This window comes from Streptomyces sp. NBC_00704, assembly GCF_036226605.1.
In the GTDB taxonomy this organism is placed as follows: domain Bacteria; phylum Actinomycetota; class Actinomycetes; order Streptomycetales; family Streptomycetaceae; genus Streptomyces.
The window spans coordinates 5063246-5524618 of sequence record NZ_CP109000.1 but is presented as its reverse complement, the minus strand read 5'-3'; the positions used below and the strand labels follow the sequence as shown (position 1 = coordinate 5524618).

General features: G+C 72.7%; 385 protein-coding genes, 3 tRNA genes, 1 pseudogene and 1 riboswitch (2 of these 390 only partly in view). Of the genes and pseudogenes, 155 read left to right on the top strand and 234 right to left on the bottom strand.

Annotated elements, in window-relative coordinates; translation table 11 throughout:
• Positions 1–195, top strand: the final stretch of a protein-coding gene (locus tag OG802_RS24165; protein ID WP_329413576.1) for a hypothetical protein. Its footprint begins 351 nt before the window's first position; the window shows 195 of its 546 coding nt (coding positions 352–546); its start codon lies off the left edge, out of view; the stop codon is at positions 193–195.
• A 19-nt stretch (positions 196–214) separates the two neighbouring features.
• The gene (locus tag OG802_RS24160; protein ID WP_329413574.1) at positions 215–967 is read left to right on the top strand and encodes an ETEC_3214 domain-containing protein; all 753 of its coding nucleotides are present in this window, start codon (positions 215–217) and stop codon (positions 965–967) included.
• 93 nt (positions 968–1060) lie between these two features.
• On the opposite strand, the gene OG802_RS24155 is transcribed toward OG802_RS24160, so the two are convergent.
• Complete coding sequence (locus OG802_RS24155; protein ID WP_329407288.1) at positions 1061–1810, bottom strand: transposase family protein; 750 nt, start codon at positions 1808–1810, stop codon at positions 1061–1063.
• Positions 1811–2117: 307 nt separating this feature from the next.
• Here OG802_RS24155 and OG802_RS24150 point away from each other — a divergent pair.
• Together OG802_RS24150 and OG802_RS24145 are read left to right on the top strand one after the other, a co-directional pair.
• Positions 2118–2176, top strand: a tRNA-Ser gene (locus OG802_RS24150).
• Between the two features lie 206 nt (positions 2177–2382).
• A complete protein-coding gene (locus OG802_RS24145; protein WP_329413572.1) occupies positions 2383–3024 on the top strand; it encodes a hypothetical protein in 642 nt (213 codons plus the stop codon).
• Positions 3025–3118: 94 nt separating this feature from the next.
• Here the strand turns inward: OG802_RS24145 and OG802_RS24140 are convergent, their stop codons facing one another.
• Complete coding sequence (locus tag OG802_RS24140) at positions 3119–3643, bottom strand: hypothetical protein (protein WP_329413570.1); 525 nt, start codon at positions 3641–3643, stop codon at positions 3119–3121.
• A gap of 141 nt (positions 3644–3784) precedes the next feature.
• Here OG802_RS24140 and OG802_RS24135 point away from each other — a divergent pair, with 141 nt between their 5' ends.
• The gene (locus OG802_RS24135) at positions 3785–4363 is read left to right on the top strand and encodes a suppressor of fused domain protein (RefSeq protein ID WP_329413568.1); all 579 of its coding nucleotides are present in this window, start codon (positions 3785–3787) and stop codon (positions 4361–4363) included.
• Between the two features lie 81 nt (positions 4364–4444).
• On the opposite strand, the gene OG802_RS24130 is transcribed toward OG802_RS24135, so the two are convergent.
• Positions 4445–4966, bottom strand: a complete 522-nt coding sequence (locus OG802_RS24130; RefSeq protein WP_329413566.1) for a DUF3761 domain-containing protein — start codon at positions 4964–4966, stop codon at positions 4445–4447.
• Positions 4967–5300: 334 nt separating this feature from the next.
• Between OG802_RS24130 and OG802_RS24125 the strand changes: the two genes are divergently transcribed.
• Positions 5301–5555: a hypothetical protein gene (locus OG802_RS24125; protein WP_329413564.1), complete on the top strand. Its 255-nt coding sequence runs from the start codon at positions 5301–5303 to the stop codon at positions 5553–5555.
• A gap of 195 nt (positions 5556–5750) precedes the next feature.
• On the opposite strand, the gene OG802_RS24120 is transcribed toward OG802_RS24125, so the two are convergent.
• Both OG802_RS24120 and OG802_RS24115 read right to left on the bottom strand, forming a co-directional pair.
• Positions 5751–6293 (bottom strand): hypothetical protein, encoded by a 543-nt coding sequence (locus tag OG802_RS24120; protein WP_329413562.1) that lies wholly within the window; start codon positions 6291–6293, stop codon positions 5751–5753.
• Positions 6294–6413: 120 nt separating this feature from the next.
• A complete protein-coding gene (locus OG802_RS24115) occupies positions 6414–8678 on the bottom strand; it encodes a TerD family protein (protein WP_329413561.1) in 2265 nt (754 codons plus the stop codon).
• Positions 8679–8994: 316 nt separating this feature from the next.
• Here OG802_RS24115 and OG802_RS24110 point away from each other — a divergent pair, with 316 nt between their 5' ends.
• Positions 8995–9282: a DUF4190 domain-containing protein gene (locus OG802_RS24110; protein ID WP_329413559.1), complete on the top strand. Its 288-nt coding sequence runs from the start codon at positions 8995–8997 to the stop codon at positions 9280–9282.
• 161 nt (positions 9283–9443) lie between these two features.
• Here OG802_RS24110 and OG802_RS24105 read toward each other — a convergent pair whose 3' ends face one another.
• The 3 genes from OG802_RS24105 to OG802_RS24095 all read right to left on the bottom strand — a co-directional run bounded on the left by OG802_RS24105 (position 9444) and on the right by OG802_RS24095 (position 14203).
• Positions 9444–10547, bottom strand: coding sequence for a LacI family DNA-binding transcriptional regulator (locus OG802_RS24105; protein WP_329413558.1), 1104 nt, complete (start codon positions 10545–10547; stop codon positions 9444–9446).
• Between the two features lie 242 nt (positions 10548–10789).
• On the bottom strand, positions 10790–12571 hold the full coding sequence (locus OG802_RS24100; RefSeq protein ID WP_329413556.1) for a glycoside hydrolase family 35 protein: 1782 nt from the start codon (positions 12569–12571) through the stop codon (positions 10790–10792).
• Between the two features lie 294 nt (positions 12572–12865).
• Positions 12866–14203: an MFS transporter gene (locus tag OG802_RS24095; RefSeq protein ID WP_443055308.1), complete on the bottom strand. Its 1338-nt coding sequence runs from the start codon at positions 14201–14203 to the stop codon at positions 12866–12868.
• Between the two features lie 420 nt (positions 14204–14623).
• On the opposite strand from OG802_RS24095, the gene OG802_RS24090 reads away from it, so the two are divergent.
• A complete protein-coding gene (locus tag OG802_RS24090; protein ID WP_329413552.1) occupies positions 14624–16156 on the top strand; it encodes an acyltransferase family protein in 1533 nt (510 codons plus the stop codon).
• Positions 16157–16354: 198 nt separating this feature from the next.
• Here the strand turns inward: OG802_RS24090 and ku are convergent, their stop codons facing one another.
• Positions 16355–17494 carry a non-homologous end joining protein Ku gene (gene ku / locus OG802_RS24085; RefSeq protein WP_443055307.1) on the bottom strand — a complete coding sequence of 380 codons (1140 nt, stop codon included), beginning with the start codon at positions 17492–17494 and terminating at the stop codon, positions 16355–16357.
• 55 nt (positions 17495–17549) lie between these two features.
• Between ku and ligD the strand changes: the two genes are divergently transcribed.
• On the top strand, positions 17550–18452 hold the full coding sequence (gene ligD / locus OG802_RS24080; protein ID WP_329413549.1) for a non-homologous end-joining DNA ligase: 903 nt from the start codon (positions 17550–17552) through the stop codon (positions 18450–18452).
• 149 nt (positions 18453–18601) lie between these two features.
• Here ligD and OG802_RS24075 read toward each other — a convergent pair whose 3' ends face one another.
• Complete coding sequence (locus OG802_RS24075; RefSeq protein ID WP_329413548.1) at positions 18602–19405, bottom strand: nuclease-related domain-containing protein; 804 nt, start codon at positions 19403–19405, stop codon at positions 18602–18604.
• A gap of 112 nt (positions 19406–19517) precedes the next feature.
• On the opposite strand from OG802_RS24075, the gene OG802_RS24070 reads away from it, so the two are divergent.
• The 10 genes from OG802_RS24070 to OG802_RS24025 all read left to right on the top strand — a co-directional run bounded on the left by OG802_RS24070 (position 19518) and on the right by OG802_RS24025 (position 30335).
• Positions 19518–20027 carry a protein-tyrosine phosphatase family protein gene (locus OG802_RS24070; protein ID WP_329413547.1) on the top strand — a complete coding sequence of 170 codons (510 nt, stop codon included), beginning with the start codon at positions 19518–19520 and terminating at the stop codon, positions 20025–20027.
• 571 nt (positions 20028–20598) lie between these two features.
• Complete coding sequence (locus OG802_RS24065) at positions 20599–21375, top strand: hypothetical protein (RefSeq protein WP_329413545.1); 777 nt, start codon at positions 20599–20601, stop codon at positions 21373–21375.
• A complete protein-coding gene (locus tag OG802_RS24060; RefSeq protein WP_329413542.1) occupies positions 21372–22718 on the top strand; it encodes a HAMP domain-containing sensor histidine kinase in 1347 nt (448 codons plus the stop codon). The genes OG802_RS24065 and OG802_RS24060 overlap by 4 nt, the downstream gene beginning before the upstream one ends.
• Before the next feature lie 70 nt (positions 22719–22788).
• A complete protein-coding gene (locus OG802_RS24055; RefSeq protein ID WP_329413539.1) occupies positions 22789–23550 on the top strand; it encodes an SH3 domain-containing protein in 762 nt (253 codons plus the stop codon).
• 52 nt (positions 23551–23602) lie between these two features.
• Complete coding sequence (locus tag OG802_RS24050) at positions 23603–25168, top strand: FtsW/RodA/SpoVE family cell cycle protein (RefSeq protein WP_329413536.1); 1566 nt, start codon at positions 23603–23605, stop codon at positions 25166–25168.
• Complete coding sequence (locus OG802_RS24045) at positions 25165–26622, top strand: penicillin-binding transpeptidase domain-containing protein (protein ID WP_329413533.1); 1458 nt, start codon at positions 25165–25167, stop codon at positions 26620–26622. Before OG802_RS24050 ends, OG802_RS24045 begins: the two co-directional genes overlap by 4 nt.
• A gap of 161 nt (positions 26623–26783) precedes the next feature.
• Positions 26784–27722: an AurF N-oxygenase family protein gene (locus OG802_RS24040; protein ID WP_329413531.1), complete on the top strand. Its 939-nt coding sequence runs from the start codon at positions 26784–26786 to the stop codon at positions 27720–27722.
• Positions 27723–27863: 141 nt separating this feature from the next.
• A complete protein-coding gene (locus OG802_RS24035; protein ID WP_329413529.1) occupies positions 27864–28514 on the top strand; it encodes a TetR/AcrR family transcriptional regulator in 651 nt (216 codons plus the stop codon).
• Positions 28515–28528: 14 nt separating this feature from the next.
• Positions 28529–28810 (top strand): hypothetical protein, encoded by a 282-nt coding sequence (locus OG802_RS24030; protein WP_329413528.1) that lies wholly within the window; start codon positions 28529–28531, stop codon positions 28808–28810.
• A gap of 184 nt (positions 28811–28994) precedes the next feature.
• Positions 28995–30335 (top strand): C40 family peptidase, encoded by a 1341-nt coding sequence (locus tag OG802_RS24025; RefSeq protein ID WP_329413527.1) that lies wholly within the window; start codon positions 28995–28997, stop codon positions 30333–30335.
• Between the two features lie 79 nt (positions 30336–30414).
• Here the strand turns inward: OG802_RS24025 and OG802_RS24020 are convergent, their stop codons facing one another.
• Genes OG802_RS24020 through OG802_RS24000 form a run of 5 tightly spaced genes read right to left on the bottom strand, consistent with a single transcriptional unit; the run spans position 30415 to position 36112 of the window.
• Positions 30415–31668, bottom strand: coding sequence for a styrene monooxygenase/indole monooxygenase family protein (locus OG802_RS24020; protein ID WP_329413525.1), 1254 nt, complete (start codon positions 31666–31668; stop codon positions 30415–30417).
• A 44-nt stretch (positions 31669–31712) separates the two neighbouring features.
• Complete coding sequence (locus tag OG802_RS24015) at positions 31713–32369, bottom strand: GTP-binding protein (protein ID WP_329413522.1); 657 nt, start codon at positions 32367–32369, stop codon at positions 31713–31715.
• Positions 32350–32790: a DUF742 domain-containing protein gene (locus OG802_RS24010; RefSeq protein WP_329413519.1), complete on the bottom strand. Its 441-nt coding sequence runs from the start codon at positions 32788–32790 to the stop codon at positions 32350–32352. The genes OG802_RS24015 and OG802_RS24010 overlap by 20 nt, the downstream gene beginning before the upstream one ends.
• On the bottom strand, positions 32787–33290 hold the full coding sequence (locus OG802_RS24005) for a roadblock/LC7 domain-containing protein (protein ID WP_329413517.1): 504 nt from the start codon (positions 33288–33290) through the stop codon (positions 32787–32789). Before OG802_RS24005 ends, OG802_RS24010 begins: the two co-directional genes overlap by 4 nt.
• Positions 33287–36112, bottom strand: coding sequence for a sensor histidine kinase (locus OG802_RS24000; protein WP_329413515.1), 2826 nt, complete (start codon positions 36110–36112; stop codon positions 33287–33289). Before OG802_RS24000 ends, OG802_RS24005 begins: the two co-directional genes overlap by 4 nt.
• Positions 36113–36480: 368 nt before the next feature.
• Here OG802_RS24000 and OG802_RS23995 point away from each other — a divergent pair, with 368 nt between their 5' ends.
• Positions 36481–37272 (top strand): hypothetical protein, encoded by a 792-nt coding sequence (locus OG802_RS23995; RefSeq protein ID WP_329413512.1) that lies wholly within the window; start codon positions 36481–36483, stop codon positions 37270–37272.
• Positions 37273–37402: 130 nt separating this feature from the next.
• On the opposite strand, the gene OG802_RS23990 is transcribed toward OG802_RS23995, so the two are convergent.
• Both OG802_RS23990 and lon read right to left on the bottom strand, forming a co-directional pair.
• Positions 37403–37885, bottom strand: coding sequence for a MarR family winged helix-turn-helix transcriptional regulator (locus OG802_RS23990; RefSeq protein ID WP_329413511.1), 483 nt, complete (start codon positions 37883–37885; stop codon positions 37403–37405).
• 155 nt (positions 37886–38040) lie between these two features.
• Positions 38041–40470 carry an endopeptidase La gene (gene lon, locus OG802_RS23985; protein WP_329413509.1) on the bottom strand — a complete coding sequence of 810 codons (2430 nt, stop codon included), beginning with the start codon at positions 40468–40470 and terminating at the stop codon, positions 38041–38043.
• Positions 40471–40669: 199 nt separating this feature from the next.
• Between lon and OG802_RS23980 the strand changes: the two genes are divergently transcribed.
• The 3 genes from OG802_RS23980 to OG802_RS23970 all read left to right on the top strand — a co-directional run bounded on the left by OG802_RS23980 (position 40670) and on the right by OG802_RS23970 (position 43510).
• Positions 40670–41326, top strand: coding sequence for a GNAT family N-acetyltransferase (locus OG802_RS23980; RefSeq protein WP_329413507.1), 657 nt, complete (start codon positions 40670–40672; stop codon positions 41324–41326).
• Positions 41327–41455: 129 nt separating this feature from the next.
• Complete coding sequence (locus tag OG802_RS23975) at positions 41456–42484, top strand: DUF5954 family protein (RefSeq protein ID WP_329413505.1); 1029 nt, start codon at positions 41456–41458, stop codon at positions 42482–42484.
• 234 nt (positions 42485–42718) lie between these two features.
• Positions 42719–43510, top strand: coding sequence for a GNAT family N-acetyltransferase (locus tag OG802_RS23970; protein WP_329413504.1), 792 nt, complete (start codon positions 42719–42721; stop codon positions 43508–43510).
• Positions 43511–43555: 45 nt separating this feature from the next.
• Here OG802_RS23970 and OG802_RS23965 read toward each other — a convergent pair whose 3' ends face one another.
• A complete protein-coding gene (locus OG802_RS23965) occupies positions 43556–44350 on the bottom strand; it encodes a rhomboid-like protein (RefSeq protein WP_443055306.1) in 795 nt (264 codons plus the stop codon).
• 260 nt (positions 44351–44610) lie between these two features.
• Here OG802_RS23965 and OG802_RS23960 point away from each other — a divergent pair, with 260 nt between their 5' ends.
• The 7 genes from OG802_RS23960 to OG802_RS23930 all read left to right on the top strand — a co-directional run bounded on the left by OG802_RS23960 (position 44611) and on the right by OG802_RS23930 (position 54225).
• Entirely contained in the window at positions 44611–45297 is a 687-nt protein-coding gene (locus OG802_RS23960; RefSeq protein ID WP_329413503.1) for a spermidine synthase, read from the top strand.
• A 122-nt stretch (positions 45298–45419) separates the two neighbouring features.
• Positions 45420–46160, top strand: coding sequence for a response regulator transcription factor (locus OG802_RS23955; protein WP_109002674.1), 741 nt, complete (start codon positions 45420–45422; stop codon positions 46158–46160).
• Positions 46157–47272 carry a HAMP domain-containing sensor histidine kinase gene (locus OG802_RS23950; RefSeq protein WP_329413500.1) on the top strand — a complete coding sequence of 372 codons (1116 nt, stop codon included), beginning with the start codon at positions 46157–46159 and terminating at the stop codon, positions 47270–47272. The genes OG802_RS23955 and OG802_RS23950 overlap by 4 nt, the downstream gene beginning before the upstream one ends.
• A gap of 302 nt (positions 47273–47574) precedes the next feature.
• Entirely contained in the window at positions 47575–51378 is a 3804-nt protein-coding gene (locus OG802_RS23945) for a multifunctional oxoglutarate decarboxylase/oxoglutarate dehydrogenase thiamine pyrophosphate-binding subunit/dihydrolipoyllysine-residue succinyltransferase subunit (protein ID WP_329413498.1), read from the top strand.
• Positions 51379–51645: 267 nt separating this feature from the next.
• Positions 51646–51828, top strand: coding sequence for a DUF6104 family protein (locus OG802_RS23940; RefSeq protein ID WP_019058231.1), 183 nt, complete (start codon positions 51646–51648; stop codon positions 51826–51828).
• A gap of 224 nt (positions 51829–52052) precedes the next feature.
• Positions 52053–52997: a DUF4097 family beta strand repeat-containing protein gene (locus tag OG802_RS23935; RefSeq protein ID WP_329417349.1), complete on the top strand. Its 945-nt coding sequence runs from the start codon at positions 52053–52055 to the stop codon at positions 52995–52997.
• A 1-nt stretch (position 52998) separates the two neighbouring features.
• Positions 52999–54225, top strand: coding sequence for a helix-turn-helix transcriptional regulator (locus OG802_RS23930; RefSeq protein ID WP_329413496.1), 1227 nt, complete (start codon positions 52999–53001; stop codon positions 54223–54225).
• A gap of 62 nt (positions 54226–54287) precedes the next feature.
• Here the strand turns inward: OG802_RS23930 and OG802_RS23925 are convergent, their stop codons facing one another.
• From OG802_RS23925 to OG802_RS23910, 4 genes are all read right to left on the bottom strand, one after another.
• The gene (locus OG802_RS23925) at positions 54288–54893 is read right to left on the bottom strand and encodes a Clp protease N-terminal domain-containing protein (protein ID WP_329417346.1); all 606 of its coding nucleotides are present in this window, start codon (positions 54891–54893) and stop codon (positions 54288–54290) included.
• Positions 54893–55102: an HTH domain-containing protein gene (locus tag OG802_RS23920; RefSeq protein ID WP_329413495.1), complete on the bottom strand. Its 210-nt coding sequence runs from the start codon at positions 55100–55102 to the stop codon at positions 54893–54895. The genes OG802_RS23925 and OG802_RS23920 overlap by 1 nt, the downstream gene beginning before the upstream one ends.
• Positions 55103–55225: 123 nt before the next feature.
• A complete protein-coding gene (locus OG802_RS23915) occupies positions 55226–56191 on the bottom strand; it encodes a zinc-binding dehydrogenase (RefSeq protein WP_329413494.1) in 966 nt (321 codons plus the stop codon).
• Positions 56192–56375: 184 nt separating this feature from the next.
• Positions 56376–57605, bottom strand: coding sequence for an NAD(P)-dependent malic enzyme (locus OG802_RS23910; protein ID WP_329413493.1), 1230 nt, complete (start codon positions 57603–57605; stop codon positions 56376–56378).
• 660 nt (positions 57606–58265) lie between these two features.
• On the opposite strand from OG802_RS23910, the gene OG802_RS23905 reads away from it, so the two are divergent.
• From OG802_RS23905 to OG802_RS23890, 4 genes are all read left to right on the top strand, one after another.
• A complete protein-coding gene (locus OG802_RS23905; protein ID WP_329413491.1) occupies positions 58266–59231 on the top strand; it encodes an ABC transporter substrate-binding protein in 966 nt (321 codons plus the stop codon).
• 39 nt (positions 59232–59270) lie between these two features.
• Positions 59271–60239 carry an amino acid ABC transporter permease gene (locus OG802_RS23900; protein ID WP_329413489.1) on the top strand — a complete coding sequence of 323 codons (969 nt, stop codon included), beginning with the start codon at positions 59271–59273 and terminating at the stop codon, positions 60237–60239.
• Positions 60236–60997 (top strand): amino acid ABC transporter ATP-binding protein, encoded by a 762-nt coding sequence (locus tag OG802_RS23895; protein WP_329413488.1) that lies wholly within the window; start codon positions 60236–60238, stop codon positions 60995–60997. The genes OG802_RS23900 and OG802_RS23895 overlap by 4 nt, the downstream gene beginning before the upstream one ends.
• Before the next feature lie 343 nt (positions 60998–61340).
• The gene (locus OG802_RS23890; protein WP_329413486.1) at positions 61341–61976 is read left to right on the top strand and encodes a CGNR zinc finger domain-containing protein; all 636 of its coding nucleotides are present in this window, start codon (positions 61341–61343) and stop codon (positions 61974–61976) included.
• Here the strand turns inward: OG802_RS23890 and sodX are convergent.
• Positions 61874–62314 (bottom strand): nickel-type superoxide dismutase maturation protease, encoded by a 441-nt coding sequence (sodX, locus tag OG802_RS23885; protein ID WP_329413484.1) that lies wholly within the window; start codon positions 62312–62314, stop codon positions 61874–61876. The two genes, OG802_RS23890 and sodX, sit on opposite strands and share 103 nt — an antisense overlap.
• A gap of 145 nt (positions 62315–62459) precedes the next feature.
• Here sodX and sodN point away from each other — a divergent pair, with 145 nt between their 5' ends.
• On the top strand, positions 62460–62855 hold the full coding sequence (gene sodN / locus OG802_RS23880) for a superoxide dismutase, Ni (protein ID WP_329413483.1): 396 nt from the start codon (positions 62460–62462) through the stop codon (positions 62853–62855).
• A gap of 132 nt (positions 62856–62987) precedes the next feature.
• On the opposite strand, the gene ppk2 is transcribed toward sodN, so the two are convergent.
• Positions 62988–63890, bottom strand: a complete 903-nt coding sequence (gene ppk2, locus OG802_RS23875; protein ID WP_329417344.1) for a polyphosphate kinase 2 — start codon at positions 63888–63890, stop codon at positions 62988–62990.
• A gap of 341 nt (positions 63891–64231) precedes the next feature.
• Between ppk2 and OG802_RS23870 the strand changes: the two genes are divergently transcribed.
• The 3 genes from OG802_RS23870 to OG802_RS23860 are packed head-to-tail and all read left to right on the top strand — an operon-like array spanning position 64232 to position 65877.
• A complete protein-coding gene (locus OG802_RS23870) occupies positions 64232–64633 on the top strand; it encodes a helix-turn-helix transcriptional regulator (protein ID WP_329413482.1) in 402 nt (133 codons plus the stop codon).
• 9 nt (positions 64634–64642) lie between these two features.
• Positions 64643–65080: a VOC family protein gene (locus OG802_RS23865; protein WP_329413481.1), complete on the top strand. Its 438-nt coding sequence runs from the start codon at positions 64643–64645 to the stop codon at positions 65078–65080.
• The gene (locus OG802_RS23860; RefSeq protein ID WP_329413480.1) at positions 65077–65877 is read left to right on the top strand and encodes a VOC family protein; all 801 of its coding nucleotides are present in this window, start codon (positions 65077–65079) and stop codon (positions 65875–65877) included. Before OG802_RS23865 ends, OG802_RS23860 begins: the two co-directional genes overlap by 4 nt.
• 28 nt (positions 65878–65905) lie before the next feature.
• Here OG802_RS23860 and OG802_RS23855 read toward each other — a convergent pair whose 3' ends face one another.
• From OG802_RS23855 to OG802_RS23845, 3 genes are all read right to left on the bottom strand, one after another.
• Entirely contained in the window at positions 65906–66172 is a 267-nt protein-coding gene (locus OG802_RS23855) for a hypothetical protein (protein ID WP_329413479.1), read from the bottom strand.
• A 542-nt stretch (positions 66173–66714) separates the two neighbouring features.
• The gene (locus OG802_RS23850) at positions 66715–67827 is read right to left on the bottom strand and encodes a family 2 encapsulin nanocompartment cargo protein polyprenyl transferase (RefSeq protein ID WP_329413477.1); all 1113 of its coding nucleotides are present in this window, start codon (positions 67825–67827) and stop codon (positions 66715–66717) included.
• A complete protein-coding gene (locus OG802_RS23845; RefSeq protein ID WP_329413476.1) occupies positions 67824–69230 on the bottom strand; it encodes a family 2B encapsulin nanocompartment shell protein in 1407 nt (468 codons plus the stop codon). Before OG802_RS23845 ends, OG802_RS23850 begins: the two co-directional genes overlap by 4 nt.
• Positions 69231–69404: 174 nt before the next feature.
• Here OG802_RS23845 and OG802_RS23840 point away from each other — a divergent pair, with 174 nt between their 5' ends.
• Entirely contained in the window at positions 69405–70292 is an 888-nt protein-coding gene (locus tag OG802_RS23840; RefSeq protein ID WP_329413474.1) for a 1-aminocyclopropane-1-carboxylate deaminase/D-cysteine desulfhydrase, read from the top strand.
• Positions 70293–70296: 4 nt separating this feature from the next.
• Here the strand turns inward: OG802_RS23840 and OG802_RS23835 are convergent, their stop codons facing one another.
• Positions 70297–71895, bottom strand: a complete 1599-nt coding sequence (locus OG802_RS23835) for a Na+/H+ antiporter (protein ID WP_329413473.1) — start codon at positions 71893–71895, stop codon at positions 70297–70299.
• Positions 71896–71955: 60 nt separating this feature from the next.
• On the opposite strand from OG802_RS23835, the gene OG802_RS23830 reads away from it, so the two are divergent.
• The 3 genes from OG802_RS23830 to OG802_RS23820 all read left to right on the top strand — a co-directional run bounded on the left by OG802_RS23830 (position 71956) and on the right by OG802_RS23820 (position 74162).
• Entirely contained in the window at positions 71956–72216 is a 261-nt protein-coding gene (locus OG802_RS23830; protein ID WP_329413472.1) for a UBP-type zinc finger domain-containing protein, read from the top strand.
• Between the two features lie 366 nt (positions 72217–72582).
• Positions 72583–72996, top strand: coding sequence for an anti-sigma factor (locus OG802_RS23825; RefSeq protein ID WP_006136266.1), 414 nt, complete (start codon positions 72583–72585; stop codon positions 72994–72996).
• A 17-nt stretch (positions 72997–73013) separates the two neighbouring features.
• Positions 73014–74162 (top strand): RNA polymerase sigma factor SigF, encoded by a 1149-nt coding sequence (locus tag OG802_RS23820; protein ID WP_329413470.1) that lies wholly within the window; start codon positions 73014–73016, stop codon positions 74160–74162.
• Positions 74163–74214: 52 nt separating this feature from the next.
• Here the strand turns inward: OG802_RS23820 and OG802_RS23815 are convergent, their stop codons facing one another.
• On the bottom strand, positions 74215–74652 hold the full coding sequence (locus OG802_RS23815) for a hypothetical protein (RefSeq protein WP_329413469.1): 438 nt from the start codon (positions 74650–74652) through the stop codon (positions 74215–74217).
• 147 nt (positions 74653–74799) lie between these two features.
• Between OG802_RS23815 and OG802_RS23810 the strand changes: the two genes are divergently transcribed.
• Positions 74800–75765 (top strand): diacylglycerol/lipid kinase family protein, encoded by a 966-nt coding sequence (locus OG802_RS23810; RefSeq protein WP_329413467.1) that lies wholly within the window; start codon positions 74800–74802, stop codon positions 75763–75765.
• Positions 75766–76085: 320 nt separating this feature from the next.
• On the top strand, positions 76086–76343 hold the full coding sequence (locus OG802_RS23805) for a WhiB family transcriptional regulator (RefSeq protein ID WP_016639615.1): 258 nt from the start codon (positions 76086–76088) through the stop codon (positions 76341–76343).
• Positions 76344–76546: 203 nt separating this feature from the next.
• On the opposite strand, the gene OG802_RS23800 is transcribed toward OG802_RS23805, so the two are convergent.
• Positions 76547–78022: a sensor histidine kinase gene (locus tag OG802_RS23800; protein ID WP_329413465.1), complete on the bottom strand. Its 1476-nt coding sequence runs from the start codon at positions 78020–78022 to the stop codon at positions 76547–76549.
• A gap of 541 nt (positions 78023–78563) precedes the next feature.
• Between OG802_RS23800 and nagB the strand changes: the two genes are divergently transcribed.
• The gene (gene nagB / locus OG802_RS23795; RefSeq protein ID WP_329413462.1) at positions 78564–79349 is read left to right on the top strand and encodes a glucosamine-6-phosphate deaminase; all 786 of its coding nucleotides are present in this window, start codon (positions 78564–78566) and stop codon (positions 79347–79349) included.
• 73 nt (positions 79350–79422) lie between these two features.
• On the opposite strand, the gene OG802_RS23790 is transcribed toward nagB, so the two are convergent.
• The 4 genes from OG802_RS23790 to OG802_RS23775 all read right to left on the bottom strand — a co-directional run bounded on the left by OG802_RS23790 (position 79423) and on the right by OG802_RS23775 (position 84213).
• Positions 79423–80979 carry a glycoside hydrolase family 3 protein gene (locus OG802_RS23790; RefSeq protein WP_329413460.1) on the bottom strand — a complete coding sequence of 519 codons (1557 nt, stop codon included), beginning with the start codon at positions 80977–80979 and terminating at the stop codon, positions 79423–79425.
• Between the two features lie 8 nt (positions 80980–80987).
• The gene (locus OG802_RS23785; RefSeq protein ID WP_329413459.1) at positions 80988–81863 is read right to left on the bottom strand and encodes a carbohydrate ABC transporter permease; all 876 of its coding nucleotides are present in this window, start codon (positions 81861–81863) and stop codon (positions 80988–80990) included.
• Positions 81860–82858, bottom strand: coding sequence for a carbohydrate ABC transporter permease (locus OG802_RS23780; RefSeq protein ID WP_329413457.1), 999 nt, complete (start codon positions 82856–82858; stop codon positions 81860–81862). The genes OG802_RS23785 and OG802_RS23780 overlap by 4 nt, the downstream gene beginning before the upstream one ends.
• 74 nt (positions 82859–82932) lie before the next feature.
• Positions 82933–84213: an extracellular solute-binding protein gene (locus OG802_RS23775; protein WP_329413456.1), complete on the bottom strand. Its 1281-nt coding sequence runs from the start codon at positions 84211–84213 to the stop codon at positions 82933–82935.
• A 373-nt stretch (positions 84214–84586) separates the two neighbouring features.
• On the opposite strand from OG802_RS23775, the gene OG802_RS23770 reads away from it, so the two are divergent.
• The 7 genes from OG802_RS23770 (at position 84587) to OG802_RS23740 (ending at position 92971) form a co-directional block, all read left to right on the top strand.
• Complete coding sequence (locus OG802_RS23770) at positions 84587–85351, top strand: GntR family transcriptional regulator (RefSeq protein WP_329413453.1); 765 nt, start codon at positions 84587–84589, stop codon at positions 85349–85351.
• 100 nt (positions 85352–85451) lie between these two features.
• The gene (locus OG802_RS23765) at positions 85452–85766 is read left to right on the top strand and encodes a DUF3311 domain-containing protein (protein WP_329413452.1); all 315 of its coding nucleotides are present in this window, start codon (positions 85452–85454) and stop codon (positions 85764–85766) included.
• Entirely contained in the window at positions 85763–87388 is a 1626-nt protein-coding gene (gene mctP / locus OG802_RS23760; protein ID WP_329413451.1) for a monocarboxylate uptake permease MctP, read from the top strand. Before OG802_RS23765 ends, mctP begins: the two co-directional genes overlap by 4 nt.
• A gap of 106 nt (positions 87389–87494) precedes the next feature.
• Entirely contained in the window at positions 87495–88001 is a 507-nt protein-coding gene (locus OG802_RS23755) for a GNAT family N-acetyltransferase (protein ID WP_329413449.1), read from the top strand.
• Positions 88002–88053: 52 nt separating this feature from the next.
• Positions 88054–88189: riboswitch (cobalamin riboswitch) on the top strand.
• Positions 88190–88312: 123 nt separating this feature from the next.
• Entirely contained in the window at positions 88313–90697 is a 2385-nt protein-coding gene (locus OG802_RS23750; protein WP_329413448.1) for a ribonucleoside-diphosphate reductase subunit alpha, read from the top strand.
• Positions 90697–91731, top strand: coding sequence for a ribonucleotide-diphosphate reductase subunit beta (locus OG802_RS23745; RefSeq protein ID WP_329413446.1), 1035 nt, complete (start codon positions 90697–90699; stop codon positions 91729–91731). The genes OG802_RS23750 and OG802_RS23745 overlap by 1 nt, the downstream gene beginning before the upstream one ends.
• A 274-nt stretch (positions 91732–92005) precedes the next feature.
• A complete protein-coding gene (locus OG802_RS23740; protein ID WP_329413444.1) occupies positions 92006–92971 on the top strand; it encodes a GlxA family transcriptional regulator in 966 nt (321 codons plus the stop codon).
• A gap of 10 nt (positions 92972–92981) precedes the next feature.
• Here the strand turns inward: OG802_RS23740 and OG802_RS23735 are convergent, their stop codons facing one another.
• From OG802_RS23735 to OG802_RS23690, 10 genes are all read right to left on the bottom strand, one after another.
• Positions 92982–94352: a bifunctional albaflavenone monooxygenase/terpene synthase gene (locus tag OG802_RS23735; RefSeq protein WP_329413442.1), complete on the bottom strand. Its 1371-nt coding sequence runs from the start codon at positions 94350–94352 to the stop codon at positions 92982–92984.
• On the bottom strand, positions 94349–95446 hold the full coding sequence (cyc1, locus tag OG802_RS23730; protein ID WP_443055455.1) for an epi-isozizaene synthase: 1098 nt from the start codon (positions 95444–95446) through the stop codon (positions 94349–94351). The genes OG802_RS23735 and cyc1 overlap by 4 nt, the downstream gene beginning before the upstream one ends.
• A 285-nt stretch (positions 95447–95731) precedes the next feature.
• Positions 95732–96382, bottom strand: coding sequence for a peptide deformylase (def, locus tag OG802_RS23725; RefSeq protein WP_329413438.1), 651 nt, complete (start codon positions 96380–96382; stop codon positions 95732–95734).
• Positions 96383–96494: 112 nt separating this feature from the next.
• A complete protein-coding gene (locus OG802_RS23720) occupies positions 96495–97475 on the bottom strand; it encodes a tetratricopeptide repeat protein (protein ID WP_329413436.1) in 981 nt (326 codons plus the stop codon).
• Between the two features lie 105 nt (positions 97476–97580).
• A complete protein-coding gene (locus tag OG802_RS23715) occupies positions 97581–98852 on the bottom strand; it encodes an HD-GYP domain-containing protein (protein ID WP_329413434.1) in 1272 nt (423 codons plus the stop codon).
• Entirely contained in the window at positions 98849–100159 is a 1311-nt protein-coding gene (locus OG802_RS23710) for an HD-GYP domain-containing protein (protein WP_329413432.1), read from the bottom strand. The genes OG802_RS23715 and OG802_RS23710 overlap by 4 nt, the downstream gene beginning before the upstream one ends.
• A gap of 143 nt (positions 100160–100302) precedes the next feature.
• Complete coding sequence (gene rsrA / locus OG802_RS23705) at positions 100303–100605, bottom strand: mycothiol system anti-sigma-R factor (RefSeq protein ID WP_329413430.1); 303 nt, start codon at positions 100603–100605, stop codon at positions 100303–100305.
• The gene (gene sigR / locus OG802_RS23700) at positions 100602–101297 is read right to left on the bottom strand and encodes an RNA polymerase sigma factor SigR (protein WP_329417342.1); all 696 of its coding nucleotides are present in this window, start codon (positions 101295–101297) and stop codon (positions 100602–100604) included. The genes rsrA and sigR overlap by 4 nt, the downstream gene beginning before the upstream one ends.
• 315 nt (positions 101298–101612) lie before the next feature.
• Positions 101613–102248 carry an alpha/beta hydrolase family protein gene (locus OG802_RS23695; protein WP_329417340.1) on the bottom strand — a complete coding sequence of 212 codons (636 nt, stop codon included), beginning with the start codon at positions 102246–102248 and terminating at the stop codon, positions 101613–101615.
• 82 nt (positions 102249–102330) lie between these two features.
• Positions 102331–103146 carry an SOS response-associated peptidase gene (locus tag OG802_RS23690; RefSeq protein ID WP_329417338.1) on the bottom strand — a complete coding sequence of 272 codons (816 nt, stop codon included), beginning with the start codon at positions 103144–103146 and terminating at the stop codon, positions 102331–102333.
• A gap of 50 nt (positions 103147–103196) precedes the next feature.
• On the opposite strand from OG802_RS23690, the gene OG802_RS23685 reads away from it, so the two are divergent.
• The 4 genes from OG802_RS23685 to OG802_RS23670 all read left to right on the top strand — a co-directional run bounded on the left by OG802_RS23685 (position 103197) and on the right by OG802_RS23670 (position 106840).
• A complete protein-coding gene (locus tag OG802_RS23685; RefSeq protein ID WP_329413428.1) occupies positions 103197–103919 on the top strand; it encodes a M50 family metallopeptidase in 723 nt (240 codons plus the stop codon).
• 126 nt (positions 103920–104045) lie between these two features.
• Positions 104046–105386, top strand: a complete 1341-nt coding sequence (gene aroA, locus OG802_RS23680; protein ID WP_329413427.1) for a 3-phosphoshikimate 1-carboxyvinyltransferase — start codon at positions 104046–104048, stop codon at positions 105384–105386.
• Positions 105387–105397: 11 nt separating this feature from the next.
• Positions 105398–106408 (top strand): ribosome small subunit-dependent GTPase A, encoded by a 1011-nt coding sequence (gene rsgA, locus OG802_RS23675; RefSeq protein WP_329413426.1) that lies wholly within the window; start codon positions 105398–105400, stop codon positions 106406–106408.
• A gap of 108 nt (positions 106409–106516) precedes the next feature.
• On the top strand, positions 106517–106840 hold the full coding sequence (locus OG802_RS23670) for a DMT family transporter (RefSeq protein WP_329413425.1): 324 nt from the start codon (positions 106517–106519) through the stop codon (positions 106838–106840).
• Here OG802_RS23670 and OG802_RS23665 read toward each other — a convergent pair.
• Complete coding sequence (locus OG802_RS23665) at positions 106797–107480, bottom strand: TetR/AcrR family transcriptional regulator (protein ID WP_329413424.1); 684 nt, start codon at positions 107478–107480, stop codon at positions 106797–106799. The two genes, OG802_RS23670 and OG802_RS23665, sit on opposite strands and share 44 nt — an antisense overlap.
• Positions 107481–107650: 170 nt before the next feature.
• On the opposite strand from OG802_RS23665, the gene hisN reads away from it, so the two are divergent.
• The 3 genes from hisN (at position 107651) to OG802_RS23650 (ending at position 109515) form a co-directional block, all read left to right on the top strand.
• A complete protein-coding gene (hisN, locus tag OG802_RS23660) occupies positions 107651–108451 on the top strand; it encodes a histidinol-phosphatase (RefSeq protein WP_329413423.1) in 801 nt (266 codons plus the stop codon).
• A 162-nt stretch (positions 108452–108613) separates the two neighbouring features.
• Positions 108614–109051, top strand: a complete 438-nt coding sequence (locus OG802_RS23655) for a CBS domain-containing protein (RefSeq protein ID WP_329413422.1) — start codon at positions 108614–108616, stop codon at positions 109049–109051.
• Between the two features lie 47 nt (positions 109052–109098).
• Positions 109099–109515 (top strand): Fur family transcriptional regulator, encoded by a 417-nt coding sequence (locus OG802_RS23650; protein ID WP_329413420.1) that lies wholly within the window; start codon positions 109099–109101, stop codon positions 109513–109515.
• Positions 109516–109618: 103 nt separating this feature from the next.
• On the opposite strand, the gene OG802_RS23645 is transcribed toward OG802_RS23650, so the two are convergent.
• From OG802_RS23645 to OG802_RS23630, 4 genes are all read right to left on the bottom strand, one after another.
• Positions 109619–109692 (bottom strand) — tRNA-Met (locus OG802_RS23645).
• A gap of 455 nt (positions 109693–110147) precedes the next feature.
• Positions 110148–112031 (bottom strand): tetratricopeptide repeat protein, encoded by a 1884-nt coding sequence (locus OG802_RS23640; protein ID WP_329413419.1) that lies wholly within the window; start codon positions 112029–112031, stop codon positions 110148–110150.
• 205 nt (positions 112032–112236) lie between these two features.
• Positions 112237–112310 (bottom strand) — tRNA-Met (locus OG802_RS23635).
• A 40-nt stretch (positions 112311–112350) separates the two neighbouring features.
• Positions 112351–115314 carry a UPF0182 family membrane protein gene (locus tag OG802_RS23630; protein ID WP_329417336.1) on the bottom strand — a complete coding sequence of 988 codons (2964 nt, stop codon included), beginning with the start codon at positions 115312–115314 and terminating at the stop codon, positions 112351–112353.
• Between the two features lie 164 nt (positions 115315–115478).
• Here OG802_RS23630 and OG802_RS23625 point away from each other — a divergent pair, with 164 nt between their 5' ends.
• Positions 115479–116021: a PPA1309 family protein gene (locus OG802_RS23625; RefSeq protein WP_329413417.1), complete on the top strand. Its 543-nt coding sequence runs from the start codon at positions 115479–115481 to the stop codon at positions 116019–116021.
• A 33-nt stretch (positions 116022–116054) separates the two neighbouring features.
• Here the strand turns inward: OG802_RS23625 and OG802_RS23620 are convergent, their stop codons facing one another.
• From OG802_RS23620 to OG802_RS23605, 4 genes are all read right to left on the bottom strand, one after another.
• Entirely contained in the window at positions 116055–117146 is a 1092-nt protein-coding gene (locus tag OG802_RS23620; protein WP_329413416.1) for a YlbL family protein, read from the bottom strand.
• A gap of 54 nt (positions 117147–117200) precedes the next feature.
• Positions 117201–117392 carry a hypothetical protein gene (locus OG802_RS23615; protein ID WP_329417662.1) on the bottom strand — a complete coding sequence of 64 codons (192 nt, stop codon included), beginning with the start codon at positions 117390–117392 and terminating at the stop codon, positions 117201–117203.
• A 120-nt stretch (positions 117393–117512) separates the two neighbouring features.
• A complete protein-coding gene (locus tag OG802_RS23610; RefSeq protein WP_329413414.1) occupies positions 117513–117974 on the bottom strand; it encodes a molybdenum cofactor biosynthesis protein MoaE in 462 nt (153 codons plus the stop codon).
• 199 nt (positions 117975–118173) lie between these two features.
• On the bottom strand, positions 118174–119283 hold the full coding sequence (locus OG802_RS23605; RefSeq protein ID WP_329413412.1) for an SDR family oxidoreductase: 1110 nt from the start codon (positions 119281–119283) through the stop codon (positions 118174–118176).
• Positions 119284–119475: 192 nt separating this feature from the next.
• On the opposite strand from OG802_RS23605, the gene OG802_RS23600 reads away from it, so the two are divergent.
• Positions 119476–120951, top strand: coding sequence for a zinc-dependent metalloprotease (locus tag OG802_RS23600; protein WP_329413410.1), 1476 nt, complete (start codon positions 119476–119478; stop codon positions 120949–120951).
• The gene (locus OG802_RS23595; RefSeq protein ID WP_329413409.1) at positions 120948–121463 is read left to right on the top strand and encodes an NUDIX hydrolase; all 516 of its coding nucleotides are present in this window, start codon (positions 120948–120950) and stop codon (positions 121461–121463) included. The genes OG802_RS23600 and OG802_RS23595 overlap by 4 nt, the downstream gene beginning before the upstream one ends.
• Before the next feature lie 94 nt (positions 121464–121557).
• Here OG802_RS23595 and OG802_RS23590 read toward each other — a convergent pair whose 3' ends face one another.
• The 4 genes from OG802_RS23590 to OG802_RS23575 form a co-directional block, all read right to left on the bottom strand.
• Positions 121558–122313 (bottom strand): AIM24 family protein, encoded by a 756-nt coding sequence (locus tag OG802_RS23590; protein WP_329413408.1) that lies wholly within the window; start codon positions 122311–122313, stop codon positions 121558–121560.
• A gap of 18 nt (positions 122314–122331) precedes the next feature.
• Complete coding sequence (locus OG802_RS23585; protein ID WP_079659796.1) at positions 122332–123012, bottom strand: AIM24 family protein; 681 nt, start codon at positions 123010–123012, stop codon at positions 122332–122334.
• 11 nt (positions 123013–123023) lie between these two features.
• Positions 123024–124709, bottom strand: coding sequence for a TerD family protein (locus OG802_RS23580; RefSeq protein WP_329413407.1), 1686 nt, complete (start codon positions 124707–124709; stop codon positions 123024–123026).
• Positions 124710–124851: 142 nt separating this feature from the next.
• Positions 124852–125448, bottom strand: a complete 597-nt coding sequence (locus OG802_RS23575) for a M48 metallopeptidase family protein (protein ID WP_329413405.1) — start codon at positions 125446–125448, stop codon at positions 124852–124854.
• A gap of 239 nt (positions 125449–125687) precedes the next feature.
• On the opposite strand from OG802_RS23575, the gene OG802_RS23570 reads away from it, so the two are divergent.
• Together OG802_RS23570 and OG802_RS23565 are read left to right on the top strand one after the other, a co-directional pair.
• Positions 125688–126914 carry a TOMM precursor leader peptide-binding protein gene (locus OG802_RS23570; protein WP_329413404.1) on the top strand — a complete coding sequence of 409 codons (1227 nt, stop codon included), beginning with the start codon at positions 125688–125690 and terminating at the stop codon, positions 126912–126914.
• Entirely contained in the window at positions 126907–128412 is a 1506-nt protein-coding gene (locus OG802_RS23565; RefSeq protein WP_329413403.1) for an ABC1 kinase family protein, read from the top strand. Before OG802_RS23570 ends, OG802_RS23565 begins: the two co-directional genes overlap by 8 nt.
• Before the next feature lie 822 nt (positions 128413–129234).
• Here OG802_RS23565 and OG802_RS23560 read toward each other — a convergent pair.
• The 4 genes from OG802_RS23560 to OG802_RS23545 all read right to left on the bottom strand — a co-directional run bounded on the left by OG802_RS23560 (position 129235) and on the right by OG802_RS23545 (position 132814).
• A complete protein-coding gene (locus OG802_RS23560; RefSeq protein ID WP_329413402.1) occupies positions 129235–129558 on the bottom strand; it encodes a hypothetical protein in 324 nt (107 codons plus the stop codon).
• The gene (locus OG802_RS23555; RefSeq protein ID WP_329413400.1) at positions 129555–129923 is read right to left on the bottom strand and encodes a WhiB family transcriptional regulator; all 369 of its coding nucleotides are present in this window, start codon (positions 129921–129923) and stop codon (positions 129555–129557) included. Before OG802_RS23555 ends, OG802_RS23560 begins: the two co-directional genes overlap by 4 nt.
• Positions 129924–130101: 178 nt before the next feature.
• Positions 130102–130419 carry a hypothetical protein gene (locus tag OG802_RS23550; RefSeq protein ID WP_329413398.1) on the bottom strand — a complete coding sequence of 106 codons (318 nt, stop codon included), beginning with the start codon at positions 130417–130419 and terminating at the stop codon, positions 130102–130104.
• A 193-nt stretch (positions 130420–130612) separates the two neighbouring features.
• Positions 130613–132814, bottom strand: coding sequence for an ATP-dependent DNA helicase UvrD2 (locus OG802_RS23545; protein WP_329413396.1), 2202 nt, complete (start codon positions 132812–132814; stop codon positions 130613–130615).
• A 220-nt stretch (positions 132815–133034) separates the two neighbouring features.
• Here OG802_RS23545 and OG802_RS23540 point away from each other — a divergent pair, with 220 nt between their 5' ends.
• Positions 133035–133277, top strand: a complete 243-nt coding sequence (locus OG802_RS23540; protein ID WP_329413395.1) for a mycoredoxin — start codon at positions 133035–133037, stop codon at positions 133275–133277.
• A gap of 107 nt (positions 133278–133384) precedes the next feature.
• On the opposite strand, the gene nudC is transcribed toward OG802_RS23540, so the two are convergent.
• The 5 genes from nudC to OG802_RS23515 form a co-directional block, all read right to left on the bottom strand.
• A complete protein-coding gene (gene nudC / locus OG802_RS23535; RefSeq protein WP_329413394.1) occupies positions 133385–134326 on the bottom strand; it encodes an NAD(+) diphosphatase in 942 nt (313 codons plus the stop codon).
• Between the two features lie 155 nt (positions 134327–134481).
• Complete coding sequence (locus OG802_RS23530; RefSeq protein WP_329413393.1) at positions 134482–135894, bottom strand: dipeptidase; 1413 nt, start codon at positions 135892–135894, stop codon at positions 134482–134484.
• A gap of 10 nt (positions 135895–135904) precedes the next feature.
• A complete protein-coding gene (locus OG802_RS23525) occupies positions 135905–139573 on the bottom strand; it encodes an ATP-dependent DNA helicase (protein WP_329413391.1) in 3669 nt (1222 codons plus the stop codon).
• 247 nt (positions 139574–139820) lie between these two features.
• The gene (locus OG802_RS23520) at positions 139821–143396 is read right to left on the bottom strand and encodes an ATP-dependent helicase (protein WP_329413390.1); all 3576 of its coding nucleotides are present in this window, start codon (positions 143394–143396) and stop codon (positions 139821–139823) included.
• Between the two features lie 320 nt (positions 143397–143716).
• The gene (locus OG802_RS23515) at positions 143717–144103 is read right to left on the bottom strand and encodes an MGMT family protein (protein WP_329413388.1); all 387 of its coding nucleotides are present in this window, start codon (positions 144101–144103) and stop codon (positions 143717–143719) included.
• Positions 144104–144289: 186 nt separating this feature from the next.
• Between OG802_RS23515 and OG802_RS23510 the strand changes: the two genes are divergently transcribed.
• The 3 genes from OG802_RS23510 (at position 144290) to OG802_RS23500 (ending at position 150622) form a co-directional block, all read left to right on the top strand.
• Positions 144290–147037, top strand: a complete 2748-nt coding sequence (locus tag OG802_RS23510; protein ID WP_329413386.1) for a flippase-like domain-containing protein — start codon at positions 144290–144292, stop codon at positions 147035–147037.
• A gap of 89 nt (positions 147038–147126) precedes the next feature.
• Positions 147127–148686 carry an alpha/beta hydrolase gene (locus tag OG802_RS23505; RefSeq protein WP_329413384.1) on the top strand — a complete coding sequence of 520 codons (1560 nt, stop codon included), beginning with the start codon at positions 147127–147129 and terminating at the stop codon, positions 148684–148686.
• 373 nt (positions 148687–149059) lie between these two features.
• Positions 149060–150622, top strand: a complete 1563-nt coding sequence (locus tag OG802_RS23500) for an alpha/beta hydrolase (RefSeq protein WP_329413383.1) — start codon at positions 149060–149062, stop codon at positions 150620–150622.
• Positions 150623–150708: 86 nt separating this feature from the next.
• On the opposite strand, the gene moeZ is transcribed toward OG802_RS23500, so the two are convergent.
• The 7 genes from moeZ to OG802_RS23465 form a co-directional block, all read right to left on the bottom strand.
• Positions 150709–151887: an adenylyltransferase/sulfurtransferase MoeZ gene (gene moeZ / locus OG802_RS23495; protein WP_329413381.1), complete on the bottom strand. Its 1179-nt coding sequence runs from the start codon at positions 151885–151887 to the stop codon at positions 150709–150711.
• A 63-nt stretch (positions 151888–151950) separates the two neighbouring features.
• Positions 151951–152709, bottom strand: a complete 759-nt coding sequence (locus OG802_RS23490; protein WP_329413379.1) for a spherulation-specific family 4 protein — start codon at positions 152707–152709, stop codon at positions 151951–151953.
• On the bottom strand, positions 152697–153659 hold the full coding sequence (locus OG802_RS23485) for an NAD-dependent epimerase/dehydratase family protein (protein ID WP_256917992.1): 963 nt from the start codon (positions 153657–153659) through the stop codon (positions 152697–152699). The genes OG802_RS23490 and OG802_RS23485 overlap by 13 nt, the downstream gene beginning before the upstream one ends.
• A 273-nt stretch (positions 153660–153932) precedes the next feature.
• Positions 153933–155219: a hypothetical protein gene (locus OG802_RS23480; protein WP_329413377.1), complete on the bottom strand. Its 1287-nt coding sequence runs from the start codon at positions 155217–155219 to the stop codon at positions 153933–153935.
• Positions 155216–156985, bottom strand: coding sequence for a DUF3492 domain-containing protein (locus tag OG802_RS23475; RefSeq protein WP_329413375.1), 1770 nt, complete (start codon positions 156983–156985; stop codon positions 155216–155218). Before OG802_RS23475 ends, OG802_RS23480 begins: the two co-directional genes overlap by 4 nt.
• 259 nt (positions 156986–157244) lie before the next feature.
• Positions 157245–158672: a DUF3152 domain-containing protein gene (locus tag OG802_RS23470; protein WP_329413373.1), complete on the bottom strand. Its 1428-nt coding sequence runs from the start codon at positions 158670–158672 to the stop codon at positions 157245–157247.
• 7 nt (positions 158673–158679) lie between these two features.
• Positions 158680–159651, bottom strand: coding sequence for an alpha/beta fold hydrolase (locus OG802_RS23465; RefSeq protein WP_329413372.1), 972 nt, complete (start codon positions 159649–159651; stop codon positions 158680–158682).
• A 229-nt stretch (positions 159652–159880) separates the two neighbouring features.
• Between OG802_RS23465 and OG802_RS23460 the strand changes: the two genes are divergently transcribed.
• The 4 genes from OG802_RS23460 to OG802_RS23445 all read left to right on the top strand — a co-directional run bounded on the left by OG802_RS23460 (position 159881) and on the right by OG802_RS23445 (position 161930).
• Entirely contained in the window at positions 159881–160099 is a 219-nt protein-coding gene (locus OG802_RS23460; protein WP_329413370.1) for a hypothetical protein, read from the top strand.
• A gap of 180 nt (positions 160100–160279) precedes the next feature.
• Complete coding sequence (locus tag OG802_RS23455) at positions 160280–160921, top strand: TetR/AcrR family transcriptional regulator (RefSeq protein WP_256910718.1); 642 nt, start codon at positions 160280–160282, stop codon at positions 160919–160921.
• Between the two features lie 214 nt (positions 160922–161135).
• Complete coding sequence (locus OG802_RS23450) at positions 161136–161363, top strand: DUF3107 domain-containing protein (RefSeq protein WP_020130831.1); 228 nt, start codon at positions 161136–161138, stop codon at positions 161361–161363.
• Positions 161364–161660: 297 nt separating this feature from the next.
• A complete protein-coding gene (locus tag OG802_RS23445; protein WP_329413366.1) occupies positions 161661–161930 on the top strand; it encodes a hypothetical protein in 270 nt (89 codons plus the stop codon).
• A gap of 188 nt (positions 161931–162118) precedes the next feature.
• Here the strand turns inward: OG802_RS23445 and OG802_RS23440 are convergent, their stop codons facing one another.
• On the bottom strand, positions 162119–162862 hold the full coding sequence (locus tag OG802_RS23440) for a ferritin-like fold-containing protein (protein WP_329413365.1): 744 nt from the start codon (positions 162860–162862) through the stop codon (positions 162119–162121).
• A 511-nt stretch (positions 162863–163373) separates the two neighbouring features.
• Between OG802_RS23440 and OG802_RS23435 the strand changes: the two genes are divergently transcribed.
• Entirely contained in the window at positions 163374–166022 is a 2649-nt protein-coding gene (locus OG802_RS23435; protein WP_329413363.1) for a DEAD/DEAH box helicase, read from the top strand.
• 115 nt (positions 166023–166137) lie between these two features.
• Positions 166138–167013, top strand: a complete 876-nt coding sequence (locus OG802_RS23430; RefSeq protein WP_329413361.1) for an alpha/beta fold hydrolase — start codon at positions 166138–166140, stop codon at positions 167011–167013.
• A 60-nt stretch (positions 167014–167073) separates the two neighbouring features.
• Here OG802_RS23430 and OG802_RS23425 read toward each other — a convergent pair whose 3' ends face one another.
• Positions 167074–167967, bottom strand: coding sequence for an NYN domain-containing protein (locus tag OG802_RS23425; RefSeq protein ID WP_329413359.1), 894 nt, complete (start codon positions 167965–167967; stop codon positions 167074–167076).
• A 204-nt stretch (positions 167968–168171) separates the two neighbouring features.
• Between OG802_RS23425 and OG802_RS23420 the strand changes: the two genes are divergently transcribed.
• Entirely contained in the window at positions 168172–168324 is a 153-nt protein-coding gene (locus tag OG802_RS23420) for a hypothetical protein (RefSeq protein ID WP_094103735.1), read from the top strand.
• An 81-nt stretch (positions 168325–168405) separates the two neighbouring features.
• On the opposite strand, the gene OG802_RS23415 is transcribed toward OG802_RS23420, so the two are convergent.
• From OG802_RS23415 to OG802_RS23405, 3 genes are all read right to left on the bottom strand, one after another.
• Positions 168406–169011, bottom strand: coding sequence for a MarC family protein (locus OG802_RS23415; RefSeq protein WP_329413356.1), 606 nt, complete (start codon positions 169009–169011; stop codon positions 168406–168408).
• A 53-nt stretch (positions 169012–169064) separates the two neighbouring features.
• A complete protein-coding gene (locus OG802_RS23410) occupies positions 169065–169922 on the bottom strand; it encodes a PHP domain-containing protein (protein WP_329413355.1) in 858 nt (285 codons plus the stop codon).
• Positions 169923–170037: 115 nt separating this feature from the next.
• The gene (locus OG802_RS23405; protein ID WP_329413352.1) at positions 170038–170679 is read right to left on the bottom strand and encodes a DUF6758 family protein; all 642 of its coding nucleotides are present in this window, start codon (positions 170677–170679) and stop codon (positions 170038–170040) included.
• A gap of 278 nt (positions 170680–170957) precedes the next feature.
• On the opposite strand from OG802_RS23405, the gene OG802_RS23400 reads away from it, so the two are divergent.
• The gene (locus tag OG802_RS23400; protein WP_329413350.1) at positions 170958–172181 is read left to right on the top strand and encodes an MFS transporter; all 1224 of its coding nucleotides are present in this window, start codon (positions 170958–170960) and stop codon (positions 172179–172181) included.
• 66 nt (positions 172182–172247) lie between these two features.
• On the opposite strand, the gene OG802_RS23395 is transcribed toward OG802_RS23400, so the two are convergent.
• On the bottom strand, positions 172248–172832 hold the full coding sequence (locus tag OG802_RS23395) for a suppressor of fused domain protein (RefSeq protein ID WP_329413348.1): 585 nt from the start codon (positions 172830–172832) through the stop codon (positions 172248–172250).
• 553 nt (positions 172833–173385) lie between these two features.
• Between OG802_RS23395 and OG802_RS23390 the strand changes: the two genes are divergently transcribed.
• Both OG802_RS23390 and OG802_RS23385 read left to right on the top strand, forming a co-directional pair.
• Positions 173386–174516 (top strand): magnesium and cobalt transport protein CorA, encoded by a 1131-nt coding sequence (locus OG802_RS23390; protein WP_329413347.1) that lies wholly within the window; start codon positions 173386–173388, stop codon positions 174514–174516.
• Positions 174517–174565: 49 nt separating this feature from the next.
• Positions 174566–175102 carry a hypothetical protein gene (locus tag OG802_RS23385; RefSeq protein WP_329413344.1) on the top strand — a complete coding sequence of 179 codons (537 nt, stop codon included), beginning with the start codon at positions 174566–174568 and terminating at the stop codon, positions 175100–175102.
• 75 nt (positions 175103–175177) lie between these two features.
• On the opposite strand, the gene OG802_RS23380 is transcribed toward OG802_RS23385, so the two are convergent.
• The gene (locus OG802_RS23380; RefSeq protein ID WP_329413343.1) at positions 175178–175927 is read right to left on the bottom strand and encodes a hypothetical protein; all 750 of its coding nucleotides are present in this window, start codon (positions 175925–175927) and stop codon (positions 175178–175180) included.
• A 214-nt stretch (positions 175928–176141) separates the two neighbouring features.
• On the opposite strand from OG802_RS23380, the gene OG802_RS23375 reads away from it, so the two are divergent.
• The 3 genes from OG802_RS23375 to OG802_RS23365 are packed head-to-tail and all read left to right on the top strand — an operon-like array spanning position 176142 to position 179278.
• Positions 176142–177488: a magnesium transporter MgtE N-terminal domain-containing protein gene (locus OG802_RS23375; protein WP_329413342.1), complete on the top strand. Its 1347-nt coding sequence runs from the start codon at positions 176142–176144 to the stop codon at positions 177486–177488.
• Positions 177478–178101: a DUF1003 domain-containing protein gene (locus tag OG802_RS23370; protein WP_329413340.1), complete on the top strand. Its 624-nt coding sequence runs from the start codon at positions 177478–177480 to the stop codon at positions 178099–178101. The genes OG802_RS23375 and OG802_RS23370 overlap by 11 nt, the downstream gene beginning before the upstream one ends.
• A gap of 43 nt (positions 178102–178144) precedes the next feature.
• Positions 178145–179278 carry an Mrp/NBP35 family ATP-binding protein gene (locus OG802_RS23365; protein ID WP_329413338.1) on the top strand — a complete coding sequence of 378 codons (1134 nt, stop codon included), beginning with the start codon at positions 178145–178147 and terminating at the stop codon, positions 179276–179278.
• 137 nt (positions 179279–179415) lie between these two features.
• Here OG802_RS23365 and OG802_RS23360 read toward each other — a convergent pair whose 3' ends face one another.
• The 5 genes from OG802_RS23360 to sigE form a co-directional block, all read right to left on the bottom strand.
• Positions 179416–180075: a hypothetical protein gene (locus OG802_RS23360; protein WP_329413336.1), complete on the bottom strand. Its 660-nt coding sequence runs from the start codon at positions 180073–180075 to the stop codon at positions 179416–179418.
• 178 nt (positions 180076–180253) lie between these two features.
• Positions 180254–180700: a sec-independent translocase gene (locus OG802_RS23355; RefSeq protein WP_329413334.1), complete on the bottom strand. Its 447-nt coding sequence runs from the start codon at positions 180698–180700 to the stop codon at positions 180254–180256.
• A gap of 281 nt (positions 180701–180981) precedes the next feature.
• Positions 180982–182667: a S1C family serine protease gene (locus OG802_RS23350; protein ID WP_443055454.1), complete on the bottom strand. Its 1686-nt coding sequence runs from the start codon at positions 182665–182667 to the stop codon at positions 180982–180984.
• A 945-nt stretch (positions 182668–183612) separates the two neighbouring features.
• Complete coding sequence (locus OG802_RS23345) at positions 183613–184602, bottom strand: anti-sigma factor family protein (RefSeq protein WP_329413330.1); 990 nt, start codon at positions 184600–184602, stop codon at positions 183613–183615.
• Positions 184599–185384, bottom strand: coding sequence for an RNA polymerase sigma factor SigE (sigE, locus tag OG802_RS23340; protein ID WP_329413328.1), 786 nt, complete (start codon positions 185382–185384; stop codon positions 184599–184601). Before sigE ends, OG802_RS23345 begins: the two co-directional genes overlap by 4 nt.
• A gap of 163 nt (positions 185385–185547) precedes the next feature.
• Here sigE and OG802_RS23335 point away from each other — a divergent pair, with 163 nt between their 5' ends.
• On the top strand, positions 185548–186246 hold the full coding sequence (locus OG802_RS23335) for an O-methyltransferase (protein ID WP_329417334.1): 699 nt from the start codon (positions 185548–185550) through the stop codon (positions 186244–186246).
• Positions 186247–186384: 138 nt separating this feature from the next.
• On the opposite strand, the gene OG802_RS23330 is transcribed toward OG802_RS23335, so the two are convergent.
• The gene (locus OG802_RS23330; protein WP_003966491.1) at positions 186385–186552 is read right to left on the bottom strand and encodes a DUF3117 domain-containing protein; all 168 of its coding nucleotides are present in this window, start codon (positions 186550–186552) and stop codon (positions 186385–186387) included.
• 377 nt (positions 186553–186929) lie between these two features.
• Here OG802_RS23330 and OG802_RS23325 point away from each other — a divergent pair, with 377 nt between their 5' ends.
• The gene (locus tag OG802_RS23325) at positions 186930–187721 is read left to right on the top strand and encodes an enoyl-CoA hydratase/isomerase family protein (protein ID WP_329413326.1); all 792 of its coding nucleotides are present in this window, start codon (positions 186930–186932) and stop codon (positions 187719–187721) included.
• A 121-nt stretch (positions 187722–187842) separates the two neighbouring features.
• On the opposite strand, the gene OG802_RS23320 is transcribed toward OG802_RS23325, so the two are convergent.
• Together OG802_RS23320 and OG802_RS23315 are read right to left on the bottom strand one after the other, a co-directional pair.
• Positions 187843–188430, bottom strand: a complete 588-nt coding sequence (locus tag OG802_RS23320; protein ID WP_329413324.1) for a DNA-3-methyladenine glycosylase I — start codon at positions 188428–188430, stop codon at positions 187843–187845.
• Complete coding sequence (locus tag OG802_RS23315; RefSeq protein WP_329413323.1) at positions 188427–188789, bottom strand: DivIVA domain-containing protein; 363 nt, start codon at positions 188787–188789, stop codon at positions 188427–188429. Before OG802_RS23315 ends, OG802_RS23320 begins: the two co-directional genes overlap by 4 nt.
• A gap of 124 nt (positions 188790–188913) precedes the next feature.
• Between OG802_RS23315 and folP the strand changes: the two genes are divergently transcribed.
• A complete protein-coding gene (folP, locus tag OG802_RS23310) occupies positions 188914–189774 on the top strand; it encodes a dihydropteroate synthase (protein WP_329413321.1) in 861 nt (286 codons plus the stop codon).
• A gap of 62 nt (positions 189775–189836) precedes the next feature.
• Here the strand turns inward: folP and OG802_RS23305 are convergent, their stop codons facing one another.
• Together OG802_RS23305 and dapE are read right to left on the bottom strand one after the other, a co-directional pair.
• Positions 189837–190595, bottom strand: a complete 759-nt coding sequence (locus OG802_RS23305) for a TIGR00730 family Rossman fold protein (RefSeq protein WP_329413319.1) — start codon at positions 190593–190595, stop codon at positions 189837–189839.
• Between the two features lie 130 nt (positions 190596–190725).
• Positions 190726–191805, bottom strand: coding sequence for a succinyl-diaminopimelate desuccinylase (dapE, locus tag OG802_RS23300; RefSeq protein ID WP_329413317.1), 1080 nt, complete (start codon positions 191803–191805; stop codon positions 190726–190728).
• Positions 191806–191899: 94 nt separating this feature from the next.
• Here dapE and OG802_RS23295 point away from each other — a divergent pair, with 94 nt between their 5' ends.
• A complete protein-coding gene (locus OG802_RS23295) occupies positions 191900–192922 on the top strand; it encodes a heavy metal transporter (RefSeq protein ID WP_329413315.1) in 1023 nt (340 codons plus the stop codon).
• Positions 192923–193233: 311 nt separating this feature from the next.
• Positions 193234–193683 carry an ATP-binding protein gene (locus OG802_RS23290; RefSeq protein ID WP_329413313.1) on the top strand — a complete coding sequence of 150 codons (450 nt, stop codon included), beginning with the start codon at positions 193234–193236 and terminating at the stop codon, positions 193681–193683.
• Between the two features lie 293 nt (positions 193684–193976).
• Here OG802_RS23290 and OG802_RS23285 read toward each other — a convergent pair whose 3' ends face one another.
• The 3 genes from OG802_RS23285 to fdxA form a co-directional block, all read right to left on the bottom strand.
• Positions 193977–194270 carry a DUF1330 domain-containing protein gene (locus tag OG802_RS23285; RefSeq protein ID WP_329413311.1) on the bottom strand — a complete coding sequence of 98 codons (294 nt, stop codon included), beginning with the start codon at positions 194268–194270 and terminating at the stop codon, positions 193977–193979.
• A 62-nt stretch (positions 194271–194332) separates the two neighbouring features.
• Positions 194333–195427 carry a bifunctional succinyldiaminopimelate transaminase/glutamate-prephenate aminotransferase gene (locus tag OG802_RS23280; protein ID WP_329413309.1) on the bottom strand — a complete coding sequence of 365 codons (1095 nt, stop codon included), beginning with the start codon at positions 195425–195427 and terminating at the stop codon, positions 194333–194335.
• A 113-nt stretch (positions 195428–195540) separates the two neighbouring features.
• A complete protein-coding gene (fdxA, locus tag OG802_RS23275) occupies positions 195541–195864 on the bottom strand; it encodes a ferredoxin (protein ID WP_069768200.1) in 324 nt (107 codons plus the stop codon).
• 140 nt (positions 195865–196004) lie between these two features.
• Here fdxA and OG802_RS23270 point away from each other — a divergent pair, with 140 nt between their 5' ends.
• Positions 196005–197066, top strand: coding sequence for a GNAT family N-acetyltransferase (locus OG802_RS23270; RefSeq protein ID WP_329417330.1), 1062 nt, complete (start codon positions 196005–196007; stop codon positions 197064–197066).
• Entirely contained in the window at positions 197063–197917 is an 855-nt protein-coding gene (locus OG802_RS23265; protein WP_329413306.1) for a transglutaminase-like domain-containing protein, read from the top strand. Before OG802_RS23270 ends, OG802_RS23265 begins: the two co-directional genes overlap by 4 nt.
• A gap of 37 nt (positions 197918–197954) precedes the next feature.
• On the opposite strand, the gene OG802_RS23260 is transcribed toward OG802_RS23265, so the two are convergent.
• From OG802_RS23260 to OG802_RS23225, 8 genes are all read right to left on the bottom strand, one after another.
• The gene (locus OG802_RS23260; RefSeq protein WP_329413305.1) at positions 197955–198572 is read right to left on the bottom strand and encodes a response regulator transcription factor; all 618 of its coding nucleotides are present in this window, start codon (positions 198570–198572) and stop codon (positions 197955–197957) included.
• Complete coding sequence (locus OG802_RS23255; protein WP_443055301.1) at positions 198569–199774, bottom strand: sensor histidine kinase; 1206 nt, start codon at positions 199772–199774, stop codon at positions 198569–198571. The genes OG802_RS23260 and OG802_RS23255 overlap by 4 nt, the downstream gene beginning before the upstream one ends.
• Entirely contained in the window at positions 199771–200511 is a 741-nt protein-coding gene (locus tag OG802_RS23250; protein ID WP_329413304.1) for an ABC transporter permease, read from the bottom strand. Before OG802_RS23250 ends, OG802_RS23255 begins: the two co-directional genes overlap by 4 nt.
• The gene (locus OG802_RS23245; protein ID WP_329413302.1) at positions 200508–201422 is read right to left on the bottom strand and encodes an ABC transporter ATP-binding protein; all 915 of its coding nucleotides are present in this window, start codon (positions 201420–201422) and stop codon (positions 200508–200510) included. The genes OG802_RS23250 and OG802_RS23245 overlap by 4 nt, the downstream gene beginning before the upstream one ends.
• Before the next feature lie 89 nt (positions 201423–201511).
• Positions 201512–203941 carry a hypothetical protein gene (locus OG802_RS23240; protein WP_329413300.1) on the bottom strand — a complete coding sequence of 810 codons (2430 nt, stop codon included), beginning with the start codon at positions 203939–203941 and terminating at the stop codon, positions 201512–201514.
• 154 nt (positions 203942–204095) lie between these two features.
• The gene (locus OG802_RS23235; protein ID WP_329413298.1) at positions 204096–204506 is read right to left on the bottom strand and encodes a DUF6113 family protein; all 411 of its coding nucleotides are present in this window, start codon (positions 204504–204506) and stop codon (positions 204096–204098) included.
• Positions 204506–205381 (bottom strand): N-acetyl-1-D-myo-inositol-2-amino-2-deoxy-alpha-D-glucopyranoside deacetylase, encoded by an 876-nt coding sequence (gene mshB, locus OG802_RS23230; protein ID WP_329413296.1) that lies wholly within the window; start codon positions 205379–205381, stop codon positions 204506–204508. Before mshB ends, OG802_RS23235 begins: the two co-directional genes overlap by 1 nt.
• A 104-nt stretch (positions 205382–205485) precedes the next feature.
• Positions 205486–206025 carry an ATP-binding protein gene (locus OG802_RS23225; protein WP_329417326.1) on the bottom strand — a complete coding sequence of 180 codons (540 nt, stop codon included), beginning with the start codon at positions 206023–206025 and terminating at the stop codon, positions 205486–205488.
• A gap of 132 nt (positions 206026–206157) precedes the next feature.
• Here OG802_RS23225 and OG802_RS23220 point away from each other — a divergent pair, with 132 nt between their 5' ends.
• The gene (locus tag OG802_RS23220) at positions 206158–207027 is read left to right on the top strand and encodes a helix-turn-helix domain-containing protein (protein ID WP_329417324.1); all 870 of its coding nucleotides are present in this window, start codon (positions 206158–206160) and stop codon (positions 207025–207027) included.
• A complete protein-coding gene (locus OG802_RS23215) occupies positions 207024–207356 on the top strand; it encodes a DUF397 domain-containing protein (protein WP_329413294.1) in 333 nt (110 codons plus the stop codon). Before OG802_RS23220 ends, OG802_RS23215 begins: the two co-directional genes overlap by 4 nt.
• Before the next feature lie 5 nt (positions 207357–207361).
• Here OG802_RS23215 and OG802_RS23210 read toward each other — a convergent pair whose 3' ends face one another.
• Complete coding sequence (locus OG802_RS23210) at positions 207362–207556, bottom strand: hypothetical protein (RefSeq protein WP_020127941.1); 195 nt, start codon at positions 207554–207556, stop codon at positions 207362–207364.
• A 178-nt stretch (positions 207557–207734) separates the two neighbouring features.
• Between OG802_RS23210 and OG802_RS23205 the strand changes: the two genes are divergently transcribed.
• Positions 207735–209861, top strand: a complete 2127-nt coding sequence (locus tag OG802_RS23205) for a S9 family peptidase (RefSeq protein ID WP_329413291.1) — start codon at positions 207735–207737, stop codon at positions 209859–209861.
• Positions 209862–210024: 163 nt separating this feature from the next.
• Here OG802_RS23205 and OG802_RS23200 read toward each other — a convergent pair whose 3' ends face one another.
• The 6 genes from OG802_RS23200 to OG802_RS23175 form a co-directional block, all read right to left on the bottom strand.
• Positions 210025–211065, bottom strand: coding sequence for an ABC transporter ATP-binding protein (locus OG802_RS23200; RefSeq protein WP_329413290.1), 1041 nt, complete (start codon positions 211063–211065; stop codon positions 210025–210027).
• Positions 211058–212077 carry an ABC transporter ATP-binding protein gene (locus tag OG802_RS23195; RefSeq protein WP_329413288.1) on the bottom strand — a complete coding sequence of 340 codons (1020 nt, stop codon included), beginning with the start codon at positions 212075–212077 and terminating at the stop codon, positions 211058–211060. Before OG802_RS23195 ends, OG802_RS23200 begins: the two co-directional genes overlap by 8 nt.
• 7 nt (positions 212078–212084) lie before the next feature.
• Positions 212085–213119: an ABC transporter permease gene (locus tag OG802_RS23190; protein ID WP_329413286.1), complete on the bottom strand. Its 1035-nt coding sequence runs from the start codon at positions 213117–213119 to the stop codon at positions 212085–212087.
• A complete protein-coding gene (locus OG802_RS23185; protein ID WP_329413284.1) occupies positions 213112–214035 on the bottom strand; it encodes an ABC transporter permease in 924 nt (307 codons plus the stop codon). Before OG802_RS23185 ends, OG802_RS23190 begins: the two co-directional genes overlap by 8 nt.
• 6 nt (positions 214036–214041) lie before the next feature.
• A complete protein-coding gene (locus tag OG802_RS23180) occupies positions 214042–215673 on the bottom strand; it encodes a peptide ABC transporter substrate-binding protein (RefSeq protein ID WP_329413281.1) in 1632 nt (543 codons plus the stop codon).
• A 495-nt stretch (positions 215674–216168) separates the two neighbouring features.
• On the bottom strand, positions 216169–216459 hold the full coding sequence (locus OG802_RS23175; RefSeq protein WP_329413280.1) for a helix-turn-helix domain-containing protein: 291 nt from the start codon (positions 216457–216459) through the stop codon (positions 216169–216171).
• A gap of 537 nt (positions 216460–216996) precedes the next feature.
• Between OG802_RS23175 and OG802_RS23170 the strand changes: the two genes are divergently transcribed.
• On the top strand, positions 216997–217536 hold the full coding sequence (locus OG802_RS23170; RefSeq protein WP_329413278.1) for a hypothetical protein: 540 nt from the start codon (positions 216997–216999) through the stop codon (positions 217534–217536).
• Positions 217537–217606: 70 nt separating this feature from the next.
• Here the strand turns inward: OG802_RS23170 and OG802_RS23165 are convergent, their stop codons facing one another.
• From OG802_RS23165 to OG802_RS23145, 5 genes are all read right to left on the bottom strand, one after another.
• Positions 217607–218755, bottom strand: coding sequence for an ABC transporter ATP-binding protein (locus tag OG802_RS23165; protein ID WP_329413276.1), 1149 nt, complete (start codon positions 218753–218755; stop codon positions 217607–217609).
• Complete coding sequence (locus OG802_RS23160) at positions 218748–219803, bottom strand: ABC transporter ATP-binding protein (RefSeq protein WP_329413274.1); 1056 nt, start codon at positions 219801–219803, stop codon at positions 218748–218750. Before OG802_RS23160 ends, OG802_RS23165 begins: the two co-directional genes overlap by 8 nt.
• A gap of 11 nt (positions 219804–219814) precedes the next feature.
• A complete protein-coding gene (locus OG802_RS23155; protein ID WP_329413273.1) occupies positions 219815–220753 on the bottom strand; it encodes an ABC transporter permease in 939 nt (312 codons plus the stop codon).
• Complete coding sequence (locus OG802_RS23150; RefSeq protein WP_329413271.1) at positions 220746–221672, bottom strand: ABC transporter permease; 927 nt, start codon at positions 221670–221672, stop codon at positions 220746–220748. Before OG802_RS23150 ends, OG802_RS23155 begins: the two co-directional genes overlap by 8 nt.
• A gap of 152 nt (positions 221673–221824) precedes the next feature.
• The gene (locus OG802_RS23145) at positions 221825–223441 is read right to left on the bottom strand and encodes a peptide ABC transporter substrate-binding protein (RefSeq protein WP_329413269.1); all 1617 of its coding nucleotides are present in this window, start codon (positions 223439–223441) and stop codon (positions 221825–221827) included.
• A 626-nt stretch (positions 223442–224067) separates the two neighbouring features.
• Here OG802_RS23145 and OG802_RS23140 point away from each other — a divergent pair.
• Entirely contained in the window at positions 224068–224862 is a 795-nt protein-coding gene (locus tag OG802_RS23140; protein WP_329413267.1) for an AfsR/SARP family transcriptional regulator, read from the top strand.
• Positions 224863–224884: 22 nt separating this feature from the next.
• Here the strand turns inward: OG802_RS23140 and OG802_RS23135 are convergent, their stop codons facing one another.
• From OG802_RS23135 to OG802_RS23120, 4 genes are all read right to left on the bottom strand, one after another.
• The gene (locus tag OG802_RS23135; RefSeq protein ID WP_329413265.1) at positions 224885–228385 is read right to left on the bottom strand and encodes an AfsR/SARP family transcriptional regulator; all 3501 of its coding nucleotides are present in this window, start codon (positions 228383–228385) and stop codon (positions 224885–224887) included.
• A gap of 498 nt (positions 228386–228883) precedes the next feature.
• Complete coding sequence (locus OG802_RS23130) at positions 228884–229390, bottom strand: DinB family protein (protein WP_329413263.1); 507 nt, start codon at positions 229388–229390, stop codon at positions 228884–228886.
• Between the two features lie 139 nt (positions 229391–229529).
• On the bottom strand, positions 229530–231437 hold the full coding sequence (gene typA, locus OG802_RS23125; protein ID WP_329413262.1) for a translational GTPase TypA: 1908 nt from the start codon (positions 231435–231437) through the stop codon (positions 229530–229532).
• A gap of 265 nt (positions 231438–231702) precedes the next feature.
• The gene (locus OG802_RS23120; RefSeq protein WP_329413261.1) at positions 231703–234096 is read right to left on the bottom strand and encodes an ABC transporter family substrate-binding protein; all 2394 of its coding nucleotides are present in this window, start codon (positions 234094–234096) and stop codon (positions 231703–231705) included.
• A gap of 282 nt (positions 234097–234378) precedes the next feature.
• On the opposite strand from OG802_RS23120, the gene OG802_RS23115 reads away from it, so the two are divergent.
• Genes OG802_RS23115 through OG802_RS23100 form a run of 4 tightly spaced genes read left to right on the top strand, consistent with a single transcriptional unit; the run spans position 234379 to position 238283 of the window.
• Positions 234379–234669: a hypothetical protein gene (locus OG802_RS23115; protein ID WP_329413259.1), complete on the top strand. Its 291-nt coding sequence runs from the start codon at positions 234379–234381 to the stop codon at positions 234667–234669.
• A 31-nt stretch (positions 234670–234700) separates the two neighbouring features.
• Positions 234701–235534, top strand: coding sequence for a hypothetical protein (locus tag OG802_RS23110; RefSeq protein ID WP_329413257.1), 834 nt, complete (start codon positions 234701–234703; stop codon positions 235532–235534).
• Positions 235535–235566: 32 nt separating this feature from the next.
• Positions 235567–237507, top strand: a complete 1941-nt coding sequence (locus tag OG802_RS23105) for a fumarate reductase/succinate dehydrogenase flavoprotein subunit (protein ID WP_329413255.1) — start codon at positions 235567–235569, stop codon at positions 237505–237507.
• Entirely contained in the window at positions 237504–238283 is a 780-nt protein-coding gene (locus OG802_RS23100; RefSeq protein WP_329413254.1) for a succinate dehydrogenase/fumarate reductase iron-sulfur subunit, read from the top strand. Before OG802_RS23105 ends, OG802_RS23100 begins: the two co-directional genes overlap by 4 nt.
• A gap of 15 nt (positions 238284–238298) precedes the next feature.
• Here the strand turns inward: OG802_RS23100 and OG802_RS23095 are convergent, their stop codons facing one another.
• The gene (locus tag OG802_RS23095; protein WP_329413252.1) at positions 238299–239543 is read right to left on the bottom strand and encodes a hypothetical protein; all 1245 of its coding nucleotides are present in this window, start codon (positions 239541–239543) and stop codon (positions 238299–238301) included.
• Between the two features lie 92 nt (positions 239544–239635).
• Between OG802_RS23095 and OG802_RS23090 the strand changes: the two genes are divergently transcribed.
• On the top strand, positions 239636–241942 hold the full coding sequence (locus tag OG802_RS23090) for a hypothetical protein (protein ID WP_443055300.1): 2307 nt from the start codon (positions 239636–239638) through the stop codon (positions 241940–241942).
• 7 nt (positions 241943–241949) lie between these two features.
• Here OG802_RS23090 and OG802_RS23085 read toward each other — a convergent pair whose 3' ends face one another.
• The 26 genes from OG802_RS23085 to OG802_RS22960 all read right to left on the bottom strand — a co-directional run bounded on the left by OG802_RS23085 (position 241950) and on the right by OG802_RS22960 (position 271518).
• The gene (locus OG802_RS23085; RefSeq protein ID WP_329413251.1) at positions 241950–244598 is read right to left on the bottom strand and encodes a SpoIIE family protein phosphatase; all 2649 of its coding nucleotides are present in this window, start codon (positions 244596–244598) and stop codon (positions 241950–241952) included.
• 260 nt (positions 244599–244858) lie between these two features.
• Positions 244859–245287 (bottom strand): ATP-binding protein, encoded by a 429-nt coding sequence (locus tag OG802_RS23080; RefSeq protein ID WP_329413248.1) that lies wholly within the window; start codon positions 245285–245287, stop codon positions 244859–244861.
• Positions 245288–245472: 185 nt separating this feature from the next.
• Positions 245473–245883 (bottom strand): (deoxy)nucleoside triphosphate pyrophosphohydrolase, encoded by a 411-nt coding sequence (locus OG802_RS23075; protein ID WP_329413247.1) that lies wholly within the window; start codon positions 245881–245883, stop codon positions 245473–245475.
• A 130-nt stretch (positions 245884–246013) separates the two neighbouring features.
• Positions 246014–246319, bottom strand: a complete 306-nt coding sequence (locus OG802_RS23070) for a hypothetical protein (RefSeq protein WP_329417659.1) — start codon at positions 246317–246319, stop codon at positions 246014–246016.
• Between the two features lie 544 nt (positions 246320–246863).
• Positions 246864–247616 carry a GntR family transcriptional regulator gene (locus OG802_RS23065; protein ID WP_329413245.1) on the bottom strand — a complete coding sequence of 251 codons (753 nt, stop codon included), beginning with the start codon at positions 247614–247616 and terminating at the stop codon, positions 246864–246866.
• Positions 247617–247763: 147 nt separating this feature from the next.
• Positions 247764–249137 carry a DUF4190 domain-containing protein gene (locus tag OG802_RS23060; protein ID WP_329413243.1) on the bottom strand — a complete coding sequence of 458 codons (1374 nt, stop codon included), beginning with the start codon at positions 249135–249137 and terminating at the stop codon, positions 247764–247766.
• Positions 249138–249386: 249 nt separating this feature from the next.
• Positions 249387–250292: an ABC transporter permease gene (locus OG802_RS23055; RefSeq protein ID WP_329413241.1), complete on the bottom strand. Its 906-nt coding sequence runs from the start codon at positions 250290–250292 to the stop codon at positions 249387–249389.
• Positions 250279–251037: an ABC transporter ATP-binding protein gene (locus OG802_RS23050; protein WP_329413239.1), complete on the bottom strand. Its 759-nt coding sequence runs from the start codon at positions 251035–251037 to the stop codon at positions 250279–250281. The genes OG802_RS23055 and OG802_RS23050 overlap by 14 nt, the downstream gene beginning before the upstream one ends.
• A 1-nt stretch (position 251038) precedes the next feature.
• A complete protein-coding gene (locus OG802_RS23045; protein WP_329413237.1) occupies positions 251039–252436 on the bottom strand; it encodes a sulfate adenylyltransferase subunit 1 in 1398 nt (465 codons plus the stop codon).
• 2 nt (positions 252437–252438) lie between these two features.
• On the bottom strand, positions 252439–253386 hold the full coding sequence (gene cysD, locus OG802_RS23040; protein WP_329413236.1) for a sulfate adenylyltransferase subunit CysD: 948 nt from the start codon (positions 253384–253386) through the stop codon (positions 252439–252441).
• A complete protein-coding gene (gene cysC / locus OG802_RS23035; RefSeq protein WP_329413235.1) occupies positions 253383–253946 on the bottom strand; it encodes an adenylyl-sulfate kinase in 564 nt (187 codons plus the stop codon). The genes cysD and cysC overlap by 4 nt, the downstream gene beginning before the upstream one ends.
• Before the next feature lie 3 nt (positions 253947–253949).
• Positions 253950–254771, bottom strand: coding sequence for a glycosyltransferase (locus OG802_RS23030; protein ID WP_329413233.1), 822 nt, complete (start codon positions 254769–254771; stop codon positions 253950–253952).
• Positions 254772–254883: 112 nt separating this feature from the next.
• A complete protein-coding gene (locus OG802_RS23025) occupies positions 254884–256182 on the bottom strand; it encodes an ATP-grasp domain-containing protein (protein WP_329413231.1) in 1299 nt (432 codons plus the stop codon).
• Between the two features lie 68 nt (positions 256183–256250).
• Positions 256251–257057: a sulfotransferase family protein gene (locus OG802_RS23020; protein ID WP_329413230.1), complete on the bottom strand. Its 807-nt coding sequence runs from the start codon at positions 257055–257057 to the stop codon at positions 256251–256253.
• A complete protein-coding gene (locus OG802_RS23015; RefSeq protein ID WP_329413228.1) occupies positions 257054–257953 on the bottom strand; it encodes a sugar phosphate isomerase/epimerase family protein in 900 nt (299 codons plus the stop codon). The genes OG802_RS23020 and OG802_RS23015 overlap by 4 nt, the downstream gene beginning before the upstream one ends.
• A complete protein-coding gene (locus OG802_RS23010; RefSeq protein WP_329413226.1) occupies positions 257950–258702 on the bottom strand; it encodes a hypothetical protein in 753 nt (250 codons plus the stop codon). Before OG802_RS23010 ends, OG802_RS23015 begins: the two co-directional genes overlap by 4 nt.
• Positions 258699–259640 carry a Gfo/Idh/MocA family protein gene (locus OG802_RS23005; RefSeq protein WP_329413224.1) on the bottom strand — a complete coding sequence of 314 codons (942 nt, stop codon included), beginning with the start codon at positions 259638–259640 and terminating at the stop codon, positions 258699–258701. Before OG802_RS23005 ends, OG802_RS23010 begins: the two co-directional genes overlap by 4 nt.
• Positions 259637–261199, bottom strand: a complete 1563-nt coding sequence (locus OG802_RS23000) for an Ldh family oxidoreductase (protein WP_329413223.1) — start codon at positions 261197–261199, stop codon at positions 259637–259639. Before OG802_RS23000 ends, OG802_RS23005 begins: the two co-directional genes overlap by 4 nt.
• 61 nt (positions 261200–261260) lie before the next feature.
• On the bottom strand, positions 261261–261668 hold the full coding sequence (locus OG802_RS22995; RefSeq protein ID WP_329413221.1) for a glyoxalase: 408 nt from the start codon (positions 261666–261668) through the stop codon (positions 261261–261263).
• A 148-nt stretch (positions 261669–261816) separates the two neighbouring features.
• Complete coding sequence (locus tag OG802_RS22990; RefSeq protein ID WP_329413219.1) at positions 261817–263109, bottom strand: ATP-grasp domain-containing protein; 1293 nt, start codon at positions 263107–263109, stop codon at positions 261817–261819.
• Positions 263110–263292: 183 nt separating this feature from the next.
• Positions 263293–264588: an MFS transporter gene (locus OG802_RS22985; RefSeq protein ID WP_329413217.1), complete on the bottom strand. Its 1296-nt coding sequence runs from the start codon at positions 264586–264588 to the stop codon at positions 263293–263295.
• A gap of 22 nt (positions 264589–264610) precedes the next feature.
• Positions 264611–265387, bottom strand: coding sequence for a polysaccharide deacetylase family protein (locus tag OG802_RS22980; protein ID WP_329413214.1), 777 nt, complete (start codon positions 265385–265387; stop codon positions 264611–264613).
• Complete coding sequence (locus OG802_RS22975; protein ID WP_329413213.1) at positions 265384–268548, bottom strand: amino acid adenylation domain-containing protein; 3165 nt, start codon at positions 268546–268548, stop codon at positions 265384–265386. Before OG802_RS22975 ends, OG802_RS22980 begins: the two co-directional genes overlap by 4 nt.
• Complete coding sequence (locus OG802_RS22970; RefSeq protein ID WP_329413212.1) at positions 268545–269894, bottom strand: nucleotide sugar dehydrogenase; 1350 nt, start codon at positions 269892–269894, stop codon at positions 268545–268547. The genes OG802_RS22975 and OG802_RS22970 overlap by 4 nt, the downstream gene beginning before the upstream one ends.
• Before the next feature lie 53 nt (positions 269895–269947).
• A complete protein-coding gene (locus OG802_RS22965; protein ID WP_329413210.1) occupies positions 269948–270124 on the bottom strand; it encodes a hypothetical protein in 177 nt (58 codons plus the stop codon).
• A gap of 413 nt (positions 270125–270537) precedes the next feature.
• Complete coding sequence (locus OG802_RS22960; RefSeq protein ID WP_329413208.1) at positions 270538–271518, bottom strand: helix-turn-helix transcriptional regulator; 981 nt, start codon at positions 271516–271518, stop codon at positions 270538–270540.
• Positions 271519–271816: 298 nt separating this feature from the next.
• Here OG802_RS22960 and OG802_RS22955 point away from each other — a divergent pair, with 298 nt between their 5' ends.
• Positions 271817–272068 (top strand): hypothetical protein, encoded by a 252-nt coding sequence (locus OG802_RS22955; RefSeq protein ID WP_329413207.1) that lies wholly within the window; start codon positions 271817–271819, stop codon positions 272066–272068.
• Positions 272068–272460 (top strand): DNA-binding protein, encoded by a 393-nt coding sequence (locus tag OG802_RS22950; RefSeq protein WP_329413206.1) that lies wholly within the window; start codon positions 272068–272070, stop codon positions 272458–272460. The genes OG802_RS22955 and OG802_RS22950 overlap by 1 nt, the downstream gene beginning before the upstream one ends.
• Positions 272461–272753: 293 nt before the next feature.
• Here the strand turns inward: OG802_RS22950 and OG802_RS22945 are convergent, their stop codons facing one another.
• The 4 genes from OG802_RS22945 to ychF all read right to left on the bottom strand — a co-directional run bounded on the left by OG802_RS22945 (position 272754) and on the right by ychF (position 277043).
• Complete coding sequence (locus tag OG802_RS22945; RefSeq protein ID WP_329413204.1) at positions 272754–273458, bottom strand: SDR family oxidoreductase; 705 nt, start codon at positions 273456–273458, stop codon at positions 272754–272756.
• A 302-nt stretch (positions 273459–273760) separates the two neighbouring features.
• Positions 273761–274345 (bottom strand): TetR/AcrR family transcriptional regulator, encoded by a 585-nt coding sequence (locus OG802_RS22940; protein WP_329413202.1) that lies wholly within the window; start codon positions 274343–274345, stop codon positions 273761–273763.
• Between the two features lie 288 nt (positions 274346–274633).
• Positions 274634–275839 (bottom strand): DUF3533 domain-containing protein, encoded by a 1206-nt coding sequence (locus OG802_RS22935; RefSeq protein ID WP_329417319.1) that lies wholly within the window; start codon positions 275837–275839, stop codon positions 274634–274636.
• A 115-nt stretch (positions 275840–275954) separates the two neighbouring features.
• Positions 275955–277043, bottom strand: a complete 1089-nt coding sequence (gene ychF, locus OG802_RS22930; protein ID WP_329413201.1) for a redox-regulated ATPase YchF — start codon at positions 277041–277043, stop codon at positions 275955–275957.
• A 196-nt stretch (positions 277044–277239) separates the two neighbouring features.
• Here ychF and OG802_RS22925 point away from each other — a divergent pair, with 196 nt between their 5' ends.
• Positions 277240–277839: a DUF6542 domain-containing protein gene (locus tag OG802_RS22925; protein WP_329413199.1), complete on the top strand. Its 600-nt coding sequence runs from the start codon at positions 277240–277242 to the stop codon at positions 277837–277839.
• A 157-nt stretch (positions 277840–277996) separates the two neighbouring features.
• Here the strand turns inward: OG802_RS22925 and ppgK are convergent, their stop codons facing one another.
• Positions 277997–278746: a polyphosphate--glucose phosphotransferase gene (ppgK, locus tag OG802_RS22920; RefSeq protein ID WP_329413197.1), complete on the bottom strand. Its 750-nt coding sequence runs from the start codon at positions 278744–278746 to the stop codon at positions 277997–277999.
• Between the two features lie 29 nt (positions 278747–278775).
• Complete coding sequence (locus OG802_RS22915) at positions 278776–279804, bottom strand: 4-hydroxy-3-methylbut-2-enyl diphosphate reductase (RefSeq protein ID WP_329413196.1); 1029 nt, start codon at positions 279802–279804, stop codon at positions 278776–278778.
• A gap of 218 nt (positions 279805–280022) precedes the next feature.
• Between OG802_RS22915 and xseA the strand changes: the two genes are divergently transcribed.
• The 3 genes from xseA (at position 280023) to OG802_RS22900 (ending at position 282444) form a co-directional block, all read left to right on the top strand.
• On the top strand, positions 280023–281357 hold the full coding sequence (xseA, locus tag OG802_RS22910) for an exodeoxyribonuclease VII large subunit (RefSeq protein ID WP_329413194.1): 1335 nt from the start codon (positions 280023–280025) through the stop codon (positions 281355–281357).
• Positions 281354–281590 (top strand): exodeoxyribonuclease VII small subunit, encoded by a 237-nt coding sequence (locus OG802_RS22905; RefSeq protein WP_329413193.1) that lies wholly within the window; start codon positions 281354–281356, stop codon positions 281588–281590. Before xseA ends, OG802_RS22905 begins: the two co-directional genes overlap by 4 nt.
• Before the next feature lie 263 nt (positions 281591–281853).
• Positions 281854–282444, top strand: a complete 591-nt coding sequence (locus OG802_RS22900) for a malonic semialdehyde reductase (protein WP_329413192.1) — start codon at positions 281854–281856, stop codon at positions 282442–282444.
• Positions 282445–282531: 87 nt separating this feature from the next.
• Here OG802_RS22900 and OG802_RS22895 read toward each other — a convergent pair whose 3' ends face one another.
• Positions 282532–283056, bottom strand: coding sequence for a DUF4245 domain-containing protein (locus OG802_RS22895; RefSeq protein WP_329413190.1), 525 nt, complete (start codon positions 283054–283056; stop codon positions 282532–282534).
• A 131-nt stretch (positions 283057–283187) separates the two neighbouring features.
• On the opposite strand from OG802_RS22895, the gene glpX reads away from it, so the two are divergent.
• Positions 283188–284222 (top strand): class II fructose-bisphosphatase, encoded by a 1035-nt coding sequence (gene glpX, locus OG802_RS22890; RefSeq protein ID WP_329413188.1) that lies wholly within the window; start codon positions 283188–283190, stop codon positions 284220–284222.
• A gap of 130 nt (positions 284223–284352) precedes the next feature.
• Here the strand turns inward: glpX and OG802_RS22885 are convergent, their stop codons facing one another.
• Together OG802_RS22885 and OG802_RS22880 are read right to left on the bottom strand one after the other, a co-directional pair.
• Complete coding sequence (locus OG802_RS22885) at positions 284353–284727, bottom strand: WhiB family transcriptional regulator (protein ID WP_069768104.1); 375 nt, start codon at positions 284725–284727, stop codon at positions 284353–284355.
• Between the two features lie 131 nt (positions 284728–284858).
• Positions 284859–285566: a DUF1707 SHOCT-like domain-containing protein gene (locus tag OG802_RS22880; RefSeq protein WP_329413186.1), complete on the bottom strand. Its 708-nt coding sequence runs from the start codon at positions 285564–285566 to the stop codon at positions 284859–284861.
• Between the two features lie 267 nt (positions 285567–285833).
• Between OG802_RS22880 and OG802_RS22875 the strand changes: the two genes are divergently transcribed.
• From OG802_RS22875 to OG802_RS22860, 4 genes are all read left to right on the top strand, one after another.
• A complete protein-coding gene (locus tag OG802_RS22875; RefSeq protein ID WP_329413185.1) occupies positions 285834–287501 on the top strand; it encodes a fumarate hydratase in 1668 nt (555 codons plus the stop codon).
• Between the two features lie 183 nt (positions 287502–287684).
• Positions 287685–289070 (top strand): class II fumarate hydratase, encoded by a 1386-nt coding sequence (locus tag OG802_RS22870; protein ID WP_329417317.1) that lies wholly within the window; start codon positions 287685–287687, stop codon positions 289068–289070.
• 73 nt (positions 289071–289143) lie between these two features.
• Positions 289144–289836 carry a cytidylyl-2-hydroxypropylphosphonate hydrolase gene (gene fomD / locus OG802_RS22865; RefSeq protein WP_329413184.1) on the top strand — a complete coding sequence of 231 codons (693 nt, stop codon included), beginning with the start codon at positions 289144–289146 and terminating at the stop codon, positions 289834–289836.
• A gap of 317 nt (positions 289837–290153) precedes the next feature.
• Entirely contained in the window at positions 290154–292277 is a 2124-nt protein-coding gene (locus OG802_RS22860; RefSeq protein WP_329413183.1) for a SpoIIE family protein phosphatase, read from the top strand.
• A 124-nt stretch (positions 292278–292401) separates the two neighbouring features.
• Here OG802_RS22860 and OG802_RS22855 read toward each other — a convergent pair whose 3' ends face one another.
• A complete protein-coding gene (locus OG802_RS22855; protein ID WP_329413181.1) occupies positions 292402–294852 on the bottom strand; it encodes a transglycosylase domain-containing protein in 2451 nt (816 codons plus the stop codon).
• 279 nt (positions 294853–295131) lie between these two features.
• On the opposite strand from OG802_RS22855, the gene OG802_RS22850 reads away from it, so the two are divergent.
• The 5 genes from OG802_RS22850 to OG802_RS22830 all read left to right on the top strand — a co-directional run bounded on the left by OG802_RS22850 (position 295132) and on the right by OG802_RS22830 (position 300067).
• Positions 295132–296103 carry an SPFH domain-containing protein gene (locus tag OG802_RS22850; protein ID WP_329413180.1) on the top strand — a complete coding sequence of 324 codons (972 nt, stop codon included), beginning with the start codon at positions 295132–295134 and terminating at the stop codon, positions 296101–296103.
• Positions 296100–296354, top strand: coding sequence for a hypothetical protein (locus tag OG802_RS22845; protein WP_329413178.1), 255 nt, complete (start codon positions 296100–296102; stop codon positions 296352–296354). The genes OG802_RS22850 and OG802_RS22845 overlap by 4 nt, the downstream gene beginning before the upstream one ends.
• 130 nt (positions 296355–296484) lie before the next feature.
• Positions 296485–297009, top strand: coding sequence for a PadR family transcriptional regulator (locus OG802_RS22840; protein WP_329413176.1), 525 nt, complete (start codon positions 296485–296487; stop codon positions 297007–297009).
• Positions 297010–297068: 59 nt separating this feature from the next.
• On the top strand, positions 297069–297695 hold the full coding sequence (locus OG802_RS22835; RefSeq protein WP_443055453.1) for an ABC transporter ATP-binding protein: 627 nt from the start codon (positions 297069–297071) through the stop codon (positions 297693–297695).
• A complete protein-coding gene (locus OG802_RS22830; RefSeq protein ID WP_329413172.1) occupies positions 297692–300067 on the top strand; it encodes an ABC transporter permease in 2376 nt (791 codons plus the stop codon). The genes OG802_RS22835 and OG802_RS22830 overlap by 4 nt, the downstream gene beginning before the upstream one ends.
• 61 nt (positions 300068–300128) lie before the next feature.
• On the opposite strand, the gene OG802_RS22825 is transcribed toward OG802_RS22830, so the two are convergent.
• The 4 genes from OG802_RS22825 to OG802_RS22810 all read right to left on the bottom strand — a co-directional run bounded on the left by OG802_RS22825 (position 300129) and on the right by OG802_RS22810 (position 303219).
• Positions 300129–300557 carry a hypothetical protein gene (locus tag OG802_RS22825; RefSeq protein ID WP_329413170.1) on the bottom strand — a complete coding sequence of 143 codons (429 nt, stop codon included), beginning with the start codon at positions 300555–300557 and terminating at the stop codon, positions 300129–300131.
• Between the two features lie 4 nt (positions 300558–300561).
• A complete protein-coding gene (locus OG802_RS22820; protein WP_329413169.1) occupies positions 300562–300948 on the bottom strand; it encodes a roadblock/LC7 domain-containing protein in 387 nt (128 codons plus the stop codon).
• 160 nt (positions 300949–301108) lie between these two features.
• Positions 301109–302011 carry a MarR family transcriptional regulator gene (locus OG802_RS22815; RefSeq protein WP_329413167.1) on the bottom strand — a complete coding sequence of 301 codons (903 nt, stop codon included), beginning with the start codon at positions 302009–302011 and terminating at the stop codon, positions 301109–301111.
• A 227-nt stretch (positions 302012–302238) separates the two neighbouring features.
• Positions 302239–303219, bottom strand: coding sequence for a LysR substrate-binding domain-containing protein (locus OG802_RS22810; protein WP_329413166.1), 981 nt, complete (start codon positions 303217–303219; stop codon positions 302239–302241).
• Positions 303220–303352: 133 nt separating this feature from the next.
• Between OG802_RS22810 and OG802_RS22805 the strand changes: the two genes are divergently transcribed.
• The 3 genes from OG802_RS22805 to OG802_RS22795 all read left to right on the top strand — a co-directional run bounded on the left by OG802_RS22805 (position 303353) and on the right by OG802_RS22795 (position 305945).
• Complete coding sequence (locus OG802_RS22805; protein ID WP_329413165.1) at positions 303353–303907, top strand: peroxiredoxin; 555 nt, start codon at positions 303353–303355, stop codon at positions 303905–303907.
• Between the two features lie 6 nt (positions 303908–303913).
• Positions 303914–304447: an alkyl hydroperoxide reductase gene (locus tag OG802_RS22800; RefSeq protein ID WP_329413163.1), complete on the top strand. Its 534-nt coding sequence runs from the start codon at positions 303914–303916 to the stop codon at positions 304445–304447.
• Between the two features lie 304 nt (positions 304448–304751).
• Positions 304752–305945: an IS30 family transposase gene (locus tag OG802_RS22795; RefSeq protein WP_329416962.1), complete on the top strand. Its 1194-nt coding sequence runs from the start codon at positions 304752–304754 to the stop codon at positions 305943–305945.
• 64 nt (positions 305946–306009) lie between these two features.
• Here the strand turns inward: OG802_RS22795 and OG802_RS22790 are convergent, their stop codons facing one another.
• From OG802_RS22790 to OG802_RS22760, 7 genes are all read right to left on the bottom strand, one after another.
• On the bottom strand, positions 306010–307380 hold the full coding sequence (locus OG802_RS22790; protein WP_329413162.1) for an AI-2E family transporter: 1371 nt from the start codon (positions 307378–307380) through the stop codon (positions 306010–306012).
• Between the two features lie 161 nt (positions 307381–307541).
• Positions 307542–308264 carry a transglycosylase SLT domain-containing protein gene (locus tag OG802_RS22785; RefSeq protein WP_329413160.1) on the bottom strand — a complete coding sequence of 241 codons (723 nt, stop codon included), beginning with the start codon at positions 308262–308264 and terminating at the stop codon, positions 307542–307544.
• Between the two features lie 70 nt (positions 308265–308334).
• Positions 308335–309009, bottom strand: coding sequence for a transglycosylase SLT domain-containing protein (locus OG802_RS22780; protein WP_329413158.1), 675 nt, complete (start codon positions 309007–309009; stop codon positions 308335–308337).
• A gap of 418 nt (positions 309010–309427) precedes the next feature.
• Positions 309428–310753 (bottom strand): PhoH family protein, encoded by a 1326-nt coding sequence (locus tag OG802_RS22775; protein WP_329413156.1) that lies wholly within the window; start codon positions 310751–310753, stop codon positions 309428–309430.
• Positions 310754–311114: 361 nt separating this feature from the next.
• On the bottom strand, positions 311115–311888 hold the full coding sequence (locus tag OG802_RS22770) for an isoprenyl transferase (RefSeq protein WP_329413154.1): 774 nt from the start codon (positions 311886–311888) through the stop codon (positions 311115–311117).
• A gap of 603 nt (positions 311889–312491) precedes the next feature.
• The gene (locus OG802_RS22765) at positions 312492–313289 is read right to left on the bottom strand and encodes a class I SAM-dependent methyltransferase (protein ID WP_329413152.1); all 798 of its coding nucleotides are present in this window, start codon (positions 313287–313289) and stop codon (positions 312492–312494) included.
• Positions 313290–313348: 59 nt separating this feature from the next.
• Positions 313349–313726, bottom strand: coding sequence for a DUF192 domain-containing protein (locus tag OG802_RS22760; protein ID WP_329413150.1), 378 nt, complete (start codon positions 313724–313726; stop codon positions 313349–313351).
• Positions 313727–313803: 77 nt separating this feature from the next.
• Between OG802_RS22760 and OG802_RS22755 the strand changes: the two genes are divergently transcribed.
• The 4 genes from OG802_RS22755 (at position 313804) to OG802_RS22740 (ending at position 315746) form a co-directional block, all read left to right on the top strand.
• Positions 313804–314412: a dihydrofolate reductase family protein gene (locus OG802_RS22755; RefSeq protein ID WP_329413149.1), complete on the top strand. Its 609-nt coding sequence runs from the start codon at positions 313804–313806 to the stop codon at positions 314410–314412.
• Between the two features lie 175 nt (positions 314413–314587).
• A complete protein-coding gene (locus tag OG802_RS22750; protein WP_329413148.1) occupies positions 314588–315082 on the top strand; it encodes a hypothetical protein in 495 nt (164 codons plus the stop codon).
• Complete coding sequence (locus OG802_RS22745) at positions 315079–315288, top strand: hypothetical protein (RefSeq protein ID WP_329413147.1); 210 nt, start codon at positions 315079–315081, stop codon at positions 315286–315288. The genes OG802_RS22750 and OG802_RS22745 overlap by 4 nt, the downstream gene beginning before the upstream one ends.
• A gap of 14 nt (positions 315289–315302) precedes the next feature.
• Positions 315303–315746, top strand: a complete 444-nt coding sequence (locus OG802_RS22740) for a hypothetical protein (RefSeq protein ID WP_329413146.1) — start codon at positions 315303–315305, stop codon at positions 315744–315746.
• A gap of 195 nt (positions 315747–315941) precedes the next feature.
• Here the strand turns inward: OG802_RS22740 and OG802_RS22735 are convergent, their stop codons facing one another.
• From OG802_RS22735 to OG802_RS22670, 14 genes are all read right to left on the bottom strand, one after another.
• Positions 315942–316559 (bottom strand): OmpA family protein, encoded by a 618-nt coding sequence (locus OG802_RS22735; protein ID WP_329413145.1) that lies wholly within the window; start codon positions 316557–316559, stop codon positions 315942–315944.
• Between the two features lie 8 nt (positions 316560–316567).
• Positions 316568–317152: a hypothetical protein gene (locus tag OG802_RS22730; protein ID WP_329413144.1), complete on the bottom strand. Its 585-nt coding sequence runs from the start codon at positions 317150–317152 to the stop codon at positions 316568–316570.
• Between the two features lie 31 nt (positions 317153–317183).
• The gene (locus OG802_RS22725) at positions 317184–317786 is read right to left on the bottom strand and encodes a pilus assembly protein TadG-related protein (RefSeq protein WP_443055452.1); all 603 of its coding nucleotides are present in this window, start codon (positions 317784–317786) and stop codon (positions 317184–317186) included.
• Positions 317783–317986: a Flp family type IVb pilin gene (locus tag OG802_RS22720; protein ID WP_329413141.1), complete on the bottom strand. Its 204-nt coding sequence runs from the start codon at positions 317984–317986 to the stop codon at positions 317783–317785. Before OG802_RS22720 ends, OG802_RS22725 begins: the two co-directional genes overlap by 4 nt.
• Before the next feature lie 142 nt (positions 317987–318128).
• Positions 318129–318932: a response regulator transcription factor gene (locus OG802_RS22715; RefSeq protein WP_329413140.1), complete on the bottom strand. Its 804-nt coding sequence runs from the start codon at positions 318930–318932 to the stop codon at positions 318129–318131.
• Positions 318933–318967: 35 nt separating this feature from the next.
• Positions 318968–320401 (bottom strand): sensor histidine kinase, encoded by a 1434-nt coding sequence (locus tag OG802_RS22710; protein WP_329413138.1) that lies wholly within the window; start codon positions 320399–320401, stop codon positions 318968–318970.
• A gap of 18 nt (positions 320402–320419) precedes the next feature.
• Entirely contained in the window at positions 320420–321307 is an 888-nt protein-coding gene (locus OG802_RS22705; protein ID WP_329413137.1) for a DUF5936 domain-containing protein, read from the bottom strand.
• Between the two features lie 24 nt (positions 321308–321331).
• The gene (locus OG802_RS22700) at positions 321332–322276 is read right to left on the bottom strand and encodes a type II secretion system F family protein (protein WP_329417313.1); all 945 of its coding nucleotides are present in this window, start codon (positions 322274–322276) and stop codon (positions 321332–321334) included.
• A 5-nt stretch (positions 322277–322281) separates the two neighbouring features.
• Complete coding sequence (locus OG802_RS22695) at positions 322282–323616, bottom strand: CpaF family protein (RefSeq protein ID WP_329413136.1); 1335 nt, start codon at positions 323614–323616, stop codon at positions 322282–322284.
• 16 nt (positions 323617–323632) lie between these two features.
• Positions 323633–324046, bottom strand: coding sequence for a TadE/TadG family type IV pilus assembly protein (locus tag OG802_RS22690; protein WP_329413134.1), 414 nt, complete (start codon positions 324044–324046; stop codon positions 323633–323635).
• A gap of 1 nt (position 324047) precedes the next feature.
• Positions 324048–324446 carry a TadE/TadG family type IV pilus assembly protein gene (locus tag OG802_RS22685; protein WP_329413133.1) on the bottom strand — a complete coding sequence of 133 codons (399 nt, stop codon included), beginning with the start codon at positions 324444–324446 and terminating at the stop codon, positions 324048–324050.
• Between the two features lies 1 nt (position 324447).
• A complete protein-coding gene (locus OG802_RS22680; RefSeq protein ID WP_329413131.1) occupies positions 324448–325704 on the bottom strand; it encodes an AAA family ATPase in 1257 nt (418 codons plus the stop codon).
• A 13-nt stretch (positions 325705–325717) separates the two neighbouring features.
• Positions 325718–326425: a Flp pilus assembly protein CpaB gene (cpaB, locus tag OG802_RS22675; protein ID WP_329413130.1), complete on the bottom strand. Its 708-nt coding sequence runs from the start codon at positions 326423–326425 to the stop codon at positions 325718–325720.
• Between the two features lie 95 nt (positions 326426–326520).
• Complete coding sequence (locus OG802_RS22670) at positions 326521–327390, bottom strand: hypothetical protein (protein WP_329413129.1); 870 nt, start codon at positions 327388–327390, stop codon at positions 326521–326523.
• Between the two features lie 250 nt (positions 327391–327640).
• Between OG802_RS22670 and OG802_RS22665 the strand changes: the two genes are divergently transcribed.
• A complete protein-coding gene (locus tag OG802_RS22665; RefSeq protein ID WP_329413127.1) occupies positions 327641–329347 on the top strand; it encodes a chitinase in 1707 nt (568 codons plus the stop codon).
• Positions 329348–329440: 93 nt separating this feature from the next.
• Here the strand turns inward: OG802_RS22665 and OG802_RS22660 are convergent, their stop codons facing one another.
• A complete protein-coding gene (locus OG802_RS22660) occupies positions 329441–329917 on the bottom strand; it encodes a hypothetical protein (RefSeq protein ID WP_329413126.1) in 477 nt (158 codons plus the stop codon).
• A 121-nt stretch (positions 329918–330038) separates the two neighbouring features.
• On the opposite strand from OG802_RS22660, the gene OG802_RS22655 reads away from it, so the two are divergent.
• Positions 330039–330551 carry a SigE family RNA polymerase sigma factor gene (locus OG802_RS22655; protein ID WP_329413124.1) on the top strand — a complete coding sequence of 171 codons (513 nt, stop codon included), beginning with the start codon at positions 330039–330041 and terminating at the stop codon, positions 330549–330551.
• A 69-nt stretch (positions 330552–330620) separates the two neighbouring features.
• Complete coding sequence (locus OG802_RS22650) at positions 330621–331892, top strand: hypothetical protein (protein ID WP_329413122.1); 1272 nt, start codon at positions 330621–330623, stop codon at positions 331890–331892.
• A 132-nt stretch (positions 331893–332024) separates the two neighbouring features.
• Here OG802_RS22650 and OG802_RS22645 read toward each other — a convergent pair whose 3' ends face one another.
• Positions 332025–333440, bottom strand: a complete 1416-nt coding sequence (locus OG802_RS22645) for an Nramp family divalent metal transporter (protein ID WP_329413120.1) — start codon at positions 333438–333440, stop codon at positions 332025–332027.
• Between the two features lie 277 nt (positions 333441–333717).
• On the opposite strand from OG802_RS22645, the gene OG802_RS22640 reads away from it, so the two are divergent.
• A complete protein-coding gene (locus OG802_RS22640) occupies positions 333718–335073 on the top strand; it encodes a M14 family metallopeptidase (RefSeq protein WP_329413118.1) in 1356 nt (451 codons plus the stop codon).
• Between the two features lie 20 nt (positions 335074–335093).
• On the opposite strand, the gene OG802_RS22635 is transcribed toward OG802_RS22640, so the two are convergent.
• From OG802_RS22635 to OG802_RS22615, 5 genes are all read right to left on the bottom strand, one after another.
• Entirely contained in the window at positions 335094–335741 is a 648-nt protein-coding gene (locus tag OG802_RS22635) for a hypothetical protein (protein WP_329413116.1), read from the bottom strand.
• 87 nt (positions 335742–335828) lie between these two features.
• A complete protein-coding gene (locus OG802_RS22630; protein ID WP_329417311.1) occupies positions 335829–337316 on the bottom strand; it encodes a GntP family permease in 1488 nt (495 codons plus the stop codon).
• A 302-nt stretch (positions 337317–337618) separates the two neighbouring features.
• Positions 337619–338029 carry a RidA family protein gene (locus OG802_RS22625; protein ID WP_329413115.1) on the bottom strand — a complete coding sequence of 137 codons (411 nt, stop codon included), beginning with the start codon at positions 338027–338029 and terminating at the stop codon, positions 337619–337621.
• A gap of 7 nt (positions 338030–338036) precedes the next feature.
• Positions 338037–338804, bottom strand: coding sequence for an IclR family transcriptional regulator (locus tag OG802_RS22620; protein WP_329413113.1), 768 nt, complete (start codon positions 338802–338804; stop codon positions 338037–338039).
• Positions 338801–339841, bottom strand: a complete 1041-nt coding sequence (locus tag OG802_RS22615; protein ID WP_329413111.1) for a sugar kinase — start codon at positions 339839–339841, stop codon at positions 338801–338803. The genes OG802_RS22620 and OG802_RS22615 overlap by 4 nt, the downstream gene beginning before the upstream one ends.
• Positions 339842–339975: 134 nt before the next feature.
• On the opposite strand from OG802_RS22615, the gene OG802_RS22610 reads away from it, so the two are divergent.
• Positions 339976–341250 (top strand): amino acid deaminase, encoded by a 1275-nt coding sequence (locus OG802_RS22610; RefSeq protein ID WP_329413110.1) that lies wholly within the window; start codon positions 339976–339978, stop codon positions 341248–341250.
• A 21-nt stretch (positions 341251–341271) separates the two neighbouring features.
• Complete coding sequence (locus tag OG802_RS22605; protein ID WP_329413108.1) at positions 341272–342897, top strand: N-acyl-D-amino-acid deacylase family protein; 1626 nt, start codon at positions 341272–341274, stop codon at positions 342895–342897.
• Positions 342898–342927: 30 nt separating this feature from the next.
• Here OG802_RS22605 and OG802_RS22600 read toward each other — a convergent pair whose 3' ends face one another.
• On the bottom strand, positions 342928–343836 hold the full coding sequence (locus OG802_RS22600; protein ID WP_329413106.1) for a S1 family peptidase: 909 nt from the start codon (positions 343834–343836) through the stop codon (positions 342928–342930).
• Positions 343837–344291: 455 nt separating this feature from the next.
• On the opposite strand from OG802_RS22600, the gene OG802_RS22595 reads away from it, so the two are divergent.
• Together OG802_RS22595 and OG802_RS22590 are read left to right on the top strand one after the other, a co-directional pair.
• Positions 344292–345503 (top strand): pyridoxal phosphate-dependent aminotransferase, encoded by a 1212-nt coding sequence (locus OG802_RS22595; protein WP_329413105.1) that lies wholly within the window; start codon positions 344292–344294, stop codon positions 345501–345503.
• 90 nt (positions 345504–345593) lie between these two features.
• Positions 345594–346034 (top strand): SCO4983 family protein, encoded by a 441-nt coding sequence (locus OG802_RS22590; protein WP_329413103.1) that lies wholly within the window; start codon positions 345594–345596, stop codon positions 346032–346034.
• 328 nt (positions 346035–346362) lie between these two features.
• Here OG802_RS22590 and OG802_RS22585 read toward each other — a convergent pair whose 3' ends face one another.
• Positions 346363–348186 (bottom strand): phosphoenolpyruvate carboxykinase (GTP), encoded by a 1824-nt coding sequence (locus tag OG802_RS22585; RefSeq protein WP_329413101.1) that lies wholly within the window; start codon positions 348184–348186, stop codon positions 346363–346365.
• Positions 348187–348502: 316 nt separating this feature from the next.
• Here OG802_RS22585 and trhA point away from each other — a divergent pair, with 316 nt between their 5' ends.
• The 4 genes from trhA (at position 348503) to OG802_RS22565 (ending at position 352318) form a co-directional block, all read left to right on the top strand.
• A complete protein-coding gene (gene trhA / locus OG802_RS22580) occupies positions 348503–349216 on the top strand; it encodes a PAQR family membrane homeostasis protein TrhA (protein ID WP_329413100.1) in 714 nt (237 codons plus the stop codon).
• Between the two features lie 127 nt (positions 349217–349343).
• A complete protein-coding gene (locus tag OG802_RS22575) occupies positions 349344–350924 on the top strand; it encodes an MFS transporter (protein WP_329413098.1) in 1581 nt (526 codons plus the stop codon).
• Between the two features lie 5 nt (positions 350925–350929).
• Positions 350930–351559: a TetR/AcrR family transcriptional regulator gene (locus OG802_RS22570; protein ID WP_443055298.1), complete on the top strand. Its 630-nt coding sequence runs from the start codon at positions 350930–350932 to the stop codon at positions 351557–351559.
• A gap of 33 nt (positions 351560–351592) precedes the next feature.
• Positions 351593–352318, top strand: coding sequence for a Mut7-C RNAse domain-containing protein (locus OG802_RS22565; protein WP_329413096.1), 726 nt, complete (start codon positions 351593–351595; stop codon positions 352316–352318).
• 66 nt (positions 352319–352384) lie between these two features.
• On the opposite strand, the gene OG802_RS22560 is transcribed toward OG802_RS22565, so the two are convergent.
• Positions 352385–354415: a thioredoxin domain-containing protein gene (locus OG802_RS22560; protein WP_329413095.1), complete on the bottom strand. Its 2031-nt coding sequence runs from the start codon at positions 354413–354415 to the stop codon at positions 352385–352387.
• A gap of 163 nt (positions 354416–354578) precedes the next feature.
• Between OG802_RS22560 and OG802_RS22555 the strand changes: the two genes are divergently transcribed.
• Entirely contained in the window at positions 354579–356018 is a 1440-nt protein-coding gene (locus OG802_RS22555; protein WP_329413093.1) for a S41 family peptidase, read from the top strand.
• A gap of 51 nt (positions 356019–356069) precedes the next feature.
• Here the strand turns inward: OG802_RS22555 and OG802_RS22550 are convergent.
• The 25 genes and pseudogenes from OG802_RS22550 to OG802_RS22430 form a co-directional block, all read right to left on the bottom strand.
• Positions 356070–357359: pseudogene (locus OG802_RS22550) on the bottom strand (DUF1015 family protein); the annotation flags it as partial.
• Between the two features lie 6 nt (positions 357360–357365).
• Positions 357366–358829 carry an amidase family protein gene (locus OG802_RS22545; RefSeq protein ID WP_329413092.1) on the bottom strand — a complete coding sequence of 488 codons (1464 nt, stop codon included), beginning with the start codon at positions 358827–358829 and terminating at the stop codon, positions 357366–357368.
• Positions 358822–359541: a thioesterase II family protein gene (locus OG802_RS22540; protein ID WP_329413090.1), complete on the bottom strand. Its 720-nt coding sequence runs from the start codon at positions 359539–359541 to the stop codon at positions 358822–358824. The genes OG802_RS22545 and OG802_RS22540 overlap by 8 nt, the downstream gene beginning before the upstream one ends.
• 259 nt (positions 359542–359800) lie before the next feature.
• On the bottom strand, positions 359801–361762 hold the full coding sequence (locus OG802_RS22535) for an AfsR/SARP family transcriptional regulator (protein ID WP_329413089.1): 1962 nt from the start codon (positions 361760–361762) through the stop codon (positions 359801–359803).
• A gap of 803 nt (positions 361763–362565) precedes the next feature.
• Positions 362566–363342, bottom strand: a complete 777-nt coding sequence (locus OG802_RS22530; protein WP_329413088.1) for a class I SAM-dependent methyltransferase — start codon at positions 363340–363342, stop codon at positions 362566–362568.
• Between the two features lie 89 nt (positions 363343–363431).
• A complete protein-coding gene (locus OG802_RS22525; RefSeq protein WP_329413086.1) occupies positions 363432–364739 on the bottom strand; it encodes an acyltransferase family protein in 1308 nt (435 codons plus the stop codon).
• Positions 364732–365727, bottom strand: a complete 996-nt coding sequence (locus OG802_RS22520; protein ID WP_329413084.1) for an alpha/beta hydrolase — start codon at positions 365725–365727, stop codon at positions 364732–364734. Before OG802_RS22520 ends, OG802_RS22525 begins: the two co-directional genes overlap by 8 nt.
• Positions 365728–365874: 147 nt before the next feature.
• Complete coding sequence (locus tag OG802_RS22515; protein WP_329413083.1) at positions 365875–367026, bottom strand: sensor histidine kinase; 1152 nt, start codon at positions 367024–367026, stop codon at positions 365875–365877.
• Between the two features lie 62 nt (positions 367027–367088).
• Entirely contained in the window at positions 367089–368426 is a 1338-nt protein-coding gene (locus tag OG802_RS22510; protein ID WP_329413081.1) for an FtsX-like permease family protein, read from the bottom strand.
• Positions 368420–369166 (bottom strand): ABC transporter ATP-binding protein, encoded by a 747-nt coding sequence (locus tag OG802_RS22505; RefSeq protein WP_329413079.1) that lies wholly within the window; start codon positions 369164–369166, stop codon positions 368420–368422. Before OG802_RS22505 ends, OG802_RS22510 begins: the two co-directional genes overlap by 7 nt.
• A 157-nt stretch (positions 369167–369323) precedes the next feature.
• A complete protein-coding gene (gene tnpB, locus OG802_RS22500) occupies positions 369324–370781 on the bottom strand; it encodes an IS607 family element RNA-guided endonuclease TnpB (protein ID WP_329413077.1) in 1458 nt (485 codons plus the stop codon).
• The gene (locus OG802_RS22495; protein ID WP_329413076.1) at positions 370778–371362 is read right to left on the bottom strand and encodes an IS607 family transposase; all 585 of its coding nucleotides are present in this window, start codon (positions 371360–371362) and stop codon (positions 370778–370780) included. Before OG802_RS22495 ends, tnpB begins: the two co-directional genes overlap by 4 nt.
• Before the next feature lie 121 nt (positions 371363–371483).
• Positions 371484–372125: a response regulator transcription factor gene (locus tag OG802_RS22490; protein ID WP_329413075.1), complete on the bottom strand. Its 642-nt coding sequence runs from the start codon at positions 372123–372125 to the stop codon at positions 371484–371486.
• A 52-nt stretch (positions 372126–372177) separates the two neighbouring features.
• Positions 372178–373161, bottom strand: coding sequence for a TauD/TfdA family dioxygenase (locus tag OG802_RS22485; protein ID WP_329413074.1), 984 nt, complete (start codon positions 373159–373161; stop codon positions 372178–372180).
• Positions 373161–374171, bottom strand: coding sequence for a 2,3-diaminopropionate biosynthesis protein SbnA (gene sbnA, locus OG802_RS22480; protein WP_329413073.1), 1011 nt, complete (start codon positions 374169–374171; stop codon positions 373161–373163). The genes OG802_RS22485 and sbnA overlap by 1 nt, the downstream gene beginning before the upstream one ends.
• 28 nt (positions 374172–374199) lie before the next feature.
• Positions 374200–375231, bottom strand: a complete 1032-nt coding sequence (sbnB, locus tag OG802_RS22475; protein WP_329413072.1) for a 2,3-diaminopropionate biosynthesis protein SbnB — start codon at positions 375229–375231, stop codon at positions 374200–374202.
• A 15-nt stretch (positions 375232–375246) separates the two neighbouring features.
• On the bottom strand, positions 375247–376224 hold the full coding sequence (locus tag OG802_RS22470; RefSeq protein WP_329417309.1) for a TauD/TfdA family dioxygenase: 978 nt from the start codon (positions 376222–376224) through the stop codon (positions 375247–375249).
• Positions 376225–376226: 2 nt separating this feature from the next.
• Positions 376227–379283, bottom strand: a complete 3057-nt coding sequence (locus tag OG802_RS22465) for a non-ribosomal peptide synthetase (RefSeq protein WP_329413070.1) — start codon at positions 379281–379283, stop codon at positions 376227–376229.
• A 77-nt stretch (positions 379284–379360) separates the two neighbouring features.
• Complete coding sequence (locus OG802_RS22460; protein ID WP_329413069.1) at positions 379361–380188, bottom strand: ABC transporter permease; 828 nt, start codon at positions 380186–380188, stop codon at positions 379361–379363.
• A complete protein-coding gene (locus OG802_RS22455; RefSeq protein ID WP_329413067.1) occupies positions 380185–381117 on the bottom strand; it encodes an ATP-binding cassette domain-containing protein in 933 nt (310 codons plus the stop codon). The genes OG802_RS22460 and OG802_RS22455 overlap by 4 nt, the downstream gene beginning before the upstream one ends.
• A 4-nt stretch (positions 381118–381121) precedes the next feature.
• Positions 381122–381334: an MbtH family protein gene (locus OG802_RS22450; RefSeq protein ID WP_329413066.1), complete on the bottom strand. Its 213-nt coding sequence runs from the start codon at positions 381332–381334 to the stop codon at positions 381122–381124.
• Positions 381331–384966, bottom strand: coding sequence for an SDR family NAD(P)-dependent oxidoreductase (locus OG802_RS22445; RefSeq protein ID WP_329413064.1), 3636 nt, complete (start codon positions 384964–384966; stop codon positions 381331–381333). The genes OG802_RS22450 and OG802_RS22445 overlap by 4 nt, the downstream gene beginning before the upstream one ends.
• Complete coding sequence (locus OG802_RS22440; RefSeq protein ID WP_329413063.1) at positions 384963–385751, bottom strand: thioesterase II family protein; 789 nt, start codon at positions 385749–385751, stop codon at positions 384963–384965. Before OG802_RS22440 ends, OG802_RS22445 begins: the two co-directional genes overlap by 4 nt.
• A gap of 61 nt (positions 385752–385812) precedes the next feature.
• Positions 385813–395850: a non-ribosomal peptide synthetase gene (locus OG802_RS22435; protein ID WP_329413062.1), complete on the bottom strand. Its 10038-nt coding sequence runs from the start codon at positions 395848–395850 to the stop codon at positions 385813–385815.
• A complete protein-coding gene (locus tag OG802_RS22430; protein ID WP_329413060.1) occupies positions 395850–418181 on the bottom strand; it encodes a non-ribosomal peptide synthase/polyketide synthase in 22332 nt (7443 codons plus the stop codon). Before OG802_RS22430 ends, OG802_RS22435 begins: the two co-directional genes overlap by 1 nt.
• Positions 418182–418375: 194 nt before the next feature.
• Between OG802_RS22430 and OG802_RS22425 the strand changes: the two genes are divergently transcribed.
• Both OG802_RS22425 and OG802_RS22420 read left to right on the top strand, forming a co-directional pair.
• Positions 418376–419302: an ornithine carbamoyltransferase gene (locus OG802_RS22425; protein ID WP_329413058.1), complete on the top strand. Its 927-nt coding sequence runs from the start codon at positions 418376–418378 to the stop codon at positions 419300–419302.
• Between the two features lie 86 nt (positions 419303–419388).
• The gene (locus tag OG802_RS22420) at positions 419389–422640 is read left to right on the top strand and encodes a tetratricopeptide repeat protein (RefSeq protein WP_329413056.1); all 3252 of its coding nucleotides are present in this window, start codon (positions 419389–419391) and stop codon (positions 422638–422640) included.
• 450 nt (positions 422641–423090) lie between these two features.
• Here the strand turns inward: OG802_RS22420 and OG802_RS22415 are convergent, their stop codons facing one another.
• Entirely contained in the window at positions 423091–423399 is a 309-nt protein-coding gene (locus OG802_RS22415) for a hypothetical protein (RefSeq protein ID WP_329413055.1), read from the bottom strand.
• Complete coding sequence (gene mca, locus OG802_RS22410; RefSeq protein WP_329413053.1) at positions 423392–424273, bottom strand: mycothiol conjugate amidase Mca; 882 nt, start codon at positions 424271–424273, stop codon at positions 423392–423394. Before mca ends, OG802_RS22415 begins: the two co-directional genes overlap by 8 nt.
• A gap of 104 nt (positions 424274–424377) precedes the next feature.
• Here mca and OG802_RS22405 point away from each other — a divergent pair, with 104 nt between their 5' ends.
• Complete coding sequence (locus OG802_RS22405) at positions 424378–424779, top strand: DUF4307 domain-containing protein (protein ID WP_329413051.1); 402 nt, start codon at positions 424378–424380, stop codon at positions 424777–424779.
• A gap of 199 nt (positions 424780–424978) precedes the next feature.
• Positions 424979–425479, top strand: coding sequence for a transcription elongation factor GreA (greA, locus tag OG802_RS22400; protein WP_329413050.1), 501 nt, complete (start codon positions 424979–424981; stop codon positions 425477–425479).
• Between the two features lie 216 nt (positions 425480–425695).
• Here greA and OG802_RS22395 read toward each other — a convergent pair whose 3' ends face one another.
• The 3 genes from OG802_RS22395 to ilvA form a co-directional block, all read right to left on the bottom strand.
• On the bottom strand, positions 425696–426502 hold the full coding sequence (locus OG802_RS22395) for an ABC transporter permease (RefSeq protein ID WP_329413049.1): 807 nt from the start codon (positions 426500–426502) through the stop codon (positions 425696–425698).
• Positions 426499–427497 carry an ATP-binding cassette domain-containing protein gene (locus OG802_RS22390; protein WP_329413047.1) on the bottom strand — a complete coding sequence of 333 codons (999 nt, stop codon included), beginning with the start codon at positions 427495–427497 and terminating at the stop codon, positions 426499–426501. Before OG802_RS22390 ends, OG802_RS22395 begins: the two co-directional genes overlap by 4 nt.
• A 235-nt stretch (positions 427498–427732) precedes the next feature.
• Positions 427733–428962 carry a threonine ammonia-lyase gene (gene ilvA / locus OG802_RS22385; RefSeq protein WP_329413045.1) on the bottom strand — a complete coding sequence of 410 codons (1230 nt, stop codon included), beginning with the start codon at positions 428960–428962 and terminating at the stop codon, positions 427733–427735.
• Positions 428963–429125: 163 nt separating this feature from the next.
• Between ilvA and OG802_RS22380 the strand changes: the two genes are divergently transcribed.
• From OG802_RS22380 to OG802_RS22370, 3 genes are all read left to right on the top strand, one after another.
• Positions 429126–429635 carry a MarR family winged helix-turn-helix transcriptional regulator gene (locus OG802_RS22380; RefSeq protein WP_329417307.1) on the top strand — a complete coding sequence of 170 codons (510 nt, stop codon included), beginning with the start codon at positions 429126–429128 and terminating at the stop codon, positions 429633–429635.
• A gap of 132 nt (positions 429636–429767) precedes the next feature.
• Positions 429768–430352 (top strand): sigma factor-like helix-turn-helix DNA-binding protein, encoded by a 585-nt coding sequence (locus OG802_RS22375; RefSeq protein WP_329413044.1) that lies wholly within the window; start codon positions 429768–429770, stop codon positions 430350–430352.
• Complete coding sequence (locus OG802_RS22370; protein WP_329413043.1) at positions 430349–430600, top strand: hypothetical protein; 252 nt, start codon at positions 430349–430351, stop codon at positions 430598–430600. Before OG802_RS22375 ends, OG802_RS22370 begins: the two co-directional genes overlap by 4 nt.
• A gap of 143 nt (positions 430601–430743) precedes the next feature.
• On the opposite strand, the gene OG802_RS22365 is transcribed toward OG802_RS22370, so the two are convergent.
• Positions 430744–431898 carry a cystathionine gamma-synthase gene (locus OG802_RS22365; RefSeq protein WP_329413041.1) on the bottom strand — a complete coding sequence of 385 codons (1155 nt, stop codon included), beginning with the start codon at positions 431896–431898 and terminating at the stop codon, positions 430744–430746.
• Between the two features lie 141 nt (positions 431899–432039).
• Between OG802_RS22365 and OG802_RS22360 the strand changes: the two genes are divergently transcribed.
• On the top strand, positions 432040–433158 hold the full coding sequence (locus tag OG802_RS22360; RefSeq protein WP_329413040.1) for a hypothetical protein: 1119 nt from the start codon (positions 432040–432042) through the stop codon (positions 433156–433158).
• A gap of 191 nt (positions 433159–433349) precedes the next feature.
• Here the strand turns inward: OG802_RS22360 and OG802_RS22355 are convergent, their stop codons facing one another.
• The gene (locus OG802_RS22355) at positions 433350–433943 is read right to left on the bottom strand and encodes a DUF4291 domain-containing protein (RefSeq protein WP_329413038.1); all 594 of its coding nucleotides are present in this window, start codon (positions 433941–433943) and stop codon (positions 433350–433352) included.
• A 255-nt stretch (positions 433944–434198) separates the two neighbouring features.
• Between OG802_RS22355 and OG802_RS22350 the strand changes: the two genes are divergently transcribed.
• From OG802_RS22350 to OG802_RS22335, 4 genes are all read left to right on the top strand, one after another.
• Positions 434199–434798 (top strand): hypothetical protein, encoded by a 600-nt coding sequence (locus OG802_RS22350; RefSeq protein ID WP_329417305.1) that lies wholly within the window; start codon positions 434199–434201, stop codon positions 434796–434798.
• Positions 434799–435018: 220 nt separating this feature from the next.
• On the top strand, positions 435019–435939 hold the full coding sequence (locus tag OG802_RS22345) for a DUF5829 family protein (RefSeq protein ID WP_329413036.1): 921 nt from the start codon (positions 435019–435021) through the stop codon (positions 435937–435939).
• Positions 435940–436105: 166 nt separating this feature from the next.
• The gene (locus OG802_RS22340) at positions 436106–437275 is read left to right on the top strand and encodes a serine hydrolase domain-containing protein (protein ID WP_329413035.1); all 1170 of its coding nucleotides are present in this window, start codon (positions 436106–436108) and stop codon (positions 437273–437275) included.
• Positions 437272–438045 (top strand): hypothetical protein, encoded by a 774-nt coding sequence (locus tag OG802_RS22335; RefSeq protein ID WP_329413034.1) that lies wholly within the window; start codon positions 437272–437274, stop codon positions 438043–438045. Before OG802_RS22340 ends, OG802_RS22335 begins: the two co-directional genes overlap by 4 nt.
• 458 nt (positions 438046–438503) lie before the next feature.
• On the opposite strand, the gene OG802_RS22330 is transcribed toward OG802_RS22335, so the two are convergent.
• Positions 438504–439547, bottom strand: a complete 1044-nt coding sequence (locus tag OG802_RS22330; RefSeq protein WP_329413033.1) for an NAD(P)-dependent alcohol dehydrogenase — start codon at positions 439545–439547, stop codon at positions 438504–438506.
• 176 nt (positions 439548–439723) lie between these two features.
• Here OG802_RS22330 and OG802_RS22325 point away from each other — a divergent pair, with 176 nt between their 5' ends.
• Positions 439724–440626, top strand: coding sequence for a helix-turn-helix domain-containing protein (locus OG802_RS22325; RefSeq protein ID WP_329413031.1), 903 nt, complete (start codon positions 439724–439726; stop codon positions 440624–440626).
• Positions 440627–440771: 145 nt separating this feature from the next.
• Here OG802_RS22325 and OG802_RS22320 read toward each other — a convergent pair whose 3' ends face one another.
• The 4 genes from OG802_RS22320 to OG802_RS22305 form a co-directional block, all read right to left on the bottom strand.
• Positions 440772–441458 carry an ABC transporter ATP-binding protein gene (locus OG802_RS22320; protein WP_329413030.1) on the bottom strand — a complete coding sequence of 229 codons (687 nt, stop codon included), beginning with the start codon at positions 441456–441458 and terminating at the stop codon, positions 440772–440774.
• Between the two features lie 40 nt (positions 441459–441498).
• Entirely contained in the window at positions 441499–442953 is a 1455-nt protein-coding gene (locus tag OG802_RS22315) for an ABC transporter permease (protein WP_329413028.1), read from the bottom strand.
• A 174-nt stretch (positions 442954–443127) separates the two neighbouring features.
• Complete coding sequence (locus OG802_RS22310; RefSeq protein ID WP_329413027.1) at positions 443128–444375, bottom strand: L,D-transpeptidase; 1248 nt, start codon at positions 444373–444375, stop codon at positions 443128–443130.
• 220 nt (positions 444376–444595) lie between these two features.
• The gene (locus tag OG802_RS22305) at positions 444596–444964 is read right to left on the bottom strand and encodes a hypothetical protein (protein ID WP_329413025.1); all 369 of its coding nucleotides are present in this window, start codon (positions 444962–444964) and stop codon (positions 444596–444598) included.
• A 109-nt stretch (positions 444965–445073) separates the two neighbouring features.
• Between OG802_RS22305 and OG802_RS22300 the strand changes: the two genes are divergently transcribed.
• A complete protein-coding gene (locus OG802_RS22300; RefSeq protein ID WP_329413023.1) occupies positions 445074–445463 on the top strand; it encodes an LAETG motif-containing sortase-dependent surface protein in 390 nt (129 codons plus the stop codon).
• A gap of 42 nt (positions 445464–445505) precedes the next feature.
• A complete protein-coding gene (locus tag OG802_RS22295; protein ID WP_329413022.1) occupies positions 445506–446312 on the top strand; it encodes a hypothetical protein in 807 nt (268 codons plus the stop codon).
• A 70-nt stretch (positions 446313–446382) separates the two neighbouring features.
• Here the strand turns inward: OG802_RS22295 and hutH are convergent, their stop codons facing one another.
• From hutH to OG802_RS22280, 3 genes are all read right to left on the bottom strand, one after another.
• Positions 446383–447921, bottom strand: a complete 1539-nt coding sequence (gene hutH / locus OG802_RS22290; protein WP_329417302.1) for a histidine ammonia-lyase — start codon at positions 447919–447921, stop codon at positions 446383–446385.
• An 84-nt stretch (positions 447922–448005) separates the two neighbouring features.
• Positions 448006–449154 carry a GGDEF domain-containing protein gene (locus OG802_RS22285; RefSeq protein WP_329417300.1) on the bottom strand — a complete coding sequence of 383 codons (1149 nt, stop codon included), beginning with the start codon at positions 449152–449154 and terminating at the stop codon, positions 448006–448008.
• Between the two features lie 102 nt (positions 449155–449256).
• Positions 449257–450126 (bottom strand): enoyl-CoA hydratase/isomerase family protein, encoded by an 870-nt coding sequence (locus OG802_RS22280; RefSeq protein ID WP_443055296.1) that lies wholly within the window; start codon positions 450124–450126, stop codon positions 449257–449259.
• 166 nt (positions 450127–450292) lie between these two features.
• On the opposite strand from OG802_RS22280, the gene OG802_RS22275 reads away from it, so the two are divergent.
• Positions 450293–451072: a hypothetical protein gene (locus OG802_RS22275; protein WP_329413020.1), complete on the top strand. Its 780-nt coding sequence runs from the start codon at positions 450293–450295 to the stop codon at positions 451070–451072.
• A gap of 39 nt (positions 451073–451111) precedes the next feature.
• Here the strand turns inward: OG802_RS22275 and OG802_RS22270 are convergent, their stop codons facing one another.
• A complete protein-coding gene (locus tag OG802_RS22270; protein WP_329413019.1) occupies positions 451112–452263 on the bottom strand; it encodes an adenylate/guanylate cyclase domain-containing protein in 1152 nt (383 codons plus the stop codon).
• Positions 452264–452432: 169 nt separating this feature from the next.
• Positions 452433–453308, bottom strand: a complete 876-nt coding sequence (locus OG802_RS22265; RefSeq protein WP_329413018.1) for a biotin--[acetyl-CoA-carboxylase] ligase — start codon at positions 453306–453308, stop codon at positions 452433–452435.
• Between the two features lie 111 nt (positions 453309–453419).
• On the opposite strand from OG802_RS22265, the gene OG802_RS22260 reads away from it, so the two are divergent.
• The 4 genes from OG802_RS22260 to OG802_RS22245 all read left to right on the top strand — a co-directional run bounded on the left by OG802_RS22260 (position 453420) and on the right by OG802_RS22245 (position 456143).
• The gene (locus OG802_RS22260) at positions 453420–455042 is read left to right on the top strand and encodes an acyl-CoA carboxylase subunit beta (RefSeq protein ID WP_329413017.1); all 1623 of its coding nucleotides are present in this window, start codon (positions 453420–453422) and stop codon (positions 455040–455042) included.
• 9 nt (positions 455043–455051) lie between these two features.
• Positions 455052–455261 (top strand): acyl-CoA carboxylase epsilon subunit, encoded by a 210-nt coding sequence (locus OG802_RS22255; RefSeq protein WP_329413016.1) that lies wholly within the window; start codon positions 455052–455054, stop codon positions 455259–455261.
• A gap of 109 nt (positions 455262–455370) precedes the next feature.
• On the top strand, positions 455371–455499 hold the full coding sequence (mmpB, locus tag OG802_RS22250; RefSeq protein ID WP_329413014.1) for a morphogenic membrane protein MmpB: 129 nt from the start codon (positions 455371–455373) through the stop codon (positions 455497–455499).
• Between the two features lie 38 nt (positions 455500–455537).
• A complete protein-coding gene (locus tag OG802_RS22245; RefSeq protein WP_329413012.1) occupies positions 455538–456143 on the top strand; it encodes a Maf family protein in 606 nt (201 codons plus the stop codon).
• On the opposite strand, the gene OG802_RS22240 is transcribed toward OG802_RS22245, so the two are convergent.
• Positions 456112–456681, bottom strand: coding sequence for a hypothetical protein (locus OG802_RS22240; protein ID WP_329413011.1), 570 nt, complete (start codon positions 456679–456681; stop codon positions 456112–456114). The genes OG802_RS22245 and OG802_RS22240 overlap by 32 nt on opposite strands.
• Before the next feature lie 384 nt (positions 456682–457065).
• On the opposite strand from OG802_RS22240, the gene OG802_RS22235 reads away from it, so the two are divergent.
• A complete protein-coding gene (locus tag OG802_RS22235) occupies positions 457066–458838 on the top strand; it encodes an acetyl/propionyl/methylcrotonyl-CoA carboxylase subunit alpha (RefSeq protein ID WP_329413009.1) in 1773 nt (590 codons plus the stop codon).
• A 608-nt stretch (positions 458839–459446) separates the two neighbouring features.
• Here the strand turns inward: OG802_RS22235 and OG802_RS22230 are convergent.
• Positions 459447–460412: a DeoR/GlpR family DNA-binding transcription regulator gene (locus OG802_RS22230; protein ID WP_329413007.1), complete on the bottom strand. Its 966-nt coding sequence runs from the start codon at positions 460410–460412 to the stop codon at positions 459447–459449.
• A 200-nt stretch (positions 460413–460612) separates the two neighbouring features.
• Positions 460613–461373 carry the 3' portion of an NAD(P)H-quinone dehydrogenase gene (locus tag OG802_RS22225; RefSeq protein ID WP_329413005.1) on the bottom strand. Its footprint extends 688 nt past the window's final position, so the window shows 761 of its 1449 coding nt (coding positions 689–1449); its start codon lies beyond the right edge, outside the window; its stop codon occupies positions 460613–460615.

Below are 461373 nucleotides of genomic sequence, written 5' to 3'. Positions count from 1 at the left end.
GACTCGGTGCTCGAAAAGGCTGGTGCCGTAAACGGTAACCTCAGTCAGTTTTACGGGATTCTGAAGGCTATTGATGCTGGCACTGCAACTCCAAGTGACACGGTTGAAGCAGCTGAGTCTCGGCGCTTGAGGTCCTGGGATCTGCTGGGCGAAATGAGGGCCGCCATGCGACACGACCTAGACATCGCTTCATAGAACTGGGTGAGGAACAGCTTTGAACTGGCACAGCCTTGGCACCGCGGACGCCATCAAGATCGGCGCATCTGCCGCCGGCGTATGGGGCTTCCTTGTCACGTCTGGGAAGTTCTGCAAGAGCCGCTATACCGCAACGCTTGGGAAGAGACGCAGCGTCAGAAAGCAGCTGAACCGGCTGGCCGTTGGTAGCACACTAGCTCACGTCGAGAGCCTGTTTGGCGCACCAGTCTTTGAGCAACAGATAGGTACAAGCACCAACACCTACGTTTACACGACAGCGTACGCCTGGGTCCAGGTACGACACAGTGCCGCCAAAGGCATCGAGGCGTTCGCTATCACCGTGACGCATAAATGGTTCCGCTACAGCACAAAACACCTCACCTGGGATGGCCTTCCAGTGAAGCTGGGTAAAAGTACTTTCCGGGATCTGCCAACTGAGCCAGACGGTCGGATCGTCCGTGTTGGAGCGAACAACTTCCTGTATGCCGAGTCTCACTACCTTGGAAACCCTGGCAACTACCAACACTTCATCTTCGCGCACACCAACGCGGGTGTGGGAGATCTTGGGTACGCGCACATGGATGGCTACCCCATCGCCGAAGGCTTCCTATCTGAATATGAGCAGGATGCCGAACTGCGCGACCACGAAGGTTTGGCCGAAGCACGCGAGAAGACAGTCATCAACACCTTTTCCACGGGTGCAAGCTTTGTGCATCCCACACAGATCGGGTTCGGGGCCGACTGGGGAACGGTGCGCGCGCTGCGGGACTAGCTAGCATTTGAGCTTTTCCGGGCTTAGCTGCGCCATCGCCGAGCTGGCGGGTGGCGCGGGGGCAGCCTCCAGCCCGGGCATGAATGAACCTTTTCAGCGTTGCCTCTCCAGGGTGAGGACGGCTTTGGCGATGACGGTCATGCGGTTGGGGCTGATGCGGGATCTGCGGAAGATCTGCCAGGACTTGAGCCGGGCCATGCCGCGTTCGACGGGTGCCCTGGCGGCGGAGAGGGCCCGGTTCCTGGTCCGGTCGGTGAAGGTGAGTTCACCGTGGGGCGGGCGGCGCTTGGCGGTGGTGACCCAGTCACCGGCGCCGATGTAGGCCATGTCGGCGAGGACCGGGACGCCCTGCCGCTCGCAGATCCGGAGGATCTTGTGGGTGCGGGCGGCGGTCAGGTCGTGGGTCCGGCCCGGCAGCGCTGGGGACAGCCACAGGATCTCGCCGGCCGGATCGGTGACGACCTGCACGTTCACCCCGTGCCGTTTGTGTTTCGCCGAGTAGTCGGCCCGGCCGTCGCCGACGCGGTCGCACTCGGCGAGCGTGCCGTCCAGGAGGGCGAAGTCCGGGTCGTGCTCGCGCAGCGTCTTCAGCAGGCCCGGTGCCTGCTCGGCGAGCAAGCCGGTGACGGAGGTGATGTAGGCGTGGGCGGTGCCGACGGATATCCCGAAGGCCGCGGCGATGCGGGCGAGGGTGTCATGCCGGCGCAGGTACACGAGTGCGACGAGCGCACGGCGGTGCGGCGGGAGTTTGCACCGCCGGTCACCCTCGCGGGTGACGATGAGCATCGTGACCCACTCGACCAGGGCGTGAGGCAGGTCGAGTGCGGCAGGATACGGAACCAACAGGGCTCCTGTGCTGCTGAGTTGAGACGTTGAACACCTCTCTCAACGGCACGGGAGCCCTGTCCGTTGCGCACCCCGACCTTCACACCGCTCCGTCACCCGATCGGTGGCCACACTGAAAACGCTCAATGATTAGCATCGGAAGCCACGACCCTCGTCCGCTTGCCAGCTCGCAAGGCCCGCGCCCGCGCCCCCGCAGCCGCTCCAACAACGAGCGGGCCCGCAGAACAACGGTCAGGACGCCGTGGACTATCTGTGGACAAGCCGCAGCCAACAAAGCATCTAGAAGACTGTGACCAGCAACGTTGCCTGATACCCAAGCGGCCTCCGGAGCCGTGTGCGCAGGTTCGAATCCTGCCGGGGGCACCTTGAATTAGGTGCCCAAAGACCCCGTCACCAGCGGAAACGCTGAGGCCGGGGTCTTCGCGTATGTGCAGGCTGATGCAGCGCAGCCCGGAGAGGGCGTATGTCGGGGTTCGTGGGCGGGATCTTGGAGTATTGCCGCTGGCGATGCTCACGCCGCCGGGCAGGATGTTCCCTGGGCAGTCGGAATCGACGGGTTGGGGGATCACGTGGATGTCACCACTCTTGCTGTCGCGCTCATCAGCGTCGGGGGGACGCTGGGCGGGACTCTGGGTGGGGCGGTGCTCAGTCAGCGCGCGAGCCGGGCCCAGGCCGCGGAGCAGAATCAGCGCGCCGATCTTGAACGGGCTGAGCTGCGCGCCGATCAGGCATTGCAAGCCAAGCGCGATCTCTATGCCCTGCTGAACACCACGGCTCGCGCGTACCGGATCGCCGCCCGAGACGCCGTCCGGGCAGCCGAGCGGGGTGAGAGCAGCGAGCCGGCGGTCCTGGACGCCGCAAAGGACGCTTGGGCCGACCAGTACGCACAGGCGCAGATGGCGTTGCCGAAGGACGTTCTGGAAGTTGCCTCCGCCTTGAACAGGGGCCTGGGAGTCGGGTACTCAGTCGTCAAGCAGTTGCCGCACAGCCCTGACCCGAACGCGGCCTACGCGCGGGCGAGGACGTGGTTCAGTGGCTCCATGTCCGATGGCGTCTACCTCTTGAGGGTGGCGCTGCGACATGACCTCGGCGTGGAGGTCGACGCGAACTTCGGACAGGCTCGTACGCAGATGCTCGCCACGCTCGACAGCTCGCGGAAACACCTGGAGCGGCTTCTCGCCGCCGAGCGCGAGGCCCTTGAGGTGGATTGAGGGATATTTCACCAGTGGGGGGCTTGCGTCCAAGTCGGCACCAGCTCTTCCGAGTTCGTAGTCGCGTCGCTTCGGGAGGAAGCGCGTTCGTCGGTTATCCGCATGCGTCGCAGAGGCCCGTTGAGGGCAGTTGGACGAAGCAGTGCTCGCATATGCGGGGCGGCTTCTCCGTGCGTTCGCGGCGGCGCTCGACGGCGGCTTGCAGTCTTGGGGCGAGGGCCGGTGCGCCGCCGTCCGGGGGCATGGTCGCCCCGAAGTGGCGGTAGCAGGCGAGGCGGGCGTTGGCGGCGTGGTGCTCACGTTCCAGTTCGTCGTCCACCGGCGCTTGTCCGGCGACCGCCAGGACTTCCTTGTAGCCGCTTCCCACCTTGCCGTCGTCCGTGTGCACGACGAGGGCTGTCAGGGGCGGGTCGCCGCGACGGTGGGCTTCACGCACCACCGATCCCAGAACCGGGCCGATCCAGTTCTGCAGGAGGCTCTTGGTCCGGATGCCGGTCCGGGTCTGGACCTCCTCCCCCAGCTGCTTGTAGGTGATCACCGCGTGGTACGTCCGCGCTACGCCTACGAGGATCGAATACGCCTCCGCCCCCCAGGCTTCGCGTGCTTCCCCCTGCTTCATTTCCGCCCCATCGTGCTCTGGATCGTCGGCACTCGCTTGCATCCTCTCCTCCGCAGGGCGACCGCACCATGGTTCTGTGGATACCGCCTGTCAGCAAGGGCTTCGAACCGGGCGGGTGGGCGCCCTTGGGATGATGTGGCGGTGACTGAGTCGAGGCAGGTGGCCGCAGGGGTCTTCGAGTCGCATGTGCGGGCGTTTTTCGTGGGGCATGCCGTGGAGGCCGTCGGCTGCGACCTCGGGCCGGAGCGGCGGGCGGCGGTGCCCGGGCTGCGTGTGTTCGTCGTGGCGCCCGGTCCCCGGAGCGACTGCTGGGCCTATGTGACCGCCGGGTGCTGGGGCGCGATGCAACGGGACGGGGACGGCCTTGAGTTCGTCATGACCGCGCATGTCCGTGACGAGCGGTTCGTCGAGCTGCTGGCGATGATCGCGTACTACCACTGCACAGGGCATCCGCTGGACGTGGAGCACAGCATGCCGATCGGTGAACCGTGGGTTCCGGGCTCGGCCTGTGACCATCTGCTGATCAGCCTGCCCTATCTCCACGGTCCCGACCTCGAGCACTGCCCGCTGCCCGGCGGACGTGCTCGCATCCTGTGGGCGCTGCCCGTGACCGGCGCCGAGATCGCGTTCCGGCGGGAACACGGACACGAGGCCCTGGAACAGCTCTTCGACGAGGTGGCGATCGTCCCCACCGATCCCTTCAGGGCGTCCGTGGCCTGAGCTTCGCGGTGCCGGTGGTGCCCGTCCGGGTCTCGGTGCGGTGCGGGCCACGGGGGGCGGCCCGCACCTGGCGTGCTTTTCCTACCGGTAGAAGACGGACACGCCGCCGTGGTGGGAGCAGGCTCCCTGGTGGTGGGCGGCGTAGGAGTAAGTGCCGTCCCTGCAGAGGGCCGTGGCGCCGTTGCCGTCGGAGCTGGAGCCGCCCGACGAGCCGGAGCCGCCGCCGGACGACGAGCCGCCGGACGTCGAACCCCCGCCCGATCCCGTGCCCGCCCCTGCGGCGTGGGCGGTGACGGTCACCTTGACCTTGACCGTTTCCGTGACGGTCGGCGCCGGCTTCGGCTTCGCGGTCTCCGTCGCCGTGGCGGTCGCGGTGACCGTCGCCGTCGCCGTGGTCGTGACCGTCGGCTGCGCCCTGTCGTTGGCGGCCGTCTTCGTCACGTTCGGGTTCTGGTCGTCGCCGCCCGCGCCTGCCAGGCCGATGACGAACGCGAGGCCCAGGGCGGGGAGGACGAAGCGCTTGCGGGCCCATTTGGGGGCGGGGCGGACGGGCGGCGGTCCCGGCGGAGGCTGGAACGGCGGTTGAGGCTGGTAGTAGCTCACGGGGCCCCCTGTCGAAGTACGTGAGGGGTGAAACTACCTACGGGGGCACGTGACATGTGAGGGATTCGTGAAGAGAGTGACTCAGTTGTGACCTTGTCCCGGGCTCCAGCTTCGGGCTCCGGCTTCCGGCTCCGGCTTCCGGCCCCAGATTCGAAATCCGGCTTCGGGATCCGGCTTCGGGATCCGGCTTCGGGCTCCGAGTTCTGGGGGACTTGGGTGTTCCTTGTCGCCGTGATGCCTGTCCGCACGCCTCCCGCCCGCTCGGGCCAGGCCGGCGTGCGGGGCCGCCGGTGGTCCGGGAGGCTGAAGTGACGTCTCACGGATGGGAGTCGGCATGCCTCCGGAACAGTGCAAGGCGGCCAGGGCCAAGCTGGAGCGGGCCAAGCAGCGACGGCAGGGGCTTCTCAGGGAGTTGACGGAGGACGAGGCGAAGCTCGCCCACATGAGGGCACAGGCGCATCCGGACACCGCGGCGATCGAGGCTCAGGAGCGGGTGGTGGCACTCGACCGCAGAGTCCTCGAAACGGCCGAAGAGGAAGTCGGCAGCCTCGAGGAGCTGGTGCACGCCCTGTGTGACGACCTGCCCTGATCGGCGCGGGAGCGCCGCCGACGTTCCCTTGAGCGGCGATCCGTACACTCTCCTTCCCTGTTTGCGGGTTCGCGAAGGCCAGGCCCGACACCCCACGCGGTCATGCGGTCATGCGGTCATGCGGTCATGCGGTCATGCGGTCATGCGGTCATGCGGTCACGTTCCGGGGCTGGCCCAGCTGGTGGGCGCTCCCCGTCAGGTGGGCCCGCCCTCCTGCTGCCAGGCTCGGGGCCAGTTGCCGGACGGCGGGGGCGGGCCCGCGATGTCCAGGTCGCGTCGGGCCAGGGCGTAGAAGGCGTCCCGCGCCCGGCTCACCTGCTGCACGGCCCTGGTCCAGCCCGCATGGTCGTCCTTGAGGCCGCGCGCGTACAGCTCGACGTTCCACACCGCCTCGTGCCACTTGCGCGCCGCGCCTATCGTCTCCGCGTCCCCGATCAGCAGCACGGACTCCCAGTCGGCCGCCCGCCGCGCCTCGTTCTCCGCGAGCTGCGCCAGGCCCGCGTCGAGGTCCAGCGGGTCCGCCGCGTGCGGAAAGCCCCTCGCCGCGCCCATGCGCTGCGCGATGCTCAGCTGCTGCTTCAGGATGTTGGCGTAGGACGCGTAGGCCTCCAGCCGTTTCGCGTCCCAGCGCTCGGCCCGGCCGCGTCGCCAGCGGTTCCGTTCCACGATGTTCGTCGCCACGTACGAACTCGCCGCTCCGACCACCACGCCCAGCAACGCCGGGACCTGCTCCCACAACGGCCGCTTCCCCCCTCATGTCGCGCGCCTCGCGCCCGCCCCTTCATGCCGCACGCTATGCCGCACGCCTGATCGTCGTGCGCAGGACGAAGAACGCAGAACGCCGGATCTTGTCGCGGGTCATGCGGTTGTGACGCGGTCCTCCGCCGGTGTCTGGCGGGGCGTCAGGCGGTCCAGGGGGACGACGACGGTGCTGTGGAAGCGGTGCACCGCGTCGTCGACGCTGCGGATGAAGCCGGATTCGGCGTTGCCGCGGCTGCTTCCCATGCTCTTCAACAGGGACAGGCGGAAGCCGGTGATGCGGGTGTCGGGCTGCTTGGGGAGCATGTCCGCCGGTTCGGGGCGCAGTCGTTCCAGCGTTCCCCGCGGTCCGCCGGTCTCTCCTTCGACGAGGGTTTCGACGTGCAGGTCCGCGGGCGCCTCCGCCAGATGGCGGACGAGGCGTTTGGCCCAGGTCAACGGGTAGCCCTGCTCGGGGGCGGGGATCTCGACGGAGGTCCGCAGCCTGCCGGTGCGCAGGTCGGCGGTGACTCCCAGGATTCCGGGTGCGCCCTCGATCCGGAGTTCGGCCTGGAGTCGCCCGTCGAGGCAGAGCTGGTCGGCCAGGCGGGCCCGGCGGGTTCGCGGATCGGCTCCGCGTCTGGCCCGCTGGACGGGCAGTACCTTCTGTCCGAGTTCGCCGCCGAGGCTGAGGCAGATCTGCCGGATGAGCCGTTCCCAGCTTTCGACGACCTCCAGGGCGCGCGGGTCGCCCTGGCACAGGGTCTCGTCGTCGATCCCGTTGCGGACGGGCACCCAGGCCGCCCCCATGTTCTGGAAGCCGTGGCAGCCGGAGTTCTCGTGCCGCAGATAGTGCAGGAGTTCCTGGAGCAGCCACGCATGGGTCCGGTCCCCGACGCCCTCGTGGCGGATGAGCATCTGCGCCACGTGGGTGACCTCGGCCCAGGACAGGTGGCGCAGGGCGACCTTGTGCTTGCGCCGGCCGTCGGTCTTGACGTCGACGAGCGGGCTGCCCTCCAGCGCGACGTCGTTCGACAGCGTGATCACGGCCTCGTAGCCGCGGCGGGCGGCGATGTCCGCGTACGCCTGCACCTGTTCGGGCTTGAGGCCGTTGCCGTTGGTCTTGGTCTCGACCAGCGCGGTCCAGAGTTTCCCGGCGCGTTCGACGCGGATGATCCCGTCGGGGCGTCGCGGGGTGTCGCCGTGCGGGAGGGAGACCTCCGTGAACGTCTCCATACGGCCCGCCGGCGCTCCGAACGCGGCCGTGAGCCTGCGGCCGAACTCCGGCACCTGCGCCATCACCGACAGGAGTACCGAAGTGGCCCGCGTCTCGCGGTCCCGGTCGCTCTTGAGCGCCGACACCGGGAAGAGTCTGGCCTGCTTCCAGGAGTCGTTGTCGGCCAGGGACTTCCTCGCCGCCCTGGGCACGGTGACCTTCTTCTTCGCGGTGCGCGGCCGTGCCGCCCTCCCTGACCTACCGGGCCTCCCGGCTTGCCCAGGCTGTCCGAGCTGTTCGGGCCGTTCGGGCCGTTCGGGCCGTTCGGACTGTTCGGGAATCCCGGCGTTCCCGGGCCGTTCCGCTTCCGGCTCGCCCGCGGGTGAGCGCGGGGCCGGCACCAGGCCGCCCGGCGTGAACCTCGGGTCCTGCTCGACGGCCGGCGCCCCTACGGCCTGACCGGCCTGACCGGCCTGCGCACCGTTTCCGGCCGACAGCCCTCTCCCGGCCCACGCACCGCCCCCGCTCGGCCCGCCGCCCCCATCCGGCCCGCCGCTCTCGGCCGGTTCGGGGCTTTCGGTTGTGTCGGCGGGCCCGTCGGCCCGCGCCTGCTCGTCTCCCCCGTCGTCGTCGATGTTCACGCCGAAGTCCGTCGCCAGACCGACGAGGCCGGTGTCGTAGCCCTGTCCGACGGCGCGGAACTTCCAGTCGTCGCCGCGTCGGTACAGCTCGCCGAAGATGATCGCGCTGACCGTGCCGGGATCCTCGACGGCGAACACGACGAGGCTCTCGCCGCTCGCGTCGGACAGCGTGACCTTCAGGTCCTCCAGCTCGCCGAAGCCGGCCCCCTCGTAGCGGCTCGCCGCCACGACGATGCGGTCGACGGCGGCGGGGACCGCGGTCAGGTCGAAGCCGATGCGGTCCTCGTCACCGCTGTCCGTCGGCGTCTTGCCCAGCAGTTGCACGCTGCCGTCGGCGGCGACCGGGTTGTTGTAGAAGCAGAAGTCGGCGTCGCTGCGGACCTTGCCGTCGGCGTCCAGCAGGAGCACCGACACGTCGGCGTCGCCCTCGCCGGTCGGACTGACCCAGCTCAGGCCGGCGATCAGCGAACCCGCGTCGTCGCTCAGCGCGGCGAGCGCCACGTTCGAGCCTTTGACCATCTCGTGCATGAAGCCCCCCAGAGCTCACGGCGCCACCGGCACCGCCGTTCCGGGCGTCCGGGCCATCGGCCCGCCGCCCGCCGGGCGTCACCCCCATGTGACGCACGGCACAGCGAACGACTGTAGTGCCTGGCGGCGGGGGGCGGGGCGCATCCGTCCCGGAACAGGTCGACGGCCGGGGATCGGGCTCATCAGGACTCCGGTGTCGTGCATCTGACGATCCGTCGACATGACGGCGTCTCCACGGGGCATCCGGTCCGCACAAGCCGAAAGTAAGGAGCGCGTGACCCGTTCGGTCCGTGCAACCGACAACCGGGAGTGTGCAATGACGAGTTACGGCAGCTCTTCCGCCGCGTCCGCCGGATCACGCACCAACGGCCTCGCGATCGCCAGCCTTTGCTGCGGCATCGTCGGGCTGTTCCTTCTGAACATCGTCCTGGGCCCGCTGGCCATCGTCTTCGGCGCCGTCGCCCGGCGTCAGGCGTCCGTCAGGAACGGGGCCGGGATGGCGAAGGCCGGCATCGTCCTCGGCGTCGTCGACGTGGTGCTGTGGCTCGTGCTGCTCGCCGTCGCGGCCAGCAACGGCGGGTTCAGCTGGTACGTGGGCGGCTGACGGCGTCCCTCCGCGCCTCCGTGGGTTCCGGAGGCGTGCGGGAGCGCACGTGGGCAGGTGGGCACCTGGGCAGGCGTGCGTGTGAACGCGTGGGCGGGTGTGCGGCGGTGGGGTCGGCCGGGGGTCGGCTCCGCCGCCGTTCGCGTGTCCGGCGGACGGCTTCAGGTCCGGGCCGCGGTGCTTCGGCGGATCTTCAGTTCGACGGGGACCAGGGTCAGGGCTGGAGCGGGGACGGGGGCGGCCGGGGCGGGGGGCCGCGAGGGGTCGGCGGGGTGCCGTGCGGCGTCCATGCGGTCGAGGAGCGTGCGCAGCGCAATGGTGCCGATGTCCGTGAAGTCCGTGCGGACCGTGGTCAGCGGGGGCAGGAAGTGGGCGGCCTCCGGGATGTCGTCGTAGCCGACGACGCTGACGTCCTCGGGGACCCGGCGTCCGGCCTCGTGGAGGGCGCGCAGCAGGCCCAGGGCCATCTGGTCGTTCGACGCGAAGACGGCGGTGACGGCGGGGTCCCCGGCCAGTTCGCGGCCCAGGTCGTAGCCCGAGTCGGCGCTCCAGTCGCCGAAGAGGGGCGCGTGGATCTGCGCCCCGGCCGCCTTGAGGGTGTCGTGCCAGCTCTGCGCCCTGCGGTCCGCCGACGACCAGCCCGCCGGACCCGCGAGGTGCCGGACCGTCGGGTGGCCGAGGGAGAGCAGGTGTCGCGTCGCCTTGCGGGCGCCGGCGCGGGCGTCGGAGGTGACGGTCGGGGTGCCGTCCCCCAGGTCGTTGTCCATGACGACCAGCGGGGTGTCCAGACGGGCCTCGGCGAGCGCCCGGGCCACGCGTACCTGCGGGGCGATCGCGATGACGCCGTCCGCGCCCTCCGCCGACAGCCGGTCCGCGGCCTGCACCACCGTGTCCCGGTCCGCCGTGTCCAGGGCGATCGAGCTGACCAGGTAGCCCGCCTCCTGCGCCGCCGTGCTGATCGCGGTCAGGGTGGAGGCGGGCCCGTAGCGGGCCGCGTCGAAGGAGATCACGCCGAGCATGCGGGTGCGGCCGCTGGCCAGTGAGCGTGCGCTGCGGCTGGGGCGGTAGCCCAGCGTGCGCATGGCCGTGCGGACCGCCTCCCGGGTCTCGGCGCGGACGGCCGGGTGGTCGTTGAGCACCCGGGAAACCGTCTGCTTGGAGACGCCGGCCAGTTTGGCGACGTCGTCCATCACCGGGCGGGCGCCCGCGAAGTTGCGGCGGCTGCGTCCCTTGGTCGCCGGGCCGTCGGCGGCGTCTGGGGTCATGGTGGGTGCTTCCTTCGGCCGGGGTGGCCCGCGGGCGGGTCCGGGCTGCACCGCGGATCACGACGGGCCTGCCCTGCCCGCGGACCCACAGGATAGGCCGGGGTGGAGAGGGCGCGGGCGGGGCGGGGGCGGGCACGCGCGGTGTCGGCGAACGCCCCGCGGGGTGAGGGGCGGGGCGTCTCATCGGCCGGAGGCGGCGGGCAGGGTCAGGGGCGGGGTGGGGGGCGAGGCCAGGGGCGGGGTCAGGGGCTCGACGGGCCCAGGTCGGGGGTGTCCGTGAGGTGGGCTCGGTGGACGGTCGTGCCGTGGAGTTCGAGGAGCACCAGGTCGTTGCCGCCGGGGCGCAGGACGGGGGCCGGGACGTAGAGGGTGCGCTGAGGGCCGCGGTTCCAGTAGCGGCCCAGGTGGAAGCCGTTGATCCAGGCCTCGCCCTTGGTCCAGCCGGGCAGGGAGAGGAACGTGTCGGCGGGGGTCCGCACGTCGAACCGGCCGTGGTGCAGGGCCGGTTGGACGCAGGGCGGGGCGGTGGAGACCGGCTCGGCGGCGGGCCCGTCGGCCGTGGGGGCCGTGGGGGTCGTCGGGGCCGTGTCGAGCGGCAGGGGGTGGCAGTCCCAGTCGTGCAGCGGGACGCCGTTGAGGGCGACGGGGCCCAGGAGGCCCTTGGGGACGCCGATGCGGGGGCCGTAGTTGACCCGGCCCATGTTCTCCACGAGCACCTCGAGGATCGCGCCGGGGCGCGGGACATGCACGGGCAGCGTCTCGTCGTGGCGCTCGCGTTCCAGGACGCCAGTGGGGGCGCCGTCCAGGAAGACCTGGGCGCGGTCGCCCACGCCGCCGGTGAAGTGGAGGAGGCCGGGGCCGTCGGCGGGGACCGTCGTCCGGTACAGGGTGTATCCGGACCGCTGGCCGAGATCGTCGGCGGTGAGGGGGTCCTTGGCGCGGACGGGGCTGCCGGCGAGGGGGAAGAGCGGGGTGCGGCGGCTCAACTCGACGGTCGTGGGAGGGAGTTTGGGGGACGGTGCGGGCGCCGGCTCGTCCGGGACCGGGGCGTGGCGGGCTATGACCTCGCGGAAGGCGTGGTACTTCGGGCCGGGGTCCCCGCTCTCGGTGAGCGGTGCGTCGTAGTCGTAGGACGTGACGGTGGGGGCGTAGGCGTGGTGGTGGTTGGCGCCGTTGGTGTGACCGAAGTTGGTGCCCCCGTGGAACATGTAGATGTTGACGGAGGCGCCCGCCGACAGGAGCCGGTCCAGGTCGGCCGCGGCGTCCTGGGTGTCGCGCCCGTGGTGGGGGCCGCCCCAGTGGTCGAACCACCCGATCCAGAACTCCGCGCACATGAGCGGGCCTTCGGGCTGGGCCTCGCGCAGCCGCCGCAGCGACGACTCGACGCGGCTGCCGAAGGTGCCGGTGGCCAGCACACCGGGGAGCGAGCCGTTGGCGAGGTGGTCGCCGTCGGTCTGGTCGCAGGTGAACAGGAGTTCCTCGACGCCGCGTGAGCGGAAGGACTGCCGCAGGTGTGCGAGGTAGGCGGCGTCGTCGCCGTAGGCGCCGTACTCGTTCTCCACCTGCACGGCGATGACCGGGCCGCCGGCCGCCGCCATGTACGGCAGGAGCGGCGGGAGGAGGAGGTCGAAGTAGCGGTCGATGACGTCCGTGAAGCGGGGGTCGCTGCTGCGCAGGCGCAGGCCGGGGTCGGCGGTGAGCCAGTGGGGCAGTCCGCCGCCGTCCCACTCGGCGCAGATGAAGGGGCCGGGGCGGAGGAGGACGTGCAGGCCCTCGGCCGCGGCCAGGCGGAGGAAGCGGGGCAGGTCGAGGAGGCCGTCAAGGATGAGGGTGCCGGGTTCGGGCTGGTGGAGGTTCCAGGGGATGTACGTCTCCACCGTGTTCAGGCCCATGAGACGGGCCTTGCGGAGGCGGTCCGTCCACTGGTCGGGGTGGACCCGGAAGTAGTGCAGGGCGCCGGAGAGGATCCGGAACGGAGCGCCGTGGAGGAGGAAACCGTCGGAGGTGGTGGTGAGGGCGGGCATGGGGTCCCTTCGGGTCGGGTGCGGGGTGATCCGTACGGGGGTGGGGGGCGGGGTGTCCCTACGGGGTCCCTACGAGGTCCGTTCGGGTCCCTACGGGGTCCGTTCGGGTCCCTACGGGGTCCGTTCGGGTTCCTCGGGGTCCCTCGGGGTCCCTCGGGGTTCCTCGGGTTCCTCGGGCTCGGGTTCCTCGGGGTTCCTGTTCGGGGCGGCTGCGGGTGGGCGTGACCTCCGCTCCCTGTCCGGCTTCGGCCGTCCGGCTTCGCCCTGTCCGGCCGCGATCTGTCCGGCCCGCGCTCAGGCGGGCGGGCGGTGCGTCCGCGTCGCCCGGGTCAGCCAGAGGGTGGCCGCCAGGCAGGTCGCCGACACGGCCGCGAGGATCAGGGGCACGGCTCGCACGCCGGACCACTCGATGGCCCTGCCGAGCGCCGGGCCCGCCGCCACACCGCCCAGCATGGACGCGGCGATGACGACGGCTCCGGCGCGGCGGGCTCTCGGGGCGGCCCGGTTGAGCCACGGCAGGCCGGTGGGGAAGATCGGGGCGATGAAGAGACCCACGCCCGCGTAGGCGTAGGGGGCGAGGTCGGGGATCCTCGCCAGGAGCAGGCACACCGTCATGCCCGCGCACGCGACCGTGATGATGGCCGGGGCCGGGAAGCGCAGCGCGACGGGGGCGGCCAGGAAGCGGCCCAGGGTCATCATCAGCCAGTAGACGCTGGTCGCGGTGGCGGCCGCGCCAGCCCCGTAGCCGACGGTCTCCAGGTGGGTGGGCTCCCAGCCGCCCACGCCCGCCTCTACGCCCACGTGCAGGACGTAGAGGGCGACGAAGACGGCGAGGACGGAGCGCAGGGCCGCGTCGGCCGGCGCGCGACGCACGGCTTCGGCGCCGGCGCCGGTACCACTGACGGCGGGTGTGCCGGTACCGCTGACGGCGGGCGTGCCCGTGCGGGTGCCGGAGCGGGCGTCGGAGCGGGGGTCGGGGCCGGGCTCGTCGGTGGGGTGCGGGGCGTCGTTCCGCACACCCCGCAGGCAGAGCAGCAGGGGCAGGCTGGCGAGCGCGAAGGCCAGGAAGAGGGCCGGGTAGTGCTCGGACCCGACGAGTCCGATCAGGGCCGGTCCGAGGATCGCGCCGATGCCGAAGTGGGCGTTGAGGATGTTCAGCATCGCCGTGGAGCGGTGGCCGAAGCCGATGGAGAAGAGCTGGTTGAGGCCGTAGTCGATGCCTCCGAAGCCGAGCCCCGCGACGAACGCCGCGACGAGGGCGACGGGCCACTGGGGTGCGAGGGCGAAGCCCGCGGCTCCGGCGGCCATCAGGAGGTACGAGGCGGCGAGGATCGTGCGGTTGCCCGTTCGCCCGTAGCGGCGGTCGAAGAGGAGGACTCCGGCGACTCCGCCGGCGAAGTGGGCGCTCAGGCCGAGTCCGGCGGCGGAGGGCGAGAGGCCGAACTCGGCGCGGAGGGCCGGGATCGAGGGGCCGTACAGGGCTTGCAGGACGCCTATCAGGACGAAGCCCGCGCAGGAGGCGACCGTCGCGGCCGCGGTGAAGACCGGGGTGTGACCGGCGACGGTCCCGTGCGGGGCCGGGGGCCGGGGGCGGCCGGCCGCCGTGCGCTGTGCCGTGGGGTGGTCGGTCACGCGGACTCCAGTGGCGGACGGCCCACTGCGGTGTGGGATGCGGGTGGTGCTCCGACGACTTTTCGATGTTACCGGTAACATCCCGGCCGTCAAGATGGTCCGCGGCGGACGTTCCGGACGCTTCGGCCGACGCGGGCGGCGGGCACGGGCCGGGTGTGCGGCGGTGTCGGACCGGGCGGGCGGAGGCGTCGGAGCGGGCGGGCGGGGTGTCGGGCCGGGCACGGGTTGGTTGCGACAAGGGCGCTTCGCCGCAGGCGGGTTGAGGGGACGGGAGCATGCGGGCATGAGCCGGGACCGGGAAGGGAACGACCAGCGGTCGCCCGGCGGGATGGGGACGGGGGCGGGGGCGGGATGCGAAACGGGAACAGACGTCCGGACCGGGACCGGGACCGGGGCCGTCGGGACCGGGACCGGGATCAGGTGGGAGAGCGTGACCGGGGCCGGGGCCGGGATCCGCGTCGGCATCGGGAGGCGGGCGGTGGGCCGGGGCGGGACCTGTACGTCGATTTCCTGCGGGCCTGGGCCATTCTGCTGGTCGTGCTCGGGCACTGGCTGATCACCGGGCTGGTCCGGCGTCCGGACGGGGAGATCGTCGCGCCGGAGCTGCTCGCGACCGTGCCCTGGACGCAGTGGCTCACCCTGGGCTTCCAGATCATGCCGCTGTTCTTCCTCGCCGGCGGGCACGCCGCCGCCGGTTCCTGGGCGCGGGCCCGGTCGGCCGGCGGGACCGTCGCGGGGTGGGTGGGACAGCGGGCGGCGCGTCTGCTGTTGCCCGCCGCCGCGTACAGCGGTCTCGTGCTGTTCGCGGTCGGGGTGAGCGCCGGGCTCGGTGTGGACCCCGCGACGCTGGCGCTGGTGGGCTGGGCGATGGCCATGCAGTTGTGGTTCCTGCCGGTGTATCTGCTGCTCAGCGCCCTGACACCGGCGATGTACGCCCTCCATGAACGGTGGGGGGTGCGGGTCCCCCTGGCGACCGGCGCGGTCGCGCTCGGCATCGGCGCGTCGGTCGCGGCCGCCGGTTCGCCGCGCCCCGGACTCGTGGAGGCCGTCGGGGCGCTGAACTACGTCCTCGTGTGGGGGGTCGTCTACCAGCTCGGCTTCTGCTGGCGCGACGGTTTCCTGGGCGGCGACGGACGGTCGGCCGCGCCGGTCGCGCTCGCGGCGGGCGGCGGAGCGGCGTTCGTCGCGCTGGTCGGGCCCGGACCGTTTCCCGTCAGTCTGATCCTGGTGACCGGGCAGGAGCTGAGCAACGCCGATCCACCGTCGCCCGCCATGCTGGCGTGGGCCGTCGCGCAGGCAGGGGCGGCCCTGCTCGTGGCACCGGTGGTGCGACGGGTGCTGGAACGGCCACGGGCCCGAAGGGCGGTGCGGGTGCTGGGTGCGGGCAGCATGGCGCTCTACCTGTGGCACATGCTGCCGGTGCTGATCGTCGCCGCCGCGTTCTACCTCACCGGCCTGGCTCCCGAACCCGCCTACGGTTCCGCCGCGTGGTGGGCGCTGCGGGGGCCGTGGCTGCTGGTGCTGGGCGCCGTCCTGGCGGCGGTGGTGCGGGCGCTGCGGCCGCTGGAGCGAGGGCTGTCCGGGGTGGAGACTCGGGTGCGGCCGGTCGCGGGGCTGAGGGGAACGGCCTCCTGGGCGATGTGGGGCGGGCTCGGGACGAGCGTCTGCGCGCTGACGTACTTCGCGGGGCACGGGTTCGCGTACGAGGGCGCGTTCCCGGTGTGGCCCGCGGTGGGGCTGGGCGTGGGCACGGCCCTCGTGAGCCTGACGCGCGCGACCGCCCCCGCCCCCGCCGCCGCACCTCACCACCCGAAGGCTCCCACGGTGGATCACCCGGCGGATCACCGGGCTGGTCACCCGGCCGGTCACCCGGTGGGTGGCCCGGAGGCTCACCCGGAGGTCCTTGCGGCCGACGGCCCTGACGGGCGCGGCGGGGCGGCCGGACCGAGGTAGGCCCCACCCCGGGGCGGGTCCCACCCGGGGCGGGTCCCACCCCGGGCGGGTCACACCGAGGGCCGGGCGCCCGGGGCCGTTCCGGTGTCGGGTCCGGCTGAGCGGGGCGCGGTCCGCCCGCCGGTGCGGGCGGGGGGCGGTCAGGCCGAGCGTGCGGGCCGCGGCCGGTCAGGCCGAGCGTTTGCGGGCCGCGGCCGGTCAGGCCGAGCGTTTGCGGGCCGCGGTCTTCTTCGCCGGGCTCTTCTTCGCCGTCGCCGCCGTCTTCTTCGCGGCGGTCTTCCTCGTCGCGCCCTTGGCGCCCGCCGTGCTCTTCGCCGCCGCCGCGCTCTTCGAGGACGTCGACTTCTTCGCCGCCTGGGCCGACTTCCTCGGGGCCGCCGCCGTCTTCTTCGCCGCCGACGTCGACTTCTTGCCGCCGGTCTGCTTCGGGGTGCTGCGGGCGGACTCGCGCTGCGGCAGGCGGCTCACCTTGGCCCGCCCCGACCGGGAGCCGGAGTCCCGCCCGCCGTCGCCGTCCGCCTCCGTGTCCGAGTCCGCGTCCGCCGCGGACCCCGCCTCCTCGCCCCGCGACTCCTTGGCCGCCCGCACGCTCTTCTCCAGTGCCGCCATCAGGTCCAGCACCTTGCCGCTGGACGGCGCGCTCGGGGCCTCCCGGGGCGTCTCACCGGCCGCCTTCGCCGCCACGACCTCCTCGACGGCCTCGCGGTACTCGTCGTGCAGGTCGTCCAGGTCGACCTCGCCGAGGGTGTCCATGAGGGCGTCCGCGAGGTCGAGTTCCTTGTCGCGGACGGTGACGGATGCGTCCGGGGCGACGCCCTCCGGCGCGCGGACCTCGTCCGGCCAGAGCAGACCGTGCATGGCGATGGCGTCGCCGACCACGCGGAGCATGCCGAGACGTTCACGGCCGCGCAGGGCGTATTTGGCGATGGCCACCTTGTGGCTGCGCTTGAGGGCCTCCCTGAGCAGTGTGTAGGGCTTCGCCGCCGGGGCGCCGCCCGCCTGGAGGTAGTAGGCGGCGTCCATCTGGAGCGGGTCGATCCGGTCGGCCGGGACGAAGGCCACGATCTCGATCGTCTTCGCGGTCGGGAGCGGCAGGTGGGACAGGTCCTCGTCGGTGATCGGGATGATGGTGCCGTCCGCGTCCTCGTACCCCTTGCCGATCTCGGCCGAGCTGACCTCGCGCTCCTCCAGCTCGCACACCTTGCGGTAGCGGATGCGGCCGCCGTCCTCGGTGTGGATCTGGCGGAAGGAGATCGAGTGGCTCTCGGTGGCGTTGACCAGCTTGATCGGAATGCTGACGAGACCGAACGAGATGGCGCCGTTCCATATGGATCGCACGTGCAGCACCCTCCCGAGTGAGCGTTATGTACCGTTTTCATGTGATTCTCATCGTATGACGCCGATCACCGAGGTGGAGGGGCGGCGGCTCCCGCTCAGCAATCTGCAGAAGGTGCTGTATCCGGCCACCGGGTTCACCAAGGGCGAGGTGCTGCACTACTACGCGACCGTCGCCGACGCCCTGCTGCCCCATCTGCGCGACCGGCCGCTGTCCTTCCTGCGCTATCCCGACGGGCCGGACGGCCAGGTGTTCTTCGCCAAGAACGTGCCGCCGGGGACGCCCGAGTGGGTCACCAGGGCCGAGGTGCCGCGCTCGGAGGGGCCGGCGCGGATGGTCGTCGTGCAGGATCTGGCGAGCCTCGTCTGGGCGGCGAACCTCGTCACCGAGTTCCATACGCCCCAGTGGGTGATCCAGGAGCCGGAGACCGCCGACCGGCTCGTCCTCGACCTCGACCCCGGCGCGCCCGCGACCGTCGTCGAGTGCTGCGAGGTCGCGCTGTGGCTGCGGGAGCGGCTGGCGGCGGACGGCATCGAGGCGTACCCGAAGACGTCCGGGTCGAAGGGGCTGCATCTGCTGGCGGCGGTGCGGGGGGCGTCGTCCGAACGGGTCACGGAGTACGCCAAACAGCTCGCCGTGGAGGCGGAACGGGCCGCTCCGCGGCTGGTGCTGCACCGGATGACGCGGAGTCTGCGGCCGGGGAAGGTGTTCGTCGACTGGAGTCAGAACGCCGCGCGCAAGACGACGGCCGCGCCGTACACGTTGCGGGCCCGCGCCGAGCCGACCGTGTCGGCGCCGGTGACGTGGGAGGAGGTCGAGGCGTGCCGGTCGGCCGGCCCGCTCACGTTCCTGGCCTCCGACATCGCGCCGCGGTTGCAGGACTTCGGCGACCTGCTGGCGCCGCTGACCGACGCGCGGCGCGCGGGGACGGTGCCGGACCCCGGAACCGCCGGTTCCTGACGCCGGCGGCCCTCTACGGCGGCCTCGGGGAGCACGGGCCGCCTTCCCCGGACGGGCAGGGCGCCGGCCCCTGGAGTGCGGCGACAGGACGGGCGCCGACTCCGTACCTTCTCCGTGCGGTCTCCGTACGCTCTCCGCACGGTCTCCGCTCAGACCCTCGCCCAGGTGCCCCGGTCCCGGGCCATGGCGTGCAGGGCCTCCACGTCGGCCGGTTTGAGCACGCCGCCCAGGCGGGCCAGGTCGGGCAGCCCGGCGTCGGTGAGGATGCGGGTCGCCCGTGGGGGCGCGGTGACGGTGACCTCCGCCGGGCCCACGAGGGCCAGCACGGGGTGGACCTCGGCCGTCAGGGCGTAGGAGGCGCGGTCGGCGTCGGCGCGCACCCGGCGCAGCAGGGGCTCGGGGGCGCGGCGGCCCAGGGCGACCATCGGGTCGGCTATCCGGACCCGCTGCCTGCGGGCGTGGACGGCGTGCACGGCGAACAGTCCGGCCGGGCCGACGGCCAGGTGGTGGACGCGGTCGCCGCCGGGCAGCGGCACGGAGTGCAGCGTGTGCCAGCCCGCGCCGTCGAGCCGGTCGAGCGCCTCGCCGACCGTCCGCTCGGCCGCCAGGGCGCGGCGGCGCGGGTCGGTGCGCAGCCGGTGGGCGGGGGGCGGGTCGCGGTCGAGGTCGATCAGCAGGGCCTCGCCGGGACGGTTGGGGGCCAGGTCGTCGTCCGGGTGGAGGGAGAGACGGGCCAGCTCCGCCGGGGTCGGCACCGGGGGCGGCCCCACGGCGACCGGGCCGGTGACGAAGGACCGGAGAGCTTCCAGGACGTCTTCCCTGCGGTCGTCCCGGATGAGGTTGATCCTGGCCGCCTCACGGTCGTACCAGGCGATGTTGCTGCCGTCCGTGAGGCAGACGTAGAGCCGTTCCTGGCCATGCCGCGAGACCGGTACGACGCGCAGTCCGTTCATGCACCATCACCCCTGCGACCATGGGACCAGGCGGGGTGCTCCGGGGGCAAGAAGGCGGTTACCCCCGGCGCGGGTTGGGCAGGCACTGGGCAGCGCGTTTGGGGAGGCGCCGTTGCGGACCCGCAGGAAGCAGCCCGACGTACCTGTTCCGGACCGTCCGTGGAGCGAGATCGTGCCCGGCCTGTGGATGGGCGGTCACGAGTTCCGGGGGCCCGGCGGAGAGCGGCGGCCGGTCGTGGTGCGCGGCGAGTTCGGTCTCGTCCAGACGCTGACCCGGGAGCGGCCGGGCCACGGGCCCGACCCCGGCGTGCGCCACCAGGTGTGGCCGATCCCGGACGGGCCGCTGGACGGGACCCAGCTCGCGGGGGTGATCCGGCTGGCGCAGGCCGCGGGGGACGCGCTGGACGCGGGCCTCACGGTGCTGGTGCGCTGCTACAGCGGATACAACCGCTCGGGCCTGGTCGTGGCCCACGCGTTGACGGAACGGGGGCACTCGGCCGACGGGGCCGTTCGGCTGATACGGTCACGGCGCTCGCCCTGGGCCCTGCACAACGAGCTGTTCGTGGAGTACCTGCGGGCGGGGCTGCCCACGGCCAGGCTGCTGGAAGAACTGGCCGAGTAGGCGGGCGGCGGAGCGGAAGCGAACGGCGGGGTGGGCAGTACCCGGGCGGGCGCGCGGCGGATGAACCCGGACGATCGACGCCCGGACGGCCGGAGGGCCCGGACGGCCGGAGGGCTCGGACGGCCGGAGGGCTCGGACGGCCGGAGGGCTCGGACGGCCGGAGGGCTCGGATGATCGGGGGCCCGGAGGTCGGAGGCCCGAGCGGTCGGGGCTGGGGCCGGTTGGGCGGGCGAGCGGGTGCGCGGGCCGTAGGGGAATCGTTTCGCCCATGGTCAGCGCCACAGCGCTCAACCCGTGCCCGGCAGTACGCTGCCCCAGCGCCACCTGCCCACCGGTACGCAAAACGGACTTCCCTATGAATAAGGTGTACGGGGCCTGGCACCGTCGTCCCGAGAGGAGCCACAGGAGTCCCGTGTCCCGCAACCGTTCCGGTCTCCCCGGCCTCCTCGGTCTCCCCGGTCCCTTCGGTCGCCCCGGTCGTCGCGGTCTCTCTCACCGCCCCGGTCGCTCCAGTAACCGCGGTCCTTCCCGGCGCCCCGGCCGGGCCCTGCTCGGCGTCGCCGTCGCCGTCGTGCTGACCTCGGCCGCCGCGGGCTGCGGTGACGCCGGCGAGTTGCAGGGCGCGGGCCCGACGCCGACGGCGATCAGCCCGGACAAGCTCTGGCCCGACCTGACCCCCGCCTCCAGCCCCGCGTTCGACATCGGCGAGGTGGACACCGAGGTGGTCAAGGGCATCACCGTGCCCGGCGGCGACATCCGCGGGGTCGATCCGGTCGCGGTGGTGCGCAGGGAGATCGCCGGGCATCCGGGCGACTACGCGAAGGGGCCCTACGCCGAGACGGCCCGGCGGATGGCCGACTGCGGCGAGAGCGGTGCGCGCGGCGCCCGGTGCCCCGTGCTCCAGGCGTACTACCGCGACCTCACCGGCGACGGCCGCGCCGACCTGACCCTCGGCTTCCGGCAGCTGCCGGGCAATCTGACGGCCGTCCGCGTCTACACCGTGCGCAGGGACAGGCTCGTGCAGGTCATGGCCTACGAGGACGCCGTCAGCGCGGTCGAGCTGGCCGGGCGGTCCGTGATCATCCGTGCCCCCTCCGAGGTCGCCGGGTACGAGTACCGGCTCCAGTGGACCTGGGACCAGCAGCAGCAGGCGATGCTGCTCACCCACGACGAGATGCTCCGCACCGGCGGCCGCAAGCACTCCCCCCGGCCCTCCGCCTCCGGCTCGGCCTCCACCCCGGCCGGCCCCTCGGCGTCCGCGCCGGACTCCTCGCCGGACGCCGCGCCGGGCTCCTCGCCCGATTCCGTCGCGCCGCCGGCGTCCTTGTCCCCGAGCAGCGGCCGATGAGGCCGGCGCTGCCGTCCTGGGCCGGCACGCTCGCCGTGAAGGCCGCCGTCTTCATCACCGTGATGTGCTGCGCGCTGGCCGCCCTGCTCGGCGTCCTGGTGCACGTCTCGGTGACCAACCAGACGGTGGGCCAGGCCCGCGACCTCGCGCTCTCCCGGCTGAAGGACGCGACCGCGGCCTTCGAGGCGGGGGACTCGCTCGGCCGGGGGGCGAGCCTGGATCCGCCCGGACTGCCCCCGTCGCTGCACAGCCTGGCGGTGTCCGGGGAGCGCGGCACGATGGTCGCCGACCGGCTGGGCCGCCCCACGATGTGGGCGGCGGGCCCCGCCGACGGCGGGCGGGCCCTCGCGGTCGCCGTCGACTACTCGCAGAGCGCCCACACCATCGAGGCGCTGGACACCGCGATCCTGTGGTCGTCGGCGCTGGCAATCGGGGCGACGCTGCTGGTCGGCGCGGTCGCCGTGACCCGGGTGACCCGCCGGCTGCACACCACCGCGCAGGTGGCCCGCCGGATCACCGCCGGCGACCTCGACGCCCGGGTGGACGACCGCCGCGCCAAGGAGCCGGGCCGGCCGCAGGACGAGGTCGGCGCGGTCGCCGTGGCGCTGGACTCCATGGCCTCCTCGCTCCAGGGCAAACTGCTCAGCGAGCAGCGCTTCACCGCCGACGTGGCGCACGAGCTGCGCACCCCGCTGACCGGGCTGCACGCGGCGGCCGAGCTGCTGCCGCCCGGACGGCCGACGGAGCTGGTGCGTGACCGGGTGACGGCTCTGCGCACGCTCACCGAGGACCTGCTGGAGATCTCGCGGCTGGACACCGGGCGGGAGCGGCTGGAGCTGGACGCCGAGGACCTGGGCGCGCTGGCGGCGCGGGTGGTGCGGGCCGCGCAGGCCTCCGACTTCTCCGGCACGCCGTCGGCCTCCGGGCCCACGGCGGCCGACGGGACTCCCGCGTCCGGCGGCGAGGTCGCGGTCGTCGTCGTCCGCAACGCGCACGTGGAGACCGACCGGCGGCGGCTGGAACGGGTGCTCGGCAACCTGCTCGCCAACGCGCACCGGCACGGGCGGGCTCCGGTGACGCTGACGGTGGACGGGCCCGTGATGACCGTCCGGGACCACGGGGACGGGTATCCGGAGTACCTCGTCGCGCACGGGCCGCAGCGGTTCCGCACCGAGGGCGGGGCCAAGGGGCACGGGCTCGGGCTGACCATCGCGGTCGGCCAGGCGGAGGTGCTGGGCGCGCGGCTGGCGTTCACGAACGCGCCGGACGGCGGCGCAGTGGCCACGCTGACGCTGCCTCAGACGCCGCCCGCCCCGGCGCGCCTCCCCGATGGCGCAGCGTGACGGGCGACACGCACCAACCGCTCCTAATGTGGCGATAAGTCAGTTACACCCTCTTCGTGGAGGTATCGCCATGTCCATGCGCTCGGCTCTCACCCGTCTGGCCATAGTCACCGCAGCCGGCGCGCTCGCCGCCACCGCGGCCGTCACCCCGGCTCTCGCCGACGACTGGGACGGCGACGGCGGCGGCAACAGCACCCAGGGCAGCGACGACTCGTACGACTGGCTGGACCAGGGCGGCGGGGGCGGCGGAGGCGACCAGAACGCCCAGGGGAACCCGAACGGCCAGAACAACGAGAACAACCAGAACGCCCAGAGCAGTCAGAACAGCCAAGGCAATCAGAGCAACCAGAACAACCAGAACAACCCGAACGGGCAGAGCAATCCGAACGGGCAGACCTGGCAGAACGGCCAGGGCGGCCAGGACGGCCAAGGCGGCCAGGACGGCCAGGGCGGCCAGGGCGGCCAGGGCGGCAACTGGCAGTCCGGTGGCGGCGGCGGTGACGGCGGCGAGGGCGGAACCGGGGGGAACGGCGGGAACTGGCAGTCCGGCGGCGGTGACGGCGGCGGCGACTGGCAGTCGGCCGGCCACGACGACTCCCGCCGCTACCGCGGACGCGTCACCGCGAGCGAACTGCTGCTGCGCAGCGCGCCCGACCGGGGCAGCCAGGTCATCCGGGTCGCCCGCCGCGGCGAGATCGTCTCGATCTTCTGCCGGGCCCCCGGGCAGAACGTCCAGGGCAACTCCGTCTGGTACCTCCTCACGGACGGCACCTGGGCCTGGGGCGCCGCGCGGTACATCGACGTCATCGGCACGACGCCGCGCTTGTGCTGACACGAAAGACCGTACAGCCCCCCGAGGAGCCCCATTTGGGTAGGTTCCGGACATGACGAAAGCCGGAGTCCGCGCGGGAACCGACACCACCGTGGCGGCGGCCGACGCGCCCGCCGCCATGGTGGGACTCCCCCGCCGCCGTGGCGTCGAACTGTCCCTCATCGTCCTGGCCGTCCTGCTCTCCGTGTACGGGTACTGCGCGGTCGGCCTGGCCCGCGACGGCGCCGTCCCGCCCGGAGCCGCGGGCTACGGGGCAGGGCTCGGGGTGCTCGCGCTGCTCGCGCATCTGGCGGTGCGGCTGCGCGCCCCCTGCGCCGACCCGCTGCTGCTTCCCGTCGCCGTGCTGCTCAACGGGATGGGCCTGGTGCTGATCTACCGGCTCGACCTGGAGACGCCGGGCGACCGGGCGGCGCCCACGCAACTCGTGTGGTCCACGGTCGGCGTCGCGCTGTTCATCGCGGTCGTGACGGCGTTGCGCGACCACCGGGTGCTCCAGCGGTACTCGTACGTGTGCGTGGTCGCCGCGCTCGTCCTCCTGACCCTGCCCATCCTGTTCCCGGCCGTGAACGGGGCCCGCATCTGGATCCGGATCGCGGGCTTCTCCATCCAGCCGGGAGAGTTCGCGAAGGTACTGCTGGCGGTGTTCTTCGCCGCCTACCTGGCGGCCAACCGCACGGCGCTGACCTACGCGGGCCGCCGGATCCGGCGCTTCAGCCGGATGCAGCTGCCCACCGGGCGGGTGCTCGGCCCGATCGTCACGATCTGGCTGCTGAGCGTCGGCGTGCTGGTCCTGGAGCGGGACCTCGGCACGTCCCTGCTCTTCTTCGGCCTGTTCGTGGTGATGCTCTACGTCGCGACCGGCCGCACCGGCTGGATCGCGGTGGGGCTGCTGCTCGCCTCGCTGGGCGCGGTGGCCGTCGGACGCCTGGAACCGCACGTGCACAGCCGGGTCGAGGACTGGCTGCATCCGTTCGCCTCGATCGAGGCGGGCCAGGGCGCCAACCAGCTCGCGCAGTCGCTGTTCTCCTTCGCGGCGGGCGGGGCGTCGGGCACCGGGCTGGGCCTGGGCCACTCGGTCCTCATCGGCTTCGCCGTGAAGTCGGACTTCATCCTGGCGACGGCGGGCGAGGAGCTGGGCCTCGCGGGGCTGTCGGCGCTGTTCCTGCTCTACGGGCTGCTCGTCGAGCGCGGTTACCGGGCGGGGCTGTCGCTGCGCGACCCCTTCGGGCGGCTGCTGGCCGCGGGCCTCGCCTCGATCGTGGCCCTCCAGGTCTTCGTGATCGCGGGCGGTGTCACCGGCCTGATCCCGCTGACCGGCATGGCGATGCCGTTCCTGGCGCAGGGCGGCTCCTCGGTCGTCACCAACTGGGCGATCGTGGCGCTGCTGATCCGGGTGAGCGACTCGGCCCGCAGACCGTACGACGCCCGGTCCGCCGCCGCGGCCACCGAACCGTCCGCCCACCCGGCCACCGGACCGGCCGCACACACGCCCGCCGGACCGGCCGCGCACACGCCCGGCACGTCGGCCGCCCGAGCGTCGTCCCGGGCGGCCGGCCGGGGCACGCCCGACGAACCCGTCGACACGCTGGTCGACAAGAGCCCAGGGAGATCCCGGTGACCCGGCACATCCGGCACGCCGCCGTCTTCAGCGCCCTGCTGCTGGCGGCGCTCCTGGTCAACGCCGCGCGCGTCCAGCTCGTCCAGGCCGGCTCCTACGACGACAGCCCCGCCAACCGGCGCGGCTCCATCGCCCGTTACGCGCAGCCCCGCGGCGACATCCTCGTCGGCGGCACCCCGGTCACCGGCTCGCGGGACACCGGGGAGCAACTGCGCTACGAACGCACCTACCAGGACGGGCCGTTGTACGCGCCGGTGACCGGGTTCGCCTCACAGGTGTACGGGACGACGTTCCTGGAGCACGCGGGGGACGGCGTCCTGTCCGGGTCGGATCCGATGCTCGCGCCGTTCCCGCTGTGGAACGACGTCACGCACGGACGGCCGCCCGGCGGCGATGTCGTGACGACGCTGAACCGCCACGCCCAGTGGGCCGCCTACGAGGGACTGGACGGGCGCAAGGGCGCGGTGGCGGCGGTGGAGCCGTCGACGGGGCGGGTGCTGGCGCTGGTGTCGAGCCCGTCGTACGACCCGGGAGTGCTGTCCGGCAACGGCGCGCGGGCCGAACGGGCCTGGGCCCGGCTCAACGCCGACCCGGACAAGCCGATGCTGAACCGGGCGGTGCGCCAGACGTATCCGCCGGGGTCGACGTTCAAGGTGGTCACCGCGGCGGCGGCGCTGGACGCGGGCGTGGTCACGGACCTGGACGCGCCGACCGACTCCCCCGCCCCCTACCGGCTGCCCGGGACGACGACGAGCCTGACGAACGAGGGCGAGGGCTGCGAGGACGCCTCGCTGCGGGAGGCCTTCGAGTGGTCGTGCAACACGGTGTTCGCCAAGCTCGGCGTGGACACGGGGCTGGCCGGGATGACCCGCACGGCGCGGGGCTTCGGCTTCAACGACGACGCGGTGCGGATCCCGTTCGGGGTGGCGCCGAGCACCTTCGACACCTCGCTCGACCGGGCGCAGCTGGCGCTGTCCTCGATCGGCCAGTACAACACGCGGGCCACCCCGCTCCAGATGGCGATGGTGGCGGCGGCCGTGGCCGACGGGGGGCAGGTACGCACGCCGTACCTGGTGGAGCGGACCACGCGCAGGGGCGGGGCGACGGTGGCCACGGCCGGTCCGCGCCCGTCCCGCCGGGCGATGCTCCCCTCGACGGCGCGGCGGCTGCGGGAGCTGATGGCCGACGTGGTCCGTGAGGGCACGGGGACCAACGCGGCGATCCCCGGCGCGGTCGTCGGCGGCAAGACGGGCACCGCCCAGCACGGGCTGGGCAACGCCGGCATCCCCTACGCCTGGTTCGTCTCCTGGGCGCAGGGCGAACGGGACCTGGAGCCGAAGGTGGCGGTCGCGGTGGTGGTGGAGGACGGGTCGGCGCGCCGCGGGGACATCACCGGCGGCGGCATGGCGGCGCCGATCGCGCGGGCGGTCATGGAGGCCGTGCTCGACTCCTGAGTAGGGCCGCTCCGGGCGTGGGACGGGGCGGGGTCGGGGCGGGGTCGGGGCGGGTTCGGGGCGGGTTCGGGGCGGGGTCGGGGCGGGGTCGGGGCGGGGCCCGGCCAAGAAGTGGCGTCCGGGGGATTGACGGTCTTGCTGACAGGCAGTCTCATAAGGGCATGACGACCCTCACGGATGCCGACGCGCTGGAAGGGCTGCGGGACGCGCTGGGCCTGCTCAAGGACCGGGAGCAGGTGGCCGAGCGGCTGCTCGCGTCCTCCGCCAAGCACTCCTACGACCCGGACACGGAGCTGGACTGGGACGCGCCCTTCGAGGACGGCAAGTGGTTCTGGCCGCCGGAGCTCGTGTCGCTGTACGACACGCCGATGTGGCGGCGGATGAGCGAGGAGCAGCGGATCCTGCTGTCCCAGCACGAGGCCGCCGCGCTCGCCTCGCTCGGCATCTGGTTCGAGATCATCCTCATGCAGCTCCTCGTGCGGCACATCTACGACAAGGCCGCGACGAGCGCGCACGTGCGCTACGCGCTGACCGAGATCGAGGACGAGTGCCGGCACTCGAAGATGTTCGCCCGGCTCATCGAGCGCGGCGGCACGCCCCTGTACCCGGTGAGCCGCGCCCACCAGCACATGGGCCGCCTGTTCAAGACGATCTCCACCACGCCCGGCTCGTTCACGGCGACCCTCCTGGGCGAGGAGGTCCTGGACTGGATGCAGCGGCTGACGTTCCCCGACGAGCGGGTCCAGCCGCTGGTGCGGGGCGTCACCCGGATCCACGTCGTGGAGGAGGCCCGGCATGTGCGCTACGCCCGTGAGGAGCTGCGCCGCCAGATGGTGACGGCGCCGAGGTGGTCGCAGGAGTTCACCCGCGTCACGTCCGGCGAGTTCGCCCGCGTGTTCAGCGTGGCCTTCGTCAATCCCGAGGTGTACGAGAACGTGGGCCTGGACCGCCGCGAGGCCCTGGCGCAGGTCAAGGCGAGCGGGCACCGGCGGGAGGTCATGCAGACGGGAGCGAAGCGGCTGACGGACTTCCTGGACGACATAGGCGTGCTGCGCGGGGTGGGCCGCCGCCTGTGGAAGTCGTCGGGCCTGCTCGCCTGACCCCGCACCCCAGCCCCCGCACCCCGCCGGGACGCCGTAGGACACCGCCGGGTGAGGCCTGGCGGAAGCCCGGCCCGCGCGGGGCGGGGCCGGGGCGGGGAGCGCGGCCCGCGGACGGTGCGGGCGATTACGCTGCTCGTCATGACGCCAGCCGCTCCCGCCTACCGTCGTCTCAGCGTCGAGGAGCGCCGCAGCCAGCTCCTCGACGCGGCGCTGTCGCTCTTCGCGCACCGCGTCCCCGAGGACGTCTCGCTGGACGACGTGGCGGAGGCCGCCGGGGTGTCCCGGCCGCTCGTCTACCGGTACTTCCCCGGCGGCAAGCAACAGCTCTACGAGGCCGCCCTGCGCTCCGCCGCCGAGGAGCTCCAGCACTGCTTCGACGAACCGCGCGACGGCCCGCTCCTCCCCCGCCTGGCCCGCGTCCTCGACCGCTACCTGACCTTCGTCGGCCGCCACGACGCCGGCTTCAGCGCCCTGCTCCAGGGCGGCAGCGTCGTGGAGACCTCCCGGACGACCGCCATAGTGGACGGCGTCCGCCGGGCCGCCGCCGAGGCGATCTACCGTCACCTGGAGGTCCCCGACCCCGGTCCGCGACTGCGGATGACCGTGCGGATGTGGATCACGGCCGTCGAGGCGGCCTCCCTCATCTGGCTCGACGAGGACAAGCAGCCGCCCGCCGACGAACTGCGGGACTGGCTGGTCGACCAGTTCGTCGCCGTCCTCGCCGTGACCGCGGCGCGGGACGCGCAGACCGCCGAACTGGTCCGGGGTGCGCTGAGCGCGGAGATCTGATCGACACTGGACCGGTGAAGAGCCAAGACACCCCCTTCGAGGGCGGGCCCATGGACGGCCGGGTGCTGCCCGTGCTGCTGGGTCCGACCGGGCATCCGCCCAAGACGTACCGCATCCCCGTGCCCGACGCGGCCGGGGGCCCGCCCACCGTCCTCGTCTACCGGCGGGTGCCGCGCGGGCACAGCAGGAAACTCGGGCTGCCCCAGGGCTGGAAGTACGCGTTCGACCCCGAGGGGAAGCGGAGCGGACGGCCACGCTGGCCCTGGTCCCGGGCCGCCGCCCGACCGGACGCGTGAGCCGCCGCCGGGCGCAAGCACCGTCCGCGCGCGCCGGGCGCCACGCCACGCCGGTGGGACGGCGGGTCGACGCCGACGGGTGACGTCATTGCGCCGAACCGCCCACCCGGCGCGCGCACCCCGGGCACTCGCCCGATGCTCGCCCTGCGGGATGGAGGGGCCACCCCGCAGCGGAGGTGATGACGTGTCAGGAAGACTGCTGCGTCTGGCCTGTACGGTCTCCACGGCGGCGCTCGCCGCGCAGACCGTGCTGGCCCCCGGACTCGCCGCGGCCACGACGGAGCCACCGGGAGCCGGCGCACACGCGACGGCCGCACCGCGGCCCCCGGACGCGGACGCAGGTGCGGAGCCGGGTGAGGGGACGGGCTCGGGTGCGGGTGCCCCGGACGCCGGTTCCGACGCGGACCCCGGGGCCGACCTCGACGCCGCCCCTGACGCCGACCCGGAATCCGGACCCGGATCCGGTGGGCGGAGCGTCGCCGCGCTGCTGAAGGATCTTCAGCGGCTGTACCGGGAGGCCGAGGCGGCCACCGAGGCCTACAACGCCACCGAGGAGGAGCTGCGGCGGCGGCGCGCCGAGACCGGGCGGCTGGACGGCGATCTGGCGAAGGCGCGGCTCTCACTGCACGAGAGCCGCGGCGCGGCCGGACGGCTCGCCCGCGAGCAGTACCAGGGCAGCACCGCCCTCTCCCCCTACCTGCGGCTCCTGCTCGCCCGGGATCCGCAGCACGCCCTCGACCAGGGGCATGTGATCGGCCGGCTGGCGCGCGAGCGGGAGGAGACGCTCGGACGGCTGCGCGGCGGTGAGCGCAGGGCCGACGGGCTGGCCCGGCGGGCCCGCGCCGCCCTCGACGGCCAGCTCACCCTCGCCGCGCGCAGGAAGAAGGCCCGCGACGACGTGCGCCGGCGTCTGGACGACGTCCAGAGACTCCTGGCCTCGCTGACCGCCGAGCAGCTCACCGCGCTCGCCGCGCTGGAGCGCGACGGGGTGGCGCGGGCGCAGAACGGGCTCGTGGCGTCGGGTGCGCTCGGCGACGACGGCAAGCCGTCGGAGGAGGGCGTGAAGGCCGTGCGGTACGCGGTGCGCCAGCTCGGCAAACCGTACGAGTGGGGCGCGCAGGGGCCGGGGTCGTACGACTGCTCGGGGCTGACCTCGCGGGCCTGGGGGCAGGCCGGGACGCCGGTCCCGCGCACCAGCGAGGAGCAGTGGGCGCGGCTGAAGCGGATCCCGCTGAAGGAGCTGCGGCCGGGGGACCTGGTGATCTACTTCCCCGAGGCCACGCATGTGGCGCTGTACCTCGGGCGGGGCATGGTGGTGCAGGCCCCGCGGACCGGCGAGAAGGTGAAGGTCTCCCCGCTCGCGTCCAACCCGGTGCTCGGCGCGGTGCGTCCGGATCCGGGCGGCGAGCCGGTGCGGCGCTACCGGCCGCCGCAGCTCCCGCCGACGGCCCTGCCCGGACGGGAGCCGGGACGGGAGCGCGGGCGGGAGCGGGAGCCGGGACGGGGGCGGGACCGACGACCGTGACGGCGGCCTCGGCTTCGGCGTCTACGTCGGCTTCGGCGTCGGCGTCGACGACGTCTACGTCGGCTTGGGCTTCGGCTCGTCAGGCTCCGGTCAGCGAGCCCAGGTAGGCCGTCGTCTTGTCGGGCTCGTAGAAGAAGTCCTCGAAGTCGGCCGGGTCGTTGAACGCGTTGGCGAAACGATCAGCCGCGGGCTGAAGCTGCCCGGCCGCGCCCAGCAGGTTGACGATGTGCTCCGGCGGCGGGGCGAGCATCGCGTTGGTCCACTTGGTGACGTGCCGCGCGGTGTCCCAGTACCGGTCGAAGGCAGCGCGCATCCACTCCTCGTCGAACTCCTTCTCCCCGCGCTCCAGGATCGAGGCGAGGTAGGCGGCCGCGCACTTGGAGGCGGAGTTGGAGCCCTGTCCGGTGATGGGGTCGTTGGCGACGACGACGTCGGCGACGCCGAGCACCAGGCCCCCGCCGGGGAGGCGGCCGACCGGGTTGCGGACGGTGGGGGCGTAGCGGCCGGCCAGGGTGCCGCCGGCGTCGGTCAGTTCGACCCGGGTGGCCCGCGCGTACTCCCAGGGCGTGAACCTCTCCATCAGCTCCAGCGTCAGGGAGAGGTGCTCGGCGGGGTCCTTGACGCCCTTGAAGACGTCGAGCGGGCCGCCGGGTATGCCCTCCCAGAACAGGATGTCCGCGCGGCCGGAGGTGGTGAGCGTCGGCATGACGAAGAGTTCGCCGACGCCGGGGACGAGGTTGCAGCGGACCGCTTCGGTGTCCGGGTGCTCCGGGCGGGGGCCCAGGCCGTGGACGTAGGCGACGGCGAGAGCGCGCTGCGGCTCGCTGTAGGGGGAACGCTCCGGGTCGCGGGCGAACATCTGGACGAGTTCGCCCTTGCCGGCGGAGACGAGGACGAGGTCGTAGGCGCGGGAGAAGTAGTCGAGGTCGGAGACGGCCGCGCCGTGGATGACGAGCTGGCCGCCGCGCTGGGCGAACGTCTCCATCCAGCCGGCCATCTTCACCCGCTGGTCGACGGACTGGGCGTGCCCGTCGAGCCGCCCGAGCCAGTCGATGGCGCGCTGGGTGGGGCCGGGGTCGTGCGAGCCGGGGGCGGCGACCGAGACGCCGAGGCCCTCGATCTTCGGGGCCTGCTGCTCCCAGAAGTTCAGCTGGAGGTCGCGCTCGTGCTGGAGGGCGGTGTGGAACATGCACTGCGTCGACATGACGCGGCCGGAGCGGATCTCGTCCGCCGTCCGGTTCGACATCAGGGTGACCTCGTACCCGTGCGACTGGAGGCCGAGGGCGAGCTGGAGTCCGGACTGGCCGGCTCCGACGACGAGTATCTTCCGCATGCGGGGGACTCCTTGAAGGGCCTTGCTGGGGGGGCCTTGGGGCCTTACTCGGGGGTTTCGTCGAGCGCGTGGCCCACCAGGGCCAGGAGGGTCTCGATCACCGAGATCCGGCGCCGCGCATCCATGATCATGACAGGTATGTGCGCGGGGATCGTCAGCGCCTCCCGCACGTCCTCGGGCTCGAACAGCTCGCTGCCGTCGAAGTGGTTGACGGCGACGACGTAGGGCAGTCCGCAGCTCTCGAAGTAGTCCAGCGCGGGGAAGCAGTCCTTGAGACGGCGGGTGTCGGCCAGCACGACCGCGCCGATCGCGCCGCGCACCAGGTCGTCCCACATGAACCAGAACCGCTGCTGGCCCGGTGTGCCGAACAGGTAGAGCACCAGGTCGTCGTCGAGCGTGAGGCGGCCGTAGTCCATGGCGACCGTGGTGGTGGTCTTCTCCGGCGTGCCGGTGAGGTCGTCGGTCTCCTCACTGGCCTGCGTCATCAGCGCCTCGGTCTGGAGGGGCTCGATCTCCGAGACCGTGCCGACGAGGGTGGTCTTGCCGACGCCGAAGCCGCCCGCGATCACGATCTTGGTGGCTATGGGGGCGCGGGTGCGGTCGGTCTGCCACGGCCGCAGGGGTTCGTCGGGCTCGGTCACGGGCGCGACGAGGGGGGTGACGCCAACGGAGGAGGCGGCGTCAGAGACGACGGAGTCCACTCAGCACCCTTTCCAGCAGAGCGCGGTCGGGACGGCCCGTACCGTGAGCGGTACCGGTGCCGTACACACGGATCTTTCCCTGGTCCGCGAGGTCGCTGAGGAGGACCCGGACCACGCCGAGCGGCATCTTCAGCAGCGCGGCGATCTCGGCCACCGTGCGCATACGGCGGCACAGTTCGACGATGGCCCGCAGTTCCGGCATGACCGTGGACTTCAGGGACCCGTTCGTCAGCTCGCGGCGCTCCTCGGGGGCGTCGAGAGCGGCGGTGCTCGACACGAACGTCTCCACCAGCAGGACGTGCCCGAAGCGGGTGCGGCCGCCGGTGAGGGAGTAGGGGCGCACGCGGGCCGGCTTGCGGTCGCCGCCGCGCACGGGGAGCAGTTGCCTGCCGCCCTGGGGCTGCATCGGCACGGCGTTCATCGGACGCTCCCCGTCGGCTCGGACTCCAGGGACTTGCGCAGCTCGCTGCGGAGTTCCGGGGTCAGGACGTGTCCGGCGCGGCCCACAAAAAGCGCCATGTGGTAGGCGACGACGCTCATGTCGCAGGCGGCGGAGCCGTGCACGCCCAGGAGCGAGCCGTCGCTGATCGACATGACGAAGAGGCTGCCCTCGTCCATGGCGATCATGGTGTGCCTGACGCCGCCGAACTCCATGAGCTTGGCGGCGCCGATGGTGAGGCTGCCGATGCCCGACACGATGGTGGCGAGGTCGGCGGCGGAGCCGCGCGGGCCGGACGGTCTGGTCTCGCGGGCCTGGCGGGCCTCGTCGTTGTGGGCTGCGTCCGACGACAGCAGGAGCAGGCCGTCCGAGGACACGACGGCGACGGACTGGATGCCGGGGACCTCCTCCACGAGGTTGGTCAACAGCCAGTGCAGGTTTCGGGCTTCACTGCTCAGTCCGAAGGTACTGGGCGCGGTCAACTGCTTGCCTCCTCGACTGTGCCCCCCGTGTCTTCTTCGGCGTGTGCGTGTGCTTCTTGAGCCGCTGTGCGCGCCGTGTCGCGCGCGGTGTCGCGTACGGCCTCCTGGGACGGGACCCGGTTCTGGCCCGTCTTCTCGGCGATCTCCGCCTCGACCTCGCGGTAGCCGGCCTCCGCCCCCCGACGGAAGCCGCCCAGACGGCGGCGGAGGGCGTCCGCGTCGACGGAGCCGGTCCGCTGGCGCGGGGTGTGGGCGGGCGCGGTGATCCTGGGTGTGCGCTTGGGGAGGCCCTTGTCGGTGAGGGGTTCCTCCGGGACGTCGGGGATGCGTGCGTGTTCGGGGCCGGCTTCGTCCGCGGCGGCCCCGCCGGCGGGGGCGGTCGCCTCCGGGGGCGCGTCGTCCCCCGCGGCGGCCCCGCCGGCGGGGGCGGTCGCCTCCGGGGGCGCGTCGTCGCGGCCGGCGTCGGGGGACGGGTGGGTGTGCTCGTCCTGCGGGGCGCCGGGCTCCTCCGGGGGGCTCGGCAGCAGGAGTTCCATGGTCGTCTCGGCGGGCGACTCCGCGGGCGCCCCGGCCGGGCTCTTCGCCTGCCGTACGGCCTTCTCGGCCATCGCGACCAGCGGGTCGGCCGGCTTCGAACGGCCCGGCAGGACGTTGGAGTTGGCCTCGGCGTCGGCGCCGGGCAGGGAGAAGGCGGGGGCCGCCGCGGCGGACGGCGCCGAGGAGGGGACCGCTGCGGCCGGGGCGGCGGCGAGGAGCTGGGTCGGCAGGACCACGACGGCGGCGACCCCGCCCTGCTTCTGCTCGCGCAGCCGCACCCGCACCCCGTGCCGGTGGGCCAGCCGGGCCACCACGTACAGGCCGAGGCCGAGTCCTTCCTCGCCCTCCTGGTCGTACGGCGTCTCGGGGTCGAACTCGGCGAGGCGGCCGTTGAGCCGGTCGAGCCGGCCGGCCGGGATCCCGATGCCCTCGTCCTGGACGGAGAGCATGACCTCGCCGTTCTCCAGCAGCCAGCCGGAGACCTCGACGGGCAGGTCCGGCGGGGAGAACGCGGTGGCGTTCTCCAGGAGTTCGGCGAGCAGGTGGGAGAGGTCGTCGGCGGCGAAGCCCGCCACGTGCGCGTGCGGGGGCAGTGCCGAGATGCGCACGCGCTCGTAGCGCTCGATCTCGCTGACCGCGGCGCGGACCACGTCGACCAGCGGGATCGGGCCCGCGTGCTGCTGGACGTGTTCGGTGCCGGCCAGGACCAGCAGGTTCTCGCTGTGCCGGCGCATGACCGTGGCGAAGTGGTCGAGCTTGAAGAGCGTGGCCAGCCGGTCGGGGTCCTGCTCGCGCTCCTCCAGGCCCTCGATGACGGCGAGCTGGCGCTCGACCAGGCCCAGGGTGCGCAGGGCGAGGTTGACGAACGTCCCGCTGATGCTGTCCCGCAGCCCCTCCAGCTGGGCCGCCGAGGAGTCGAGTTCGGCGCGCAGTTCCTCGCGGGCGTCGGCCATCCGCTGGCGCTGTCCCACGAGGTGCTTGCGGTCCGACTCCAGGGTGGCGACGCGCTCGTGGAGGGCGACGGCGTGCTGGTGCAGGGCGTTGACGGAGCGGACGACCTGGGCGAACTCGTCGTTGCGGCCGGTGAACGCGACCGGTTCCTCGGCCGCGGGGTTCTCGGCCCCGGCCAGCCGTGCCGACCCCCTGCGCAGCACGGACAGCGGGCGGGTGAGGCTGCGGGCCATGCCGGTGGACAGGGCGACGGCGAGCAGCATCAGCGCGCCGAGGACGGCGACGCGGATCTCCAGGTCCGTCACGTCGTCGTCGCGCAGCCGGGCGAGGTCCTCGACGCGGTGGCTGTAGAGCGAGGACTCGGCGCCGCGCATGAGGTCGAGGCGGGCCGAGAGCGCGGCGTCCAGCTTCTTGACGCCGGTGTCGAGGTCGCGGCCGCTGAGTTCCGGCTGGTCGGTGAGCGTGGCGAGGTAGGCCTCGGCGGCGTCGACGTCGCCGCCGGTCACGGTGGAGTCGTAGGCGGCCACCGCGTCCTCGGGCGCGCCGTCGCGGAAGTCGGCGAGGGCCGCGTCGGAGCGCAGCCGGGCCTGCTGGGCGGCGGCGGCGAGGGCGTCGCGCTGCTTGGCGTCGGTGTCGGAGGAGACCTTCTCGGTGCTCGACCGGCCCGTGACGGGGTCGTAGGAGGTCTTCTCGCTCGTCGGCACGTTCAGCGCCGCGAGGAGCAGTCCGCGGGTCGCGGCGGCCTGCTCGACGGCGCTGTCGAGTTCGGCGAGGGCGTACGCGCCGGATCCGGCGCGCGGCGGCATCTGCTCGGCCAGCCGGTCGACGAGGACGTGGAGCGCGGCGATGACCTCGGAGTAGTCCTGGTGCGCCTGGAGTGCGCCGCTCCTGCCGGTGAGGGCGGACTGCCGCACGGACGGGACGGCGGCGAGGGCCTCGCGCAGCGCGGCGGAGACCTCCGTCTCGGTGATCAGCTCGCGCGCCTGGCGGTCGACGCGGGCGCTGCTCTGCGTGGAGGGCGCCTTCGCCTTGACGCGGCCGGCGGCGACGTAGGAGGTGACCTCGTCGCGTTCGTCCGCCAGGGACTGGGCGAGGGCGAGGGCGTCCTGGCTCTGTTCGGCCAGGGTGACCAGGTCCTGGGAGTCCTTCAGCTGCCCGGAGGCGGCCAGGATCGAGGGCGCGCCGGCTCCGGCGACGGCGGCGGCCACCACGGCCACCGCGACGATCAGCCGGTTGCGCACGTGGGTCGGGCGGCCCTTGCCGACAGGGGTGCGCTCCGCGCCCCCCTCGGAGGCCGTCTGACTGCCTGTACGCCGAGGCCGCGTCTTCTGCACCGGTGCTCGCATTCCTGACTCGTTACCCATGGGCCGGATATGACGCTCCGTCAAGTGGCGCGTGCGTCCGGTACGGTTTCCGACCCTCCCAGTGCCGGTGTGCGGGGTCCGCGCATCGCTTGCCCCGCCACCCGAAGGAGTGAACATCGGAGGGGAGTTGACGGGCAAGTTCCCGTGGCGTGCGCGACGGCCCCGCACGGCAGGCCGGTTGGACGTGGGCGGCGGGCTTTGGCAGTATTCGCCGCCACGCCTTCCCGGAGTGCTTCATTCCCACCCAAAGCAGGCGTCTGACCTGCGGTGGTGCGCCCGTTCGGGGAGCGGTGCCGGCCTTTCGCGAAGGCTGTGGAGGGGTCGTGCAGACTGGCCGGATGCGCACGGAACTCATGTCGGACGGCGGCGATCCGGCCCGCCCCAACGAGGACTTCGCCGCGGTCGGGCTTCCCGCCTCCGGACAGGGCGGTTCGCTCGTCCTGCTGGACGGCGTGACTCCGCCGCGGGACGGCGCGGGCTGTCTGCATTCGGTTCCCTGGTTCACGGCACGGCTCGGCGGCGCCCTGATCGAACTGACCGTTTCGCTCCCGGATGTTCCGCTGGCCGAGGCGCTCGCCCTCGCCATTGCGCGTACCGCCGAGGCCCACGCGGGAACCTGTGACCTTTCTCACCCGCGCACACCGCAGGCCACCGTGGCCCTCGCGCGGTGGTCGCCGCAGCGGGTCGAGTACCTGGTCCTGTGCGACGCGACGCTGCTGCTGGCGTCCGCCGACGGCCGGGTCCGCGCCGTGCGCGACGACCGGCTCGCACGGCTGCCGCGCGCCCTGCTGCGCAGCGCCGACGTCGTGGACTCGACCCTGCGCAACAAGGAGGGCGGGTTCTTCACGGCCGCGGCCGACCCCTCGGTGGCCGCCCGCGCGGTCACGGGCGCGGCGCCGCGCCCCGGCGTGGTCTCACTGGCCGCGCTCTCGGACGGGGCCGCCCGCTGGAGCGAGCTGTTCGGCGAGGGCGACTGGCCCGACCTGCTCGCCGTGGTCCGCGAGGAGGGCGCCCGGTCCCTGCTGGAACGGGTCCGGCGCCGCGAACGCGCGGACGCCGCCGCCGGCCGCCCCCGCCTGGCCCGGGCCAAGACCCACGACGACGCCACGGTGATCTACGCCGAGCTGTGACCGCCCGCCCTGCCTGAACCGCCCGCACCATCCCTGCTCGGCCCCCGCCGCGGCCGTGGGGCGACGGCCAGACATCCAGGCGAACCCGGCGCCCGGCCGGGGCTCGCGGACGGCGGCGCCGGCCGGGGGGTCACTTCTCCATGCCCCGGTTCAGTTCGTGCAGGAGCCGGGCCAGTTCGGCGACCTCGGCGCGGTCCCAGTGGGAGAAGCGGCTGACGTACCGCTCGCGGCGGGCCTCCCGGACCCGGCCGACCCGGCGGCGGCCCTCCTCGGTGAGGTCGACCAGCCAGGCGCGGCCGTCCGCCGGGTCCGGCGCCCGCGCGACCAGGCCGAGCTGTTCGAGGGCACACAACTGGCGGGACATGGTGGCCTTGCCGACGCCGATGTAGGCGGCGAGTTCCGTGGCGCGCTGGCGGCCGCACTCCTCCAGCCGGACGAGGAGCCCGTAGGCGGCGGACTCCAGGTCCGGATGGACCTCGCGGGCCATCTCCCCCTGGCTGGCGCGGGCGCGGCGCAGCAGCACCGTCAGCTCCCGCTCCAGGGAGAGGAACTCCCGGTCGCCCTGCTCCACACCGCGCGACGGCCGTCGGTCGTCGTTCGTGTCCTCGTGCACGTCAGCACCCCTGATCTCACCGGTCGCCGCGGTCGCGCAGCGCTCAAGTATTCCCCAGGCACAGACCGGCGGCGCTTCCCAGGGCCGTGTCCCGGGCACGGCGAAGACCCGGGCCTCCCTCACGGGACCCGGGCCGCGCCGTCCCGCGGCGTCCGTCACGCCGCCACGGGAACCTCCGGCACCGCGCCGTTCACCGCGGGCGCGAGCGCCAGCTCCAGGACCTGGCGGACGTCGGTGACGGCGTGGACGTCGAGCTTGTCCAGCACCTCCGCGGGGACGTCGTCCAGGTCGGGCTCGTTGCGCTTGGGGATGATCACGGTGGTGACGCCGGCCCGGTGCGCGGCCAGCAGCTTCTGCTTCACCCCGCCGATGGGCAGCACCCGGCCGGTGAGGGAGACCTCGCCGGTCATCGCCACGTCCGTGCGGACGAGCCGGCCGGACAGCAGGGACGCGAGGGCCGTCGTCATGGTGACGCCGGCGCTCGGGCCGTCCTTGGGGACCGCGCCCGCCGGGAAGTGGATGTGCACGCCCCGGTCCTTGAGGTCGCCCACCGGCAGTTCCAGCTCGGCCCCGTGGCTGCGCAGGAAGCTGAGCGCGATCTGCGCCGACTCCTTCATCACGTCGCCGAGCTGGCCGGTCAGGGTCAGGCCCGCCGCGCCCGTCTCCGGGTCGGCCAGCGACGCCTCGACGTACAGGACGTCGCCGCCGGCGCCGGTGACCGCGAGGCCGGTGGCGACGCCGGGGACGGCGGTCCGGCGCTCGGCCGGGTCCTGGGCGGACTCGGGCACGTGGTGCGGCCGTCCGATCAGGGCGCGCAGGTCCTCCTCGCCGACGGTGAGGGGCAGTTCCCGCTCGCCCAGCTCGTGCTGGGCCGCGACCTTGCGCAGCAGCCGGGCGAGGGACCGCTCCAGGGTGCGCACGCCGGCCTCGCGGGTGTACTCGCCGGCCAGCCTGCGCAGCGCGCCCTCCTCCAGCACGACCTCCTCCGGGTCCAGGCCGGCCCGCTCCAGCTGGCGCGGGAGCAGGTGGTCACGGGCGATGACGACCTTCTCGTCCTCGGTGTAGCCGTCGAGGCGGACCAGCTCCATGCGGTCGAGCAGGGCCTCGGGGATGGCTTCGAGCACGTTGGCGGTGGCGAGGAACACCACGTCCGACAGGTCGAGCTCGACCTCCAGGTAGTGGTCGCGGAAGGTGTGGTTCTGCGCCGGGTCGAGCACTTCGAGGAGGGCGGCCGCCGGGTCGCCCCGGAAGTCGGAGCCCACCTTGTCGATCTCGTCGAGCAGGACCACCGGGTTCATCGACCCGGCCTCCTTGATCGCCCGCACGATCCGGCCGGGCAGCGCGCCGACGTAGGTGCGGCGGTGGCCGCGGATCTCGGCCTCGTCGCGGACGCCGCCGAGGGCGACGCGGACGAACTTGCGGCCCATGGCGTGGGCGACGGACTCGCCGAGCGAGGTCTTGCCGACGCCGGGCGGGCCGACGAGGGCCAGCACCGCGCCGCCGCGCCGGCCGCCGACGACCCCGAGGCCGCGGGCGCTGCGGCGCTTGCGCACGGCCAGGTACTCGGTGATGCGCTCCTTCACGTCGTCCAGGCCCGCGTGCTCGGCGTCGAGGACGCTCCGGGCGCCCCGGATGTCGTGGGCGGCCGCGCCGTCGTCGGTCCGCTCGTTCCACGGCAGTTCGAGGACGGTGTCCAGCCAGGTGCGGATCCAGGAGCCCTCGGGCGACTGGTCGCTGGAGCGCTCCAGCTTGTCGACCTCCTTGAGGGCGGCCTCGCGGACCTTCTCGGGCAGGTCGGCGGCCTCCACGCGGGCGCGGTAGTCGTCGGACTCCTCGGCCGGGTCCTTGCCGTCGCCGTTGAGGTCGCGCAGTTCCTTGCGGACGGCTTCGAGCTGGCGGCGCAGCAGGAACTCGCGCTGCTGCTTGTCGACGCCTTCCTGGACGTCCTTGGCGATGGTCTCGGCGACGTCCTGTTCGGCGAGGTGGTCGCGCAGCTGCTGGGTGGCGAGCTTCAGGCGGGCCACCGGGTCGGCCGTCTCCAGCAGCTCCACCTTCTGGTCGGTGGTCAGGAACGGCGAGTAGCCGGAGTTGTCGGCGAGCGCGGAGACGTCGTCGATGGCCTGGACGCGGTCGACGATCTGCCAGGCGCCGCGCTTGCGCAGCCAGGCGGTGGCCAGCGCCTTGTACTCCTTGACGAGTTCGGCGACATGGCCGGGCAGCGGTTCGGGGACGCTCTGGTCGACCGTCGTCCCCTCCACCCACAGCGCGGCGCCGGGGCCGGTGGTGCCGGCGCCGATCTTCACGCGGCCGCGGCCGCGGATGAGCGCGCCCGGGTCGCCGTCGGCCAGCCGGCCGACCTGCTCGACGGTGCCGAGCACGCCGGTGCTCGCGTAGGTGCCGTCGACGCGTGGCACCAGCAGGACGCGCGGCTTGCCCGGTTCCGAACGGGTGGCGGCCTGTGCGGCCTCGACCGCGGCGCGCACATCGGTGTCGTTGAGGTCCAGCGGAACCACCATGCCGGGGAGCACGACCTCGTCATCGAGAGGCAGTACGGGCAGGGTGAGCGGAGCGGACGTCGATGCCATGATCTCCCCTTCGGCAGTCAAGTTGAGCTATGCCGACTCAATGCACGTGAGCCCGCGAATGTTCCCCGCGTTCCCGGGCGTTCGCTGTGGGCGATCAAGACTGTTGCGGCGCCCTGCTCGGGCCATACGGTCGGAGGTAATAGGCAAATGGCCATTCTGCCACTTACGCAGCCGTCTTCAGGGGAATCAGGGGGTCGTCGTGGATCGTTTCGTCCGGGCTTGGGTGGACGGGTGGGTCGTCTCGCGCGGGGCGGCGCCGCCCGCGGCCGCGCCCTGGGGCTGGACCGTCGACGTGGGGGCGGGCGCCGGGCACGTCACCCGGCACGTGTTCGGCGACACCGGCGAGGCGCTGACGGAGGCGACGGTCCGCGAGGTCGCGGGCGCGGTGACCGGGGCCGGCGTCTGGCTGAAGGCGTTCGCCGATCCGGCCGTGGTCGGGCCGTGGCTGGGCCCCGGCTGGTGGATCGACCCCGAGCCCGGCTACCTGATGACGGCCCCGCTCCCGGACGCCCCGCCCGGCGCCGCCCCCGAGGGCTACCGGACCCGCACCTGGTCGCGCGGCGGCGTCACGCGCACGATGGTCGCCGCGCCGGACGGCTCCCTGGCGGCGCGCGGGCAGATCGCCGCGACCGGCGCCACGGCGGTCGTCGACCAGGTGGAGACCGCCCCCGACCACCGCCGGCGCGGACTGGGCGCCCTCGTGATGCGGACACTGCACCGTGCGGCGGCCGAGCAGGGCGCCCGCACCGGCGTCCTGGGCGCGACCCCGCAGGGGCGGGCACTGTACGAGTCCCTGGGGTGGCGCGTCGAGTCCTCGCTGACCAGCGCGAAGTTCACGGGCGCCGCACAGGGGTGACGCCCGGCGGCCGTGGGGGCGCACCCCGATGGGCCGCACGACGGGACACGCCCCTCGCGCCCCTGCCCGTACCCCGCCCACTTCCGGCATTCGCCCCGTACCGCCTCGCGACCCGACCACAATGCGCGTATGACCGATGACTGGAAGCGACGCCTGGACGCCCTGCACGCGGAGCTGGTCCGCCGGGACGACCCGGTCGCCTGGGTGACGGAGGCGGACGCCGTGGAGGCGTCCCGGCGCTATCCGCACATCGCGCTGCGCGGTCCCGTCTTCGGCGTCGCCCGACTGGACCCGCCGACCCCGCGGACGCCGAAGCCGTGCTGGCGGCTGCTGAAGCCGGTGGCCGACGGGATGCCCCAGCAGGCCAGGGACGGGCTCAACTCGCACCTGTGGTTCCTGGCCAAGGACGGCACGGGCGATGCGGCCGCCCGGCGCGACCTGCTGGCGGCCGTCGCCGTGCTGGAGCGGGCCCCGGCCGACGAGGTGGAGGCGCTGGGGGTGCGCTACCGGGTGGTGCGCGGTGACGAGTTCGCCCGCACCGGCGACGACGGCCTGGAGCCGCCCCGGCCCACCGACCCGGAGGCCCTGGACCCGTCGTGGGCGGAGCCGTGCGCCGTCCCGTCCCCGGACGTGGGCTTCGCCCTCGACCCCGACCGGGACGAGGGGCCGATGGCGGGCGCCCTGTGCCTCGGGCTGCGCGCCTTCGTGTACAGGGGGGCGCGGTTCCCCGCCGACGTGCGCGCCGACTCCGCGCGCGCGGCCCGCACGCACCCGGACGTGGTCCGGCTGCCGGTCGGCTTCTCGGTGGCCGAACGGGACGGGTCGGGCTGGACCCCGTGCGGCTCCCTCGCGGCCACGCCCCACGAGGCACGCCGTTCGCTGTACGAGGGGATGGCCCGCGTGTGGGCCATGCTGTACCGCTTCGACGAGCGCAAGAAGGCCCTGTACGCACGGGCCGCGGAGGCGTTCCGCAGCGCCGGCCGGGCCGACGAGGCGAGCGTGGAGGGCCGGGTGTTCCGGATCTGCCGCGTGGAGCGGATGGTCCGCCTGGGCCCGGACGGCCCCGAACCGCCCCGCCCGTCGGACCTCGACGAGTACGGCCCCATGAAACTCCACCCGACCCTGCACGAGAACGGCACCGTCCAGTACGACGACTGACAGCGGTCCGGGGCGGGGCGGGGCGCGGCGCGGGGAGGGCGACACCGCCGGGCCGGCCCCCCGTCCACACGACGACGGCCCGCCGCCCGTACACCGCGGCACCCGGCGCCCGCCCGGAACGGCGACTGTCCGCCGCGCCTACGACGACCGTCCGCCGCCCCGTACGGCGACGGCCCCCGCCGGGTACGGCGACCGCCCGTCGTCGCCCCCGGGCGTGGCGTAGCGTCCCCGTGCATGACGGACGCGCCGATCACGCAGACCCTGCTCGCGGCCTACGACGCCGAGTTGCGGGGCGCGCCGCCCACCGCGGTCCTGCACGCCCCCGACGGACCGCTGACCCGCGTCGCCGGCCCGGTGCGGGCCCTGCTGACCGCGCCCCGCGAGCTGGGGCTGAGCGGCAGGGAGCTGGACGAGCTGATCGTCCGCCAGCGGGACTTCTTCGGCGCGCGCGGCGAGGCGGTGGAATGGCGGCTGCGCGGCCACGACCTCCCGGCCGACCTGCCCGACCGGCTCCGCGCGGCCGGCTTCGCGCCGGGTCGCCCGGAGACGGTCCTGGCCGCCGTCGTCGCGGACACCGACGCACCCGGAGCCGGGCCGTCGCTGCCGCCGGGCGTGACGCTGCGCCGGGTGACCGCCGAGGCCGGCCTGCGGGCCGTCGCGGCGCTGCAGTCCGCGGTCTGGGGGCTGGACCTGAGCCGCCTCGGCGACGACCTGATCGCGCGGCTCGCCTGCGCCCCGCACGACACCGTCGTCCTGGCGGCGGAGTCGGACGGCGCGATGATCTCGGCCGCCTGGCTGTCGGTGCGCCCGGGCACCCGCTTCGCGACGCTGCTGGGCGGCGCGACCCTCCCCGAGTGGCGGGGCCGGGGCCTGTACCGGGCGTCCGTCGCCGCGCGCCTCGCCCTCGCGGCCGAACGCGGCGTCCCGTACGTCCACGTGGACGCCTCGGCCGACAGCGCGCCCCTGCTGCGCGCGATGGGCTTCCGCGCCCTGACCACGATGACGCCGTACATATGGACGCCCTGAGCGGCGATCGCGCGGCGGCGGAAGGGGCGGCGAAGGGCGACGGGGTCAGGGGGCGGCCGGCACGACGGGTGCGGCGGGGGCCGGGCGGGCGAGGTCCCAGCGGCGCACCCGGGGCCGGAGGGCGACGCCCGTCGCCAGCGCGAGCAGGTGCCCCCAGCCGGTCATGGGGTCGGTGAAGGCGAGCAGGTCCTGGAGCAGCATCGCGCCGAAGGCGGCGAGCAGGGGCAGTCCCAGCCATGGCCGCAGCAGGCCCGCGAGCGCGCCCACGCAGGCGGCGACGCCGAAGCTGATGCCGTAGTCGAGGCGGTGCAGCGAACTGTCGGGCAGCCGCCCGGCCAGGACGGCCAGCCCGACCGGCACCTCCGTCGCGAGGGTGGCCAGGACGTGCCCCAGCAGGAAGACGACGGCCGTGCGGGCGCCGCCGACGCGCCGCTCCAGCGCGGTCAGGACGACCAGGAAGGCGAGCGTGAAGGGCGACGCGAAGCCGCCCGCCACCCACAGCGCGCTCGCGGCGAGCACGGTCGCCGGCGACTGCGCCAGATGCGCCACGTCGGTGCTGGAGCCCTGGAGCAGGGCGTGCACGAGAGCGGGGTCGAGATGCTCCGCGAGATACGAGGTGACGGCGAGGACGGCCGCGTAGCCCAGGGTGAAGGGCACCGGGACCGGGATCCGGCGGCGGGAGCGGGGACGGGGCCCGAGGCCGGGGCCGGCGCTCGTCCCGGGGGGCGGCGCGGCGCACGGCGGGGTGCGCTGAGCGGGGATGCCGTCCAGGAACCCGGAGCCGTCGGACGGCCCGGCGTCCGGCGGGGGCAGGCTCATGGGGGAGGCCGTGCGTTCCACTGAGTGGCGCTCCTTCCGTTTCCCCCACCCTTCGCGGCGCGGCCGCCCGCTGTCTGTGACCGACGCCACGTGCGCGCCGATTCACAGGAACCTCTGAGATTTCTCCCGGCCTTCTCTCGTCCTTCTGCCTTCCTTCTCCCGCCCCTCTCCTGCTTCTTCTCTCATCCCTCGTACGGTGGCCGGGGGTTCGTGCGGGGCACGTCGTCCACGGCGCACGGAATTCTCCCGACAACCGGTCGGGGAACTGCCAGGATGGGCCGATGACCATCCCGTACGACATCCCCGACGCGCCGGAGGTCCTGGACCGCCGCGAGGGCCCCTACGGCGAGGTGGTGCTGCGCCGGCACGGAGAGTTGCTCCAGATCATCGCCAACGGCTGCTTCCTGATGGACACTTCGGACGGCCGCTCGGAGCGGCTGCTCGTCGACGCGGCACGCGACGCGCTGGACGACCGCCCCGCCCCCGCCCTGCTGATCGGCGGACTGGGCGTCGGCTTCTCCCTCGCGCACGCCGCCGCCGACCCCCGCTGGGGCGCCGTCACGGTCGTGGAGCGCGAGCGCGCCGTCATCGACTGGCACCGGGGCGGCCCGCTGGCCGCCGTCTCCGGTCCGGCCCTGGCCGACCCGCGGACGAAGATCGTCGAAGCGGATCTGCTCGACTTCGTCAATGAGACATCCGACACGTTCGACGCCGTCTGCCTGGACATCGACAACGGGCCCGACTGGACCGTCACCGAGGGCAACGACAGCCTCTACTCGGCGTCCGGACTCGCGGGCTGCGCGCGGGTGTTGAGACCGGGCGGAGCACTGGCGGTGTGGTCGGCCCGGCCCTCTCCGGAATTCGAGGGAACCTTGGGGAATGCCGGGTTCCAGCGGGTGCGTACCGAAGAGATCCCGGTTGCCCGAGGCGTGCCGGACGTGGTGCATCTCGCCGTCCGACCTGGATAGCAAAGCCGCGGTGACTCCCCGTACGCTGCATCCCTGACGCCGATCATTTACGCGTCAACCGCAGTCATGCGCAATCAAGGGACCACCCCACTGGTTCCGGAAAGCACACTCAGGGGCGGGCGATGGAGCAGACACACACCGCACACAACACCGCGGCGACGGCGACTCCGGGCGCGCAGCGGCGCGTCCTGGTCGTCGAGGACGACCCGACGATCGTCGACGCCATCGCGGCCCGCCTGCGCGCCGAGGGATTCCTCGTGCAAACGGCGGGCGACGGTCCGGCGGCCGTCGACACGGCAGAGGCCTGGCAGCCCGACCTGCTGATCCTCGACATCATGCTGCCCGGCTTCGACGGCCTGGAGGTCTGCCGTCGCGTGCAGGCCGCCCGCCCGGTGCCGGTCATGATGCTCACCGCGCGCGACGACGAGACCGACATGCTGGTCGGCCTCGGCGTGGGCGCCGACGACTACATGACCAAGCCCTTCTCGATGCGGGAGCTGGCGGCACGCGTGCACGTGCTGCTGCGCCGGGTGGAGCGGGCCGCGATCGCGGCGACGACGCCGCGCAGCGGGATCCTGCGGCTCGGCGAGCTGGAGATCGACCACGCGCAGCGCCGGGTGCGGGTGCGCTCGGAGGACGTGCACCTCACGCCCACCGAGTTCGACCTGCTGGTGTGCCTTGCGAACACCCCGCGCGCGGTGCTCTCGCGCGAGCAGCTGCTGGCCGAGGTGTGGGACTGGGCGGACGCCTCCGGCACCCGCACGGTCGACAGCCACATCAAGGCGCTGCGGCGGAAGATCGGCGCCGAGCGGATCCGCACGGTGCACGGCGTCGGCTACGCCCTGGAGACCCCGACGCCATGAGCCGCGGTGCGGACGGACCGAGAAGCCCCGCCCCCGGAGCCGGTGCGCCCTGGGGCGGCCTGCGCCCGTTCTCGATCAAGACCAAGCTGGGTGCGCTGGTCGTCATCTCGGTGCTGATCACCACCGGTCTGTCGATGATCGCGGTGCACACCAAGACGGAGCTGCGCTTCATCACGGTCTTCTCGATGATCGCCACCCTGCTGATCACGCAGTTCGTGGCGCACTCGCTCACCGCGCCCCTGGGTGAGATGAACACGGTGGCCCGGTCCATCTCGCACGGCGACTACACCCGCCGGGTGAGCGAGAACCGCCGTGACGAGCTGGGCGACCTCGCGCAGACGATCAACGTCATGGCGGACGAGCTGGAGGCGCAGGACCGGCACCGCAAGGAGCTGGTGGCCAACGTCTCGCACGAGCTGCGCACGCCCATCGCGGGTCTGCGCGCCGTCCTGGAGAACGTCGTCGACGGCATCGCCGAGGCGGACACCGAGACGATGCGCACGGCCCTGAAGCAGACCGAGCGGCTCGGCCGGCTCGTGGAGACCCTCCTGGACCTGTCCCGTCTCGACAACGGCGTGGTGCCGCTGCGCAAGCGGCGCTTCGAGGTGTGGCCGTACCTGTCGGGCGTGCTGAAGGAGGCCAACATGGTCGCCTCGGCCCGCGCCACGATGGGATCGGGCGGCAGCCACACGCGTACGGACGTCCATCTGCACCTGGACGTCACCCCTCCGGAGCTGACCGCGCACGCGGACCCGGAGCGCATCCACCAGGTCGTCGCCAACCTGATCGACAACGCGGTCAAGCACAGTCCGCCGCACGGACGGGTGACGGTGAAGGCGCGGCGCGGGCCGCAGCCGGAGTCGCTGGAGCTGGAGGTCCTGGACGAAGGGCCCGGCATTCCGCGCTCGGAGTGGCACCGCGTGTTCGAGCGGTTCAACCGGGGGGCCGTCCGCCGGCCGCACGGGCCGGGCAGCGACGGCGGGACGGGGCTGGGACTGGCGATCGCCCGCTGGGCGGTCGATCTCCACGGAGGCCGGATCGGAGTGGCCGAATCCGAGCGGGGCTGCCGGATTCTTATCACTCTTCCGGGAGAGTCGTCCGTTCAAAGTTGACGTAAAGTTCGCACCGGAGCCTCAAGATCCACGTATGTCCGGGTACTCGGACACGTGGCATCCGGCGGGACACCGGCGCAGGTCGGCCGGGGTGCGCGCGTTCTGCGTGCGACGCCCTGCCCCATGCGTACCCGGTGACGCACAACCGCGCTTGTTTCCCGCCATTTCCGCCCCCGAAACACGCTCCGCGATGTGACTTACACGACGATGGACGGGCCCGGCCTGACCTTCCCCCTCCAGGGGGCGTAGCCTTTATTCCCGCTGTCCATCACCTTGTGAAGCGGAAGAGGGCGGTTGCCGCCGTGTCGCCACAGTCCCCCAGTAACTCCAGCATCTCGACCGACGCAGACCAAGCGGGCAAGAACCCCGCTGCCGCGTTCGGGCCGAACGAGTGGCTCGTCGACGAGATCTATCAGCAGTACCTCCAGGACCCGAATTCGGTAGACCGCGCCTGGTGGGACTTCTTCGCCGACTACAAGCCAGGAGCGGCCGCTCCCTCGGCTCCGGCGGGTACTGCGGCCGCGGGGGCCGCAGCGACCACCACCGCGCCCGCGGCCCCCGCCGCTCCCGCCCAGCCGGCGCCCGCCGCCGCGGCCCCCGCCGCCCCGGCTCCCGCTCCGGCCGCCGTCGCGAAGCCCGCGGCCGCCGCTCCGGCTCCGGCGAAGGCGGCTCCCGCCGCCCGCCCGGCCGCCGCCGCGAAGCCCGCGCCCGCCGCCACGGCGCCCGCCTCCCCCGAGGGCCCCGAGTTCGTGACGCTGCGCGGTCCGTCCGCCGCGGTCGCCAAGAACATGAACGCCTCGCTGGAGCTGCCCACGGCCACGTCCGTGCGCGCGGTCCCGGTGAAGCTGCTGTTCGACAACCGCATCGTCATCAACAACCACCTCAAGCGCGCCCGGGGCGGGAAGATCTCCTTCACGCACCTGATCGGCTTCGCGATGGTGCAGGCCATCAAGGCGATGCCGTCGATGAACTGGCACTACGCGGAGAAGGACGGGAAGCCCACCCTCGTCAAGCCGGCGCACGTCAACTTCGGCCTGGCCATCGACCTGGTGAAGCCCAACGGCGACCGCCAGCTCGTCGTCGCCGGCATCAAGAAGGCCGAGACCCTGAACTTCTTCGAGTTCTGGCAGGCCTATGAGGACATCGTCCGCCGCGCCCGCGACGGCAAGCTGACGATGGACGACTTCACCGGCGTCACGGTCTCCCTGACCAACCCCGGCGGCCTCGGCACCGTGCACTCCGTGCCGCGTCTGATGCCCGGCCAGTCGGTCATCATGGGCGTCGGCTCCATGGACTACCCGGCGGAGTTCCAGGGCACCAGCCAGGACACCCTGAACAAGCTCGGCATCTCGAAGGTCATGACGCTCACGTCGACCTACGACCACCGGGTCATCCAGGGCGCGGCCTCCGGCGAGTTCCTGCGGATCGTCGCGAACCTCCTCCTCGGCGAGAACGGCTTCTTCGACGAGATCTTCGAGGCGCTGCGCATCCCCTACGAGCCGGTCCGCTGGCTCAAGGACATCGACGCCAGCCACGACGACGACGTCACCAAGGCCGCCCGCGTCTTCGAGCTGATCCACTCCTACCGGGTCCGCGGCCACGTCATGGCCGACACCGACCCGCTGGAGTACCGCCAGCGCAAGCACCCCGACCTCGACATCACCGAGCACGGGCTCACCCTGTGGGACCTGGAGCGCGAGTTCGCCGTCGGCGGGTTCTCCGGCAAGTCCCTGATGAAGCTGCGCGACATCCTCGGCGTGCTGCGCGACTCGTACTGCCGCACCACCGGCGTCGAGTTCATGCACATCCAGGACCCCAAGCAGCGCCGCTGGATCCAGGACCGCATCGAGCGCCCGCACACCAAGCCGGAGCGCGAGGAGCAGCTGCGCATCCTGCGCCGGCTGAACGCGGCGGAGGCCTTCGAGACGTTCCTCCAGACGAAGTACGTCGGCCAGAAGCGCTTCTCGCTCGAGGGCGGCGAGTCCGTCATCCCGCTGCTCGACGCGGTGCTGGACTCGGCCGCCGAGTCCCGCCTGGACGAGGTCGTCATCGGCATGGCCCACCGCGGCCGCCTCAACGTCCTCGCGAACATCGTCGGCAAGTCGTACGCGCAGATCTTCCGCGAGTTCGAGGGCAACCTCGACCCGAAGTCGATGCACGGCTCCGGCGACGTCAAGTACCACCTGGGCGCCGAGGGGACCTTCACCGGCCTGGACGGCGAGCAGATCAAGGTGTCGCTGGCCGCGAACCCCTCCCACCTGGAGACGGTCGACCCGGTCATCGAGGGCATCGCCCGCGCCAAGCAGGACATCATCAACAAGGGCGGCTCGGACTTCACGGTCCTGCCGGTCGCCCTGCACGGCGACGCGGCCTTCGCGGGCCAGGGCGTGGTGGCCGAGACGCTGAACATGTCGCAGCTGCGCGGATACCGCACCGGCGGCACGGTCCACATCGTCATCAACAACCAGGTCGGCTTCACGGCCGCCCCGGAGTCCTCGCGCTCGTCGATGTACGCCACCGACGTGGCCCGCATGATCGAGGCCCCGATCTTCCACGTGAACGGCGACGACCCGGAGGCCGTGGTGCGCGTCGCGCGTCTGGCGTTCGAGTTCCGCCAGGCGTTCAACAAGGACGTGGTGATCGACCTCATCTGCTACCGCCGCCGCGGTCACAACGAGTCGGACAACCCGGCCTTCACCCAGCCGCTGATGTACGACCTGATCGACAAGAAGCGCTCGGTGCGCAAGCTGTACACCGAGTCCCTCATCGGTCGCGGCGACATCACCCTGGAAGAGGCCGAACAGGCGCTCCAGGACTACCAGGGCCAGCTGGAGAAGGTCTTCACGGAGGTCCGCGAGGCCGTCACCGCCCAGCCGAGCGCCGGCCCGGTGTCGGACCCGCAGGCCGAGTTCCCGGTCGCCGTGAACACCGCGATCTCCACGGAGGTCGTCAAGCGCATCGCCGAGTCCCAGGTCAACATCCCCGACTACTTCCACGTGCACCCTCGTCTGCTGCCCCAGTTGCAGCGTCGCGCCACGATGGTCGAGGACGGGACGATCGACTGGGGCATGGGCGAGACGCTCGCGGTGGGCTCCCTGCTCCTGGAGGGCACCCCGGTCCGGCTGTCCGGCCAGGACTCGCAGCGCGGCACCTTCGGCCAGCGGCACGCGGTCCTCATCGACCGCGAGACCGGCGAGGAGCACACCCCGCTCCAGTACCTCGCCGACGAGCAGGCGCGCTACAACGTCTACAACTCGCTGCTGTCCGAGTACGCGGTCATGGGCTTCGAGTACGGCTACTCGCTGGCCCGCCCGGACGCGCTCGTGATGTGGGAGGCGCAGTTCGGCGACTTCGTCAACGGCGCGCAGACGGTCGTCGACGAGTACATCTCGGCCGCCGAGCAGAAGTGGGGCCAGACGTCCGGCGTCACCCTGCTGCTGCCGCACGGCTACGAGGGCCAGGGCCCGGACCACTCCTCGGCCCGCGTCGAGCGCTTCCTCCAGCTGTGCGCGCAGAACAACATGACGGTCGCGATGCCCACGCTCCCGTCGAACTACTTCCACCTCCTGCGGTGGCAGGTGCACAACCCGCACCACAAGCCGCTGGTGGTCTTCACCCCGAAGTCGATGCTGCGCCTGAAGGCCGCCGCGTCGAAGGCGGAGGAGTTCACCTCGGGCCAGTTCCGCCCGGTCATCGGCGACGCCTCGGTGGACCCGAACGCGGTCAAGAAGGTCGTCTTCTGCGCCGGCAAGGTCTACTACGACCTGGACGCCGAGCGTCAGAAGCGCGGGGTCACGGACACGGCGATCATCCGGCTGGAGCGGCTGTACCCGCTGCCCGGCGCGGAGGTCCAGGCCGAGGTCAACAAGTACCCGAACGCCGAGAAGTACCTGTGGGCCCAGGAGGAGCCGGCCAACCAGGGCGCCTGGCCGTTCATCGCCCTGAACCTGATCGACCACCTGGACCTCGCGGTCGGCGCGGACGTGCCGCACGGCGAGCGCCTGCGCCGCATCTCGCGCCCGCACGGCTCGTCCCCGGCGGTCGGCTCGGCCAAGCGTCACCAGGCGGAGCAGGAGCAGCTGGTGCGTGAGGTGTTCGAGGCGTAGTCCCGGCCACGGCACGGCGAAGGGCCCGTGCCCCGGAGAGGCTTCCGGGGCACGGGCCCTTCCGCGTGCGGCGCCGCCGCCGGACGGCCCGGGGTTCGGCGTGCTCACCGCTCAGGGCACTCCCCCGCCTCCCCGTCCCCCCGCGCGCCTATCCTTTTCCTGTCCCCTCCGCACCGGAGAGCGGCCCTTTCCTCCCTCACGGGAACGAGGGGCCCTTCCCCCGAGGGGGGAACCCTGTCCCTGCGACCCACCCACGGAGCACGATCCATGTACTTCACCGATCGCGGAATCGAGGAACTCGAGAAGCGGCGCGGCGAGGAGGAGGTCACCTTCGAGTGGCTCGCCGAGCAGCTGCGGACGTTCGTCGACCTGAATCCGGACTTCGAGGTACCGGTGGAGCGCCTGGCGACGTGGCTCGCGCGGCTCGACGACGACGAGGACGACGAGTAGGCGACGCGCGGACCGACGGGCAGTCAGGCAGCCGGACAGCCGGGCAGCACCCGCGCACGGAGGGGCGTCGAAAGACGCCCCTCTTCGCGTTCTCGGAGTTGCCCAGTGGGGCGGGAGTCGCTCCCTGGATCGAGCGGCTTGACTTTCGGACTCCGCGATATATCGTGTTTTCCGGGAGACGCGATATGGCGTGTCGTGTCACCATCGTGGAGGAGGTCCGCACCATGTCCGAGTGGTCCGTCGCCGAGCCGAGGAAGCTCTCCTTCGACGAGCCCGTGCACGAACTGCACGTGCGCATCGTCGACGGCACCGTGAACGTGGTGGGCACCGACGAGAGAACGGCCCGCCTGGAGGTGTCCCGCATCGAGGGACCGCCCCTGGTGGTGAGCCATCGCGACGGGACCCTGACGGTGGCGTACGAGGACCTGCCCTGGAAGGGCTTCCTCAAGTGGCTCGACCGCAAGGGCTGGCGGCGCAGCGCCGTCGTCTCGCTCGCCGTGCCGGCCGGCACCCGCGTGGAGGTGGGCGTGGTGAGCGCCGGGGCGGTGGTCTCGGGCATCGACGGCCCGACCGACGTGAAGGGCGTCAACGGCGACACGACCCTGGTGGGGCTCGCGGGGCCGGTGCGCGCGGACACCGTCTCGGGACGTGTGGACGCCCAGGCCCTCACCGGCGACCTGCGCTTCAACTCCGTCTCCGGCGATCTGACCGTGGTCGAGGCGGGCTCCTCCGTGAAGGCCGACTCCGTCAGCGGTTCGATGATCGTCGACCTGGATCCGACGGGCCGGCCCGCCGGCATCAACCTGACGAGCGTCTCGGGCGAGATCGCCATCAGGCTGCCCCACCCGGCCGACGCCCGGGTGGAGGCGAACACCGCGAGCGGCTCGGTCTCCAACGCCTTCGAGGATCTGCGGGTCAGCGGGCAGTGGGGCGCCAAGCGCATCACCGGCCGGCTGGGCGCGGGCAACGGCAGCCTGAAGGCCACCACGGTCTCCGGCTCGATCGCCCTGCTGCGCAGGCCCGCGGCGGACGAGCCGCACACCGACGCGCGGGGCGAAGGGCGGTCCGGGCCGCGCCCCGGCCCTCGCGACGACGCCGATCGCGGCCCCGGCGGCGAGAACGCCTCCGGCGCCCCGGCCGACAGCACGACCGACAAGAAGGTGCTCTGAGATGCCTCCCGTCTTCGCCCATGGCCGCCTGCGCCTCTACCTGCTGAAACTCCTGGACGAAGCGCCGCGCCACGGCTACGAGGTGATCCGCCTGCTGGAGGAGCGCTTCCAGGGGCTGTACGCGCCGTCGGCCGGCACCGTGTACCCGCGGCTGGCCAAGCTGGAGACCGAGGGCCTGGTCACCCACACCACCGAGGGCGGCCGCAAGGTGTACGCCATCACCGACGCGGGCCGGGCCGAACTGGCCGACCGCAGCGGCGAGCTGGCGGATCTGGAGCTGGAGATCCGCGAGTCGGTCGCCGAGCTGGCCGCGGAGATCAGGGCCGACGTGCGCGGCGCGGCGGGCGATCTGCGGCGCGAGATGCGGGCGGCGGCCTCCCAGGCCCGCAGGGGCGGGGGCACGGGCGCCGCGGACCGCGGCGGGTCCGGGGGTCCCGGCGAGTCCGGCCAGTTCGGCGAGTTCGGGGAGTTCGGGGACCGGGAGGCGTGGCAGGCCGCCAAGGAGGAGATGCGCCGCGTCAAGCAGGAGTGGAAGGAGCAGGCGCGCCGGGCCAAGGACGAGAGCCGCCGGGCCCGCGAGGAGGCCCAGCGGGCCCGGCGCCAGGCCAAGGAAGCGCAGGACACGGCGCGTTCCCAGGCCCAGGAAGAGGTCCAGCGCATAGCGCGCCGGGTGCAGGAACAGGTCCAGGACCACTTCACCCGGGGCGACTGGCCGACGGGCGTCCGCGAGGGCCTGACGGAACTCGCCAAGGAGTTCGGCGAGTTCGGCAAGGACTTCGGGCGCGAGTACGGCAGGGACTTCGGCTTCGGCCGCCCCGGCGCCACGGGCCCGGCCCCGGCGTCGTCCGCACAGACCCCTACGCCCCCTTCGCCCGAGGCCCCGTCGCCCGAGGCCCCTTCACCCGAGTCCCCTTCGTCTCAGGCTTCGTCGCAGGGCCCGTCGTTCGTGAAGGCGGCCGGATCCACTCAGACCGCGGCGGACGCCGCTGCGGAGTACGCCCGCACCCCGGAGGACTTCCCCGCCGAGTACGAGCCGGCCTGGGCCCACGAGGACCTCGGCGGCGACCCCGCCCGTGACCTGGACCGCCTCCTCGACCGCTTCCGCGACGACATCCGCGACGCGGCCCGCGACCACGGCGTCACCGCCGGACAGCTGCGCGAGGCGCGCCGTCATCTGTCGACGGCGGCGGCCCACATCGGCGTGGTGCTCCGCAACCCGACCTCCTGACCGGGGGCCCGTCCCGACGGGCCCTCGGCCCCCGCCCCTGCCCTCCGCCCCCGGCCGGCCTCTCAGCCGGCCACGACGGTGACGTCTCCGTCGCCCTCGCCTCCGCGCCGGCCCCCGTCGCCGTACAGCACGCGGGTGAGGGCGGTGTAGGTGACGCCGTGGTCGGCGAGGACCTCCGAGGGGACGCCGCGGCGGGCGGTGAGGGCGAGCAGCAGATGCTCGTCGCCGATCTGCCGCTCGCGCCGGGCGAGGGCGATGCGCAGCGTGTCCGTGAGCAGTTCCCTGGCGCCGCGGTCGAAGGGCCGTCCGCCGAAGAGGCGCGCGCCCGGACCCTGCCGGCCCTCGGCCGCCAGCGCGCCCTCCCCGTGCGCCTCCTCCACCCGCGAGACGATCTCGCCGACGTCGATGCCCAGCCCCGACAGGGCGTCGGCGTCGGCCCGGGAGAGACCGCCCCGGCGGCGCACCTCGCCCAGGTCCCGTACGAGGTCCCCGCGTCCGCCCGGCGGCAGCCCGAGCGAGGTCAGCGCGAACGAGCCGCGGCCGGCCTTCCCGTCGAGGAGGGCCAGCAGCACATGCGTCTCCTCCACCCGCTGCGCGCCCGCCCGTTCGGCGTGCGCCGCCGCCGACCGCACCACGGCGCGCGCGTCCTTCGTGAATCGCTCGAACATCATTGCCTCCCGTACTTCTTGTGCACGGCCTGCCTGGTGACCCCGAGTTCCGCGGCGATCTCCTGCCACGACCAGCCCTGGTTGCGCGCGCTGCGCACCTGCACCGCCTCCAGCTGCTCCAGCAGCCGGCGCAATGCCGCGACGGCGCGCAGCCCGACCCGTGGATCGCGGTCACCGGCCCGCTCGGCGAGATCCGTTGCTTCGGTCATGACGTCAACCTACGTTGACAATGAGCTTCCGTCAACCATGGTTGACATGACGGGTGCGGAAAAGGCGGGCCCGGAACCCCGGACCCGCCCCGCGACCGCGCACGCCGGACCACCGGCCGGCCGTCAGCCGTTGGTGAGCACGATCTTGCCGAACTGCTCGCCGGACGCGAGCCGCTCGAAGCCCTCGCGGGCCCGGTCGAGCGGGAGCACCTCGTCGATGACGGGCCGGACGCCGGTGAGGGCGCAGAAGGAGAGCAGGTCCTCCAGCTCGTCCCTGGAGCCCATGGTGGAGCCGACGATCTTCAGCTCCAGGAAGAAGACCCGGGTCAGCTCCGCCCGCGAGGGGGCGTCGCCGCTGGTCGCGCCGGAGATGACGAGCGTGCCGCCGGGCCGCAGCGACTTCACCGAGTGCGACCAGGTGGCCGCGCCGACGGTCTCGATGACGGCGTCCATCCGCTGCGGCAGCCGGGCGCCGGGCTCCACGGCCTCGACCGCGCCCAGCTCCAGGGCCCGCCTGCGCTTGGCCTCGTCCCTGCTGGTGGCGAAGACCCGCAGCCCGGCGGCCTTGCCCAGCACGATGGCCGCCGTGGCGACCCCGCCGCCGGCGCCCTGGACGAGAACGGAGTCGCCGGGGCGCACGCCCGCGTTGGTGAAGAGCATGCGGTACGCCGTCAGCCAGGCCGTGGGCAGACAGGCGGCCTCCGCGAAGGACAGCTCCTTCGGCTTGGGCAGGACGTTCCAGGTCGGCACGGCGACCTGCTCGGCGAAGGTGCCCTGGTACCGCTCGGTGAGGATGGAGCGCGGCTCGTCGGGCCCGACGCCGTGCCCGGTCTGCCCGATCACGGAGTGCAGGACGACCTCGTTGCCGTCCGCGTCGACACCGGCGGCGTCGCAGCCGAGGATCATCGGCAGCCGGCCCTCCGGAAGACCGACGCCCTTCAGCGACCAGAGATCGTGGTGGTTGAGGGAAGCGGCCCGGACGTCGACGACGCTCCAGCCGGGACGGGCCTCGGGGGCCGGGCGCTCCCCCAACTCCAGGCCGGAAAGCGGCTGGTCGCGGTCGATTCGGGCGGCGTAGGCGGCGAACATGATCCCGACCCTAGGGTCCGGCGCCGTCGAACGAAACCGGACGGGACTGTGAGACACACCCTCTTGCGCTCCGTCCCTTCGGCGCTCGTCGCGACCGCGCGCCCGGCGCCGTCACCCGAACGGGCCGGTCGGCGGGCAAAGGAATGGTCCCGCCCTGCACGGACGGGACCATTCGGGGTGTGCGTCAGCGGCGGGCGACGCCCTCCGCACGGGCGGCCGCGGCGACCGCCGCCGTCACCGCGGGGGCGACCCGCTCGTCGAACGGCGACGGGATCACGTAGTCCGCCGCGAGATCGTCGCCGACGACGCCCGCGAGCGCCTCGGCGGCGGCGAGCTTCATGCCCTCGGTGATCCGGGACGCCCGCACCTGCAACGCGCCGGCGAAGATCCCCGGGAACGCCAGCACGTTGTTGATCTGGTTCGGGAAGTCCGACCGCCCGGTCGCGACGACCGCCGCGTACTTGTGGGCGACCTCCGGGTGCACCTCCGGGTTCGGGTTGGCCATGGCGAAGACGAACGCGCCCTTCGCCATCGAGGCCACCGCCTCCTCCGACACGGTGCCGCCCGAGACGCCGATGAAGACGTCGGCGCCCGCGAGCGCGCTCTCCAGCGAGCCGGTCAGCCCCGCCTTGTTGGTGAAGGAGGCCAGCTCGCGCTTGACGTCGGTCAGGTCCTGCCGCTCCGCCGAGACGACGCCCTTGCGGTCCGCGACCGCGACGTCCCCGATGCCGGCCTCGACCAGCATCCTGGCGATGGCGACACCGGCCGCGCCGGCGCCCGAGATGACCGCCCGCAGCTCGCCGATGCCGCGCCCGCTCAGCCGGGCCGCGTTGCGCAGCGCCGCCAGCGTGACGATGGCGGTGCCGTGCTGGTCGTCGTGGAAGACCGGGATGTCGAGGGCGTCCTGGAGGCGGCGCTCGATCTCGAAGCACCGCGGCGCCGAGATGTCCTCCAGGTTCACTCCGCCGAACGAGGGCGCGAGACGCACCACCGTCTCGATGATCTCCTCCACGTCCGTGCAGGCGAGCGCGATCGGAACCGCGTCCACGCCGCCGAACTGCTTGAAGAGGATGGCCTTGCCCTCCATCACGGGGAGGGACGCCTCGGGGCCGATGTCCCCGAGTCCGAGCACCGCCGTGCCGTCGGTCACGACGGCGACGACGGACGACTTCCAGGTGTAGTCGTTCACCAGGTCCGGCTGTTCCGCGATCGCGGTGCACACGCGCGCGACGCCGGGGGTGTAAGCGAGGGACAGGTCGTCCTTGTCGCGGACCGGGACGGTGGCCTGCACGGCCATCTTTCCGCCTCGGTGCAGTGCGAACACCGGGTCGAACGAGTCGAGGGGCTCCGCACCGCCCTCCCGGCCCGTCTGGTCGGCGTTCTCGCTGCGAGGATTGACGATCTCCGCTGCCACTGTGTCGTACCCCTTAGGTCTGCATGGTTTGAGGGTGGCCACTCCTGATTGAGAAGTGGGCGGGCATCGCACAGGGCCCTGAGGTGATGCGAACGGGCGCCTGGCGTCGGGCGCGCCGCACACGCGCCCTGAGCCCCGGATGAGGGGTGTAAAAAACCTTCTTACCGGACGGAGACCACAGCCGACGAGTCCATTCGGTGCAAGGTCACATCACCGGAGCTGTCGACCTCCGACAGAGATCACCGCGAGTGACGCGGCTCATGCGCGAGGACCCGCCAGGAACCCGGAAAACCCTTGACAAGCCCTTGACGCCCCTTGTCGGCCCTTGGCGACGCTTGACCCGGCCTTGACGTGGGACGGGGTGGCGACGGGACAGAGGTCGGGTGATCGCATCATGGGTGGAACCGAAGAACTTTCGGCCGGAACGGGAGATTCCCGCAGATGGTCCGGCTCCGTCCGGTCGTGATGTACCGGACTGATGCGGTTCGGGGGTCGCCCGTTATCCGATTTTGACATGGCTGCCCCCCTGAATGGCGTCGTCCGAATGGCAAGATGCCGTAATCACACGAGGTCGCGACACCCGAAGGTCTGTGTTCTCGTCGACCCATCGGCATTTGTCGAGCCATCGGCATCTCCATCCATCCGCCGGAGGAACCCACCATGACCGCACGCACCACCCGTCACACGACCGCCGCGCGCACCCGCCTGGCAGCGGTCGGATCTCTCGCGGTCGCGGGCGCCTTGCTGCTCTCCGCCTGCGGCGACCAGACCAACGGCGGCGGGAGCTCCTCCTCCGACACGTCGAGCAGCTCCGACAAGGCCCCCCTCTTCTCCAAGCTCCCGGCCGCGATCCAGAAGGCGGGCGTCATCAAGGTCGGCACCAACGCCGAGTACGCCCCGATGGAGTCCGTCGAGGGCGGCAAGATCGTGGGCGTCGACCCCGACATCGCCGCCGCGCTCGGCAAGCAGCTCGGCGTCGAGTTCCAGTTCACCTCGGGCGGCTTCGACACCCTGATCACCGCGGTGAACACCGGCCGCTACGACGTGGCCATGTCGTCGATCACGGACAACAAGCAGCGCCAGGAAGGCCTGGACGACAAGGGCAAGAAGCTCGGCGAGGGCGTCGACTTCGTGGACTACTTCACCGCCGGCACGGCCGTCTACGTGAAGAAGGGCAACCCCAAGGGCATCAAGACCCTGGACGACCTCTGCGGCCAGACCGTCGCCGTGCAGCGGGGCACCACCTACGAAGAGGCCCTCCAGACGCAGTCGAAGAAGTGCACCGCCGACGGCAAGAAGGCCCTCAAGATCGAGTCGTTCGAGAACGACACCGAGGCCCAGACCCGCGTGAAGTCCGGCGGCGCCGTGGCCGGCGTCAACGACTACCCGGTCGCCGTGGACATGGCCCGCAAGGCCGGCGGCGGCGCGACCTTCGAGGTGCTCGACAAGCAGTACGAGGCCGCTCCGTTCGGCATCGTCGTCGACAAGAAGGGCACCCAGCTGCGCGACGCCCTCAAGGAGGCCGTCGACGCGATCATCAAGGACGGCTCGTACCAGAAGGTGCTGGAGAAGTGGGGCGCCGAGAGCGGCGCGATCAAGTCCGCCACGGTCAACGGCGGCAAGTGATCCACCCGCACCTCCTGAAGTCTTCGAAGGGCAGTCCCCATGACTGACAAGTTCGACAAGTCCCCCGCGGGTGCACCACCCGAGGACAACCCGCCGGTGTCCAAGACGTCGGCGTTCTCCGGCCCGCCGGAGGCCATCAAGGCCATCCCGGTGCGCCACTACGGCCGCTGGGTCAGCGCCGTCATCGTCCTCGCGCTCCTGGCGCTGCTGGTCAACGCCTTCGCGAAGGGCGACATCCAGTGGAAGACCGTCGGCGACCAGCTGTTCGACTCGACGGTCATCGCGGGCGCCGGGCGCACGCTGCTGATCAGCGTGCTGTCCATGGTGCTGGGCGTCGTCCTGGGCGTCGTGCTGGCCGTGATGCGGCTGTCGAAGAACCCGGTGACCAGCACGGTCGCCTGGGTCTACATCTGGTTCTTCCGCGGCACGCCGGTCTACGTGCAGCTGCTGATGTGGTTCAACCTGGCGCTGATCTTCCCCGTCCTGAACCTCGGTCCGATCTACAAGGACGAGATGACGGACGTCATGACGCCGTTCATGTGCGCCCTGCTCGGCCTCGGCCTCAACGAGGCCGCCTACATGGCCGAGATCTGCCGGGCCGGCCTGCTGGCCGTGGACGAGGGACAGACCGAGGCCGCCCACGCGCTGGGCATGAGCCATGGCAGGACGCTGCGCCGGATCGTCATCCCGCAGGCCATGCGGGTGATCGTGCCGCCGACCGGCAACGAGTTCATCAACATGCTGAAGACCTCGTCGCTGGTGTACGTGGTGACGTACAACGAACTCCTCCGCTCGACCTCGGTGATCGGCTCCTCGTCGTTCGCCGTGATGGAGCTGCTGTTCGTCGCCTCCATCTGGTACCTGGTCATGACCAGCGTCTTCAGCGTCTTCCAGTACTACCTGGAGCGCTACTACGCCCGCGGTTCGAGCCGCAGCCTCCCGCCCACCGTCTTCCAGAAGATCCGGGCGAACCTGCTCTCGATCGGCCGCGAAAGGAGTGCGGCATGACCGCGATGGTGAAGGCCGAGGGCGTCCACAAGTCCTTCGGCGCGGTCGAGGTCCTCAAGGGCATCGACCTGGAGGTCAAGAACGGCGAGGTGTTCTGCCTCATCGGCCCGTCCGGCTCCGGCAAGTCGACGTTCCTCAGGTGCATCAACCACCTGGAGAAGATCAACGCCGGCCGCCTGTACGTCGACGGGGACCTGGTGGGCTACCGCCAGAAGGGCGACAAGCTGTACGAGCTCAAGGACAGCGAGGTCGCGCTCAAGCGCCGGGACATCGGCATGGTGTTCCAGCGGTTCAACCTGTTCCCGCACATGACGGCGCTCGACAACATCGTCGAGGCCCCGGTCCAGGTCAAGGGCGCCAGCAAGGCCCAGGCCCGGGAGCGGGCGCGTGAGCTCCTGGACCGCGTCGGCCTCGCCGACAAGGCGGGCAACTACCCCTCGCAGCTCTCCGGCGGCCAGCAGCAGCGCGTCGCCATCGCGCGGGCGCTCGCCATGGACCCGAAGCTGATGCTGTTCGACGAGCCGACCTCGGCCCTCGACCCGGAGCTGGTCGGCGACGTCCTCGACGTCATGCGCGACCTCGCCGAGTCCGGCATGACGATGGTCGTCGTCACCCACGAGATGGGCTTCGCCCGCGAGGTCGGCGACAGCCTGGTCTTCATGGACGGCGGCGTGGTCGTCGAGTCCGGCAACCCGCGCGAGGTGCTGACCAACCCGCAGCACGAGCGGACGCAGGCGTTCCTGTCGAAGGTGCTCTAGCGGCACGCGGCGCATACGCGAGGACGGGCGGTACGGAGAATTCCGTACCGCCCGTCCTCGTTTCCCCGCCGGACGACCGGTGCGGCCCGCGCGCACGGCGGTGTGCGGCGGTGTGCGGCGTCGTACGGCGGCGTGCGTGCTCCACCGTGCAGACTCCCCGCGTTGATCCGGGGCGCCGAGTCGTCGATCATGTGGTCCGCGTCGCCGGGGCGCCGTTCTCGCGGCCGTCCCGCGCGCGTGCGTCGTCTCCGCCCCGCCCCCGGTTGGCGTAATACCCTGGAGCCACGAACGGCCGTTACTCCTCCCGCACCCCGACCACAGAGCGCCCCCGTAAGGACTACACGTGGAACTGGCCTATTACTCGGACTACGCCGTGCGGCTCGTCAACAGCGAGGAGCCGACCCGGGGCAAGGACGCCCTGACGTCCGTCGAGGCCGTCCGGGACCTCTTCGGCGGCAACCAGTCGGCCGCCCGCCGGGCCACCGAGGCGGACGTCACCCGGTTCCGCTCGGTCCGCGGCCGGCTGCGGGCGGTCTTCGAGGCGGCCGACGGCGGCGACGAGACCCTCGCGGTGGACCTGCTGAACTCCCTGCTGCTGGAGTTCCCGGTCAGCCCGCAGATCTCCGGCCACGACTTCCGCGACGACGACGGCCGCCCCCTGTGGCACATGCACCTCGCCGACCACCCGTCCAACGCGACGGCGGGCTACGCGGCCATCGCCGCCATGGGCCTGGCCTTCCACCTCACCGAGTACGGCGTCGACCGGCTGGGCCTGTGCGAGGCGAGCCCCTGCCGCAACGCCTACCTCGACACCTCCACCAACCGCTCCCGGCGCTACTGCTCCGACCGGTGCGCCACCCGCGCCAACGTCGCCGCCTACCGCGCCCGCAAGCGCCTGGAGGCCGACCGCGACCGCGCCGCCGACAGCGGCCTGGCCGCCGACAGCGCCCAGCGCACCACCGCCAGCGGCGAGCGCTGACCCGGCGCGAGCGGACGCCAGCGCAGCCGCGCCCGGCCCAGGATCAGCTCGTCGGGCACCGTCCCGTAGTCCGTGCTGTCGCCGCCGGCGAAGGCGTTGTCCCCGAGGACCCACCACCCGCCCTCCCGGCGCTCGGCGGCCCGCTTGACGACCAGCAGGTCCTGCTGGAAGGGGTGCCGCAGCACGATCACGTCGCCGGGCCGCACCCGCGCGCCGTAGTGCACCAGCAGCCGGTCCCCGTGCCGGAGCGTGGGCACCATGGACGGACCGGTCACCTCGGCCAGCCCGAACGGCGCGGCGGCCCTGCCCCGCTCGCCCTCCTGCGACAGTTCCGGCATCCCCGGCACCTCCCCGGTCCGTTCCTCCACCAGTCCCAGTCTGACCCCGGACTTTTGTCCTAAGCCCCAGGGGGCACCCGCCAAAAGCCCTCCCCCAGGGAGTAATGTCCCACCTGAGAAGACGATCACGAGGAAGGAACGCTCCATGCTTTCCCGCCTGTTTGCCCCCACGGTCAAGGTCAGCGCACACTGCGACCTGCCCTGCGGCGTGTACGACCCGGCCCAGGCCCGCATCGAGGCGGAGTCGGTGAAGGCCGTGCAGGAGAAGATGGCCGCCAACGACGACCCGCACTTCCAGGCGCGCGCCACCGTCATCAAGGAGCAGCGTGCCGAGCTCGCGAAGCACCACGTCTCCGTGCTGTGGAGCGACTACTTCAAGCCCCCGCACTTCGAGAAGTACCCCCAGCTGCACCAGCTCGTCAACGACGCCCTGAAGGCCCTGTCGGCCGCCAAGGCCTCGACGGACCCGAAGACGGGCGAGAAGGCCCTGGAGCTGATCGGCCAGATCAGCGACATCTTCTGGGAGACCAAGAAGGCCTGAGCCGCCGATCCCCGTCCAGGACCTGCGGTCGGTGCACCATCGCGGGTCACGGGGAACGCGCGTCGCATCATGCGTGAAGGGGCCCGGTCGGACGCCGACCGGGCCCCTTCGCCATGCCGTGGGCGGTGCCGCTCAGACGGCGTCCTCGTCGCCCTCGCCCACCTCCAGCAGCCCGGCCGCCGCGCCGACTATGCGCGGGTCGGGGGTGCCGACGACCTCCTCGTCCTTGTCGTCGTAGTCGAACCGGGCGAGCACGCTGCGCATGGCCTCGACCCGCGCCCGTTTCTTGTCGTTGCTCTTGACCACCGTCCAGGGCGCGTACGTGGTGTCCGTCTCGCGGAACATGACGACCTTGGCGGCGGTGTAGTCGTCCCAGCGCTCCAGCGAGGCGAGGTCCATCGGGCTGAGCTTCCACTGCCGTACGGGGTCGATCCGGCGGATCGTGAAACGGGTGCGCTGCTCGCTCTGCGACACCGAGAACCAGAACTTCACCAGGTCGACGCCGTCGTCCACGAGCATCCGCTCGAACATCGGGGCCTGACGGGCGAAGCGCTGGTACTCGTCGTCCGTACAGAAGCCCATGACGCGTTCGACGCCGGCCCTGTTGTACCAGGACCGGTCGAAGAGCACGATCTCGCCCGCCGTCGGCAGCTGTTCGACGTACCGCTGGAAGTACCACTGCCCGCGCTCGCGCTCGGTGGGCTTCTCCAGGGCCACGACCCTCGCGCCGCGCGGGTTGAGGTGCTCGGTGAACCGCTTGATGGTGCCGCCCTTGCCGGCCGCGTCCCGGCCCTCGAAGAGGATGACGAGGCGGCGTCCCGTCTCCTTGATCCAGCTCTGGAGCTTCAGCAGCTCGATCTGCTGGAGCCGCTTGTGGCAGTCGTACTCCTTGCGCTCCATGCGCTCGGTGTACGGGTAGTTCTCCCGCCAGGTGTCGACCGGGCTTCCGTCCGCCCGGATCAGCACGGGGTCGTCCTGGTCGGTGTAGTCGACCCGCAGGTCGGCGTCGTCGGACAGCAGGGGCCGTGTGGTCATGGCGTCCGCCTCCCGGTCTCGGATGTCCGCTCGCGTGTCGGTCATGTCTCGGCGTCCGTCGTCTCAGGCGTCCGTCGTGTCTCGGACGTCGGGCATGTCTTGGGTGTCGGGGCACTTCTCGGGCGTGGGCGTCGGGGCCGTCCTGGACTTCAGGGCCGTCCTGGGCGTCGGGCGGGGGACCGCGGGAGGACCGAGGCCACCGCCGCGAGCAGGGTGCCCCGTCCTGCGATCACCATGCGCCCCGCGCCACCCCCGCGCACCTGTGCCCACCGGCTTCCCGGACCTGCGCCGAGGATGCCCGCCGCGGGCCCGGCGGTCGAGGACCGTGCGATCCTGGCGTGATGAATCGGGAGGACCTGGTGAGGCTGCGGCAGGCGCGGGACCGGATGGACCGCGAGTACGCCGAGCCGCTGGACGTCGCCGCGCTCGCCGCCACGGCGCTCATGTCCCCCGGCCACTTCCAGCGCAGCTTCCGCGAGGCCTACGGCGAGACGCCCTACGCCTATCTGATGACCCGCCGCGTCGAGCGCGCCAAGGTCCTGCTGCGGCGCGGCGACCTGAGCGTGACGGAGGTCTGCATGGCGGTCGGCTGCACCTCGCTCGGCTCGTTCAGCTCCCGGTTCACCGAGCTGGTCGGCGAGACCCCGAGCGCGTACCGGGCCCGTTCGCACGACGAGAGCGCGGTGATCACGCCCTGCGTGGCCAGGACGTTCACCCGTCCCCGGCGGAGCCGGCCCGCCTAGGCTGGAGGCATGGCTGAACGCATGGCTGCACCCACGGACCTCCGACTCCACCAGTGCTTCGTCGCCGTCGACGACCACGACAAGGCCCTGCACTTCTACGTCGAGGTGCTCGGTCTCCAAGTCCGCAACGACGTCTCCTACGAGGGCATGCGGTGGGTGACCGTGGGCTCGCCGCTCCAGCCCGACGTCGACATCGTGCTGGAGCCGCCGGGCGCCAACCCCGACTTCTCCCCGGCCGACCGCGAGGCGATGGCCCGGCTGCTCGCCAAGGGCGTTCTGCGCGGCGTCATCTTCACCACCGCCGACTGCGACGCGCTGCACGCGCGCGTGCGGGAGGCCGGCGTCGAGGTGCTCCAGGAGCCGACGGACCAGCCCTACGGCGTGCGCGACTGCGCGTTCCGGGACCCGGCCGGGAACATGCTGCGGTTCCTGGAGCGCAGGGCATGAGCCGACCGGTCCGCTGGACCCACGCCTTCGTGGACCGGCCCGCCACGCGGTTCGATCGGGCCGGCGCGTTCTGGGCGGCGGTCACGGACACCCGCCTGTCCGGGTTCCGGGGCGAGCGGGAGGAGTTCGTCACCCTGCTGCCGGACGGCGCGGACGCCTGCGTGAAACTCCAGGGCGCCGCGGACGGCGACGGCGGCGCGCATCTCGACTTCGCCGTCGAGGACGTGCCCGGTTTCGTCGAGGAGGCCCGGGCGCTCGGCGCGGAGCCGGTCGCCCGGCACGACGGCTGGGCCGTGCTGCGCTCCCCGGCCGGGCACGCGTTCTGCGCGGTGCCGTGGCTCGGGGAGGCCGTACGGCCTGCGGTGGTGGCCGGCAGCCGCGTCGACCAGGTGTGCCTGGACGTGCCGCCGTCGGCGTTCGAAGCCGAGATCGCCTTCTGGACCGCGCTGCTGCCCGACTGGCCGGCGCGGGCGGGATCCCGGCCCGAGTTCCATGTGGTCGAGCCGCCCGCCGGACTGCCGATCCGCATCCTGCTACAGCGGCTCGACGACGAGCCGGCCGGCCCCGGCGGTGACGGCGTCAGCGGTGACGGTGCGGGCGCGGGTCAGGTCTCCGCCCATCTCGACCTCGCCTGCGGCGCGGACGTGGACGCCGTGTGCGCACGCCACGAGCGGCTGGGCGCGCGGCTGGTGGCCCGTCACCCGCACTGGACGGTGCTGCGCGACCCGGCGGGCGGCCTGTACTGCCTGACCGGCCGCGACGCGGAGACGGGCGGACTGCCCCGGACGGATTCCTGACCTGCTCGTCGCGGCCCGCGGCGCGCGGTCACGAGGACCGGGCGGCGGGAGCGCCGGGCCCCTCCTCCGACGCGGCGGAGCGCTCGGGTCCGGCCGGGTGTCCCCGGCCTCCGCTGTCGTCGCCGGGCGCGGCGAGGTGGGGCTGGGGGCCCGCCTCCACGTACGCCTCGCAGTCGGGGTTGTGGCACGGCCCCGCCGCCCAGCGCGGCACCCACGCGCCCAGCGTCTTGTGCCGCCGGACGACGGACTGCACGGGCTCCCCGCAGGCGGAACAGACGCGTTGTTCCCTGTCCATGTCCTCAGAGTAGGGCGACCACAGCCGAACCGCTCCCGCTCGTACGCCGCCGAAGTCCCACCGCCCGGCCGCCCCTCCCCCGGCAGGGACCACCGCCCGCTGGGGGTCTGTCACCCGATGCCCCCGACGTCCCGCCGCACGGACACTCTCCCCACGGCAGGACTTTCGCCCGCTCGGTGGCGGGCCGGTACCCGATCCCCCCACCGTCCCGCCGCACGGGCACCCTCCCCACGGCAGGACCACCGCCCGCTCGGGGAGCCAGGTGCGCAGCGGCGGCCGTCGGCTGACTCCTGCCCAGGCCGCCTGCCCTGGCCGACCGGGGCAGGGGGCCCAGGCAGGCACGGGTTGGCAGGCATGGGCAGGCGGACGGACCCGCCGGTGCCCCGGTCGGCTGAACTCCGACCGGGGCGTGCCGCCACACGGGGCCGCGCCGGGGCCGCACGCACCGATGTCCCGGTCGGCCCCGCCACGGGCGGGACCGGCCGGGACACGAGCAGGCTGCCCGCCGCACCCCCCTTGCGGGCGTGCGCGGGTGGGCGGGCCTATGTGGTGCGGCGGGTGACGAACTCGGCCAGGCACAGCAGGCCGCCCGCCGCCTCGGGGTCCGGCACCGCCCGGGCCAGCTCCTGCATGGCGCGGGCCATCCGGTCGGCCGCCTGCTCCTGCGCCCACGCGCGGCCGCCCGCCCGCTCGACGGCCAGCGTCGTGCGGTCCAGGTCGGCCGGGTCGTAGGGCGCCGCGTACAGCGCGGCCAGTTCGCCGGCCGCCGGGGTGGCCGAGGTGAGGGCGGCGACCACCGGCAGGGACTTCTTGCGGGCGGCGAGATCCGCGCCGGCCGGTTTGCCGGTGTGCCGCGGGTCCCCCCATATCCCGATGACGTCGTCGATGAGCTGGAAGGCGAGCCCGGCCTCCCGGCCGAACGCGTCCAGCGCTTCGACGTCCCGCTCGGCCGCTCCCGCGTACAGCGCGCCGACCGCGCAGGCGCAGCCGAGCAGCGCGCCCGTCTTGGCCTCCGCCATGACGAGCACCTCGTCGAGGGTGACGCCGGCGGGGCCGCGTCTCTCCATGGCGGTGTCCGCCTGCTGGCCGGCGCACAGTTCGACCACGCACGCCGCGAGCCTGGCCGCAGCCGGCCGGGACGCGGGGTGCGGGTCCGCGGCGAGCAGGCCGAGGGCGAGGGCCTGGAGGGCGTCCCCGGCGAGGATCGCGTCGGCGTCGCCGAACACGGTCCACGCGGTGGGGCGGTGGCGGCGGGTGGCGTCCCGGTCCATCACGTCGTCGTGGAGCAGCGTGAAGTTGTGGACCAGTTCGACCGCGGCGGCGGCCCGCACCGCCGCCGCACGGGCCCGCGGGCCGCCGAGCGCCGCGGCCGCGGCGAGCACCAGCGCCGGCCGGATCGCCTTGCCGGCGTTGTCCGCGGCGGGGGTGCCGTCCGCGTGTTCCCAGCCGAAGTGGTAGAGCGCGACCCGGCGCATCGAGGCGGGCAGCGAGTCGAGCGCCGCCCGCAGCGCCGGGTCGACGGCCGCCCTGGACCGCTCCAGGAGCGCCGCCGCCTCGTGCCCGTCGGTCGTCCCCGCGTCGCCCTCGCCCCGGTCGCCGTCGGACGTCCGCCGTTCGCGCGTCCCGCCCCGCTGTCGCCTGACGGCGGAGGTCACCGCCAGCGGCCGATCTCGACGTTCTCCAGGACGCCCAGCGCGTCCGGCACCAGGACGGCGGCCGAGTAGTAGGCCGTGACCAGGTACTTGATGATGGCCTGTTCGTTGATGCCCATGAACCGCACCGACAGGCTCGGCTCGATCTCGTCGGGGATGCCCGACTGGCGCAGGCCGATGACGCCCTGGTCCTCCTGGCCCAGACGCAGCGCGATGATCGAGCTGGTCCGCGCCTCGGAGACGGGGATCTTGTTGCAGGGGTAGATCGGCACCCCGCGCCAGGTGGGGATGCGGTTGCCGCCGACGTCGATCGTCTCGGGCACGAGGCCGCGCTTGTTGAGCTCGCGGCCGATCGCGGAGATGGCGCGCGGGTGGGCGAGGAGCATCTTGGTGCCGCGCCGCCTGCTGAGCAGCTCGTCCAGGTCGTCCGGGCTGGGCACGCCGTCGTGCGGCTGGAGCCGCTGGTCGTACTCGCAGTTGTGCAGGAGACCGAACTCCCGGTTGTTGACCAGCTCGTGCTCCTGGCGCTCCTTGAGGGCCTCGACCGTCAGCCGCAACTGCTGCTCGGTCTGGTTCATCGGCTGGTTGTAGAGGTCGGCGACGCGCGAGTGGATGCGCAGGACGGTCTGGGCGATGCTCAGCTCGTACTCGCGGGGCCTGGCGTCGTAGTCGACGAACGTGTGCGGGATGTCCGGCTCGCCGGCGTGGCCGGCCGCGAGGTCGACCTCCTTCTCGCCGTACTTGTTGGTGCGCTGCTCGGGGATCGTGCGCAGTTGCTGGAGGTGTTCGCGCAGGGAGTCGGCGCGCTCCGCGACCTGCTCGACGTCCTGACGGGCCAGGATGAGCACCGTGCAGGCCGTGTCCGCGCGGGCGGTGTACTCCCAGATGGCGTCCGCGTCGAGCAGCGCCTGGTCGCCGAAGTAGGCGCCGTCGGCGAGGACTCCGAGCACCTGGTCGTCGCCGTAGGGGCCGGTTCCGACCTTCTCCACGCGGCCGTGCGCCAGCAGGTAGACCTCGTCGGTCTGGCTGCCGAAGGAGGCGATGACCTCGCCGGGGCCGAACTCCCGCTGCCGGCAGCGCTGGGACAGCTCGCCGAGCACCTCCTCGTCCTCGTAGGAGCGCAGCGCGGGCAGTTCGCCCAGTTCGGCCGGGATGACCTCGACCCGGTCGCCGGTCTTGACGAACGTGACGCGGCCGTCGCCGACCGCGTACGTCAGACGCCTGTTGACCCTGTACGTGCCGCCCTGCACATCGACCCAGGGCAGATTCCGCAGCAGCCAGCGGGAGCTGATCTCCTGCATCTGCGGTGCGGACTTGGTCGTGGTGGCCAGGTTCCGCGCGGCCGCGGTGCCGAGACTCTGCTGCGGCTTGCCCGACTCCGAGCGGACCTCTTCGCCTACCGACATGAGAAATTGCCCTCCCGATTCATGCACGGCCGCCGAACTGCGCCGGTGCACTGTTCACGTGGACCAGCCTTTCATCACGGTGTGTGCTCGTGGTATTACCCGAAAGAGCGGGAATGGATCATCGCGTGCCTGGGCAGCGGCGCATCCGCCCGAACGGTGTTCGACAATGGGCGGGTGACCGACCTGCGCCCGAGCCTGCCCTCCCCGCTCCAGGAGGTCGCCGACGACCGGTTCGCCCGGCACGGCGTACGGCTGCTGCTCAAGCGGGACGACCTGATCCATCCGGAGCTGGTCGGCAACAAGTGGCGCAAGCTCGTGCCGAATCTGGAGCGGGCGGCGGGGCGGACGCTGGTGACCTTCGGCGGCGCCTACTCCAACCATCTGCGGGCGACGGCCGCGGCGGGCCGTCTGCTGGGGCTGCCGACGGTGGGCGTGGTGCGCGGTGACGAGCTGGCCTGCCGGCCCCTGAACCCCTCGCTGGCCCGCTGCGCCGCCGACGGCATGCGGCTGCGCTTCGTGGACCGCTCGCTCTACCGGCGCAAGGGCGAGGCGCGGGCGCTGCGGGAGATCCTGGGCGCGGCGGGCGCCGAGGGCGCGTACGTCGTGCCCGAGGGGGGCAGCAACGCGGCGGCGGTGCGCGGCTGCCGGGCGCTCGGGGAGGAGCTGCGCGGGCGGGCCGACGTGGTCGCGCTGGCCTGCGGCACCGGCGGCACGCTCGCGGGGCTGGCCGCCGGTCTCGCGCCCGGCCAGCGGGCTCTGGGGATACCGGTGCTCAAGGGAGGATTCCTGGGGGCGGCGATACTCGCTCTCCAGGAGGAGGCCTTCGGCGGCCGGCGGGGCGAGTGGCGGCTCGACGAACGGTTCCACTTCGGCGGGTACGCGCGGGTCACCCCGGAGCTGGAGGACTTCGCGGCGGACTTCGAGCACCGGCACGGCGTGGCCGTCGAACGTTTCTATGTCGCCAAGTCGCTCTTCGCCCTTGCCGCCCTGGCCGAGGAGGGCGCCTTCCCGCGCGGGACCCGCCTGGCCGCGGTGGTGACGGGCGCGCCCTTCGCCGGGTGAGGCCTCAGGTCGCCTCCCGGTAGGCCGCCGCCTCCTCCAGGTCCAGCCTGCGCAGCAGCGTGCGCAGCATCTCGTCGTCGATGTGGCGGCCGTCGCGCAGGCGGACGAACATCTCGCGCTCGGCGCTGATCATCTCGCGCGACAGCCGCCGGTAGGTGTCGTCGACGGTCTCGCCGGTGACCGGGTTGACCTGGCCCAGTCGTTCCCAGACGGCGTTGCGGCGGCGCTCCAGGACGTCGCGGAGCCGGTCCGCGAGGGGCGGCGGGAGGGCGTTGCGCTCGTCGGAGAGCAGGTCGTCGAGACGCTGTTCGGCGACCCGGGAGGCCTGCGCCTGGGCGTTGGCCTCGGCGAGCGTCGCGGCCTGGGGGTCCGCGTCGGGGAACTTGAGCAGCCGGATCAGCGGGGGCAGGGTCAGGCCCTGGAGCACGAGGGTGCCGATGACGGTGGTGAAGGTGAGGAAGAGGATGAGGTTGCGGTGCGGGAAGGGCGCGTCGCCGTCGTCCACGGTGAGCGGGATGGAGAAGGCGATGGCGAGCGAGACCACGCCCCGCATGCCGGCCCAGGCGATGACGACGGGACCCCGCCAGGTGGGGTTCTCCTCCCGCGCGCGGATGCGGGAGGACACGAGCCGTGGCAGGAAGGTCGCCGGGTACACCCACAGGAAGCGGGCCGCGACGACCACGAGGAACAGCGCGACGGCGTACCAGGCGGCCTCCAGGCCCTCGTAGGCGCCCAGGCCCTTGAGGACGACGGGGAGCTGGAGGCCGATCAGCGCGAAGACCGCCGACTCCAGCACGAAGGCGACCATCTTCCACACGGCCTCCTCCTGGAGCCGGGTGGCGAAGTCGACCTCCCACGCGCGGTGACCGAGGTAGAGGGCGACGACGACCACGGCGATGACGCCGGAGGCGTGGAACTGCTCGGCGGCCGCGTACGCGACGAAGGGGATCAGCAGGGAGAGCGTGTTCTGGAGGAGGGGTTCCCTGAGGTGGGTGCGCAGCCAGTGCAGCGGGGCCATGAGGATCAGGCCGACGGCGGTCCCGCCGACCGCCGCCACCAGGAACTCCTCGATGCCGCCGGCCCAGGAGGCGCCTTCGCCGACGACGACCGCGAGGGCCACCTTGTAGGCGGTGATCGCGGTGGCGTCGTTGAGCAGCGACTCGCCCTGGAGGATGGTGGTGATCCGGGAGGGCAGGCCGACCCGGCGGGCCACGGCGGTGGCCGCGACCGCGTCCGGCGGCGCGACCACCGCGCCCAGCACCAGGGCGGCCGTCAGCGGCAGGCCGGGGACGAGGAGGTAGGCGGCCCATCCGACGGCGACGGTCGCGAAGAGCACGTAGCCGACGGACAGCAGCGCGACCGGCCGCAGCTGGGCGCGCAGGTCGAGGTAGGAGCTGTCGCTGGCCGAGGTGTACAGCAGCGGCGGCAGCAGCAGGGGCAGCACGACGTCGGGGTCCAGGGTGTAGTCCGGCACGCCGGGCACGTAGGAGACGGCCAGGCCGACCGCCACCAGCAGCAGCGGCGCGGGCGCCGGGGTGCGCCGGGCCGCCGCGGCGATCGCCGCACTGCCGGCCACCAGCAACAGCAGTGGCATCACGTCCATGTCCCGGCCCGCCCTCTTTTTCCGCGCGGTCGTCCGCGCGCCCGTCGTAATCTGGCAATCATGAAACAGTGCACCCACGCCGACGCGCTGCCCGACCCCGAGCCCGTCCCGCTGGGCGAGACATGCCCGGAGTGCCTGAGGGACGGCACCCACCCGGTGCAACTGCGACTGTGCCTGACGTGTGGCCATGTCGGCTGCTGCGACTCCTCGCCGAACCGGCACGCCACCGCGCACCACAAGGAGTCCGGCCACCCGGTGATGCGGACGTTCGAACCCGGTGAGAACTGGCGCTGGTGCTTCGTCGACCACGTCCTCGTGTGAGGCGTCCCGGCAGGTCGCGGGTCCCGTGCGCGGCCGGGTTCCGGTCTCCCGCCGCGGGCGGTACGGCCCGGTGTGAACTTTCGGGGCGGTGCGGGCGTTGAACTCATGAGACGCCCCGGCCGTCCGGCGGGTACGGTTCGACCATCTGACGCCTGGGTACGTCAACCCGGCGCGCCCTCTTCCCATTTGGGTCCGCAGACCTCTAGACACGGAGCGTGTTCACAGCTTTACTGTGAGTGACGCCAGGGGGTTGGGGTCCGGGGACAGGAGCCGTGAGAGCGCGATAGCGTCACCGCTGCACCACACACGCGTTACCCGGGGGGCGACCCCCGGCCCCGAAAAGCTTGTACCACCTTGGAGGTGAGGGTGTCCCAGATCGCAGGCGAGCCCGCGACCCAGGACTTCGTGGAAGTCCGGCTGCCGGCTGCGGGTGCCTACCTGTCGGTGCTGCGGACGGCCACGGCCGGCCTCGCGGCCCGTTTGGACTTCACCCTGGACGAGATCGAGGACCTGCGCATCGCGGTGGACGAGGCCTGCGCGATCCTGCTCCAGCAGGCCGTGCCGGGCTCGGTGCTCAGTTGCGTGTTCCGTCTCGTCGACGACTCGCTCGAGGTCACCGTCTCGGCCCCGACCACGGACGGTCACGCCCCCTCGCGTGACACCTTCGCCTGGACCGTCCTGTCCGCCCTGGCGGGCAAGGTGTCCTCCGCCGTCGACGAGGACAGGACCGTGTCGATCAGCCTCTACAAACAACGCGGCGCGGGACCCGGGCCGGCGTGAGGAACGGGGACGGGCCGGTGCGGGACGAAGAGCGCGGCACACGGGGGCTGCCGGCCGGCGACGCCGGGACGCCACTGCCTCCGGACGGTTCCCGACGCATGGCCGACGGCATCGACGGCATTCCCGAGCAGGCCCGGCCGCATCCGGAGGACGACCCGGCCTCCGCGCGGACGGGTCGGCCGGACGCGGCCGTGCAGGACTCGCCCCGGGAGAGGCGGCCGGGGGGCTCGCCCCCCGGCCGGGCAGAGGCGAGGGCTCGACAGAGGGCGACGGGCGGGACAATGAGCGAGCACGAGCGAGACGGCGAACACAGCGTGCCGGGCGCACAGCACGAACCACCGGTGCCGGCACCGGCGTCGGCACCGGCGCCCACGCCGCCCGCGGCCGCGCCGGCGCACCAGGCGCATGGGCCGGCCGACCGCAGCGGGGCGCGGGCGATGTTCGTGGAACTGCGCAAGCTCCAGGACGGCAGCCCCGAGTACGCGGAGATGCGCAACCAGCTGGTCCGCATGCATCTGCCGCTGGTCGAGCATCTCGCGCGCCGGTTCCGCAACCGCGGCGAGCCGCTGGACGACCTGACCCAGGTCGCCACGATCGGCCTCATCAAGTCCGTCGACCGCTTCGACCCGGAGCGCGGCGTGGAGTTCTCCACGTACGCGACCCCGACGGTCGTCGGCGAGATCAAGCGGCACTTCCGGGACAAGGGCTGGGCGGTGCGGGTGCCGCGCAGGCTCCAGGAGCTGCGGCTGTCGCTGACGACGGCGACGGCCGAGCTGTCGCAGCAGCACGGCCGCTCCCCCACGGTCCACGAACTCGCCGAGAAGCTGGCCATCTCGGAGGAGGAGGTCCTGGAGGGCCTGGAGTCCGCCAACGCGTACTCCACGCTGTCCCTGGACGTCCCCGACACCGACGACGAGTCGCCGGCGGTGGCCGACACGCTCGGCGCGGAGGACGAGGCGCTGGAGGGCGTCGAGTACCGGGAGTCCCTCAAGCCGTTGCTGGAGGACCTCCCGCCCCGCGAGAAGCGGATCCTGCTGCTGAGGTTCTTCGGCAACATGACCCAGTCGCAGATCGCGCAGGAGGTCGGCATCTCGCAGATGCACGTCTCCCGGCTGCTGGCGCGCACACTCGCGCAGCTGCGGGAGAAGCTCCTCGTCGAGGAGTAGAGGGGCACAGCGGTAGAGGGGCACAGGAGCGGAGCGGCAGTCGCGCGGGCGGCTACGGTGTGCGGCCGGGTCCCCGGATCCCGAGGGCCCTGGTCGTCTCCCGGTTGACCAGCAGCACCAGCGCGGCGACGGCCACGGCCATCAGGGCGATGCCCGCCGGGATGGCCATGCTGTCGGCCTGGAGCAGGTTGTAGGCGACCGGCACCGCCATGACCTGGGTGATGACGGCGGGCCCCCGGCTCCAGCCGCGCAGGCCCATCAGCCCGCGGGCGGCCAGCAGCGGCAGCAGCGCCAGCACCATCAGGGTGACTCCGCCGGTGACGGCCTGCTGACGGTCGTCCGGGTCGCCGGTGAGGCCGAGGACGAGCATCCACACCCCGCCCGCGACGAGCGCCAGCCCTTCCAGCGCGCACAGGGCGGCGGCATACGTCACCCGGCGCGGGCGGGACGCTGCGGTTTCGGGGGCGGCGGGGGTCTGCTCACTGCTCACCCCTGAAGGGTAGCCCGCACCCCCGGACCGGCCGCGGACCGCGGGCCCGGCGCAGGCCGCGCCCGTGTCGAGGCTCACCCCGTGATCTCTTACCCGATCCCCACCTCGGCCTGTGCCCGGTACCACCCAGTAGGTACGCTGCAACTCATGCGTGCACTTCTCGTGGTCAATCCGGCGGCAACCACCACCAGTGCCCGCACGCGCGACGTCCTCATCCACGCCCTCGCGAGCGAGATGAAGCTGGAGGCGGTCACCACCGAGTACCGCGGGCACGCGCGCGATCTGGGCCGCCAGGCCGCGGAGAGCGGCAATGTCGACCTGGTGGTGGCCCTGGGCGGCGACGGCACGGTGAACGAGGTCGTCAACGGCCTGCTGCACGCCGGCCCCGACCCGGCGCTGCCGGGTCTCGCGGTGGTGCCGGGCGGCTCCACCAACGTCTTCGCGCGGGCCCTGGATCTGCCCAACCATCCGGTGGAGGCCACGGGCGCCCTGCTGGACGCGCTGCGCGAGGGCCGCGAACGCACCGTCGGCCTCGGGCTCGCGGCGGGCACGCCCGGCACGGAGGACGAGGCGGTGCCGTCGCGCTGGTTCACCTTCAACGCCGGCCTCGGTTTCGACGCCGGAGTGGTGGGCCGGGTGGAGCAGCAGCGCGAGCGGGGCAGGAAATCCACGCACGCTCTCTATATCCGCCAGGCGGTGCGCCAGTTGTTGGGCGAATCACAGCGCCGGCACGGAACCATCACCCTGGAACGGCCGGGCGCCGACCCGGTGACCGATTTGGTGCTGTCCATAGTCTGCAACACGGCTCCGTGGACCTATCTGGGCAATCGCCCGGTGTACGCGTCGCCTAAGGCCTCGTTCGATACCGGGCTCGACGTACTCGGTCTCAGCCGTCTGTCGACCGCCTCGGTTGCCCGATATGGCACCCAGTTGCTCACTTCGTCCCCCGAGCGGGGACCGCACGGCAAGCATGCCGTCGCGCTGCACGACCTGGACCGGTTCACCTTGCATTCGAAGGCCCCGCTGCCCCTTCAGATGGACGGTGACCACCTGGGCCTGCGAACCAGCGTGACGTTCACAGGCGTACACCGTGCACTGCGTGTGATTGTGTGAGCAGAAAGGGCTGAAGTCCTTTCACTCGAACGTTTAGGCCAGGATCCACCCCATGGAAGTACGGCTGTGACCTAGTCGACACCGAGGAATCAAAAAAAACTTTCCGGAAGGGGTTGTATCCGCCGCTGAGGTTTGCGAGTCTCTACGTGGCGATCGGGACAGCCCGCAACACCGGCATCCACTGATCACCGGAACCCCTCAACGAACTCCAGGACCACGCCAGGGAAACCCGGCTGGTGGCCCTTCATCTGTTGGGGGATTCGTGAAAGCGTTCACATTCACAAGCACCCCGCATGTAATACCAAGGAGAGGTAGCAGCCATGGACTGGCGTCACAACGCCGTTTGCCGCGAGGAAGACCCCGAGCTCTTCTTCCCCATCGGCAACACCGGTCCTGCGCTGCTGCAGATCGAGGAAGCCAAGGCCGTCTGCCGTCGCTGCCCGGTTATGGAGCAGTGTCTGCAGTGGGCGCTCGAGTCCGGTCAGGACTCCGGCGTCTGGGGTGGCCTCAGCGAGGACGAGCGTCGCGCGATGAAGCGCCGCGCCGCCCGCAACCGGGCCCGTCAGGCCTCCGCCTGACGACACCCGCCCCGCAAGCCTGAGCTTGGCGGCGCGTGTGCCTGCCGACATCACCTCGTCGGCAGCGAGTACGCTTCTCCCGCCCCCGAGCCGCAGCGCGCAGTACCCCGATGCGCAGCACAAGCTGGCAACGAGCATTCGAGCCCCGGACCCCTGAACGGTCCGGGGCTTCTTGCTGTGCGCGTGCGGCGCCGCCCCGCGGGCTACTTCTGCGCGCGCACCGGGATGTCCAGGATCACCTGTGTTCCGCGCTCCGGAGCCGGGACCATGTCGAAGGTTCCGCTCAACTCGCCCTCCACCAGTGTCCGTACGATCTGCAGGCCCAGGTTGCCGGAGGTGTGCGGGTCGAAGCCGGCGGGCAGGCCGACGCCGTCGTCCTGTACGGTGACCAGCAGGCGGGCCTCCTTGCTGGTGCCGCCGCGGACCGCCGAGACCTCGACCGTCCCGGTCTCGCCCTCGCCGAAGCCGTGCTCCAGGGCGTTCTGGAGGATCTCGGTGAGGACCATCGACAGCGGGGTGGCGACCTCGGCGTCCAGGATGCCGAAGCGTCCGCTGCGCCGGCCGGCGACCTTGCCCGGCGAGATCTCGGCGACCATCGCCAGCACACGGTCGGCGATCTCGTCGAACTCCACGCGCTCGTCCAGGTTCTGGGAGAGCGTCTCGTGCACGATGGCGATCGAGCCGACCCGGCGGACCGCCTCCTCGAGGGCCTCGCGGCCGCGCTCGGAATCGATGCGCCGGGCCTGGAGCCGCAACAGGGCCGCCACCGTCTGGAGGTTGTTCTTCACCCGGTGGTGGATCTCCCGGATGGTCGCGTCCTTGGTGATCAACTCGCGTTCGCGGCGGCGCAGTTCGGTCACGTCGCGCAGCAGCACGAGCGCGCCGATGCGGGTGCCCTTCGGCTTGAGCGGGATCGTGCGGAACTGGATGACCCCGTCGCGGGCCTCGATCTCGAACTCGCGGGGCGCCCAGCCGCTGGCGACCTTGGCGAGCGCCTCGTCCACCGGGCCGCGGGTCGGGGCGAGTTCGGCGGTGGTCAGGCCGAGGTGCTGGCCGACCAGGTCGGAGGCCAGGCCCATGCGGTGGAAGGCGGACAGCGCGTTCGGGGAGGCGTACTGGACGACCCCGTCGACGTCGACGCGGATCAGGCCGTCGCCGACGCGCGGGGCCGCGTCCATGTCCGTCTGCTGGTCGGGGAACGGGAAGGAGCCGGCCGCGATCATCTGCGCGAGGTCGGACGCGCTCTGAAGATAGGTGAGCTCCAGCCGGCTCGGGGTGCGCACGGTGAGCAGGTTGGTGTTGCGGGCGATGACGCCCAGCACCCGGCCGTCGCGCCGGACGGGGATGGACTCGACCCGGACCGGGACCTCCTCGCGCCACTCCGGGTCGCCCTCGCGCACGATCCGGCCCTCGTCCAGGGCGGCGTCCAGCAGGGGGCGGCGGCCGCGGGGCACGAGGTGGCCGACCATGTCGTCCTGGTAGGAGGTGGGGCCGGTGTTGGGGCGCATCTGGGCCACGGAGACATAGCGGGCGCCGTCACGGGTGGGGACCCACAGGACCAGGTCGGCGAAGGAGAGGTCGGAGAGCAGCTGCCACTCCGAGACCAGCAGATGCAGCCACTCGAGGTCGGAGTCGTCGAGTGCGGTGTGCTGGCGTACGAGTTCGTTCATGGAGGGCACGCCTGCGAGCGTACCTGGGGGTTTGCGCGGGGCGGGAAACACCCGCGGGCCGCGGCGCCTGGGAGGGACCCTCAACCCTCCCGGCACCGCAGCCCGGAGCAATATCGGCCGCGGGGTGTGCGGTCCCGTCGGCCGAAGGTGAGGAGCCGGGGCAGTCAGGGCAGAGAGCCCGGATCCTCGGTCCGCCTTCCTGTGCGGGGAAGACGGAGGCTCAGTGTGTCGCCGGCCGCGTCGCCGGCTGTGTCGCTCGCCCCCGGCCATTGTGGACTAGACCACTGGGCGTGTCCATGCGACGGGGCTTGTTCATCGGTGTGGTATTCGGACGTCTCGTCGTCCACAACGCAGCCTAGCCTGTGCGGGTTCCCGCGCGGGGCCACATGGCGGGGGCAATTTCCGCGGAGCGGCCCGCTCAGGGGGCCCGCCGGCCGCCTGCCGTACGGATCCCGGACGCCCGTCCGCCTGGGCCGGGACCCCCGATTCTGTTAGATTGAGCTCCGAAGATTGGTCTAAACCACACACGGTATGAGAACGGCGGGCCAGCGTGGAAGTTGTCATCGTTCCGGACGCCCGGGCGGGCGGCGAACTCATCGCCGAGGCCATGGCGCAGCTCCTGCGGCGCAAGCCGGACGCCCTGCTCGGCGTGGCCACCGGCTCCACCCCGCTGCCCGTCTACCAGGCGCTGGCGGCCAAGGTGCGCGCCGGCGCCGTGGACACCGGCCGGGCCCGGATCGCCCAGCTCGACGAGTACGTGGGCCTGCCCGCCGACCACCCCGAGTCGTACCGCTCGGTGCTGCGGCGCGAGGTGCTGGAGCCGCTGGGCATCGGCATGGAGGCCTTCCTCGGTCCGGACGGCACGGCGCAGGACGTGCAGGCCGCCTGCGAGGCGTACGACCGCGCGCTCGCCGCGGCCGGCGGGGTCGACGTCCAGCTGCTCGGGATCGGCACCGACGGGCACATCGGGTTCAACGAGCCCTGCTCGTCCCTCGCCTCGCGCACCCGCATCAAGACGCTGACCGAGCAGACCCGGGTGGACAACGCGCGCTTCTTCGACGGCGACATCGAGCAGGTCCCGCACCACGTCATCACCCAGGGCATCGGGACGATCCTGGAGGCGCGGCACCTGGTGCTGCTGGCCACCGGGGAGGGCAAGGCGGACGCCGTCGCGGCCACCGTGGAGGGACCGGTCGCCGCGGTGTGCCCGGCCTCCGCGCTCCAGCTTCACCCGCACGCGACGGTCGTCGTCGACGAGGCCGCCGCGTCCGAGCTGAAGCTCGGGGACTACTTCCGGCACACGTTCGCCGCCAAGCCGCCGTGGCAGGGCATCTGAGGACGACCGCCCCGTACGGCGGCGAAGGCGCCCGGCTCCTGTCAGGAGCCGGGCGCCTTCGCCGTCGTGGCGCTCAGCCGTGCGGACCGGCCGCGATGACCTCCGCCGCCGCGCGCCCGCAGACCCGGGCCGCGCCGTGGGTGGCGATGTGCAGGGCGCCGCGGGGCGGGGCCTGGGGGACGCCCATCTCGACGACGACGGTGTCCGGGCGGGCCGCCAGCAGGACGTCGAGGGCCGCGCCCATCCAGGCGTGCCGGTGCTCGTCGCGGACCACGGCGACGATCCGCCGCTCCCCCGCGGCGGCCAGCGCCGCGGGTCCGGCGTCCTCGCCCGTGAAGCCGCCGGTGCGCGTCCCCGGCAGCAGCCGGACCAGTTCCGCGGCCACGCCCCACGGGGTCTCGTCGCCGACGGCGATGTTCGCGACCGGGGTGAGCGAGGCGACGAAGGGAGGGTCGGCGAGCGGCGTGAAGACCTCGTCGCCGGTGAGCCGCAGGGCGCGGCGGGCGGCGATCAGCCCGACGTCGGCGCGTACGCCCGTGCCGTCGGCGGAGGGCGTCCGGCCGGACCGGTCCCGCTCCGCGGGCGCGCCGGGCCGCCCGTCCCCGTTCGCCGTCCAGCGCGCCAGCGCCCGGACGCGCCGCGCCGCGTCCGCGAGACGTTCCTCGGGCAGTTCGCCCGAGCGGACGGCGCCGACCAGCGCGTCGCGCAGCCGGCACACGGTGTCGTCGTCCGCCAGGCCGCCGCCCACGCAGATGGCGTCCGCGCCGGCGGCGATCGCGAGGACGCTGCCGCGCTCGATGCCGTAGGTCGCGGCGACCGCCTGCATCTCCATGCCGTCGGTGACGATCAGGCCGTCGTAGCCCAGCTCGTCGCGCAGGAGCGCGGTGAGGATGTGCGGCGACAGGGTCGCCGGGCGGGCCGGGTCCAGGGCCGGGACCAGGATGTGGGCGCTCATCACGGCGCGGGTGCCGGCGGCGATGGCCGCGCGGAACGGGGTCAGCTCGCGCTCGGTCAGGACGGCCGGGGCGGCGTCGATGCGCGGGAGCGCGTGGTGAGAGTCGACGGCCGTGTCGCCGTGGCCGGGGAAGTGCTTGGTGCAGGCCGCCACGCCCGCCGACTGGAGGCCGGTGACGTAGGCGGCGGTGTGCCGGGCGACCAGGTCGGGGTCGGCGCCGAAGGAGCGGACGCCGATGACCGGGTTCGCGGGGTTGGAGTTGACGTCGGCGGAGGGCGCCCAGTTGAGGTTGACGCCGCATGCGGCGAGGCGGCGGCCCAGCTCGGCGGCGACCTCCAGGGTGAGCGAGACGTCGTCCACCGCGCCCAGGGCGTGGTTGCCGGGGAAGCTGGAGCCGGTGCGTACCTCCAGGCGCGTGACGTCTCCGCCCTCCTCGTCGATCGCGACGAGGACGTCGTCCCGTTCGGTGCGCAACTGGGCGGTCAGTGCGGCGAGTTGCTCGGGCGAGGCGATGTTCCTGCCGAACAGTCCCACCGAGGCGAGGCCCTCGCCGAGCCGGCGCAGCAGCCAGTCGGGGGCGGTGGTGCCGGGGAATCCGGGTTGCAGGACCGTCAGGGCGTCGCGGGTGAGCCCGTCCCGGCCGAACACAGTGGTGCCGCTGGCGATTGTCGTCATCGGGGGCGTCATCCCTTCACGGCGCCCGCGGTCAGCCCCGCGGCCATCTTGCGCTGGACGATGAGGAACAGGGCGACGATCGGGACGGCCATCATCGTGGCGCCGGCCATCATCGGGGCGTACTCGGTGCCGTGCTTGGTGGAGAAGTTGCTGAGCCAGACCGTCGCCGTCTGGTTCTTCTGGCTGAGCAGCATCAGGGCGTACAGGTACTCGTTCCAGGCCTGGATGAAGCCGTAGACCGAGGTGGCGACCATGCCGGGGGCCAGCAGCGGGAAGACGACGCGGACGAAGGCGCCGGTGCGCGAGCAGCCGTCGACCATCGCGGCCTCCTCCAGCTCCTTGGGGATGTTGACGATGAAGCCGCGCAGGGTCCACACCGTGAAGGGGAGGATGAAGGTCAGGTACGTGATGATCAGGCCGGAGAGCTTGTCGTACTGGTCCAGGTCGTTCAGGAGCAGGAAGACCGGGATGATCATGGCGACGAGCGGGATCATCTGGACGGCCAGGATGCCGACGATGACGATCTTGCGGCCGCGGAAGGCGAACCGGGAGATGGCGAGGGCGGCCAGCAGGCCGACGACGACGCCGATCGCGACGACCGCCAGGGAGACGACCAGGCTGCGGCCCACCGGTCCCCAGAAGTCGGCGATGTTCAGCGCGCGGCTGAAGTTGGACCAGGTCAGGGCCGTGGGCAGCAGGCTCGGGTCCGGGTCGATGGCGTCCTTCGCCGGTTTGAACGCCGTGTTGAGCATCCAGTAGACGGGGAAGCCGGCGACGGCGAAGACCAACAGGCCGAGCAGGTTCCAGCCGGCCTTGGACGTGCGGCGGCGGGTCCCGCGGGTGCGGCCCTTCGCCGGGCCCGTCCCGGAGGCGATGGCGCTCATTCGACCTCTCCGATCTTCAGCATCTGGCGCATGTAGACGGCGACCACCCCGAGCAGCAGCAGCACCGTGATCAGCGCGATGGCCGAGCCCTGGCCGTAGTCGTTGACGACGAAGGCGCGGTCGTAGGAGTACGTCGTCAGCAGCTGGAACTCGGCCTCGGGGTGGCCGTTGCGCATGACGAAGACCTGGGGGAAGACGCCCATGTCCCAGATGACCGACAGGGTCGTGAGCATCACGACGACCGGCTTGAGGATGGGCAGGGTGACGAAGCGGAAGACGCCCCAGGCGCCCGCGCCGTCGAGGCGTGCCGCCTCCTCCAGCTCGGCCGGGACCTGGGTGAGGCCGGCGCTGAGGGTGATCACCACGAAGGGCACCGCGCCCCAGATCACCAGCAGCATGATCACCGCGAGGCCCTGCGGGCCGCTGGCGAACCAGTTGTGGCCGATCAGGTCGACGCCGGGCAGCCGGCTCAGGACCGCGTTGAGGATGCCGTAGTCGGAGTCGAACAGCCACTTGAAGACGGTGGTCGCGACGATGACCGGCATGCCCCAGCTCGCCACGAGCGCGATGTTGACGAGGGTCTTCACCCAGCCGGAGACGCGCTGGAGGAGCAGCGCGATCAGCATGCCGAGGACCATGGTGACGATCACGCAGCCGGCCGCGAAGACGATCGTGCGCAGGACGACCTGCCAGAACTCGCCGTCGCCCAGGACGCCCGCGAAGTTGTCGAACCCGACGGACTCGGCCGGCTGGAAGCCCCACAGCTGGGACTGGCCGAACTTCTGGAAGGACAGGGTGACCAGCCGGACCAGCGGATAGCCCATCACGAGGGCGAGGACCAGCAGGCAGGGGGCCAGGAGCAGCCAGGGGGTGCCGGTCCCGCCGGGCCCGCGGCCGGCGCGCGGTCTCCTGGCGTCCGGCTCGCCGGCCGGCGGCGGCGGTGGTGACTGCCGCGTCGGCGGCACTTCGGCAGTGGTCGTGTCTGCGGCACTCATCCGCGCGCTCCTCAGCGGTCCCTCGGGTCGTACGGGGAGCAGGGCCCTGCTCGTGGCAGGGCCCTGCCCTCAGGTCACTTGTTGTTGATGACCTTGTCGATCGCGGCGTCGGCGTCCTTGGCGGCGGCCTCGACCGACTTCTTGCCGGTGCCGATGCTCTGCAGCATGGTCTGCAGGACCTGGGCCTTCTCGACCTGGCCCCAGCCGGGGGCCATGGGGACGAACCAGTTGGACTCGGCCGCGGTGGCGGGCACGACCGTCGCGGGGTCGTTCTTGAGGGTCGCGAGGTCGGTCTTGTTGTTGGGCAGGTTGCCCTTGCCCATCAGGCCCTTCTGGCCGGCGGGGCCGGTGAAGGCGTTGATCCACTCGGCGGCGAGGGCCTGCGCGTGGGACTTGACCGGGACGGCGAGGTCGGAACCGCCCAGGAAGACGGGGAGGTTCTTGCCGGACGGGCCGGGCATCACGAAGTTCTCGAGGTTGTCCTTGAGCTTGCCCGTCTTGTCGTTCTTCGGGTCGGCGGAGGTCGCGCCCTCCCAGGCCGCGCCGAAGATCATGCCGGACTTGCCCTGGCCGTAGACGATGTAGCGGTCGGACTCGTCTTTGGTCTTGTCGCCGTGCATGTACCTGTCGACGACCGTCTTGAACTCGCCCAGGCCCTTGAGCGACTCGGGCGAGGAGAGGTTGGCCTTCCACTGGCCGCCCTCCTCCTTGGCGATGGAGCCGCCGGCGTCGTAGACGAAGGACATGGCCGCGTACCAGTCGCGGGTGGGCTGGTACCAGGCGGAGAACTTGCCGCCCTCCTTCCGCTGGACCTTGTCCAGGGCGGCGGTCAGCTCCGCGTACGTCTTGGGCGCGGACTTCACGCCGGCCGCGGCGAAGACGTCCTTGCGCCAGTTGCCCACGCGGCCGCCGGCGTAGTACGGCACGCCGTAGGTCTTGCCGTCGTAGGTGACCGAGGCCTTGAGGCCGTCGAGCCAGGCGGCGGAGTTGTCGAACTTGGCGGTGTCCAGGGGGGCGAACGCGCCCTTGACCATGTAACCGAGCATCTCGGTGTTGCCCATCTCGACGACGTCGGGGGCCTTGTCGGTGGCGAGGACCGCGTCGAGCTTGGCGTTCTTGTCCGGCCAGCCGTAGTACTCGTGGTTGATCTTGACGCCGGGGTGCTTCTTCTGCACGGCGGCGTCGGCGGCCTTGACCAGCTCGGGCCAGTTGTTCTGCGCGTCGACGGTGAGCCAGACGGTCAGCTCCTTGGCGTCCGTGCCCTTCGAGTCCCCGCTGCCACTGTCGTCCCCGCACGCCGCGATGGAGACCATCATGCCCGCGATACCGATCGCGGCTATCAGCTTGCGCTTCACGCCATCCTCCTCAGGGATGCCACACCCCCCGCCCACGGGCCGGGACCTCGATCTGGACCAATGGTGTAGACCAGTGCGCAGAGCTTGGCTCAGGCCCATAAGCCTGTCAAGGGTGGCCGAACCGCCTCCGACCAGCCGTTATGGGACCTACATATGCAGGAACCTTTAAGTAAGAAGCCCTCGAAAACCTGGACTGCGGAGGGGGTCCGTCCGGTAGACCATTTGCCCTGGTGGACTAGACCAGCAAAGATTGCGACGGTATACAGAGGGATCACGGAACGATGGCGCGCGCGCCGCCGCGTCCGTGCCACGATGTGAGCCGCGGCCGACGGTGTGTCGGCCGTTTCCGCACCCGCAGCCGGGAAGGCAGGCCATGAGCACCGACGTCAGCAGTGCGGAGAACGAGGGTGGGGCGACCGTCCGTACCGCGCGTGTGCCCAAGTACTACCGTCTCAAGAAGCATCTGCTCGACATGACCGAGACACAGTCGCCCGGCACGCCCGTCCCGCCGGAGCGCACCCTGGCCGCCGAGTTCGACACCTCGCGCACCACCGTCCGCCAGGCCCTCCAGGAACTCGTCGTCGAGGGGCGGCTGGAGCGCATCCAGGGCAAGGGCACCTTCGTCGCCAAGCCGAAGGTCTCTCAGGCGCTGCAACTCACCTCGTACACCGAGGACATGCGCGCCCAGGGCCTCGAACCGACCTCGCAGCTGCTGGACGTCGGCTACATCACCGCCGACGACCGTCTCGCCGCGCTGCTCGACATCACGGCCGGCGGCCGGGTGCTGCGCATCGAGCGGCTGCGCATGGCCAACGGCGAGCCCATGGCGATCGAGACGACCCATCTGTCGGCGAAGCGCTTCCCGGCCCTGCGCCGGTCGCTGGCCAAGTACACCTCGCTCTACACCGCCCTGGCCGAGGTCTACGACATCCGTCTCGCCGAGGCCGAGGAGACCATCGAGACCTCGCTGGCCACGCCCCGTGAGGCCGGTCTGCTCGGCACCGACGTGGGCCTGCCCATGCTGATGCTGTCCCGGCATTCACTGGACCGCAAGGGCCTGCCGGTGGAGTGGGTGCGGTCGGTGTACCGGGGCGACCGGTACAAGTTCGTGGCCCGGCTGAAAAGACCCGCCGAGTAGAGGGTCTGTGGAGGGCCTTCCGCTGGGCTTATCCGTCACTTACATTGCCTGCGCATTACACCTGTGATCAAGGCGATCGGATGAGGGGACGGAGCCGCCGATGTCAGAGACCCCGGAAGTGACCAGGGGGCCGGTGGTGACGCCTGTGCGCGTCGTCATCGCCCTCTGTCTGCTCGCGCCCTTCGCGGCGATGCTGTGGGTGGGTTCGTACGCAAAGGTGGACCCGGCGTTCATCGGGATCCCGTTCTTCTACTGGTACCAGATGCTGTGGGTGCCCCTGTCCGCCGCGCTGACCGTGACGGCGTACAAGCTGTGGCAGCGTGACCAGCGGGGCCGCGCGGCCGCCGCCCCGGCCTCCGCCGGCGCCTCCGGGCAGGCCGGCTCCTCCTCTCCGAAGGGCGGTGCGTCGGAGTGAAGGACGGCGTGAACGGCGTCGCGCTCGCCGTCTTCATCTTCTTCTTCCTGGCCGTCACGGTCATGGGCTTCCTGGCCGCCCGCTGGCGCAAGGCCGAAAGCGACAGCCTCGACGAATGGGGCCTGGGCGGACGGTCGTTCGGCACCTGGGTGACCTGGTTCCTGCTCGGCGGGGACCTCTACACGGCGTACACCTTCGTCGCGGTGCCCGCGGCGATCTACGCGGCGGGCGCGGCGGGCTTCTTCGCGGTGCCCTACACGATCCTCGTCTACCCGCTGATCTTCACGTTCCTGCCCCGCCTGTGGTCGGTGTCCCACAAGCACGGCTATGTGACGACCTCGGACTTCGTGCGCGGCCGCTTCGGCTCGAAGGGCCTGTCGCTGGCGGTCGCCGTCACCGGCATCCTGGCGACGATGCCGTACATCGCGCTCCAGCTCGTCGGCATCCAGGCCGTGCTCGACGTGATGGGCGTCGGCGGCGGCGAGAACACCAACTGGTTCGTGAAGGACCTGCCGCTGCTCATCGCCTTCGGCGTGCTGGCGGCCTACACGTACTCCTCGGGTCTGCGGGCCCCCGCGCTGATCGCGTTCGTGAAGGACACCCTGATCTACATCGTCATCGCGGTGGCGATCATCTACATCCCGGTCAAGCTCGGCGGGTTCGACGACATCTTCGCCAAGGCCGGCGAGGCGTTCAGCCAGACCAACCCGGCGACGGGCAAGCCGCGCGGCGCGCTCGCCCCGGCGGACCCGGGCCAGTGGACCTACGCGACGCTCGCGCTGGGCTCGGCCCTGGCGCTGTTCATGTACCCGCACTCCATCACCGCGACGCTGTCCTCGCGCAGCCGTGAGGTGATCCGCCGCAACACCACGATCCTGCCGCTGTACTCGCTGATGCTGGGCCTGCTCGCCCTGCTGGGCTTCATGGCGATCGCGGCCGGCGTCAAGGTCACCAACGGGCAGCTGGCGATCCCGCAGCTGTTCGAGGACATGTTCCCGTCCTGGTTCGCCGGTGTGGCGTTCGCGGCCATCGGCATCGGCGCGCTGGTGCCGGCCGCCATCATGTCGATCGCGGCCGCGAACCTCTTCACCCGCAACATCTACAAGGACTTCATCAGGCCGGACGCGACGCCGGCCCAGGAGACCAAGGTCTCCAAGCTGGTCTCGCTGCTGGTGAAGGTGGGCGCGCTGGTCTTCGTCCTCACCATGGACAAGACGGTCGCCATCAACTTCCAGCTGCTGGGCGGGATCTGGATCCTGCAGACCTTCCCGGCCCTGGTCGGCGGCCTGTTCACCCGCTGGTTCCACCGCTGGGCGCTGCTCGCCGGCTGGGCCGTCGGCATGGTCTACGGCACCTTCGCCGCGTACGGGGTCGCCTCCCCCACGCAGAAGCACTTCGGCGGCTCCTCCAAGGAGATCCCGGGCATCGGGGAGATCGGCTACATCGGCCTGACGGCGTTCGTCCTCAACGTCGTCGTCGCGGTCGTCCTGACGTTCGTCCTGAAGGCGGCCAAGGCCCCCGACGGGATCGACGAGACGAAGCCGGAGGACTACGCGGCGGACGCGGGCGACCCGGGCGTGCAGGTCGAACTGCCGCCGGCCACCGCGGGCGCCTCGCACTAGCCACGCCGAGGGCCCTCACGGGCCGCGTGGCCGCGTGTTCGGCACGGGCGGGCCGCCGGAGAAATCCGGCGGCCCGCCCGCGTGCGTCTGCGGCACACTGCGCCGCATGGACATACGGATCAGGAAGGCGCTGCCCGCCGAGTACGCCCCCCTCGGCGACATCACCGCTCAGGCCTACCTCCGGGACGCTCTCCTCGACTACGGCGAGGAGGACCCGTACCTGCCCGTGCTGAAGGACGTCGCCGCGCGGGCGGCCGCCGCCGAGGTCCTGGTGGCCGTGGACGGCGACCGGCTCCTCGGGGGCGTCACCTTCGTGGCCGGTCCCGGTCCGGTCGCCGACATCGCGCGGCCCGGCGAGGCCGAGATCCGGGCGCTCGCGGTCGCGCACGCGGCGCGCGGCCGGGGAGCCGGGGAGGCGCTCGTGCGGGCCTGTCTCGACCGGGCGCGGGCCACGCCGGGCTGCACGGCCGTCGTCCTGTCGAGTCAGCGCGCCATGCGCACCGCGCACCGGATCTACGAACGTCTCGGCTTCGTCCGCACACCCGAGCGGGACTGGAATCCCGTGCCGGACCTGGACGACCTCACTCTGCTCACCTATCAGTTGACGCTCTGAAACCACCTCGACACAACATCTGGGGGTGGCGTGACGGACGAGCACAAGATGTATGCTCATGCTCGCTGTCGCCGCAGGGGAATCCGGTGCGAATCCGGAACTGTCCCGCAACGGTGTACTCGCGTGCATCCATACCCGTATGCGCACGCCTGTTCAGTCCGAGATCCTGCCGACAGCGTGCCCGGCCGTCCGGTCCGGGCCCCTGACGTCCGGGTCTCGCGGAGTGGACCGGTGGACGCGACGCCCCCGCGCGCTCGTGTGCTGCCCCCTGCCCTGCGCAAGGCCCCCTGCCGAGCGAGGGAGAGCCCCACGTGACCATCGCGCCCGCCGAACCGGCCTCAGTCACCGAGCTGAAGACCGACGGTCCCGGGACCGCGTTGCTGCGCACCCTGACCGAGCTGACCGCCGATCTGCCCGACGCCGACCCCGGCCGGGTCGCCGCCGCGGCCCTGCGCGGCCGGTCCGCCCGGGGCGCCGCCGAGATCACCGCGGAGCTGCGCGAGCTGGCCACGGAGGCGGCCGCCGGCCTGATCTCCGAGGACCCCGCGTACTCGAAGCTGGCCGCCCGGCTGCTGACGATCGGCATCGCCGCGGAGGCCGCCTCCCAGGGCGTCACGTCGTTCACCGAGTCGGTCGCCGTCGGCCACCGCGAGGGCCTGATCGCCGACCGCACCGCCGCGTTCGTGCGCGTCCACGCGGCCCGCCTCGACGCGCTGATCGACACCGCGGCCGACGACCGCTTCGGTTACTTCGGACTGCGCACCCTGCACAGCCGCTACCTGCTGCGGCACCCCCTCACCCGCAAGGTCGTCGAGACGCCCCAGCACTTCCTGCTGCGCGTCGCCGCCGGTCTGGCCGAGGACGACAGCGCCCGCGCCCTGGACGAAGTCGCCGCGCTCTACCGGCTGATGAGCCGGCTGGACTACCTGCCGTCCTCCCCCACGCTCTTCAACTCCGGCACCCGCCACCCCCAGATGTCGTCCTGCTACCTCCTCGACTCCCCGCTGGACGAGCTGGACTCCATCTACGACCGCTACCACCAGGTGGCCCGGCTGTCGAAGCACGCCGGGGGCATCGGGCTGTCGTACTCCCGCATCCGCAGCCGCGGTTCGCTGATCCGGGGCACCAACGGGCACTCCAACGGCATCGTGCCGTTCCTGAAGACGCTGGACGCCTCCGTCGCCGCGGTGAACCAGGGCGGCCGGCGCAAGGGCGCGGCCGCCGTCTACCTGGAGACCTGGCACTCCGACATCGAGGAGTTCCTGGAGCTGCGGGACAACACGGGTGAGGACGCCCGCCGCACGCACAACCTGAACCTCGCGCACTGGATCCCGGACGAGTTCATGCGCCGGGTCAACGCCGACCAGCCGTGGTCGCTGTTCTCCCCGGCCGACGTGCCCGAGCTGGTCGACCTGTGGGGCGAGGAGTTCGACGCGGCCTACCGCAAGGCCGAGGCGGACGGCCTGGCGAAGAAGACCATCCCGGCCCGTGACCTGTACGGCCGGATGATGCGCACCCTGGCGCAGACCGGCAACGGCTGGATGACCTTCAAGGACGCGGCCAACCGCACCGCCAACCAGACGGCCGAGCCGGGCCACGTCGTGCACTCCTCCAACCTCTGCACGGAGATCCTGGAGGTCACCGACGACGGCGAGACGGCCGTGTGCAACCTGGGCTCGGTGAACCTCGGCGCGTTCGTCGACACGGCGGCCGGCGACATCGACTGGGAGCGGCTGGACGAGACCGTCCGCACCGCCGTCACCTTCCTCGACCGCGTCGTCGACATCAACTTCTACCCGACCGAGCAGGCGGGCCGCTCCAACGCGCGCTGGCGGCCGGTCGGCCTGGGCGCGATGGGCCTCCAGGACGTCTTCTTCAAGCTGCGGCTGCCCTTCGACTCGCCCGAGGCCAGGGCCCTGTCCACCCGTATCGCCGAGCGCGTGATGCTCGCCGCCTACGAGGCCTCCGCCGAACTGGCCGAGCGCAACGGCCCCCTTCCCGCCTGGGAGAAGACCCGGACCGCCAGGGGCGTGCTGCACCCCGACCACTATGGCGTCGACTTCGCCTGGCCCGAGCGCTGGGCGGCGCTGCGCGAGCGGATCGCCGCCACCGGCATGCGCAACTCGCTGCTGCTCGCCATCGCGCCCACCGCCACCATCGCCTCCATCGCGGGCGTCTACGAGTGCATCGAGCCGCAGGTGTCCAACCTGTTCAAGCGCGAGACGCTGTCCGGCGAGTTCCTCCAGGTCAACTCGTACCTGGTGCGGGAGCTCAAGGAGCTGGGCGTGTGGGACGCGCGCACCCGGGAGGCGCTGCGCGAGGCGAACGGCTCGGTGCAGGGCTTCGCGTGGATCCCGGCCGAGGTGCGCGACCTGTACCGCACGGCGTGGGAGATCCCGCAGCGCGGCCTGATCGACATGGCCGCCGCCCGCACCCCGTTCCTGGACCAGGCCCAGTCCCTGAACCTGTTCCTGGAGACGCCGACCATCGGCAAGCTGTCCTCGATGTACGCGTACGCCTGGAAGTCGGGCCTGAAGACGACGTACTACCTGCGCTCGCGCCCGGCGACCCGCATCGCGCGCGCGGCCCGGGCCCAGGCGCAGCCGGAGGCGGCCGTCCCCGTGCAGCAGGCGGCCGACCCCGACGCCGTCGCCTGCTCCCTTGAGAACCCCGAGTCCTGCGAGGCCTGCCAGTGATGTCCACCGCACCCGAGACGACCGCGAAGACCGAGAAGAACCTGCTCGACCCGGGCTTCGAGCTGACGCTGCGCCCGATGCGCTACCCCGACTTCTACGAGCGCTACCGGGACGCCATCAAGAACACCTGGACCGTCGAGGAGGTCGACCTCCACTCGGACGTCGCGGACCTCGCGAAGCTGTCCGAGGGCGAGCAGCACATGATCGGCCGGCTGGTCGCGTTCTTCGCGACGGGCGACTCGATCGTGGCGAACAACCTCGTGCTGACGCTGTACAAGCACATCAACTCCCCCGAGGCGCGCCTGTACCTGTCCAGGCAGCTGTTCGAGGAGGCCGTGCACGTCCAGTTCTATCTGACGCTGCTGGACACCTACCTGCCCGATCCGCAGGACCGGGCGGCCGCCTTCGACGCGGTGGAGAACATCCCGTCCATCCGCGAGAAGGCCGGGTTCTGCTTCAAGTGGATCAACGAGGTCGAGAAGCTGGAGCGGCTGGAGTCCCAGGCCGACCGCCGCCGCTTCCTGCTCAACCTGATCTGCTTCGCCGCGTGCATCGAGGGCCTGTTCTTCTACGGGGCCTTCGCGTACGTCTACTGGTTCCGCAGCCGCGGTCTGCTGCACGGCCTGGCGACCGGCACCAACTGGGTCTTCCGCGACGAGACGATGCACATGAGCTTCGCCTTCGAGGTGGTCGACACCGTGCGCAAGGAGGAGCCGGAGCTGTTCGACGACCGGCTCCAGGAGCAGGTCGTCGACATGCTCCGGGAGGCCGTCGAGGCCGAGCTGCAGTTCGCGCGCGATCTGTGCGGCGAGGGCCTGCCCGGCATGAACACCGACTCCATGCGGCAGTACCTGGAGTGCGTCGCCGACCAGCGTCTGACCCGGCTCGGCTTCGCCCCGGTGTACGGCTCGGAGAACCCGTTCTCCTTCATGGAGTTGCAGGGCGTTCAGGAGCTGACCAACTTCTTCGAGCGCCGTCCGTCGGCGTACCAGGTCGCGGTCGAGGGCACCGTCGACCTGGACGAGGACTTCTGAGACCGGACCGCGGGAGGAGCGGCCCCCTCGGAGCCGGACCCCTCGGTCCGCGCGGTCCGCGCGGTCCGCGCCGCCTCGATCTGACGGTCGATCCGGCGCTCGTGGCGAAGTCCCACGAGCGCCGGACCCGCGAGGAGGAGGGCGACGGCCAGGACGGTGAGGTACTCACTGAGTGCGTTCATGAGGTAAGCGTCGTACGCGCCGGACACTCCTGACAGTGGCAGGACTGCCGTACACCTTCAAATTACTGCCACTTCGGGTGCACACTGGCGGCATGCTGAACAACGTCGCCGCGATCCTCCTGGACGGTGTGCACCCCTTCGAACTGGGCGTGGTCTGCGAGGTCTTCGGGATCGACCGCAGCGACGAGGGGCTGCCGGTCTACGACTTCGCCGTCGCCTCGGCGGAAGGGCCGACGCTGAGCACCCACGCCGGGTTCACCATGAACACACGGCACGGTCTGGAGCGGCTGGAGAGCGCCGACCTGATCGCCGTGCCCGCCGGGGACGCGTACGCCGGCCGGGAGTTCCCGCCGGAGCTGCTCGACGCGCTGCGCCGGGCCGTGGAGCGGGGCACGCGCGTGCTCAGCGTCTGCTCCGGCGCGTTCGTGCTGGCCGCGGCGGGCCTGCTGGACGGGCGGCGCTGCGCGGTGCACTGGCGGCACGCCGAGCAGCTGGCCCGGCAGTACCCGCGCACGCGCGTCGAGCCGGACGTGCTCTACGTCGACGAGGACCCGGTGATCACCTCGGCCGGGACGGCCGCGGGCATCGACGCGTGTCTGCACATCGTCCGCAAGGAGCAGGGCCCGGAGATCGCCAACCGGATCGCCCGGCGGATGGTGGTGCCGCCGCACCGGGACGGCGGCCAGGCCCAGTACATCGAGCGGCCGTTGCCCCGGTCGCGGTGCGACACCGTCGGCGAGGTGCTGGCCTGGATGGAGCAGCACCTCGACCAGGAGGTCACCGTCGAGCAGCTGGCCGAACGCGCCCACATGTCCCCGCGCACCTTCGCCCGGCGCTTCCAGCAGGAGACGGGCACCACCCCTTACCGGTGGCTGCTGCGCCAGCGGGTGCTGCTGGCCCAGCACCTGCTGGAGGCGACGGACGAGACGGTGGACGCGATCGCCTGGCGCGCCGGGTTCGGCACGGCGGGCGCGCTGCGCCACCAGTTCGTGCAGGCGCTGGGGACGAGCCCCAACGCCTACCGCCGCACGTTCCGCGGTCCGCGGGCCGTGGCCTGAGCCGCGGCCCTCACCCCGGTATCGCCCGCAGCAGCAGCCGGCGCGGCCGCAGCGTGATGCCGATGTGCGTCCGGTTGTCGGAGCCGGCCGCCGGCTCGAAGCGGAACGCGTTCGCCACCACCGCCGTGATCAGTGTCAGCTCGGCCATCGAGAAGTGGTCGCTCGGGCACTTGCGATTGCCCACGCCGAACGGCGTCATGGCGTATTTCGGCAGGTTCGGGGACCGGCCGGGCAGCCAGCGGTCGGGGTCGAACTCCGTGTGCCGCTCGTACGACCGCGGGTCGCGCTGAACCGCGTACGGGCTGTAGACGATGTCGGATCCGGCGGGAATGCGGTATCCGCCGAGCTCCGTGTCGGTCACCGCGCGCCGGGTCAATATCCATACGGCGGGATACAACCGCATGGTCTCGACGACGACATTGGCGGTGTGCTGGAGCTTTCGGACGTCGGCGAATGCGACCGGCCGGTCGCCGACAACGTTTTTCACCTCTTCACGGATCTTGTCCACCTGATCCGGGTGCTCGGTGAGCACATGGAGCAACGACATGACCACGGAACCGGCGGTTTCGCTGCCCGGGGTGAGTATCGCGACGACCTGGTCGTGGATCTCCTGTTCCCCGATGGGATCGCCATTCTCGTCCTTCGCCTCCAGCAAAGCCGTCAGCAAATCGTTCGGTTTTTGACCGGATGCCCTGCGGTCGGCGACGATCTCGTCGACCAGCCGATGCAGATCGGCCAGCGCCCGGTTGAATTCGCGGTTGGCCGGAACCGGCACCCGGTAAAGCGGTCCGAGCGGCACGACCATGCGCTGGTACATGCCGGCGAACAGCGTGGCCAGCGCGGAGGTGATGCGCTCGGACCGGGCGTCCATGTAGCTGCCGCGCATCAGGCAGCGGGCCGAGATGCGCACCGACACCCGGAAGGCCTCCGCGGTGACGTCGAGGACCTCGCCCCTTGACCAGCGTTCGACGAGCGCGTGGGCCTCCTCCTCCATGATCGGCCCGTAGCCGGGGATGGCGTCGAGCCGGAACGCGGGCTGGATCGTGCGCCGCTGGCGGCGGTGGAGCGGCCCGTTGGCCGTGGCCACGCCCTCCTTGCCGAGCAGGCTCTCCAGGGACTCCCACAGGGGCCCGGAGATGATGTAGTCCGGGCTGAGCGCCAGGGCCCCGGTGAGTTCCGGCGAGGTGACGGCGTACACCGTCTTGGGGCCGAGCCTGAGGCGCACGACATCGCCGTGGTCGCGCAGCCGGGTCAGGAAGGCCAGCGGGTCACGGGCGAGTTTCCAGCCGTGCCCGAGGAGCGGAACCCCGCCACCGGCCACCGGTGGCTCACTCGGTTCCCCGGTCCCGGGGGTCACGGGTTTCACGGACTCGACGGTCATTTCTCACCTGCCGCTTCGTTGTTGACGTACGGGGGCGTGGACCGGTCGTCCCAGCTGTCGACCATGTAGCGGCCCGACTCGTGGTGGAACCAGTAGACGGAACTGAACCAGTTGCGCATATTTCCGAGGCAGGCCCTGACGGCGGCGGCGAGTTTCCTTCCGCGCACTGTTCCGTCGTCGAGCCGGTCAGCGAGAAGCAGTACATCCTTCTCCACGACCATGAATTCCGCTATGCAGGCGTCGATGCGCCCGCGCAGATCGTCAACGGCCTGTTCCAGGGTCATTCCCTCATGGGTGATGAGGGAGATTCCGAGATTGTGCACCTCGTCGCCCGCGAGTTCCTTGGGCAATGAGCACAAGTCGTTGTACCAGGCGGCGAATTCCTGGCTCAGCAGGGCCGCCCGCCGATAGGCCGGGTGTTTGCGCACCGGGGCCGGGAGTTCGCACCCCGCACTCGGTTCCAGGAGATCGGTCCAGATCCAGTGCGCGAAGGTGAGCCGCCGCAGCGCGAGATATTCCTCGACTCCGGGCACCCGTCCTTCGACCCGGTTGTGGAATTCCCGGTCGTACGCCTCGATCACCGTGTGGAAGTGACGGGCGAACCGCGCGTTCCAGGTGTCGGGAAGGAAGGAGTACAGCCGGGCCACCCCGTCCGCGAGTCCGGCCACCAGCGGGTCCGGATGGCGCAGATGGGACCCCGGGGAGTCCAGAGCCGCGTGCAAGCGGAACCTGAGTCGCCGCCAGGACGAGGCCCGGCCGTGCACGACGTCACGGTCGTGCCGGTCGTCCCAGACGAAGAACCACGCGCTGTAGTCCGCGATGGCCTGCAACACCTCGTCGGGTGCCCCGAGGTAGTAGCCGGCCATCAAGTCCGTATAGCACAGACCGTCGGCATATTCGGCGACCTTGTCCGCCGGCATCAACTGCTTTTCGAGCAGCCAGGAGCGGGTTCTTCCCTGCAACCGGGGCCAATACGGATGCAGTTGCCGGGGAAACGCCGCCTCGATGACCGGAAGAGAGAGCGAAGGTGGCACCGCGGGCGCGGTCACCGTCGCAGTGGTGCTGTATGTGGTGCTGTATGGGAAAGCTGGCACGAACAACCCCTCTCAGCCGCCAGTGGGCGCACACCCCTCCCCCCGTGCCGGGCGTGCGCCGTTGCGTATCCCCGCACTTCCCATTCAGCACTACAACTGACCGTTCTGGGAACGGATTTGCTTCATTCACTACCCCAAGATGCTGAGAATCCGCCCCCAGGTGACTGGTTATGGATCAGCAGATGTGCGGTACATGCGCGTAAACGATCCAACGTCCTACGGACACACGAACGACGCCTGGCCGGGAGGCATCCCGGCCAGGCGTCGTGTGAAGGCGGGCCGAACTCAGTCGTTGGCCACCACGGGGTAGCGGGGCTCGTTCTCGGCCATCTGCCGCAGGGCGTCCTTGCGCTCCCGCTTGGACAGCCGGTCGATGTACAGGTACCCGTACAGGTGGTCCGTCTCGTGCTGCAAACACCGTGCGAAGTACCCGGTGCCGCGCACCTTGATCGGGTTGCCGTGCTCGTCCTGCCCGGTGACCTCGGCGTAGTCGGGGCGGGCGAGCGGCGCGTAGGCCGTCGGCACCGACAGACAGCCCTCGTTGCTGTCGTCCAGCCGCCGCCGGTCGGCGGGCAGTTCCACGAGCCTGGGGTTGCAGACGACGCCGGTGTGCCGCACGCCCTCGTCGTCGGGGCAGTCGTAGACGAAGACCTTCAGGCCGACGCCGATCTGGTTGGCGGCCAGGCCCACGCCCTCGGCGGTGTGCTGCGAGGCGAACATGTCCGCGACCAGCTTGCGCAGCTCCTCGTCGAACGCGGTGACGTCGGCGCACTCCTTGTGCAGCACCGGGTTGCCGACGACGGTGATCGGCCGGGAGGTGCCGGCCTCACGCCAGGCCAGCTCGCGCTCCTGCGCCTTCTCGGTGTCGATGACGAAGCCCTCGTCGTCCACGGGGAGCACGCCCACGTGCTGCTGATCGGTGTCCTGCTGGGCCATGACCGACGATGCCTTCCTCGAACAGACAGGGGGTGAATGCTCGATACAGGGTACGGGCAGCGCACCCCGTGAGGGCGCGGGCCGTGGTCGGCCGGGACCCCTTCGAGGAGGGTCAGCACACCTCTTCGAGGTCCCGCCAGTCCCTCGAATCGGGGCTGTCGGCGACCCACCCGTCCAGCAGGCCCCGCACCAGCGTGGCCGGCGCGGCCACCCCGCACTCCCGCTCGGGGACCCACAGCTGCCCGTCGGTGCGATGGCCGAGCGGGCCCGGATGCCCCGGCTCGCTGTGGTCGTGCGGATCCAGGTGCTCGCCGTCGCCCTCGTCGGAGGGCATCCGCGACTCCGAGCACATCCGGCACAGCAGCCGCACCGAAGACGACCAGTCCTCGGCCGCGAAACCGGCGTCGGCGGCCAGCTGTTCCAGCGCGTCCCGGTCGGACTCGGTCGCCGCCTCCAGCAGGACCACCCAGGTCGGCACCGGGGACGGGGCCCACAGCTCGATCTCGTCGAAGACCGGGTAGGAGTGGCCGGTCGAGGTGGTGCGCTCGCCGTGCGGCACCCCGTCGTGCAGCACGACCTCGCCCCAGCGCCGCCCGGAGGACGGCAGCGGGATCGACAGCACCTCGATGCGGGCCGGGTCCAGCCGCCGGCCCCACACGACCTCTGCCTCGCCCTCCGGCGACAGCCGCACGGCCGCGCTGCCCAGCTCCATCCCGAGGGGCTCGCCCGCGCCGGTGGCCTCGCCGGGCACGTGCAGCCCGTACGCCTGCCAGGCGCGGCGGGCCAGCGGCCAGTCCTGCAACGCGGTGGCGGCGATGCCGACGTTCCACCAGTCGGGGGCCCCGGCCCCGCGGTCGAGCAGCGCGACGGCCCGCAGCCCCGCCGTGCGGGCCTGCTCCCAGTCGTGCCGGAACTTGTGCAGCAGGGCGAGGTTGAACCAGGACTCCGACAGCCAGGGCTCCAGGTCGGCGGCACGTGTCAGCAGCGCGCCCGCGTCCTCGTACCGCCCGTCGCCGATCAGCGTGAACGCGCGGTCGGTGGCCTGCCGCCACGAGGCGGAGGGCCGGTGCCGTCCCTTGCCGAAGATCCTCACGATTCCCGCCTGCCAGTTCCGTTCTGTGGGCTGGCCAGTGCCCCCGGACACTCTCTTCCTCGCATCCAACCACGTGTGGCCGCAGGGCCGCTCATTACCCATGGGTTACCCACCCGCGGGCAAGGTCAGACGGCCTTTGGACAGCACCCTGGCCAGTGCTTCGACCACCTCGGGCGCGTACTCCCCGCCGGTGCCCAGCCGCAGCTCCTCCAGGGCGCTCAGGGCCCCGCCCGGACCGCTGCCCCGAACCTTCTCGTCGTATGCGTTCACCGCCCGGACTATCCGGGCCGCGACCGGTTGCTCCGGGTAGGGGTCGGCCTGCCGCTCGACCACCGCCGCCACCTGGGCGCTCGCCCCGGTCTGGCGGACCACGGCCCCGCCGAGCAGGGCGATCCGGCGCTGCTCGGCGGCCGGCAGCCCGGCGGTGGCCCCGGCCGGGACCGGGTCGACGAGGCTGAGCTGGCCGATGTCGTGCATCAGCGCCGCGTACTCCAGGACGGTCAGCTCGGGCTCGGGCAGCCGCAGCTCGCGGCCCACGGCCTGGCTGAGGGCCGCGACCCGGCGGGCGTGCCCGGCCGGGGTGTATCCGGCGATCTCCGTGGCGCGGGCCAGGGAGGCGATGGTCTGCCGGTAGGTGGCCCGCACGGCCGCGTAGCGGCGCAGGGAGAGCTGGGTGAGCAGCAGGGGCACCGAGAACACGGGCAGCGCCCACAGCCCGACCACGGCGACGGCGAGCGCCATCACCGCGCCCGTCGCGCACACCGCCGAGCCGATCCCGGGCACCGCCCGCAGTTCGTCCCGCAGCAGCGGGGCGAACGGCCAGCCGGTGCGCGAGCAGGCGAGGGCGGCGGCGACCACCGCGTCGCACAGCACGGTCAGGACCAGCAGCGCGAGCAGCAGCAGCGCGTAGGCGGGACCGCTCCAGTGGTCGAACACCCCGCGGTTGTAGAGGGGCTGGAAGCAGACGGCGGCGAACCCGACGGCCAGGACGCGCCGCACCAGGTGGTCGACGACGGGGCCCTCGCCGCGCGCCAGGTACGGCACGCCGCCCAGCAGGGAGGCGGCGGCGACGACCACGACGACCTGGGCCACCCCGTGGTGGGTGGGGTGGCCGGCGTGCTCCCCGACCAGCGCGTACGCCAGCCCTCCGGCCGCGCCGAGCGGCGCGCGCTCACGCGGTCCGGGACCGCCGGCGGGCGTCTCGGCCGGGAGGAGCCGGGGGTCCAGGAGGGGCAGCTCGCCGACCGCGACGAGGACGCCGAAGGCGAGCGCCATGGGCCGCTGGTCCACGCCGGTCCAGAACGTGACGAGGAGGCAGCCCGCGACGAGGAGGGCGGCGGCGGCGCGCAGCGCGAGGAGGGCGTGGCGGGCGGTCACCGGCGCGCCCCGGACCGGTCGCCGGAGGGCAGTGCGGGCGCGGGGAGGGCGGGTCGGGTCTCCTCGGCGGTCACGACCGGACGCCAGCCGTCCCGTTCCACGACCCGGGCCAGCGCGGTGACCATCCGGGGGTCGAAGTGGGCTCCGGCGCACCGGCGCAGTTCCTCGAGGGCCGCCTCGACCGGCCGGGCGCGGCTGTAGGAGCGGGTGGAGGTCATCGCGTCGAAGGCGTCCGCGACGGCGACCACGCGCGCGGGCTCGGGGATCTGCGCGCCCGCCAGGCCGTAGGGGTAGCCGGTGCCGTCGATGCGTTCGTGGTGGTGCAGGATCGCCGAGCGCGCCTCGCCGAGGAAGGAGATGCCCCGGGTGATCTCGTGCCCGTACTCGGGGTGCAGTTCGATCACCCGCCGTTCCTCGGGGGTCAGGGGCCCGTCCTTGCGCAGCAGCCGGGTGGGGACGCCGAGTTTGCCGACGTCGTGCAGGATGCCGGCGAAGCGGAGCATCTCGACGCGGGCCTCGTCCATGCCGAGTTCGCGGGCGATCAGCATGGAGGCGTGGCCGACGCGTTCGCTGTGGCCGCGGGTGTAGCCGTCCTTGATGTCGACGGCCTGCACCAGCGCGCGGATCGTCGCCTGGTGGGCGGCGCGCTCGCGGTGGTACTGCGCGAACACCCACCAGGACACGCCCATCGGGAACAGCACGAGGAGGGCGGCGACGGGGCCGTAGGGGCTGCGCCACAGGACGGCCGTCATCAGCCCGGCCAGTCCGTGCACGGCGAGGGGTGCGAGGGAGCGCAGGAAGAGGCCGCGGCAGGCCTGCCGCAGCGGCAGGCGCTCGGCGAGCGTGAGCATCCCGCCGTCGAGGAGGGCGAGCGCGGCGCAGAACACCAGCACGGCGGCGCCGGCCGGGGCGAGGGCGTGGGGCACGTCGGAGCCGGCCACGGCCTCCCGGCCGCCGAGCGCGCCGTGCACCCGGGACGCGGCCCACACGGCGAGCGCCGACTGGGCGGCGCGCCAGATCCTGCGCAGCGGGGCGGGGGGCTGCTCGACGTGCGAGAACAGTGCTCCGGGCAGCGGCACCAGGGCGGCCGCGGCCGGGGCGAGCAGGAAGGCCCCGGCGAGCAGCACGGGGTGGAAGGTGCCGGCGAACCTGCGCCGGGCGATCTGCTCGCCCGCGGCGTACAGGGCGGCGAGCAGGGCGACGGCCCACCAGGGGGTCCGCGGGCCGGGCAGCGGGAGCAGGCAGAGCAGGGCGCCCAGGGCGGCACAGGCGACGTAGGCGCGCGCCCGCGCCGGAATCCCTTCCATGACGCCTCCCCCAGCCGTGCCGGTCCGGGCTCAGGAGCCTAGGACGGCCGGGGGCGGCTTCGCGGGCGTATCACCCGCGGATTAGCACATTCGGGTGACGTGGACGGCGTCTGGGTCCTGCGCGGTCCCGGGGTGCGCCCGGGTCAGGACTCCTGCGGCGTGGCGGTCACGTCGTGCTCGGGGACGGTCTGGCCGGTGCGGATGAGATCCAGCCGCCCGAGGACCTTGGCGCGCAGGTCGCTCGGCACGTCGTCATGTCCGCAGCACCGCTTGACCAGCTTCTTCACGGCCTCCTCCAGCCCGTACTTCTCCAGGCAGGGGGAGCACTCCTCGAAGTGGTGCTGGAACTTGTCCCGGTCCAGTGGCGGCATCTCGCTGTCGAGGTACTCGTACAGATGGTCGAGGACCTCACTGCAGTCCGTCTCGTGCGGATCTCCGCAGCTCATGAGCCCGAACCTTTCGCTTCGTTCGACTCTCCGGCGCCGGCCGGGACCAGCCCGCGCTCACGGGCGTAGTCCTCCAGCATGCCGCGCAGTTGACGGCGGCCCCGGTGCAGCCGGGACATCACCGTGCCGATGGGTGTCCCCATGATGTCCGCGATCTCCTTGTACGCAAAGCCCTCCACGTCCGCGAGATACACGGCGATCCGGAACTCCTCCGGGATGGCCTGGAGCGCTTCCTTCACGTCCGAGTCGGGCAGGTGGTCCAGCGCCTGCGACTCGGCGGAGCGCAGACCGGTGGACATGTGCGACTCGGCGCGCGCCAGCTGCCAGTCCTCGATCTCCTCGGCCGCCGAGCGCTGGGGCTCGCGCTGCTTCTTGCGGTACGAGTTGATGAAGGTGTTCGTGAGGATCCGGTACAGCCAGGCCTTGAGGTTCGTGCCCTCCCGGAACTGGTGGAAGGACGCGTACGCCTTGGCGTAGGTCTCCTGCACCAGGTCCTCGGCGTCCGCGGGGTTGCGCGTCATGCGCAGCGCGGCCGAGTACATCTGGTCGAGGAACTCCAGCGCGTCGCGCTCGAAGCGCGCGGTGCGCTCGGCGGTGGACTCCGCCCCGGCCTCCCCGCTCACTCCCTGGCCCTCGGGCAGCTCCGCCTGGCCGTTGTCGGTCCCTGCGTCGGTACCGGTGACCGGACCCACCTCCTCAAGATCGCGCGCGGAACCGAAACCGATCCCACTCGAATCGGAGGATAGACGACTACCCGTGCCGGCCGCCGCTCGAATAGGCGTGGCCTTGGCCGCATGCAGAATCGTCCAGTCCAGGTCGGCGCGGTCGGCGCGGCCCTTGTCGGACTCTGACTCTGCCGGGCGCAGCCCGTCCACCGGGTGGTGGGTGGCGGGCGGGCAGATGGTCGAACCCATGCGGCGGACTTCCTCTCCCACTGACGTCGGTGCCTGTCTCTCAGCACTTCTGTCCGCCTCAACAGCACCCGTCCCCGGCACATTCCCACCCGTTCACATGAGTGACCCGGCCCACCGCACGACCCCGGCGGTGACGACGTCCAGCGCCTGCTCCTGGGTGAGGGGAGCACGCTTGGGCACGGCGAACCCGTGGTCCGCGCAGGGGACTTCCACGAGTTCGTGGGCGCCCCCGGGAAACTCGGCGGGTGTGCCGAACGGGTCCTTGGCGCCCTGGACGACGAGGGTCGGCCGTCCCGCCCCGAGCAGCTCGTCCGCGCGCGAGCGTTCCGGTCTGCCCGGCGGGTGCAGGGGAAAGCTGAGCGCCAGCACGGCGTGGGCGCCGAGTTCGGCGGCGGTGCGGCAGGCCACCCGCGCGCCCGCCGAGCGTCCCCCGGCGATCACGGGCAGCCCGGGCGCGGCGACGGCGGGCCAGATCCCGCGCCAGCCGGCGTCGAGGGTCTTCGGCGCGGGCGCGACCTTCTTGCCGGCCACCCGCCAGGGCTGCTCGACGAGCGCGACGGCGACCCCGTGCGCGGGCAGCACGGCCGCGAGGGCCTGGAGGTCCCGGGCCTCGACTCCGCCTCCGGCGCCGTGGCTCACCGCGAGGACGAGCCGGGGCGTCCCGGCGCGGTGCCAGGTGACGCGGGCGGTGCCCGTCGCGGTCTCGACCGTCTCCTGCGTCACCGTCATCCGCGTCACCCGCGTCACCTGCGTCGCGCGGGGCTCGCCGGCCCCGGCGGCCCGGTTGGTCGCGCCCGTCTCGTTCGTCACATCAGAAGAGTGTGCCCTCCTCGGGCCCCTCCAGCTCCTTGAGCAGCTCCGGCCCGTTGTTGCGGACGTTGCTGACGGCCGTGGACACCGGGTAGGCGCGCATCAGCCCGGCCGGCGGGGGTTCGAGGAGCGCGCGCAGGTCGCCGGCGTCGGTGCGCGCCGGGTCGAGCCAGGCGTCCCAGCGGTCCGGGGTCAGCATCAGCGGCATCCGGGGGTGGATGTCGGCCAGGGCGTGCGGGCCGTCGGCCGGGGCCACGGCGAGCGGGGAGGTCTCGGCCTCGGTGGTGATCACCGAGCAGGTCGCCCACCAGGCCCGCGGGTGGTCGTCGGGCAGGGTCCGGTCGCGCCAGAACTCGTACAGGCCCGCCATGGCGAAGACCGAGCCGTCGGCCGGGAGGACGAAGTAGGGCTGCTTGCGGGGCCGCTTCTTCCTCCCCTCCACCTCCAGGTCCCGTTCCTGGACGCCGGTGACCCACTCGTAGTAGCCGTCGGCGGGCAGGACGCAGCGCCGGGCGGCGAAGGCCCGGCGGTACGAGGGCTTCTCGTGGACGGTCTCGGCGCGGGCGTTGATCATCCGTGCCGCGCCCTCGGGCGTCTTCGACCAGGACGGGACCAGACCCCACCTCAGCCGGCGCAGCTGGCGAACCGGGCGCTGGTCGCCGGCGTCCTTCAGGGGGCGGTCGAGAACGGCGTAGACCTCTTTGGTCGGGGCCACGTTGTAGTCGGGCTCCAGGGACTCCTGGGGCTCCCACGTCTCGATCCCGAAGGTTCCCGCGAGATCCTCGGGGCTGCGACTCGCTGCATACCGTCCGCACATACGTGCCACACTGCCAGACTCCTCGGAGAGAACGGGAGCCACCCGACACTATGGAGAGCACCGCCGCCCTCGCGCTGCCCGGTCTGTGGGACCGGCTCGTCGGCACCCAGACCGACCCCGACCTGTGGGTGGTGATCGCCACCGCGGTGGCGGCCCTCGCGGCCGTCGTGCCGCACCGCCTGTGGCGGCTCTCCCGCAACGCCATCACCATCGCCCACGAGGGCGGCCACGGCCTCGTCGCGCTGTTGACCGGGCGTCAGCTGACCGGGATACGCCTGCACTCCGACACCAGCGGCCTGACCGTCAGCCGGGGCAAGCCGCACGGACTCGGCATGATCCTCACCGCGGCCGCCGGCTACACCGCTCCCCCGCTGCTCGGCCTGGGCGGCGCGGCCCTGCTGGGCGCCGGGCGCATCACGCTGCTGCTCTGGGCGGCGACGGCGCTGCTGCTGGTGATGCTGGTGATGATCCGCAACGCCTACGGCGCGCTGACCGTCGTCCTGACCGGCGGCGCCTTCCTGCTCGTGTCCTGGCTGGCCGGCCCCCAGGTGCAGGCGGCCTTCGCGTACGCGGTGGTGTGGTTCCTGCTGCTGGGCGGTGTGCGCCCGGCCTTCGAGCTCCAGGCGAAGCGCTCGCGCGGCGGCGCGGGCGACTCCGACGCCGACCAGCTGTCCCGGCTGACCCATGTGCCGGCCGGCCTGTGGCTGTTCCTGTTCCACGCGGTGAGCCTGTGCGCGCTGCTCGGCGGGGGCAGGTGGCTGCTCGGCCTGTGACGGGCCGGGGCGGTTCTCGCGAGGGCACGGGACCGGGCGGCGGGGCCGGCGTCCGGGGGCGGTCGCGGCAGGCGGCGGGCCGGACGGCGACGCACCCCGATCCCGGCCGCGGACTAAAGTGGGCGCATGCCCGTGAACCCCGCCCACACCGCCCTCTGGCCCGCCCCGCACGCGAGCGAGGCCGTCGACGCGACGGTCCACGTGCCGGGGTCGAAGTCCGTCACCAACCGCGCCCTCGTCCTCGCCGCGCTCGCCTCCGAGCCGGGCTGGCTGCGCCGCCCGCTGCGCTCGCGCGACACCCTGCTGATGGCGGCGGCCCTGCGCGAGATGGGCGTCGGCATCGAGGAGACGGTCTCGTCCAGCTCCTCCGTGGCGGCCGGCCCGGACCGCGCCGGCGAGGCCTGGCGCGTCCTGCCCGCGGGGCTGCGCGGGCCCGCCGCCGTCGACGTCGGCAACGCGGGCACGGTGATGCGCTTCCTGCCGCCGGTCGCCGCCCTCGCCGACGGCCCCGTCCGCTTCGACGGCGACCCGCGCGCGTACGAGCGTCCCCTGAACGGCGTCATCGACGCGCTGCGCGTCCTCGGCGCGCGCATCGAGGACGACGACCGCGGCGCCCTGCCGCTGACCGTGCACGGCTCGGGCGGGCTGGACGGCGGCACGGTGGAGATCGACGCCTCGTCGTCGTCGCAGTTCGTGTCGGCGCTGCTGCTCTCCGCGCCGCGCTTCAACCAGGGCGTCGAGGTCCGGCACATCGGCTCGTCGCTGCCGTCGGTGCCGCACATCCGGATGACGGTGGACATGCTGCGCGCGGTGGGCGCCCAGGTGGACAGCCCGGAGTCGGGCGGAGAGCCCAACGTCTGGCGGGTCACGCCGGGCGCGCTGCTGGGCCGGGACCTGACCATCGAGCCGGACCTGTCCAACGCCCAGCCGTTCCTGGCGGCGGCGCTGGTGACGGGCGGCCGGGTGCTCGTCCCGGACTGGCCGGCCCGCACCACCCAGCCGGGTGACCGGCTGCGCGAGATCTTCACCGAGATGGGCGGTTCCTGCGAACTGGCCGACTACGGACTGGTCTTCACCGGTTCGGGCTCGATCCACGGCATCGACGTCGACCTCGGCGACGTCGGCGAGCTGACCCCGGGCATCGCCGCGGTCGCCGCCCTCGCCGACTCCCCGTCCACCCTGCGGGGCGTGGCGCATCTGCGGCTGCACGAGACGGACCGGCTGGCCGCGCTGACCAAGGAGATCAACGAGCTGGGCGGCGACGTCACGGAGACCGCCGACGGTCTGCACATCCGGCCTCGCCGGCTGCACGGCGGGATCTTCCACACCTACGACGACCACCGCATGGCGACGGCCGGCGCGATCATCGGCCTGGCCGTGCCGGGCGTGCAGATCGAGAACGTGGCGACGACCGCGAAGACGCTGCCCGACTTCCCCGAACTGTGGACCGGGATGCTCGGGGTATAGGGACTTTCGCCATGCGCCGCTACGGCAAGCACACCGACGAGGACGACATCCGCAGCCGCCCCAACCGCAAGGGCACCCGGCCTCGCACGCACACCCGCCCCAAGCACGAGGACGCCGCCGACGGCATGGTCCTCACCGTCGACCGGGGCCGGCTGACCTGTCTGGTCGACGACCGGATCGTCCTCGCCATGAAGGCCCGCGAGCTGGGCCGCAAGGCGGCGGTGGTGGGCGACCGGGTCGCCCTGGTAGGCGACCTGTCCGGCAAGAAGGACACCCTGGCCCGCATCGTCCGCATCGCCGAGCGCACCTCGGTGCTGCGCCGCACCGCGGACGACGACGACCCCTACGAGCGGGTCGTCGTGGCCAACGCCGACCAGCTCGCCGTCGTCACCGCCCTCGCCGACCCGGAGCCCCGCCCCCGGCTGATCGACCGCTGCCTGGTCGCGGCGTACGACGGCGGCCTCACGCCGCTGCTGGTCCTGACGAAGTCGGACCTGGCGTCCCCGGACAAGCTGCTGGAGCTGTACGGCGACCTCGACATCCCCTACGTCGTGACCAGCCGCGAGGAACTGGAGAACGGCGACGCGGCGGAGCGGGTGCGCGAGCTGCTGGCCGGGCGGACCACGGCGTTCGTCGGCCACTCGGGCGTCGGCAAGACGACGCTGGTCAACGCGCTGGTCCCGCTGGAGCGGCGGCGGGTGACCGGCCACGTCAACGCGGTGACGGGCCGCGGCCGCCACACGACGACCTCGGCGCTGGCCCTGCCGCTGGCCGGCACGGACGACTGGGTGATCGACACCCCGGGCATCCGCTCCTTCGGCCTGCACCACGTCGACCCGTCGCGGGTGATCCTCGCCTTCCCCGACCTGGTGCCGGGCACCGAGGGCTGCCCGCGCGCGTGCAGCCACGACGAGCCGGACTGCGCGCTGGACGCCTGGGTCGCCGACGGTCACGCCGATCCGGCGCGGCTGTACTCCCTGCGCCGCCTGCTGTCCACGCGGGAACGCACCGAGGGCGACTGACCACCGACGAACGGTCCACTGACCACCGCGTTGTTTGCGCCGCCCCGAGTCCGGCAAGTGCATAATCGCACCGAGCCGGACCGGGCCGGTCAAACGGAGGGACAGCACATGGCGTGGCTGCTGGTCGTCGTGGCCGGAGTGCTCGAGACCGGCTTCGCCGTCTGTCTCAAGCTGTCGCACGGTTTCACCCGGCTCTGGCCGACCGTCGCCTTCTGCTCCTTCGCCCTGGGCAGCTTCGGCCTGCTGACCCTCTCCCTGAAGAAGCTGGACGTCGGTCCCGCCTACGCCGTGTGGACGGGCATCGGCGCGGCCGGCACCGCGATCTACGGCATGGTCTTCCTCGGCGACCTGGTGTCGACGCTGAAGATCGTCTCGATCAGCCTGGTGATCATCGGGGTGATCGGGTTGCAGCTGTCGGGCTCGGCTCACTAGGTCCGGCCCCGGCGGCAGGCGGCTGCCCCTGGTTCCTGTGGCGTCGGTGCAGGGCCCCGCGCACCAGGTCGGCGACGCCGTCCTCGCCCGGCGGCGGCGCGGCCACGCACGACAGCGCGAGGCGGACGGCGAGTTCGCAGCAGCGGGCCAGTTCGGCGGTGTCCGCCCGGAGCGCACCGGGCCCGGAGAACACCGCCACCGCCCGGTCGCGGACGGCGCCCACCAGCTCGCCGGGCGAGGGCAGCGGCCCGTCCGCCCGCCGCTGCGCCGGCACGGCGGAGGAGGACGGGACCGCCGAGAGCGTCGGGGCGGGCAGGCGCTCGCTCCAGAAGCCGGTGAGGACGGCCCGCACGAGCACGCTGTCGCGGGCGGCCGAGACCGTCCACTCGGCGACGGCCGTGAGCCGGTCCCGGGTGTCGCCGTGCACGGCCAGCGCCCGGTCGACCCCGGCGAGGTAGCCGTCGGCCTCGCGCCGGACCAGGGCCCTCGCGAGGCCCTCCTTGCTGCCGAACTCGTTGTAGAGCGTCTGCCGGGACACCCCGGCCGCCACGGCCACGTCCACCATCCGCACCGCGGCCCACGGCCGTAGCGCAAGCGCCGCGAAGGCGGCGTCCAGCAGGGATTCCCGCGCTGCAGGCATCTTCGCCTCCCGGGGCGAGCGGCTCTGCGCCCCAGGTTTGACGCGTGGGGGAGCACTGTCAAGGGTTCGCGGCCGGACCGGCGGTCGCCGCACCGTTCCCCCGCGCGCGGGGCGTCCGTCCCGCGGTCCCGTGTGGCCTCCGCTCGCCCGCGCCGGATACGGTTCGTCCCATGCCGGACTACCTCGACGACCTCCGACTCGCGCACGTCCTCGCGGACGCCGCCGACGCCGGGACGATGGACCGTTTCAAGGCCCTCGACCTCAAGGTCGAGACGAAACCGGACATGACCCCGGTGAGCGAGGCCGACAAGGCCGCCGAGGAGCTGATCCGCGGCCAGCTCCAGCGCGCCCGCCCCCGGGACGCGATCCTGGGCGAGGAGTACGGCGTCGAGGGCACCGGCCCGCGCCGCTGGGTGATCGACCCGATCGACGGCACGAAGAACTACGTGCGGGGCGTCCCCGTGTGGGCGACGCTGATCTCGCTGATGGAGGCGGGCGAGACCGGCTTCCAGCCCGTCGTCGGCGTCGTCTCGGCGCCCGCGCTGGGCCGGCGCTGGTGGGCGGCGAAGGGGCACGGCGCCTACAGCGGCCGCAGCCTGTCCGCCGCGAGCCGGCTGCGCGTCTCCCGCGTCTCCGAGCTCTCGGACGCCTCCTTCGCCTACTCCTCGCTCGGCGGCTGGGAGGAGCGCGGACGGCTCAACGGCTTCCTGGACCTCACCCGCGCGGTGTGGCGCACGCGCGCGTACGGCGACTTCTGGCCGTACATGATGGTCGCCGAGGGCTCGATCGACATGTGCGCCGAACCGGAACTCTCCCTGTGGGACATGGCGGCCACGGCGATCGTGGTGACGGAGGCGGGCGGCGCGTTCACCGGCCTCGACGGGCGTCCCGGCCCGCACAGCGGCAACGCCGCGGCCTCCAACGGCCTGCTCCACGACGACCTGCTGGACCACCTCAACCAGCGCTACTGACGAACGCCTCCACGCGCCACAGATGAGCGCGCGCGCCCTCAATTGGACGCGCGCGCCCTCTTGTTGACCCCGGCTTTACCTGTCACGCTGACTGCACCCCCACTTGTGAACTTGTGAATCCCCGCACGTGTGGCGCGGGATTCTTAGGAGGTGGCTCCAGCCATGCTCGTCCGTGACGCCATGAGCACGGTGATCCTCACCATCGGTCCCGCACACACCCTCCGTCAGGCCGCCGCCCTGATGGCCGCCCGCCGGGTCGGCGCGGCGGTCGTCCTGGACCCGGACGCCGGCGGCATCGGCATCCTCACCGAGCGCGACATCCTCGTCTCGGTGGCCCTCGGCCAGGACCCCGACACGGAACGCACCCACGCCCACACCACGGACGACGTGGTCTTCGCCGCACCGACCTGGACGCTGGAGGAGGCGGCCGGGGCGATGACCCACGGCGGCTTCCGCCATCTGATCGTCCTCGACCAGCACGGACCGGCCGGCATCGTCTCGGTGCGCGACATCATCCGCTGCTGGCTCCCGGCCCGCAGGCCCGACCAAACCCGTACCCCGTCCTACAGTGGACTCGGTCCAAGCCAGGCCAGAATCTAAAGTCACACCCGTTCGGGACCTGGTCACCCGACTGTTAGGCTGAAACCATGAGTGACCTTCTGGACCGACTGCGTGGCCGCGGATTTCGGATGACCGCGCAGCGGCGCGTCGTGGCCGAGGTGCTCGACGGCGAGCACGTCCATCTGACGGCCGACGAGGTGCACGCCAGGGCCGTCGTCCGGCTGCCGGAGATCTCCCGGGCGACCGTCTACAACACGCTCGGCGAACTGGTCTCCCTCGGCGAGGTGCTCGAGGTCGCCACCGACCGGCGTGCCAAGCGGTACGACCCGAACGCGCACCGCCCGCACCACCACCTCGTGTGCGCCCGCTGCGGCGCCATCAAGGACGTCCACCCGAGCGGCAACCCGCTGGCCGACCTCCCGGACTCGGAACGCTTCGGCTTCACGGTCTCCGACGTCGAGGTGACCTACCGCGGCCTCTGCCCCGACTGCGCCACGGCCTGACTCCACCTCGCGGCGACCGCCGCGAGCAAGGCCCGGCCGACGACACGACCGACGACACGACCGAGGGCCGGAACCCTTTCGGATTCCGGCCCTCGGCCTTCAGTAGCGGGGACAGGATTTGAACCTGCGACCTCTGGGTTATGAGCCCAGCGAGCTACCGAGCTGCTCCACCCCGCGTCGATGAATGCAACGTTACGTGAAGGCCAGGCCCGAACGCAAATCAATACCGCACACCAAGCCTTCAGCCCGCCCGACCCTCGACGACGAGGCCCGCCCCTTCAGCCCGTCCGGCGTTTGAGGACGAGACCCGCCCCTCCAGCCCGCCCGCCGCTTGAGGACGAGGCCCGCCCCCACAGCCGCCGGCACCCGACCTCAAGACCCGAACCCCCAGCCCGTCCGGCGTTTGAGGACGAGGCCCCTTAGGGGCCGACAGCGGGGGTCTGGGGGCGGCAGCCCCCAGGGACGGGACGGGAAGGGGCGGCGGGGGCGAGAACCGCTGTACGGCAGCACAGCCGACCCGCCCCCTCCTCCCGGCCGGGGAGGACAGGGCCGACACCCCTCACCCGAGGTGAGCGAAGAACGCCCTGCCCCGGCCGGGGGCACCGTAACACCACCCCAAGCCCAGGGCACCGTCACGCGGACAACTCCTCCCGCAAAGCGTCCCGCAGCCGCGCCGCCCGCTCGCCGACCTCCGCCGGCCCGAGCGACACCGCCCGGTCCGCCCACCGCTGCCCCTCCGCCAGCTCCCCGCGACGCGCGTAGACCAGGGCCAGCCGCAACGCCGCCCGCCCGTGACCCGCGTCGGCCGCCCGCGTCCACCACACGGCCGCCTCGGGCTCGCTGCCCTCCCGCGCGAGCAGCAGCCCGAGGTTGAAGGCGCCGTTGCGGGACCCGGCCTCGGCGGCCGTCCGGTACCACCGAGCCGCCTCCACCACGTCGCCCCGGGCGGCGGCCAGCATCCCGACCCGCACCTGCGCACGCCGGTGCCCCTGCGTCGCCGCCCGCTCGTACCACTCCTCGCACTCGGTCTTGTCGTGCACGATCTCCCCGAGCTCGTGCGCGGGCTGCGGCGGCCGGCGCGAGTCGAGCAGGGCGGCCAGCCGGTATGCCGCCTCCGCGCTGCCGCCGCCCGCGGCGCAGCGCAGGTGCCGCTCGGCCTCCCGTTCGTCGCCGTCGCGCAGGCGCGCGATGCCGACCTGGAGCGCCGCCTCGGTGTGCCCGGCGGCCGCCGCCCGCTCGTACCAGCGCAGCGCCACCGTCTCCTCGCCCCGCCCGGCGAACAGGATCCCGAGGTTGAACGCGGCGTCGACGCTGCCCGCCTCGGCCGCCTTGGAGAACCAGGGCTCGGCCCCGGCGGTGTCGCCGCCCTGGAGCAGCAGCACCGCCAGTGCGTTGGCCGCCTCCCGGTGCCCGGCGTAGGCGGCGCGGCGGTACCACTGCTCGGCCTGCGCGGTGCGGCCCTGCTCGGCGCAGAGCAGGGCGAGGTTGTAGGCGCCGTTGTCGTCGCCGGCGTCCATCGCGGCCCGGTACCAGCGTTCGGCGGTCTGGGTCTGGCCGCGTTCGGCGTGCAGCGCGCCGAGCGCGTTGGCCGCGTTGCCGTCGCCCTCCTGCGCGGCCCGCAGCCACCAGATCGCGGCGTTCTCGGTGTCTCCGGCGTCGCGCAGCAGGAAGCCGAGCGCGCAGGCGGCGCGCGCCTCCCCGTCCTTGGCGGACGTCAGGTACCAGCGACCGGCCTCCTTGAGGTCGCCCCGCTTCTCCAGGATCGTCCCGAGGTGGAGCGCGGCGCGGCGGTGTCCGCGCGCGGCGGCCTGGCGGTACCACTGTTCGGCGTCCGACCGCGCGGCGACGCCGTCGTCCGGTCCGCGTCCGTGCGTCGCGCCGCCGGCGGGCCCCCGCTCGCCCGGCTCGCCGCTCTGCTCGTGGTCCTTCAGGTCGAGGGCCCGGGCCAGTCGGTACGCCGCTTCCCGGTGGCCGCGCTCGGCGGCGGCCCGCATCCAGCGTTCGGCCCCGGCGTCGCCGCGGTGCTCCAGGAGGTCGGCGAGGGCGTAGGCGCCCAGGGCGTGCCCCTGTTCGGCGGACTGGCGCAGCCAGTACTCGGCGGCCGGTTCGTCCCCGCATTCCCGGCAGTGGCGGCCCAGCGCGTGCGCCGCGGCGGCGGAGCCGGCGACGGCGGCGACCCGCCACCAGCCGGCCGCCTCGTCGGGGTAGCCCCGCTGGTGGAGGAGGACGCCCAGGTTGTTGGCGGCCGCCCGGTCGCCCTCGGCGGTGGCGGCGCGGAGATGGGGTTCGGCTCCGTCGAGGTCGCCGCGGCGCAGCAGCATGGCCCCGAGGACGCTCACGGCCTCGACGTCGCCGGCTCGTGCCGCGAGTCGCAGGCGCATCTCCTCGACGGCCTCCCCCGTCTCGACGGCGTCCGCCGCCTCGTCCCGGCTCTCGTCCGGGGTCGCTTCCTCACCGGAAGGCTGCACAAACCGCCCTGTCCCGAACAGAGTTGCCTTGTCCCCCATAACGTCCATCGTCGCACCACCCGCAACCCGGGTACACCTGGTATACCGCGGCCCGTAAGGTCACTACAGCGTTTTGTCGACATGCCCACAGAGAGACAAGTGAAACACAGATCGCCCAACTCCCCACCGCGGCGCGGCCATCGGCCCCGCGGCACATGCGTTCGCACATCACGAAGGCCCGGATCCGTTTCTGGATCCGGGCCTTCGTCTTCAGTAGCGGGGACAGGATTTGAACCTGCGACCTCTGGGTTATGAGCCCAGCGAGCTACCGAGCTGCTCCACCCCGCGTCGTGTTCCACAACCGTATCACGACGCGGGACGGGCTTGATCAGCCGCTGCTCGGGCCAGGGCTGGGACTGCCGGTCGCCTTGCCACCGGCGGCAGGGCCGGCCGCGGGCGACGGGTCGGCGCTGCCGCCGGTCTTGGCGCCCTTGTCCGCCTGCGCCTGCGCGTCCTCGGCCCGCTTCAGCGCGGCCTCCAGATCCTTCTGCGCCTTGGCGTACGCGTCCCAGTCGGGCTTCTTCAGCGCCTCCTGGCCGGCCTCGAAGGCCTTCTGCGCGTCGGCCAGCGCCTGGCGGACCGTCGGGTTGGACGACGTCGGCGGCGGGGTCGTGCCCCCGCCCTCGTCCGTCGGCGGCGGGTTCGCCGCCTCCGCGCCGAACACCTTGTTCAGGGCTTCGTCCAGGGTGTCCTCGAAGGCGGTGTTGCCGCCGTAGGTCACCAACACCTTCTTCAGCAGCGGGTACTTGAGGCCGCCGCCGCGCACGTAGACGGGTTCCACGTAGAGCAGGCCGCCGTCGAGCGGGACCGTCAGCAGGTTGCCGTACTCGATGTCGGAGTCGCCGCCCTTGAGGAGCCTGATGGACTCGGCGATGTCCTGTTCGGAGTTGAACTGGCTCTGCACCTGTTTGGGCCCGTCGACGGTCGTGCTCGTCGGCAGCTTCAGGACTCTGATCTTGCCGTAGTCGGGCGTGCCCGCCTCGGAGTCGACCGCCATGAACGCGCTGAGGTTGTCACGGCCGTTGGGCGTGAACGTCGTCGTCAGCGAGAACGCCTGCGCCTTCTGGTCGGGCATCCTCATGCTCAGGTAGTACGGCGGCACCGCGTCGCCCGACTTGTTGGACGGGTCGTCCGGCACCTGCCACACCTCACTGCCGCTGAGGAACGTCGTCGCGTCCTTCACGTGGTAGCGGCTGAGCAGTTCGCGCTGGACCTTGAACAGGTCCTGCGGGTACCGGAGATGGGCCATCAGCGAGGGCGAGATGGACGACTTGGCCTTCACCGTTCCGGGGAACGCCTTCATCCAGGTCTTGAGGACCGGGTCCTGGGTGTCCCACTGGAAGAGCTTGACCTCGCCCGTGTACGCGTCGACGGTCGCCTTCACCGAGTTGCGGATGTAGTTGACCTGGTTCTGCTGGGCCACCACCGCGCGGTTGTCGTTGGTCGCGGTCAGCGAGTCGGCCGTCGTGTCGCCGAGCGTCGTACGGGAGGCGTACGGGTACCCGTTGGTCGTCGTGTAGGCGTCGACGATCCACTGGATCTTGTTGTCGACCACGGCCGGGTAGGCGTCGCCGTCGATGGTCAGCCACGGGGCGACCGCCTCGACGCGCTCCTTGGGCGTGCGGTTGTACAGGATCCGCGAACCGTCGCCGATGGCGCCGGAGTAGAGGATCTGCGGCTCGCCGAACGCCACCGCGTACGCGGCCCGGTTGACCGGGTTGGAGAGGTTGACGCCGCTGTTGCCGGTGTAGCTGGTGGTCTTCTCCCCCTTGTCGTCGGAGTAGTCGATCTCCTTCTGGGGGCCGCCGACGATCGAGTACGTGGTCGTCTTCTCGCCGTAGTAGACCCGCTGCTCGTAACTGCCGAGCTCGCCCTGCGAGGGCAGGTCGGACTCGGTGAAGACCGGGCGCCCCTCGGAGTCGGACGTCGTTCCCTTGGCGGCGACCACGCCGTAGCCGTGCGTGTAGCGGAAGTGGTTGTTGATCCAGTTCTGCTTGTCGACGCCCGCGAGGTTCAGCTCGCGCAGACCGATGACGGTGTCCTCGTCGGTCCCCTTCACGTTGTAGCGGTCCACGTCCAGGTTGGTCGGGAACGCGTAGTACTTCCGCATCTGCTGGAGCTGCTGGAAGGTCGGGGAGACGATGTTCGGGTCGAGGACGCGGATGCTCGCGGTGGCGTCGGCGTCGTCGCGCAGGGTCGTCTTGTCCTTGGTGGTGCTGGTGCCCGAGTACTCGGTGACCTGCGCGCCGTCGATGCCGTAGGCCTCGCGCGTCGCCTTGAGGTTCTTCTCGACGTACGGGGCTTCCTTGGCCTGCTCGTTGGGCTGGACCTGGAACTTCTGGACGATCGCCGGGTAGAGCCCGCCGATGAGGATCGCCGAGAGCACCATCAGGCCGAACCCGATGACCGGCAGCTGCCAGGTGCGCCGCCACAGGGTGGCGAAGAAGAGCAGGGCGCAGATGACGGCGATGCAGAACAGGATCGTCTTCGCCGGGAGGTAGGCGTTGGCGTCGACGTAGCGCAGGCCCGTCCAGTTGTCCGTGGCCTTGAAGTCGCTGGACTTCACCGCGAGGCCGTAGCGGTCGAGCCAGTAGGCGACCGCCTTGAGCGCGACGAAGATGCCCAGCAGGACCGACAGATGGCCGGTGGCCGCGGCCGTGGCGCGCGCGCCCGGGCTGGTGACCCGCAGCCCGCCGTACAGGTAGTGGGTGAGCGCGGCGGCGATCAGGGACAGGATCGTGGCGGCGAAGCCGAAGCCGAGCAGGAACCGGTACCAGGGCAGGTCGAACGCGAAGAAGGACACGTCCAGGTGGAACTGGGGGTCCTTCTGCCCGAAGGAGACCCCGTTGACCCACATCAGCCAGGTCCGCCACTGGCCCGCCGCGGACGCGCCGGCGATCAGGCCGACCAGGGCGGTGATGCCGAGCAGCAGCCACGTCTTGTACGGCGCGATGCCCATGCGGTAGCGGTCGAGGCTCTGCTGTTCCACCGACATCGCGCTCAGCGGCGGCCGCAGCCGGTGCGCCAGCCAGATGTTGACGCCGACCGCGACGGCCATCAGCAGGCCGAAGACGAAGAACAGCCCGATCTTGGTCCACAGCGTGGTGGTGAAGACCGACGAGTAATGCACCGAGCGGTACCAGAGCCAGTCCGTCCAGAACCCGGCGAACATGGTGAACGCCATGCCCAGGACGGCCAGGACGGCCAGTGTCATGAGCAGGGTCCGGACACGCCGGGACGGGCGGCCCACTCTGATCCGCGGCCCCGTGGGGCCTCCGCCGCGGTCCGGCATCTGGAAAGCCAAGGTGCGCACCTCGAAAGTCGCAGTAGATCCGTCAGGCCCGCGTGTTCGTGGGCCGTTGGCGGCCCCCCGTGATCGCGGGCCCCCACCTATGCAACTTACTCACGGTTTACTCGGTTCCCGATTCCGGCCAGGAACGAGAGAGGATTGTGACCATGTCCAACACTCCCATGGCGGCGAGCCCGCTCACCCGGGCCGTGCTCGAGATCGACGAGTACGCCTCCGGCCTCGGCTGGGACCAGCCCGCCCGCCTCTTCGCCCTCGTAGACACCGCCCGGCTGCGCGCCCAGGAACCGTCGCTCGCCGCTCAGCTCGGCCTCCAGGACGAGCCCGAGATCACCGGCCTCACCCCCGTCGAGCAGGACGAGGTGCCGACGGACAAGCCGCTCGACGAGTTCCTCGCCACGATCGCCTGGCCCGACGCGGTCGTCGGCTGCGCCCTCACCGTGGAGCGTCTGATGCTGCCGCCGTCGGCCGAGGCCCAGGTCCCCCAGGGCCTGAGCGAGGCGAAGCTCGCGAAGTGGGTGTCGGACCACCCGGACCGCCAAGAGGTCCGGATGACGGTCGGGGTCCTGCGCGACGGCACCCGCGACTCCGCCCTGCGGCTGCGGGAGAAGGACGCCTCCACGGAGGTCCTCACCGGCTCGGGCCTGGTGCCGGGTCTCGCGGAGGCGCTCTCGGCGACCTTCGCCGAGTAGCGGCCCGCGCGTCTCAGCGGGGCGGCCCCGCGGTCACTTCTCGCACGCGGGCAGGCCCGCGGTGTCGCCGCCGCGGATGTCCTCGAGGGCGGCGAGGGCGTCGTCGATGGTGTGCACCTTGACGAGCCTGAGCCCCGAGGGGGTGTCCTTGGCGGCGGCCGCGCAGTTCTCGGCGGGCGTCAGGAAGTACTGGGCGCCCTGGCTGCGCGCGCCGACCGTCTTCAGCTCGATGCCGCCGATCGGTCCGACCTTGCCGTCGTCGTCGATCGTCCCGGTGCCGGCGACGAACCTGCCGCCGGTGAGACTGCCGGGGGTGAGCTTGTCGTAGATGCCGAGGGCGAACATCAGACCGGCGCTGGGGCCGCCCACGTCGGCGAGCTTGATGTCGACGGTGAACGGGAACGTGTGGTCGGTGCCGGCCGAGATCCCGACGACGGCCCGCTTGCGGCCGCTGTCGTCGGAGGCCGCGGTGGTGACGGCGACGTCCTGGGTCGTGGTCGCCGCCTTGTGCGCCTTCTCGGCGGCCGCCTGCTCCTTCGCCGGGACGATGGTGAAGACGACCTTCCCGCCCGGCTTGTGCGCGGTCACCAGCTTGGCGACGTCGCCGGGCTGCTTCACGGCCTTTCCGTCGACGGCCTTGATCACGTCGCCCGCGTGCAGTCTGCCCTCGGCCGGGGAGCCCTTCACCACGGTCGAGACGATCACCCAGGACGTCACGGGGACCTTCAGCTCCTTCAGGGCCGCCACCTTGGCGCTCTCCTGGGACTGGCTGAACTCCTCGGCGTTCTCCTGGGTGGACTGCTCCTCGGTCTTGCCGTCCGGGTACAGCGTGTCGTGCGGGACCACCTTGGCGTCGTGCGCCAGCCAGCCGTAGACCGCCTCGACGAGGTTCATCCGGTAGTCGGCGCTGGTGACCCGCACCGTGGTCATGTTCAGGTGGCCGCTGGTCGCGTACGTCCTGCGCCCGGAGATCTGCAGCACCGGCTCGCCGTCGTGGTCGCCGAGCGTGTTCACCGTCGGCCCCGGGGACATCTCCGCGTACGGCACGGGGATGAGCACTCCCGCGCACAGGAGCGCGATCAGCATCAGGGTGGAGGCGAGCATCGTCGCGGTGCGGCGTGGCATGCCTCGACATTACGGGACGGGTCTGTCAGCGCACCGTCAGGGCTGCCACCCGGGTCACGTACGCGAGTGGGGCTTCTCCATGGCGGCGCGGAAGCGCGCGTAGCCGTCCAGCTCGGGACCGTCGCTCCGGGCCTTGCGGGTCCGGTTGGCCCAACTGCCCCACAGCCCCGCGCCGATCGCGGCGACCAGTGGAATCAGCAACCAGACGAGCGCCGCCATGACGACCTCCCAACCCCGACGAACCACCGCAACTGACTGATCAGCAGATTAACCGTCCGCAGGGACAACGCTCACGGCAGGGGTGCGGTTACGCAACCGGACGGGTGACCGGACGCCGGCCGCGGCCACGCCCGCCCGAGCCCCTGGTCAGCAGGCGCCGACCCACTCCTGCGTCCCGTCCGAGAACGTCTGGTGCTTCCAGATGGGGACCTCGTGCTTGAGGTCGTCGATCAGCTTGCGGCACGCCTCGAAGGCCTCGCCCCGGTGCGGACAGGACACGGCGACGACGACGGCGAGATCCCCCACCGCGAGATCCCCCACCCGGTGGACGGCGGCCAGCGCCCGCACCGGGTACTGCGCGACGACCTTCTCCGCGACCCGCCGCATCTCCGCCTCGGCACTGGGGTGGCAGGAGTACCCGAGGGCGTCGACGTCGGCGCCCCCGTCGTGGTTGCGCACGGTGCCCACGAACAGGGCCGTGCCCCCGGCCGCGTCGTCCCCGACGGCCCGGAAGACCTCGTCCAGCGAGAGCGCGCGGTCGCGGACGGCGATGAGCTTGATGGGGTCCGGCGCTGCGTTCTCGCCCGGATGGTCGTCGATGGCTGCCATACCCCCATCGTGCCGCACCCGGGAGACGGGCCGGAATAGCGTGATCACCCGGCACACGCGCGTGCCGCTTCGGAGCGTCCTACGAAAGACGCCCCGCCGCGGCGGCGACGCAGCAGGGCAGCGGGAGCGGCGGGGACGGCGGGGGATCCCCTCCCGCACGCCCCCGAGGTCACGCCCTCACGCCCTCACGTCCTCGAGATCACCTGCGGCGGGCCTTCCTGGCGCGCCGCACGACGGCCGCGGCGCCCAGCAGGGCGACCGTCGCGCCGGCCGCGCCCGCCGCGGTCGCGTCCTTGCGTCCCAGCCGCCGCCCGACGACGGTGTGCCGCCCGGAGACCTCCTCCAGCAGCTCGGCGAGGACCTCCTCGTTGGTCCAGCGCGGCCGCCATCCCGCGTCGTGCAGCCGGCTCCCGCTCACCACCCAGGGGTACATCGTGTAGGCCAGGTCGCCCGCCGGGGACGGCGTCAGCCCGATCCGGTGCAGCCGGGCCGCCGCGCCCAGCGCGACCGCCGACGGCAGCTCCATCCGGCGGATCCCGCTGAGCTCCTCGACCTCCTCCTGTTCCAGCCACCCGTCGCACCCGACGGCCAGCTCCCCGTCGACCTTCTCCAGGACGGCGTACTCCAGGGCGCTCACCAGGTCCTCGACGTGGCAGAACTGCCAGGCGGGCCGCGACCCCGTCACGACGAGCAGCCGCGGCGACTCGAAGTACCGGGTCAGCGCGGTGTCCGTGCCGCCGACCAGGATCGCGGGCCGCACCACGGTGACGTTGAGCCCCGGATGCGCCCGGGGCGCGCGCCGCGCGAGCCGTTCGATCTCCAGGAGGTCGCCCACGCCGGTCGCCTCGGCCGTCGCCCGCAGCTCGGCGTCCTCGGACAGCGGCAGCTCGTTGTCCTCCAGCGCTCCGTAGACCATGGCGGAGGTGCACAGCACGACCCGGTGCACGCCGGCCGCCGCCGCGGCCGTCAGCACGGTCTGCGTACCGCGCACGTTGTAGGCCGTCCGGGCGGCGGCGTCACTCCCCAGGTCGAGGTCGAGTGCGAGATGGACGACGACGTCCGCCCCGCGCAGTTTGTCGGCGATCGCCGGGTCGCGGACGTCGAGGATGTGCCACTGCGCCGCCCCGCACTCACCGCGCCGCTCGTCGATGGCGACGACCTGTTTGACCTCCTCCGACGCGGCGAGACGCTGGGTGAGCTGCGCGCCCACCCCGTTCGCCGCGCCGGTCACGGCGACGACGGGCCCGCGCGAACCGCCCGGGGTCGATCGGTTTCGCGCTGCGCGAACCTGCGGATCTGGGGAACTCACCAGGTGTCTCCAGCGGTTGTCTTGGCATACGGGCGCGAGTGACGCGTACGTACCAGGTGGCATCCATCCTGCCGCAGGCCGGCAGTCGGCGAAGCACCGAGGCCCGATCGAGCCGGGGTGTCTACGCTGGGTGGTGTTGCAGGGCAGTCGCCGCCGGCCGATGACCGGTGGCCTTACCAGCCGAGGAACCCCGTGAGTGACACCCCATTCGGATTCGGCCTTCCGCCGGAGGAGCCGGAAGACGGCGACGAGGGCAAGAAGAAGGACTCGCAGAGCGGCGGTGGTCAGGGACCGGCCAACCCGTTCGGCTTCGGCGGGCTGCCCGGCGCCGGAGGCTTCGGCGCTCCGGGCGGCCCCGGCGCCGACAACCCCCTGGCGGCGATGTTCGGCTCGCTGAACCCCAACGACCTGGGCGCCGCGTTCCAGCAGCTCGGCCAGATGCTCTCGTACGAGGGCGGCCCGGTGAACTGGGACATGGCCAAGCAGATCGCCCGCCAGACGGTCTCGCAGGGCACCTCCGACGGCGTGAAGGACGCGAGCGTCGGCTCCGCCGAGCGCACGGCCGTGCAGGAGGCCGTCCGCCTGGCCGACCTGTGGCTGGACGACGCCACCTCGCTGCCCTCCGGCGCCGGCTCCGCGGTGGCGTGGTCGCGCGCGGAGTGGGTCGAGGCCAGCCTGCCCGCCTGGAAGGAACTCGTCGACCCGGTCGCCGAACGCGTCGGCGCCGCCATGGGCGACGTCCTGCCGGAGGAGATGCAGGCCATGGCCGGCCCGCTGATCGGCATGATGCGCTCGATGGGCGGGGCGATGTTCGGCTCCCAGATCGGACAGGCCGTCGGCGTCCTGGCGGGCGAGGTCGTCGGCTCGACCGACATCGGACTTCCGCTCGGCCCGGCCGGCCGCGCGGCGCTGCTGCCCGTCAACATCGCGACGTTCGGCAAGGACCTGGGCGTGCCCCAGGACGAGGTGCGGCTGTACCTGGCCCTGCGCGAGGCCGCGCACCAGCGTCTGTTCGCGCACGTGCCCTGGCTGCGCTCGCACCTGTTCGGCGCGGTCGAGGGCTACGCGCGGGGGATCAAGGTCGACACCGCGAAGCTGGAGGACGTCGTCGGCCAGTTCGACCCGCAGAACCCCGAGCAGCTTCAGGACGCCCTGCAACAGGGCATGTTCCAGCCGGAGGACACCCCGGAGCAGAAGGCCGCGCTGGCCCGTCTGGAGACGGCCCTGGCGCTCGTCGAGGGCTGGGTGGACGCGGTGGTGCACGCGGCCGCGAAGCCGCGCCTGTCGTCCGCCGACGCGCTGCGCGAGACGCTGCGCCGTCGTCGCGCCACCGGCGGCCCCGCGGAGCAGACGTTCGCCACGCTGATCGGCCTGGAGCTGCGCCCGCGCCGGCTGCGCGACGCGTCCCGCCTGTGGGCCTCGCTGACGGACGCGCGCGGGGTCGACGGCCGGGACGCGCTGTGGGCGCACCCGGACATGCTGCCCACGGCCTCCGACCTGGACGACCCGGACGGCTTCGTGCACCGCGAGCACATGGACTTCTCCGAGCTGGACAAGATGCTCGGCGAGGCCGCGAGCGGCGGCGGGGGCGGGAAGCCGGACCTCACGAAGGACGACGCGCCGAAGACCGACGACGACCACGACTCCGGGGGCGACGGCGCCGAGTGAGCCTGTACGACGACGCGGTCCTCGTCCTGAAGGGGTACGAGGGCCAGGAAGAGCTGCGCCGTTCCTACCTGGACCATCTGGAGGCGCATCCGGACGGCATGTGGAAGGCCTGCCGGGAGGGGCACGTCACGGCGAGCGCGCTGGTGATCGACCCCGAGCGGGAGCGGGTCCTGCTGACGCTCCACAGGAAGCTGCGGATGTGGCTCCAGACGGGCGGGCACTGCGAGCCGGCCGACGGGACGCTGGCGGCCGCCGCCCTGCGTGAGGGCGCCGAGGAGTCGGGCGTGCCGGGGCTGACCCTGCTGCCCGGCGGCCCGGTCCGCCTCGACCGCCATCGGACGCCGTGCGCCTGGCACTACGACGTCCAGTACGCGGCACTGGCCCCCGCCGGGTCCGTGGAGGCCATCAGCGACGAGTCCCTGGACCTGCGCTGGTTCCCGTACGCGCAGGTGGCGGAGGTCGCCGACGATTCGGTCGTACGGCTCCTGGAGGCGACCCGCGCGCGGCTGTGAGCACACCGGGTCCCGCGCGCGGCTGTGAACCGGCGGACGGAGGGGGCGGCCTGTTGGGCGGCCGCCCCTCACGCCGGTTCACCGTGCCGGACGGTCAGCTCCAGACGTTGCCCTGGTTCTGACCACGCGCCCCCTGCTGACCCATGCCGTACTGGGCGGCCAGGCCGGAGCCGATGCCCGCGTTCTGCGGCGGCAGCAGCTCGCTGGGCTGCACCAGCGCGTAGCCGGAGCCCATGAAGCTCAGCTCCCAGCCCTCACCGGTGTTGCCGCGCCGGCGCCACACGCCGGAGGAGTGCGTCTGCGCCTGCATCTGCACCCGCAGCCCGGTGGACCAGGCGACGATGGCGTCGGCGTCGCAGTTGACGTACTTGTCCGGGGTGACCTGCATCAGCAGGGGCGCGCCCGAGGTCATCAGGGCGACCTTGCCGCGGCCGGTGATGTTGAGCTGGTACTTGCCGGAGCCGGAGATGCCGTAGAGGCTGTCGACGGCGATGACCTCGTGGTGCAGCGAGGAGTCCATGGCGAGCACATAGCTGCTGTCCACGGTCAGGCCGTCCTGCTCCACCTCCATCACATGGATGTGCTGGGCGAGGTTGGCGAGGTAGACCGTGCCCTGCCCGTGGCAGCGCATCAGGTCCAGCCCCTCGCCGGTGTACGCACGCGCGCGTCCCTGCTGGCGGTTCTGGAACTCGGCGTCGAACTCCATCAGGCCCTGGTAGGCGACCATCGTGCCCTTGCGGGCGAGGATGTCGTCGTGGCCCTCCAGGGTGACCCGGAGCATCTGCTTGTTCTGCAGACTCCAGCGTTCCTGGGTCTGCGAGTCGTTGTGCGCGAAAAGTGGGCTCTGCATGACGTTTCTGGCTCCCCCTCAGCCCCGGACCCGGAGGCGGTCGGTGCTGTCCTCGCTGGGCTGGACGACGACGATGCCCTGGCCGGAGAAGGCCATCTGGTAGGCCTCGCCGCTGCCCCGGCCGATGAGCGACTGCGCCTTGAAGCTGCGCTTGCCCTTCACCTTCAGGTTCGGGGACCAGGCGACGAGCGCGTCGGGGTCGACGTACGTCTCGTCCTCGCCGCCGCCGCAGTCGACCACGATCGGCTTGCCCCGGGACGTCAGCGCGACCCAGCCCTGCCCGGAGATCTTGGTGTTCCACAGCCCCTGGCCGGCGAACTTCGCGAGGCCCTTGACGCGCTCGACGCCCCAGGTGAGGTGCGCGTCGAAGGCGAGCAGGTTGGTGGCGTTGACGGAGATGCCGTCGCCGTTGAGGTTGATCACGACGACGTTCGCACCGTAGTCGGCGAGGTACAGCAGACCGTCGCCGGTGCACTTCATCAGGGGCGCGCCCTCGCCGGTCATCCAGTCGCGTGCGATCTGGCGCACGGCCGGCGGGTTGGGCTCGTACTGGACGAAGCCCTCGTAGGCGACCATGGAGCCCACGCGCGCGAAGAGGTCGTTGCCGGTCTGCATGGCGACCTTCAGCATGTGGTTGCCGTGGTTCTCCATGCGGGCGGTGACGGGTGCGGGGGCGTAGCCCGCGAGCGGCTGGTTCATGACGGGCTCCCTCAGACCTCGTACGGCTGGACGACGATGAAGTTGCCGGGAGCTCCCCGGAACTGGAGGTTGACGCTCTCTCCGGTGTCGCCGGGGTAGGCGTTGCGGCGCATCCGCACCTGACTGGAGACGACCACCTGGGCGGCGGCCGACCAGGCGACGACGGCGTTGCAGTCGGCGAACGTGGTGGGCGTGACCGGCAGGACGACGGGCGTGCCGTGCGTCTTGACGACGATCGTGCCGGTGCCCTGGAACTGCATGGTGAACAGCGCGCCGCCGGGGATGCCGTGCCCTTCGATGCGACGGACCTCGTACTGGAGGCTCTCGTCGAAGGCGAGGACGTTCTCGGCGGAGACGCAGATGGCGTCACCCTGGAGTTCGATGGGGTGTACATGGGTGGAGTTCTCGGCGAGGAAGACCTGCCCCTGGCCGGTGCAGCGCATCAGCTGCATCTCCTGGCCGGTGGCGTTGCCGACGATCCGGCCGGCGAACCCGGCGCCCTTGTAGCTGAAGTCGACCTTGCCCTGGTAGAGGACCATGCTGCCCTGGCGGGCGAGCACCGGCTGGCCGCCCATGCCGAGGTCGACGCGGATCAGCTTCTTGTTCTGCTGCGTCCAGCGCTGCCCGGTGGGCGTCTCCTTGAACTGCTGGAGTGCGGCGGCCACACCGGCGCCGCCCTGCGGGGCGCCCTGCGGCACACCGTAGGCCTGCTGGCCCGGGACCTGCCCGAACGGCGGCTGCTGGCCGTAGCCGGGCGGCGGAGCGGGCTGCCCGTAGCCGGGCGGGGCCTGCGGAGCCTGGGGCTGCTGACCGTAGCCGGGCGGCATGGGCGCGGTCGGCGCCGGGCCGTGCCCGTAGGGCTGCTGGGGCTGGCCGTAGGGCGCCGGGGCGGGGGCCGGGGGCGGGACATGGCCGCCGCCGGGCGGGGCCAGGGGCGCGACGATGGTCGGAGCGGCGTGCACCGAGGGCGCGGGCGCCGGGGCGGGCGGCGGCGTCGCGCCGGGCGGGGGCGCGAAGCCCTGGGCGGCGGGCTGCGGCTGGTACGGAGCGGGCTGCGGCTGGTGCGGGGCGGGGGCCGGGGGCGCGCCGAACGCGGGCGGAGCGAAGCCGGGAGCGGCGCCGCCGGCCTGGGGCTGCGCGGGCGCGGGGGGCGCAGCCGGGGCCTCCTCCTCCGCGACCTCGCCGCCGAAGTTCTTCAGCAGCGCGTCCAGACCGCCGTCGAAACCCTGCCCGACGGCCGCGAACCGCCAGACGTCCTTCAGGTAGACGTCGCCCAGCATCACGGCCCGCTCGGTGGTGAACTCCGCGCCGCTGAACGCGTAGCGGGCCACCTCCTCGCCGCCCGCGACGATGCGCAGATACCCGGGACCGATCTGCGACATCTGGCCGGCGCCGTCGACGGTCGCGGTGAAGGAGAGCTTGTGGATCTGCGACGGGATCCGGTCGAGGGTGACGCGGAAGGACTCCGTGTCTCCGGCCTGGGGGCCCAGGAGCTGGATGGACTCCTCCGGGGACTTCGGCTGGTTGAAGAAGACGAAGTACCGGTCGTCCGAGAGCCGCTCGTCGGCGTCGAGGCCGAAGCAGCTGATGTCGAAGGTCAGGCCGGGTGCGGTGATCTGCACGCCTACGTACAGATCGGTGCCCGCGGTGAGGTCACTGATCTTGGCCTTGTGGCCGCGCTGGAATTCCCTGGGCATGCGTAACGACCGTCCCCCATCCCGATTGCGAGTGCGTCGCGTCAGGCTAACGGCAAAGTCGGACAACGCACGATGTCGGTACAGACCCGGTACACAACCGGCGTCGCCCGGGGGCGGACGTGCTCACCGCGCGCGGAGCAGGTCACTCCCCGCGTGCGCCCGGAGGGTGGGGCAGCCGCTCGGCCGCGACGACGCCCTCCAGGTAGCCGCGCGCACGCTCGGTGCGCGGGTACGCCTCCAGCAGCCGCCAGAAGTCGGGCCCGTGACCGGGCACGAGCAGATGCGCGAGCTCGTGGGCGAGGACGTAGTCGATGACGTACTCGGGCATGCCCTTCAGGCGGTGCGACAGCCGGATGCTGCCCTCGGCCGGGGTGCACGACCCCCACCGGGTGTTCTGGTTGGTCACCCAGCGCACCGAGGCGGGCCGGGCCCGGCCCCCGAAACACTGGGCCGACAGCCGCTCCGCACGCTCGGCCAGCTCGGCGTCCCCCGGCACCCGCCGGCTCTCCTGGGCGGCGAGCTTGTCGAGCATGACGTTCACCCAGCGTTGCTCCTCGGCCTCGGACATCCGGGCGGGGATGAGCACGATGGTGCGGTCGCCCTCACGGTACGCGGAGACCGTCCGACGTCGACGGGCGCTCCTGCGGACCTCGATGGCGCTCGCCCGTGAGCCGCTCGGCGGCTGGCTCGTCGTACTGCGCTGTGGTGTTCCGGCGCGGTGCAGTGGGTCGGCGGACACGCCCCGACGTTACCCGCTGCACACGGGGGAAGTCCCGACCCCGGGGCGGTTCGGTTTCGATCTCTCCAGCCGCGTTTGCCTCGTCCGACGCATTCGTACGATGAACGCCGCTGCCTGTGGACAACTTTCGGCGGCCTCCGGCGGGCCCGGGCATGCTGGCACTCGCCGGCGGAGCGAGGACACCCCACGCCCCGCTCCGCCGACATGACGGGGAGTTTCCAGGCATACGGGGGCCTTCGATGCATCCGACGATGAAGCCCGCGCTACGGCGCGGCTGGCGTGACCTCAACACGGTGCAGTTCGGGATGACACCGGCGCACGCACTGACACTCGGCCCGGTGGACACGGCCACCGGGAGTTTCCTGGAGCTGCTGGACGGCACGCGCGGACTGGCACTGCTGCGCGAGGAGGGCCGGCGCATGGATCTGCCCGACGGTCACGTCGACCGGCTGGTGGAGCGGCTGGCCCGGGCCGGGCTGCTGGACGACGCGCGCGGCGGCGGCCCGGACGCCCACGCCCTGCGGGAGACGACGGAGGTCATGGACCGGCTGCGTCCCGACCTCGCCGCCCTCTCCCTCCTCACACCGGAACCGGGCGACGCGATCGGACGCCTGGCCGCCCGCCGCCGGCTGCGCGTCCAGGTGCGGGGTGCGGGCCGGGTCGGCGCGGTGCTGGCCGCCCTGCTGTCGGGGGCAGGCGTCGGCGAGGTGGACGTACGGGACGGCGGCCGGGTCGAGCCGGGGGACGTCGCTCCGGGCGGCCTGCCCGCCGAGGCGATCGGCGAACGCCGGGACGAGTCCGCCCGCCGCGCCGTACGCCGGGCCGCACCCGGCCGCCCGCCGCGCAAGGCCCCGGGACCACCGGACGCCTCGGACGCCCCGGCCTTCGGTCTGGTGATCCTCGCCCCGCGGGACGACGTGTCCGTGCACGCGCCCCCGCCCGAAGCGGCCGAGCCCCTGATCGCCTCGGGCACGCCCCACCTCTATACGGGCGTCGTGGAGGGCACCGGCGTCGTCGGCCCCCTGGTCCTGCCGGGCGAGACGGCGTGCGCGGGCTGTCTCCAGCAGGAGCGCATCGACCGCGATCCGGCCTGGCCGAGGCTGATCGCCCAGTGGCGTTCCGGAGGACGACGAGCGGCACGCGCCTGTGACCTGGCCCTGGCCACCGCCGTCGCCGGGCTGGCCGCCGCCCACGCCCTGGCCTTCCTCGACGGCTGCGCCCCCGCGAGCGAAGCCGCACGCTGGGAGGTCAGCGCCCCCGCCCTCCAGTGGCGCGCCCGGCCGGTGCGGCCCCACCGCGGATGCCCGTGCGGAGCCGCCCGGGAAGGTGAGCGGGAAGGTGAGCGAGAACACCCCTCCGAGGACCGGGGATCGCACGCGACAATGGACAGGCATCGGCATCCGACGGAGCATCGCCGTACGGCGGACGCGACGCGGCTGTCTGGGACTTGGAGGGCGCATGTCTGATCTTCCCCGGAAGGCGGTCACCCGGACCGCCAAGCTCGCCGCGCTCCCGCTCGGCTTCGCCGGGCGGGCGACCTGGGGCCTGGGCAAGCGGATCGTGGGCGAGTCCGCGGAGATCGTCGGCCGCGAGCTGCAGCAGCGCACCGCCGACCAGCTCTTCAAGGTGCTGGGCGAGCTGAAGGGCGGCGCGATGAAGTTCGGACAGGCCCTGTCCGTCTTCGAGTCCGCCCTGCCCGAGGAGGTGGCCGGCCCCTACCGCGCGGCACTCACCAAGCTCCAGGACGCGGCGCCGCCGATGCCGACCCGCACCATGCACGCCGTCCTCACGGCGCAGCTCGGTGGGGACTGGGCGCAGCTGTTCCTGGAGTTCGACGACAAGCCGGCCGCGGCCGCCTCGATCGGCCAGGTGCACCGAGCGGTGTGGCACGACGGCCGGGAGGTCGCGGTCAAGGTCCAGTACCCGGGGGCGGGCGAGGCACTGCTCTCCGACCTGAACCAACTCAGCAGGTTCGCCAGGCTGTTGGGCCCGCTCGTCCCCGGCATGGACGTCAAACCCCTGATCACGGAAATGAGGGACCGGGTCTCGGAGGAGCTCGACTACAGCCTGGAGGCGCAGGCCCAGCAGGCCCACGCGGACGAGTTCGCCGACGACCCGGACGTCGTGGTGCCGGCGGTGGTCCACCAGTGCGACCAGATCCTGGTCACCGAGTGGATCGACGGCGTGCCGCTCTCCGAGGTGATCGCCGACGGCACCGAGGAACAGCGCGATCGCGCCGGTCAGCTCCTGTCCCGGTTCCTCTTCTCCGGCCCGGCCCGCACCGGCCTGCTGCACGCCGACCCGCATCCCGGCAACTTCCGCCTGCTGCCGGGCGGCCCCGGAGGCGAGGACGACTGGCGGCTGGGCGTGCTGGACTTCGGCACCGTGGACCGGCTCCCGGGCGGACTGCCCGATCCGATCGGCGAGTCACTGCGCCTCACCCTGGACGGCGAGGCCGAGGCGGTCTACGAGCTGCTCCGCAGGGAGGGCTTCGTCAAGGAGTCCATAGAGCTGGATCCCGACGCGGTCCTCGACTACCTCCTTCCGATCATCGAGCCGGCCCGGGTCGACGAGTTCACGTTCACCCGCGGCTGGATGCGCAGCCAGGCGGCCCGGATCGCCGACATACGCTCCCCCGCCCACCAGTTGGGCAAGCAGCTCAACCTGCCGCCCGCCTACCTGCTGATACACCGGGTGACGTTGAGCACCATCGGCGTGCTGTGCCAGCTCGGCGCGACGGTGCGGCTGCGCGAGGAACTGGAGGAGTGGCTGCCCGGCTTCGTCCCGGAGGAGACCCCGGACGATCAGGAGGTGCTGGAGGAACTCGAGGAGCTGGACGAACCCGAGGAGCCGGGGGAAGGCGAAGAGCTGGAGAACGTCCAAGAGCTGAAGGAACTGAAGGAACGGGGTGAGCTGAAGGAGCGGGGTGAGCTGGAGGCCGGGGGCTCGGTCGCGGAGGCGTGAAGAAGGGGACGCGGAGGAGCGGACGGCACGGACGGGCAACGGGACAGGAAGCCGCGCGGCACCGTGTGACGCTTCTCACCACCAGTCCGAGTCCAGTCGTCCCTCGATCGCCCTGAGGTTGGCGCGGGCACAGGCCTCGCAGTAAAAGCGCCGGACCCCGTGCTCCACGGAGCACGTCCAGGTGAGGGGCGGCGGCTGCCCGGCCTGCACACCGCAGCGGGCGCACGCCACGGCACCGGGCTCGCACGAGGAGCCGCCGCGGCCCCCACCTCCGGCCCGCTCACGGGGCAGGTCCCGTTCGCCGTCTCCGGCCCGTTCGCCGTCTCCGGTCCGCTCTTCGTCTCCGGCTCGGTCGCTGTCTCCGGCTCGTTCGCCGTTTCCGGTCCGCTCGCCGTCTCCGGTCCGCTCACCCTGCGCGGCTCGGTCACCGTGCGTGGCCCGCTCACCGTGCGTGGCCCGCTCACCGTCGCCGGCCCGGTCGCTGTCTCCGGCTCGTTCGCCGTCTCCGGCTCGTTCGCCGTTTCCGGTCCGCTCACCTTGCGCGGCTCGGTCACCTTGCGCGGCTCGGTCACCGTGCGTGGCCCGCTCACCGTCGCCGGTCCGCTCACCGGCTCCGGTCCGGTCACCGGCTCCGGTCCGCTCTTCGTCTCCGGCTCGTTCGCTGTCTCCGGGAGGACGCGTCATTCTCGGGACGATAGCGCCGCTGCCCGGGTTCGCCACCACAACGCACCGCGGGGGCCGGTCCGTTCGGACGGACCGGCCCCCGCGCGAAGAGCTTCGCCTCCCCGTGGACCGGGAGGCCACCGCTTCAGGTGGGTGTGATCACTGCATCACGGCCATGGCGAGCGCCCGGCGGGCGCGCAGCGAGGCGCGCTCGGCCCGACGCTGCATCCGCCGAGCGGCCAGCAGGCGCGCCGCCTGGCGGCCGTTCTCGGCCTCGCGCAGGCGGTCGTGCATATGCGCACGTGCCAGGGCTTCTGGAATGAGTTGCATCTCGCGGGTCCTGTTCTGGCGCGAGTCGTACGCGCCGGTGGTGGTGACGTCTTCGGTCGCGGAGCCTGCGGGCTCGCTGGTGAACGGCTTCATCGGGGCCTGCTTCTTGGGGTCTTGCGTGAGGGGGCGATCGATCGTTCCTGCGATGTTCATGCTGTGACCGGGTTCTTGCGCGGGCGACCACGCGGCCGCTTGCGGGCGACGACGACACCCTGGACGAACAGCTCGCCACCCCAGACGCCCCAGGGCTCGCGACGCTCCTTGGCGCCGGCGAGGCAGGCCTCGACCAGCGGGCAGGTGCGGCACAGGGACTTGGCGTACTCGACGTCGGCGGGCGTCTCGGCGAAGAAGACCTCCGGGTCGTAGGAGCGGCAGGGGACGGGCACGCCGAGGTTCTCGATGGCGTCGTCGAGCGCGGTCAGCGCCGTGAGCGGGATCAAGGTGGGGTCCTTCGTGAGACCGGGCGGGGGGAGCGTTTCGGAAGGCGGTACGGACGGGGCGTGCGCTTCGAGTTGCACGGTGTGTTTTTCCTCGTCTGGTCGGTCCGGTCCGGTGGGACCGGTTGTCGGCGGGTACCGGGTTCTTTTCTTGTCCCGAGGCCCCTTCGCTCCGTCGTCCCCGTGATCGGGACAAACAAAAGGGCCGCGGATCCCGGGTGGGGTTCCGCGGCCCTGAAGGCGCCGGCCTGATCGACGATCAGGCTGGATCACTCCAGGGTTCCGGCCCACGGAAGGCCCACATCAGGTGGTGCTGCGTCGTCTGCTTCCGGAATCCGGCACCGGACGCTGCGAAGGCATAGGCATGCGCCTGTCCCTTTACGGCTTCCAGTGCCTCGGTCGGTCGCTCATTGCGCTCACGGACGGGAAGATCCGCGGAGGCGACGCGGGAGGACACGAGCCGGCCGGCACTGATGCCGGACAGACCGGTGCCCAGGGTCGAGGCGCCGAGCATGCACGAGGAGACGACGGAGAGACCGGTCAGTTTGGCGGCAGAGCTGCGGTTGATGATGATCACTGGAATCGCCTCCTCTCGGCGTCTCGGGGGACCGGGGGTGAGCCCGATCCGACGGATATGCAGGTAAGTACAGCACGGAATCAGGGCCTTGGAGAAGGCCGCCGTTCCCGTGTCTAAGAACCTATGGGGATTGCCGGGGCATGCGCAAACTATTTTTCCGACGAGTTCGGATCAATCTCGCACGCCCCGCCCCTCAGTCCTCCACCTCGCCGCCCGGCACGTCCTGGCCTGCGCAGATGGCCAGAACGTCGGCACCGTAACGGTTGAACTTGCGCACCCCGACCCCGGGGATCCGGGCCAGCTCGCCCTCCTCGTCGGGCACGGCCTCGGCGATCGCCATCAGCGTCTTGTCCGTGAACACGCAGTACGCCGGCTGTCCGCTCCGCCGCGCCTGGACCGCCCGCCAGTCCCGCAGCCGCTCGTAGAGCCCCTCGTCCATGTCGGAGGGGCAGTCCTCGCAGCGCATCAGCTTCATCTCGCCGGCGTCGGTCAGCGTCCGCCCGCAGACCCGGCACCGGGCAGGGCCGCGCCGGGTCCGGCGCGGCACGGCGGGCGCGAGCGGAGCCCCGCCCGTGACACCGCGCTCGATACCCCCGGCGCCGCCGCCCCGGCCCGCGACGGCGGTACCCGAACCGGGGCGCAGCCCGTCGAGGAAGCGGCTGGGGCGACGACTCGCGCGGCCGCCCGGCGAACGGGAGAGCGCCCAGGAGACGTGCAGGCGTTCACGGGCCCGGGTGACCCCGACGTACAGCAGGCGGCGCTCCTCCTCGATCTGCTCGTCCGTCTTGGCGTAGGTGATCGGCATCATGCCCTCGGCGACGCCGACGAGGAAGACGACGTCCCACTCCAGGCCCTTGGCCGAGTGCAGGGAGGCCAGGGTGACGCCCTGCACGGTCGGGGCGTGCTGGGCGTTCGCCCGCTCGTCCAGTTCGGCGACCAGATCGGCCAGCGTGGCGCCGGGCCCGGCGGCGGCGAAGTCCTGGGCGAGGTGGACCAGCGCGGCCAGCGACTCCCAGCGCTCCCTGACGGCTCCGGAGCCGGCCGGCGGCTGCGTGGTCCAGCCCTCGCCCGAGAGGACGGCCCGCACCTGGGAGGGCAGGTCGACGGCGTCCTCCAGCAGCGTGTCGTTGCCGCCGAAGCGGGCCGCGCCGCGCAGGGCGACCCGCGCCTTGCGCACCTCGGGCCGGTCGAAGAACCGCTCCGCGCCGCGCAGCTGGTACGGGACGCCGCGGTCGGCCAGCGCCTGTTCGTAGGTCTCCGACTGCGCGTTCGTGCGGAACAGGACGGCGATCTCCGCGGCCGGGACGCCCGCGTCGAGGAGTTCGCGGATACGGCGGGCCGCGCCGTCCGCCTCGGCCGGCTCGTCGGGGTATTCGGTGTAGGCGGGCTCCGGGCCGGGCGCGCGCTGGGAGACCAGCTCCAGACGGTGGTCCGCGGCACGGCCGCGGGCCTGGGCCAGCAGGCCGTTGGCGAGATGGACGACCTGGGGCGTGGAGCGGTAGTCGCGCACCAGTTTCACGACGGTGGCACCCGGGTGGCGGGTGCGGAAGTCGAGCAGGTGGTCGGGGGTGGCGCCGGTGAAGGAGTAGATCGTCTGGCTGGCGTCGCCGACCACGCACAGGTCGTCCCGCTCGCCGAGCCACAGTTCGAGCAGCCGCTGCTGAAGGGGGCTGACGTCCTGGTACTCGTCGACCACGAAGTGCTGGTACTGGGCGCGCACCTGCTCGGCGATGTCGTGGCGGTCCTGGAGGACGGCCACGGTCAGCAGCAGGACGTCCTCGAAGTCGATGACGCCGCGGGCCCGCTTGAGGTTTTCGTAGGCGGCGTAGAGCTGGGCGATCTCGGCGGGGTCGCGGGGGACCTCGCGGCCCGCCTTGGCGGCGGCCCGGGCGTAGTCGCCGGGGACGGTCTGGGTGACCTTGGACCACTCGATCTCCGCGGTGGCGTCCCGCAGCTCGCCCCGGTCGAGTCGCAGGCGGCACGCGGCGGCCGCTTCGGCGACGAGCTGTATCTTGCGGTCGACGAGCCGGGGCAGTGACCCACCGATCGCTTTCGGCCAGAAGTACTGGAGCTGACGCAGGGCCGCGGAGTGGAAGGTGCGGGCCTGCACCCCCTGGGCGCCGAGCTGGCGCAGCCGGCCCCGCATCTCCCCCGCCGCGCGGTTGGTGAAGGTGACGGCGAGCACGCTGGAGGGCTGAAGGATGCCGGCGCGGACGCCGTAGGCGATGCGGTGGGTGATCGCCCGGGTCTTGCCGGTGCCGGCCCCCGCCAGCACGCACACCGGACCGCGCAGGGCGGTGGCCACCTCGCGCTGCTCGGGGTCGAGCCCTTCGAGCACCGCGTCGGCCGAGTCCGGTGCCTGCGGGAAGAGGGAGGAGTGCGTTGCTGCTGTCACACAGCCATGCTGCCAGGTCCGCGGAGACGGGCGGGACGGTTGTCCACAGGCAGGCCCCCGCAGTCGTACTAATGCGGCGGGCTCAGGCTCGTGCTCATGCGGCGAGCGTCACTCCGGCTCCCGGACCCGACCCGCGGCCGGCGGGAATGGCGGCACCCTCGCGTACGTTCTGCCAGTACGACCGCCTGTCCCCCCGACCCGCCGAAGGAGCACGAGAGACATGCTGGGCACCGTGACGATGTACAGCACCACGTGGTGCGGCTACTGCCAGCGGCTGAAGAAGCAGATGGACCGCGAGGGCATCGCGTACACCGAGATCAACATCGAGCAGGACCCGGCGTCCGCCGCGTTCGTCGAGAAGGCCAACGGCGGAAACCAGACGGTGCCGACTGTACTTTTCCCCGACGGCTCGACGCTGACGAACCCGTCGCTGGCGCAGGTGAAGCAGAAGATCGGCGTGTGATCGCTTCCGGCGTGTGACCGGGCGCGGCCGTGCGGGCCGGGTCGGGTTGTGTTGCCGTGCGAGGAAGGGCGGTCCCGGGTTCGGGGCCGCCCTTCGTGTGTGCCGGGTCAGACGGCGCGAGTGGGCAGCGGCTTGCCGTACCAGAGCTCGATCAGGCGGGCCGCGATGGAGATGCCGTAGGGCGGCAGGACCTCGCCGGACTCGAAGGCCGCGCCGAGTTCGTCGCGGGAGAACCAGCGGGCCTCGTGGATCTCGTCGCCGTCGACGTCGATGTCGGTGGACGTGGCGCGGGCCATGAAGCCCAGCATGAGGCTGGACGGGAAGGGCCAGGGCTGGCTGGCGACGTACTCGACCGGGCCGACGGTGATGCCGGCCTCCTCGAAGACCTCGCGGCGCACGGACTGCTCGATGGACTCGCCCGGCTCGACGAAGCCGGCGAGGGTCGAGAAGCGGCCCTCGGGCCAGTGCACCTGGCGGCCGAGGAGGATGCGGTCCTCGTCGTCGGTCACGGCCATGATCACGGCGGGGTCGGTGCGCGGGTAGTGCTCGGCGCCGCAGGCGGGGCAGCGGCGGATGTGGCCGGCGGCGGCGATGACGGTGCGCTCGCCGCAGCGGGAGCAGAAACGGTGGGTGCGCTGCCAGCTCTCCAGGCCGACTGCGTGCACCATCAGGCCCACGTCGCGCGGTGACAGCAGCAGTCCGGCCTCGCGCAGTCCGGCCGGGCGGGCGGACTGGTCGATCCGGCCGGGCAGCGCGTCCTTCTGCAGGGCGAAGTAGCTGACGCCGTCGTCGTCGGTGCCCAGGAAGTAGCGGTGCGCCTCGGTGAGGGGCGCCTCGAACGACGGGGTCATGACGAGTTCGGTGCGGCCGTCGGGCGTCTCGTCGATGAGGACCTGGCCGCCGGAGACGACGAAGCATCGTGTCGTCGGGTGGCTCCACGCCGCGGCCAGCCAGGCCTCGTCGAGCCGGTGGTGGGCTGCCCGGTCCACGCCGCTCGGCGCGGTGAGCGAGATGGGTCGATCGGCGTTCGGGTCGGTCCAGGTGGTCACGGGTACTTCCAACTCCCCCGGTGGAACGGTTGTTTCGGCGGGCGGTTCAGCGGGACGTACAGCAGGGGACGACCGGTTCGGGCGCGGTGTCGCGGTGCGGGGCGGTGGGTCCAGTGTGCGCTCCGCGCGCGGGCGTTCCGGGGTGGTCGGGGACGTCAGGGCGCATGACGCCAGTTCTCGGCGAGGTCGCTCCAGAGGTGGGCGGCGGTCTCGACGCCCTTGAGGAGGAGGTCCAGCTCGACCTTCTCGTTCGGCGCGTGCCAGCCGTCCGAGGGGACGGAGATGCCCAGGAAGAGCACGGGGGCGCCGAGGACCTCCTGGAGGTCGGCGGCCGGGCCGGAGCCGCCCTCGCGGGTGAAGAGGACGGGCTTGTCGAAGGCGCGGCCCATGGCGCGGACCACGGACCGCAGCGCCGGGTGGTCCAGGGGGGTCAGGCACGGGCGGGTGGCGGGGCTGAACGTGATCTCGTGCCGGATCCCGGCGGGCAGTTGTCCGGCGGCCCACGCGCGGACGGCCTTCTCGATGTGCTCGGGGTCCTGGCCGGCGACGAGCCGGAAGGACAGTTTCACGAACGCCGAGGACGGGACGATCGTCTTGCTGCCGGGGCCCTGGTAGCCGCCGCCGATGCCGTTGACCTCGGCGGTGGGGCGGGCCCAGATCCGTTCCAGGGTGGTGTGGCCGGCTTCGCCGTGGGTGGCGTGCGACCGGGCGGTGCGCAGCCACTCCTGCTCGTCGAAGGGCAGTTCGGCGAAGAGTTCGCGCTCGCGGTCGGTGAGCTGGACGACGCCGTCGTAGAAGCCGGGGACGGCCACGCGCGCGTGCTCGTCGTGCAGGGCCGCGACCAGGCGGGCGGCCGCGGCGGCCGGGTTGGGCACGGCGCCGCCGAAGGAGCCCGAGTGGATGTCCTGGTCGGGGCCGAGAAGCCGGATCTCGCACTCGGCGAGACCGCGCATGCCGGTGCACACGGTGGGGGTGTCCTCGGACCACATGCCGGTGTCGGAGACGATCACGGCGTCCGCGGCGAGCCGCTGCGCCTGCCGCTCGACCAGGTCGCGGAAGTTCGGGGAGCTGGACTCCTCCTCGCCCTCGATCAGCAGCTTGAGGGTGACGGCCGGGGCGGGGCGGCCGGTGGCGGCGAGGTGCGCGCGTACCCCCAGGGTGTGGAAGAGGACCTGGCCCTTGTCGTCGGCCGCCCCACGCGCGTAGAGGCGGTTCCCGCGCACGACGGGTTCGAAGGGGTCGGTGTCCCAGCCGTCCTCGCGGGCGGCGGGCTGCACGTCGTGGTGGCCGTAGACCAGGACGGTGGGGGCGTGCGGGTCGTCGGACGGCCACTCGGCGTAGACGGCGGGCGCGCCCGGCGTGGGCCAGACCTCGACGGTCGGGAAGCCGGTCTCCGCGAGTTTCGCGGCGAGCCAGTCCGCGCTGCGCCGTACGTCGGGTGCGTGGTCGGGCTGGGCCGACACCGACGGGATGCGCAGCCACTCGGCGAGGTCGTCGAGGAAGGCGTCGCGGTGCTGCTCGATGTACGTGCGGACGGCGCTGACGGCACTGTCAACGGGATGGCTCATGGTCACGAGCCTATCGGCCCGCGCCGGTGTCCTCGCCGGGCCCGTGAGGGCGCTGTGCTCGCCCGGCGGGTGCGTCGCGGTCGCGTCCGGCGGCCTCTTCCCCGGTCAACAGGCGCTCCAGCGCGGCCCGGTCGGGCAGCCCCGGCGGACGGACGACGTCGCCGGTGCGCACGTACAGGAAGCCCGCTGTGACGGATTCCACGGGCACGCCCTGCTGCTCGGCCCATGCCAGCCGGTAGATCGCGAGCTGGAGGGGGTCGGCGGTGCGCGCGCGATGCGTCTTCCAGTCGAGGATGTCGTAGGTCGCGGAGTCTCCGTCGCCCTCCTTGTAGACGGCGTCGATGCGGCCCCTCACGACGCGGCCCGCGAGGGAGAGCTGGAAGGGCGCTTCGACGCGGTAGGGCGTGCGGTGGGCGTACTCGGTGCGCTCGAACGCGTCCTTGAGCGCCTGGAGGTCGCGCTCGTCGGCGATCTCGGCGTCGTCCCCGGGCAGTTCGTCCGGTCCGAGCAGGGGGAGCGTCAGTTCCTCGAAGCGGGCTTCCACCCAGGCGTGGAACCGGGTGCCCCGGCGCGCGGCGGGTTGCGGGGGGCGCGGCATGGGGCGTGCGAGTTCCTGCGCGAGGCCGTCCGGGTCGGCGGCCAGCCGTAGTACCTGGGAGGCGGTCAGGGTCGTCGGCAGGGGGACGTCCGTGACGGCGCGGCGGGCGCGCAGCAGTTCGCCGGCGAGGGCGTCGAGGTCGCGGTCCCAGGAGGCGACGGCGCGGGCCTCCTCGGGTGTGAGTCGGTTCCCGCGCGCGGGTCCGGCGTCGCGGTCGGGGCCCGTGGCCTGGTGGGGCACGGGGAGGGTGGGGCGGGTTCCGGCGGGGCGGCGGTCCGCGCCGGGCTCGGCCGCCTCGGCGGGGGCGCCGGGCGCGTTCTCGCGGGCCGTGCCGTCGAGGGGGGCGTCTTCGAAGGTGGTGTCCGTGCGGGGGTCGGTCTCGGAGGAGGCGTCCTCGAAGGGTCCGTCCTCGAAGGGATCGGGTTCGAACGAGTCGAGTTCGAAGGGGTCGGGTTCGAAGGGGTCGGGTTCGGCGTGGGGTGGTTCGTCCTCGGGCGGCGGAGAGGGCCACTCGGGGTCGTCGTGGGCGTCCGGGTCGTGGGTGGGCGCCGGGTGGCCGTCCGCGCGCGCGGCGAGGTTCTCCAGATGGGCGAGGACGGTCTCGGCGGCGGCGCGCCGGCGTGCGAGCGCGGCGTCGTCCAGCGGGAGCGGCCACACCTGGTCGGCGGCGGCCCGGTGCAGGGCGGGGTTCTCCGCGTCCTCCTCCGGTTCGTCCGCCCAGACCTCGATCTCGCCGTGTCCGGCCGCGCAGTGGTCGTGCAGAGCCTGGAGGAAGGCGGAGGGGCCGCGGGGCTTCTTCTGGGTGGGGCCCCACCAGTGGCCGGAACCCAGGAGGAGGGAGCGGGGGCGGGTGAAGGTGACGTAGCCGAGGCGGAGCTCCTCGGTGTGCTGGTGTTCCTTCATGGCCTCGTGGAAGGCCTTCATGCCCCGCGCGTCCCAGGACTCGACGTCGGGGAGGGTGTCGGCGTCGCCGCGCAGCTCGTGCGGGAGCACCTTGGCCTGCGCGGTCCACTTCTCGCGGCCCTGTGCGCTGGGGAAGGTGCCGACGACCAGGCCGGGGACCACGACGACGTCCCACTCCAGGCCCTTGGAGCGGTGCGCGGTGAGGACCTTGACGGTGTTCTCGCCGCCGGGGAGCGCGTTGTCCAGGCCCTTCTCGTACTGGGCGGCGGTGCGCAGGAAGCCGAGGAAGGCCAGCAGGCTCGCCTCGCTCTCGTGGGCGGCGAAGGAGGCGGCGATGTCGAGGAAGTTGGACAGGGTCTCGCGGCGGCGGGCGGCCAGGGCGTGCGGGGACGCCGACAGTTCGACCTCCAGCCCGGTGACGGCCAGGACGCGGTGCAGGACGTCCATCAGGGGGTCGGCCAGGGAGCGGCGCAGGTCGCGCAGCTCGGCGGCGAGGCGTGCGAAGCGCACGCGCGCGTCCGGCGAGAACGGCAGGCCGTCGTCGTCCCCCGTGCCGCCGTCGGCGTACAGGGGGGTCTCCAGGAAGGTGTCGAGGGCGTCGGCGAGCGATATCACCTCGGACGGGTCGACGCCTTCGACGGCCTCGGCGAGGCGGCGGTCCGGGTCGTCGGCGCCGTCTGCGCGCGCGTGGCTGACGAGGAGCCGGGCCCGGCGGCCCAGGAGGGCGAGGTCGCGCGGGCCGATGCGCCAGCGCGGGCCGGTGAGCAGCCGGACCAGGGAGGCGTTGGCTCCGGGATCCTGGAGCACCTCGCAGACGGCGACGAGGTCGGCGACCTCGGGCAGGTGCAGCAGCCCGGACAGGCCCACCACCTCGACGGGGATGTCGCGGGCGACCAGCGCGCCCTGGATCTCCGCGAAGTCGGTGGCGGTGCGGCACAGGACGGCGATCTCGCCGGGGGCCTTGCCGGTGCGCACGAGGTGGGCCACGGAGTCGGCGATCCAGTCCATCTCGTCGGCGTGGGTGGGCAGCAGGGCGCAGCGGACTACTCCGTCGCGTTCGGCGCCGGGGGCGGGGCTGAGCGCCTCCACGCCCGCGTGCATGGCGCGCAGGGGCTCGGCGAGGCCGTTCGCGAGCTCCAGGAGGCGGCCGCCGCTGCGGCGGTTCTCACTGAGCGACTGTCGGCGCGCGGTGCTGCCGTCGGCGTGCGCGAAGTGCTCGGGGAAGTCGTCGAGGTTGGCCACGGAGGCGCCGCGCCAGCCGTAGATGGCCTGGCAGGGGTCGCCGACGGCGGTCACGGGGTGGCCGGTGCCGCCGCCGAACAGGCCGGCCAGGAGGATGCGCTGGGCGACTGACGTGTCCTGGTACTCGTCGAGGAGGACGACGCGGAACTCGTCGCGCAGCAGGGGGCCCACTTCGGGAACCTGGGCGAGTTGTGCGGCCAGGGCGATCTGGTCGCCGAAGTCGAGCAGGTCGCGGTCGCGTTTGGCGGCGCGGTAACGCAGGACCAGGTCGGCCAGTTCGCGGCGGGCGGCGGCGGTCTCGGGCGCCTTGCGCAGGTCGGCGTTGGTGAGTTTCGCGCCGTCCAGGGAAAGCAGCAGTCCGGCGTCCCACCGGCGCAGGTCCTCGGGGCGCACGAGGTGCTCGGCAAGTTCGGCGTCGAGCGTGAGGAGGTCGCTGATCAGGTCGGCGAAGGAGCGGGTGAGGGACGGGTAGGGGCCGGGCGCTTCGCGCAGCACGCGCGCGGCGAGCTGGTAACGGGTGGCGTCGGCGAGCAGGCGGGCCGTCGGCTCCAGCCCGATGCGCAGGCCGTGGTCGGTCAGCAGGCGGCCGGCGAAGGCGTGGTAGGTGGAGATCGCCGGTTCGCCCGGCGGGTTGTCGGGGTCGATCACGTCGGGGTCGGTGACGCCCGCCCTGACCAGTGCCCTGCGGACGCGCTCGGCGAGTTCTCCGGCGGCCTTGTTGGTGAAGGTGAGGCCGAGGACCTGCTCGGGGGCGACCTGGCCGGTGCCGACCAGCCACACCACGCGCGCCGCCATCACGGTCGTCTTGCCCGACCCGGCGCCGGCCACGATCACCTGCGGGGCGGGCGGCGCGGTGATGCAGGCCGTCTGCTCCGGGGTGAAGGGGATCCCGAGGAGCTCCTTGAGCTGCTCGGGGTCGCTGATACGGGCGGGCATGGGGAGAGGCTAGCGGCGGGCACTGACACTCGATGACAAATCACCCGTCGCCCAGGCTGAGGCGCAGCTCAGCGTGGGTGGTGCGGTCCGTCACACCCCGCCGGGCGGGACTTGCCCGACCGGTCCTGCCCGGCTCGCACGGCGGTCTCGCCTCGCGCCGCCGCCCGGGCTCGCGCCGCCGCCCGGGCTCGCGCCGCCGCCCGGGCTCGCACCACCGGTCCCGCCGGCCTCGCGCGGCTCGTGCGGCTCAGTCGACGACGTGGCGTCCCTCGGGCCGGGCGCTGCACGAGGCGCGGAACGCGCAGTGGGCGCACTGCTGGCCCGCGGTCGGGGTGAACCGCTCGTCGAGGACCTTGCCAGCCGCTGTCGCCAGCAGGTCCCCGACCCACTCGCCCTCCAGCGGTTCCTGCGCCTGCACCTTGGGCAGGGCGTCCCCGCCGTCCCGCTTGGCGGCGCCCTGGCGCAGCTGGACGAGTTCGGCGCCGCCCGGTGCGGGCCGTACGCCGTCGAAGGCCTCGTCGACGGCGCCTTCGCGCACCGCGAGCTGGTAGACGGCGAGCTGCGGGTGGCGCTCGACCTCGCGGGACGTGGGCGCCTGTTTGCCCGTCTTGAAGTCGACGACGTAGGCGCGGCCTTCGCCGTCGGCCTCCACCCGGTCCATCTGGCCGCGGATGCGGACCTCGTACTCGCCGGCTTCGAGCGTGACGTCGAAGTCGTGTTCGCTGGCGACCGGGGTGCGGCCGGTGCGGTCCATCACATGCCACTGCAGGAAGCGTTCGAGCGCCACGCGCGCGTGCGCCTTCTCCTGTGCCGACTTCCAGGGGGCGTCGAAGGCGAGGGCGTTCCACACGGAGTCGAGGCGTTCCATGAGGACGTCGAGGTCGGCCGGGGTGTGCCCGGAGGCGACCTCGTCGGCGAGGACGTGCACCACGTTGCCGAAGCCCTGGGCGACGGTGGCGGGGGCGTCCGCCTTCACCTCGCGGCCCAGGAACCATTGCAGCGCGCAGGTGTTGGCGAGCTGGTCGAGGGCGCTGCCGGAGAGCACGACGGGCTGGTCGCGGTCGCGCAGCGGCACCTTGCTCTCGGTCGGCTCGAACATGCCCCACCAGCGGTAGGGGTGGGCGGCCGGCACCAGGGGCCTGCCGTCCTCGTCGGCGAGGGCCGCCAGCCGGGCCAGGCGGCGGGCGGCGGCCTCCCTGAGCGTGGCGGACGCGCGCGGGTCGACCGTCGTGGCGCGCAGTTCGGCGACCAGGGCGGCGACCGCGAGGGGGCGGCGGGGGCGGCTGGTGACGTCCTGGGGCTCGACGCCGAGTTCGGTCAGGAAGCGCGAGGGCTGGTCGCCGTCGTCGGCGGGCGCCTTCACCGCGGTGACGACGAGGCGCTCCCGCGCGCGGGTGGCGGCCACGTAGAAGAGGCGGCGCTCCTCGGCGAGCAGCGCGCCCGGTGTGAGGGGCTCGGCGAGTCCGTCGCGGCCGATGCGGTCGGCCTCCAGGAGGGAGCCGCGGCGGCGCAGGTCCGGCCACAGGCCCTCCTGGACGCCGGCGACGACGACCAGGCGCCATTCCAGGCCCTTGGCGCGGTGGGCGGTCATGAGGCGTACCGCGTCGGGGCGCACGGCCCGCCGGGCGAGGGTGTCGGCGGCGATGTCCTCGGCCTCGATCTCGGCCAGGAAGTTCAGCGCGCCGCGGCCGCCGGTGCGCTCCTCCGCGCGCGCGGCGGTGGCGAACAGCGCGCACACGGCGTCCAGGTCCCGGTCGGCGTTGCGGCCGGCCGCGCCGCCGCGCCGGGCGGCGCGCTCCAGGCGTGCGGGCCAGGGCGTGCCGTCCCACAGGTCCCACAGCGCTTCCTCGGCCGTGCCGCCCCGTGCGAGACGCTCGCGGGCCGTCGCCAGCAGCGCGCCCAGGCGCTGGGCGCCGCGCGCGTAGGCCGGGTCGTGGGCGACCAGGCGTTCCGGCTCGGCCAGGGCGCGGGCGAGCAGGACGTCGGAGGGCGGCGGCAGCGGGTCTCCGGCGGCGCGTTCCTCCTCGCGCAGCGCACGGCCGAGGCGGCGCAGATCGGCGGCGTCCATCCCCGCGAGGGGGGAGGCGAGCAGGGTGAGGGCGGTCTCGGTGTCCAGCCAGCAGGCGTCGTCGTCTGCGGCGGCGGCCCGGACACGCTCCGGCACCCCCGCCGGCCCCGACGCCTCCGACGCTCCCGCCGCCTCCGCGCCCTGTTCGTCGTCCGCGCCGCCGCTCGTCTCGTCGTCCGCGCCGTCGGCGGTCTCACTGCCCGCGCCGTCGGCGGGGTCTCCTGGACCGACCGCGTGCGGCCGGGGGCCGTCGGGAGCGCCCGCGTCTCCCGCGTTCTGCGGTGTCGCGACAGCGCCGTTCCCGCTCTCGGCGGCTGCCCTTGCGGTGGGCTGGGCCGGGGCGGTCGCCGTCGGCCGGGCGGTCTCTGCCGTGGCGATGGCCCGCAGGGCCGTCAGCAGGGGGGCGACCGCCGGTTCGTGGCGCAGGGGGAGGTCGTCGCCGTCGATGTCGAGGGGGACGCCCGCGGCCGTCAGGGCGCGGCGGACCGTCGGGATCGTGCGGGAGCCGGCGCGCACCAGGACGGCCATGTCGCTCCAGGGGACGCCGTCCTCCAGGTGCGCGCGGCGCAGGATGTCGGCGACGTTGTCGAGCTCGGCGCCCGCGGTCGGGTACGTGTGGACCTCGACGCATCCGCCGTCGCGTACGGCCGCGAGTTCGCGGTGGGCGCGGACCTTCGCGGCGGGCAGCCGGGTCAGCGGCATCCGCTGGGTGAGCAGCCGGGTGGCGGCCAGCAGGGCTGCTGCGGAGCGGCGGGAGGTGCGCAGGACCTCGACGGGGGCGGGGCGGCCGTCGAGGCGCGGGAAGGCCTGCGGGAAGTCGAGGATGCCGTTCACGTCGGCGCCGCGGAAGGTGTAGATCGACTGGTCGGGGTCGCCGAACGCGACCAGGGTGCGGCCGCCGCCGGCGAGGGCGTGCAGCAGCCGCACCTGGGCGGGGTCGGTGTCCTGGTACTCGTCGACGAAGACCGCGTCGTACTGGGCGGCGAGCCGGTGGGCGACCTCGGTGCGGTGGGCGAGGAGGACCGCGCGGTGGACGAGTTCCGCGTAGTCGATCACGCCGTGCAGGTCGAGCACGTCGAGGTACTCGGCGAGGAAGGCGGCCGCGGCGCGCCAGTCGGGTCGGCCGATGCGGTGGGCGAAGGCGTCCAGGGCGGCCGGGCCGAGGCCCAGCTCGCGGCTGCGGGCCAGCACCGCGCGGACCTCGTCGGCGAAGCCGCGGGTGGTGAGACAGGCGCGCAGTTCGTCCGGCCACCGTACGTGCGCGAGGCCGAGCCGTTGCAGGTCGAGCTGGCCGGCGAGCAGTTCGCGGACCGCGACGTCCTGCTCGGGTCCGGACAGCAGGCGCAGGGGTTCGACGAACAGTTCGGCGTCCTGGTGGGCGCGCACCAGGGCGTAGCAGTACGAGTGGAAGGTGGTCGCCTGGGGTGCGTGGGCGGCGCCCATGCGCAGCGCCATCCGGTCGCGCAGTTCGACGGCCGCCTTGCGGCTGAAGGTGAGCACCAGGATGCGCGCGGGGTCGCCGCCGGCGGCGATCCTGGCCGCCACGGACTCGACGAGCGTCGTCGTCTTCCCCGTGCCCGGACCGGCCAGGACGAGCAGCGGGCCGGCGCCGTGGTCAACCACCGCGCGCTGGGCGGCGTCCAGACGAGGGGGGGCCGGCCGGGCCGCCGGGGTGCGCACCAGCCGGTAAGCGCCACTGTTGCCCTGCCGACCCTGGGGGTGCGGCAGGCGCCTGGTGGAGGAAGAGGAGCTCACGTGGTTCGCCGGTCCTGGTGGGTGTGCTGGTTGTCGGAGCGACGCTCGGCAAGAGCGGTGGTCGCGGGGTGAGGGAGACGTGTGCGGCCGACGCTACGCCGACCGTCGGCCCGGGAAGACGGCTTCCGCCTCTTCCCCGGGGCCCCTGGCCGCGCACGCGAACCGGGTCGCCCGCGCGGCCCTCGCGGCCCTCCCGGCCCGCGGGCCACGCGTCTCTCTCGTCCCTCGAACGTACGCCATGTCACGGACGTGCCCGGTTCGCGGTGTTTCCCCCGTACGAGCCGCAAGATCCCCCCGGCGCTCCGCGATGGCGGAAGCTGTCAGGTGTGACCTTCCGCGTCCTGGCCGCCGTCCCATCTCGCCCGTCTCATGTCGAGGCGCGGCACATGGCCCTCGGCCGCCCTGCTCGCCTCCTTCAGCGGGGTGCCCTCGGCGCGGTAGTGGTTCAGGGCCCGCAGTTCGTGGCCCGGGAGCAGCACCCCGTCCGCGCGCACGACGCGCCACCACGGGGCGGCGCCGCCGTACAGCGCCATCACCCTGCCGACCTGTCTCGGCCCGCCCTCCTGGAGCCACTCCGCGACGTCGCCGTACGTCATGACCCGCCCGGGCGGGATCAGCTCCGCGACCTCGAGGACCCGCTCGGCGTACTCCGGCAGGGCGTCGGTGTACTCCGGGCGGGCGTCATCCGGAAGGCTCTGCTCGCTCATCCGCCCCATCCTGCCCCACGGCACCGACAATGCGACGGGCCCGCGACTTTGTGTGACCCTCGCCCCCCGGCAGCCCGTCGGGCAGACTGTGCGCCCCCGCATTTGCACCCTGATGCCCCCGTGTGTCGGTGCGGCATGCCACCATCGTGCGGGCGGTGACCGGTGATACGAGACCAAGAAGAGACGATGAAGCAGCAGGGCGTGCGACCTGAGGGCGCGGAGGGCACCTCTGACGCTGCGTCGCGCCCGGACGCCGCCGACGGGGTTTCCCGGGACGTACCGAAGGGCGGGGCGCCGCTGGACGGGACACGCGAGGCCGAGGAGCCGGAGGAGGTGCACATCGACGAGGTGGAGGGCGACGAACCCCTGCTTCCCGCGCGCGTGCACCGCCCCTCCGACCTGATGCGCCTGCTGATCGGCGTGCTCGCCGTCGTCGTCCTGCTGGCCGTCGCCGCCTTCGCACACGGAACGACCTCGGGCCTCGAACAGGACATCAACAAGGGCACCGGTCAGGCGCCCGACCTCCTGATCAAGATCGCGGGGCTGGCCTCCAGCATCGCGATCCTGCTCGTGCCCGTGGCCTTCGCGATCGAGCGGCTGATCAAGCGCGACGGACTGCGCATCGCCGACGGCGTGCTCGCGGCCGTCCTCGCGCACGGCGTGACCCTCGCCACCGACCTGTGGGTCGCCAAGGGCGCTCCGGGGTCGATCCAGGAGGCGCTCACCCAGCCCTCCCCCGGCGACATCCACGCCCTCACCGATCCGGTGCACGGCTATCTGGCGCCCGTCATCGCCTACATGACGGCCGTCGGCATGTCGCGGCGGCCGCGCTGGCGCTCGGTGCTGTGGATCGTGCTGATGCTGGATGCCTTCTCGATGCTCGTCACCGGGTACACGACACCCTTCTCGATCATCCTCACGGTGCTGATCGGCTGGACCGTGGCCTACGGGACGCTGTACGCGGTCGGCTCTCCGAACGTGCGCCCCACGGGGCGGACGCTGATGGCGGGGCTGCGGCACGTCGGGTTCCGCCCGGTCAGCGCGGCCCGCGAGGAGGTCTCCGACGCCACCGACGGCGACCGCGGCCGACGCTACTTCGTCACCCTGGAGGACGGGCCGCCGCTGGACGTCACGGTCGTCGACCGGGAGCAGCAGGCCCAGGGCTTCTTCTACCGCGCGTGGCGCAACCTGACGCTGCGCGGCTTTGCCACCCGCAGCAGCCTGCAGTCGCTGCGCCAGGCGCTGGAGCAGGAGGCCCTGCTCGCCTACGCGGCCATCGCGGCGGGCGCCAACGCGCCGAAGCTGATCGCGACCTCGGAACTGGGACCCGACGCGGTGATGCTCGTCTACGAGCACACCGGTGGCCGCACCCTCGACTCGCTGTCGGACGAGGAGATCACCGACGAGCTGCTGCGCAACGCCTGGCACCAGGTGCGCGCGCTGCAGTCGCGGCGGATCGCGCACCGCCGGCTCGCGGGCGACGCCATCCTGGTGGATCGTTCCGGCACGGTGATCCTCACCGATCTGCGCGGCGGCGAGATCGCGGCCGGCGACCTGCTGCTGCGCATGGACGTCGCCCAGCTCGTGACGACGCTCGGACTGCGCGTCGGCGCCCAACGCGCGGTGGCCTCCGCGGTGGGCGTGCTCGGGCCGGACGCGGTCGCGGACTGCCTGCCGATGCTCCAGCCCATCGCGCTGACGCGCTCCACGCGCGCGACGCTGCGCCGGCTGGCGCGTGAGCGGGCGCAGCGCGAGCGGGAGGCGGTCCTGGAGGCCTCCCAGCAGGCGAAGCAGGCCCGCCTGGAGGCGTCGGAGCACGGCGCCGCCGGGACCGTCGTCCTGGAGAAGCCCGGCAAGAAGGCCGAGCGCGCGGAGGCGCGGGCCGAGAAGCGCGCCATCGACGAGGCGGTGGAGGAGGCGCGCGAGGAGGACCTGCTGACGCAGATCCGGCACGAGGTGCTGCTCATCCGCCCCCAGGCGCCGGTCGAGCCGGCCCGGCTGGAGCGGGTGCGGCCGCGCACCCTGATGAGCGTCATCGCGGGCGCCATCGGCGCGTACTTCCTGCTGACCCAGCTCACGCACATCGAGTTCGGCCCGCTCATCGAGAACGCCGACTGGGGCTGGGTCGCCGCCGCCGTGCTGTTCTCCGCGCTGAGCTACGTGGCCGCGGCGATGAGCCTGCTGGGCTTCGTCCCGGAGCGGGTGCCCTTCCCGCGGACCGTCGCCGCCCAGGTCGCCGGCTCGTTCGTGAAGATCGTCGCCCCGGCCGCGGTCGGCGGGGTCGCGCTGAACACGCGCTTCCTACAGCGCTCGGGCGTGCGGCCGGGGCTCGCCGTCGCCAGCGTCGGCGCGTCGCAGCTGTTCGGGCTCGGCTGCCACATCCTGATGCTGCTGTCGTTCGGCTACCTGACCGGCACCGAGAAGACGCCGTCCCTGTCGCCGTCCCGCACGGTCATCGCGGGTCTGCTCACGGTGGCGGTGCTCGTGCTCGTGGTGACGTCGGTGCCGTTCCTGCGCAAGTTCGTCTCCACGCGCGTGCGCTCGCTGTTCGCCGGGGTCGTGCCGCGCATGCTGGACGTGCTACAGCGGCCGCAGAAGCTGGTCACCGGCATCGGCGGCATGCTTTTGCTCACCGCGTGCTTCGTGATGTGCCTGGACGCGTCGATCCGCGCGTTCGGCGACGGGACGACCTCCCTGAGCATCGCCAGCGTCGCCGTCGTCTTCCTCGCCGGCAACGCCCTCGGTTCCGCCGCCCCGACACCGGGCGGAGTCGGCGCCGTCGAGGCGACCCTGACGGTCGGTCTCATCGCGGTCGGGCTCCCCAAGGAGGTCGCGGCCCCTGCCGTGCTGCTCTTCCGTCTGCTGACGCTGTGGCTGCCGGTCCTCCCGGGCTGGCTCGCCTTCAACCAGCTGAGCCGCAAGGGCGCCCTGTAGGGACGTCCGCCCTTCCGGACCGCACGGCGGGTACCTCGTACGGCCCGCGCCCCGCGCGCGTGCCGTGACGCCGCCGCAGGATGGGTGCCATGCCGATCCCCCTCCGTCCGCGCCCCTTGCGTGCGCGCGTGGCCGCACTGACCGTCGTCTGCGTGCTGTCCTGCTCCCTGGCGGCCGGCTGCGACGAGGAGGCGCACAACGGGGATCCGACGGCCCAGAAGCTCACCTGGAAGGACTGCCCCGCCCCCTCCCAGGCGGAAGGAGGGGGCAGCGCGCCCTCTCCGCTGCCGCACGGCGGCACCTGGCAGTGCGCCACCATGAAGGCGCCCCTCGACTGGGCGGACCCCGCAGGCGACACCATCGGCATCGCCCTGATCAGGGCCCGGGCCGACGGCGACCGCGACCGGCGCATCGGCTCGCTGATCTTCAACTTCGGCGGCCCGGGCGGCTCGGGCGTCTCCACGCTGCCCGCCTTCGGCGACCAGTACGCGGCCCTGCGCACCCGCTACGACCTGGTGAGCTTCGACCCGCGCGGGGTCGGCCGCAGCGCCGGCGTGCGCTGCGAGAACGACCAGCAGCTCGACGCCTACTTCCAGCAGGACGCCACACCCGACGACGCCGCCGAGCGCACCGCCCTGCTGGACCACACCCGGACGTTCAACGCGGCCTGCGAGAAGCACTCCGGCCGGACGCTCCCCCATGTGCGGACCACCGACGCGGCCCGCGACATGGACCTGATGCGCCAGGTGCTCGGCGACGACCGGCTGTACTACTTCGGCATCTCCTACGGCACCGAACTCGGTGGCGTGTACGCCCATCTGTTCCCGAAGCACGTGGGGCGGGCGGTCTTCGACGGGGTCGTCGACCCTACGCAGACGTCCGAGCAGGGCGCGCTCGGGCAGGCCCGGGGCTTCCAGCTCGCGCTGCGCAACTTCGCCGAGGACTGCACGTCCAAGACGGAGGACTGTCCCGTCGGGGACAGCGCCCAGGACGTCGAGGACCGCATCACGCGCCTTCTGCGGGCCCTCGACCGCAAACCGATCCCAGGTGTCCTTCCGCGGATGCTGACCGAGAGCGCCGCGACCAACGGCATCGCACAGGCGCTGTACGCGAAGGAGTTCTGGGAGTACCTCACCGAGGGCCTGGAGCAGGCCTACGCGGGGAACGGCCAGACCCTACTGCTGCTGTCCGACCTCATGAACGGGCGCAGCGAGAACGGCGAGTACAGCAACATCACCGCCGCCAACGTGTCCGTCAACTGCGCCGACGACAAGACGCGTTACTCGGTCGCCGACGTCCAGGAGAAGCTGCCGAGGTTCCGGGCCGCCTCGCCCGTCTTCGGGGACTTCCTGGCCTGGTCCATGGTGACCTGCACCGACTGGGCCGTGCCGGGCGCCGCCGACCATCCGGACGTGAGCGCACGGGGGTCGGCGCCGATCCTGGTCGTGGGCAACACCGGGGACCCGGCGACCCCGTACGAGGGCGCGCGCAGGATGGTGGACGCGCTGGGCCCGGGGGTCGGGGTGGAGCTGACGTACAAGGGGCAGGGGCACGGCGCGTACGACAGCAAGAACAAGTGCGTGCAGGGGGCGGTGAACGCGTACCTGCTGAACGGCAAGGCGCCCGCCGCCGGAACCGTCTGTTCCTGAGACCTGAGACCTGGCGCCTGGCATCTGGCACCTAACTCGTGAACCCTGACACCTGAACCCGGCGCCTGACGCGGCGACCGCCTCCTCCCCGATCCTCCCGCCCTGGCTATCCGCTGCCGTGGGCCGGCCCCCGGCCGCCCGCCGTGGTCTCCCTCGAACCTCCGCACCGCCGAGCCCTCGAACCTCCGAGCCTCCGAGGCTCGGACCCCCGGGCCTTCGAGCCCCCGGCCAACGAACGCCCGGCTCGCGAACGAAGAAAATCCGCAGGTCAAAAGGTTATCCACAGGCTGAAACGGCCGGATCGCCCGCCGCCTAATATGGCCTGACAGCCGTCCGCCACCGAGCGTGGACGGCCTGCGAGGGGGGACGTGCGATGGCGCGATGGGGACGGTGGACGGCGCTGGGAGCCGCCGCCGCACTGCTGGCGACGGGGTGTGGCGGCGGGTCGGGCGGGAGCGGGGACGGTAAGGGGAGGACGGCCGACGTCCACGCCTCGGCCGGCTCCCCCGCGGCGACGGGAACGGCGGCCGCCCCGCCGGCCTCACTGACCGGGCAGAAGCTGGACTGGGGTCGCTGCAAGGGCGCCGGAGGTTCGGCCGCACCGGGCGCCGACTGGCGGTGCGCCACGATGAAGGCGCCGCTGGACTGGTCGAAGCCGGACGGCGACACGATCGGCATCGCTCTGGTGCGTGCCACGTCCAAGGCGAGCGGAGGCGACCGGGCCGGCTCGCTGCTGTTCAACTTCGGCGGGCCCGGCGGCTCCGGCGTCACGACGCTGCCCGCCTTCGGCTCCATGTTCTCCTCGCTGCGCGAGCACTACGACCTGGTGAGCTGGGACCCGCGCTCGGTCGGCGCCAGCGAGGGCGTCCGCTGCCGCAGCGACAAGGACGTCCAGGCCGCCGAGTCGCTGGACTACACGCCGGACACCCCGGCGGAGGAACGGGCGTTCTTCCAGGACGCCACCGACTTCGGCAAGGGCTGCGCGAAGGCGGCGGGCCCTCTGCTGGCGCACGCGTCGACGACCGACACCGCCCGCGACATGGACCTGATGCGTCAGGTCCTCGGCGATCGCAAGACGCACTACTTCGGCATCTCCTACGGCACCGAGCTGGGCGGGGTGTACGCCCACCTGTTCCCCGGGAACGTGGGACGGATCGTCCTGGACGCGGTCGTCGACCCGACCGCCGACGCGGTGGGCCATGCCCAGAACCAGGCGCGCGGCTTCCAGCGGGCCCTCGACGACTACCTCGCGTCGACCGGCGAGGACCCGAAGAAGGGCAGCCGGGAGATCGCGGACCTGCTGCACCGGCTCGACGCCGAGCCGCTGCCCGCCTCCGACGGACGCAAGCTGACGCAGACGCTGGCCCTGACCGGCATCGTGCTCCCGCTGTACAGCGAACAGAGCTGGCCGAGCCTGACCAGCGCCCTGGCGGCGGCGAAGAAGGGCGACGGCGCCGAACTGCTGGCGCTCGCCGACGGCTACAACGACCGCGACTCCTCGGGGCACTACGGCACCTCGGCCCACTCCCAACGGGTCATATCGTGCCTGGACGACAGGCAGCGGCCCACCGCGCAGGAGACGAAGCGGCGTCTGGCGCAGTTCGAGAAGATCTCCCCCGTCTTCGGGGACTTCCTGGGCTGGGACACGGCCGGCTGGTGCCACGACTGGCCGGTGGCCGGGCAGTACGACACCCCGGAGGTGAGCGCACCGGGCGCGGCGCCGATCCTGCTGGTCGGCAACACCGGGGACCCGGCGACGCCGTACGAGGGCGCGCGCAGGATGGCGGACGAACTGGGCAAGGGGGTCGGCGTGCTGCTCACCTGGAAGGGCGAGGGACACGGCGCCTACACGAGCGGGAACGACTGCGTCGCCTCGACCGTGAACGCCTACCTGCTGAAGGGGACGGTCCCGAAGGACGGCAAGGTCTGCTCATGACGACGGCGGGGGCCGCACGCACTCGTGGTACGCGCGGCCCCCGCCGGTCCCACCGGGCGACCCGGTGGGCAGAGCGAACGGCCCTGTCAGTAGACGGGCTTGCTCGGCTCGATCTGGTGGACCCAGCCGATCACGCCACCGCCGACGTGGACGGCGTCCGAGAAGCCCGCGGACTTCAGCACGGCGAGGACCTCCGCACTGCGGACACCCGTCTTGCAATGCAGGACGATCTTCTTGTCCTGCGGCAGGCCCTCCAGGGCGGTGCCCATGAGGAACTCGTTCTTCGGGATCAGCTTGGCGCCCGGAATGGAGACGATCTCGTACTCGTTCGGCTCGCGGACGTCGATGATCTCGATGTTCTCGCCGTCGTCGATCCACTCCTTGAGCTGCTTGGGAGTGATCGTGGCGCCGGCCGCCGCCTGCTGAGCCTCTTCGGAGACGACGCCGCAGAAGGCCTCGTAGTCGATGAGCTCGGTGACGGTCGGGTTGTCGCCGCAGACCGCGCAGTCGGGGTCCTTGCGGACCTTGACCTGCCGGTACTGCATCTCCAGGGCGTCGTAGATCATCAGACGGCCGACGAGCGGCTCGCCGATGCCCGCGAGGAGCTTGATGGCCTCGTTGACCTGGATGGAGCCGATGGACGCGCACAGCACGCCCAGGACGCCGCCCTCGGCGCAGGAGGGGACCATGCCGGGGGGCGGGGGCTCCGGGTAGAGGCAGCGGTAGCAGGGGCCGTGCTCGGACCAGAAGACGGACGCCTGGCCGTCGAAGCGGTAGATCGAGCCCCACACGTACGGCTTGTTGAGCAGCACGCACGCGTCGTTGACCAGGTAGCGGGTCGCGAAGTTGTCCGTGCCGTCGACGATCAGGTCGTACTGGGCGAAGATCTCCATCACGTTCTCGGCTTCGAGCCGCTCTTCGTGAAGGACCACGTTCACGTACGGGTTGATGCCGAGGACGGAGTCGCGGGCGGACTCGGCCTTGGAGCGGCCGATGTCGGCCTGGCTGTGGATGATCTGGCGTTGCAGGTTCGACTCGTCGACCTCGTCGAACTCCACGATGCCGAGCGTGCCCACGCCCGCCGCGGCCAGGTACATCAGCGCCGGCGAGCCCAGGCCGCCGGCGCCGACACAGAGCACCTTGGCGTTCTTCAGCCGCTTCTGCCCGTCCATCCCGACATCCGGGATGATCAGGTGGCGGGAGTACCGTCGAACCTCGTCTACGGTGAGCTCAGAGGCTGGCTCGACCAGGGGTGGCAGCGACACGGGGACTCCGTTGGTCGGTCGATCACTACGGTTGTTCTCCCCGTAACACTGCCACGGCCCTCTTCATTCCGAGACACCTGTTCCAATGCGCGAGACGATTTCGTCCCAGTAGCCGGGCATGGTCTCCCAGGGGTCGGCCAGGCCCGCCCGATCGGCGGCGTCGGTGAACCAGATCGTGCCGGCGCCCTGCCAGCGGGCGATGCGCAGCGCCTCGTCGAGATGGCGGCGCGGCACGCCGTGCACGAGGTGGCAGAAGCGCTCGGGCGGATGCTCGGCGGTCCACTCCGCCACCTGCGACCAGCGGTAGTCGTTCCACGAGCCGCGGAAGGTGACCAACTGCTCGGCGTGTTCGGCGTATCCGGGGTGCGGGTGGGTGCCGTGGCCGAGGACGAGGTGGGGCGCTTCGTGAAGGGTGCGCAGGGTGTCGGTCGTGCGGCGCACCGCGGGCAGCGCGGCGCGCTCGGCGGGACAGCGGTCCAGGAGGAAGCCGTCGACCTGGTACCAGTCCAGGTGACGGCGCGCGTCGAGGACCGTCTCGGCGAAGGCGCGGGCGCCGTGGCGCAGGTCGAGGCGGCCGAGGACGCGGACGCCCGCGTTGCGCAGCCGGCCCGTCCATTCCAGGCAGCGCGGGTCGGGGCGGACGCCGGGCCCGTCGGCGACGTCGAGGACGGCCCAGTGCAGGGGGCGGCCGGGGTGGGTCAGCTCGGCCCACTCGGCCGGGGCGAGGAGGGGGTGGGCGAGGCCCGGAACGCCGAGGCCGGTGCGGACGTCGGTGGTTCCGGCGCTCGCGGTGCCCGCCGGTGTGCCGGTCAGATACGACATGCCGCCTCCATCCAGATGTCGGCGAGGGACTCCTCGAGGTTGATGCGGGGCCGCCAGCCGAGCCGGTCGCGGGCCGTGCGCACATCGGCCTGCTGCCAGCTCCCGCAGCCGTCCGGGTACGGGTACGCGACCGGTCCGGCGTGGTCGGGCTCGAGGCGGGGGTGGCCGATGGCGCTCCGGAGGTGGCCGCCGGGCGGGCCGTCGAGTTCGTGCAGCGCGCCGCCGTACCCGGCCACGCGCGCGAGGACCGCTGCGGCGTCGCGCAGCCGGACGGCGCGGCCGGAGCCGATGTTGATGACGCCCTGGGCCGCGGAGAGGGAGGCCGCGTGCACGGCGCGGGCGACGTCCCGGACGTCGATGAAGTCGCGCTGGACGCCGAGGCCGCCGAGTTTGAGCTCCCCGTCGCCGGACTGCATGGCGCGGCGCATGGCCTCGGCGAGCCGGCCCAGCGGGGAGCCGGCGGGCGTGCCGGGGCCCGCGGGCGAGAACACCCGGAGCACGACGGCGTCCAGACCGGAGCCGAGGACGAGTTCGGTCGCGGCGAGTTTGCTGACGCCGTACGGGCCGCCGGGGCGCGGTACGGCGTCCTCCGCGGTGGAGGAGCCGGGCTGGCTCGGGCCGTACTCGGCGCCGCAGCCGATCTGCACCAGCCGGGCGCCGCAGCCGCTGCGGCGCAGCGCCTCGCAGACGGTGGCGACGGCGACGGTGTTGTGGCGGGTCAGCTCGCGGGCGCCGCCGCGGGTGGTGCCGGCGCAGTTGACGACGACCTGGGGGTGGACCGCGTCGAGGAACCGGGTGAGCGCCCCGGGGCTGCCGGACGCGAGGTCGAAGCGGACGTCGGCGTCGTCGCCGCGGCCGAGCGCGGTGAGCTGCACGGCCGGGTCGGCGAGCAGACGGTCGGCGACGAAGCGGCCGAGGTATCCGTTGGCTCCGATCAGCAGGACCCTCATCGTGCGGCTCCCGGGGCGTGCGTCACGGCGGTGGCGGGGGCCGCGGGGGCTCCGGTCGTCCCGGTCGCCCCGTGTGCTCCGGCGACCGCGGGTGCCCCGGTGGCACCGGTGGCACCGGTCGCTCCGGATCGGGAGGTGGTCATCTGGTCTCTCCTTCGAGGGTGTTGCGGTGGGTCGCGGCCGGGTGCGGGCACGCGCGCGTCGTGCCCTCGGGGCACGGTGGGGGCTGCGTCGCGCGCGGTGGCCGCGGGTGCGGGTGGCGGCGGGCTCGGGTCAGCACGGCTGGTCCGTCCGGGCGTGCGCGGAGGCCCTGGTCAGCGTGCGGGTCGCGTGGATGAGCAGGATCAGGGCGCCGCTCGCGCACACCGCGGAGGGGACGCCGGCCGGGCCCCAGGCGGCCAGGAGGCTCTCGACGGGGGTGGCCAGGAAGCCGCAGCCGGGCAGGCGGCCCGCGAAGACGGTGGCCGGGGCGAGGACCTCCGCCGCCCCTGCGGCCGCGACGACGACGGCGGGGGCGTGGGCGAATCCGTGGACGGTGAGGAGGCGGGCGAGGAAGAGGAGGGCGCCCAGGGTGAGGACCGGGGCGTAGTCGGCGGGCTCGCCCAGGGCGGTGGCGCCGAGGGCGGTCAGGGCGGTGAGCGCGCCGAGGAACAGGGCGAGGGCGGCGAGGAGCAGGGGCTGCACTCCGGCCGCGAACTCCTCCAGGCCGCGGCTGGAGTGCAGCCGGCGGCGGGCCTGGGCGGTGAGGAAGTGGGCGCTCCAGGCGGCGGGCGCGCAGGCCAGGGTGAGGGTGAGCAGTCGGGCGGCGGCGAAGGGCCAGGGGCCGCCCGTCGTGCCGTCGGGCAGCGCGTCGGGACCGCCGTGGACGGCGGCGCGCAGGAGGCCGTCGCCGAGGGCGGTGTAGCCGATGAGCCAGCAGGTCCAGGCCTCGGTCCGCTGGGACCGGGGGTGGGCGCGGCGGTACCCGCTCAGCGGGCCCCGCCGCAGCGTCGCGTGCACGGCGAGCGCCACGGCGAGCAGGCCCGCGGCGGTGACGAGCAGACAGGTCCGGCCGTCGGTGAGGCGCATGCCGGTCAGGGTGGCGGCGCACAGGACGCCGGGCAGGAGGGTGAGCAGCGCCCAGTCGGCACGGGGTCGCGCAGGGGCGGCGGGCGCGGGGGGCGGGGGCGTGTCGCCGTCACGGGGCACGCGGGCGTACATCTCCTCGGCGAGGGAGAAGACGTCGCGGTGCCGGAAGCGCGCGGCGGTGCGGTCGGTGACCCCGTGCGCCTCCAGGCCCGCCGCGATCTCCAAGGGGTCGACGGCGCGTTCGCAGAGTGCGCGGTGGCGGTGCATCAGGGCCTTCACCGGGTCGGCCGCGCCGCGGCGGGTGACGCCGGGCCCGCGGCCGTCGGAGGCTGAGCCCTCGGAGGCTGGACCGTGGGGAGGGGGGTCGTAGGGGGAGGTGCCATCGGGAAAGGGGCCATCGGGGGCGGGGCCGTAGCGGGCGGGGTTCGCGTCGGAGGGGGCTTCGGGGGCGTCCGCCGCGCCGGGCCGGTCCAGTTCGCCGAGCCCGCTCATCGTGCTCCCTCCGTGGCGGCGACCGGCGAGGTCTCCCGCGTCGTCGGTTCCGCCGTCCGAGGCGGGCCGTGCCGGGTGGCGTCCCGCGCGGCGAGGTCGAGCCACAGGCCCGGCAGCCGGGCCTCGGCCGGGACGGCGAACGGCCGGGGCTCGCCGTCGTCGTCGAAGACGTGCGGGCTCACCGGGGCCCGGGAGACGAGGTCCAGGTAGATGCCGTGGAACGCCGCCACGTTCTGCTCGACGGTGAACAGTTCGAGGGCTCGGGCGCGGGCGGCGGCGCCCAGGCGCGCACGGCGCTCGGGATCGCGCAGCAGCGCCCCGCAGGTCTCCGCGAGGGCCCGCGGATTGCGCGGCGGAACGACCAGCCCCGTGCCGCCGACGACCTCGACCACCGCGCCCACGTCGGTGGACACGGTCGCGCGGCCGCAGAACATCGCTTCGACCAGACCGACCGGGAACCCCTCGACGACGCTGGACAGCACGACCACCGCGCCGGCCGCGTACACGTCGGCGAGGGTGGGCGCCTCCGGGCCGCCGATCTCCTCGAAGGACACCGGGTTGTCGCCGACGCTGTGCGGTCCGTCGGCCTCGTCGGGGAAGAGCTGCGCGGCCAGCATCCGGCAGTGGCCGAGGTAGGCCCGGCCCTCCGCGCCGGTCGCGGCGCCGACGATCCTCAGGCGTGCTCTCGGCTCCGCCCTGCGGATCTCCGCGAAGGCGTGCAGCAGGGACACCAGGTCCTTGGCCGGCTCCACCCGGCCCACCCGGACGAGGGTGTACGGGTCGGCGGCGTCCGGGGCGTCGCCCACCCGGGCGAAGCGGGACGCGTCCATGCCGGGGTAGACGGTGCGCAGTTTGGCGCGGTCGGCGCCGCAGCGCTCCTGCCAGCGACGGGCGTGCGCGTTGCCCGGCGTGACACAGGCCGCCCGCCGGTACGCCTCCGCCGCGAGCCTGCCGTGGAAGGCGGCGAGCAGGGAGCGCACGGCGGGCGCGGCCTCGGCCGGGGGCGTGTCGCCGGAGCCGGCGGGCGAGGGTCCGCCCCCGCCCAGGTAGTGCGTGCGCAGCCGTACCCCGTACTCGGTCACCAGCAGCGGCACGTCGAAGAAGTGCCGGGCGAGCAGTCCGGGCAGGGCCGCCGCGCCGCCGGACGTGGCATGGCACAGGTCGACCGAGCCCAGGCCCGCACCGTCGTCGCCGCCGTGGTCGTCGTACCAGTCGAGCGAGAGGGGGCGCAGGGCGCGTTCCAGGTGGGCCGCGACGGTGAGGAGATCCGGTACCCGCGCCTCGCGCGCCGGGCGCAGCGCGCCGGGCGCGCGGCAGGCGCGTTCCAGGGCGCGCACCGCGCCCTCCGAGCGGAGCGCGCCCACGAGCCCGCCCTCGTCGCGGGCGAGTTCGGCGAGGCCGTACAGCGCGTTGGCGAAACGGTCCGCCTGAGCGGTGGACCGGGTCTCGGAGGGCGCCGTCGCGTCGGCGGGCCCGCCCTCGCACAGGACGGCCGCCAGTTCCTCGTAGCACTCCGCGAACCGCCGGCGCGCGCGCCGCCCGTGGGCGACCCCGTCCTCCTCGGCCCGCCACAGCGGCGCCGTGCGCACCTGTCCGACCTGCGGCGGGAGGGCGATCCAGCCCGCTTCCTCCTGCTGTTCGGTCCGGCTGAGCGCGTAGACGTCGAACCGGTGCTGCCCGAGCCCGCGCACGAGCCGGTCGCACCAGACCCCGGCGTCACCGCTCACATACGGATAGCCACCCTCCGTAAGCAGTCCGATGCGCACGCGCTCTCCCGATCTCCCGTTGGGGGAGCCGCCGTTGACCCGGCGGCTCACAGCGGGACGAACGTATGCGGACAAGGCGGTGGTGCGATGGACGGTTGTCCGTCGCACCACCAAAAGGGGTGAACGGACGTAACTTTCCCGTGCGGGTCGCGTTCGCTCGCGCTAAGAGATCAGCCGACCACGCGACGTCACGCCACGGCCCGCGCGCCGGGCCCCGCCGTGGCTCACGGCAGGGCCCGGCGCGAACGGGGACGCTCCGTCAACGCCCGGGGAAGGACCAGGGATTGGGCAGGCAGTGGATGCCGTCGTGGTCGAGGAACTTCGTCTGCTGCTGCATGACGGGCGCGAGTTCGCCGTCCTTGTCGCAGGTGACGTGGCCGAAGCCGAGCCGGTGACCGACCTCGTGGTTGATCAGCATCTGCCGGTAGGCGTACATCCGGTCGCCGAAGGTCTTGGAGCCCTGCGCCCACCGATAGGCGTTGATCATCACGCGCTCGGTGGACGCCGAGTCGCAGGAGACGTTGTCCTCGGTGGTGTCCAGCCCCGACTTGGCGCACCAGACGGCGGTGGTGCCGGGGCTGGCGAGCGTGATGACGAAGTCGGGCCTGCCCGAGTGGATCCGCTCGAAGGTGCGCGCACCGCCGTGGGCCCAGCTGCGGTCGTCGTTGAGCGTCTGCTGCACGGCTTCCGCGAAGAGCGCGCCGTCGAGTCCGAGGCCCTGCTCCACGTCGACGCGGTAGGTGTACTTGCGGCCCTTGCCGGGGGCCTTCGCGACACCCGGGACCGCGTCGAAGACACCCGGCCCCTTCAGCCGGGCGCCCAGGGGGTACCGGGCGGCCATCTTCTGCGCGTAGGTGAGCGCGATCGCTCCGGTGGACGCCGAGGGGGTGGGCCGGTCGTCCCCGCGCGTGGTGTCGTCGGCGGCGCCGGCGCGGTCGGCCGCCGCCTGCGGGCGGACGGCGTCGTCCCGTCCGTCGGTGACCTGCCCGGCCACCACGACGGCCAGCACCGTGGTGACGGCGGCGGCCGCGATGCCGGTGAACGTCCGCCCCTTGGCGCCCTTGGCGGGGGCGGGCACGCCGGTGGACGCCGTGCCGTCGGCCGCGTCGACGTCGGCCGGCGCGGCCGGGTGGGCGTCGCGGGGGCCGGTGCGCGGGCCGGCGGTCGCGGCGTGCGGAGTTCCCTCCCGCGTCTCCCGCGCGCGCGGCGACGCGTAGGGCGTTCCCGCGAAGGCGTCGTCCTCGTCCTCGTCGAAGGCCGCGAGGTAGTCCTCGCGGGGGCCTCGGCGGGGGTTCCGGCGCGGGCCGCCGTCGGGGTCGGGTCGTTGTCGCGGTATCACGGGCTGCCCGGTACCCGCTCGCTGCCTCAACTCACCCCAGCCGCCACCGGCTTCCCGCTGCTCGGGGTGGCCTCCGCGCACCTGCGGGATCCCGCCGCCGGGCGTGGCGTCGGGAAAGCCCGGGAACCCGGAGAACCCGGGAGGACCGGAGGAGGGGGGCGTTCCCTGCCCGGACGGCCCCTCGTGCCGGGAGTACGGGGCCCGCGCGCCGGCGCCCCTGGTGTCGTGCTGCGAAGGCCCCCGCGAGGGCCCCTGTGGCGGTACCTCGGAAGAACCTTTGGCGCCGCCCTTGGCGTCACCCTTGGCGCCGCCCTTGGGGGCGGGCCCGCGCCGGCTGTGGCGTCCCACGTCGGCCTCAGCCCCCGGACTTCTCGGTCGAGGTCTCGGCCAGGAGCTCCCGGAACGCCGACGCGACCGTCTCGGGGTACTCCATCATCGCGACGTGACCGGCGTCCGGCAGGGTGAGCAGCCGGGAGTCGCGGAAGGCGCGGGCGGACCGCTGCGCCATGCGGAAGCCGACGAGCTGGTCGCGGCCGCCGTAGACGAGGAGCGTCGGGGCGAGGACCCGCTCGGCCTGCCGCCACAGCCCGTGCTGGCCGCCCAGGGTGTAGGCGTTGAGCAGCCCGCGCGTGGAACGCGTCAAGGCGTCCCAGAAGTAGGGCAGTTGCAGCCGCCGTTCCAGCTCCTCCACCGCGTGCCGGAACGCCTCGGGGCTCACCAGCGCGGGATCGCCGTAGCAGAGCGCCATGACGCCGCGGACGCGCTGCTCGGCCGTCCACTCACGGGTGAACCGGCTGAAGAGGGCGGCGACGCCGGGCAGTCCCACCAGTCCGGTGGGCACCGCGGTGCGCTGCACCCGCAGTTCCGGCAGGGCGGGAGAGACCAGGGTCAGCGTGCGCACCAGGTCGGGCCGGACCGCCGCGACGCGCGTGCACACCGCGCCGCCGAGGGAGTTGCCGAAGAGGTGGACGGGACCACGTCCGGAGGCGTCGAGACAGCGGATCACCGCACGCGCGTGTGCCGTGACGGAGTAGTCGCCGTCGTCCGGTGGCGGGGAGTCGCCGAAGCCGGGCAGGTCGACGGCCTCGCCGGCCACGACCCCGTCGAGCAGGGCCATCAGGGCGGACCAGTTCTGCGAGGAGCCGCCCAGACCGTGCACGTAGAACGCGGGCGGGAGCCCTTCGCGCGCGGGCGGCCGGGAACGCACCGTCAGCGTGACGCCCGGCAGCCCGACCGACCGCAGCCGTTCACCCTGCGCGACCCGTACCGCGACCGCCTTCGGCAGCACACTGGTGGGCGGCACGGAGGGCAGCTCGGTCGAAGACATGCGGCAATGTTACGAGACGATCACGTGCGCCCTTGTGTGTTCGCCGTCACAGGCATGGACCGAACGCCCGTCGGTCTGCCGCCGCGGCCGCGCCATACCGGCGCGAATCAGGGGCACCCTGCACAGCGATCGCATAGCGTCCGAATCGGGTGTCTCCTAGGCTCGTACCGAGGGCACCCGCTAGTGGCCCCCCGCACCTCGCGGGGCTTTCGCAGGAAGGGAGCCCATCATGTCCGTTGACCCCACCGACCCGGGCACGTTCGAAGAGGACGACGACTTCGGAGAGATCGACGTCGAGGCGCCGGAGAACGACGCCGCCGAGCAGTCCACGGACGTCAAGCCCGAACGCGACGACCCCCTGGAGGACGTGGACCCCGCGCGGGCCGACGAGGCGGATCTCGTCGAACAGGCGCGCGTGGTGCCGCTCGAGGAGGAGGACTATCGCTGACGGCGCTGAGCTGGAGCGGGACGCCAGTATGCCCGGAACGTGATGTTTCGAAACCGTCTCTACCGCTTCTGCCGTCGTCCAGTCCGTGAAATTCTGCGCTCGCACCGCGCGCACGACGGTTACCGAAAAGTACGATGGCGGCGCGGCGCTCACCGCATGAGGACGACTTTGGGAGGCGGCGTGACAGCCATCGAGCAGACAGAGGCGGCGCGCCCGCGGGGCACTCGCCTGCCGCGCCGTGCCCGACGGAACCAGCTGCTGGGCGCCGCCCAGGAAGTCTTCGTCGCACAGGGCTATCACGCGGCCGCGATGGACGACATCGCCGAGCGGGCCGGCGTCAGCAAACCGGTGCTCTACCAGCACTTCCCCGGCAAGCTCGACCTGTACCTGGCCCTGCTGGACCAGCACTGCGAGTCGCTCATCCAGGCCGTGCGCGGCGCGCTCGCCTCGACCACGGACAACAAGCAGCGCGTCCGGGCCACCATGGACGCGTACTTCGCGTACGTGGAGGACGAGGGCGGCGCGTTCCGCCTGGTCTTCGAGTCGGACCTGACGAACGAGCCCGCGGTGCGCGAACGCGTCGACAAGGTGACGACCGAATGCGCCGAGGCGATCTGCGAGGTCATCGCGGAGGACACCGGCCTCTCGCGCGCGGAGTCGATGCTCCTCGCCTCCGGCCTGGGCGGCCTCGCGCAGGTCGTGGCCCGGTCCTGGCTGCACAGCGACCGCAGCGTCCCGCGCGACCAGGCGGTCCAGCTGCTGGCCTCGCTGGCCTGGCGGGGCATCGCCGGTTTCCCGCTGCACGGCACCGACCAGCACTGACCCCGGAGCCGATCGGCCGCTGACCCCGGAGCCGATCAGCGAGGACCGAGGGGCGGTCGACCGCTGCCCGCGAGGGGCGGTCGGCCGTTTGTTCCCGCTCGCTGTTCGCTCCTGGCGTGGACGGCCGGGCCGTGCACGTCCCCTCACCGGGCTAATGTGTGCAGCGTACGGCGCGGACGCCCGCGCACCTCGTGACCGTCGGAGGGACATAGCCGTGGAGGTCAAGATCGGCGTGCTGCACGCGCCTCGCGAGATCGTTCTGGAGAGCGGTCAGACTCCCGAGGAGGTCGAGCGCGTGGTGGCCGAGGCCCTGGCCGGGAAGTCACAGCTGCTCAGCCTCGTGGACCAGCACGGCCGCAAGGTCCTGGTTCCGGCCGACCGTCTGGCCTACGTCGAGCTGGGCGAGCCCGCCCCGCGCAAGGTGGGCTTCGGCGCTCTGTAGGCGAACGAACGCGGGAGGGCCCGTCGACCGAGAGGTGACGCTGTGGGAGACCAGCAGCATCACCGAGAGGTCGCCGGGCCCTCCCGCGTTCACCGTCCCGGAGGACGGGCGTGCTCGCCGTCGCCCTCCTGGACGGGCCCGCCCACCGTGGCATTCGCGAACGGGCGTACTTGCCGTCGGCGTTCGCACCTCGGACCGGATCCGGGCCGCCCGCGAAGTGAGGATTGCCTTTCGCAGGTCACGGGTATGACGGGCTACGACCACGGTGCACAGCCCCGGCGTCTGGGAGGGACCTGCATGATCTTGGAAGCGCTCGGCTCCACTGTGCTCGGCGTCGTGCTCGCGTGGGCGGCGGTCACCCGCCTCTCGCACCGCCTGCCGGTCCGCACCCTCGTCTACGCGACGGGCGTCGCGGGTGCCCTGTTCGGCGACTTCGTCACCCACAGCGCACTCGGAACGGGGTCGGCCCTGCCGAGCCTCCTGGGCGCGGCGACCGTCTCCGCCGCCTCGCTCTCGCTCCTCCTGCGCCCGGCCGGCCTGCGCCGGCGCCGATCAGCGCCGGCGTGACCGAACCCCCGGCCCATGAGCCCTGAGCCGACCTCGACCTCGACCTGAGAGCCCACCGACGGCCCGCGAGACCGCCGACGGCCCGTGAAGGACCGTCGCGTGCGGACCCGGTGCCGAAGCCGAGGTTCCGTGGCGCCGTCCCGCGCGGTCGGTGACGCCGTGCCGGGCGGTCGGCGCGTGACGTCGTCCTAGGCGGCCAGCCCCAGCGCCGCCATCCGCTTGGTGTGCGCCTCGGTGATCCGGGAGAACATGCGGCCCACCTCCGCGAGGTCGAAGCCGTCCGCCACCCCGCCCACCAGCATCGTCGACAGGGCGTCGCGGTCCGCGACCACCCGCTGGGACTGGGACAGGGCCTCGCCCATCAGCCGGCGCGCCCACAGCGCGAGCCGTCCGCCCACGCGCGGCTCGGCGTCGATCGCGCCCCGCACCCGGTCTACGGCGAAGCCGGCGTGACCGGTGTCGTCGAGCACCGCCAGCACCAGCCCGCGGGTGTCCCCGTCGAGCCGCGCCGCGACCTCCCGGTAGAAGTCACTGGCGATCGAGTCGCCGACGTAGGCCTTGACCAGGCCTTCCAGCCAGTCCGACGGAGCCGTCTGCTTGTGGAAGCCGTCCAGCGCGGCGACGAACGGCTCCATCGCCGCCGTCGGCGTCTCGCCGATCTCCGTGAGCCGGTCGCGCAGCCGCTCGAAGTGGTGGAACTCGGCCGACGCCATCTTCGCCAGCTCCGCCTTGTCCTCCAGCGTGGGCGCCAGCTTGGCGTCCTCCGCGAGCCGCTCGAACGCCGCCAGCTCGCCGTAGGCCAGCGCACCCAGCAGGTCCACGACGGCGGCCCGGTACTGCGGGTCGGCGGAGGCCGTCGCCCAGTCCTGGGCGGCGATCCCGGTTGCGGGGGCGGTGTTCTCAGGCTTGTCAGAGGTCGTCATGAAGCGCACAATAGCCCGCTCCCCGCACGGTGGAAGTCCCTGGTCAGTCAGTGTGACAACGAAGACGTACGGGACCGGGCCCGACACTGTGACAACCACAACGTGACCGAATCGGCCATCGCATGTGCACGATTCCGGGGTATGGTGGTAATGCGCCTGCCGAATATTCGACGGGCCGCACGTATGAGGATGCCCGGTCGGTGGCCCGATCGGCTCCGACCCGACAGCCCTCATGGCTCGTACGGCACATCGCGTACGCAGGCCAGAGGGACACCCTCCAGCGGTACGAGCGCTCGAGCGTCGGCAGTGGTCCCGTGCCGAACGGCTTGCCCTCACGGCTCGCCCGTAAGGCCGCCGACGTCCCCGGCACGGTCCGTCAAAGACCCCCGCGCTCGCCTCGCACCGCGCACACAGAAGAGGCAGCACCCTGACTACGACGTTTCGAGAGCTCGGAATCCTTCCCGAGACCGCCGAGGCCCTGGAGGCCGTCGGCATCACCACCGCCTTCCCCATCCAGGAGATGACGCTCCCCGTGGCCCTGTCGGGCTCGGACGTCATCGGACAGGCCAAGACCGGCACCGGCAAGACGCTGGGCTTCGGCCTCCCGCTCCTCGAGCGGGTGACGGTCCCCGCCGACGTCGAGGCCGGCCGCGCCGCGCCCGAGTCCCTCACGGACGCCCCGCAGGCGCTCGTCGTCGTCCCCACGCGCGAGCTGTGCACGCAGGTCACCAACGACCTGCTGACCGCGGGCAAGGTCCGCAACGTGCGCGTCCTCGCCATCTACGGCGGCCGCGCGTACGAGCCGCAGGTCGAGGCCCTGAAGAAGGGCGTCGACGTCGTCGTCGGCACCCCGGGCCGACTGCTGGACCTCGCCGGTCAGCGCAAGCTCGACCTCAAGCACATCAGGTCGCTCGTCCTCGACGAGGCCGACGAGATGCTCGACCTGGGCTTCCTGCCCGACGTCGAGAAGATCATCAACATGCTTCCGGCCAAGCGCCAGACCATGCTGTTCTCGGCGACCATGCCGGGCGCGGTCATCGGTCTCGCCCGCCGCTACATGTCGCAGCCCACGCACATCAACGCCACGTCGCCCGACGACGCGGGCCGGACCGTGGCGAACACCAAGCAGCACGTGTACCGCGCGCACAACATGGACAAGCCCGAGATGGTCGCGCGCATCCTCCAGGCCGAGGGCCGCGGCCTGGTCATGGTGTTCTGCCGTACCAAGCGCACCGCGGCCGACCTCGCCGACCAGCTCCAGCAGCGCGGCTTCGCCTCCGGCGCCGTCCACGGCGACCTCGGCCAGGGCGCCCGCGAGCAGGCGCTGCGCGCGTTCCGCAACGGCAAGGTCGACGTCCTCGTCTGCACCGACGTCGCCGCCCGCGGCATCGACGTCGAAGGCGTCACGCACGTCATCAACTACCAGTCCCCCGAGGACGAGAAGACGTACCTGCACCGCATCGGCCGCACCGGCCGCGCGGGCGCCAAGGGCATCGCCGTCACGCTGGTCGACTGGGACGACATCCCGCGCTGGCAGCTCATCAACAAGGCGCTGGAGCTCGACTTCAGCGACCCGCCGGAGACGTACTCCACCTCTCCGCACTTCTACGAGGAGCTCGGCATCCCGGCCGGCACCAAGGGCATCCTGCCGCGCGCGGAGCGCACGCGTGCCGGACTCGACGCCGAGGAGCTCGAGGACCTGGGCGAACCGGGCGGCCGGGGCGCACGCGGTCGCAACGACCGCAACGACCGCGGCGGCCGGGACCGCGGCGGACGTGGCGAGCGGGGCGACCGCGGCGGCCGCAACGGCTCGCGTTCGGACGACCGGCCCGCTGAGCAGTCCGACGAGCGTGAGCGTTCGGCGCGCACGCCGCGTCGCCGCCGCCGCACGCGCAACGGCGCCCCCCTCGACGCGACGTCCGCGCCCGCCGGGACGGTCGCTGCCGAGCAGGCCCCCGCGGCCGCGCAGCAGCCGGCGGACGAGACCGCCGCGACGCGCACCCCGCGCCGCCGTCGCCGCACCCGCACGGGCTCCGCGCCCGAGATCGCGGCCGCGACGACCCTGACGGGCGCCGTCGACCCCGCCGCCGAGGCCGCCGTGGCCGCGGTCGCGACGGTGGAGAGCCCGGTCCCGGACACCCTGAGCGCCCCGGCGCAGGAGGCGACGGAGGATGCGGCGAAGCCGCGCCGCCGCCGTACCCGCAAGGCCGCCGAGGCAGTGGCAGCGCCCGCCACCACGGGCACGGAGCCGCCGGCCGCCGAGGCCCCCGCGGCCGAGGCCGTCGTCGACACGGCGGAGGCCGTGGACGGCACGCAGGCCAAGCCCCGCCGCCGCACCCGCAAGGCAGCGGCCGCCCCGGCCGAAGCCGCGGTCGACACGGCGGAGGGCGTGGACAGCGCGGAGGCCAAGCCGCGCCGCCGCACCACCCGCAAGACGGCCGCCCCGGCGGAGACCGCCGTGGACATCCCGGCCCAGGCCACCCAGGAAGCGGAACCCGCCAAGCCGCGCCGCACCCGCAAGACCGCCGCCACCGCCCCGGCCACCGCCGAGGCCGAGGCAGCGGCCACCGCACAGGGCGCGGTCGACACGGCGGAGGCCGCCGAGGCCAAGCCGCGCCGCCGCGCCACCCGCAAGGCCGCCGCCCCGGCGGAAGCCGCCGTGGACACGGCCGAGGGCGTGGACAGCGTCGAGGCCAAGCCCCGCCGCACCCGCAAGGCAGCGGCCGCCCCGGCGGAAACCGCGGTCGACACGGCCGCGGGCGTGGACAGCGCTGAGGCCAAGCCGCGCCGCACCCGCAAGACGGCCGCCACAGCCGTCAAGGCCACGGAGACCGAACCGGCCGCCGAGACCGTCGAGGCCAAGCCCCGCCGCACCCGCAAGGCAGCGGCCGCCCCGGCCGAAGCCGCGGTCGACACGGCGGAGGGCGTGGACAGCGCGGAGGCCAAGCCGCGCCGCCGCACCACCCGCAAGACGGCCGCCCCGGCGGAAGCCGCCGTGGACATCCCGGCCCAGGCCACCCAGGAAGCGGAACCCGCCAAGCCGCGCCGCACCCGCAAGACCGCCGCCACCGCCCCGGCCACCGCCGAGGCCGAAGCAGCGGCCGAGGCGAAGCCCCGGGTGCGCCGCGCCCGCAAGGCGACGGCCGCCGCGGAGCCCGCGGACGGCTGAGCGAACGCGTACGACCCGGCGGCCCGGTCCCTCTCACGAGGGGCCGGGCCGTCGGCGTTCCCCTGAGCGGGTCCCGGCGAGGGCGCGCCGCGAGCCCTGCCGGTAGCCTCGGCACGTGACCAGGCCGAGCATCGCCACCCCCTTCCCGCCCCCTCCCGGCGCGCGGGCGTACGCGCTGCGCACCGACCGCGGTGAGTTCGCCGTCGTCGACTCGCCCGTTGCCGCCGGTGTCGAGCCCCGCGGTGTCGCGCTGCTGCTGCCCGGCTTCACCGGGAGCAAGGAGGACTTCCACCGGCTGCACGCGCCGCTGGCGGCCCGCGGCTACCGGAGCATCGCCGTGGACGGCCGCGGCCAGAACGAGTCCGACGGCCCCGTGGAGGACGAATTCCCCTACGCGCAGGGCGAATTGGCGAGGGACGTGCTCGCGCAGGCGGCCGCACTCGATGCCCCGGTGCATCTGGTGGGGCACTCCCTGGGCGGGCAGATCGCCCGGGCCGCCGTGCTGGCGGACCACTCCCCCTTCGTCTCGTTCACGCTCATGTCCTCGGGCCCCGGCGAGATCTCGGAGTCCCAGAAGCAGCGGGTGAAGCTGCTGCACGACGCGCTCGCGGTGATGTCCATGCCGCAGGTGTGGGCGGCGATCCTGGCGATGGGGCCGCCCGGGGAGGTCGGCGGCCCGGCCCGCGGCTTCGGCAAGCTGGACCAGATGCGGCTGCGCTGGCTGAACCACAAGCCCGCCCAACTCCTCGCCACCGGACGGCAGTTGTGCGTCGAACCGGACCGTGTGGGCGAACTGGCGGCGGTGCCGCTGCCGATGCACGTCCTCTCGGGCGCGCGGGACGACACCTGGCCGGTGCCGCTCCTGGACGCCATGGCCGTGGACCTGGACGCGCACCGCACGGTCGTGCCGGGCGCCGAGCACTCGCCGAACCTGGACAAGCCCCTGCCGACGGCCCACGCCCTGGCCGACTTCTGGGACCGCGGCCACTGAACCGACGCGGCCGCCGGGCCCTGAGGTCCAGTGCTGGTCTGGTACTGGTCTGATGCTGGTCTAGTACTGCGTCCGCACGTGCTCCCAGAAGCCGTCGCGCAGCGATCGCCTGAGGTCGGCCTGGCCGCGCAGGGAGTACTGGAGGATGCCCTCGGCCTCCACGAGGAGGTCCTGGTCCACGGAGCCGGGGAGGTAGGGGTGGCCCGGCAGGAGTTCGGCCAGCGTCTCCCTGCCCCGCGCCGCCAGCCATTTCGCCGCGACCTGCGCCCCGACGAAGCGCACGGCCTCCCGGCTGGGGCGGCTCGCGCCGCTCCCGTCGTAGGCGACGGTGCGCCGTGAGACGTACGGCTTGAAGAAGTCGAGGTCGAGGGTGCGCTGACTGTCCACCTCCCAGAGCAGCGGCTCGGCCTGGTTGCGGCCGTCCGGCGCCTCGATGCCCCACAGGTGGACGCGCGCGCCGTACCCCTGGGCGGCCTCGACCGCCGAGACGAGGTCCTCGTCACCGCCCAGCAGGGCCGCGTCGCTGATGGCGCGGTGGCGGGCCAGGGACTCCAGGTCCGTGCGGATGAGCGAGTCGACGCCCTTCTGCTGGTTGTTGGCGTTGAGGTTGCCCAGGCGCACCTTGACGTCCGGCAGCTCGGCGATGGACTGCTGCTCGGCGGTGTGGATGCGGCGCCGGGCGCCGTCGTACCAGTAGACGCGCAGCAGGCGGCTGTCGGCGAAGATCGAGCGGGCGCGGTCGATGAGCGCCTCGATGAGGCCCTCGGCGTCGAGGTCGAAGGCCCGTCGGTCCTCCGTCCCGGCCACCAGGCGTCCCGCCGCCGCGTACAGGTATCCCGCGTCGACGAAGATCGCGTGGGTCGAGGGTGTCTTGGCCACCTCGGCGAGCATGCGCGTGAGCAGCTCGTTCGTGCGGTCGATACGGGCGGCGAGGGCCGGGAGGTCGTCGTTCATCGCCCCCCATTGTCCCGGTGGTCACGCTGCGAACACAACCGGTCCCGTTCAGTCTCCGCAAACCCCCTTACTCGTTAGTAATTAGTCGTTCGAAAAATTTCTTTAGCGTAGGGAATGTTCGTAACATGCGCCGTGTTGACTACTCATGTAGCAGCACGCACAGCAATCCTCCGCGAGGGGGATGACCAGACGAAGGGAGAAGCAATGCGCTTCGAAATCATGCGACTCGACGACGTCGACGGCACGCCCGTGGACAGCACCGTCGTGGACGCCGCCTCCGTCAACCGGATCGTTCAGCAGGCCGCCGCCATCGGGCAGCGGCTGTGGATCCGTCCGGCCGACGCCTCGGCCTCATAACACGGGTCCCGCACAGATTTCCAGAGCCCCCCACGGCCAGGCCGTGGGGGGCTCTGTGTGCTCTGTGCGCAGCGGGCCCGTTCAGCTTCCCCGGACGACCTGGGTGATGCCGTTGATGATCTGCTGGACGGCGATCGCGGAGAGCATCATGCCGGCGAGGCGGGTCACCAGGACCACGCCGCCGTCCTTGATGACCCGGATGATCAGCAGCGAGTACCGCATGACCACCCACAGGACCACGTGGATGGCGAGGATCGCCGCCCACACCGAGACCTGCGTGGCGACGCTGTCGGCCTTCTGCACGGCGAGGATGACGGACACGATCGCGCCCGGTCCGGCCAGCAGGGGCATGCCCAGCGGGACGAGGGCGACGTTGACGTCCTTGGTCTGCTTCGGCTCGTCGGTCTTGCCGGTGAGCAGGTCGAGCGCGATCAGCAGGAGCAGCAGTCCGCCCGCGATCATCAGGGCGGGCACCGAGACGTGCAGGTAGTTCAGGATCTGGTGGCCCAGCAGTCCGAAGACGGCGATGACGCCGCCCGCCACGCAGACCGCCTGGAAGGCCATCCGCTTCTGCACCTTGCCGGGGCGTCCGGCGGTCAGGGCGAGGAAGATCGGGGTGATCCCGGGGGGATCCATGATGACGAAAAGGGTGAGGAACAGGGAGCCGAAGACGGCGACGTCGAACATCAGTGCGAGAGCCTTGCGGGGAAGAAGTCAGAAGGGGGACGTGAGGACGAGCCTCAGGCTCCGCCGGCGCCCGGGACCGGGAACGCTCCGGTGGCGCGCCGGGTGATCTCCCCGTACACCTCGGGGTCGGTCGTGTACTCGCCCAGCTCGCACGTCTTGCGGCTGCCGTGGTAGTCCGAGGAGCCGGTGACCAGCAGCCCCAGGTCCTTCGCCAGCCCGCGCAGCCGTCCCCGCGTGTCCGCGTCGTGGTCCATGTGGTCGACCTCGATGCCGTCGAGGCCGGCGGCGGCCAGTTCGGCGATCGCCGACTCCGGCACCGTGCGCCCCCGCTCCGCGGCGGCCGGGTGGGCGAACACGGTGACCCCGCCCGCGCCCTTGACCAGCCGGATCGCCTCGAACGGGTCGGTCTCGTGCTTCTCCGCGTAGGCGCGTCCGCCGTCGGCCAGCCAGTCCTGGGTGAAGGCGTCGCTCACGGTGGGGACGACGCCCAGCTCGACCAGGGCGGCGGCCACGTGCGGACGTCCGACGGACCCCTCCCCCGCGATCCGCGCGACCTGCTCCCAGGTGACGGGCACGCCCAGTCCGTTCAGCTTGGCCACCATCGCCCGCGCCCTGGGCACCCGGTCGTCGCGCACCAGCTCGCGCTCGGCGAGCAGGGCGGGCTCCTCGGGGTCGAAGAGATAGGCGAGCATGTGCATGCTGACGCCGTCGATCCGGCAGGACAGCTCGGCGCCGGTCACGAGCGTGAGCCCGGACGGCAGCGCGGCGACGGCCTCCGCGTATCCGCGGGTGGTGTCGTGGTCGGTCAGCGCGACGACGTCCAGACCGGCGGCGGCCGCGTTGCGGACCAGCTCGGCCGGGGTGTCCGTACCGTCGGACGCCGTGGAGTGGCAGTGCAGGTCGATGCGCACGACGCGGGCTCCAGACGGTGACGGACGGAAGGGGACGCCCCAGCATAGCCGGTGGCCGGCCCCCTCATGTCACACCCGAAACCGCCGAGCACCCCCTACATGCGCGAGGGCGGCACTACGGCTTGAGCAGGCGGGGCGACAGGGCTCCGCACGGGACCAGCTCGACCTCCGCTCCCGCGTCCCTCAGGTCCGTCAGCACCAGTTCGTCGTACATCAGCAGCCCTGACTGCTCGGGCCAGACCACCGCCCACAGCCACAGCCCCCGGGCCTCGCCCGCGAACACCGCGCGGTCGTCCGGTGTGGCGGAGACATGCCACAGGGGGGTGGGGCGGCCGGCGGCGAGCACCTTGGCCTGCGGGGGTTTCTCGACGCTCATGTAGGGCCCCGGATCGGGCCCGTCCACGCCCGCGTAGCGCGCGCCGAGGCCGACGCCGAGTTCCTCGGCGATCAGGATCAGCTCACCCACGCCGCCGAGCGGACCGGGCCCCGTGCAGGCCACCGCGGTCGCGCGGCCGCCGCTGCGGTCGTCGCCCGCGTACGTCACACCGGTGAAGAGCCAGCCGACCGGCAACGGCCACGGCATCCACACGGGTACCTGCGTGCGGTGCACGACGACGCCGAGGGCCTCGACGCTGGGCGGGATCACGGGCTGCAGCGGATGGACCGTCCCGTGCATGTCGCACTGCCAGGAATCGGCGAAGAGTCCGGGAGCCCTGACCCGGCCACCACACTTCGGGCAACTGGGTTCGCCCCTCATAGAGCCCCACGGTCCTACCCGATCCCGCCCACGTCAAGGACGATCACCCGTCCGGACGGAATCCGGCCGAGGAAGGCCGGCGGAACGCCGCCTGATGCCCGACGGAAGCCCGCCTGAAGCCCGCCTGAAGCCCGCCTGAAGCCCGGCGGAATGGTGGTGGAGGCCCATGGGGACGCCTGCGGAGCGCCCGCTCGGCGCGATATAGATGTAGCTTGCATTCATTAGGCGATCTAACTTAGTATGTGTAAATACCAACCATCCAGGAGACGAGAGGAATCATGGACACGTTCGACGCCGGAGCCGGAAGCATCCTGCGACAGCCGAAGGCGGTGTGGGCGACGGCCGGGGCCTCCGTCGTCGCCTTCATGGGCATCGGCCTGGTCGACCCGATCCTGCCGTCCATCGCCCAGGGCCTGGACGCCACGGCGAGCCAGGTCTCCCTGCTCTTCACCTCGTACTTCCTCATCACCGCGCTCGCGATGCTGGTCACCGGATTCGTCTCCAGCCGCATCGGCGGACGCCGCACCCTGCTGCTCGGCCTGGCCCTCGTGGTCGTCTTCGCGGGCCTCGCGGGCACCTCGGGCTCGGTCGCCGAACTCGTCGGCTTCCGCGCCGGCTGGGGACTGGGCAACGCCCTCTTCGTCTCCACCGCCCTCGCCGTGATCGTCGGCGCGGCGGCCGGCGGCAGCGCGGCCGCCATCCTGCTGTACGAGTCGGCCCTGGGCCTCGGCATGGCCTGCGGCCCCCTGCTGGGCGCGCTGCTCGGCGACGCCAGCTGGCGCTACCCGTTCTTCGGCACCGCGTTCCTGATGGCGATCGGCTTCCTGTGCATCACGGCGTTCCTGAAGGAGCAGCCCAAGCCGGCCCGCAGGACCTCGCTGCTCGACCCGCTGAAGGCGCTCGGCCACGGCGGGCTCGCCTCCGCCGCCGCCTCGGCGTTCTTCTACAACTACACGTTCTTCACCGTGCTGGCCTTCACCCCGTTCGTGCTGAACATGACCCCCTACAAGTCGGGCGCGGTCTTCTTCGCCTGGGGTGTGCTGCTCGCCGTCTTCTCGGTGCTCGTGGCGCCGCGGCTGCAGAAGCGGTTCGGTTCCCTGAAGGTCCTCGGCGGCTCACTGCTGCTGCTCGCCGCCGACGTGCTCGTCCTCGGCTACGGCGACCACACCACGGCCGTCGTCTGCACGATCCTGTCCGGCGCGTTCATCGGCGTGAACAACACGGTCTACACCGAGTTGGCGCTCGGCGTGTCGGACGCCCCGCGCCCGGTGGCGAGCGCCGGCTACAACTTCGTGCGGTGGTTCGCGGCCGCGGCCGCGCCCTTCTTCGCGCCGAAGATCGAGGAGTGGACCGACATCCACACGCCGTTCGTGGTCGCGGCGGTCACCGCGGTGCTCGGCGCGGTCGTGGTCCTCGTACGGCGCAAGTCGCTGACCCACGAGGCGCGGGAGCTGGAGCCGCGGCACGCGACGGAGGACTCGGTCACGGTCTTCGCGAACTGAGCACCGGCCGCCGGCGGGGTCAACCGGCCTCACCAGGCGGGGAGTCGGTGACGTTCCTCACGGGCGTCAGCCGAGCGGGACGGATGTGCGGGACGGGTCCCGCAGGTCCGTCCCGTTCGTCAGCCAGCGCTCCTGGAGGGCCTGGGCGCCGTGGACGCGCTTCCAGGCGGCCTCGTTGGGGGTCATGGGCAGCAGCGGCAGGAAGCGGACCGGGTCGAGGGGCTCGTCGAGCTCCAGGTCCTCGACCAGGCCGCCCGGCTCGGCGACCAGGACCGAGGTGAACGCGGCCCCGGGCCACAGCGGCCCGCCCACGTCCAGGGACGCACCCGGAGCCACGACCACCCCCTCGACCTGCGGGGAGGCCGCGAGCACGGCGAGCGGACGGAGCACCTTGTCGGTGTCGGCGCCGCCCGGCCGGACGGACAGGAGCAGTTCCGCGCGCGGGCCCCGCACCGGATCCGCGACCACCGCCGTGGGATCGCTCATCGGCTGCGCGGACATGCCGAGCGTGGCGTAGCGGACGACGTCGCCCTCGTGGAAGCGCAGCACCTCGACGCGGTCCGCGCCGAGGAAGGTGACCGCGGCGCGTGCGTCCGGCTCGCCCAGCGCGGAACGCAGACGGGCCTCGACCAGAGGAAGAACATCAGCCATGCGGCGAGCATAGAACTCGTCAGGGCGGGGCAAAGCAGCGCCTTGACACTTCGGGTGACTGGTACTCTGGCCCGGACGTTCGGGGCAACACGCGATGGGCATCTCCCGGTCTCCCGACTCCGGGGAAACGCCCGCTCGCCCCGACGCAGACGAGACTCCCTCACGAGGGACCGGCTGGAGGAGGTGGGGCTGTCATGGATCGAAGTCACCCGTGCAGTACCACTCGCTCTTCCCGCCGCTGACATCGCTGCTCTGGCCTCTTCGCCTCCGGCTGGTCGCCGTCTGTCGCGCTCCTCTTCAGCGGAAGAGCACTTCGTTTCGTTCTTTGCCTTGATCTGCCCGATCGGTCCTGCCGGTCCGATCTGCCAGGTCACTCCGGTCTGATTCAGCAGCGAAGCTCGCCACCGCGACGGAGCGGTGCTCCCCGCTTTGTGGACGTGCGAAACCCTTTCCCGGTCCGAAGGGCCGGGAGCCCCCCAGTCAGGACGTCCTCATTCCGGGCAGTTCCATCCGTCGTGGCGGTCTTTCTTTGCTCGTCGCGAAGGAGCCTGCCATGTCGATGATCCGCGACCTCCGTGCCGTCGTCCGCCCCGCCCGCCCCTCCCTGCGCAAGGGGGGCGGGCGTACGGACACCGGCGCCTACGACACCACCCGCGACCCGGCCACCCCCTCGGCCGTCGTCGACTGCGCCGTCTACCGCGACGGCTCGCGCGTCGTCTTCCCGCAGGCGCCGACCCCGCAGGAGGCCATGCGCCAGGTGCGGCGCGACGGCGGCTTCGTGTGGATCGGCCTGCACGAGCCGACCGAGGCCGAATTCGCCGGTATCGCGGCCGAGTTCGGGCTCCACCCGCTGGCCGTGGAGGACGCCGTGCAGGCGCACCAGCGGCCCAAGCTGGAGCGCTACGACGACTCCCTGTTCACGGTCTTCAAGACCATCCACTACCTGGAGCACGACCGGCTCACGGCCAACAGCGAGGTCGTGGAGAGCGGTGAGGTCATGTGCTTCACCGGCAAGGACTTCTTCATCACCGTCCGGCACGGCGGCAAGGGCTCGCTGCGCGCGCTGCGGCACCGTCTGCAGGACGACCCCGAACTGCTCGCCAAGGGCCCCTCGGCGGTGCTGCACGCCATCGCCGACCATGTCGTCGACGGCTACATCGCCGTCGCGGACGCCGTGCAGGACGACATCGACGAGGTCGAGACCGAGGTGTTCTCGCCGGGCCGCAAGGGCACCCCGCGCGGCACGGACGCCGGCCGGATCTACCAACTCAAGCGTGAGGTACTGGAGTTCAAGCGGGCGGTGTCGCCGCTGCTGCGGCCGATGCAGCTGCTGAGCGAGCGGCCGATGCGGCTGGTCGACCCCGACATCCAGAAGTACTTCCGCGACGTCGCCGACCACCTCGCCCGGGTCCAGGAGCAGGTGATCGGCTTCGACGAACTGCTCAACTCGATCCTCCAGGCCAACCTCGCGCAGGCCTCCGTCGCGCAGAACGAGGACATGCGCAAGATCACCTCGTGGGCCGCCATCATCGCCGTGCCGACGATGGTGTGCGGGGTGTACGGGATGAACTTCGACTACATGCCGGAACTGCACTGGAAGTACGGCTATCCCGTCGTCATGTCGGCCATGGTGGCCCTCTGTGTGGGCATCCACCGCACGCTCAAGCGCAACGGCTGGCTGTGAGGGCGTCGCCGGAGCCCCGCCCCGACGGCCCCCGGATAGGCTGGGCGGCATGACAAGCGAGCTGCTCGGAGAGGCCCTCGTCGACCGGACCCTCGTCGAGGAGGCCACCAAGAAGTCCGGCCTCGTCTGGGTCCGGGGCGGGCAGGAGACGGCCGCGCGGGCGCTGTGGCACGTGTGGCACGACGGCGCGGCCTGCCTGGTCGGCGACGGGCCCGGCGAGCAGCCGCTGCCCGGACTCGTCGAGGGCGGCTCGGCCGAGGTCACCGTGCGCAGCAAGGACAAGGGCGGCCGGCTGGTCACCTGGACGGCGACGGTGACCGGGCTCGCGCCCGGCTCCGAGGCCTGGGAGGCCGCCGTCGCCGAGCTGAAGGGCAAGCGGCTGAACGCGCCCGACGGCGAGGCCATGACCGGGCGCTGGGCGCGCGAGTGCCGGGTGCTGCGCCTGGAGCCGACCGGCGCCACCTCGCCGCTCCCCGAGGACAGCCTCGCCGCCCGGCCCGTCCCCTCGCCCGCCACCACGCGCGAGCCCGCGCCCGCCGGACTGCCGAAACTGCTGCTGCGCGGACGCCGGGGCAGACGCAAGTAGCACCCGCCCGGCCCGCTGCCGCTCGCCCCGGTCGCGCCCCGGTGGCTCTCGGTCACCGCGCTCGGCGGGCGGGGGTCAGGACGTCGGGAGCTGCTTGCCGTAGTCCACGGTCTGGTCCTTCGCCGGCTCCTCCAGGGCGAAGTCCTTGCCCCAGGACGAGAAACGCAGCGTCCCGGCCCCGCCCGCGCGCTCCAGCAGCAGCGGGTACGGCGTGCCCTCCAGCGACACGTCCAGCTTGCCGCCGGAGCCGCCGTCGCCGGTGATGCGGACGGTGCGCACCCCGTCCTGCTCGTGGTGGCCGTCGGTGGCCAGCGCGCCGTGCAGCGTGAGCAGACCGTCGAGGAGGAGGTCCTTGTCCGTGAACCCGCTGAACTTGCGGTACGAGGGGTCGCCCGCCGGCACCTTGACGTACTTGCCGTCGAGCTTGTCGGCGGCCGCCGTGTCGGAGCCGTCGCCGGACTTGGCGTCCTCCTTCTTCCAGAACGCCGCGTCCGCCTTGAGGAACAGCTGCTCGCCCACCCGCAGCAGATGGAAGGTGGCCCCCTGCGCGGTGACCGACCCGGCGCCGCCGTCCGCCTTCAGCCGCATGTCGAGCCGGTACGTGCGCCCGCTGGTGACGACGCTGCCCGACAGCCGCACCGCGTCCACGGAACCGGCGGCCGCCTTGGTCTTCTCCTGGATCCGCGCGGCCGGCAGCTTGCCCACCCCGTTCGTGCCCGCGTCCGGATCCTCGCCGCAGCCGGCCAGTCCCACGCCCACGACCAGCGCGCACACCGCGCTCACCAACGAGGTCCGGCGCGTACGGCCCTGGGGAATCGCAGTCACAGGGAGGGCTGCCTTTCTGCGGGGGTCTGCTGAGCGGCGTACGGCAGCGTACCGGGGTCGCGCGGGCCGGGCGGAGCCAGTCCGTCCGGACGCCCCACCAGGGCGTATCCGATCGGGACGGGCTAGCCTGAAGCCCGCACGAGCGGGCAATCGGGAAATGAGCAACACCGGCGACAACGCGCCCCACCGGCGCGCACGACAAGGAGGGGCGGTCATGGCAGCGGGAGCCCCGCGGATCTTCGTCTCGCACCTCTCGGGCGTCCCCGTGTTCGATCCGAACGGCGACCAGGTGGGGCGGGTGCGCGACCTCGTCGTCGTGCTGCGCGTGCGGCGGCGGCCGCCGCGGGTGCTCGGTCTGGTCGTCGAACTGTCCACCCGGCGCCGGATCTTCCTGCCCATGACCCGCGTCACCGGCATCGAGTCCGGTCAGGTCATCACCACCGGTGTGCTCAACGTGCGCCGCTTCGAGCAGCGGCCCACCGAGCGGCTGGTGTTCGGGGAGCTGCTCGACCGGCGCGTCACCCTCGTGGAGACCGGCGAGGAGGTCACCGTCCTCGACGCGTCCGTGCAGCAGCTGCCGGCCCGCCGCGACTGGGAGATCGACCGCGTCTTCGTCCGCAAGGGCAAGAAGGCGAGCACCTTCCGCCGGGCCAAGGGCGAGACGCTCACCGTGGAGTGGTCGGCCGTCACCGGGTTCTCGATGGAGGAGCACGGACAGGGCGCGGAGAGCCTCCTCGCCACGTTCGAGCAGCTGCGCCCCGCCGACCTCGCCAACGTCCTGCACCACCTCTCCGCCAAGCGGCGCGCGGAGGTGGCGGCCGCCCTCGACGACGACCGCCTCGCCGACGTCCTGGAGGAGCTGCCGGAGGACGACCAGATCGAGATCCTCGGCAAGCTGAAGGAGGAGCGCGCGGCGGACGTCCTGGAGGCGATGGACCCCGACGACGCGGCCGACCTGCTCTCCGAGCTGCCGGAGGAGGACAAGGAGCGGCTGCTGTCCCTGATGCAGCCCGACGACGCGGCCGACATGCGGCGCCTGATGGCGTACGAGGAGCACACGGCGGGCGGGCTGATGACCACCGAGCCGATCGTCCTGCGCCCCGACGCCACCGTCGCCGACGCCCTGGCCCGGGTGCGCAACCCGGACCTGTCCCCCGCGCTCGCCGCACAGGTCTACGTCTGCCGTCCGCCCGACGAGACGCCGACGGGCAAGTACCTGGGCACGGTCCACTTCCAGCGGCTGCTGCGCGATCCGCCGTACACCCTGGTCAGTTCGATCCTCGACGACGACCTCCAGGCCCTGGCCCCGGACGCGGCCCTGCCGGTCGTCGCCGGGTTCTTCGCGACGTACGACATGGTCGCGGCGCCCGTCGTGGACGAGGCGGGCTCGCTGCTCGGCGCGGTGACCGTCGACGACGTCCTGGACCACATGCTGCCGGAGGACTGGCGCGAGACGGAGTTCCACCTGGAGGGCGAGCCCACGGACGGGCCTGCGGACGGGACCGCCGACGGGCGCGCGGGCGAGCCCGCGGCCGAGAGGGCCGGCCGGCATGGCTCCTGAACGCGAGAGCGCGGGCCGCGAGCGCGCCCAGGCCGCCACGGGCCGGGAGCGCACCCCGACGGGCGCCACGGCGACCGGCCGTACCCGCGCCCGGCTGGACCAGCCGCGGCCGCCCCGGCACCGGATCCTGCCCGAGTGGGACCCGGAGGCCTTCGGGCGGCTGTCGGAGCGCATCGCGCGCTTCCTGGGCACCGGCCGGTTCATCGTCTGGATGACGATCGTCATCATCGCCTGGGTCCTGTGGAACATCTTCGCCCCGGCGGATCTGCGGTTCGACAACTACCCGTTCATCTTCCTGACGCTGATGCTGTCGCTCCAGGCCTCCTACGCGGCCCCGCTGATCCTGCTCGCGCAGAACCGGCAGGACGACCGCGACCGGGTCAACCTCGAACAGGACCGCAAGTCCAACGAGCGGTCCATCGCCGACACCGAGTACCTGACCAGGGAGATCGCCGCGCTGCGCATCGGTCTGGGCGAGGTCGCCACCCGCGACTGGATCCGCTCCGAGCTGCAGGACATGGTCAAGGAGCTGGAGGAACGGCGCGACGGCCACCGCGAACACGCCGTATTCCCGGCAGAACGGTCGCGGGCACGTGACGTAGACGACCGGTGACGGGCTTACCCGGGCGCCCGCAGGTCGCCGTACCATCGTCCCTATGGCTAGCGAAGACGCGGTGCGCGAGGCACTGGCGACGGTGAACGACCCCGAGATCAACCGGCCCATCACCGAACTCGGGATGGTGAAGTCGGTGGAGATCGGCGCGGACGGGGCGGTCGCGGTCGCCGTGTACCTGACGGTCTCCGGCTGCCCGATGCGCGAGACGATCACCCAGCGGGTGACGGACGCGGTCTCCGCCGTGGAGGGGGTCGCCCGCGTCGACGTCACCCTCGACGTGATGAGCGACGAACAGCGCAAGGAGCTGGCGAGCGCCCTGCGCGGCGGCCAGACCGAGCGCGAGGTCCCCTTCGCCAAGCCCGGCTCGCTGACCCGCGTCTACGCGGTCGCCTCCGGCAAGGGCGGCGTCGGCAAGTCGTCGGTGACGGTGAACCTCGCCGCGGCGATGGCCGCCGACGGTCTCAAGGTGGGCGTGGTCGACGCGGACATCTACGGCCACAGCGTGCCGCGCATGCTGGGCGCGGACGGCCGTCCCACCCAGGTCGAGAACATGATCATGCCGCCGTCCGCGCACGGCGTGAAGGTCATCTCCATCGGCATGTTCACCCCGGGCAACGCCCCGGTCGTCTGGCGCGGCCCGATGCTCCACCGCGCGCTCCAGCAGTTCCTCGCCGACGTCTACTGGGGCGACCTGGACGTGCTGCTGCTCGACCTGCCGCCGGGCACCGGCGACATCGCGATCTCCGTGGCGCAGCTGGTCCCGAACGCCGAGATCCTCGTCGTGACGACCCCGCAGCAGGCGGCCGCCGAGGTCGCCGAGCGGGCGGGCTCCATCGCCGTGCAGACCCACCAGAAGATCGTCGGCGTGGTCGAGAACATGTCCGGCCTGCCCTGCCCGCACTGTGGGGAGATGGTCGACGTCTTCGGCACCGGCGGCGGCCAGACGGTCGCCGAGGGCCTCACCCGCACGACCGGCGCGAACGTCCCGGTCCTCGGCTCCATCCCGATCGACGTCCGGCTGCGCGAGGGCGGCGACGAGGGCCGGCCGGTCGTCCTGAGCGACCCCGAGTCCCCGGCGGGCTCCGCCCTGCGCGCGATCGCCGGCAAGCTGGGCGGCCGCCAGCGCGGCCTGTCGGGCCTGTCACTGGGCATCACCCCGCGCAACAAGTTCTAGCTGACTGCTTCGTCAGGTTCTGGGGGCGGCACGGCCCGCACGCGGGTCCCCGTCCCTTCCTCCGCCTGACGACAGTGGGGGCGCCGTCCGTGCTCGGACGGCGCCCCCACTGTCGTCGGGGCCGGGAGTGCGGCCCGTCAGGCGTACGTCTCGATGTCCTTGACCATGGCGAAGCCGAGGCCGTACGCGCTCATGCCCCGTCCGTAAGCGCCCACGTGCACCCCCTGCGAGGTCGAGCCGGCCAGCACCCAGCCGAACTCGGACTCGCGGTAGTGGAACGGCGTCGGCACGCCGTCGACCGGCAGGGACAGCGTGGACCAGTCCGGTCCGTCGAGGTCGTCGGCGAGGACCCACGCCGTCTCGGTCTGCTGGTCCAGCCAGTCGTCGCGCAGGCTGTGGTCCATCTGGCCGGGCCAGGTGAAGGACAGCAGGCCCACCCCGGCGAGCCAAGCAGCCGACGACACGGACGTCGCCTCCAGCAGACCGGTGCCGTCCGCGCTGCGCCGTACGGGGTTCGCGGCGACGGTCACGACGACCGCGAACTTCCCGCGGTCCTCGCCGGCCGTCTCGTGCCGCACGGAGGGCTCGTCGCCGTGCCCGATGGAACCGTGCTCGACGGCCCCGTCGGCGGCCGTGCCCACCTGCATCAGCCAGCGCGGCCCGGTGAAGGCCTCGTCGAGGCCGTACCAGGGGAAGGGTGCCTCCAGGTAGCCGTCGACCGTGCGCCGCGCGGAGGGGACCTGCTGTCCGTCCTCCGCGGCCGGCGTCTGCGCGACTGCCCGACTCGTCGTCTCCATGTGCCCGGACGCCTCCTCGTTCTCGACGGAGCGACCGGCCCGCCCCCCTTCGGGCGTACTCGTCCGCTCCGCACAACAACCAGGCAGCATAGCCACCCCGCTCCGGACTGCCGGGAATCCACCCGGCGCGTGGAGCGTGCGCCCCCTCACATCGGGGGACGCGGACGGCCCAGGTGGCTCAGGTGGCGTCGGCGTCGAAGGGCGGACGGTCGTCCCCGCCCGGCTCCTCGGGACGCTTGGTCATGTCGACGCGCGCGCCGCCCGACGCGCCCGTCGAACCCGAAGCGGCGGGGGTGTCCGTGTCGCGGCTGTGGACCGCGTCCGTCACCTCGGCCATCTCCTTCTTCAGGTCGAAGCCGTTGCGGATCTCCTTCAGCCCCAGCTCGTCGTTGTCCAGCTGCTTGCGGATGAACGTCTTGGGGTTGAGGTCCTCGAACTCGAAGTCCTTGAACTCCGGGCCGAGTTCGCTGCGGATGTCCGCCTTGGCGCTCTCCGAGAACTCGCGGATCTTCCGGACGGTGCGCATCACGTCCTGGATCACCTTGGGGAGCTTGTCCGGACCGAAGACGAGCACGGCCAGGACGATGATCGTCACCAGCTCGAGCGGTCCTATGTCATTGAACACCTGAAGCTCCTTGCGATGTCCGCGGCCCACGGCCCTCGGCCCTCAGCGGTCGAGTGCGGGTCCTCGGCGGCCCGGGCCGGTCCCACGGTACCTGTCGCACCTGTCCGACCGGTACTGCCCCGAGGCCTCCGAGTGGGTGTACCCGGCCGGTTTTCCGCGTTGTTTGCCTGCCGGCACCGGATTTCGTGGCCCGACCTGTGACGTTTGCGGCAATCGGCGCAGCCGGGGGGGGCGGAGCCGGCGGACCCGCGGCCGCCTCAGCAACCTCACCTCACCTCACCTCAGCCGCCGCCCGAGGAACCGAGGACCAGGGTGAGCGTGCGCTCCCGCCCCGCACGCTCCACCGTCAGCTCCAGGCGGTCGCCGGGGCGGTGGGAGCGGGTCCTGACGATCAGCTCCCCGCCCGTGTGGACGCGGCGGCCGTCGACCCCGGTGATGACGTCGCCGGCCCTGATCCCGGCCCGGTCGCCCGGCCCGCCCGGCGTGACCGGCGCTTTGCCGTCGGCGCCCGTGGCACTGACCCGCGCGCCGTCCCCGGCGTAGTCCATGTCCAGGCTGACGCCGATGACCGGGTGCGTCGCCCGGCCGGTGTTGATCAGCTCCTCGGCCACGCGTTTGCCCTGGTTGATCGGGATGGCGAAGCCCAGTCCGACCGACCCGCCCTGGGCGTCGGTCCCGTCGACGCCGTCGGAGCCGGACCGGATGGCGGAGTTGACGCCGATGACCCACCCCCGGGCGTCGAGGAGGGGGCCGCCGGAGTTGCCGGGATTGATCGGCGCGTCGGTCTGGAGGGCGTCCACGTACGAGACGTCGCTCGCGTCGCCGCTGCCGCCTCCGGCGACGACGGGCCGCTCCCTGGCGCTGATGATGCCGGAGGTGACGGTGCCCTCCAGGTCGAAGGGCGCGCCGATGGCGACCACGGGGTCGCCGACCCGGACGTCGTCGGAGTTGCCGAGGTAGAGCGGCCTGAGGCCCTTCACCCCGGTCACCCGCACCACGGCGAGGTCGTAGCCGCTGTCCCGGCCGACGACCTCCGCCGCGACGGTCTTCCCGCCCTCGAAGACGACGGATATCCCGCCGCCGCCCTTGGCGGACTCGACGACGTGGTTGTTGGTGAGGATGTAGCCGAGGGAGTCGAGGACGAATCCCGTGCCCGTGCCCGACCGGCCGCCGCCGCTGACGTGCAGGGTGACCACGCCGGGCAGGGCCCTCGCGGCGATCCCGGCCACCCCCTCGGCGGGCCGCCCGGGATCCGCGGACGCCTGCGGCAGCCGGATCGGGCGGAGCCCGCCGTTGCGCTCCAGGTAGGCGCCGACGGCTCCGCCCAGCCCGCCGGAGACGAGGGCCACGGCCAGCGCGCCGCCGACCAGCCTCCTGCGCACCCGCCGGCGCCGCTCTCGCGCCCCGCCGGACTCCTCGCCCGCGGACCCCGCCCTCCCGGAACCGCCGAACGGAGACGCCGACCAGGGGTCGTAACGCAGCCAGGGGTCCGCGGGGGCGAGACCGACGGCCTGCGGAGAGGAAGAGCCGGGGACAGGTGACACCGGCAGGGCTGCCGAGGCGACGGGCGCGGACGCGGAAGGAGGCGTGGGCGACGAAGGAGGCGTGGACGAGGAAGGAGGCGTGGGCGACGAAGGGAGCGTGGACGAGGAAGGGAGCGCGGGCGAAGAGGGGGGCGTGGGTGCAGCGGGCTGGGAGGGGAGCGCGGGGGCAGCGGGCTGGGAGGGGAGCCCGGGGGCAGCGGGCTGGGAGGGGAGCGCGGGGCCGGGCGCGGGAGTGGGAATGGGGGAAGGCGCGGGGAACAGGGCTCCGAGCAGGGGTCCCGGCTGCGTCTCCGGGCCCGCGGGATGTGCGGCCGGGTGGGGCGCGGCCGCGTCGGACGGGGCCGCGTCGGACGGGGCCGCGTGGGGTGGGGCGGCGGCTCCGGCGGTCTGGGACGCGTTTCCGGGCGGCGGTGCGACGGGCAGGGGCGCGACCGCCGGGTGCTGCACCGGGGGTGCGGGCGCCCAGGGGCCGGGCTCCCCGTACGGCGGCGTGCTGTACGGGTCGGGATCGTGCAACGGCCCACCCCGCCGCTCCCCCGCGCCTGTGCCTTCGCCCGCGGCTTCGCCTGCACCTGCCCCTTCGCCCGCGCCCGAGTCTTCGCCTCCGCCCTCGCCTGCGACGGCGTTCAGGGGGTCGCGGGGATCCTGGGAATCGCGGGGATGGCAAGCCGGGGAGGTGCGGGGTCGCTCCGGGGTCTCGTCGGCGTCCGGGATATCCGTGTGCCGGCCGACGCCCGGCTCGGGGGCGGTCGCCGGACGGCGCAGTTCGTAGTCACCGTCACTCCCGCTCGCCCCGCTCTCCCCCCTCTCCCCGTTCTCCCAACTCTCACTCCCGCCGCCGTCGCCGGAGGCGGGCGGAGCGGGGGTGGAGGCGGGGGCTGCGGCGGGTGACGGAGTCGTCGGCTCCGGTTCCGGCGCGGCGCCGGCCGGGGCTGCGGGCGCGCCGGTGTCGCGCGGGGCGCTGTTCGGGCGGGGGAGTTCGAAGTCGCCGTCAGTCCCGCCGTGCTCCGAGCCGGCCGGCTCGCTCAGGGTGCTGTCGGCCCGGTCCCGGCCCCCGTCCTGGTCCTGGCCTTGGTCCTGGGCCCGACCCTGTTGGTCCTGATCCTGCCCCTGGTCCTGTTGGTCCTGGTCCTGGTCCTCGGGGCTCCGGCGTGCCGGTGATGGCTGCTGCCGGGGCAGGCTCCACCACTTCGCCCTCGTGGGCTTCCCCTCGTCCACGCTCTCTCCCCCAGTCGAGCCGACCGCGGCGTCGAACCGGTGGCACTCCCCCGGCCCTGCCCGGCGTACTTCGCCGTCGCGCCCGGCTGCCTGGCAGGACGCGGTCCACCGCGATTCAACCAGGTTCGCCGGGCGCGGCGCAGGAGACGGTCAGCGGGTGTGCCGCCCCTGAGGGAGGGCAGAAGTGGGGCTGGGAGCGGACGTGGTGAGAGGGACGGGTGCGGCGAGCAGACCGGGACCGGTGAACTTGGGGCCGCTGCCGCTCCAGGCGCTCAGCGAGACCGGCGAGTTCGTGCCGAGGGGACGTATCAGCGGAGACATCACCGCGGCTCCGGCGACCATGGGCGTGGTCAGTCGGTGCAGGGCCTGTTCGACCGGGCCGCCGGGCTGGACGGGCATCCCCGGCAGCAGCGGCGCGGACACCTCGGTCGGGGCGGTCGGGGTGCCGCCGAGTTGTCCGCCCTGGGAGAGCAGGGGGCTCGCGGCCCGGCGGCGTTGGTTCTCCGCGGCCACGGAGCCCGTGCCGGGAGTGCGTGCCGGGAGCACGTTGCTGCCCGAGCCGGAACCGGCCCGGCCGTCCGCGGTCGTGTCGACGGGGGCGACGCCGGTCATGCCGCCCAGTGCGATCGCGGCCAGCGACACCGCGCCGGCGGCGACGAACGCGAACCGCATGCCCCGCGACCGCTCGGTGTCGTGCCGGTCGCCGGCGCGGCCGACGGGGTGGATGCGGAAGCCGCGGTCCGAGGCGGGCGAGAGGACGGAGCCGTGGTGCCGGGCCGGCACATAGCCGAACTCGAACGGCTCGTCCCGTCTCGTGCCCCTCGTTCCGAAGACGGAGTCGGCGAAGCCTCCCCCGCCCAGCGGCGTGCCACGGCCGTCGGAGTCACCTCCGGCGGGGAGGCCCTGAAGGCGGGCGAGGAAGCTTTCGGAGGGGGTCGGCGGGGCGACCTCGGCGAAGACGTTCTTCAGTCGGCGCTGCGCGTCGACCTCCGTCTTGCACTTCGCGCAGGTCGCCAGGTGGGCGAGCACGCGTTCGCGGGTGTCGTGACCGAGCTCGCCGTCCACCAGGGCCGAGAGCCGGTCGCCGAGGTGCTGCTCCGCGAGGAGCCGCTCGGTTGCGTCGTGTCGGGATCCACTCACGCGGTCGCGCCCCCTCCTCCCAGTGCGGGCACACGGGCCACGAAGGAGCTGCGTCCGGCGCGCGCCTCGGGCGCACGGTGCGCGAGGGCCTTGCGCAGTTGGGAGCGGCCGCGGTGGATGCGCGAGCGGACCGTGCCGAGCTTGACGCCGAGGGTCGCGGCGATCTCCTCGTAGGAGAGCCCCTCGATGTCGCACAGCACGACCGCGGCGCGGAACTCGGGCGCGAGGGTGTCGAGGGCCTGCTGGACGTCCGCGTCGAAGTGGGCGTCGTTGAAGACCTGCTGCGGGCTGGGCTCCTTGCTGGGCAGCCGCTCGGCCGCGTCGTCGCCGAGCGCGTCGAAGCGGATGCGCTGCTTGCGGCGGACCATGTCCAGGAAGAGATTGGTCGTGATGCGGTGCAGCCAGCCCTCGAAGGTGCCCGGCGTGTACGTCGACAGGGAACGGAAGACGCGGACGAAGACCTCCTGCGTGAGGTCCTCGGCGTCGTGCTGGTTGCCGGTCAGCCGGTAGGCGAGCCGGTAGACCCGGCCGCTGTGCATGCTGACGATCTCCTCCCACGTGGGCGGAGTCCACGCCTGCCCGTCCGCGTCGGTGGTGAAGGTCGCGGTCTGGGCTGGGCCGACGGCGATGCCGGCGGAGTGGCTGGGGTCAGCAGCGGTGTCGTTCACGGATTTCGGCCTGACTGCCGATCCGAGAAAGCGCCGCAGCACTCCTCCCCGATCCACAGGCGCGGCCGCACCTCCCCTGTCGGCATTGGTGGTGTCCAGTGGAGCCCCTACCATAGCCACCTCGCCCGTTAGCTCCGGATAAGCGGTTTTACGAGAAATTGATGTGGGCTGACACGGCTCATGCGGCTGCGTCAGCACTTGCTCGGCGCCCTGTCCCACGTCGTGATCCAACCGTGTCCCCCCGTAGTCGTTCCCACCCCTTCAAACGCCCGGTCCCATCTGCGGGTTCCCGGCGCCAACGGATACAGTCACGCCCAGGCAACCACGGGGACAGGAGAGGGTCATTACCGGCAACCGGCAGGCAAGCTGGGCGTTCGCCGACGCCTATGCCGCCGAGGACGAAGCGCTGCGCTGGGCCCGCGACCGGGCCCGTGAGGCAGGGCTGCGCTCGGTGTCGCCCAGCACGGGCGCCGCGCTGCGGATGCTCGCCGCCACCGTGGACGCGAAGGCGGTCGCCGAGATCGGCACCGGCACCGGCGTCTCCGGGATCCACCTGCTGCACGGAATGCGCCCGGACGGCGTCCTGACGACCGTGGACCCGGAGCCGGAGCACCAGCAGTTCGCCCGGCAGGCGTTCCGCGCCTGCGGGTTCGCCAGCAACCGGGCCCGCTTCATCCCCGGCCGCGCGCTGGACGTCCTGCCCCGGCTCGCGGACTCCGGCTACGACCTGGTCTTCTGCGACGGCGACCGGCTGGAGCTGCTGGAGTACCTCGCTGAATCGTTGCGCCTGCTGCGTCCGGGCGGGCTGGTCGTCTTCGAGGGCGTCTTCGCCAACGGCCGCACGGTGGACTCGGGGCCGCAGCCCACGGAGGTCATACGCATCCGGGAGCTGCTGCGGGCGGTGCGCGAGAGCCAGGAGCTGGTGACGTCGCTGCTGCCGGTGGGCGACGGGCTCCTGTGCGCGGTCAAGCGCTGAAGCGCTGAGAGGTCCGGGCCCCGGCGTTGGGCCTTTCGGGCCGGACGGCCGCCGCGGACCCGGAGAACCGCCGGAAAGACAACCGCCCCGGCGCCCAGAAGGACGCCGGAGCGATCGACGGTGCAGGGTCGCTTCGCGTCAGCCGACGACCTTCTTCAGGGCGTCGCCGAGCGCGTCGGCCTCGTCAGGGGTCAGCTCGACGACGAGCCGCCCGCCGCCTTCGAGCGGAACGCGCATGACGATGCCCCGCCCCTCCTTGGTCACCTCGAGCGGGCCATCACCCGTTCGCGGCTTCATGGCCGCCATGCTCGTTCCCCTTCCTGAAACCAGCTCATCGCCAAAGCCGACGGCCCGTGGAGGGCAGCCGCGATCCAGCGTGGGATCCGCGGCACCGGCATCGAACACATTGCTTCCAGGCCATTATCCCGCATCTCAGGACCCGATGACCAACATCGGTCGGCATCGCTTGGGCAACGCGCGCGAGCAAAACCACTCAATTCGGCGATGTGGCTGCGATACTGCGCCGCCGCACACGCTTCCGGGCGCCGGAATCCGTCCGGAATTCTTTGACGCAGGTCACACGTCGGGTCCGGTCCCCGGGCGGTGATCTCCGCCATGCTGTCCCGTACAGGGGACGTACCGGCCAGTAGGGCGTCCCGGACGCGACACGGAGGGGAAACGCCATGGTCGACACCGTGCTCTACGAGGTGAGTGACGGGCTCGCGACGATCACGCTGAACCGCCCCGAGGCGATGAACGCGCTGAACGTCGCGACCAAGGTCGCCCTCCGGGACGCGGTGCGGGCCGCCGCGGCCGACGACGCCGTACGGGCCGTGCTGCTGACCGCCGCCGGCGAACGCGCGTTCTGCGTGGGGCAGGACCTGAAGGAGCACATCGGACTGCTGGCCGAGGGGTCGAAGCAGGTCATGAGCACGGTCTCGGAGCACTACAACCCGATCGTGCGGGCGCTGACGGAGGCGCCGAAGCCGGTGGTGGCCGCGGTGAACGGCGTGGCCGCGGGCGCCGGCTTCGGCTTCGCGCTGGCCGCGGACTACCGCGTCGTGTCCGAGACGGCGTCCTTCAACACCTCGTTCGCGGGGGTCGCGCTCACCGCCGACTCGGGCGTCTCGTGGACGCTGCCCCGGGTGATCGGTCCGGGCCGCGCCACCGACCTGCTGCTCTTCCCCCGCAACATCAAGGCGCAGGAGGCGTACGAGCTGGGCATCGCCAACCGGGTCGTGCCGGCGGACGCGCTGCGCGCGGAGGCGGAGAAGGTGGCCCGGGCGCTCGCCGCGGGGCCGACGGTGGCGTACGCGGCGATCAAGGAGGCCGTGGCGTACGGATCGGCGCACAGCCTCTCCGAGACGCTGGACAAGGAGGACGCGCTCCAGACGCGGGCGGGGGCCTCCGAGGACCACGCGATCGCGGTGCGGGCGTTCGTCCAGAAGGAGACCCCGAAGTATCTGGGCCGCTGAGCCGGAACGCCGTCGCCGCCGCGCGCGGGCGGGCCCGCGCGCGGCAAGGCGTGCGTGTGCGTGTGTGCACGTCGTGCGGGCGTGAAGGGGCGGTGGCCCGGCCGTCCGCCCGCTCAGGGGTTCAGGGGGCGTTTCGGCGGGCGCATGCCGCCAGGTGGTCGTTGACCAGGCCGCATGCCTGCATCAGCGCGTACGCCGTCGTCGGCCCGACGAAGCGCAGGCCCCGCTTCTTGAGCGCCTTCGACAGGGCCGTCGACTCGTCCGTGACGGCGGGGACGTCCGCCAGGGTCTGCGGCGCGGGCCGGCCGGCCGGGTCGGGGGCGTGGGACCAGATCAGCTCGTCCAGGTCGCCCGGCGCCCACTCGGCGAGCACGCGCGCGTTGGCGAGCGTGGCGTCGACCTTGGCGCGGTTGCGGATGATGCCGGGGTCGGCCAGGAGGCGGGCGCGGTCCTCGTCGGTGAAGAGGGCGACCGAGGCGATCTCGAAGCCGGCGAACGCGGCGCGGAAGCCGGCGCGGCGGCGCAGGATCGTGATCCAGGACAGGCCCGACTGGAAGGCCTCCAGGCTGAGGCGTTCGAAGAGCGCGTCGTCGCCGTGGACCGGGCGGCCCCACTCCTCGTCGTGGTACGTCACGTAGTCCGGGGTGGACAGGGCCCACGGGCAGCGCGGTGCGCCGTCCGCCCCGGCGAGGGCGGCGCCGTCGCTCACTGCTGGTCCTCGGGGGTCTGCTTCTCCATGGAGACGTGGGGCGCGGCGGCCGGGGTCTGCGCGCCGGCCAGGGCCGACTCCAGGTCGGCGATGCGCGCGTCGCGCTCGGCGAGTTCCGCGGCGAGCCGGTTCAGGGCGTCGTCGACGTCGGCCATGCGGTACCCGCGGACGCTCAGCGGGAAGCGCAGGAGGTCGACGTCGGAGCGATCGAGCGGCCGGTCCGGGGGCAGCGGGTCGTGCAGTCGCTCGGGGGCGGCCTCCGGCAGCGGGCCGGCGTCCTCGCCGCCGCCCACCACGGCGAGTGTCACCGCGGCGACCACGACGGCGAGCGCGACGACCAGAAACAGGAACATAACCATCGGTGGGTCTCCACACTCGGTGTGCTCGGAGCGGATGTGTGTGGGTCCGATCGTGCCATGCGGGTACGGCGGTTAGGGTCGCAGGCGGCGGATGTGCAGGACGTACGAGGAGAGGTCACAGGGGATGCTCAGGCTGGGCAGGCGTGAATTCGGCGCGCACGAGCCGGTGATCATGGCGATCGTGAACCGGACCCCGGACTCCTTCTACGACCAGGGCGCGACCTTCTTGGACGAGCCGGCCCTCGCGCGCGTGGAGCAGGCGGTGGCGGAGGGCGCGGCGGTCGTCGACGTCGGCGGGGTGAAGGCCGGTCCGGGCGAAGAGGTGACGGCGGACGAGGAGGCGCGGCGCACCGTCGGCTTCGTGGCGGAGGTGCGGCGGCGGTTCCCGGACGTGGTCATCAGCGTGGACACCTGGCGGGCCGAGGTCGGCGAGGCGGTCTGCGAGGCGGGCGCCGACCTGCTGAACGACGCGTGGGGCGGGGTGGATCCGCGGCTGGCGGAGGTCGCGGCGCGCCACGGGGCCGGTCTGGTGTGCACGCACGCGGGCGGCGCGCAGCCGCGGACGCGGCCGCACCGGGCGGCGTACGACGACGTCATGGCCGACATCCTGCGGGTGACCGTGGGGCTGGCGGAGCGGGCCGCTGGGCTGGGGGTGCCGCGGGAGTCGATCCTGATCGATCCGGGGCACGACTTCGGCAAGAACACCCGGCACAGCCTGGAGGCGACGCGGCGGCTCGGGGAGATGGTGGAGACGGGGTGGCCGGTGCTGGTGTCCCTGTCCAACAAGGACTTCGTGGGCGAGACGCTGGACCGGCCGGTGAAGGAGCGGCTGACCGGCACGCTGGCCACGACCGCGGTGTCCGCGTGGCTCGGGGCGCAGGTGTACCGGGTGCACGAGGTGGCGGAGACGCGGCAGGTGCTCGACATGGTCGCGTCGATCGCGGGCCACCGGCCCCCGGCGGTCGCCCGCCGGGGACTCGCGTAGGCCGTACGGCCCGTACGGCCCGTACGTGCCCGTGTGGCCCGTACGCGCCGCACGGGCCGCGGCTAGCGGGCCGCTTCCTTGGAGACCAGGGCCACCGCTTCGTCCACGTCGTCGGTGACGTGGAAGAGGAGGAGGTCCTTCTCCGCCGCCTTGCCCTGGGCGATCAGGGTGTTCTTGAGCCAGTCGATCAGGCCGCCCCAGTACTCCGTGCCGAACAGGACGATGGGGAAGCGGGTGACCTTCTGGGTCTGGACGAGGGTGAGGGCCTCGAACAGCTCGTCCAGGGTGCCGAGTCCGCCGGGCAGGACGACGAAGCCCTGCGCGTACTTCACGAACATCATCTTGCGGACGAAGAAGTAGCGGAAGTTGAGGCCGACGTCGACGTAGGGGTTGAGCCCCTGCTCGAAGGGCAGCTCGATGCCCAGGCCGACGGACGTGCCGCCCGCCTCGCTCGCGCCCTTGTTGGCCGCCTCCATGGCACCCGGTCCGCCGCCGGTGATGACGGCCCAGCCCGCGTCCACGAGGGCGCCGCCCAGGCGTACGCCCGCCTCGTACTCCGGGGAGCCGACGGGTGTGCGGGCGGAGCCGAACACGCTGATCGCCGGGGGGAGTTCGGCGAGGGTGCCGAACCCCTCGATGAACTCCGACTGGATCCGCAGCACTCGCCAGGGGTCGGTGTGCACCCAGTCCGAGGGGGCCCGTTCGTCCAGCAGCCGCTGGTCGGTCGTGCTGGCCTGCACCTGGTCGCGCCGTCGCAGGACGGGCCCCAGGCGCTGCTCGTCCGGTGGCTGCTTCTTTCCCTCGGGGTTCCCTGTAGGCATGGTGAACTCCCTCCGCTTCGTTCGATCCACCTCAGCGTAGATCCACCCGGGTTACCGGCGGGGGACGTCGGCGTGTCCGCCGTGCACCGCCGCCGGCCCGGCCCCGCCCGGCCCGGCCCGCCGGCCCTGCTCAGGCGGTGAGCCAGGCCCGCAGCCGTTCCTCGCCGGCCAGGATCTTGGCCGTGTCCACGCGTTCGTCCCGCTTGTGCGCCAAGTGCGGGTTGCCGGGGCCGTAGTTGACGGCGGGCACGCCCAGCGCGGAGAAGCGGCTGACGTCCGTCCAGCCGAACTTGGGCAGCGGCGTTCCGCCGACCGCCTCGATGAAGGCGGCCGCCGCCGGGTGGGACAGGCCGGGCAGGGCGGCGGGGCTGTGGTCGTCGACGACGAACTCCGCCACCGGGCAGCCGGCGAACACCTCGCGGACGTGGGCGACGGCCTCCTCCTCGCTGCGGTCCGGCGCGTAGCGGAAGTTGACGGTGACGACGCACTCGTCGGGGATGACGTTGCCGGCCACTCCGCCGGTGATGCCGACCGCGTTGAGGCCCTCGCGGTACTCCAGGCCGTCGATGACCGGGTGGCGGGGCTCGTAGGCGGCCAGGCGGGCCAGGATCGGGGCGGCCGCGTGGATCGCGTTGGAGCCCATCCAGCCGCGTGCGGAGTGGGCCCGCTCGCCCCTGGTCTTCAGCAGGACCCGCAGGGTGCCCTGGCAGCCGCCCTCGACCTGGCCGTCGGAGGGTTCGAGGAGCACCGCGAAGTCGCCGGCCAGCCACTCGGGGCGGGCCTCGGCGACGTGCTTGAGGCCGTTGAGGTCGGCGGCGACCTCCTCGTTGTCGTAGAAGACGAACGTCAGGTCGCGGTTGGGCGCGGGGACGGTCGCCGCGACGCGCAGCTGGACCGCCACCCCCGACTTCATGTCGCAGGTGCCGCAGCCCCACAGCACCCCGTCCTCGTCCAGCCGCGACGGGACGTTGCCGGCGATCGGCACGGTGTCGATGTGGCCGGCCAGGACGACGCGTTCGGCGCGGCCGAGCCGCGTGCGGGCGACGACGTTGTTGCCGAGGCGGTCCACCGTGAGGTGGGGCAGCGCACGCAGGGCGGTCTCGATCGCGTCCGCGAGCGGCTTCTCGTCGCCGCTCTCCGAGCGGAAGTCGACGAGCCGCGCGGTGAGCGCGGCGGCGTCCAGGGTGAGGTCAAGCGGGGTGTCGGCCATGGCGTCGACCCTAACGCGCCGGTCGGGCGCCCCCTCTTCGCCGCCCGCGCGCACACCCCTGCTGCTCCTCCGTACTCTCCAGTACCTTGTAGGCGTGCCGCAGCCGTCGCCTTCCCCCAAGCGCCGCGGCCGCCTCGTCCGTTTCGGGGCGGCCTGCGTGGTCCTGTCCGCCGTCGCGGGTTATGCCGTGGTCCAGTACGTCTCCGGCGGGACGGGAGATCCCGGCTGCCGGGTCGTCTCCGGCGGCGCCGACGGGGCGGCGTACGAGTTCACGCCGGAGCAGGCGGTGAACGCGGCCACGATCGCCGCCGTCGGCACCGACCGGGCCATGCCGGAGCGGGCCGTGGCGATCGCCCTGGCGACGGCCATCCAGGAGTCGGGGCTGCGCAACCTCGCCCACGGCGACCGGGATTCGCTCGGCCTGTTCCAGCAGCGGCCCTCGCAGGGCTGGGGCACCGCGCGGCAGGTCAGGGACCCGGCGTACGCGGCGGACATCTTCTACGAGCACCTCGCGAAGGTCGACGACTACACCGAGCTGCCGCTGACGGTGGCCGCGCAGCGCGTGCAGCGCAGCGGGTACCCGGAGGCCTACGCCAAGCACGAGCGGGACGCGGTGCTGCTGGCCGCCGCGCTGACCGGGACGTCGGCGGCGACGCTGACCTGCGACGGCCGTTCGAGGGCCACGGCGAGCACGGGCCCGGCGGCGGTGCGGGCGGCGCTGACCCGCGACTTCGGGCGGGGCGGGGCGCGCGAGGGCGCGGGGACCGGCTCGAAGACCGGCTCGAAGACCTCGGTCGGCGGCGCGGGGAAGGCCTCGCAGGCCGCCGCAGGGCCGCCCGTGGCCAGGAGTTCCGGGCGGACGCTGACGCTGCCGGTCTCCGGGGACGCCGCCGCCGGCGGGCGCGGTGCCGCCGAGCGCGGCTGGCAGCTGGCGCACTGGGCGGTGGCCAACGCCTCGGCGCTGCGCATCGAGCGCGTCGTGTACGCGGGCCGGGAGTGGGTGTCCGGTCACAGCGACAGCCGGTGGCGGTCGACCGGTTCCACCAGCGCGGAGGCCGCCGGGGGCGCGGCTGCTGGCGGCGCCGCGGACGGCGTGCGGATCGTCACCGAGCAGTAGTACGGGTCGTCACCCGTGCGGGTCGTGTGCGGGGCGCCGTCCCGGCCGGGTGTTCAGGTTTTCGCGCCGTCACCCTCGCGGGCCGGCAATCCCTTGAGGACAAAGGGCCGCACCGGTTTGCCGGACTTTCACATCGGGCGGTTTTTGCCCGTTTTCCTCCCCAGCCGATAATGCGACGCATTGCCAACTCTTTACGTCGGCCGTGCGCAACCTTCGGGGGCTTCGAGCGGTAGTCACTGCGTCCGGGCCCGGACAGGCAGACAGTCACAGCAGTCACAGACAGTCCTTGTTCTCTCCGTCGAAGGAGCATCATGTCCCTCCCCCTGACCCGTCGGATCGCCCGTGCCGCGCTGCTCGTCGCTGCGGGAGCGGCCGCCGGGGTCGGTGCGGCCGGCTCCGCCGGCGCCGCCCCGAGCCTGCCCGCCGCCCCCGACCTCGGCGGGCTGACCGCCCTGGACGGGGCGAGCGTCGGCCACACGGTCGACGGTGCGGCGCACAACGTCACCGGGCTCGCGGGTGAGACCGGCGGCAAGACGGTCGAGCAGGCGCTGCCGGCCGCGGCCAAGACCGGCGGCAAGGCCGTGAAGCAGGCGGCTCCGGTGGCGCAGAAGACGGCCGGCGAGGCGGCGGGTTCCGCCGGGGGCCTCCTCGGGGACACCGCGTCGACCGCCACGAAGGGCGGACTGCCGACCGACTCCCTCACCAAGGGTGGACTGCCCGGCGCGCAGACCCTGCCGGTGAAGAGCCTGCCGCTCGGCTAGGACCCGTCGGGCCACTCGGCCAGGGCCCGCCGGTCGGCCAGGGCCCGCCGGTCGGCCAGGGCTCGCCGGTCGGAGCGGGGCGGTCGACGCCTCGCTACCGGACGGACGCCGGCGAGGGCCTGAGCCGGGCGGTTCCGTCGGCCGCGCCGTCGTCCGGAGCGCATCGGCGTGCGGCCGGAGCCCGCGGAAGGGGGCTCCGGCCGATCGGTCCGCCGCGGCGGCCGGTCCGGCGCCAGGGGCTCGCTCCCGGCCCGCCGGACCCGCCCAGCTGAACCCCGCCCGCCGGATGTCGGTCAGTCGAGGCCCTCGACGATGCGGAAGTCGCGCTCGGCGCCGTCGGCGAGGACGGCCAGCGCCTCCTGGTAGGCCGCGCTCTCCCGCGCCGCGACGGCCTGCTCGAAGCTGTCGAACTCGACCAGGACCGTGCGCTCGGCGATTCCGGCGTCGTACGCCACGACCCGGCCGCCGCGGACGAAGGTCCGGCCGCCCCAGGGCTGGACGGCCAGGCGGGCCAGCTTGCCGTAGGCGGCGAGCTTCTCGGGGTCGGAAACGGTGCGGTAGACGCTGACCCAGTAGGCCTTGGGCATGGCAACCTCCAGAGTGGGGACGAGCGTCGCGGCGGTGCGGGCGCCGTCGTCGTCGGTACCGGTTACAGGCGTCCGACCGCGGCGCGCACCCGCTCGTCCGTCGCCGTGAGGGCCACGCGCACGAAGCGCTCGCCCGCCTCGCCGTAGAAGTCGCCGGGGGCCACCAGGATGCCCCGGCCGGCCAGGTCGGCGACCGTGGTCCAGCAGGACTCGTCCCGCGTCGCCCACAGGTACAGGCTGGCCTCGCTGTGCTCGATGCGGAAGCCGTGGGAGAGCAGCGCCTCGCGCAGGAGGGCGCGGCGGGCCGCGTAGCGTTCGCGCTGCTCGCGGACGTGGCCGTCGTCGCCGAGCGCGGCCACGACCGCCGCCTGGGTGGGCGCCGACGTCATCATGCCGCCGTGCTTGCGGATCTCCAGCAGGGGGCCGAGGACGGCCAGGTCGCCCGCCAGGAAGGCCGCGCGGTACCCGGCCAGGTTGGAGCGCTTGGAGAGCGAGTGGACCGCGACGACGCCCTCGTAGGAGCCGCCGTTGACGTCCGGGTGCAGGACCGAGACCGGGTCGGCCTCCCAGCCCAGCTCCAGGTAGCACTCGTCGGAGAAAACCAGCACCCCGTGCCGCCGCGCCCAGGCGACGATCCGGGTCAGTTCCGCCTGGGACAGGACCCGGCCGGTGGGGTTGGACGGCGAGTTCAGCCAGAGCAGCCTGAGGCCGGCCGGGTCGAGGTCGGTGGGGTCGTCGTAGACCTCGTACTGCGCGCGGGCCAGCCGGGCGCCCACCTCGTACGTCGGGTAGGCCAGCCGCGGGAAGGCCACCCGGTCGCCGGGGCCGAGGCCGAGCTGGGTCGGCAGCCAGGCCACCAGCTCCTTGGAGCCGACGATCGGCAGGACGTGGCGGTGGGTGACCTCGCGGGCGCCCAGGCGGCGCTCCAGCCAGCCGGTGATCGCGTCCCGCAGGGCCGGGGTGCCCCACACGGTCGGGTAGCCGGGCGAGTCCGCGGCGTCGACCAGGGCCTTCTGGATCAGGTCGGGAACCGGGTCGACCGGGGTGCCGACCGACAGGTCGACGATGCCGTCCGGGTGCGCTGCGGCCGTCTTCTTGTACGGCTCCAGCTTGTCCCAGGGAAACGTGGGAAGGCGGTCGGAGACTGCGGAGGACACGGTGACTGGCTCACTTTCGTACGGACGGCAAACGCCTCGGCCCCGTACGGCGATCGGGCGGGATCAGGCCGTACGGGACCGAGGCGGCACGGAGTACGGGCCGCTGCTGCGGATTACTCGGCCGCCTGCGGCGGCAGCGCGGCGACGAAGGGGTGGTCGCGCTCGATCAGACCCAGCTTGCTGGCGCCGCCGGGCGAGCCGAGGTCGTCGAAGAACTCGACGTTCGCCTTGTAGTAGTCCTTCCACTCCTCCGGAGTGTCGTCCTCGTAGAAGATCGCCTCGACCGGGCAGACCGGCTCACAGGCGCCGCAGTCGACGCATTCGTCCGGGTGGATGTACAAGGACCGCTGGCCCTCGTAGATACAGTCGACCGGGCACTCTTCGATGCAGGCCTTGTCCTTCACGTCGACACAAGGCTGCGCGATGACGTAGGTCACGCTGTCGTTCCTCCTCGATAGGGCGCTGGCGGGCCTCCTCAGGCTCCGCCGCCTGGCGCGCGGGAGCGCGGCGTCGTCGATGCCCGCCCCTAGTATCTCCGTTCTTGGGCATGATCCGAACAGGAGGGGTGAAACGACCTGTGGAAATCTCGGCCGCCGGACGCCTGGAGGTCCGTATCACCGCCGCTGACGTGGGCAAACGTGTCTCCGTACGGCGCTTGAGCGGCAGCACGTCCACGGGGGACGAATTCACCGACACGGTCGGTGTTCTCACATCATGGGACGACGGTGTGCTCGTGATCACACGGAAGAGCGGCGAGAGCGTCCGTGTTGACGCGTCCTCGCTGGTCGCCGGGAAGGTCGTGCCGCCCGCGCCCGCCCGCCGGCGCGGTCCCGCCGCCTCCTATCCGGAGCTGGCCCGGATCGCCGCGCGGGCCTGGCGTCCCGTGGAGAGCGAGCCGCTCGGCGCATGGGAGCTGCGGGCCGCCGCGGGGTTCACCCGGCGGGCCAACTCGGTGCTGCCGCTCGGCGACCCCGGAATGCCCCTCGACGCGGCCCTGGACGCCGTGCGCGACTGGTACGGCCGGCGCGGGCTGCCCGCCTATGTGCAGACGGCGACGGGGGCCGAGGGCACGCAGGAACTGCTGGGCGCCCGGCTGGAGGAGCGCGGCTGGGTGCGTGAGGTGACGGCGGAGCTGTGGATCGGGGCGCTGGCGCCGCTCGCCGACCGGGTGGAGCCCACGGGCGTGGTGCTGTCCCGGGAGGCCGACGGGGCGTGGCTGGCGCGGTACCACCGCACGGGCGTCGGCGAGGCGGCCCTGAAGGTGCTGGCCGGGGGCCCTCCGGGCTCTTCCGGCGCGGGCGGGGCGCAGCCGTCGGTCTGGTTCGCGTCCGTGCCCGGCCCGGACGCGGGGGCGCCGCCCGCCGCGATCGGGCGGTGCGTCGTGGACGGGCGCTGGGCCGGGTTCGCCGCCGTCGAGGTCGATCCGGCGCGGCGGCGCGAGGGCCTCGCCACGACCGTGATGGCCGCCCTGGCCCGCGAGGCGCTGGCGGAGGGGGCGTCGGCGGCCTGGCTCCAGGTGGAGGAGGACAACACGGGCGCGCGGGCGCTGTACGCCGGCCTGGGCTTCGCCGCGCACCACGCCTACCACCACTACCGGGAGCCGCAGCCGTCGTCGCGGGCCTCGGCGGGGGCGTCGTGAGCGGGTCCGGGCGCGGGATCGACGGCGGCGAGGTGCGCCGGCGGTTCGCCGAGGAGGCCCGCGCCGAGCGGCCCGACCTGGCGCTGCTGTGCCTGCTGATCGGCGCGGCGGCGGATCCGCTGCTGGACGAGGCCGGTGTGGACGCCGCGCAGATCGAGCTGGACCGGCTGGCGGGGGAACTGCCCTTCCGGCCCGGCGGACCGCACGCCTGGGCGGTGGCGCTGCGGGATCTGCTCGGCGGGCGGCACGGCTTCGGCGGGTCGGCCGCGGACTACGACCGGCTGGAGTCGTCGCTGCTGCACCGGGTGCTGACGCGGCGGCGAGGGCTGCCGATCCTGCTGTCCGTGGTGTGGGTGGAGGTCGCGCGGCGGGCCGGGGCCCCGGTGTACGGGGTCGCGCTGCCGGGGCACTTCGTGGTGGGGTTCGGGCCGCCCGGGGACGTCGCGCGCCAGGTGCTCGTCGATCCCTTCGACGGCGGCCGCGTGCTGTCCGGCGGCGACGCCGAGCGGCTGGTGACCGGGGCGACGGCGGCGCGGCTGGAGCCGTCGATGCTGGGTCCGGCGGAGCCGCTGGAGGTGGTGACGCGGATCCTGAACAACATCCGCTCATGGGCGGCGGCCCGCCCGGAGCGGTCGGACGTCGCGCTGTGGGCCGTCGAGCTGGGGCTGGCCGTGCCCTCGCATCCGGCCCGGCTGCGCTACGAGAAGGGCCAGTTGCTGGTCCGGCGCGGTGACTTCGTCGGCGGGGCCGCCGAGCTGGAGGAGTACGCGTCGCTGGTGGAGGTCGTGGACGGGGCGATGGCGGAGCGGGTGCGCAAGGAGGCGTTCGCCGCGCGGGCCCTGCTGAACTGACGCCCCTGTCCGGCCGGCCGGGCAGAGTGCCCGGATCTCACAGCCAGCCCTTCTCGCGGGCGGTGCGGACCGCCTCGGCCCGGTTGCGCACCGCGAGCTTCTGGATCGCCGTCGACAGGTAGTTGCGCACCGTGCCCTGGGACAGGTGCAGGGCGGTGGCGAGTTCGGCGTTGGTCGAGCCGTCGGCCGCCGCCCGCAGCACCTCGCGTTCGCGGTCGGTGAGCGGGTTGGCGCCCTCCGCCAGGGCCGCCGCGGCGAGCGTGGGATCGATGACCCGTTCGCCCGCGAGGACCTTGCGGACCGCCTGGGCGAGCTGGGCGGCCGGGGCGTCCTTGACGAGGAACGCGTCGGCGCCCGCCTCCATCGCGCTGCGCAGGTAGCCGGGACGGCCGAACGTGGTGAGGACGACGAGCTTGAGCCGCGGGAACTCGCGGTGGAGCTGTCCGGCGGCCTCGATGCCCGTCGCGCCCGGCATCTCTATGTCAAGAAGGGCGACGTCGACGTCGTGGGCGCGGGCGGCCGCGAGGACCTCGTCGCCGCGCGCCACCTGGGCGACCACCTCGATGTCGTCCTCCAGGCCGAGCAGGGCCGCCAGAGCCTCGCGGACCATGGACTGGTCCTCGGCCAGCAGGACTTTGATCATGCCACCACTCATGCACCGGATCCTATGTCCGGCGCCGGGCCGGCCGGGACCCGGGCCGTCAGCCGGAAGCCCTTCTTCAACCGGCCCGCCTCCAGGGCGCCGTTCGCCTTCTCCATGCGTTCGGTCAGGCCGGTGAGGCCGTTGCCGGGGCCCTTGCCGGAGCCGCCGGATCCGTCGTCCTCGACGCACAGTTCGACGACGGGGCCGTCGAGGGTCTGCCGCCGTACGACGTCCACCGTGCAGCGGGTCGCGCCGCTGTGCCGCACGACGTTGGTGATCGCCTCGCGCAGCGCCCAGGCCAGAGCGGACTCGCTCTCCTCGGGGACGCCCTCCAGGTCGGGTTCGGCGGGCATCGCGGCGACGACGCCGGCCGCGGTCAGCGCGACCTCGGCGCCGGCCAGTTCGGACGCCAGCCGGGGCCGCCGGTAGCCGGTGACGGCCTCACGGACGTCCACCAGGGCCTGGCGGCTGACCTGTTCGATGTCGGCGACCTGCTGGGCGGCCTTGTCGGGGTGGCCGGGGAGCATCCGGCCGGCCAGCTCGCTCTTGAGCGTGATCAGGGACAGCGAGTGGCCGAGCAGGTCGTGCAGGTCCCTGGCCAGCCGCAGCCGCTCCTCGTTGGCGGCCAGTTGGGCGACCGTCGCCCGCGCCTTGCGCAACTCCACGGTGGTGCGGACCAGTTGGCTCACCCCGGTCATCGCGAAGCCGATGAGCAGGACCAGCAGCAGGAGGTTGAGCGCCTCCTCCTCGTCGGTGCGCAGTCCGACGAGGAGCAGGACCGCGCCCGTGCCGGGGATCGTCCAGAACGCCGCCCGCATCGGGAGCACGCTCCCGCAGGCCACGGAGACGTAGCAGTACAGGCCGAGCCAGGCGGAGCCCATGGTGAGGCTCAGCACGGTGGCGAGCACCGCCATCGCGCCGATGACGGCGACGACGAGCCGGGGGACGAAGGACGCGGCCCCCATGTTGCGGAACAGCAGGGCGAGATAGAGGACCACGAACACCGCGAGGCCCAGGGAGCCGGCCGCGGTCGCGCCCGAGCTGTGGCCGCCGGAGACGAGGTCGTGGACCGGCGAGCTGAGGAACACCAGCCACACGCCGATCCACAGCAGCTTGCGGCGCCACAGCTCGCTCCGGCTGCGGGCCGGCCCGCCCGGCAGGATCAGGGGGTCCCGCCGGGCCTCGTTCGACTGGTCCTGCGTCATGACGCTCACGCCTTCAGCGTGTCCTTCCGGTACAGCCAGGCCGCGCCGCCCGTGAACAGGGCGAAGAAGGCGACCAGGATGGCGATGTCCTTGGCGTGCGGGGCCTGGCTCTGTTCGATGGCCTGGCCGAGAGAAGCGTACGCGTGGGTGGGGGCCCACTCGGCTATGTCCCGCAGCCAGGCCGGGAAGGTGGCCGTGGGCCACCACAGGCCGCCGAGGATCGACAGCCCGAAGTAGGTGATCATCGTGATCGGGCGGACGGCGTCCCCGTCGGCGAGGTAGCCGATCGCGACGCCCAGGGCGGCGAAGACGAGGCTGCCGGCCCAGATCGCGCCGGTGAGGGCGCCCCACTGCCAGGCGTCGAGCCGGACGTCCTTCAGCGCCGCGGCGCACGCGAACACCACGACGATGGACGGGAGGCTGACCACGGCCGCGCTGGCGGTCTTGGCGAGGACGTACCCGCGGCCCGGCAGCGTGGTCAGCCGCAGCTGCCGCACCCAGCCGCTCTCGCGCTCCTTGGCGATGCGCTCGCTGTTGCCCATCAGGACGGCCGTGAGAGCGCCGAAGGAGGCCATCGAGACCATCATGTACGTCGGGAGGGTCAGGCCCGTCCCCTCGACCTTGGTGGTGGTGTCGGAGGTGCTGGAGATCAGCAGGAACAGCATCGACGGGTAGATGACGGAGAAGAACAGGAACTTGCGGTTGCGCAGGGCGCGGGCGAGCTCCAGCTTGATCAGGCTGTTCACTTGGTCTTCGCCTCCTCGGCGGCGGTGATGGCGACGAAGGCCTGCTCCAGGCCGAGCCCGGCGACTTCGAGGTTGCGGGGGTAGACGCCGAGCCCGTACAGCGCGTGGACGGTGGCGTCGGCGTCGGCGGACTGGATGCGCACGGTGGTCCCGGAGACGTCGAGGGCGGTGAGGAAGGGCAGCTCGCGCAGGGCCGGTTCGTCGATCACGCCCTCCAGGTCGAAGGAGACGCGCCGTGCGCCCGCCTTCGCCTTGATCTCGGCCGCCGTGCCGTCGGCCAGCAGCCGGCCCCGGTGCAGGACGAGCACCCGGTCGGCTATGGCGTCGGCCTCCTCCAGGTAGTGCGTGGCGAACAGGACGGTGCGGCCCTGGTCCGCCTGCTCGCGCATGGTGGCCCAGAAGGCCTGGCGGGCGGTGACGTCCATGCCGGTGGTCGGCTCGTCCAGGACGATCAGGTCGCTGTCGCCGGCGGTGGCGAGCGCGAACCGCACGCGCTGGGCCTGGCCGCCGGAGAGCTTGTTCACCTTGCGGGCGGCGATCTGCGCGATGCCCGCGCGGGCCATCACCTCGGACGCCTTGTACGGCTTGGGGTGCAGCGCGCAGGCGAGGCCGACGAGTTCGGCGACGGTGACCTCGTCCATGAGGCCGCCGCTCTGGAGCATCGCGCCGACCCGGCCGGCGACGATCGCCTCGCGCGCGGTGACCCCGAAGACGCGGACGGAGCCGCTGTCGGGCTGTTTGAGGCCGAGGAGCAGGTCGAGGGTGGTGGACTTGCCCGCCCCGTTGGGTCCGAGCAGCGCCACGGTCTCCCCCGGGCGCAGCGAGAGCGTCAGGCCGTCCACGGCCCGCACGTTCCCGAAGCTCTTGCTCACCTGGTCGAACCCGACCGCCGGTGCTGTCTGCGTCGTCATGCCGTCATCGTCGCGCGGGCGGGCGGCGGGGCGGCAGTGCCGGACGTCCGGGGTGCCGCATGACAGATGTCATGCGGCACCCCGGCGCGTCAGCTCGGGTCGGTGTCGATGACCCCGGTCCGGTTCGTCTCGCTCTTGAGGGCGGGACGCAGGGCGCCGATGACGTCCTGGACGGTGACGGCCGTCTTCTGGCCGGTGCCGCGGGCGATCAGCACGCCGTCGAAGGTGCGGCCGTACAGCTCCTTCAGGGCGGCCTGGTCGTAGCTCTCGACGAGCTTGCCGTTGACGGCCTTGACCTGGAGGAACTTCCACAGGGAGTTCTTCGGGCTGAAGGAGACGGCGTGCGCGGCGTCGGTCATGACGGTGACCTTGCCGGACATCGCCGGTTCGGCGAACTCCTTCATCATGCGGTCGACCTCGGCGTCGGACACCGTCGGCTGCCGGGTCGTCGTCGGCACCTTCACGCCGGACGCCGAACCGGTCTCCACCTGGGTGCGGTAGGCCGCCACGACGGCGTCCTCGGCCTTCGCCGCGTCGATGCCCTTGCCGGCCTTGCCGTAGACGGGGACGGCCTTGCCGGACTCGAACCTGATGGTGCCGTCGGCGGCCGAGCCGGAGCCGCCCGCCGCGCTCCGCAGAGCGGCCTGGAGCTTCTCCCCGTCGACCGGCATCTCGGGCTCGACGACGCGGTGCTGCCCGAACAGCGAGCCGATCACGGAGACCGGGTTGTAGTCGCTCCCGGCGGCGCCGTCGACCGTGGCCGGGATGTCGAACTGGAGGCCCGCCTGGTCCGGCTTGAGGGTGACGGAGCCGCCGTCGACGGACAGCTTCAGCGGCTGGACCGCCCGCTTGCCGAAGGCGTCGTCGAGCTTCTTGACGGCGTCGTCGCGGGTGCCGCCGCCGATGTCCACTCCGAGGACGGTGGTGCCCTTGGGCACGTCGGAGTGGTTCATCAGCAGGCCCGCGCCGTACAGGCCGATGCCCGCGACGACCACCAGGCCGCCGAGCAGCGGGAGCTTGCCGCGGCCCTTCTTCTTTTTCTTCTTGGAGCCTGCGGCCGGGCTCTGCCCGGTCTGCTCCGGCGCCTTGGGCGGGGTGTGCGGCAGCGGTCCGTCGGCGGGCGCGGCGCCCGCGAAGGGCCCGCCCTGGCCGCCGGCCGGGACGACGGGGATGCCGCTGGTGACGGTGTGTCCGGAGACGTTGTCGGCCGGACGGCCGCCGTAGCCGCCCGCGCCCGGTCCGGGGGCGGGCTTCTGCGGGGTGAGGATCGCGGTGTCGTCGCTCAGGCCGCCGCCGGGCAGCCGGCCGGTGTCCACACCGGCGCCCGCGCCGGGAGCGGCCGTCCGCGGACCGCCGGGACCGGGCCGCGGGCCGGGGCCGCCGGGAGTTCCGGGGCCGCGGGTCGCGCCGGGGGCGCCGCCGTTCATCGGGGGCACCATCAGGCCGTCGCCGGTGACCGGGCCGGTGGTGGGGCCGGCGGGGCCGCCCTGCGGGCCGCCCCGGCCGCCGGGACCGCCCGGCCCGTCGGGGCCGTTGAAGTCGTAGGACATGCCGGGAGCGCCGGGACCGGCCGGGAGGCCCGTCTGGCCGCCCGGTCCGCCGGGAAGGCCCTGCGGGCCGCCGGAACCGCCCTGCGGGCCGCCGTTGGGGCCGGGGAGGCCGCCCTTCGGGGCGGGGAGGCCGTTCTGGCCGGTGCCGGAGAAGTAGGGCAGGTCGTCGCGGCTCGGGTCGGCCGCGCCGACCTGGCCCGGTCCCTGGCCCGGACGCGCGCCGTTGCCCTGGGGGCCCGCGGCGAGCGCCTCGGTCACGTCGAAGGAGCCGGTGCCGCCGCCGTGCCCCGGAGCCACGGGACCGCCGGTCGCGCCGGAGAGCCCGGCGCCGTTGGCGCCGCCGGGGCGGGCGCCGCCGGGCACGCTCATGGAGCCGACGACGCCGCCGGGACGTCCGGCGCCCGGCCGTGCGCCGCCGGGGGCGGGCGGGGCGCCGGGCGCGGGGGCCGGGGCGGCGGCGGGCGTGCCGGCGGCGGAACCGCCGGGCAGTCCGGCGCCGTTGGTCCCGCCGCCGCCCTGACCGCCCTTGGCGGGCGCGGACTTGCGCGGCGCGAACCAGTCGCTCGTCTTGTCCTCGGCGCCTGACGCGGGGTCGGCGGGCAGTTCGAACGAGCCGGTGTCGGACGAGCCGCTGCCGGCGGCGCCCGGGGGCGACGGCTGCTGCACGTCGGCGCCGGCGTCGGACGTGCCGCCCGCGCCGTTCTCGCCCGCGCCGTCGGACTCGGCCACGGGCGTGCGCACGACGACCGGCGGAATGGGCCGCGATCCGGGGATGTTGATGCGGATCCGCGTGGTCAGCGTGGTCTCGGTCTTGCGTTCCTCCGGTCGCGCGGCCGAACGGCCCGCGTCGGCGCCGCCGTCGGACACCACGGGGGTGCCGTACGGCGGCGTGCCCGAGGGGTATGCGGCTCCGCCGCGCCCGTTGGACCCGTTGGGCCCGGAGGACGGACTGTCAGTTTCACGACTCAAGGCAGGTTCTCCAGGTTGGCTCCGCCGCCCGCCACGACCTCACGGGCAGCTCGGCGGCGCGCACCACCATACTGGCCACTTCTGGCCCGTATCCCACGACCGCCGGGGAAACACACACGGGACTCCCACGGGCCGGTCACGGTGAAGTGGTACGTCACTTCCCAAGTCGGACGTCGTCGCCGACCGGTTGCCGCCCCAAACCAATGGTGGCGCAGATCACAGCAAGTGCCATGCCGCCGAGCAGGAAAAGATACGAGCCGCCTCCCGCTCCGAACAGGAAGTCGCCCTCGGGGCGGCCCGCGGTGCACAGCACGACGGTGATCATCCAGCCGGCGGCGGGCGCGACGGCCCCGGCGCGGGTGCCGAGGGCCCGCGCGCCGCCGACGAACAGCCCGCCCGCCCCGGCGAGCGCGAGGAGCAGACCGCCGGGGAACCAGCCGGCCTGGACGAGCGCGCCGGCGAGCGCGACGAGCGCCCCGAGCAGCAGGAGCGCCGTATAGGCGGCGAGCCGTGCGGCGGAGGGCATCCGCAGCGGCTGGGCGAGCATCGAGCCGCGGTCGGACATCAGGCCGCCCCCGCCGTGTCGTCGAGGCCCGCGAACAGGTCGTCCTCCCTCTTTCCGGCGGTCTCCCCGCGCACCAGCTCGTAGTACTCGGTGGTGAAGAGGGGCTGGGCGAGTTCGTTGGACAGGGCGAAGTACCGGTCGCCGGGGGCGACCTCGACCTGGGTGGCGTGCGCGCGCATGGCGGCGGCCTTGGCGGCGGCGGGCGGGCCCGTGCCGTCGATCGCGGTGGTGACGCGGCCGTCGTCCACGACGCCCGGCACGTCGGAGACGGCGGCGCTACGGGTGAAGGGGAGCGCGGGCAGTTCGTCGCGGAGGCGGGCGAAGGCGTCGTCGGCGACGGACCGCGGGACGCGGTTCCAGTACACCTTGGGGATGCGCCATCCGGCGGCCCCGGCCAGATCGGCGGCCCGCATGGCGACGCGGTGGGCCTGGACGTGGTCGGGGTGGCCGTAGCCGCCGTCGTCGTCGTAGGTGACGAGGACCTGGGGGCGCACCTCCAGGATCACCTCGGCCAGGGTCGCGGCGGCCGCGTCGACGTCGGCCTGCCAGAAGCACGCGGGGTCGTCGTTGTCGGAGAGACCCATCATCCCGGAGTCGCCGTAGCGGCCGGGGCCGCCGAGCTGCCGGAAGTCGGTGACGCCGAGTGCGGCCATGGCGGCGGCCAGCTCGCCCCGGCGGTGCTCGCCGAGGGCCGCGCCGGTCAGCTCGCGCAGGTGCGGCGGGATGACCTCGCCCCGCTCGCCGAGGGTGCAGGTGACCAGGGTCACGTGCGCCCCCTCGGCCGCGTACCTGGCCATGGTCGCGCCGTTGTTGATCGACTCGTCGTCCGGGTGCGCGTGCACCAGCAGCAGACGCCGGGCGGGCAGTTCCGTCATGCGCCCACCCTACGAGGCGGCGCCTCTCCCCCGGTCACGCACCCGCCCGTCGTCCCTCGTCGTGGCGCGCGGGCCACGGCGGGGGACGACGGGGCTTGAGGCGGTCAGGTGGCGCGGCGAGGCTGGACGTCGTCCGGCGCGAGGACGATCTCGGCCCAGACCGTCTTGCGCGGGCGCAGCTCCGCGGCCCAGCCCCACCGGTCGGCGAGCGCCTCGACCAGCAGCAGCCCACGGCCGGACTCGGCGCAGGCGTCGGCTTCAGCGTCGGTGCCGGTGCCGGATTCGACGCCGGCGCAGGCGTCCCAACCGGAGTGCGGTGGACGCGGGGCACAGGGCGGACGGGGCGCGCGGTCGCCCGCCGTGTCGGTGACCTCGATGCGCAGCGTGTCCGCGATGACGTAGAGCGTGAGTCTGAAGTCCCGGCCGGGCACGCGCCCGTGGGTCACCGCGTTCGCCGCGAGTTCGGCGACGATCTGGCCGGCCGGGTCCACCGGCGCTCCCCAGGAGCGCAGTTGCTCGACGGCCAGCAGCCGGGCGAGGCGCGCTCCGCGAGGCGTGGGGGACAACCGCACGCTGAAGTTGCGGAAGTGCTGTCCGGGGAGCCGGGCGGGCGGCCGGGTCCCGGAGGAGACGGATTCCTGGATCACGTCACTCAGCGTGGCCGCTCACGCTTACCGTGAACAGTGACGAAGCCGTTGCGTACGGTGACTGTCCGGGTGCTGTCCGGGCATGTCGGAACTGTCGGCCCGGATGACGGAGGGGTGCGGGTGACGCAGGTGAACGGCAAGCCGGTCCAGCTCAAGGAGGAGGCGGACGAGCCGGGTTGGGAGGTGGACCCGGACGACGACTGGGGCGTCGCCGTCGTGGAGACCGTGGGGCGGCAGTTGAAACCGCGGCGCGAGGCCGTGGGGATGCGCGCGGCCGACTTCGGGCTGGCGGTCGGGTACGGCGAGGACCTCGTCTACAAGATCGAGAGCGGGAAGCGGATCCCCCGGCCCGAGTACCTGGACAAGGCCGACAGGGTCCTGGAAGCGGGCGGACTGCTGTCGGCGATGAAGGAGGACGTGAAGAAGGTCCGGTACCCGAAAAAGGTGCGGGATCTGGCGGCGATGGAAGCGAGGGCCGTCGAGATCGGGGTGTACGAGTGCAACAACATTCATGGACTGTTGCAGACTCCCGAGCATGCCCGCGCCTTGCTGGAATCCTGGCAGCCCGCCTATACGCCGGATGATGTGGAACGGCTGGTCGCAGCTCGCATGGCTCGCCAGTCCGTCTTCGAACGGTCACCCGCGCCCGCGCTGAGCTTCGTCCTGGAAGAGTCGACGCTGCGCCGCAGGGTTGGGGGCACAATGGTGAGGCGACAGCAGTTCGAACGCCTGCTACGGGTGGGGCGGTTGAACAACGTGACGCTTCAGGTGATGCCGTTGGACAGTGGTGCCCACTCCGGCCTCAGCGGCAGGATCGAGCTGCTGAAGTTCGAGGACGGCACAGGAGTAGGCCGTTCCGACGGAGCGTTCAGCGGCCGTCCGACGCCCGAGCCGAGGCAACTCCGCATCCTTGAGCTGCGCTACGGCACCATCCGGGCGCAGGCTCTCCGCCCGGGGGAGTCGCTGACCCTCATCGAGAAACTGCTGGGAGAGACATGATCCGCAAGCACGCCGCCGGGGGCTCATCCGAACCGGCCTGGTTCAAGAGCAGTTACAGCAGCGGGCCTGACGGTGAGTCCTGCGTGGAGATCGCCGTCGCCCGCACCACGGTCCGCGTCCGAGACTCCAGGCACGCCGCCGGGGGCTCATCCGAACCGGCCTGGTTCAAGAGCAGCTACAGCGACGGTACCGAGGGCGACTCCTGCGTGGAGATCGCCGCCGTCCCCGCCGCCGTCCACGTCCGCGACTCCAAGCACGCCGACGGCCCACGCCTCCGGCTCTCGCCGGAAGCCTGGGCCGACTTCGTGCCGTACGCCTCCGAGGGCTGACGGCGTCAGAACTTGATGCTGCCGATCATGCTCGCCACACTCGTCGTCAGATCGCTGATCGTGGGAGCGATCGTCGACGAGGCCAGGTAGAAGCCGAGCAGGATGCAGACGACGGCGTGACCGCCCTTCAGTCCCGACTTCTTGACCAGCAGGAAGACGATGATCGCCAGCAGCACCACCGCCGAAATCGAGAGTGCCACGGCGGCTCACCTCCAAGGACCCGGGAACGTGGGGACGACAGATCGAGGGAACTGGTACATCCATACATCGGCCAGCAGGTTCATACCCACTCAGCGCTAGTGATCATAACTATGTGTGGGCGCGCATCTCTCGGCGCACAGCCGCACAAGGGGGGAGCATGGCCAATATGGTCGGGGGATGACGACCGACTCCGGCTCCTTCCCCCGCAGGCACGCCCGCACCCAGCGTTTCACCCTCGGCGCGCCGCGTTCGTTCACGGTGGCCCCTGACGGCTCCCGGGTCGTGTTCCTTCGCTCCGGCTCCGGCACGGACCGTTCGGGCGCCCTGTGGGTCCTCGATCCGGCCGACGGCACGGAACGCCTCGCCGCCGACCCGGGCGCCCTGCTCGGCGGCGCTTCGGAGGACCTCTCGCCGCAGGAGCGGGCCCGCCGCGAACGCAGCCGCGAGGGCGGCGCCGGCATCGTCGGCTATGCCACCGACGATGCCGTCGAACTGGCCTCTTTCGCCTTGTCAGGGCGGCTTTTCACGGCCGAGCTGCGGGCCGGTACGGCTGCCGAACTCCCCGTCGCCGGGCCGGTCGTGGACCCCCGCCCCTCCCCCGACGGACGGCTCGTCGCGTACGCCTCGGGCGGCGCGCTGCGGGTGGTGGGCGCCGGGGGCGAGGACGACCGGGCGGTGGCGGAGCCGGAATCGGACACGGTCTCCTACGGGTTGGCCGAGTTCATCGCGGCCGAGGAGATGGGCCGTCTGCGGGGCTTCTGGTGGGCTCCGGAGTCGGACCGGCTGCTGGTGGCGAGGGTGGACGACACGCCGGTGCAGCGGTGGTGGATCGCGGACCCCGCCCAGCCGAAACGTGAGCCACAACACGTCGCCTATCCGGCTGCCGGGACGGCCAACGCGGAGGTGCGGCTGTTCGTGTTCGGGCTGGACGGGGTGCGCACGGAGGTCTCCTGGGACCGGGCGCGCTACCCGTATCTGGCGCGAGTGCACTGGTCAGGGGCGGGGGCCCCGCTGATCCTCGTACAGGCGCGCGACCAGCGCAGTCAGCTGTTCCTGGCGGTGGACACGGCGTCCGGGGCGACCCGCATGGTGCACGCCGACGAAGATCGGATTTGGCTGGAACTGTTCCCTGGCGTGCCGTGCTGGAGCCCGTCCGGGCAGCTGGTCCGGATCGCGGACGAGGGCGGGGCCCGGGTGCTCGCGGTGGGCGAACGTCCGCTCACCGGGGCGCAGTTGCATGTGCGGGCGGTGCTGGACGTGACGGCCGACGACGTGCTGGTCTCGGCCTCCGCCGGGGAGGACGCGAGCGCGCCGGAGATCGGCGAGGTGCACGTCTACCGCGTCAACGAGCTGGGCGTGGAGCGGCTCTCCGGGGAACCGGGCGTGCACTCGGCGGTGCGCTCGGGGCCGGTGACGGTCATGGTGTCGGCCACGCCGGACCGGCCGGGGAGCGTGGCGCGGGTGCTGCGCGAGGGGAAGCCGGTGGCGACCGTCCGGTCCCGCGCGGAGGATCCCGGTCTGTCCCCGCGGGTCACCTTCGTCGAGGGGGGCGCACGGCGTATCCCATGCGCCGTGCTCATGCCTACGGACTACCACGGTGACGCCCCTCTGCCGGTCCTGCTGGACCCGTACGGCGGGCCGCACGGACAGCGGGTGGTGGCCGCGCACAACGCGCACCTGACGTCGCAGTGGTTCGCCGACCAGGGCTTCGCGGTGATCGTCGCCGACGGCCGGGGGACGCCGGGCCGCTCCCCCGCCTGGGAGAAGGCGATCAAGGACGAGGTCGCCGCGGTCGCCTTGCAGGACCAGGTGGACGCCCTGCACGCACTCGCCGGCCGCTTCCCGCTCGATCTGGGCCGGGTGGCCGTGCGCGGCTGGTCCTTCGGCGGCTACCTGGCCGCCCTCGCGGCGCTGCGCCGCCCCGACGTCTTCCACGCGGCCGTGGTCGGCGCGCCGGTGACCGACCTGCGCCTGTACGACACGCACTACCAGGAACGCTACCTCGGCCACCCCGGGGAACACCCCGAGGTCTACCGGCGCAACTCGCTGATCGACGACGAGGGCCTGGTGGACGCCGTCGAGCCGGCCCGTCCGATGCTGATCATCCACGGTCTGGCGGACGACAACGTGGTGGTCGCCCACTCGCTGCGGCTGTCCTCGGCGCTGCTCGCCGCCGGCCGCCCGCACGAGGTGCTGCCCCTGTCCGGCGTGACCCACATGACCCCGCAGGAACAGGTCGCCGAGAACCTTCTGCACCTGCAACTGGACTTCCTGCGCCGCTCGCTGGGCCTCGCCCGCCCCTGACACGGGCAGCGGGCCGGGGCGACATGATCGCCCCGGCCCGCTCACGGCACCCGCACGGCCGTACGCTGTCGAGCCTGCCGCGTCCGTATATCGGAACCGGGTCGGCCGAGTTGCCTGCGTGTTAACGCGGTTGCGAGGCGGAAGCGCGGGTGTGCGGCGCGGGTCAGCTCTCCCCCGGCTCCGGCGGCACCACCTGCTTCTCCTCGGCGAAGTGGCAGGCCGAGGCGTGGGCCTCGGGGCCACTGGCGTGACGGAACTGCGCCGGGACGGCAAGCGCCGGGACCTCCAGCGCGCAGCGCTCCTGCGCCTTCCAGCAGCGGGTGCGGAACCGGCAGCCGGAGGGGATGTTCGTCGGGGACGGCACGTCGCCGGTCAGGATGATCCGCTCCCGGTGCTCGCGCGCCTGCGGGTCGGGCAGCGGGACCGCGGAGAGCAGGGCCTGGGTGTAGGGGTGGGTGGGGTGGTCGTAGATCTCCGCGTCGCGGCCGATCTCCACGATCCGGCCGAGGTACATCACCCCGACCCGGTCCGAGATGTGCCGGACGATCGACAGGTCGTGGGCGATGAACAGGTAGGACAGGTCGAACTCGCTCTGCAGCCGGTCCATCAGGTTGATCACCTGCGCCTGGACCGACACGTCCAGCGCCGACACGGGCTCGTCGGCGACGATGACCTCCGGGCGCAGGGCCAGCCCGCGCGCGATGCCGATGCGCTGGCGCTGGCCGCCCGAGAACTGGTGCGGATAGCGGTTGATGTACTCGGGGTTGAGGCCGACGACGTCCAGCAGGTCCTGGACCTTGCGGCGCCGGTCGCCCTTGGGGGCCACCTCGGGGTGGATCTCGTACGGCTCCCCGATGATGTCGCCGACCGTCATGCGCGGGTTGAGCGAGGTGTACGGGTCCTGGAACACCATCTGGATGTTGCGGCGGACGGCCTTCAGCGCCCGCCCGGACAGCTTGGTGACGTCCTCGCCCTTGTAGCGGATCTGCCCCTGCGTGGGCCGCTCCAGGTTGACCAGCATCTTGGCGACGGTCGACTTGCCGCAGCCGGACTCCCCCACGATGCCGAGGGTCTCGCCCCGGCCGAGCGTGAAGTCGACGCCGTCGACGGCCTTCACCGCGCCGACGTGCTTGCGAAAGACGATCCCCCGCGTCAGCGGGTAGTGCTTGTGCAGCCCGCTGACCTCCAGAATCGGCTCAGCCATGCAGGCACTCCCTCCAGAAGTGGCACGCGCTCGTGCGGTCCGCGGGCAGGTGGTCCACCCCGGCGGCACCGGCTGCCCCGGGCGCCTCGGTGACCTCGTACAGCGGCGGCACGTCCGTGCGGCACACGTCCTGGGCCATGGGGCAGCGCGGGTTGAAGGCGCAGCCCGGCGGGATGTTCATCAGGTTGGGCGGCAGGCCCTTGATGGCGTACAGCTCCTGGCCCTTCTGGTCCAGGCGCGGGATCGAGTCGAGCAGGCCGCGGGTGTACGGGTGGGCCGGGGCCTTGTAGATGTCGTGGACCGGCGCGGACTCCACGATCCGGCCCGCGTACATCACGGCGATGCGGTCGGCGACGTCCGCGACGACGCCCAGGTCGTGGGTGATGAGGATCAGGCCCATGTGGTACTCGCGCTGGAGTTCCGCGAGCAGCTCCATCACCTGGGCCTGGACCGTGACGTCCAGGGCGGTGGTGGGCTCGTCGGCGATGATGAGCGCCGGCTCCAGGGCCATCGCCATCGCGATCATGATGCGCTGGCGCATGCCGCCGGAGAACTGGTGCGGGTAGTCCCGGACGCGTTCGCGGGCGCCCGGGATCCGGACCCGGTCCATCAGCTCGACGGCCCTGGTCCGCGCGTCCTTCCTCGACATCCCGCGGTGCACGACGAACATCTCGCCGAGCTGGTCGCCGACCGACAGCACGGGGTTCAGGGACGACAGGGCGTCCTGGAAGATCATCGCCATCTCGGCCCCGCGGACCTTGCGGCGCTCGTCCTCCTTGAGGGTGAGCAGGTCCCGGCCCCGGAAGACGATCTCGCCGGAGGTGATCCGGCCGGGCGGCATGTCGAGGATGCCCATGATCGCCTGGGCGGTGACGGACTTGCCCGAGCCGGACTCGCCGAGCACGGCGAGGGTCTCGCCCGCGTCCACGCCGTAGCTGACGCCGTTGACGGCCCGGGCGATTCCGTCCCGGGTGCGGAACTCCACGTGCAGGTCGCGCACTTCGAGCAGCATCCGGCCGTCACCTCAGCTTCGGGTCGAGGGCGTCGCGGACCGCGTCGCCGAGCATGATGAACGCCAGGACCGTGAGGGCCAGGGCGCCCGAGGGCCACAGCAGGGCGTGCGGGGCGTTGCGGATGTAGGGGGACGCGGCGGAGATGTCGATGCCCCAGGAGACCGTCGGCGGCTTCAGGCCGACGCCCAGGTAGGACAGCGTCGCCTCCAGCGCGATGTACGTGCCGAGCGCGATGGTCGCCACGACGATCACGGGGGCGACCGCGTTCGGGGTGATGTGACGCAGCAGGATGCGGGAGTTGGAGGCGCCCAGGGCGCGGGCCGCCTGCACGTAGTCGTGCTGCTTGGCCGTGATCACCGAGCCGCGGGCGATGCGCGAGATCTGCGGCCAGCCGAGCAGCACCATGAACCCGATGACGGGCCAGACGGTGTTGCTGGTCACCACGGACAGCAGGACCAGGCCGCCGAGGACGACCGGGATGGCGAAGAAGATGTCGGTGATGCGGGACAGGACCGAGTCCCCCGCCCCGCCGAAGAACCCGGCGAGACCGCCCAGCACGCTGCCGAGCAGGGCCACGCCGAGCGTGGCCAGGACGCCGACCGTGACGGACGTACGGGCGCCGTAGACGACGCGGGTGTAGACGTCGCAGCCCTGGCCGTCGAAGCCGAACGGGTGGCCCGGCTGGGAGCCCTCCTGGGCCTTGGCGAGGTCGCACTTGAGGGGGCTCAGCCAGGTGATGGAGCCGGGCCACAGGGAGATGAAGACCAGGAAGAGGATGACCAGGGCGGAGATGATGAAGACGGGGTTGCGGCGCAGGTCGCGCCAGGCGTCGGACCACAGCGACCTGGCCTGTTCGGCCGCGCCGCCGTCGGCGTCCCGCGGCCCCGCGCCCGGCGGGCCGTCCGGCGTCCGTTCCAGGGTCTCGCCCTCCGCCGTGGCCAGGTCCATCGCCCCGCCCATGCCGGTGTCGGCGATGGCGCCCTCCCGCGGAGTGCGGCCCGCACCCGGCACACGGTCCTCGGGCGGAGTCGGCTCAGGCATAGCGGATCCTCGGGTCGAGTACGGCGTACAGGAGGTCGACGAGCAGGTTGGCCACCAGGAAGACCAGCACGAGGACGGTCACGAAGCCGACGACGGTCTGCGTGTTCTGGCGGAGGATGCCCTGGTAGAGCTGGAAGCCGACGCCGTGGATGTTGAAGATGCGCTCGGTGACGATCGCGCCGCCCATCAGGGCGCCGATGTCGGTCCCGATGAACGTCACCACCGGGATGAGGGAGTTGCGCAGCAGGTGCCGGGTGACGACCCGGCGGCGGGGCAGCCCCTTGGCGACGGCCGTGCGGACGTAGTCGGACCGCTTGTTCTCGGCGATCGAGGTGCGGGTCAGCCGGGTGACGTACGCCAGGGACACGGAGGCCAGCACCAGGCCCGGCACGATCAGTTCGCCGAAGGTCGCCTCCGTGGAGACCGACGGCTTGATCCAGCCCCACTCGACGCCGAGCAGCAGTTGCAGCAGCAGGCCGGTGACGAAGGTGGGGACGGAGATGACCACCAGGGTGAGCAGCAGCACCCCGGTGTCGACGGGCCGGCCCCGGCGCAGCCCCGTCACGACGCCCAGCACGATGCCGACGACGATCTCGAAGAGGATCGCCACGATCGTCAGCCGGATGGTGACCGGGAACGCCGACGCCATCAGCTCGGTGACCGGCTGGCCGTTGAACGCCGTGCCGAAGTCTCCGGTGAAGACGTTCCCCATGTAGGTCAGGTACTGCTGCCAGACCGGCTTGTCGAGGCCGAACTCCTTCTCGAGCTGGGCGGCGGTGGCCGGGTCGCACTGCCGGTCGCCGCACAGGCCCGCGATGGGGTCGCCCATCACGTTCACCATCAGGAAGATCAGCAGCGTGGCCCCGATGAAGACCGGGATCATCTGGAGCAGACGCCGGATCACATACCGGCCCATGGCGGGTCAGCCGACCTTGATCTCGTTGTAGACCGGGACGGAGAACGGGTTGAGCTTGACGTTGGAGAGCCGCTCGGAGTAGCCGGCGCTGCCGTTCTGGTACCACAGCGGGATCGCGGCCATGTTGTCGCGGACGACCTCCTCGGCCTTCTGGAAGGTCTCCACGGCCTTGGCGGTGTCGGTCTCGGCGTTGGCCTGGTTGACGAGCGAGTCGAACTGCTTGTTCGACCACTTGCCGTCGTTGGAGGAGGCGTTGGTGTAGTAGAGCGGCTGGAGGAAGTTCTGGATCAGGGGGTAGTCCATCTGCCACCCCGCCCGGAACGGGCCGCTCATCTTCCGCTGGCCGATCTGGGTGCGGAAGTCGGCGAAGGTGCCGACCGGGTTGCCGACGCAGGCCTTGTCGTTGTCCAGGGCGTTGTTGATGGAGTTGCAGACCGCGTCCACCCACTGCTTGTGCGATCCGGTGTCCGCGTTGTACGTGATCTTGACCTGGCCGCCGGGGAGGCCGCCGCCCTCCTTGATGAGCTTCTTCGCCTCCGCGGGGTCGTAGTCGCAGGCGTCCCCGCAGAGGCCGTCCTGGAAGCCGCCCTCCTTGCCGAGCACCGGGGAGGTCCAGTCGGTGGCGGGGGTGCGGGTCTTCTGGAAGATCGTCTCGGTGATCTGCTTGCGGTCGATCGCACGGGACAGACCGGTGCGGACCTTGGCCGAGCCCGCGGTGTTCCACTTCGGGTCGTAGAACGGGAAGGCGAGGGTCTGGATGATGCCGGCCGGGGTGTTGAGGTAGCGGCCGCCCAGGTCGGCCTTGACGTTCTTGAGCTGGGCCGCGGGCACGTCGTCGACCAGGTCGAGGTTGCCGGCCAGCAGGTCGGTGTAGGCGGTGTTGTTGTCGGTGTAGACCTTCAGGGTCACGCCGCCGTTCTGCGCCTTGTCGTCGCCCGGGTAGCCGTCCCACTTCTTCAGGACCATCTGGGAGCCCTTGGTGTAGGACTCGATCGTGTAAGGGCCGTTCCCGACCGGCTTCTTCAGCCAGCCGGCGTGGTCGCTGAAGAACGCCTGGGGCAGCGGCGCGTACGCGGGGTAGCCCAGGGTGTCGGGGAACGTGGAGAACTTCTGCGAGAGCTTGACGGTGAAGGTCTTGTCGTTCACCACCTTCAGGCCGGAGAGGGTGTCGGCGCTCTGCTTGCCCGACTCGGGGTGCACCTGGTCGTAGCCGTCGATGTACTGGAAGAAGTAGGCGTTCTTCTGGTTGTTCTTCAGGCTCGCGCCGTAGTTCCAGGCGTCCACGAAGGACTTCGCCGTGACCTTCTCGCCGTTGCTGAACGTCCAGCCGTCCTTGACGGTGACGGTGAAGTTCTGGGAGTCCGTGGTGTCGATCTTCTGGGCCAGCATGTCCTCGGCCGCGCCGGTCTCCGGGTTGTACCTCTTCAGGCTGCGGAAGATCATGTCGAGGACCTTGCCGCCCTGCACCTCGTTGGTGTTGGCCGGCTCCAGCGGGTTCTGCGGGTCCCCCCAGGAGGAGCTGAGCACCGCGCCGCCGTCGCTGCTCCCGCTGTCGCTCCCCCCGCCGCCGCAGGCCGTCGCCGTGAGCGCTGCCGCCGCCGCCAACGCGGCCCACCTGGCGTGCGTGGCTCCACGCATGGATGCCTCCTCCTCGACCGCGCGCCTGTCCTGAGCGGCGAGCTGCCGCCGGCGCCGGAAATCTGATCCTTTGCCAGTCAATATCCGCACATTGCCTAGACGGTGCACCCTCACCACACCCGTACGGGTTGTGTCGGCACCTGAAAGACCGCCACCCGAACGACCCGGCTGGACCGTTCGGGTGGCGTCGAACGCACGCGGAGAAAAGGGGCCGGCCCCGCGGGAGCGGGAGGACCCGGAGGACCGCGCGGGGCCGAGGGCGCGGGAAGGGCGAGAGGGCCGCGAGGAGCGGAGGGGCGGGAGACCCGGGAGGGGCGGGAGACCCGGCAGGGGCGGGAGACCCGGCAGGGGCGGAGACCCGGCAGGGGCCGAGACCCGGCAGGGGCGGGAGAACCAGGAGGGGCCGGAGGACCCGGAGGACCCAGAAGGGGCGGAAAACGGGGACGTCCCGTGCCTTCGCGGCACGGGACGTCCGGGAGCGGTCGGCGGGGCCGTTCAGCGGGGCGGGGCCTTGAAGACCACGTGCACCGCGCCGTACGGCGACAGCGAGATCAGCAGGTTCGACGACAGGGCCGCCGCCAGCCGCTCCAGCAGCGGCAGCGTGGGCACCCCGCGGCCGTGCTCCAGCCGCGACAGCGCCCCCTGGGACATTCCCGCCTGCGCCGCGAGGCGTTCCTGGGTCAGCCCCAGCTCCAGGCGCCTGGCCCGCACGGCCGCCCCGAAGGGCCTTCCGAGCCACTCGCCCGGCACCGGGTGTCCGGCGCCGGGTTCTCTGCGATGCGTCACAGCCAACACTTCGTCACTCTCCCCGTTCGTCACTGCGGTCGGCGCCCCGCGTACGCCGTAAGGGGTCCGCGGGGCGCTCTGCCGATCAGGACCGGCGCCCGCGGTGGCCGGTTCCGGGGTTGGGGAAGACTTGAGGTGCGCCTGTCATACCGCGTGACACATGACGTTCCCCGGTGAGACCTTCCTCACGACATACAGCCCGAGTGATGGTGACGAATCGCGCGGAAGCGGCCGAACCGCCTCTCCGGGCGCCCTCCCGCGCGGCCGTCCGCACGCTTTGCCCGGCATCGTTCCCCGGCTGTCAACAGCCGGGGGCGAACAGGCCCGGCGGGCCTGCCCGGCGCGCCGGTTGTACTTCGCCGGCGCCCGGCACATTCTGGCGTCGCGCTTCGGTGATCACCGTCCGACCGACCGTCACATTCCGGCCGGCCGGGCCTCTCACGGGGGTTCTGGTGAGTACGTCGAGACCGCCTGGAGCGCACACAGGCAGCCCGGCGCGAGCCGTCTGCCGACTTACTCACTCGAAGGGAAAAGTACGTGCGGAAGATCGCAAGTACCCTGATCACCACCGCCGTCGTCGCCGGCGGCATCGTGGGCGGCGTGGCCGCGCCCGCCTCGGCCGCGTGCGCGCCGAACCCGGGGACCGGCTACCACATCACCAACAAGTCCACGGTGAGCAAGCCGACCAACCTGCACAGCGACTGGATGTACGACAACCTCGGCGGCAACCTCACCTACAACCACACGGCGACGGCCACGGTGAGCGCCAGCGGCACGGCGGGCGTCACGGCCGAGGCCGGGGTCATCTTCGCGAAGGCGAGCACGTCGTTCAGCGTGACCGTCGGCAAGACGTGGTCGAAGGCCAGCAGCTGGACCTACTCGATCCCGGCGAAGAACAAGGCCGGCAAGACCAAGGTCCGCATGACGATGTTCCACGAGTCGAAGAAGTTCAAGGCCACGAAGTTCACGTACTACTACGACGGCCACTGCAAGTACCACGAGAGCACCAAGTGGGCCAAGTGGTTCACCGCCCCGGTGAAGAAGAACGCCAACGTCTGGGGCCTGGAGTGGAAGTAGCGTGACGCGAGCGGCCCGCCGGGACTCCCGGCGGGCCGCTCTCCTGTGTGCGGACGCGCCGCCCGGCGGGTCACCCCGCGTGGACGACGTCCTTCTCCTCGGCGAAGTGGCAGGCCGACTCATGCGCGGCCGGCGTGTCCACGCCCTTGAAACGCTCGGGAACGGCCAGGAGAGGGGTCTCCTCGGCGCACTTGTCCTGGGCCTTCCAGCAGCGGGTGCGGAAGCGGCAGCCGGACGGCGGGTTCGCCGGCGACGGCACGTCACCGGTGAGGATGATCCGCTCGCGGCCCTCGCGGGCGTCCGGGTCGGGCACCGGGACCGCGGACAGCAGCGCCTGCGTGTACGGGTGCGTCGGGTGCTCGTAGATCTGCTCGTCGGAGCCGATCTCGGCGAGCCGGCCGAGGTACATCACGCCGACCCGGTCCGAGATGTGCCGGACGATCGACAGGTCGTGCGCGATGAAGACGTAGGAGAGGTTGAACTCGTCCTGCAGTCGCTCCATCAGGTTGATGACCTGGGCCTGGACGGACACGTCCAGAGCGGAGACCGGCTCGTCGCAGATGATGACCTCGGGGTTGAGCGCCAGGCCGCGGGCGATGCCGATGCGCTGACGCTGACCGCCCGAGAACTGGTGCGGGTAGCGGTTGATGTACTCCGGGTTCAGACCGACGACGTCCAGCAGCTCGCGCACGCGCTTCCTGCGGTCGCCCTTGGGGGCCACCTCGGGGTGGATGTCGAAGGGCTCGCCGATGATGTCGCCGACCGTCATGCGCGGGTTGAGCGACGTGTACGGGTCCTGGAAGATCATCTGGATGTTCCGGCGGACCGCCTTCAGGGCCCGCCCGGACAGCTTGGTGATGTCCTGGCCCTTGTAGAAGACCTCGCCGGCCGTCGCCTTCTCCAGGTTCATCAGAACCTTGGCGACGGTCGACTTGCCGCAGCCGGACTCGCCCACGATGCCCAGGGTCTCGCCCTGGTACAGGTCGAAGGAGATGCCGTCGACGGCCTTCACCGCGCCGACCTGCCGCTTGACGATGATGCCCTGCGTCAGCGGGAAGTGCTTGACGAGGTTGCGCACCTGGAGGATCGGCTCGCCCCGCCCGACGGGCGTGTCGAGGGCGGCGACCTTCTCCTCCACCGAGTGCACGTCGGCGACCTCCAGCTCGGAGACGTTGGGCGTGGCGTCCCCGGGCTCGGTGGCCTTGGTCGTGTCAGCCATGGATCGTCTCCTTCCAGAAGTGGCACGCGCTGGCGCGGCCGGGCAGTGCCGTCCCGTCCCGCTCGGTCACCTGGACCAGCGCCGGAACGTCCGTGCGGCACACGTCCTGCGCGCGGTCGCAACGGGGGTTGAAGGCGCAGCCGTGCGGCACCTTCAGCAGGTTGGGCGGCAGGCCCCTGATCGCGTAGAGCTCCTGGCCCTTCTGGTCCAGACGCGGGATCGAGTCGAGCAGACCGCGCGTGTAAGGGTGGGCGGGGCGCTTGTACAGCTCGTGCACCGGCGCGGTCTCCACGATCCGGCCCGCGTACATCACCGCGATCTTGTCGGCGACGTCCGCGACCACACCGAGGTCGTGGGTGATGAGGATGAGCCCCATCCGGTACTCGCGCTGCAACTCCGCGAGCAGGTCCATCACCTGGGCCTGGACGGTCACGTCGAGGGCCGTGGTCGGCTCGTCGGCGATGATCAGGTCCGGCTCCAGGGCGAGCGCCATGGCGATCATGATGCGCTGGCGCATACCGCCGGAGAACTGGTGCGGGTAGTCGTTCACCCGTGCCGCGGCCGCCGGGATCTTCACCCGGTCCATCAGTTCCACGGCCTTGGCCTTGGCGTCCTTGCGGGACATCCCCTGGTGGACGCGGAACATCTCACCGAGCTGGAAGCCCACGCTGAGCACGGGGTTGAGCGAGGACAGCGCGTCCTGGAAGATCATCGCGATGCGCGCACCGCGGATCTTGCGCCGCTCCTCCTCGGACATGGCGAGCATGTCCCGGCCGTGGAAGCGGATCTCGCCCTGGGGGATGCGGGCCGGCGGCATGTCGAGGATGCCCATGATGGCCTGGGCCGTCACGGACTTGCCCGAGCCGGACTCGCCGAGCACGGCGAGGGTCTCGCCGGAGTTCACGGAGTAGTTGACCCCGTTGACGGCCCGGACGACGCCCTCGCGGGTGTCGAACTCGACGTGCAGGTTCCGCACGTCGAGAAGCGGGCCGGTGCTCTCGCCGTCACGCGGAGCCGGGACGGCGTCTGTCTGATCGATGATGGTCACGTACGCCTCCCTCAGCGCATCTTGGGGTCGAAGGCGTCGCGCACCACGTCGCCGAGCATGATGAACGCCAGCACGGTGATGCTCAGGGCGCCGGCCGGGAACAGCAGTGCGTGCGGCGAGGTCAGGAACCGGTCCTGGGCGTCGCTGATCATCAGACCCCACGAGATGTTGGGGTACTGGATGCCGATGCCCAGGTAGGACAGGGCGGCCTCGGCGGCGATGTAGACGCCCAGGTTCATGGTGGTGATGACGATGACGGGGGCGAGCGTGTTCGGCAGGATGTGCCGGAACGCGATCCGCCCGGGACCCGCGCCGAGCGCGCGGGCGGCCGCCACGTAGTCGTTGTACTTGTTGGAGATGACCTCGCCGCGCATGATGCGGAAGACCTGGGGCCAGCCGAGGATCGCCAGGATGAACGACACCGACCACACGTCGCCGCCGCCCCAGATCGACATGATCAGCAGACCGCCGACGAGCAGCGGCAGCGCCGAGAAGACCTCGGTGATGCGGGACAGCAGGGCGTCGATCCAGCCGCCGACGAGACCGGCCATCATGCCCACCAGGCCGCCGATCAGCGTCGTGGCGATGGTGGTCACCATGCCCACGATGATCGAGTTGCGGGCGCCGTACACGGTCCGCGTGTAGATGTCGCAGCCCTGGACGTCGTAGCCGAACAGGTGGCCCGAGGTGGGCGGCGTCATCGAGTTCTGGAGCTGGCAGAAGCCGTCCGAGAACGGGGACCGCGCCGTGAACATGCCGGGGGCGACCGCCAGTGCGACCAGGAACACGATGACGATCCCCGACACGATGAACATCGGGCGTTTGCGCAGGTCGGCCCAGCCGTCCTTGAGCAGGCTCGCCTGACGTGCCGCCGCCTTCTCGTCGGCCTCGATCTCCTTGGCGAGGGCGGCCTCGTCGGTGGTCGGCCTCTCTATCGTCTTCTCACTCATAGCGGATCCTCGGGTCGAGCACGGCGTACATCAGGTCGACGAGCAGGTTCGCGACCAGGTAGATGAGCACCAGGAGGGTGACCAGTCCGACGACGACGGGACGCTCCCGCAGATAGACGGACTGGGCCAACTGCTGGCCGATGCCGGGCATGTTGAACACGCGCTCGGTGATGATGGCGCCGCCCATGAGCGCGCCGAGGTCGAAGCCCAGGAAGGTGACGACCGGGATCAGCGAGTTGCGCAGGGCGTGCAGGCCGATGACCCGGCGCTGCGGCAGACCCTTGGCGACCGCCGTGCGCACGTAGTCGGCGCGGATCGACTCCGTCATGCTCGCGCGGGTGAGGCGGGCGATGTAGGCCATCGAGGTCGTGGCCAGCACGATCGCCGGAAGGATGTAGCTCTGCGGCCAGCCGTGTTCGATGCCGGCCACCGGCGTGATCTTGAGGTTCACGCCGAACTCGAGCTGGAGCACGCTGCCCAGGACGAAGACGGGGATCGAGATCAGCACCAGGGTGGAGATCAGCACCACGTTGTCGATGAACTTGCCGCGCTTCAGCGCGGCGAAGATGCCCGCCAGGATGCCGATGACCGCCTCGAAGGCGAAGGAGGTCAGCCCCAGCTTCAGAGTGACGGGGAACCGCTGCGACACGAGGTCGGAGACGGCACGCCCGTTGTACGACTCACCGAGGTCACCGGTGAAGACGCCGCTGATGTAGTGCCAGTACTGCATGTACAGCGGCTGGTTGAGGTGGTAGTGGTCGCGCAGGATCGCCGCGATGTTCGGGTCGGCGCGCTTGTCGCCGGCCAGTGCCTGGATCGGGTCGCCGGGCAGAGCGAAGACCAGGCAGAAGATGATGAACGTGACGCCAATCGCCACAGGGATTACCTGCAGGAGGCGGCGCACGACGTATCGGCCCATCGGTACTCCAGAGGGGGGTGCTCGACCCGCCCGCTGCCGGGAAGGCGGCACTGTCGGACGGGAGACGGCAGAAGGGGTGAGCAGGGGAAGGCTGGTGACCCGCCCCCCTGCTCACCCTGTTCCGCTGTGTTTCGGAACTGCTCAGACTCGGGTCAGCTGAGCTTGACCGTGTCCCACAGGATCTGGTGACCGGCGACCTTCATCGACTTGATCTTGTCGCTGAAGCCCGCGTTCATCGTGTAGAAGTACACCGGGATGTACGGCAGGTCCTTGAGCAGGACGTCGTCCGCCTGCTGGTACAGCTTCACGGCCTCTTCGTGCGTCTGGGCCTGGTCGGCCTTGACGAGGAGCTTCTCGAAGTCCTCGTTGACGTAGCCCGAGTAGTTGGAGCCGTTGGCGATGGCGTCCTTGGAGAAAACCGGGCGCAGGTAGTTCTCCGCGTCCGGGTAGTCCATGCTCCAGGCCATCCGGAAGGCGCCGCTGTACTTCTTGGCGTCCAGGTCGTTCAGGATCGTCTGGAACTGCTCGAACGGCTTGGCCGTCACCTTGACGCCCAGGTTCTGCTGGATCTGGTTGGCGACCGCCTCGACCCAGTCCTTGTGACCGCCGTCGGCGTTGTAGCCGATCTCCAGCGTGTTGCCGGGCAGCCCGCCGCTCTTCTTGTACAGCTCCTTGGCCTTCGCCGGGTTCAGCGTGCAGGCCTCACCGCAGGCGCCCTTGCGGTAGCCGTCGATGATGGGGCTGATGTAGTCGTCGGCCGGGGTACGGGCGCCGAGGAAGATCTTGTCGGAGATCGTCTTCCGGTCGATCGACATCGAGATGGCCTTGCGCAGATCCGGGTTCTGGAAGGCCTTGTTGTACTTGACCGGGAAGCCGATGTAACCGACGGCCGAGTCGGGCTCGTCGAGCGTGCGGTTCGGCAGGTCCTTCTTGTACGTGGGCAGCCCCGAGGTCGGGATCGTCAGCAGGCTGTCGAGGTTGCCGGCGACGAGGTCCTTGTAGGCGGTGTCCAGGTTCGAGTAGATCTTGAAGTTGACGCCCTTGACCTCGATCTTCGAGGCGTCCGGGTACTTGTCGTACTTCGTGGTGCTGATCGCCTCGTTGTGCTTGAACTTGCCCTTCATCTCGAAGGGGCCGTTGCCGATCGGGGCCTCGCCGAAGCCCTTGGGGTCCTTGAAGAACGCCTTCGGCAGCGGGACGAACGCGGTGAAGGAGAGCTGCGAGGGGAACGCGGAGAACGCGCCGGTCAGGGTGACCTGGATGGTGTCCTCGCCCACGGCCTTCAGACCGGAGAGCTTGTCGGTCGTGGGCTTCTTGCCCTCGCCCGGGTTCAGGTCGCTGTAGCCCTGGATGTGGCTGAACAGCGGGTTGGTCTGCTGCGCGTTGGTCTGGTTCGCGCCGTAGTTCCAGGCGTCGATGAAGGACTGGGCGGTGACCTTCTCGCCGTTGTGGAAGGTGTAGCCCGACTTCAGCTTGATCGTCCACACCTTGTTGTCGGTGGAATCGATCGACTGCGCCATCGCGTTGACGACCTTGTTGCTGGCGTCAAGCTTGGTCAGACCCGTGAAGAGGGCGTTGATGACCTGGCCGCCCTCGGTCTCGTACGTGTTGGTGGGGACCAGGCTGTTCTGCGGTTCGCCGATCTCCACCGACACGGTGCCGTCGCCCTTGGCCGAGCTGCCCGAGTCACCGCCACCGCCACAGGCCGTCGCACCCAGCGCCACAACGGCGGCTATCGCAACCCACTTGGCGCTCTTGGCACCACGCATGGGGCTCCTCCTCATGAGTCCATTGGTTCACCGCATGAAGGGGCACATGACACCACCGTCACCGGTGCCTGAAACAGTCAGGTGCCCCCCGGGCTCGCGAGTCGCCGCAGCTGCAGCGCGTGACCCGTTCATTCCGAGCTCTACGCGCCTAACTATCTGCCATGGGCGTAGAGCGAACCACACCCCAAAGGTCTCGGTTCGATCACACCTGATGTGTACTTCTTCCAAAATCCGGACAAACGGCTAGCAGAAAGATCCCTGCGAAACGGACTTGTTACACATCTATCGGGGATCACTGTCCGCATTGCGGACAGCCGGGAGGGGAAATTCACTTGCCTCCCGGTCGGCCATGTGCATCGGCCGTGCCGACCCACCCGCGACGGGGCGTCCGGAGACACACGGAGGCGCGCTCGAAGCCGCGCAGACCCACCGTTCACACAGCAGGCTAGTAGGCAAAGGCCCTTCGAGCGGACTCCATGACCAGGATGAAGGGTTTTCCCTACGTGTTCCTTACGACAGGGCCCGGCCCCTCGGCCCGTGCCCCGACCCGTGCAGCATCCATGCGCCGGCCGAACACCGGACGCGCACAGTGGTGACTCACGTGGTTCGAGGTACGGGGGTACGGCATGGAAATCCAGTTGCTGGGCTGCGTGGAGGCCCGCGCCCACTCCGGCGGCAAACTGCCGCTTCCGCACGGCACCAAGCTGCTGCTGACGGCGCTGGCCTGGACCCCGGGCGCCTTCGTCGCCGACGAGACGCTGATCGAGCGGGTGTGGCAGGAGCGCCGGCCGATGCATCCGCGCGACGCGCTCTACATCCAGGCCACCCGGCTGCGCAAAGCGCTGGGGGCCGACGGGGAGCGGGCCGGCGGCTTCGAACTGGCCCGCAGGCGGGGCGGGTACGTCCTCGCCGTCGACGAGCGGTCCGTGGACACCGGCCGCTTCCGCGCCCTCGTCCGGCAGGCACGGCACACCGCCCGCGCCGGCCGGACGGACGACGCCCTCGACCTGTACGCGCGGGCCCTGGAACTGTGGCGCGGCGAGCCGCTGTCCGACGTGCGCACGCCCTGGGCGGAGTCGGCGCGCACGGCCCTGCGGCGAGAGCACCGGGACGCGCTGATCGGCAGCGCCGAGCTGTCCCTGCACGCGGGGCGGCACGAGGAGTGCCTGCCGCAGTTGCACTGGCTCGCCGAGATGCACCCCTTCGACGAGAAGGTCGCCGCTCTGCTGATGCTCGCCCTGCACCGCGGCGGACGCCAGGCGGACGCGCTGGACTGCTTCCGGCTGCTGCGCATGCGGATGGTCGATCTGCTGGGCTGCGAGCCGGGCCCGGACCTGCGGTCCCTCCAGGAGCGCATCCTCGCCCGCGACCCCCGGCTCGGGCTCGGCGGCGTCGGCAGCGCGTACGCCGCGTCCGCCTGAGCGGCCGCGCCCCCGGACGCGGTCAGCCGTCGAAGTGCTCGGTCAGATAGAGGGTGAGGCGGGACTCCGCGTCCTGGGGCAGCTCGCGGTGCCGGTGCCCCGCCAGGCGGCTCGCAGGCACCCCGGCCCCGGCCCGCACGCCGATCGCCGCGTACAGCGCCTCGGCGCCGGCCCGTGCGGTGCGGGCCGGCCCGGCGTCGCCGAGCGCCTCGTGAGCGGCGGCCAGGGCCGCGAGGGCGTGCGCGTGCAGCAGGCGCTGCCCGGAGGCCTCGGCCAGGACGACGGCCCGGCCCGCCTCGTCCCTGGCCCTGACCGGGAGCGGATCCGCCCCGTCCGCGCCGGGGTCGGCGCGTTCACTCTCGTCAACATGTCCGCCAACGTCCGCATTTGCGCACTTTTCCGGGTCGGTGTCCAGGAGCGTGAGGGCGGTGGTGAGGTGGATACGGGGCAGGGCGAGAGGCGTGCCGTCGGTGGCGAGGCCCTCGGCGCGCTCCAGGCAGTCCAGGGCGTCGGCGGGACGGCCCTGGGCGCGGGCCAGGTCGGCGCGGGCCAGCAGCACCTCGACCAGGCCCGCCCGGTGTCCGGTGCGCTCGGCCGTCTCGAAGGCGGTGTCGAGGTGTTCGGCCGCCTCCTCGGCGCGGCCCGCCCGCAGTTTCACCGAGGCGATCCCGACCAGGCTGTCGACCTGGCAGTTGCGGTTCTCGACCCGGCGGGAGACGGCGAGGGCGTCCTCGTAGGCGAGGAGCGCGCGGTCGTCCCGGCCGGCGTCGGCGCGGACCCGGCCCAGCGCCTCCAGGGCCACCGCCTCCGTATAAGTGGAGCCCGAGTCGCGCGAGACGAGGAAGCAGGTGCGCAGCGCCGCCGCCGCCTCGTCGAACCGGGCCTGCCGCTGCCGCACCTGCGCGAGGCTGACGAGCGCCATCGCCCGGTTGTGGTGGACCGTGTCGCCGACCAGGTCGAGGGCGGCGCGGGCCGCCTCCTCGGCCGCGTCCAGCCGCCCCAGCGCCAGGTTGAGGGACGCCGTGTTGATCAGCATGATCTCCTCGTTCTTGACGTTCCCCAGGGTGCGGTAGAGGGCGAGCGCCCGGTCGTAGCAGGGCAGTGCGCGGCGCAGCTCGCCGAGGAGCTTGAGGGTGACGCCCTTGCCCTGGAGGCTGCCGGCCTCGCCGTACGCCCAGCCCGCCCGGCGGGCCAGCTGCTCCCCCTCCTCGTACTCGGCCAGCGCGCCCCGCAGGTCGCCGTTGCGCCAGCGGGCGCTGCCCAGGGACAGGCACATGGAGGCCTGGCCGACCTCGTCCCCGTGGCGGGCGGCCACCTCCCGGGCGAGGGTGGCCAGCCGCATCCAGTCGGAGAGCGGCCGGCGGTGGTGGAACAGGTCCTGCAACGCGTCCACCAGCCACCACACGAACGGCGCGGGCCCGTGCTCGGCGGCGTGTCCGACGGCGGCCGCGATGTCGTCCCACTCGCCGTCGAACCAGGCGTACGCCTCCTCGGCCGTGGCGAACTCCCGCGGCAGCGAGCCCTCGACGGGGCCGGGGCGGGTGCGCATGACGTACAGGCCCGCCGTGGCGGCGGCGTTGACGACGCTCTGCAGATAGTGGTCGAGGACGCGGGTGACGGCGGCCTCCCGCTCCTCGGGGGAGTCCTCGGCGAGCGTGCGGTCGCGGGCGTACTCGTGGACGAGGTCGTGCCACGCGGGGCGGCCGTGCTCGACGTCGCGCAGCAGGTGCACGCGCTGGGCCAGCCGCAGCCGGTCGGCCAGGTCGCGTTCGCCGGTACCGGCGGCAGCGGCGGCCGCCGGGACCGACCGGCCGGTGCCGGGCAGCGTGCCGAGGCGGCGGAAGGCCAGCCGGGCGTCCTCGGGCAGCGTCCCGTACGACAGGTCGAGCGCGGCCCGCACGGCGACGGACTCCTCCCCCTCGACGTGCAGCCGGGCCAGACGTCCCCGGTCGGCGAGGTCGCGCACGTAGGCCCGGATACTGCCTGGCCGGTCGCCGATCCAGGAGCCCGCGACGCACAGGGCGAGCGGCAGGTGGTCGCAGAGTTCGACGAGCCGGGTCGCGGCCTCCGGATCGGCGGCGACGGCCTCGGCGCCGACCGCGCCGCTGATCAGCTCCAGCGCTGCCGCGCTGTCGAGGACGTCGCAGGAGACCCGGTAGCCGCCGTCGAGGGTGACCAGGCCGCTGAGCTTGTCGCGGCTCGTCACCAGCGTGAGCGAGCCGGCCGACGCGGGCAGCAGCCGCCGGACGTGGGAGGCGTCGGCCACGTCGTCCAGGACGACCAGCACCCGGCGGTCCGCCAGCAGCGTCCGGTACAGCGCGGTCTGCGCCTCCGCGCCCAGCGGGATGTCGCGCGGGGCGCAGCCCAGTCCTTGCAGCAGCAGCGGCAGCGCCTCGTCCGGGGTCATCGGCTCGGCGTTGTCGAAGCCCCGCATGTCCAGGAAGAGCTGGCCGTCGGGGAAGCGGTCGGCGACCCGGTGGGCCCAGTGCAGCGCGAGGGCGCTCTTGCCGACGCCCGCCGGCCCCACGATGAGGGCGAGGGGTTCGCCGTCGCGCAGACAGGAGTCGAGACGGCCGAGTTCGCGGTCACGGCCGACGAAACGGCGTGGGGCGGGCGGAAGTTGGCGCGGCACGGGTCGCTCGGGGGCGGCGGCGGCCGACGGCTGTGCCCCCGAGGGGGAGAGCGGCCGCGGGTGCGCCGGTGAGGGCGACGGCGGCCAGGACCGGGACTGCGGGGGACGGGCGCCGGGAGCGCCGGTGAGGACGCCGCCGGGCCTGCCGTCGCCCAGCAGGCGCTGGTGCAGGTCCCTGAGGTCGACGGAGGGTTCCATGCCCAGTTCGTCCACCATGCGCCGGCGCAGCGCGGCGTACAGCTCCAGCGCCTCGGCGCTGCGGCCGTCCTGGTGCAGGGCGGCCATCAGCAGGCCGTGCGGGCGTTCGCGCAGCGGGTGGGCGGCGGTCAGCCGCAGCAGTTCGGCGATGGCCTGCCGGTGCCGGCCGGTCTCGATCTCCGCCTCGGCGACGCTTTCGCGGGCCACCAGGTGCAGTTCGCCGAGCCGTTGGCGCTCGGCCTCGCGCACGGCGACCCCCGGGAGGTCGGCCAGCGGCTCGTCCCGCCACAGCTCCAGGGCCTCCTCCCCGCAGCGCCGTGCCGTCCGCCAGTCGCCGTCGGCGGCGGCCCGCGAGCCGGCCCTGACGAGGTTCTCGAAGGCGAGCAGGTCGAGTTCGGCCGGACCGGCGTGGATGACGTAGCCGGGGCGACGGGTCGTCAGCAGGCCCGTCCCCGAAGGCCCGAGAGCGCGCCGCACCTCGGCGACGAGGGCCCGGACGCGGGCCGCGCCGGCGCCGGGCGGGCGGTCGTCCCACAGGCACTGGATCAGCCGGTCGACGGAGACGACCTGGTTGGCGTGGAGCAGGAGGACCGCGCACAGCGCCCGTTGGCGTCCGGTGAGCGAGACGGCCCGTCCGTCGATCTCGATGTCCAGGGGTCCGAGCAGACGGAAACGGAGCCGTGGGGTGAGCATTGACAGAACGTAGTCCAGCGGCGACGGCCGAGCAACGCGGGGCTTCGCCGACGCGAATCCGCGGGCCTCCCGGGGTCGGATTCCGGCCAACCGGGGACGCCGGGGCCGAAGGCGACGGGCGCGGTCGCGGCGCGGGGCGGCCCACCGTGCACGCGAGGCGGGCGCCGCGTGTCCCCCGTCGGTCGCCCGCCCCGCACCACCAGTCTCGGACAGCCGTCTTTCCCGGCTCCTTCAGCGGTCTTTCCGTGCTCTTTCAGTGATCTTTCAGTGGTCTTCCACCCGGACTTCCGACGTTCGCCGGCCTTCCGGCCGTCTCCGCGGAGCCCCCGCCCGACTTCGCGGCCTCTGTGGGCCTCCGCGGGCCTTGCGCCGGGCCCCGTGCCGGGCTCCGGGCGCCCGCGGGACTGAGCGGGGCTCGGCGGGGCTGGGCGGGACTCTACGGAACTCGGCAGGACTCGACGGGACCGCCGTGGGTGGGCGGGCCGTCGTGCCCGGAGGTCACCTGCCGGTCGTGCCGTCGATCAGCTCACGCAGGATGTCGAGGTGGCCGTTGTGCCGGGCCGTCTCCTCGATCAGGTGCAGGAGGATCCAGCGCAGGTCCACATGGCGGCCGTCGCGGATCGGCCGGCTCGCCCGGGTGTCCAGACCGGTCCCGGCGACCAGCGCGCGGTGGGCGTCGGCCTGTTCCGCGTACTCGGAGAGCAGGCGCGCGAAGGGGATGTCGACGGCGATGCGCATCTCGCGGTCGGGGTCCTCGTCGGTCCAGGGCCCTTGGTCGTCCTCGCCGAGGAGGACCACGCGGAACCAGTAGTACTCGACCCAGCGCAGATGGCTGATCACCCCGCTCGGGGTCATCAGCGGCGACCCCGGCAGGGGCGCTCTGCGGGCGTCCGCGTCGGAGAGGCCCGCGCACTTGGCGCGGGCGGTGTCCCGGGCGTAGTCGAGGAAGGCGGTCAGCTGGGCGCGTTCGTCCCAGGCGGCGGGCATGTCGTCGGTTCTCGTCATCGCGCCGAGCATGTCCGGCCCCCCGCCCGCCTGTCGAGGGGATTCCCCCGCGCGGGAGCCGGCCGCGACAAAGCCCGGGCCCCCACGAAGGGGACCCGGGCCCGCGGGCGCGTGCGCCCGGCCGCGAACTGCTCGCGGATCAGCTGTGCTTGGCGCGGCTCGCCGTGCGGGCGCGGTCGCGCTGGTCGAGGACGACCTTGCGGATGCGAATGGCCTCCGGGGTCACCTCGACGCACTCGTCGTCGCGGCAGAACTCCAGGGACTGCTCCAGCGACAGCTTGCGCGGCGGGACGATCGCCTCGAACGAGTCGGCCGAGGACGACCGCATGTTCGTGAGCTTCTTCTCCTTGGTGATGTTCACGTCCATGTCGTCGGAGCGCGAGTTCTCGCCGACGATCATGCCCTCGTACACCTCGGTGCCGGGGTCGGTGAACAGGACGCCGCGCTCCTGGAGGTTGGTCATCGCGAACGCGGTGACGGCGCCGGCGCGGTCGGCGACGAGCGAACCGTTGTTACGGGTCGTCAGCGTGCCGAACCACGGCTCGTGGCCCTCGTGGATGGAGTGGGCGATGCCCGTGCCGCGCGTACCGGTGAGGAACTCGGTGCGGAAGCCGATGAGGCCGCGGGAGGGGACCACGAACTCCATGCGGACCCAGCCGGAGCCGTGGTTGGACATGTTGTCCATCCGGCCCTTGCGGACGCCCATGAGCTGCGTCACCGGGCCCATGTGCTCCTCGGGCACGTCGATCGTCATGCGCTCGACGGGCTCGTAGACCTTGCCGTCGACGAGCTTGGTGACGACCTGCGGCTTGCCGATGGTCAGCTCGAAGCCCTCACGGCGCATCTGCTCGACCAGGATGGCCAGCGCCAGCTCGCCGCGGCCCTGCACCTCCCAGGCGTCGGGACGCTCGGTGTCCAGGACCCGGAGGCTGACGTTGCCGACCAGCTCGCGGTCGAGCCGGTCCTTGACCTGACGGGCCGTGACCTTGCGGTCCTTGACGACGGCCTTGTTGTCGGCGCCCTTGCCGGTGGCGCCGCGGCCGACCATCGGCGAGGTGTTCGTGCCGATGGTCATCGAGATCGCCGGCTCGTCGACCGTGATGAGCGGAAGCGCGATCGGGTTCTCGGGGTCGGCGAGGGTCTCGCCGATCATGATGTCCGGGATGCCGGCGACGGCGCAGATGTCACCCGGGCCGGCCTTCTCGGCGGGCTTGCGGGTGAGCGCCTCGGTCATCAGCAGCTCGGTGATGCGCACGTTGGACATCGAGCCGTCACGCTTGATCCACGTGACGGTCTGGCCCTTGCGCAGCTCGCCCTCCTCGACGCGCAGCAGCGCGATACGACCGAGGAAGTTGTCGGCGTCCAGGTTGGTGACGTGCGCCTGGAGCGGGGCCTCCTCGTCGTACTCGGGGGCCGGGACGTGCGACAGGATCGTGGAGAAGAAGGGCTCCAGGTTGTCGCTGTCCTTCGGGACCGTGCCGTCCTCCGGCTTGGTCAGGGAGGCGACGCCGTCCCGCGCGCAGGCGTAGACGATCGGGAACTCGATCTGGTCCTCGTCGGCGTCGAGGTCGAGGAAGAGGTCGTAGGCCTCGTTGACGACCTCGTCGATGCGCGAGTCGGGACGGTCCGTCTTGTTGATGCACAGGATGACGGGCAGACGGGCCTGGAGCGCCTTGCGCAGCACGAAGCGGGTCTGCGGCAGCGGGCCCTCGGAGGCGTCCACCAGCAGCACGACGGCGTCGACCATCGACAGGCCGCGCTCCACCTCGCCGCCGAAGTCGGCGTGACCGGGGGTGTCGATGATGTTGATCGTGACGACGTCCCCCCCGTCCTTGGGGTGGTACTTCACCGCCGTGTTCTTGGCGAGGATCGTGATGCCCTTCTCACGCTCCAGGTCGTTCGAGTCCATCATGCGGTCGTCGAGCGATTCGGCGGCGTGCGCGGCGAAGGCGCCGGCCTGCTTGAGCATGGCGTCGACCAGCGTGGTCTTGCCGTGGTCGACGTGGGCGACGATGGCTACGTTGCGGATATCGTGGCGCGTGGCCATAAAGCGGCGTTCTCCCGGAGTGTGAGGGCGACCCTGCTGCGTACGTCTGTGTTACGCGGGCCCTGCCGGGCTTGACACGCCACGGCCTCACCCCATGGTACGTGGCCCGGCGGGGGACGGCCTCCGCAGGGCCGCGCGGCCCGTCCGCGGACCGCCTCCCGCACCGCGTCCGGGCCCGGATCCACACAGGATCCGGGCCCGGTTCCACGCTGCCCGCCGGCCCGGTTCCGCGCAGGTCGCGCGGTGGTTCCGGACCGCTGCGCGCTCACTTGCGCGCGGGGCTCCCGGCGGCCTTCGCGCCCTTCTTCAGAAAGCCCATGTCCTCGTAGACCGGCGTCTGGAAGCCGAAGGCCCCCGCGTTCACCACGTTCTTGCGCACGGCGGTGAGCTGCGGCCGCTGGTAGAGGGGGATCGAACCGGCGGCCGCCCAGATGCGCGAGTCGGCCTTGCGGATCAGGGAACGGGCCTCGTCCCGGTCCAGGGTCGCGAGCGCCTGGGCGAACAGCTGGTCGACCTGGTCGGTGCCGACCCGGGTGTAGTTCTGCTCCACGGTCAGGGAGCCGTCCGCGGCCGGCCGCGGCTTGGCGTAGATCGGCCGGGCGTCGGTGGCCGGGAAGGCGGACGCGGGCCAGGAGTACAGCGCGAGGTCGTAGTCGCCGGACGCGATGTGGTCCTTGAAGTAGCTCGCGTCGGAGACCTTGGTGATCTCGGTGCGGATGCCGACCTTCGCCAGCATCTTCGTGATCCGCTCGGCGACCGCCTCCAGGGACTGCGATCCCGGCCCGGACGGCAGCACGAACTTCAGGTCGAGCGCCTTGCCGTCCTTGGCCAGCGCCTTGGCCGGGGCGCCGACGGGCGCGGCGGTGCCCTTCGGCGCCGCGCCGGCCTGGAGCGCCGCGTCGGCGTGGGGCGCGGCGGTGCCCTTGGGGGCGTAGGCGCCGGGGGCGCCTCCCCGGTGCGGCTGCCGGTACTGCTTGCCGTCCTGGGCGAGCCGGTGTCCGCCGGCCTCGTTCTTCGCGGCGTCGTGGCGTTCGTCGCCGGCCGCGTCGGGCGCCTTGTCGTCCTCGCCGACGATGTACGTGCCGTCGTCGTCCTTCTTCTTCTTTGCCTTCTCGCCCTTCTCGGACTTATCACTCTTCTCGCTCTTCTCGCTCTTCTCGCTCTTCTCGCTCTTCTCGCCCTTCTCGGCGTCCGGCCCGCTCTCCTTCTTCCCGGCCGAGCCGGCCGCCTTCTCGCCCTTGTCCTTGTCCTTCTCCTTGACGGGGCCGCCGGCCACCCAGCCGGCGTCGGCGAGGAGCGCCTGCGCCTCGGCGGTGTCCTGGTCGCCGAGGGCTCCGCTGCCGTCGGCGTACGCGTCCTGTCCGGCCAGGGCGAGGTGGCTGCCCACGGGCTCGGCGGGCAGGCCCAGCGGCTTGAGGACGGCCTTGGCCAGTTCCTTGCGGTCCAGGGCGCGGGCCACGGCCCGCCGCACCCGCTCGTCCGCCAGCGGGCCCTGTGCGCCGTTCAGGGCGAGCTGGGTGTAGGCGGGCTCCAGCGATCTGCGCACCTCGAAGGCGCGCAGCGCCTTCTGCCGGCTCTGCCACTCGGCGATCGCCGCGGTCAGCTTCGCGCGGGCCTTGTCCCCGGACGACTTCTTCTCGTCGTCGGCCTCGTCGTCCGACTGCTCGTCGGACTCGTCGTCGGCCTTCCCGCCGGCCGGGGCGATGCCGTGGGCCAGGGCCCATCTGCGCAGGGCCTCCAGGCCGGCGGGTCCGGTCCCGGCGGGCGGTCCGGCCGTGCCGCGGGCGGCGCCGTCGACGTTCTGCGCGTCGGACGGGTCGATCTCGGCCAGGTCGATCTTCCCGGCGGCCATTGCGGACGTCCGCTCGTCCCTCGGGACGGCCGTCAGCACGATCTCGGAGAGCTTGGCCGGCTTCCCCCACCAGCGCGGGTTGCGGGCGAGATCGACCTGCTTCTTCTTGCGGTCGACCTTCTTCACGGCGAACGGCCCGGCGGTCACCTTCAGCGTGCGCCGCGCGCCGTCGTTGAAGGAGTCGGGGGTGCCCATGACGTCCTTCGGGTACAGCGGGGAGAACAGCGAGCGCCAGTCGGCGTAGGTCCGGCCGAAGGTGACCTTGACCTCCAGGTCGTTGGCCCCGCGCTCGATCTTCTCGATGCGGTCGTAGCCGGCGTTGCGGGCGGTCCAGTACGCGCTGTCCTTGCCCGACAGGGCCCGCCACTGGGCGGCGAAGTCGGCGGCGCCGATCTCCCGGCCGTCGCTCCAGACGGCCTGCTGGTTCAGCTTGTACAGCACGACCTGCTTGGGCTCGGTGGCGACGACCTTCGCGGACTCCAGGTAGTCGGCGTCGCGCTGCGGCCGTCCGTTCGCGTCCATCCGGAACATCGAGGGGAGCACGGCCTGGGCGACCTGGGCGGTCGTCGGGTCCGCGTCCGACTGGAAGGCGTTGAAGGTCTCCGGGACGGCGTCCACCGCCCAGCGCAGGGTGCCGCCCTCGGCGACCGAGGCGCGGTCGGCGCGGGCGACGTCCTGGCGGGCCAGGGGCCGGCCGGCCTCGTCCGGGGAGCCGCAGCCCGTGAGCAGGGGCACCGCGAGCACACCTGCGGTGAGGAAGGCGACCGAACGCGTCACCGCGCGCGGGCCGACGCCGTCGTGGGACATCTCTGGTACCTCCGGTGAGCCGCTGCCGGTGCGTTCTGATCACGTTCGGCGGTATTTGCGTGTTGATCAGATCTACGGCCCACTGAAAGCGAAACGGTTCGCCTGCCGGCGGCGACACGGCGGCGGGACCGTTCAAGGCCACTCGTGCGGAGCAACGCACCCCCTGCGCATCGGCCAATCGCTGCACACGCCTTCACATCCACCGGTGTGACGCGCAACACTCGCAGGCGCACATGAACGTTCCCGTCCAGGGCGAGACGCCCACGGAAGCGAGGTCATGGCATGTCCGTGCACGACGACCTGACAGCGGTCCAGCGCTGCCTCGACGACCTGTCCCGGTCCGTCGGCCGCCTGGAACAGCAGCTCGGCAGCGACGGCCTGGAGATGCGCCGCGTCCGCGCAGACGCCGCCCACCTGAAGGAGAGCGTCGCGCTGCTGCGCGAGGCGACGGCCCAGCCCGCCACACCGCGCCGGCCCGAGCTGCTCACCATCCCCGACACCCCCTACGACGACTCCCTGTGGATCGACACCGACGACGAGGGACTCGGCGCCCGCCACCGGCACGCACCCTGACCCGAGCCCCTGACCCGACCGGAGTCCTGAGTTGGCCACTGGTACGGAACCCCCCTCCACCGACCCCCGCCCCCGAAGCGGCGTCCGCGGCGCCGGCCGCGCCGCGATCGCCGCGCCCCACCTGCGGACCGACCGCTGGTGGCTGGCCCCCGCCGCCACCGCGGCCGGCCTGCTGGCGTTCATCGTCTACTCGACCTGGCGGGCCTTCGCGAACGCGGACTACTACGCGGCGCCCTACGTCTCGCCGTTCTACTCGCCGTGCCTGGCGGAGAACTGCCGGCCCATGCACGCCGGCCCGAACACGGACCTCTTCGGCGGCTGGTGGGGCATCTCCCCCGCGGTCATCATCCTGATCTTCCCGCTGGGCTTCCGCCTCACCTGCTACTACTACCGCAAGGCCTACTACCGGGGCTTCTGGGCCTCGCCCCCGGCCTGCGCGGTCGCCGAGCCGCACACGAAGTACACCGGCGAGACCCGCTTCCCGCTGATCCTCCAGAACATCCACCGGTACTTCTTCTACGCGGCGATCCTCGTCGCCGGGATCCTCACCTACGACACCGTGCTCTCCTTCCGCGACGAGCACCACGCGTGGGGCCACATGGGCCTCGGCACCCTCGTCTTCCTGCTCAACATCACCCTGATCTGGGCGTACACGCTCTCCTGCCACTCCTGCCGGCACATCGTCGGCGGCAAGCTGAAGCACTTCTCCAAGCACCCCGTGCGCTACCGGGCCTGGCAGTTCGTCGGCCGCCTCAACGCCCGCCACATGCTGCTGGCCTGGGCGTCGCTGGTGAGCGTGGCGCTCGCCGACTTCTACGTCTATCTCGTCGCGTCCGGTGTCTTCGACGATCCGAGGTTTTTCTAGATGCTGCCGAACCTGATGAGCGGGGCCCGCCGATGACCGTGGTCGACCGCCAGGAGTGGGACGTCGTCGTGATCGGAGCGGGGGGCGCCGGGCTGCGCGCCGCCGTCGAGGCCCGCGAGCGGGGTGCCCGCACGGCCGTCGTCTGCAAGTCGCTGTTCGGCAAGGCGCACACGGTGATGGCCGAGGGCGGCATCGCGGCGGCCATGGCCAACGCCAACGAGCACGACAACTGGCAGGTCCACTTCCGCGACACCCTGCGCGGCGGCAAGTTCCTCAACCAGTGGCGGATGGCCGAGCTGCACGCCCAGGAGGCCCCGGACCGGGTCTGGGAGCTGGAGACCTGGGGCGCGCTGTTCGACCGCACCAAGGACGGCCGCATCTCGCAGCGCAACTTCGGCGGCCACGAGTACCCGCGCCTCGCCCACGTCGGCGACCGCACCGGACTGGAGCTGATCCGCACCCTCCAGCAGAAGATCGTCTCGCTCCAGCAGGAGGACTTCCGGGAGACCGGCGACTACGAGTCCCGGCTGAAGGTCTTCCAGGAGTGCACCGTCACCCGGATCCTGAAGGACGGATCCAGGGTGAGCGGCGTCTTCGCCTACGAGCGCGAGACCGGCCGCTTCTTCGTCCTGCGGGCGCCCGCCGTCGTGATCGCCACCGGCGGCATCGGCAAGTCCTTCAAGGTGACGTCCAACTCGTGGGAGTACACCGGCGACGGCCACGCGCTGGCCCTGCTCGCCGGAGCACCCCTGCTCAACATGGAGTTCGTGCAGTTCCACCCCACGGGCATGGTCTGGCCGCCGTCCGTCAAGGGCATCCTCGTCACCGAGTCCGTCCGCGGCGACGGCGGGGTGCTGCGCAACTCCGAGGGCAAGCGGTTCATGTTCGACTACGTCCCGGACGTCTTCAAGGAGAAGTACGCCGAGTCGGAGGAGGAGGGCGACCGCTGGTACGAGGACCCGGACCACAACCGGCGTCCCCCCGAGCTGCTCCCCCGCGACGAGGTCGCCCGCGCCATCAACTCCGAGGTCAAGGCGGGCCGCGGCTCCCCGCACGGCGGCGTCTTCCTCGACGTCTCCACGCGGATGCCCGCGGAGGCGATCCGCCGCCGGCTGCCGTCGATGTACCACCAGTTCAAGGAGCTGGCGGACGTCGACATCACCGCCGAGGCGATGGAGGTCGGGCCCACCTGCCACTACGTGATGGGCGGCATCGCGGTCGAGTCGGACACGGCCGCCGCACGCGGGGTGCCCGGACTGTTCGCGGCCGGCGAGGTCGCGGGCGGGATGCACGGCTCCAACCGCCTCGGCGGCAACTCCCTCTCCGACCTGCTGGTGTTCGGCCGGCGGGCCGGACTGCACGCGGCCGCGCACGCCGCGGCGACGGCGACCGCACGGCCGCCGGTGGACGAAGCCCAGGTCGACGCGGCGGCCGCGGAGGCCCTGCGCCCCTTCTCCGCCGAGGCCGACGGCGAGGAACCCGCACCCGGCCCCCCGGAGAACCCGTACGCGGTCCACCAGGAACTCCAGCAGACCATGAACGACCTGGTCGGCATCATCCGCCGGGAGGGCGAGATGAGGCAGGCCCTGCTCAAGCTGGCCCAACTGCGCGTCCGGGCCCGGCGGGCCGGCGTCGAGGGCCACCGCCAGTTCAACCCCGGCTGGCACCTCGCCCTCGACCTGCGCAACATGCTGCTCGTCAGCGAGTGCGTGGCGCGGGCGGCCCTGGAGCGCACCGAGTCGCGCGGCGGCCACACCCGCGAGGACCACCCGGCGATGGAACGCGCCTGGCGCAACGTCAACCTGCTGTGCCGGCTGACCGGGCCGGGCGACGGCCCGGCGGCCGCCGGACCCGAGGACGGCCAGATCCGGCTGGTGCGGGAGACCACCGAGCCCATCCGCCCCGACCTGCTCGCCCTCTTCGAGAAGGAGGAGCTGGTCAAGTACCTCACCGAAGAGGAGCTGTACGAATGAGCGGCTACGACGCCCGTTTCCGGGTGTGGCGGGGCGACGTGCGGGGCGGGGACCTGGAGGACTTCACCGTCGAGGTCAACGAGGGCGAGGTCGTCCTCGACATCGTCCACCGGCTCCAGTCCACCCAGGCCCCCGACCTCGCCGTCCGCTGGAACTGCAAGGCGGGCAAGTGCGGTTCCTGCTCGGCCGAGATCAACGGGCGCCCCCGGCTGATGTGCATGACGCGCATGTCGGTCTTCGACCGCGCCGAGACGATCACCGTCACCCCGCTGCGCGCCTTCCCCGTGATCCGCGACCTGGTCACCGATGTGGGCTTCAACTATGACAAGGCGCGGGAGGTCCCGGCGTTCGTGCCGCCCGAGGGGGTCGCGCCGGGCGAGTACCGGATGTTCCAGGAGGACGTGGACCGGTCGCAGGAGTTCCGCAAGTGCATCGAGTGCTTCCTGTGCCAGGACACCTGTCACGTCGTGCGCGACCACGAGGAGAACAAGACGGCCTTCGCGGGCCCCCGCTTCCTCATGCGGGTCGCCGAGCTGGACATGCATCCCCTGGACGCGGCCGAGGAGAGCGGCCTGGACCGCAAGCGCGCCGCCCAGGACGAACACGGGCTCGGCTACTGCAACATCACCAAGTGCTGCACCGAGGTGTGCCCCGAGGGCATCAAGATCACGGACAACGCGCTGATCCCGCTGAAGGAGCGGGCGGTCGACCGCAAGTACGACCCGCTGGTGTGGCTGGGCTCGAAGATCAGGAGGCGGTCGCCCGAGGACGCGTGAAGGCCGGGAGGCCGCCTAGCGGACCCAACCCGTCCGGTACGCACGCCAGTCGGTCTCCGTCGCCGTGAAGTCCACGTAGGCCGCCACACCGAAGTTCGCGCGGTCGGCGTCGGTGCGGGACAGGCCCAGCCGGACGCCCCGGACGGCGGCGGCGACGGTCTCCGCGTGCGCCCAGTGCCCGAAGCGGTTCTCCTGGTAGAACGGCAGGCCCATCAGCAGGTCGGTGGAGCGCGGGGTGACCTCCAGGGCGAGGGAGGTCTGCTGGGCGACGTAACCGCTGTACGTGCGCTGCAACGGCTGCATGGTGTCGTACGACATCACCGCGATCTGGTCGACCCGCCTGGCGACCTGGCCGAAGAACTTCTGCGACCACCACTTGGGATGCCCGGTGGTCGTGCCCCAGAAGGAGTGGAACCCCGGCACCGGGTCGATCTGGTGCGCGGCCACCGAGAGCTGGGCATGGTGCGCACGGGTGACGGCCCGCAGGGAGTCCAGCAGGGCAAGGTAGTGGGCGTCGTCGGAGTGCAGGGGTTCGAGGTCGAAGTGGGCGCCCTCGAAGCCGGCCGCGAGGATCTCCCGGGCGGAGCGTACGACGGCGGCGCGGGTCGCCGGCCGCTCCAGCCGCATGCCGTCCGGGGTCTCCGAGGCGAGCACGTCGCCCAGCCAGGCCTGGACGCGCAGCCCGGGGGCCGCCCGGTGCACGGCGGCGACGAACCACCGCGCACGCGGGTAGGCGGACGCGGGCAGCGTGCCGTCGTGCTCCAGCGGACCGGCGTGCACATAGAGGTCCCGGATGCCGGTGTCCGCGAGGCGGCGGGCCAGGGCCTCGACATCGGCGTCGGTCTTGCGGCCGTCCACCCAGGCGTGGCCCAGCCACAGGGCGTCCTTGCCGCGCGTGCGGGCACTCTCGGCCGGATCGCCCATGCCGTTCACACCGAGCGCCGCCTCGGCTATCAGCACCGGCACGAGCACGAGCAGCACCACGGCGAACGCCCCGCGCCGCGCCCAACGCCTCCACCGCTTCCCCTGCTTCTCCGGGGCCTCCGGGGTCTCGGGGTTCTTCGCGTTCTCCGGGGCCTCCGGGGCCTCCGGGGTCTCGGGGTTCTCCGGGTTCTCCGGGTTCTCCGGGTTCTCCGGGTTCTCCGGGGTCTTCTGTTCCTCCGTGCTCTTAGGGCTTTCCGGGTTCCCCCGCTCGGTACCGGACCCTGCCTCGCTCTCCGGCTCGGTGTCCGCGGTCGTCCGTCCCGGTGGTCGTTCCATCGGGGCCCCCTCCCGTGTCGTTCCGCCCCACGCCCCCCGAGTCGGGTGCATCCCGCTCGCGTGCCCGCATTGACGGCCATACGCTCGCAAATGTGACCTCTTCGCAGCCTCGTCGAGGCCGGCCCCGGCGAACCGGCTCGCACCTGTCCGTACGGGTGGCCCACACCGTGCTGGGCGGGGCGGTCGGCATCGTGTGGCTGGTGTTGCCTGCGATGACGTCCGATGCGGGGGTTCCGGTTGCGATCAAGGACCCGGCGCCCGCCGCGAGCACGGCTCCCGTCACCGTCACCGTCACCGCCGACGGCGGGAGGTCGACCGTCGATCTGGTGCTGCCGCTGGTGGCCGTCGGCGCGGCCGGCGCGGCTGCCGGGTACGGGTACATACGCCGGGTCAGACGCACCCACGACCGCACGACCCCGGGCGGGACCGGCCGCCCCGCACCGCCGCAGTCCGTCCGCTCGGCACCGTCCGCACAGCCCGCGCAGTCCGCGCAGTCCGCGCAGTCGTCGCCGCGGCCCGCCGCCCTCGACGAGCGGGCCTGCGCCGCACTGGTCGCGGCCGACGACCGCATCCGGGCCGCCCGCGGCGAACTCGGCTTCGCCGAGCAGTTGTTCGCGGCGCAGGACACGGCCCGGTTCCGGCGGACCGTCGACGAGGCCGCCGCCGAGCTGGCCGCCGCCTTCCGCATGCGGCAGCGCTACGACGAGGGTGTGCCGGCGCAGGAGGCGGCGCGGGAGCACGCGCTCGCCGGGATCATCGGCCGGTGCGAGGAGGTACAAGGGCTGCTCGACTCTGCGGCCGGGGAGTTCGGGGAGCTGCGCGCACCGGGGCGGGCGTCGGGTGAGGCCCTGGTGGTCGCCGAGGGGCGGTTCCGGGAGCTGACCGGGCGGGTGGGGACCGCGGAGGCCGTCCTCGCCGGGTTGCGGGCCCGGTACGCGCACACGGCCACCGACGGCGTCGTCGGCAACGTCGAACAGGCCAGGGACCGGCTGCTGTTCGCCACCGACCGGCTGAACCGGGCGCGTCAGGCGGCCGATGCGGGACAGCCTGAGGGGGCGGCTCGCCATCTGGGGGCCGCCGAGGGGGTCATAGCCCAGGCCGCCGTCCTTCTGGAGGGCGTCGACCGGCTGGCCGCCGAACTGCGAGCGGCCGAGCGGGCGGCGCCGGCCGCCCTCGCGGCGGCCCAGGAGCAGTTGTCCCGGGCCCGCGCGTCGGAAGCGGGACGGAGCGACGTCGGGAACGACCGGGCGGACGCGAACGCGGACGGCGTCGCGCACGGGACCGGGGAAGGGGAGGCCGCGGCGGCGGACGCCGGCGCGGGAACAGGAACAGGAACGGGAACGGGAACGGGAACGGGAACGGGAACGACACGGCGGGTGATCGTCGCGCCGCCGGACGCCTCGCCGGGGGAGCTGCACGCCCGGCTGCTGCACGCCGACGCCGTGCTGACGTCGGTCCGGCGCCTGCTGCCGGACCACCACCGGACTCCGGACGGCCCGCCCGCCGTCCACCCCGACGGCCGCGACGCTGGAGCGCCGGGTGCCGCGGGGCGCGGGCAGGAGCCGGCCCGGCAGGGCGCGGCGGACGCGGACCCTGACCGGGGAACAGCGGCGGGCCCGGACCAGGGGGAAGCGCCCGGCCCGGATCCGGTCGGGTCGAACCCGGGTGCGGTCGGAGCGGATTCAGGTGCGGCCGGGACGGACCCGAAGCCGGTCGGAGCGCATTCAGGTGCGGCCGGGACGGACCCAAAGCCGGTCGGAGCGCATTCAGGTGCGGCCGGGACGGACCCAAAGCCAGTCGGAGCGCATTCAGGTGCGGCCGGGACGGACCCAAAGCCAGTCGGAGCGCATTCAGGTGCGGCCGGGACGGACCCAAAGCCAGTCGGAGCGGATTCAGGTGCGGCCGGGACGGACCCGAAGCCGGTCGGAGCGCATTCAGGTGCGGTCGGGACCGACTCGGATCCGGGCTCAGGGGGTTGGGATCCGGTCGGGGAGCTTCGGCGGATCGTGCGGGCGGCCGTGTCCCTCGGGCCGGAGCCGGGCGAGGCGTTGCAGGCCGCCGCGCTGCTCACCGCCCGGTCCGCCGTCGGCGGCGCGGCCGACTTCGTCGAGACGCACCGGGGGGCGGTGGGCGTGACCGCGCGCACCCGGCTGGCGGAGGCGCGGCGGCTCCTCGCGACCGGGGACACGGCGGACCGCCCGTCCGCCGACGACCTCGCCGGGCAGGCCAGGGAGCTGGCCGAACTCGACGTCCGCGCGCACGGGAACCCGTATGCAGGGCCGGACCACACGGCGGGCGTCGGCGGGGCCGTCCTCGGCGGCGTCGTACCGGCCGGGGATCCCGACGGCGGGCGGCCGGCGGGCTTCGCCGGACCGGCCGAGCCCGCCGCCGACGGGTGAGCGCCCGTCAGAACAGGCTCAGCAGGGCCTCCGCCGGGTCCGCGAGCGTCGTCTCGCCGTCGGGCAGGGGCAGTTCGAACCACACCGTCTTGCCGCGCGGGGTGCGGCGCGAACCCCAGGACGCCGAGAGCAGCCCCACCAGCTGGAGACCGCGGCCGCCCTCGTCGGTGTCCCGGGCGCGGCGGCGGCGCGGCTGGACGAGACCCGCGTCCCACACCTCGCACACCAGGGTGCGGTCCAGCAGCAGCCGGAGCCTGATGTCCCCCTCGCCGTAGCGCAGCGCGTTGGTGACCAGCTCGCTGACCAGCAACTCGGTGGTGTCGACGAGCGCTTCGAGGCCCCATGACTGCAACCGGCCCCGCGCGTACTCCCGCGCCCGGCCCACGCTGCGCGGCTCGCGCGGCAGCGTCCAGTCGCCGACCGAGTCGGCGGGCAGCCCCTGCACCCGTGCCATCAGCAGCGCGATGTCGTCCTCGCCGTGGTGCGAGTCGAGCGTGTTCAGGACGTGGTCGCAGACGTCCTCCAGCGGCCTGGTGGGGTCGGTGAGCGCCCCGACGAACGCGTTGAGGCCCTCGTCGAGGGGGTGGTCGCGGGACTCGACCAGGCCGTCCGTGTAGAGCGCCAGCAGCGCGCCCTCGGGGAGGTCGACCTCCACCTCCTCGAAGGGCTCACCGCCCACGCCGAGCGGCAGGCCCGGCGGCACGTCGAGCATGAGGGCCGGTTCTCCGGGCTCGACGAGGACCGGGGGCAGATGGCCCGCGTTGGCGAAGGTGCAGCGCCGGGTCACCGAGTCGTAGACCGCGTACACGCAGGTCGCGAGGTACACCTCGGACAGGTCGGCCTCGCGGGGCCGGCGGGCGGCCCGGGTGGCCTGCTGGACGCCGCCGGGGGTGCCGAGCCCGCGCGCGATCTCGTCCAGCGCGGAGAGCACTTCGGCCGGTTCGAGGTCGAGCAGGGCCAGCGTGCGCACGGCCGTGCGCAGTTCGCCCATCGCGACCGCGGCCCGCAGCCCGCGGCCCATCACGTCGCCCACCACCAGCGCCGTGCGGTGGCCGGGCAGTTCGATGACGTCGAACCAGTCGCCGCCGACCTCGCTGGGCCGCCCCATGGAGACGTTGCCGGGAAGGTAGCGGCAGGCGATGTCCAGGCCCGAGGCCACCGGGTCGCCGGGCGGCAGCAGGGAGCGCTGCAGTATCAGCGCCCGCTCGTGCTCGCGCCGGTACAGACGGGCGTTGTCGATGCAGACCGCGGCGCGCGCCGCCAGTTCCACGGCCAGATCGCGGTCGCGGTCGCCGAACGGCTCGCTGCCCTTGGTCCGCGAGAACTGCGCGAGGCCGACGACGGTGTCGTGGGCGACCATCGGGACGGCGAGGCTGGACTGCACGAGGCCGCCCTCCTCGCCGGGGATGCTCTGCGGGCGGGCGGTGCGCAGGGCGTCCGCGCAGGCCGAGTTGAACGGGAAGTGGTGGACCGCGCCGACCGCGACGGGCGGGCCCGCGCCGGGGAAGGGGGCGTCGGACACGGCGGACGCGAAGGCGACCCGGCGCAGTTCGGCGCTGCCGTCGGCGAGTCCGGGCGGGGTCTCGTCGCCGGCCAGGAGTCCCTGGTAGAGGTCGACGGTGGCCAGGTCGCAGAAGCCGGGCACGACCACGTCGAGGAGTTCGCGCGCGGTCGTCTCCAGGTCGAGGGAGTTCCCTATGCGGGCTCCCGCCTCGTTCAGGAGGGCGAGATTGCGCCGTGCGGCGGCGGCCTCGCGGGCGGCGGCGCGGCGGGCGGTGATGTCGGTGCCGAGCCAGGCGATGCCGATGGGGCGGCCGCTGCCGCTGTGCACCCGGTACAGGTTGATCGACCAGTGCCGTCGTTCGTCGGAGCCGGGGACGAACCCGGTGACGTGCATGTCCGTGATGGAGTCGCCGGTCTCCAGGACCCGGCGAAGGGTGGCGCTGACCCGCTCGGCCTCGGGCCGGGGCAGGTAGTCGTGGACGCCCTTGCCGCGGTGCTCGTCGGGGGTGCCGCCGAAGATGGAGGCGAACCGCTCGTTGGCGCGGCGCACCCGCAGGTCGGGGTCGATCAGCAGGAAGCCGAACGGGGATTGGCCGAAAATCGCCTGCGAGGCGGCGAGGTCGGTCTCGATGCTGCGGAGCGTGCGGACGTCGACGACGATGCACACGGCGGCCTTCTCGCCGTCCAGACTGCGCGTCGGCATGACGTACACCTCGGCGAGGCCCTGCTCGCCGCGTCCGCCGCCGGGCGCCGGGTCGGGCATCCGGAAGGGGACCACGCCGGTCCACTCGCGCCCGTCGAGGATCTCGGCCATCTTGCGCTGTCCGCGTTCACGCAGGTCGGGGTCGACGAACGCGTCGATGGGGTCCATGCCGACGGCGCGCTCGGCGGGGATGCCGAAGATCTGCTCGGCGCGCAGACTCCACTGGTCGACGAGGCCGTCGGGGCCGATGGAGAACGAGGCGACCCTGATGTAGTCGTAGATCGAACCGGGTGGGCTGCTCTGCCACATGGCGTCACCGAGCGACGCCGCTTCGCCCTCCCCGTCGCCGGGGCCGCGCACGGCGTCCGCGGCGTGCGCATCCGCGGCCTCCGCCCTCGCGCCGCCCGACGGGTCCTCGGACTCCGTGGCCTTCGCTGGTATCTCGCTCACGCGAACCGTCCCCTCCAGCTCACCGCGTCCGGCACCGGTCACCGGCGGCGGCTGCCCGCAGTATCCAGCACTACGGGTCCGCACGACACGGTGTTCACGATCACAGCACGGTCCAGGCGTTTTCCGGCCCGTCCCGCGACAACACTTCCAGTCTTCTAACCAGCGGGCACGTGGTCGAATCACACCTTCGGGCACCGGTCGCGGACCGGCGACGGCGGGAGGCCCGCCGTCCACCCGGGTCATCCCCGTGTCACGTCCCGTCAACCCGGTACCGCCAGTTCGAACCACACGGTCTTGCCGGCGCTCCCCGGCCGGGTGCCCCAGCGGCGCGCGGCGGAGGCGACGAGCTGAAGTCCGCGCCCGCTCTCGTCGTCGGGGCGGGCGATCCGCTCGCGCGGCGGGTCGGGCAGCGGGTCGGACACCTCCACCAGGAGCACGTCCCGCAGCCGGGCCTGACGGACCAGACGGACGCCGATGGGGCCGGTCGCGTGCCGGAGCGCGTTGGTCACCAACTCGCTGACCAGCAGGGCCGCGATGTCGCCCAGACTGTCGAGGTCCCAGCGGTGCAGCTGGTCGCGGACGGCCGCGCGGGCGGTGCGCACCGCACCGGGCTCCGCGGGAAACGACCACTCGGCCCGGTCGTCCTCGGTGTCGATCACGCCGATCACTTCCCAGCCCAGCGAGTGCACCCATGTCCGGTTTCGTGGGGTTAATGGGCACATACCCGATATCGCTGGGCGAGTACCGCGCGGCAGGGCGCACAGTGGCACGAACGGCGTACACCCCGCCCCTGCCCGGCCCGCCGCCACTGGCGACGAGCCACTGGCGACGAGCCACTGGCGACTGGCCACTGGCCACGGAACAGGGCTTGGGCTCAGTGTGCGTCGGCGGCGATGACGGCGAGCGTCTCGCGCACCGCGGGAACGTCCTGGTCGAGCCAGTCGACGTCCCAGACCTCGTCCGGGGCGAGCCAGCGCAGCGCGTCGTGGTCCTGGAGCGGTTCGGGGGCGGCCGAGCCGGGCCGCAGCCGGGCCCTCCACACCTGGAGGACGTGGGGCGGCCTCAGGGGCCACTCCCCCGGGACGGGTCCGACGGTCTCGGCCTCGACGCCGAGTTCCTCGCGCAGTTCGCGCACGAGAGCCGCCTCGGGGCTCTCCCCCGGCTCGACCTTGCCGCCCGGCAGTTCCCAGCGCCCGGCCAGCTCCGGGGGCGCGCTGCGGCGGGCGGCGAGCAGGCGGCCGGCGTCGAGCAGCGCGGCTCCCACCACCACGGTCCGTTCCGTCATGCGGCGGAGCCTACGGGACGGGAGCGGGTGGGCCGGGGGTGGGGCGGCCGGGTCGGCCCGGCGCGGTCAGGGCGGCCCGTTCGGGTCGGCGCAGACGCCGGGTTGACGGCGGGTCCGGTCCGACGCCCGGTCAGTTCAGGGTGCCGTCCCCGTTCTGCACCTGCGCCTGCACCTGCGTTTGGGCCTGCGTTTGCGCCTGCGCCTGGGCCGGAGGCGGTGTCTGGGGGTGGTGCGGGGTCTGGGCGTGGCGCTGCGGCTGCCCCTGCGTCTGGCCGATCCGCTCGACCCAGTAGAGCTGCTTGTGCCCGCGGGCGTCGAGGCTGTCCGCGGTCTCCTGGGCCTCGGCCCGGGTCGCGTACCTGCCCACGCGGTAGCGGTTGCCGTTGTCGTCCTGCCGGATGACGAGCCAGGGCAGGGAGGTGGTGCTGTCGTTCATCGCGCCCTCCGCCCCCTCGCCGTCCCGGCCCGGCCGGATCCCGTCCGCGGCGCGCCGCGCGCCCCGCCTGCCAAGGAAACCGCAATCCGCATATGCCCGAGCGTACGCCTTACCTTTACGCACCGAACACGACTTTGCACAAAGAGGTACGCAACCAGCCAAGACGCAGGGGGCGCACGGGACCGAACGCGCCGTGCGCGCGCCGCAACGCGTCCGGTCGGCGGGGTTGCGGGCGGGTACCGGTCGACCTGCGGGAACCAGCGGAAACGTCCGGATTCCGACGGCGCGCGGCCGGCTCCCGGGCGGGCCGGTTCCGGCGGCAACTGCCGCAAGGGTGTGCGCCGCCCGGCCGTATGCGCTACGGCTCCGGGCCGCCCCCGCGCCTCCCCCGCTCCACCCGCCCCGCAGGACACGGTCGTCGCCGACCCTCTCCGCCTCCCACCGGGGGCAACCGGGTCGGGTCGGCGGGCAGTGTTCCGCGGGCGACGGATCGCGGGCGGTGTTCCGAAGGCAGTGGTTCCGCGGGCAGTGTTCCGCGGGCGGCTTACTTCACCGGCAGGTGGTACGCGACCCGGTAGCGGTCGGCCGGGATCACCACGTCGGCCGTCTCCACCGGGCGGCCCGAGGCGTAGTACGTGCGCTGCACGACCAGCACCACGTGGCCGGGGACGCCGCCGAGGGTGAGGAGTTCCTCGGCCAGACCGGGGCGGGCGCCGACCTCCTCGGTGACGTTGTCGACGATGACGTCGATGGCCCGCATCCGCTCGACGACGCCCATGCCGCCGAGCGGACCCTCCTCGGGGAGCATCACGGGGGTGCGGCCGGTGACCGCGAGGGGCTCCCAGGACGTGGAGAGCATCATCGCCTCACCGGCCTCCCGGAACACGTACTTCGTGCGCATCACGCGGTCGCCGGGCTTGACGCCGAGCCGCTCCGCCACGGCCACGCCCGCCTCGCCCTGCTCGCTGCTGGACTCCCACGTGCCCCGCGTGTGGGCCTCGGCCTGCTCCTGGCGGAACGGCGTGGCCCCGCTCACCGGGCGGTAGCCGGAGCGGGCGATCCGGCGGGGGACGGGCCGCTCGCGCACATAGGTGCCCGAACCGGAGCGGCCCTCGACCAGGCCCTCGGCCATCAGCACCTTGCGCGCCTCCAGGGCCACCGTGTCGGAGACGCCGTACTCCTCGCGGATTCTCGCCTGGGACGGGAGGCGGGTGTGCGGTGGCAGCGATCCGTCGGCGATCTTCTTGCGGAGATCACCCGCGACACGCAGATACGCCGGCTGCTCACCGAATGTCACTGGCCACTCCCATCAGGTTGTACAGACAGCTACAGCCTGGCAACCGTGGGTTGGACCGTGCAAGCAAAGGCCAGGGAATCACTCGATGTGATGACATCCGCTCGTGAAACGCTTTGCCCAGGCACTTTCTCCCCGCTGTGTACGTGATCACACATCGAGGCCGGTGTCGCCGTCGCCCCCGACGGCCCCGCCGTCCCCGCTGTCGGAGCCCTCGTCGTGGGCCGGCGGCGTGGTGGCCAGGCCCAGAGCCTCGCGTGCGGTGACGGTCGTGCGGCCGTCGACGTACGCGTAGGCCGTCTCGTAGTGCTCGTAGAAGGCGTCGGCGTCGGTGGCCTTCGCGGCCGCCGCCCACTCCCGGCCCGACCTGCGCATGTCCTCGGCCAGCGCGGCGACCGGCCCGCCGGCCTTCGCGGGCCAGGCGCGGTCCCCCAGCGCGGTCGCCTGGTCCGCGGTGACGTCCCCGGTGTCCGCGGCCCACTTCCGGCCGGCCGCGAGGTCCGCGTCGGCGGAGTCCTCCGGCTCCCGTCCGAGGACGACGTCGACGGCGGCCATCGCCTTGAGGAAGGCCAGCTGGTCGGCGTCCAGGGTCGTCTCGTCCGCGCGCAGCGAGCCGGTCAGGGTGCCCCTGTCGTCCACCGGTCCGAAGACGCAGGTGATCTCCCGGTCGCCGGCGCGCCAGCTCCCGGAGGTGGGCGTAAGGTAGTAGACGTCCACCTCGTCGGTCAGCGCCCAGGAGTCCATCGCGTAGGCGTCCCGGAGCCGGAAGCACTCGTCGTCCGCGATCCGCCCGACGCGGTCGTCGCCCGGGAAGCCGCTGCCGGACAGCGGAATCGTCGCGAAGACCTCGGCGTCGTGCTCGCCCGAGCACGCCACCTCGTCGACGTCGTAGACCTCCTCGTCGAAGGTCTCGCCCGGGATGTCGAAGCAGTCGCCCTTGACGAGCGAGAAGCCGGAGCGCGCGGCCGCGCCGTCCTTGAACCCCTGCCAGAAGTCGGACGCGCCGCCCGTGGCCAGCGCGAGGACCCACAGCGCGAGCCCGACGGAGGACAGGACCGCGCCCGCCACCGCCATCCCCTTGCCGCGCTCGCCCCGCTTCCTGATCTGCGCCAGCGCGACGACCCCGAGCACCAGGCCGACGGTCGGCACGAAGCACAGGATGCCGAGCACGAGGGCGGCGACGGCCAGACCGTTGACCGCCGCCGGCCGCCCGTAAGGGCTGTACCCCTGCCCCCAGCCCGGGTAGGGCGCACCCCCGTAGGGTGCCTGCGGATACGGGCCCGGATACCCCGGATGCCCCGGATGCCCCGCATTCGCCGGATGTCCCGGAGCGCCCGCAGGGTGCCCCTGCGGCCCGTACGGGCCCTGAGGGTACGGGCCTTGGGCGTGCGGCGCGTGCGGGTCGTGCGCGTCCGGGTCCTTCGGCGGGGCGAACGGGTCTCGCGGGTACGGGTCCGGCGGCTGCGGAGGCCGGTACGGGTCGTCCTGAGGCTGGTGGGGCCCTGGTGACGGAGGTATGGACACGAGCACCGTGCTCCTGGTTCTGACGGGTTACGCGGTCGGGCGGGCAGCCGGTCGTCGTCGAGTCGCCCGGGCCAGTCTGGCAGGGCGCCGGCCCCGGCATGGCACTGACGTGCGACCGCCGTCGGCCGGCGCCCCGGCCGGGGCGCACTCTCAGCCCGGGGACGGAGAAGCGCCGGGCACCCGCCCTGTCCGGCATCCCCGCGCCGGACACCGCAAGGCGCGCGCGGGCCGGCCGCGGGGCGCCGCCGCTCACCGTCCGTCCGTGCCGGGCAGTCCGCGGGCGCGCAGCACCCGCCGCTGCACCGGTCCGAAGACGCCGGCCTCCACCAGCACGCCGACGGCCAGCACGGCCACGGCGGCCGCCAGAACCGCGCTGAGCCGACCGCTGCGCCGGCCCGCGTCGATCATCTGGCCGAGGCCGGGAAGAGGGGTCGCCGTCATGAGTTCCGCCGTCATCAGGGCCCGCCAGCCGAACGCCCAGCCCTGCCGGAGCGCCGCCACCACACCGGGGAGGGCGGCCGGGAGCAGGACATGACGCACGGCGGCGGCACCCGTCGCCCCCATCGCGCGGCCCGCCCGCACCAGGAGGGGCGGCACCTGGTCGAGGGCGGTGAGGACCCCGGTCGTCACCGAGGGCACCGCGCCGAGCAGGACCACCAGGTACACGGCGCCGCGCGAGGGGCCGAGGCACATCACGGCGACGGGCACCAGGACCGCGGCCGGCAGCGACTGGAACGCTCCCAGCACCGGGGCCACGGGCGTGCGCAGGAACCCGAACCGGTGGAGCAGCAGACCGAGCGGCACGCCCACTCCCGCCGACGCCGCGAACCCGGCGAGACAGCGTCCCAGGCTGTGCAGCAGCCCGGAGCCGAGCGTCCCCGCCGACCAGGCGTCCGACAGGTCCCGCAGCACGGCCGACGGCGCGGGCAGCACCGGCGACAGGCCGAGCAGGTGGACCAGTTGCCACAGGCCCGCCACCAGCAGCAGCGCCGAGCAGCCGGGCCAGAGCCGGGCCGCGGCGCGCCTGAGCAGTGCTTCGCCGCGGCCTCGGCGGGCGATGCCCGCGGGCGTCCCGTGCGGGCGGACCGCCCCGGGACGTACGCGGCCGTCGAGCCGTGCCCGTGTGGGGCGGCGGGGGCTGTCAACGGCGGGCATGGCGGTCGGCCTCCTCGGCGAGCCGGGCGGTGATCTCGTCGACGAGACGGGCCGCGTCGCAGGGGTCGGCCCCTCGCGCCGGGCCTCGCCGGACGGGCCATTCGGCCACGACGCGACCGGGCCCCGACGACATGAGCACCACCCGGTCCCCCAGCGCCACGGCCTCACCGACGTCGTGCGTCACGAAGAGCACCGTCGCCTCCCGTTCCGCGCAGACCCGGGCGAGTTCGCCGTGCAGCGCCTTCCGGGTCACCGTGTCCAGCGCCGCGAACGGCTCGTCCATCAGCAGCACGTCCGCGCCCTGCGCCAGGGCGCGGGCCAGGGCGACCCGCTGGCGCATGCCGCCGGACAGTTCGTGCACCCGCTGTCCATGGCTGTCCGGGAGCCCCACCAGCGCGAGGAGGCTCCTGGCCCGTGAGCGCCGGGCCGCGCCGGACACTCCGGCGAGACGGAGCGCCAGTTCGACGTTGCTCCCCGCCGTGAGCCAGGGGAACAGGGCGTGGTCCTGGAACATCACCGCCGGACGTCCGCCCATGACCTCGATCCGCCCCGCGGTCGCGGTCTCCAGACCGGCGACGAGCTGGAGCAGAGTCGACTTGCCCGAACCGGAGGCGCCGACCACGCACACGAACTCGCCTCTCTCCAGCCGCAGATGGACGTCGTCCAGCACGACACGGCGGGCGGCGCCCGTGCCGTACGTCTTCGTGGCGCCGCGGACCTCGACGGCCGTGGGGTGTCCGCTCACCTCAGAAGTCCCAGCCCTCGTCCGCGGCGCCGCCCGGTCCGGGGGCGCCGGGTGCGGGGGCGTCGGCGGCGCCGCTGCCGGTGAAGGCGTCGCCCGCCATGCCGGCGGCGAGGGTCGCGCCGTCGGCGGGGTCGATCAGCAGGAACGAGCCGGTGCGCCGGGAGCGGGCATAGGAGTCGAGTGCGACCGGTTCCGCGGTGCGGATCACGACCCGGCCGATGTCGTTGGCGACGAGCCGTTCCGGGGCGGGGTGCTGGGTGAGGTCGTCGAGGGTCAGGCGCGAGGGGATGTCCTCGACGATCGCCTTGACCGTGCGGGTGGTGTGCTTGAGCAGCACCCGCCGGCCCACGGTCAGGGGGCTGTCCGCGACCTGACAGACGGTGGCCTCGACGTTGCGGGTGGCGACGGGCGCGTCGTCGGCCGGGACGATGATGTCGCCGCGCGAGACGTCGATGTCGTCCTCCAGGAGGAGGGTCACCGACTGCGGGGCCCAGGCCACCTCCACGGACCGGCCCAGCAGGTCGATCCCGGCGACCTTCGAGGTGCGGCCGGCGGGCAGTACGGCGATCTCCTCCCCCACCCGGAGAACGCCGGCGGCGATCTGGCCGGCGTATCCCCGGTAGTCGGGGTGCTCGGCCGTCTGCGGCCGGATCACGTACTGCACGGGGAACCGGGTGGGCCCCGCCGGCCCTCCGTCCGCGCACGGTCCGCCCGCGGGCGGACGGGATTCCGGCACCGCCTCCAGGTGCTCCAGGACGGTGGGACCGCCGTACCAGTCCATGGCCGCCGAGGGTTCCACGACGTTGTCGCCGGTGAGCGCGGAGATCGGGATCGCGGTGACGGCGGGCACGCCGAGCTTCGTCGCGTACGCGGTGAACTCCTCGGCGATCGCGGCGAACACGGGCCGCGCGAAGCCGACCAGATCCATCTTGTTGACCGCGAGGACCACGTGCGGGACGCGGAGCAGCGCGGCGAGCGCCGCATGACGGCGGGTCTGCTCCACGACGCCGTTGCGGGCGTCGACCAGGATCACCGTCAGCTCGGCCGTCGACGCGCCCGTCACCATGTTGCGGGTGTACTGCACGTGCCCCGGCGTGTCCGCGAGGATGAACCGCCGCCTGGGCGTGGCGAAGTAGCGGTAGGCCACGTCGATGGTGATGCCCTGCTCGCGCTCGGCGCGCAGGCCGTCGGTCAGCAGCGCCAGGTCGGGCGCCTCCTGGCCGCGGCCGTGGGAGAACTCCCGCACCGCCTCCAGCTGGTCCACGAGGACCGACTTGGAGTCGTGCAGAAGCCGCCCCACCAGGGTCGACTTGCCGTCGTCCACGGAGCCCGCGGTCGCGAAACGCAGCAGGGTGGTCGTCGACGACCGGGCGCCGGGCTGCTCGGTGGTGCTGGTCATCTCTAGAAGTACCCTTCGCGCTTGCGGTCTTCCATCGCGGCCTCGGACAGCTTGTCGTCGGCGCGGGTGGCGCCCCGCTCGGTGAGCCGGGACGCGGCGATCTCCTCGATGACCGCGTCCGGTGTGGCCGCGTGGGAGTCGACCGCTCCGGTGCACGACATGTCACCGACCGTGCGGTAGCGGATCAGCCGCCTCTCCACCGTCTCCGACGGCTTCGGACCGCCCCACCCGCCCGCGGTCAGCCACATCCCCGAGCGCCGGAACACCTCCCGCTCGTGCGCGAAGTAGATCCCGGGCAGCTCGATGTGCTCGCGCCGCACGTACTGCCACACGTCCAGCTCGGTCCAGTTCGACAGCGGGAAGACCCGCACATGCTCACCCGGCGCGTGCCGGCCGTTGTACAGGTTCCACAGCTCCGGGCGCTGACGGCGCGGATCCCACTGCGAGAACGCGTCCCGCAGCGAGAACACCCGCTCCTTCGCCCGCGCCTTCTCCTCGTCACGCCGCCCGCCGCCGAACACCGCGTCGAAACGGTGGTGTCGGATGGCCTCCGTCAGCGGCACCGTCTGCAGCGGATTGCGCGTGCCGTCCGGCCGCTCCCGCAACTCGCCCCGGTCGATGTACTCCTGCACCGAGGCCACGTGCAGCCGCAGCCCGTGCCGCGCGACCACCCGGTCGCGGTAGGCGAGCACCTCGGGGAAGTTGTGCCCGGTGTCCACGTGCAGCAGCGAGAACGGCACCGCCGCCGGCGCGAACGCCTTCAACGCCAGGTGCAGCATGACGACGGAGTCCTTGCCGCCGGAGAACAGCACCACCGGCCGCTCGAACTCCCCCGCCACCTCACGGAAGATGTGCACGGACTCGGACTCCAGCGCGTCCAGATGGGACAGCGCGTACGGGCTGGCCGGGCTGGCCGTCCTCTCCCGGACCGTCGCGGCGGACGTCGTCACAGCAGACCCCTCTCGGTGAGCAGCGCGTGGACGGCCGCGGCGCACTCCGCCACCGTCCGGCCTTGCGAATCGATCCGCAGATCCGGCGCCGCCGGCGCCTCGTACGGGTCGTCGACCCCGGTCAGACCACTGATCTCGCCCGCCGCCCGCTTCGCGTACAGGCCCTTCACATCCCGCGCCGAGCACACCTCCACCGGTGTGGCGACGTGCACCTCCACATACGCCGTGCCGTGCTGCCGGTGGCGCCGGCGTACCGCCTCCCGGCTGTCCGCGTACGGCGCGATCACCGGCACCAGCGCCAGCACCCCGTGCGACGCCAGCAACTCGGCGACGAAGCCGATCCGCTGCACGTTGGTGTGCCTGTCGGCCCGGCCGAACCCCAGGCCCGCCGACAGGGACGCGCGGATCTCGTCACCGTCCAGCACCTCGACGCGCCGGCCCTGCTCGCGCAGGCGCCCGGCCAGTGCCCGCGCGATCGTGGTCTTGCCCGCACTCGGCAGGCCCGTGAGCCATACCGTGGCTCCCGTGTCCGCCCGGCGCACGTCCCCCGTGCCCGCCATCGCTCAGGCCGCCGGCAGGGCGGTGGCGAGCGAGTTCGCCGCCTGCAGACCCAGGTTGAGGCCTGCCGCGGCGGGATCGTCCGACCAGGGCTGGGTCCGGGCGCTGGTGGCGAACCGGCGCAGCGCGGCCGCCGGTGTGCTGCGGGGCGCCAGACGGCCCGCGCGCCACGCCTCCCGCAGGGCGATGCCGGCGCCCTTGCTGTTGCGGTGGGCGATCCGCAGGCCGGGGACGAAGTGGACCCGCCCCCCGGACTCGGCGAGCCGCTCGACGAGACCGTTGTCGCTCGCGGTGACGACGTCGGGGAACCCGCCGGCGGCGCGGAACGCCTCCGTCCACACGGCCGAGTTGCCGCCCGCGAAGAACGTGACCTCGCTGCCGGGGCCGTGCTGTGCGTAGCGGACCTCGTAGCGGTACTGGCGGGCGCGGGCCACCACACTGCTGTCGAACGGGAGCACTCTGCCGGTGATCGCCGCCCGGTCGGGGGTCAGGGCCGTGTCGAGGACGTCGAACCAGTCGGGCAGCGGCCGGGCGTCGTCGTCGAGGAAGGCGATGACGTCGCCGGTCGCCTCCTGGCCGGCGAGGTTGCGCGCGGCCGCCGCGCCGCGCCGCCGCTCGTGGCGCAGCAGGCGTACGGGGAAGGGGTGGGCGTCGCCGTCGACGCGCAGGGGGGTGTCGGAGCAGTCGTCGACGAGGATCACCTCGTGCAGGACGCCCGTGTCGCACGCCGCGATCGCGGCCAGCAGGAGGTCGATGTCGGTCGGCCGGTTGCGGGTGGCGACCACCACGGAGACCTGCTTGCCGCCGTCTGGATGTGTCGTGCTCATTGCCGTACTCCTTGCGGACGTTCGCCGGCGGCCACGTCCGTGGGTCGGGTGGGGTTCGGAGAGGGTGCGGAGGATGCCGGGGATGCGAAGGGGGTGGGAGGGACGCGGCCGGTCAGCGGGGTGCGGTGGCGGACGGCTCGGCGGTGGCGGCGGCGAACGGGTCGAGGACCTCGTCCACCTCGTCGAGCAGCGCGCCGAGCGTGACGGGATAGCCGTGGCCGGCGGCGGCCGGCTCGGTGGCGATCACGATGCGGGCCGCGGTCTCGCCCGCCAGCCGCACCGCGGCCGCCGGGTCCGCCGCGCGCACCACGACGAACCCGCAGCGGTCCTCCGACCAGCGCAGTTCGTGCACGGTGTCCCCGGGTTCCACCTGGACGTCGACCTGGACGACGCCGTCCGCGGCCGCCGCCTCCGCCGCGCCGGTCACCGAGGTGACGGTCCCGGGATCGGCCACGAGGAAGCGGATGGCGGCCGCGCCGTCCGGCGCCCGCCGCTGCGCCGGCGGGTCGTCGTCCAGGGCGAGCCGGTAGGTGGCCTCCTCCAGGTCGACGCCGTGCACGAGGCGGACCAGGTCGTTGATGCGGTCCCCGCCCCGCCGGCTGTGCGACTCGACGACGCGCGGGCCGGCGGCGGTGAGGATCAGCTCGGTGTGCGCGGGGCCGTCGACGAAGCCCACGGCGTCCAGCAGCGCCCGCACCGTCGCCTCGACGGCGGACCGGTCGGCGTCGTCCAGCGGCGCGGGCACGACATGGCCGAGCTCGACCACCCCCTGCCCGGTCTCCTTGCCGGTGACGGCGACGACCGTGTGGGATCCGGCGCGGGAGAACGTCTCGACGCTCAGCTCCTCGCCGACCAGCCATTCCTCGGCCATGAAGTCGTCCAGGCCGAAGGCCTCGCGCCACGCCCACGCCTCGTCGACCTCGTCGACGGACGCGATGCGGCGGACTCCCAGGCTGCCGGAGCCCATGGTCGGCTTGAGGACGGCCGCTCCCGAGGCCTTCACGAAGTCGCGCAGCTCGGCGCGGGTGGGCCGGGTCAGGGTCGCCACCGGTCCGATGCCCCGCTCGTTCAGCAGGGCCCGCAGGGCCGGCTTGTCGTGCAGCAGCCGCGTGGTCCGCTCGCTGTTCCCGGGCAGTCCGAGCGTGTCGGTCAGATGTCCGGCCACGGCCTGGGCCGCCTCGGTCTGTGTGAAGACACGGGTGAAGGGGCGCTGTTCGTGCAGGGCGCGCACCAGGGCGGTGACCGTGGGAACGTCCTGGTAGTCGACCAGCAGCAGCTGGGCGCAGTACGGCACCACGTCCGGGTCGAACGCGGACGGCTTCTGGACGTGCACCACCTCGAGGCCGAGTGCTGCGGCCTTGCGGACGATGCCGGCCTTTCCGCCGACGACGAGAACGCGGGTTGCGGACAAGGGAGTCACCTCAGGTCGGAGTTCATCAGGCAGATCGGGGTTCATCAGGCAGGTCGGGGCAGCTCAGGTCAGGCGGGTGCGGGGGCAGTGGCGGCGGGGGCGGCGGCGCGCAGTTCCTCCCACACGGCCTGCGTGTCCGCCGGCAGGACGACGCCGGTGTCGGCGGCCGGGGACCGGGGCTTGAGGCCGGCGAGGTACGGCGTGAGATCGAGCCCGGTGAACCGTGACAGCCGCTCGGTCTCCTCCCCCCGGCACAGGGCGTGGTACTCGACGACCAGACGGCGCTCGGCCGGCACCCCGGGCGCGAAGGCGAGCCAGTGCCTGTTCCACGCGGTCCACTTGGCGAGGGCGGCTTCCTCGGTGAGCGGCACGTACGGCCGGTCGCCCTTCCACCGCAGCATCGAGCGGGCGGCCTCCACCGGGTGGCGGACGAGCATCACGTAACGGGCGTCGGGCAGCACCCTGCCGAACCACGGCAGGTGCAGCAGGTACTCGTTGTACTTGTCGCCCCAGTAGGGCGACTCGCCCTGGGCGGCGCCCAGGATCCGCCGCGCCAGCTCCACCGGATCGTCCCCGGCGGCGCCCTCGGCGACGTCCCTGGCGGCGGCCCGCAGGCTCCGCTCCACCCGGGCCCGCCACTGTTCGACTCCCGCGCCGTCGGGCGGCCGCCGGTCGAGGGCGTGCAGGATCTCGTCGGCGCGCAGATGGCGGTCGGCGAGGTCCTGGCCGCCCAGCCAGCGGTGCAGCAGGTAGGGCAGCTTGCCGTTGACGGTGAAGTGGCCGCCCGCGTCGTGGAAGGCGAGGTTCATCGCGTAGGCGAGGGCCGTCGTGCCGCAGCGCTGGCCCCCGAGCAGGATCACGGGTGAGATGGTCATGCGCCGGCCTCCACCGTGTGCGCGTCCGTGCCGGCGGGAACGGCGTCCCCGCCCGGGCCCCGCGTCATCTCGCGGAGCAGTCGCATGCAGGCCGTGCTGGCCTCGAAGCCGCCGGCGGTGAAGTCCTCGCCCCACGGCTCGTCGCGCTGGGCCTGCGTCAGCACCCGTCCGACCCGCCAGTGCGTCTCCAGGGAGACCCAGTCCCGGTATCCGTCCTCGGCCAGCCGGGCGAGGATCGCGGGCCAGGGCAGATCGCCGTCGCCGAGACGGACGTAGGCGCGCTGCCCGTCCGGGTCCTTCACGTGGACGTGCCGGATGCGTTCGCGGCCCAGCGCGTAGTCCTGCGGGAACGGGGCGGGGTCCCAGCCGCTGAAGACGCTGTTGCCGGGATCCCACAGCACGCCCAGGCGGTCGTCGCCGAGCGCGTCCAGGAACTCCAGCGTGTGGCGCATCGTGGGGCTGTTGGTCCGCATGCCCGTCTCCACCAGCAGCGGGACCCGTCCCGCGGGCACTCCGTCCAGCACCTCGCGGGCCGCCGCGGCCGCCCTGCGCGGGTCCGGGTCGCCCTGCCGGTAGAAGGTGAAGACGCGGACGAACGGCGCGCCGAGCAGTTCGGCCCTGCGCACGGAGTCCACCACGAGGTCGCGGGCGGCGTCCGTCTCCGCCGCCGTGCGGGGCAGTTCGCACTTCAGGGCCGGCGGGTCGAACCCGGCCACCCGCAGTCCGTGCCGGGTCACGGCGTCCCGTACGGCGAGGAGGGCGGCGTCGTCCATGCGATGCGGCGGCACGCCGTCGCTGGAGCGGATCTCCAGGCCGTCGAAGCCGAGGCGGGCCGTCACGGCGGCCGCCTCCTCGATGTCCTGGGACAACTCGTCGTTGATGATGGCGAGTCTCACGACGGGGTCTCCTCGCTGAGGGCCGGGGACGGGGGCGGGCCGGGGTCGTACCACTCGCGCAGCAGCGCGGTGTCCTCGGCCAGGGACGGCGCCTTCGACTCGACGGTGACCGCGCGCAGCGCACCGGCCGCGTCGAGGACCCGCCGGGTCAGCTCGGGCCGGGCGAAGGCCAGCGGCCGGTGGCGCGAGGTGCCGGGCGCGTCCCAGTCGAAGCCCTTGACCTGGGCGTACGGGATCCACGGGGCGAGCCGGGCCGCCGCCGCGACGGGATCGCCGTCGATTCTGGCGAGCCCCATCGTGTCGAGCAGGACCGAGGTGCCTGCCCGGCGGCACAGCTCCTCCAGTTCGGGGACGGGGGCGTATCCGTGATGGGTCTCCACGAGGACGAGGGAGCTGTCGCCGACCCTCGCCACCAGCGCCTCGACCTGGGCGAGCGTCAGGCCGAGACGCTCGGGCGCGGTGCATCCGGCAGCCGCGAAGACCTTCACCGGCAGCCCCTTCTCGGGCGAGCGCAGGCCGTCGATCGCGGCGGGCGGGTGGGCGGTGTCGCCGAGCACCGTGCCGACGCCGACGAAACACACCTCGGCTCCGGCGGCCCGCAGTGCGTCGAGCCCTCCGGCCTCCCAGGCGTGGCCCTTGCCCTCCCGCACGTCGACGGCCGTGCCGCCCAGCGAGAGGACGAGGCCGGCCAGGGCGCCGGCGTCCAGGTGCGGCGCCGATCCGGAGGAGACGCCTGTCAGGGGTCTCACGCCATCACCGCCGTGGCTTCGGCGACCGACGAGAGGATCCCGGTCACTCCCCGGGCGCCGTCGAGGTGGCAGCGCGCGGGGGGCCGTCCCGTGGCCATGGCCTCGGCCATCTCGCGGTAGACGTCGGTGCGCAGCTCCGCGGTCGGCACCGTGGGCCAGGTCCGCTCCGCGCCGCCGATCTGGGTCATCACCGTGCCGTCGGTGATGTTGAGGCCGCCGTCGGGGCCGAGGACCTGGAGCCGCTCGGAACGGACCATCGACTCGGCGGTCACGGTGAACGCGAGGGTGGCCCCGGACACGAACGTGACCACTCCCGTGACGCGGGTGTCGATCCCCGCGGCGACCTCCCGGGCCGGCGTCAGGCGCACCGACTCCGGCTGCCCGAGCAGCTGACAGGCGAGGTCGAGGTAGTGGACGCCCAGATGGGCGGAGATGCCGCCCAGGGCCGCGGCGGGGTCGCTGCGCCACCCGGCACGCCGGTAGTGGGCCGGAGGGCGGAACCGGGACACCTCGAGGACCGCGGTGACGGAGGGCGCCGACCAGGTGGCGGCGAGGGCCGCGTCCGGCAGCCGCATCCGGTGCTGGAGCATGACTCCGACCGGCAGGCCGGTCCGGCGGGCCACGGCCGCCACGGCGTCGATCTCCGCCACGGACACGGCGGGCGGCTTCTCCAGCAGGACGGCCTTGCCCGCCTCCAGCGCCTGGACCGCCAGCCCGGCCCGCCCGCCGGGGGGAACGCACAGGGCCACCAGCCCGACGTCGGGGTCGTCGAGGAGCTCCCGCCAGGAACCGGCCCGGCGGTGGTCGCCGGTGTCGACCGTGGAGGCCTCTTCCAGGACGGACACGATCCCCGCGCCCGGCAGGCGCTCCAGGGCGGCGGCGTGCTGCCGTCCGGCGACTCCGAATCCGACGATTCCCACACCGAGGCGCGTGCTCACGCGGCACCTCCCGCCGGGGCGGCCGCGGCCGTCTCGGGAGCGTCCCAGCCGAGGCGTTCGACGACCGACGCCGGCACGGGCACGCCGTGTTCGGCGGCCAGCGCCTCCGCCAGCCGCTCCTGCTGTTCCGGCAGGTGGACCGCGGGCGGCCCCTGCGGGTAGCCGGCGGCCACCGCGCCCGACAGGACGTCGAGCAGCTCGTCCACCGGCGGGTCGCCGAACGCGCCCGGCGACAGGGCGAGGAACAGCTGGGAGCAGTCCATCGGCCGTTCGGGCTCGGCCCGCTGCTTGTGGACGAGGGGGCTCACCGTGCCGCCGGCGAGGATGCCGGCCAGCACCTCGGTGATGACGGCGACTCCGAGGCCCTTGTGACCGCCGAAGACCGGGACGGCGCCGCCGCGGTCGAGTTCCTCCGGATCGGTGGTGGGACGGCCCTCGCGGTCCACCAGCCAGGTCGCGGGCACGCGTTCACCGCGGTGCGCGGCATGCCTGATCTTTCCGCTGGCGACGGTGCCGGTGGCGAAGTCCACGACGAGCGGGGGCCGGCCCTCGCGGGGTACCACCATGCAGACCGCGTCGTTGCCGAGGGTGGGGCGCCCCGCGCCCGGGGCGGCGACGCTCGGGCCCGACACGTTGAGGACGAGACCGACCACGCCGTGGCGGACGAAGTGGTCGCGGTACGCGGCCAGCATGCCGACGTGGTTGTTGCCCCGGACGGCGACGGCGGCGATGCCGTCGCGGGCCGCACGCTCCGCGCACCGGCGGGCCGCGAGATCGGCGGCGACCTGGCCGAACCCGCCGCGGGCGTCGACGAGCACGACGGAGCCGTCCTCGCGGGTCCACTCCGGTTCGGCGGCGGGGTCGATGCCGCCCTGCCGCAGCCGGTCGAGGTACATCGGCAGCAGGCCCACACCGTGCGAGAAGTGGCCCCGGACGTCGGCGTCGACGAGGACGCGGGCGACCAGGGCGGCGCGCTCGGCGCCGACACCGGCGGCGGTCAGCGATCCGGTCGCCGCCGTCAGCAGCGCGTCGGGGGTGAAACGCACCTCCGCCTCCGCCGCCGGCCGGGGCGCGGGACGGGGAGCGCGGTTGAGGTGCACGGTCCGGTCGGCCGACGCCGCGGTCCGGGCGTCGGTGGTGACCAGGAGGACCGCGCTGCCCCGCCGGGCCGCCGAGCGCGCCGGATCGGTGCGGGAGTCGTCCGGATGCGGGCCGCCGACGGCTTCGACGACCACGACGGGCGCCGTGACCGGCGCGGCCGGGGAGGCTGCCCGTGCGCTCACCACGGTCACGCCGGGGGGCAGGACCGGGGTGATGCGGCGGGGCCTGGGGGCCTCGCCGACGGTGACGGCGCCGTACTGGGCTCGGCGGCGCCCGGCGAGCACCTCGATCAGCGCGGCCGCGGGCCCGGTGTCGTCCGCGAGCACCGCGACGATCTCGCCGGCGGCCACGGTGACGGTCAGCCCCGCGATCAGGATGCGCTCGGCTCCCTCGGGGCCTTCGGCCACGATCAGGTCCGCCACGCGGAAGGCGGGCGGCCTGCCCGCTGCTTCGGTCATTGCTGGCTCCTCGAAATGCCGTGGTACGGGGTCGGACGACACCGGGGCCCGGTGGCCCGGGTCAGGACGCGGTCTGCGGCTCCAGGAACTCCAGCCGGTTGCCGAACTTGTCGAACGCGTAGAAGCGGTCGTGGCCGGGGAAGTTGTCGTCCCACGTCACCTCGTGGCCGCCCTTCTCCAGGCGCTCGGCCAGGCCGCGCAGCGACCGGACGAGGATGCCGGGGTGCGCCTTGCGGGCGGGCGAGAAGTCCTGCTCGACGCCGAGGTGGACCTCGAGGCCGCCGCCGCGGAACCAGCACCCGCCGCGGGCGGCGAGCACCGGAGGCTTCTCCAGCTCCGTCATCCCGAGCACCTCGCCCCAGAACGCCCGGCACTGGTCCTCGCCGCCCGGCGGGATGGCGAGCTGGACGTGGTGCAGGCCGCCGAACGCGTAGTCGGTGGTGGCCGGTTCACTGTTCTGTGCGGTCATCTCTCTTCACTCTCTTCTCTCTGGTTCTCTGGTGGCTCTGGGAGTCTGTGCTGCCTGGGCTGTCTGTGCTGCCTGTGTGTCTTGGTGTCCCGGTCGTGTGGGCGCGCCGGGCGGCGGGCCGCAGCGGTCCGTGCGGCCCGCCGCGGTGTCAGCCGGTCGAGGCCAGGGCCTCGTGGCGGGCGGCCATGCCGTCGCTGCGCACGGTGAACGACAGCTTCCGCACCCCTTCCTGGGCGCGCCGCAGCGCCTCGTCCTGTGACGTGCCCACCGCGCACACGTGCGCACCCCGGGCGAAGGATCCGGTGACTCCCTTGAGCCGCTTGCCCGGTTCGCGCAGCACCTCGACGTCGACGACGCCTTCGAGCGCGCGGGCCTCGTCCTCGCCGGTGATCTCCACGATCTCGCCGACCGCGTCCGGGCAGGCGTACCAGATGGCCGCCGCGCTCGGCCCGTCGTGCGGGGCGGCGAGCGCCGCCCGGACGTCGTCGAGGACCTTGATGCCCACGGCCTGCCGGGCGACGACGTCGATCAGGTCGACGCCGCTGACCCGTGCCCACAGCTCGGGGATCTCGTCGCCGGCCGGGCGCAGATGCGTCTCCACGATGTGCACGGCGTCCGCGGCCACGATGACCTCGGTGTGGGTGACGCCCTGGCGGACGCCGAGGGCCGTCAGCATGTCGGTGACGGCGTCGCGGATCCGTCGTTCGTCCGGGTCCGCGAGCGGGGCGGGGACGACGTGCCCGACCTCGACGAAGTGGTCGTGCTCGGAGATCTTGCGGGTGATGCCCACGGCCAGGTGCTCGCCGTCCTCGCTGACGCATTCCACGCTGTACTCGTCGCCGCTCAGGAACTGCTCGACGAGCAGGTCCGGCGCGTCCAGATCGCCGGCTCCCTCGGCGCCCCACTCCAGAGCCCGCTCGATGTCGGTCGGTCCGTCGATACGGGTGACGCCCTTGCTGGCGACCCCGCGCACGGGCTTGCAGATCAGCGGGTAGCCGGTCCGCTCGACGACCTTGAGCACGCCTTCGACGTCGTGGACGGTCTCGGCGACGACGCCGCCGATCCCGGCCTCGGCCAGCACCCTGCGCATCTCGTGCTTGTCGGCCACCGCCCGGACGGTATGGGCGCTGTGCCAGGCGAGACCGAGGTCGCGTCCGATGGCCGCGGTCTTCTCGGTGTCCTTCTCCGTGAAGTTGGTCAGCCGGTCGACGGGGTCGATCGCGTGCACGAACCGCGCGGCGGCCACCCACTCCTCGACGGGGGCGTCCTCGCGGAGCACGATCAGGCGCTGGATCTTCTCGCGGCTGCGCAGCCGGGGCACCACCTCCGGCCGGCAGATGACCGTCGTGCGCAGCCCGGGCCAGGCGTCGCGCGCGCGGTCCGGCAGATCACGGCCGCCGCTCACGATCAGGAGGTGCTGGGGGGCGGGTGTGTCGGACATGCTTTCCTCCGTCAGTGGGCATTCCGCCGGTCGGTGGGAATGCGGTCGGTGCGGGTCGCGTCGGTGCGGGGCGCGTCGCCGCGGGCTCGTCGGGCGGCGGGTCCGGGCGCGCCTCGCGTGGATCGGGCCGTCTTCGCCGGTCGGGCCGCGGTCGGCCCGACGGGCGCCGGGCGGGTGGTGCGGTCAGGAGCCGCTCGCGGCGGTCACGGGTTCGGCGGCCGCGCCGGGCCCGGCCGGGACGGGCGCCGGCCGCTGCCGGGTGCCGAGCCAGCTGAGGGCGGCGGAGAGCGGGAAGCAGACCGCGATGACCAGCCAGCCGCCGGGGCCGGTCCGGGACAGCAGCCACAGCACCACGGCCGGTCCGGCGATCTCCGCCGCCGAGAAGCCCACGTTGAAGAAGGCGAGGTACCGGCCCTGTGCCGCCTCGGGCGACAGGGCGAAGGAGATCTCCCAGGACGACGCCGAGTGCAGCAGCTCCCCGAACGTCAGCAGGAGCAGCGCCGTCATGAGGGTCGCGACCGCCCAGCCGGCCGAGTCCGACCAGCCGCTGAACGCGAAGGCGACGCAGGCGAACAGCAGCAGCATCGACGACCAGCTGGTGGCGCGGGTCGCCGAGGCCAGGCTGTCGATGTGCCGGGTCACCCTGACCTGGCCCAGCACCGTGATGACCGTGTTGGTGGTGATCAGGACGGTGATCATCCAGATCGGCGACGCGGTGTGCTCGGCCACCCAGAGCGGCAGCACGGTGATCAGGATGGCGTCGTGCAGGAACATGACGCCGTTCGCCGCCGTGGCCGCCACGAACCGCCAGTCGCGGATGGGCGGGACCACCGCCTTCGCGCTCTCCCCCTCGCCGGTGTCCTTGGCCGCCGCCGGGCCGACGCGCGGCAGCAGCCAGACGAGGGCGAACACCACCAGGAAGCTCACGGCGTTGCCGATGAACAGCCACTGGAACGCCGTTTTCGACCCCGTGGTCAGGGCGATGCCGGCGAGCGAGAACCCGACGGTGAAGCCGAGGTTGCGCAGGGACCTGATGAATCCCATCGTGCGGTTGCGTTCGGACCCGGTGATCAGCCGGCCCACCAGGGCCTGGTTGAGGGGCTGGCCGGCCCGGTCCATGACGTACAGCAGGCTGGCCGTGAGCACGAACTCGGCGAACCCGTCGACCCTCAGATAGGCGAGGTAGCCGACCGCCCGCCACAGGCAGACCACCAGGATGATGTTCCGCGGGCCGAAGCGGTCGGCGAGCATGCCCATCGGCACGGCGGTGGCGAGGCCGACGACTCCCGCGACGGCCAGGCCCACGCCGAGCTGGGTCTCGCTCAGTCCGGCGAAGCGGGTGAAGTAGAGGGCGGAGCCGGCCAGGAACATGCCGGTGCCCATGGAGCCGATGAGCGCGTTCAGCGCGATGATGCGGGATTCCCGGGTGGCGGGCAGCGCCCCGGTCAGCCGGGTGCGCCACGTTTTCCGTTCGGTCATCTGTCTTCCCTCTCGGAAGCGGTCAGGACGGGCCGGGCGCGGACGGCGCCGTCGGCCCGTCCCACGCGGTGCGCCAGTGCAGCACCAGCTCGGCCCAGGTGTCGGCCGCCCCGGAGGGCAGATAGGTTCTGCGGATCTGCTGCGGGTTCGCGGTCCACGGCGTGGCGGGCGAACGGACCGTCCCGAAGGCGAGGACGTCGTCGGGCAGGTGCGGCTCGGCGGGCACCCCGCCGTACGGGTAGGCGAAGAGCCGGGCCGGACCCGGGCCGTACCGCTCGCGGATGTCGTCGAGCGACCCCCGCGTCTGGGCGCGGCCGTCGGCCGCGGGGATGCGGTCGAGGTGCGGGTGGGTGCGGGTGTGGGCGCCGATCAGGTGTCCCTCGCCCGCCAGCCGGTCGCACGCCTCGAACGTCAGGTAGTCCTCACGCGGACGGGGGCTGCGCCGTCCCAGCATCCCCGTGCAGACGAAGAACACCGCGCGGACGCCGAGGCGGTCCAGGATGTCCCGCGCGTGGGTCGTGTTGTCGCGGTAGCCGTCGTCGAAGGTGACCAGCACCGTGGGACGCTCCGGCCGGCGGGGCCCTCCGTCGGCCAGCAGGTCGGCCGGATCGTACGGGTCGAACCGTTCGAGCACCTGCTCCAGTCCCCGCTCGAACTCGTCCGGGGAGAGAGCCGTGTAGTGCCGTACGCCGGGGTGCACATGGTGGAAGTACAGAACCAGCGGCCACCGCGGGGCGCTGCCCGTCGCGGGCTGGTGCTCGGCGGGGATGCCGGCGATCGTGGGCGGGACCGGTGTCATTCGGCGCCCCCGTCCGCGAGGGGGGCGGTGTGCGGACGCGGCGGGCCCGCGGGAGCCCGGGACGCGTCGCCGGAGTCGTCCAGCGTCTGCCGCATCACCCGGTCGACGCAGCCGGCCAGCTCCTCGATCCGCTCCGCGCTCCAGTGGACGGTGGAGTACTTCAGGCTCATCTCCAGTCGCCCGTCGACGATGTCGCCCTCGGCCATGAGCAGATACCGCTCCTGCTGGAGCGGCGAGCGGTGAGCGCCGAAGCTCTCGCTCGCGGGCCGCAGCACGGCGCCGGACGACCGCTGTTCCAGTCGCAGCAGATGTCCCCGGAAGTTGAGCCGGACCCGCGGGCGCGGACACGCGGCCAGGGCCGCGCGTTCCCCGGGATCGGGCGAGAGGAAGCGCAACGCGTCGAACCCGTACCGGCGTTCGGGCAGGGCGGCCGGCCCTTCGAGTGCCTCGACGAGGGCGGCCATGCCCTTCCCCTCCCAGCGCAGGACGGCCGGGTAGGTGCTCTGCACGTAGCCGACCGTGCGGGACAGGTCGAGGTCGCCCGGGGACACGTCACGGCTGTGGGCGTAGACGTCCACGCCGTGCACGGGCTCCCCGGTCCAGGCCGCCAGGCCGCCGACGAGGCAGCCGAGCGCGAAGTGGTGGGGGAAGACGCCGGCGGCGGGGAGACGGTGGGTCACCTGACGGGTGAGGTCCGCGGGCAGCCGGAAGCGGTGCGTGCGCAGCGTGGGCAGCCGGGCGGCGCCGTCCGCGTCGGGGCGCAGTGCCGTGAACCGGGTGGTGCGGGCGGCCCATTCGGCGGCGTCCGCCCGTGCCTGCGGCGTGCGCACCCAGTCCCGCAGGGCGGCGCCGATCGCGCGCGGCCCCGTCGCTGCGGCTTCCGGCCGGCCGTCGGCCAGCAGCAGCTCCAGGTCGTCGACGAGCACGCTCATCGAGACCCCGTCGAGCACGAAGTGATGCACCGTCAGGAGCAGCCGGGCGTCGCCGTCCACGCCGTCGGCGTACAGCAGCTGGAGGACCCGGCCCCTTTCGAGCGACATCGACGTCTGGGCCGCGGCCAGCGCGTCCTCCAGGACGGCGGTGCGGTCCCGCGGCAGGACCGGGCCCAGGTCGAGGACGCGGACGGCGTCGGCCGGATCGGTCTGCGCCAGCTCGGCCGTGCCGTCCTCGCGCAGGGCCGTGCGCAGCGCCGGGTGGCGCCTCTGCAGTGCCCCGGCCGCCTGGGCCAGACGGCGGGCCGACAGGCCGGAGCCGGTCGTGAACAGGGCGTTCAGACAGAAGTGGTCGCGTTCGGGGAGGTCGCCGTCGCGGAGCCAGCGGTGCTGGGCGGGCAGCAGGTCGAGCGGGCCGGCCGGCTCCTCCTCGGCGGTGCGCGGCGCGCGGCGGCGCTCCGCCAGGGCGACGGCGGCGCGGGCGGTGCGCCCCGCGAGGAGATCGCCGGGATTCATGGAGATGCCCCGTCCCCGCATCCGCGCGCAGACGCGCAGGGCCATGAGGGAGTCGCCGCCCTGGGCGAGGAAGTCGTCGTCGGGGCCGAACTCAGGTGCGAGCAGCAGGGACCGGAGCAGGGCGAGGACCGCGTCCAGCGGGGATCGCGGCGGGCCGGAGCCGTCCGGGACGGGCGTCGCACCGGTCGCCAGGACGGCCGCCGCGGCCTTGGCCGCCGCACGGCGGTCGGTCTTGCCGGACGTGGTGAGCGGCAGCCGGTCGAGCACCGCGATGCGGCCCGGCACCAGGTAGGCGGGAATCCGCTCCCGCAGGTGCTCGCGGACCGCCCGGGGGTCGGGGCCGGAGCCGTCGCCGGCCACGGCGGCCGCGAGCACGTTCCCGCCGGCGCCGTCGTCCAGGGTGAACGCGGTCGCGGAGACGATGCCGGGGACGTCGAGCAGATGGCGGTCGACCTCGTCCAGCTCGATGCGGTGGCCGCGCACCTTCACCTGGTTGTCGACGCGCCCCAGGAACTCGATGCCGCCGTCCTCCCGCCGCACCACCATGTCGCCGGTGCGGTACATCCGCGCGCCGGGGGCCGCCGCGTACGGGTCGGGCGGGAACTGATCGCGCGTCCTCGCCTCGTCGTGCAGATAGCCCGTGGCGAGCAGCTCGCCGCCGATCCACAGTTCGCCCGGCTCGCCGTCGGCGACGGGTCGCCGTTCCTCGTCGAGCACCCGCGCGACGCGCTCGCCGACCGGCCTGCCGATGGGCAGTCCGGCCGTCGCCGGCACGTCGTCGCCGGGGGCGAGCACCAGAGCGGTGGCGGTGATCACCGTCTCCGTGGGGCCGTACCCGTTCACCAGCACGGTGTGCGCGAGGGGGGTGCGTCGGTGGGCGCGGGCGTCGGCGGTCGTGGCGTTCTCGCCGCCGATGACCACCGTGCGGACCCCGGCGAACGACGGGCCGTCCGCGCCGTCGAGTTCCGCGCAGAGCATGCGCCAGTAGGCGGTGGGGAGTTGGAGGACGGTCACCTCCAGTGCCGCGGCGACGGAGGCGAGACGGGCGGTGTCGGGGACGCTCCCCGTGCCGTGGAAGGCGAGGGTCGCCCCCGCGGCGAGCGTCGGCCAGATCTCTTCCTGGGCGACGTCGAAGCCGAGGCTCGCGAACTGCAGCACCGTGCTGTGCGGCCCGAGCGCGAACAGGTCCACGGACGCGCGGACGTGACCGGCCAGCGCCCGGTGTCCCACCAGGACTCCCTTGGGCACTCCGGTGGACCCCGAGGTGTAGACGACGTACGCGCCGCGGTCGTCGAGCGGGGCGTCCGCGCCGGCTCCGACAGGCCGCGTCCCGGCCGCGGTCGAGGCCGCCGGCAGGTGTCCGGTCGAGGGCTCGAGCGCCGTGTCGCCGTCGAGGACGACGACGGCGCCGCTGTGGCCGATGACGTGCACGAGGCGCTCGGCGGGGGTCGCCATGTCGACGGGCACGAACGCGGCGCCGGCGAGCCAGGACCCGAGCATCGCGACGATCGCCCGCGGACCGGAGGGCATGCGCACGACGACCGTGTCGCCCGGGCGCACGCCGCGGTCCGTGAGAGCCTTCGCGGCCAGTCCGGCGCGGGCCCACAGGTCGGCATAGGTCACGGCGCCGGCCGGGGTCCGCAGGGCGGTGGCCGTGGGGCGTGCGGCTGCGTGGGCGTGGATCAGCTCCACGACCCCGGGGTGCTGCGTCATGCGTACACGCCCTCCGCCGTCGTACCGGGTCCGCTGGGGTCGAGGACGAGCCGTGCGCGGGCCAGCAGTCCGCCGTCGTACATCCGGTGCCGCTGCACGACGATCGTCAGGTCGGCGGCGGCGAGGTCGGCCACCAGGTCCTGCCCGGCGGGCACCGCCCGTCCCCGCGCGGAGAAGGTGCTGACGTACGGGTCGTGGAACATCACGTCGGCGCCCGCACCGAGCAGTTCGGCAGCGAGCGGTTCGGCCGGCGAGTGCCGGGTGTCGGCGACGTCCGGCTTGTAGGTGACGCCCAGCAGGAGCACCTTGGCCCCGCGGACGGCGATCTTCCTCGCGGCTAGCAGTTCCTGCGCACGGGAGGCGACCCAGACCGGGATCGAGTCGTTGATGCGCTGCGCCTGCTCGGCCATCCGGAACGGCACCCCGGCCTGTGTGGCGCGGTGCACGAGATAGAGCGGGTCGACGGGGATGCAGTGGCCGCCGACGCCCGCGCCGGGCCGGAACGGGGTGAAGCCGAAGGGCTTGGTGGCCGCGGCCGCGATGGTGTCCCAGACGTCGACGCCCAGCCGGTGGCAGATCTGCGCGAACTCGTTGACCAGCGCCAGGTTCACCTGGCGGTAGGTGTTCTCCAGGATCTTCGCGGCCTCGGCCTCACGGCTGGACCGGGTGACGTGGACGTGGTCGGTCAGGCCGGCGTAGAACGCGGCGGCACGGGCGCCGCACGCCGCGGTCAGCCCGCCTACCACCTTGGGCGTGTTGTGGAAGCCGTACCGGGTGTTGCCGGGATCCACCCGCTCCGGCGAGAAGGCCAGGTGGAAGTCCTGGCCCGCGACCAGTCCGGACTCCTCCAGGATGTCGCGGATGACGCCGTCGGTGGTGCCGGGGTACGTGGTGGACTCGATGATCACCAGCTGCCCCGCCGTCAGGTGGTGGCGGACGGTGCGCACCGCGGCCAGCAGCGGCTCCAGGTCCGGCACGCCGTGCGTGTCCACCGGCGTGGGCACGCACAGGGCGACGACGGAGCACTCGCGCAGGAACGCCGGGTCCGTGGTGGCGTCGAGCAGCGGCGCCGCGGACTCCAGTTCGGCGGACGTCACCGTGTCGACGGGCGGCCGGCCGATGTTGACCTGCGCCACCAGGAAGTCGCTCAGATCGAGCCCACGGGTGCGGTGCCCGCCCAGCGCGGCGGCCACCGCGAGCGGAAGGCCCGCGTAACCGATGCCCACGACGGCCACGTCGACCGCGTCGACCGCGTCGACCATGCGGTCGCGGTGCGCTGCCGGAGCGAGATCCGTGGTGAAGACCGGCTCGGGTGGACCGGGTGGTGCGGCGGCGATGACGTCCATCGAACTCTCCTGGTGCGCGGACTGACGGGCGGGCGGGTGAGGCGCGGGTGCGCCTACCACCAGCCGTTGTCGCCCTGGGGCGCGGACAGGGGGGTCGCTTCGGCAGCCGATGCGACCCGGCCGCCGGCGGCGTCCGGCTCGGGCGTGACGGCGCGGACGGTTCCGGCCACGGCGAGGAGAGAGGCGCACAGCAGGGCGCTACAGACGAAGCGGCGAAGTGTTGCAGACATACGTATCCCCCGGTGGTGTCTGACGTGTGCGAGACGCGGCGGACGGGAAGGCGGTCAGCGCCGCCCGTCCCGTCCGGCAGACCCATGCTGCTGTCACGCGGACCCCGGGTTCAAGCCATTCCACAGGCGGCGACCGGCCATGGCGACAGGACGACACACCCCCGATCAGTCTCACGATGTGAGACGAAACGGAACAAGCCCCTCCGCTCCAGCGGAACGGAAGCCCTCCGCGGCAGCGCTACGGAGCCCTCCCGCGGTCGTGAACAGGATCCGGAACGGGGCCCTGCGGCGGGCACCCGACGGGCACCCGGAGGGCCGGTGCCGCGGTCGATGCCCGGCGGGCCGCTGCGGCCGGCGCCGCCCGGCGGGCCGGCGGTGCCGCCGTCGTCGTGGGCAGACCGGCCGGCCGGTCCTCAGTCCAGGAGCCCCAGCTCCGCGACCCGCAGGGCCGCCTGGAAGCGCGTCTGCGCCCCCAGCCGGTCCAGCAGGCCGGTCATCAGCCGGCTCAACGTCCGTGAGGAGACTCCGAGATGACGGGCGATCGCCTCGTCCTTGACGCCGTCGGCGAGCATGCGCAGCACGGCGAGATCCTGCGAGTCGAGTTCCGCGCCGTGCGCGGCCACCGGACGGAACGGGGCCGAGGTGTGCCAGCAGTAGTCGTACAGCGCGTGCAGGGACCGCACCAGCGCCTGCCCGTGGACGGCGAAGGCGCCCTCGCCGCTGTCGTGCGGGTTGATCGGCAGCACGGCGAGGTCGTAGTCGAACAGGATCATCCGCAGCGGCAGATAGACCGCCGTACGCGCCTCGCGCCCCAGCCGCTCGACGTCCGACAGATAGGCCGCCATGTAGGGGACCTCCGCCGTCCGCCGCGAGTAGAGCGTCTCCACCCGGATCCCCCGGCTCTCCATCTCCTTGTCGCGCAGCAGCATGTCCTCCATGAGGTCCTCCGGCGGCGGCCCGCCGGGATGCATCGACCGCATGCGCACGTTGCAGGTGCTGCCCGCGTCCTCGAGGAAGGTGTTCACCAGGGTCGGGGTCGGAAGGACCTCGATCTCGAGGGACTCGCGCCGCTCGTCGCGCAGCCGCGGATAGTCGCCGATCAGCGAGGCGATGGCGCCGCGGATCCTGGACACGTGCTGTGCGTGGGCCGTGGTCTGACGCTCCTCGGCGGAGAACAGCCGGGTCAGCGCGGCTTCCGGCGTCACCGTCACATATCCGCAGGGCGCCGCGGACGCGGGGATCAGCAGTCCGACGGCGCAGAGTTCGTCGCACATCTGGTCCGCCACGGCGAGGGAACAGCGGACCTCGGCCGCCATCTGCTCCAGCGACCAGGCCGGGTGCCGGTAGATCAGCCCGTAGAGCCGCCGGCGTATCCGTTCGCTCTCCTCGTTCACACGTCCCCCTCGTTCGGCGCGACCCCGTCCCCTGGCAGCGGGCGACCCGTCCTGCGCCGCTGGTCGCCGGCAGGTTACGGGCGGCCCCCTACGGACCGCCCCGGGATCTTCGAGGGCTCGGTTCACTGATTGCGATCGAGTCATAGCACACTCGTTCACCAGGCCCGGGGCGCCGGTCGGCAGTCCGGCGCCCGGACACCGGCGCGGACGACGATTCCCCATGGCCCCATGGCCCCATGGCCCCACCGCGGGAGCCCTTCACCACCGAAGACTTACGCCCTCCGGCAGGATCGGCACCATGAGCGGTAGCAGGAAGTACTCCATCAGCCTGCCCGAGGACCTCGCCGAGGCCGTACGCGCCCACATCGGGCCCGGCGGCTTCTCCGCCTACGTCGCCGAGGCCCTCGAACAGCGGGTCGCCATGGACAAGCTCGAGGAGATCGTCGCGGACTTCGGGACCGACAACGAGGCTCTCACCCGCGAGGAGGTCGAGGCCGCCCGGGCGCTGCTGCGCCACGACCACCGGCAGACCGGCGGGGCTGCCGCCTGATGCCCGGCACCCTCCTGCTCGACAGCGAAGGCCTCTCGAAGCTCTACCGCAAGGACCGTACCGTCGTGGCTCTGGTCCGAGCGGCGTCGGAGGAAGGCATCCGCGTGGCCACCAGCGCCATGACCACACTTGAGGCCGACTACGCGCGTATCCACCCGGCCCGCGTCAAGTGGGTCCTCTCCCGCATCGACGTTCACGACGTCACCAGGGAGATCACCGACCAGGCGGCCGCGCTTCTGCGCGCCCATCACCTCCATGGCCACAAGTACGCCATCGATGCCGCCTTCGCCGTCATCGCCCGCAACGCACCCCGGCCGGTCACCGTCCTCACGTCCGAGCCCGAGGATCTGACACTCCTGTGCGACCCTTCCGCGGAGATCATCAAGGTCTGAGTGGACGAGACGTCCCAGCACATGAACCCGGAACGGGCGACCCCCTCCCCGCCGGATGCGCTCACGCCCTTCGTGGTCGTCGGCGCGTGATCCCTGCATCGGCGTCGGATGCCATACCACGCCATGGTTGATGTATGGCTGCCAAGAAGGTGACTATCACCCTCGACGAATCCCTGGTCGAGGCCCTGGCCGGAGCCGCCGAGGAAGAAGGCATCCCGCTCTCCCGCCTCGTCGCCGGAGCAGCCGAACACGAGCTGCGCCTGCCGGCAGGCCGTGCCATGCGGAGGCGCGTGCTACTCCTTCGCCAGCTGGGCGTACATGGCTTCCAGGTCGGCGGACAGCTGGGACTTGACCGAGCGGGTGATGTCGTCGGCCAGCACCTCGTGCGCTCCCGTCTCGATGCCGTCGAGTGCGGCTACGGCGATGTCGCGGGGGTCGGCCTTGGGCGCGTCGACGCCCGAGGTCATCTCGGTGTCCACGTAGGCCATGTGGAGCCCGGTCACCGCGATGCCGCGCGGCCGCAGTTCCAGGCGCAGGGAGTTGGTCTGCGACCACAGGGCGGCCTTGGAGGCGCCGTAGGGCGTGCCGTCGGCCAGCCAGGACAGGACGGAGTGGGCGTTGAGGATGTGGCCCCCGCCGTTGCGCTCGATGATCGGCACGAAGGCCCGGGTGACCAGCAGCGGCCCGTAGAAGTTGGTCTCCAGATCCCGGCGCACGTCCTCCATCGGGGAGTCGAGGTACGAAGCGCGGACGGATGCGCCGGCGTTGTTGATCAGGATGGTGAAGTCCTGGGCCTGCTCGGCGGCCGCCGCCACGGATGCCGGGTCGGTGGCCTCGAGCGCCAGCGGAACGGCATCGGGATGGGTCACCGTGCGCGGGTCGCGGGCCGTGGCGTAGACCTTGCCGGCCCCGCGCGCGTAGAGCTCCTCGACCAGCATCTTGCCGATGCCGCGGCTGCCTCCGGTGACCAAAACGCCGGCGCCCTTGATTGCTGTCATGACTGCCTCCACGAAGATGAAAACCGATCGGTTTCACCACCGTAAACCGATCGGTTTCCTCATGCAAGTCAGATGGAGCGCCGGGCGACTTCGTCATGCGCGGCCGCACGGGAAAGCAGGGGCGTGAGGCCATGCGCGCTGCTTCGACCGCCGAAGCCGGGCATCGACTGTCGGGCGTCAACTCGCCTCGCCTCGACTCGCCTCAATTCGATTCGGCTCACATCGACTCGCCTCACATCGACTCGCGTCAACCCGAAGGAGCGCTTCGGTCGCCGATCCTGCCGAAGACTCGGCGGATCAGTTCATGAGTTCACGCCCGCCGCAATGCCCGCCGCATCCAGCAGGGTGGTCACCGTGGGCGCGACGAGCCCGGTCAGATTGTCGGCGCCGATCCCCGCGCGCGCGCTGGCGCCGTCGAAGACCAGGGTGAGCTGCCGGGCCAGCAGGTCGGGATCACTCGCCCCACCCCGTTCGGCCTCGGAGCGGAAGAAGGCCGTCAGGTTCGCTTTGATCTGGTGGGCCACCCGGCTCGCGGGGTGGGCCTGATCCTTGAGCTCGATCTGCACAGCCAGGTACCGGCAGCCTTGGAAGTCGGGCGCAACCGCCTGCGATTCCACCCGCTCGAAGACGTACAGGATCCGCTCGCGGGGGGAACGGCCGTCATCCGCCGGGGGCAGGAGACTCGCCCCGAAAGCGGCGGCACGCTCCTTCAGGCTCGCCGCCAGCAGTTCGTCCTTGCTCTCGAACAGCTGGTACATGGAGCGCTTCGACACCCCCGCCGCCTTGCACAGCGCCTCGACACCGATGCCGACGCCATCGCGGTAGGTGAGCGTGGCTGCCGCCTCCAGCAGCCGCCCCCGGGGGCTTTGCTTCACTTCGGTAGTCATACCGCGAGGTTAACCCGAATCGGACGGAAATGAAACCGATCGGTTTCCGCGCGGGGAAGGTCGGGAACCCGCCCGCCGCCGCGCGGCCGCCCGAAGGCCGCCCGAAGGCCGCTCGGCCGCCCGGCGGCTCGGCGGCTCGGCGGCTCGGCGGCTCGGCGGCTCGGCGACTATCTCGGGGGAAAGGCCGTCGCCGAGCCTTGACGGTGCACGCGCCTCTCGTCCCCACAGGGGGCGACGCACACCGGGGCCACTCCGAGCAATGGCCCCGTCATGAGTGAGCCGCCTCCGCTACGCCGGGGCAGCCGTCGTCCCGAGCCCGGGCTCCGTCTCGGCGGGGATGCGATGCAGCCCCTTGCGGTCGTACCAGCCGGTCATGCCGAAGCCGAAGAGGGCGGCTGCCACGAGGCCGACCGCCATCATGACCCAGCCCCGGGTCAGGCCGGCGTCGGCCTGGGCGTCGTAGTAGAGGATCGAGCGGATGCCGCCGGTGATCTGCCGCAGCGGTTCGAACTCCGCCAGGAAGCGGTAGAAGCCGGGCAGCGCCTGAAGCGGCGTGGTGGCGCCCGCCGTCGGCACCGCCATTCCGATGAAGACCAGCGTGACCACCAGCATGCCGGGTGTGCCGAAGACGGCCAGCAGGGTCAGCGCGCCGATCCCGGAGACCGCGATGGCGCACACCGAGTACAGCCACAGCAGTGGCAGATGGGCGGCGTGCATCCCCATGAGACCGACCGCGCCCGCCATGACCAGGCTCCCCATCAGCAGGGACAGCCCGGCCATGAGGGTGCTGCCGATGGCGAGGGTCTGCACCCGGGTCGCCCGGATCAGCGGGCGGTGCAGGCGCAGCGGTCCCATGTCGTTGTGGGTGTAGCCGAGGGCGTGGTCCACCTGGCCGCTGATGACGTTGGCGGAGAGCATGCCGCAGACCACGAGGACGAGGGCGTAGTAGAACGCCGTCAGGCCCAGGCCGCTGTGCGGGTCGAGGGGATGGCCGTCCTCGACGGTGACGGCGGCCGGGTCGGCCAGCAGGACGCGGGCCGCCGCGGGCAGCTTCGCCTGCCCGGTCCCGCCCTGGGACAGGAGCCCCTTGCCCACCTGGTGCGAGGCGCTCTCGGCCGCCTGCGTCGTCGCCGTCCGGGCCAGGCTGGAGCCCACGCTGCCGGCGGACTGGTTCGTCAGCACCGTCAGCGTCGGGCGGGCCGGGATCCCGGTGCTCGCGGTGCTCGCCGTGCCGATCAGTGCGGTGGCGGCGGAGGTGAAGTCGGCGGGGACGACGAGCGCGCCGTACAGCTCGCCCTTGCCGAGTTCCTCCTTCATCTCCTTCTCGTCCATCACCTTCCAGTCGATCCTGTCCCCGCTCGCGGCGGACTTCCCGATCGACTCGGTGATCCCGGCCCCCAGGTTGACCTGCCTGCCACCGACAGCGGCCCCCTTGTCGGCGTTGACCAGGCCGCTCGCACCAATCCCAGCACGATCCCGGCACGGGCATCCCATCCCGTCCCAGCACGATGCCAGCACGGGAAAAGACAGAAGGGGCCCGACCCCGAAGAGTCGAGCCCCTTCTGACCTGCATGTTCACCAGATCAGCGACGTGGTGATACGTCAGCCGCTACACGTTGAACCGGAACTCCACCACGTCGCCGTCCTGCATCACGTACTCCTTGCCCTCCATGCGGGCCTTGCCCTTCGCGCGGGCCTCGGCGACCGAGCCGGTCTCCACCAGGTCGGCGAAGGAGATGACCTCCGCCTTGATGAAGCCCTTCTGGAAGTCGGTGTGGATGACGCCGGCGGCCTCGGGGGCGGTGGCCCCCTTCTTGATCGTCCAGGCGCGGGACTCCTTGGGACCGGCCGTGAGGTACGTCTGCAGGCCGAGGGTGGCGAAGCCGACGCGGGCGAGGGTGGTGAGGCCGGGCTCCTCGGCGCCGACCGACTCCAGCAGCTCCATCGCGTCGTCCTCGTCCAGCTCGGCGAGGTCCTGCTCCAGCTTGGCGTTGAGGAAGATCGCCTCGGCGGGGGCGACCAGGGCACGCTGCTCGGCCTTGAAGTCCTCGTCGACCAGTTCGTCCTCGTCGACGTTGAAGACGTAGAGGAACGGCTTGGTGGTGAGCAGGTGCAGGTCGTGCAGGAGTTCCTCGTTGCCGGAACCCTGGACGATGCCCGCGGAGAAGAGGGTGTCGCCCTTCTCCAGGATCTCCTTCGCCGCCTCGACCGCCGCGACCTTGGGGACGACGTCCTTCTTGATCCGCGACTCCTTCTGGAGGCGGGGCAGGACCTTCTCGATGGTCTGGAGGTCGGCGAGGATCAGCTCGGTGTTGATCGTCTCGATGTCGTCCTTGGGCGAGACCTTGCCGTCGACGTGGACGACGTTCTCGTCCTTGAAGGCGCGGATGACCTGGCAGATCGCGTCGGACTCGCGGATGTTCGCCAGGAACTTGTTGCCCAGGCCCTCGCCCTCGGACGCGCCCTTGACGATGCCCGCGATGTCGACGAAGTCGACGGTCGCCGGGAGGATGCGCTGCGAGGAGAAGATCTCGGCAAGCTTGGTGAGGCGGGCGTCGGGGACGCCGACCACGCCCACGTTCGGCTCGATCGTGGCGAACGGGTAGTTGGCCGCCAGCACGTCGTTCTTGGTCAGGGCGTTGAACAGGGTCGACTTGCCGACATTCGGCAGACCGACGATTCCGATCGTGAGCGACACGTTGCGACTTCCCGTGGTGAGAGGGCCATAGGGCCCGTTCCCGGAGTGAGAGGGCCAGGGCCAGAGGGCTGACCGGTCCACCAGTTTACGGCGTGCCCGGCCTCGGCCCGGCGGCCCTGTCGAACGGATGGCCAAGCCCCTCCGCACGGCGTGTCCGACACCCGATTCAGCACATAAACCGACCTAAGTTGGTCCGGTGGAGCAACACAGGACGCGCCCCCCGCACCAAGGCACCCGACCCGGCGGGCAGCCGCTGCCGCCGCAGGCCGACCGGGAGGGGAACCGCAGATCGCCGCACCCCTCCGGCCGGCCCGGCCGCCCCGGAGTGCGGCGGCCGGGTACGGCGGTCCCGGCCGAGCCGAGCGCGTCGGGCGGGACGGGCGCGCCGGGCGCGGTGCGACGGCTGCCGAATCCGCGGCTCACCGGACTGGGCGGCGGCCTGTTCAGCGGGACCCTGATGTTCCTGCTGGGGTGCCTGGACCAGGTGCTGTTCGAGGGCTCGCTGACCGTGTACAGCGTGCTGTTCCTGCCGGTGTGCGTGCTCACCGGCCTCTGGGTGCGCGGGCCCGAGCTGCTCGCCGCGCCGGTCGTGGCGCCGATCGCCTTCACGTTCGGGCTGCTGCCGGTGGCCAGGAGCGGCGACGGGGCCGGGGAGCGGCTGGCGGGCCTGGTGACCGCGCTGGCCACGCAGGTCGGCTGGCTCTACGCGGGCACCCTGCTGGCCGGACTGACCATCCTGGCCCGCGGCCTGCGCCGGGCGGCGACCCGCCGCCGAACCGGATCCCCGCGCCGCTAGCCGGCCGCCGAACCGAATCCCTACATCCCAGCCCGCCGCCGAACCGGATTCCTCCGTCGGCCGCCCGCCACCGAACCGGATTCCCCACCGCCGGCCGCCGCCGACCCGAATCCCTGCGCCGCCGGGTTGCGGACGCCCGAGGAGGCCCAGGCCCCTTCTACTCCGGCTTGGCCGCCGCGTGCATCGCCGCTCCCACGATTCCCGCGTTGTTCTGGAGCTGGGCGGGCACGATCTCCGCCCTTATGCCCTCGATGAGGTGCAGGAACTTGTCGGCCTTGCGGCTGACGCCGCCGCCGATGATGAACAGCTCGGGCGAGAAGAGCATCTCGACGTGGGCCAGGTACTTCTGGACGCGGCGCGCCCAGTGCTCCCACGTCAGCTCGTGGTCTTCCCTGGCCTTGCTGCTGGCCCGCTTCTCCGCGTCGTGGCCGTTCAGTTCGAGGTGGCCCAGCTCGGTGTTGGGGACCAGGACACCGTCGACGAAGAGGGCGCTGCCGATGCCGGTGCCGAACGTCAGCAGGATCACCGTGCCGCTGCGGTCACGGCCCGCGCCGAAGGACACCTCGGCGACGCCCGCCGCGTCCGCGTCGTTGACCACGGTCACCGGCAGGCCGCCGAGCCGCTCGCCGAACAACGCGCGCGCGTCGGTGTCGATCCAGCTCTTGTCGACGTTGGCGGCCGTGCGGATGGTCGATCCGCCGGTCACCACGCCGGGGAACGTCAGGCCGACGGGCCCGCTCCAGCCGAAGTTCTCCACGACCTGCCGCACACCGTCGGCGACGCCCTCGGGAGTCGCCGGTTGCGGGGTGAGCACTTTGTGGCGCTCCTGAGCCAGGTCGCCCCTGTCGAGGTCCACGGGAGCGCCCTTGATCCCGGACCCACCGATGTCCACGCCGAAGATCTGCATGGCCCTACGTTACGACGATCGACTGACAGTCACTCAGCCGAGGAGCCGGAAGCGCCGCTTCCGCCACGCTCGGCGACCAGCGCCGCTGCCTCTTCGCGCAGGTCACGGCGGAGTTCCTTGGGCAGCGAGAAGGTGATGTGCTCCTCGGCGGCCTTGACCAGCTCGACGTCTGCGTACCCGCGCTCGGCGAGCCAGCCCAGGACCTCCTCCACGAGGACCTCCGGGACGGAGGCGCCCGAGGTGACGCCGACCGTGGTCACGCCCTCCAGCCACGCCTCGTCGATCTCGCTCGCGAAGTCCACGAGGTGGGCGGCGCGGGATCCGGCGAGCTTGGCGACCTCGACGAGCCGCTTGGAGTTGGAGGAGTTGCGCGAACCGACCACGATGACGAGTTCGGCCTCCGCGCCCATCTGCTTCACCGCGAGCTGACGGTTCTGCGTGGCGTAGCAGATGTCGTCGCTCGGCGGGGAGACGAGCTGCGGGAACTTCTCCTTCAGGGCGTCGACCGTCTCCATCGTCTCGTCGACGGAGAGCGTGGTCTGGGAGAGCCAGACGATCTTCGACGGGTCGCGGACCTCGACCTTGGCGACGTCCGCGGGGCCGTCGACGAGCTGGATGTGGTCCGGGGCCTCGCCGGAGGTGCCGATGACCTCCTCGTGGCCCTCGTGCCCGATGAGGAGGATGTCGTAGTCCTCCTGGGCGAAGCGCACGGCTTCCTTGTGAACCTTGGTGACCAGCGGGCACGTCGCGTCGATGGTGGCCAGACGCCCGCGCGCGGCCTCCTCGTGGACGACGGGGGCGACGCCGTGCGCGGAGAACATGACGATGTTGCCCGGCGGCACCTCCTCCGTCCGCTCGACGAAGACGGCGCCCTTCTTCTCCAGGGTCTGCACGACGTACTTGTTGTGGACGATCTCGTGCCGGACGTAGACCGGCGCCCCGTACTGCTCCAGCGCCTTCTCGACGGCGATCACGGCGCGGTCGACGCCCGCGCAGTAGCCCCGGGGAGCGGCGAGCAGGACACGGCGGCGGCCAGGCGAAGCAGTCATGCGTCCCATCGTAAGGCCGTGCCCCGCCCCCGTCGGCGTCATCGGGGTCCGCCGCCCTCCAGGCCCGCCCTCCGAGCCCACGCTCAGAGCCCACGCTCAGAGCCCACGCTTGGGGCCCACGCTTGGGGCCCACGCTTGGGGCCCACGCTTGGGGCCCACGCTTGGGGCCCACGCTACGGGCGGGCGTCGGCCCCTCGTTGTCAGCGGGGGCCGATACTCTCGACGGCATGGCTGTGAACACGTCCGCGGACGCCCCGCTGCCCGTCGGCCAGGTCTCGCGGCTCATCGGAGGATGGATCGACCGGCTCGGCGCGGTGTGGGTCGAGGGGCAGATCACCCAGCTTTCCCGGCGCCCGGGAGCAGGCGTCGTCTTTCTGACGCTGCGGGACCCTTCGCACGACATCTCCGTGGGCGTGACGTGCTTCCGCCAGGTCTACGACGCGGTCGCGGACGTCGTCGGCGAGGGCGCGCGGGTCGTCGTCCACGCCAAACCGGAGTGGTACGCGCCGCGCGGACAGCTGTCGTTGCGGGCCCTGGAGATAAAGCCGGTCGGCGTCGGGGAACTCCTGGCGCGGCTGGAGCAGTTGAAGAAGTCGCTGGCCGCGGAGGGGCTCTTCGCCCCGTCGCGGAAGAAGCCGCTGCCCTTTCTGCCGCAGCTGATCGGGCTGGTGTGCGGGCGGGCCTCCGCCGCGGAGCGGGACGTCCTGGAGAACGCCCGGCACCGCTGGCCGGCGGTCCGCTTCGAGGTGCGCAACGTCGCCGTGCAGGGGGTGCACGCGGTGACGCAGGTCGTCCAGGCGGTGAAGGAGCTGGACGCGCTGGAGGAGGTCGACGTCATCGTCGTCGCGCGGGGCGGCGGAAGCGTGGAGGATCTGCTGCCGTTCTCCGACGAGCAGCTGGTCCGCGCGGTCGCCGCCTGCCGTACGCCGGTCGTCTCGGCCATCGGGCACGAGCCGGACAACCCCCTGCTCGACCATGTGGCCGACCTGCGCGCCTCGACGCCGACCGACGCCGCGAAGAAGGTGGTGCCGGACGTCGGCGAGGAGCTGGAGCGGGTGCGGATGCTGCGCGGGCGCGCCCGCAGGTGCGTGGAGTCGTCCGTGGAGCGGGAGGAGCGCGGGCTCGCGCACGCCCTCGCGCGGCCCGCGATACAGGATCCGCACCGGATGATCGACGAGCGGTCCGACCACGTCGCCTCGCTGGTGGACCGCACACGGCGCACGCTCGGCCACCTCCTGGACCGTGCCGACTCCGAGCTGACGCACACGCACGCGCGCGTGGTCGCCCTGTCGCCGGCCGCCACCCTCAAGCGCGGGTACGCGGTGCTACAGCGGGCCGACGGGCATGTGGTCCGGGGCCCGGACGAGGTGACGGCGCTCGACGTGCTGCGCGCGCGGGTCGCCGAGGGCGAGTTCACCGTCCGCGTCGACGCCTCGGACGGCGCCGCGCCCACGGACGAGGCCCACAGCCCGGGCACGGAGACGGGAAGCGGCGCGGACACGGCAAGCGGCGCGGGGCGCGTCGACGAGCAGGCAGCAACCGGCAAGGGAATGGGTGCATGACGAGCAGGACGGACGAGGCCCTCGGTTACGAGCAGGCCCGCGACGAGTTGATCGAGGTCGTACGGCGTCTGGAGGCGGGGGGCACCACGCTGGAGGAGTCGCTCGCCCTGTGGGAGCGGGGCGAGGAGCTGGCCAAGGTGTGCCGCCGCTGGCTGGAGGGCGCCCGGGCGCGACTGGACGCGGCCCTGGCGGTGGAGGACGAGGAGGTTCCGGGAGGCGCGGCCGACGCGTGATCCCCGGACATCAGCCCGGTCGGGTCGGATCGGATGGTGTCGGGTCGGATGGCGTCGGGTCGGGTCGGATGGGGCGGGGTCGGGGGTCAGGGCGAGTCGGGTCGGCCGGGTGACCGCGGGGTGCCGCTGTGAAGCGGATCACTCCGACCCACCCCTTTGTTGAAACTTGAACATACCTGACGTACGGTCTACGACGTCAGCCTATCCGGACCACGGTCCGGTTGGATCCGGTCGTACCGCACGCAACCCTAGGAAGCCCACGCATGTCTCTCGTTCTCGACCCCGCCGCCCAGGACCTGCTGTTCCGCGAGGCCCGCACCGCGAACACCTTCACCGACGAGCCGGTGACCGACGAGCAGGTCCAGGCGATCTACGACCTGGTCAAGTACGGGCCGACGGCGTTCAACCAGACCCCGCTGCGCATCACCCTGGTCCGCTCCCCCGAGGCCCGCGAGCGCCTCGTGCGGCACATGGCGGAGGGCAACCAGGCCAAGACCTCGACCGCCCCGCTGGTCGCGATCCTCTCCGCGGACAACGAGTTCCACGAGGAACTCCCCACCCTCTTCCCGGCCTTCCCGCAGGCCAAGGACCTCTTCTTCAGCGAGCGTCCGGCCCGTGAGGGCGCCGCCGCGCTGAACGCCGCGCTCCAGGCCGCGTACTTCATCATCGGCGTCCGCGCCGCGGGTCTCGCCGCCGGCCCGATGACCGGCGTGGACCTGGAGGGCGTCCGCAAGGAGTTCCTGGACGGCGACCACACCCCGCTGATGGTCGTCAACATCGGCCGCCCCGGCGAGGGCGCCTGGTACCCGCGCTCCCCGCGCCTGGCCTACGACGAGGTCGTCACCACCGTCTGAGACCGCTGACACGCGAAGAGGCCCCCGGCGCACGGGCCTCTTCACGTCTGCGCCGGGGGCGTCTGCACGCCTACGCCCGCGGCCGCCTCACGCCAGCTTCAGCGCACCCGCCATCGTCCTCAGCCGGCCGAAGCCGCCCGTGCCCGCGACCACCGTGGTGGAGCCCTTGGCGTCCTCGAGGACGAGGGCGTCGTAGCGGCCGCCGGTGTAGCGGGTCCAGGTGCGGCCGCCGATCCGCTCGGTGACGTCGGTCGCGGTCGAGCCCTGGCTGGCCTCGTCGATGAACTGCGAGCGGCGCTGAGTGGACTGCTCGATGGCCACGTACTCCCCGTCGGGGGCCTGGAAACCGAGGTGCCAGGCGTCGAAGTCGTCGCCCTTGAAGCGCACCGAGGTCGCCTTCCACGTGTCGGGCAGGCCCTCGGGCGCGGCCACCGGGTACGACGCCGCGCGGCGCGCGGTGAGCAGCTCGACGCGGTAGTCGACCCGCTTGACGTCGGGAGCGTGGTCCTCGTGCGGGATGAAGAGGTAGATGACCCACGCCGCGATCATGATCAGCCCCAGGGAGAGGATCATGTCCCGGGCCGTCTTCTGTTTGCCGTTCGAACCTGCCACGCCCCCTATCGTCGCAGGTGCCCGGCGCGCTCATCCGTGGGGTCCCCTGCTCATTTTGTCGGACTGACGATAGAGTCGGGCATCGAACCCTCATCCGGCCGTCGTCGTATCAGTCAGAAAGGTGCGCTCCGATGACCGAGCATCATCATTTGCCGTCCGAGCTGGACGTTCCCTCCGAGGCCCCCGACCGCAACCTCGCCCTGGAACTCGTCCGGGTGACCGAGGCCGCCGCCATGGCCGCCGGCCGCTGGGTGGGACGCGGGGACAAGAACGGCGCCGACGGCGCCGCGGTGCGCGCCATGCGCACCCTCGTCTCCACCGTGTCGATGAACGGCGTGGTCGTCATCGGAGAGGGCGAGAAGGACGAAGCCCCGATGCTCTTCAACGGCGAGCGCGTCGGCGACGGCACCGGGCCCGAGGTCGACATCGCGGTCGACCCGATCGACGGCACCACGCTGACGGCCAAGGGCATGCCGAACGCGATCGCCGTCCTCGCCGCCACCGAGCGCGGGGCGATGTTCGACCCGTCCGCCGTGTTCTACATGGACAAGCTGGTCACCGGGCCGGAGGCGGCCGAGTTCGTCGACATCGACGCGCCCGTCGAGGTCAACATCCGCCGGATCGCCAAGGCCAAGCGGGCCACGCCCGAGGACGTCACCGTCGTCATCCTGGACCGGCCGCGGCACGCGGGCATCATCGAGGAGATCCGGGCGACCGGCGCGCGCATCAAGCTGATCTCCGACGGCGACGTGGCCGGCTCGATCCTGGCCCTGCGCGAGGGCACCGGCGTCGACCTGCTGCTCGGCGTCGGCGGCACGCCCGAGGGCATCATCTCGGCCTGCGCCGTGAAGTGCCTGGGCGGCGTCATCCAGGGCAAGCTGTGGCCCAAGGACGACGAGGAGCGGCAGCGCGCGATCGACGCCGGACACGATCTCGACCGGGTGCTCACCACCGAGGACCTGGTCACGGGCGAGAACGTGTTCTTCGTCGCGACCGGCATCACCGACGGCGAGTTGCTGCGCGGGGTGCGCTACCGCTCGGAGACCGCGATCACCGACTCGATCGTGATGCGGTCGAAGTCCGGGACGGTGCGGCGCATCGACTCCGAGCACCGGCTGAGCAAACTGCGCGCCTACAGCGCCGTCGACTTCGACCGGGCGAAGTAGCCGCGGCGGGCCGAGCGGCCCGATCCGGTGAGCGGGCGCCCCCCGGTGCGGAGGGGGGCGCCCGTTTCATGCCCAGGGTCGGGCCGGGGAGGCCGGGAGTCTGCCGTTCTGCGAAGGCGGACGCCCGGCCCTAACCGGCCTGCGCTATGCGGCCCGCCGCGCGCGCCTTCTGCAGTTCGACGTCACGGCGCCGGCGCCGGGCGAGGACCACACGGCGCTCGGCGGCGGTGAGGCCGCCCCACACGCCGTAGGGCTCGGGCTGCAACAGCGCGTGCTCGCGGCACTCCACCATCACCGGACAGCGCGCGCAGACCCGCTTCGCCGCTTCCTCCCGCGAGAGCCGGGCGGCCGTGGGCTCCTTGGAGGGGGCGAAGAACAGGCCTGCCTCGTCCCGGCGGCACACCGCCTCGGTGTGCCAGGGAGCGTCTTGGTCCCTGTCGCGCGCTGGCACCCGCTGGGCCGGGACGGCGGCGACCTGCAGGGACGAATGCGGCGGTTGCAGCACGGGTCTACTCCTGACGACGGCTTCGCGAGCGAGCGACGATGCAGCAAGGCCTACCCGCTGTACGCGCGCCTATGCACAGGGTTCGCAGGCGCCGGACCGCGCCACCACCGGTGTTGGCGCGTTCTCGCCCCTCAGCGGTCCAGGTGCCTGCGCAGCCCCTTGTCGATCTTGTGCTGCACGCGGTCGAGGATGTCCGCCACCAGCTTGCCCCGCTTCGGCCGGCCCTCGACGTTGCCCAGGACCGCCCAGCCGTCCACGTAGACCACCGGCGCGTCCGGCTGCGGGGAGTCGAGCGCGTCCACCTCGAAGTTGCCCAGCACCGCGCCGCCGGTGCCGCGCAGCGACACGTTCTCCGGGACGCGGACCTCCACGTTGCCGAAGACCGAGATCGCCTTGATCACCACCTGCTGGTACTCGAAGAGGGCCTCGGTGAGGTCGATCTCCACGCTGCCGAAGACCGCGTAGGCGTGGATGCGCCGGCCCGCTCGCCAGCGCCCGCGGCGGACCGCGCTGCTGAAGATCGCGACGACGTTGTCGTCGGGGTCGGCCGGAATCGCGCCGGCGGTGGGACGGGAGGGGGCGGAGGCGGGAGCCGCACGCCGGGCGTGCGCCGCGGGCAGGTCCCGGACGAACGCCTCCAGCTCGCCGACCGTCTTGGCGGCCAGCACGCCCTCGACCCGCTCGGCGTGCTCGTCGGCCGTCAGCCTGCCCTCCGCCAGGGCGTCGCGCAGCATGTCGGCGATACGGTCGCGGTCGGCGTCGGACGCACGCAGTTCGGCGGCCGGCGCGGGGGCCGTGGGGGCGGCGGCAGGGGCGCTGCTCTGCTTCTGAAGGTCCACGACAGCAGCGTACCGAAACACGATAGATCGCGATACCCCTGTTCACGGCCACCCGGCCACCCCGGCCGCCGGTCGCCGCTCCCCCGCCCCCCACCCACCGGTCGCCGGTCGCCGCTCCCCGGCCGCCGGCCGCCGGTGGTCACTCCCCGGCCGCCGCCCGCCGTCACTGAGCCGGACCTCACAGGCGGCCCGTCCCCGGCAGGTTCTACGCTGGTGGGCGCCCGCCAATGGAGGCGGGCGCCGTCTGCCGAGTGAGGAATGGGCGAGATGCCTGAGTTCGCGTACACCGATCTGCTCCCCATGGGAGAGGACACCACCCCCTACCGGCTGGTGACCTCCGAGGGTGTCTCCACCTTCGAGGCCGACGGGCGGACGTTCCTCAAGGTGGAGCCGGAGGCGCTGCGCAAGCTCGCCGCGGAGGCGATCCACGACATCCAGCACTACCTGCGCCCCGCCCACCTCGCCCAGCTGCGCCGGATCATCGACGACCCGGAGGCCTCCGCCAACGACAAGTTCGTGGCGCTGGACCTGCTCAAGAACGCGAACATCGCGGCCGCGGGCGTGCTCCCCATGTGCCAGGACACCGGCACCGCGATCGTCATGGGCAAGCGCGGCCAGAACGTGCTCACCGAGGGCGGCGACGAGGCGGCCCTGAGCCGCGGGATCTACGACGCCTACCTGAACCTCAACCTGCGCTACTCGCAGATGGCCCCGCTGACCATGTGGGACGAGAAGAACACCGGCTCCAACCTGCCGGCGCAGATCGAGCTGTACGCCGCGGACGGCGGCGCGTACAAGTTCCTGTTCATGGCGAAGGGCGGCGGCAGCGCCAACAAGTCGTTCCTCTACCAGGAGACGAAGGCCGTCCTGAACGAGGCCTCCATGATGAAGTTCCTGGAGGAGAAGATCCGGTCGCTGGGCACGGCCGCCTGCCCGCCGTACCACCTGGCGATCGTCGTCGGAGGCACGAGCGCCGAGTACGCGCTGAAGACCGCGAAGTACGCCTCCGCGCACTACCTGGACGAGATCCCCGCCGAGGGCTCCGAGCTGGGCCACGGCTTCCGGGACAAGGAGCTGGAGGAGAAGGTCTTCGAGCTGACCCAGAAGATCGGCATCGGCGCGCAGTTCGGCGGCAAGTACTTCTGCCACGACGTGCGCGTGGTGCGCCTCCCGCGGCACGGCGCGTCCTGCCCGGTCGCCATCGCCGTCTCCTGCTCGGCCGACCGCCAGGCCGTCGCGAAGATCACCGCCGAGGGCGTCTTCCTGGAGCAGTTGGAGACGGATCCGGCGCGGTTCCTCCCCGAGACCACGGACGAGCACCTCGACGAGTCGTCCGACGTCGTGCGCATCGACCTGAACCAGCCGATGGACGACATCCTCGCCGAGCTGACCAAGTACCCGGTCAAGACCCGGCTGTCGCTGACCGGCCCGCTGGTCGTGGCCCGCGACATCGCGCACGCCAAGATCAAGGAGCGGCTGGACGCGGGCGAGGAGATGCCGCAGTACCTCAAGGACCACCCGGTGTACTACGCGGGCCCGGCGAAGACCCCCGAGGGGTACGCGTCCGGTTCCTTCGGCCCGACGACGGCCGGCCGCATGGACTCCTACGTCGAGCAGTTCCAGGCCGCGGGCGGTTCCAAGGTCATGCTGGCCAAGGGCAACCGCAGCAAGCAGGTCACCGACGCGTGCGACGCCCACGGCGGCTTCTACCTCGGCTCGATCGGCGGCCCGGCCGCGCGCCTCGCCCAGGACTGCATCAAGAAGGTCGAGGTCGTCGAGTACGAGGAGCTCGGCATGGAGGCCGTCTGGAAGATCGAGGTCGAGGACTTCCCGGCGTTCATCGTCGTAGACGACAAGGGCAACGACTTCTTCCAGGATCCCGCGCCCGCCCCCACGTTCACCACCATCCCGGTGCGCGGCCCCGGCCTGGCGTAGCGCCCCGGTGCGCGGCGCGGGCCGACCTCGCCCCCGCCGCGCACCGGCCCTCTGTCGCCCGTCGCCGCCCGTCGCCCCCGCTGTCGCCCTTCCCCGCCCCTACTCCGCCCTCCTCCGCCCGGAGGCGTGGCCCGGACGGCCGTGTCCAGGAACAAGCGGGCCGTGCCGATCGCTGTACGGGGCATGAGCGACTACCGCATCGAGCACGACTCCATGGGCGAGGTACACGTTCCGGCGCACGCCAAATGGCGGGCCCAGACGCAGCGCGCCGTCGAGAACTTCCCCGTCTCGGGCCAGCGCATCGAGCGCGCCCACATCGAGGCGCTGGCGCGCATCAAGGGGGCCGCGGCGAAGGTGAACGCGCGGCTCGGGGTGGTCGACCAGGACATCGCCGACGCCATCCAGGAGGCCGCCGCCGAGGTCGCCGAGGGCCGGTGGGACGAGCACTTCCCCGTCGACGTGTTCCAGACCGGGTCGGGGACGTCGTCCAACATGAACGCCAACGAGGTGGTCGCCACCCTCGCCACCGAGCGTCTGGGCCGCGACGTGCACCCCAACGACCACGTCAACGCCTCCCAGTCGTCCAACGACGTCTTCCCCTCGTCGCTGCACATCGCCGCCACGGCCGCCGTCACCCGCGACCTGATCCCCGCGCTGGAGCACCTCGCCGGCTCGCTGGCGCGCAAGTCCGAGGAGTTCGCCGACGTCGTGAAGTCGGGGCGCACGCACCTCATGGACGCCACGCCCGTCACCCTGGGGCAGGAGTTCGGGGGGTACGCGGCGCAGGTGCGGTACGGCGTCGAGCGGCTGAACGCCTCCCTGCCGCGGCTCGCCGAGCTGCCGCTGGGCGGCACGGCGGTGGGCACCGGCATCAACACGCCCCCCGGGTTCTCCGCCGCCGTCATCGAGGAGGTCGCCCGCGTCACCGGGCTGCCGCTGACGGAGGCGCGCGACCACTTCGAGGCGCAGGGGGCGCGGGACGGGATCGTCGAGACCAGCGGTCAGCTGCGGACGATCGCGGTGGGTCTCACGAAGATCGCCAACGATCTGCGGTGGATGGCGTCGGGGCCGCGCACGGGGCTGGCCGAGATCAGCCTGCCCGACCTCCAGCCGGGCTCCTCGATCATGCCGGGCAAGGTGAACCCGGTGATCCCGGAGGCGGTGCTGATGGTGGCCGCGCAGGTCGTCGGGAACGACGCGACCGTCGCCACGGCCGGCGCGGCGGGCAACTTCGAGCTGAACGTCATGCTGCCGGTCATCGCGAAGAACGTGCTGGAGTCGATCCGGCTGCTCGCCAACGTGTCGCGGCTGCTCGCCGACCGGACCGTCGACGGGATCGTCGCCCACCGCGAACGCGCCCGGGAGTACGCGGAGTCCTCGCCGTCCGTGGTCACCCCGCTGAACAAGTACATCGGGTACGAGGAGGCCGCGAAGGTGGCCAAGAAGGCGCTGGCGGAGCGGCGGACGATCCGCCAGGTGGTGCTGGACGGCGGGTACGTGGAGCGCGGGGACCTGACGGTCGCGCAGCTCGACGAGGCGCTGGATGTCCTGCGGATGACGCGCCCGTGACGTTTCGCGCCCCGGCGCGAGAACCGTGACACGCGCCGCAGCGTCATATGGCCATGGCACCTAATATCTCTCCATGGCTGACGGCGGAGCGGTGAGACGCGAGGGAACGGGCGGTGCGGCGGCCTTCTGGGAGCCGGGGGACCGGATCCTGTGGCGCTACCGGGAGAACGGCGGGGCGCGCTTCCACATCGCCCGCCCGGTCACCGTCGTGCGGGACGACGAGGAGCTCCTCGCCGTGTGGATGGCGCCGGGCACGGAGTGCGTCAAGCCGGTGCTCGCGGACGGCACCCCGCTGCACCAGGAGCCGCTGCCCACCCGGTACACCAAGCCGCGGACCGTGCAGCGCGACCGCTGGTTCGGCACGGGTGTGCTGAAGCTGGCCCGGCCCGGCGAGCCCTGGTCGGTGTGGCTGTTCTGGGAGCCGGGCTGGCGGTTCAAGAACTGGTACGTCAACCTGGAGGAGCCGCTGGCCCGTTGGGACGGCGGGGTGGACTCCGTGGACCACTTCCTGGACATCTGTGTGTACCCGGACCGCAGTTGGGGCTGGCGTGACGAGGACGAGTTCGCGCAGGCCCAGCAGGACGGGCTGATGGACGCGTCGGCGGCCCGGCGGGTCCGTGAGGCGGGCCGCAGGGCCGTGGAGCGGATCCGCGCCTGGGGGTCGCCGTTCGACGAGGGATGGCAGCACTGGCGCCCTGATCCGGCGTGGGCCGTACCGTTGCTGCCGGAGGACTGGGACCGTACCCCCGCGCACATGTCCACATGAGACCCTTGATGCGCCCCCGGGCGGCAAACGTAGGATCGTCCTCCGCAAGGCACCGCGGTCGGTAACTCCCGGGGTGCGGAACGGGTCTGACCGAACGTCACCGAGGGGCGGCAGGACGTGAGCGAGGGGCACGAGGGAAACACCGGCGGGACGTTCCACGTAGGCTCCCAGGGTCGCGCGAGGTCCACCGGCGACACAGGAACAACCTCTGACCACGCGGGAATTCCGTTCCAGGGACATGTATTCCGGGTATCGGACTTCCTGCGGGACCAGCTGCGCGCGCGGCGCGCAGCCCCGGACGGACGGATTCGACACGCGTGACGGAGCAGCCCATCTCCTACGAACGCCCCCAGGGCGTCGACCCCACGGACCCCCGTGGGGCACTCCTGCACACCCCGGCGCCCGCGCCGGGTGCGGCAGCGTTACCGCCCGACGGCTCGGGTACGACGACCTGCGGAAAGGGCGGAAAGGGCGGAAAGGGCACCATGGGCGGCCAGGGAGCTGCGGGAAAGGATGCGGCGGCCGGTCCGGAGGCGGGTTCCGGGACCGAGCACTCCCAGCCGTCCGCGTCCACCGAACCGGACACGCACCGGCCGCGGCCCGTGCCCGAGTCCATCCCGGCCCAGCCGGGCGCGGAGGCGCGCGCCGAGCGCGGGCCCGGCGGGCAGGAGCGGCGGGCCGGGATGGCGGTGGCGCCGGGCCGGCCCACGCCGATGCGGCGGGACGGGGACCGGTTGCGGTTCGTGGGCGCGGCGACCCGGCGGATCGCGCGCGGTCTGGACCTGGACGAGATCGTGATGGGGCTGTGCCGGGCCACGGTGCCGACCTTCTCCGACGCGATCCTGGTCTATCTGCGCGATCCGCTGCCGGTCGGCGACGAGCGGCCGGCGGCGGACCGCATCATGCTGCGGCTGCGCCGCACCGACCGCATCCCGGAGGAGCGCGACACGGAGACCGGCTTCGCCGCGCTCGCCCTGCCGCCTCCGGAGCCGGGGGAGCTGACGGCCGAGCTGTCGGCGTCGGTCGGGGACATGTGCGAGGTGCGGCCCGGCGGCGCGCTCGCGGAGGTGCTGCGCGGGGTGCGTCCGGTGTTCGCGGACAATCCGGCGGCGCGGGCCGCGTTGCCCGAACTGCTGGGCGAGGACAGCACGTTGGTGGTGCCGGGCGGTCAGCGGGCCGTGCTGGCCCCGTTGCGGGGGCGGCGGCGGGTGATCGGCGCGGCGGTGTTCCTGCGCCGTCCCGAGCGCCTGCCGTTCGAGAACGACGACCTGCTGGTGGCGGCCCAGCTCGCCACGCACAGCGCGCTCGGCATCGACAAGGCGGTGCTGTACGACCGTGAGGCGTACATCGCCGACGAGTTGCAGCGCACGATGCTGCCCGAGACGCTGCCGCGTCCCACGGGCGTGCGGCTGGCGTCGCGGTACCTGCCGGCGGCGGAGACGGCGCGGGTGGGCGGCGACTGGTACGACGCGATCCCGCTGCCCGGCAGCCGGGTGGCCCTGGTCGTCGGGGACGTGATGGGGCATTCCATGACGTCGGCGGCCATCATGGGGCAGTTGCGCACCACGGCGCAGACGCTCGCCGGGCTGGACCTGCCGCCGCAGGAGGTCCTGCACCATCTCGACGAGCAGGCCCAGCGGCTGGGCACCGACCGCATGGCGACGTGTCTGTACGCCGTCTACGACCCGGTCGCGCACCGCATCACGATCGCCAACGCGGGGCATCCGCCGCCCATCCTGCTGCATCTGGGCGGCCGGGCCGAGGTGCTGCGGGTGCCGCCGGGCGCGCCGATCGGCGTCGGCGGGGTCGACTTCGAGGCGGTGGAGCTGGACGCGCCGGCGGGGGCGACGCTGCTGCTGTACACGGACGGCCTGGTGGAGTCCCGGCTGCGGGACGTGGCGACGGGCATAGAGCAGCTGCGGGAGAAGCTCGCGGCGACGGCCCAGCTGACCGGACCGGATCATCCGCCGCCGCTCGAGGCCCTGTGCGACGAGGTGCTCGACATGCTCGGTCCGGGCGACCGGGACGACGACATCGCGCTCCTGGCCGCCCGGTTCGACGGGATCGCGCCCAGCGACGTGGCGTACTGGTTCCTGGAGCCGGAGGACGCGGCGCCGGGGCGGGCGCGCCGGCTGGCGCGGCGGGCGCTGTCCCGCTGGGACATGGAGGACATGACCGACTCGGTCGAGCTGCTGGTGAGCGAGGTCGTCACGAACGCGGTGCGGTACGCGACGCGCCCGGTCACCCTGCGGCTGCTGCGGACCGACGTGCTGCGGTGCGAGGTCGGGGACGACGTCCCGCAGCTGCCCCGGCTGCGGCAGGCCAGGGCGACGGACGAGGGCGGGCGCGGGCTGTACCTGGTGAACCGGCTCGCCCGGCGCTGGGGGGCCACGCGGCTCAGCACGGGCAAGGTGGTCTGGTTCGAGCTGAACCGGAACTGACGCGGTACAGGCGAGCCACGTGAGCCACGCGGGCCACGCGTGAGACGCCGGGAGCGCGGACGTGTGGACGCGTGAAGGGGGCGCCCGGAGATCTCCGGGCGCCCCCTTCGTCGTCCGTTCGGCGTTACTGGCCGAAGATCGGGTTGTCGGGGCGCTCCGAGCCGGTGGAGGGGTCGTCCGTGCTCGGTTCGGTCGAGGGGCCGCCGGACGGCGAGCTGGACGGGGACGTGCTCGGCTTGGGCGACGAGGACGGGGACGTGCTCGGCTTCGGCGACGAGGACGGCGAGGTGCTCGGCTTCGGCGACGAGGACGGCGAGGAACTCGGCGAGGGCGAGGAGGACGGCGACGGGGGCGCCGTCTGGACCGCCGCGCCCTGATCGGTCTCCAGGTCGAACTTGGAGACCTTGGTGGAGACGCCGAAGGTGTAGGCCGCCCAGATCTGCGCCGGGAAGCCGCCGCCGTTGACCCGGCCGTCGTCCGACTTCAGGCCGTTCGTCGCGCCGGTGAGCGGGACCTGCGGGTGGGGGGCCTTGGCGGACTCGCCGAACAGGCCGACCGAGGTGACGAGGTCGGGGGTGTAGCCGGTGAACCAGGCGGACTTGTTGTTGTCGGAGGTGCCCGTCTTGCCGGCGACCTTCTGGCCCCTGCGCAGCGGGTTGTCCCGCACGGAGAGCTTCGCCGTGCCGTCGTCGACCACGCCGGTGAGCACGGAGGTGACCGAGTCGGCCGCCTCGCGGTCGATGACCTGCCCGCCGATGGGGGCGGTGTGCTTGAAGGAGGGGTGGGCGCTGTTCTCCGCCGACTTGATGAGCGCCGGGGTGACCTTCTTGCCGTGGTTGTCGAGGGTGGCGTAGACGCCGGCCATCTGCAGGGGGCTCGCGCCCATGGTGCCGAGGGTCTGGGCCGGGACGGCCTTCAGGTCCTTGGTGTGCATGCCGAGCTGGTCGGCGACCTGGAGCACCTTGTCCATGCCGACGTCCACGCCCATCTGCGCGAAGACGGAGTTGATGGACTTGTTGAGCGCCGTCTGGACGGTGACGGGGCCGTAGTCCTGGTCGTCCTCGTTCTCGGGGGCGAAGCCGATGTCGCTGCCGACGACGGGGCGCTTGCTGGTGCCGTCGTAGATGGTGTTGGCGGTGATCTTCCGGTCGTCCTGGGTGACCGCGTTCTCGTCGAAGGCGGCGGCGAGGATCACCGGCTTGAAGGTGGAGGCGGGCTGGTAGTCGGTGCGGGTGGCGTTGTTGAGGTAGTGCTGGGTGTAGCTGGTGCCGCCGTACATCGCCTCGACCGCGCCGGTCTTCGGGTTCACCGACACCGCGCCGGCCTGGACGTCGCCGTCGACCGGGCGCTTCTTCTTGTCCAGCTTGCTGGTGAGCTGCTCCTTGACCGCGGTCTCCAGCGCCTTCTGCTTCTTCTTGTCGATGTTCAGCTCGATGTTCCAGCCGCCCTTGCGGACGAGGGCCGCGGCCGACTCGTAGTCGTCGGCGACGCCGGTGGCCACGAGCTGGTTGGCGAGTTCGGCGTTGGCCGCGTCGACCAGGTAGCCGATCTGGCCCTCCTTGCCCGGAGCGGCCTTGGGGTCCTGGGGAACGGGGAACTTCATGGCGTCGCGCTCGGACTTCTTCAGCCAGTCCTGGCCGACCATGTTGTCGAGGACGTAGTTCCAGCGGGCCTGGACCAGGCGTTTGCCGGTGTCGGAGGCGGTGGCCCAGTCGTACTGGCTGGGGGCCTGGAGCAGTGCGGCGAGGTAGGCGCCCTGGGCGACGGAGAGCTTGTCGGCGTCGACGCGGTAGTAGGCCTGGGCGGCGGCCTGGATGCCGTAGGCGCCGCGGCCGTAGTAGCTGGTGTTGATGTATCCGGCGAGGATGTAGTCCTTGTCCTTCTCCCGGTCCAGCTTGAGGGAGATGACCAGTTCCTTCAGCTTGCGCGTGACGGTCTGTTCCTGGGACAGGTAGTAGTTCTTGACGTACTGCTGGGTGATCGTCGAGCCGCCCTGCGCGCCCCTGCCCCTCAGGGTGTTGAGCACGCCGCGGGCGGTGCCCTTCAGGTCGACGCCGTTGTCGTTGTAGAAGGACTTGTTCTCGGCGGCGACGAAGGTGTGCTGGACGGCCTTGGGGACCGTGGCGAGGTCGACGTTCTCGCGGTTGACGTCGCCGTCGCGGGCGAGCATCGCGCCGTTGCCGTACTTGTAGACGTTGCTCTGGAGGTCGGCGTCGGGGTTGCCGGCCGGGATCGGCGTGCTCACGTACAGCCAGACGAACGCGCCGAGGACGGCGACGGTGAGGCCGAGGAACGTGCCGAGGACCTTCTTCCAGGTGAAGATCCGGCGTATGAGGCTGCGGTCCGCCTTGCCGGCCTTGCCCGCCTTGCCCTTGGCGCCCCTGCCGGCCTTCTTGGCGCCCTTGCGGGCGGCCGCGCGGCCGCCGGTGGCGGGCGCGGTCGTCGTCGCGGTCGCGGGCCCGGCGGCGGTGTCGCGGTCGGCGGTCGGCGCGGACTCCGTCTCCGCGGAGCGGTTCCTCGGCGCCGCGCGGCGGCCACCGCGCTGTCGCGCTCGTCTCTCTTCCGCTCGTCCCATGAGTCCGCTCGCTCCGCTTCCTACTCGGCAGTCACACCAGTGCCCGGGGGCAGGGGCAGGTCAGCTCAGAAAGCTAACACCGCTCTCTATGACGAAGTGCCGTCGATCCGGCCTTCGGAGGGCGTGAGAATCAGCACCCCACCCCGAGGAACCGGCGTGACCTCCCCACCGATTCGACGTTCGAGAGGGGTACAGGGTTGCCATTCCCTGTTAAAGTGATATCACTTAGCTAGACAGCCGATCGCATATAAGGCTGCTGACGAGAGACGGGGAACCACCATGTCCGCACACGACCCCTCACCCCACGGCCCCTCGGCCGCCGGCCGGGCCGTCGCCGAATCCGTCGACGCCCCCGAGATGCCCGCCCCGCGCGTGACCGAGTTCCCCGCGCACAGCGTGGGCGGCGGCCTGGCGCTGCTGCTCGGTCTTGCCGGGCTGCTGGCCGGGGCCGGGGCGATCGCCGCGGCCACCGCGGTGACGGCGACCGGCCTGAAGGCGGCGTTGATCGTCCTCGGCGTCCTGGTCGCCCTGGCGGCGTTCCTCGCGATGTGCGGACTGAACACGGTGGCGCCCGGCGAGGCCCGCGTGGTGCAGCTCTTCGGCCGCTACCGGGGCACCATCCGCGAGGACGGCCTGCGCTGGGTGAACCCCTTCACGTCCCGCACGAAGATCTCCACCCGGGTCCGCAACCACGAGACGGCCGTCCTCAAGGTCAACGACGCCTACGGCAACCCGATCGAGCTGGCCGCGGTCGTGGTGTGGAACGTGCGCGACACCGCGCAGGCCTCCTTCGAGGTGGACGACTTCCTGGAGTTCGTCGCCACCCAGACCGAGGCGGCCGTGCGGCACATCGCCATCGAGTACCCCTACGACTCGCACGACGAGGACGGGCTCTCCCTGCGCGGGAACGCCGAGGAGATCACCGAGAAGCTCGCCGTGGAGCTCCACGCGCGCGTGGAGGCGGCCGGCGTGCGGATCATCGAGTCCCGCTTCACCCACCTCGCGTACGCTCCGGAGATCGCCTCGGCGATGCTCCAGCGCCAGCAGGCGGGCGCGGTCGTGGCCGCGCGGCGGGAGATCGTGGACGGGGCCGTCGGCATGGTCGAGGCGGCGCTCGCCCGGATCGCCGAACAGGGCATCGTCGAGCTGGACGAGGAACGGAAGGCGGCCATGGTGTCCAACCTGATGGTGGTGCTGTGCGGGGACCGGGCGCCCCAGCCCGTGCTGAACACCGGGACGCTCTACCAGTGACCGCTCCCTCCGGGGGCACGGCCCCCCAGGGCCGGCCGCAGCGCAAGCAGGTGCTGCTGCGGCTGGACCCGGCGGTGTACGAGGCGCTGGCCCGGTGGGCCGGGGAGGATCTGCGGTCCGCCAACGCGCAGATCGAGTTCCTGTTGCGCAGGGCCCTGAAGGAGGCGGGCCGGCTGCCCGGCGACACCGGCCCGCTGCCCCGCCGCGGCCGCCCCCCGGGCGGCTCCGCCCCGAGGCCCCCGACGCCCTGACGGCCCGGCCGCCGGGGAGCCTGTAGCCAAACGGTGACAATGGACCGTCACCTGCGAAGCCGTACCCACCGCTGCCACCTGCGCACTCCGCGTATACACGGCGGGTATACACCGCATGTACAGTCCTCGCATGTCCATCGGTCACACCCTCCTGGGACTCCTGGAGTCCGGGCCCCGCCACGGTTACGACCTCAAGCGGGCCTTCGACGAGAAGTTCGGTCACGACCGGCCGCTGCACTACGGCCAGGTCTACTCGACGATGTCGCGCCTGCTGAAGAACGGGCTCGTCGAGGTCGACGGCATCGAGACCGGCGGCGGCCCCGAGCGCAAGCGCTACGCCATCACCGACGCCGGGATCACCGACGTCGAGCAGTGGCTCGCCACGCCCGAGAAGCCCGAGCCGTATCTGCAGTCCACGCTCTACACGAAGATCGTCCTGGCGCTGCTCACCCACCGCGACGCCGCCGACATCCTCGACACCCAGCGCTCGGAGCACCTGCGCAGCATGCGCATCCTCACCGACCGCAAGCGCAGGGGCGATCTCGCCGACCAGCTGATCTGCGACCACGCGCTGTTCCATCTCGAAGCCGACCTGCGCTGGCTGGAGCTGGCCGCCGCACGTCTCGACAAGCTGAAGGCGGCGATGCAGGCGTGAAGGCTCCCGGGGGATCCCTGCTCGTCGCCGAGGATCTGCGCAAGGCCTACGGCCCGACCATGGCGCTCGACGGCGCCGAGTTCTCCATCCACCCCGGCGAGGTCGTCGCGGTGATGGGCCCGTCCGGGTCCGGCAAGTCGACGCTGCTGCACTGCCTCGCCGGCATCGTGACGCCCGACTCCGGCTCGATCATGTACGACGGCCGCGACCTCGCCACGATGAGCGACGCCCAGCGCAGCGCGCTGCGCCGCTCGGACTTCGGCTTCGTGTTCCAGTTCGGCCAGCTCGTGCCCGAGCTGACCTGCGTGGAGAACGTCGCGCTGCCGCTGCGGCTGAACGGCGCCCCGCGCAAGAAGGCCGAGCGCACCGCGCTGGAGTGGATGCAGCGCCTGGAGGTCGACGACCTCGGCGGGAAGCGGCCCGGCGAGGTCTCCGGCGGCCAGGGGCAGCGGGTCGCCGTGGCGCGCTCGCTCGTCACCGCCCCCCGGGTCCTCTTCGCCGACGAGCCCACCGGCGCGCTGGACTCGCTCAACGGCGAACGCGTGATGGAACTGCTCACCGAGGCCGCCCGCACGGCCAACGCCGCCGTCGTCCTCGTCACGCACGAGGCGCGGGTGGCCGCTTACTCCGACCGCGAGATCGTCGTACGGGACGGCCGGTCGCGGGACATGGAGCGCGTCGTATGAGTCTGCGCAGGGGGCACCGCCCGCTTGAGCGAAGCCGAAAGTGGGGGAGGTCCAGAGACCTGGGACTGGGCGTCCGGTTCGCCTTCAGCGGCGGACGCGAGGGCTGGATCCGGGCCGTTCTGACCGCCGTGGGCGTCGGCCTCGGCGTGGCCGTGCTGCTGCTGACGACCGCGGCGCCCAACGCGCTCGAAGTACGCCACGACCGCGAACAGTCCCGGCTGGACTGGCCGTTCGGCGAGCCGCCGGCGAAGTCCGACCGGACCCTGCTGATCGCGCAGTCCGACACGACGTTCCGCGACAAGGACATCCGGGGCCGGATGGTGGAGCCGGAGGGCGCGGGCGCGCCCCTGCCGCCCGGCGTGAGCCGCTTCCCGGCCGAGGGCGACATGTACGTCTCCCCCGCGCTGAAGAAGCTGCTGGCCGCCGACGGCTCCGCGCCGCTGCGCGAACGGCTGCCGTACCACGTCGTCGGGACCATCGGGGAGGGCGGGCTGGTCGGCTCGCAGGAACTCGCCTACTACGCGGGCGCCACCGGGCTTCAGGCGCACGTCAACGGCTCGGGACCGGTGACCCGGCTGGAGAGGTTCGGCAACCCGGACCCGTCGCACGAGCAGACCGACCCGGTGCTGCTCCTGCTGATCCTCGTGGTCATCGTGGTGCTGCTGATGCCCGTCGCGGTGTTCATCGCCGCGGCCGTGCGGTTCGGCGGCGAGCGGCGCGACCGCCGGCTCGCGGCCCTGCGGCTGATCGGTTCCGACAGCCGGATGACCCGGCGCATCGCGGCCGGCGAGGCGATGGCCGGCTCCCTGCTGGGCCTGGTCCTGGGCACCGTGTTCTTCCTGGCCGGCCGCCAGTTCGCGGGCACCGTCGAGGTGGTCGGCGTGAGCGTGTGGCCCAGCTACCTCGACCCCTCCCCCGCGCTGGCCGCGCTGGTCGTCCTGGCGGTGCCGACGGCGGCGGTGCTGGTCACCCTGTTCGCGCTGCGCGGTGTGGTGATCGAGCCCCTCGGGGTCGTGCGCACCGCCAAGCCCGCACGACGGCGCCTGTGGTGGCGGCTGCTGCTGCCCCTGGCCGGCGTCGCGATGCTCTACCCCATGATCGGCCAGGGCCATGCCAACGGCGACTTCAACCAGTACCTGGTGAGCGGCGGGGTCATGCTGATCCTGGTCGGCATCACCGCGCTGCTGCCCTGGCTCGTGGAGGCGGTCGTCGCCCGGCTCGGCTCGGGCGGTGTCGCCTGGCAACTGGCCGTTCGGCGGCTCCAGTTGAGCAGCGGCTCGGCGGCCCGGATGGTCAACGGCATCGCGGTGGCGGTGGCCGGGGCGATCGCGCTCCAGATGCTGTTCGCGGGCGTGGACGGCGACTACACCAAGTCCACCGGGAAGGACGTCAGCCGGGCGCAGATGCAGGTCGGCGTGCCGGACGGCGCGCCGCTGGCCCCCACGGCGCGGAAGTTCGCCGAGACCAAGGCGGTCCGCAAGGTGACGGCGCTGTGGGAGGGCTACCTCGGCGACTCCTCCTGGAAGACCGAGGAGGGCCCGGACAACCTCGGCTCGCTGGCCGTCGGCGAGTGCTCCGCCCTGCGCGAGCTGGCGAAGCTGCCCACGTGCAAGGACGGCGACGTCTTCGTCCTGGTGGGCGGCGAGAACTCCGGCGACAGCGCGGCGCTGAACGTGCCCGGCCGGAAGCTGTACTTCGAGCCGTCCTCCGACGACGACAGCGGGGACGTCGTGTGGACCGTCCCGCCGGGCGTCCGGTCCGCCCGTTCGGTGAAGGGCCTGACCGACTGGGAGCGCGACGGCTTCCTGATGACGCCGGGCGCGCTGCCGAAGACGGCCGAGAAGCGGGTCAGCGGGGAGATCTACCTCTCGATCGACGAGTCCGTGCCCGACGCCTACGAGTACGCCCGCAACACGGCGTTCCGGGTGGACCCGCTGTCCCAGCCGATGAACTGGACGGCCACCCGGCAGGACACGAAGTTCAGTTCCATCCGCACCGGGCTGCTGGTCGGCTCGGCCGCGGTGCTGGCGCTGATCGGGGCGAGCCTGCTGGTCTCCCAGCTGGAGCAGCTGCGCGAACGCAGGAAGCTGCTGTCGTCCCTGGTCGCCTTCGGCACCCGGCGCCGCACGCTGGGGCTGTCCGTGCTGTGGCAGACGGCGATCCCGATCGTGCTGGGGCTGCTGCTGGCAGCGACGGTGGGGATCACCCTGGGCGCGGTGCTGCTGCGGATGACGGACACCCCGGTCGACGTGGACTGGTCGAGCGTGCTGGCCATGACGGGCATCGGCGCGCTGGTCGTCCTCGCGGTGACGCTGCTGAGTCTGCCGCCGCTGCTGCGGCTGCTGCGGCCGGACGGGCTGCGCACCGAGTAGCCGCCGCCCGCCGCGGGCGCCCGGTCCGGCCCCTCCCCCTGCGGGGAGGGGCCGTCCGTGTTCACAGCCGGTACTCCCGCACCACCCTTCGCACCTGGGCGAAGAGCATGCCCACGTTCACCGACTTGCGGCAGACGACCACGGCGACGACGTCCTGCTGTTCCGTCATCCGCACGAACAGGTGGGTGAGGTTCTCGCTGTTGACGAGGATCTCCTGGAAGAAGTGGTTGTCGCTCTGGACGCCGCGGCGCTCCTTGAAGACGTCCTCGATCATCACCACCGTGCGGCCCTGGAACAGGTCGAGCGTCGCGCCCGCGAGCAGGTCCAGGACCTCGGGCGGATGGTTGTCGACCGTCTCGTAGGACAGCAGCATGCCGGTGGCCATGTCGACCACGCCGGAGGCGAGGCAGTCGGGGGCGTCCGTTCGCAGTGATTTGACCAGGCCCATCACCTGATCGGAGAAACCGGGGGTCATACGCTTCGTCGCCATCCCTTCAGACTCCTTCGGCGGCTTTCCTGGTGAGGATCAGGTCGATGCGGCGCAGGGCGGGCTGGGTCGCCGTGTGCAGGCGCTCCACGTCCATGCCCTCGTCGCCGAGCACGACCATCAGGGCGGTGTCTCCGACCGCGTAGAACGCGGCGCAGCCGTGGCTGCCGTAGGCCACCGTGCGGTGCAGGGCGCCGCGGGCGGTCGCCTCGGAGGTGCGGCGGGCCAGGCCGAGGCCCGCCGCCGCGAGGGCGGCGAGGCCCTCGGGGTCGATGGAGTCGGCGGTGTCGGCGGCGATGAGCAGTCCGTCGGCCGCCGCCACCGCGGTGTCGGTGATGCCGGTCACCTGCTCGCGCAGGCCGCGCATCTCCCGCGCGAGGGCTTCGTGGTCCATGTGGGCAACTCCCCTGTCTCTGATCGCATATGACCGTTCTTCTGTCCGTGGGGCCGTGCGTGGGGGTCGTGCGGGGCCGTGGGTGGGGGTGGGGGTGCGTGGGGAGGCGGGTGGGGCCGCGTGGAGGGGCGGTCGGGGCGGTCGGGGTGGGCGCGGCGGGTCATCTCGCCGTGGGATTGCGCAGGCGGAAGAACTCCTTCCAGCCGGTGCCGCCGTTCGGTTCCGGGGTGAGGGCCTCGTTGATGCCGCTGGCGCCGGGCCGCCGCCGGGGCAGGGCCGACGCGTCCGGGTCCGGCGGCCCCGCCCGCGGCGGCGCGGCGGGCGGCTCGGGTTCCCGGGGCCGCAGACCGTCGCCGTCGGCGGGCAGCCGGACCGGGATCGGGTGGGGCGCGTCCACGCACTCCAGCAGCCCTTCGCCCAGCATCCGGGCCACCTCGACGGTGACGGTGTAGACCCCTCGCCCGGTGCGGAAGGCCAGGTCGCGGGCGGTGCGGCGGCCGTCGGCGTGTTCGAGCAGCTCGCATCGCAGAGCGCCGAGGCGGGTCGCGGCGCAGGAGACGGGGGCGGGCGCGGGCCGCTCCCGGTCCGGGCGTACGGGGTACGGCAGCGCGAGCAGCGCGCGCAGTTTGCGGGACGCCTCCTGGAGCAGCCGGGTGGGCGGTTCGCCCACGGCGACGGCGGCCGGCGGGGGCCCGGCCGCCGGGCCGCGTTCGCAGCCGTCGACGCCGCCCGCGACGACGGCGAACGCGGCGTCCTGGAGGGACATCGCGCAGACCACCCGGAGCTGGGCGGCCCCGGCGTAACCGTGGGCGATCAGCCCGGCGGCCGGCCAGCGCGCCCCGCCCGACTCGCGCACCAGGGCGGCCCACTCCTCGCCGCCGATCCGCCCCGAGCGCAGCAGGAGCGCCTCCGGGCCGGGTGCGCCCGGCGACTCGACGGCGACGACCAGTCCACCGTGGAGGTGGAAGGCGCCGCCGGGCGAGCCGGACACCCGCAGCTCCCCGGTGAAGCCGTCCCGGCCGCACGCGGTGAGGTCGCGTGCGAGCAGCTCGTAGCCCGACATCACTCCCCTTGGGCCTCTCGCACATACGCCTGACGCGTAGCGCTGAGGAGGGAATGTGTATCAGCCGGGGCGCACGGTCCCGCGCGGGATTTCCGACCTGCCCCCAGCTGACGGAACTTGCCTCGCCGGGAAGCCCAATTCGCTTACGGCGGACGTTATTTGACCGAGTGGAGCACCCAGCCGGACCTCACCCCCGCCGCCCCTCGCACCCCCCGCCGCGCCTCTCCTCACCCCCCGGCGCGCCTCTCGTCGCCCCCGTCGCCGAGCACCCGGACCGGAAGCGGCCGCAGGGCCTCGCGCAGGGCGTCCGCCAGCTCCCGGTACTCCGCCCCCCTCGCCGCGCCGGTGCGCATGGCCAGGGCGACGCGGCGGGCGGGCGCGGGGTCGGCGAAGGCGCCGGTGAGCAGCTGTGTGCTGCGGCTGGTCTCGACGGTGACGGCGGTGCGCGGCAGGAGCGTGCAGCCCAGGCCGCCGGCGACGAGCTGGACGAGGGTGGACAGTCCGGCGGCGGTGGTCGTCACCGGCGCGTCCCCGCGGCCCGCCTCGCGGCAGATGTCCAGCGCCTGGTCGCGCAGGCAGTGGCCCTCGTCGAGGAGCAGCAGGTTCAGCTCCCTGAGCGCCTCGCGCGCGATGCCCTCCCGCCCGCCGAGTTCATGGCCGAGGGGCGTGACCAGCACGAAGTCCTCGTCGAACAGCGGGAGTTCGACGACGCCCGGGACGCCGAGCGGGACGGCGAGCAGCAGCAGGTCGAGCCGGCCGGTGTGCAGGCCGTCCACGAGGCCGGCGGTCTGCTCCTCGTGGACCTGGAGGTCGAGCTGCGGGTAGCGCTCGTGGACCAGCCGCAGGACGGTCGGCAGGAGGTAGGGCGCGACGGTGGGGATGACGCCGAGGCGCAGCGCTCCGGTGAAGGGGGCCCGCACCGCCTCGGCCTCCTCCATCAGCGCGTCCATCTCGTCGAGGACCGCCCTGGCCCGGACGACGAGCCGCTCGCCGGCGGGCGAGAGCAGCACCTTGCGGGTCGTACGCTCGAGGAGGGTGACCCCGAGGACCTCCTCCAGGGCCGCGACGGCGCCGGACAGGGCGGGCTGGCTCATGCCGACGGCGGCGGCCGCGTCCCGGAAGTGCAGATGCTCGGCGACGGCCGTGAAGGCGCGGAGCTGGGTCGGGCTGGGCGGCCGTCTTCTGGCCCGGGAATTACCTACGGTCACTGATAGCTTCCTCCGATCAATTCGATCGAGTGTAGCCATTTCCTGAATCAATGCACCCTGTGCCACGATCGGCGTCGTCCAACCCAAGGGAAGCGTCCGCGATCCGGACACTTCCTCGCTGCAAGGAGAGCGTGTGCTCACTGTCGGTGACAAGTTCCCCGAGTTCGAACTGACCGCCTGCGTCTCGCTGGAGAAGGGTGCGGAGTTCGAGCAGATCCACCACAAGTCCTACGAGGGCAAGTGGCTCGTGGTCTTCGCGTGGCCCAAGGACTTCACCTTCGTCTGCCCGACCGAGATCGCCGCGTTCGGCAAGCTGAACGAGGAGTTCGCCGACCGCGACGCGCAGATCCTCGGCTTCTCCGGCGACTCCGAGTTCGTCCACCACGCCTGGCGCAAGGACCACCCGGACCTGACCGACCTGCCGTTCCCGATGATGGCCGACTCCCGGCACGAGCTGATGCGCGACCTCGGCATCGAGGGCGAGGACGGCTTCGCCCAGCGTGCCGTGTTCATCGTGGACCCGCACCGCGAGATCCAGTTCACGATGGTCACCGCGGGCTCCGTCGGCCGCAACCCCAAGGAGGTCCTGCGGGTCCTGGACGCCCTCCAGACCGACGAGCTGTGCCCCTGCAACTGGACCAAGGGCGAGAGCACCCTCGACCCGGTCCAGCTGCTGGCCGGGGAGTGAGCTGAGATGTCCCTCGACACCCTGAAGTCGGCGATACCGGACTACGCCAAGGACCTGCGGCTGAACCTCGGCTCGGTCATCGGCAACTCCGAGCTGCCGGCCCAGCAGCTGTGGGGCACGGTGCTGGCGACGGCGATCGCCTCGCGCTCCCCGATCGTGCTGCGCGAGCTGGCGCCGGAGGCGAAGGCGAACCTGTCGCCGGAGGCGTACACCGCGGCCCGGTCGGCCGCCGCCGTGATGGCGATGAACAACGTCTTCTACCGCACCCGTCACCTGCTCTCGGACCACGAGTACGGCACCCTGCGGGCCGGTCTGCGGATGAACGTGATCGGCAACCCCGGCGTCGACAAGGTCGACTTCGAGCTGTGGTCGTTCGCCGTGTCCGCGATCAACGGCTGCGGGATGTGCCTCGACTCCCACGAGCAGGTGCTGCGCAAGGCGGGCGTCTCGCGCGAGACCGTCCAGGAGGCCTTCAAGATCGCCTCGGTGATCCAGGCCGTCGGCGTGACGCTGGACGCGGAAGCCGTCCTCGGCGACTGACCCGCACGGCCGGCGTGCGCGGCCGGCCGTACGCGGCCGCGCGAAGGCCCCGCACACCCTGGGCGGGTTCTATTGATCCCCGCAACACCCTGGAGTTCAGGGAGTTGCGGGGATCGTGGATTTTGAGGTGTTGAAGGCGAAGTTCTTCGAGGCGCTGGATCGGGAGGACGGCGGCATCACCGCTGCCGCTCGCGCAGTCGGAGTGAACCGCAATACGGCGTTCGGATGGGCCCGTCAGGCCGGTGTCCGAGGTCGCGGCAAGCCCGGCACATCCGGGCATCCCGGTCGGGCGGAGTACGAGCGGCTGCGTGCGGCCGGAGTCCATCGCCGCGATGCCGCCGCGCAGGTCGGCGTCCACGAGCGCACCGCTCGGGACTGGGACCAAGGGATCCGGCAGATCGGCCACTCGCGCCTGCATGCAGACGGCCGCCTGATCGACTATACGACCGGTGTGATCACCATCGTTACTGCCGCGTCGAAGCCGTCCGTTGCCGCGGTCGAGGCCGGGCTGCACCCCCGTTTCCTCACCGTGGCCGAGCGGGAGCTGATCGCCGACATGCGCCGTGAGGGCCGCTCGCTGCGCGCGATCGGACGGGCACTCGGCCGGCCGGCCTCCACCGTCAAGCGTGAGATCGACGCCCGTGCGGTCAACGGCGTCTACCGGCCGCACCAAGCCCAGCGGGCATGGGCGAAGAGCCGGTCGCGTCCAAAGGACTCCAAGCTGGCCCGGGAAGGAGCGTTGCGCGACTTCGCTACGGCCAAGCTCCAGGAACGCTGGTCGCCCGAGCAGATCTGCCACGCTCTGCTCATCGAGTTCCCCGACGACGAGAGCATGCGCGTGAGTCCGGAGACGATCTACCAGGCCATCTACGTCCAGGCCCGCGGCGGACTGCGCCGCGAGGTCGCCCTGGCGCTGCGCACCGGACGCACCCGCCGCAAGCCCCACCGCAGCCCGGAGCAGCGCACTCGCCGCTTCGTCGACGAGATGGTGATGATCTCCGAGCGGCCGCCGGAGGTCGAGGACCGGGCTGTTCCTGGCCACTGGGAAGGCGATCTGATCGTCGGCCCCCGCAGCGAGAGCGCGATAGTGACCCTGGTCGAGCGCTCCACCCGCTACGTCCTGCTCGGACATCTGCCCGGCGGGCACACGGCCGAGGAAGTCCGCGATGTGCTGGTGCCGCTGATCCAGACCCTGCCCGAGCACCTGCGTGGCTCGCTGACCTGGGACCAGGGCTGCGAGATGGCCGCGCACAAGCAGTTCACCGTGGCCACCGGCGTGCCAGTCTACTTCTGCGACCCCCACTCGCCCTGGCAGCGCGGATCGAACGAGAACACCAACGGCCTGCTGCGGCAGTACTTCCCCAAAGGCACCGACCTCTCCGCGCACAGTCCCGCAGACCTCGAACACGTTGCCCAGCAACTCAACGGCCGGCCACGCAAAACGCTCGGCTGGAGAACCCCAGCCGAGCGCCTGCGTGATCTACTGACGGCCGCATAAGCCATCAGGTGTTGCGAGGACCCCGAGAATCCGCCCCTGAGGGTGTGCGGGGCCTTCGTCGTCGTCAGGCGTGGTCCGGGGCGGGGGGTTCCGTGGCCGGGCCCGGCGGGGCCTCGGCGGCGCCGCCCGCCGGGGCCGCCGTCACGGGGGCCACGTTCGACGCCGTCGCCCCCCGGGGACGAGGAGCCTGCCGCAGGGCCTGCTCGCGGGAGTAGGCGTGCAGATAGCCCACCACCGTGTTGGTGACGGCCACCAGCGGCACCGCCACGATCGCGCCGCCGATGCCCGCCACCATGCCGCCCGCCGCGACCGACAGGACCACGGCGAGGGGGTGGACGCGCACCGCGCGGCCGAGGATGAACGGCTGGAGGATGTGGCCCTCGATCTGCTGCACCGCCAGCACGACCGCCAGCGTCATCACCGCCGCGAAGACGCCCTGGGTGACCAGCGCGACCACGACGGCCAGCGCGCCGGAGGCCACCGCGCCGACGAGCGGGATGAAGGAGAACAGGAAGATGAACACGGCGAGCGGGACCGCCATCGGCACGTTGAGGAAGTAGATGCCCAGACCGATGAAGATCGCGTCGATCAGGGCGACTATCACCGTGCCGCGCACATACGCCGTCAGCGTGGCCCAGGCCCGCGGACCGGCCCCCGCCACACCCGGTCGCGCGGCGGCCGGGACCAGCTTGAGCGTCCACTCCCAGATGCGCCGGCCGTCGTAGAGCAGGAACAGGGTCGAGAAGAAGGCCAGCAGGATGCCGGTCAGCGCCTCCACCACGACGGTGACGCCCTCCAGACCCGCCGAGGTGATCGAGTCGGTGTTGTTCCCGATCGCGTCCCGCAGGTTCTGGGCGATGCCGTTGATCTGCTTGTCGGTGACGTGGAACGGGCTGTTCAGCAACCAGCGGCGCAGGTCGTCGATGCCGTCCTGGACCTGGTCGGAGAGGTTGTCGATGTTCGCCATGACCTGCCAGGTCACGAACCAGCCCATCAGCCCGATGACGACGAACCCGAGGATCGCGGTCAGCGCGGTGGCGGCCCCGCCGGGCACGCCCGCCCGCTTCAGCCGGGCCACCGTGGGCTGCAGGAGCGCGGTCAGGAGCAGGGCGACGACGAACGCCATGACGACCAGCTGGATCGCGCTGATGACTCTTATCAGCACCCACAGCGTCCCGGCGAGCACCAGCAGCCGCCAGCCCGCCTCGGCGGCGACCCGGACCCCCCACGGCACCGCCTGCGCGGGGTCGGGGCGCGGAACCGGGGTCACGGGCTCGTGCGGGAACTCCTCGGCGGCGGGCGCCGACGCCTTGGCGGCCGCCGGTTCCTGCTCGGCGCCCTCGCGCTCGACCTCGGCACGCCGCTCGTCGAGCCGCTCACTCATCTCGCTCAACCCGGCGCCGAGCCGGCCGAGCCACCCTGGCACTCGCGACATGATCCGTCCTCTTCCCCCGTCTCTCCCCACCACTCCCCCTGGAGTCGTCGGTCACGGCCGCTGTCGACCGTACAGGGCGAAAGCCCCTCCCCCGGAGACGGGGAGGGGCTGCGCGGGATCGTGCGGGACCGGAGCGGTTCCCGGCACCGGGTGGCGGGCCGTCAGTAGGAGTGGTTGGCCTGCCAGTAGTCCCAGGCGCCGCAGGGGCTGCCGTAGCGGTCGTTCATGTAGTTCAGGCCCCACTTGATCTGGGTGGCCGGGTTGGTCTGCCAGTCGGCGCCGGCGGACGACATCTTGGAGCCGGGGTAGGCCTGGACGAGACCGTAGGCGCCGGAGGAGGGGTTGACGGCCTTGTAGTTCCAGCCGGACTCCTGCACCACGATGTTGCTGAAGCACTGGAACTGGCCGCCGGGGACGATCTGGCGGGCGATGGCCTGCACCTCGGAGGTGGAGTACGACCCCTGCTGGACGAAGGTCGAACCGCCCGAGGCGGACTGCGTCCGGGCGCCGGCCTTCTCCTTGGCGCGCTCCTCGGCCTCCTTGGCCTCTTTCTCGGCCTTCTCGGCCTTCGCCTTGTCCTCGGCCGCCCGCTGCTTGGCCACCGCGTCCTTGGCGGCCTGCTTGCGGGCCGTCTCCCACGCCGCCTTCTTGGCGGTGGCGTCGGCGGCGTTGGCCTGGACGTCGGCCTGCTGGGACAGGGAGGCGGTCTGGACCTCGACCTGCTCGCCTACGGGTAAATCAGCGAGCAGCGTCGAGCCGCCCGTCGCCTGGGCGTCGTCGACGGGGTGCAGGGCGTTGCCCTGGGCGACACCCATGACGGCGCCCACGGTGGTGACCGCGGTGGCCGAGGCCACGGCGAATCCCCTGGCGGATATCGGGCTCACTCGGATTCCTTCTGCTGTGTCATCAGATGCATCAGATGAAGGGGAAGGACGGCCGGGGCCGCCCCCGCGCTCAGTACCAGTGGTTCGCCTGCCAGAACGACCACGCCTCACAGGGGCTGCCGTACCGGCTGTTCATGTAGTTGAGGCCCCACTTGATCTGGGTGGCCGGGTTGCTCTGCCAGTCGGCGCCGGCGGACGCGTACTTGCCGGCCGGGAGCGCCTGGAAGAGGCCGTAGGCCCCGGAGGAGGCGTTGACCGCGTGGTAGTTCCAGCTGGACTCGTGGTCCACGATGTTGCTGAAGCACTGGAACTGGCCGCCCGGCACCATCTGCGCCGCCATCGCCTGGATCTGCGCGGTGGAGTAGGAGCTGAGGACCGGGAAGTCACCGGCGCTGCGGCTGGCCTTGGCCTTGGCCTCGGCGCGCTCCTTGGCCGCCTTCTCGGCGGCCTTCTTCTTCGCGACGGCCGTCTCGGCCGCGGCCTTGCGGGCCGCCGCCTCGGCGTCCTTCTTCGCGCCCTCGTCCGCGGCGATGGCCTGGTAGCCGGCCTGCTGGGTGAGGGACGCCGTCTGCACCTGGGCCTGCTGGCCGACGGGCAGATCGGCGAGGAGCGTCGCGTCGCTCGCCGTCGCCTCTGCGTCGTTGGGCTGCGCGACGCTGCCCGAGGCAACGCCGACGACGCTTCCGACAGCGGTGACCGCCGTGGCCGAAGCCACTGCGAATCCCCGGACCGAGATCCGGCTCACACGGTTTTCCTTCCAGCATCGTCCGCTTCGTTGACCCTGGCGGACGCGATCGTGCCCTTGACGCTGGTCTCCGAACTGCGGGGTCACGGGAGACACGGGCCCGGTGGGCAACTCCCGGAAGGGGAGCGCCGCGTGGTGCTCGGGCGGCATACGACGACGCTATGGAGTTGGACAGTGGTGCAACTGGGTTTCCGTACCCCTGCGGGTACAGGTGTGCCGTATGCGGGGCCTGACAGAACCGAGACTCTGCCGTAACCCGACACCGCAAGGCAATTCCGGGTTGCGTGTGAAAGCTCACACCTGCGGAGGCCCCTGGGTTTTCGCGAAACCCCCACACACGCGGGCGCCGCCCGGCTAGGCTCACAGCCTTTGCCGAGCGGCGCCCGCCGCCGAACCCCGGGATACCGGGGCGGACCGATCAGATCTGCCCGTCCTCCAGCATTTCGGTCACGAGCGCCGCGATCTGGGACCTCTCGGACCTGTTGAGCGTGACGTGCGCGAAGAGCGGATGCCCCTTCAGTTTCTCGACGACGGCCACGACGCCGTCGTATCGCCCCACCCGCAGGTTGTCCCGCTGCGCGACGTCGTGGGTCAGGACGACCCTCGAGTTCGCGCCGATCCGGGACAGAACGGTGAGCAGCACGTTGCGTTCGAGGGACTGCGCCTCGTCGACGATCACGAAGGCGTCGTGGAGGGAGCGGCCGCGGATGTGGGTCAGCGGCAGGACCTCCAGCATCCCGCGCGCGGTGACCTCCTCGATGACATCGCGGCTGGTGACCGCGGACAGCGTGTCGAAGACCGCCTGCGCCCAGGGGCCCATCTTGTCGGCCTCGGACCCGGGCAGGTAGCCCAGCTCCTGCCCGCCCACCGCGTACAGCGGCCGGAAGACCATCACCTTCTTGTGCTGACGGCGCTCCAGGACCGCCTCCAGGCCCGCGCACAGCGCGAGTGCCGACTTTCCGGTGCCGGCCCGGCCGCCCATGGACAGGATCCCGACGTCCGGGTCGAGCAGCAGGTCGAGCGCGATGCGCTGCTCGGCGCTGCGGCCCTTGATCCCGAAGGCCTCCCGGTCGCCTCGCACCAGGCGGACGCTGCCGTCGGCGGTGACCCGGCCCAGGGCCTTGCCCCGCTCCGACTGGATGGTGAGCCCGGTGTGCACGGGGAGGTCGGCGACCTCGGGCACGTGCAGACGGCCCTCCTCGAAGAGGATGTCCACCTGTTCGCCGGACAGCGTCAGTTCGGACATCCCGGTCCAGCCGGACGAGCCGGTGATGGCCAGCTCGGCGCGGTACTCCTCGGCGAGGAGGCCGACCGAGGAGGCCTTGATCCGGAGCGGGAGGTCCTTCGACACGACCGTGACGTCGAATCCCTCGGCCTGCAGGTTGCGGGCCACCGCGAGGATGCGGGAGTCGTTGTCCCCGAGGCGGTAGCCGGTCGGCAGCACGCTGGGGTCCGAGTGATTGAGCTCGACACGGACGGTGCCGCCGAGTTCCCCGATCGGGATGGGGGCGTCGAGGCGACCGAACTTCACCCGGTAGTCGTCCAGCAGCCGGAGGGCCTGCCGGGCGAAGTAGCCGAGTTCCGGATGGTGCCGCTTGGCCTCCAGTTCCGTGACCACGACGATGGGGAGCACGACCTCGTGCTCCTCGAAGCGGGTCATGGCGTTCGGGTCGGCCAGCAGGACGCTGGTGTCGAGAACATAGGTGCGCCGGTCTGGCATACGGCGCTTTGTGCTGGTCACCACGGAAGGACGTACCCCCTCGGATGAGGTCGGGGAGCGACGGAGTGGAGTCAGGGCCGGAAGGGTGGAGAGAACCAGGCCGGTGCTCGAATGCCCTGCACGGGCCGAGAACCGGCGCCCCGCTGCTTGTTCCGTGCCGTGACCGCACGGTCGGGCTGGTGCAAAGGGCCTCCCGGGCGGACGGCCCCGTGCCGTCCGCTGAGATCCGACACCCGTGGTTCGGGCGTCGACCTGCTTGGCTTATGCCCTCGAACAGGCGCGACCATGCCACGGCATATGACGGCGAGGCGGTGAACTCCACGTTACTTCCGCCCCGGAGGGGGTATACGGAGCGCCCGCGCCGGGGCCGTGGCAGGGGTGTGCGTCAGCCGCCGTAACGCCGGTGGCGGGCCGCGTAGTCGCGCAGCGCCCGCAGAAAGTCGACCTTGCGGAAGGCCGGCCAGAAGACCTCGCAGAAGTAGTACTCGGCGTGCGCCGTCTGCCACAGCATGAATCCGGACAGCCGCTGCTCGCCGCTCGTGCGGATCACCAGATCGGGGTCCGGCTGGGCGCCGGTGTAGAGGTGACGGCCGATGAGGTCGACGCTGACGGAGTCCGCGAGGTCCTCCATGGAGGTCCCCTTCTCCGCGGCGTCCACGATCATCGAGCGGACCGCGTCGGCGATCTCCTGGCGACCGCCGTACCCGATGGCGACGTTGACCAGTATTCCGTCGACGTGGGCGGTGGACTCCTCGGCCTCCTTCAGCGCGGTCTGCACGTGCGAGGGGAGGATGTCGGGGGTGCCGACGTGGTGGACGCGCCAGCGGCCGTCGGCGGCGAGGGTGCGCACGACGTCCTCGATGATGCCGAGGAGGGGGACCAGCTCCTCCTGGGGGCGGTCGAGGTTGTCCGTCGACAGCAGCCAGAGGGTGACCACTTCGACGTCCGTCTCGGTGCACCAGCCGAGGAACTCCTCGATCTTGTCCGCGCCCGCCCGGTGACCGTGTTCGGTGGTGGAACCCGCGGCCTTCGCCCAGCGCCGGTTGCCGTCCATGATGACGCCGATGTGCTTGGGCACCTGAGCGTGGTCCAGGTGGCCTTCCACCCGGCGTGCGTACAGCCTGACCAGAAGGCCGCGCAGCTTGTCGCGCAGGTTCACGTGATTGTCAGCCCCTCCGTACGGTGCGGTCCCCGCGGGGCGCAGCCTACCCCTGTGCGCACTTGGGCAGAAAAACGGGCCGGTCCGTGGGGGGGAGACGGACCGGCCCGAGGGGGGGTTTCCACCATAACCCTTCGTGAGGGATGCCGCGCGCATCGGCGCGCCACAACTACTCTCCGGAGTCGCGCGGCGACGCCCCGGCGGCCGTCGCAGGCATGGTTCCTGGGTGGTTCATGGCCGGAAAAGGGCTGATTCACAGGGGATTGATCCCCGACACCGAAGAAAGCTCAGGTTCGGCGGCACCTGGGCCTCACCGACCCCCCGCCCGGCCGTCCCCCTGACGGGCTAACCCGGCCACGAACGCCCGCTTGACGCGAGCGTCACCGCGCGGCCCCCTCCACTGCGCGGTGACGTCCACGCAGCTTTGCTCACGCGAATTGCCTGTGCTTGAACTTACGTGAGGCGGAGCGTCGATGTGGACCACACGCGATAACGATGTGGAAACCTCGTGGAGACCGCGCTCGGCCCGATCCGGCCGCGGACGGCCCGACCGGTCGTTCCCGGCCGTCCCCCGCCCCGCTCCCCGCCCCGTCCCCCGCCTTGTCAGCCGCGCCGGGCCTCGACGAGATGGCGCGTGCTGTGGGCGACGAACGGACCCTCGGCCTCCATCCGCTCGTGCAGGGCGCGCAGCCGGGGCCGGTACGCCTCCACCGTGAAACCGGGGACCATCCACACCACCTTGCGCAGGAAGTGGACGACGGCGGCGATGTCGTGGAACTCGACGCGCAGCCGCTCCGCCCGCAGGCCGACGATCTCCAGCCCCGCCGCCTCCGCCGCGGCGCGCTCACGGTCGGGACGGCGGTCGGCGCTCACCCCCTCCGGCTGCGGTCCGAGGAAGTACTCGACCAGCTCGAACACGCTGCGCGGGCCGACGTGTTGAGCGAAGTAGATCCCGCCGGGCCGCAGGACCCGGGCGATCTCGTTCCAGAGGGGCCGCACCGGATGCCTGCTGCTCACCAGGTCGAAGGCGGCGTCCGCGAAGGGCAGCGGGGCGTCCTCCGCGTTCGCGACGACCGCGATGCCGCGCGGCCGCAGCAGCGCGGTCGCCTTGGCGAGGTTCGCCGGCCAGCCCTCGGTCGCGACGGTGAGGACGGGGGCCTTGGGGGCGGCCCGGCCGAGGGCGAAGTCGAGGACCTCCCCTCCCCCGGTCTGCACGTCGAGCGCGGCGTCCGCGCCCGCCAGCCGCGCGGCCAGCGACATCGCGTACCCCCAGGAGGGCCGCGCCTCGGTGGCGCGCCCCTCGAACCAGGAGAAGTCCCACCCCTCGGTGGGGACGGCGGCGCCTTCGGCCACCAGCCCCTCGAAGAGAGCAGACTCGTCACGCCCGTCGTCCTTCTTCATCAGGGGATCGTCCCAGAGGGCCGATACCGAACGCGTGCGAATTTCGACCCTCGGGCCCCTCAGCCCTTTTCGTCCACCTCGACCGTGACCCGCGCGCCCGCCTCGACTCCCCACCCCGCCATGGCCCCCGCCTCCGCCTCCAGCACGTGCCGGGCGCGCGGCCGCGGCAGGCCCAGGCGGCCGGGGCGCATGGTGCGAACGGCGAGGACGGTGAGGTCTGCGCTCAGATAGGCCACGTCGATGGGAATGCGCATCCGGAACGTGTGGATGCCGGAGGCCGGGGTGAGCATCATCGCTCCGTCGACGGCGTCCCGCCCCAGCAGCCCCCTGGTGCGCGCCCGGTAGGACGCGGCGACCTCCAGCGGGACGATCGCGAGGGTCCCGCCGTCCCCGTGCACCGTCAACCGGCCCCGCCCGTCACGCCAACGCCGCCTCATGTCCCACCTTTCGCGTCGTCCAGGGCCTACCCTTCCGACCGTCCGCCGAGTCCGTCCGTGGTCCAGCGAGGTGCGTGATGCGCAAGATCGTCCTGATGATGTCGACGTCCCTGGACGGTTACATCGAAGGCCCCGACCGCGACATCTCCTGGCATCGTGTCGACGAGGAACTCCACCGGCACATGAACGACGTCGTCCGCGGGCTGGGCGGGCTGCTCTCCGGCCGGGTCACCCACGAGCTCATGGCCGGCTTCTGGCCCACGTACGACTCCGGCCCGGACGTCGATCCCGACGGGGCGATGGCCGAGTTCGCCGGCATCTGGCGGCAGATCCCGAAGTACGTGTACTCCCGGACCCTGCGGCACGCCGACTGGAACACGGTGATCGTCCGGGAGGTCGTGCCCGACGAGGTCCGCGCCCTCACCCGGCAGCCGGGCGGCGACCTGGGGCTCAGCGGCGCCGACCTCGCCGCCGCCTTCCTGCACCACGACCTCGTCGACGAGATCCGCGTGTACGTCCACCCCGTCCTCGTCGGCCGCGGCACACCCCTGTTCCCCCACCCCGACACCATGACGCCCCTCACCCTGCTCGACTCCCACACCTTCGGCAACGGAGTCGTCCTGCTGCACTACCAGCGTGCGCGTGAAGAGGCCGTGCAGACCGACGGGGAAACACCGGTCCCCTAGCCGAACACTGCTTTACACTCCCTTGATCCTGGCAAAGCCCCGACCAAGTCCACGGCCGGGCAACGGGGGAGGGACGGCGGAACATGGCGTGGGACGAGTGGGAGCGGCGAGCGGACTCGCTTCCCACGAGGGCGCCCGTGACGACGGAATCGCCTTCGCTCACAACTCGGCCAAGGTGAACGGCATCCTCGACGAGTCCCGGGCACACCAGATTCGCGAGGAATTCAAAGACGACGAGACCGCCCGGAACCTCGCGATGGAAAAGCAGGGCGAGTGGCGCAAGACGATGGCATCAGGGGGCGTCGCGGCAGGTGTTGCGGCTGTGACGGCGGGCGCGACGGCCGTGTTCCTGGGACCGGCTGCCGGCGTGGTCGCCGCCACCGCGGTCCCCGTCGTCGTGGAGGTCGTCGGGTCCACCCTCGACACCGGATACGGAACTCACACACTGCAATACCTGGAGGACAACGAGTACAAGAACGACCCTGAGGCGCTGCGGTCGGTGCAGGGCCTCGAGGCCGCCGGCGAGCGCGGTGCCTGGGTGCCTGTGAACAACTACGCCGACGCCATAGGTATGACACAGGCAGAAAAACTCGAGCTCAACCGGGAGATCGAGGGTTCGTGCAGGGATGGGAAGGACGCCATCTCGGACGCGGAGAAGGTGTCGCAGTGAAGCCCGTCCGGAAAAAGCTTCCCCCCGTCTGCGTGGTGGCCGCGGTACTGGCCGTTCTCTCCGCGTGCTCCGGTTCGAGGGACGGCGATGGCAGCAAGGCCAGAAATGACGCCCCGGTCGGCTGGAGCGCCTGCAACGCGCTGTTCGGTGCCGACCGGATCGACGCCCTCCAGGACGAGATGGGTGAAGGGACCTGGAGACCCTGAACCATGCCGTCCCCGTGGACGAGTTGATGTCCGACCGGGCTGCCCTCACTCGGCGCTGGGAACCCGGCAGGGAGTTGAGCCTGCGCACCACGGACCACCCTTGCGACCTGGGCGTGGACAACACCGGCAAGCGGTTCAACTCGTACGCGACCTGGGCATCGGACATGCCGGCGAACATCAAGGCCAGGAAGGCGGGCCTCGGTTGGAAGCCCGCAGGCAGCGACGCCTTCGTCAAGCGAGAGGACGCGGGCCTGCGCGTCATCGCCGTGTTCCCCTGCAAGATCAAGAACTCCCATGAGGACCAGGAAGCCGACCTCCCCTTCGAGGTGGAGACCGAGGTCAAGAACGTGCCCGACTTCGACACGAAGCTCCTCGATGAGTTGACCGTCCAGTTCGTCCGCGCACTGGCCGAGGGGCTGCCGTGCACCAACGACCTGCACGTCCCGGACGCCCTGTAGGTGCGCAGGGGTCGCCCGTCGCCCTCACCGCTCCTGGGTCGCATGCGGACGGTGAACGGCAGTGGGACGGCCGACGGGCGGCGACACGTGCCGTGCAGATCCTCGCGGCATGGGCGGCCCGTCGGCTCGCCCCGGCGGGCCGCCCTTCCCACGCCGGCATTCCCGCTTGGCGGATGGGCGAGGGGACCCCGCCGGTCAGCTCGCCGTGCGCGGGAACGTGACCTCCACCCGGCGGTTCTTCTTACGGCCGGCCTCGGTCGAGTTGTCGGCGATCGGGTACTGCTCGCCGTAGCCGCGGACCTCGAAGGTGATGTCCGGATCGTTCAACTGGCCCGCGAGCTGCGCCTGGACGGCGTCCGCCCGCTGCTTGGACAGGACGTCGCCGTGGGCGGCGGAGCCGAGGTCGTCCGTGAAGCCGAAGACGCGGACGACGGTCGTGTGCTGCTGCTTCTCGATCTCCTCGGCGATCCTGGCGATGCGGGACCTCGCCGCCGGGCCGAGCCGTGCGCTGTCCTTGCCGAAGAGGACCTCGGCCTGGAGGGCGAACGTCACGTCCGCGTTCGTGTCCTCACGGCGTTCGTCCCCCGACTCGTCCTCGACGACCTGCTTGATGTCGAGCACCTTCGGCTCGGCGAGGGTGCCGCCCTCGGGCAGCTTGAGGTCGGGGTCGTTGGGGTCCACCCGCACGGGCGCGGTGGCGGTGGGCTCGGTGCCGGGGGGCACGCTGGGCGAGGTGTCGGCCCGCACGACGGGCACGGGGGCGGCGAACACGACGGTGAGGGTGAGGAGGGAGAGGGTGAGGCGTGGGTTCATGAGCGGCCTCACCCGGAGATCGCGATGTCGGCGGGCGCGAACATCGGCATCTGGAAGGACACCTCCGACGTACCGGAGGGCGGTGCGGGGAACTGCATGAACACCGGTACCGCGTCACCGGACTTGATGCTGGAGACGCCCGTGGTGGTGAGGGGCCTGCCGTCCGTGTCGCGCAGGACGTAGTAGCGCTTCTTCCCCTTGGAGTCCACCAGGGTCGCTCCGCCGAACGAACGCCCGTTCCTGATGATCTCCGTCTCGTTGCCGCTCAGCTGGGCCGGGATGGTGAGCAGCTTGGCGCTGTCGTTCTTCAGGTCCGCCGTCACGGTGACGAAGCCACCGGAGTCACGCACGGCGGACGTGATCTGCAACAGCAGGCCGCTGGGCCCCTTCAGCTCGGCCAGGGGCTCGTCCGACTGCCCCTCCTGGGCAGTGGGCGCGGGGGCGTCCCCCTTCGACGCCGGAGCCGACGCCGACGCCCGGGGCTTGTCGTCGCCGCCCCCTCCGCCGCACCCGGCCACTCCGAGGACCAGCCCGACCACAGCAGTCAGTGCGGTCGTCCTCCTGACGGCCTTCGCCGTGAACCGCATGCTCATCACGCTGTTTCCTTCGCTCGTCGTTCGCTTCTCAGTCGGCCAGGTGGACGTCGAAGAGGTCTTCGGGGCCGGGGAGTTCGGTGGGGCGCTCGGGATCGGGATGCCATTCGACGCCGTCGCAGGTGAGCGTGGGCAGTGGTGCGTCGGCGGGGGACTCGCCAGGCAGCTTGAACGTGCAGGCCGGTTCGATCACCGCGGTGGCGGTCGCCTTGGCGTGCATGTTCTCAGTCCCGGGGACGATGGAGTCGCCGACGGATCTGGTGCTCTCCACGCGCACCGTGTAGCCGGGCAGCGCCCCCTCCGCCCGCCCGCACGCCAGGCGGGAGGCGTCGTTCTGCGCGGCCAGCCGGTCGGCGCGGTCGCAGCCGTCGAACACCGCTTCCACGGCGTGGAAGACGTCCTGCCACGTGTCGGGGTCGTCTACGTTCCTCACCCATTCCTCGGCGAGCTGGTCCCTGGTGTCCAGGGCCGCCGCGAGCGCCGCGGCGTCGGCTGCCGTCTGTGCGCCGTTGCGGTTCGCCCCGGCCTGGCCCACGGCGAGGTAGGCCAACGCCAGAAAGAGCAGACCCGCCACCACCGTGATGTAGATGGGGAAGGCCTGCCCTGCGTCTGCGGATCGCGAGGACCTCGTCAGCCCGAGATGACTTCGTTGATCTTGTCGGTGATCGCGTTGTAGATCGTCTGACCGATGTCCGTCCCCGTGATCGCCAGGACGATGGCGACGACCACCGCGATGATGCCCAGGTACTCCACCGCCGTCTGGCCCTTGTCGCTGCGGGCGGACCGGGCCTGGAGGCGTGCGACGGTGGTGTGGATCCAGTTCCAGTTGGTCATGCTGTTCCCCTCCGGGTGTCGCGTGACCGGCTCGCTCGGCGCCGGTGCCGATGTCGGCCGTTCGAGCGTAGGCCTCGACGCGCGGTCCGGATAAGGGCCCGCGGGCCCAATCGCGGGCCCAATCGCGACGCGTCATCGTCCGTCACCCCACTCCTCGCCGGGACGCCCCCGCCGTGCCCAGCCACTTGGCGGCGGCCTCGGAGCGGCTGCTGCTGTGCAGCTTGGCGAAGATGCGGTTGATGTGGTTCTTGACCGTCTTCTCGCTGATGAAGCAGGTGGCGGCGATCTGCCGGTTGTTCATGCCCGACGCGATGAGATCCATGATCTCCGCCTCCCTCCCGCTGAGCGCTCCCCGTGCTCCGGCCTCCATCCCCGATGCTCTCATGGATGGTTGCAACTGCGAAAGCGGTTCGGCTTGAGTCATGGAATATAGGGGGTGATCACTCACTTTGTCGTGTGCAGTCGCACTCTTCTTGAGGTGGGCCAGGACGGCCGTCGCCGCTGTCGGCGTGAAGTGGGCCCGGCCCAGCGCGACGTCCCGCACCGCCGACACCAGCTCCTGCACGGTGAACTCCCCGTGCACCAGGTAGCCCCCCGCCCCACCGCGCAGGGCCGCCTCGACGACCGCCGCCTCGTGGCTGTACGTCAGCATCAGCACGTGGGCGGTCCTCGCCAGGTGCGGCAGGGCCGAGAGGCCGTCCACGCCGGGCATGCGGACGTCCAGCAGGACGACGTCGGGCCGGTGCCGCAGGGCCGCCTCGCAGGCCTCGCGGCCGTCCGCCGCCTCCGCGACGACGGTGATGTCGTCCCGGTCGCGGAGCAGGGCCGTCAGACCCGCGCGGACCACCGGGTTGTCGTCGGCCACCAGCACCCGCACGGGGGCGGGCCGGGGCGGCGGGGGGAACAGGGGGTGCACGGCGCCCGGGTGCGGCGTTCGGTCCGGCATGACGTGGCTTCCGTTCGGGTGGGGGGTGGTGTCGTTCACGGGCGGGATCCGGTCAGGGGGAGTTCCAGGCGGACCTCGGTGCCCGCGCAGTGCGCGCCGGGGCCGATGTGGATGCGGGCGCCGATGGCGGCGGCCCGTTCCACCATGCCGACCAGGCCGAAGTGGCCGTCGCGGCGGAGTTGTTCGAGCGTGGCGCCGTCGGGCAGGCCGCGTCCGTCGTCGCACACGCTGATGCACAGCGCGTCGCCGTGGACGCCCGCTCGGACGTCGACGCGCGTGGGACCGGCGTGGCGGCGCACGTTGTCCATGGCCTCCGAGGCGATGGTCAGCAGATGGCGGGCCACCGCGGGCGGGACCGGCAGGGTCGCCCGGTCGCCCGTGGCGTGGTAGCTGGCCGGCAGGCCGGTGCGGTCGGCGAACGCCCGTGTGCGGGCGGCCAGTTCCGGCAGGACGTCGACCTCCCGCGCCGGATCAGGGTCGTCCCGGCGCAGTTCGGTGAGGAGTTCGCGGGACTCGGCGGCGGCTCGGCGGGCGGCGCGGGCCACCAGGTCGGCGTCCTGCCGCACCCGTGCCGGGTCCATGCCGGGCGAGCCCGCCGACCGGGCCAGGGCGTCCGCCGCGAGGGCCACCCCCTGGAGGGTCTTGGCCACGGAGTCGTGCATCTCCCGGGCCAGCCGCGCGCGCTCGGCGGCGACCGCCTCGGTGACGGCGAGCCGGGCCCGGACGGTGGTCAGCGCCTGGGTGGCCGAGCCGAAGCGCAGCATGAGCCGGCGCAGGGTGGAGCCCATCGCGCCGGTCACGACGCACAGGCCGGGCAGCAGCAGCCGCTCCGCGACGCCGGTGTCCGGGCCCGGCCGCAGGGCCGCGTGGACGAGCAGCAGTATCAGCGACTGGAGGGAGGCGAAGCAGGCCGCGCCCCGCCAGCCGTACACGAGGCCGGCGAGGAGCGGGGTGCAGACGCTGACGTAGGCGAGGGTCGTGTCCGGGCCGGCCGAGACCAGCAGCAGCGCGCCGAACAGGGTGTCGACCGCGAGGAGCGAGGGGTGGCGCAGCAGCAGGGGCCCGAAGCGCTCCCAGTCGCGGAACAGGAGGTAGGAGCCCATGAAGGTGACGACGACGGCCGCGCCCACCAGCCGCGCCCCCGTGCCGGGCGCGGCGTTGAGGAGCGCGGACGGCGCGGCGACGGCGATCATCGCGAGCCGGAACCCGAACACCTGCCGGCACAGCGCCTGAAGCGCGTTGACTTCGAGGGAGACGTCCGCCAGTCCCCCGGAGGCTTCGGCGTCCCCGGCCTCCCCGGCGACTCTGGCGTCCAGAGCGACTCCGGCGACCCCGCCGTCCCCCGCGACTTCGGCGGCTCCGGCAACACCGCCGGGCCCGTTGCCCGCCCCTCGGCTGCCCGCCCCTCGGCTGCCCGCCGCTCGGACGCCCGCCGCTCGTGCGAGTGCCGTTCGTGTGATCGCCGCCATCGCCGTCTCCCCCTCGCCCTAGTCGCCCGTGAGGGGGCTGAAGTCGGTGCCCGAGCCGAGCAGGAGGCCCGCGCCGAGCAGGAGCATGGTGGCCGGGACCATGAACGTGGTGATCATCAGGGTGGCGCGGGGCACCGCGCGGGCCGCCTTGCGGCGGGCGTTCTGCGCGTCCGTGCGGCGCATGTCGCGGGCGATCGACACCAGGGTGTCCACGATCGGAGCGCCGAGTTCCTCGCCCTGCTGGAGCGCCGTCACGAACATGGCGACCTGCTCGGAGTCGTTGCGGCGGCGCAGCTCGGCGAAGGCCTCGCGGCGGCTCACGCCGAGGTCCATCTGCCGCAGGGTGATGCGGATCTCGTCCGCCCAGGGCCCCTCGTACCTCGACGCGACCCGGCCGAGCGCCTGCCGGAAGCCCAGCCCGGCGCTCACCACGACGGCGAGGACGTCGAGGAAGTCGGGCAGCGTCCGTTCGATGACGTCCCTGCGGATGCGGATCGCCGCCCAGATGCCGACCTCGGTCCAGAACGCGGCGAACGCGAACAGCACGAGGGCCAGGACGAGCCGGCCCTGGAGGAGGAAGACCAGTCCGCCGAACCCGCCCAGCGCGCCGTACACCGCGCGCCGGGCCGCGTACCGGTCGATGGTGAGGCCGCCCGGGTTGCCCGCCAGGTCGATCTTCCTGCGGTACCGGGCGACCTGCCGGGGGCCCATGAGGCGCAGCACGGCGGGCGCGTACCGCATGCCCATCCGGTCGACGAGGGAGTCGACGGCGCCGGTGCGGGTCGATCCGACCTCCAGGGCCAGCGCGAGGTCCGGGGGCAGCTTGGCGTCGGCCCGGTACATGCGGATCCCGGCGAAGACGCCCCAGACGCTCAGGCCCATGACGGCCGCGAGCAGCAGTTCCATGGTTCGTGCTCCCTTCCCCGGGCCTCAGACGTCGATCCGGGACATGCGCCGGATGAGGACGAAGCCGACCGCGTACAGCGCGAAGGCGATGATGACCGCGCCCTGGCCGACCGGTGAGCCGGTCATGCGTTCCAGGGCGCCGTCCTTGACCCCGTTCATCAGGAAGAGCGAGCCCACCCCCAGCACCGGCACCGCGTAGGCGGTCGTGTTGACCTGGGACAGCTGGGTGCGCACCTCGCGCCGGGTCTCCTTGCGTTCCTCCAGGGTCTCCGTCAGGTTGCGCAGCGCGCCGACGACCTGGCCGCCGGCGCGGTTGGAGAGGACGAGGGTGGTGACGAGGACGACGAGTTCGCGGGACGGGAGGCGGTCGGCGAGTTCGCCCAGGGCGTCGTCCATGGAGTGGCCGAGTGCCAGCTGGTTGGCCACCTTGGCGAGTTCCTCGCCGGCCGGCGCCTCCAGCTCCTCGGCCGCCATGCCGACCGCGGTGCGCAGCGCGAGTCCGGCCTGTGTGGCGTTGGCCAGGATGCGGGCCAGTTCGGGGAGTTGGTTGATGAACTTCTCGATGCGTTTCTGGCGCTGCCAGTTGAGGAACTGCCAGGCGGCCCAGACGCCGAGCAGCCCGGCCAGCGGGCCGAAGAAGGGGGCCAGGGCGGCCTGTCCGACGAGCCACAGGCCGGCCACCGCCGCCAGCATGCAGGCGGAGAACTCGCCGGGTGTCACGTCGAGTCCGGTCGCCGCGAGCCTCAGTTCCAGCGTGCGGCCGGCCTTCGTGCGGCGCAGCCGCCGGTCCAGGCCGCGGAACCGGCGCCGGCGGCCGGCGGCGGCGGTCTGCCCGGCGTGGGTGAGGCGTTCGACCAGCTCGGCCCGCTGCGCCCGGCCGCGTTCGTGGGCGCGCAGGCCGGCGACGGCGAGCACGCAGGTCAGCAGGGCCAGGCCGGTGGTGAGGGTGGTCAGGGTGTGCAGGTCCATCGACGTCACCGGGCTTCCCTTGTCGTCAGTTCGTGTGCGGCTCGCGCCACTCCGAAGGCCTGGGGGATGGGCTGGCCCGCCATGTAGAGGCGGTCCGCGGTGCGGCGCGGGAGCGGGAAGTACTCGAAGGCGCCGTGGACGAGGCCGTCGGCCGTCATCGGCCGTGCGTGGAAGCGGGCGATCGTGGCCAGCCGGTACGGTTCGCCGCCGTGGCTGTCGAGCAGGGCGATCTCGGTGACGCGGCGGGCGCCGTCGGCGAACCGGGTGAGCTGGACGACGACGTCCACGGCGCTGTTGATCTGGTCGTGGAGGGCGACGAAGGGGATCTCGACCTCCGACATCGAGGCGAGGGTCTGAAGCCGCATCAGGGCGTCCTCGGCGCTGTTGGCGTGGACGGTGGCGAGCGAGCCGTCGTGGCCCGTCGACATCGCCTGGAGCATGTCGAGCGACTCGCCGCCGCGGACCTCGCCGACCACGATCCGGTCCGGGCGCATCCGCAGCGAGTTGCGGACCAGGTCGCGGATGGTGATGCGGCCGTGGCCCTCGACGTTCGGCGGGCGCGACTCCAGGCGGATCACATGGGACTGCTGGAGCTGGAGCTCGGCCGAGTCCTCGATGGTGATGATGCGTTCGCCGTCCGGGATCAGGCCGGAGAGCGCGTTGAGCAGGGTCGTCTTGCCGGTGCCCGTCGCGCCCGAGACGATCACGTTGAACTTGGCCTGCACCAGGCCGGCGAGCAGGTACAGCATCTGCTCGTCGAGCGAGCCGAAGCCGGCCAGCTCGTGCAGGGTGAAGGAGCGGGGGAAGCGGCGGATGGTGAGGACGGGCCCGCTGAGCGACAGCGGCGGGATGATCACGTTGACGCGCTCGCCCGAGGGGAGGCGGGCGTCGACCATCGGGTTCGTCTCGTCCACCCGGCGGTTGACGGTGGAGACAATGCGTTCGATCGTCTGCATCAGCTGGTCGTGGGACGCGAACCGCAGGGGCAGCTGCTCGACCCGGCCGCCGCGCTCGACGAAGATCGCGTCCGGTCCGTTCACCATGATCTCGGTGATCGAGGCGTCCTCCAGCAGCGGCTCCAGGATGCCCAGGCCGAGCGCCTCGTCGACGACCCGGCGGATGAGCTGGGCGCGTTCCGCCGTCGACAGGACCGGGCCCTCGCGGCTGATGATGTGCCCGAGGACCCGTTCCAGGCGCGCCCGGCGCTCGGCCGCCGCGAGCGAGCTCATCTCGGCGAGGTCGATCTCCTCCAGGAGTTTGGTCCGGTAGGAGGCGACCAGATGGCCGTCCTCGCCCCGCCCGTTCTCCTCGGGGGAGCTGATGCGCGCCCGCAGGCTCATGTCGGATGCCCTTCCCTCAGTGGTCGACCGGCATCGTGGCCGTCCGGTGGGCCTCGAAGTCCCCGACGCCGGGGATGACGGACGGGATGGTGACGGTGGACGTGACCCGGACCTCGTCGCCGGAGTAGGCGGACGCGCAGGCGGCGTCCAGCCAGCTGCTGACCGCCCGCGCGCAGTCCCCGGCGTAGTCCCTGTCCAGGGACGCGCTGCGCGCCCCCGTGCGGGCCGCCGTCCCCGCCTGCTGGGCGCCGTAGGCGACCAGGCCGAGCTGGACGACGGCCAGGGCGACGGCGAGCAGGACGGGCAGGAAGCCCAGGTACTCGATGGCCGCCTGGCCGCTGTCACGCCCGCCCCGCCCGCCCCGACGGTCCCGTCGGTCTCGGGAGGGGTTCCGCCGCCGTCCGCGCCCTCGGTCCGCCAGGTACGCCATCTCAGTCGCCGTCCTCTTCCTCGACCGCGCCCGCGTGGGCGCGCACCGGGAACGGGAAGTCGATCAGGCCCGGGACCAGGACGGGGACGTGCAGCGTGACCTCGGCGGTCACGAAGCCGCTGCCGCCGCAGCTCACGTCGGCGCCGCCCTGCCACGCGTCCCCCAGCTTGTCCCTGCCCGCCTGTGCGCAGGCCGCCGACCGCGCCCCCGGATGCGCCGCCGTGCCCGCCCGCACCGCCTCGTCGGCAGCGTTCCCCGCGAGCGTGTACGTGTATCCCAGGAGGACGAACTGCCATACCACCACCAGGGTCACGATGATCGTCGGGAGCATGCCGAGGAACTCGACGGTGACCTGGCCCCGGTCGCCCGCGAGGTGAGTCCTCGTCCGCCGTGCGGTCATCTCACTCCCTCCGCCGCCGGAACCCCGCCGGGCCCCGGTCCGGGCCGCGGCCGCGCCCGCCGCTCCTGCGCACGAGGGCCGTCTCCGGCGCCCTGACCAGTCCCAGTTCGCCGGCCAGCGCCCACAGGGCCTGGCGGACGGCGCCCTTGGCGTCGAGGGCGTGGACGCGCCCGGCGTCGACCGCGGCCTGGAGTTCCCTGAAGTTGGCGGGCACGGTGGTCGCGGCGACGGCCGTGCCGGTGATCTTCTGGATGAGCGAGGGCTGGATCTCGGTGGCGCGGCTGTGCCGGTTGACGACCACGGTCGTCTCCTCCGCCTTGCGGATCTGGAGCCGGTCCCACATCCGGACGGCGCGTTTGGCGCCGCGGACGGCGACCACGTCGGGGGTGGTCACCAGCAGGGCCCGGTCGGCCAGTTCGACGGCCACCGCGCCCGCGCCGCTGAGCTGGGCGCCGCAGTCCACGACGACGACCTCGTAGCGCGAGCGCAGGGCGGACAGGATCTGGCGGGCGGCGCGGTCGGTGACCTCCTCGCCGCGCTCGCCCTCGCCGGGGGCGAGCAGCAGGGCGACGCCGGTGTCGTGGCGGAAGACGGCCTCGGCGAGGATGCGCGGCGAGATGTCGGCGATGGCGGCGAGGTCGACGACCGAGCGGCGGAACTGGACGTCCAGGTAGGAGGCGATGTCGCCGGTCTGCAGGTCGAGGTCGACCAGGGCGGTGGGGCGGCCGGAGGCCTGGGCGGCGAGGGCGAGCTGGACGGCCGTGAGGGTCGCGCCGACGCCTCCCTTGGCGCCGCTGACGGTGACGACGGTGCCGCCGGCGCCGGTGAACACGTCGCCGCCGTGGCCGAGGTGGCGCCGTACCCCGACCGACCACTGGGCGACGGCCTGGACGCGGTGGGCGAGGTCCTCGTAGCTCAGCGGCAGGGTGACCAGGCCGCGGGCGCCGGAGTCCATGGCGGCGGCGAACAGGCCGGGGCCGGCGTCGGTGGTGACGAGGATGACGCCGACCGCCGGGAAGCGCAGCGCGACCTCGCGGACCAGTTCCAGCGCCGGCACCGGGCCGATGCGCTCGTGGACGACGACGACCTCGGGCAGTTCGTCGACGGACTCGGCGGCGAGCCGGGCGAGGGTGTCCACGAGCTGGGTGGAGTCGCCGACCGGGGGGACGGGTTCGGCGTCGGGGAGCTGGCTGAGCAGGGTGGTGAGGGAACGGACCGCGTCCGCGTCGCCGACGGCCGGGAGGATCCTCGTGGGCATGGGCGGCGGCCTCTCACTTGTCCGTGGCGAGTTCGTACGTGCGGTCCCGGTCGGGGACCGTGGCGCTGCCGCCGGGTGCCACGAGGGCGAGGCGGACGCGCTTGGCGAACGACTCCGCGTACGTGATGCGCTGGGCGTCGAGGGTGGACAGCGCGAAGGTGATGGGGACGGCGTCGGTGGCCGAGCGGCCGCGGTCGTTCTGGTCCGGTTCCAGGGCCTTGATCTCTCCGACGTCGAGGACGCGGGCGCCGGTGACGATGATCTTCGACTGGTCGGGGTCGCCCTCCTTGGCGCCCTCGAAGGTGGCGTAGACGTTGACCGAGGACCCCGGGGTGATCTTGCCGGCCACGCCGGTGGCGGCGTCGACCATGATGGCGACCTCCTGCTGGCCCGGCTGGAGGGCGGGCTGGTCGACGATCATGTCGCTCTGAAGCAGCGAGCCCTTCCTGAGGGTCGTCACGGCGATCTTGCCGCGGATGGCCGCGAGGTCGGTGACGGCGTTCCCGGACAGCCAGCGCTTCGGCATCTCGATCTTCTTGAACTGGTCGGCGCTCAGGGTGGTGTAGGGCTTCACGTCGGCGCGCAGCTCGTACGCGGTGACCTCGGGGCCGACCTTGGACTTCACGTCGTCCATGACGGACAGGACGCCGGCGAACGCGCCGAGGGCGCACACCACCGACAGGAGCAGGAGAATCACGCCGCGGCGCTGACGGGAGTTCATGAGCCGGACAACCTCGTCGGGGGTCGGGTCGGACGGGCGGGGGCAAAGGGGCGGGGGGCGCAGGGGCGAGGGGAGCAGGGGCGGGTCATGCGGGTTCAGCCGCCCGCGGTGAGCGCACGGGCGGTGCGGGCGGTGAGTTCGGCGGCGGCCGGCGGGGTCGCGGAGCAGAAGACGCAGCGGTCGCCGATGACGTCGATGCCGCACCAGTGGCAGACGCTCTGCCGGACCGAGGCGACCAGTTGGTAGAGGACGGACAGGTCGGGCAGGTAGGCGCAGAACTCGATCGCCTTGCCGGTGCCCCACCAGTCGGCGGACTCGGCGGGCAGCGTCGTCTCCCGCAGCCCCTGGGCCTTCCAGGCGGGGGCGAGGACGTCGGTGACCCAGTCGGACTGGAGGTGGCCGCGTGCGACGAGCAGCCAGGTGCCGAACTCGGGTCCGGGCAGGACGGTTTCGGGTGTTGCCCGCACCAGTTGCGGCTGGGGGTGGGCGAGCACGCCGAACTGGCTGCCCGGGATCCAGGAGCGGGCGTGGGACTTCAGGCCGACGCCGGGGACGCGGTCGAGGCGGGCGACCGAGCCGAGGAGCGCTCCGGCGTGCAGGTAGTGGGTGAGCAGCCGGCCGGCGGAGGCGACGACGCCGGGGCCGAGGTCGCAGGAGGCGAGCTGGCGCAGCTGGCGGGCCAGGACGGCCACCGCGAGGGGCGGCAGGTCGGGGCGGAAGAGCGCGATGCGGTCGCTCTCCAGGAGCGAGCGGACGGTGTGCAGCCGCTGTTCGACGGCGGGCGGCACGGTCCGCGAGTACAGGACGATCACGTGCCCGTGCTGGTCGACGAGGGTCTGGACGGCGGCGAGGGCCTCGTCGAGCGGCCGGCGGTCCAGGTCGGCGAGGACGGCGGCGGGCAGCGTGCGTTCGTCCTGGGGCGGCAGCGCCAGGTCGGCTCCGGTCACGGCAATGGCTGTTGGCACGCGCAGCTCCCCGATTCCCGCGGTCCGGCCCACCGGAGTTACTCCGGTGCACCGGGGTGACTTCATTGCGTGACTACCTCAGCACTGTATCCAGCCCCCTGTGGCCGGAGAACAGCTTTCCGTAGCTGCCTGACAACTCTTCCGGGCGCAACTCGCAGCAAACCGGGGCAGGTTACGCGGCGCCCTCCTCCACGGGCCCTCCACGGGCGAAACCCTTGACAACAGAATTGGTCTGGACCAACTTGTTGTCATGTCCCCACTTAAGCACGTGACACGACTCTGGCCGGGAGCCGCGGGAGCCGTCGCCGCCGCCCTCGTCCTGTCCCTGACGGGCGCGGCTCAGGCGTCCGCCACGGACCTGAACAACGCCGGGAACGCGGGCTTCGAGGCCGGCCTGACCGGCTGGACCTGTACCGCCGGCAGCGGCACGACGGTCTCCTCCCCCGTGCACGGCGGCGCGTCCGCCCTCAAGGCGACGCCCGCCGGGCAGGACAACGCCCGCTGCGCGCAGACGGTCGCGGTGAAGCCCTCCTCCACCTACACGCTGAGCGCCTGGGTCCAGGGCGGCTACACCTACCTCGGCGTCACCGGCACCGGCACGACGGACGTCTCGACCTGGACCCCGGACTCACCGGCGTGGAAGCAGCTGTCGACGACGTTCACCACCGGGGCGTCCACGACCTCGGTGAGCGTGTACACGCACGGCTGGTACGGCCAGGCGGCCTACTACGCCGACGACGTCTCGGTGTTCGGGCCCGACGGCGGCGGGGGCGGCGACCCGGCGCCCACCGTGCCGTCCGCGCCGGGCGGTCTCACCGTCTCCGGCACGACGTCGTCGTCGGTGTCGCTGTCCTGGAACGCGGTGTCCGGCGCGACGGGCTACTCCGTCTACCGCGGCGGCGCGAAGGCGGCGACGGTGACCGGGACCTCCGCGACCGTGACCGGGCTGACCGCCTCGACCGCGTACACCTTCCAGGTCACGGCCGCCAACGCGGCGGGCGAGTCGGCGAAGTCGGCGGCGGTGACGGGCACCACCGCCGCGACCGGCGGAGACGGCGGGGGCGGCGGCGCCCTGCCCGGGCACGCCGTGACCGGGTACTGGCAGAACTTCGACAACGGCGCGACGGTCCAGAAGATCTCCGACGTTCCCGCGGCGTACGACATCATCGCGGTCGCCTTCGCCGACGCCGCCTCGACGCCGGGCGCGGTGTCCTTCACGCTGGACTCCGCCGGCCTCGGCGGCTACACCGTGGACCGCTTCAAGGCGGACGTCAGGGCCAAGCAGGCGGCCGGCAAGAAGGTCGTCATCTCCATCGGCGGCCAGAACGGCACGGTGTCCGTCAACGACGCCACGTCCGCGGCGAACTTCGCGAACTCGGTGTACGCGCTGATGCAGACGTACGGCTTCGACGGCGTCGACATCGACCTGGAGAACGGCCTCAACGCCACCTACATGTCCCAGGCGCTGCGCTCCCTGTCCGCGAAGGCGGGCCCGGGACTGATCCTGACCATGGCCCCGCAGACCATCGACATGCAGTCGACGTCGAACGCCTACTTCCAGACCGCGCTGAACGTGAAGGACATCCTCACGGTCGTCAACATGCAGTACTACAACAGCGGTTCGATGCTCGGCTGCGACGGCAAGGTCTACAGCCAGGGCTCGGTGGACTTCCTGACGGCGCTCGCCTGCATCCAGCTGGAGGGCGGCCTGTCCCCGTCCCAGGTCGGCCTCGGCGTGCCGGCCTCCACCCGCGGCGCCGGCAGCGGCTACGTCTCCCCGTCCGTGGTGAACAACGCCCTGGACTGTCTGACGAAGGGCGCCAACTGCGGCTCCTTCAAGCCCTCGAAGACCTATCCCGCACTGCGCGGCGCGATGACCTGGTCGACCAACTGGGACGCGACGGCGGGCAACGCCTGGTCGTCGGCGGTGGGCCCGCACGTGCACGGGCTGCCGTAGGACGGGCTGCCGCAGGACGGCGGGAACACCGCCCGCCACGGCCTGCGGCGCACCTCGGCACGGGGCTGCCCCCGTGGCGAGGTGCGCCGCTCGTCAGTGCCCCGCCGGGCGGTAGTGGCCCACCACCCAGGGCAGTTGGGCGAGCCAGGCCTGGAGCCGCTCCCTGGGCTTCGCCCGCACCACGCACTCGTACACCCTGCCGTCCAGGTGGACGACGGCGACCATCAGGGCCTTGCCGTCGGGGCTCGGCTTGTGGTGCACGCTGCGTATCTCGGGCCACGGGAAGTCGACCGTGATGTCGTACATCTCGAACGCGACGCCCGACGCGTCGACGACGACCGAGTTGTTCTTGTCGACCGCGAGGAACTCCGGCCCCGGCCCCGGCGGTCCGGGCTGCGGGGCGAACGGAGGCCGGCCGTACTGCGGCTGGGCGTACTGCGGCGGAACGGGCTGCGGCGGAACGGGCTGCGGCGGAACGGGCTGCGGCCCGGTCGCCCCCGGGGCGTACTGCGGCGGGGGCGGGCCGAAACCCGGGGGCACGGAAGGCGGTGGCGGCGGCTGGTCTGTCACAGCGAAAACCTACCCGGCGCCGCCGGCGGGCCCCGCTTTCGGTCCGCCGTGAAACATTTCCCGCCCCCCACCGCATCAGTGAGGTGAGGACAGCACGCCGACCGGCACAGGGGGAGCTTTCATGAGGCAGTCCGCACCCGCGGACGGGTACACCGAGTTCGCGGCGGCACGCGCCGGGCATCTGTACCGCTCGGCGTGCCTGCTCACCGCCGGGGACACGCACCTCGCCGAGGACCTGGTCCAGGAGACCCTCGGCAAGCTGTACCTGCGCTGGGCGCGCGTGTCCCGGGTGGACAACCCGGCCGGATACGCGCAGACCGTCCTCACCCGCGCCTTCCTCGCCCATCAGCGGCGGCGCAGCAGCCGCGAGCGGGCCGTCGCGGCCTTCCCCGAGGTCGCCGACGGCGGGGCGGCCGACATGCCGTTGCGGCTCACCCTGCTCCAGGCGCTGGGCCGGCTGCCTGCCAAGGACCGGGCCGTCGTGGTCCTGCGGTACTGGGAGGACCGCTCCGTCGAGGAGACCGCCGGGGCGATGAACGCCAGCTCGGCGGCGGTCCGCACGCGCTGCTCCCGGGCCCTCGTACGCCTGCGGGAGCTGCTCGGCGAGGACATGAGCGAGTACGCCAGACCCTGAGCCGCGGGTCTCCCGACGCCCGGCCGACGACGACGTCCATCCCCTTCCGCGAGAGACGGTGGTTTCCCCATGCCCGCAGACCAGCACACCGACCCCTTCGAGGAGCGGCTCGCCGCCGCCCTCCACGAGACCGGCGGCGCCTTCGGCAGCCCCGGCGGCGCGCTCGTGGCCGCCGGGGCAGCGCGCGGACAGCGGCTGCGGCTGCGGCGCAGGGCGGCCGTGGCGGGCGGCGCGGCCGGCCTGGCCCTCGCGGGTGTGGGCGGGGCGCTGCTGACGCCGTGGCAGGACGCGTCCGCCCCGAAGCCCCCCTCGCTCGCGGCCGACGGCAGCGCCGCGCCGAAGGCCTACTCGGCCGACGACGTGGTCCGCACCCTGCGCAAGCTGCTGCCGCGAGGAAAGTTCACCACCACCGACGCGCGTGGCACCGACGGGGACCTGCCCCCGCTCGCGGCGGGTGCGTTCGACGACGGCAAAGGCGTGGGGTCCGTCTCCGTGAGCCTCGACCGGGTCCGCTCGAACGGCACCCACAAGCTCGATCCGTCCACCGCCGTGACGCCCTGCCCGGAGAAGGGCGGGCAGTCGCCCTTCGAGAGTTGCAGCACCGGGCTGCTGCCCGACGGGTCGGCGATCACCGTCTATCGGGGTTACGAGTATCCCGACCGCCGCGCGGAAACCAAGGCGTGGGGGGCGGACCTGGTCACCCCGGCCGGGCACCATGTCAGCGTCGGCGAGTGGAACGCCGCCGCGGAGAAGGACAAGCCGGTGACCCGGCCCGAACCGCCGCTGACGGTCGCCGGGCTGAAGGCCCTGGCCGCGGCCCCCGACTGGCGCCGGATCATCGACGCCATGCCCGAGGAGAAGGAGCGGGTCCCCTCGCCGGGGTCGTCCGGCTCCGCCGCCCCGCGCGGGGAGATGACCGGCTGGCTCATCCTGCGCAAGCTCACCCTCCTGCTGCCCAAGGACCTGAAGCGCGTCGCGCACGGCAGCCAGGAGACGGGCTACGCCTACTTCGTCGTCGACGACGGCAAGGGCGGCAGCCTGGTCCAGGTCAACGTGCAGCCGGGAATGTCCGACACGGCCGGCGAGTTGTTCGGCTCCGACGCCGAGACGCTGGCCGACGGCACACGCGTCGCGACCCGGCAGGGACCGGGCGAGAAGGGCGGCGAGGGCGTCGTGATGTGGACCGTCGACACCCTGCGCAAGGACGGCCTGCGGGTGGTGATCAGCGCCTTCAACTCCGCTGCACAGGACCGGTCGGCGACGCGCGAGGAGCCCGCCCTGACGATCGGGCAGCTGCGGGCGATCGCGCTCAGCCCGCGGTGGCGCGGCTCCGAGGACTGACGAGGAAACCGGCGATGGACTGGCCTTCCGGCTCGGGCCCGGGCGTCGGCGACACAGAGCGCCGCGCCGCCGGCCGCGAACGCGACGCGCGACCGGCCGTGCGATCCGCCGCGCCGCCGCCCGGGCCGCCGCTCAGAAGACGTCCCCCCACGGCTGGTCCCAGATCTGCTTCACGCACAGCACCAGGAACAGCAGGCCCGCCAGCACCAGCATCGCGTTGCTCAGCAGTCCGTTGCGCCACGGGTGGGGCGTGCGCGCGGAGTTCAGCAGCCACAGCAGCGTCCCCGCCAGGAAGGGCAGGAAGGCCGCGCCCAGCACGCCGTACAGGATGATCAGGCGGAACGGCTGCCCCTGGAAGAGCAGCACGATCGGCGGGAACGTCAGCCACAGCAGGTAGGCCCGGAAGGGCCAGGACCGCTCCCGGTCGCCGGAGGCCACGTGCGCGGCGGCGGTGGACGAGGAGGAGGAGGGGGAAGGGGAGGGGGTTGAGCCGGGGGCGGAGGTGGCGGTGGTGGTCTCGGCGCGGTCGCGGTAGCGGGCCACGAAGTCGGCGAACATCAGGCTGACGCCGTGCCAGACGCCGATCAGCGAGGTGAAGGAGGTGGCGAAGAAGCCGATCAGGAAGAACGTGGCCGTCGCGCTCCCGTACCGCGCCTCCAGGATGTCGCTCAGCTGGACGAGCCCCTTGTCGCCGCTCGCGATCGCCACGTTCGCGGAGTGCAGCAGCTCCGCGCCGACGAAGAGCATGGCGACGACGAACACGCCGGTGGTGAGGTAGGCGATCCGGTTGTCGAGCCGCATCACCTTCATCCAGCCCGCGTTGGTCCAGCCCTTGGCGTTGACCCAGTACCCGTACGCGGCGAGGGTGATGGTGCCGCCCACGCCGCCGATCAGGCCGAGGGTGTTGAGGACGGAGTCCTTCTCGTCCGGCAGGACCGGCAGCAGGCCCGCGAACGCCTCGCCGAGGTGGGGGGTGACGCGGACCGCCAGATAGACGGTCACCACGAACATGACGCCCACCAGGACCGTCATGACCTTCTCGAAGACGGCGTACTTGTTGAACCACACGAACACCAGGCCGACCAGCCCGCAGGCGACGGCCCACCACCGCAGGTCCATCACGTCCGGGAACAGCGCCTGGAGCGGCAGCGCGCTCGACGACATCGCCGCCGCGCCGTAGACGAAGCCCCAGACGACGACGTAGGCGACGAAGAACCACGTCGTCCAGCGGCCCAGGCTCGCCCAGCCGTCGAAGAGGGTGCGGCCGGTGGCCAGGTGCCAGCGGCCGGCCGCCTCGGCGAGGGAGATCTTGACGAGGCAGCCGACGATCGCCGCCCAGAGCAGGGTGTAGCCGAAGTTGCTGCCCGCGATGAGCGTGGCCACCAGGTCGCCGGCGCCGACGCCGGTCGCGGCGACCACGATGCCGGGGCCGATGTACTTCCAACTGGATTTGCGCGGTGCGGCGTTGTCGTCGCTTCCGGGTGGAGTGCCGGTGGTCGTGGAATGTCCCGTGGAGTTTCCCGTGGGGGGTCCCGTGGTGTCCGCCATGAGGTCAAGAAAGCCCAAAGACACACGGGCGGCAAGAGGGCGTGCGCGATCTCCACCCGATGTGCTCACCGGGCTCGCGCGTGTGATCGCTTTCCGCGGATGGGGCCGCAATTACACTTCTCGGCCGGTCATGCGCCGTTCTTCGCATGGTTCCGGCCATCAGCGCTTTGTCCTCCCTTGACCTGTCCATGCCACGCATCGACGATGTGCGGCACCGCACCGCCGCACCCGGCACACGCACCGCCCCCCACGCCCCGACTCCCCACGAGGAGAGTTCATGCGACTTCGCATCCGCGGCTCAGGCGCCGCCGGCGGCCGGCGCACCGCCGTCCTCGCCGCCCTGCTGGCCCTCACCCTCGCGGCGCCCCTGTCGACGACGGTCACCGACGCGGCGGCGGGCGGCGCCCCGAGGACCGCGCCGTCCGCCGACGACGTCCGGCAGTACGAGGTCCACGTCCGGCACAGCACCCCGCACCTGCGCACCGCGATCGCCGCGTCCGGGGTGAGCGTCGACGAAGCCGACGAGGAGCGCGTCGTGGTCTCCGGCCGCGCCGAGCAGATCCGCCGCCTGCGCGCCCAGGGCTACGAGGTCTCCGCGCTGGGCGCGGTCCCGGACCGGGCCGGGCAGGACGGCAGACGGCTCTTCGACTTCCCCTCCGCCGACGCGAAGTACCACAACTACGCCGAGATGACGGCGGAGATCGACCAGCGCGTCGCCGCCCACCCCGCCATCATGAGCAAGCGCGTCATCGGCAGGTCCTACCAGGGCCGGGACATCGTGGCCGTCAAGATCAGCGACAACGTGGGAGTCGACGAGGCCGAGCCCGAGGTGCTGTTCACCCACCACCAGCACGCCCGCGAGCACCTCACCGTGGAGATGGCGCTCTACCTGATCCGCGAACTGAGCGCGGGCTACGGGTCGGACCCGCGGGTGACGAGCATGGTCGACGGCCGCGAGATCTGGATCGTCCCCGACCTCAACCCGGACGGCGGCGAGTACGACATCGCCACCGGCTCCTACCGCTCCTGGCGCAAGAACCGCCAGCCCGACTCCGGCTCCTCGTACGTCGGCACGGACCTCAACCGCAACTGGGACTTCAAGTGGGGCTGCTGCGGCGGCTCTTCGGGCTCCAGGTCGTCGGAGACCTACCGGGGCGCGTCCGCCGGGTCGGCGCCCGAGGTCAAGGTGGTGGCCGACTTCGTGCGCGGCCGGGTGGTGGGCGGCAGGCAGCAGATCACCGCCGGGATCGACTTCCACACGTACAGCGAACTCGTGCTCTGGCCGTTCGGGTACACCTACTCCGACACGGCGAGCGGCATGACCGCGGACGACAACGCCGCGTTCAAGGCCGTCGGGCGCAAGATGGCCGCGAGCAACGGGTACACGGCCGAACAGTCGAGCGACCTCTACCTCACCGACGGGTCGATCGACGACTATCTCTGGGGCACGCAGAAGATCTTCTCGTACACCTTCGAGATGTATCCGGCGTCCGGTGCGGGAGGCGGGTTCTACCCGCCCGACGAGGTCATCGAGCGGGAGACCTCCCGCAACCGGGACGCCGTGCTGCAACTCCTGGAGAACGCGGACTGCATGTACCGGTCCATCGGCAAGCAGAGCCAGTACTGCGCCTGACCACCGGTCACCGCGCCCGGCTAGTCGGCGTCCTTGACGTCGGAGCCGGTGTCGGCGTCAGCATCCTTCACGTCGGCGTCCGGGTCCTCGGCGTCGCCTTCTTCGAAGTAGGCGTCGAGGACCGCGTCGAGCTGCTCCTCCCACTCCTGGAAGCGCGCCCTGGCCGTGGCCTCGATCTCGATCGGGTACCAGCGACGGTCGGGGGTGTGCACCGTGATGGTGAACCGCTTGCCGAACCGCGGCGACTCGGTCTCGACGGCGCCGATCTCGTCCCAGCGGAACTCGCACGCCTCCTCGTCGAGCCGCAGGCGCACGCCCCGCGCGTCGGCGGTGAACCGGGCACGGCGGTCGGCGGCCTCGAAGACGGGACCGTCGGCGGGCTCCTCCGCACCGGGGGCGTCCGGCCCTTCGGCGGCGCCCTCCTCGGCGACGGGCTCCGCGCCGCCCGCACCGGCGCCCTTCGCGTCCGCGCCCTTCGCGTTCGCGGTCTTCGCGTCCGCGCCCTTCGCGTCCTCGGCCTTCACCTCCCCGGCGTCGACGGCCTCGTCCCCGGGCTGCGGCCCGTCCGCCGCCTTCGCGGCCGCGGGCGACGTGAGCCCGGGGATGAATGCCGGGTCGAATCCGGCGCCCTCCAGGGGCTGGCTGCTCGAACCTATGCGCTGCTCCACAGCGGGCAGTATGGTCGAAGATCCTGTGCCGGACACAGCCAGCCCCTACTTCGTTACGGGACTCGCGCACCGGGACCCGGGTGAGACCTAGACGAAGAGGCTCAATACGGCCGCCATCGCGAACCCGGCCAGCGAGAGCACCGTCTCCAGCACGGTCCACGTCCGCAGCGTGTCGCGCTCGCTGATGCCGAAGTACTTGGCCACCATCCAGAATCCGCCGTCGTTGACATGGCTGGCGAAGATCGAGCCCGCCGACACGGCCATGATGACGAGGGCCACGAAGGCCTGCGAGTGGTCGCCCTCGGCGAGCAGCGGCGCCACGATGCCCGCCGTCGTCACGATGGCCACCGTCGCCGAGCCCTGGGCGACCCGCAGCACCACCGAGATCAGGTAGGACAGCACGATCACCGGCAGGCCCACGTCGTTGAAGGTGTCCGAGAGCGCCTGGGCCACCCCGCTCGCCTTCAGGACGGCGCCGAAGACCCCGCCCGCGCCGACGACCAGCAGGATGTTGCCGACCGGCTTCAGCGAGGCCGTCGAGACCGTCTCCAGCGACTTGCGGGACCAGCCGCGCCGGATGCCCAGCAGGTAGTAGGCGAGCAGCAGGGCGATGGTCAGGGCCACGAAGGGGCTGCCGAAGAACTCGATCACCGAGCGTCCCGTGGAGGGGTCCAGGGCGATCGAGGAGAACGTGGCGGCGAGGATGAGCACCAGCGGCGTGCCGATGATCCCGACGACCGTGCCGAGCGGCACCGGGTCCTCGCGCGGCGTCACGCCCTGCGCCCGCTGCTCCGCGACGACGGCCTGCTTCGCCTCGGCCGTCGCCTCGACCATGTCCTGCGGCACGGCGACGAAGATGCGGCGGCCGACCCACGCCGCGTACGCCCAGGCCGCGAGCACCGCCGGGACGCCGCAGACGACGCCCATGAGGATGACCCGGCCGAGGTCGACGTGGAGGAGTCCGGCGGCCGCGACGGGGCCGGGGTGCGGCGGCAGGAACGCGTGGGTCATCGACAGGCCGGCGAGCAGCGGCAGGCAGTACAGCAGGATCGATTTGCCGCCGCGCCGGGCGGCCGCGTAGACGATCGGGGCGAGCACGAAGATGCCGACGTCGAAGAAGACCGGGATGCCGAAGATCAGGCCGGTCAGCCCCATGGCGAGGGGCGCGCGCCGTTCGCCGAACAGGCCGAGCAGCCGGGACGCCAGCACCTCGGCCCCGCCGCTGACTTCGAGGACCGCCCCGAGCATGGTGCCCAGGCCGATGATGATCGCGACATGGCCGAGGATGCCGCCCATGCCGGACTCGACGGTGGAGACGGCGTCCGAGCGCTGGACGGTGCCGAACAGCTCGGTGACGGACAGTCCGGCCAGCAGGCCGACGGCTATGGAGACGGCCAGGAGCGCCACGAAGGGCTGGAGTCTGACCTTGATGATCAGGTAGAGGAGGAGGGCGATGCCGAGGGCGGCGACCGTCAGCAGGCCCGCGGTGCCGTCGATCAGCAGGAGCAGCCCGCCGGTGTGGGGCGGGGCCCCGGCGGGGGCGGCCGCCGCGAGGGAGGAGGAGACGGGGGACATGGGCGACATGGGGGTCCTCTGGGGAGGTGCATCGGGCTTTCGGGCAGGGGGGATCGCGGCACGGCGCACCCCTGCGAGGGGGGCGCCGCGCCGTGCAGCCGTACGGGGTGAGGGGTACGGGGTCAGGCAGGCAGGCGGGCCGGCGGGCCGGCGGGCCGGCGGGCCGGCGGGAGAAGGGGGCCGGACGGGAGGGAGGGGGCGGCGGGAGCCGAAAGGGGGCGGCGGGAGCCGGGTTCGGCCGGGCGGTCGCGGGCCGGACGGCCGGGGGCGGGTGCGGGGGCGGGTACGGGGGCGGGCGGTCGTCAGCCGAGGACGGCGAGCGCGTCGATCTCGATCAGGAGGCCCGCCGGGAGGCCGACGTAGACGGTGGTGCGGGCGGCGGGCGGGGCGGTGAGGGCCTGCTCCCCGAAGTAGGCGTCGTACAGCTCGTTGAACTCGGCGAAGTGCGCGGTGTCGGTCAGGTAGACGCGGATCATCATCACGTCGTCCCAACTCGCGCCGCCCTCCTCGAGGATCGCCTTGACGTTGGCGAGGGTCTGCAGGGTCTGCTCGCGCAGCGTGGGCCCGGCGGGGACCGGGGGCCTGCCCTGCTCGGCGGGGAGGAAGCCGACCTGGCCCGCCACCTGGAGGATGTTGCCCTTCTTCACGCCGTGCGAGAACTTCGCGGGCGGGGTGGTGTGCGTGCCGGGGGTGAGCGCGGTCTTGTCGGTCATGCGGCGTTCAGTCCTTCGCTGCTTGCGTGATCGGGTTTCTGCCGGAGTACTCGCCGCTGACGGCGTCCGCCGCGCGGCGCACCAGGGGGAGCAGGGTGAGGAGTTCGTCGGCGGTGACGACGACGTTCGGCGCGGAGACCGACATCGCCGCGACCACCCGGCCGTCGGCGCCGCGGATCGGCGCGGCGACGCAGTTGATGGACTCCTCGTGGCCGCCGAGGTCGGTGGCCCAGCCCTGCTCGCGCACCTTCTCCAGCTCCCGCAGGAACGCGGGGGCGCTGGGCGTCGAGCGGGCCGTGTAGAGGGGGTAGTCGAGCTTCTCGGCGACGGCCCGGCGCTCGGGCTCGGGCAGGTCGGCGAGGAGCAGCTTGGCGACGGCGGCGACCGTGATGGCGACGGGCCGGCCGATCCGCGAGTACATGCGCACCGGGTAGCGGCTCTCCACCTTGTCGATGTAGAGGACCTCGCCCTCCTCGTACACGGCGAGGTGGACGGTGTGGCCGCAGGCCTCGTTGAGGCGGGCGAGGTGCGGGTGGGCGATCTCGCGGACGTCGAGGTTCTCCATCGCCTCCTGGGCGAGGGCGAAGAGGCGGGCGCCGAGGCGGTAGCGCTGGTCGGACTGGCGGTAGACGAGGCCGTGTTCGTGGAGGGTGCGCAGCAGCCGCAGGGCGGTCGACTTGTGCACGCCGAGGCGGTCGGCGACCTGTCCGAGGTCGGCGGGGCCTTCGGCGAGCAGGGGCAGGATGCTCAGGGCGCGGTCGACGGTCTGGCTCATGGGGTGCGTGCCTCCTCCGGTGCGGCCGGGGCTTGCGTCCAGCCCGGGCCGAGTCGCAGTCTCCCCCACGCGGTGTCGTCGAGGGCGGCGAGGCGGTCGGCGTGGTCGCGGGCGGGCGGCGTGGCGAGGTCGCCGGGGACGGTGAGGGCGGCGGCGGCCGTCAGGTGCCCGTGCCGGAGCCGGTCGCGCAGGGGCAGGCCGCGCAGGGTCGCGGAGAGGAACCCGGCGGCGAAGGCGTCCCCGGCGCCGACGGCGGCGACGACGTCGACCCGCGGGGCGGGGACGTGCAGGACGTGTTCCCGGTCGAAGACGGTCGCTCCGCGCGCCCCCTGCTTGACGACGAGCACCTCGGGGCCGGGCAGCGCGTGCCGTACGGCGTCGGCGCCGTCCAGTCCCCACAGGTCGGCCGCCTCGTCCTCGCCGACGAACACGAGGTCGGCGCCGCGGGCCAGTTCGAGCAGGACGCGGGGGCTGTTGCCGTCCGTCCACAGCCGGGGGCGGTGGTTGACGTCGAAGGAGACGAGGGGCCGGCCGGGCCGGCGGGCGGTGAGTTCGCGCAGCAGGCCGAGGCAGGTCGCGGAGAGGGCCGCGGTGATGCCGGTGAGGTGGAGCACGCGGGCGGCGTGCACGGCGTCGAGGTCGACGGCGGCCGCGGACATCGCGGAGGCGGCGGACCCGGCGCGGTAGTAGGCGACCTCGTGGTCGTCGCCGGCCCGGTCGGCGGCGGTGCGGAAGTAGACGCCGGTGGGGCGGCCGGGGTCGCGCCGCACGCGGCTCACGTCGACGCCGTAGGAGCCGATCGTCTCGACGAGGTGGTCGCCGAAGCCGTCCGCCCCGACGCGGCTGACCCAGCGCGCGGGGTGTCCGGCCGCCGCCAGGACGCAGACGACGTTGGACTCCGCGCCGCCGATGCCCCGGTCGAAGGAGGGCACGTCGGCGAGGCGTCCGGGCCGGGTGGGCAGGAGGGCGACCATGGACTCGCCGAGCGCGACGACGTCCACGACGCCGGGGGCGTCGCCGGGTCCGATGGCGGTCACGTCGTCGTGGCTCCGTAGGGCAGTGCGGGCCGGCTCATCCGTTGACCCCGCGTTGGCCGAGATGTTAGACAGCGGTAAGCGACATACGCAATGGACGTTGCAGGTGCTGCAACGCTCCTGATCAGGGAGGTTCCATGAGTACCGAGGCACTGGCGGCGCTCGCCCGGCTGGCCGGGGAACGCGTCGACCACCGCTTCAAGGGCCTCCCCCCGGACGCCGCCGGCCTCACCGTGGGCGAGCTGGCCGCCCAGCGCCGCAACCTGTTCACGGGCGGGTTCACCACCCCCGTCCTGGCCCTGTCCGCGGAGCGGCTGGAGCACAACCTCGCGCTCATGGAGACGTACGCGACCCGGCACGGCCTCGCCTTCGCCCCGCACGGCAAGACGTCCATGGCCCCGCAGCTGTTCCGCCGCCAGATCGACCGCGGCGCCTGGGGCATCACCCTGGCGGTCCCGCACCAGGTGTGGGTGGCGCGGGCGTACGGCGTCCAGCGGGTCTTCCTCGCCAACGAGCTGGTGGACCCGGCCGCGCTGCGCCGGATCTCCGCCGAGCTGGACCGCGACGAGGGCTTCCGCTTCGTCTGCTACGTCGACTCCGTGCGCGGCGTCGGGCTGATGGACGCGGCCCTGCGCGGCGCGCGCCGCCCGCTCGACGTCGTCGTCGAACTGGCCGCGGGCGACGGGGCCCGCACCGGTGTGCGCACGGAGCGGGAGTGCGCGGCGGTCGCCGACGCGGTGGCCGCCGCGCCCGCCCTGCGGCTGGTGGGGGTGGCGGGCTACGAGGGCGAGGTGCCGGGGGCCGACCCGCAGCGGGTGCACGCCTGGCTGCGGCGGCTGGTCGCCCTCGCCGCCGGCTTCGACGCGGCGGGCCGGTTCGCGGACGTGGAGGAGATCGTCGTGAGCGCGGGCGGCAGCGCCTGGTTCGACGCGGTCGCCGAGGTGTTCGCCGGCATCGGCGAACTGTCCCGGCCGGTGCTGAAGCTGCTGCGCTCGGGCGCGTACGTCTCGCACGACGACGGCCACTACCGCAGGCTGACGCCGTTCAACCGGGTGCCCGAGGAGGGCGCGCTGGAGCCCGCGTTCCGGCTGTGGACCCAGGTCGTCTCGCGCCCCTCCCCCGGCCAGGCGTTCGTCAACGCGGGCAAACGGGACGCGGCCTACGACCTCGACCTGCCCGTCGCGCAGACGATCCGCCGCGACGGCGCCGAACGCCCCGCCACCGGCGTCGAGGTGACCGCCCTGTCCGACCAGCACGCCTGGCTGCGCACCACCGCCGGCGCGGACGTCGAGGTCGGCGACTGGATCGGCCTGGGCCTGTCGCACCCCTGCACGTCCTTCGACAAGTGGCCGCTGATCCCGCTCGCCGAGGCGGACGGCACGGTCGTCGACTACATCCGCACGTTCTTCTAGAGCACCGGGCCGGAGGCCACCATGGAAGACCTCGTCATCCGGGACGCGGACGTCGTCGACGGCACCGGCGCGGACTCCTACCGCGCGGACGTGGTGATCGACGACGGCAGGATCGTCTCCATCGTCAAGGAGGCGGCGGCCGCGGGCTGTCTGCGCCCGAAGGCCGTGCGGGAGTTGGACGCCGAGGGGCTCGTCCTGTCCCCCGGCTTCATCGACATGCACGCCCACAGCGACCTCGCCCTGCTGCGCGACCCCGACCACAGCGCCAAGGCCGCGCAGGGCGTCACCCTCGAAGTCCTCGGCCAGGACGGCCTGTCGTACGCGCCGGTCGACGGGCCCACACTGGACGGCGTGCGCCGGGCCGTCGCCGGGTGGAACGGCCCCGGCGACGACGTCGACTTCGACTGGCGGTCGGTCGGCGAGTACCTGGACCGGCTGGACCACGGCTTCGGGGGCCGCGGCATCGCCGTCAACGCGGCCTACCTCGTCCCCCAGGGCACGGTCCGCGCCCTCGTCGTCGGCTGGGAGGACCGCCCGGCCACGGCGCGCGAACGGGACCGGATGCGGCGGCTGGTGGCGGAGGGCCTGGAGCAGGGCGCGGTCGGCATGTCGTCCGGGCTGACGTACACGCCCGGCATGTACGCGGGGAACGCCGAACTGACCGAGCTGTGCCGGGTGGTGGCGCGGTACGGCGGCTACTACTGCCCGCACCACCGCAGTTACGGCGCCGGCGCGCTGGAGGCGTACGCGGAGATGGTCGAGCTGACCCGCGAGGCGGGCTGCCCGCTGCACCTCGCCCACGCCACCATGAACTTCGGCGTGAACGAGGGCCGGGCGCCGGACCTGCTCGCCCTGCTCGACGAGGCGCTCGGCGCGGGCGCCGACATCAGCCTCGACACCTACCCCTACACGCCCGGCTGCACCACGCTCGCGGCCCTGCTGCCCAGCTGGGCGAGCGAGGGCGGCCCGCGCGAGGTCCTGCGCCGGCTGGCCGACGACGCGACGGCCGAGCGCATCCGCCACGACCTGGAGGTGACCGGCGCGGACGGCTGCCACGGGGTGCCGGTGGACTGGGGGACGATCGAGATCTCGGGGGTGACGGACCCGGCGCTCGGCGGCTTCGTCGGCCGCACGGTCCGCGCGTCGGCCGAACGGCTGGGCGAGGACCCGTGGACGACCGCGCGCCGTCTGCTGATCGACGACGGGCTCGGGCCGACGATCCTCCAGCACGTCGGCCACGAGGAGAACGTGCGCGCGATCATGCGCCACCGCGTCCACACGGGCGGCTCCGACGGCCTGCTGACGGGCGCGAAGCCGCACCCGCGCGCGTACGGCACGTTCCCGCGCTATCTCGGCCACTACACGCGGGAGCTGGGGATCCTCACGCTGGAGGAGTGCGTGGCCCACCTGACCGGCCGCCCGGCGGCCCGGCTGCGGCTGCCGGACCGCGGTCTGGTCCGCGAGGGGTACCGGGCCGACCTGGTGCTGTTCGACCCGCGCACGGTGGCGGCGGGCTCGACGTACGACTCCCCGCGCACCCTGCCCACGGGCATCCCGCACGTCCTGGTCGACGGCCGCTTCGTCGTCGAGGACGGCCGGCGCACGGACGTGCTGGCGGGGCGGGCGGTCCGTCGCAGTCCCGTGTGACGGGACGCCCCGCCGCCCCGCCGTCCCGTCCTACGGCTTGGGCAGGGTGCAGCCGCTCTTGTTCAGGCTGAGCTGGTTGCCGGTGGTGAAGCAGGCCGGGATGAGGTAGGTCTCCTGGGCGTAGTTGATGCCCTTGCGGACGGTGACGTTGCCGTTGGCGTCGACCTCGCACGGGTTGTTCTCCGTGCAGCGCTGGCCGTCCTCGTTGCCGGTGTTGTTGACGGCGACGACCTTGCCGGTGGACTGGTCGATCACCGGCGAGCCGGAGGTGCCGCCGATGGTCTGGCAGGCGGAGGTGTAGCGGACCGAGTCCTTCCAGGTCCAGGCGCCCTCCTTCATCCGGTAGACGAACCCGTCGATGGCGCAGTTGTAGAGCCGCTTCCAGTAGCCGGACGCCACGGTGATGGCGGTGCCGGCGACCGGGTGGGTGTCCTGCACGGTGAGCGCGGAGATCCCGTACGCGTTCTTGATCGACGCGTAGGTGCTGGTGAGCTGGTAGATGGAGATGTCCGTGTCGGTCATCGTCCCGTAGGCCAGCTTGCTGGCGCGCAGGGTCGCGACGCGGCCGCCGGACGAGTTGAGCAGGCTGAACGTGCGGCTGGACGCCTGGTTGACGAGCACCTCGCCCGGCTCGGGGAAGCCGGTCGACAGGCAGTGGCCGTTGGAGAGGACCAGCGCCGGGTCGGTGTCCAGGGAGTTCGGGAAGCGGACGACCGAGCCGGAGCAGTTGCTGAGCGCGACGGTGCCGGCGAGGTTGACGGCCCGCAGCGCGGGAGCGGCCGACGCGGTCGCGGTCGCGCCGCCCGCGGGGGCGGGGGCCGCGGTGACGGTGGAGGCGCCGGTGGCGGGCTGCGCGTCCGCCGGTGCGGCGACCGCGGGCGCCGCACCGGCCCCGGCGACGGCCAGGGCGAAGAACGCGGCGACGAGAGGCTTTCTCATGTGGGGGTCCCCTCTTACGACAGGACGGCCGGAGATCTTCCGGCCGCCCGTGGAGTTGTCATGCGCATTGTTAGTGCACGGAGAGGTGAGGACAAGGGTGGGTTTTCGGCCGCCGGAAGGGAGCGTCCGCTTGCCCGGCGGCGGGGAACGCGGCGGCGCACGCGATCGCGGCCGCGCACGGGCGGCACACGTCCGGCACACGTCCGGCACACGTTCGGCCGCACCGGGGGCGCGGCTTCTCCGCCCGGCCCGGGAACGCCCGCCGGGGGCGCCCCGGGAAACCCGCGGGGCGCGGGGAACGCCGGGAGGGCCCGAAACGGCGGGGGCGCCGGAGGCGGGTGTGACGCAGGGGGCGTCCGGCCGGCGCGAGCGCCGACCAAAACGCACCAAATCACCCGTCTCGCGTGGCGGAAAACACGCCCCACGGAGCGTTACCGGGCCGTAAGCTCCCAGACATGCAGGTGATCCAGTCGACCAAGCTCGCCAACGTCTGTTACGAGATCCGGGGACCGGTTCTCGAGGAGGCGATGCGCCTGGAAGCGGCCGGCCACCGCATCCTCAAGCTGAACACCGGCAACCCGGCCGCCTTCGGCTTCGACTGCCCGCCGGAGATCCTGGAGGACATCCTCCGCAACGTCTCCACGGCGCACGGCTACGGCGACGCCAAGGGGCTGCTGGCCGCCCGCAGGGCCGTCGTGATGCACAACCAGACGCTCGGCATCGAGACGGACGTCGAGCACGTCTTCGTCGGCAACGGCGTCTCCGAGCTGATCGTCATGGCGATGCAGGGCCTGCTGGACGACGGGGACGAGGTCCTGGTCCCGTCCCCGGACTACCCGCTGTGGACCGCCGCCGTGTCGCTCTCCGGCGGCACCGCCGTGCACTACCGGTGCGACGAGCAGTCGGACTGGATGCCGGACCTCGCGGACGTCGAGCGCAAGGTCACCGACCGCACCAAGGCGATCGTCATCATCAACCCGAACAACCCGACGGGCGCGGTGTACGACGAGGCGATGGTGCGGGGGCTGACCGACATCGCGCGCCGCCACAACCTGCTGGTCTGCTCGGACGAGATCTACGACAAGATCCTCTACGACGGCGCCGTCCACACCCCCACCGCCAAGGTCGCCCCGGATCTGCTCACCCTCACCTTCAACGGCATGTCGAAGGCGTACCGGGTGGCCGGCTACCGGGTGGGCTGGATGGCGATCTCCGGCCCGCGCGCGCACGCCGACTCCTACATCGAGGGCCTGACGATCCTGGCGAACATGCGCCTGTGCGCGAACATGCCGGGCCAGCACGGAGTGGTGGCCGCGCTCAGCGGACGCCAGACGATCGGCGACCTGGTGCTGCCGGGCGGACGCCTCAAGGAGCAGTTGGACACGGCGTACGACCTGCTCACGCAGATCCCGGGCGTGACGTGCGTGCGGCCCAAGGGCGCGCTGTACCTGTTCCCGCGCCTGGACCCGGCCGTCTTCAAGATCAAGGACGACCGGCGGATGGTCCTGGACCTGCTGCGCCGGGAGAAGATCATGGTCGTCCAGGGCACCGGCTTCAACTGGCCCGAGCCCGACCACTTCCGGGTCGTCACCCTGCCCTCGGTGACGGACCTGCGGGACGCCATGGGCCGGATCGCGCGCTTCCTGGACGGCTACGGCCAGCTTTAAACGCGATGTGGGCGGCGACTTCGGCCGAGTCGCTACTTTAGACGAAATCCAAGCTAGGATGGTTTCCTGACAGCACAGGAGGCCATCCTCATGTACGAGCCGATCCGCACCCCTTCTTCCCGTGGGTCCGTCCCCACCACGATGGCCGACTCGCCCGCGGACTTCCCGCACCGCTCGCGCGAGGAGGAGCTGGACATCCAGCTCGCGGGGCATCTCGCGGCGCTGCTCGCCGTCACCGACGAATTGCGCGCGGCGGCGCCCTCCGACGACCTGGACTCCGCGGCCGCGCGGCTCGCCCAGCAGGTCACCCGGTTGCGGGGCGGCCGCGCCCCGGCCCGCGCGCCCCTCGCCGCCGACCCGGCGAAGCCGCGCCTGACGGCCGCGCACGAGCGGGCGCACGCCCTGGCCGGCCGCGCCCTCGTGGTCGCCGCCTCCCGCGCGGACACCTCGGCGGCGATCCTGGCGGCCCAGCGCATGGACGCGCACGCCGCCGCGCTGGTCGGGACCGGCGAGCTGAGCGCCGCCGGCTGAACCGCCGCCGGCCGACCCCCTCCGCGGGGTCCCTGAACGGCCCCGGTCCGCGTGCACCCGCAGCGACGCGCGGACCGGGCGCCATTTTCCCCACGCCCCGCCCAGCCCCGCCCCGATACGGGCATGGGCCGCCCGAAGACGCGCGCGAACCGGTGGGAACGGGCGAGGGCCCGCCGTCGTCCTCCCGTCGGGGCTGACGGGGGGACGACGACGGGCCCATGGCCGCGCACGCCGTTGTACGCGGCTCGCCGGTTCGCACCGCGGCCGGCCGTGACGATCACTGGTCAGGGCTCACCCACACCGGCCGCGGAGTCTTTCGGGGCGGGACTCAGCCCAGGCGCTCCACCAGCGCGCGGTACTCGTCCCACAGCTCCTTCGGGGTGTGGTCGCCGAAGGTGTTGAGGTGCTCGGGGACCAGGGCGGCCTCCTCGCGCCAGATCTCCTTGTCGACGGTGAGGAGGAAGTCGAGGTCCTCGTCGGCGAGGTCCAGGCCCTTGGTGTCGAGGGCGCCCTTGGCCGGCAGGACGCCGATCGGGGTCTCGACGCCCTCGGCGCGGCCGTCCAGTCGCTCCACGATCCACTTCAGGACGCGGCTGTTCTCGCCGAACCCGGGCCAGACGAACTTGCCCTCGTCGTTCTTGCGGAACCAGTTGACGTAGTAGATCTTCGGCAGCTTCGCCTGGTCCTTGCCCTTGGCGACGTCGACCCAGTGGCCCATGTAGTCGCCCATGTTGTAGCCGCAGAACGGCAGCATGGCGAACGGGTCGCGGCGCAGCTCGCCGACCTTGCCCTCGGCGGCGGCGGTCTTCTCGCTGGCCACGTTGGCGCCGAGGAAGACGCCGTGGTTCCAGTCGAAGGACTCCGTCACCAGCGGGACCGCGCTCGCGCGCCGGCCGCCGAAGAGGATCGCGGAGATCGGCACGCCCCGCGGGTCCTCCCACTCGGGCGCGATGATCGGGCACTGGGCGGCGGGGGTGGTGAAGCGGGCGTTGGGGTGCGCGGCCGGGACGCCGGACGCGGGCGTCCAGTCGTTGCCCTTCCAGTCCGTGAGGTGGGCGGGGGTCTCCTGCGTCATGCCCTCCCACCAGACGTCGTTGTCGTCGGTGAGGGCGACGTTGGTGAAGACCGAGTTGCCCCACAGCGTCTTCATCGCGTTGGCGTTGGTGTGCTCACCGGTGCCGGGCGCGACGCCGAAGAAGCCGGCCTCGGGGTTGATGGCGTACAGCCGGCCGTCCTCGCCGAAGCGCATCCAGGCGATGTCGTCGCCGATGGTCTCGACGGTCCAGCCGGAGACGGTCGGCTCCAGCATGGCGAGGTTGGTCTTGCCGCAGGCGCTCGGGAAGGCCGCGGCCACGTACTTGGACTCGCCGGTGGGCGGGGTGAGCTTGAGGATCAGCATGTGCTCGGCGAGCCAGCCCTCGTCGCGGGCCATGACGGACGCGATGCGCAGGGCGTAGCACTTCTTGCCGAGCAGGGCGTTGCCGCCGTAGCCGGAACCGTAGGACCAGATCTCGCGGCTCTCGGGGAAGTGCGAGATGTACTTGGTGGAGTTGCACGGCCACGGGACGTCGGCCTCGCCCTCGGCCAGCGGCGCCCCGAGCGTGTGCACGGCACGCACGAAGAACCCGTCGGAGCCGAGTTCGTCCAGCACCGGCTGTCCCATGCGGGTCATGGTGCGCATGGATACGGCGACGTAGGCGGAGTCGGTGATCTCGACGCCGATGGCGGAGAGGTCCGAGCCGAGCGGGCCCATGCAGAACGGGACCACGTACATGGTGCGCCCGCGCATCGAGCCGCGGAACAGGCCCTTCTCACCGGTGAAGATCTCCCGCATCTCGGCGGGGGCCTTCCAGTGGTTGGTCGGGCCCGCGTCCTCCTCCTTCTCGGAGCAGATGAAGGTGCGGTCCTCGACGCGCGCGACGTCGGTGGGGTCGGAGGCCGCGTAGTAGGAGTTGGGGCGCTTGACCGGGTCGAGCCTCTTGAACGTGCCCTTCTCGACGAGCTCCCCGCACAGGCGCTCGTACTCGGCCTCGGATCCGTCACACCAGACCACGTTGTCCGGCTGCGTCAGTTCGGCGATCTCGTTCACCCAGGAGACGAGTTCCTGGTGGTCGGTGGGGATGACGGGGGGAGCCGCGTTCTCGCGCGCCACGATTGCTCCTAAAAAGAGGGATTTTTTGTTGGAGGCCCCGTGGGGGCTGCGACCCGGATGCTTCTCGGTGTGACCTCGGGCGCTCATCCGGTGTCGACCGCACTCATTTGATCCTCCGATGTCCGCGCCCATATGTCCAGAGGGCCTCACAGGTGAGCGGAGTGAGGATGGCCACGTGTAGAGCCGTCACTTTGCGTCCACTTGACGTTCAGCCGATCGCCGGTCGACCGGAGCGCCGTGAGACGCCCGCCACTCCCGGTCCACGGCCCGGCCCAGGAGGCCTCTGACCTACGGGCGCGTAGGTACGATTGAGTGCATGACAGCGCCCGTTCCCGACGCGCCCACGGACACGCCGGCCGCCGGCCGTGGTCCCGTGGCGCTCTCCCTGCCGCATCCGGTCAAACCCAAGCTCCGCGGCTGGCTGCACCTCGGAATGTTCCCGGTCGCCCTCGTCGCGGGCTTCGTGCTCACCGCCCTCGCCGACTCCACCCGCGGCCGCATCGCGTGCGGCGTCTACGCCGTCACCGCCTGCCTGCTGTTCGGCGTCAGCGCCCTGTACCACCGGGGCGACTGGAGCCCGCGCATGGACCGCGTCCTGCGCAGGCTCGACCACGCGAACATCTTCCTGATCATCGCGGGCACCTACACCCCGCTCGCCCTGCTGCTCCTGCCGGGCTCCACCGGCCGGTGGCTGCTGTGGGGCATCTGGGCGGCCGCGCTCGCCGGGATCGCCTTCCGCGTCTTCTGGGTCGGCGCCCCGCGCTGGCTCTACACCCCCTGCTACATCGCGATGGGCTGGGCCGCCGTCTTCTTCCTGCCCGACTTCATGCGCACCGGCGGCGTCGCCGTGATGCTCCTGGTGATCGTCGGCGGGCTGCTCTACAGCGCGGGCGGCGTGATCTACGGCATCAAGCGCCCCAACCCCTCCCCGCGCTGGTTCGGCTTCCACGAGGTGTTCCACTCCCTCACGGTCGCCGCCTTCCTCGCGCACTACATCGGCATCTCCCTGGTGGCCTACCAGCACGGATGACACACCGGCGGCGCCCTCCCCGCCACCCCTCCCACCCGGCCACGGCTCTCCAGCCGTGGCCGTTTTCCGTGTGCCCGGAGACCCAGAGTATTGACAGCGGCCATCTTTTGACAGCTACTCTCATTTCATGGTTACTCTCACGAACGCGAACCCGGACGCGGTGGAACCCGACCCGCGCCGCTGGTGGGCCCTCGGCGCCCTCGTCGCCAGCATGCTCACGCTCGGCTTCGACACGACGATCCTCAACGTGGCCCTGCCGACCATGGCCGAACAGCTCGGCGCCACCACCGGGCAGCAGCAGTGGATGGCCGACGCCTACGTCGTCGTCTTCGCGGCGCTGATGCTCCCCGCCGGCCTCCTCGGCGACCGGTTCGGCCGGCGCCGGATGCTGATCACCGGGCTCGGGGTCTTCCTCGCCGGGTCCCTCGTCGGCGCCCTGGCCGAGAACGTCGGCGCCGTGATCGCCGCCCGCGCGGTGATGGGCGTGGGAGCCGCCCTCATCACCCCGCTCGCGCTGTCCGTGCTGCCCTCGCTGTTCGCGCCCGGGGAGCGGACCAAGGCCGTCGGCATCGTCTCCGCGGGCTCGACGCTCGGCCTGCCGCTCGGACCGATCATCGGCGGCTGGCTGCTCGACCACTTCTGGTGGGGCTCGGTCTTCCTGATCAATGTGCCCATGGCCGCGCTCGGCATCGCCGCCTGCGTGTTCCTGCTGCCCGAGACCCGCGACCCCGCCTCCCCGCGGGTGGACCTCCTCTCCGCCGCGCTCACCGCGGCCGGGCTCGGCGCCCTCGTCTACGCGATCATCGAGGCCCCCACCCGCGGCTGGGGCGACCCGCTGGTACTGGCCGCGTTCGCCGCCGCGGCGGTCCTGATCACCGCGCTGGTGCTGCGCGAACGGCGGGTGCGGCGGCCCATGCTGGACATGACGCTGCTCGCCCACCGCGGCTTCCTGTTCAACACGCTCGCCGCGACCCTGGTGATGTTCGTCCTGTCCGGGCTGCTCTTCGTGCTGCCTCCCTACCTCCAGGTCGTCCTCGGCCACGACGCCCTCGGCACCGGCGTCCGGCTGCTGCCGATGATGGGCGGCCTGATCATCGCCGCGCGGGCCGCGCAGCCCGTCGTGACCCGGTTCGGGGCGCGCGGCGTGGTGAGCGCGGGACTGGTGGTGCTGGCCTTCGCCGCGCTGCTGGGCAGCCGCACCACCGCCGACTCCGGCTACGGCTTCACCGCGCTGTGGCTGTCGGTCGTCGGCTTCGGCTTCGGCTTCTCGGTCGTGCCCGCGATGTCGGGCGCGCTGGACGCCCTGCCCGCCGACCGCGCCGGCAGCGGCTCCGGGCTGCTGATGACCCTGCGCCAGGTCGGCGGCGCCGTCGGCATCGCCCTGCTCGGCAGCGTGCTGGCGGACGCCTTCCGCGACCGGCTCGACGTCACCGGCCTGCCCGCCGGGGCCGCCGACACCGCCGGCGGGTCGGTGGTCGCCGCCCACGCGGTCGCCGACCGGGTCCACGCGGGCCCGCTCGCCGCCTCCGCGGACGCCGCCTACGTCCACGGCATGGGCCTCGTCATGCTGGTGTGCGGGATCGCCGCGCTGGTCTCCGCGCTGCTGGCGGCGGCCTTCCTGCCCGGAACCCGGTCCGGCCGGACCGCCGCCGCCGCCGGGGCCGCCGGTCCCGACGTGGTGGCCGCCGACGCCGATGCCCGACAATGAGGCCCATGACGGCCGCACGCACCAGCTCTCCCGCCGACCGCCCCCGACCGGGCCTGCGCGAACGGAAGAAGACCAAGACCCGCGAGGCGATCCGCGCCGCCACCTACGCGCTCGTCGGGGAACAGGGCTACGACGCCACGACGATCGACCAGATCGCCGAGCGCGCCGAGGTGTCGCCGTCGACCGTCTTCCGCTACTTCCCGACCAAGGAGGACATCGTCCTCACGGACGAGTACGACGCCGTCATCGTGGAGGAACTGCGGGCCCGCCCGAAGGACGAGGCCTGGACGGACTCCATCCGCCACGTCATGCTCGCCGCCGCCCGCACGGGCATCGAGGACGACATGGAGGTGGCCCGGCTGCGCACGCGGCTGCTGGTGGAGGCCCCGGCCGTGCGGTCGCGGATGATGGAGAGCATGTCGGTCACCGGCCGGCTGCTCCGCGAAGCGATCGCCGAGCGCACCGGCCTCGACCGCGACGGCCTGGAGGTCCGCGTCCACGCGATGTCCCTCGTCGGCGGCCTGATGGAGACCTCCCTGTACTGGGCCGAGAACGGCCACCAGGGCGACTTCGCCGGCCTCCTCGACCGCGCCCTGGACGTCCTGGAACACGGCCTGGGCCGGGAGAACTGCTGAGCCCCGGCCGCTCCCCCGTGCCATCCTGACCAGGTGAACGCATTCCGGATCCGCGTCGAAGTCGCGCCCGAACTGGCCCTGTTCGTCCCGCACGCCCGGCGCGCCGGCGCCACCGACCTCGCCGTCGACGGCGTCTCCACCCTCGGCCATGTCGTCGAGTCGCTCGGCGTGCCCCTCACCGAGGTCGGCGCCCTGCTCGTCGACGGGCGGGAGCGGCCCGTCTCGCACATCCCCGCCGCCGGCGAGTCGGTGAGCGTGCGCCCGGTCGCCCGCCCCCAGCCGGTGCCGGGCGCCCCGCTGCGCTTCCTCCTCGACGTCCACCTCGGCACCCTCGCCCGCCGGCTGCGCCTGCTCGGCGTCGACGCGGCCTACGAGTCGACCGACATCGGGGACCCGGCCCTCGCCGCCCGGTCGGCGGCCGAACAGCGGGTCATGCTCAGCCGCGACCGGGGCCTGCTGCGCCGCCGCGAACTGTGGGCCGGCGCCTACGTCTACAGCACCGCCCCCGAGGAACAACTCCGCGACGTCCTCGACCGGTTCGCGCCCGGCCTGCGGCCCTGGACCCGGTGCACCGCCTGCAACGGGCTGCTGAAGCAGGCCACCAAGGAAGAGGTCGCCGGCCAGCTCCGCCAGGGCACCCAGCAGTCCTACGACGTCTTCGCCCAGTGCCGCTCCTGCGGCCGCGCCTACTGGAAGGGCGCGCACCACGAGCAGCTGGTCGCCATCGTGGAACGCGCCCTGGCGGAGTTCGCGGGCTAGCGCGACACACGCCCTACGGCCCCGGTTCCCCCCAGCCCCTGTCCCGCCCGCCGCCCCTGCCGTCCGTCAGCCGCCCAGCGCGTCGCGCAGCCGTCGCGGGTCGGTGGTCGGGGCGTCGCAGGTGAAGCCGCGGCAGACATAGGCGGCCGGCCGCCCGTCGACCAGCGGCCGGCCGGCCAGCAGCGGGAACTCGTCGCCGCCCGCCTCCCCGAACGCGACGACCGCTCCGGGAGCGGCGCCCAGCAGGGCCGTCCGGTGCAGCTCCCGCGCGGCCGGGTCGTCCGGCCCCGCGCCGACGACCGCGACCTCGCGCGGACCGTCCAGCAGCGCCTCCGCCGCGGCCAGCCCCCAGCCGATGAACCGGGGAACGCGCGGACCCAGCGCCTTCACCACGCCCAGCGCCCGCTCGGCCGCCGTGCGGTGGCGCTCCGAGCCGGTGTGCGCCGCATAGCCGAGCAGCGCCGCGGCCGCGGCCGTCCACCCGGAGGGCACGGCGTTGTCGGTCGGGTCCTGCGGGCGCCGGATGAGCCGCTCGGCGTCCACGGCCGTGTCGAACAGGGAACCCGATCCGGCGTCCACGAACCGGGTGAGGACGTGGTCGAGCAGGAACCCGGCGAACTCCAGCCAGACGCCCTCCCCGGTGACCGAGGCGAGCGCCAGGAACCCCTCGGCGACGTCGGCGTAGTCCTCCAGGACGCCCGCGTGGGCGCCGGCCTGCCCGTCCTTGCTGGTGCGGGCGATGCGGGCCTGGTCGTCCAGGTGCAGCCGCACGAGGAGGTCGGCGGCGGCGAGGGCCGCGTCGACGAGATCGGGACGGTCGAAGTACGCGCCCGTCTCGGCGAGCGCGGCGATCGCCAGCCCGTTCCAGGCGGCGACGACCTTGTCGTCCCGGCCGGGAGCGGGCCGTCCCGCACGGGCCCGGAACAGCCGGCTCCTGATCGACTCGATCCTCGCGGCGTCGGACAGGCCGTCCTGCTGCGGGAGTTGCAGCACCGAGGCGCCGTGCTCGAAGGTGCCCTCCTCGGTCACCCCGAAGTGGCGGGCGGCCAGCTCGGCGTCCTCCTCGCCCAGCACCTCCCTCAACTGGGCGGGCGTCCAGGCGTAGTACGCGCCCTCGACGTGCCGGCCGGTGCCGTCGTCGCTGTCGGCGTCGAGCGCGGAGGCGAACCCGCCCTGCTCGGTGCGCAGTTCCCGCACCATGAAGTCGGCGGTCTCCAGGGCGACCCGCCGCGCGAGCTCCGAGCCCGTGGCGCGCCACAGGTGCGCGTAGACCCGGCACAGCAGCGCGTTGTCGTAGAGCATCTTCTCGAAGTGCGGCACGGTCCAGTCGCGGTCCACGGAGTAGCGGGCGAAACCGCCGCCGAGCTGGTCGTAGATCCCGCCGCGGGCCATCCGTTCACAGGTGTCGCGGGCCATCTGGAGAGCGCCCTCGGCCCCGGTGCGCGCGTGGTGGCGCAGCAGGAACTCGATCACCATGGACGGCGGGAACTTCGGCGCCCCGCCGAATCCGCCGCGCTGCGGGTCGTACTCGCGGGTCAGCCCGAGCAGCGCCTGCGACAGCTCCTGCTCTCCGGGGGCCTGACTGTCGCCGAAGGAGATCTCGCGCCCCGCCAGATCCCGGACGATCTTCCCGGCGACCTCGGCGACCTCGTCCCGCCGGTCGGTCCAGGCCTGCCGGACCCCTTCCAGCACCTGCTGGAAGGAGGGCATGCCGTGCCGGGGCTCGGGCGGGAAGTACGTGCCGAAGTAGAAGGGCTCGCCGTCCGGCGTCAGGAACACGGTCATGGGCCAGCCGCCCTGGCCGGTGGCCGCCTGCACGGCCTCCATGTAGACGGCGTCGACGTCGGGCCGCTCCTCGCGGTCGACCTTCACGCTGACGAAGTGCTCGTTGAGGCGGTCGGCGGTCTCCTGGTCCTCGAAGGACTCGTGCGCCATCACATGGCACCAGTGGCACGCGGAGTAACCGACGGACAGCAGAACGGGCACGTCGCGCCGCTTCGCCTCCTCGAACGCCGCCGGCCCCCAGGGCCACCAGTCGACCGGATTGTCGGCGTGTTGCAGCAGATAGGGCGAGGTCGCGCCAGCCAGCCGGTTCATGCGATTCAGCCTCTCACACGACCCGATCCAGCACACGAAGCCCTGGCGGACGGGGCCCTCGAGGACATACGCGGCCCGGGGCCCCTCGGTTCGGATTCCCGAACCCGCGGACGGGTGGTCACCCCATGGTGGCGGGTGCCGCACTCTCCGTAACGTGAGGGACATGCACCTCTCGGTCCGTCGCAGGCGCGTCCCGTTCCGCGCCGTCGCCCTCACCCTCGCCCTCGCCGCCCTCCCCGCCCTGACGTGCGGCGCCCCGGCGCCCGGGAGCCCGGCGTCCGCGGACCCGTCGCTGCAAGGGCTGTGGCGGAGCAGCGGATACGGCACCGTCGTCGCGGTCAGCGGCCGTCGCCTTCGCACCTACGAGACGACGCGCGTCAGCTGCCTGCCCGGCGGCCTGGAGGCCGAGCAGCACGGCTCGCCCCGGGCGGGCGGCGCCGTGGACTTCACGCCGGCGGTCAGCCAGGAGGCCGGGCCCCTCACCCTGACCCCGGACACCGGCGGCGACGGCGACTCCGTCCGGCTCCGCTTCGAGGACGACGCGGGGTTCCGCACCCTGCACCGCGTCCGTGGACTCCCCGCGAGGTGCGGCCGGAAGCCTGCCGGGGACCCCCGCTCGGTCTTCGACGTCTTCTGGCAGACGTACGCGGAGAACTACCCCTCGTTCGCGGCGAAGGGCGTCGACTGGGCCGCCGTACGCGACCGCTACCGCCCCGCCGTCACCGCCCGCACCACCGACGCCGAACTGTTCGGCGTCCTCACGCGCATGATCGGGCCGCTGCACGACGCCCACACCGCGATCGTCGCCGGGAACCGGCGCTTCACGGGCCGTCGGGCGGACACGAGGACGCCGACCCCCGACACCGTCAGGAAGATCGACGAGGCGACGGCCGCGAGCGTGGGCACGCCCCAACGGCGCTGGGGGCGCGGCGCCATCGGCTACGCCGACCTGCCCCACCGCGTCGGCTATCTGCGCATCACCCGTTTCTCCGGCTTCACCGGGAACGGCGACTACGCGGGAGACCGGGCCGCACTCGACGAAGCCCTCGACGCCGTCCTGACCGGTGCGCGCACCCGTGGCCCCCGGGCGCTGCGCGCCCTCGTCGTCGATCTGCGGTTCAACGGCGGCGGATCCGACGCCCTCGGGCTGCGCCTCGCCTCCAGGCTCACCTCCCGCGCGTACCCCGCCTATGCGAAGCGGGCCCGCGACGACAGCGCGGGTGCGCGGCGGTTCACCCCGGCCCAGCCGATCCAGGTGGTGCCACGGTCAGACCGTCCGGTCTTCACCGGCCCGCTCGCCGTGCTCACCGGCCGCCTGACCGTCAGCGCGGGAGAGACCTTCACCCAGGCCCTCATGAACCGCGTCCCGGCTCCCGTCCGCATCGGGGAGAACACCCAGGGCGCTCTGTCCGACACCATGGACCGGGCCCTGCCCAACGGCTGGTCCCTCACCTTGCCCAACGAGAAGTACCTCGCCCCGGACGGCGCCGCCTTCGACGGGACCGGTATCGCGCCCACCGTCCGCGTGCCCGTCTTCACCGGCGCCGACTTCGCGGCCCACCGCGACAGCGCCCTCACCCGGGCCCGTGAGCTTCTCGGCTGAGGCGGGCGGGCTGGCCCCTCCGCAGGCCTGTGCGGGAGGCGGGCCGGGGTCGTCCAGGGTGCGCAGGACCAGGCCGGAGGCCGGCTTCGGGCCGAAGGAGGTCGACTTCCGCGGCAGGGTGACGCCGCGGCGCGCCAGGTCGTGGACCAGTTCCTCGCGCACCGGATGCAGCAGCACGGCGGTGGCGCCGAGGGCTTCGGCCCGCGCCACCGCCGCCTCCGCGTCGTGCACGTAGGCGACGGAGTCGGCGGCGTCCGGGACGCGCCACACCCGGGCCAGGAGGGTTTCGTGCAGCACGGCGGCGTCCAGGGCGTGCCAGTCCGCCGGACGGTCCCGTCTCGCCGTACGGGCGAGGAGCGCCGGGTCGGGCCTGTCGAGGAGGTGGTAGGAACCGTCGCCCGCGAGGAGGAAGGCGTTGCCCTTGGAGGCCGCTTCCGCCAGGGCCGCCATGGCCCGGGGAAGGGACGTGTCCAGGCGCCGGACGCGGAAGGAGTCTCCCACCGCGGCCAGCGCCTCGGACACGGGAAGACGGTGGAGGAGCCGGTGGATCGCGTTGACCTGGAGGGGGTACAGCGCCGTGTCCACGAGGAGGACGAGGGCGTAGTCCCAGGGGCCGGGCGTCCCGGCCCGCTCCCGTTGCAGACGCAGGTACGTGGCCCACCGGTGGTGGCCGTCGGCGATGAGCGCCTGGTGTCCGGCGAGGTGATCGGCCGCTTCGGCGACCTCGGCCGGGTCGGTCACCGACCACAGGCGATGGCGGAAGCCGTCCCGCGTGGTGGTGACCAGCAGGGGAGGGCCGGCCGTCGCCCGCTCGACGACGGACGCGGCCGCGGCCGGTCCGGCGGCGCCCCGGTAGCCGAGCAGCAGGGGTTCGAGATGGGCGGCGGTGGCCCGCACCAGGGCCGCCCGTTCCTCGACGACGTGCGCGATGACGTCCTCGTGGGGCAGGACGACGCCCTCCTCGGGCGGGGAGAGCGCCAGGGCGCCGATGACGCCGCGCTGCACGAGGTCGCCACGCGACTGTTCGTAGACGTAGAGGGCCGGTTCGGCGTCGGAGGCGAGGACGCCGTCGGCGAGCCACGTACGCAGCGTCCCCGACGCCTGTCGCCGGCGTGCCTCGGCCGTGTCGGCCTGCGGGAGGATCAGGCGGACGATGCTGTAGGGATGCGCGGGCGCCTGTCCGTCACCGCGGGGCACGCCGTCGAGCGGCGGCGAGGTCACGGCCGCCAGCGGGCCGGCTTCCTCCGGCACATAGCGGACTCCGCGCAGCGGGAGCAGCCGCAGACCGCCGGTCGTCGCCGGCGGTGCGGGGTCGTCCTTTCCGGGAAGAAGATCGAGCACCTTCGTTCACCGTGCGCCGGTGGGGACGCCCGGCGGGCGGCGGGACGGCCTCGTCCGCTCGAAGACGTCCGCCAGACGGAACAGCACGGGCTCGCTGAACGCCCTGCCGGTGAACGTGACGCCGACCGGCAGGCCCTCCGTCCAGCCCGCCGGCACGCTGATCGCGGGGTAGCCGGCCAGTCCGGGCACGAGCGCGGCTCCGTGCGGGTCGGGATCGCCCTCGACGACGTCGATGGTCCACGGCGGCGGGCAGGTCGGCATGACCAGCGCGTCGAGCCGGTGCTCGTCCATGACGGCGTCGATGCCCTCCGCCCGCGCCTTGCGCCGCACGGTGGCCAGCGCGTCACGGTAGGCCGGGGCGTCGAGGTCGGGGGTGTGCGCGGCGAGCATCTCCAGGATGTCCTGCTCGTACAGCTCCAGCTCGACCGCCGCGTTGGCCCGGTTGGCCTCCACCAGGGCGGCGATGCTGCGCGGGTGGCTGCCGGGTGTCCGTGCGAGGTAGCGCTCCAGGCCGTGGGCGGTCTCGTTCACCACGACGTGGCCGAAGGACGGATCGGCGGTCAGCTCGGCGGCCCCCGGGATGTCCGTCCCCTCGACGACGACCGCGCCGGCCCGGCTCAGGGCCTCCAGAGCGGACTCGGCGACCGCGTCGGCCGCCTCGCTGTAGCCGAAGAACATGGTGCGCGGCACGCCGACGCGCACCCCGCGCAGGTCCGTGGCGCCGAGGAAGCTGCGGTAGTCGAGCACGGGCGCGCCGTCCGTCGCCCGGTCCAGCGGGTCGGGCCCGGCGATCACGGAGAGCACGTCCGCGGCGTCGGCGACGGTGCGCGTCAGCGGTCCGATCGAGTCGAAGCTGGGGATGCCGGGGATCATGCCCGCCCGGCTGGTGAGTCCGGTGGTCGGCTTCACGCCGACGAGGCAGTTCGCGGCGGCCGGTCCCAGGATCGACCCGATGGTCTCGGTGCCGAGCGCCACCGCGCACAGGTTCGCCGCGACCCCCACCGCCGAGCCCGAACTCGACCCGTGCGGCGATCGCGTCGGGTCGTACGGATTGCGTGTCTGGCCGCCCCGGGCGCTCCAGCCCGCGGGCCCGAGGATCCACGACGTCTTGTTCGCCTTGCCGAGCAGCACGGCTCCGGCCGCGCGCAGCCGGGCCACGACGGTGGCGTCGCGCTCGGGCCGGGAGCCGAGCATGACCGTCGAGCCGCTCGTGGTGTGCATGCGGTCGGCGGTGTCCAGGTTGTCCTTGAGGAGGACGGGGACGCCGTGCAGCGGACCGCGGACCGGGCCGGCGTCCAGCCGGGCGGCCTCCGCCTCCGCGTCCGGATTGACCTCGATGACGGCGCGCAGTTCGTCGTTGAGGCGCTCGATGCGGTCCAGGTACCAGCGGGTCAGTTCGAGGGCGGTGAGACTCCCGTCGGCGAGTGCCGTCCGCAGTCCGGCCAGGGTCGCCTCGGTCGGATCAAACACGGGACACCGCCGGGAGCGAGGAGAGTTCACGCAGCAGGGCGGCCTCGTGGTCGGCCAGGTAGAAGTGGCCGCCGGGGAAGCGGTGCGCCGTGAAGGGGCCCGTGGTGACCTCGGCCCAGGCGTCGACGTCGTGCGCCCGGGTGTCGGCGTCGTCCTCGCCGTAGCAGGCGTGCACCGGGCAGTCGAGCAGGTTCGGACGGTCCGTGCGGTAGGTCCGCACGAGGGTGAAGTCGGCCCGGATCGGCGGCAGGACGAGGTCGCGCAGCTCGGGGTCCTCGAAGAGCCGGGCGTCGTATCCGCCGAGTCGTTTGACCTCCTCGACGAGCGCCTCGTCGCTCAGCTCACCGCTGCCGTCGCCGCGGCGGGCCGAGCCGGGGCGCGCCGAGTGCCGCCGGGAGGGCGGCACCTGGCCCGAGACGATCAGCGCACGCACCGGCATCCGCTGCGCCACCTCGTAGGCGATCCAGGCGCCCATGCTGTGCCCGAACAGGACGAGCGGACGGTCGAGCAGGGGCGTGAGCGCCTCCGTCACCGCCGCGACCATCGGCTCCATCCGGTCGAGACAGGGCTCGCTCACCCGGTCCTGCCGCCCCGGATAGCGCACGCCGACCACCTCGACGTCGGACGGCAGGGCGGCGGGCCAGGTGCGGAAGGCGCTCGGGCCCCCGCCGGCGTGCGCGAAACAGACGAGGCGCACCCGGGGCCGGTCCACCGGCCGGTGTGTCCGCAACCATGTGCTGGTCTGCTGGGCGGCAATCAAGGTACGCCTCCGAGTAAGTGTTCGAGTAGGGGGTCCGGGCACGGGCCGGACCCTCCCCGCCGCTCGTGGCGACCGGCGCCGGGGCCCGACCGCGGCCTCCGCCGCGCAAGGGGACGCGCCGGACCGTCGCCGCGGAACCCGCCGGGTCGCGGGCTCGGCGAGAGGGCGGCCGGTCGGTCGCTCGACCATACGAAGGCTCGGTATCGCCCTGCTATCGGGCGCACTTCACCTGGGAGGGGGAGGACGCCAGCACACGGTCGAACGCCGCCTTGCGGACGGAGGCGGCCACCTCCGTGTGGGCCGTCTCCTCCGCGTGCAGGGCGTGCAGCGTGGGCAGCCGGTAACGGAACCAGCCGTCCGGGCCGGTGTCCGCCACCTCGATCAGGGTGGCGTCGACCAGCTCCTCGAGCAGCCGCTGTGCGGACATCGCGCTGACCTCGAGGAGGGCCTGGGCCTCCCAGACCGCGATGCACTCGCCGTCGATGAGTCCGAGGCGGGCGTAGAGGTCGGCGGCCGCGGGCGACAGCGTCCGGTACACGCTGTCCAGGACCCGGCGGAGAACGGGAGCCCCCGCGCTCAGCTCCTCCAGCCGGTGCCGGGGATCGCCGAGCCGGGTCAGCAGATGGGGAAAGCGCCAGTGCGGCTTGGCGACGAGGCGTGCGGCCGCCGCGGACAGGGCGAGCGGCAGGTGGTCGCACAGGGTGGCGAGGCGGTGCGCGGCGACCTTGTCCTCCTCGACCCGTCCGTCGTCCACGAGGGCGCCGAGCAGCGTCACGGAGTCCGCCGGGGTCAGTTCCGGCACGCTGAGGCGGACTTGCGCGGCGGTCGCCAGGACGCGCCGGCTAGTCAGCAGGACGCAGCACCGGCCCGCCTTGGGGACGAAATCATGGGCGACGCTGTCGTCGGGGACCCCGTCGAGGATGACCAGGAGCCGCAGTTCGCCGATCTGCCGGTGGAACTCCCTGAGACGGTCCTGGTAGGTGCGGGGGATCTCGGCGTCCGACATGCCGAAGGCCCGCAGCAGGGCGGCGGGGGCGTCGGCGGTGCCGGTCCGTTCGAAGTCGACGTAGAGCTGCCCGTCGGGAAACGCGTGCGCCGCCCTGCGGGCCCAGTGCAGCACGAGGGCGGTCTTGCCGATTCCGGGGCGGCCCATCACCAGGCCCACGGACGATATTCCCTCACGTGCCCGGCGGAGCAACGCGTCGAGAGAGCGGATCTCACCGTCGCGGCCGATCAACTCCACGGCGGCCGACCGCATTTGGGGAAGGACGGCGACGGCGTTCAGCGGAGCGGCCGGGTCGGCGGCCGGCATCAGGTCGGAGGCCTCCTGAAGGATGGCCGTGTGCAGATCCTGGAGGACCCGGCCGGGTTCGAGGCCGATCTCCTCGCGGAAGACCCGCTGCGCCTGGCGGAAGAGGGCGAGGGCCTCGGACCGGTGGCCCGAGCGGTAGTGGGCGAGCATGAGCGCGGCTCGCGCCTGCTCCCACAGCGGCCGGTCGTGCACGAGGGCCGTCAGCTCGGAGATGACCTCGCGATGCCGGCCGAGCTGGAGTTGCAGGGTGGCGTACTGCTCGTAGGCGGTGAGCCTGCGGTGGTCCAGGAGTTCCGCCTCCGTCTCCAGGACGGGGCTGGACATGTCGGTGAGAACAGGGCCCCGCCACAGTCCGAGCGCCTGTCCGAGCCGGTCGGCGGCGGCGCCGACGTCTCCGTGGCGTGCGAGCGTCTGCGCGGAGTCGACTCCGGCCGCGAACTCCATCGAGTCGATGTGGTGTCCGGCCGGGCGCAGCAGGTAGCCGGGCGCGGAGGTGGCGATCAGTTCGCCGGTGTATCCGGCGGTCCGGAACGCCTTGCGCAGGCTGGCGACGCAGATGGCGATCTGGGTGCGGCACGTCGTCGGCGGCCGTCCGTTCCAGACGGCTTCGACCAGTTGGTCGATCGACACGACCCGGTCGGGCGCGAGGAGCAGCATCGCCAGGACGATGCGCTGGCGGGGTCCGCCGATCTCGACTTTTCGCGGTCCTACCCACGCCTCCAGCGGGCCGAGAACCTGGAAGGAGATGGCCGGTTCGGTCCGTTCGGTCCGTTCGGAATGTGCCTGCTGCGCTCGAATGTGCGGAGGTATTCCCTCTGCTTTTATTGGTATGGTCAATGACACTGCAGTCGCATGATGCATTACTAAGTCCCCGTTAGTTACCGCGCGACCAAGATCTTGATTTCGTTCTAGGCAATCTTGATCAGTTCATGTGCCTTCGTAAACCGAAGAGGCTGCCAAATGTGTTTGGCAGCCTTTCCGTCGTTCCGTCTTCGTCCGCGCGCGTATCGCGCCGACGCGGATTCACCGGACGAGATTCCGACGGTTTCCTCTGTTTCGCGGGCAGGACGGGGCGGTGAGGTCAACACGCTCACCCGATCGATCTCGTACAGGACGACACTCCTGCCGCATTCCCCATTCGCACGGGCAACCGGCCGAAGGACACGGGCCGCGCTGGAAGCGCTTTCCCCTCCCAAGGTCGTCCCCTCCCCTCCCGCAGGCCCGCTCGAACCGCCCCGCACCGCTGCCACCAGGTCAAACGAGACCGTCCCAGGGAGCGAGGCCAGCGTCCACACCCTACTCCCACCGGTCGACCCGGCCGCCCGAAGAGGCTCCGAAAAGCTTCGTGATCTTGACCTCATGCATCGTCTCCGCGCCGTCGCGACCCTTTGCGCCGCACAGTCCCGGCCTTTTCGGCCCACATCGGGACCGCTCGCCCCGGGCAGCCGTGCAGCCACCGCGGTCCCCCGGCGCCGGGACCGGGAAAACGAGGTTTCGGTGGCGCGCTACCGCTGCGAGCGCACCCCCGCCGAAACCCGATCACACCAGCCCCGCCGGGACAAGTCCTTTCCGCACCGGCAGATTTCATATCCTGCCCGAAATCCGACCAACGGGGAAAAACAGACCCATGGCCCCCTGGCCCTCGCCGGCGGCGGCTCACGGCGCTATCCGAGGGTGAAGAAGACCATCGGGTTGTGGCGGCTGTCGCGGACGGGAATGTCGAGCCGCAGTTCCTTCTTCGTCCTGCTGAGGTGCTCGATGACTTCGGGAGCCTTCGCGGCCGAGGGGGTGAAGAAGCGCACTTTCCGTCCCGCGAGCCACTTCATGAGGACCGAGCCCTCGCTGATCGGCTTCGGCCGGCGGCCGTGGAAGACGTCGTGCACGCTCGTCGGGGTTCCGGAGCGGACCTTCGGGAACACGTTCTCCAGGTACCAGCGGCCGAACCGGGCGCCGTGGTCGGCGTCTATGAAGAGATAGTCGGCGCGGCCGACGATGTCTCCGAGCGTCTCCCGCACATCGCCCTTGGTGAAGGTCCAGCGGTCGGCGGAAAGGTCGGCCGGAACGTTGCTGACCACCCGGTCGACGATGTCGAACGAATACAGGTGCCCCATGCCGTTGTCGCGCAGCGCACTGAGGATCCACATGGTGGACCAGCCGTAGAACGTGCCGATCTCGACCACCGTCTCGGGCCGGTGCTCACGCAGCAGCAGATAGGTGATCTCGGCCTCGTAGTCGTCGAGTTGGGCCTTCATCGACTTGCCGCGCTGCCGGAGGAACTCCCGTTGCGCGTCCCTGACGGCACGCAGGTCGTCCTGGTACTTCACATAGAGATCCGAAACCGCTTGCACGGTGAGGTCGCGCAGGGAGTTCACGTCACCCGGCACGGAAGCCGTGCCGGCACCGCTCTCCACCGCACCCGGGACATTGTTCGAGATGGCCACGAAATTCCTCCTGTTCAGACTGCTTCGACATACAATTGAGAAACGCTGAAAACCATAGGCCAGCGCGGCATTATTCGATTATCGGCCGATTATCGGGGAGATCGTCTGGCCGCCTTTTCCACGTCTTTGAAAGCCAGCAGAAGAACAGCGAGCAAACAGGCGAAAACAGGGATCCAAACGAGGCGGAAAGCCACCCAGGACGGATGCACCGGCGCCGTGTGGAGTCCGGGCCAGCGCTGCCCCAGCCCGAGCGCGAACACGGTGGTGGCGAGCATGGCCGTCTGGTGCCAGAGGAAGACCGTCATGGCCGAGAGGTTCAGCGACGCCACGGCCGCCCAGCAGAACTGTCCCGCGGTGGCCCGCGCCCCCAGCGCCTCGCGCTCGCCGGAGGCGAGCGGCGCGACCGGCTCCGTGGGCTGTCCGGTCAGCCGGCGGAGCGGGCCGCACAGCAGCAGTCCGAGACCGCACTGGGCCAGACCGAAGCAGACGGCCGCGAGGCTCGGCGGGTTCAGGTTGGACAGGGCGGCCCCGGGGACGCCGACCATGCTCGCCGGATAGCCGCACCGGAGCACCAGGACGGCCGCACCGGCCGCACCGCCGACGAGCAGGCCGGCCGCGTACCTGCGTCGGGCGAGGCCGCCCGCCGCCCAGAACACGCCCAGGGCGTAGGGCACCAGCCAGCCGGTGAGGACGTTCAGCCAGCGGAGAGAATCGACCCGTCCCGAGTCGCCGGCCAGCCCGCGCACCAGGTCCGTGGCCACCACCAGCGCGAAGGCCGCCGGCACCAGCCGGCCCGCGCCGCACCGCCTGATCAGCGGAGTGGCCGCCGTGATCACCGCGTAGACGCAGAGGAACCAGAGCGGCGACACCGCAAGCCGTACCAGGGTGCGGATCGTCTCGTACGCCACGCCCTCGACGGCCAGCCCGGCCAGCACCAGCCCCCACACGCCCAGCAGGGCCAGGGTGGGACGCACCAGCTGACGCAGGCGCTGGGCCAGCCAGGTCCGGTAGCGGGTCCCGTTCGCCACCGCGGAGGCGTGGCTCTGCGATCCGACCCGGCCGCCGACGAAGAAGAACAGCGCGAGCGGCTGCAACAGCCACGACACCGGCGCGAGGGCCGGCATGTGGTGCAGGGGGCTGTCGCCCGCCAGATGACCGCCCGCCTGGAGCACCACCGCGCTCACCAGCCAGTGGCCGAGCACCACGCCGAGGATGGCGTAGGCGCGCAGCACGTCGACCGCGCGGTCGCGGGAGAACGGAGTCGCCGCGTCGATCCGCAGCACCGCCCGGTGCAGTCGCCGCACCGGCGTCAGCCGGACGGGCCGTGCCGGCGCCAGGTCGTCCCAGACCACGGGAGCGGGGCGCTCGACGTCGGTGGTGACCCGCACATCAGCCATGGGTCACCTCCCGGCCCCGGCCCAGGCCGATGAGCGCGATGCTGCGCAGCGACAGGCTGCCGGGGCGCAGGTAGTCGCCGTGCCGGCTGTCGCCGACGGGGAGCCGTCGAGCGCCGAACCCCACGGACGCCGGGTCGGGGCCGAACCCCACTCTCTCGCCGAACAGGCCGTACTGGGCGTGCGGCACGTGCGCGATCCAGTCCCCGGTGCCGCGCCCCGCCCACACCGGGACGCCGGCGCCCAGCTCGGCCGCCGAACCGACGCCCATGCCCGGACTGCCGAAGACGACGAGACCCGTCAGCGCGGACCGCGCGGACCCGCCCAGGGCGCGCACCGCGTCCCCGCACACCACGGACCCGTACGAATGGCACATGAGGGCCACGGACGCGCCGGGGTTGATTCCCCGCAGCCGCTGGAGCTGGCGGACGAGCAGCCGCCCGCCCTCCTGCGCCCGGTCCTGGGTCACGGTGTCGCGGCTCTTGGTGCGGGGCGCACGGTAGCCGTACCACCCGATGACGGCGACCCGCGTCCGCGGTGCGACGGCCCGCATCTGCGCGTACAGCGCCCGGCTGCCGCCGGCCACCGAGCCGTGCCGGGAGCCGAGGTGGTCGAAGGTGTCGACGGTGGTGTCCGAGCCGGGGACCAGCAGGGCGACGCGCTGCGCGTGCGCCAGGTCTCCGAGCACCTCCACCGCCTGGCCGTCACCGTCGGCGGAGACCTGGAGGAAGTCGCGGTCGGGGGAGGCGAGAGCGTCCAGCGCGCGGGCCCGTCCGTCGTCGCCCATCCGCCGTGCCGCGTCGGCGGCCCGGGCGAGGTAGCGCCGGTTCTCGCGGTAGAGGCCGGGCAGCTTCCCGGCCGCGACGGCCGCCTGCCGGGGCGCGGGCGGCAGGCCGGGCACGGGGTTCGCGGCAGCGGCCGTGACGGACGCGACGATGCAGCCGGCGACGCCGGTTATCAGCATGGCGAGTCTGATCCGCGCAGCACGCATGGACGGTTCTCCTTCGTCTGGGCATGGGTCGGCTCGACGCGTCGGACCGAGGGAAGAGCGGCGTCGAGGACGCCGAGGTGATGGTGAGGTGGTGCGGTGGGGCCGGGCGGACCGCGACCGGACGGGGCGGCCCGTCGGCGCGGACGGTCAGATCCGGACCGGCATCTCCAGCACGACGGTGGTCGGGCCGCCGGGCGGGCTGTGGAGGGCGAGCGTGCCGTCGACCGCGGTCAGCCGTTCTCTCAGCCCCGGCAGACCGCTGCCCGCACCGATCCCGGCTCCGCCGCCGCCGTCGTCGCGGACCTGGATCCGCAGAACCTTGCCGATGACGCGCGCGTCGACCGACGCCTTCGTCGCTCCGCTGTGCTTCGAGACGTTGGTGAGCAGTTCGGCGACGCAGAAGTACGCCACCCGCTCGATCACCGGATCCGGCCGCTGGGACATCTCCACCGTCAGGGCCACGGGCACTTTGGCCTGGCCCGTCAACTGCGGCAGGGCGTCGGCGAGTCCGCGGTCGAGCGCCGCGGGGCTCATCCCGTCGATGAGCCGCCTCAGTTCCGCGATGGCCGTGTCGGTCTGGGCGCGGGCCCGTGCGACGAGGGCCCCGGTGCGTCCGGGGGACGGCTCGTCGCCCAGCGCGTCGGTGGCCAGCGACAGCGTCATGGCGATCGCGACCAACTGGGCCTGCGTGCCGTCGTGCAGGTCCCGCTCGACCTGCCGCAGGTCGCGAGCGCCCTCGGCGAAGGCGAGGGTGCGCGCCCGTTCCAGGGTTTTGACCCGCAGCTGGGAGGCGCTGGGACCGAGCAGCTTCCTGCCCAGCAGCCGGTGCGCCCGCATCATGGTGCGTGCCGCCACCGGGGCGACGGCCAGGGCGGCCAGTCCGCCCACGACCGCCGTGACCGCCAGCCACAGCGGCGGGCTACCGATCACCGTCCAGACGATCGACCACACGCCGAAGGCGGGCAGCGCGACCGTCAGCACGAAGGCGACCAGGTCGAGCGGGAGCCGCAGCGTGAGGTAGAGCACGCTGCGCCAGGCGGTCACGTCGGAGAGATGGCTCCTGATCCAGGGCAGCACGCCGGGCGCCGCCGCCGGCGGCGCGGGGGGATCGATGCCTTCGCCGAGCAGGGTCCTCATCAGCCGGACGTGGCCCCGGCCCAGGTGGCGGGCTCCCGCCAGGCCGAGCGCGAGCACCGGCAGCCCGATCACGGTCAGTGAGAGCAGCCCGCCGACGTAGAGGACCGCGAGGACGTAGGCCATGCCGAGGAGGGAGAGCGGCACCCCGGTGAGGGCGAACACGATCGCTCCCGGACGCGGTGTCCGTCGTCCGGCGCGGTCCCGGTCCGCCAGGCGGGGCGCGCTCACTGCACGGCCACGGCGGTGACCGCCGGCTCCGAGGTGGCCCGCATGCCGGTGGACAGGATCGTCACCACGGTCAGCGCCACGGGTCCCAGCACCAGCGGGGCGTAGGTGGCGAACGCGATCGTGGGAAGCAGCTCGCCCGTGGCCGCCCAGGCGAACGCCATGCTCATGGGCGCGGCGGCCAGGACGCCGAGCACCACTCCGGCCAGCGCGGTCAGGGTGGCCTCCGTGCCGAGCATGCGCATCAGCTGCCGCCGGGTCGCGCCGGTCAGGGCGAGCAGCGCGTACTCGCGCCGTCGCGCCGTGGTCAGTGAGGCGAGGGTGTTCACGGTGGCCACGGCTCCGAAGCCGGCCAGCATGGCGAGTTCCACCCCGCGCAGCCAGATGTCGCTCTCGGCGGAGGCGCTGGACGGAGCGACCTCCTGGAGGGTGCCGCTGACCGAGGCGAAGGTGCTGGAGAGTCCGACCAGCAGGGCGATCGGCACCACGGCGGAGGACAGCCGGTGGGCGTGCCCGCGCAGGTTGTCGGCGGCCAGGGCGCCGCCGGCGTCTCCCCCGTGCCTGCGGCCCACCAACCGGAACGGCACACCGAGCAGGACGATGGAGACGCGGGCCAGCAGGGGGCCGAGCAGCCCGACGGCGACCAGGAAGAGCAGCGAGCCGAGCAGGGCCAGCTGGGCGGACTTCTCGGCCGGCTGCCGGGAGGTGAAGACCACGAGGGGCACGGAACCCGCGATGACGAGGAGACCGGCGATGCCGCGGAGCCAGCCCGCGCCGGTCTGCTCGGCCGTCTGCACGAGCACGGTGGACGGCCGGCCGCGGACGACGCGGCGTGCGGCGATCTTCGCCGCGCCGACCCCGACCAGCAGGGTCACCGCCGTGCCGATCAGCAGCGGCCAGGGGGACCACACCACGGTCGCGTCCGCGGGGACGATGTCCCGGGCGGCCAGCTCTTCCAGGAACCGTCCGGCGCCCCATGCGCCGAGCAACCAGGCGGGCGGTGAGACGAAGAGGGTCAGCCAGAGGATCTGGCACCTGATCAGGCGCTTGATCTGGGCGGGCGTCGCTCCGCTGGTCCGGAGCAGGGCCATGTCCCGGGCCTGCCCGCGCACGGCGAACGAGAGCGTGTTGGTGACCGTGAACAGCGTCATCAGCATGGCGATCTCGCCGAACGCCCCCCCGATCACGCCCAGTCGCGAGCCCGCGTGGCCGTCGATCGCCGTGGCGACGAGGGAGCCGAACATGGTGATCACGGAGACGGCCATCAGGAGCACGGCGGCGGGTCCCGCGAGCAGGGAGGGCTTGGCCCGGAGCAGCCCCAGTGCGAGCCTCAGCATGCGAGTTCACTCAGCTTCTCGGAGATCTGCGCGGCGGACGGGCGCACCAGCTCGTCGACGAGGACTCCGTCGGCGAGGATGACCACCCGGTCCGCGAAGCTCGCCGCGACCGGGTCGTGCGTGACCATGACGCACGTGCGGCCGTCGTTCTCGACCCCCTCGCGCAGGAGCCACAGCACCTCGCGTCCGGTCGCGCGGTCGAGCGCGCCGGTCGGCTCGTCGGCGAACAGCACGCGCGGACGGGTGAACAACGCGCGCGCCACGGCGACGCGTTGCTGCTGGCCGCCGGAGAGGTGGCCGGGCCGTTCCTTCCTCCGGTCGGCGAGACCCACCCGCTCGAGGCAGTCGGCGACCGCCGCCCAGTCCACCTTGTCGCCCGCCAGCCGAACGGTCAGGGCGACGTTCTGCTCCACCGTCATGGCCGGCATCAGGTTGTACGACTGGAAGATGAACCCCGCCTCCGCGCGCCGCAGTTGGGCCAGGCGGCGCTCGGGCAGCGCGGTGATGTCGGTCGTGCCCCAGTGCACGGTCCCGGAGGTCTGGCGGTCCATGCCCCCCACGCACTGAAGCAGGGTCGACTTGCCCGATCCGGACGGTCCCATCACCGCGGTGAAGGTGCCGGGGGCGAAGCCGATGTCCACGCCGCGCAGAGCGTGGACCGCGGCACGGCCGCGGCCGTACGAGCGGTGCAGGTTCTCCGCGCGAATTCCCAGACCGCTTTCCACGGAAGGTCGGGCCATGGTCCCACTGCTCAGTGACATGCCTTCATTCTCGGCAACACGGCTGCTCAGGACCATCGTGCTACCTCCCGTCCCGGGGGTTCGGATATCCGCCCGTTGCTGAGGCCCTAGTCAGGTCTCAGCATTCCGGGCATTTCGGCCCGGAAGGTCCGTCTCGTCACCAAAGCGTGAGGGCTTCGGCTTGAGTACGGTCTCTCGTTTCTGTCTGCCGCTGGTGCGGCAGGGTCGCGCCACCTGCCCGCCCCGTCTCCGCCGTGCGGCGGGGGCGGGTGGCGCGGGTCTTACGGTCGGCTCCACGAGGCTTCGGCACCACCACGGTGGTGTCCTGGTCTGCGGCCACTCCGGTACCAGTCATGCAGGCCGCCGCGAGGGCGGCGAGGTTGAGCGCGGCGTTGTCGTCCCGGTCGATGACCAGGTGGCAGGCATCGCATTCGTAGGTCCGCATGTGCAGCGGCAGTTTGGCTTTCACCGCGCCGCACCCGGAACAGGTCTTCGAGGAGGGGTACCAGCGGTTCGTGACCACAAGGCGGGTGGCGTGGCGCTGGCCGGTCTTGTAGGTGAGCAGGCGGCGGATCTCCCCGAACCCGGCGTCGGCGATGCGGCGGGCCAGACGCCGGTTGCGGAGCATTCCGGCGACGTTGAGGTCCTCGACCACGACGGTGCCGTACTCGGCGGCCACGGCGGTGGTGAGCTTGTGCAGGGCGTCCTCGCGGAGGTTCGCCACCCGGTGATGCACGCGGTTGCGGGCCGCGTTGGCCTTCTCCCAGCGGCGGGACGGCTTCTGCCCGGTGCGCCGGTCGGGGCCCTGGCGCCGGGACACGGTCCGGGAGGCGCGGCACAGCTGCGCGCGGGCGGCGTCGTAGTGGCCCGGGTTCGCGACGGTGCGGATCTCGCCGGTGCTGTCGGCCATCACGGCGAGGGCCTTCACACCGAGGTCGATGCCGACCGCCACATCCGGGCGAGCCACGCGCACGATGTCGCGCTTGACCTCGACCTGGAACGAGGCGAACCAGCGTCCGCGCTCGTGCCGCACGGTCGCGGACAGGATCCGGGCTGTCCCGGCCTGGACGCGGCCGAGGAGCTTCACCGTCGGCTCGTGGGTGCGGATCGTCCCGAGGCGGGGGAGGGTGACGTGCCGGCCGTCGGCGTCCGCACGGATGGTGCCCGTGGTGAACCGGCAGGCAAGACGCGCCTTCCGCTTCGACTTGAACCGGGGGCCGCCCATCCGGGCGCCCTTGCGCTTGCCGTTCTTCGACTTCGCGTAGTTGTCGAACGCGGACGACGCGTTCGCGAGGCCGGTGGAGTACGCCTCCTTGGAGTTCTCCTCCCACCAGGCGGAGAAACGCGGGTCGGTGTGCTTGGCCTCGTTGAACGCCTTCCGCAGCGACGGAAGCGACCATGGCCGCCACTCGGTCAGCGACTCCTCGGGGATCCCGTAGGTCTCCTCCGCGCGGCGCTGCCACCACGCCGCCGTCACCCAGCCCACAGCCCAGTTGTACGCGGCCCGCGCGGCACCGCAGTGCGAACGCAGCGCGGCCTCCTGGGTGGCGTTCGGGTCCAGGGCGAACCGGAACGCCTGCACCACGAACCCGGGCTGCGGCTGGAACTTCTTCATTCGGCGTCCTCGCCGGTCGCCACGGCCACCGCGCGAGCGGCCCGGTTCTTCGCCGCCCGCCGCCCATACAGGCGCGCGCACATCGACGTGAGGACTTCGGTGATGTCCCGGACGAGGTCATCGGCGGTCTCGGTGGGGTCGAGGACGACCAGACGCCGCCCGGACGCCGACAGGACCGCTTCGAGGTGCTCGACACCGAACCGGGCAAGCCGGTCGCGGTGCTCGACCACGATCACCGCGACCTGCGGGTCGGACAGCACCCGGTGCAGCTTGCGCCGCCGCCCGTTCAGCCCCGAGGCGACCTCGGTCACGACTTCCGCGACCGGCAGGCCAAGCCCGTTCGCCCCGTCCACCACCCGTGACGCCTGCCGGTCCAAGTCGGCTTTCTGGTCGGCTGACGAGACACGGCAGTACGCCACCACCCGCCCCGCCACCGCAGAGGCCTCCGCAGTGGGCTCGGCGACCAGCCACGTCCCGGACGGCGCTTGGGTGACGGGAACGGGCATCTTGCCGTCCTTCACCCATCGCCAGGCGGTCTGGTAACTCACGCCCTGCTGCCGCGCCCACTCCGAAAGCTTCACAAGATCAAGATATCCGCGACGTACGACTAGAAATAACTACAAATGACTAGAAAATCTGTAGCAGCTTTCACCCCCCGTCGACGTCCCCACCGCGCTCCCCCACCGCGATCCAGGCCCGCGCTCAGGTTTTGGACTCCTGGAGGTACGCCACGACGGCCTTGACGCGACGGTTGTCCGCGGCGGCCGGCGGAAGGTCGAACTTCGCGAAGATGGAGGCCGCGTGCTTCTCGACCGCTCGTTCGGAGATGACGAGCAGTTCGGCGATGGAACGGTTCGAGTGGCCCTGGGCCATCAGGTCCAGGGCCACTCGTTCGCGCTCCGTCAGCCGGTCGAGGGGACGGCTGCCGGTGTTGAACATACGGCTGACGATCTCCGGGTCGAGGGCCACACCGCCGGCCGCGACCCTGCGCAGCGCCTCGATGAAGTCGGCGGTGGCCGAGACGCGCTCCTTGAGGAGGTACCCGATGCCCGACGCCTCGCCGGCGAGCAGCCGGGCCGCCCAGGACGGCTCGGCGTGCTGGGAGAACACGAGGACGCCCACCTCGGGGTGGTCCGCACGGATCTGGACGGCGGCGCGGATTCCTTCGTCCGTATGGGTGGGCGGCATGCGGATGTCGACCACGGCGACGTCCGGGAGGTGTTCGGCCACCGCGGCGAGCAGTCCGTCCGCGTCGTCCGCGGTGGCGAGCACCTCACAGCCTCGGGCGGTCAGCAGTTCCACCATGCCCTCACGGAGAATGACCGAGTCCTCGGCGATGACCACTCGCACAGCGTGCCCCCTCGTCGGCGGTCGACCCGTTGCGTCGACCTCCGTTTCATTCAACCAGCACGTGGCCGTCGTCCGGGCGCTGCCCACGTGAGCGCCGCAGAGCGGTCAGCGCGAAGGTGCGCTGGAGCCAGCGGTCGCGGCCGTCGTAGCGGGGGGTGAACGCCGTGCGGCCGTGGGCGGTGACGTGGTTGTCGACGATGACCAGGTCGCCGGGGAGCAGTTGCGACGTCGTCGACACCCGCTCGAAGAGGGCGCCCAGTTCGGCGAGGGCGGCGGCCCCCTCCTCGGTGGCGGCCCGGGTGGCGGCGAAGTCGACGCGCAGGTCCGGATCGGTCCACGCGCCGCCCAGCACCGGGTGGTGGAGCGCGCCCTGACGGCCGGCTCCGAAGGACGGCGGAGCCTCGGTGGTGAACCCGGGGAGGCTGAGCGTCTTCCTGGCCGCCGGGCTGAGCAGGTCCAGGACCTCGCGGACGCAGGCGGTACGGGTGCCCGCGACGCCCTCGTGGTCCGTGCGCAGACACATCAGCATGACGTGGTCCGGGCGGTGTTCGTGGAAGGCGTTCTCGGTGTGGAAGGACAGCAGGACCGAGCCCGCGTTGCCCTGGAACTCCTCCCGGCCCGGGACGGGCACGACGTCCTGCACCAGGGCTCCGGACTTCTCCTGGAGATAGGCGGCGGGGTCGCCGAGTCCGCAGGCCACCATGAGGAGGATCGCGGCGGAGACGGAGGCCTCCCGCTGGACCGAGTCGGCGGCCGACGGGGTGCGCCGCGCCTCGTCGCCCACCGGGAGCCCCCGGATCAGCAGGCGTCCGCGGGGGCCGGAGTGCCGGCGGAACCGGCGGACCTCCCGGCGGAGCGGGGCGGGGAGGCCGTCCCAGGCGTCCCGGGCGGCGGCCACGAACTCGGGTGAGTCGACACGGCCGTTCGCGACGTGGAGCATCTCCCGCGCGACGGCCTCCACGGCGGCGGCCTCGCCGCCGAGTACGAGGACGGCGTCGTCGCGGACGCCGTTTTCCAGCAGCTCAGTCATCAGGCCACACCTGTCGTGGACATCATCGGCACGTCCTCGAGCCCTTCCAGTTCGCCGGCGAGCGCCGCGCTGCCGTAGATCTCCTCGACCCAGCTCCTGTGGTAGATCGAGTCCAGGTACCTGTCGCCCATGTCCGGTGCGACGGCCACGGCGGTGACGTCCGGGCCCGGCGCGTACTCGTCGAGCCAGCGCAGCGCGCCGCTGATCACCGTGCCCGTGGATCCGCCGAAGAGGAAGCCCCGTCTGGCCAGTCGGCGGCAGGCCCGCACGGTGTCCACCTCGGCCACGTGGACCACGTCGTCCACGTAGGACCGGTCGAGCAGGGGCGGGCGGACCCCCGTGCCGAGGCCGGGGATCTGCCGCGGCAGGGACGGCCCTCCGAAGGTCACCGAACCGACCGCGTCGACGGCGACGACCTTGACGTCGGGACGGTTCTCCTTGAAGTAGCGGGCGCACCCCATGAGCGTGCCGGTCGTGCCCGCGCCGATGAAGGCCACCTTCAGATCGGGAAAGCGCTCGGCGATCGCCGGCGCCGTCGCCCAGTAGTGGGCGAGCGCGTTGTTCGGGTTGGCGTACTGGTTGAGCCAGACATGGCGGTCGTCCGACTCGCACAGCTCCTTGACCAGACGCAGTCTCGCGCCGAGGAATCCGCCGTCGGCCGCGGGTTCCGTCACGACGTGCACCGTGCCGCCCATGGCCTCGATGAGCTGCTTCGTGGCCAGGTTGCAGCGGCTGTCCGTGACGCAGACGAAGCCGTAGCCCTTGCTGGCGGCGAGGATGCTCAGGGCGACGCCGAGGTTGCCCGACGACGACTCCACCAGGACCGAGCCCGGTCGCAGCACCCCGCCGGCCTCCGCCGCGTCGACCATGGCCCGAGCGGCCTTGAGTTTGATCGAACCCGCGAAGTTGAACCCTTCGCACTTCAGGTAGAGCCTGCGTCCGAAGGTCCGGTGGAGGTCGACGAACAGATCGTTCTCGTGGTACTGCTGCGGCTCTGAAATAATTGGCACAGCTCTCTCCCGTTCCGGGCAGTCGCCCCTAGCCGCCGTACCGGCTCATCTCGTGGAAAAAGTCCTCGACCACGTGAAGGCCGCCGCTTCTCGCCACCTGGTCGTAGACGTGGGCGCTGACGGCCAGGTCGAGCACGCCCAGGCCGAACGGGGAGAACACCACCGTGCGATCCGACGGCACCGTGGCGCGGCCCGTCATGACGTCGTAGAGGGTTCCGTCGAGGAAGTCCCTGTTGCCGGAGAGCTGTTCGGCCAGGTGCGGCGACGTGTCGGCCTTCAGGCAGTGCTCGACGTCGTCGACGTAGTTCGCCGAGTCGAGAATGATCTCCGGGGCCAGGTCGCGCAGCGAGACGTGGAGCACGAGCGGGTGATGGGCGAACAGCCGCGGGTCGGTGACGTGCGGAGCGCCCGCCACCGTGGCGAAGACGACCAGGTCGCTGGCGCGGATCAGGTCGTCCACGCTCGCGTGCACGCTCACCCGGCCGTTCTCGCCCGAGCGCGCCAGGTAGTCCGCGAAGCCGGCGGCGTGGTCGTCGGACAGGTCGTGCACGCCGACCTCGTCGAAGCTCCATCCCGTGCCCGCCAGATACGTGTGCAGGTAGCGGGCGATGAGACCGGTGCCGACGAATCCCACCCGGGTGGGGCGGGTCCGGCCGCGGGTGAGCCGGTCGGCGGCCAGCGCGGCCGACGCGGCCGTCCGGCTCGCGCTGATGATCGAGCTCTCCAGGCAGGCGTACGGATAGCCGGTGCGCGGGTCGTTGAGGATCAGGACCGCGGAGGCGCGGGGCAGCCCGGAGCTGACGTTCTCCGGGAAACTGGAGATCCACTTGAGCCCGTCCACGGCGTCGTCGCCGCCGAGCGACGCCGGAAGAGCGATGATGCGGGCCGTGGGCCGGTCGGGGAACCGGAGGAAGTACGATGGCGGGTTGACCGTCTTGCCGGTGCCGTGCGCGATGTAGGCGGCTTCGACGATCTCGGTGACCAGCTTCTCCTGCCCGCTCAGCGCGTGCTGCACCTGCCGGCCGGATATCACTGCGAAATCTGGGCTGTGCTGGGTCATGTGGGTCCTGAACCTCTATACGGAACGGGTGGTGGGATCCGCCATCGCGACGAGCACCTCGCGGGCTCCTTCGTAGGGCAGCCGGCTGTGCGCCATGCGGAGGTTGTCGACGAGCAGCACGTCTCCGGGCCGCCACGGCTCGGCGACGGTGACGGAGTCGTACACCTTGTTGATCAGCGCGACGACGTCCTCGGTGACCTCGCCGCCGTCGCCGAAACTCGTGTTGAACGGCAGGCCTTCCGTGCCGTAGACGTCGACCAGGTACTCCCGCACCTCGGGCGCCATCGTCCACTGGTTGAGGAAGGCGATCTGGTTGAACCACAGCCGCCGGCCGTCGGCGGGGTGACGCAGAACCGCGGGCCGGCGCTGGCTGGTGCGCAGTTCCCGGCCGTGCCACGTGAAGGAGATGTCGTTGGCCGCGCAGTACCTCTCGACCTCGGAGCGGTCGGCGGTGCCGAACGCCTCCTCCCACGGGACGCCGATCTCGTCGTTGTAGCTGCGGGTGAGCAGCCACCCCTCCCGTTCGAAGCGCTCCACGAGGTCGGCGGGCAGCTGCTCCAGGACACGGCCGGCGTCGGCCAGGGCGGTGGCCCCGCCGGTGGCGGGTGCGCTCAGGCAGGCGAAGGCCATGGTGGCCGGGAACTCGACCGCGTAGCTCAGCTCGTGGTGCATGCACATCGGCTGGTTCGGCGGCCACTTGGAGGAGGAGTAGATCCGGTCCTCGTACGTCCAGCGGGGCGCGAACGCCTCGCGTTCGGACATCAGGTCGCTTCCCAGGACCTTGAGGACCGCGGCGGCGCCCGCGGCGTCGGACAGTTCCAGACCGCGCACCAGTACCGCGCCCTGTGCGGCGACGACGCGGTACAGCGCATCGTGGTGCCGGGCGGCCCAGGCGGCCGGGTCCGGCGCGTCGGCGACGGTGACGACGGCCGGACGGCCCTCGTCCTGGCGTCCTTCGAGTCCGGCGAAGAGATCGGGGTCGATCGGCGGCACTTTCACACTCGCTCTCGTGGGTGCGTGTCGTGGACAGCCCGCACGACGGCGGCGGTCTGCGCCGGCCTGGTGCGGAAGAAGTGGTGTCCGCCCTCGGGCAGTTCGCGGACCTGGACGGCCCGGGCGAGGCGCCGCCAGGCGGGCAGGTCGCCCTCGTGGCCCCGGGTGGCGGGATCGTCGGCGGCGGTGACGAGGGTCAGCGGGGCCTCGATGAGCGCGGCCGGGGGGTTCTCCACGGCGTCGGCGAAGAACGTGTCCGCTTCCAGGACGTCGTGCCGGTAGGCCGCGCCGACCAGTGCCGCCCGGGCCGTGTCCGTCCCGGTGAGATCGGCGTAGCCGCCGTCTCCGCCGAGCCGGGCCGCGACCTCCAGGGGCGTGAGGGCCGCGATCTCGGCGCTGCGCCCGCGCCGGACGTCGGGGGAGCCGACGAGCTGGCCGCCGATCAGGACGGCCCGCAGGTCGTGCCCCGTCTGCTCCAGAAGGCGCGCGGTCGCCACGGCCAGGGCCGCCCCGGACGAGTGGCCCCACAGCAGGACCGGGCCGGTCGCGCACCGGCCGATCTCGCTCGCCACCGTCTTGGCGACGAGCTCCAGGGAGACGAACGGCTCGGTCTCGGCCGTGAGGTCGTGTCCCGGCAGCTCCACTCCGAGGACGGCCAGTCCGCTGTCCGCCAACTCGGCTGCCAGCGGGCGGAAGTTGACGGCGTTGCCGCCCGCGTAGGGGAAGCAGACCAGGGTGCCGGTCGGGGAGGGGGGCAGGAGGAGGGGGTTCAGGACGCCGGTCCCGGCGTCCGTCCCCTCGGGCCCGCCCGTTCCGTCGATGAACGCGGCCAGCTCGCTCAGCCGCGGGTACCGGGTGAGGTCCTTCAGCGACACGGCCCGGTCGAGCTTCACGACGAGGCGCACGGCCGAGAGGGAGGTGCCGCCCGAGTCGAAGAAGTGGCTGGTGCGGCCGACCCGTTCGGGCGCCAGGCCGAGCACGGCCGCCCAGGCGGCGGCGATCCGCTGTTCCGTGGGGGTGGCGGGCGGCTCCGGTCCGTCCTCGTCCGCCGCCGCGAGCTGCGCCAGCCGCTTCTTGTCGATCTTGCTGTTGGCCGTGAGCGGCAGCGCGTCGAGGCGGTGGAAACGGCTCGGCACCATGTACTCGGGCAGCGCGGCCGCCAGTCGCGTCCGCAGCTCGTCGGCCGGCACCTCGGCGGCCGCGGCGTAGAACGCCGCCAGGCTCTCGCCGACGACGACCACGGCCGTGTCGCGGATCCCGGCCACGCCGAGCAGCCGGTTCTCGATCTCGCCGAGTTCGATGCGGAAGCCGCGCAGCTTCACCTGCGCGTCGCGGCGGCCCAGGAACTCCAGCTTGCCGTCGGGACGCCAGCGGCCGAAGTCGCCGGAGCGGTAGAGCCGTTCGCCCGGCCGGTGCGGATCGGTGCCGTACGCGGCGGCCGTGCGCTCCGGGTCGTTGACGTAGCCGCGGCCGACGCAGATCCCTGCGAACACGATCTCGCCGGGCGATCCGAGCGGCACCGGTTCGAGGCCGGGGTCGACGACGTAGACCCGCACGTTGGCGATGGCCGACCCGAGGGGGACCCGGTCACCGTGCGGCGGCTCGGTCATCACCTCGTGGTTGGTGTCGTCGGAGGTCTCGGTGAGCCCGTAGGCGTTGACGAGGGCGGTGCCGGGGAAGGCCGCGAACCAGCGGTCGACCAGCTCCTTCTTGAGCGCCTCGCCGGTGGCCGAGAGGCAGCGGAGCCGGCCGAGGCCGCCGCCGTGCTCCTCCAGGTGCGACAGCACCACCTCGAGGTAGGAGGGGACCAGTTGGACCACGTCGGCGCCGCGGACGACCTCCACGAACCTCTCCACGTCGAGGATCGCCTCCTGCGGCACGATGAGGGTCGTGCCGCCGACCAGCAGGGCCGCGACGAGCTGCCAGAGCGAGATGTCGAAGCACTGCGGAGCGACCTGCGCGACGACGTCGTCCTCGCCCACCCCGAGGTCGTCGGTCTTCGCGTAGAGGTGGTTGAGCATTCCCTCGTGCTCGCACATCACCCCCTTGGGGCTGCCGGTGGAACCGGAGGTGAAGTAGATGTAGGCCAGCCGGCCGGGGCCGACGTCGGTCCCGAGGTCCGCCGGGTCCGCCCCGTCGCTCTCGTCGACGCGGAGCACGGTGACGGACGGGCGGTGGCGCAGCGCCTCGTCGAGGCTGGCGGTGCTTGCGGGTTCCGTGAGGACGAGGGTGCATCCGGCGCGGTCGAGGGTGGCGCCGACCCGGTCCGCCGGGAAGTGCGGCTCGATCGGCACGTACACGCCGCCGGCCTTGAACACGGCGAGGACGCAGGCCATCCAGTCCAGGTTGCGCTCGGTCACCACGGCGACGGGGTCCTCGGCGGCCAGGCCGCGGGCGAGGAGGGTCCGGGCGATCCGGTTGGCGTGGGCGTTCAGCTCGGCGTACGTGATCCGGCGCTCGCCCATGATCGCGGCGGTCTTGCCGGGGTGCAGGCGTACGCGGTCCTCGAACAGCTCGTGGAAGCGGCGGTCCGGGAGCTCGCGCGCCGGACCGGCCATGCCGACGAGCTGGTGGCGCCGCTCCTCGGCGGAGAGCAGGCTGCGGCCCTCGTGCGGGGCGTGCGGTTCCGCGGCGATGCGGTGCAGCGCCGTGTGGTGGTAGCCGGCGACGCGGGCCGCGTGGTCGGCGTCGAAGTCCTCGGTGCGGTACGTCAGCACCAGTGCGCCGTCGGCGACCGACACCCCGAACACCACGCCGTCGGGCAGTGCGCCGGGCGTTCCGCCGGCCATGGTCTCGAAGCCGTGGCCGGGTGCGGCGGCCGCGGCGTGGACGCGGTCCACGAGGCCGGCCCAGGTGGCGCCGGCCACGGGCACGAGGCGGGGCGCGGGGCCGAAGGCCACCTCGTCCTCACCGCTGAGGACGGCGACGACTTTCGCGTGCGCCGCTGACAGTTGTGTCGGCGTCGGTTCGTATTCCAGCGGAATGCCGACGGTCGCCGTGCCCGGCGCCGAACCGATTGTCGCCTGCCACCGCGGGACGGCGGTATGACCGGACCTCATGAGAGGCTCCTCCACTCGCGGAGTGTGAATGAGAAGAACGTAGGGGTGGGGGTTTCCCGACTGTTATCGATCACATTTCAGCGGCGTCGATAGCGGGATATCGCCGCGGGAACCGCGAAGCACATGAGGCCGACGCTCCACAGCACGGTGCCCAGGACAGGGCGGGCGACCGGCCCCCCGGCGAGCAGGTTGCGGCACGCGTCCGTCACCAGGGTCGTGGGGTTGGCCTCGGTGAAGACCTGGAGCCAGCCCGGCATGGTGCTGGTCGGCACCAGCATGGAACTGCCGAACTGGAGCGGGATCATCCAGATGAACCCCACCGACTGCACGGTGTTGGGGCTGCGGATCGTCAGGCCGATGAAGGCCGACACCCAGGCCAGCGCGGTGCCGTACAGCAGCGTGAGCAGCACCGCGGCCACGGCGGACAGGAAGTCGGTCTCCACGCGGAAGCCGATGGCGAGCGCGAACAGGAGCATGACGACCTGGCCCAGCAGGAGCCGGCTCATGTCCGCCACGATCCGGCCGGTCAGGACGGCCGACCGGGCGATGGGCAGGGACCGGAACCGGTCCATCACGCCGTTGTCGAAGTCGACGGCGAGCAGATAGCCGGTCGAACGGGACGCGAACATCAGCGTCTGCACCATGATGCCCGGCAGGAGGAACTGCCGGTAGTCGCCGGGACGGTCCCCCCAGATGGCGCCGCCGAAGACGTACAGGAAGATCAGGGTGAAGATCATCGGCATGACCACGGCGTCGAGGAGCTGTCCGGGGTCGCCGCGCAGCTGGAGCATGTTGCGCCTGGCGAGGGCGAGCGACTGCCTGACGACGTCCCGCGGCCCGTTCCGGGCGGAGCCGGCGAGCGGGGGCGTCCCGACGGTCGGCGCGATGTCGGTGGTCGGGGTCACGCGGCGCTCCTGGTCAGTTCGATGAAGGCCTCGTCGAGGCTGGCGACCTGGGTGTCCACGGCCTGCACCGCCACCCCCGAGGCGGTGACGGCCCGCACCGCGCGGGTCAGTTCGTCCGGTTCCACGAGCGGCAGCCGCACCAGGCAGGCCTCCTGGTCGATCCGGCCGTCCAGCCCCTCCAGCGCCAGGCTCCCGGCGAGGGCAGCCAGGTCCCGGGGGTGCGCGGGCCGTATCTCCAGGGTCCGGCCGCCCACCCGGGCCCGGAGTCCCGCGGCCGTGTCGGCGGCGATCACCCGTCCCTTGTCCACGACGACCACCGAGTCGGCGAGCGCCTCGGCCTCCTCCATGTACTGGGTGGTGAGCAGGAGGGTCGCGCCGGCCCGGGCGCGTTCCTTCACCATGGCCCACAGCTCGTTGCGGCTGTGCGGGTCCAGGCCGGTGGTCGGCTCGTCGAGGCAGATGAGCCTCGGCTCGCCCATGAGCGACGCGGCGAGATCGAGACGCCGGCGCATTCCTCCGGAGAACTGGCGCGCGGGCTTGCCGGCCGCTTCGGCGAGCCGGAACCGCTCCAGCATCGCGTTCGCCTCCGCGCGGGCCCGCCGGGCGGACATGCCCAGGAGGCGGCCGATGAGATACAGGTTCTCCCGGCCGGAGATGTTGTCGTCGACGGAGGCGAACTGCCCTGTCAGGGCGATGCAGCGGCGGACCTGGTGGGGCTCCTTCGCCACGTCGTGACCGAAGATCCGGGCCTGTCCGGCGTCGGGTCGCAGCAGGGTGGCCAGGACGCGCACCGTCGTGGTCTTCCCCGCCCCGTTCGGGCCGAGGAGGCCCAGGATCTGGCCGGCCGGCACCGCGAGGTCGACTCCGTCGAGGGCCCGGTGCGCGCCGAAGCGCTTCACCAGGCCCTCGACCTCGATGGCAAGGGTCATGGATCTACTGCGCGTCCATCGCGGCGGCGAGGCTCCGCGGACGCATGTCGGTCCAGTGGGTCTCGATGTAGGCGAGGCAGGCGTCGCGGGTGTCGGCCGGGTGGGCGGTCTGCCAGCCGGCGGGCACGTCGACGAACGTGGGCCACAGGGAGTGCTGGCCCTCGTCGTTGACGAGCACCACGTAGGTGCCCTCCGGGTCCTCGAACGGATTGGTCATCCTCGTTCTCCTTGCGTTTGCGGGGAAAGCACCGCGGCGAGGGAGCCGACGGTGGGGTGTTCGTAGAGCTGGTGCACCGACAGCCGGGCGGTCAGCGCGGTGTTGATGCGGTTCACGAGCTGGGCGGCGCGCAGGGAGCTGCCGCCGAGGTCGAAGAAGCGGTCGTCGCGGCCCACGTCGCTGCCGAGGACGTCGCTCCAGAGGGCGGCCAGGTCCCGTTCCAGCTCGGTGGCCGGCGGCACGAACCGCCGTCCGCCCCGTTCCAGCGCCGCGACCGCGACGGCGAGCAGCGTGTCCTGGTCGGCGGGCAGCCTCTCCACGCGCAGACAGCGCAGGGGGTGGTCGAGTTCCCTCGCCACCGGCGCCACGGCCGCCCGGACGTCGGCCTCGGAGGCCGGCCCGGTGTACACGACGATCGCCTCCGCGATGTGCAGGCTGTCGGGGGCGAGGACGCGCGCGATGTGCTCGTTGCGGCCGTCGAGCCCGATCAGCACGGTGGCCCGGTCCTGGCCCAGGACGGCGAGCAGCGAGGCGAGGCCCTCGTCGGGGTCGAGGGCGCGGAAGCCGCGGGCCTCTGCGGCGCCCTCGGGCGCGGCCCGGTTCATGCCGAGGCCGCTCCAGGTGCTCCAGGCCAGGCAGTGCACCGGCCGGCCGCGTTCGCGGCCCCAGTGGTCGGCGAATCCGTGCAGGAAGCTGTTGGCCGACGAGTACGCCGCGAAGGAGCTTCCGCCGAACTCGCCGTTGACCGACGAGAAGAGCACCAGGGGCGTGTGGGGGCGGTCCTCCAGCAGTGCGGCGAGGGCCAGGGTGCCGGTCACCTTCGCGCGGTAGGCGTCGCGGAAGGCCTGGGGCGACTCGCGGGCGACCTGGTGGCGTTCCAGTCGCGCCCACTGGCCGGAGACGTCGGCGCCGGCCAGGTGCAGCACCCCGTCGAGCGGCGCCCCCCAGCGTGCCTCCGCCTCGCGCACCGCGGCCCGCAACGCGGCCGGGTCGGCCACGTCGAGCGCGCGGTACACGACGTCGCCCAGGGCTCCCAGGTCGTCGAGGCGTTCGGCGCGCTCGCCCCGGTCGGCCGGGCCGCGTCCGACCAGCAGCAGTTTCGCGCCGTGGGCGGCCAGGAGGTATTCCGCGACCGGATGGGCGACGCCGCCGAGGCCGCCGGTGACGAGATAGCGGCCGCCGGTGACGAACGCCTCCCGCCCCGGTTCGCCGAGGGCCATCGGCCGCAGCCGGGGCGCCAGGCGTCGCGTGCCGCGGTGGGCCACGAGGTCGGCGCCGTCGTGGCAGGCGAGTTCCGTGACGATCGCGGCGGCCCGGTCGCCGGGGTCGGCCACGTCGAGTTGCCGGACGGACGGCAGCAGCCGTTCCGCGGCCGCCGTCCGCAGCAGACCGGGCAGGCCCGCGGCGGCGAGGTCGAGGGTGTCGCCCGCGGCCGTCCACAGACCGCCGCTCGTGACCACCAGGAGCGGGGGCGCGGGATCGTGCGCGGACAGGTCCTGGAGCAGCCGGAGCACGTCGAGGGTCACGCCCTCGGCGTCGGGGCCCTGGGCCAGGTGGACGACGGCGCCGGCGGGCCCGGCCGGGCGGGCGCCGCCGGCCGGGCGGACGACCAGCTCGGGGACGCCGGGCACGGCGGCCAGCTCGTCCCGCAGGGCCTCGGAGACCAGCCACGGGCCGGGGGGCAGGGCGCCGCGTTCGGCGGGGAGGTCGATCCAGGTCCGCTCGAAGTACCAGGGGCTGTCCGGCTCGTCGCACCATGCGGCGTACTTGCCTTCGTCGAGGTCGGCGAGGAGCCGGGCCCGCTGGATCTTGCCGCTGCCGGTCTTGGGGAAGTCGTCCCGCTCGACCGGGATGACCAGGTCGGGCTGGAGGCCCAGGGTCTCGGCCACCCGTGCCTTGATGGCGGCGATGGTGTCGTGGACCGAGGTCCGGTCGCCGTGCGCCGGGACGAAGAAGATCACCAGTCTGTCGGTGCTGTCGCCCGCGCCGGACCAGCCGCAGGCGGCGACGAAGGTGACCTCGGTGCCCTCCACCTGCTCCGCGATGGACTCCACGTCGTAGCTCAGGATGTTGGCGCCCTGGACGATGATGAGGTCCTTGTCCCGGCCGGTGATGGTGAGCCGGCCCTCGTGCAGGAACGCGAGGTCGCCGGTGCTGAACCAGCCGTCGGCGGTGAACGCCTCGGCGTTCGCCTCCGGGTTGCGGTAGTAGCCCTCCATGATCGTCGGCCCCGTGATCTGGAGCCGTCCCACGTGGTCCTCGGGCAGCACGGCGTCGTCCGCGTCGACGATGCGCAGCCGCACGCCCGGGACCGGCGGGCCGACCTCCGTGAACGTGACGGCGTCGGGGCCGGCCGACCAGCGCAGGGCCCCGCCGAGCGAGCTCTTGTCCACCCGCAGCCGGCCCGCGTCCGGATCGCCGGCGCGCAGCGTCGAGTGCGTCACGCCCGAGCTGGTCTCCGACATCCCCCAGGACGGGCGCATCGCGTCGGCCGGCATCCCGTGCGCCGTGAGCAGCTCGATGAACCGGTCCGCGGTGCGGCTGACGACGGCCTCTCCGCCGTTGAGGAGGTGCCGCAGCGTGGACAGGTCCCAGGACCGGCCGGTCATCGCGGCGGCGCGTTCGTTGACGAGGGCGAAGGCGAAGTTGGGGGCCCAGGTGTTGGTCACGCCGTACCGGTCGATCCAGTCGAGCCAGCGCAGCGGGTCGGCGAGGAAGGCGTCGATGGTCGCGTTGACGTGCCGGCAGCGCAGCACCACGTCCCGCACGCTCCACATGACGATGCCGCCGACGTGGTCGAGCGGCATCCAGTTCAGCCCGACCTCGTCGGCGTCGAATCCGTTCACCGCCGCGACGGCGCGGGTGCGGGCCAGGATGCTGCGGCTGGCGTGCCGGACCACCTTCGGCACGCCGGTGCTGCCGGAGGTGAGCAGGTGCACGACCGGGCTGTCGGGGGTCGCCGGGAACCAGTCCGTGCTCTGCGGGCCGTCGCTCAGCTCCTCGACGACGGCCACCCGCAGGTCGTCCACGCCCCACAGGGCGGGCAGCCTGGCCACCGCCGGGGCGAGGGAGGCGTCGGTGAGGACGAGCGGCCGGTCCAGCAGCTGCCAGGCGTTGCGCAGCCTGGTCGTGCCGGCGTTCTCGCGGTCGTAGCCGGGTGCGGCGCCGACCGGGGTGGGCAGGTACCCGCCCAGGACGCACGCCCAGAACGCGGTGAGGAAGGCGCGGTTGTCGCCGAACTGGAACAGCACGGACTCGCCGGGGGCGATGCCCGTGGAGCGCAGGCCGGTGAGCAGCCGCTGTGCGTCGGCGAGCAGCCGGGAGTAGCTCTGGACGTGCTCGTCGTCACCCGTCAGGTAGACGATGCCCTGGTCGGGGGTGAGTTCGGCGGCGAGCCGGAGCGCCTCCTGCAACGTGGTGGGGAAGGCGGGGTCGGCCGGCAGGTCGCCGCCGTACGCGACGGCCGGCGGCCGCGCCGGAGCGGGCGGCGCGTCCGCGGTGCGGGGCGCAGCGGGGCGCGTCCGGCCGAGCCGGGCCTCCCTGCGCAGCAGGGGCGCGGCCTCCTCCACCCCTGTGACGGATTCGGCCGCCGCGCGCAGCAGGGCCACGGCGTCGGGTCCGGGCATGGTCATCGGTTCGGTCCTCCTTGACCGGCGTGCGCGGGCCGGCGGCCCAGCAGCGTGCCGCCGACGATCGCGGCGAGTTCCGCCTCGGAGTCGTTGAGATAGAAGTGGCCGCCGGGGAAGACCTCGACGGAGAACGCCCCGGTGGTCTGCTCGCGCCACGCGTGGAGGCCGCTGACGGGGGCGCGCGGGTCCGTGTCCCCGCCGAGTGCGGTGATCGGCACGGAGAGCGGCTGGTCGGGGCGGTGCCGGTGGTTCTCCCAGAGGGTGAAGTCGGCGCGCAGCGTCGGCAGCAGCAGCTTCATCAGCTCGGGGTCGCCGGACACGGTGTCCGAGGTGCCGTCCAGGCTCCGCAGGGCGGCGCCGAAGTCGTCGTCGGACAGCCGGTGCAGCTGCGGTGCGGCGACGTCGTGCCCCGGGGCGGACTGGCCGGACAGGAACAGGTGTCCGGGCTGGGTGCCGCGTCTGCGCAGCGCCCTGGCCAGTTCGAACGCCAGCAGCGCGCCGCCGCTGTGGCCGAAGAACGCGTACGGGCCCTGGAGGTAGGGGCGCAGCGCCACGGCGACCATGCGGACGGCGGCGTCGGCGGACGCGGGATGCGGTTCGCCGACGCGGTCCTCGCGGCCGGGCAGCTGCACGGCCACGATTTCCACCTCGGGCGGGAAAAGGCCCGGCCATGCGGCGAAAGCGCTCGCCCCCGCTCCCGCGTGCGGGAGGCAGAACAGACGGACCCTCCGGTTCGACCGCCGGGCGCGGCGGACGAGTGGAGTTTCTGCTATGAGCCTGTCAGGCATGACCGGGCCGCCTCGAAATATGCGGGACAACAGGAATTGCGTCACACGGTATTGAGCCGCCTTATCGGTCCTCTATTACGGCCATTTCCGGGGCACATTCGAAGGACCCGGCGATACGTGCGGCCACGTCGCGCAGCAGGGCCGGCTCCAGCAGATCGTCGTGCCCGCACGGGAACGGGGTGACCTTCAGCTCCCCGTCCACGTAGGGGGCCCAGGCGGCGGCCAGGTCCGCGGCCCTCTCCTCGCCGCCCGAGGTGAACAGGGCGACCTCGCCCTTGTACGCGGCGGGCCGGTGTGCCGTGACCACCATGATCGTGTTGATCATGACGTCGAAGAGCCGCTCGTCGGCCGCGCCGCCGAGGATCTCCCCGACCAGGCCCCGCGCCCGGGCCCGCTGTTCCGCCTCGTCGCCCCGGTCGTCGGGGTCGCCGCCCGCGTCGTCGCTCAGGACGGCGAGCACGTCCCGGGCGGTGAGCGGCCGCTGCTCCTCCACCGGGCCCTCCTGGGCGGGGTCGCCGGGCCGGGAGTCCATGACGGCCAGCAGGGCCACCTGCTCGCCCTGCTCCTGGAGGGCGGTGGCGACGGCGTGCGCGATGTTGCCGCCGGTCGAGTACCCCAGCAGGTGGTAGGGGCCCTGCGGCTGCACGGCGCGTAGGTGCTCGACGGCGTCGAGCGCCCATGCGGCCAGCGAGTCCGGCAGCGGTCCGGGGCCGTCGAGTCCCCGTGCCTGGAGGCCGTACAGGCCGACGTCCTCGGGCAGTCCGCGCAGCAGGCCCGCGTAGCACCAGCTCAGGCCGAGGGCCGGCGGGGCGCAGAACAGGGAGGGGCGGTCGCCGGCCCGGCGCAGCACCGCCATGGGGCCGGTGTCGTCGGCGGTGTCGAGCCGCGCGGCGAGCAGGGCCGGGGTGGGCGCCTCGAAGAGCGTCCGGACGTCCGTCACGACGTCGAGCGCGGTGCTGATCCGGGTGGCGAGACCCATCGCGAGCAGCGAGTGGCCGCCCAGTTCGAAGAAGTTCGCGTCGACGCCGACCCGGGGCAGGGCGAGGGCTTCCGCGAAGAGGCCGCAGAGCAGTTCCTCGCGCAGGCTGCGCGGATCGCGCCCGGTCGTCGCCGCGCTCACCCGCGGTACGGGCAGGGCCTTGCGGTCGAGCTTGTTGCTGGGGTTCAGCGGCAGGCTCTCGAGCACCACGACCACGCCGGGCACCATGTGGGCCGGCAGCAGCGCGGCGAGCCGGCCGCGCAGTTCCCCGGGGTCCAGCCGGACTCCGGGGGCCGGGACGGCGTAGCCGACGAGCCGGTCGGCGTGGACGGCCGCGGCGGCGTGGGTGACGCCGGGCTGCTCGGCGAGCGCGGACTCGATCTCCCCCAGTTCGATGCGCAGGCCGCGCAGCTTCACCTGGGTGTCGGCCCGGCCGGCGAACACCAGCCGGCCGGTGCGGTCCCAGCGGACGAGGTCGCCGGTGCGGTACATCCGGCCGCCGGGTGCGAACGGGTCCGCGACGAACCTCCCGGCGGTCAGAGCGGGACGGTCGAGGTATCCGCGGGCCAGGCCGGGACCGGTCGTGTACAGCTCTCCCGCCACGCCGGGCGGGACGGGCCGCAGGTACCGGTCGAGCACGTACACGCCGGCGTTGGCGATGGGCCGGCCGATCGGGACCGGCTGCCGGCCGGGAGCGTCGTACACCCAGGACGCGACGTCGACGGTCGCCTCGGTCGGGCCGTACGCGTTGACGAGCCTGCGGCCCCGCGACCAGTGCGCGGCCACGTCCGCCGCGGGCACGTCGCCGCCGGTGACGATGACCCGCAGGTCGGGCAGCGCGATCCGCGGCAGGCCGGACAGCACGGCCGGGGTGAGGTGCGCCTGGGTGATGCGCCGGTCGGCGAGGAACGCGGCGAGTTCGTCGCCGGCCAGGACGCCCGGGGGGATCACGAGGCAGGAGCCGGTGAGCAGGGCGAGGCACAGCTCGGAGACGCTCGCGTCGAAGCTCGGGGAGATCAGCTGTGCGACGCGGTTGCCGGGCCCGGCCTCGTAGCGCTCGGCCTGGTTGGCGGCCAGGCCGGCGATGCCGCGGTGCGCCACCACGACGCCCTTGGGGCGGCCCGTCGATCCGGAGGTGTAGATGACGTACGCGGCGTCGTCGAGGTGCCGGGCGACGGCCGGTTCCGTGCCGGGGAGCCCGTCCGGGACCGGGAAGGAGGCGGGCGTCAGCTCGCACACCGGCCGGGCGTCGTCGAGCATGAACGCGATCCGCTCGGCCGGGTAGGCCGGGTCGACGGGCAGGTACGCGGCTCCGGCCTTCAGCGTCGCCAGCACGGCGACGACGAGGTCGGCCGAACGGGGCAGCCGCAGCGCGACGATCTGCCCCGGTCCCGCGCCCCGCTCGCGCAGCAGGTGGGCGAGCCGGTTGGCGCGCAGGTCCAGCTCGGCGTAGCTGAGCGTCTCGGCTCCGTACTGGACGGCCGGGTGGTCCGGGGTGCGGGCCGCCTGCCGCGCGAAGAGCTCCGGCCAGGTGAGCGCGGGGACGTCGCGGGCGGTGTCGTTCCACTCCTGGAGGACCCGCCGGCCCAGCTCCGGACCGAGGACGTCCATCCGGTCCAGCGGCGTGTCCGGTTCGGCCACGGCCGCGGTGAGCAGCCGCACCAGGGAGTCGGCCAGAGCGCGGGCGGTCTCCGGGTCGAACAGGTCGGTGGCGTAGCGCACGATGCCGTTCAGCCCGGAGGTCTCGTCCTCCTCCAGGACGAACGCCAGGTCGACCTTGGCGGTTTCCGTGTCGACCTGCTCCCCGTGCACGACCAGGCCGGGCAGTTCCGGCTCCGCGACGTCGAGGTTCTCCAGGGTGAGCATCACCTGGAACAGGGGGTGATGGGCCGGCGAGCGGACCGGGTCGAGCGCTTCGACGAGCCGCTCGAACGGCACGTCCTGGTGGGCGAACGCGGCCAGGTCGGTCTCGCGCACCCGGTCGAGGAGTTCGTGCAGGCTGGGGCTGCCGGAGACGTCGGTGCGCAGCACGAGGGTGTTGACGAAGAAGCCGACCAGTTCGCGGGCGGCCTCCTCGTCGCGTCCGGCGACCGCGCAGCCGAGCGGGATGTCCGTGCCGGCGCCGTACCGGGCGAGCACGGCGGCGAGGGCGGCCTGCACCACCATGAACACGCTGGCGTGCCGGCGGCGGGCGAGGTCGGCGACGGCGCGGTACAGGCCGGGGCCGATGGTCAGCGGCACCGAGCCGCCGCGGTGGCCGAGGACGGCCGGCCGGGGTCGGTCGAGGGGCAGGTCCAGCAGGCCGGGCGCGCCCGCGAGGGTGTCGCGCCAGAAGGCGGTCTGGCGTGCCACCACGCTGTCCGGGTCGCTCTCGTCGCCGAGGACCTCCTGCTGCCAGAGGGCGAAGTCCGCGTACTGCACCGGGAGCGGGGTCCACCGCGGGGGCCGCCCGGCGCGGCGGGCCCCGTACGCGGTGGCCAGGTCGCGCAGCAGAAGTCCCGTCGACCAGCCGTCGGTGGCGATGTGGTGGACGAGCACGAGCAGGACGTGTTCGTCGTCGCTCCGGGAGAAGAGCCGGCAGCGGACGGGAAGTTCGGAGTCGAGCCGGAACGCGTACGCGGCGGCGGCGGCGATGTCGTCGCCTGCCTCTTCCTCCAGGACGGGTTGCGCGGTCACGGTCCGCTGGTACGGGGCGCCCGACTCGTCGCCGAAGACGGTGCGCAGGCTCTCGTGACGTCCCACCACGTCGGACAGGGCGGCCCGCAGCGCGGGCCGGTCGATCGTGCCGGTGAGCCGCAGCGCCAGCGGGACGTTGTACGTGGGCGAGGGGCCCTCGAAGCGGTACAGGAACCACAGACGCCGCTGGGCGGCCGACAACGGCACCCGCTCGGGCCGCGGGCGCGGCGCGAGCGCGGGGCGGGACGGTCCGGCGTCCGGCCGCGACGCGGCGATCCGCGCGGCGAAGGCGGCGACGGTGGGCGCCTCGAAGAGGGTCCGGATGCCGACGTCGACGCCGAGTTCGTCGCGGACGCGGGCGACGACCCGGGCGGCGAGCAGCGAGTGTCCGCCGAGGTCGAAGAAGACGTCGTCGACGCCGACCGAGGGCACGCCGAGGCTCTCGGCGAAGATCGTGCAGAGGGCTTCCTCGCGGGCGTCCCGCGGGCCCTGGGCGGAGGCGGCCGTCGCGTCGGGCTCGGGCAGCGCGTCGCGGTCCAGTTTTCCGTTGGCGGTGAAGGGCAGCCGGTCCAGCGCCACGTAGGCGGACGGCGCCATGTACTCGGGGAGCCGGTCTGCGGCGTACGCCCGCACGGCCGCCAGGTCCAGCCCGGCGGGCGTCACGTACGCGACGAGGCGCTTGTCGCCCGGCCGGTCCTCGCGCAGCAGGACGGCGGCGTGCGACACGTCCGGGTGCGTGCCGACGGCCGACTCGACCTCGCCCAGCTCGATCCGGAAGCCCCGCAGCTTGACCTGGTGGTCGACGCGGGCGACGAACTCCAGTCGGCCGTGCCGGTTCCACCGGCCGAGGTCGCCCGAGCGGTACATGCGGGAGCCGGGAGGCCCGTACAGGTCGGCGACGAACCTGACCGCGGTGAGGCCGAGCCGGTTGAGGTAGCCGCGGGTGACCAGGTCGCCCGCGATGTACAGCTCGCCCGTCACTCCGACGGGCAGCGGCCGCAGCCTCTCGTCGAGCACGTACATCCGGGTGTTCCAGACCGGCCGGCCGATGGTGATGACACCGCCGGGGACGGCGTCGCCGGGGGCGATGCGGAACTCGGTGCATCCCACGGTCGTCTCCGTGGGCCCGTACTCGTTGACCACGGTCACGCCGGGGTGGCGGCGGCGCCACTCGTCGAGCAGTTCGCCCATCAACGACTCGCCGCCGAGCACGAGTTGTTCGGACGGGGAGAACGCGTCCGGCAGGTTCAGCAGCAACGACAGGTGGCTCGGCGTGGCCTTGACGAAGGCGGGGCGGGTGTCCGGGGCGTCCCCGTTCAGGTCCACGAGGTCGACGGCGCCGCCCGTGGTCAGGGGCGCGAAGACGCCGGTCACGGTGAGGTCGAAGGAGATCGGCGAGTGCACGAGCGCACCGCGCTCGACGGAGTCGTAGGCGTCGCGGGCCCAGGCCAGGTACGAGTTCAGCGAGCGGTGCTCGACCACGACGCCCTTGGGCCTGCCGGTGGAACCGGAGGTGAAGATGACGTACGCGGCGGCGCCGTCCGGCGCGAACGCCGGCAGCGGTGCCGTCCGCGCGACGTCGCCGACCGCGTCCGGGGACGCGTCCGCGCCCGCGTCCGCGTCCAGGTGGAGGCGCGGGCGCGTGCCGGGAAGCTCGGTGGACGCGGTGGTCAGCACCAGCAGCGGGTCGACGTCGTCGAGCACGAAGGCGAGCCGGTCGGCCGGGTGCTCCGGGTCCAGCGGCAGGTAGGCCGCCCCGGCCCGGAAGACGGCGAGCACCGCCACCACCAGGTCGACGGACTTCGGCAGGGCGATCGCCACGAAGGTCTCCGGGCCGGCGCCCCGTGCGACCAGGCGCCGGGCGAGGCGGTCGACGCGGGCGGCCAGTTCGGCGTAGGTGACGCGGTCGTCCCCGCACACCACGGCGACGGCCGCGGGGGTGCGGGCCGCCTGCGCGGCGAACAGCTCCGGCACGGTCGTCCGGGGCACGTCGCGCACGGGGCCGTTCCAGCCGGCCAGCACGCTGTCGCGTTCCCGCGCCGACAGGACCGGCAGGTCGCCGACCGGGCGGCCGGAGTCGGCCGCGGCCGCCGTGAGCAGGCGGACCAGACGGTCGGCCATCGCCTGCACGGTCTCGGCCTCGAAGAGGTCCGTCGCGTACTGGATCGCGCCGTGGAGACCGTCGGGGCGTCCGTCCTCGGCGTGCTCCTCGGCGAGGAAGAAGGAGAGGTCGATCTTGGCGGTGTCCGCGCCGACGTGCTCGCGGACCACGTCGAGGCCCGCCATGCCGAAGTCGCCGCCGGCGGTGTTGGCGAACGTCAGCATCACCTGGAACAACGGGTGGTGGGCGAGCGACCTGGCCGGGTTGAGCACCTCGACCAGCCGCTCGAACGGCACGTCCTGGTGGGAGTACGCGGCCAGGTCGGCGGTACGCACGCGCCGCAGCAGCTCGGCGAAGGACGGGTCGCCGGAGACGTCGGTGCGCAGCACCAGGGTGTTGACGAAGAAGCCGACGAGGTCGTCCAGCGCCTCGTCCGTGCGGCCGGCGATCGCCGTGCCCAGGGTGATGTCGGTGCCCGCTCCCATCCGGGTCAGCAGGGTCGCGATGCCGGCCTGGACGACCATGAACAGGCTCGCCTGGTGGGTTCTCGCCAGGGCCGCGAGCGACGCGTGGACGTCGGCGGGCACGGTCAGCTCCACGACGGCGCCGCCGTTCCCGGCGACCGCGGGCCGCGGGCGGTCGGTGGGCAGTTCGAGCAGTTCGGGAGCGCCGGCCAGCGCCGTCCGCCAGTAGTCGAGCTGACGGGCCATCAAACTGTCGGGATCCTCCTCGCCCGCGAGGAGTTCGTGCTGCCACAGAGCGAAGTCCGCGTACTGCACGCGCAGGGCCGGCCAGGCGGGGCTCTCACCGGAGCAGCGGGCCGCGTAGGCGGTGGCGAGGTCGGTCGCGAGAGGGGCCGCGGACCAGCCGTCGCCGGCGATGTGGTGCATGAGCAGCAGCAGCGTGTGCTCCTCGGCGCCGGACTCGAAGAGCGTCACGCGCAGCGGGACCTCGCTTTCGAGACGGAAGGCGTGCCCGACCGCCGCGTCGAACGCCTCCGGGGAGAAGCGTTCCACCCTCAGCCCGGCCCCGGCCGGCAGGACCTGCTGGTAGGGCGTGCCCGCGAAGTCCGGGAAGACCGTCCGCAGGGCCTCGTGCCGTTCCACGACGTCGGTGATCGCCGCCCGCAGCGCGGACCGGTCCAGCGGGCCCGTCAGGCGCAGCGCGATCGGCAGGTTGTAGGTGGCGGCGGGCCCCTCCATCCGGTACAGGAACCACAGGCGCCGCTGCGCGTACGACAGCGGCGGGCGCTCGGGCCGCACGCCCGCGAGGACCGGCGGACGGACGGTGGCCGCGGTGTCGAGACGGGCGGCCGTCCCGGCCGGGGTCGGCGCCTCGAACAGCGCGCGGATCGGCAGCTCGACGGCGAACGTGGAGCGGATGCGGCTGACCAGCCGGGTGGCGAGCAGCGAGTGCCCGCCGAGTGCGAAGAAGTCGTCGTCGACGCCGACCTGCCGGAGGCCGAGCACCTCGGCGAACAGGCCGCAGAGGATCTCCTGCTGCGGCGTCGCCGCGGTGCGCGTCGCGGGGGCGGCCTCGAACTCGGGGGCGGGCAGCGCGTCCGTGTCGAGCTTGCCGCTGGGGGTCAGCGGCAGGGCGTCCAGGAGGACGACCGCACCGGGTACGAGCGTCTCGGGCAGCCGGGCGGCGAGGTGCTCGCGGACCGTGCGGATCAGGTCGTCGCCGCCCCCGTGGTCCCCGCGGGGGACGACGTACGCGACGAGACGCTCGCCGGACACGGTCACGACGGCCTGGCCCACCTCGGGCAGTTCGGCCGCCGTGGCCCGGATCTCGTCGAGTTCGATCCGGACGCCGCGCACCTTGACCTGGCGGTCGGCGCGGCCGGCGAACTGGAGGGAACCGTCGGGGTTCCACCGCCCCAGGTCGCCGGAGCGGTACATCCGCGAGCCCGCCGGGCCGAACGGGTCGGCCACGAACCGCTCCGCGCTGAGGCCCGGCCGGTTCAGGTAGCCGTGCGCGAGCTGGACGCCCGCGAGGTAGAGCTCTCCCTGCACGCCGGGCGGAACCGGGCGCAGCGCCCGGTCGAGCACGTAGACGCGGGTGTTCCACACGGGGAAGCCGATGGGCGCGTTGCCCGGGCCCGGCTCGCGGCCGGCGTCCCACGCCGTGACGTCGACGGTGGCCTCGGTCGGGCCGTACAGGTGGTGCAGCGGGACGTCGAGCAGGTCGCGGAAGTCGCGGTGCAGGTCCGCGGGGAGGGCCTCGCCGCCGCAGAACACGCGGCGCAGGCTGGTGCAGCCGGCGGCCTGCGGGGTCTGCACGAAGGCCGACAGCATGGCGGGGATGAAGTGGACGGTCGTCACGCGTTCGGCGCGGATCAGCTCGGCGAGGTACTCGGGGTCGCGGTGCCCGTCCGGCCTGGCCATCACCATCGTGGCGCCCTGGAGCAGCGGCCAGAAGAACTCCCAGACCGAGACGTCGAAGCTGGTGGCGGTCTTCTGGAGCACCCGGTCGTCGGCGGCCAGGGGGTAGGCGCGCTGCATGCCGTCGAGCCGGTTCACGACGGCCGCGTGCGGGATGACGACGCCCTTGGGGCGGCCCGTCGATCCGGAGGTGTACATGACGTACGCGGGGTCGGAGGGGTGCAGCGGGCGGAGCCGGTCGGCGTCGGTGAGCGGACCGTCCGCGTGGCCCGCCGTGTCCGTGGCCGCCAGGCAGGCGCTGTCCAGCACACAGATCGGGGCGGCGTCGGCGAGCATGTGGGCGATGCGGTCGGCGGGATAGCCGACGTCCACCGGCAGGTAGGCCGCGCCCGTCTTCACGATCGCGAGCAGCCCGACGAGCAGCTCCACCGAGCGGGGCAGGGCGAGGGCCACGAGTCCGCCCGGACCCGCGCCCCGGCCGACGAGGTGGCGGGCCAGCCGGTCGGCCCGGGCGTGCAGGTCCGCGTACGTGACCTCCTCGCCCTCCAGGACCAGGGCGACCCGGTCGGGGGTGCGGGCCGCCTGGGCGTCGAGCAGCTCGGGCAGGACCGCGGCGGGCAGTTCGAGATCGGTGGCGTTCCACGCCTCGACGACCTGTTCCCGCTCGGCGGGCAGGGTCACGTCGATACGGCCGACGAGCAGGTCGGGGTCGGCGGCGACGGTTTCGAGGACCTGGAGGAACCGGGCGGCGATGGCGGCGCCCTGCGCCCGGTCGAACTGCTCGGGACGGACGTCGAGCCGGACGACGAGACGGTCTCCGGCGATGCCGGTGATGAGGCTGAGCGGGTAGTGGGTCGCGCCGCCGCCGTCGATGTCGGCGATCTCCAGCTTCCCCGCCGGGCTCTCCTTCGCGTCGTCGTAGGGGTAGTTCTCGAAGACGAGAAGGGAGTCGAACAGCTCCCCCAGACCCGCCGCCCGCTGGATCTCGGCGAGGCTGACGTGATGGTGGTCGAGCAGGTCGCCCTGGCGGCGCTGGAGGTCGCCGACGACCTCGGCGAACGTCGCGGCGGGGTCCAGCCCGACGCGTACCGGGAGCGTGTTGATGAAGGAGCCGATCATGGCCTCGACGCCGGGCAGATCGGCCGGGCGGCCGGAGACCGTGGCGCCGAAGACGACGTCGTCGCGGCCGGTGAGCTGACCGAGCACCATCGCCCAGGCGCCCTGCACCAGGCTGTTCACGGTCAGGCCGCGGTCGGCCGCCATCCGGACCAGGCGGGCCGTGGCGGCCGGCGCCAGCTCGGCGGCGATCCGCTCCGGCAGTGCCTTGCCCGCGGGCGCGCCCGGCGCCACCGTGGTCGGCCCGTCGAGGCCGGCGAGAGCCGTCCGCCAGGCCCTTGCGCCCGCCTCCGCGTCCTGCCGGGCGAGCCAGCCCAGGTAGTCGCGGTAGGGGGTGACCGGGGGCAGCCCGTCGGTGCTGCCCTGCGCCTCGTAGACCGCGAACAGCTCGTCGACCAGCAGGGGAGCCGACCAGCCGTCGAGCAGGATGTGATGGTTGGTCACCACGAGCCGGTGCTCGCGCGGCCCGAGGCGGACCAGGCTGAACCGGATCAGCGGCGGCCGGGCGAGGTCGAACCGGGTGGCCCGTTCGGCCGTCAGGAACGCGTCCAGTTCCCCGGGCCGCAGGACCGGCTCGGACCAGCCGGGCTTCACGTCGCGGGGGATGATCTGCATCGGCCGGCCGTCCGCCCGCAGCCGGAACCCCGCCCTGAGGTTGGCGTGCCGGCGCAGGACGGCCTCGGCGCTGCGGCGCAGCAGGTCCCCGTCCACCTCGCCGGACAGCGCCAGCACGAGCTGGGTGTTGTAGACGTCCACGGCCTCGTCGTCATAGAGGGAGTGGAAGTGCAGTCCCGCCTGCAACGGTGTCAGCGGCAGTACGTCTTCGAGGCGCGAGCGCTTCATTACCAATCCCCCAGTTCAGCCTCGAGGCTGTCGATCTCGCTCTGTGTCAGGTCGTCGCTCAGGTCGGACGGCGTCAGGCCGACCGCGGCCGGCCGCTCGTCCGCGAGGGCGGTGAGCGCGTCGAACCACGCGTGGGCGAGCCGCCGTATGCCGGGCTCGGACATCACCGCGGACGCCCAGGTCCAGGTGGCGACGAGGTGCGGACGGCCCTCGCGGTTCTCGGTGACCGCGGTGATCTCGACCGCGTGCGTCATCGGCATCCCGGGCGACCGCGGCGCGGGCGTCGGCCCGTCGACGGTCTCCCAGTCGGCCGGTTCGTCGCCGTCGGTGTACCGGCCCAGGTAGTTGAAGCCGATCTGCGGCGCGACGGCCAGTCCAGGCTCGCCCCTGAGATGGCGCAGGACGCCGTAGCCGACGCCGTTGTCCGGGAACGCGCGCATCTGCTCCTTGACCTGCTTGAGCCGGTCGATCGGCGTGCGGCCCTCCGGGTCGAGCCGGACGGGGTAGAGGCTGGTGAACCAGCCGACCGTCCGGGAGACGTCCACCCCGTCGGCGACGTGTTCGCGTCCGTGCCCCTCGAGGTCGACCAGGACCGGTCCGGCGCCGCGTTCTTCCACGACCGCCGTCGCCAGCCCGCACAGCAGGGCGTCGGTGACGTTGCCGTTGACGCTCGCCGGGATCCTGGTGAGCAGCGCCTCGGTGACGTCCGGCGCCAGGGTCAGCTCGATCTCCCGGGCGGTGGCGGCGGTGTCGACCGCCGGGTCGAGCAGGCGGGCGCCGAGGAGCGGCTCCGCGGTCGCGGCGATCTCCTGCCACACCGGCAGCTCGGCCCGCCGGTCCGCCGCCTGAAGATGCCCGGCCCAGGTCCGGTACGAGGTGGCGACGGGGGCCGGCTCGGGAGCCCGGCCGGCCGCGGCCGCCTCGTAGGCGGCGGCGAGGTCGGGCAGCAGGATCTGCCACGACACCGCGTCCACGACCAGGTGGTGCAGGACGATCAGCAGTGTGCCCGGGGCGTCGGGTCCGGCGTCGAACCAGCAGAACCGCGCGACCTCGCCGGCCGCCGGGGACAGTTCCCGGCGGGCCGTCTCCGCGGCGTCGCCGTCACCGTGGTCGACGCGTACGACCGACACCGGGACGGCGCCGCGTTCGCGCACCTCGTAGGCGCCGTCCGGGCGGTGGCGCAGGCGCAGGACGTCGTGGTGGTCGACCAGGGCCTGGGCGGCCCGGACCAGTGCCCGCTCGTCGAGGCCCGCCGGGACGCGCACGGTCATCGACTGGTTGAAGCCGTCGGTGTCCTCGTACTGCTCCAGCCACCGCATGATCGGTGTGGGCGCGAAGACGCCCGTTCCGGCGTCCCGGTCCTCCGTCGTGGCCGGCACCGCCGTGGCCGCCCGGGCCAGGAGGGCGGGCGTGCGCTCCCTGAAGACGTCGCGGGCCGAGACCAGCAGCCCGCCCGCGCGGGCGCGGCTGACCACCCGGATCGACATGATGCTGTCGCCCCCGAGGTCGAAGAAGCTGTCGTCGGGGCCGACGTCGGGCAGGTCGAGGACGTCGGCGAAGATCCGGCAGAGGAGTTCCTCGCGGCCGTCGGCGGGCCGGCGTCCGCCACCGGTGGTCGTGGACCACCGCGGCGCGGGAAGGGCCGCCCGGTCGACCTTGCCGTTGGGGGTCAGCGGGATCTCGTCCAGGACCACCAGGGCGGCCGGGACCATGTAGTCCGGCAGTCCGGCGGCGACCTGCGCCCGCACGGCGGCCGGGTCCGCGTCGCCGACGTAGTAGGCGACCAGACGCCGGTCGCCCGGACGGTCCTCGCGCACCACCGCCGTCGCCCCCGCCACGCCCGCCACGGCGTTCAGGGCCGACTCCACCTCCCCCGGCTCGATACGGAAACCGCGCAGCTTGACCTGCGTGTCGGCCCGGCCCTGGTACTCCAGCTCACCGCCGGCGGTCCACCGCACGAGGTCGCCCGTGCGGTACATGCGCCCGCCCGCGGGGCCGAACGGATCGGCGAGGAACCGCTCCGCCGTCAGCGACGGACGGCCGAGATAGCCGCGGGCCAGACCGGCGCCCGCGACGTACAGCTCGCCGGTCACGCCGGGAGCCACCGGACGCATGGCCGCGTCCAGCACGTACACCCGGGTCCCCGTGATGGGGCGGCCGATCGGCGGCACGATCCCGCCGGACAGCGGCGCGCTCATGGTGGCGCACACGGTCGTCTCGGTCGGACCGTAGGCGTTGATCATGCGGCGGCCCGCGGACCAGCGGGCCACCAGCTCCGGCGGGCACGCCTCGCCCGCCACGACGACCGTCGCGCCGGCCGGCAGCGCGTCGTCCGCGAGCACCGCCAGCGCCGTCGGCGGCAGGGTCACGTGCGTCACGGCCTGCTCGGCGCAGAGCGCGGCCAGATCAGGTCCCGGCATCAGCCGCTCCGCCGGGGCGAGCACCAGGGTCGCTCCCGACAGCAGGCCCATCACGATCTCCCAGGCCGCCGCGTCGAAGCTGAGCGCCGCGAACTGTAGGACCCGGCTGCCCGGTCCCACCCCGAACGCGTCCTGCTGGGCACGGGCCAGGGAGGCGATGCCGCCGTGCGGCACGACCACGCCCTTGGGCCGGCCCGTCGAACCCGACGTGTAGATGACGTAGGCCGGGTGGTCCGCCCGCAGCTCCACCCGCGGGACCGCGGACGGCTCGCGTTCGTCGGCGGGCCGGTCCACGAGCAGCACCGGCATCCGGCGCTCACCGAGCCCCGGCAGCGTCGCGCTGTCGCTGACCAGCAGTGCCGGCCGGGAATCCGCGAGCATGTACGCCACCCGGTCCGCGGGGTAGTCCGGGTCCACCGGCACGTACGCGCCGCCGGCCCGCAGCACCGCCAGCAGCGACACCACCAGGTCCACGGAGCGCGGCAGCGCCACGGCCACCACGGTCTCCGGCCCCACCCCGCACGAGGCGAGGCGTCCGGCGAACGCGTCGACCCGCGCCGCCAGCTCGCCGTACGTCAACCCGGCGCCCTCGAAGGCCAGGGCGGGCGCGGAGGGGTCCGCCGCCACCCGGGCCGCGAACAGCTCGGGGAACGACCGGCCGTCGCTCACCCGGTCGAGGGGCGCGGGGCCCGCCCACTCCTCCAGCACCCGGCCGCGCTCACCGGCCGACAGCACGTCGACCGCCGAGACCCGGCCGTCCACCTCCGCGAGCAGCCCCTCCAGGACCCGGACGAGCCGCTCGCCCAGACCGTGCGCGCTTGCCTCGTCGAACAGGTCCGAGGCGTACTGGACCTCTCCGTGGAGCCCGTCGGGCGTCTCCTCCAGGTGGAAGGTCAGGTCGAACTTGGCCACGCCGAGGTCGGCCCCCTCGAAGGCGGCGTCGAGACCGGGGAGGTCGAAGGCGGCGTCGGCGTTGTTGTCGAAGACCACCATCACCTGGAACAGCGGGTGGTGGGCGAGCGAGCGCTGCGGGCTGACGACCTCGACCAGACGCTCGAACGGCACGTCCTGGTGCGCGTAGGCGGCCAGGTCCGTCTCACGCACCCGGGCCAGCAGCTCACGCACCGACGGATCGCCCGACACGTCGGTGCGCAGCACCAGCGTGTTCACGAAGAACCCGATCAGACCGTCCAGGGCCTGGTCGGACCGGCCCGCCACGACCGTGCCCAGCGGCACGTCCGTCCCCGCGCCCATCCGCGACAGCAGCACCGCCACCGCGGCCTGCACCACCATGAACGGCGTCACCCCGCACTCACGGGCCACCGCCAGCAGACGCCCGTGCAACGCGGCGCCCGTCTCGAAGCGGGCCACCCCGCCGCGGTAGGACGGAGTCTGCGGGCGCGGCCGGTCGAGGGGAAGCTCGATCAGCTCGGGCGCCCCGGCGAGTGCGGTGCGCCAGTAGTCGATCTGCCGGCCCGCCGTGCTCGCCGGATCACCCTCCTCACCCAGCGCCTTCGCCTGCCACAACGCGTAATCCGCGTACTGCACCGGCAACGCCGCCCACCCCGGCGCCACGCCACCCAACCGCGCCGCATACGCCGCCGACAGATCATCCGCCAGCGGACCCAACGACCAGCCGTCACTCACGATGTGATGCATCAGCACCACCAGCACCGACGACCGCTCACCCACCCGCAACAACGTCACCCGCAACGGCAACTCCGCCGACAGATCGAACGCATACCCCGCCGCGGCATCCACAGCAGCAGCAAGACCCGCACCGCCGACCTCCGCCACCTCGAGCACCACACCCGCGTCCGCCACCGGCAGCACCCGCTGATACGGCACACCGTCCACATCCGCGAACACCGTCCGCAGACTCTCGTGCCGGCCCACCACATCACCCAGCGCCGACTCCAGCGCCGCCACATCCAGCTCACCCTCGAGCCGCAGCACCAACGGCACGTTGTACGTCGCCGACGGCCCCTCCAACTCGTGCAGGAACCACAACCGGCGCTGCGCCGCCGACAACGGCACCCGAGCCGGACGCTCACCCGCCACCAACGCCCCCCGCGCCGCGTCCGCACCCACCAGACGCGACGCCAGACCCGCCGGCGTCGGCGACTCGAACACCGCACGGATACCGATCTCGCGCCCGAAGGCGGAGCGGATCCGGCTCACGAGGCGGGTGGCGAGCAGCGAGTGCCCGCCGAGGTCGAAGAAGTCGTCGTCGGGACCGGCTGCGGGCAGGTCGAGGACGTCGGCGAAGATCCGGCAGAGGAGTTCCTCGCGGCCGTCGGCGGGCCGGCGTCCGCCACCGGTGGTCGTGGACCACCGCGGCGCGGGAAGGGCCGCCCGGTCGACCTTGCCGTTGGGCGTCAGCGGGATCTCGTCCAGGACCACCAGGGCGGCCGGGACCATGTAGTCCGGCAGTCCGGCGGCGACCTGCGCCCGCACGGCCGCCGGGTCCGCGTCGCCGACGTAGTAGGCGACCAGACGCCGGTCGCCCGGACGGTCCTCGCGCACCACCGCCGTCGCCCCCGCCACGCCCGCCACGGCGTTCAGGGCCGACTCCACCTCGCCCGGCTCGATGCGGAAACCGCGCAGCTTCACCTGGAAGTCGGTGCGGCCGATGTACTCCACGGCGCCGCCGGCGGTCCACCGCACGAGGTCGCCCGTGCGGTACATGCGCCCGCCCGCGGGGCCGAACGGATCGGCGAGGAACCGCTCCGCCGTCAGCGACGGACGGCCGAGATAGCCGCGGGCCAGGCCTTCACCGGCGATGTACAGCTCACCGGGCACCCCCGGGGCCACCGGGCGCAGCGCCGCGTCCAGCACGTACACCCGCGTGTTGGCGATCGGACGGCCGATCGTCACCCGGTCCGAGGCCGTCACGACCGCGGCCGTGGACCAGATCGTGGTCTCGGTCGGGCCGTAGAGGTTCGTCACCGAGCGGGCGGACGCGGCCAGCGTCACCGCCAGATCCGACGGCAGCGCCTCGCCGCCCACCAGCACCCGCAGGCCGGACAGGTCCACCCCGGCGTCGGTCAGCGCGTGCCACAGGCTCGGCGTCGCCTGCATCACGGTCGCACCCGACGTGTGCAGCAGGGCGCCCAGGGCCGAGGGATCCTTGACCGTCTCCCGGTCGGCGAGGACCAGGCCCGCGCCGTTCAGGAGCGGCAGGTACAGCTCGAGGCCGGCGATGTCGAAGCCGACGGTCGTGACCGCGACCAGCCGGTCGTCGGCGCAGAGCCGGAAACGGTCCTGCATGGAGCCGAGGAAGTTGGCCAGCGCGCCGTGGGGGATCACGACGCCCTTGGGCCGGCCGGTGGAGCCGGAGGTGTAGATCGCGTAGGCGGCCCGGCCGGGACTGCCGGGAACGCCCAGGTCACCGTCGTCGTACGCGTCGCCCGCGCCGAAGCCCGCCAGGACCTCCCCGGTCAGCGTCAGCACCGGACGGGAGTCGTCGAGGACGTGGGCGATGCGGTCCTCGGGGAACTCCGGGTCCACCGGGACGTAGGCCGCGCCCGACTTCAGGACCGCCAGCAGCGAGACCACCAGCTCCGCCGACCGCGGAAGCACCACGGCCACGTACGTCTCCGGACCCGCGCCCCGTTCCACGAGGAAGCGCGCCATCCGGTTCGCGCGGGCGTTCAACTCGCCGTAGGACAAGGTGAGTTCGGCGAAGGTGAGCGCCGTCGCATCGGGCGTCGCCGCCGCCTGCGCCTCGAACCGCTCCACCACGGACGCCTCGCCGGCGCCGGCCACCGCCGTGTCGTTCCACTCCGCCAGCACCCGCCGCCGCTCGTCCGCACCCAGGACGTCCACCGCGCCGACCGGCTCGTCCGGAGCCGACACCAGGGTCTCGAGCACGCGGACGAACCGCCTGCCCAGGTCCTCGGCGCTCGCCTCGTCGAACAGGTCCGAGGCGTACTCGATCTCGCCGCTGATCCCCGCGGGCCCGCCGTCCGCGTCATGGCGCTCGAACAGGGCGAACGAGAGGTCGAACTGCGAGATCGTCGTGGTGGAGTCGCCCGCGAGGACCTCGAGACCGGGCAGGGTCAGCGAGGCCTCGGTGTTGTTGTCGAAGACCACCATCACCTGGAACAGCGGGTGGTGGGCGAGCGAGCGCTGCGGGCTGACGACCTCGACCAGACGCTCGAACGGCACGTCCTGGTGCGCGTAGGCGGCCAGGTCCGTCTCACGCACCCGGGCCAGCAGCTCGCGCACCGACGGATCACCGGACACGTCGGTGCGCAGCACCAGCGTGTTCACGAAGAACCCGATCAGACCGTCCAGGGCCTGGTCGGAGCGGCCCGCCACGACCGTGCCCAGCGGCACGTCCGTCCCCGCGCCCATCCGCGACAGCAGCACCGCCACCGCGGCCTGCACCACCATGAACGGCGTCACCCCGCACTCACGGGCCACCGCCAGCAGACGCCCGTGCAACGCGGCGTCGAGGGTGAGGTCGACGGCTCCGCCGCGGTACGAGGCGACCGCGGGGCGCGGCCGGTCGAGGGGAAGCTCGATCAGCTCGGGCGCCCCGGCGAGAGCGGTGCGCCAGTAGTCGATCTGCCGGCCCGCCGTGCTCGCCGGATCACCCTCCTCACCCAGCGCCTTCGCCTGCCACAACGCGTAATCCGCGTACTGCACCGGCAACGCCGCCCACCCCGGCGCCACGCCATCGAGCCGCGCCGCATACGCCGCCGACAGATCATCCGCCAGCGGACCCAACGACCAGCCGTCACTCACGATGTGATGCATCAGCACCACCAGCACCGACGACCGCTCCCCCACCCGCAACAACGTCACCCGCAACGGCAACTCCGCCGACAGATCGAACGCATACCCCGCCGCGGCATCCACAGCAGCAGCAAGACCCGCACCACCGCCGACCTCCGCCACCTCGAGCACCACACCCGCGTCCGCCACCGGCAGCACCCGCTGATACGGCACACCGTCCACATCCGCGAACACCGTCCGCAGACTCTCGTGCCGGCCCACCACATCACCCAGCGCCGACTCCAGCGCCACCACATCCAGCTCACCCTCGAGCCGCAGCACCAACGGCACGTTGTACGTCGCCGACGGCCCCTCCAACTCGTGCAGGAACCACAACCGGCGCTGCGCCGCCGACAACGGCACCCGAGCCGGACGCTCACCCGCCACCAACGCCCCCCGCGCCGCGTCCGCACCCACCAGACGCGACGCCAGACCCGCCGGCGTCGGCGACTCGAACACCGCACGGACGGGCAGTTCGACACCGAACGTGGTGCGGATGCGGCTGATCAGCCGGGTGGCGCGCAGCGAGTGCCCGCCGAGTTCGAAGAAGCCGTCGTCGACGCCGACCCGCTCGACGCCGAGGATCTCGGCGAAGAGCCCCCGGAGGATCTCCTCCGCCGGCGTGCCGGGGCCGCGGTCCGTGTCGGCGCCGTCGGTACGCGGCGACGGCAGTGCCTCGCGGTCCACCCGGCCGTCCCCGGTCAGCGGCAGGCGGTCCAGCACCACCATGGCGGCCGGGACCAGATGATCGGGCAGCGCGGCGCGGGCGAAGGCCGTGACGGCGCCGGGCGTGACGGTGCGGCCGTGGGCCGGCGTCAGGTACGCGACGAGGGATCCGTCCCGCACCGCCACTACGGCACGGGCGACGCCGTCGTGCTCGGCGAGGGCCGCCTCCAGCCGCGCCGGGTGGGCCGTGAAGCCCGGTACGGGCAGCGGCGCCCCGACGAACTCCAGCTCGCCGTCGGCGGTCCAGCGGGCCAGGTCCCCGGTGCGGACCATCCGCGCGCCCTCGCCGCCGAACGGATCGGCGACCACCGTCGGCGCGGAGCCGAGCAGCGGCCCGCCGACGTGCAGCTCGCCCACGACGCCCGGCGGAACCGGGCACAGACCGGCGTCGAGCACGTACAGGACGGTGCCGGGCAGCGGGGCGCCGAGCGGCACCACGGTGTCCCAGTCGTCGGGGTCGCACGCGCGCTCCGTGACGGCGCCGGCGGCTTCGGTCAGCGAGTAGCCGTGCCACAGCGGCACGTCCACGGCGTCGAACCAGGCGCGCTGCAACGGCTCGGCGAGGGCCTCGCCCGTGCAGAACACCCGCCGCAGTCCGGCCTCCGGCAGCGCCGGGTCGCCGAGGAGAACGGCCAGCTCGGAGGGTGTGACGTGGAGTGTGGTGGCGCCGTGCGCGAGGGTCGTGCCGTGCGGTGCGGCCGTGCGGTCGGCGCGTACGACGGTCGCGCCGGCCGTGAGCGGCCACAGCACCTCGTCGATCTCGCCCACCGTTCCGGGTGCGGCCGCCGACCGGACGCGGTCCGTGCCGTCCAGGCCGTGGACGCTCTGGCGGGCCGCGACACGGGCCGCGACGACGTCCTGCGGGACGACGACGGGCCTGCCGGTGCGGGTGCGCAGGACGAACGGCTCGCCGCTGACGACGGCGGCCAGGATGCCGGCGGGCGGCTCGGCCAGCAGCTGCCCGTACGTCGTCCCGACGTCGCCGTCGACGATCGCGACGGCGTCCGCCGGCTGCGCGCCGATCAGTTCGAGCAGGGTGGGCGGGTGGGCGGGCGCCCCGCCGGCGCGGCCGGGCACGGCCTGCGGCAGTGCGATCCGGTCCACGACGACGTCCGCGTCGGCGCTCACCGTCTCCAGCAGGTGGACGAACTGCGCGGCCATCCGCTGCGCCGTGGCGGCGTCGAAGAGGTCCTCGGCGTACTCCAGGTCGATGCCGAGGCCCCCGGCCGCGCCGTCCGCGCCGACCGTTTCCCGCACGTGCAGGGTCAGGTCGAAGCGGGCCGCCCCCATGTCGACGTCCTCGTCGAACGCGGCGGTCAGGCCGGACAGGGCGAAGTCGTCCTCGTCGTCGTTCTCGAAGACGAGCATCACCTGGAACAGCGGGTGGTGGCCCAGCGAGCGCCCGGGCCGCACCACGTCCACCAGGCGCTCGAACGGCACGTCCTGGTGGGCGAACGCGGCCAGGTCCGCCTCCCGGACCCGGCCCAGCAGGTCGCGGAAGGAGGGCGATCCGGACACGTCGGTGCGCAGCACGAGCGTGTTGACGAAGAACCCGACGAGGTCCTGGAGGCCGTCGTCCGACCGTCCCGCGACCGGGGTGCCGATCGGGACGTCGGTTCCCGCGCCCAGCTTGGACAGCATGAGCGCGAGAGCCGACTGGAGCACCATGAACAGGGTCGTGCCGGTCTCCCGCGCCACCGCCTGGAGGCGGCCGTGCAGCTCGGCGGGGATGCGCAGGGCGACCTCGGCGCCGCGGTGGCTCGCCTCGGCGGGCCGCAGCCGGTCCGTCGGCAGGGCGAGCAGTTCGGGCATGCCGTCGAGGGCGGCCTTCCACCACGCCAGCTGACCGCTGACGAGGCTCTCGGGGTCGTCCTCGGCGCCGAGCAGTTCGGACTGCCACAGGGTGTAGTCGGCGTACTGGACCGGCAGTCCGGGCCAGCGCGGCGCCCGGCCGGCCCGCCGGGCGGCGTACGCGGTCGACAGGTCGCGGGCGAGCGCGCCGGTCGACCAGCCGTCGGCGGCGATGTGGTGGATCAGCAGGAGCAGCCGGTGCTCGTCCGGGCCGTCCCGGAACAGGGTGGCGCGCAGCGGGGGTTCGGTCTCGAGGTCGAAGGCGTGCCGGGCCGCCTCGGCGGGTTCCGCGACATCGGTGGCCATGACGGGCCTGGCCTCGTCGACGCCGAGGACCCGCTGGTAGGGGGTTCCGTCAACGTCGGAGGGGAACACCGTGCGCAGCGCCTCGTGCCGTGCGACGACGTCGCCCAGCGACGCTTCGAGGGCCGCCGCGTCCAGCTCGCCGGTGAGCCTGATCAGTATCGGCACGTTGTAGGTGGTGCTCGGCCCTTCGAGCCGGTGCAGGAACCACAGGCGCTGCTGGGCGAAGGAGAGCGGCACGTGGGCCGGCCGCTCCCGGCGGCGCAGGGCGGGCCGGCCGGCGCTCGCGCCGTCGAGCCGGGTGGCGAGCCCCGCCACCGTGGGCTCGGCGAACAGCGAGCGGACCGACAGTTCCGCTCCGAGCTGCGACCGGATGCGGCTGAGCAGCCGGATCGCGGACAGCGAGTGGCCGCCGAGGTCGAAGAAGTTGTCGTCGACGCCGACGGCGGCGACGCCCAGCGTCTCGGCGAAGAGACCGGCGATGATCTCCTCGGCGGGTGTGCGGGGGCCGCGCCGGGCGGCGGCGGTGGCGAGGTCCTCGGCGGGCAGGACGTCGGGGATCTCGGTGACGACGACGAACTCGGCGGGCACGAGGTAGTCGGGCAGCACGGACCCGGCGAGGTGCCGTGCGGCCGTCGCGTCGCCGTCGTGGACGACGTGGGCGACGACCCGGGCGGAGCCCGCGACGACGGCGGCGTCCGCGAAGACCTCGCGCAGCCGGGCCGCGACCTCGGCGGGGTTGACGCGGAAGCCGCGCACCAGGCGGACGTCCTCGGGGCGCCCGAGGAGTTCGGTGGCGCCGTCGGGGTTGCGGCGGGCCAGCTCCCCCGAGGGGAGGGTGGCCACCACGCCCGGCGGCACGAGGCGTCCGTCGGCGTCCACGAGGGCGGTGTCCCGCTCGTCGTCGGACAGGAGGTCGTGTGCGGCGATCGGCGCGGCCGGGTCGGCGGCGGCCGCGGTGAGCAGCCGGATCAGGCGGCCGCCGAACGCGTCCATCGTCGCCTCGTCGAAGAGGTCGGTGGCGTATTCGATCTCGCCGACGATCCCGGCGGGCTCGCCGTCCGGTCCGTACCTCTCCTGGAGACGGACGTCCATGTCGAACTTGGAGGCGTCGCCGACCACGTCCTCCAGGCGGGTCTCCAGGCCGGGCACGGTCAGGTTGACCTCGTCGAAGTTCTCGAACGTCAGCATGACCTGGTAGAGCGGGTGCCGGGCGAGCGACCGCACCGGGTTGACCACCTCGACGAGGCGCTCGAACGGCACGTCCTGGTGGGCGAACGCGGCCAGGTCGGTCTCGCGCACGCGCTCCAGCAGTTCGGCGAACGTGGGGTCGCCCGAGGCGTCGGTGCGCAGCACGAGCGTGTTGACGAAGTAGCCGAACAGGTCCTCCAGCGCCTCGTCGGTGCGCCCGGCGACCGGGGTTCCGACGGCGATGTCGGTGTCGCCGCTGAGCCGGCTCAGGAGGGCGACCAGGCCGGCCTGGATCGTCATGAAGAGCGTGGTGTTGCGCTGCCGGGCCAGACGCAGGAGCGCGTCGTGCAGGGAGGCGTCCAGGCGCAGCGGCGACTCGGCGCCCCCGTAGGTGGCCACCGGCGGCCGGGGCCGGTCGGTGGGCAGGTTCACCAGCTCCGGCAGGCCGCGCAGGTTCTCGGTCCAGTAGGCGAGCTGCCGGGAGATCGCGCTGTCGGGGTCGTCCTCGCGGCCCAGGAGTTCGCGCTGCCACAGGGTGTAGTCCGCGTACTGCACCGCGAGCGGCGGCCAGCCCGGCGCACGGCCTTCGGCCCGTGCCGCGTAGGCGACGGAGAGGTCGTCGCCGAGCAGGGTCTCCGACCAGCCGTCGCTGGCGATGTGGTGCATGAGGGGCAGCAGGGCGTGTTCCTCGTCGCCGAGCCGGAACAGGGTGCAGCGGATGGGGAGTTCGCTCACGAGGTCGAAGTGGTACTGGGCGGCCTCCGCGAGGGCGGTCTCGAGGTGCCGCTCGTCGTCGACGTCGGCGACGATCAGGTCCACCACGGCTTCGTCGGCGGGCACGATGTGCTGGTACGGCGTGCCGTCGGCCTCGCGGAACAGGGTGCGCAGCCCCTCGTGGCGGGCGACGACGTCGTGCAGGGCGGTCCGCAGCGCCGGCACGTCGAGCGGCCCCGAGAAGCGCATGACGAGCGGCACGTTGTACGTGGAGCTGGGGCCTTCGAGCCGGTTGAGGAACCACAGTCCGCGCTGGCCGAAGGAGAGCGGCACCCGCTCGGGACGCTCCATGGGCACCAGGGCGCGCCTGGCCTCGCCCGCCTGGCCGGTCCAGGAGGCGAGCCCGGCGACGGTGGGCGTCTCGAACAGCGCCCGGACGGGCACCTCCACGCCCATCGCGGAGCGGATGCGGCTGATCAGCCGGGTGGCGAGAAGGGAGTGCCCGCCCAGTTCGAAGAAGTTGTCGTCGATCCCGACGCGGTCCGCGTTCAGCACGTCGGCGAAGAGGACAGCGAGGAGTTCCTCGCGCGGGTCGCGCGGTCGCCGGCCCTCCGCGGCGCCGGACTGCGCGGGCGCGGGCAGGGCCTTGCGGTCGAGCTTGCCGTTCGGGGTGAGCGGCAGCCGGTCGAGCGTGACGAACGAGGCGGGCACCATGTGGGCGGGCAGCACGTCCACGACGTGCGCCCGGACCCGCGTGGCGTCGCCGCCGACCAGGTACGCGGTGAGCCGCGGATCGCCCGGCTGGTCCTCGCGCACGACCACGGCGGCCTGCGCGACGTCCGGCGCGCCGAGGACCGCGGACTCGATCTCGCCCAGCTCGATGCGGAAGCCGCGGATCTTCACCTGGTCGTCGGCCCGGCCGAAGTAGGACAGCGTGCCGTCCGCGGCCCGGCGGCCCAGGTCCCCGGTGCGGTACATGCGGGTCCCGGGCGCGCCGTACGGGTCGGCGACGAAGCGCTGTGCGCTGAGGCCGGGGCGGCCGAGGTAGCCGCGGGCCAGTCCGGCGCCGGCGACGTACAGCTCGCCGGTGACGCCCGCCGGGACGGGCCGCAGGCCCTGGTCGAGGACGTACACGCGCAGGTCGGGGATGGCGGCGCCGACGACGCTGACGGCGGTGGCGGCCGCCGAGACGCGGTCGAGCGCGTGGTGGGTGACGTGCACCGTGGTCTCGGTGATGCCGTACATGTTGACCAGCGCGGGAGAGTCGTCGGGGTGCCGGTCGTACCAGGACGCGAGCCGTCCCGGGTCGAGCGCCTCACCGCCGAAGACCACGTACCTGAGCGCCAGGTCCGCGCCCGGGTTCTCCTCGTCGGCCTGCATGAGCTGGTAGAAGGCGGACGGGGTCTGGTTGAGCACGGTGACGCGCTCGTCCTCGAGCAGCCGCAGGAAGTCGAGCGGGGAGCGGCTCACGTCCTGCGGCACCACGACGAGCGTGCCGCCGCGCAGCAGCGGCCCCCACAGCTCCCAGACGGAGAAGTCGAACGCGTAGGAGTGGAACAGGGTCCACACGTCGGAGGCGTCGAAGCCGAACCACTGCTCCGTCTGCGTGAAGAGCCGCACGACGTTCTGGTGGGGGATCAGGACGCCCTTGGGCTGCCCGGTGGAGCCGGACGTGTAGATGATGTACGCGCCGTTGTCGGGGCCCAGCGCCGGGCGTGCCGGGTCGGTGACGGGGCCGTCGCCGAGTTGCTCGATGACGAGGCGGGTGCTGCCGTCGGGCAGTGCCACGTCCGCGCGCAGGCTGGTCACGACGACGGCCGGGCGGGCGTCCTGCACGACGAAGGCGATGCGCTCGGCCGGGTAGTTGGGGTCCAGCGGCAGGTAGACGCCGCCGGCCTTGAGGACGCCGAGGACGCCCACCACGAGGTCCACGCCGCGCGGCAGGGCGAGCGCGACCACGGACTCCGGTCCCACGCCGTGGGCGGCGAGGGTGTGGGCGAGCCGGTTCGCGCGGGCGTTCAGCTGCGCGTAGGTCAGGCGTTCCGCGCCGTCGGCGACCGCGACGGCCTCGGGGTGCGCGGCGACGGCGGCCTCGAACAGCGCGGGCACGGTCGTGCGCTCGGACGGCGCGACCGGCGCGGTCCACCGCTCCAGCAGTTCCCGGCGTTCCGCCGGGGCCAGGATGTCCGTCTGCCACAGCCGCTGGTCCGGGTCGGCCACGACCGCCCGCAGCAGCCGGGCGAGCCGGGCGACGACGTCCTGCACGGTGGACCGGTCGAACAGGTCGGTGGCGTACTCCACCAGGCCCGACAGCCCGGCGGGCTCCCCGTCGGGGCCGTGGTTCTCCTGCATGTCGAAGTCGAGGTCGAACTTGGCGACCCCGGAACCGACGTCCTCCAGACCGGCCCGCAGACCGGGGAGGTCCAGGTCCGCCTCGGCGTTGTTCTGGAAGAGGATCATGACCTGGAACAGCGGGTGGTGAGCGAGGGAGCGGGTCGGGTTGAGCACCTCGACCAGCCGCTCGAACGGCACCTCCTGGTGCGCGTACGCGGCCAGGTCGGTCTCCCGGACCCGGGCGAGGAGTTCCCGGAAGGTGGGGTTGCCCGAGGTGTCGGTGCGCAGCACCAGGGTGTTGACGAAGAAGCCGATCAGTTCGTCGAGCGCTTCGTCGGTCCGTCCGGCGATGACGCCGCCGAGCGGGATGTCCTCGCCGGCTCCGAGCCGGGTGAGCAGTCCGGCCACCGCCGCCTGGAACACCATGAACAGGGTGGTGTTCGTGTGGCGGGCGAGTTCGAGGAGCCCGGTGTGCAGGTCGGCGTCGAGCTCGAAGCGGACCTCGTCGCCGCGGAAGCTCGCGGCGGACGGCCGCGGCCGGTCGGTGGGCAGCTCCAGCTGCTCCGGGAGCCCGGCGAGGGTCTTCTGCCAGTAGGCGAGCTGCTGGGACAGCAGGCTCTGCGGGTCGTTCTCGGAGCCGAGCAGTTCGCGCTGCCAGAGCGTGTAGTCGGCGTACTGGACGGGCAGCGCGGGCCAGGCCGGCGCCCGCCCCCCGGTCCGGGCGCCGTACGCGACGGAGAGGTCCCGCGCGAACGGCGCGTCCGACCAGCCGTCGCTGGCGATGTGGTGCAGCAGGAAGAGCAGGACGTGCTCGGTCTCCGAGAGCCGGAACAGGGTGACCCGCAGCGGCAGTTCGGTGGCGAGGTCGAAGCCGTAGCGGGTGGCGACGGCGAGCTGCTCGGCGAGCCCGCTCTCGTCGGTCTCGACCAGGGTGACGTCGGGCTGCTCGGCGTCGACGATCAGCTGGTGGGGCTGCCCGTCCACCTCGGGGAAGCGGGTGCGCAGGCTCTCGTGCCGCGCCACCAGGTCGCCCAGCGCGGCTTCGAGGGCCGGCCGGTCGAGGGGTCCCGACATGCGCAGCAGCAGCGGCACGGTGTAGGTGGCGCTGCGGCCTTCGAGCCGGTACAGGAACCACAGGCGCCACTGCGCCGCCGAGACGGGGATGTGCTCCGGCCGCGTCATCGGGCCGAGGGCGAGCCTGGACTGCTCGGCGCCCGTCATCCGTTCGGCGAGTTCGGCGACGGTGGGCGCCTCGAACAGGTGCCGGATGGCCAGTTCCACGTCGAACATCGAGCGGATGCGGCTGAGCAGCCGGATCGCGGTGAGCGAGTGCCCGCCGAGGTCGAAGAAGCTGTCGTCGATGCCGACGGTCGGCACTCCGAGCACGGCGGAGAAGAGGCCGCAGAGGATCTCCTGCTCCGGGGTGCGCGGCGCGCGGAACGACAGGGGCACGGCAACGCCGACCTCACCGTCCGCGCCGCTTTCGCCGCCCGTACCGTGCGTCGGCGCCGCGGCCGGTCCCCCGGCCGGCGCCGCGCCGCGAACGCCGGCGGTCCCGGCCGTCTGCGTCCCGACGAGTTCGCCCACGGACACGCGGGCGTCGTCCACGAAGGCGGTGAACAGGCGGACGAGGTCGGCGGCGAGCACGTCGACCTGCGAACCGTCCAGCAGGTCCGGCCGGTACTCCAGGCGCAGCCGCAGCCGCGTCCCCGGCAGCACCGAGAGCGTCAGCGGGTAGTGGGTGGCGTCGTGGTCCTCCAGCGCGCTCGCGCGCAGGCCGGGCGCGGGCTCCCAGTCGTCGTCGTGCGGGTAGTTCTCGACGATGGTCAGCGTGTCGAAGAGGTCGCCCGGCCCCCACAGCCGCTGCACGTCGTTGAGTCCGAGGTACTGGTGGGCGATCAGCCGGGACTGCTCGTCCTGGACCCGCCGCATCAGCTCCGGCAGCGACTCCGCCGCGTCGAGCCGGACGCGGACGGGCAGCGTGTTGATGAACATGCCGACCATCGCCTCGCTGCCGGCCAGCTCCGCGGCACGTCCGGAGTACGTGGAGCCGAACACCACGTCCTCCTGTCCGGTGCGGGAGCGCAGCAGCAGGCTCCACAGGCCCTGGACGGCGGTGTTGAGGGTGATCCCGTACTCGCGCAGCCGGTCCTGGAGCCGTTCGGACACCGTGTCGGGCAGGTCGCAGAAGACCTGGAGGGGGCGGGCGGGCGCCGCCGTGCCCGGCTCGGCGAGGAGGGTCGGTGCGGCGAGCCCGTCGAGCGCGGTCCGCCAGGCGTCGTGCGCCGCCGTGCGGTCCTGGCGCGCCATCCAGGCCAGGTGGTCGCGGAACGCCGCCGGCTCGGGCAGGGTCTCGCCCCGGTAGAGCGCGAACAGCTCCTCCAGCACGACCTGCATGGACCAGCCGTCGAAGAGGATGTGGTGGTTGACCAGGACGAGCCGGTGCTCGTCCTCGGCGAGCTTGATCAGGGTGAACCGCAGCAGCGGCGGCCGCCCCAGGTCGAAGCGCTCGGCGCGCGCCTCGGCCACGATCCGGGCGAGGGCGGACTCGCGCTCGTCCCCGTCGAGTCCCGAGAGGTCGGCCTCCCGCCACGGCAGTTCGAGGCCGTCGACGACCACCTGCACGGGCCGGGACAGGCCCTCGTGGTGGAAGCCCGCCCGCAGGTTCGGGTAGCGGTCGAGGAGGGCGGACGCCGCGGTGCGCAGGGCGCCCGGGTCCAGCGGCCCGCTCAGCGCGAAGACCTCCTGGACGGCGTAGAGGTCGGCGCCCGAGTCGTACAGGGCGTGGAAGAGCAGGCCCTCCTGGAGCGGGGCGAGCGGCAGCACGTCGACCAGATCCGGCAGCGCCCCCTCCAGCTCCTCGATGTCGCCCTGCGAGAGGTCCACGAGGGGCAGGTCGGACGGGGTCAGTCCGCCGCCCTCGACGGCCGCGAGATCGGTGAGCGAGGCGAACCAGCCGTCCGCCAGTTCCCGGACGTCGTCCTCGGCCAGCAGGGCCTTCGGCCAGGTCCAGGTCGCCACGAGCCGCGCCCCGTCGGCATGGTCGACGGTCACGGCGTCCAGCTCGATGCCCAGGCCGAGCGGCGCGGCCGCGTCGAAGCCCGCGCCGAGCGCGGGGGCCTCGGGGGCCGGCGCCCAGTCGGCGAGTTCGGGAGCGGCGTATCGGCCCAGGTAGTTGAAGCCCAGCTGGGGGCGGCCGTACGCGGCCAGTTCGGCGGTGCAGCGCGCGTCGCGGTGCCGCAGCAGCCCGTATCCGATGCCGTTGCCGGGCACCGCGCGCAGCTGCTCCTTGACGAGCTTCAGGGCGCGGACGCCGTCCGAGCCGCCCGGGTCGACACGGACGGGGAACGCGCTGGTGAACCAGCCGACCGTACGGCTGAGGTCCAGTCCGGGCACGATGTCCTCGCGGCCGTGCCCCTCCAGTTCGAGGAGCAGCGCGCCGGCGTCGGTCCCGCGCCGGCCGCGCCACGCGGCGACCGCCAGCGAGAGACCGGTGACCAGCACGTCCCGGACGCCGGCGTGCACGGCGGCGGGGACCGAGGTGAGCAGCGCCTCGGTGACGTCGGCCGGCAGGGTGAGCGTCAGCGTCCCGGCGTCGGCCCGGACGTCGATCGCCGGGTCCAGGGGCCGGTCGCCGAGGAGCGGGTCGGGCGTCTCGAGCACCGATCGCCAGAAGGGCAGTTCGTCGGTGCGCCTGCCGGCCTCCTCGGTGAGGAGTGCGCTCCAGCGCCGCAGCGAGGTCCCGACCGGTTCGAGGGGCTCGCCCTCCCAGGCGGCCCGGAGGTCGCCGAGGAGGGGCTGCCAGGAGACGCCGTCCACGGCGAGGTGGTGCACGAGCAGCAGCAGCCGTCCGGCCTCGGCCCCGGCGTCGAACCACACGGCACGCACCAGGTCGCCCCGGTAGGGGTCGAGTTCCGCCTGGGCGGCCCGGCCGTGCTCCTCGATCGCCTCGCGCAGCGCGTCGGCGCCGGCGCCGGCGGCGTCCACGCGGTGGACGGTCGCGGCGACGGAGCCCGGCGCGGGGATGACGAGTCCCCATTCGTCGTCCAGGGTGAGCCGCAGGGCGTCGTGCCGGTCGAGGACCGTCTGGAGCGCGGCGGTCAGGCGCCCGGCGCCGAGGCCGGCCGGCACGACGAGCAGCATCGACTGGTGGTAGCCGGCGACGGGACCGCCGAGGTCGCGCAGGTCCGCCATGACGGGCGTGGGCAGCAGCGGGCCCGTGGCGATGTCCCGGGCGACGGGGGCGGTGGGAGCCGCCGTGCGGGCGGCGGCGGCGATGCGGGCGACGGTCTTGTGCTCGAAGACGTCGCGCGGGGTGATGCGCAGTCCCGCCTTGCGGGCGCGGCTGACCAGCTTGATGGAGACGATGCTGTCGCCGCCGAGGTCGAAGAAGCCCTGGTGCGGGCCGACTTCGGGCAGGCCGAGCACCTCGGCGAAGAGTGCGGCCAGCAGCTCCTCCTCGGCGGAGCCCGTCGATTCGAGGGCCCCGGCGACGGGTGAGGGCAGTGCGGCGGCGTCGAGGCGGCCGTCCTCGGTGCGCGGCAGCTCGGCGACGGTGACGTACGTCTCCGGCACGAGGTAGTCGGGCAGCACCCGGGCGAGGTGGTCACGAAGGTCGACGGAGCGCACGGAGAGGCCGGGGGCGGTCACGACGTAGGCGACGAGACCGTCCGTCACGGTCGCGTCGGCGAGCGCGGGGTGGGCGAGCAGGGCCTGGACGGTGCGGGAGACGTCGAGCGGGGCTCCCCCGACGAGGACCGGCGCGCACAGGCGTTCGAGACGGCCGTCGGGGGTGTACCTGGCGGGGACGCCGTCGAGGAGGCCGGCCACGCCGTCGGGCACCGGCCGGCCGTGCTCGTCGACCACCTGGTCGCGGCGGCCCTGGATCACGGCGCGTTCGGCCGCGGTGAGCAGGTCGATCGTGGAGATCCGGCGCTGCGGGTCGGCCACCGCGGCACGCAGCAGCCGGGCGAGCCGGGCGATGAGCGTGTCGACCGAGGAGCCGTCGAACAGGTCGGTGGAGTATTCGGCGACCACGTTCACTCCGGCCGGGGCGCCGGAGTCGGAGAAGCGCTCCTGGAGGCGCAGGTCGAGGTCGAACTTGGCGACGCCGGTGGGGGCCTCGTCCACCTCGACGGTGAGACCGGGCAGGGCGGGCGCGGCCGTGCCGAGGTTCTCGAAGGTGAGCATCACCTGGAAGAGGGGGTGGTGCGAGAGGGACCGGGCCGGGTTGAGCGCTTCGACCAGCCGGTCGAACGGCACGTCCTGGTGCGGGTAGGCGGCCGCGGCCGTGCCGTGCACCCGGTCCAGGAGTTCACGGAAGGTCGGGTCGCCGGAGGTGTCGGTGCGCAGCACGAGCGTGTTGACGAAGGAGCCCACGAGCGAGTCGAGCTGCTCGTCGGGCCGGCCCGCGGTCGGGGTGCCGAGCGGGATGTCGGTGCCGGCGCCGAGCCGGGTCATGAGCGCCGCGAGGGCGGCCTGCACCACCATGAAGACGGTGCGGCCGGTGGAACGGGCGAGCGCGGTCGCCGCGCGGTGCAGGTCGGCGTCGAGGTGCGTGCGCACCTCGTCACCGCGGAAGCTCGCGGCCGGCGGCCGGGGGCGGTCGGTGGGCAGCTCGACGCGCGGCGGCAGCCCGGCGAGCGCGGCGCGCCAGAAGTCGACGCCGTCCGCCTCGCCCTGCCAGAGGGTGAAGTCGGCGTAGGTCACCGGCAGTTCGTCCCAGGCCGGTTCGCGCCCGGCGCGACGGGCCGTGTAGGCCAGGGACAGGTCCTCGATCAGCGGACGCTCGGACCAGCCGTCGCTCGCTATGTGGTGCATCAGGAGCAGGAGGGCGTGTTCGTCCGTGCCGGGCCGCGAGAACAGGGTGGCCCGCAGCGGCGCCTCGTGGCGCAGCTCGAACGGGTGGCGGGCCGCCGCGAGCACCGCGCCGTCGAGGTCCGGGGCGCTGACGACGGTGAGCGCGGCGGGCGTGTCGAGCACGTCCTGGCGGGCGACGCCGTCCGTCTCCGGGAACACCGTCCGCAGGGTCTCGTGCCGCCGCGAGACGTCGCGGACGGCGGCGCGGAGCGCCTCGGGGTCCACTTCTCCGGTCAGCCGCAGCACGAGGGGGATGTTGTAGGTGGCGCCGGCGCCTTCGAGCCGGTGCAGGAACCACAGCCCGCGCTGGGCGTGCGACAGCGGCATGGGGTCGGGACGCCGGGTGCGGGTCAGCGGCGGCCGTGCCGCTCCCGCCTCGTCGAGCCGGGCGGCCAGACCGGCGACGGTGGGCGCCTCGAAGAGGGCGCGGACCGACACCTCGCGGCCGAGCGCGGTGCGGATACGGCTGATCAGCCGGGCCGCGAGGAGCGAATCGCCGCCGAGGTCGAAGAAGCCGTCGTCCGCGCCGACGCGGTCCACGCCCAGGACGTCCGCGAAGAGTCCGGCGAGGACCTCCTCGGCGGCCGTCCGGGGCGCGCGGCCGGCGGCGACGGCCTGTTCCGGGGCGGGCAGCGCGGCGCGGTCCAGCTTGCCGTTGGGCGTGAGCGGAAGCTCGTCGAGCATCACGTACGCCGACGGCACCATGTGCTCGGGCAGCCGGGCGGCCAGCCGCTCCCGCACCGTGGCGGCGTCCACCGCGCCCACGACGTAGGCGACGAGGCGCTGCTGTCCCGTACGGCCCTCGTGCACGGCCACGGCCGCCGTGGACACCTCGGCGAGTTCGGTGACGGCCGCTTCGATCTCGCCCAGCTCGATCCGGAAGCCCCGGATCTTCACCTGGTCGTCGGCCCGGCCCGCGAACTCGACGAGTCCCTCGGCGTTCCACCTGGCCAGGTCCCCGGTCCGGTACATGCGCTCGCCCTCGGCGAAGGGGGAGGCGACGAACCGCTGGGCGGTCAGGCCGGCCCGTCCCAGGTAACCGCGGGCGAGCTGGACGCCCGTCACGTACAGCTCGCCCTCCTCGCCGGGTCCGACGGGGCGCAGGGCGCCGTCGAGGATGTGCACCCGGGTGTGGGCGACCGGGGACCCGATGGGGACGTTGCGGTAGCTCTCGCCGGGCCGCACCTCGAACGCCGTCACGTCGATCGAGGCCTCGGTCGGGCCGTAGTGGTGGCCGAGTCGCAGGTCCAGCTTGGTGACGACCTCGTCCGCCAGGGAGGGCGGCAGCACCTCTCCCGCGACGAAGAGCAGACGCAGCGCGAGAGCGGAGGCGTCCCGGATCGCGGGCAGCGCGACCGCCAGCAGCGACGGCACGAACTGGGCGACGGTGACGCCGTGTTCGGCGGCGTACTCGATCAGCAGGTGCGGCAGGCCCACCACGTCGTCGGGCGCCATGCAGACCGTCGCACCGGCGATCAGCGGCAGCCAGATCTCGGAGCCGGACGCGTCGAAGCTGAAGGCGGTCCGGGCGAGGACCACGTCCGACGCGTCGACGCCCCACTGCCCGGCCTGCCACAGCATGTGGTTGGCGACGCCCGCGTGCGGTACGACGACGCCCTTGGGCAGCCCCGTGGAACCGGACGTGTAGATGACGTAGGCCGCGTTCTCCGGACGGACCGTCACGCCGGGGGCGGTGCCGTCACCCGACGTCAGGTCGATGTCGTCCAGGAGGACCACCGGGGCCGCGGAGTCGGGCAGCACGGCACGGGTGGCGCTGGTCGTGAGCACGACCGACGGACCGGCGTCGCCCAGCATGAACGCGATCCGCTGGGCGGGGTAGCGCGGGTCGACCGGCAGGTAGGCCGCCCCCGTCTTCAGCACGGCCAGCATGGCGACCACCGCGTCGACCGACCTCGGCACGGCCAGCGCCACGACGTGCTCGGGGCCCGCCCCGACGCCGATGAGCCGCCGGGCCAGTCTGTTGGCCCGGCGGTCGAGTTCGGCGTAGCTGAGCACGGTCGGGCCGCAAACCACGGCCGGGTGCCCGGGAGTTCGCCGCACCTGCGCCTCGACCAGTGCGGGCAGCGACATCATCGCCGCATCGCCGCCCAGGCTCGACCCGATCGGATTGCGCGTCGCACGACGGTCCACGCTGCTGGCTCCTGTACTTCGTCGACAACTCGTAAGGCCGGGGCGCACACGCACGTCCGACACGGTGACCGACCGTAGGGAGCAGCACTTTCAGCCTGTTATCGCACGCTCATCCGAGGCGGCGGCGACGCCGATACCGCCCTGATAAACAGCGCCTCTACATTGCCAAGCCCGCTATGCACAGGAGTCGCGCGATGGCCCGTAACCACCTCATCTCGTTGGTCGACACCCCCGATGCCGACCTGTACCGCATCGTGGACAGGGGAGCCCGGTTCGCCTCCGGCGCGTGGCCGGACGAGACCCTGCGCGGCGCCGTCGTCGGCATCTACTTCCGCGCCACGTCCACGCGTACGCGTACCGCGTTCTCCTCCGCGGCCCTCCGGCTCGGCGCGCGCATCATCACCTACGGCCCGCACGATCTCCAGGTCAACACGGGCGAGACCGGCGCGGACACCGGCCGCGTCCTGGGAGGCATGCTGGACGCCCTGGTCGCGCGCACGGTGGGCAGCGTCGAAGAACTGCGAGCACTGGCCTCCCAGGACCGGATGGCGGTCGTGAACGCCATGGCGGCGCAGGAGCACCCGACGCAGGCCCTCACCGATCTGACCGCCATGGCCGGGCACTTCGGCGACCTGTCCGGCCGCCGGATGCTCTACATGGGCGAGGGCAACAACACCGCCGCCGCCCTGGCCCTCGCCCTTCCGCGGTACCCCGGCACCGAGTTGCACCTGCGGACCCCGAGGCGCTACGCCGTCGACCCGGAGATCCTGGCACGGGCGAAGGACCTCGCGGCACGCCACGGCTCCACCGTCACCGAGCAGCACGACACCGTCGGCCTGCCCAAGGACGTCGACGTCGTCTACACGACCCGGTGGCAGACCACCGGCACGACGAAGGAATCCCCGGACTGGCGCGAGGAGTTCGTCCCCTTCCGGGTCGACGACGCCGTCATGCAGGCCAGCCCGGACGCCGTCTTCATGCACGACCTGCCCGCACACCGGGGCGACGAAGTCACCGCCGAGGTGCTGGACGGACCGCGCTCGATCGCCTTCACCCAGGCCGAGGCCAAGATGCACAGCGCCGCGGCCGTCCTGGAGTGGAGCCTCGGGGTCCTCCCCTGACCCGCGGCCCCCGCCCCCTCGCGCCGCGCGCCCGGCCGCAGCACACTTGACCGAGGAAAGCGGTGACCGCCGGAGGGGGACGGTACATGCGGGACGGTCATAGGGCGGACGCCGAGCGGTTGCTGGCGCGGGCCGTGGAGGAGGAGGTGCGCCGCTCCGGCGGGCGTGCCGACCGGCAGACGCTGATGACGCGGGCACGCGGCGCACTGGACGACATGGCGCAGACCGCCGCCGAGGAGTACGAGGCCTACGCGCGCGCCCTGGACGAGACGGAAGCCGGGCGCGTCAGCTTCGGCCGGCGCTACGCACGCGAGGGCGGCCGGACTCCCCTGCTGGTGGCGGGCGTCGCCGCCGTGACGGCCGCGGTCGCCGACCTCGCGCTCGGCACCGGAGCGGGCACCGCCCTGGGCGCCGGGGTGACCGTCGGGGTCGTCGGGGCCGCCGCGACCGTCGTCAAGGTGGCCGGCTCGCACCTGCCCGCCGCCCACCACCGGGCCGGCGAGGCGGGACAGCCCGGCGGCGCCGAACAACTGCGGCTCCAGTGGCTCACGGCACTGGAGGTGCGCGGCATCCGGCCCTTCCTCGACCAGCAGCGGGTACTGCGCGCGACCACCGTCCCGAAGAAGACCCCCGGACCGCAATTGCGCGGCACCGACAAGAGCGCGGCCGCCCGCGGACGGACCGTGCTGGAGCAGTCGTTCGCCCAACTGCCCGAGGTCGCGGGCCCCTTCGCCGGACGCCGCACCGAACTGGCCCAGATCCGGCAGTGGGTGCAGGCGTCGCGCGCCGGCACCGGCACCCGGCCCACCGTGGTCGTGCTGCACGGCGACCCCGGCAGCGGCCGCACCGCGCTCGCCGTGCGGGCCGCACACGACCTGCGCGACCAGTTCCGCGGCGCGTGCGTCGTCGACCTGCGCGGCGACAGCGCGCAGGAACGGCCACTGCCCACCCGCGACGCCCTGCTGCACCTGCTCAACCGCCTCGGCGCACCCCGCGAGCAGCTCCTCTTCCGCGAGCGGTCCTCGGCGCGACAGCAGGTCAAACGGCTCGGCGAGCTGTACCACCAGCACCTGACCGGACTCCCGGTCACCGTCATCCTGGACGACGCCTCCGACCCCGACCAGGTGCGCGCGCTCGTCCCCGAGCGGTCCGAGAGCCTCGTCCTGGTCACCGCCCGCTCCCCGCTCGCGCTGCCCCCCGAACTGTCGCCCTGGGCGCACCAGCTCGCGGTACGGCCGCTGGACGCGGCGGGCGCCGAGGAACTGCTCACCGCGGCGGCACAGGACCTCTCCGGGCCCTACGACGCCGAATCCGCCGACCGGATCACGCAGTTGTGCGGCGGACTGCCGCTGGCGCTGCGCGTGGCGGGCTCCTCCCTCGGCCCGCGCTCACCGCGGACGCTCGCGGCCGACCTCGGCGCCTACGGCCCCGTGCACCCGGCCGAACGGGCCCTGTGGCTGCGCTACACCGACCAGCCCGACACCGCCCGCAGACTCCTGCGCCGGCTCGCGCTGGCCGGACGCGCCTCCCTCGGCACGGCGGCCGCCGCCGCCCTCCTCGCCACCGACCGCACCGAGGCCGCCCGCCACCTCACGGCCCTCGCCGACGCCGGACTCGTCGACCACGTCCGCGGCGACCGCTACCGCCTGCACGACCTCGTCCGCGCCTTCGCCCAGGCCCGCCTCGAGGACGAGGAGCCGCAGAGCGAGCGCACGGCGGCACAGGAACGCCTGATCGTCAGCTACGCCGAACTCGCCGACTCGGTGCTGCGCCTCGTCGACGGGAACATGTCGACCCGCTCGGACCGCTTCACCCCGCACGGCTTCACCTCCCTCGACGAGGCGCTGCGCTGGCTCGACGACGAGTCGAGCTTCATCACGGCGACGCTGCGGCACGCCGAGGGCGTCGACCAGAACGCCGTGATGAGCCTCCTGGGCGCGCTGTGCGACTACTGCCTGCTGCGCGGCGACCTGTACCGGCTCGGCGAGATCAGCGAACTGGCCCAGACGGTCGGCCAGGACCTGCTGGTGCGCTCCGTGCAGTGGCGCACCGGCATCGCGGCACGCCAGCTGGGCGAGCTGGACAAGGCCCGCACCACCCTCAGCTCGGTCGTCGACCTCTACCTCCAAGCCCACCACGACGCCGGCGCCGCCCGCGCCCTGTGCTCGCTCGGCATCACCCTGCACCATCAGGGCCAGCTCACCGAGGCCGCGGCGAAACTGCGCGAGGCGATGGGCCTCCAGGCCGCACCCGAACTGGCCACCGACCGCGCCTGGACGATGCACGCGCTGGCGGCGGTGGAACGCGACCGGGCACACCTGGCCGAGGCCCTGGACCTCCTCACCCGCTCCCTCGTCCTGCACCGCGAGGGCGGCTCCGTGCACGGCGAGGCCTGGGCGCACTTCCAGCTGGGCCAGCTGCATCTGCGGCGCGGCGACGTCGAGCGGGCGCGGAGCGACCTGCGCGGCGCCCTCGACCTGTACGGCCGCACCGGCGACGCCCGCGGCGAGGCCTGGGCCCTCACCCAGTTGGCCCGGGCCCGGCTGATCGCCGGGGACCCCGGCCCCGCAGCCGAGGACCTGCGCGCGGCGGCCGCCCGCCACCGCGACAACGAGGACGCGCGCGGCGAGGCCTGGACGGTCTACTACCTGGGCCTCGCCCTGGAGGAGACCGGCGACCTGGACCGCGCCGTCCGCGAGCTGGAACGTTCCCGCTCCCTGTTCTCCCGCATGCGGGACGTCTACGGTCTGGCCTGCGCCCGCCACCACTCGGCCCGGGTCACCCGCGACCAGCGCGCCGCCCAGACCGGCTCGCTGCGCAACTCCGGGTTCGCCCGGCAGCTCCTGGTCGACGCGCGCGCCGACTTCCAGCGCATCGGGGTCGCCCACGGCGAGGCCTGGACCTGCCTGGAACTCGCGATCGTCGACGCGGGCAACGCACGGGCGCAGGCCGCGCTGGCCCTGTGCGAGGAGGCGACGGCACTGTTCGCCTCCTACGGCGACCGGCGCGGCGAGGACTGGGCGCGCTTCCTGCGCTGCACCCTCCTGCCGTACGCGTCGCCCGGAGGCGTGGAGGTCGGCACGGCCGTGGCCCAGGAGGAGCTGGCCCGGCTGACACGGGCGGAGCACCCGCTGCGCGACACCGGACTCACCGAGTGCCTGGAGGCCTACCGCCTGCTGCTGGAGCGGGGAGTGCGCCTGGAGTCCGGCTGGCAGGCCTGGCGCCTCGGCCTGGTCCCGGGCAGACCCGCCCGCGAGGTGATGGGCGTGGACGTGAACATCAACGTGACCGCACCCCCGACGCCCGCGCCCCCCGCGCCGGAGACCGACTTGAGGTGAAGGCCGACGGCCCGGGGTGAGCACCGGCGCCGGCCCGGCACGTCGCCCCCGGGTGCTGGGGAGGAGCGGCGCCCTGGAGGGGGCGGCGCCTCAGAGGGAACAAGGGGTAGTCCACAGAGCTGAACATGACCCGACGTGACGGAACCCGGCATGACGCCGCGAGCGCCGGGGCCGGGCCGGGCGGGCCGCCACGCCGCGAGCACCGGGGCCGGGTTGGGCGGGCCGCCACGCCGCGAGCACCGGGGCCGGGTTGGGCGGGCCGCCGTGCCGCGAGCACCGGGGCCGGGTTGGGCGGGCCGCCCGTGCCCTCGCTCGCGTGGGCGAGGGCACGGGCGTCCGCTCGCCGCCCGCACCGGCCGCCGGCGCCGCCGTCCGTGCGACGTCAGCCTGCCGGCGAGCCTCTGCCCGTGCCCGCGCGTCGCCTGCCGTCCGCCGTTCCCTCGACCGGCCTCAGCTTGCCGACGAGGGATTGCCCGTCGTCCTGCCGCCGGACTGCGCACCCGGCGCCGCCGCCTCGGAGGCGTTCGCCGTCGTGCCGGCGGAGGCGTTCTCCGGGTCCGCCGGGTCCGCCGGGTCCTTGAAGTCGACCTTGCCCATGTGCTTGCTCATGGACCTCATCAGGCCCCACACCGCCAGCGCCATCGCCGCGAAGACGATGAAGCCGAGGACGCCAGGGGTGACCTTGTTCTCGTCGACCTCCTTGGCGAGGGGGACGAGGTGCGTCATTGCCAGGCTCACGCTTGCGCTCATGTCAGGCATTGTCGCGGATGCCCGCAAAGAGGTCGTCCTCGGGGAGGGAGGTATCGACGCGCGACTTCGCGAGCTCGTACTCCTCCGTCGGCCAGACCTCGCGCTGGACGTCCATCGGAACGCGGAACCAGCCGCCGTCCGGGTCGATCTGCGTGGCGTGGGCGATCAGCGCCTTGTCGCGGATCTCGAAGAAGTCGGCGCACGGGATGTGCGTGGTGAGCGTGCGCTCGGGCCGGCCGAACTCCGCCCAGCGCTGGAGCCACTCGGCATAGGGCGACTCCATGCCGCGCTCGATCAGCGCGTGGTGCAGCGCCTCGGTGCGGGGACGGTTGAAGCCCTGGTTGTAGTACAGCTTCAGCGGCCGGTACGCGGGCCCGAACTCGGCCTCGGGGTACGTGTCGGTGTCGTCCGCGCCCTCGAAGGCCACCATCGAGATCTTGTGGGTCATGATGTGGTCGGGGTGCGGGTAGCCGCCGTTCTCGTCGTAGGTGGTGATCACCTGGGGACGGAAGGAGCGGATCTGCTTCACCAGCGCGCCGGCCGCCGCGTCGACGTCCTCCAGGGCGAAGCAGCCCTCGGGCAGCGGCGGCAGCGGGTCGCCCTCGGGGAGCCCGGAGTCGACGAAGCCGAGCCACTCCTGCCGGACGCCGAGGATCTCCCTGGCCTCGTCCATCTCCTTCTTGCGCACCTCGTGGATGTGCTCCTCGATGTACGCGTCGCCCTGCAGCTTGGGGTTGAGGATGGAGCCGCGCTCCCCGCCCGTGCAGGTCACGACCAGCACGTCCACCCCCTCGGACACGTACTTCGCCATGGTGGCCGCGCCCTTGCTCGACTCGTCGTCGGGGTGGGCGTGGACGGCCATCAGTCGCAGCTGGTCAGTCAAGACTCAATCCTCGGTAAGTCGGCGCCCGGCGTGACCCGGCGCGATCGCAGGCTTCTATAGTGACCGAATCGGGGGACGAAAAATTCCGCGCCGAGAGGACGATCATGAGCACGGCGAGCACACGACCGCCCGAGGGCCGCTACGGCCGTTCCTCGGACGAGCGCGCCGACCACAAGCTCAAGATCGCCGGTGTCGTCCTGGGCGCGCTGCTCCTGGCTCTGATGGGCTACTTCGCCTACCACTACGTCGGCCAGAACAAGATCAGCGCCGAGGTGATCGCGTTCAAGGCGACCGCGGACGACGCGGTGGAGGTTCACCTGGAGGTCCGCAAGGACTCCGGCACGAGCGGCTACTGCACGGTGCGCTCGCAGTCCGCCGAGGGCGCCGAGGTGGGCCGGGCGGACTTCCGTTTCTCCGGCGGGGACTCGCGCATCGACAAGGTGGTCACGCTGCGTACGACGGCGAAGGGCACGACGGCCGAGCTGCTCGGCTGCCATGCCGACTGACTCCGGGCCGTGCACACCGTCCACACGGCCGGAATCCTCCGCAAAACGTACGCGCTGACCTGCGCCGACGTAATTCTGGTGGCTTATGTCCTCCCCCTACGGCCACTGAATTGTTAGGCTCGTGGTTTCGCCCATCACCTGAGGAACATGCTTCTGGTAGGGCGATGCTTTGTATTCCCAGTACCGACGAGGAGCACCTGTGACCCAGACCAGCGAGTCCGTCACCTGGCTGACCCAGGAGGCGTACAACAAGCTCAAGGTCGAGCTTGAGTACCTTACTGGTCCTGCGCGCACGGAGATCGCCCAGAAGATCGCCGCCGCGCGCGAGGAGGGGGACCTGCGCGAGAACGGTGGGTACCACGCGGCCAAGGAGGAGCAGGGCAAGCAGGAGCTCCGTGTGCGCCAGCTGACCCAGCTCCTCGAGAACGCCAAGGTCGGCGAGGCTCCGGCCTCTACGGACGGTGCGGTGGCGCCCGGCATGGTCGTGACGATCGCCTTCGACGGCGACGAGGACGACACCATGACCTTCCTGCTCGCCTCGCGCGAGTACGCCAGCTCCGACATCGAGACCTACTCGCCGCAGTCCCCGCTGGGCACCGGCGTGATCGGCCACAAGGTCGGCGAGGACGCGGAGTACGAGCTGCCGAACGGCAAGAGGGCCTCCGTGCGCATCCTCAAGGCCGAGCCCTACAACGGCTGAACCGGCGTCCCCACCTGGACGTCCCCTCCCGGACCTCCCGGGTTTTCCCGGCCTTGCGGGTCTTCCGGGTCTTCCCGACGAGCCCCCGGCGCTTCGTGCCGCCGGGGGCTTCGCCGTGCCGGGCGCACCCGCCGCGGGTCGTGCGGCGCCGTGCCGGGCGCACCCGTCCCGAGTGGTACGGCACGCGGGTCGGGCGCGTCCGGCCGGAGCGTCCGCTCAGGCCGTGGCCGAGCGGTACTTGCGCACCGCCAGCGTGCGGAAGATCGCGATGATCACCACCGAGTAGATCAGCGAAGCCCACACGGGGTGGGCCATCGGCCACGCGTCGGACGGCGAGACCCCCGGATCCCCGAAGAGTTTGCGGCACGCCTGGACGGTGGCGCTGAACGGGTTCCACTCGGCGATCGGCCGCAGCCAGGACGCCATCTGCGAGGAGTCCACGAACGCGTTGGAGATGAACGTCACCGGGAAGAGCCAGATCAGTCCGCCCGAGGTGGCCGCCTCGGGCGTGCGGACCGACAGGCCGATGAGGGCGCCGATCCAGGTGAACGCGTAGCCGAGGAGCAGCAGCAGGCCGAAGCCCGCCATGACCTTGCCGAAGTTGGTGGGTGACGCGAAGCCGGGCCGCCAGCCCACCAGTAGCGCGACGACCGCCAGGACGAGCAGCGTCAGCGCGGTCTGCACGAGGTCGGCCAGGGTACGGCCCGTGAGCACCGCGCCGCGCGCCATGGGCAGCGAGCGGAAGCGGTCGATCAGGCCCTTGTGCATGTCGTCGGCGATGCCCGCGCCGGCTCCGGCGGTGGCGAAGGTGACCGTCTGCGCGAAGATGCCCGCCATCAGGAAGTTCTTGTAGACGTCCGGGTCGGTGGAGCCTCCGACGTTCATCGAGCCGCCGAAGACGTACGTGAACAGGACCACGAACATGATGGGCTGGATCAGCCCAAAAATGATCATCTCCGGAATCCGGCTCATGCGGATCAGATTCCTGCGCGCGATGACCAGGGAGTCGTTCACGGCGCTCATCCGACGGTCTCCTTCTCGCTCTGTCCCTTGGTTGTCCCGCTCTCCTCCGCCTTCGCCTCGGCCACGTGTCCGGTCAGGGACAGGAAGACGTCGTCGAGGGTGGGGCGGCGCAGGCCGATGTCGTCGATCTCGATGCCGCGCCCGTCGAGTTCGCGGATGACCTCGGCGAGCAGCTTGGCGCCGCCGGTGACCGGCACGGTGAGTCTGCGGGTGTGCTGCTCGACGGTGGTCTCGCCCTTGCCGAAGCCGGAGAGCACCTCGCGGGCCACGGGGATGTGGTCGCGTTCGTGCACCACGACCTCCACGCGCTCGCCGCCGGTGCGGGCCTTGAGTTCGTCGGAGGTGCCGCGGGCGATGACCCGGCCGTGGTCGACGACCGCGATGTCGTGCGCCAGGTGGTCGGCCTCTTCGAGGTACTGCGTGGTCAGCAGCAGGGTCGTGCCGTCGGAGACCAGTCGCTTGATCACCTCCCACAGCAGTTGGCGGTTGCGCGGGTCGAGGCCGGTCGTCGGTTCGTCCATGAACATCACGGGCGGTGAGACCACCAGCGCCGCGGCCAGGTCGAGGCGGCGGCGCATGCCTCCGGAGTAGGTCTTGGCGGGGCGGTCGGCGGCGTCCGCGAGGTCGAACTGGTCGAGCAGTTCGGCGGCGCGGGCCTTCGCCGGGGCGGCCTTCATCTGGTAGAGCCGGCCGACCATCTGCAGGTTCTCGCGGCCGGTGAGGTATTCGTCGACCGCCGCGAACTGGCCGGACAGGCCGATCGAGCGGCGCACGTCGTCGGGATGCTTGAGCACGTCGAAGCCGGCGACCACGGCACGGCCCCGGTCGGGGCGCAGCAAGGTGGTCAGACAGCGGACCGCGGTGGTCTTGCCCGCGCCGTTCGGCCCGAGCAGGCCCAGGACCGTGCCCTGCGGCACGTCGAGGTCCACGCCGTCCAGAGCCTTTACGTCGCCGAAGGTCTTCACCAGACCTTCGGCGTAGATGGCGCCTGGCATATCAGTCTCCACGTCGTCGGGGATTCTTCGGAAAGCCTAGGTTTGCACTTTCCGCTCCGCCTGACGGCGGAATTATGGGGCGGTGCGAGACACACCATAACGCGATGTATCGCGTCTCACAACGGATTTACTCGAACGAGTGAGCGGAGGGTCCTGGCCTGGTCGGGAGGCGTGTGCACGCGCCTCCCGGACGCCTATCCCGGCCTCTCGCGGCCTCTCGCGGCCTCTCGCGGCCTCAGCCGACGACGGTGTATCCGGCGTCGCGCAACGCCCGGCCGACCTCGGCGCAGTGCGCCGGACCCTTCGTCTCCAGGTGCAGTTCGACCTCCGCCTCCGTCAGCCCGAGCCGGGGGTCGGTTCGCAGATGGCTGACGTCCAGCACGTTAGCGTCGACCACTGACAACGCCCCCAGGAGCGAGGCGAGGGCGCCCGGCCGGTCCGTCAGCCGCACCCGTACGGCCAGGTAGCGGCCCTGCGCGGCCATGCCGTGCCGCAGGACGCGCTCCATCAGCACCGGGTCGACGTTGCCCCCGGAGAGCACCGCCACCACCGGGCCCTCGAAGGCGTCCGGCGCCCCGAGCAGCGCGGCCACCGGGCTCGCCCCGGCCGGCTCGACGACCAGCTTGGCCCGCTCCAGGCACAGCAGCAGCGCCGCGGCCAGCTCGTCCTCCGTGACCGTGCGCACCTCGTCCACCAGTTCACCGACGAGCGAGAACGGCACGTCGCCGGGCCGGCCGACCTTGATGCCGTCGGCCATCGTCGCCGGGTTGCTGATCGACACCGGCCGGCCGGCCGCAAGCGAGGGCGGATACGCGGCGGCCCCGGCCGCCTGCACGCCGACGATCCGCACGTCGGGCCGCAGCGCCTTCACCGCGACCGCGATCCCCGCCGCCAGACCGCCCCCGCCGATCCCGACGACGATCGTGCGCACCTGCGGGCACTGCTCCAGGATCTCCAGCCCGACCGTGCCCTGACCAGCGATGACGTCAGGGTGGTCGAAGGGGTGGATGAACACCGCACCCGTCTCGGCCGCGTACTCCTGCGCCGCGGCCAGCGTCTCGTCGACCACCTGGCCGTGCAGGCGCACCTCCGCGCCGTACTCCCGCGTGGCGCTGATCTTCGGCAGCGGCGCGCCCTTCGGCATGAACACCGTGGAACGCACGCCGAGCAGCGACGACGCCAGCGCCACTCCCTGCGCGTGGTTGCCCGCGCTGGCCGCGACCACCCCGGCCGCCCGCTCCTCCGGCAGCAGCCCGGCGATGCGCACATACGCCCCGCGCAGCTTGAACGACCCCGTCCGCTGGAGGTTCTCGCACTTGAAGTGGACCGGCGCCCCCACCAGCTGGGTCAGATGCCTGCTGCCCTCCATCGCGGTCGTCCGCGCCACACCGGCCAGCATCTTCCGGGCGCCGCGCACGTCGTCGAGCGTGACGGGGCGAAAGGAGTCAGCCATGCCGTAGCTCATGACTCCAGCATCGCAGTTCACAGGCGGGAACGACCGCTGTGACCAACCTCCGAGATCGGTTTGCGCAGCGCCGGTACGACCCGCCTCCCGGCCGCGTACTCTGTCCCCCATTCCAGCAGCCCCTTGATGAAGTGAGCCTCCGGCCATGCCCACAACACCTGAAATGTCGATGGACATGACGACAGTCGGTGACACCGGTCTCCTCGACACGTTGCAGCACGAGGTCGCGGTGTTCGCCCGCCGGGCCGAGCAGACCCGGCTCGGCGGCGTCGGACAGGTGCGCAACTCCATGGACCGCGCCGCATACCTGCTGCTCAACCGCCTCGACAACGAAGGCCCCATGGGCGTCAAGGCACTCGCCGCGAGCATGGGCATCGACTCGTCCACCGTCACCCGGCAGGTGGCGCCGCTCGTCGACACCGGCCTGGTCAAGCGGACCTCCCACCCCGAGGACGGCAGGGCCGTGGTGCTCCAGCTGTCCCCGCGCGGGCAGGCCCGCCTGGAGGAAGTCCGCTCCTCGCGGCGGCAGTTGATGGCCGAACTGACGGACGACTGGGCGCCGGAGGAGCGCGAGACGTTCTGCGCGCTCCTCACCCGCTTCAACACGGCCCTCTCCTCACGGATGTCCGCTCACGGCCTCCCGGGCGCCGACTCCTCGACGCCCGCTTCCTGAACCCGCGGCACGCGCGCGGGGCCGACTTTCCGACGGGGGCGCGCGACTCTTGACCGGCAGCCCGCCCCGGGCCTCATATGAGACCGGGGCAGATGGCCGCCCAGGGGGACGCCGTCAGGCGGGAGGCTCGGTGTGCGTGACAGCCGTACGGTCCAGGAGATCCACCGCGCCAGGGAGTTCGAGGCGTTCGTGGCCGGCGCGGGCGGCCGGCTGCTGCACACCGCCACGCTGCTCACCGCCGAGTCCCCGGCGGACAACCCCCGCGCGCGCCGCCTCCTGACCCTCGCCCTCGCGCGCACGTACGCGTGCTGGGACCGGCTGCGCGGCGAGGACCCGTACGACCGCGCCCGCGAGCAGCTGGCGACGCGCTTCGCCCACTACGCCTGGCACGCGTACGTGCGGCGCCTCTACGACGCCCTGCCTCTCGACCGCGTCCTGCCCCCCGGCGGCCTCCCGGCGCTGCGCCGGGACGTCGTGCCGGAGCCCCGGCGCCGCCGCCCCGCAGCCGCCGGCCCGCTCGCGCTCCTCGCCCCTCAGGAACGCCTCGTACTGGTCCTCAGGCTGTACGAGGGCGTCGCCGAGGAACAGGCGGCGGCCCTGCTGGGCCTGCCCGTCGACCGAGTCCGCACCCTCTGCGACCGGGCCACCACGACCCTGCTGCGCCCGCCCCGCGCGCGGACGACGGTGACGCCCCGGGCGAAGGCGGCCGCCTCGTGAACCGCGCCGAACGGGAGGCCGCCGTCCGCCTGATCATGGAACGGACCCCGCCCCCGCACGTGCCGGCCGACCTCCACCCGGAGGTCGTGCGCCGGGGCGCCCGCATCGTGCGTCGCCGCCGGGCGGCCCGTCGGCTGATGTGGCTGCTGCTGTGCGCGGCGACCGTGGCGTTCGTGGTCTGGGCGATCGTGGCGCAGCCGTGGGTGGAACCCCCGTCGGAGACGACTCCCCCGCTCAGGGACTGGTGAGCCGGGGCCGGGTGACGCGGCCCGGGGCCGGGTCACCGGGCCCAGGGCCGGGTCACCGGGCCCGGGGCCGTGACCGCACCGGGCCGGATGGCGGGGCCGGGGCCTGGCCCCGGCCCCGGCCCCGGCCCTCGAGCACCTGCGCTCTAGCCGAGGGCCTGCTGGAGGTCCTCGAGGAGGTCGTCGACGTTCTCGATGCCCACGGACAGGCGGACGAGGTCGGCGGGAACCTCCAGGGCGGACCCGGCCACGGACGCGTGCGTCATGCGCCCCGGGTGCTCGATCAGGGACTCGACGCCGCCCAGGGACTCGCCCAGGGTGAACACCTTGGCCCGGTTGCAGACCTCGACGGCCGCTTCCTCGCCGCCGGCGACCCGGAAGGACACCATCCCGCCGAAGGCGCGCATCTGCTTGGCCGCGACCTCGTGCCCGGGGTGCTCCGGCAGGCCCGGGTACAGCACGTGCGTCACGCGCGCGTGCCGGGTCAGCATGTCGGCGATCTTGCCGGCGTTCTCGCTGTGGCGGTCCATGCGCACGGACAGCGTCTTGGTGCCGCGCAGCACCAGCCAGGAGTCGAAGGGCCCGGCGACCGCGCCCATCGCGTTCTGGTGGAAGGCGAGCTCCTCGCCCAGTGCCGCGTCGCCGGTGATCAGCGCGCCGCCGACGACGTCCGAGTGGCCGCCCATGTACTTGGTCAGGGAGTGCACGACGACGTCCGCGCCGAGCGCGAGCGGCTGCTGGAGGTACGGCGTGGCGAAGGTGTTGTCGACGACCAGCTTCGCGCCCGCGTCGCGGGCGACCTGGGCGAGGGCGGCGATGTCGGTGATGCCGAGGAGCGGGTTGGAGGGGGTTTCCACCCACACGGCCTTGGTCTTGGGGGTGATCGCGGCGCGCACGGCGGCCGGGTCGCTGGTGTCGGCCACCGACCACTCGACGCCCCACCGGGCGACGACCTTCGCGAAGAGGCGGAAGGTGCCGCCGTAGGCGTCGTTGGGGATGACGACGTGGTCGCCGGGGCTGAGCAGCGTACGCAACAGGCAGTCCTCGGCCGCCAGTCCGGAAGCGAACGCGAGACCTCGGCGGCCGCCCTCCAGGGCCGCGAGGTTCTCCTCCAGGGCGGTCCTGGTCGGGTTGGCGCTGCGGCTGTACTCGTAGCCGCCGCGCAGGCCGCCGACGCCGTCCTGCTTGTAGGTCGAGACCTGGTAGATCGGGGGGACGACCGCGCCGGTGAGAGGATCGGCGGTGTTGCCCGCGTGGATCGCGAGGGTCTCGAAGTGCTGACTGATGTGCCTGTCGCTCATGGGCACCGAGGGTAGTCCGCTCGCGGCCCCGGCGCGGGCCGGCCGCCCGGCGGGCGGAGCGGGGCCCCGGCCGGGGCGGAGTTTTCCACAGGACCGGGGGCGGGTTGGCCAATTGTCGGCGCGGTCTGGTTCGCTTGTGGCATGGAGATTCTGTGGGGCCTGGTGGCGCTGGTCTTGATCGGCTACGTGGTCGTGTCGCTCGTACGGCGTCGGCGCGGTGTCGTCGGGCTGGTCCCGGCCGACCACCCGGACGCGGCGGACCCGGCGACGTACGGTTTCGTGCGGACCGAGGAGCTGGACATCCGCATGCCCGGCCCCGACCAGGACCTGCTCGACGTCCTGGACGTGGTGCAGCACACGCAGGACTACCGGGCGGCGCAGCAGCTGCTGGCCGGCACCGAGACGCGGGGTGAGCCGCGCTGGCAGCGCGTGCAGGCCTTCGCGGGCGCGGCGGCGCTGGAGCTCCAGCAGCGGCCGGGCGGGGTGAGCGAGACCCCGGGCGGGCAGTGGCTGCGGGTGTGGCGCACCGAGGCTCCCAAGGACGCGGGCGGTGCGGCGGTGCACGCGGAGTTCCTGGTGCAGCAGGCCTGGCGGACGTCGTCGCCGGGCACCGACGACTTCCGGATCATCATGGAGGAGGCGCGGGACGCGTGCGGCCAGGCGGCGCTGCTGTCCCCCGACGACCCGGTCCCGTACATCGTCGAGCTGTCGGTGGCCCGCGGTCTGCGGTACTCGCAGGCGGAGTTCGAGCAGCTCTGGCTGAACATCCTGGACCGCGACCCGGCGCACATGGGAGCGCATCTGGCGGCCCTGCACTACTGGTGCGAGAAGTGGCACGGCTCGCGCGAGCTGGCGTACGCCTTCGCGGAGTCGGCGGCGGCACGGGCCCCGCGGGGCTCCCTCCTCGCGGCGATGCCGCTCTTCGCGGTCTTCGAGCACCTCCCCGAGGTGAACCTGGTGCGCAGCTTCTACCAGAGCGAGGTCGTGACCAAGGCGGTGCACGGCGCGCTGTTCGCGGTGCACGCGGCCCGGCCCGACGACCCGATGCTGGCGCACGTCCGCCACCTGCTCCTGTTCTTCCTCGTGCGCTCGGAACGGTGGTCGGAGGCGATGAGCCAGCTCGTCCACGTGGACGGCCATGTCGGCGCGCTTCCCTGGACGCTCTCCCCGGACCCGGCCGGTGAGTTCGCGATGCACCGCGCGATGACGGTCGCCGGCTACGAGGCGAACGGCGGCAGCCCGGCCACGATGCCCCACTGACGCCGGCGCCGCCCGGCGACTGACCGCCGGGCGGCGGACCGACGTGCCGAAGTGCCCACGGTGAGCGGGACCGGATGGCTTGGGTCGACACGACGTGGATCACCAGGCCGCGCTGCCGCCTCGTCCGCTGCTGATGAACGAGAGCGGTCTGGCGGGCGCGTTGCCGGCCGGCCGGTGTGTCCGGCCTCCGGTCAGGGGCGCAGGTGGGCCAGCAGTCCGTCGTCGGCGGGGTACTCCTGTTCCCGCGGGAGGAGCCGGGTCGCCGAGGCCGGGTCACCGTCCCTGACGAGTGCGTGGATCTCGTCGGCGAGCGGGGTCACGTCGCTGATGGACACGATCCACTCGTTCGCGTAACGCGCCGACGCCTCGCCCGAAAGCCCCAGTTGCAGCGAGCGGTACGGCAGAGGACGCAGGTGCAGGTCGCGCTCGGGGTCCCACTGGACGCGGGCCGGTGCGCGCCTGAGGTCTCGCCGCCAGGCGTCGCGATCGGCATGCAGGCCGGGGACGTAACTCGCCAGGCAGGCGTGGCGCAGCGCCCACTCGAAGCCTTCGCGAGTGATCTCGACGGCGAGGACGGTCTCCTGACCCTCCTTCGCGCCCCAGCCGGAGCGGTACATCATCCACAGGAAACTGGGCTTGATCCACGTCATGCGGCCGGGCTTCCACGCGGCCGGAAAGCGGCCGTCGCGAAGGGCGGGCAGCCCTATTCCAGGGGAGTAGGCCTGGTAGACGGTGATCGTGGACGCCGTGCAGAGCGCGCGGATCCTGCGGTGCGGTTCCTCCATGGCGTACAGCGTGGGGTCGGCCCGGCCAGATCGCACCCGAATTTCGACCGGTCGACCAGTCACCGACGCACGCCCCACGTCAGCGGATCGGCGGCACCGATTAGGGAGAGTGGCGACGGTTCCGCCTTCGCCTCCGCTCTGCCGGGTCGGCGCCGCGGCGTGGATCATGGGCCCGTGGACAAGTGGTGGACGAAGGGCACGGCTGCGGGCGGCCGGGTGGGGCATGGGCCGGAACTCACGGGCTATCAGCGCGACATGTGCGAGCGGCTCCTCGCGGCGCCGGTCGTTCCCGCGCCCGGACCGTGGCGGCCCGTCTTCGCGCACACGCACGGCATCGCCGTCGGCGGACTGCTCGGCATCGGTTTCGCGGCGCATCCCGACGACGGCCGGGACCTGGTCATGGTCGTCTCGCACGACGGCCACGGACTCCTCGACGCGGTCACCGGGGAGAAGATCGCCAGGGACCGCGACCCCGGCCCCGAGGACGGCACGCCCGACGCGGTCGCCGATCTGGCCTGCCCCGGACTGGGGCCGGTCGCCGGCAGCCGCGTGCGCATCGCGGGGCTGTTCGGCGGCGGGCTGCACACCACGACCGGGGACGGCTGGACCCTGGAGAGGGTCAGCCCGGCCTGGCCCCACGACCGCGTGCTGCTCTCGGCCGACGGCGGGCTCCCCCACTCCGGGCCGCACGGCGAGCGGTGGTGGCACATCTTCCACTCCACGTATTCCGAGCTCCGGGCCTTCGGCTTCTCGCCGTCCGGGGAGACGATCGTCGTCGCGACGAGCAGTGACGTGTCCCTGTGGACCCGCCGCCCCCGCCCCGCCGACGACCAGGTCCGCGCCGTTCGGGACTGATCCCCGACGGGCATCCGCACTCGGCCGCGCCCGGCCCCGCCCCGCACTCGCGCCCTGCCCCTGCCCCTGCCCCTCGCCCTCGCCGTCGCTCCGGGCAGGGTGTCTCCCGCAGCATGTGTCGGCGGCCCGTGTCCGGCATTTCGAGGTGGTTCGAAATGAGCCATCGTCCCGGCCGGCCCCGCCTACGATCGCTCGCATGCTGATTCGCCGGACATTACAGATGATCGTCGTATTCACTGTGGTCCTCGCCGGGGCCCTGGCGGCCGGGGTGGGCACGGCGCGGGCCGACGGGGGCGGGGCGTCCTCGCACGAGCGGCAGTTGCTGTTCTCCAACCACTCCTACGGCGTCCTGGACCGGGAGACCGCCGACGCCATCGAGCACTCCGACTACCTGAAGGACTTCGCCTCCTTCCAGGTCCGCACCACGAGCGGCGCCGGCGGGCAGACCTGGACCGGCCGCTATCTGATGGGCCGTGAGACCTATCTGGAACTGTTCGGGGTCGGCGACCTCCCCGGACCCGACGGCGTCCTCGGCTCCGCCGGGATGGGCCTGTCGACCGAGCGGGACGGGGACCTGACGACCGTCGCCGAGCGCATGAAGAGCGCCGGGGCCACCCCCGTCGACTTCCTCCAGACCAAGGACTTCGGCGACGGTGTGCCCGTGCCGTGGTTCGACGCCCTCCTCACCAGCACCGAGTACGACGCCTTCCAGGCGTGGGCGATGGAGTACCGGCCGGAGTACTTCGCCGATCCCCGCAGCAACACCGAGCCGGAGAGGTTTCCCGGTGACGTCGGCCGGGCGCGCTACCTCTCCGACGACTACCGCGCTCACCTGATGCGTGACGTGACGTCGGTGCGCATCGCGGTCACCGGGGACGACCTCGCCGACACCCTGCCGCTGCTGCGGGCCGGCGGGTTCGCCGTTCGCGACCTGCCCGGCGGCGGCGCCGTCGCGGAGGGCGGCGGCACCACGATCCGCCTCGACGCCGTCCCGCGCGCTCAGGCGGGCCTGCAACGGGTCGAGATGTCGCTCAACCGGCCCGTGAAGACCCGGCACGTGGAACGGATCGGCCACTCGACGCTGACCGTCGGCCCCGGCGCGCACGCCGTGTGGACCTTCACCGACGCCGGCGACCGGTAGCGAGCCCCCCGCTGCCCCCCGCTGCCCTCGCCGCCTCCTGCGGCCCTTCCGCGGCCCCCGCGGCCCCTCGCCGGGGGCCGTGGCACCGCCGCGCCGGAAGCCGTACGCTGCCGCCCCGCGGGAATCTCGGTTGCCGGGGGCGGCGTCGCGGGGGCTAGATGGCGTCATGGCTGACATTCAGGGGTCGTACGACGATCTTTTCGCCGCGGTGCCCGCCGCGCTGGCCGTGGCGCTGGACGAGGGGGACGCCGGCGGCTCGGTGGCCGTGTTCGTGGACGGCGAGCCGGTGGTCGACGTCTGGGGCGGCTTCGCCGACGCCGGGCGCACGGTTCCCTGGCGGCGCGACACCCTCGTCAACGTCTGGTCCGTCACGAAGACGATGACGGCGCTGTGCGCGCTGGTGCTGGCGGACCGCGGAGAGCTGGACGTGGACGCGCCGGTGGCCCGGTACTGGCCGGAGTTCGCCGCGGCGGGCAAGGAGGGCGTGCTCGTCCGGCACGTGCTCTCGCACACCGCGGGGCTGCCCGACTGGGTCTGGCCGGTGGCGGAGCTGTACGACTGGCCGACGGCCACGGCGCGGCTGGCCGCGCAGGCGCCGCAGTGGGAGCCGGGCAGCGCGGCCGGGTACCACTCGCTCACCCAGGGGTTCCTGGTCGGCGAGGTCGTCCGGCGGATCACGGGCCGGATGCCGGGCGAGTTCTTCGCCGACGAGATCGCGGGCCCGCTGGGCGCGGACTTCCACATGGGGCTGCCGGAGCGCGACGACCCCCGGGTGGCCCCGGCGGTCCCGCCGCCCTCCCGGGACGAGGACTACACCGCGGGCGCGGCCGCCACTTCGGCTCCGGCCTCCGAGGCCGGGGCGCACGCCGACACACCGGCCCCATCCACCTCCCCCGCCTCGTCCGCCGCCCCCGCCCCCACCGCTCTGCGGGTGCGGGACGGCAACAGTGCGGCCTGGCGGCGGGCGCAGATCCCCGCCGCGAGCGGCTTCGGCAACGCCCGCTCGGTCGCCCTGGTCCAGTCGGTGCCCGCCTGCGGCGGCTCGGTGGGCGGGGTGCGGCTGCTGTCCCGCGCCGGGTGCGAGCGCGCCTGGGCGGAGCAGTTCGCCGGCCAGGACCGCCGTCTCGGCATGCCGGTCAGCTGGGGCCTCGGCTACGGCCGCTTCGGCGGCACCTACGGGTGGGGCGGCTGGGGCGGCTCGACGGTCATGATCGAGCCCGAGTCGCGTGTGGCGGTGGCGTACGTGACCAACCAGATGCGTGAACCCGCGGCGGACACCCGGGGCATGGAGATGCTGATGGCCGCCTACGACGGACTGAAGGGACTGCGCGCATGAGCGGCGGAGCGAGCGCCGGGGGCCCCGCGCCCGTGTTCCTGGTCGGCGGCGGCTGGGACGAGTCCGTGGCGGACGTCGTCCACGGGCCGTTCCTCCGGGCGGCGGCGGGGCGTTCGGGCGGCGGTGCGGGGGCCGTTCCACGCGTCCTGTGCGTACTCGTCGACGAGGGCGACGGGGCCGCGGAGTTCGGCCGGTACGACGGCGCGCTGCGCCGGGCGGGGGCGTGCGCGCCCGTGCCGCTGCTGCTGCCGGTCGGGCGGCCGTTCGACGCCGCAGCGCTGCCCGAGGCCGTGGACGGGGTGTTCATGTGCGGCGGGCTGACGCCCGCCTATCAGGAGGCGTTCGCCGGGGGCGCGGGCCGGGCGCTCGCCTCGCTGGGCCTGCCGTACGCCGGGTTCTCGGCCGGGGCCGTGATCGCGGCGCGGGACGCGGTGGTCGGGGGGTGGCTGGTGGACGGGGTCCCCGTGTGCCCGCCGGACGCCGCCGAGGATCTGGAGGAGGTCGAGGCACGGGCCGGGCTGGGGCTGGTGCCGTTCGGGGTGGACGTGCACGCCGCGCAGTGGGGCACGTCGGGCCGGCCGGCCGCCCTCGTGGCCGGCGGGCGGCTCGCGCACGCGGTGGCCGTCGACGAGAACACCCTGGTCGAGGTCGCGGACGGGCGCGCGCGGGTGGCGGGGCTCGGCCGGGCCCACTCCCTGCGCCCGGCTCCGGGCGGCGGGGTCGTCGTACGGTCCTACGGCCACGGGGAGTCCTTCCCCGTCCCCCACTGACCCGCCCACGGCCTCCGGTTCCGCTGACCCGCGCACGACCCCCGGCCCCGCTGACCCGCCCACCGCCCTCCGCCCGAACCGCCCCCGCGCCGCCCACGGCGTCCGGCCAGGCCTCCGGCCCCGGCCTCCGGCCCCGGCGTCCGCCCCAACTGCCGGGCCCGCGCCCGGCGTCAGTCCCAGCCCCGGCCCCGCGCAACGGCGTCCGCCCGTGCCGTCGCCCGCGCCCCAACCGCCGTGGGCGGACGGCGCAGGGCCCCCGGAGGCGTGCTCCGGGAGCCCTGTCGGTTCCCTGGCCGGGACGACCGGCCCGCGCCCCCGCCCACGCGCCTGGACGCGGACGCGGACCCGCCTGCGGCCGTCGGTCTCGTCGCCCCGGCAACGGTGCACCGCCAGGCCTCGGACCGCCGGGCCACAGACCGACAGGCCCCCAACCAACGAGCCCTCGAACCAGCGGAGCGTCAGATCGTCGACGCGTCGATCACGAACCGGTAGCGGACGTCGCTGGCGACCACGCGCTCGTAGGCGTCGTTGATCTCGTGGGCGCCTATCAGCTCGATCTCGGCGCCCAGGCCGTGCTCGGCGCAGAAGTCCAGCATCTCCTGGGTCTCCGCGATGCCGCCGATCATGGAGCCGGCGAGGGTTTTGCCGCCGCCGATTACCGAGAAGAGGCTGAGGGTGATCGGCTCCTCGGGGGCGCCCACGTTCACCAGCGCGCCCTCGGCCTTCAGCAGCGACAGGTAGGCGTTGAAGTCGAGCGGGGCCGAGACCGTCGAGAGGATGAGGTCGAAGGAGCCGCTCAGCTCCTGGAAGGTCTTCTCGTCGCTGGTGGCGTAGTAGTGGTCGGCGCCCAGCTTCAGGCCGTCGTCCTTCTTGCGCAGCGACTGGGACAGGACGGTCACCTCGGCGCCGAGCGCGTGGGCGATCTTGACCGCCATGTGGCCGAGGCCGCCCATGCCGAGGACGGCGACCTTCTTGCCGGGGCCGGCGTTCCACCGCTTGAGCGGGGAGTACGTGGTGATGCCGGCGCACAGCAGCGGGGCGGCGACGTCGAGGGCGAGGCCGTCGGGGATGCGGACCACGAAGTTCTCGTCGACGACGATCTTCTGGGCGTAGCCGCCGTAGGTGGGCTCGCCGTCCTTGCCGACGGCGTTGTAGGTGGCGACGCTGCCCGCGGTGCAGTACTGCTCCTGACCGGCCTTGCAGCTGTCGCACTCGCGGCAGGAGTCGACGAGGCAGCCGACGCCGACCCGGTCGCCGACGGCGAACCCGGTGACGCCCGGGCCGACCTCGGAGACGACGCCCGCGATCTCGTGGCCGGGCACCATCGGGAAGATCGCCTCGCCCCAGCCCTCCCTGGCCTGGTGGATGTCGGAGTGGCAGATGCCGGCGAACTCGATGTCGATCAGGACGTCGAACTCGCGGACTGAACGGCGTTCGATGGTCGTGCGCTCCAGGGGAGCCTTGGCGGTGGGAGCGGCGTACGCGGCGACGGTGGTGGTCATGCCGGGGGTCTCCTAGCGGGGGTTGCTTCGTGTCCGGCCTGCCTTCCGAACCGGGCACGGCAGCCAGCCTGCCCCGTCTCCCGGCATTCACCCAGGTCACGCCTTTGCGTATGTCCGCTGTGCCTACTACTGGCGGGGTCAGGATGCTGTGCGTACGACCGTGAATACTGGACGACATGGACGAACGCCCCGAACCCGCCTCCGGCGCCTCGCTGGACCGGCGTGCCGAACTGAGCGAGTTCCTTCGCACCCGGCGGGCCCGGCTCAAGCCGGAGGACGTGGGGCTGCCCGACTTCGGCCGGCACCGCAGGGTGCCGGGGCTGCGGCGGGAGGAGCTGGCGCAGCTGGCCGGGGTCTCGGTGGCGTACTACACGCGCCTGGAGCAGGGCAACGGGCGCAACGTGTCGTCGGAGGTGCTGGACGCCATCGCGCGCGCCCTGCGGCTGACGGACGCCGAGCACGCCCATCTCACGCACCTCGCGAAGCCGAAGCAGAAGAAGAAGCAGACGGCGCGGTCCCCGCAGGCGCGGCCGGCGTTGCAGCAGTTGCTGGACGCGATGGACGCGGTGCCGGCGTACGTCATCGGGCGGCGTTCGGAGATCCTCGCGTGGAACCGGATGGCGGCGGCGCTCTTCGGCGACTGGGGCGAGCTGCCGGTGGCGGAGCGCAACTGGGCGCGGCTGACGTTTCTGCGCCCGGACTACCACGACCTGTTCGTGGACTGGGAGCAGAAGGCGATCGACATCGTGTGCGTCCTGCGCATGGAGGCGGGCTGCCATCCGGACGATCCGCGACTGTCCGCGCTGGTGGGCGAGTTGTCGGTGAAGAGCGAGGACTTCCGGCGGCTGTGGGCGACGCACGACGTCAAGGAGAAGAATCACGGCGTGAAGCGCATGACGCATCCGCTGGTGGGCGATCTCTCCCTGAACTTCGAGGGGTTCAGGCTGTCGGACGGCAGTGAGCAGGTGCTGGTGACCTATCACGCGGAGCCGGGGTCGGCGTCGGCGGAGGCGCTGCGGCTGCTGGCGAGCTGGGGCGCCGACGCCACCCGGGCGGGGTCGCGGGCGCCGTCCGCCTGAGAGCGTGCGGCAGCCCGGTGCTCGGGCAGGAACGGCCCGCCGGAGGCTGCTCTTCCGGCGGGCGTTCCCTCACGTCTCAGTGAACGGGCGGGGGCGGCCGGGAGGCGGCGGCCGGGGCGGCGGCGGTCCGGGCGGCGGTGGCCGGTCAGGCGGACGGGGCGTTCTCCTTGACCGTGATCCTGCCCTTGCGGATGGTCGCGACCCGGGGGGCCTTCCTCGCGATCGCGGAGTCGTGGGTGACCATGACGAAGGTCAGCCCGTGCTCCTCCCACATGCGGTGCAGCACGTCCATGATCTCGTCGCGCATGCTCTCGTCGAGGTTGCCGGTGGGCTCGTCGGCGAGCAGCACCTTCGGCTGCTTGACCAGCGCGCGGGCGATCGCGACGCGCTGCTGCTGGCCGCCGGACATCTCGGACGGCAGGTGGCGCAGGCGTTCGCCGAGGCCGACGGAGACCAGCGCCCCGGCGGCCCGCTCGCGCCGTTCCCGGGCCCTGACGCCGAGCGGGACGAGCGCCGTCTCGACGTTCTCCTGCGCGGTGAGGGTGGGGATGAGGTTGAAGGACTGGAAGACGAAGCCGATGTTCTCGCTGCGCACCTTGGTCAGCTTCGCCTCGGAGAGCTTGGCCAGGTCGACGCCGTCGAGGACGATCTCGCCCTCGGTGGGCCGGTCGAGGGCGCCGATCATCTGGAGCAGGGTGGACTTGCCGCCGCCGGTGGGGCCCTGGATGACGAGGCGGTCGCCGTCCGGGACGGTCAGGTCGACGGCGTCGAGGGCGTGGACGGTGTCCTTGCCGCGGGTGTAGCGCTTGGTGACGCCTCTGAGTTCGTACATGGGGAGCGCTCCTGGGTCTGGGTTCGGTGGAGTGGGAGGGCTACTCGACGCGGCGCAGCGCGTCCGCGGGGCGCAGCCTCGACGCCCGCCAGCCGCCGAAGGCCCCCGCGACGAGGCCGCCGCCCACGGCGAGGACCACCGCGACGGCGACGGTGGTGGCGCTCACCGGCGCGGTCAGGGCGACGTCGAGGGTCCTGGCGGCCGCTTGGCGGCCGGCGCCGAAGCCGCCGCCCGCGCCGGGGCCGTCCTGACCGCCGCCGAGCCGGGCCTGGAGCGTGGGGCTGATCGCGGTCACGGTGTACGCGCCCGCCAGGCCGAGGGCGATGCCGAGGGCTCCGCCGAGCAGTCCGTTGACCATGGCCTCGCCGGCCACCTGGCGGATGACGCGGCCGGACTTCCAGCCGAGGGCCTTGAGCGTGCCGAACTCGCGGACGCGCCGGGAGACGGCCGAGGAGGTGAGCAGGCCTGCGACGAGGAAGGCGGCGATCAGCACCGCGACGGACAGCCACCGGCCGACGGTGGCGGCGAGCGAGGAGGCCGTGCTGAGGGAGCCGGAGACGGTGTCCGCGAGGTCGGCGGAGGTCGTGACCGTCGTCCCCGGCACGTTCTTCTGGACGGTCGCCTTGACGCTGTCGATCTTCGTCGAGTCGGACGCCTCGACGTAGATCGTGGTGACCTTGTTCTTCGCGTCGGCGAGGGTCTGGGCCCGGGTCAGCGGGATGTAGACGTCGGCGGCGGCGTCGCCGCTGTCGGCCGTGGCGATGCCGATCACCGAGAGCTTGACGCCGTTGACGGTGAGCGTGGAGCCGACCTTGAGCGACTTCGTCCTGGCGTAGGCGGAGTCCACGACGGCGACCGTGGCGTCGGTCTCGGTGGACTTGAAGGTGCGTCCCGCGGTGATCGTGGAGGAGGTCAGCGGGCCGAGCCGGGGCTCGGTGACGTCGGCGCCGTAGACGGAGTAGCTGTCGACGTCGAAGTCCGCGCCGCCGCCCTGCACTTCGCCCTGCGGGTCGCCGCTCGCCCGGCCGCCGCCGCGGGACCCCTGGCCGCCGCCCGTGGTGCCGCCGTTCTGCTGGAACTGACCGCGGGTGAACTGGCCGTCGATCTTGACGACCCGCAGGCTGAGCCCGCCGACCGCGCCGGAGACCCCGCTCTGCTTGCCGACCTGGGCGACGGTCGCCGCCGGCAGGGTCTGGAAGCCCTGCACCATGACGCGGTCGGTGCTCTGCCGCGCGCCGGAGTCGTCGTCCTGGGCGTCGAACCGGAACCGCGGACGGTCGGAGGCGTTCGCGGTGGGCGAGGCGGCCTTGGTGACGGTCATGTCGGTGCCGAGGCCGTACAGGGACTCCAGGACGGTGTCCTGAGCCTTCCCCATGCCGGACGAGACGGAGGAGACCACGACGACCAGGGCGATGCCGAGCGCGAGACCGGAGGCGACGACGAGGGCCGCTCTTCTGCGGCGGCGCAGTTCGCGCCTCAGGTAGGTGAAGAACATGGCCGCACGCTAGGTACGGCGCGTGATGACTGAATAAGGCCGGGATAAGAGGCCGATGAGAACGCGGGAACGCGAGACGGGCGCCGCGGGGGAAGCGGCCGTGCCCGGAAAACGACGGCGCCGCCCCTGGGGGGGCGGCGCCGGAGAGCTGTGTGCGGGGGTGGCGACGGTCCGTCAGACGGCCGAACCGGCCTTCCACTGGGCCCAGTCCATGTTCCAGCCGTTGAGGCCGTTGTCCGGGGCCACGGTCTTGTCGCCGGTGTTCTTGACCACCACGACGTCGCCGACGATCGAGTTGGTGAAGAACCAGTAGCCGGCCGTGCCCTTGTCGTCGGCGCCCTTGGTGTCGGACAGGCCGACGCAGCCGTGGCTGGTGTTCACCGAGCCGAAGATGGACTTCGCGCCCCAGTAGTTGCCGTGCACGAAGGTGCCGGAGTTGGTGAGGCGGATGGCGTGCGGGACGTCCTTGATGTCGTACTCGCCCTTGCCGTCGTCGTCGGTGAAGCCCACGGTCGCGCCGTTCATGCGCGTCTCCTTGAACTTCTCCGACATGACCATCTGGCCTTCGTACGTCTTGTTGTCGGGCGAGCCGGCGGAGATCGGGATGGTCTTGACGACCGCGCCGTTGTGCGTGACCTTCATCTGCTTGGTCTTCGCGTCGACGTAGGAGACCTGGTTGCGGCCGATCTTGAAGGTGACCGTCTTCTGCTGGACGCCGAAGACGCCCTTGGCGCCCTCCACACCGTCGAGCGCGAGCTTCAGCGTGACGGTGGAGTTCTCCTTCCAGTAGTCCTGCGGACGGCAGTCCATGCGCTGGGTGGAGAACCAGTGGCAGACGACCTCCTGACCACTGGTGGAGGTGACGGTGACGCCCTTCTGGACGGCCGCCTTGTTCGTGATCGCCTTGTTGAAGTTGATCGACACGGGCATGCCCACGCCGACGGTGGAACCGTCCTCCGGCGTGAAGTTGCCTATGAAGCTGTTGTTCGGCGAGACCGTGGTGAAGGAGGCGTTCTCGTGGGCCACCAGACCGCCGGAGTCCTTCGCCTCGGCGGCCACCTTGTAGGTGGTGGAGCGCTCCAGTTGCTGGTTCGGCTTCCAGCTGGTCTTGTCGGCGGAGAGCGCGCCCTCGACCGCCTTGCCGTCGGCGGTGGTCATCGTCACGGAGGAGAGCGTCCCCTTGCTCACCGTGACGGCCGCCGAGTTGTTGATGGAGGCGTTGTCCGTGCCGTCCGCCGGTGTGATCTTGATCTGGGCCTCGGAGGACTTCTGCGCCGCCGCCTCGTCGGCCTTGGCCTGCGAGTTGCCGCCCCCGCCGTCCGAGCCGCCGCTGTCGCCGCCGGAACACGCAGAGAGCACCAGAACACCGCCGAGCAGGGCGGACGCGACCGTCAGACCTCGACGTCGCCTACTGTCCGTCATCACACGCTTCTCCATCGTCGCCACTTGCCTGAACCCCGAGAGTCCCCGTTTCAAGACCTTCAACGCTACGGCCGGTTCGTCCCGTTCCACTCACCGCGAAGGTGTGGGGCATGCCACGTTCGCGGCACGCATGGTGCGGGATACGGCTCGTGCGCCCCCTGAGACGACGGAACCCCGGGCGGCGGTTGCCGTCCGGGGCCACGGGTTTCCCCCGCAACGCTCAGCCGGTGCCGCCCTCTTCGCCGTCGGACTCGTCGTCCGGGTCCCCATCCTCGTCGACATCATCCCCGTCGAGGTCCCACTCCGGCGAATCGGGGTCGTACGCGACCCGCTCGCTGGACCAGGAGGCCTGCTGGAGCTCCACTCCGTCGACCTCGCCGACCAGGTCGAACGGGTCGACGAGGTAGGCCAGCGCCTCGGCGGTGTCCTGCCTCACAGCGCCCTCGGCGTGGGCGCGTTCGGCGTCCGGGACCCCGTCGTCCTCGGCCAGCCGTCGCAGCGCCGCCGCCGTCACGGCGTCCTCGTCGTGAACCTCCAGCAGAATATCCACTCGAATACGTACAAAACGTGATGACTCTTCAGTGCTCATGGCCGGAGCGTACGGCTAGGGGCTCCCGCGGCTTTCCCGCGACCCGCGCCTTTCATTAGCATCGGGCCACACGGCCAATTCGCCAGCGTCACAAGGGGATCGATATTCCGTGTCATCCGCTCGCCGTCCGTTGCTGACCGCCACCGCCGCGGGGACCCTGCTGGGCGCCCTGTGGTTCGTCCCGTCCGCCAACGCGTCCCAGGACGTCCCGGTCAGAACGGAGACGACGACGCAGGTCACGACCCAGGCACGGGCCGCGTCGACGACCACGGCCGGCGCGCTGCACACGACCCGCGCGAGCGCCGGCCACGCGTCGGCCCTCACGGCCGTGCGGACCGCGGACGACGCCGCGGCGGACACCGCGACCGACGACGGCGCCCGGCTCGCCGACACCGGAAGCTCCGACACGACCCCCTATGTCGTGGGCGGGACCACGCTGCTCGCCCTGGGCGCGGGCTTCGTCTTTTACTCGATTCGCCGGGAACGCCTGGGTTTTTGAATCGACTTGACTGATCTTTGACGACTTCTTCATAGTTCGCTCATGAAGAGATCATCGGGGGCACGGCTGTGCGCCATCGCCGCCATAAGCGCACTGTCGCTCTCCGTCCTGACCGCCTGTTCCGACGAGGGGGACGAGGGCTCCGCCGACGCCAAGAGCACGGCCTCCGCCACCGCCTCGGCCTCCGGGGCCGCGTCCGACGCCAAGTCGCTGCCCAAGGCGGAGCTGGAGAAGCTGCTGCTCGCCCAGGGCGAGGTCAAGGGCTACAAGGTCGGCTCGGGCGACGACACCCTGCCGGCCTCCAAGAGCGCCGTGAAGACCGACAAGGAGGCGTGCGCTCCGCTCGCCTACGCCATGTCCGGTCTCGCGCCGGGCGACACGGAGTCCGGCGCGAGCAACTCGCTGACCGAGGACAACGCGTCGGCCGCCGCCACCAAGGCCCCCGGCGACATCAGCGAGTCGGACCTGGAGAACGCCTTCAAGGTCAACCTGACCTTCGTGGGGCTGTCGTCGTACGAGGGCGACGGCGCGCAGAAGGCGTTCAAGGCGGTCTCCGACGGCATCGCGGCCTGCTCCGGCGGCTTCGAGGTCACCGCCCAGGGCGAGAAGCAGAAGATCACCAAGGTGGCCCCGGACAAGGCCCCGGGAGCCGGTGACGAGTCCGTGGCGTTCAGCGTCGACTCCGCCGTCGACGGCGAGGGCTCGGCCACCTTCCACACCCAGGTGGTGCGCAAGGGCAACACCGTGGCCTCGTTCTACACGGTCGACTTCGCCTCGCTGACGTCCACCGGCAAGTCGGCCACCGTGCCGGCCGCCGTCGTCACCGCGCAGCTCGCGAAGATCAAGTAACTTCCGCGGCTCTCCAGGCCCCGTCCGCGCGCCGTTCCGGTGCGAGGGCGGGGCCCGTGCCGTGGCGGCGCTACCTCAGCGGGCCGGTGACCGTCTCCACGGCGGCGACGACGCCTCCGCCGCGCACGAACGCGTCCGCCGCCGCGAGATCAGGCGCGAGGAACCGGTCCGGGCCGGGGCCCTGGACGCCCGCCGCGCGCACGGCGTCGATGACCGCGCGCGTGGCCGGCGCCGGGTTCAGCCCCTCGCGCAGCTCGACGCCGCGCGTGGCCGCGTACAGCTCGACGGCGAGCACGCGGGTGAGGTTGTCGACGGCGCTGCGCAGCTTGCGGGCCGCGGACCAGCCCATGGACACGTGGTCCTCCTGCATCGCGGAGGACGGGATCGAGTCGGCGGACGCCGGGACGGCCAGCCGCTTCAGCTCGCTGACCAGCGCGGCCTGCGTGTACTGGGCGATCATGAGCCCGGAGTCGACGCCGGCGTCGTCCGCGAGGAACGGCGGCAGGCCGTGGCTGCGGTTCTTGTCCAGCAGCCGGTCGGTGCGCCGCTCGGCGATGGAGGCGAGGTCGGCGACGGCGATGGCGAGGAAGTCGAGCACATAGGCGACCGGCGCCCCGTGGAAGTTGCCGTTGGACTCCACCCGGCCGTCGGGCAGCACCACCGGGTTGTCCACGGCCGAGGCCAGCTCCCGCTCGGCGACGAGACGGGCGTGGGCCATGGTGTCGCGGCCGGCGCCGGCGACCTGCGGGGCGCAGCGCACCGAGTAGGCGTCCTGGACGCGCGGGGCGTCGTCCTGGTGGTGGCCGGTGAGTTCCGAACCCGCCAGCACGGCCAGCATGTTGGCGGCCGAGGCGCCCTGGCCCGGGTGCGGGCGGATGGCGTGCAGCTCGGGGGCGAGGACCTTGTCGGTGCCGAGCAGGGCCTCCAGCGACAGGGCGGCCGTGACGTCGGCGGACTTGTAGAGCATGTCGAGGTCGGCGAGGGCCATGACCAGCATGCCGAGCATGCCGTCGGTGCCGTTGAGGAGGGCCAGGCCCTCCTTCTCGCGCAGTTCGACGGGGGCGATGCCGTGCTCGGCGAGCAGGTCGCCGGCGGGCCGGACGACGCCGTCGGGGCCCTCCGCGTCGCCCTCGCCCATGAGCGTGAGGGCGCAGTGGGAGAGGGGGGCCAGGTCGCCGGAGCAGCCGAGGGAGCCGTACTCGTGGACGACCGGGGTGATGCCGGCGTTCAGGATGTCGGCCATCGTCCGCGCGACCTCGGGCCGCACGCCGGTGTGCCCGGAGCAGACGGTCTTCAGCCGCAGGAACATCAGCGCCCGGACGACCTCGCGCTCCACCCGCGGGCCCATGCCGGCCGCGTGCGAGCGGACGATGTTGCGCTGGAGCTGGGCGCGCAGTTCGGGGCTGATGTGCCGGGTGGCGAGGGCGCCGAACCCGGTGGAGACGCCGTAGACGGGCTCGGGCTTGGCCGCCAGCGCGTCCACGATCTCGCGGGCCGCGGCGAGGGCCGCCACCGCCTCGTCGGAGAGCTCGACGCGGGCGCCGCCGCGCGCCACGGCGAGCACGTCGGACGCGGTGACCCCGTGCGTCCCCACCACCACAGTGTGCATATCCATATTCAGGAGCGTAGTGATTGAAGACGAAGATGTCACCAGTGGAGACCGGGTTCGCCCCTTACCGACTGCGTCACACCGTCAGGGCCGCCCCCGGAACCTGCGCCGCTCCGCGCCGCGCTCCCGTTCCGGCGGCGGCTCGTCGGCCAGCCGCACCACGGGATCGTCCGGACCCTCCCGCCCGGCGACCACCGGCCGGGCGGCCCGCACGGCCTTCGCCCGGTACTGCGCGGCGTCGGCCAGCCGGAACAGCCGCCGCGCCGAGCCCACCGGCCCGATCGGGTCCTCGGTGGAGGCGACCCCGCAGGCCACCCCCTCGCCCAGCTCCAGCTCACCGGCCCGCCGGCACAGCTCGCCGGCGACCTTGACGACGTCGTCGGCGGGCGGGCCCACGGCCAGCAGGCAGAACTCGTCCCCGCCGAGCCGGGCGGCCAGCCCGCCCGGCAGCATCGCCCCGCACAGCGAGAGCACCGACCCGAACCGCTCCAGCAGCCGGTCGCCGACGGCGTGCCCCAGGGTGTCGTTGACCCGCTTCAGCCCGTTGAGATCGCACACGACGAGGCTGACCACGACCCCCTCCGCGCGGTGGCGCTCGACCGCCTCCTCCAGCCGCACGTCGACGGCCCTGCGGTTGGCCAGACCGGTCAGGGCGTCGGTGAAGGCGAGCCGGCGGGCCTCCTCCAGCCGCTCGGTCTGCGCGAGCCCGGCGGCCACGACGGCGGCCAGCACGGTGGCGAAGTCGGCGTCCGCGCGGCCGAAGACGACTGCGCCGACCGGGCGGGCCACGTACAGCTCGCCCCAGGCCCGTCCGTGCAGCACGATCGGCGCGACCACGCAGGAGCCGCGGCCCCGGCGGCGCAGGGCGGCGACCCTCTGGTGGCAGTAGCCCGGACGCCCGGCGGCCGGTCCCTCGGCCGTCTCCACCCAGGCGTTGGGCTCGCCGCCGGACGCCCAGCGCTCGTGCAGGAACTCGGTGATCTCGGGGAACCGGTGCACCGGGTAGGCCTCGGCCTCGGGGAACTCGTCCTCGCCAGCCGCCCGGGCGCCCACGTTCACCAGCACGCGCAGCCGCCCGAGGTCGCGCTCCCACACCGACAGGGCGGCGAAGCCCCCGGACAGCGCGCGGCACGCGCCGAGCGCCGCCGCCCGCCACGATTCGCGGGGGGTGCGCGCGGCCGCCATGCCCTGCGCGAGCGCCACCACGGCCACGAGGCGCGTGTCCTCGCCCATCGCCTCACCCCTGCCCTCGCCCATCACCCCAGGCTAGGGATATTTGGGTGAAAAAGAGACACGGAGGGGGCACTTAGAGTGACGCGGACCGTCCCCGCCGGCTCACTCGCCCGGCCACTGCGGCTTCCGCTTCTCGTTGAACGCGGCCACGCCCTCCGCCCGGTCCCCCGAGAACGCCACCGACCGCCACGCCGCGTCCTCGACCTCCAGCCCGGCGCGCAGGTCCAGCCCCTGCCCGAGCCGCAGCGCCCGCTTCGCCGCCCGCAGGCCCACCGGCGAGTTGGCTCCGATCCGCGCGGCCAGCGCGAGCGCCTCCTCCCGGTCCCGCCCGTCCTCCACGAGGACGTCCACCAGGCCCAGCTCACGGGCCTCGGCCGCCGCCACCCGGCGGGCGGTGAAGACCAGCTCGGCCGCCCGCGCCGCCCCCACCCGGCGCGGCAGCAGCTGCGTCCCGCCGCCGCCCGGGATCACGCCCACCGACACCTCGGGCAGCCCCACCACGGCGGTGCCGTCGGCCACGATCAGGTCGCAGGCGAGCGCCAGCTCGAAGCCGCCGCCCAGCGCGAAGCCGTGCACCGCCGCGACCGTGGGGACCGGCAGCTCCAGGACGCCGGTGTAGGCCCCGCGCGTGTACGGCCGCTGGCGCACGAGGTCCGCGTCGCTGAAGGAGTTGCGCTCCTTGAGGTCCGCGCCCACGCAGAACGCCCGCTCGTGCGTCGAGGTCAGCACGACCACCCGGACGTCCCGGTCCCCGCCCAGCGCCGCGCAGGCCCCGGCGATCGACCGGGCCATGTCGGTGGAGACCGCGTTCATGGCCTTCGGCCGGTCCAGTGCCAGCTCCGCGACATGCCCGCCGTCCCCGTGCCGGCGCACCGCCACGAACTCCCCGAACCGCTCCTCGTCCCCGACGCCCACGACACCGCTCACGACACCCTCCGGGTTAACGATGGTTAACAACTGTGGTCCGATCATCGCAGCCGGGGCCCGGCGGCGAAAGGGCGGACCCGTCCCGATCGGGGCCCCCGCCCACTCGTTCGAGTGACATCCCGCCCAACTCGCCCCGCACCCCTCACAGGAGCGCATAACGTGCGTCCGCCCCGGCGCGGCGGGGGCGCGAGCGCATCCGGGAGGAAACGCGATGACGAGCACGCGGACCGGGGCGGCCCCGACGACACAGGACCTCAGGGTGCAGGACCTCATGGCACAGGGCCTCACGGCGCTGGACCTGGCCGCATCCGGGCCGACGGCCCCGGCGGAGGACGGGACCGAGCGGCCGTGGGTTCCCCGCTCCCGTGGCCGGCATCGCCGTCCCCGCCCGCACAAGGTGCTGTTCGCCGCCGGCGGCCTCGCCCTGGCGGCGGGGGTGCTGAGCCTGGTGCGGCTGACGCCCGACGCGGGAGGTCCCGCCGGGATCGGGGCCGCGGAGGCCGATCCGCAGCCCGATCCCGTGGCGAGCACCGGAGCCGACACTGGGTCGGACTCCGGGTCGGACGCAGGGGCCGGCGTCGGTCCCGGCCGCTCGGTCGACACGGCCGCCACCGTCGCGCCCTCCCCGAGCGCGCCCAGCGCGATGGGCGGCGCGAGCGCCGGCCCGGCCCGCGACACCGGCCTCGTACCGGGCGCCCCGGGCTCGCCCACGTCCGTCGCCCTCACTCCGGGCGCCACCTACACCCCGGCCGCACCCGGCCCGGCGGCCACGGGGCGCGCCGCCGGCACACCGCGGTCACCCGAGGCGCCGCGGCCAGCGCCCACCGCGAGCACGGCCCCGCGGCCCTCGCGGACACCGGCTCCCGCCCCGGCCACCACGCCGCCCGCGCCCCAGCCGTCGCACACCGGGGCCCCGCGCCGGCCGGGCGTCTGCGTCCCGGTCGTCGGCCTGTGCGTGGACCCGCTCGTCGGCCCCCTGCCGAAGCTCTAGCAAGGCCCGCGCAGGGGGCGGCGGGTCGTCCGTCCGGGGTCAGTCCCGCGGATCGCCGCGCCGGGTGAGCAGCCAGGGCTCGACGACGCCCAGGCCGCGCACCGGGCGCTGCCACATGGGCTGGAGCGCGAAGCGGTACTTCGGCGGCTCCTCGCCCTCCTTCTCCGCGGCGGCGGCCTCCTCCGCGGCCTCCGCCTCGGAGGCCGGGGCGTCGCCGGTGCGGATCAGCTCCTCGGCGAACGCGCTGTCGACCAGGACGGCGTCGCGGGGAGCTATCGACGTCAGCCGGGACGCCAGGTTCACCGTGGTGCCGAAGACATCGCCCATCCGGGTGGTGACCGTGCCGAACGCCATGCCGACGCGCAGCTCGGGCATCGTCTCGTCGTGGCTCATCGTCTCGACGAGCAGCAGCGCGATCTCGGCGGCGATGCCCGCGTCGTCGGCCGCGTACAGCACCTCGTCGCCGAGGGTCTTGATCAGCCGGCCGCCGCGGGCGGCCACCAGGTCGGCGGAGGTGGTCTCGAAGGCCTCCACCAGCTCGCCGAGCTCCTCCTCCTCCATGCGGCGGGTCAGCCGCGTGAAGCCGACCAGGTCGGCGAAGCAGACGGCGAGCCGGCGGTCGACCATCTCCTCGTCGTCCGCGGCCTGCACGACCCGGCCGGCCGAGGCGGCCAGTTGCCGCCGCCACACGTAGACGAGGAACTCCTCCAGCTCGGGCAGCAGCAGCTCGACGATGGGGTAGGTGACCTCGGTGCGGGTCATGCCCGGCTCGGGCGGCTCGGTCAGGCCCTCCAGGAAGGAGTCGATCTGCCACTCCGCCAGCCGGGCGGTGGTCTGCCCGGTGGACCGCGCCACCTGCACGGCCATCGCCTCGCTCAGCAGCCCCGCCTCGACGAGACCCGCCAGCCGCCGCAGGGCGAGCACGTCGGCCTCGGTGAGCGCCCTGGCCTGTCCGATGTCGGCGAAGCCCATGGCCCGCCAGAAGCGCGACGCCAGTTCCATGGACACGCCGGCGCTGCGGGCGGCCTGGAAGGGCGTGTAGCGCCGCTCGGCGCCGAGGATGAGCTGTTCGAGGCGCAGCGCCAGAGGATGCGGGTCCTCACCGGGGTCGCCCGGCTCGCCGGGGTCGGCGGCCGGCAGGTTGCCCCGGCCGTCCTCGCCCGCGCCGGAGCCCGTGTCGTCGACGGTCACGCCTGCTGCCCTTCCGATCTTCCGCGGTCAGGTATCGACCGGCCTCAACTCTACGGCAGGTGTGCGCCAGCTCACTCCGTTCGGTGCGACGGGGTACGCGGTGCGGTCGGGCCCGCGAGACCGTGACGGCCACGACGGCCGCCGGTCTCACGACGCTCTCATGCCGGCCTCACGCCGGCCTCGCCGGCCTCAGATGGACGATGTCGCCCGCTCCCACGGGCTCCTGTACCCCTTCTTCGGTGGCGATCACCAGACGTCCGTCGCCGTCGACCGCGACCGCCTCGCCGACGATCGACCGGTCCCCCGGCAACTCGGCCCGTACCGCTCGTCCCAGGGTGGCGCACCCGGCCGCGTACGTCTCCTGGAGACCGCACTGCGCGGGATCGCCGCCGGCCCGCCGCCAGCGCCCGTACCACTCCTCCAGCGACCGCAGGACGCTCCGCAGGAGCGTGTCCCGGTCGGTGCTCACCGCCCCGGCCAGCGCCAGCGAGCCCGCCTGCGGCACCGGGAGTTCCGCGGCGCGCAGGGTGACGTTGGCGCCGACGCCCACCACCACCGCGCGCTCGCCGGCCCGCTCCGCGAGGATGCCGCCGGCCTTGCGTTCCTCTCCCCCGACGGTCACCAGGAGGTCGTTGGGCCACTTGAGTGCCGTGTCCACGCCGGCCGCCCTGGACAGGCCGGTGGCCACCGCGACGCCGGTGAGCAGCGGCAGCCAGCCCCAGCGGGCCACCGGCACCTCGCTCGGTGTGAGCACCACGGAGAAGAACAGGCCCGAGCGCGGGGGCGCGGTCCACCGGCGGTCCAGGCGGCCCCGGCCGGTCGTCTGCTCCTCGGCGACCAGCACGGCGCCCTCGCCCGCCTCGCCCGCGGCCGCCGCGGCGACCAGGTCGGAGTTGGTGGAACCGGTGCGCTGCACCACGTCCACGCCCGTCCACAGGCCGCCCTCCCGGACCAGCCCCCGGCGCAGGGCCGTCGCGTCGAGGGGCGGACGGTCCAGATCGGACCACCGGCCGCCGCCTGCGTCTGCTGCATCTCGCGGTGTCATGCAAGCCACCCTAGGTGTGTCGAATGCCGCACTGCCGATCCGTAGGGCCAGCACTACGCTACGGATGAGTAACCGTCCCCCCTTTTGAGCAGGCAGGGAGCCGCGATCCCGATGTCCGAGCCGGAAGAGCGCCACGAGATCCAACAGACCCAAGGGATCGACGTCCACACCACCGCGGGCAAGCTCGCGGATCTCCAGCGCCGTATCCAGGAAGCGACGCACGCCGGTTCGGAACGCGCCGTCGAGAAGCAGCACGCCAAGGGCAAGTTGACGGCCCGTGAGCGCATCGACCTCCTTCTCGACGAGGACTCCTTCGTCGAGTTGGACGAGTTCGCCCGGCACCGTTCCACCAACTTCGGCCTGGAGCACAACCGCCCGTACGGGGACGGCGTCGTCACCGGCTACGGCACGGTGGACGGACGTCCGGTCGCCGTGTTCTCCCAGGACTTCACCGTCTTCGGCGGGGCGCTGGGCGAGGTCTACGGGCAGAAGATCGTCAAGGTGATGGACTTCGCCCTGAAGACCGGCTGCCCGGTCATCGGCATCAACGACTCCGGCGGCGCCCGCATCCAGGAGGGTGTGGCCTCGCTGGGCGCCTACGGCGAGATCTTCCGCCGCAACACCCACGCCTCCGGGGTGATCCCGCAGATCAGCCTGGTCGTGGGCCCGTGCGCGGGCGGCGCGGTGTACTCCCCCGCGATCACCGACTTCACGGTGATGGTCGACCAGACCTCGCACATGTTCATCACCGGCCCGGACGTCATCAAGACGGTCACCGGCGAGGACGTCGGCTTCGAGGAGCTGGGCGGCGCGCGCACCCACAACTCCGTGTCGGGCGTGGCGCATCACATGGCCGGCGACGAGAAGGACGCCGTCGAGTACGTCAAGCAGCTGCTGTCGTACCTGCCGTCCAACAACCTCTCCGAGGCGCCGGTGTTCCCCGAGGAGGCGGACCTGTCCGTCACCGAGGAGGACCTGGAGCTGGACTCCGTCGTCCCGGACAGCGCCAACCAGCCGTACGACATGCACACGGTGATCGAACACGTCCTGGACGACGCCGAGTTCTTCGAGACGCAGGCCCTGTTCGCGCCGAACATCCTCACCGGCTACGGCCGGGTCGAGGGCCACCCGGTGGGCATCGTCGCCAACCAGCCGATGCAGTTCGCGGGCTGTCTGGACATCACGGCCTCCGAGAAGGCGGCCCGCTTCGTGCGCACCTGCGACGCCTTCAACATCCCGGTCATCACGTTCGTGGACGTGCCCGGCTTCCTGCCCGGCGTGGACCAGGAGCACGACGGCATCATCCGCCGCGGCGCCAAGCTGATCTACGCCTACGCCGAGGCCACCGTCCCGCTGATCACCGTCATCACCCGCAAGGCGTTCGGCGGCGCGTACGACGTCATGGGCTCCAAGCACCTGGGCGCCGACCTCAACCTGGCCTGGCCGACCGCCCAGATCGCCGTCATGGGCGCGCAGGGCGCGGTCAACATCCTGCACCGGCGCACCATCGCGGAGGCGGTCGCGGCCGGCGAGGACCTGGAGGCGGTGCGCGCCCGGCTGATCCAGGAGTACGAGGACACCCTCCTCAACCCGTACGTGGCGGCCGAGCGCGGCTACGTCGACTCGGTGATCATGCCGTCGGACACCCGCCGGCACATCGTGCGCGGTCTGCGTCAACTGCGCACCAAGCGGGAATCCCTGCCTCCGAAGAAGCACGGCAACATCCCCCTCTAAGGAGCCGCTGTGACGATCAAGGTCGTACGGGGCAACCCGACCCCCGAGGAGCTCGCCGCCGCCCTGGCGGTGGTCCGGGCCCGCGCCGCGGCGGCACTGGCGGAGCCGTCCGGCGCGCGGACCACCAGGGACGCCTGGTCCGACCCGGCGAGGATCGCGGGCCACCGCCTCCCCCACCCCGGCCAGGCGTCCTGGACCCGCACCTACTGGCCGTCCTGACGGCAGCCGGCCCGCAGTCGGGCGACCGGACCTCCGGCGACGACTGCGGGCCGGCAACTTGAGTACGGGTACTCAGGCGCCGTCGGCCCGCCCGTTCCACGCTGGTGGAATGCTGTGGTCCGACCCCGAGAACGAGCCCCCCGACGAACTCCGCCAGATGCAGGAGACCCTGCGGAGACTCGGCCTCTTCCTCGCACTGGCCATGGTGGTGGCGATGATCGTGCTGGGCATCCGGTAGCCGCGCCCCGCCGCCGGGACAGGCCCTAGGCTGACCGCATGCGCCGACTCGTCCTCGCCTCCCAGTCCCCCGCCCGGCTGAACCTGCTGCGTCAGGCCGGTCTCGCTCCCGAGGTGATCGTGAGCGGGGTCGACGAGGACGCCGTCACCGCCCCCACCCCGGCCGAGCTGGCACTGGCCCTCGCCGAGGCGAAGGCGTCCGTCGTCGCCGCCCGGCCCGACGTCTCCGGCGCCCTGGTGATCGGCTGCGACTCGGTGCTCGACCTCGACGGCGAGGCGCTCGGCAAGCCCGCGGACGCGGCCGAGGCCACCGCCCGCTGGAAGGCGATGCGCGGCCGCGCCGGCACGCTCCAGACCGGCCACTGCGTCTACGACACCGTCAGCGGGCGCTACGCCTCCGCGACCGCCTCCACCGTCGTGCGCTTCGGCGAGCCGACCGACGCGGAGGTCGCCGCCTACGTCGCCTCGGGCGAGCCGCTGTACGTCGCCGGGGCGTTCACCCTCGACGGCCGCTCGGCCCCGTTCATCGACGGCATCGACGGCGACCACGGCAACGTCATCGGCATCAGCCTGCCCCTCGTACGCCGGCTGCTGGCGCAACTGGGCGTGGGCATCACGGAGTTGTGGGCACCGTCGGAGGCGTGACCGGCTTGGGCGAGACCGTCTCGTGCGGGACCGTCTCGTGCGGGACCTGCTTGGGCGACACCGGCTCGGGCGTGGCGGGCGGGGGCGTCGCGGGCGAACCGCCGCCGTCGCCCCCACCGCCCGGGGGCGTGTCCGCGACCGGCCGCTGCCGGGCGTCGTACGTCATCAGCAGCAGCACGATCAGGGCGAGCACGACCACCATGAACACGAACTGCGGCACGCCCAGCAGCCCCCACGCGAAGGCGCCCAGCAGACCGTGCACGACGGCCGCGCTGATCAGCAGGACCCGGCCGAAGCCGGCCGGCGCGCGGTCGCGCAGGGCCACCAGCAGCGCCACCACCGCGCACAGGGCGAAGTAGAGGCCGAAGACGATCCCGCCGACCTTCGAGGACGTGGACATGACGCCGGGGTCCATGCCTGCCAGGGACATGTCCTGCCGGTCCACCACCACGCCCATGAACCAGTTCAGCGCGGCGATGCCCAGCGCCTCGGCGAACAGCACGATCGCCACGACCCACGCCACCGGTCTGCGGACCACGGGTCCCCACCCACTTTCGAGCCGGACCTCAGCGAGGCCGGGCAAGCTAGCTGTTACCTCAAGTACGTTCGAGACACCCGGAACGCTACTAACGGGTAAACGGCGGGACAAGGGTTCTGAGGGCGGCAAAGAATCATTGGGCCATTCGTAGGGACTCGACAAAGAAACAGAGTGGGCCGCAGCACGCCCTCACAGAGACCTTGACCACACAGGAGGGCTAGGGTTTCCCGCAGGAGTGCTGCGTACGGCGGTACTACAAGGGATTTCGCGGTCGAGTGAGCCTGACATCACGCTCCGTGTGGGCAAGCTCACCTTTGGGGACGGGTCGTAGAGCCGTGTCGGCAGTCCCTAAACTCGGCTTGTTTCAAGGAGGGAGCCTCAATCGTGCGCAAGGTGCTCATCGCCAACCGTGGCGAAATCGCAGTCCGCGTGGCCCGGGCGTGCCGGGATGCCGGTATCGCGAGCGTGGCCGTCTACGCCGACCCGGACCGGGACGCTCTGCATGTCCGCGCGGCGGATGAGGCGTTCGCCCTGGGCGGTGACACTCCGGCGACCAGCTATCTCGACATCGAGAAGGTGCTGAACGCGGCGCGGGAGTCCGGCGCCGACGCCATCCACCCGGGCTACGGCTTTCTCTCGGAGAACGCCGAGTTCGCCCAGGCGGTCCTGGACGCCGGCCTGATCTGGATCGGCCCGCCCCCGCAGGCCATCCGCGACCTCGGCGACAAGGTCGCCGCCCGGCACATCGCCCAGCGTGCGGGCGCGCCGCTGGTCGCCGGCACGCCCGACCCGGTCTCCGGCGCCGACGAGGTCGTCGCCTTCGCCGAGGAGCACGGCCTGCCGATCGCGATCAAGGCCGCCTTCGGCGGCGGCGGCCGCGGTCTGAAGGTGGCCCGCACCCTCGAGGAGGTGCCCGAGCTGTACGACTCGGCCGTCCGCGAGGCGGTCGCCGCGTTCGGCCGGGGCGAGTGCTTCGTCGAGCGCTACCTGGACAAGCCGCGGCACGTGGAGACGCAGTGCCTGGCCGACAGCCACGGCAACGTGGTCGTCGTGTCCACCCGTGACTGCTCCCTCCAGCGCCGTCACCAGAAGCTGGTCGAGGAGGCCCCGGCGCCGTTCCTGTCCGAGGCGCAGACGGCCGAGCTGTACTCCTCCTCCAAGGCCATCCTCAAGGAGGCCGGCTACGTCGGCGCGGGCACCGTCGAGTTCCTCGTCGGCGCCGACGGCACGATCTCCTTCCTGGAGGTCAACACCCGTCTCCAGGTCGAGCACCCGGTCACCGAAGAGGTCGCCGGCATCGACCTGGTGCGCGAGATGTTCCGCATCGCCGACGGCGAGGAGCTCGGTTACGGCGACCCGGAGCTGCGCGGGCACTCCTTCGAGTTCCGCATCAACGGCGAGGACCCGGGCCGCGGCTTCCTGCCCGCTCCGGGCACGGTGACCCGCTTCGAGGCGCCGTCCGGTCCGGGTGTGCGGCTGGACGCCGGAGTCGAGTCCGGCTCGGTCATCGGCCCGGCGTGGGACTCGCTCCTCGCCAAGCTGATCGTGACCGGCGCCACGCGTGAGCAGGCGCTCCAGCGCGCGGCCCGCGCTCTGGACGAGTTCCAGGTCGAGGGCATGGCGACGGCGATCCCGTTCCACCGCGCGGTCGTCAGGGACCCGGCGTTCGCCCCCGAACTCACCGGCAGCCAGGACCCGTTCACGGTCCACACCCGGTGGATCGAGACCGGCTTCGTCAACGAGATCCCCCCGTTCTCCGCTCCGGCCGACGCCGACACGGAGGACGAGACGGACCGCGAGACGATCGTCGTCGAGGTCGGCGGCAAGCGCCTGGAGGTCTCCCTGCCGTCCTCGCTGGGCATGTCCCTGGCCCGCACGGGTCTCGCGGCGGGCGCCAAGCCCAAGCGCCGCGCGGCCAAGAAGTCCGGCCCCGTGGCCTCCGGCGACACCCTCGCCTCCCCGATGCAGGGCACCATCGTCAAGGTGGCCGTCGAGGAGGGCCAGGAGGTCAAGGAGGGCGACCTGGTCGTCGTCCTCGAAGCGATGAAGATGGAGCAGCCGCTCAACGCGCACCGCTCGGGCACCGTGAAGGGCCTGGCGGCGGAGGTCGGCGCGTCCGTCACCTCGGGCGCCGCGATCTGCGAGATCAAGGACTGACCCCACCGCTCCACCGTGCCGAGGCGCCCGCACCCCGCGGGCGCCTCGCCGCGTTGACGGCCCCCTGCGCCCCCCCCCGGCGACGGGCGTCGCACCGCCGAACCGGCTCACTCCAGGCATCCGGGCGGACCGAGGCCGGACGATCGACGCCGGACCACCGGCAGCGGACCAACAGCAACGGACGACCGGCAGCGGACCTCCGGCAGCGGGCGACGGGCATCAGACGACTGGCGGCCGGCGGGCCCTCCCGCCTCGGACGGGATACGCGTCAGCCGACCGCGTCGGCCGACCGGCGTCAGCCGGCCGTGTCTGCCCACCCGTTCGAGCGATGCCGTCAACCTCTGGCCGCAAACCCGCCTGCCTCGGACCCGCCGGCCCCGATCCTCTCCCCCGGACCCGCCGGCCCCGGACGGCCGGCCCCGGACGGCCGGCTCGGCGTCCGGCGACCCGGACGGCCGGCTCGGCGTCCGGCGACCCGGCCGCCGCGTGGGGCGACCGGACCCGGGCCACCGGTACCGCGGGGTGGACGCCCCGTCCGGGCCGTGTCCGCGGAGACGGCCGGCGTCGCGGGCCCGGCAGGGGCCGGGCGGTCTCGTCGAGAAGCCCGGTCAGCGACGGCGCAGGTCCGCGACGCGGGCCCGCTCTCCGCCCGGGGGCTGCTCGCCCAGCATCGAGGCGGCGCGCAGCCCCGCGGGAGCGCCCGGGACCTGGCCCCGGCGCGGGGCCGGCAGCGGTACGTCCCGGCGCTGCTGCTGGTGACGCGCCGGGACCGCCTCACCCCCCTGGCCTCCCGACGCCCCGGCCACGGCGATCTGCACCCCCTGGTCGGCCAGGGCCTGGAGTTCGGTGGCGGCGCGGTCGTCGTGCGCGGGCGGCTCGTCGGTCACCAGGCGGGTGATGAGGTCCGTCGGCACCGTCTGGAACATGGTGTCGGAGCCGAGTTTGGTGTGGTCGGCGAGGACCACGACCTCGGCGGCGGCCTGCACCAGGGCCCGGTCCACGGACGCCGACAGCATGTTGGACGTGGACAGACCGCGCTCGGCGGTCAGCCCGCTCCCGGAGAGGAAGGCGCGGGAGACCCTGAGCCCCTGGAGGGACTGTTCGGCCCCGCTGCCCACCAGGGCGTAGTTGGAGCCGCGCAGGGTGCCGCCGGTCATCACGACCTCGACCCGGTTGGCGTGGGCCAACGCCTGGGCCACCAGGAGGGAGTTGGTGACGACGGTCAGTCCGGGCACCCGGGCGAGCCGGCGGGCCAGCTCCTGTGTCGTGGTGCCCGCCCCGACCACGACGGCCTCGCCCTCTTCGACGAAGCTCGCGGCGAGATCCGCGATGGCGGTCTTTTCGGCGGTCGCGAGATGGGATTTCTGCGGAAAGCCGGATTCTCGCGTGAACCCGCCCGGCAATACCGCACCGCCGTGCCGGCGGTCGAGGAGTCCTTCTGCCTCCAGTGCGCGCACGTCCCGCCGCACGGTCACTTCGGAGGTCTGGACGACGCGGGCGAGTTCACGGAGCGACACGGCCCCGTTCGCTCGCACCATTTCGAGGATCAATTGACGACGTTCTGCAGCGAACACGAAACTGACAGTAACGCGGACGACCGTCTGCTTTCAGCTCTTTGCGCCGAATAGTAGAAGTTGTTCGCACAGGGGCACGGGGAGTGGTATAAGGCCCAGTTCCGGCGACTATGCCGCCCGCACTGTCCGGCGACACGCCGACGGCCCGCCGTCAACTCCCCGTGACCAGGGGAGAGTCGGCGGGCCGTCGGGCCGGACCGTCAGACCTCGCCCGCCGTCTTGCGGGTGTGCAGCTGGCGCGCCACCTCCGCGATCGAGCCCGAAAGGGACGGGTACACGGTGAACGCGTTCGCGATCTGTTCGACCGTCAGATTGTTGTCGACGGCGATCGAGATGGGGTGGATGAGTTCCGAGGCGCGCGGCGCGACGACCACGCCGCCGACGACGATCCCGGTGCCCGGCCGGCAGAAGATCTTGACGAAGCCGTCGCGGATGCCCTGCATCTTGGCGCGCGGGTTGCGCAGCAGCGGCAGCTTGACGACCCGGGCGTCGATCTTCCCGCCGTCCACGTCGGCCTGGCTGTAGCCGACGGTGGCGATCTCGGGGTCGGTGAAGACGTTCGAGGAGACCGTCTTCAGGTTGAGCGGGGCCACCGCGTCGCCGAGGAAGTGGTACATGGCGATGCGGCCCTGCATGGCGGCGACGGAGGCCAGGGCGAAGATCCCGGTCACGTCTCCGGCCGCGTACACGCCCGGCGCGGTGGTGCGGCTGACCTTGTCGGTCCAGATGTGCCCGGACTCGCGGACCTTGACGCCCGCCTCCTCCAGCCCGAGCCCCTCGCTGTTCGGGATGGCGCCGACGGCCATGAGGCAGTGCGAGCCGGTGATGACGCGGCCGTCGGACAGCGTGACCTCGACCCGGTCGCCCACCCGTTTGGCGGACTCGGCGCGGGAGCGGGCCATGACGTTCATGCCGCGGCGGCGGAAGACGTCCTCCAGGACGACGGCGGCGTCCGGGTCCT

What these genes read in the sequence shown, in the direction of transcription:
- OG802_RS24140 (WP_329413570.1), bottom strand. Translation starts at nt 3,643, where the DNA reads ATGAAGCAGGGGGAAGCACGCGAAGCCTGGGGGGCGGAGGCGTATTCG.
- OG802_RS24125 (WP_329413564.1), top strand. Translation starts at nt 5,301, where the DNA reads ATGCCTCCGGAACAGTGCAAGGCGGCCAGGGCCAAGCTGGAGCGGGCC.
- OG802_RS24115 (WP_329413561.1), bottom strand. Translation starts at nt 8,678, where the DNA reads ATGCACGAGATGGTCAAAGGCTCGAACGTGGCGCTCGCCGCGCTGAGC.
- OG802_RS24110 (WP_329413559.1), top strand. Translation starts at nt 8,995, where the DNA reads ATGACGAGTTACGGCAGCTCTTCCGCCGCGTCCGCCGGATCACGCACC.
- OG802_RS24105 (WP_329413558.1), bottom strand. Translation starts at nt 10,547, where the DNA reads ATGACCCCAGACGCCGCCGACGGCCCGGCGACCAAGGGACGCAGCCGC.
- OG802_RS24100 (WP_329413556.1), bottom strand. Translation starts at nt 12,571, where the DNA reads ATGCCCGCCCTCACCACCACCTCCGACGGTTTCCTCCTCCACGGCGCT.
- ligD (WP_329413549.1), top strand. Translation starts at nt 17,550, where the DNA reads ATGACGCCGATCACCGAGGTGGAGGGGCGGCGGCTCCCGCTCAGCAAT.
- OG802_RS24075 (WP_329413548.1), bottom strand. Translation starts at nt 19,405, where the DNA reads ATGAACGGACTGCGCGTCGTACCGGTCTCGCGGCATGGCCAGGAACGG.
- OG802_RS24060 (WP_329413542.1), top strand. Translation starts at nt 21,372, where the DNA reads ATGAGGCCGGCGCTGCCGTCCTGGGCCGGCACGCTCGCCGTGAAGGCC.
- OG802_RS24055 (WP_329413539.1), top strand. Translation starts at nt 22,789, where the DNA reads ATGTCCATGCGCTCGGCTCTCACCCGTCTGGCCATAGTCACCGCAGCC.
- OG802_RS24050 (WP_329413536.1), top strand. Translation starts at nt 23,603, where the DNA reads ATGACGAAAGCCGGAGTCCGCGCGGGAACCGACACCACCGTGGCGGCG.
- OG802_RS24040 (WP_329413531.1), top strand. Translation starts at nt 26,784, where the DNA reads ATGACGACCCTCACGGATGCCGACGCGCTGGAAGGGCTGCGGGACGCG.
- OG802_RS24035 (WP_329413529.1), top strand. Translation starts at nt 27,864, where the DNA reads ATGACGCCAGCCGCTCCCGCCTACCGTCGTCTCAGCGTCGAGGAGCGC.
- OG802_RS24020 (WP_329413525.1), bottom strand. Translation starts at nt 31,668, where the DNA reads ATGCGGAAGATACTCGTCGTCGGAGCCGGCCAGTCCGGACTCCAGCTC.
- OG802_RS24010 (WP_329413519.1), bottom strand. Translation starts at nt 32,790, where the DNA reads ATGAACGCCGTGCCGATGCAGCCCCAGGGCGGCAGGCAACTGCTCCCC.
- OG802_RS23995 (WP_329413512.1), top strand. Translation starts at nt 36,481, where the DNA reads ATGCGCACGGAACTCATGTCGGACGGCGGCGATCCGGCCCGCCCCAAC.
- lon (WP_329413509.1), bottom strand. Translation starts at nt 40,470, where the DNA reads ATGGCATCGACGTCCGCTCCGCTCACCCTGCCCGTACTGCCTCTCGAT.
- OG802_RS23975 (WP_329413505.1), top strand. Translation starts at nt 41,456, where the DNA reads ATGACCGATGACTGGAAGCGACGCCTGGACGCCCTGCACGCGGAGCTG.
- OG802_RS23970 (WP_329413504.1), top strand. Translation starts at nt 42,719, where the DNA reads ATGACGGACGCGCCGATCACGCAGACCCTGCTCGCGGCCTACGACGCC.
- OG802_RS23960 (WP_329413503.1), top strand. Translation starts at nt 44,611, where the DNA reads ATGACCATCCCGTACGACATCCCCGACGCGCCGGAGGTCCTGGACCGC.
- OG802_RS23955 (WP_109002674.1), top strand. Translation starts at nt 45,420, where the DNA reads ATGGAGCAGACACACACCGCACACAACACCGCGGCGACGGCGACTCCG.
- OG802_RS23950 (WP_329413500.1), top strand. Translation starts at nt 46,157, where the DNA reads ATGAGCCGCGGTGCGGACGGACCGAGAAGCCCCGCCCCCGGAGCCGGT.
- OG802_RS23940 (WP_019058231.1), top strand. Translation starts at nt 51,646, where the DNA reads ATGTACTTCACCGATCGCGGAATCGAGGAACTCGAGAAGCGGCGCGGC.
- OG802_RS23935 (WP_329417349.1), top strand. Translation starts at nt 52,053, where the DNA reads ATGTCCGAGTGGTCCGTCGCCGAGCCGAGGAAGCTCTCCTTCGACGAG.
- OG802_RS23930 (WP_329413496.1), top strand. Translation starts at nt 52,999, where the DNA reads ATGCCTCCCGTCTTCGCCCATGGCCGCCTGCGCCTCTACCTGCTGAAA.
- OG802_RS23925 (WP_329417346.1), bottom strand. Translation starts at nt 54,893, where the DNA reads ATGTTCGAGCGATTCACGAAGGACGCGCGCGCCGTGGTGCGGTCGGCG.
- OG802_RS23920 (WP_329413495.1), bottom strand. Translation starts at nt 55,102, where the DNA reads ATGACCGAAGCAACGGATCTCGCCGAGCGGGCCGGTGACCGCGATCCA.
- OG802_RS23915 (WP_329413494.1), bottom strand. Translation starts at nt 56,191, where the DNA reads ATGTTCGCCGCCTACGCCGCCCGAATCGACCGCGACCAGCCGCTTTCC.
- OG802_RS23905 (WP_329413491.1), top strand. Translation starts at nt 58,266, where the DNA reads ATGACCGCACGCACCACCCGTCACACGACCGCCGCGCGCACCCGCCTG.
- OG802_RS23900 (WP_329413489.1), top strand. Translation starts at nt 59,271, where the DNA reads ATGACTGACAAGTTCGACAAGTCCCCCGCGGGTGCACCACCCGAGGAC.
- OG802_RS23895 (WP_329413488.1), top strand. Translation starts at nt 60,236, where the DNA reads ATGACCGCGATGGTGAAGGCCGAGGGCGTCCACAAGTCCTTCGGCGCG.
- sodX (WP_329413484.1), bottom strand. Translation starts at nt 62,314, where the DNA reads ATGCCGGAACTGTCGCAGGAGGGCGAGCGGGGCAGGGCCGCCGCGCCG.
- sodN (WP_329413483.1), top strand. Translation starts at nt 62,460, where the DNA reads ATGCTTTCCCGCCTGTTTGCCCCCACGGTCAAGGTCAGCGCACACTGC.
- ppk2 (WP_329417344.1), bottom strand. Translation starts at nt 63,890, where the DNA reads ATGACCACACGGCCCCTGCTGTCCGACGACGCCGACCTGCGGGTCGAC.
- OG802_RS23870 (WP_329413482.1), top strand. Translation starts at nt 64,232, where the DNA reads ATGAATCGGGAGGACCTGGTGAGGCTGCGGCAGGCGCGGGACCGGATG.
- OG802_RS23865 (WP_329413481.1), top strand. Translation starts at nt 64,643, where the DNA reads ATGGCTGAACGCATGGCTGCACCCACGGACCTCCGACTCCACCAGTGC.
- OG802_RS23860 (WP_329413480.1), top strand. Translation starts at nt 65,077, where the DNA reads ATGAGCCGACCGGTCCGCTGGACCCACGCCTTCGTGGACCGGCCCGCC.
- OG802_RS23855 (WP_329413479.1), bottom strand. Translation starts at nt 66,172, where the DNA reads ATGGACAGGGAACAACGCGTCTGTTCCGCCTGCGGGGAGCCCGTGCAG.
- OG802_RS23845 (WP_329413476.1), bottom strand. Translation starts at nt 69,230, where the DNA reads ATGTCGGTAGGCGAAGAGGTCCGCTCGGAGTCGGGCAAGCCGCAGCAG.
- OG802_RS23835 (WP_329413473.1), bottom strand. Translation starts at nt 71,895, where the DNA reads ATGGACGTGATGCCACTGCTGTTGCTGGTGGCCGGCAGTGCGGCGATC.
- OG802_RS23830 (WP_329413472.1), top strand. Translation starts at nt 71,956, where the DNA reads ATGAAACAGTGCACCCACGCCGACGCGCTGCCCGACCCCGAGCCCGTC.
- OG802_RS23810 (WP_329413467.1), top strand. Translation starts at nt 74,800, where the DNA reads ATGCGTGCACTTCTCGTGGTCAATCCGGCGGCAACCACCACCAGTGCC.
- OG802_RS23805 (WP_016639615.1), top strand. Translation starts at nt 76,086, where the DNA reads ATGGACTGGCGTCACAACGCCGTTTGCCGCGAGGAAGACCCCGAGCTC.
- OG802_RS23790 (WP_329413460.1), bottom strand. Translation starts at nt 80,979, where the DNA reads ATGACGACAATCGCCAGCGGCACCACTGTGTTCGGCCGGGACGGGCTC.
- OG802_RS23785 (WP_329413459.1), bottom strand. Translation starts at nt 81,863, where the DNA reads ATGAGCGCCATCGCCTCCGGGACGGGCCCGGCGAAGGGCCGCACCCGC.
- OG802_RS23780 (WP_329413457.1), bottom strand. Translation starts at nt 82,858, where the DNA reads ATGAGTGCCGCAGACACGACCACTGCCGAAGTGCCGCCGACGCGGCAG.
- OG802_RS23770 (WP_329413453.1), top strand. Translation starts at nt 84,587, where the DNA reads ATGAGCACCGACGTCAGCAGTGCGGAGAACGAGGGTGGGGCGACCGTC.
- OG802_RS23765 (WP_329413452.1), top strand. Translation starts at nt 85,452, where the DNA reads ATGTCAGAGACCCCGGAAGTGACCAGGGGGCCGGTGGTGACGCCTGTG.
- OG802_RS23755 (WP_329413449.1), top strand. Translation starts at nt 87,495, where the DNA reads ATGGACATACGGATCAGGAAGGCGCTGCCCGCCGAGTACGCCCCCCTC.
- OG802_RS23745 (WP_329413446.1), top strand. Translation starts at nt 90,697, where the DNA reads ATGTCCACCGCACCCGAGACGACCGCGAAGACCGAGAAGAACCTGCTC.
- OG802_RS23740 (WP_329413444.1), top strand. Translation starts at nt 92,006, where the DNA reads ATGCTGAACAACGTCGCCGCGATCCTCCTGGACGGTGTGCACCCCTTC.
- OG802_RS23735 (WP_329413442.1), bottom strand. Translation starts at nt 94,352, where the DNA reads ATGACCGTCGAGTCCGTGAAACCCGTGACCCCCGGGACCGGGGAACCG.
- def (WP_329413438.1), bottom strand. Translation starts at nt 96,382, where the DNA reads ATGGCCCAGCAGGACACCGATCAGCAGCACGTGGGCGTGCTCCCCGTG.
- OG802_RS23710 (WP_329413432.1), bottom strand. Translation starts at nt 100,159, where the DNA reads ATGGAAGGGATTCCGGCGCGGGCGCGCGCCTACGTCGCCTGTGCCGCC.
- rsrA (WP_329413430.1), bottom strand. Translation starts at nt 100,605, where the DNA reads ATGAGCTGCGGAGATCCGCACGAGACGGACTGCAGTGAGGTCCTCGAC.
- OG802_RS23695 (WP_329417340.1), bottom strand. Translation starts at nt 102,248, where the DNA reads ATGACGGTGACGCAGGAGACGGTCGAGACCGCGACGGGCACCGCCCGC.
- OG802_RS23690 (WP_329417338.1), bottom strand. Translation starts at nt 103,146, where the DNA reads ATGTGCGGACGGTATGCAGCGAGTCGCAGCCCCGAGGATCTCGCGGGA.
- OG802_RS23685 (WP_329413428.1), top strand. Translation starts at nt 103,197, where the DNA reads ATGGAGAGCACCGCCGCCCTCGCGCTGCCCGGTCTGTGGGACCGGCTC.
- aroA (WP_329413427.1), top strand. Translation starts at nt 104,046, where the DNA reads ATGCCCGTGAACCCCGCCCACACCGCCCTCTGGCCCGCCCCGCACGCG.
- rsgA (WP_329413426.1), top strand. Translation starts at nt 105,398, where the DNA reads ATGCGCCGCTACGGCAAGCACACCGACGAGGACGACATCCGCAGCCGC.
- OG802_RS23670 (WP_329413425.1), top strand. Translation starts at nt 106,517, where the DNA reads ATGGCGTGGCTGCTGGTCGTCGTGGCCGGAGTGCTCGAGACCGGCTTC.
- OG802_RS23665 (WP_329413424.1), bottom strand. Translation starts at nt 107,480, where the DNA reads ATGCCTGCAGCGCGGGAATCCCTGCTGGACGCCGCCTTCGCGGCGCTT.
- hisN (WP_329413423.1), top strand. Translation starts at nt 107,651, where the DNA reads ATGCCGGACTACCTCGACGACCTCCGACTCGCGCACGTCCTCGCGGAC.
- OG802_RS23655 (WP_329413422.1), top strand. Translation starts at nt 108,614, where the DNA reads ATGCTCGTCCGTGACGCCATGAGCACGGTGATCCTCACCATCGGTCCC.
- OG802_RS23650 (WP_329413420.1), top strand. Translation starts at nt 109,099, where the DNA reads ATGAGTGACCTTCTGGACCGACTGCGTGGCCGCGGATTTCGGATGACC.
- OG802_RS23640 (WP_329413419.1), bottom strand. Translation starts at nt 112,031, where the DNA reads ATGGACGTTATGGGGGACAAGGCAACTCTGTTCGGGACAGGGCGGTTT.
- OG802_RS23630 (WP_329417336.1), bottom strand. Translation starts at nt 115,314, where the DNA reads ATGCCGGACCGCGGCGGAGGCCCCACGGGGCCGCGGATCAGAGTGGGC.
- OG802_RS23625 (WP_329413417.1), top strand. Translation starts at nt 115,479, where the DNA reads ATGTCCAACACTCCCATGGCGGCGAGCCCGCTCACCCGGGCCGTGCTC.
- OG802_RS23620 (WP_329413416.1), bottom strand. Translation starts at nt 117,146, where the DNA reads ATGCCACGCCGCACCGCGACGATGCTCGCCTCCACCCTGATGCTGATC.
- OG802_RS23610 (WP_329413414.1), bottom strand. Translation starts at nt 117,974, where the DNA reads ATGGCAGCCATCGACGACCATCCGGGCGAGAACGCAGCGCCGGACCCC.
- OG802_RS23590 (WP_329413408.1), bottom strand. Translation starts at nt 122,313, where the DNA reads ATGCAGAGCCCACTTTTCGCGCACAACGACTCGCAGACCCAGGAACGC.
- OG802_RS23585 (WP_079659796.1), bottom strand. Translation starts at nt 123,012, where the DNA reads ATGAACCAGCCGCTCGCGGGCTACGCCCCCGCACCCGTCACCGCCCGC.
- OG802_RS23580 (WP_329413407.1), bottom strand. Translation starts at nt 124,709, where the DNA reads ATGCCCAGGGAATTCCAGCGCGGCCACAAGGCCAAGATCAGTGACCTC.
- OG802_RS23570 (WP_329413404.1), top strand. Translation starts at nt 125,688, where the DNA reads ATGCATCCGACGATGAAGCCCGCGCTACGGCGCGGCTGGCGTGACCTC.
- OG802_RS23565 (WP_329413403.1), top strand. Translation starts at nt 126,907, where the DNA reads ATGTCTGATCTTCCCCGGAAGGCGGTCACCCGGACCGCCAAGCTCGCC.
- OG802_RS23560 (WP_329413402.1), bottom strand. Translation starts at nt 129,558, where the DNA reads ATGAACATCGCAGGAACGATCGATCGCCCCCTCACGCAAGACCCCAAG.
- OG802_RS23540 (WP_329413395.1), top strand. Translation starts at nt 133,035, where the DNA reads ATGCTGGGCACCGTGACGATGTACAGCACCACGTGGTGCGGCTACTGC.
- OG802_RS23530 (WP_329413393.1), bottom strand. Translation starts at nt 135,894, where the DNA reads ATGAGCCATCCCGTTGACAGTGCCGTCAGCGCCGTCCGCACGTACATC.
- OG802_RS23525 (WP_329413391.1), bottom strand. Translation starts at nt 139,573, where the DNA reads ATGCCCGCCCGTATCAGCGACCCCGAGCAGCTCAAGGAGCTCCTCGGG.
- OG802_RS23515 (WP_329413388.1), bottom strand. Translation starts at nt 144,103, where the DNA reads ATGAGCGAGCAGAGCCTTCCGGATGACGCCCGCCCGGAGTACACCGAC.
- OG802_RS23510 (WP_329413386.1), top strand. Translation starts at nt 144,290, where the DNA reads ATGAAGCAGCAGGGCGTGCGACCTGAGGGCGCGGAGGGCACCTCTGAC.
- OG802_RS23505 (WP_329413384.1), top strand. Translation starts at nt 147,127, where the DNA reads ATGCCGATCCCCCTCCGTCCGCGCCCCTTGCGTGCGCGCGTGGCCGCA.
- OG802_RS23500 (WP_329413383.1), top strand. Translation starts at nt 149,060, where the DNA reads ATGGCGCGATGGGGACGGTGGACGGCGCTGGGAGCCGCCGCCGCACTG.
- OG802_RS23490 (WP_329413379.1), bottom strand. Translation starts at nt 152,709, where the DNA reads ATGTCGTATCTGACCGGCACACCGGCGGGCACCGCGAGCGCCGGAACC.
- OG802_RS23485 (WP_256917992.1), bottom strand. Translation starts at nt 153,659, where the DNA reads ATGAGGGTCCTGCTGATCGGAGCCAACGGATACCTCGGCCGCTTCGTC.
- OG802_RS23480 (WP_329413377.1), bottom strand. Translation starts at nt 155,219, where the DNA reads ATGAGCGGGCTCGGCGAACTGGACCGGCCCGGCGCGGCGGACGCCCCC.
- OG802_RS23465 (WP_329413372.1), bottom strand. Translation starts at nt 159,651, where the DNA reads ATGTCTTCGACCGAGCTGCCCTCCGTGCCGCCCACCAGTGTGCTGCCG.
- OG802_RS23460 (WP_329413370.1), top strand. Translation starts at nt 159,881, where the DNA reads ATGTCCGTTGACCCCACCGACCCGGGCACGTTCGAAGAGGACGACGAC.
- OG802_RS23445 (WP_329413366.1), top strand. Translation starts at nt 161,661, where the DNA reads ATGATCTTGGAAGCGCTCGGCTCCACTGTGCTCGGCGTCGTGCTCGCG.
- OG802_RS23435 (WP_329413363.1), top strand. Translation starts at nt 163,374, where the DNA reads ATGACGCTCCCCGTGGCCCTGTCGGGCTCGGACGTCATCGGACAGGCC.
- OG802_RS23425 (WP_329413359.1), bottom strand. Translation starts at nt 167,967, where the DNA reads ATGAACGACGACCTCCCGGCCCTCGCCGCCCGTATCGACCGCACGAAC.
- OG802_RS23420 (WP_094103735.1), top strand. Translation starts at nt 168,172, where the DNA reads ATGCGCTTCGAAATCATGCGACTCGACGACGTCGACGGCACGCCCGTG.
- OG802_RS23415 (WP_329413356.1), bottom strand. Translation starts at nt 169,011, where the DNA reads ATGTTCGACGTCGCCGTCTTCGGCTCCCTGTTCCTCACCCTTTTCGTC.
- OG802_RS23405 (WP_329413352.1), bottom strand. Translation starts at nt 170,679, where the DNA reads ATGAGGGGCGAACCCAGTTGCCCGAAGTGTGGTGGCCGGGTCAGGGCT.
- OG802_RS23400 (WP_329413350.1), top strand. Translation starts at nt 170,958, where the DNA reads ATGGACACGTTCGACGCCGGAGCCGGAAGCATCCTGCGACAGCCGAAG.
- OG802_RS23395 (WP_329413348.1), bottom strand. Translation starts at nt 172,832, where the DNA reads ATGGCTGATGTTCTTCCTCTGGTCGAGGCCCGTCTGCGTTCCGCGCTG.
- OG802_RS23390 (WP_329413347.1), top strand. Translation starts at nt 173,386, where the DNA reads ATGTCGATGATCCGCGACCTCCGTGCCGTCGTCCGCCCCGCCCGCCCC.
- OG802_RS23385 (WP_329413344.1), top strand. Translation starts at nt 174,566, where the DNA reads ATGACAAGCGAGCTGCTCGGAGAGGCCCTCGTCGACCGGACCCTCGTC.
- OG802_RS23375 (WP_329413342.1), top strand. Translation starts at nt 176,142, where the DNA reads ATGGCAGCGGGAGCCCCGCGGATCTTCGTCTCGCACCTCTCGGGCGTC.
- OG802_RS23370 (WP_329413340.1), top strand. Translation starts at nt 177,478, where the DNA reads ATGGCTCCTGAACGCGAGAGCGCGGGCCGCGAGCGCGCCCAGGCCGCC.
- OG802_RS23365 (WP_329413338.1), top strand. Translation starts at nt 178,145, where the DNA reads ATGGCTAGCGAAGACGCGGTGCGCGAGGCACTGGCGACGGTGAACGAC.
- OG802_RS23360 (WP_329413336.1), bottom strand. Translation starts at nt 180,075, where the DNA reads ATGGAGACGACGAGTCGGGCAGTCGCGCAGACGCCGGCCGCGGAGGAC.
- sigE (WP_329413328.1), bottom strand. Translation starts at nt 185,384, where the DNA reads ATGGTAGGGGCTCCACTGGACACCACCAATGCCGACAGGGGAGGTGCG.
- OG802_RS23330 (WP_003966491.1), bottom strand. Translation starts at nt 186,552, where the DNA reads ATGGCGGCCATGAAGCCGCGAACGGGTGATGGCCCGCTCGAGGTGACC.
- OG802_RS23325 (WP_329413326.1), top strand. Translation starts at nt 186,930, where the DNA reads ATGGTCGACACCGTGCTCTACGAGGTGAGTGACGGGCTCGCGACGATC.
- OG802_RS23315 (WP_329413323.1), bottom strand. Translation starts at nt 188,789, where the DNA reads ATGGTTATGTTCCTGTTTCTGGTCGTCGCGCTCGCCGTCGTGGTCGCC.
- folP (WP_329413321.1), top strand. Translation starts at nt 188,914, where the DNA reads ATGCTCAGGCTGGGCAGGCGTGAATTCGGCGCGCACGAGCCGGTGATC.
- OG802_RS23305 (WP_329413319.1), bottom strand. Translation starts at nt 190,595, where the DNA reads ATGCCTACAGGGAACCCCGAGGGAAAGAAGCAGCCACCGGACGAGCAG.
- dapE (WP_329413317.1), bottom strand. Translation starts at nt 191,805, where the DNA reads ATGGCCGACACCCCGCTTGACCTCACCCTGGACGCCGCCGCGCTCACC.
- OG802_RS23290 (WP_329413313.1), top strand. Translation starts at nt 193,234, where the DNA reads ATGTCCCTCCCCCTGACCCGTCGGATCGCCCGTGCCGCGCTGCTCGTC.
- OG802_RS23285 (WP_329413311.1), bottom strand. Translation starts at nt 194,270, where the DNA reads ATGCCCAAGGCCTACTGGGTCAGCGTCTACCGCACCGTTTCCGACCCC.
- OG802_RS23260 (WP_329413305.1), bottom strand. Translation starts at nt 198,572, where the DNA reads ATGAGTGGTGGCATGATCAAAGTCCTGCTGGCCGAGGACCAGTCCATG.
- OG802_RS23245 (WP_329413302.1), bottom strand. Translation starts at nt 201,422, where the DNA reads ATGACGACGCAGACAGCACCGGCGGTCGGGTTCGACCAGGTGAGCAAG.
- OG802_RS23235 (WP_329413298.1), bottom strand. Translation starts at nt 204,506, where the DNA reads ATGTCCGACCGCGGCTCGATGCTCGCCCAGCCGCTGCGGATGCCCTCC.
- mshB (WP_329413296.1), bottom strand. Translation starts at nt 205,381, where the DNA reads ATGACGGAACTGCCCGCCCGGCGTCTGCTGCTGGTGCACGCGCACCCG.
- OG802_RS23215 (WP_329413294.1), top strand. Translation starts at nt 207,024, where the DNA reads ATGATCCGCAAGCACGCCGCCGGGGGCTCATCCGAACCGGCCTGGTTC.
- OG802_RS23205 (WP_329413291.1), top strand. Translation starts at nt 207,735, where the DNA reads ATGACGACCGACTCCGGCTCCTTCCCCCGCAGGCACGCCCGCACCCAG.
- OG802_RS23200 (WP_329413290.1), bottom strand. Translation starts at nt 211,065, where the DNA reads ATGGCTGAGCCGATTCTGGAGGTCAGCGGGCTGCACAAGCACTACCCG.
- OG802_RS23195 (WP_329413288.1), bottom strand. Translation starts at nt 212,077, where the DNA reads ATGCTGCTCGAAGTGCGCGACCTGCACGTGGAGTTCCGCACCCGGGAC.
- OG802_RS23190 (WP_329413286.1), bottom strand. Translation starts at nt 213,119, where the DNA reads ATGCCTGAGCCGACTCCGCCCGAGGACCGTGTGCCGGGTGCGGGCCGC.
- OG802_RS23185 (WP_329413284.1), bottom strand. Translation starts at nt 214,035, where the DNA reads ATGGGCCGGTATGTGATCCGGCGTCTGCTCCAGATGATCCCGGTCTTC.
- OG802_RS23180 (WP_329413281.1), bottom strand. Translation starts at nt 215,673, where the DNA reads ATGCGTGGAGCCACGCACGCCAGGTGGGCCGCGTTGGCGGCGGCGGCA.
- OG802_RS23165 (WP_329413276.1), bottom strand. Translation starts at nt 218,755, where the DNA reads ATGGCTGACACGACCAAGGCCACCGAGCCCGGGGACGCCACGCCCAAC.
- OG802_RS23155 (WP_329413273.1), bottom strand. Translation starts at nt 220,753, where the DNA reads ATGAGTGAGAAGACGATAGAGAGGCCGACCACCGACGAGGCCGCCCTC.
- OG802_RS23150 (WP_329413271.1), bottom strand. Translation starts at nt 221,672, where the DNA reads ATGGGCCGATACGTCGTGCGCCGCCTCCTGCAGGTAATCCCTGTGGCG.
- OG802_RS23145 (WP_329413269.1), bottom strand. Translation starts at nt 223,441, where the DNA reads ATGCGTGGTGCCAAGAGCGCCAAGTGGGTTGCGATAGCCGCCGTTGTG.
- OG802_RS23140 (WP_329413267.1), top strand. Translation starts at nt 224,068, where the DNA reads ATGGAAATCCAGTTGCTGGGCTGCGTGGAGGCCCGCGCCCACTCCGGC.
- OG802_RS23135 (WP_329413265.1), bottom strand. Translation starts at nt 228,385, where the DNA reads ATGCTCACCCCACGGCTCCGTTTCCGTCTGCTCGGACCCCTGGACATC.
- OG802_RS23130 (WP_329413263.1), bottom strand. Translation starts at nt 229,390, where the DNA reads ATGACGAGAACCGACGACATGCCCGCCGCCTGGGACGAACGCGCCCAG.
- typA (WP_329413262.1), bottom strand. Translation starts at nt 231,437, where the DNA reads ATGGCCACGCGCCACGATATCCGCAACGTAGCCATCGTCGCCCACGTC.
- OG802_RS23120 (WP_329413261.1), bottom strand. Translation starts at nt 234,096, where the DNA reads ATGTCCCACGACGGCGTCGGCCCGCGCGCGGTGACGCGTTCGGTCGCC.
- OG802_RS23115 (WP_329413259.1), top strand. Translation starts at nt 234,379, where the DNA reads ATGTCCGTGCACGACGACCTGACAGCGGTCCAGCGCTGCCTCGACGAC.
- OG802_RS23105 (WP_329413255.1), top strand. Translation starts at nt 235,567, where the DNA reads ATGACCGTGGTCGACCGCCAGGAGTGGGACGTCGTCGTGATCGGAGCG.
- OG802_RS23100 (WP_329413254.1), top strand. Translation starts at nt 237,504, where the DNA reads ATGAGCGGCTACGACGCCCGTTTCCGGGTGTGGCGGGGCGACGTGCGG.
- OG802_RS23095 (WP_329413252.1), bottom strand. Translation starts at nt 239,543, where the DNA reads ATGGAACGACCACCGGGACGGACGACCGCGGACACCGAGCCGGAGAGC.
- OG802_RS23075 (WP_329413247.1), bottom strand. Translation starts at nt 245,883, where the DNA reads ATGACGGAACGGACCGTGGTGGTGGGAGCCGCGCTGCTCGACGCCGGC.
- OG802_RS23070 (WP_329417659.1), bottom strand. Translation starts at nt 246,319, where the DNA reads ATGAACGACAGCACCACCTCCCTGCCCTGGCTCGTCATCCGGCAGGAC.
- OG802_RS23055 (WP_329413241.1), bottom strand. Translation starts at nt 250,292, where the DNA reads ATGCCCGCCGTTGACAGCCCCCGCCGCCCCACACGGGCACGGCTCGAC.
- OG802_RS23045 (WP_329413237.1), bottom strand. Translation starts at nt 252,436, where the DNA reads ATGACCAGCACCACCGAGCAGCCCGGCGCCCGGTCGTCGACGACCACC.
- cysC (WP_329413235.1), bottom strand. Translation starts at nt 253,946, where the DNA reads ATGGCGGGCACGGGGGACGTGCGCCGGGCGGACACGGGAGCCACGGTA.
- OG802_RS23030 (WP_329413233.1), bottom strand. Translation starts at nt 254,771, where the DNA reads ATGAGCACGACACATCCAGACGGCGGCAAGCAGGTCTCCGTGGTGGTC.
- OG802_RS23020 (WP_329413230.1), bottom strand. Translation starts at nt 257,057, where the DNA reads ATGACCATCTCACCCGTGATCCTGCTCGGGGGCCAGCGCTGCGGCACG.
- OG802_RS23000 (WP_329413223.1), bottom strand. Translation starts at nt 261,199, where the DNA reads ATGACCGAAGCAGCGGGCAGGCCGCCCGCCTTCCGCGTGGCGGACCTG.
- OG802_RS22995 (WP_329413221.1), bottom strand. Translation starts at nt 261,668, where the DNA reads ATGACCGCACAGAACAGTGAACCGGCCACCACCGACTACGCGTTCGGC.
- OG802_RS22990 (WP_329413219.1), bottom strand. Translation starts at nt 263,109, where the DNA reads ATGTCCGACACACCCGCCCCCCAGCACCTCCTGATCGTGAGCGGCGGC.
- OG802_RS22985 (WP_329413217.1), bottom strand. Translation starts at nt 264,588, where the DNA reads ATGACCGAACGGAAAACGTGGCGCACCCGGCTGACCGGGGCGCTGCCC.
- OG802_RS22980 (WP_329413214.1), bottom strand. Translation starts at nt 265,387, where the DNA reads ATGACACCGGTCCCGCCCACGATCGCCGGCATCCCCGCCGAGCACCAG.
- OG802_RS22975 (WP_329413213.1), bottom strand. Translation starts at nt 268,548, where the DNA reads ATGACGCAGCACCCCGGGGTCGTGGAGCTGATCCACGCCCACGCAGCC.
- OG802_RS22970 (WP_329413212.1), bottom strand. Translation starts at nt 269,894, where the DNA reads ATGGACGTCATCGCCGCCGCACCACCCGGTCCACCCGAGCCGGTCTTC.
- OG802_RS22965 (WP_329413210.1), bottom strand. Translation starts at nt 270,124, where the DNA reads ATGTCTGCAACACTTCGCCGCTTCGTCTGTAGCGCCCTGCTGTGCGCC.
- OG802_RS22955 (WP_329413207.1), top strand. Translation starts at nt 271,817, where the DNA reads ATGAGCGGTAGCAGGAAGTACTCCATCAGCCTGCCCGAGGACCTCGCC.
- OG802_RS22950 (WP_329413206.1), top strand. Translation starts at nt 272,068, where the DNA reads ATGCCCGGCACCCTCCTGCTCGACAGCGAAGGCCTCTCGAAGCTCTAC.
- OG802_RS22945 (WP_329413204.1), bottom strand. Translation starts at nt 273,458, where the DNA reads ATGACAGCAATCAAGGGCGCCGGCGTTTTGGTCACCGGAGGCAGCCGC.
- OG802_RS22940 (WP_329413202.1), bottom strand. Translation starts at nt 274,345, where the DNA reads ATGACTACCGAAGTGAAGCAAAGCCCCCGGGGGCGGCTGCTGGAGGCG.
- OG802_RS22935 (WP_329417319.1), bottom strand. Translation starts at nt 275,839, where the DNA reads ATGGGATGCCCGTGCCGGGATCGTGCTGGGATTGGTGCGAGCGGCCTG.
- ppgK (WP_329413197.1), bottom strand. Translation starts at nt 278,746, where the DNA reads ATGCAGATCTTCGGCGTGGACATCGGTGGGTCCGGGATCAAGGGCGCT.
- OG802_RS22915 (WP_329413196.1), bottom strand. Translation starts at nt 279,804, where the DNA reads ATGGGACGCATGACTGCTTCGCCTGGCCGCCGCCGTGTCCTGCTCGCC.
- xseA (WP_329413194.1), top strand. Translation starts at nt 280,023, where the DNA reads ATGGCTGTGAACACGTCCGCGGACGCCCCGCTGCCCGTCGGCCAGGTC.
- OG802_RS22905 (WP_329413193.1), top strand. Translation starts at nt 281,354, where the DNA reads ATGACGAGCAGGACGGACGAGGCCCTCGGTTACGAGCAGGCCCGCGAC.
- OG802_RS22900 (WP_329413192.1), top strand. Translation starts at nt 281,854, where the DNA reads ATGTCTCTCGTTCTCGACCCCGCCGCCCAGGACCTGCTGTTCCGCGAG.
- glpX (WP_329413188.1), top strand. Translation starts at nt 283,188, where the DNA reads ATGACCGAGCATCATCATTTGCCGTCCGAGCTGGACGTTCCCTCCGAG.
- OG802_RS22875 (WP_329413185.1), top strand. Translation starts at nt 285,834, where the DNA reads ATGCCTGAGTTCGCGTACACCGATCTGCTCCCCATGGGAGAGGACACC.
- OG802_RS22870 (WP_329417317.1), top strand. Translation starts at nt 287,685, where the DNA reads ATGAGCGACTACCGCATCGAGCACGACTCCATGGGCGAGGTACACGTT.
- fomD (WP_329413184.1), top strand. Translation starts at nt 289,144, where the DNA reads ATGGCTGACGGCGGAGCGGTGAGACGCGAGGGAACGGGCGGTGCGGCG.
- OG802_RS22855 (WP_329413181.1), bottom strand. Translation starts at nt 294,852, where the DNA reads ATGGGACGAGCGGAAGAGAGACGAGCGCGACAGCGCGGTGGCCGCCGC.
- OG802_RS22850 (WP_329413180.1), top strand. Translation starts at nt 295,132, where the DNA reads ATGTCCGCACACGACCCCTCACCCCACGGCCCCTCGGCCGCCGGCCGG.
- OG802_RS22840 (WP_329413176.1), top strand. Translation starts at nt 296,485, where the DNA reads ATGTCCATCGGTCACACCCTCCTGGGACTCCTGGAGTCCGGGCCCCGC.
- OG802_RS22835 (WP_443055453.1), top strand. Translation starts at nt 297,069, where the DNA reads ATGGCGCTCGACGGCGCCGAGTTCTCCATCCACCCCGGCGAGGTCGTC.
- OG802_RS22830 (WP_329413172.1), top strand. Translation starts at nt 297,692, where the DNA reads ATGAGTCTGCGCAGGGGGCACCGCCCGCTTGAGCGAAGCCGAAAGTGG.
- OG802_RS22825 (WP_329413170.1), bottom strand. Translation starts at nt 300,557, where the DNA reads ATGGCGACGAAGCGTATGACCCCCGGTTTCTCCGATCAGGTGATGGGC.
- OG802_RS22820 (WP_329413169.1), bottom strand. Translation starts at nt 300,948, where the DNA reads ATGGACCACGAAGCCCTCGCGCGGGAGATGCGCGGCCTGCGCGAGCAG.
- OG802_RS22815 (WP_329413167.1), bottom strand. Translation starts at nt 302,011, where the DNA reads ATGTCGGGCTACGAGCTGCTCGCACGCGACCTCACCGCGTGCGGCCGG.
- OG802_RS22800 (WP_329413163.1), top strand. Translation starts at nt 303,914, where the DNA reads ATGTCCCTCGACACCCTGAAGTCGGCGATACCGGACTACGCCAAGGAC.
- OG802_RS22790 (WP_329413162.1), bottom strand. Translation starts at nt 307,380, where the DNA reads ATGTCGCGAGTGCCAGGGTGGCTCGGCCGGCTCGGCGCCGGGTTGAGC.
- OG802_RS22765 (WP_329413152.1), bottom strand. Translation starts at nt 313,289, where the DNA reads ATGAAGAAGGACGACGGGCGTGACGAGTCTGCTCTCTTCGAGGGGCTG.
- OG802_RS22760 (WP_329413150.1), bottom strand. Translation starts at nt 313,726, where the DNA reads ATGAGGCGGCGTTGGCGTGACGGGCGGGGCCGGTTGACGGTGCACGGG.
- OG802_RS22755 (WP_329413149.1), top strand. Translation starts at nt 313,804, where the DNA reads ATGCGCAAGATCGTCCTGATGATGTCGACGTCCCTGGACGGTTACATC.
- OG802_RS22735 (WP_329413145.1), bottom strand. Translation starts at nt 316,559, where the DNA reads ATGAACCCACGCCTCACCCTCTCCCTCCTCACCCTCACCGTCGTGTTC.
- OG802_RS22730 (WP_329413144.1), bottom strand. Translation starts at nt 317,152, where the DNA reads ATGAGCATGCGGTTCACGGCGAAGGCCGTCAGGAGGACGACCGCACTG.
- OG802_RS22720 (WP_329413141.1), bottom strand. Translation starts at nt 317,986, where the DNA reads ATGACCAACTGGAACTGGATCCACACCACCGTCGCACGCCTCCAGGCC.
- OG802_RS22715 (WP_329413140.1), bottom strand. Translation starts at nt 318,932, where the DNA reads ATGCCGGACCGAACGCCGCACCCGGGCGCCGTGCACCCCCTGTTCCCC.
- OG802_RS22710 (WP_329413138.1), bottom strand. Translation starts at nt 320,401, where the DNA reads ATGGCGGCGATCACACGAACGGCACTCGCACGAGCGGCGGGCGTCCGA.
- OG802_RS22705 (WP_329413137.1), bottom strand. Translation starts at nt 321,307, where the DNA reads ATGGAACTGCTGCTCGCGGCCGTCATGGGCCTGAGCGTCTGGGGCGTC.
- OG802_RS22700 (WP_329417313.1), bottom strand. Translation starts at nt 322,276, where the DNA reads ATGGACCTGCACACCCTGACCACCCTCACCACCGGCCTGGCCCTGCTG.
- OG802_RS22695 (WP_329413136.1), bottom strand. Translation starts at nt 323,616, where the DNA reads ATGAGCCTGCGGGCGCGCATCAGCTCCCCCGAGGAGAACGGGCGGGGC.
- OG802_RS22690 (WP_329413134.1), bottom strand. Translation starts at nt 324,046, where the DNA reads ATGGCGTACCTGGCGGACCGAGGGCGCGGACGGCGGCGGAACCCCTCC.
- OG802_RS22685 (WP_329413133.1), bottom strand. Translation starts at nt 324,446, where the DNA reads ATGACCGCACGGCGGACGAGGACTCACCTCGCGGGCGACCGGGGCCAG.
- OG802_RS22680 (WP_329413131.1), bottom strand. Translation starts at nt 325,704, where the DNA reads ATGCCCACGAGGATCCTCCCGGCCGTCGGCGACGCGGACGCGGTCCGT.
- cpaB (WP_329413130.1), bottom strand. Translation starts at nt 326,425, where the DNA reads ATGAACTCCCGTCAGCGCCGCGGCGTGATTCTCCTGCTCCTGTCGGTG.
- OG802_RS22665 (WP_329413127.1), top strand. Translation starts at nt 327,641, where the DNA reads ATGTCCCCACTTAAGCACGTGACACGACTCTGGCCGGGAGCCGCGGGA.
- OG802_RS22655 (WP_329413124.1), top strand. Translation starts at nt 330,039, where the DNA reads ATGAGGCAGTCCGCACCCGCGGACGGGTACACCGAGTTCGCGGCGGCA.
- OG802_RS22650 (WP_329413122.1), top strand. Translation starts at nt 330,621, where the DNA reads ATGCCCGCAGACCAGCACACCGACCCCTTCGAGGAGCGGCTCGCCGCC.
- OG802_RS22645 (WP_329413120.1), bottom strand. Translation starts at nt 333,440, where the DNA reads ATGGCGGACACCACGGGACCCCCCACGGGAAACTCCACGGGACATTCC.
- OG802_RS22640 (WP_329413118.1), top strand. Translation starts at nt 333,718, where the DNA reads ATGCGACTTCGCATCCGCGGCTCAGGCGCCGCCGGCGGCCGGCGCACC.
- OG802_RS22630 (WP_329417311.1), bottom strand. Translation starts at nt 337,316, where the DNA reads ATGTCCCCCGTCTCCTCCTCCCTCGCGGCGGCCGCCCCCGCCGGGGCC.
- OG802_RS22625 (WP_329413115.1), bottom strand. Translation starts at nt 338,029, where the DNA reads ATGACCGACAAGACCGCGCTCACCCCCGGCACGCACACCACCCCGCCC.
- OG802_RS22620 (WP_329413113.1), bottom strand. Translation starts at nt 338,804, where the DNA reads ATGAGCCAGACCGTCGACCGCGCCCTGAGCATCCTGCCCCTGCTCGCC.
- OG802_RS22610 (WP_329413110.1), top strand. Translation starts at nt 339,976, where the DNA reads ATGAGTACCGAGGCACTGGCGGCGCTCGCCCGGCTGGCCGGGGAACGC.
- OG802_RS22605 (WP_329413108.1), top strand. Translation starts at nt 341,272, where the DNA reads ATGGAAGACCTCGTCATCCGGGACGCGGACGTCGTCGACGGCACCGGC.
- OG802_RS22600 (WP_329413106.1), bottom strand. Translation starts at nt 343,836, where the DNA reads ATGAGAAAGCCTCTCGTCGCCGCGTTCTTCGCCCTGGCCGTCGCCGGG.
- OG802_RS22595 (WP_329413105.1), top strand. Translation starts at nt 344,292, where the DNA reads ATGCAGGTGATCCAGTCGACCAAGCTCGCCAACGTCTGTTACGAGATC.
- OG802_RS22590 (WP_329413103.1), top strand. Translation starts at nt 345,594, where the DNA reads ATGTACGAGCCGATCCGCACCCCTTCTTCCCGTGGGTCCGTCCCCACC.
- trhA (WP_329413100.1), top strand. Translation starts at nt 348,503, where the DNA reads ATGACAGCGCCCGTTCCCGACGCGCCCACGGACACGCCGGCCGCCGGC.
- OG802_RS22575 (WP_329413098.1), top strand. Translation starts at nt 349,344, where the DNA reads ATGGTTACTCTCACGAACGCGAACCCGGACGCGGTGGAACCCGACCCG.
- OG802_RS22570 (WP_443055298.1), top strand. Translation starts at nt 350,930, where the DNA reads ATGACGGCCGCACGCACCAGCTCTCCCGCCGACCGCCCCCGACCGGGC.
- OG802_RS22560 (WP_329413095.1), bottom strand. Translation starts at nt 354,415, where the DNA reads ATGAACCGGCTGGCTGGCGCGACCTCGCCCTATCTGCTGCAACACGCC.
- OG802_RS22555 (WP_329413093.1), top strand. Translation starts at nt 354,579, where the DNA reads ATGCACCTCTCGGTCCGTCGCAGGCGCGTCCCGTTCCGCGCCGTCGCC.
- OG802_RS22535 (WP_329413089.1), bottom strand. Translation starts at nt 361,762, where the DNA reads ATGCATCATGCGACTGCAGTGTCATTGACCATACCAATAAAAGCAGAG.
- OG802_RS22525 (WP_329413086.1), bottom strand. Translation starts at nt 364,739, where the DNA reads ATGGCTGATGTGCGGGTCACCACCGACGTCGAGCGCCCCGCTCCCGTG.
- OG802_RS22520 (WP_329413084.1), bottom strand. Translation starts at nt 365,727, where the DNA reads ATGCGTGCTGCGCGGATCAGACTCGCCATGCTGATAACCGGCGTCGCC.
- OG802_RS22510 (WP_329413081.1), bottom strand. Translation starts at nt 368,426, where the DNA reads ATGCTGAGGCTCGCACTGGGGCTGCTCCGGGCCAAGCCCTCCCTGCTC.
- OG802_RS22505 (WP_329413079.1), bottom strand. Translation starts at nt 369,166, where the DNA reads ATGGCCCGACCTTCCGTGGAAAGCGGTCTGGGAATTCGCGCGGAGAAC.
- tnpB (WP_329413077.1), bottom strand. Translation starts at nt 370,781, where the DNA reads ATGAAGAAGTTCCAGCCGCAGCCCGGGTTCGTGGTGCAGGCGTTCCGG.
- OG802_RS22485 (WP_329413074.1), bottom strand. Translation starts at nt 373,161, where the DNA reads ATGACTGAGCTGCTGGAAAACGGCGTCCGCGACGACGCCGTCCTCGTA.
- sbnB (WP_329413072.1), bottom strand. Translation starts at nt 375,231, where the DNA reads ATGACCCAGCACAGCCCAGATTTCGCAGTGATATCCGGCCGGCAGGTG.
- OG802_RS22465 (WP_329413070.1), bottom strand. Translation starts at nt 379,283, where the DNA reads ATGAGGTCCGGTCATACCGCCGTCCCGCGGTGGCAGGCGACAATCGGT.
- OG802_RS22455 (WP_329413067.1), bottom strand. Translation starts at nt 381,117, where the DNA reads ATGACCCTTGCCATCGAGGTCGAGGGCCTGGTGAAGCGCTTCGGCGCG.
- OG802_RS22450 (WP_329413066.1), bottom strand. Translation starts at nt 381,334, where the DNA reads ATGACCAATCCGTTCGAGGACCCGGAGGGCACCTACGTGGTGCTCGTC.
- OG802_RS22445 (WP_329413064.1), bottom strand. Translation starts at nt 384,966, where the DNA reads ATGACCATGCCCGGACCCGACGCCGTGGCCCTGCTGCGCGCGGCGGCC.
- OG802_RS22440 (WP_329413063.1), bottom strand. Translation starts at nt 385,751, where the DNA reads ATGCCTGACAGGCTCATAGCAGAAACTCCACTCGTCCGCCGCGCCCGG.
- OG802_RS22435 (WP_329413062.1), bottom strand. Translation starts at nt 395,850, where the DNA reads ATGAAGCGCTCGCGCCTCGAAGACGTACTGCCGCTGACACCGTTGCAG.
- OG802_RS22425 (WP_329413058.1), top strand. Translation starts at nt 418,376, where the DNA reads ATGGCCCGTAACCACCTCATCTCGTTGGTCGACACCCCCGATGCCGAC.
- OG802_RS22420 (WP_329413056.1), top strand. Translation starts at nt 419,389, where the DNA reads ATGCGGGACGGTCATAGGGCGGACGCCGAGCGGTTGCTGGCGCGGGCC.
- OG802_RS22415 (WP_329413055.1), bottom strand. Translation starts at nt 423,399, where the DNA reads ATGCCTGACATGAGCGCAAGCGTGAGCCTGGCAATGACGCACCTCGTC.
- OG802_RS22405 (WP_329413051.1), top strand. Translation starts at nt 424,378, where the DNA reads ATGAGCACGGCGAGCACACGACCGCCCGAGGGCCGCTACGGCCGTTCC.
- OG802_RS22395 (WP_329413049.1), bottom strand. Translation starts at nt 426,502, where the DNA reads ATGAGCGCCGTGAACGACTCCCTGGTCATCGCGCGCAGGAATCTGATC.
- OG802_RS22390 (WP_329413047.1), bottom strand. Translation starts at nt 427,497, where the DNA reads ATGCCAGGCGCCATCTACGCCGAAGGTCTGGTGAAGACCTTCGGCGAC.
- ilvA (WP_329413045.1), bottom strand. Translation starts at nt 428,962, where the DNA reads ATGAGCTACGGCATGGCTGACTCCTTTCGCCCCGTCACGCTCGACGAC.
- OG802_RS22380 (WP_329417307.1), top strand. Translation starts at nt 429,126, where the DNA reads ATGTCGATGGACATGACGACAGTCGGTGACACCGGTCTCCTCGACACG.
- OG802_RS22365 (WP_329413041.1), bottom strand. Translation starts at nt 431,898, where the DNA reads ATGAGCGACAGGCACATCAGTCAGCACTTCGAGACCCTCGCGATCCAC.
- OG802_RS22360 (WP_329413040.1), top strand. Translation starts at nt 432,040, where the DNA reads ATGGAGATTCTGTGGGGCCTGGTGGCGCTGGTCTTGATCGGCTACGTG.
- OG802_RS22355 (WP_329413038.1), bottom strand. Translation starts at nt 433,943, where the DNA reads ATGGAGGAACCGCACCGCAGGATCCGCGCGCTCTGCACGGCGTCCACG.
- OG802_RS22350 (WP_329417305.1), top strand. Translation starts at nt 434,199, where the DNA reads ATGTGCGAGCGGCTCCTCGCGGCGCCGGTCGTTCCCGCGCCCGGACCG.
- OG802_RS22345 (WP_329413036.1), top strand. Translation starts at nt 435,019, where the DNA reads ATGATCGTCGTATTCACTGTGGTCCTCGCCGGGGCCCTGGCGGCCGGG.
- OG802_RS22340 (WP_329413035.1), top strand. Translation starts at nt 436,106, where the DNA reads ATGGCTGACATTCAGGGGTCGTACGACGATCTTTTCGCCGCGGTGCCC.
- OG802_RS22335 (WP_329413034.1), top strand. Translation starts at nt 437,272, where the DNA reads ATGAGCGGCGGAGCGAGCGCCGGGGGCCCCGCGCCCGTGTTCCTGGTC.
- OG802_RS22330 (WP_329413033.1), bottom strand. Translation starts at nt 439,547, where the DNA reads ATGACCACCACCGTCGCCGCGTACGCCGCTCCCACCGCCAAGGCTCCC.
- OG802_RS22325 (WP_329413031.1), top strand. Translation starts at nt 439,724, where the DNA reads ATGGACGAACGCCCCGAACCCGCCTCCGGCGCCTCGCTGGACCGGCGT.
- OG802_RS22320 (WP_329413030.1), bottom strand. Translation starts at nt 441,458, where the DNA reads ATGTACGAACTCAGAGGCGTCACCAAGCGCTACACCCGCGGCAAGGAC.
- OG802_RS22315 (WP_329413028.1), bottom strand. Translation starts at nt 442,953, where the DNA reads ATGTTCTTCACCTACCTGAGGCGCGAACTGCGCCGCCGCAGAAGAGCG.
- OG802_RS22310 (WP_329413027.1), bottom strand. Translation starts at nt 444,375, where the DNA reads ATGACGGACAGTAGGCGACGTCGAGGTCTGACGGTCGCGTCCGCCCTG.
- OG802_RS22305 (WP_329413025.1), bottom strand. Translation starts at nt 444,964, where the DNA reads ATGAGCACTGAAGAGTCATCACGTTTTGTACGTATTCGAGTGGATATT.
- OG802_RS22295 (WP_329413022.1), top strand. Translation starts at nt 445,506, where the DNA reads ATGAAGAGATCATCGGGGGCACGGCTGTGCGCCATCGCCGCCATAAGC.
- hutH (WP_329417302.1), bottom strand. Translation starts at nt 447,921, where the DNA reads ATGCACACTGTGGTGGTGGGGACGCACGGGGTCACCGCGTCCGACGTG.
- OG802_RS22285 (WP_329417300.1), bottom strand. Translation starts at nt 449,154, where the DNA reads ATGGGCGAGGACACGCGCCTCGTGGCCGTGGTGGCGCTCGCGCAGGGC.
- OG802_RS22280 (WP_443055296.1), bottom strand. Translation starts at nt 450,126, where the DNA reads ATGATCGGACCACAGTTGTTAACCATCGTTAACCCGGAGGGTGTCGTG.
- OG802_RS22275 (WP_329413020.1), top strand. Translation starts at nt 450,293, where the DNA reads ATGACGAGCACGCGGACCGGGGCGGCCCCGACGACACAGGACCTCAGG.
- OG802_RS22265 (WP_329413018.1), bottom strand. Translation starts at nt 453,308, where the DNA reads ATGACACCGCGAGATGCAGCAGACGCAGGCGGCGGCCGGTGGTCCGAT.
- OG802_RS22260 (WP_329413017.1), top strand. Translation starts at nt 453,420, where the DNA reads ATGTCCGAGCCGGAAGAGCGCCACGAGATCCAACAGACCCAAGGGATC.
- mmpB (WP_329413014.1), top strand. Translation starts at nt 455,371, where the DNA reads ATGCTGTGGTCCGACCCCGAGAACGAGCCCCCCGACGAACTCCGCCAG.
- OG802_RS22245 (WP_329413012.1), top strand. Translation starts at nt 455,538, where the DNA reads ATGCGCCGACTCGTCCTCGCCTCCCAGTCCCCCGCCCGGCTGAACCTG.